At 71.4% G+C, this 454,223-nt stretch carries 408 protein-coding genes, 9 pseudogenes and 2 riboswitches (2 of these 419 only partly in view); of the genes and pseudogenes, 179 read left to right on the top strand and 238 right to left on the bottom strand.

All coding sequences use genetic code 11. The features are described from left to right. From CFW40_RS23375 to CFW40_RS23360, 3 genes are all read left to right on the top strand, one after another. Positions 1–427 carry the 3' portion of a DUF6879 family protein gene (locus tag CFW40_RS23375; protein ID WP_088799722.1) on the top strand. 89 nt of this gene lie to the left of the window's left edge, so only the last 427 of its 516 coding nucleotides appear in the window; its start codon lies beyond the left edge, outside the window; it ends in the stop codon at positions 425–427. Next, positions 424–1,257, top strand: a complete 834-nt coding sequence (locus CFW40_RS23370; RefSeq protein ID WP_088799721.1) for a helix-turn-helix transcriptional regulator — start codon at positions 424–426, stop codon at positions 1,255–1,257. Before CFW40_RS23375 ends, CFW40_RS23370 begins: the two co-directional genes overlap by 4 nt. A 405-nt stretch (positions 1,258–1,662) precedes the next feature. Then, positions 1,663–1,848 (top strand): hypothetical protein, encoded by a 186-nt coding sequence (locus CFW40_RS23360; protein ID WP_088799720.1) that lies wholly within the window; start codon positions 1,663–1,665, stop codon positions 1,846–1,848. Positions 1,849–2,063: 215 nt separating this feature from the next. Here CFW40_RS23360 and CFW40_RS23355 read toward each other — a convergent pair whose 3' ends face one another. From CFW40_RS23355 to CFW40_RS23325, 6 genes are all read right to left on the bottom strand, one after another. Further along, complete coding sequence (locus CFW40_RS23355; protein WP_088799719.1) at positions 2,064–2,705, bottom strand: TetR/AcrR family transcriptional regulator; 642 nt, start codon at positions 2,703–2,705, stop codon at positions 2,064–2,066. Further along, on the bottom strand, positions 2,702–3,382 hold the full coding sequence (locus tag CFW40_RS23350; RefSeq protein WP_088799718.1) for a DUF4166 domain-containing protein: 681 nt from the start codon (positions 3,380–3,382) through the stop codon (positions 2,702–2,704). The genes CFW40_RS23355 and CFW40_RS23350 overlap by 4 nt, the downstream gene beginning before the upstream one ends. Then, positions 3,379–4,104, bottom strand: coding sequence for a hypothetical protein (locus CFW40_RS23345; RefSeq protein WP_088799717.1), 726 nt, complete (start codon positions 4,102–4,104; stop codon positions 3,379–3,381). The genes CFW40_RS23350 and CFW40_RS23345 overlap by 4 nt, the downstream gene beginning before the upstream one ends. Before the next feature lie 1,014 nt (positions 4,105–5,118). Then, on the bottom strand, positions 5,119–5,616 hold the full coding sequence (locus CFW40_RS23335; RefSeq protein WP_088799715.1) for a hypothetical protein: 498 nt from the start codon (positions 5,614–5,616) through the stop codon (positions 5,119–5,121). 242 nt (positions 5,617–5,858) lie between these two features. After that, positions 5,859–6,332, bottom strand: coding sequence for a nuclear transport factor 2 family protein (locus CFW40_RS23330; protein ID WP_088799714.1), 474 nt, complete (start codon positions 6,330–6,332; stop codon positions 5,859–5,861). 95 nt (positions 6,333–6,427) lie between these two features. Further along, positions 6,428–6,985, bottom strand: a complete 558-nt coding sequence (locus CFW40_RS23325) for a Uma2 family endonuclease (RefSeq protein ID WP_088799713.1) — start codon at positions 6,983–6,985, stop codon at positions 6,428–6,430. Between the two features lie 302 nt (positions 6,986–7,287). Here CFW40_RS23325 and CFW40_RS23320 point away from each other — a divergent pair, with 302 nt between their 5' ends. The 5 genes from CFW40_RS23320 (at position 7,288) to CFW40_RS23300 (ending at position 14,769) form a co-directional block, all read left to right on the top strand. Further along, the gene (locus CFW40_RS23320) at positions 7,288–8,700 is read left to right on the top strand and encodes an aspartate ammonia-lyase (protein WP_088799712.1); all 1,413 of its coding nucleotides are present in this window, start codon (positions 7,288–7,290) and stop codon (positions 8,698–8,700) included. 132 nt (positions 8,701–8,832) lie between these two features. Continuing rightward, a complete protein-coding gene (locus CFW40_RS23315; RefSeq protein ID WP_176956404.1) occupies positions 8,833–9,576 on the top strand; it encodes a DUF402 domain-containing protein in 744 nt (247 codons plus the stop codon). A 211-nt stretch (positions 9,577–9,787) separates the two neighbouring features. Next, complete coding sequence (locus tag CFW40_RS23310; protein WP_088799711.1) at positions 9,788–10,471, top strand: class I SAM-dependent methyltransferase; 684 nt, start codon at positions 9,788–9,790, stop codon at positions 10,469–10,471. A gap of 90 nt (positions 10,472–10,561) precedes the next feature. Then, positions 10,562–13,123 carry a SpoIIE family protein phosphatase gene (locus CFW40_RS23305; RefSeq protein WP_088799710.1) on the top strand — a complete coding sequence of 854 codons (2,562 nt, stop codon included), beginning with the start codon at positions 10,562–10,564 and terminating at the stop codon, positions 13,121–13,123. A gap of 182 nt (positions 13,124–13,305) precedes the next feature. Beyond that, positions 13,306–14,769: a catalase gene (locus CFW40_RS23300; RefSeq protein ID WP_088799709.1), complete on the top strand. Its 1,464-nt coding sequence runs from the start codon at positions 13,306–13,308 to the stop codon at positions 14,767–14,769. 82 nt (positions 14,770–14,851) lie between these two features. Here CFW40_RS23300 and CFW40_RS23295 read toward each other — a convergent pair whose 3' ends face one another. Beyond that, on the bottom strand, positions 14,852–17,125 hold the full coding sequence (locus CFW40_RS23295) for a transglycosylase domain-containing protein (RefSeq protein WP_088799708.1): 2,274 nt from the start codon (positions 17,123–17,125) through the stop codon (positions 14,852–14,854). A 308-nt stretch (positions 17,126–17,433) separates the two neighbouring features. Between CFW40_RS23295 and CFW40_RS23290 the strand changes: the two genes are divergently transcribed. The 7 genes and pseudogenes from CFW40_RS23290 to CFW40_RS23260 all read left to right on the top strand — a co-directional run bounded on the left by CFW40_RS23290 (position 17,434) and on the right by CFW40_RS23260 (position 24,304). Beyond that, positions 17,434–18,405 carry an SPFH domain-containing protein gene (locus CFW40_RS23290; RefSeq protein ID WP_088799707.1) on the top strand — a complete coding sequence of 324 codons (972 nt, stop codon included), beginning with the start codon at positions 17,434–17,436 and terminating at the stop codon, positions 18,403–18,405. A 64-nt stretch (positions 18,406–18,469) separates the two neighbouring features. Continuing rightward, a complete protein-coding gene (locus tag CFW40_RS23285) occupies positions 18,470–18,736 on the top strand; it encodes a hypothetical protein (RefSeq protein ID WP_088799706.1) in 267 nt (88 codons plus the stop codon). Positions 18,737–18,935: 199 nt separating this feature from the next. Then, positions 18,936–19,460, top strand: coding sequence for a PadR family transcriptional regulator (locus CFW40_RS23280; RefSeq protein ID WP_088799705.1), 525 nt, complete (start codon positions 18,936–18,938; stop codon positions 19,458–19,460). Beyond that, positions 19,457–20,146 carry an ABC transporter ATP-binding protein gene (locus CFW40_RS23275; protein ID WP_088799704.1) on the top strand — a complete coding sequence of 230 codons (690 nt, stop codon included), beginning with the start codon at positions 19,457–19,459 and terminating at the stop codon, positions 20,144–20,146. Before CFW40_RS23280 ends, CFW40_RS23275 begins: the two co-directional genes overlap by 4 nt. Continuing rightward, positions 20,143–22,614, top strand: a complete 2,472-nt coding sequence (locus CFW40_RS23270) for an ABC transporter permease (protein ID WP_088799703.1) — start codon at positions 20,143–20,145, stop codon at positions 22,612–22,614. Before CFW40_RS23275 ends, CFW40_RS23270 begins: the two co-directional genes overlap by 4 nt. Positions 22,615–22,846: 232 nt before the next feature. After that, positions 22,847–23,445 (top strand): annotated as a pseudogene (locus tag CFW40_RS23265) (dihydrofolate reductase family protein). 259 nt (positions 23,446–23,704) lie between these two features. Beyond that, positions 23,705–24,304 carry a Uma2 family endonuclease gene (locus tag CFW40_RS23260; protein ID WP_088799702.1) on the top strand — a complete coding sequence of 200 codons (600 nt, stop codon included), beginning with the start codon at positions 23,705–23,707 and terminating at the stop codon, positions 24,302–24,304. Between the two features lie 3 nt (positions 24,305–24,307). On the opposite strand, the gene CFW40_RS23255 is transcribed toward CFW40_RS23260, so the two are convergent. Further along, complete coding sequence (locus CFW40_RS23255) at positions 24,308–25,267, bottom strand: hydrogen peroxide-inducible genes activator (protein ID WP_088799701.1); 960 nt, start codon at positions 25,265–25,267, stop codon at positions 24,308–24,310. A gap of 132 nt (positions 25,268–25,399) precedes the next feature. On the opposite strand from CFW40_RS23255, the gene CFW40_RS23250 reads away from it, so the two are divergent. Together CFW40_RS23250 and CFW40_RS23245 are read left to right on the top strand one after the other, a co-directional pair. Beyond that, complete coding sequence (locus CFW40_RS23250; protein WP_042148025.1) at positions 25,400–25,954, top strand: peroxiredoxin; 555 nt, start codon at positions 25,400–25,402, stop codon at positions 25,952–25,954. Between the two features lie 32 nt (positions 25,955–25,986). Continuing rightward, complete coding sequence (locus tag CFW40_RS23245) at positions 25,987–26,520, top strand: alkyl hydroperoxide reductase (protein ID WP_088799700.1); 534 nt, start codon at positions 25,987–25,989, stop codon at positions 26,518–26,520. A 177-nt stretch (positions 26,521–26,697) separates the two neighbouring features. Here the strand turns inward: CFW40_RS23245 and CFW40_RS23240 are convergent, their stop codons facing one another. The 4 genes from CFW40_RS23240 to CFW40_RS23225 all read right to left on the bottom strand — a co-directional run bounded on the left by CFW40_RS23240 (position 26,698) and on the right by CFW40_RS23225 (position 32,149). After that, positions 26,698–28,236, bottom strand: coding sequence for an AI-2E family transporter (locus CFW40_RS23240; protein ID WP_256331319.1), 1,539 nt, complete (start codon positions 28,234–28,236; stop codon positions 26,698–26,700). Between the two features lie 127 nt (positions 28,237–28,363). Continuing rightward, positions 28,364–29,065 (bottom strand): transglycosylase SLT domain-containing protein, encoded by a 702-nt coding sequence (locus tag CFW40_RS23235; RefSeq protein WP_088799699.1) that lies wholly within the window; start codon positions 29,063–29,065, stop codon positions 28,364–28,366. Positions 29,066–29,470: 405 nt separating this feature from the next. After that, positions 29,471–30,793 carry a PhoH family protein gene (locus tag CFW40_RS23230; RefSeq protein WP_088799698.1) on the bottom strand — a complete coding sequence of 441 codons (1,323 nt, stop codon included), beginning with the start codon at positions 30,791–30,793 and terminating at the stop codon, positions 29,471–29,473. 576 nt (positions 30,794–31,369) lie between these two features. Beyond that, positions 31,370–32,149, bottom strand: a complete 780-nt coding sequence (locus CFW40_RS23225) for an isoprenyl transferase (RefSeq protein ID WP_088799697.1) — start codon at positions 32,147–32,149, stop codon at positions 31,370–31,372. Between the two features lie 140 nt (positions 32,150–32,289). Here CFW40_RS23225 and mgrA point away from each other — a divergent pair, with 140 nt between their 5' ends. Continuing rightward, entirely contained in the window at positions 32,290–33,321 is a 1,032-nt protein-coding gene (gene mgrA, locus CFW40_RS23220) for an L-glyceraldehyde 3-phosphate reductase (RefSeq protein WP_088799696.1), read from the top strand. A gap of 260 nt (positions 33,322–33,581) precedes the next feature. On the opposite strand, the gene CFW40_RS23215 is transcribed toward mgrA, so the two are convergent. Further along, positions 33,582–34,310: an A24 family peptidase gene (locus CFW40_RS23215; RefSeq protein ID WP_088802318.1), complete on the bottom strand. Its 729-nt coding sequence runs from the start codon at positions 34,308–34,310 to the stop codon at positions 33,582–33,584. A 138-nt stretch (positions 34,311–34,448) separates the two neighbouring features. Here CFW40_RS23215 and CFW40_RS23210 point away from each other — a divergent pair, with 138 nt between their 5' ends. Then, positions 34,449–34,802, top strand: coding sequence for a DUF192 domain-containing protein (locus CFW40_RS23210; protein ID WP_088799695.1), 354 nt, complete (start codon positions 34,449–34,451; stop codon positions 34,800–34,802). 46 nt (positions 34,803–34,848) lie between these two features. Here the strand turns inward: CFW40_RS23210 and CFW40_RS23205 are convergent, their stop codons facing one another. From CFW40_RS23205 to CFW40_RS23150, 13 genes are all read right to left on the bottom strand, one after another. After that, complete coding sequence (locus CFW40_RS23205; RefSeq protein ID WP_088802317.1) at positions 34,849–35,484, bottom strand: OmpA family protein; 636 nt, start codon at positions 35,482–35,484, stop codon at positions 34,849–34,851. A gap of 55 nt (positions 35,485–35,539) precedes the next feature. Continuing rightward, positions 35,540–36,124 carry a hypothetical protein gene (locus CFW40_RS23200; RefSeq protein WP_088799694.1) on the bottom strand — a complete coding sequence of 195 codons (585 nt, stop codon included), beginning with the start codon at positions 36,122–36,124 and terminating at the stop codon, positions 35,540–35,542. Positions 36,125–36,221: 97 nt separating this feature from the next. Then, the gene (locus tag CFW40_RS23195; RefSeq protein WP_256331320.1) at positions 36,222–36,956 is read right to left on the bottom strand and encodes a pilus assembly protein TadG-related protein; all 735 of its coding nucleotides are present in this window, start codon (positions 36,954–36,956) and stop codon (positions 36,222–36,224) included. 23 nt (positions 36,957–36,979) lie between these two features. Further along, positions 36,980–37,144, bottom strand: coding sequence for a membrane protein (locus CFW40_RS37240; RefSeq protein ID WP_018089307.1), 165 nt, complete (start codon positions 37,142–37,144; stop codon positions 36,980–36,982). 638 nt (positions 37,145–37,782) lie between these two features. Further along, positions 37,783–38,676 carry a DUF5936 domain-containing protein gene (locus tag CFW40_RS23190; RefSeq protein WP_088799693.1) on the bottom strand — a complete coding sequence of 298 codons (894 nt, stop codon included), beginning with the start codon at positions 38,674–38,676 and terminating at the stop codon, positions 37,783–37,785. 86 nt (positions 38,677–38,762) lie between these two features. Further along, entirely contained in the window at positions 38,763–39,710 is a 948-nt protein-coding gene (locus CFW40_RS23185) for a type II secretion system F family protein (protein WP_088799692.1), read from the bottom strand. Continuing rightward, complete coding sequence (locus CFW40_RS23180; RefSeq protein WP_088799691.1) at positions 39,707–41,047, bottom strand: CpaF family protein; 1,341 nt, start codon at positions 41,045–41,047, stop codon at positions 39,707–39,709. The genes CFW40_RS23185 and CFW40_RS23180 overlap by 4 nt, the downstream gene beginning before the upstream one ends. Further along, complete coding sequence (locus CFW40_RS23175; RefSeq protein WP_088799690.1) at positions 41,044–41,604, bottom strand: TadE/TadG family type IV pilus assembly protein; 561 nt, start codon at positions 41,602–41,604, stop codon at positions 41,044–41,046. Before CFW40_RS23175 ends, CFW40_RS23180 begins: the two co-directional genes overlap by 4 nt. Then, positions 41,601–41,984 (bottom strand): TadE/TadG family type IV pilus assembly protein, encoded by a 384-nt coding sequence (locus CFW40_RS23170; RefSeq protein ID WP_088799689.1) that lies wholly within the window; start codon positions 41,982–41,984, stop codon positions 41,601–41,603. Before CFW40_RS23170 ends, CFW40_RS23175 begins: the two co-directional genes overlap by 4 nt. Before the next feature lie 3 nt (positions 41,985–41,987). Beyond that, positions 41,988–43,457 (bottom strand): AAA family ATPase, encoded by a 1,470-nt coding sequence (locus tag CFW40_RS23165; RefSeq protein WP_088799688.1) that lies wholly within the window; start codon positions 43,455–43,457, stop codon positions 41,988–41,990. Between the two features lie 13 nt (positions 43,458–43,470). Further along, positions 43,471–44,196: a Flp pilus assembly protein CpaB gene (gene cpaB / locus CFW40_RS23160; RefSeq protein WP_176956406.1), complete on the bottom strand. Its 726-nt coding sequence runs from the start codon at positions 44,194–44,196 to the stop codon at positions 43,471–43,473. 182 nt (positions 44,197–44,378) lie between these two features. Further along, a complete protein-coding gene (locus tag CFW40_RS23155) occupies positions 44,379–46,037 on the bottom strand; it encodes a hypothetical protein (protein ID WP_088799686.1) in 1,659 nt (552 codons plus the stop codon). Positions 46,038–46,321: 284 nt separating this feature from the next. After that, a complete protein-coding gene (locus tag CFW40_RS23150) occupies positions 46,322–47,230 on the bottom strand; it encodes a serine protease (RefSeq protein WP_088799685.1) in 909 nt (302 codons plus the stop codon). A 246-nt stretch (positions 47,231–47,476) separates the two neighbouring features. Here CFW40_RS23150 and CFW40_RS23145 point away from each other — a divergent pair, with 246 nt between their 5' ends. Beyond that, a complete protein-coding gene (locus CFW40_RS23145) occupies positions 47,477–48,832 on the top strand; it encodes a M14 family metallopeptidase (protein ID WP_088799684.1) in 1,356 nt (451 codons plus the stop codon). Positions 48,833–48,870: 38 nt separating this feature from the next. Continuing rightward, positions 48,871–49,335: a hypothetical protein gene (locus CFW40_RS23140; RefSeq protein ID WP_088802315.1), complete on the top strand. Its 465-nt coding sequence runs from the start codon at positions 48,871–48,873 to the stop codon at positions 49,333–49,335. 67 nt (positions 49,336–49,402) lie between these two features. Here CFW40_RS23140 and CFW40_RS23135 read toward each other — a convergent pair whose 3' ends face one another. The 4 genes from CFW40_RS23135 to CFW40_RS23120 form a co-directional block, all read right to left on the bottom strand. Next, positions 49,403–50,878, bottom strand: coding sequence for a GntP family permease (locus CFW40_RS23135; protein ID WP_088799683.1), 1,476 nt, complete (start codon positions 50,876–50,878; stop codon positions 49,403–49,405). A 179-nt stretch (positions 50,879–51,057) separates the two neighbouring features. Continuing rightward, positions 51,058–51,468 (bottom strand): RidA family protein, encoded by a 411-nt coding sequence (locus CFW40_RS23130; protein ID WP_088799682.1) that lies wholly within the window; start codon positions 51,466–51,468, stop codon positions 51,058–51,060. Positions 51,469–51,529: 61 nt separating this feature from the next. Continuing rightward, complete coding sequence (locus CFW40_RS23125; protein WP_088799681.1) at positions 51,530–52,297, bottom strand: IclR family transcriptional regulator; 768 nt, start codon at positions 52,295–52,297, stop codon at positions 51,530–51,532. Between the two features lie 76 nt (positions 52,298–52,373). After that, the gene (locus CFW40_RS23120; protein WP_088802314.1) at positions 52,374–53,543 is read right to left on the bottom strand and encodes a sugar kinase; all 1,170 of its coding nucleotides are present in this window, start codon (positions 53,541–53,543) and stop codon (positions 52,374–52,376) included. A 322-nt stretch (positions 53,544–53,865) separates the two neighbouring features. On the opposite strand from CFW40_RS23120, the gene CFW40_RS23115 reads away from it, so the two are divergent. Both CFW40_RS23115 and CFW40_RS23110 read left to right on the top strand, forming a co-directional pair. Beyond that, a complete protein-coding gene (locus CFW40_RS23115; protein WP_088799680.1) occupies positions 53,866–55,155 on the top strand; it encodes an amino acid deaminase in 1,290 nt (429 codons plus the stop codon). A 129-nt stretch (positions 55,156–55,284) separates the two neighbouring features. Next, a complete protein-coding gene (locus CFW40_RS23110) occupies positions 55,285–56,949 on the top strand; it encodes an amidohydrolase family protein (RefSeq protein WP_088799679.1) in 1,665 nt (554 codons plus the stop codon). Positions 56,950–56,989: 40 nt separating this feature from the next. On the opposite strand, the gene CFW40_RS23105 is transcribed toward CFW40_RS23110, so the two are convergent. From CFW40_RS23105 to CFW40_RS38255, 3 genes and pseudogenes are all read right to left on the bottom strand, one after another. After that, the gene (locus tag CFW40_RS23105) at positions 56,990–58,501 is read right to left on the bottom strand and encodes a DUF4157 domain-containing protein (RefSeq protein ID WP_088799678.1); all 1,512 of its coding nucleotides are present in this window, start codon (positions 58,499–58,501) and stop codon (positions 56,990–56,992) included. Positions 58,502–58,741: 240 nt separating this feature from the next. Continuing rightward, positions 58,742–60,187 carry a glyceraldehyde-3-phosphate dehydrogenase gene (locus CFW40_RS23100; protein WP_088799677.1) on the bottom strand — a complete coding sequence of 482 codons (1,446 nt, stop codon included), beginning with the start codon at positions 60,185–60,187 and terminating at the stop codon, positions 58,742–58,744. 161 nt (positions 60,188–60,348) lie between these two features. Continuing rightward, a pseudogene (locus CFW40_RS38255) lies at positions 60,349–60,444 on the bottom strand (nuclear transport factor 2 family protein); the annotation flags it as partial. 190 nt (positions 60,445–60,634) lie between these two features. Between CFW40_RS38255 and CFW40_RS23090 the strand changes: the two are divergent. Both CFW40_RS23090 and CFW40_RS23085 read left to right on the top strand, forming a co-directional pair. Then, complete coding sequence (locus CFW40_RS23090) at positions 60,635–61,846, top strand: pyridoxal phosphate-dependent aminotransferase (RefSeq protein WP_088799675.1); 1,212 nt, start codon at positions 60,635–60,637, stop codon at positions 61,844–61,846. A gap of 94 nt (positions 61,847–61,940) precedes the next feature. After that, positions 61,941–62,396, top strand: a complete 456-nt coding sequence (locus CFW40_RS23085; protein WP_088799674.1) for a hypothetical protein — start codon at positions 61,941–61,943, stop codon at positions 62,394–62,396. Between the two features lie 163 nt (positions 62,397–62,559). Here CFW40_RS23085 and CFW40_RS23080 read toward each other — a convergent pair whose 3' ends face one another. Continuing rightward, entirely contained in the window at positions 62,560–64,383 is a 1,824-nt protein-coding gene (locus CFW40_RS23080) for a phosphoenolpyruvate carboxykinase (GTP) (protein WP_088799673.1), read from the bottom strand. Positions 64,384–64,621: 238 nt separating this feature from the next. Here CFW40_RS23080 and CFW40_RS23075 point away from each other — a divergent pair, with 238 nt between their 5' ends. After that, on the top strand, positions 64,622–65,338 hold the full coding sequence (locus CFW40_RS23075) for a hemolysin III family protein (protein WP_088799672.1): 717 nt from the start codon (positions 64,622–64,624) through the stop codon (positions 65,336–65,338). Between the two features lie 280 nt (positions 65,339–65,618). Continuing rightward, positions 65,619–66,251: a TetR/AcrR family transcriptional regulator gene (locus CFW40_RS23070; protein ID WP_088799671.1), complete on the top strand. Its 633-nt coding sequence runs from the start codon at positions 65,619–65,621 to the stop codon at positions 66,249–66,251. Here the strand turns inward: CFW40_RS23070 and CFW40_RS23065 are convergent. The 4 genes from CFW40_RS23065 to CFW40_RS23050 form a co-directional block, all read right to left on the bottom strand. Further along, positions 66,241–66,804, bottom strand: coding sequence for a MerR family transcriptional regulator (locus tag CFW40_RS23065; RefSeq protein WP_088799670.1), 564 nt, complete (start codon positions 66,802–66,804; stop codon positions 66,241–66,243). The genes CFW40_RS23070 and CFW40_RS23065 overlap by 11 nt on opposite strands. A 78-nt stretch (positions 66,805–66,882) precedes the next feature. Continuing rightward, positions 66,883–68,244 carry an amidase gene (locus CFW40_RS23060; protein WP_088799669.1) on the bottom strand — a complete coding sequence of 454 codons (1,362 nt, stop codon included), beginning with the start codon at positions 68,242–68,244 and terminating at the stop codon, positions 66,883–66,885. 74 nt (positions 68,245–68,318) lie between these two features. Next, positions 68,319–69,326 carry an NADP-dependent oxidoreductase gene (locus CFW40_RS23055; protein ID WP_088799668.1) on the bottom strand — a complete coding sequence of 336 codons (1,008 nt, stop codon included), beginning with the start codon at positions 69,324–69,326 and terminating at the stop codon, positions 68,319–68,321. Positions 69,327–69,423: 97 nt separating this feature from the next. Next, on the bottom strand, positions 69,424–71,466 hold the full coding sequence (locus CFW40_RS23050; RefSeq protein WP_088799667.1) for a thioredoxin domain-containing protein: 2,043 nt from the start codon (positions 71,464–71,466) through the stop codon (positions 69,424–69,426). Positions 71,467–71,710: 244 nt separating this feature from the next. Here CFW40_RS23050 and CFW40_RS23045 point away from each other — a divergent pair, with 244 nt between their 5' ends. Beyond that, the gene (locus CFW40_RS23045; RefSeq protein WP_088799666.1) at positions 71,711–74,989 is read left to right on the top strand and encodes a tetratricopeptide repeat protein; all 3,279 of its coding nucleotides are present in this window, start codon (positions 71,711–71,713) and stop codon (positions 74,987–74,989) included. 149 nt (positions 74,990–75,138) lie between these two features. Here CFW40_RS23045 and CFW40_RS23040 read toward each other — a convergent pair whose 3' ends face one another. Together CFW40_RS23040 and mca are read right to left on the bottom strand one after the other, a co-directional pair. Next, positions 75,139–75,390 (bottom strand): hypothetical protein, encoded by a 252-nt coding sequence (locus tag CFW40_RS23040; protein WP_088799665.1) that lies wholly within the window; start codon positions 75,388–75,390, stop codon positions 75,139–75,141. A 4-nt stretch (positions 75,391–75,394) separates the two neighbouring features. Then, entirely contained in the window at positions 75,395–76,267 is an 873-nt protein-coding gene (gene mca / locus CFW40_RS23035) for a mycothiol conjugate amidase Mca (protein WP_088799664.1), read from the bottom strand. Between the two features lie 130 nt (positions 76,268–76,397). Here mca and CFW40_RS23030 point away from each other — a divergent pair, with 130 nt between their 5' ends. Beyond that, entirely contained in the window at positions 76,398–76,808 is a 411-nt protein-coding gene (locus tag CFW40_RS23030; protein WP_088799663.1) for a DUF4307 domain-containing protein, read from the top strand. A gap of 212 nt (positions 76,809–77,020) precedes the next feature. Then, positions 77,021–77,518, top strand: a complete 498-nt coding sequence (gene greA / locus CFW40_RS23025; RefSeq protein WP_088799662.1) for a transcription elongation factor GreA — start codon at positions 77,021–77,023, stop codon at positions 77,516–77,518. Positions 77,519–77,692: 174 nt separating this feature from the next. Here greA and CFW40_RS23020 read toward each other — a convergent pair whose 3' ends face one another. The 3 genes from CFW40_RS23020 to ilvA all read right to left on the bottom strand — a co-directional run bounded on the left by CFW40_RS23020 (position 77,693) and on the right by ilvA (position 81,415). Further along, entirely contained in the window at positions 77,693–78,571 is an 879-nt protein-coding gene (locus tag CFW40_RS23020; protein WP_371127270.1) for an ABC transporter permease, read from the bottom strand. Beyond that, positions 78,568–79,692 carry an ATP-binding cassette domain-containing protein gene (locus CFW40_RS23015; protein WP_256331321.1) on the bottom strand — a complete coding sequence of 375 codons (1,125 nt, stop codon included), beginning with the start codon at positions 79,690–79,692 and terminating at the stop codon, positions 78,568–78,570. The genes CFW40_RS23020 and CFW40_RS23015 overlap by 4 nt, the downstream gene beginning before the upstream one ends. Before the next feature lie 451 nt (positions 79,693–80,143). After that, complete coding sequence (gene ilvA / locus CFW40_RS23010; protein WP_088799661.1) at positions 80,144–81,415, bottom strand: threonine ammonia-lyase; 1,272 nt, start codon at positions 81,413–81,415, stop codon at positions 80,144–80,146. A 206-nt stretch (positions 81,416–81,621) separates the two neighbouring features. Between ilvA and CFW40_RS23005 the strand changes: the two genes are divergently transcribed. The 3 genes from CFW40_RS23005 (at position 81,622) to CFW40_RS38245 (ending at position 83,257) form a co-directional block, all read left to right on the top strand. Then, positions 81,622–82,122 carry a MarR family winged helix-turn-helix transcriptional regulator gene (locus CFW40_RS23005; RefSeq protein WP_088799660.1) on the top strand — a complete coding sequence of 167 codons (501 nt, stop codon included), beginning with the start codon at positions 81,622–81,624 and terminating at the stop codon, positions 82,120–82,122. Positions 82,123–82,463: 341 nt separating this feature from the next. Then, positions 82,464–82,928: a sigma factor-like helix-turn-helix DNA-binding protein gene (locus tag CFW40_RS38250; protein ID WP_088799659.1), complete on the top strand. Its 465-nt coding sequence runs from the start codon at positions 82,464–82,466 to the stop codon at positions 82,926–82,928. Then, a complete protein-coding gene (locus CFW40_RS38245; RefSeq protein ID WP_306427441.1) occupies positions 82,925–83,257 on the top strand; it encodes a hypothetical protein in 333 nt (110 codons plus the stop codon). The genes CFW40_RS38250 and CFW40_RS38245 overlap by 4 nt, the downstream gene beginning before the upstream one ends. Here the strand turns inward: CFW40_RS38245 and CFW40_RS22990 are convergent. Then, positions 83,225–84,385, bottom strand: a complete 1,161-nt coding sequence (locus CFW40_RS22990) for a cystathionine gamma-synthase (RefSeq protein ID WP_088799658.1) — start codon at positions 84,383–84,385, stop codon at positions 83,225–83,227. The two genes, CFW40_RS38245 and CFW40_RS22990, sit on opposite strands and share 33 nt — an antisense overlap. A 385-nt stretch (positions 84,386–84,770) precedes the next feature. On the opposite strand from CFW40_RS22990, the gene CFW40_RS22985 reads away from it, so the two are divergent. From CFW40_RS22985 to CFW40_RS22940, 9 genes and pseudogenes are all read left to right on the top strand, one after another. Beyond that, a complete protein-coding gene (locus tag CFW40_RS22985; RefSeq protein WP_088799657.1) occupies positions 84,771–85,931 on the top strand; it encodes a hypothetical protein in 1,161 nt (386 codons plus the stop codon). A gap of 93 nt (positions 85,932–86,024) precedes the next feature. Next, positions 86,025–86,879 carry a YwqG family protein gene (locus CFW40_RS22980; RefSeq protein ID WP_088802312.1) on the top strand — a complete coding sequence of 285 codons (855 nt, stop codon included), beginning with the start codon at positions 86,025–86,027 and terminating at the stop codon, positions 86,877–86,879. Between the two features lie 123 nt (positions 86,880–87,002). Beyond that, the gene (gene msrA / locus CFW40_RS22975) at positions 87,003–87,680 is read left to right on the top strand and encodes a peptide-methionine (S)-S-oxide reductase MsrA (RefSeq protein ID WP_088799656.1); all 678 of its coding nucleotides are present in this window, start codon (positions 87,003–87,005) and stop codon (positions 87,678–87,680) included. Between the two features lie 153 nt (positions 87,681–87,833). Continuing rightward, the gene (locus CFW40_RS22970; protein ID WP_088799655.1) at positions 87,834–89,231 is read left to right on the top strand and encodes an ATP-binding protein; all 1,398 of its coding nucleotides are present in this window, start codon (positions 87,834–87,836) and stop codon (positions 89,229–89,231) included. Between the two features lie 86 nt (positions 89,232–89,317). Next, a pseudogene (locus tag CFW40_RS38240) lies at positions 89,318–89,461 on the top strand (peptide-methionine (S)-S-oxide reductase); the annotation flags it as partial. Between the two features lie 130 nt (positions 89,462–89,591). Beyond that, positions 89,592–89,950, top strand: a pseudogene (locus tag CFW40_RS22960) (DUF6247 family protein). A 515-nt stretch (positions 89,951–90,465) separates the two neighbouring features. Continuing rightward, the gene (gene mgt / locus CFW40_RS22950) at positions 90,466–91,677 is read left to right on the top strand and encodes a macrolide-inactivating glycosyltransferase (RefSeq protein WP_088799654.1); all 1,212 of its coding nucleotides are present in this window, start codon (positions 90,466–90,468) and stop codon (positions 91,675–91,677) included. A 157-nt stretch (positions 91,678–91,834) separates the two neighbouring features. Beyond that, positions 91,835–92,650 (top strand): hypothetical protein, encoded by an 816-nt coding sequence (locus tag CFW40_RS22945; protein ID WP_256331322.1) that lies wholly within the window; start codon positions 91,835–91,837, stop codon positions 92,648–92,650. Beyond that, complete coding sequence (locus CFW40_RS22940; protein ID WP_088799653.1) at positions 92,647–93,033, top strand: transcriptional regulator; 387 nt, start codon at positions 92,647–92,649, stop codon at positions 93,031–93,033. Before CFW40_RS22945 ends, CFW40_RS22940 begins: the two co-directional genes overlap by 4 nt. Positions 93,034–93,244: 211 nt before the next feature. On the opposite strand, the gene CFW40_RS22935 is transcribed toward CFW40_RS22940, so the two are convergent. Then, the gene (locus CFW40_RS22935) at positions 93,245–95,095 is read right to left on the bottom strand and encodes a sulfatase (RefSeq protein WP_088799652.1); all 1,851 of its coding nucleotides are present in this window, start codon (positions 95,093–95,095) and stop codon (positions 93,245–93,247) included. Between the two features lie 279 nt (positions 95,096–95,374). Further along, positions 95,375–95,926, bottom strand: coding sequence for a hypothetical protein (locus tag CFW40_RS22930; RefSeq protein ID WP_088799651.1), 552 nt, complete (start codon positions 95,924–95,926; stop codon positions 95,375–95,377). Positions 95,927–96,325: 399 nt separating this feature from the next. Here CFW40_RS22930 and CFW40_RS22925 point away from each other — a divergent pair, with 399 nt between their 5' ends. Beyond that, the gene (locus CFW40_RS22925; protein ID WP_088799650.1) at positions 96,326–97,708 is read left to right on the top strand and encodes a sensor histidine kinase; all 1,383 of its coding nucleotides are present in this window, start codon (positions 96,326–96,328) and stop codon (positions 97,706–97,708) included. Continuing rightward, positions 97,698–98,336 carry a response regulator transcription factor gene (locus CFW40_RS22920; RefSeq protein ID WP_371127272.1) on the top strand — a complete coding sequence of 213 codons (639 nt, stop codon included), beginning with the start codon at positions 97,698–97,700 and terminating at the stop codon, positions 98,334–98,336. Before CFW40_RS22925 ends, CFW40_RS22920 begins: the two co-directional genes overlap by 11 nt. Before the next feature lie 64 nt (positions 98,337–98,400). On the opposite strand, the gene CFW40_RS22915 is transcribed toward CFW40_RS22920, so the two are convergent. The 3 genes from CFW40_RS22915 to CFW40_RS22905 all read right to left on the bottom strand — a co-directional run bounded on the left by CFW40_RS22915 (position 98,401) and on the right by CFW40_RS22905 (position 102,096). Then, the gene (locus CFW40_RS22915; protein WP_088802310.1) at positions 98,401–99,684 is read right to left on the bottom strand and encodes a DUF2786 domain-containing protein; all 1,284 of its coding nucleotides are present in this window, start codon (positions 99,682–99,684) and stop codon (positions 98,401–98,403) included. 419 nt (positions 99,685–100,103) lie between these two features. Continuing rightward, positions 100,104–101,375 (bottom strand): Ig-like domain-containing protein, encoded by a 1,272-nt coding sequence (locus CFW40_RS22910; protein WP_088802309.1) that lies wholly within the window; start codon positions 101,373–101,375, stop codon positions 100,104–100,106. A 382-nt stretch (positions 101,376–101,757) separates the two neighbouring features. Then, positions 101,758–102,096 carry a hypothetical protein gene (locus tag CFW40_RS22905; RefSeq protein ID WP_256331324.1) on the bottom strand — a complete coding sequence of 113 codons (339 nt, stop codon included), beginning with the start codon at positions 102,094–102,096 and terminating at the stop codon, positions 101,758–101,760. A 109-nt stretch (positions 102,097–102,205) separates the two neighbouring features. On the opposite strand from CFW40_RS22905, the gene CFW40_RS22900 reads away from it, so the two are divergent. After that, positions 102,206–102,646, top strand: a complete 441-nt coding sequence (locus tag CFW40_RS22900) for a hypothetical protein (protein WP_088799648.1) — start codon at positions 102,206–102,208, stop codon at positions 102,644–102,646. A 154-nt stretch (positions 102,647–102,800) separates the two neighbouring features. Here the strand turns inward: CFW40_RS22900 and hutH are convergent, their stop codons facing one another. From hutH to CFW40_RS22875, 5 genes are all read right to left on the bottom strand, one after another. Further along, positions 102,801–104,345 carry a histidine ammonia-lyase gene (gene hutH / locus CFW40_RS22895; RefSeq protein ID WP_088799647.1) on the bottom strand — a complete coding sequence of 515 codons (1,545 nt, stop codon included), beginning with the start codon at positions 104,343–104,345 and terminating at the stop codon, positions 102,801–102,803. A gap of 107 nt (positions 104,346–104,452) precedes the next feature. Next, complete coding sequence (locus CFW40_RS22890; RefSeq protein ID WP_088802307.1) at positions 104,453–105,589, bottom strand: GGDEF domain-containing protein; 1,137 nt, start codon at positions 105,587–105,589, stop codon at positions 104,453–104,455. Positions 105,590–105,860: 271 nt separating this feature from the next. Next, complete coding sequence (locus CFW40_RS22885) at positions 105,861–106,673, bottom strand: enoyl-CoA hydratase/isomerase family protein (RefSeq protein WP_088799646.1); 813 nt, start codon at positions 106,671–106,673, stop codon at positions 105,861–105,863. Positions 106,674–106,860: 187 nt separating this feature from the next. Beyond that, the gene (locus tag CFW40_RS22880) at positions 106,861–108,066 is read right to left on the bottom strand and encodes an adenylate/guanylate cyclase domain-containing protein (RefSeq protein WP_088799645.1); all 1,206 of its coding nucleotides are present in this window, start codon (positions 108,064–108,066) and stop codon (positions 106,861–106,863) included. Between the two features lie 289 nt (positions 108,067–108,355). Then, positions 108,356–109,258 carry a biotin--[acetyl-CoA-carboxylase] ligase gene (locus CFW40_RS22875; RefSeq protein WP_088799644.1) on the bottom strand — a complete coding sequence of 301 codons (903 nt, stop codon included), beginning with the start codon at positions 109,256–109,258 and terminating at the stop codon, positions 108,356–108,358. A 131-nt stretch (positions 109,259–109,389) separates the two neighbouring features. Between CFW40_RS22875 and CFW40_RS22870 the strand changes: the two genes are divergently transcribed. From CFW40_RS22870 to CFW40_RS22850, 6 genes are all read left to right on the top strand, one after another. Beyond that, positions 109,390–110,979 carry an acyl-CoA carboxylase subunit beta gene (locus CFW40_RS22870; RefSeq protein ID WP_088799643.1) on the top strand — a complete coding sequence of 530 codons (1,590 nt, stop codon included), beginning with the start codon at positions 109,390–109,392 and terminating at the stop codon, positions 110,977–110,979. Between the two features lie 31 nt (positions 110,980–111,010). Further along, complete coding sequence (locus CFW40_RS22865) at positions 111,011–111,223, top strand: acyl-CoA carboxylase epsilon subunit (protein ID WP_088799642.1); 213 nt, start codon at positions 111,011–111,013, stop codon at positions 111,221–111,223. Positions 111,224–111,351: 128 nt separating this feature from the next. Next, positions 111,352–111,480 (top strand): morphogenic membrane protein MmpB, encoded by a 129-nt coding sequence (gene mmpB, locus CFW40_RS38235; protein WP_256331325.1) that lies wholly within the window; start codon positions 111,352–111,354, stop codon positions 111,478–111,480. Between the two features lie 140 nt (positions 111,481–111,620). Further along, positions 111,621–113,105 carry a penicillin-binding protein 2 gene (locus CFW40_RS22860; RefSeq protein ID WP_088799641.1) on the top strand — a complete coding sequence of 495 codons (1,485 nt, stop codon included), beginning with the start codon at positions 111,621–111,623 and terminating at the stop codon, positions 113,103–113,105. Positions 113,106–113,169: 64 nt separating this feature from the next. Beyond that, positions 113,170–113,784, top strand: a complete 615-nt coding sequence (locus CFW40_RS22855) for a nucleoside triphosphate pyrophosphatase (RefSeq protein WP_088799640.1) — start codon at positions 113,170–113,172, stop codon at positions 113,782–113,784. Between the two features lie 172 nt (positions 113,785–113,956). Then, positions 113,957–114,523, top strand: a complete 567-nt coding sequence (locus tag CFW40_RS22850) for a DJ-1/PfpI family protein (protein ID WP_088799639.1) — start codon at positions 113,957–113,959, stop codon at positions 114,521–114,523. Positions 114,524–114,614: 91 nt separating this feature from the next. Here CFW40_RS22850 and CFW40_RS22845 read toward each other — a convergent pair whose 3' ends face one another. From CFW40_RS22845 to CFW40_RS22830, 4 genes are all read right to left on the bottom strand, one after another. Continuing rightward, positions 114,615–116,717 (bottom strand): protein kinase, encoded by a 2,103-nt coding sequence (locus tag CFW40_RS22845; protein WP_088799638.1) that lies wholly within the window; start codon positions 116,715–116,717, stop codon positions 114,615–114,617. Positions 116,718–116,778: 61 nt separating this feature from the next. Beyond that, positions 116,779–119,019, bottom strand: coding sequence for a protein kinase (locus tag CFW40_RS22840; protein WP_088799637.1), 2,241 nt, complete (start codon positions 119,017–119,019; stop codon positions 116,779–116,781). 8 nt (positions 119,020–119,027) lie between these two features. Beyond that, on the bottom strand, positions 119,028–120,029 hold the full coding sequence (locus CFW40_RS22835) for a serine/threonine protein kinase (RefSeq protein ID WP_176956407.1): 1,002 nt from the start codon (positions 120,027–120,029) through the stop codon (positions 119,028–119,030). A gap of 128 nt (positions 120,030–120,157) precedes the next feature. Continuing rightward, entirely contained in the window at positions 120,158–120,649 is a 492-nt protein-coding gene (locus tag CFW40_RS22830; RefSeq protein ID WP_256331326.1) for a hypothetical protein, read from the bottom strand. 516 nt (positions 120,650–121,165) lie between these two features. Between CFW40_RS22830 and CFW40_RS22825 the strand changes: the two genes are divergently transcribed. After that, entirely contained in the window at positions 121,166–122,935 is a 1,770-nt protein-coding gene (locus CFW40_RS22825; RefSeq protein ID WP_088799635.1) for a biotin carboxylase N-terminal domain-containing protein, read from the top strand. Positions 122,936–123,009: 74 nt separating this feature from the next. Here CFW40_RS22825 and CFW40_RS22820 read toward each other — a convergent pair whose 3' ends face one another. After that, on the bottom strand, positions 123,010–124,194 hold the full coding sequence (locus CFW40_RS22820; protein WP_088799634.1) for an esterase family protein: 1,185 nt from the start codon (positions 124,192–124,194) through the stop codon (positions 123,010–123,012). A gap of 434 nt (positions 124,195–124,628) precedes the next feature. On the opposite strand from CFW40_RS22820, the gene CFW40_RS22815 reads away from it, so the two are divergent. Beyond that, positions 124,629–125,189: a TetR/AcrR family transcriptional regulator gene (locus tag CFW40_RS22815; RefSeq protein WP_088802305.1), complete on the top strand. Its 561-nt coding sequence runs from the start codon at positions 124,629–124,631 to the stop codon at positions 125,187–125,189. Positions 125,190–125,253: 64 nt separating this feature from the next. Here the strand turns inward: CFW40_RS22815 and CFW40_RS22810 are convergent, their stop codons facing one another. Together CFW40_RS22810 and CFW40_RS22805 are read right to left on the bottom strand one after the other, a co-directional pair. Then, positions 125,254–126,240: a DeoR/GlpR family DNA-binding transcription regulator gene (locus CFW40_RS22810; protein ID WP_088799633.1), complete on the bottom strand. Its 987-nt coding sequence runs from the start codon at positions 126,238–126,240 to the stop codon at positions 125,254–125,256. A gap of 312 nt (positions 126,241–126,552) precedes the next feature. Then, entirely contained in the window at positions 126,553–127,998 is a 1,446-nt protein-coding gene (locus CFW40_RS22805; RefSeq protein ID WP_088799632.1) for an NAD(P)H-quinone dehydrogenase, read from the bottom strand. Between the two features lie 140 nt (positions 127,999–128,138). Here CFW40_RS22805 and CFW40_RS22800 point away from each other — a divergent pair, with 140 nt between their 5' ends. From CFW40_RS22800 to CFW40_RS22790, 3 genes are all read left to right on the top strand, one after another. Next, positions 128,139–128,576 (top strand): gamma-glutamylcyclotransferase, encoded by a 438-nt coding sequence (locus CFW40_RS22800; RefSeq protein ID WP_088799631.1) that lies wholly within the window; start codon positions 128,139–128,141, stop codon positions 128,574–128,576. A gap of 168 nt (positions 128,577–128,744) precedes the next feature. Then, positions 128,745–129,566 (top strand): purine-nucleoside phosphorylase, encoded by an 822-nt coding sequence (locus tag CFW40_RS22795; RefSeq protein ID WP_088799630.1) that lies wholly within the window; start codon positions 128,745–128,747, stop codon positions 129,564–129,566. Positions 129,567–129,878: 312 nt separating this feature from the next. Beyond that, positions 129,879–131,573 (top strand): phospho-sugar mutase, encoded by a 1,695-nt coding sequence (locus tag CFW40_RS22790; RefSeq protein ID WP_088799629.1) that lies wholly within the window; start codon positions 129,879–129,881, stop codon positions 131,571–131,573. Between the two features lie 107 nt (positions 131,574–131,680). Here CFW40_RS22790 and CFW40_RS22785 read toward each other — a convergent pair whose 3' ends face one another. Beyond that, positions 131,681–132,313 (bottom strand): PH domain-containing protein, encoded by a 633-nt coding sequence (locus tag CFW40_RS22785; RefSeq protein ID WP_088799628.1) that lies wholly within the window; start codon positions 132,311–132,313, stop codon positions 131,681–131,683. A 224-nt stretch (positions 132,314–132,537) separates the two neighbouring features. On the opposite strand from CFW40_RS22785, the gene deoC reads away from it, so the two are divergent. From deoC to CFW40_RS22760, 5 genes are all read left to right on the top strand, one after another. Continuing rightward, positions 132,538–133,542, top strand: a complete 1,005-nt coding sequence (gene deoC, locus CFW40_RS22780; protein WP_176956663.1) for a deoxyribose-phosphate aldolase — start codon at positions 132,538–132,540, stop codon at positions 133,540–133,542. A gap of 7 nt (positions 133,543–133,549) precedes the next feature. Further along, complete coding sequence (locus tag CFW40_RS22775) at positions 133,550–135,001, top strand: aldehyde dehydrogenase family protein (protein ID WP_088799626.1); 1,452 nt, start codon at positions 133,550–133,552, stop codon at positions 134,999–135,001. Continuing rightward, entirely contained in the window at positions 135,001–135,867 is an 867-nt protein-coding gene (locus tag CFW40_RS22770) for an aldehyde dehydrogenase (protein WP_088799625.1), read from the top strand. The genes CFW40_RS22775 and CFW40_RS22770 overlap by 1 nt, the downstream gene beginning before the upstream one ends. A 255-nt stretch (positions 135,868–136,122) precedes the next feature. Beyond that, positions 136,123–136,794 (top strand): hypothetical protein, encoded by a 672-nt coding sequence (locus CFW40_RS22765; protein ID WP_088799624.1) that lies wholly within the window; start codon positions 136,123–136,125, stop codon positions 136,792–136,794. 27 nt (positions 136,795–136,821) lie between these two features. Continuing rightward, positions 136,822–137,523: a hypothetical protein gene (locus CFW40_RS22760; protein WP_088799623.1), complete on the top strand. Its 702-nt coding sequence runs from the start codon at positions 136,822–136,824 to the stop codon at positions 137,521–137,523. A 143-nt stretch (positions 137,524–137,666) separates the two neighbouring features. Here the strand turns inward: CFW40_RS22760 and CFW40_RS22755 are convergent, their stop codons facing one another. Then, entirely contained in the window at positions 137,667–138,065 is a 399-nt protein-coding gene (locus tag CFW40_RS22755) for a hypothetical protein (RefSeq protein WP_088799622.1), read from the bottom strand. Positions 138,066–138,222: 157 nt separating this feature from the next. On the opposite strand from CFW40_RS22755, the gene CFW40_RS22750 reads away from it, so the two are divergent. Further along, positions 138,223–138,933, top strand: a complete 711-nt coding sequence (locus CFW40_RS22750) for a uridine kinase (RefSeq protein WP_371127273.1) — start codon at positions 138,223–138,225, stop codon at positions 138,931–138,933. A 253-nt stretch (positions 138,934–139,186) separates the two neighbouring features. Here CFW40_RS22750 and CFW40_RS22745 read toward each other — a convergent pair whose 3' ends face one another. Continuing rightward, a complete protein-coding gene (locus tag CFW40_RS22745; protein WP_088799621.1) occupies positions 139,187–139,990 on the bottom strand; it encodes a SigE family RNA polymerase sigma factor in 804 nt (267 codons plus the stop codon). Positions 139,991–140,233: 243 nt separating this feature from the next. Here CFW40_RS22745 and afsQ1 point away from each other — a divergent pair, with 243 nt between their 5' ends. The 5 genes from afsQ1 to CFW40_RS22720 all read left to right on the top strand — a co-directional run bounded on the left by afsQ1 (position 140,234) and on the right by CFW40_RS22720 (position 144,299). After that, on the top strand, positions 140,234–140,911 hold the full coding sequence (gene afsQ1, locus CFW40_RS22740; protein WP_048830120.1) for a two-component system response regulator AfsQ1: 678 nt from the start codon (positions 140,234–140,236) through the stop codon (positions 140,909–140,911). After that, positions 140,908–142,716: a sensor histidine kinase gene (locus tag CFW40_RS22735; protein ID WP_088799620.1), complete on the top strand. Its 1,809-nt coding sequence runs from the start codon at positions 140,908–140,910 to the stop codon at positions 142,714–142,716. The genes afsQ1 and CFW40_RS22735 overlap by 4 nt, the downstream gene beginning before the upstream one ends. Beyond that, a complete protein-coding gene (locus CFW40_RS22730) occupies positions 142,713–143,405 on the top strand; it encodes a hypothetical protein (RefSeq protein WP_088799619.1) in 693 nt (230 codons plus the stop codon). The genes CFW40_RS22735 and CFW40_RS22730 overlap by 4 nt, the downstream gene beginning before the upstream one ends. A gap of 84 nt (positions 143,406–143,489) precedes the next feature. Next, positions 143,490–144,044: a VanZ family protein gene (locus CFW40_RS22725; protein ID WP_256331327.1), complete on the top strand. Its 555-nt coding sequence runs from the start codon at positions 143,490–143,492 to the stop codon at positions 144,042–144,044. 45 nt (positions 144,045–144,089) lie between these two features. Next, positions 144,090–144,299 (top strand): PspC domain-containing protein, encoded by a 210-nt coding sequence (locus tag CFW40_RS22720; RefSeq protein ID WP_088799618.1) that lies wholly within the window; start codon positions 144,090–144,092, stop codon positions 144,297–144,299. Between the two features lie 109 nt (positions 144,300–144,408). On the opposite strand, the gene CFW40_RS22715 is transcribed toward CFW40_RS22720, so the two are convergent. Together CFW40_RS22715 and CFW40_RS22710 are read right to left on the bottom strand one after the other, a co-directional pair. Continuing rightward, complete coding sequence (locus CFW40_RS22715; protein WP_088799617.1) at positions 144,409–144,687, bottom strand: hypothetical protein; 279 nt, start codon at positions 144,685–144,687, stop codon at positions 144,409–144,411. A gap of 142 nt (positions 144,688–144,829) precedes the next feature. After that, a complete protein-coding gene (locus CFW40_RS22710; RefSeq protein ID WP_088799616.1) occupies positions 144,830–145,990 on the bottom strand; it encodes an adenosine deaminase in 1,161 nt (386 codons plus the stop codon). A gap of 103 nt (positions 145,991–146,093) precedes the next feature. Here CFW40_RS22710 and CFW40_RS22705 point away from each other — a divergent pair, with 103 nt between their 5' ends. Next, complete coding sequence (locus tag CFW40_RS22705; protein WP_088799615.1) at positions 146,094–146,912, top strand: alpha/beta hydrolase; 819 nt, start codon at positions 146,094–146,096, stop codon at positions 146,910–146,912. A gap of 191 nt (positions 146,913–147,103) precedes the next feature. Here CFW40_RS22705 and CFW40_RS22700 read toward each other — a convergent pair whose 3' ends face one another. Then, positions 147,104–148,120, bottom strand: coding sequence for a LysR family transcriptional regulator (locus CFW40_RS22700; protein WP_088799614.1), 1,017 nt, complete (start codon positions 148,118–148,120; stop codon positions 147,104–147,106). Between the two features lie 62 nt (positions 148,121–148,182). Between CFW40_RS22700 and CFW40_RS22695 the strand changes: the two genes are divergently transcribed. Beyond that, complete coding sequence (locus CFW40_RS22695) at positions 148,183–149,502, top strand: MFS transporter (RefSeq protein WP_088799613.1); 1,320 nt, start codon at positions 148,183–148,185, stop codon at positions 149,500–149,502. Between the two features lie 68 nt (positions 149,503–149,570). Here the strand turns inward: CFW40_RS22695 and CFW40_RS22690 are convergent, their stop codons facing one another. Further along, positions 149,571–150,164 carry a Uma2 family endonuclease gene (locus CFW40_RS22690; RefSeq protein ID WP_088799612.1) on the bottom strand — a complete coding sequence of 198 codons (594 nt, stop codon included), beginning with the start codon at positions 150,162–150,164 and terminating at the stop codon, positions 149,571–149,573. A 548-nt stretch (positions 150,165–150,712) separates the two neighbouring features. Here CFW40_RS22690 and CFW40_RS22680 point away from each other — a divergent pair. Continuing rightward, on the top strand, positions 150,713–151,279 hold the full coding sequence (locus CFW40_RS22680; RefSeq protein WP_088802302.1) for a TetR/AcrR family transcriptional regulator: 567 nt from the start codon (positions 150,713–150,715) through the stop codon (positions 151,277–151,279). Positions 151,280–151,366: 87 nt separating this feature from the next. On the opposite strand, the gene CFW40_RS22675 is transcribed toward CFW40_RS22680, so the two are convergent. Then, positions 151,367–152,650 (bottom strand): alpha/beta hydrolase, encoded by a 1,284-nt coding sequence (locus CFW40_RS22675; RefSeq protein ID WP_088799610.1) that lies wholly within the window; start codon positions 152,648–152,650, stop codon positions 151,367–151,369. Positions 152,651–152,809: 159 nt separating this feature from the next. On the opposite strand from CFW40_RS22675, the gene CFW40_RS22670 reads away from it, so the two are divergent. Then, on the top strand, positions 152,810–153,790 hold the full coding sequence (locus CFW40_RS22670) for a helix-turn-helix transcriptional regulator (protein ID WP_088799609.1): 981 nt from the start codon (positions 152,810–152,812) through the stop codon (positions 153,788–153,790). 135 nt (positions 153,791–153,925) lie between these two features. Here CFW40_RS22670 and CFW40_RS22665 read toward each other — a convergent pair whose 3' ends face one another. Then, on the bottom strand, positions 153,926–155,203 hold the full coding sequence (locus CFW40_RS22665; RefSeq protein WP_088799608.1) for a thymidine phosphorylase: 1,278 nt from the start codon (positions 155,201–155,203) through the stop codon (positions 153,926–153,928). Between the two features lie 314 nt (positions 155,204–155,517). Then, positions 155,518–155,883, bottom strand: a complete 366-nt coding sequence (locus CFW40_RS22660; RefSeq protein ID WP_088799607.1) for a hypothetical protein — start codon at positions 155,881–155,883, stop codon at positions 155,518–155,520. A 487-nt stretch (positions 155,884–156,370) separates the two neighbouring features. On the opposite strand from CFW40_RS22660, the gene CFW40_RS22650 reads away from it, so the two are divergent. From CFW40_RS22650 to CFW40_RS22635, 5 genes are all read left to right on the top strand, one after another. Next, on the top strand, positions 156,371–157,219 hold the full coding sequence (locus CFW40_RS22650; RefSeq protein WP_088799605.1) for a helix-turn-helix domain-containing protein: 849 nt from the start codon (positions 156,371–156,373) through the stop codon (positions 157,217–157,219). 15 nt (positions 157,220–157,234) lie between these two features. After that, complete coding sequence (gene cyaB, locus CFW40_RS22645; RefSeq protein WP_088799604.1) at positions 157,235–157,834, top strand: class IV adenylate cyclase; 600 nt, start codon at positions 157,235–157,237, stop codon at positions 157,832–157,834. Next, positions 157,806–158,360: a GNAT family N-acetyltransferase gene (locus tag CFW40_RS22640; RefSeq protein ID WP_088799603.1), complete on the top strand. Its 555-nt coding sequence runs from the start codon at positions 157,806–157,808 to the stop codon at positions 158,358–158,360. The genes cyaB and CFW40_RS22640 overlap by 29 nt, the downstream gene beginning before the upstream one ends. Before the next feature lie 418 nt (positions 158,361–158,778). After that, a complete protein-coding gene (locus tag CFW40_RS38985) occupies positions 158,779–158,934 on the top strand; it encodes a tryptorubin family RiPP precursor (RefSeq protein ID WP_218136790.1) in 156 nt (51 codons plus the stop codon). 77 nt (positions 158,935–159,011) lie between these two features. Continuing rightward, a complete protein-coding gene (locus CFW40_RS22635; protein WP_088799602.1) occupies positions 159,012–160,070 on the top strand; it encodes a cytochrome P450 in 1,059 nt (352 codons plus the stop codon). A gap of 80 nt (positions 160,071–160,150) precedes the next feature. Here the strand turns inward: CFW40_RS22635 and CFW40_RS22630 are convergent, their stop codons facing one another. The 9 genes from CFW40_RS22630 to CFW40_RS22590 all read right to left on the bottom strand — a co-directional run bounded on the left by CFW40_RS22630 (position 160,151) and on the right by CFW40_RS22590 (position 169,195). Further along, positions 160,151–160,570, bottom strand: coding sequence for a cytidine deaminase (locus tag CFW40_RS22630; RefSeq protein ID WP_088799601.1), 420 nt, complete (start codon positions 160,568–160,570; stop codon positions 160,151–160,153). Continuing rightward, positions 160,567–161,847, bottom strand: a complete 1,281-nt coding sequence (locus CFW40_RS22625) for an ABC transporter permease (RefSeq protein ID WP_088799600.1) — start codon at positions 161,845–161,847, stop codon at positions 160,567–160,569. Before CFW40_RS22625 ends, CFW40_RS22630 begins: the two co-directional genes overlap by 4 nt. Next, positions 161,844–162,986 (bottom strand): ABC transporter permease, encoded by a 1,143-nt coding sequence (locus tag CFW40_RS22620; protein ID WP_088802301.1) that lies wholly within the window; start codon positions 162,984–162,986, stop codon positions 161,844–161,846. The genes CFW40_RS22625 and CFW40_RS22620 overlap by 4 nt, the downstream gene beginning before the upstream one ends. A 47-nt stretch (positions 162,987–163,033) precedes the next feature. Further along, positions 163,034–164,680: an ABC transporter ATP-binding protein gene (locus CFW40_RS22615; RefSeq protein ID WP_088802300.1), complete on the bottom strand. Its 1,647-nt coding sequence runs from the start codon at positions 164,678–164,680 to the stop codon at positions 163,034–163,036. Between the two features lie 174 nt (positions 164,681–164,854). Then, positions 164,855–165,886, bottom strand: coding sequence for a BMP family protein (locus CFW40_RS22610; RefSeq protein WP_088799599.1), 1,032 nt, complete (start codon positions 165,884–165,886; stop codon positions 164,855–164,857). Between the two features lie 207 nt (positions 165,887–166,093). Next, on the bottom strand, positions 166,094–166,714 hold the full coding sequence (locus CFW40_RS22605) for a hypothetical protein (protein ID WP_088802299.1): 621 nt from the start codon (positions 166,712–166,714) through the stop codon (positions 166,094–166,096). A 35-nt stretch (positions 166,715–166,749) separates the two neighbouring features. After that, on the bottom strand, positions 166,750–167,442 hold the full coding sequence (locus CFW40_RS22600) for a bifunctional 2-polyprenyl-6-hydroxyphenol methylase/3-demethylubiquinol 3-O-methyltransferase UbiG (protein WP_088799598.1): 693 nt from the start codon (positions 167,440–167,442) through the stop codon (positions 166,750–166,752). Continuing rightward, a complete protein-coding gene (locus CFW40_RS22595; RefSeq protein WP_371127321.1) occupies positions 167,442–168,293 on the bottom strand; it encodes an aminoglycoside phosphotransferase family protein in 852 nt (283 codons plus the stop codon). Before CFW40_RS22595 ends, CFW40_RS22600 begins: the two co-directional genes overlap by 1 nt. A gap of 152 nt (positions 168,294–168,445) precedes the next feature. After that, on the bottom strand, positions 168,446–169,195 hold the full coding sequence (locus CFW40_RS22590) for a hypothetical protein (protein WP_088799596.1): 750 nt from the start codon (positions 169,193–169,195) through the stop codon (positions 168,446–168,448). A 223-nt stretch (positions 169,196–169,418) separates the two neighbouring features. On the opposite strand from CFW40_RS22590, the gene CFW40_RS22585 reads away from it, so the two are divergent. Both CFW40_RS22585 and CFW40_RS22580 read left to right on the top strand, forming a co-directional pair. After that, the gene (locus CFW40_RS22585; protein WP_088799595.1) at positions 169,419–170,774 is read left to right on the top strand and encodes a transcriptional regulator; all 1,356 of its coding nucleotides are present in this window, start codon (positions 169,419–169,421) and stop codon (positions 170,772–170,774) included. 1 nt (position 170,775) lies between these two features. Continuing rightward, positions 170,776–171,318: an NUDIX domain-containing protein gene (locus CFW40_RS22580; protein WP_088799594.1), complete on the top strand. Its 543-nt coding sequence runs from the start codon at positions 170,776–170,778 to the stop codon at positions 171,316–171,318. A gap of 99 nt (positions 171,319–171,417) precedes the next feature. Here CFW40_RS22580 and CFW40_RS22575 read toward each other — a convergent pair whose 3' ends face one another. From CFW40_RS22575 to CFW40_RS22555, 5 genes are all read right to left on the bottom strand, one after another. Beyond that, positions 171,418–172,689, bottom strand: coding sequence for an amidohydrolase (locus CFW40_RS22575; RefSeq protein ID WP_256331328.1), 1,272 nt, complete (start codon positions 172,687–172,689; stop codon positions 171,418–171,420). 149 nt (positions 172,690–172,838) lie between these two features. Then, positions 172,839–173,951 (bottom strand): hypothetical protein, encoded by a 1,113-nt coding sequence (locus CFW40_RS22570; protein ID WP_256331329.1) that lies wholly within the window; start codon positions 173,949–173,951, stop codon positions 172,839–172,841. Between the two features lie 129 nt (positions 173,952–174,080). Next, positions 174,081–175,010, bottom strand: coding sequence for an N-acetylneuraminate synthase family protein (locus CFW40_RS22565; protein WP_088799593.1), 930 nt, complete (start codon positions 175,008–175,010; stop codon positions 174,081–174,083). Between the two features lie 87 nt (positions 175,011–175,097). After that, positions 175,098–176,321 carry an acylneuraminate cytidylyltransferase gene (locus CFW40_RS22560; protein ID WP_088799592.1) on the bottom strand — a complete coding sequence of 408 codons (1,224 nt, stop codon included), beginning with the start codon at positions 176,319–176,321 and terminating at the stop codon, positions 175,098–175,100. Positions 176,322–176,377: 56 nt separating this feature from the next. After that, entirely contained in the window at positions 176,378–177,712 is a 1,335-nt protein-coding gene (locus tag CFW40_RS22555; RefSeq protein ID WP_088799591.1) for a DUF6716 putative glycosyltransferase, read from the bottom strand. 187 nt (positions 177,713–177,899) lie between these two features. Between CFW40_RS22555 and CFW40_RS22550 the strand changes: the two genes are divergently transcribed. From CFW40_RS22550 to CFW40_RS22540, 3 genes are read left to right on the top strand one after another with little or no spacing between them, the layout of a single operon-like run. After that, a complete protein-coding gene (locus tag CFW40_RS22550) occupies positions 177,900–178,880 on the top strand; it encodes a glycosyltransferase family 2 protein (protein WP_088799590.1) in 981 nt (326 codons plus the stop codon). Further along, complete coding sequence (locus CFW40_RS22545) at positions 178,880–180,235, top strand: polysialyltransferase family glycosyltransferase (protein ID WP_088799589.1); 1,356 nt, start codon at positions 178,880–178,882, stop codon at positions 180,233–180,235. The genes CFW40_RS22550 and CFW40_RS22545 overlap by 1 nt, the downstream gene beginning before the upstream one ends. Beyond that, positions 180,232–181,416 carry an acyltransferase gene (locus tag CFW40_RS22540; RefSeq protein WP_088799588.1) on the top strand — a complete coding sequence of 395 codons (1,185 nt, stop codon included), beginning with the start codon at positions 180,232–180,234 and terminating at the stop codon, positions 181,414–181,416. Before CFW40_RS22545 ends, CFW40_RS22540 begins: the two co-directional genes overlap by 4 nt. Positions 181,417–181,467: 51 nt before the next feature. Here the strand turns inward: CFW40_RS22540 and CFW40_RS22535 are convergent, their stop codons facing one another. Next, on the bottom strand, positions 181,468–182,154 hold the full coding sequence (locus CFW40_RS22535; protein WP_088799587.1) for a TetR/AcrR family transcriptional regulator C-terminal domain-containing protein: 687 nt from the start codon (positions 182,152–182,154) through the stop codon (positions 181,468–181,470). A gap of 37 nt (positions 182,155–182,191) precedes the next feature. On the opposite strand from CFW40_RS22535, the gene CFW40_RS22530 reads away from it, so the two are divergent. Next, the gene (locus CFW40_RS22530; protein ID WP_088799586.1) at positions 182,192–183,760 is read left to right on the top strand and encodes an FAD-dependent monooxygenase; all 1,569 of its coding nucleotides are present in this window, start codon (positions 182,192–182,194) and stop codon (positions 183,758–183,760) included. 98 nt (positions 183,761–183,858) lie between these two features. Here CFW40_RS22530 and CFW40_RS22525 read toward each other — a convergent pair whose 3' ends face one another. Next, the gene (locus tag CFW40_RS22525; protein WP_088799585.1) at positions 183,859–185,256 is read right to left on the bottom strand and encodes a gluconate:H+ symporter; all 1,398 of its coding nucleotides are present in this window, start codon (positions 185,254–185,256) and stop codon (positions 183,859–183,861) included. Between the two features lie 105 nt (positions 185,257–185,361). Further along, a complete protein-coding gene (locus CFW40_RS22520; protein WP_088799584.1) occupies positions 185,362–185,880 on the bottom strand; it encodes a gluconokinase in 519 nt (172 codons plus the stop codon). A 132-nt stretch (positions 185,881–186,012) separates the two neighbouring features. Between CFW40_RS22520 and CFW40_RS22515 the strand changes: the two genes are divergently transcribed. After that, the gene (locus tag CFW40_RS22515; protein WP_088799583.1) at positions 186,013–186,714 is read left to right on the top strand and encodes a FadR/GntR family transcriptional regulator; all 702 of its coding nucleotides are present in this window, start codon (positions 186,013–186,015) and stop codon (positions 186,712–186,714) included. A 26-nt stretch (positions 186,715–186,740) separates the two neighbouring features. On the opposite strand, the gene CFW40_RS22510 is transcribed toward CFW40_RS22515, so the two are convergent. From CFW40_RS22510 to CFW40_RS22500, 4 genes are read right to left on the bottom strand one after another with little or no spacing between them, the layout of a single operon-like run. Further along, a complete protein-coding gene (locus tag CFW40_RS22510) occupies positions 186,741–186,953 on the bottom strand; it encodes a hypothetical protein (protein WP_088799582.1) in 213 nt (70 codons plus the stop codon). Between the two features lie 14 nt (positions 186,954–186,967). Next, positions 186,968–187,099: a hypothetical protein gene (locus CFW40_RS38230; RefSeq protein ID WP_256331330.1), complete on the bottom strand. Its 132-nt coding sequence runs from the start codon at positions 187,097–187,099 to the stop codon at positions 186,968–186,970. After that, positions 187,096–187,620 carry a hypothetical protein gene (locus CFW40_RS22505; protein ID WP_088799581.1) on the bottom strand — a complete coding sequence of 175 codons (525 nt, stop codon included), beginning with the start codon at positions 187,618–187,620 and terminating at the stop codon, positions 187,096–187,098. Before CFW40_RS22505 ends, CFW40_RS38230 begins: the two co-directional genes overlap by 4 nt. A 51-nt stretch (positions 187,621–187,671) precedes the next feature. Next, positions 187,672–189,270, bottom strand: coding sequence for a methylmalonyl-CoA mutase (locus CFW40_RS22500; RefSeq protein ID WP_088799580.1), 1,599 nt, complete (start codon positions 189,268–189,270; stop codon positions 187,672–187,674). A gap of 173 nt (positions 189,271–189,443) precedes the next feature. On the opposite strand from CFW40_RS22500, the gene CFW40_RS22495 reads away from it, so the two are divergent. After that, positions 189,444–190,283, top strand: coding sequence for a L,D-transpeptidase family protein (locus tag CFW40_RS22495; protein ID WP_256331331.1), 840 nt, complete (start codon positions 189,444–189,446; stop codon positions 190,281–190,283). A gap of 252 nt (positions 190,284–190,535) precedes the next feature. Here CFW40_RS22495 and CFW40_RS22490 read toward each other — a convergent pair whose 3' ends face one another. The 3 genes from CFW40_RS22490 to CFW40_RS22480 form a co-directional block, all read right to left on the bottom strand. Then, positions 190,536–191,588 carry a hypothetical protein gene (locus CFW40_RS22490; RefSeq protein ID WP_088799578.1) on the bottom strand — a complete coding sequence of 351 codons (1,053 nt, stop codon included), beginning with the start codon at positions 191,586–191,588 and terminating at the stop codon, positions 190,536–190,538. Next, positions 191,588–192,415: an RNA polymerase sigma factor gene (locus CFW40_RS22485; RefSeq protein WP_371127274.1), complete on the bottom strand. Its 828-nt coding sequence runs from the start codon at positions 192,413–192,415 to the stop codon at positions 191,588–191,590. Before CFW40_RS22485 ends, CFW40_RS22490 begins: the two co-directional genes overlap by 1 nt. A gap of 797 nt (positions 192,416–193,212) precedes the next feature. Continuing rightward, positions 193,213–194,925 (bottom strand): glycoside hydrolase family 20 protein, encoded by a 1,713-nt coding sequence (locus CFW40_RS22480; RefSeq protein WP_088799577.1) that lies wholly within the window; start codon positions 194,923–194,925, stop codon positions 193,213–193,215. Between the two features lie 381 nt (positions 194,926–195,306). On the opposite strand from CFW40_RS22480, the gene CFW40_RS22475 reads away from it, so the two are divergent. The 5 genes from CFW40_RS22475 (at position 195,307) to CFW40_RS22455 (ending at position 199,470) form a co-directional block, all read left to right on the top strand. Beyond that, positions 195,307–195,855, top strand: coding sequence for a 2-oxo-4-hydroxy-4-carboxy-5-ureidoimidazoline decarboxylase (locus CFW40_RS22475; protein WP_371127275.1), 549 nt, complete (start codon positions 195,307–195,309; stop codon positions 195,853–195,855). A 206-nt stretch (positions 195,856–196,061) separates the two neighbouring features. Then, positions 196,062–196,442, top strand: coding sequence for a succinate dehydrogenase, cytochrome b556 subunit (sdhC, locus tag CFW40_RS22470; protein WP_088799576.1), 381 nt, complete (start codon positions 196,062–196,064; stop codon positions 196,440–196,442). A 6-nt stretch (positions 196,443–196,448) separates the two neighbouring features. Next, positions 196,449–196,922: a succinate dehydrogenase hydrophobic membrane anchor subunit gene (locus tag CFW40_RS22465; RefSeq protein ID WP_088799575.1), complete on the top strand. Its 474-nt coding sequence runs from the start codon at positions 196,449–196,451 to the stop codon at positions 196,920–196,922. A gap of 20 nt (positions 196,923–196,942) precedes the next feature. Further along, positions 196,943–198,697: a succinate dehydrogenase flavoprotein subunit gene (gene sdhA, locus CFW40_RS22460; RefSeq protein WP_088799574.1), complete on the top strand. Its 1,755-nt coding sequence runs from the start codon at positions 196,943–196,945 to the stop codon at positions 198,695–198,697. Then, positions 198,697–199,470, top strand: a complete 774-nt coding sequence (locus CFW40_RS22455) for a succinate dehydrogenase iron-sulfur subunit (RefSeq protein ID WP_088799573.1) — start codon at positions 198,697–198,699, stop codon at positions 199,468–199,470. The genes sdhA and CFW40_RS22455 overlap by 1 nt, the downstream gene beginning before the upstream one ends. 47 nt (positions 199,471–199,517) lie before the next feature. On the opposite strand, the gene CFW40_RS22450 is transcribed toward CFW40_RS22455, so the two are convergent. The 9 genes from CFW40_RS22450 to CFW40_RS22415 all read right to left on the bottom strand — a co-directional run bounded on the left by CFW40_RS22450 (position 199,518) and on the right by CFW40_RS22415 (position 206,960). Continuing rightward, positions 199,518–200,342 (bottom strand): hypothetical protein, encoded by an 825-nt coding sequence (locus CFW40_RS22450; protein ID WP_256331332.1) that lies wholly within the window; start codon positions 200,340–200,342, stop codon positions 199,518–199,520. 160 nt (positions 200,343–200,502) lie between these two features. Then, positions 200,503–201,009: an FBP domain-containing protein gene (locus CFW40_RS22445; protein ID WP_088799571.1), complete on the bottom strand. Its 507-nt coding sequence runs from the start codon at positions 201,007–201,009 to the stop codon at positions 200,503–200,505. Between the two features lie 43 nt (positions 201,010–201,052). Beyond that, positions 201,053–201,193 carry a hypothetical protein gene (locus tag CFW40_RS37235; protein WP_176956410.1) on the bottom strand — a complete coding sequence of 47 codons (141 nt, stop codon included), beginning with the start codon at positions 201,191–201,193 and terminating at the stop codon, positions 201,053–201,055. After that, a complete protein-coding gene (locus CFW40_RS22440) occupies positions 201,190–201,834 on the bottom strand; it encodes a hypothetical protein (RefSeq protein ID WP_088799570.1) in 645 nt (214 codons plus the stop codon). The genes CFW40_RS37235 and CFW40_RS22440 overlap by 4 nt, the downstream gene beginning before the upstream one ends. A 23-nt stretch (positions 201,835–201,857) precedes the next feature. Continuing rightward, the gene (locus CFW40_RS22435; protein WP_256331333.1) at positions 201,858–202,997 is read right to left on the bottom strand and encodes a S8 family serine peptidase; all 1,140 of its coding nucleotides are present in this window, start codon (positions 202,995–202,997) and stop codon (positions 201,858–201,860) included. A gap of 156 nt (positions 202,998–203,153) precedes the next feature. Next, positions 203,154–204,575, bottom strand: coding sequence for a hypothetical protein (locus CFW40_RS22430; protein ID WP_088799568.1), 1,422 nt, complete (start codon positions 204,573–204,575; stop codon positions 203,154–203,156). A gap of 55 nt (positions 204,576–204,630) precedes the next feature. Next, positions 204,631–204,942: a hypothetical protein gene (locus tag CFW40_RS22425; RefSeq protein WP_088799567.1), complete on the bottom strand. Its 312-nt coding sequence runs from the start codon at positions 204,940–204,942 to the stop codon at positions 204,631–204,633. Between the two features lie 268 nt (positions 204,943–205,210). Beyond that, entirely contained in the window at positions 205,211–206,647 is a 1,437-nt protein-coding gene (locus CFW40_RS22420) for a metallophosphoesterase (RefSeq protein WP_088799566.1), read from the bottom strand. A gap of 22 nt (positions 206,648–206,669) precedes the next feature. Continuing rightward, positions 206,670–206,960: an SCO4848 family membrane protein gene (locus CFW40_RS22415; protein WP_088799565.1), complete on the bottom strand. Its 291-nt coding sequence runs from the start codon at positions 206,958–206,960 to the stop codon at positions 206,670–206,672. Positions 206,961–206,970: 10 nt separating this feature from the next. Between CFW40_RS22415 and CFW40_RS22410 the strand changes: the two genes are divergently transcribed. Then, positions 206,971–208,422: a D-alanyl-D-alanine carboxypeptidase family protein gene (locus CFW40_RS22410; protein WP_088799564.1), complete on the top strand. Its 1,452-nt coding sequence runs from the start codon at positions 206,971–206,973 to the stop codon at positions 208,420–208,422. 44 nt (positions 208,423–208,466) lie between these two features. Here CFW40_RS22410 and CFW40_RS22405 read toward each other — a convergent pair whose 3' ends face one another. The 3 genes from CFW40_RS22405 to trpS form a co-directional block, all read right to left on the bottom strand. Next, positions 208,467–209,402, bottom strand: coding sequence for a YihY/virulence factor BrkB family protein (locus tag CFW40_RS22405; RefSeq protein WP_088799563.1), 936 nt, complete (start codon positions 209,400–209,402; stop codon positions 208,467–208,469). Positions 209,403–209,619: 217 nt separating this feature from the next. Beyond that, positions 209,620–210,204, bottom strand: a complete 585-nt coding sequence (locus CFW40_RS22400) for a 2'-5' RNA ligase family protein (protein WP_088799562.1) — start codon at positions 210,202–210,204, stop codon at positions 209,620–209,622. 203 nt (positions 210,205–210,407) lie between these two features. Beyond that, positions 210,408–211,418 carry a tryptophan--tRNA ligase gene (trpS, locus tag CFW40_RS22395; RefSeq protein ID WP_256331746.1) on the bottom strand — a complete coding sequence of 337 codons (1,011 nt, stop codon included), beginning with the start codon at positions 211,416–211,418 and terminating at the stop codon, positions 210,408–210,410. A 302-nt stretch (positions 211,419–211,720) separates the two neighbouring features. On the opposite strand from trpS, the gene CFW40_RS22390 reads away from it, so the two are divergent. After that, the gene (locus CFW40_RS22390) at positions 211,721–213,040 is read left to right on the top strand and encodes a cytochrome P450 (RefSeq protein WP_088799560.1); all 1,320 of its coding nucleotides are present in this window, start codon (positions 211,721–211,723) and stop codon (positions 213,038–213,040) included. Between the two features lie 35 nt (positions 213,041–213,075). Here the strand turns inward: CFW40_RS22390 and glyA are convergent, their stop codons facing one another. Then, on the bottom strand, positions 213,076–214,389 hold the full coding sequence (gene glyA, locus CFW40_RS22385; RefSeq protein WP_088799559.1) for a serine hydroxymethyltransferase: 1,314 nt from the start codon (positions 214,387–214,389) through the stop codon (positions 213,076–213,078). Between the two features lie 41 nt (positions 214,390–214,430). After that, a riboswitch (ZMP/ZTP riboswitch) is annotated at positions 214,431–214,522 on the bottom strand. Between the two features lie 241 nt (positions 214,523–214,763). Here glyA and rocD point away from each other — a divergent pair. After that, positions 214,764–215,969: an ornithine--oxo-acid transaminase gene (gene rocD / locus CFW40_RS22380; protein WP_088799558.1), complete on the top strand. Its 1,206-nt coding sequence runs from the start codon at positions 214,764–214,766 to the stop codon at positions 215,967–215,969. Positions 215,970–216,092: 123 nt separating this feature from the next. Here the strand turns inward: rocD and CFW40_RS22375 are convergent, their stop codons facing one another. Together CFW40_RS22375 and CFW40_RS22370 are read right to left on the bottom strand one after the other, a co-directional pair. Then, entirely contained in the window at positions 216,093–216,491 is a 399-nt protein-coding gene (locus CFW40_RS22375) for a nuclear transport factor 2 family protein (RefSeq protein ID WP_088799557.1), read from the bottom strand. A 131-nt stretch (positions 216,492–216,622) separates the two neighbouring features. Next, the gene (locus CFW40_RS22370) at positions 216,623–217,963 is read right to left on the bottom strand and encodes a transcriptional regulator (RefSeq protein WP_088799556.1); all 1,341 of its coding nucleotides are present in this window, start codon (positions 217,961–217,963) and stop codon (positions 216,623–216,625) included. A 192-nt stretch (positions 217,964–218,155) separates the two neighbouring features. Between CFW40_RS22370 and CFW40_RS22365 the strand changes: the two genes are divergently transcribed. Further along, positions 218,156–218,506: a hypothetical protein gene (locus CFW40_RS22365; RefSeq protein WP_176956411.1), complete on the top strand. Its 351-nt coding sequence runs from the start codon at positions 218,156–218,158 to the stop codon at positions 218,504–218,506. Between the two features lie 393 nt (positions 218,507–218,899). On the opposite strand, the gene CFW40_RS37230 is transcribed toward CFW40_RS22365, so the two are convergent. The 5 genes from CFW40_RS37230 to CFW40_RS22340 all read right to left on the bottom strand — a co-directional run bounded on the left by CFW40_RS37230 (position 218,900) and on the right by CFW40_RS22340 (position 221,953). Next, positions 218,900–219,076, bottom strand: a complete 177-nt coding sequence (locus CFW40_RS37230; protein WP_176956412.1) for a hypothetical protein — start codon at positions 219,074–219,076, stop codon at positions 218,900–218,902. Between the two features lie 483 nt (positions 219,077–219,559). Next, positions 219,560–220,414 (bottom strand): helix-turn-helix transcriptional regulator, encoded by an 855-nt coding sequence (locus tag CFW40_RS22355; RefSeq protein ID WP_176956413.1) that lies wholly within the window; start codon positions 220,412–220,414, stop codon positions 219,560–219,562. Positions 220,415–220,438: 24 nt separating this feature from the next. Then, positions 220,439–220,966, bottom strand: coding sequence for a DUF6879 family protein (locus CFW40_RS22350; protein WP_088799554.1), 528 nt, complete (start codon positions 220,964–220,966; stop codon positions 220,439–220,441). Beyond that, entirely contained in the window at positions 220,944–221,171 is a 228-nt protein-coding gene (locus tag CFW40_RS22345; protein WP_088799553.1) for a hypothetical protein, read from the bottom strand. The genes CFW40_RS22350 and CFW40_RS22345 overlap by 23 nt, the downstream gene beginning before the upstream one ends. Before the next feature lie 164 nt (positions 221,172–221,335). After that, on the bottom strand, positions 221,336–221,953 hold the full coding sequence (locus tag CFW40_RS22340; protein WP_088799552.1) for a PadR family transcriptional regulator: 618 nt from the start codon (positions 221,951–221,953) through the stop codon (positions 221,336–221,338). 141 nt (positions 221,954–222,094) lie between these two features. Here CFW40_RS22340 and CFW40_RS22335 point away from each other — a divergent pair, with 141 nt between their 5' ends. After that, the gene (locus tag CFW40_RS22335) at positions 222,095–223,435 is read left to right on the top strand and encodes an NAD(P)/FAD-dependent oxidoreductase (protein ID WP_088799551.1); all 1,341 of its coding nucleotides are present in this window, start codon (positions 222,095–222,097) and stop codon (positions 223,433–223,435) included. 100 nt (positions 223,436–223,535) lie between these two features. Here the strand turns inward: CFW40_RS22335 and CFW40_RS22330 are convergent, their stop codons facing one another. The 3 genes from CFW40_RS22330 to CFW40_RS38225 form a co-directional block, all read right to left on the bottom strand. Further along, positions 223,536–224,726: a glutathionylspermidine synthase family protein gene (locus tag CFW40_RS22330; RefSeq protein ID WP_088799550.1), complete on the bottom strand. Its 1,191-nt coding sequence runs from the start codon at positions 224,724–224,726 to the stop codon at positions 223,536–223,538. A 15-nt stretch (positions 224,727–224,741) separates the two neighbouring features. Next, positions 224,742–225,161: a hypothetical protein gene (locus CFW40_RS22325; RefSeq protein ID WP_088799549.1), complete on the bottom strand. Its 420-nt coding sequence runs from the start codon at positions 225,159–225,161 to the stop codon at positions 224,742–224,744. Positions 225,162–225,403: 242 nt separating this feature from the next. Then, complete coding sequence (locus CFW40_RS38225) at positions 225,404–230,986, bottom strand: Ig-like domain-containing protein (RefSeq protein ID WP_256331334.1); 5,583 nt, start codon at positions 230,984–230,986, stop codon at positions 225,404–225,406. Positions 230,987–231,571: 585 nt separating this feature from the next. Between CFW40_RS38225 and CFW40_RS22300 the strand changes: the two genes are divergently transcribed. Continuing rightward, the gene (locus CFW40_RS22300; protein WP_088799548.1) at positions 231,572–232,111 is read left to right on the top strand and encodes a GNAT family N-acetyltransferase; all 540 of its coding nucleotides are present in this window, start codon (positions 231,572–231,574) and stop codon (positions 232,109–232,111) included. A gap of 94 nt (positions 232,112–232,205) precedes the next feature. Here CFW40_RS22300 and CFW40_RS22295 read toward each other — a convergent pair whose 3' ends face one another. Continuing rightward, the gene (locus CFW40_RS22295; RefSeq protein WP_088799547.1) at positions 232,206–233,624 is read right to left on the bottom strand and encodes a PLP-dependent aminotransferase family protein; all 1,419 of its coding nucleotides are present in this window, start codon (positions 233,622–233,624) and stop codon (positions 232,206–232,208) included. Positions 233,625–233,671: 47 nt separating this feature from the next. Between CFW40_RS22295 and CFW40_RS22290 the strand changes: the two genes are divergently transcribed. Together CFW40_RS22290 and CFW40_RS22285 are read left to right on the top strand one after the other, a co-directional pair. After that, positions 233,672–234,271 (top strand): carboxymuconolactone decarboxylase family protein, encoded by a 600-nt coding sequence (locus CFW40_RS22290; RefSeq protein WP_088799546.1) that lies wholly within the window; start codon positions 233,672–233,674, stop codon positions 234,269–234,271. Between the two features lie 38 nt (positions 234,272–234,309). Further along, entirely contained in the window at positions 234,310–235,041 is a 732-nt protein-coding gene (locus tag CFW40_RS22285) for an isocitrate lyase/phosphoenolpyruvate mutase family protein (RefSeq protein WP_256331747.1), read from the top strand. Positions 235,042–235,139: 98 nt separating this feature from the next. Here the strand turns inward: CFW40_RS22285 and CFW40_RS38980 are convergent. Next, a pseudogene (locus tag CFW40_RS38980) lies at positions 235,140–235,259 on the bottom strand (pentapeptide repeat-containing protein); the annotation flags it as partial. Then, positions 235,249–235,809: a carboxymuconolactone decarboxylase family protein gene (locus CFW40_RS22280; RefSeq protein ID WP_088799544.1), complete on the bottom strand. Its 561-nt coding sequence runs from the start codon at positions 235,807–235,809 to the stop codon at positions 235,249–235,251. The gene CFW40_RS22280 and the pseudogene CFW40_RS38980, both read right to left, overlap by 11 nt. Positions 235,810–235,855: 46 nt before the next feature. On the opposite strand from CFW40_RS22280, the gene CFW40_RS22275 reads away from it, so the two are divergent. Beyond that, a complete protein-coding gene (locus CFW40_RS22275; RefSeq protein ID WP_088799543.1) occupies positions 235,856–237,355 on the top strand; it encodes a PLP-dependent aminotransferase family protein in 1,500 nt (499 codons plus the stop codon). On the opposite strand, the gene CFW40_RS22270 is transcribed toward CFW40_RS22275, so the two are convergent. Further along, positions 237,320–237,643 carry a hypothetical protein gene (locus tag CFW40_RS22270; protein ID WP_256331335.1) on the bottom strand — a complete coding sequence of 108 codons (324 nt, stop codon included), beginning with the start codon at positions 237,641–237,643 and terminating at the stop codon, positions 237,320–237,322. The two genes, CFW40_RS22275 and CFW40_RS22270, sit on opposite strands and share 36 nt — an antisense overlap. A gap of 44 nt (positions 237,644–237,687) precedes the next feature. On the opposite strand from CFW40_RS22270, the pseudogene CFW40_RS38735 reads away from it, so the two are divergent. Continuing rightward, positions 237,688–237,888 (top strand): annotated as a pseudogene (locus tag CFW40_RS38735) (putative immunity protein); the annotation flags it as partial. A gap of 148 nt (positions 237,889–238,036) precedes the next feature. Here CFW40_RS38735 and CFW40_RS22260 read toward each other — a convergent pair. Further along, positions 238,037–239,197, bottom strand: a complete 1,161-nt coding sequence (locus tag CFW40_RS22260; RefSeq protein WP_088799541.1) for a serine protease — start codon at positions 239,195–239,197, stop codon at positions 238,037–238,039. Positions 239,198–239,417: 220 nt separating this feature from the next. On the opposite strand from CFW40_RS22260, the gene CFW40_RS22255 reads away from it, so the two are divergent. Next, positions 239,418–240,665, top strand: coding sequence for an MFS transporter (locus tag CFW40_RS22255; RefSeq protein ID WP_088799540.1), 1,248 nt, complete (start codon positions 239,418–239,420; stop codon positions 240,663–240,665). Here CFW40_RS22255 and CFW40_RS22250 read toward each other — a convergent pair whose 3' ends face one another. Continuing rightward, positions 240,666–241,298: an SRPBCC family protein gene (locus CFW40_RS22250; protein WP_256331748.1), complete on the bottom strand. Its 633-nt coding sequence runs from the start codon at positions 241,296–241,298 to the stop codon at positions 240,666–240,668. It abuts the gene before it with no gap. A 423-nt stretch (positions 241,299–241,721) separates the two neighbouring features. On the opposite strand from CFW40_RS22250, the gene CFW40_RS22245 reads away from it, so the two are divergent. Beyond that, positions 241,722–242,375: a TetR/AcrR family transcriptional regulator gene (locus CFW40_RS22245; protein WP_088799538.1), complete on the top strand. Its 654-nt coding sequence runs from the start codon at positions 241,722–241,724 to the stop codon at positions 242,373–242,375. A 53-nt stretch (positions 242,376–242,428) separates the two neighbouring features. Here the strand turns inward: CFW40_RS22245 and CFW40_RS22240 are convergent, their stop codons facing one another. Both CFW40_RS22240 and CFW40_RS22235 read right to left on the bottom strand, forming a co-directional pair. Continuing rightward, entirely contained in the window at positions 242,429–242,809 is a 381-nt protein-coding gene (locus CFW40_RS22240; protein ID WP_088799537.1) for a VOC family protein, read from the bottom strand. Between the two features lie 262 nt (positions 242,810–243,071). Further along, positions 243,072–243,401: a helix-turn-helix transcriptional regulator gene (locus tag CFW40_RS22235; RefSeq protein ID WP_088799536.1), complete on the bottom strand. Its 330-nt coding sequence runs from the start codon at positions 243,399–243,401 to the stop codon at positions 243,072–243,074. Positions 243,402–243,525: 124 nt separating this feature from the next. Between CFW40_RS22235 and CFW40_RS22230 the strand changes: the two genes are divergently transcribed. Then, entirely contained in the window at positions 243,526–244,500 is a 975-nt protein-coding gene (locus CFW40_RS22230) for a zinc-binding dehydrogenase (protein ID WP_088799535.1), read from the top strand. A gap of 61 nt (positions 244,501–244,561) precedes the next feature. On the opposite strand, the gene CFW40_RS22225 is transcribed toward CFW40_RS22230, so the two are convergent. The 7 genes from CFW40_RS22225 to CFW40_RS22200 all read right to left on the bottom strand — a co-directional run bounded on the left by CFW40_RS22225 (position 244,562) and on the right by CFW40_RS22200 (position 252,431). Continuing rightward, positions 244,562–244,780 (bottom strand): hypothetical protein, encoded by a 219-nt coding sequence (locus tag CFW40_RS22225; RefSeq protein WP_088799534.1) that lies wholly within the window; start codon positions 244,778–244,780, stop codon positions 244,562–244,564. A 259-nt stretch (positions 244,781–245,039) separates the two neighbouring features. After that, positions 245,040–246,032 carry an ABC transporter substrate-binding protein gene (locus tag CFW40_RS22220; RefSeq protein ID WP_088799533.1) on the bottom strand — a complete coding sequence of 331 codons (993 nt, stop codon included), beginning with the start codon at positions 246,030–246,032 and terminating at the stop codon, positions 245,040–245,042. Between the two features lie 2 nt (positions 246,033–246,034). Then, the gene (locus CFW40_RS22215) at positions 246,035–248,029 is read right to left on the bottom strand and encodes a proline/glycine betaine ABC transporter permease (protein WP_176956414.1); all 1,995 of its coding nucleotides are present in this window, start codon (positions 248,027–248,029) and stop codon (positions 246,035–246,037) included. After that, positions 248,026–248,196 carry a hypothetical protein gene (locus CFW40_RS37210; RefSeq protein WP_176956415.1) on the bottom strand — a complete coding sequence of 57 codons (171 nt, stop codon included), beginning with the start codon at positions 248,194–248,196 and terminating at the stop codon, positions 248,026–248,028. The genes CFW40_RS22215 and CFW40_RS37210 overlap by 4 nt, the downstream gene beginning before the upstream one ends. Then, positions 248,196–249,323 carry a glycine betaine/L-proline ABC transporter ATP-binding protein gene (locus CFW40_RS22210; RefSeq protein WP_088799531.1) on the bottom strand — a complete coding sequence of 376 codons (1,128 nt, stop codon included), beginning with the start codon at positions 249,321–249,323 and terminating at the stop codon, positions 248,196–248,198. The genes CFW40_RS37210 and CFW40_RS22210 overlap by 1 nt, the downstream gene beginning before the upstream one ends. Further along, positions 249,323–250,864, bottom strand: coding sequence for a GMC family oxidoreductase (locus CFW40_RS22205; protein ID WP_088799530.1), 1,542 nt, complete (start codon positions 250,862–250,864; stop codon positions 249,323–249,325). Before CFW40_RS22205 ends, CFW40_RS22210 begins: the two co-directional genes overlap by 1 nt. Positions 250,865–250,922: 58 nt before the next feature. After that, on the bottom strand, positions 250,923–252,431 hold the full coding sequence (locus CFW40_RS22200) for an aldehyde dehydrogenase family protein (protein WP_088799529.1): 1,509 nt from the start codon (positions 252,429–252,431) through the stop codon (positions 250,923–250,925). Between the two features lie 213 nt (positions 252,432–252,644). Here CFW40_RS22200 and CFW40_RS22195 point away from each other — a divergent pair, with 213 nt between their 5' ends. From CFW40_RS22195 to CFW40_RS22185, 3 genes are all read left to right on the top strand, one after another. Continuing rightward, on the top strand, positions 252,645–253,469 hold the full coding sequence (locus CFW40_RS22195; protein ID WP_088802291.1) for a hypothetical protein: 825 nt from the start codon (positions 252,645–252,647) through the stop codon (positions 253,467–253,469). A gap of 126 nt (positions 253,470–253,595) precedes the next feature. Then, on the top strand, positions 253,596–254,177 hold the full coding sequence (locus CFW40_RS22190) for a Uma2 family endonuclease (RefSeq protein WP_256331336.1): 582 nt from the start codon (positions 253,596–253,598) through the stop codon (positions 254,175–254,177). Between the two features lie 77 nt (positions 254,178–254,254). Further along, positions 254,255–254,464, top strand: a complete 210-nt coding sequence (locus CFW40_RS22185) for a DUF5988 family protein (protein WP_164992965.1) — start codon at positions 254,255–254,257, stop codon at positions 254,462–254,464. A gap of 37 nt (positions 254,465–254,501) precedes the next feature. On the opposite strand, the gene CFW40_RS22180 is transcribed toward CFW40_RS22185, so the two are convergent. The 5 genes and pseudogenes from CFW40_RS22180 to CFW40_RS22160 all read right to left on the bottom strand — a co-directional run. Beyond that, on the bottom strand, positions 254,502–255,434 hold the full coding sequence (locus tag CFW40_RS22180) for a hypothetical protein (RefSeq protein WP_088799528.1): 933 nt from the start codon (positions 255,432–255,434) through the stop codon (positions 254,502–254,504). A 2-nt stretch (positions 255,435–255,436) separates the two neighbouring features. After that, positions 255,437–255,811 carry a hypothetical protein gene (locus tag CFW40_RS22175; RefSeq protein ID WP_088799527.1) on the bottom strand — a complete coding sequence of 125 codons (375 nt, stop codon included), beginning with the start codon at positions 255,809–255,811 and terminating at the stop codon, positions 255,437–255,439. Further along, on the bottom strand, positions 255,798–257,660 hold the full coding sequence (locus CFW40_RS22170) for a hypothetical protein (RefSeq protein WP_088799526.1): 1,863 nt from the start codon (positions 257,658–257,660) through the stop codon (positions 255,798–255,800). The genes CFW40_RS22175 and CFW40_RS22170 overlap by 14 nt, the downstream gene beginning before the upstream one ends. A 149-nt stretch (positions 257,661–257,809) precedes the next feature. Further along, positions 257,810–258,085 (bottom strand): DUF397 domain-containing protein, encoded by a 276-nt coding sequence (locus CFW40_RS38220; protein WP_256331337.1) that lies wholly within the window; start codon positions 258,083–258,085, stop codon positions 257,810–257,812. A 40-nt stretch (positions 258,086–258,125) separates the two neighbouring features. After that, positions 258,126–258,869: pseudogene (locus CFW40_RS22160) on the bottom strand (Scr1 family TA system antitoxin-like transcriptional regulator); the annotation flags it as partial. 205 nt (positions 258,870–259,074) lie between these two features. On the opposite strand from CFW40_RS22160, the gene CFW40_RS22155 reads away from it, so the two are divergent. Further along, positions 259,075–259,434 carry a hypothetical protein gene (locus CFW40_RS22155; RefSeq protein WP_088799523.1) on the top strand — a complete coding sequence of 120 codons (360 nt, stop codon included), beginning with the start codon at positions 259,075–259,077 and terminating at the stop codon, positions 259,432–259,434. Positions 259,435–259,579: 145 nt separating this feature from the next. Here CFW40_RS22155 and CFW40_RS22150 read toward each other — a convergent pair whose 3' ends face one another. Next, the gene (locus tag CFW40_RS22150) at positions 259,580–259,879 is read right to left on the bottom strand and encodes a hypothetical protein (RefSeq protein ID WP_088799522.1); all 300 of its coding nucleotides are present in this window, start codon (positions 259,877–259,879) and stop codon (positions 259,580–259,582) included. 263 nt (positions 259,880–260,142) lie between these two features. Here CFW40_RS22150 and CFW40_RS22145 point away from each other — a divergent pair, with 263 nt between their 5' ends. Next, on the top strand, positions 260,143–260,892 hold the full coding sequence (locus CFW40_RS22145; protein ID WP_088802288.1) for an alpha/beta hydrolase: 750 nt from the start codon (positions 260,143–260,145) through the stop codon (positions 260,890–260,892). 66 nt (positions 260,893–260,958) lie between these two features. Here CFW40_RS22145 and CFW40_RS22140 read toward each other — a convergent pair whose 3' ends face one another. From CFW40_RS22140 to CFW40_RS22130, 3 genes are all read right to left on the bottom strand, one after another. Then, complete coding sequence (locus tag CFW40_RS22140) at positions 260,959–261,507, bottom strand: GNAT family N-acetyltransferase (RefSeq protein ID WP_088799521.1); 549 nt, start codon at positions 261,505–261,507, stop codon at positions 260,959–260,961. 221 nt (positions 261,508–261,728) lie between these two features. Further along, positions 261,729–262,721 carry a malate dehydrogenase gene (locus tag CFW40_RS22135; RefSeq protein ID WP_088799520.1) on the bottom strand — a complete coding sequence of 331 codons (993 nt, stop codon included), beginning with the start codon at positions 262,719–262,721 and terminating at the stop codon, positions 261,729–261,731. 510 nt (positions 262,722–263,231) lie between these two features. Further along, the gene (locus tag CFW40_RS22130) at positions 263,232–263,588 is read right to left on the bottom strand and encodes a tetratricopeptide repeat protein (RefSeq protein WP_306427458.1); all 357 of its coding nucleotides are present in this window, start codon (positions 263,586–263,588) and stop codon (positions 263,232–263,234) included. 221 nt (positions 263,589–263,809) lie between these two features. Between CFW40_RS22130 and CFW40_RS22125 the strand changes: the two genes are divergently transcribed. Continuing rightward, positions 263,810–264,079 carry a hypothetical protein gene (locus tag CFW40_RS22125; RefSeq protein ID WP_088802287.1) on the top strand — a complete coding sequence of 90 codons (270 nt, stop codon included), beginning with the start codon at positions 263,810–263,812 and terminating at the stop codon, positions 264,077–264,079. Beyond that, the gene (locus CFW40_RS22120) at positions 264,072–264,683 is read left to right on the top strand and encodes a DUF6879 family protein (protein ID WP_088799519.1); all 612 of its coding nucleotides are present in this window, start codon (positions 264,072–264,074) and stop codon (positions 264,681–264,683) included. Before CFW40_RS22125 ends, CFW40_RS22120 begins: the two co-directional genes overlap by 8 nt. 255 nt (positions 264,684–264,938) lie before the next feature. Here CFW40_RS22120 and CFW40_RS22115 read toward each other — a convergent pair whose 3' ends face one another. From CFW40_RS22115 to CFW40_RS22095, 5 genes are all read right to left on the bottom strand, one after another. Continuing rightward, the gene (locus CFW40_RS22115; protein ID WP_088799518.1) at positions 264,939–266,081 is read right to left on the bottom strand and encodes an XRE family transcriptional regulator; all 1,143 of its coding nucleotides are present in this window, start codon (positions 266,079–266,081) and stop codon (positions 264,939–264,941) included. 239 nt (positions 266,082–266,320) lie between these two features. Then, positions 266,321–267,268 carry an XRE family transcriptional regulator gene (locus CFW40_RS22110; protein ID WP_256331338.1) on the bottom strand — a complete coding sequence of 316 codons (948 nt, stop codon included), beginning with the start codon at positions 267,266–267,268 and terminating at the stop codon, positions 266,321–266,323. Beyond that, the gene (locus CFW40_RS22105) at positions 267,265–268,197 is read right to left on the bottom strand and encodes a helix-turn-helix domain-containing protein (protein ID WP_088799516.1); all 933 of its coding nucleotides are present in this window, start codon (positions 268,195–268,197) and stop codon (positions 267,265–267,267) included. The genes CFW40_RS22110 and CFW40_RS22105 overlap by 4 nt, the downstream gene beginning before the upstream one ends. A 482-nt stretch (positions 268,198–268,679) precedes the next feature. Further along, on the bottom strand, positions 268,680–269,108 hold the full coding sequence (locus CFW40_RS22100; RefSeq protein WP_088799515.1) for a DUF3017 domain-containing protein: 429 nt from the start codon (positions 269,106–269,108) through the stop codon (positions 268,680–268,682). Positions 269,109–269,173: 65 nt separating this feature from the next. After that, entirely contained in the window at positions 269,174–270,028 is an 855-nt protein-coding gene (locus tag CFW40_RS22095) for a bifunctional methylenetetrahydrofolate dehydrogenase/methenyltetrahydrofolate cyclohydrolase (protein WP_088799514.1), read from the bottom strand. 242 nt (positions 270,029–270,270) lie between these two features. On the opposite strand from CFW40_RS22095, the gene CFW40_RS22090 reads away from it, so the two are divergent. Then, on the top strand, positions 270,271–270,993 hold the full coding sequence (locus CFW40_RS22090) for an RDD family protein (RefSeq protein WP_088799513.1): 723 nt from the start codon (positions 270,271–270,273) through the stop codon (positions 270,991–270,993). A gap of 111 nt (positions 270,994–271,104) precedes the next feature. Next, a complete protein-coding gene (locus CFW40_RS22085; RefSeq protein ID WP_088799512.1) occupies positions 271,105–271,680 on the top strand; it encodes a hypothetical protein in 576 nt (191 codons plus the stop codon). A gap of 100 nt (positions 271,681–271,780) precedes the next feature. On the opposite strand, the gene purH is transcribed toward CFW40_RS22085, so the two are convergent. Together purH and purN are read right to left on the bottom strand one after the other, a co-directional pair. Continuing rightward, positions 271,781–273,346: a bifunctional phosphoribosylaminoimidazolecarboxamide formyltransferase/IMP cyclohydrolase gene (gene purH / locus CFW40_RS22080; RefSeq protein WP_088799511.1), complete on the bottom strand. Its 1,566-nt coding sequence runs from the start codon at positions 273,344–273,346 to the stop codon at positions 271,781–271,783. Next, entirely contained in the window at positions 273,343–273,999 is a 657-nt protein-coding gene (gene purN, locus CFW40_RS22075; protein WP_088799510.1) for a phosphoribosylglycinamide formyltransferase, read from the bottom strand. The genes purH and purN overlap by 4 nt, the downstream gene beginning before the upstream one ends. Positions 274,000–274,256: 257 nt before the next feature. Between purN and CFW40_RS22070 the strand changes: the two genes are divergently transcribed. Next, positions 274,257–275,174, top strand: a complete 918-nt coding sequence (locus CFW40_RS22070; RefSeq protein WP_371127276.1) for a hypothetical protein — start codon at positions 274,257–274,259, stop codon at positions 275,172–275,174. A gap of 29 nt (positions 275,175–275,203) precedes the next feature. On the opposite strand, the gene CFW40_RS22065 is transcribed toward CFW40_RS22070, so the two are convergent. Then, positions 275,204–276,892, bottom strand: a complete 1,689-nt coding sequence (locus tag CFW40_RS22065) for a DUF6350 family protein (RefSeq protein WP_220457248.1) — start codon at positions 276,890–276,892, stop codon at positions 275,204–275,206. Positions 276,893–277,015: 123 nt separating this feature from the next. Between CFW40_RS22065 and CFW40_RS22060 the strand changes: the two genes are divergently transcribed. Then, complete coding sequence (locus CFW40_RS22060; protein WP_088799508.1) at positions 277,016–277,903, top strand: RNA polymerase sigma factor; 888 nt, start codon at positions 277,016–277,018, stop codon at positions 277,901–277,903. A gap of 156 nt (positions 277,904–278,059) precedes the next feature. On the opposite strand, the gene sucD is transcribed toward CFW40_RS22060, so the two are convergent. Continuing rightward, positions 278,060–278,944, bottom strand: a complete 885-nt coding sequence (gene sucD, locus CFW40_RS22055; protein ID WP_030082896.1) for a succinate--CoA ligase subunit alpha — start codon at positions 278,942–278,944, stop codon at positions 278,060–278,062. A gap of 20 nt (positions 278,945–278,964) precedes the next feature. Next, positions 278,965–280,140 (bottom strand): ADP-forming succinate--CoA ligase subunit beta, encoded by a 1,176-nt coding sequence (sucC, locus tag CFW40_RS22050; RefSeq protein ID WP_088799507.1) that lies wholly within the window; start codon positions 280,138–280,140, stop codon positions 278,965–278,967. A 760-nt stretch (positions 280,141–280,900) separates the two neighbouring features. Between sucC and CFW40_RS22045 the strand changes: the two genes are divergently transcribed. Continuing rightward, positions 280,901–281,776: a peptidoglycan-binding protein gene (locus tag CFW40_RS22045; RefSeq protein ID WP_088799506.1), complete on the top strand. Its 876-nt coding sequence runs from the start codon at positions 280,901–280,903 to the stop codon at positions 281,774–281,776. A 302-nt stretch (positions 281,777–282,078) separates the two neighbouring features. Here CFW40_RS22045 and CFW40_RS22040 read toward each other — a convergent pair whose 3' ends face one another. From CFW40_RS22040 to CFW40_RS22020, 5 genes are all read right to left on the bottom strand, one after another. Beyond that, complete coding sequence (locus CFW40_RS22040; protein WP_088799505.1) at positions 282,079–283,386, bottom strand: hypothetical protein; 1,308 nt, start codon at positions 283,384–283,386, stop codon at positions 282,079–282,081. 93 nt (positions 283,387–283,479) lie between these two features. Continuing rightward, complete coding sequence (locus CFW40_RS22035; RefSeq protein ID WP_143034541.1) at positions 283,480–284,343, bottom strand: hypothetical protein; 864 nt, start codon at positions 284,341–284,343, stop codon at positions 283,480–283,482. Between the two features lie 134 nt (positions 284,344–284,477). Then, positions 284,478–285,737 carry a VWA domain-containing protein gene (locus tag CFW40_RS22030; protein WP_256331339.1) on the bottom strand — a complete coding sequence of 420 codons (1,260 nt, stop codon included), beginning with the start codon at positions 285,735–285,737 and terminating at the stop codon, positions 284,478–284,480. Beyond that, a complete protein-coding gene (locus tag CFW40_RS22025; RefSeq protein WP_088799503.1) occupies positions 285,734–288,292 on the bottom strand; it encodes a DUF5682 family protein in 2,559 nt (852 codons plus the stop codon). The genes CFW40_RS22030 and CFW40_RS22025 overlap by 4 nt, the downstream gene beginning before the upstream one ends. Beyond that, a complete protein-coding gene (locus CFW40_RS22020) occupies positions 288,289–289,443 on the bottom strand; it encodes an AAA family ATPase (protein WP_088799502.1) in 1,155 nt (384 codons plus the stop codon). Before CFW40_RS22020 ends, CFW40_RS22025 begins: the two co-directional genes overlap by 4 nt. Before the next feature lie 167 nt (positions 289,444–289,610). Between CFW40_RS22020 and CFW40_RS22015 the strand changes: the two genes are divergently transcribed. Together CFW40_RS22015 and CFW40_RS22005 are read left to right on the top strand one after the other, a co-directional pair. After that, the gene (locus CFW40_RS22015; RefSeq protein WP_088799501.1) at positions 289,611–291,005 is read left to right on the top strand and encodes an SWIM zinc finger family protein; all 1,395 of its coding nucleotides are present in this window, start codon (positions 289,611–289,613) and stop codon (positions 291,003–291,005) included. A gap of 91 nt (positions 291,006–291,096) precedes the next feature. Further along, a complete protein-coding gene (locus CFW40_RS22005) occupies positions 291,097–293,004 on the top strand; it encodes a DUF5691 domain-containing protein (RefSeq protein ID WP_256331340.1) in 1,908 nt (635 codons plus the stop codon). 26 nt (positions 293,005–293,030) lie between these two features. Here the strand turns inward: CFW40_RS22005 and CFW40_RS22000 are convergent, their stop codons facing one another. Then, the gene (locus CFW40_RS22000; protein WP_088799500.1) at positions 293,031–293,489 is read right to left on the bottom strand and encodes a cobalamin B12-binding domain-containing protein; all 459 of its coding nucleotides are present in this window, start codon (positions 293,487–293,489) and stop codon (positions 293,031–293,033) included. Positions 293,490–293,864: 375 nt separating this feature from the next. Between CFW40_RS22000 and CFW40_RS21995 the strand changes: the two genes are divergently transcribed. Beyond that, positions 293,865–294,794, top strand: coding sequence for a triacylglycerol lipase (locus tag CFW40_RS21995; RefSeq protein WP_088799499.1), 930 nt, complete (start codon positions 293,865–293,867; stop codon positions 294,792–294,794). Positions 294,795–295,054: 260 nt separating this feature from the next. Continuing rightward, a complete protein-coding gene (locus CFW40_RS21990) occupies positions 295,055–297,004 on the top strand; it encodes a M23 family metallopeptidase (RefSeq protein ID WP_088799498.1) in 1,950 nt (649 codons plus the stop codon). A gap of 135 nt (positions 297,005–297,139) precedes the next feature. On the opposite strand, the pseudogene pcrA reads toward CFW40_RS21990, so the two are convergent. Beyond that, positions 297,140–299,598, bottom strand: a pseudogene (gene pcrA / locus CFW40_RS21985) (DNA helicase PcrA). A 290-nt stretch (positions 299,599–299,888) separates the two neighbouring features. After that, positions 299,889–300,073, top strand: a riboswitch (cyclic di-AMP (ydaO/yuaA leader). Between the two features lie 7 nt (positions 300,074–300,080). Here pcrA and CFW40_RS21980 point away from each other — a divergent pair. Beyond that, entirely contained in the window at positions 300,081–301,226 is a 1,146-nt protein-coding gene (locus CFW40_RS21980) for a C40 family peptidase (RefSeq protein ID WP_088799497.1), read from the top strand. Positions 301,227–301,433: 207 nt separating this feature from the next. Here the strand turns inward: CFW40_RS21980 and CFW40_RS21975 are convergent, their stop codons facing one another. Beyond that, positions 301,434–301,787: a hypothetical protein gene (locus CFW40_RS21975; RefSeq protein WP_088799496.1), complete on the bottom strand. Its 354-nt coding sequence runs from the start codon at positions 301,785–301,787 to the stop codon at positions 301,434–301,436. Positions 301,788–302,111: 324 nt separating this feature from the next. Here CFW40_RS21975 and CFW40_RS21970 point away from each other — a divergent pair, with 324 nt between their 5' ends. Next, positions 302,112–303,290 carry an NlpC/P60 family protein gene (locus tag CFW40_RS21970; RefSeq protein WP_088799495.1) on the top strand — a complete coding sequence of 393 codons (1,179 nt, stop codon included), beginning with the start codon at positions 302,112–302,114 and terminating at the stop codon, positions 303,288–303,290. Positions 303,291–303,405: 115 nt separating this feature from the next. Here CFW40_RS21970 and CFW40_RS21965 read toward each other — a convergent pair whose 3' ends face one another. The 4 genes from CFW40_RS21965 to CFW40_RS21950 all read right to left on the bottom strand — a co-directional run bounded on the left by CFW40_RS21965 (position 303,406) and on the right by CFW40_RS21950 (position 308,967). Next, entirely contained in the window at positions 303,406–304,530 is a 1,125-nt protein-coding gene (locus tag CFW40_RS21965) for an esterase family protein (protein WP_088799494.1), read from the bottom strand. A gap of 183 nt (positions 304,531–304,713) precedes the next feature. After that, positions 304,714–305,427, bottom strand: coding sequence for a response regulator transcription factor (locus CFW40_RS21960; protein ID WP_088802285.1), 714 nt, complete (start codon positions 305,425–305,427; stop codon positions 304,714–304,716). 271 nt (positions 305,428–305,698) lie between these two features. Continuing rightward, entirely contained in the window at positions 305,699–307,000 is a 1,302-nt protein-coding gene (locus CFW40_RS21955; RefSeq protein WP_088799493.1) for an ATP-binding protein, read from the bottom strand. A gap of 122 nt (positions 307,001–307,122) precedes the next feature. Further along, positions 307,123–308,967, bottom strand: a complete 1,845-nt coding sequence (locus CFW40_RS21950) for a serine/threonine-protein kinase (RefSeq protein ID WP_256331749.1) — start codon at positions 308,965–308,967, stop codon at positions 307,123–307,125. Between the two features lie 332 nt (positions 308,968–309,299). Between CFW40_RS21950 and CFW40_RS21945 the strand changes: the two genes are divergently transcribed. Both CFW40_RS21945 and CFW40_RS21940 read left to right on the top strand, forming a co-directional pair. Further along, positions 309,300–310,829 carry a PspC domain-containing protein gene (locus tag CFW40_RS21945; RefSeq protein WP_088799491.1) on the top strand — a complete coding sequence of 510 codons (1,530 nt, stop codon included), beginning with the start codon at positions 309,300–309,302 and terminating at the stop codon, positions 310,827–310,829. Further along, complete coding sequence (locus tag CFW40_RS21940) at positions 310,826–311,053, top strand: hypothetical protein (protein WP_088799490.1); 228 nt, start codon at positions 310,826–310,828, stop codon at positions 311,051–311,053. Before CFW40_RS21945 ends, CFW40_RS21940 begins: the two co-directional genes overlap by 4 nt. Positions 311,054–311,080: 27 nt before the next feature. Here the strand turns inward: CFW40_RS21940 and CFW40_RS21935 are convergent, their stop codons facing one another. The 3 genes from CFW40_RS21935 to CFW40_RS37205 form a co-directional block, all read right to left on the bottom strand. Next, positions 311,081–311,626, bottom strand: coding sequence for a TQO small subunit DoxD (locus CFW40_RS21935; RefSeq protein ID WP_088799489.1), 546 nt, complete (start codon positions 311,624–311,626; stop codon positions 311,081–311,083). A gap of 291 nt (positions 311,627–311,917) precedes the next feature. After that, on the bottom strand, positions 311,918–313,195 hold the full coding sequence (locus tag CFW40_RS21930) for a hypothetical protein (RefSeq protein WP_088799488.1): 1,278 nt from the start codon (positions 313,193–313,195) through the stop codon (positions 311,918–311,920). Positions 313,196–314,230: 1,035 nt separating this feature from the next. Beyond that, positions 314,231–314,389 (bottom strand): hypothetical protein, encoded by a 159-nt coding sequence (locus CFW40_RS37205; RefSeq protein ID WP_176956416.1) that lies wholly within the window; start codon positions 314,387–314,389, stop codon positions 314,231–314,233. On the opposite strand from CFW40_RS37205, the gene CFW40_RS21920 reads away from it, so the two are divergent. Beyond that, positions 314,388–315,143 (top strand): DUF4239 domain-containing protein, encoded by a 756-nt coding sequence (locus CFW40_RS21920; protein ID WP_088799486.1) that lies wholly within the window; start codon positions 314,388–314,390, stop codon positions 315,141–315,143. The two genes, CFW40_RS37205 and CFW40_RS21920, sit on opposite strands and share 2 nt — an antisense overlap. Positions 315,144–315,229: 86 nt before the next feature. On the opposite strand, the pseudogene CFW40_RS21915 reads toward CFW40_RS21920, so the two are convergent. Both CFW40_RS21915 and guaA read right to left on the bottom strand, forming a co-directional pair. Then, positions 315,230–316,021: pseudogene (locus tag CFW40_RS21915) on the bottom strand (class II aldolase/adducin family protein); the annotation flags it as partial. A gap of 313 nt (positions 316,022–316,334) precedes the next feature. Beyond that, positions 316,335–317,921, bottom strand: coding sequence for a glutamine-hydrolyzing GMP synthase (guaA, locus tag CFW40_RS21910; protein ID WP_088799484.1), 1,587 nt, complete (start codon positions 317,919–317,921; stop codon positions 316,335–316,337). A gap of 252 nt (positions 317,922–318,173) precedes the next feature. Here guaA and CFW40_RS21905 point away from each other — a divergent pair, with 252 nt between their 5' ends. Continuing rightward, the gene (locus CFW40_RS21905) at positions 318,174–318,485 is read left to right on the top strand and encodes a chorismate mutase (RefSeq protein ID WP_088799483.1); all 312 of its coding nucleotides are present in this window, start codon (positions 318,174–318,176) and stop codon (positions 318,483–318,485) included. Between the two features lie 1,004 nt (positions 318,486–319,489). Here CFW40_RS21905 and CFW40_RS21900 read toward each other — a convergent pair. The 3 genes from CFW40_RS21900 to CFW40_RS21890 all read right to left on the bottom strand — a co-directional run bounded on the left by CFW40_RS21900 (position 319,490) and on the right by CFW40_RS21890 (position 325,384). Then, complete coding sequence (locus CFW40_RS21900; RefSeq protein WP_088799482.1) at positions 319,490–321,409, bottom strand: GMC oxidoreductase; 1,920 nt, start codon at positions 321,407–321,409, stop codon at positions 319,490–319,492. 23 nt (positions 321,410–321,432) lie between these two features. Further along, entirely contained in the window at positions 321,433–323,139 is a 1,707-nt protein-coding gene (locus CFW40_RS21895) for a succinic semialdehyde dehydrogenase (protein WP_088799481.1), read from the bottom strand. 160 nt (positions 323,140–323,299) lie between these two features. Next, a complete protein-coding gene (locus tag CFW40_RS21890) occupies positions 323,300–325,384 on the bottom strand; it encodes a serine/threonine-protein kinase (RefSeq protein WP_088799480.1) in 2,085 nt (694 codons plus the stop codon). A gap of 291 nt (positions 325,385–325,675) precedes the next feature. On the opposite strand from CFW40_RS21890, the gene CFW40_RS21885 reads away from it, so the two are divergent. After that, entirely contained in the window at positions 325,676–326,725 is a 1,050-nt protein-coding gene (locus CFW40_RS21885) for a hypothetical protein (protein ID WP_088799479.1), read from the top strand. Between the two features lie 2 nt (positions 326,726–326,727). On the opposite strand, the gene CFW40_RS21880 is transcribed toward CFW40_RS21885, so the two are convergent. Both CFW40_RS21880 and CFW40_RS21875 read right to left on the bottom strand, forming a co-directional pair. After that, positions 326,728–327,420, bottom strand: coding sequence for an HAD family phosphatase (locus CFW40_RS21880; protein ID WP_256331341.1), 693 nt, complete (start codon positions 327,418–327,420; stop codon positions 326,728–326,730). Between the two features lie 127 nt (positions 327,421–327,547). Beyond that, positions 327,548–328,798, bottom strand: a complete 1,251-nt coding sequence (locus tag CFW40_RS21875) for a DNA-binding protein (protein WP_088799478.1) — start codon at positions 328,796–328,798, stop codon at positions 327,548–327,550. Between the two features lie 200 nt (positions 328,799–328,998). Here CFW40_RS21875 and CFW40_RS21870 point away from each other — a divergent pair, with 200 nt between their 5' ends. The 3 genes from CFW40_RS21870 (at position 328,999) to CFW40_RS21860 (ending at position 331,796) form a co-directional block, all read left to right on the top strand. Further along, positions 328,999–329,310, top strand: coding sequence for a hypothetical protein (locus CFW40_RS21870; protein WP_088799477.1), 312 nt, complete (start codon positions 328,999–329,001; stop codon positions 329,308–329,310). Between the two features lie 336 nt (positions 329,311–329,646). After that, complete coding sequence (locus CFW40_RS21865; RefSeq protein ID WP_088799476.1) at positions 329,647–330,309, top strand: response regulator transcription factor; 663 nt, start codon at positions 329,647–329,649, stop codon at positions 330,307–330,309. A gap of 65 nt (positions 330,310–330,374) precedes the next feature. Continuing rightward, complete coding sequence (locus tag CFW40_RS21860; protein WP_371127277.1) at positions 330,375–331,796, top strand: sensor histidine kinase; 1,422 nt, start codon at positions 330,375–330,377, stop codon at positions 331,794–331,796. Between the two features lie 183 nt (positions 331,797–331,979). Here CFW40_RS21860 and CFW40_RS21855 read toward each other — a convergent pair whose 3' ends face one another. Beyond that, positions 331,980–332,354, bottom strand: coding sequence for an STAS domain-containing protein (locus CFW40_RS21855; RefSeq protein ID WP_030087372.1), 375 nt, complete (start codon positions 332,352–332,354; stop codon positions 331,980–331,982). Between the two features lie 482 nt (positions 332,355–332,836). Between CFW40_RS21855 and CFW40_RS21850 the strand changes: the two genes are divergently transcribed. Together CFW40_RS21850 and CFW40_RS21845 are read left to right on the top strand one after the other, a co-directional pair. Further along, a complete protein-coding gene (locus CFW40_RS21850) occupies positions 332,837–333,529 on the top strand; it encodes an RNA polymerase sigma factor (protein WP_088799475.1) in 693 nt (230 codons plus the stop codon). Then, the gene (locus CFW40_RS21845) at positions 333,526–334,863 is read left to right on the top strand and encodes a zf-HC2 domain-containing protein (protein WP_088799474.1); all 1,338 of its coding nucleotides are present in this window, start codon (positions 333,526–333,528) and stop codon (positions 334,861–334,863) included. Before CFW40_RS21850 ends, CFW40_RS21845 begins: the two co-directional genes overlap by 4 nt. Positions 334,864–335,075: 212 nt before the next feature. Here the strand turns inward: CFW40_RS21845 and purU are convergent, their stop codons facing one another. Both purU and CFW40_RS21835 read right to left on the bottom strand, forming a co-directional pair. Beyond that, a complete protein-coding gene (gene purU / locus CFW40_RS21840; protein WP_088799473.1) occupies positions 335,076–335,966 on the bottom strand; it encodes a formyltetrahydrofolate deformylase in 891 nt (296 codons plus the stop codon). Positions 335,967–335,998: 32 nt separating this feature from the next. After that, positions 335,999–336,511, bottom strand: coding sequence for a hypothetical protein (locus tag CFW40_RS21835; protein WP_088802282.1), 513 nt, complete (start codon positions 336,509–336,511; stop codon positions 335,999–336,001). A 117-nt stretch (positions 336,512–336,628) separates the two neighbouring features. On the opposite strand from CFW40_RS21835, the gene CFW40_RS21830 reads away from it, so the two are divergent. After that, a complete protein-coding gene (locus tag CFW40_RS21830; protein WP_088799472.1) occupies positions 336,629–337,981 on the top strand; it encodes an ABC transporter substrate-binding protein in 1,353 nt (450 codons plus the stop codon). A 57-nt stretch (positions 337,982–338,038) separates the two neighbouring features. Here the strand turns inward: CFW40_RS21830 and CFW40_RS38730 are convergent, their stop codons facing one another. Further along, positions 338,039–339,889 (bottom strand): hypothetical protein, encoded by a 1,851-nt coding sequence (locus CFW40_RS38730; RefSeq protein WP_305532193.1) that lies wholly within the window; start codon positions 339,887–339,889, stop codon positions 338,039–338,041. 284 nt (positions 339,890–340,173) lie between these two features. Then, positions 340,174–341,571, bottom strand: a complete 1,398-nt coding sequence (locus CFW40_RS21820) for a transcriptional regulator (RefSeq protein ID WP_088799470.1) — start codon at positions 341,569–341,571, stop codon at positions 340,174–340,176. Between the two features lie 447 nt (positions 341,572–342,018). Between CFW40_RS21820 and CFW40_RS21815 the strand changes: the two genes are divergently transcribed. The 3 genes from CFW40_RS21815 (at position 342,019) to CFW40_RS21805 (ending at position 345,459) form a co-directional block, all read left to right on the top strand. Beyond that, positions 342,019–342,702 (top strand): bifunctional DNA primase/polymerase, encoded by a 684-nt coding sequence (locus tag CFW40_RS21815; RefSeq protein WP_176956417.1) that lies wholly within the window; start codon positions 342,019–342,021, stop codon positions 342,700–342,702. A 184-nt stretch (positions 342,703–342,886) separates the two neighbouring features. Continuing rightward, a complete protein-coding gene (locus CFW40_RS21810; RefSeq protein ID WP_371127278.1) occupies positions 342,887–343,819 on the top strand; it encodes an ABC transporter ATP-binding protein in 933 nt (310 codons plus the stop codon). Continuing rightward, a complete protein-coding gene (locus CFW40_RS21805; RefSeq protein WP_088799469.1) occupies positions 343,816–345,459 on the top strand; it encodes a transporter in 1,644 nt (547 codons plus the stop codon). Before CFW40_RS21810 ends, CFW40_RS21805 begins: the two co-directional genes overlap by 4 nt. 228 nt (positions 345,460–345,687) lie before the next feature. Here the strand turns inward: CFW40_RS21805 and CFW40_RS21800 are convergent, their stop codons facing one another. Further along, complete coding sequence (locus tag CFW40_RS21800; protein ID WP_088799468.1) at positions 345,688–346,563, bottom strand: alpha/beta fold hydrolase; 876 nt, start codon at positions 346,561–346,563, stop codon at positions 345,688–345,690. A 496-nt stretch (positions 346,564–347,059) separates the two neighbouring features. Beyond that, on the bottom strand, positions 347,060–347,752 hold the full coding sequence (locus CFW40_RS21795; protein ID WP_088799467.1) for a metal-dependent transcriptional regulator: 693 nt from the start codon (positions 347,750–347,752) through the stop codon (positions 347,060–347,062). A 214-nt stretch (positions 347,753–347,966) separates the two neighbouring features. Between CFW40_RS21795 and CFW40_RS21790 the strand changes: the two genes are divergently transcribed. After that, a complete protein-coding gene (locus CFW40_RS21790) occupies positions 347,967–348,734 on the top strand; it encodes an SIS domain-containing protein (protein WP_088799466.1) in 768 nt (255 codons plus the stop codon). Between the two features lie 26 nt (positions 348,735–348,760). Here CFW40_RS21790 and CFW40_RS21785 read toward each other — a convergent pair whose 3' ends face one another. Both CFW40_RS21785 and pdxH read right to left on the bottom strand, forming a co-directional pair. Continuing rightward, positions 348,761–350,188 (bottom strand): PAS domain-containing protein, encoded by a 1,428-nt coding sequence (locus CFW40_RS21785; RefSeq protein WP_371127322.1) that lies wholly within the window; start codon positions 350,186–350,188, stop codon positions 348,761–348,763. 509 nt (positions 350,189–350,697) lie between these two features. Continuing rightward, positions 350,698–351,384 (bottom strand): pyridoxamine 5'-phosphate oxidase, encoded by a 687-nt coding sequence (gene pdxH, locus CFW40_RS21780; protein ID WP_256331342.1) that lies wholly within the window; start codon positions 351,382–351,384, stop codon positions 350,698–350,700. A 413-nt stretch (positions 351,385–351,797) separates the two neighbouring features. Here pdxH and CFW40_RS21775 point away from each other — a divergent pair, with 413 nt between their 5' ends. Then, on the top strand, positions 351,798–352,901 hold the full coding sequence (locus CFW40_RS21775) for a citrate synthase 2 (RefSeq protein ID WP_088799464.1): 1,104 nt from the start codon (positions 351,798–351,800) through the stop codon (positions 352,899–352,901). A gap of 92 nt (positions 352,902–352,993) precedes the next feature. Here CFW40_RS21775 and CFW40_RS21770 read toward each other — a convergent pair whose 3' ends face one another. The 13 genes from CFW40_RS21770 to CFW40_RS21710 form a co-directional block, all read right to left on the bottom strand. After that, complete coding sequence (locus tag CFW40_RS21770; RefSeq protein ID WP_088799463.1) at positions 352,994–353,617, bottom strand: TetR/AcrR family transcriptional regulator; 624 nt, start codon at positions 353,615–353,617, stop codon at positions 352,994–352,996. After that, positions 353,605–354,375: an enoyl-CoA hydratase family protein gene (locus CFW40_RS21765; RefSeq protein ID WP_088799462.1), complete on the bottom strand. Its 771-nt coding sequence runs from the start codon at positions 354,373–354,375 to the stop codon at positions 353,605–353,607. The genes CFW40_RS21770 and CFW40_RS21765 overlap by 13 nt, the downstream gene beginning before the upstream one ends. Continuing rightward, positions 354,372–355,988, bottom strand: coding sequence for a 4-coumarate--CoA ligase family protein (locus tag CFW40_RS21760; RefSeq protein WP_256331343.1), 1,617 nt, complete (start codon positions 355,986–355,988; stop codon positions 354,372–354,374). The genes CFW40_RS21765 and CFW40_RS21760 overlap by 4 nt, the downstream gene beginning before the upstream one ends. A 436-nt stretch (positions 355,989–356,424) precedes the next feature. Continuing rightward, a complete protein-coding gene (locus tag CFW40_RS21755) occupies positions 356,425–357,234 on the bottom strand; it encodes a MerR family transcriptional regulator (protein WP_218136791.1) in 810 nt (269 codons plus the stop codon). After that, a complete protein-coding gene (locus tag CFW40_RS21750) occupies positions 357,227–357,772 on the bottom strand; it encodes a glycosyltransferase (protein WP_088799460.1) in 546 nt (181 codons plus the stop codon). Before CFW40_RS21750 ends, CFW40_RS21755 begins: the two co-directional genes overlap by 8 nt. Positions 357,773–357,855: 83 nt before the next feature. Further along, entirely contained in the window at positions 357,856–359,019 is a 1,164-nt protein-coding gene (locus CFW40_RS21745) for an acyl-CoA dehydrogenase family protein (RefSeq protein ID WP_088802277.1), read from the bottom strand. 103 nt (positions 359,020–359,122) lie between these two features. Continuing rightward, entirely contained in the window at positions 359,123–361,093 is a 1,971-nt protein-coding gene (locus CFW40_RS21740) for a biotin carboxylase N-terminal domain-containing protein (RefSeq protein WP_088799459.1), read from the bottom strand. A 7-nt stretch (positions 361,094–361,100) separates the two neighbouring features. After that, the gene (locus CFW40_RS21735; RefSeq protein WP_088799458.1) at positions 361,101–362,699 is read right to left on the bottom strand and encodes an acyl-CoA carboxylase subunit beta; all 1,599 of its coding nucleotides are present in this window, start codon (positions 362,697–362,699) and stop codon (positions 361,101–361,103) included. Beyond that, the gene (locus tag CFW40_RS21730) at positions 362,696–364,381 is read right to left on the bottom strand and encodes an acyclic terpene utilization AtuA family protein (protein WP_088802276.1); all 1,686 of its coding nucleotides are present in this window, start codon (positions 364,379–364,381) and stop codon (positions 362,696–362,698) included. Before CFW40_RS21730 ends, CFW40_RS21735 begins: the two co-directional genes overlap by 4 nt. A gap of 119 nt (positions 364,382–364,500) precedes the next feature. Continuing rightward, positions 364,501–365,328 carry a TIGR03084 family metal-binding protein gene (locus tag CFW40_RS21725; RefSeq protein WP_088799457.1) on the bottom strand — a complete coding sequence of 276 codons (828 nt, stop codon included), beginning with the start codon at positions 365,326–365,328 and terminating at the stop codon, positions 364,501–364,503. Positions 365,329–365,697: 369 nt separating this feature from the next. Next, positions 365,698–366,378, bottom strand: coding sequence for a DUF5701 family protein (locus CFW40_RS21720; protein WP_088799456.1), 681 nt, complete (start codon positions 366,376–366,378; stop codon positions 365,698–365,700). 7 nt (positions 366,379–366,385) lie between these two features. Then, positions 366,386–367,312 carry a DUF3626 domain-containing protein gene (locus CFW40_RS21715; RefSeq protein ID WP_088799455.1) on the bottom strand — a complete coding sequence of 309 codons (927 nt, stop codon included), beginning with the start codon at positions 367,310–367,312 and terminating at the stop codon, positions 366,386–366,388. A gap of 104 nt (positions 367,313–367,416) precedes the next feature. Next, positions 367,417–368,316 (bottom strand): DMT family transporter, encoded by a 900-nt coding sequence (locus CFW40_RS21710; protein ID WP_256331752.1) that lies wholly within the window; start codon positions 368,314–368,316, stop codon positions 367,417–367,419. A 180-nt stretch (positions 368,317–368,496) separates the two neighbouring features. On the opposite strand from CFW40_RS21710, the gene CFW40_RS21705 reads away from it, so the two are divergent. Continuing rightward, positions 368,497–369,384 carry a LysR family transcriptional regulator gene (locus CFW40_RS21705; protein ID WP_088799454.1) on the top strand — a complete coding sequence of 296 codons (888 nt, stop codon included), beginning with the start codon at positions 368,497–368,499 and terminating at the stop codon, positions 369,382–369,384. A 132-nt stretch (positions 369,385–369,516) separates the two neighbouring features. Next, a complete protein-coding gene (locus CFW40_RS21700) occupies positions 369,517–370,134 on the top strand; it encodes a GPP34 family phosphoprotein (protein ID WP_088802274.1) in 618 nt (205 codons plus the stop codon). An 83-nt stretch (positions 370,135–370,217) separates the two neighbouring features. On the opposite strand, the gene CFW40_RS21695 is transcribed toward CFW40_RS21700, so the two are convergent. After that, on the bottom strand, positions 370,218–370,625 hold the full coding sequence (locus CFW40_RS21695) for a hypothetical protein (RefSeq protein WP_088799453.1): 408 nt from the start codon (positions 370,623–370,625) through the stop codon (positions 370,218–370,220). Between the two features lie 434 nt (positions 370,626–371,059). Next, entirely contained in the window at positions 371,060–371,233 is a 174-nt protein-coding gene (locus CFW40_RS37200) for a hypothetical protein (protein WP_176956263.1), read from the bottom strand. A 551-nt stretch (positions 371,234–371,784) separates the two neighbouring features. Between CFW40_RS37200 and CFW40_RS21685 the strand changes: the two genes are divergently transcribed. The 3 genes from CFW40_RS21685 to CFW40_RS21675 all read left to right on the top strand — a co-directional run bounded on the left by CFW40_RS21685 (position 371,785) and on the right by CFW40_RS21675 (position 373,906). After that, positions 371,785–372,312: a DUF6879 family protein gene (locus tag CFW40_RS21685; protein ID WP_088799451.1), complete on the top strand. Its 528-nt coding sequence runs from the start codon at positions 371,785–371,787 to the stop codon at positions 372,310–372,312. A gap of 21 nt (positions 372,313–372,333) precedes the next feature. Next, entirely contained in the window at positions 372,334–373,188 is an 855-nt protein-coding gene (locus tag CFW40_RS21680; protein WP_088799450.1) for a helix-turn-helix transcriptional regulator, read from the top strand. Between the two features lie 79 nt (positions 373,189–373,267). Then, entirely contained in the window at positions 373,268–373,906 is a 639-nt protein-coding gene (locus tag CFW40_RS21675; protein ID WP_256331344.1) for a DUF5753 domain-containing protein, read from the top strand. A 241-nt stretch (positions 373,907–374,147) separates the two neighbouring features. On the opposite strand, the gene CFW40_RS21670 is transcribed toward CFW40_RS21675, so the two are convergent. Then, a complete protein-coding gene (locus CFW40_RS21670; protein ID WP_088799449.1) occupies positions 374,148–374,351 on the bottom strand; it encodes a DUF397 domain-containing protein in 204 nt (67 codons plus the stop codon). Beyond that, complete coding sequence (locus CFW40_RS21665) at positions 374,348–375,226, bottom strand: helix-turn-helix transcriptional regulator (RefSeq protein ID WP_088799448.1); 879 nt, start codon at positions 375,224–375,226, stop codon at positions 374,348–374,350. Before CFW40_RS21665 ends, CFW40_RS21670 begins: the two co-directional genes overlap by 4 nt. A gap of 208 nt (positions 375,227–375,434) precedes the next feature. On the opposite strand from CFW40_RS21665, the gene CFW40_RS21660 reads away from it, so the two are divergent. Together CFW40_RS21660 and CFW40_RS21650 are read left to right on the top strand one after the other, a co-directional pair. After that, complete coding sequence (locus CFW40_RS21660) at positions 375,435–375,899, top strand: ATP-binding protein (protein ID WP_256331345.1); 465 nt, start codon at positions 375,435–375,437, stop codon at positions 375,897–375,899. 1,217 nt (positions 375,900–377,116) lie between these two features. Next, complete coding sequence (locus CFW40_RS21650; RefSeq protein WP_088799445.1) at positions 377,117–377,560, top strand: hypothetical protein; 444 nt, start codon at positions 377,117–377,119, stop codon at positions 377,558–377,560. A gap of 75 nt (positions 377,561–377,635) precedes the next feature. Here CFW40_RS21650 and CFW40_RS21645 read toward each other — a convergent pair whose 3' ends face one another. The 3 genes from CFW40_RS21645 to CFW40_RS21635 all read right to left on the bottom strand — a co-directional run bounded on the left by CFW40_RS21645 (position 377,636) and on the right by CFW40_RS21635 (position 383,726). Then, entirely contained in the window at positions 377,636–378,619 is a 984-nt protein-coding gene (locus tag CFW40_RS21645) for a LysR family transcriptional regulator (RefSeq protein ID WP_088799444.1), read from the bottom strand. 363 nt (positions 378,620–378,982) lie between these two features. Next, positions 378,983–382,018: an FAD-binding and (Fe-S)-binding domain-containing protein gene (locus CFW40_RS21640; RefSeq protein WP_088799443.1), complete on the bottom strand. Its 3,036-nt coding sequence runs from the start codon at positions 382,016–382,018 to the stop codon at positions 378,983–378,985. A 118-nt stretch (positions 382,019–382,136) separates the two neighbouring features. Then, positions 382,137–383,726, bottom strand: a complete 1,590-nt coding sequence (locus CFW40_RS21635; RefSeq protein WP_088799442.1) for an FAD-binding oxidoreductase — start codon at positions 383,724–383,726, stop codon at positions 382,137–382,139. Between the two features lie 54 nt (positions 383,727–383,780). On the opposite strand from CFW40_RS21635, the gene CFW40_RS21630 reads away from it, so the two are divergent. Together CFW40_RS21630 and serC are read left to right on the top strand one after the other, a co-directional pair. Further along, complete coding sequence (locus tag CFW40_RS21630; protein ID WP_088799441.1) at positions 383,781–384,824, top strand: YafY family protein; 1,044 nt, start codon at positions 383,781–383,783, stop codon at positions 384,822–384,824. A 157-nt stretch (positions 384,825–384,981) separates the two neighbouring features. Further along, entirely contained in the window at positions 384,982–386,100 is a 1,119-nt protein-coding gene (serC, locus tag CFW40_RS21625) for a phosphoserine transaminase (protein ID WP_088799440.1), read from the top strand. Between the two features lie 161 nt (positions 386,101–386,261). Here the strand turns inward: serC and CFW40_RS21620 are convergent, their stop codons facing one another. Both CFW40_RS21620 and CFW40_RS21615 read right to left on the bottom strand, forming a co-directional pair. Next, positions 386,262–387,134 carry an ABC transporter permease gene (locus tag CFW40_RS21620; RefSeq protein ID WP_371127098.1) on the bottom strand — a complete coding sequence of 291 codons (873 nt, stop codon included), beginning with the start codon at positions 387,132–387,134 and terminating at the stop codon, positions 386,262–386,264. Continuing rightward, entirely contained in the window at positions 387,131–388,141 is a 1,011-nt protein-coding gene (locus tag CFW40_RS21615; RefSeq protein WP_088799439.1) for an ATP-binding cassette domain-containing protein, read from the bottom strand. Before CFW40_RS21615 ends, CFW40_RS21620 begins: the two co-directional genes overlap by 4 nt. Positions 388,142–388,289: 148 nt before the next feature. Here CFW40_RS21615 and CFW40_RS21610 point away from each other — a divergent pair, with 148 nt between their 5' ends. Together CFW40_RS21610 and CFW40_RS21605 are read left to right on the top strand one after the other, a co-directional pair. Continuing rightward, a complete protein-coding gene (locus CFW40_RS21610) occupies positions 388,290–389,060 on the top strand; it encodes a TetR/AcrR family transcriptional regulator C-terminal domain-containing protein (protein WP_088799438.1) in 771 nt (256 codons plus the stop codon). A 37-nt stretch (positions 389,061–389,097) separates the two neighbouring features. Further along, entirely contained in the window at positions 389,098–389,535 is a 438-nt protein-coding gene (locus tag CFW40_RS21605) for a PPOX class F420-dependent oxidoreductase (RefSeq protein WP_088799437.1), read from the top strand. 76 nt (positions 389,536–389,611) lie between these two features. Here CFW40_RS21605 and CFW40_RS21600 read toward each other — a convergent pair whose 3' ends face one another. Both CFW40_RS21600 and CFW40_RS21595 read right to left on the bottom strand, forming a co-directional pair. Further along, positions 389,612–390,256 (bottom strand): dihydrofolate reductase family protein, encoded by a 645-nt coding sequence (locus CFW40_RS21600; protein ID WP_088799436.1) that lies wholly within the window; start codon positions 390,254–390,256, stop codon positions 389,612–389,614. Between the two features lie 108 nt (positions 390,257–390,364). Further along, positions 390,365–391,360 (bottom strand): hypothetical protein, encoded by a 996-nt coding sequence (locus CFW40_RS21595; RefSeq protein WP_088799435.1) that lies wholly within the window; start codon positions 391,358–391,360, stop codon positions 390,365–390,367. A gap of 157 nt (positions 391,361–391,517) precedes the next feature. Between CFW40_RS21595 and CFW40_RS21590 the strand changes: the two genes are divergently transcribed. Both CFW40_RS21590 and CFW40_RS21585 read left to right on the top strand, forming a co-directional pair. Next, entirely contained in the window at positions 391,518–392,210 is a 693-nt protein-coding gene (locus tag CFW40_RS21590; protein ID WP_176956419.1) for a GDSL-type esterase/lipase family protein, read from the top strand. Positions 392,211–392,330: 120 nt separating this feature from the next. After that, the gene (locus CFW40_RS21585; protein ID WP_088799433.1) at positions 392,331–393,329 is read left to right on the top strand and encodes an aldo/keto reductase; all 999 of its coding nucleotides are present in this window, start codon (positions 392,331–392,333) and stop codon (positions 393,327–393,329) included. 289 nt (positions 393,330–393,618) lie between these two features. On the opposite strand, the gene thpR is transcribed toward CFW40_RS21585, so the two are convergent. The 3 genes from thpR to CFW40_RS21570 all read right to left on the bottom strand — a co-directional run bounded on the left by thpR (position 393,619) and on the right by CFW40_RS21570 (position 396,332). Beyond that, positions 393,619–394,188, bottom strand: coding sequence for an RNA 2',3'-cyclic phosphodiesterase (gene thpR / locus CFW40_RS21580; RefSeq protein ID WP_088799432.1), 570 nt, complete (start codon positions 394,186–394,188; stop codon positions 393,619–393,621). A gap of 209 nt (positions 394,189–394,397) precedes the next feature. After that, entirely contained in the window at positions 394,398–395,840 is a 1,443-nt protein-coding gene (locus CFW40_RS21575) for an MFS transporter (protein WP_088799431.1), read from the bottom strand. A 27-nt stretch (positions 395,841–395,867) separates the two neighbouring features. After that, positions 395,868–396,332 (bottom strand): MarR family winged helix-turn-helix transcriptional regulator, encoded by a 465-nt coding sequence (locus CFW40_RS21570; RefSeq protein ID WP_088799430.1) that lies wholly within the window; start codon positions 396,330–396,332, stop codon positions 395,868–395,870. Positions 396,333–396,462: 130 nt separating this feature from the next. Between CFW40_RS21570 and CFW40_RS21565 the strand changes: the two genes are divergently transcribed. Further along, positions 396,463–396,654 carry a ribbon-helix-helix protein, CopG family gene (locus CFW40_RS21565; protein ID WP_088799429.1) on the top strand — a complete coding sequence of 64 codons (192 nt, stop codon included), beginning with the start codon at positions 396,463–396,465 and terminating at the stop codon, positions 396,652–396,654. Here the strand turns inward: CFW40_RS21565 and CFW40_RS21560 are convergent. Beyond that, entirely contained in the window at positions 396,647–398,119 is a 1,473-nt protein-coding gene (locus CFW40_RS21560) for an NCS2 family permease (RefSeq protein ID WP_088799428.1), read from the bottom strand. The genes CFW40_RS21565 and CFW40_RS21560 overlap by 8 nt on opposite strands. Positions 398,120–398,393: 274 nt before the next feature. On the opposite strand from CFW40_RS21560, the gene CFW40_RS21555 reads away from it, so the two are divergent. The 5 genes from CFW40_RS21555 to CFW40_RS21535 all read left to right on the top strand — a co-directional run bounded on the left by CFW40_RS21555 (position 398,394) and on the right by CFW40_RS21535 (position 402,647). After that, positions 398,394–398,669: a DUF2530 domain-containing protein gene (locus CFW40_RS21555; RefSeq protein WP_088799427.1), complete on the top strand. Its 276-nt coding sequence runs from the start codon at positions 398,394–398,396 to the stop codon at positions 398,667–398,669. 68 nt (positions 398,670–398,737) lie between these two features. After that, on the top strand, positions 398,738–401,152 hold the full coding sequence (locus CFW40_RS21550; protein WP_088799426.1) for a cation-translocating P-type ATPase: 2,415 nt from the start codon (positions 398,738–398,740) through the stop codon (positions 401,150–401,152). A 53-nt stretch (positions 401,153–401,205) separates the two neighbouring features. Beyond that, positions 401,206–401,418, top strand: coding sequence for a hypothetical protein (locus tag CFW40_RS21545; RefSeq protein WP_143034544.1), 213 nt, complete (start codon positions 401,206–401,208; stop codon positions 401,416–401,418). 159 nt (positions 401,419–401,577) lie between these two features. Then, positions 401,578–402,294: an SDR family oxidoreductase gene (locus tag CFW40_RS21540; protein ID WP_088799424.1), complete on the top strand. Its 717-nt coding sequence runs from the start codon at positions 401,578–401,580 to the stop codon at positions 402,292–402,294. Positions 402,295–402,464: 170 nt separating this feature from the next. After that, complete coding sequence (locus tag CFW40_RS21535; protein ID WP_088799423.1) at positions 402,465–402,647, top strand: hypothetical protein; 183 nt, start codon at positions 402,465–402,467, stop codon at positions 402,645–402,647. A 27-nt stretch (positions 402,648–402,674) separates the two neighbouring features. Here the strand turns inward: CFW40_RS21535 and CFW40_RS21530 are convergent, their stop codons facing one another. Continuing rightward, positions 402,675–403,022: a hypothetical protein gene (locus tag CFW40_RS21530; protein ID WP_088799422.1), complete on the bottom strand. Its 348-nt coding sequence runs from the start codon at positions 403,020–403,022 to the stop codon at positions 402,675–402,677. Positions 403,023–403,519: 497 nt separating this feature from the next. On the opposite strand from CFW40_RS21530, the gene CFW40_RS21525 reads away from it, so the two are divergent. Further along, a complete protein-coding gene (locus tag CFW40_RS21525) occupies positions 403,520–404,692 on the top strand; it encodes a helix-turn-helix domain-containing protein (protein ID WP_088799421.1) in 1,173 nt (390 codons plus the stop codon). Between the two features lie 260 nt (positions 404,693–404,952). Here the strand turns inward: CFW40_RS21525 and CFW40_RS21520 are convergent, their stop codons facing one another. The 3 genes from CFW40_RS21520 to CFW40_RS21510 form a co-directional block, all read right to left on the bottom strand. Beyond that, positions 404,953–406,446 carry an FAD-dependent monooxygenase gene (locus CFW40_RS21520; RefSeq protein ID WP_088799420.1) on the bottom strand — a complete coding sequence of 498 codons (1,494 nt, stop codon included), beginning with the start codon at positions 406,444–406,446 and terminating at the stop codon, positions 404,953–404,955. A gap of 161 nt (positions 406,447–406,607) precedes the next feature. Further along, positions 406,608–409,856: a sacsin N-terminal ATP-binding-like domain-containing protein gene (locus CFW40_RS21515; protein WP_371127323.1), complete on the bottom strand. Its 3,249-nt coding sequence runs from the start codon at positions 409,854–409,856 to the stop codon at positions 406,608–406,610. Positions 409,857–410,442: 586 nt separating this feature from the next. Then, the gene (locus CFW40_RS21510) at positions 410,443–411,348 is read right to left on the bottom strand and encodes a DUF3027 domain-containing protein (RefSeq protein WP_088799419.1); all 906 of its coding nucleotides are present in this window, start codon (positions 411,346–411,348) and stop codon (positions 410,443–410,445) included. A 319-nt stretch (positions 411,349–411,667) separates the two neighbouring features. Between CFW40_RS21510 and CFW40_RS21505 the strand changes: the two genes are divergently transcribed. The 4 genes from CFW40_RS21505 (at position 411,668) to CFW40_RS21490 (ending at position 415,379) form a co-directional block, all read left to right on the top strand. Continuing rightward, positions 411,668–413,170: an MFS transporter gene (locus tag CFW40_RS21505; protein ID WP_256331347.1), complete on the top strand. Its 1,503-nt coding sequence runs from the start codon at positions 411,668–411,670 to the stop codon at positions 413,168–413,170. Positions 413,171–413,240: 70 nt separating this feature from the next. Next, a complete protein-coding gene (locus tag CFW40_RS21500) occupies positions 413,241–413,744 on the top strand; it encodes a hypothetical protein (RefSeq protein ID WP_088799417.1) in 504 nt (167 codons plus the stop codon). 26 nt (positions 413,745–413,770) lie between these two features. Next, a complete protein-coding gene (locus CFW40_RS21495) occupies positions 413,771–414,517 on the top strand; it encodes a futalosine hydrolase (RefSeq protein WP_088799416.1) in 747 nt (248 codons plus the stop codon). 10 nt (positions 414,518–414,527) lie between these two features. Beyond that, positions 414,528–415,379: a 1,4-dihydroxy-6-naphthoate synthase gene (locus CFW40_RS21490; RefSeq protein ID WP_088799415.1), complete on the top strand. Its 852-nt coding sequence runs from the start codon at positions 414,528–414,530 to the stop codon at positions 415,377–415,379. A 49-nt stretch (positions 415,380–415,428) separates the two neighbouring features. Here the strand turns inward: CFW40_RS21490 and CFW40_RS38725 are convergent, their stop codons facing one another. Next, positions 415,429–415,812, bottom strand: coding sequence for a cold-shock protein (locus CFW40_RS38725; protein ID WP_018089689.1), 384 nt, complete (start codon positions 415,810–415,812; stop codon positions 415,429–415,431). 239 nt (positions 415,813–416,051) lie between these two features. Between CFW40_RS38725 and CFW40_RS21480 the strand changes: the two genes are divergently transcribed. Further along, entirely contained in the window at positions 416,052–416,303 is a 252-nt protein-coding gene (locus tag CFW40_RS21480; RefSeq protein WP_371127279.1) for a hypothetical protein, read from the top strand. Here the strand turns inward: CFW40_RS21480 and CFW40_RS21475 are convergent. Continuing rightward, on the bottom strand, positions 416,267–416,917 hold the full coding sequence (locus CFW40_RS21475; RefSeq protein WP_088799414.1) for an HAD family hydrolase: 651 nt from the start codon (positions 416,915–416,917) through the stop codon (positions 416,267–416,269). The two genes, CFW40_RS21480 and CFW40_RS21475, sit on opposite strands and share 37 nt — an antisense overlap. A 138-nt stretch (positions 416,918–417,055) precedes the next feature. Continuing rightward, the gene (locus CFW40_RS21470; RefSeq protein WP_088799413.1) at positions 417,056–418,300 is read right to left on the bottom strand and encodes a hypothetical protein; all 1,245 of its coding nucleotides are present in this window, start codon (positions 418,298–418,300) and stop codon (positions 417,056–417,058) included. 176 nt (positions 418,301–418,476) lie between these two features. On the opposite strand from CFW40_RS21470, the gene CFW40_RS21465 reads away from it, so the two are divergent. Beyond that, a complete protein-coding gene (locus CFW40_RS21465; protein ID WP_088799412.1) occupies positions 418,477–421,164 on the top strand; it encodes a helicase C-terminal domain-containing protein in 2,688 nt (895 codons plus the stop codon). Positions 421,165–421,242: 78 nt separating this feature from the next. Here CFW40_RS21465 and CFW40_RS21460 read toward each other — a convergent pair whose 3' ends face one another. Further along, positions 421,243–421,542 carry a hypothetical protein gene (locus tag CFW40_RS21460; protein ID WP_088799411.1) on the bottom strand — a complete coding sequence of 100 codons (300 nt, stop codon included), beginning with the start codon at positions 421,540–421,542 and terminating at the stop codon, positions 421,243–421,245. A gap of 118 nt (positions 421,543–421,660) precedes the next feature. Between CFW40_RS21460 and CFW40_RS21455 the strand changes: the two genes are divergently transcribed. From CFW40_RS21455 to CFW40_RS21445, 3 genes are all read left to right on the top strand, one after another. Then, a complete protein-coding gene (locus CFW40_RS21455; RefSeq protein WP_088799410.1) occupies positions 421,661–422,404 on the top strand; it encodes a helix-turn-helix domain-containing protein in 744 nt (247 codons plus the stop codon). 3 nt (positions 422,405–422,407) lie between these two features. After that, positions 422,408–422,887: an NUDIX hydrolase gene (locus CFW40_RS21450; RefSeq protein ID WP_088799409.1), complete on the top strand. Its 480-nt coding sequence runs from the start codon at positions 422,408–422,410 to the stop codon at positions 422,885–422,887. 584 nt (positions 422,888–423,471) lie between these two features. Next, positions 423,472–425,124 (top strand): DNA repair helicase XPB, encoded by a 1,653-nt coding sequence (locus CFW40_RS21445; RefSeq protein WP_088799408.1) that lies wholly within the window; start codon positions 423,472–423,474, stop codon positions 425,122–425,124. 8 nt (positions 425,125–425,132) lie between these two features. On the opposite strand, the gene CFW40_RS21440 is transcribed toward CFW40_RS21445, so the two are convergent. Continuing rightward, on the bottom strand, positions 425,133–426,320 hold the full coding sequence (locus tag CFW40_RS21440) for a glycosyltransferase 87 family protein (protein WP_088802269.1): 1,188 nt from the start codon (positions 426,318–426,320) through the stop codon (positions 425,133–425,135). Positions 426,321–426,691: 371 nt separating this feature from the next. Beyond that, complete coding sequence (locus CFW40_RS21435; protein ID WP_088799407.1) at positions 426,692–426,958, bottom strand: hypothetical protein; 267 nt, start codon at positions 426,956–426,958, stop codon at positions 426,692–426,694. A gap of 370 nt (positions 426,959–427,328) precedes the next feature. Here CFW40_RS21435 and CFW40_RS21430 point away from each other — a divergent pair, with 370 nt between their 5' ends. Next, a complete protein-coding gene (locus tag CFW40_RS21430; RefSeq protein ID WP_088799406.1) occupies positions 427,329–429,380 on the top strand; it encodes an AAA family ATPase in 2,052 nt (683 codons plus the stop codon). A 106-nt stretch (positions 429,381–429,486) separates the two neighbouring features. Here CFW40_RS21430 and CFW40_RS21425 read toward each other — a convergent pair whose 3' ends face one another. Further along, on the bottom strand, positions 429,487–430,209 hold the full coding sequence (locus CFW40_RS21425; protein ID WP_088799405.1) for a copper homeostasis protein CutC: 723 nt from the start codon (positions 430,207–430,209) through the stop codon (positions 429,487–429,489). 294 nt (positions 430,210–430,503) lie between these two features. On the opposite strand from CFW40_RS21425, the gene CFW40_RS21420 reads away from it, so the two are divergent. The 5 genes from CFW40_RS21420 (at position 430,504) to CFW40_RS21400 (ending at position 434,905) form a co-directional block, all read left to right on the top strand. Next, positions 430,504–431,013, top strand: a complete 510-nt coding sequence (locus CFW40_RS21420) for a hypothetical protein (protein ID WP_088799404.1) — start codon at positions 430,504–430,506, stop codon at positions 431,011–431,013. Further along, positions 431,010–431,735 carry a hypothetical protein gene (locus tag CFW40_RS21415; protein ID WP_088799403.1) on the top strand — a complete coding sequence of 242 codons (726 nt, stop codon included), beginning with the start codon at positions 431,010–431,012 and terminating at the stop codon, positions 431,733–431,735. Before CFW40_RS21420 ends, CFW40_RS21415 begins: the two co-directional genes overlap by 4 nt. A 62-nt stretch (positions 431,736–431,797) precedes the next feature. After that, on the top strand, positions 431,798–432,700 hold the full coding sequence (locus tag CFW40_RS21410; protein WP_088799402.1) for a transporter substrate-binding domain-containing protein: 903 nt from the start codon (positions 431,798–431,800) through the stop codon (positions 432,698–432,700). Between the two features lie 54 nt (positions 432,701–432,754). Continuing rightward, positions 432,755–433,438 (top strand): hypothetical protein, encoded by a 684-nt coding sequence (locus CFW40_RS21405; RefSeq protein ID WP_088802268.1) that lies wholly within the window; start codon positions 432,755–432,757, stop codon positions 433,436–433,438. A 192-nt stretch (positions 433,439–433,630) separates the two neighbouring features. Then, a complete protein-coding gene (locus tag CFW40_RS21400) occupies positions 433,631–434,905 on the top strand; it encodes a Cmx/CmrA family chloramphenicol efflux MFS transporter (protein WP_088799401.1) in 1,275 nt (424 codons plus the stop codon). A gap of 49 nt (positions 434,906–434,954) precedes the next feature. Here the strand turns inward: CFW40_RS21400 and CFW40_RS21395 are convergent, their stop codons facing one another. The 3 genes from CFW40_RS21395 to CFW40_RS21385 all read right to left on the bottom strand — a co-directional run bounded on the left by CFW40_RS21395 (position 434,955) and on the right by CFW40_RS21385 (position 436,370). Next, on the bottom strand, positions 434,955–435,500 hold the full coding sequence (locus CFW40_RS21395) for a pyridoxamine 5'-phosphate oxidase family protein (protein ID WP_088799400.1): 546 nt from the start codon (positions 435,498–435,500) through the stop codon (positions 434,955–434,957). A 170-nt stretch (positions 435,501–435,670) separates the two neighbouring features. Next, entirely contained in the window at positions 435,671–435,946 is a 276-nt protein-coding gene (locus CFW40_RS21390) for a DUF4031 domain-containing protein (protein ID WP_088799399.1), read from the bottom strand. 61 nt (positions 435,947–436,007) lie between these two features. Further along, a complete protein-coding gene (locus tag CFW40_RS21385) occupies positions 436,008–436,370 on the bottom strand; it encodes a hypothetical protein (protein WP_088802267.1) in 363 nt (120 codons plus the stop codon). A gap of 151 nt (positions 436,371–436,521) precedes the next feature. Here CFW40_RS21385 and CFW40_RS21380 point away from each other — a divergent pair, with 151 nt between their 5' ends. The 3 genes from CFW40_RS21380 to CFW40_RS21370 all read left to right on the top strand — a co-directional run bounded on the left by CFW40_RS21380 (position 436,522) and on the right by CFW40_RS21370 (position 440,436). After that, positions 436,522–437,469: a MurR/RpiR family transcriptional regulator gene (locus CFW40_RS21380; RefSeq protein WP_088799398.1), complete on the top strand. Its 948-nt coding sequence runs from the start codon at positions 436,522–436,524 to the stop codon at positions 437,467–437,469. 137 nt (positions 437,470–437,606) lie between these two features. After that, a complete protein-coding gene (gene murQ / locus CFW40_RS21375; protein WP_088799397.1) occupies positions 437,607–438,545 on the top strand; it encodes an N-acetylmuramic acid 6-phosphate etherase in 939 nt (312 codons plus the stop codon). Positions 438,546–438,672: 127 nt separating this feature from the next. Beyond that, positions 438,673–440,436 (top strand): PTS transporter subunit EIIC, encoded by a 1,764-nt coding sequence (locus tag CFW40_RS21370; RefSeq protein WP_088799396.1) that lies wholly within the window; start codon positions 438,673–438,675, stop codon positions 440,434–440,436. A 245-nt stretch (positions 440,437–440,681) separates the two neighbouring features. Here the strand turns inward: CFW40_RS21370 and CFW40_RS21365 are convergent, their stop codons facing one another. The 5 genes from CFW40_RS21365 to CFW40_RS21345 all read right to left on the bottom strand — a co-directional run bounded on the left by CFW40_RS21365 (position 440,682) and on the right by CFW40_RS21345 (position 442,675). Beyond that, positions 440,682–440,990, bottom strand: a complete 309-nt coding sequence (locus CFW40_RS21365) for a hypothetical protein (protein ID WP_143034545.1) — start codon at positions 440,988–440,990, stop codon at positions 440,682–440,684. Between the two features lie 328 nt (positions 440,991–441,318). Continuing rightward, entirely contained in the window at positions 441,319–441,531 is a 213-nt protein-coding gene (locus CFW40_RS21360; protein WP_088799394.1) for a hypothetical protein, read from the bottom strand. Further along, positions 441,528–441,779 (bottom strand): hypothetical protein, encoded by a 252-nt coding sequence (locus tag CFW40_RS21355; RefSeq protein WP_088799393.1) that lies wholly within the window; start codon positions 441,777–441,779, stop codon positions 441,528–441,530. The genes CFW40_RS21360 and CFW40_RS21355 overlap by 4 nt, the downstream gene beginning before the upstream one ends. Positions 441,780–442,205: 426 nt before the next feature. Continuing rightward, positions 442,206–442,424, bottom strand: a complete 219-nt coding sequence (locus tag CFW40_RS21350) for a hypothetical protein (protein ID WP_088799392.1) — start codon at positions 442,422–442,424, stop codon at positions 442,206–442,208. After that, the gene (locus CFW40_RS21345; RefSeq protein WP_256331348.1) at positions 442,424–442,675 is read right to left on the bottom strand and encodes a hypothetical protein; all 252 of its coding nucleotides are present in this window, start codon (positions 442,673–442,675) and stop codon (positions 442,424–442,426) included. Before CFW40_RS21345 ends, CFW40_RS21350 begins: the two co-directional genes overlap by 1 nt. 120 nt (positions 442,676–442,795) lie before the next feature. Here CFW40_RS21345 and CFW40_RS21340 point away from each other — a divergent pair, with 120 nt between their 5' ends. The 4 genes from CFW40_RS21340 to CFW40_RS21325 all read left to right on the top strand — a co-directional run bounded on the left by CFW40_RS21340 (position 442,796) and on the right by CFW40_RS21325 (position 445,584). Further along, positions 442,796–443,635, top strand: coding sequence for a helix-turn-helix transcriptional regulator (locus CFW40_RS21340; protein WP_088799390.1), 840 nt, complete (start codon positions 442,796–442,798; stop codon positions 443,633–443,635). After that, positions 443,619–443,945, top strand: coding sequence for a DUF397 domain-containing protein (locus tag CFW40_RS21335; protein WP_088799389.1), 327 nt, complete (start codon positions 443,619–443,621; stop codon positions 443,943–443,945). The genes CFW40_RS21340 and CFW40_RS21335 overlap by 17 nt, the downstream gene beginning before the upstream one ends. Positions 443,946–444,213: 268 nt before the next feature. Next, complete coding sequence (locus CFW40_RS21330; protein ID WP_088799388.1) at positions 444,214–445,227, top strand: hypothetical protein; 1,014 nt, start codon at positions 444,214–444,216, stop codon at positions 445,225–445,227. Positions 445,228–445,278: 51 nt separating this feature from the next. After that, positions 445,279–445,584 (top strand): hypothetical protein, encoded by a 306-nt coding sequence (locus tag CFW40_RS21325; RefSeq protein ID WP_088799387.1) that lies wholly within the window; start codon positions 445,279–445,281, stop codon positions 445,582–445,584. Between the two features lie 118 nt (positions 445,585–445,702). Here the strand turns inward: CFW40_RS21325 and CFW40_RS21320 are convergent, their stop codons facing one another. From CFW40_RS21320 to CFW40_RS36270, 5 genes are all read right to left on the bottom strand, one after another. Further along, entirely contained in the window at positions 445,703–446,728 is a 1,026-nt protein-coding gene (locus CFW40_RS21320) for a protein-L-isoaspartate O-methyltransferase (RefSeq protein ID WP_088799386.1), read from the bottom strand. Between the two features lie 84 nt (positions 446,729–446,812). Continuing rightward, on the bottom strand, positions 446,813–447,235 hold the full coding sequence (locus CFW40_RS21315; RefSeq protein ID WP_088802266.1) for a lasso peptide biosynthesis B2 protein: 423 nt from the start codon (positions 447,233–447,235) through the stop codon (positions 446,813–446,815). Then, complete coding sequence (locus CFW40_RS21310) at positions 447,232–447,525, bottom strand: PqqD family peptide modification chaperone (protein ID WP_088799385.1); 294 nt, start codon at positions 447,523–447,525, stop codon at positions 447,232–447,234. The genes CFW40_RS21315 and CFW40_RS21310 overlap by 4 nt, the downstream gene beginning before the upstream one ends. Then, positions 447,509–449,335, bottom strand: coding sequence for an albusnodin/ikarugamycin family macrolactam cyclase (locus CFW40_RS21305; protein WP_088799384.1), 1,827 nt, complete (start codon positions 449,333–449,335; stop codon positions 447,509–447,511). Before CFW40_RS21305 ends, CFW40_RS21310 begins: the two co-directional genes overlap by 17 nt. 169 nt (positions 449,336–449,504) lie before the next feature. Continuing rightward, the gene (locus CFW40_RS36270) at positions 449,505–449,630 is read right to left on the bottom strand and encodes a lasso RiPP family leader peptide-containing protein (RefSeq protein ID WP_107446803.1); all 126 of its coding nucleotides are present in this window, start codon (positions 449,628–449,630) and stop codon (positions 449,505–449,507) included. Positions 449,631–449,833: 203 nt separating this feature from the next. Between CFW40_RS36270 and CFW40_RS21300 the strand changes: the two genes are divergently transcribed. Next, entirely contained in the window at positions 449,834–451,258 is a 1,425-nt protein-coding gene (locus CFW40_RS21300; RefSeq protein WP_256331349.1) for a hypothetical protein, read from the top strand. Between the two features lie 258 nt (positions 451,259–451,516). On the opposite strand, the gene groL is transcribed toward CFW40_RS21300, so the two are convergent. The 3 genes from groL to CFW40_RS21285 all read right to left on the bottom strand — a co-directional run. Beyond that, positions 451,517–453,142: a chaperonin GroEL gene (gene groL, locus CFW40_RS21295; RefSeq protein ID WP_088799383.1), complete on the bottom strand. Its 1,626-nt coding sequence runs from the start codon at positions 453,140–453,142 to the stop codon at positions 451,517–451,519. Between the two features lie 429 nt (positions 453,143–453,571). Beyond that, positions 453,572–453,775, bottom strand: a complete 204-nt coding sequence (locus CFW40_RS21290; protein WP_003986833.1) for a cold-shock protein — start codon at positions 453,773–453,775, stop codon at positions 453,572–453,574. A 423-nt stretch (positions 453,776–454,198) separates the two neighbouring features. After that, positions 454,199–454,223, bottom strand: the final stretch of a protein-coding gene (locus CFW40_RS21285) for a MoaD/ThiS family protein (protein ID WP_086721746.1). Its footprint extends 254 nt past the window's final position; only the last 25 of its 279 coding nucleotides appear in the window; the start codon falls outside the window, past its right edge — the gene reads right to left on this strand; it ends in the stop codon at positions 454,199–454,201.

The raw sequence follows: 454,223 nt of genomic DNA, 5'->3' as shown, positions 1-454,223 counted from the left end.
ACCGCAAGAGGCGGAAGAGATCGAAGAGTTCCGGGCAGGGAAACGAATCGATCCGGATACATTTTCCTGTGATTACACCGAACGCCTCAGAAAGCAGGGAAGCGAAGGACGGCGGCAGGGGCGCGTCCATGTAGTGACTCACCCTCTCTCCGAGTATCTGGATTTCGAGTTCTCTCGCTACTACAGGCCGCACGTCCGCGCCGGTGAGGACATCCGGATCCTTGATGTGACCGACCGGGAGAACCCACTTCCCGAAGTTCAGGACTTCTGGATGTTCGACCGGTCCACCGTCGTCCTCATGCACTACGAGCCGGATGGCACCCAGATCAGCCGTGAGGTGTACGAGGGAGACCCTGCCCCGTTCATCGAGTATCAGCGCATTGCGGTGGCCGCGTCCGTTCCGTTCCTGGAGTACGTGAAGGAGTGACGTTCGCGCCAGAGCAGTTGGAGCAGTCCACACAGCGCCTGGCTGCCAAACTGAAAGAGCTACGCAAAACAGCCGGTCTCTCAGGGGACCGGCTCGCTGCGCGTTGCAATATCTCCCAGTCCAAGGTAAGCCGCATCGAGAATGCAAAGGTACGCCCTTCACTCGTCGACATAGAGCAGATCCTCAAAGCGCTGGACGCCTCCCCCGAGGTGGTCGCAGAGGTTGCTCAGTTGGCCAGGATCGCCCATACGGAATGGCGGAATCTTCGGGAGCTGCGCCGTAAGGGGCTGGGGACGCGTCAGGCGGAGCTCAAAGCACTCGAATCTTCCTGTACCCATATGCGGTACTTCCTGCTTTCCATGATCACCGGACTGCTGGCCACCCCCGCATACGCACGAGCCAGCCTGGCCAACTCCCCCGTGGACACCAGCAAGGCAGTGGCCGGAAAGCTGGAAAGGCAAGCGATCCTCTACGACCAGTCGAAGCGATTCACGTTTCTGCTGACAGAACAGGCAGTCAGGTGGCCCGTGGTCCCTCCGCTCGCTTTGGCTGAGCAGATGGACCGGCTGGCCTCCCTCACTCACTTGCCCAACATCCGCATCGGCGTGATACCTGTCGGCACCCCTACAGAAACCACGCCTTTGAACACCTTCACGATCTATGACTCATCGCTGGCCACCGTTGAAACCATGACCGGGAGCCTCGTTCTTCGTGATGGGCGAGACATCAAAAGCTATCTGAACGATTTCACGCACTATGAGAAGTGCGCACTGTTCGGAGATCAAGTGCGGGAAAAGCTCGCCGATTGGGCGGCGGTATGCCGTTCATGATCTTTAGTCGAGTACGCGACTGAACGACGCACCGGCAGAAACCCCGTTGGACCGTTTGTTGTTACCGAGCAAACGAACCAGGGAGGCAATCAGCAATGAGTGACGCGAAGACGACGATGGGGCGGCCCGTTTACCTGTCGGTCCCTTCTGACGTTCCCGAACCGGCCGAAGGGTGCGATGTCTGTGCCGCGCTGGTGAGGCAACGTGCAGAGGCACGAGCCTGCGGCGACTTCTCTGCGGTGTCTGATCGCAATGTGGAGCTGGCGGCACATCCGCACCGCAAGGACGCCGGTCGGAAGAGTTCATGAGCCCAGGCCAACGGCGCATGAGGAATCCCCTGCGGCCCACGGGCCATGCCGGCGGCAGAACCGCGGCATGGCCCCGTACGAAAGAGGAGGTGGGCAGATGAGCGCTGCCGCCGTCGACACATACGAGACGCGCACGGCCGACCCGGAAGGATGGCGTGGAGTCCCCTTCCGGCACCCCCGCGACCTGGTGACCGGCGAGGACGACGGAGGGAAGCACGACGCGGGGCCGATGCCGCCGGAGGCTCCGCGCGATCCTGCCCCGCAGGGCGGCGACGGGAAGTAGGTACCAGTACCTGACCTCCCCTGGGTGAGCCACCGGGGGCGCTACAGGAGTTGCCGCAGCCCTGACCTGGATCGGCCCGCCGCCCCGCTCCTCCCCTCCCCCAGCCGCCCCGTCCATCTGCACCCCCGTGGCAGACGGACGGGGCCCTCGTTGCGGCAGTGGGAACCCCCGGCCGTTCCCTCGGCCCCCGGAGCCGCGAAGAGGGCCTACCCCGCCTACCCCCGCCGGGCCGTACTGCGCCGAAGACGGGCGCGTACGGCCCGCTGGGCGACCGGTCCCAGGTCCTCCAGCACGCCGACCAGCCCGGACAGTTGCTCCAGTGCGTCCAGGGCGGCGAGCGCCCCGTCCGGGTCCACGCCCTCGTACAGTTCCAGGCCGACGAAGCCCGCGGCGAGCGCCCGGGAGAGGCCGGCGACGTCCACGAAGGCGGCGATCGGCGTCCCGGCCAGTACCCGGGCCAGCACCGTTTCGATCTCCTCGATCCACGAGGCGAGTCCGGCGGCGGTCGCGGGGGCGAGGCGGGGCTGGGTCTGGGCACCGGCCAGGAGCTGGGCCAGAACGGCGACATGACCGGCGGCACGCTCCTCGGCATGCAGTTCCCGGCCCAGCTCCAGGAATTCGGCGAGGCTGCCGACCCGGGCGAAGCGTTCGCGGTAGTGCGCGACGCGCTGCTCCGCGCCGTACCGGCAGGCGGCGGCGAGGAGTTCGTCGACGCTGCCGAAGTGGTAGAAGACCAGGGCCTGGTTGACGCCTGCGGCGGTGGCGATGGTGCGGGCCGAGGTCTTGGCGAGGCCCTGTTCGGTGAGCGTCCGCAGCGCACCGGCGAGCAGTTTCGTACGGGTGTCGTCGGCGCTCACGCCCGGGCCTCCTCGCGCACCGGCCGCAGCCCGGCGCGCACCCCGCGCTCGGCGGCGTTCACGAACTCGGCGGTGAAGGACCCCTCGTAGCCGAAGAGCGGGCCGAACCGCCGGTTGCCGACCCGCACCTGGATCCGGAAGCGCCCGGCCGCCTCGTCGTACGACTCCCGCACCACGGCGTCGCCCCCGATCAGGTCCGGCACCCGGACGTCGACCGGCCCCTCCCGGAAACGGTGCGCGCCGGAGCGGACGATCAGGGCCCCGCTGTCGTCCACGGTGAAGTGCAGGTCGGTGGCGAGGTGCTGGTGGGTGCCGAGGTAGTCGACGACACAGCCGCGCTCGGGGCTGAAGACCATGGTGGCGTCGAAGCGGCGGGGGCGGCGGGGGAAGGCGAAGGTCCGTACGAAGGTGACGGTTTCGCGGCCGAAGGAGTCCGTGTACGGGACGTTCTCGATGACGAAGGGGACGTCCCGGCCGGCCTGCGGGACGAGGATGTTGCGGCTGCCGCCGAGGGCCAGGAACGGCCGGACGAAGCTGCGGCCGTGCCAGATGCGGTCCATCGTGCCCCGCCCGATGCACGCCTCACCGCTGTCCAGCCCGACGGAGAAACGCCGCTGGACGCGGGGGTGGAGCCGGTCGAAGTCGGCGCCCAGGACACGTTGGAATATCGAGGTCATGACTGCTCCAGGGTGGCGAGGAGGGCGGTCGGGGCGGCAGCGCTCTCGCTGCGTCCGGCTGCCCGCTCCGGAGGGCGGCGCAGACAGCGGCGGGCCGCGGGGGTGGTGGGCAGGGGCGGCAGCAGCAGCGCGGCGGCCGCCACGGCGAGTACGGTCGCGAGCGCGGCGACGGGGGCCACGACCGCGGTGGCGACGACGGCGGCGATACGGAGGATCAGCTCGGCGAGGGCGTGGCACAGCGAACGCCCGGGGGTGATCCCGCGTTCGCACCACAGCCGCAGCCGGTCGAAGGACCAGGCGGTCGCCCAGCCCATGAGCGGCCGGAAGAGGAGCCGGTCGACGACTCGTCCGAAACGACCCCAGCGCGGCCGGTAGTCGTATCCGGTGAGGAACCGCAGCGCGTCGCCGTCCGGGACGTACCGCCAGTACCCGCGGCCCTCCTCGATAAGCGACAGCGGGTGCGCGGAGGAGAAACGGAGGGCGGAAGTCCGGGTGCCGTCGGGCCGGTTCCGCTCACCGGCCGAGACGCCGGTGCCGTCGACCGTGAGCAGCGGCAGGACGCGGGTGGCGTAGCGGAAGCGCTGCGGCTCTCCCGGCGCGCGCGGCAGGTAGTCGATCTCGCTGAACCTCAGGTCCCAGCGCTGGTGCTGGTCCGGCACCTGGCTGCGGTCCCATACGTCGTCGATCCCGGCGCGGATCCGCGCCTCCACGTACAGCCCCATGCGGCCTCCCCCATCCCACGCGTTCCACGAGTTCCACGAGTTTGAGCGACTGCTCAAAACGCAGGGTAGGGCGTTTTGAGCAGTCGCTCAAGGCGGTGTGAGTGGTCGTACGGGGGCCCGTCGCGTCTCGCGGACGCCCGATAGGCCGTCAGCAGGGCGACGCGAGCGAGGCGGACGAGGCGGACGAGGCCTGTGCCGATCACGGCCTACGGATTGCCGCCGCGCGAAACCGCTGGAGAGGGGCCCGCGGGAGGGATTCCGAGAAAGCTTGTGCTCGGCCTTATCCGGAGGAGCGGCCTTGATGGCGGCTCAGAACTCCCGGTGAACTGTGTGATGCTTTCCAGCCATCGGCTTTCCGACGGAAGACCTGGATGAGCCGGTGCCGGGCGGGAACGTGATTTCCTGGCGAACGTCACCCATCGGGCGCCTCTCGCCGAAGAGAATCAGCCGGCCGATTACGGCGAAGGCTGGGGAAACGCAGCTCTCGGGGGAGCAGGCGCGGCACAGCGAAGAAAGAGGGAAGAGGGAAGAGCCAGGAGTTGCGCTACGGACGCCGCAGAGGCTGCGGCAAGAATCCAGGAAGAAGCGAGGAAGGCTAAAGCCGCCCTTCCCGTTGCTGCCATATCCGCAAGCAAGGATGACCCCGTCCCCCGCCGTAGAGGCAAGAGGGGGTTCTTACGACGGTAACGCGTATCGGCGGTAACGCGTATCGGCGGTTAGACGTATCGACGGTTAGACGCTTCGACATCCCCGATGGCACCAAGGCGGGTTCGCGGAGTACGCGAAGTGCGCGGAACGTCAAGCGAAGGCCGGATCGACCTTATTGCGCATTCCCGCGCGAGCGAAGGTAGCGCCACCCGAAGTAGAGCACCCCCAGCGCTCCTCCGACCGCGCCGACCCCACACATCACGGTCGCCCATGGGGCCGTCACCTGCGTGAACCACAGCAAGCTCACTACGGCCAGGGCCATGGAGAGCAAGCACCGCTCCCCATGGCCCGGACCGCGGCGGCCGGTCAGTCCCGGATATTGCCGCACTTGTACGTGACGCCCTTCATTTTGATGTCCCGGTACCCCACGAAGGAGGCGAAGTCGGTGCCGCCACCGCCGCCGCCACCCTCCTTCCGGCAAGAATAGCCAAGCGCCTCGAGCTTCCCGAGATCACTCTTCGCCTGGTAGTTCTTGTAGGACTTGATCATGGCTGCTCGCTTTTGCGCGGGCGTGGCTTCCTTCGCCTTCGTGTACGCATAACACCCGACGCTGGCACCGATGCCTACCCACGAAGCTCCCTTGGCCAGCGCCTTGGAAAGGCCTGCCGCGCCACTGCCGATCCCCAGAACTGCGCAGATTTCATCGGCTCCAGCAGCGTGAACCTGCGCTTCCGCTGCCGACCGCGCGACGACTGCACCCCCTTCGCCTTCCCCCGAAGCCGCACTTGCGGTCTGCGCGCTGATGCCACACATTGCGCCGGTCATGGCGAAGGCGATCGCGGTCGAGATCCCCTTGCTTCGCATACTCACGAAGTCAATCCCCCAATAACACTCTGAAGTGTGTTGATCTTTATGGGAAGGACGCTACCAGCGTGGCTATATGCGCGCAATGAGTTCACTGGAAATAAGGATTCCTTAACGAGGACGACTCCATGGAATCGGATGAATTTCGCGTAATTTTACGTATCGCGCATACCCGGCGTCCCGGCCCTGGGCAGACATAAGACGTTCGGGGGTGGTTTGGGCCGATCCCGCCGGCCGCGCCCTCACGATCCGCCGGGGTCCCCGAGTCGTTCCGTCGGACCGGCGAAGGGCAGGAACGTGGTCCGGGTGGCGAGGAGCCAGACGCCGTCGACCTTGCGGAAGGTGTCCTCGTAGTGCCCCACTTGGGTCGGCGGCCTCGACGGCACCATGCCCTCTTGGCAGCCGTCGACCCGGTAGGTCGCGAAGTAGGTGGTGGCGGTGGCCGTCGTCGAAGCAGTGACGGTGACCAGGATGTTGGTGCACATACGGCGCGACAGCCGGTCCGCGGGCCGCGCGCCGAAGTAGTCGCGGAGCGCGCCCCGCCCCTGCACCCGGCGGTCGCCGTGCGGCCACTCCCAGACCCCGTCGGGGGTGAACAGATCCGCCACCGATGCCGGGTCCCCGAGGTCGAGCCGGCGGACGAATTCGACGATCAGGCGCTCGCAGGCCCGCTCGGCGAGCAGGCATTCCATGGGGTCAAGAGCTTCGGTTTCCATCCCCACTTGGTAGCAGCGATCCACGCACCACCACCACGGCTTTCACGGGTCATCAAGAGCCATATTGAGGTGACCCGCACGGTGGGAAACGTGGGCTACAGGCCGTCGGTGTCAAGCTCGACGCCGAATGGCTCCGGGATCCGTAGCGTGGTGCCGTAGGGGTGAGGACCGTCCGCCCGTGTGTAGCCGAGCTGGCCCGGCTCCGAGTACAGGGTTACGGAGCGCTCTTGACGGTCGACCAGCAGGTACAGCGGCGCCCCGTACTCGGCGTACCGGCGGCGTTTCACCACGCGGTCCGTTTCCGCGTTGGACTCGCTGGTGACCTCGACGACGAGGAGGGTATCCGAGGGCAGCAGTGCGCCGGCGCCCTTTGCGGCCGCGGCGGGTACCACCGCGATATCTGGTACGTACCAGTTGCTGGACCCGGGCAGATCGAGGTTGCCGGAGCCGGTGACGCAGTCGAGTTCGCGGGCGCGGGCTCGGATCTGGTCGCGGATTGTCTCCGCGGTCGTTTCGTGGTCCCAGGTCGGTGACACCGGCTCGATGACTCCCTCGACGATCTGGGCGCGGTCGCCGCGGATGTGTTGGATGGCGTACTTGAGGGCGCGTTCGGGGTCGACGCCGTGGTTGTAGTCGGCGGACTCGATGCTCATCGTCGGGACCGTCCTTCGGCTGGCCGCGAGGCGGCTGAGGGTTCTGTGCTATTCAACGACATGCCTGCCCGGTCCGGCACGCCACCGGCGCCGAATCCTCGGGCAGCTGCGTAGAGGTAGCCGACAGCTGCCCGGCCCTCATCCCCGTCCGTGGCTCCAAGACCCCCACGGCCCCGCCCTCCTCATCACCTCCCACGCCCGGGCAGGCTGCAGGGCGGGCGTGCAGGGCGAGCGCCCCGCAGCCAGGTGACAACCGAAGGGTGCCCGGGAACAGATTGCCGTTCCCGGGCACTGACATAGGTATGAGTGACAACAGCGCATTCGGCGACTCCGGCGGCTTTCGGACCGAGCACGACTCCATGGGGGAGGTGCAGGTGCCCGCGTATGCGAAATGGCGGGCGCAGACGCAGCGTGCGGTGGAGAACTTTCCGGTCTCGGGGCAGCGGCTGGAGCGGGCGCACATCGAGGCGCTGGCCCGCATCAAGGGGGCGGCGGCCAAGGTGAACGGCGAGCTGGGGGTACTGGACAAGGACATCGCGGAGGCCGTGCAGGAGGCCGCCGCGGCCGTCGCGGAGGGGCAGTGGGACGACCACTTCCCCGTTGACGTGTTCCAGACCGGGTCCGGGACGTCGTCGAACATGAACACCAACGAGGTCATCGCGACGCTGGCGGGTGAGCGGCTGGGCCGGGAGGTCCATCCGAACGACCACGTCAATGCGAGCCAGTCGTCCAATGACGTCTTTCCGTCCTCGATTCATATCGCGGCGACATCGGCCGTCCTCAACGATCTGATTCCGGCGCTGGAGCATCTGGCGGAGGCGCTGGAGCGCAAGGCGGAGGAGTTCGCCGAGGTCGTGAAGTCGGGGCGGACGCATCTGATGGATGCGACGCCGGTGACGCTGGGTCAGGAGTTCGGCGGCTATGCCGCCCAGGTGCGCTACGGCGTCGAGCGGCTGCGGGCGTCGCTGCCGCGGCTGGCGGAACTGCCGCTGGGCGGCACGGCGGTGGGGACGGGGATCAACACCCCGCCCGGGTTCCCGGCCGCGGTCATCGCCGAAGTGGCGCGGGCGACGGGGCTGCCGCTGACCGAGGCACGCGATCACTTCGAGGCGCAGGGGGCGCGCGACGGGATCGTCGAGACGAGCGGGCAGCTGCGGACGATCGGGGTCGGGCTGACGAAGATCGCCAACGATCTGCGGTGGATGGCGTCCGGGCCGCGCACCGGGCTCGCGGAGATCGCGCTGCCGGATCTGCAGCCGGGCTCGTCGATCATGCCGGGGAAGGTCAACCCGGTGATCCCGGAGGCGGTGCTGATGGTGGCGGCGCAGGTCACCGGCAATGACGCGACGGTGGCGGCGGCCGGGGCGGCCGGCAACTTCGAGCTGAATGTGATGCTGCCGGTGATCGGGAAGAACGTGCTGGAGTCGGTGCGGCTGCTGGCCAATGTCTCCCGGCTGCTGGCGGACCGCACGGTCGACGGGATCACCGCGAACGCGGAACGCGCCCGGGAGTACGCCGAGTCGTCGCCGTCGGTCGTCACGCCGCTCAACAAGTACCTCGGGTACGAGGAGGCGGCGAAGGTCGCCAAGAGGTCGCTGGCCGAGCGGAAGACGATCCGTGAAGTGGTGCTGGAGGGCGGCTATGTCGAGCGGGGGCTGCTGAGTGAGGAGCAGTTGGACGAGGCGCTGGACGTGCTGCGGATGACGCGGCCCTGAGCCGGCCGGCGCCTCGCGCCGATGCTCCTGTTGCGGCGCGGGTTCCGGGCGGCGGCCCTCATTATCATGCCCGTAACGCCCGGTGCGTCTCATGTCACGGCGCGCGTCATGCCGCGCAACTAAGATCTGCGCATGACAGCGGACACGGTGGACACGACGGAAGGCGAGACGCCCGGCGGACGCGGGACGGCCGGGGCGGGGCGGGCGGCGGGCGGTGCGGCGGCAGCGTCACACTGGGCGCCGGGGGACCACATCCTGTGGCGCTACCGCGACAACGCCGACTCCGGACGGTTCCACATCTGTCGTCCGATGACCGTTGTCCAGGACACCGACGAACTGCTCGCGGTGTGGATGGCGCCGGGCACGCCCTGCATCAAGCCGGTGCTCGCCGACGGCACGCCCGTACACCGCGAGCCGCTGTCCACCCGCTACACCAAACCGCGCCGGACCAGCCACGACCAGTGGTTCGGCACCGGTGTGCTGAAGCTGGCCCGGCCCGGTGACCCGTGGTCGGTGTGGCTGTTCTGGGAACACGGCTGGCAGTTCAAGAACTGGTACGTCAATCTGGAGGAGCCGCGCCGCCGTTGGGCGGGCGGCATTGACTCCGAGGACCACTTTCTCGACATCTGTGTCTATCCCGACCGGCACTGGGAGTGGCGGGACGAGGACGAGTTCGCACAGGCGCAGCGGGACGGGCTGATGACCGACGCACAGGCCGCCGAGGTCAGGTCGGCGGGCCGGGCCGCAATCGCACAGATCACGGCCTGGCGTGAGCCGTACGCGGACGGCTGGGAGGACTGGCGGCCCGATCCGGCCTGGGAGATTCCCCGGCTCCCGGACAACTGGGACCGCGCACCGGATCGTTTGCGGTCGTGAGGGAGTGAAGTGAAACCACACGAGTGAAGGGGGCGAACCGTGGGAAGCTGCGCCTATGGGCAATGCTGTTTCCTGCGGGGCGAGGAGCGGGGCCGAGCCCCCTTGCTGCGCCCCGGGTCTTCAAACGTAGGATCGTCCTCCGCAAGACTGCACAGGCGCAACTCCAGAACGGGAAAACGAACTTGACTGCGGTCGCAGGAGGCGCGAGGTCGTGAGTGCAACTCACTACGACGGATACGAGGGGCTCCACCGGTTAGCACTGGACCGGGCCGGGCAGGCCGAGGCGTTCGACGCCATCGGCGACCGGTACGACGACGCCTTCCCGCACAAGGAGGGCCAGCTCGCCTCGGGCACCTGGCTGGCCGACACCCTCCCCGCCGGCTCACGCATCCTGGATCTCGGATGCGGTACGGGCCTGCCGACCGCCCGTCAGCTCTCGGACGCCGGACACCGCGTCGTGGGAATCGATCTCTCCCCCTCGATGGTCGCACTGGCCCGGGAGAACGTCCCGGCCGCTGATTTCCACCGGCTGGACATCGCCGATCTGCGCAGCGGCCGGCTCGGCGGATCCGGCTCTTTCGACGGAATCGCCGCTTATTTTTGCCTTCTGATGCTGCCCCGTGCGGAAATCCCTTACGCACTGGGCATGCTCCATGATCTGCTACGTCCCGAGGGGCTGCTCGCCCTGTCCATGGTCGAGGCGGATGTGGACGACTTCACCATTCCGTTCCTGGGCAACTCGATCCGGGTATCGGGTTACCTGCGGGACGACCTGCGCCGGGTCGTGCACGACGCGGGTTTCGACGTCGTCGGGGAGGATGCCTACGCATACGCCCCGTCGAGTACGGACGTACCACCCGAGATCCAGCTCTTTCTGCACCTGCGACGCGCCTGACACGCAGCGCGTTGGGCGCGTCCCGTACGGGCGGCGCGCTCGCAACGCGGCGCGTTCGGCGCACAGCCCCGGACGGATGGAATCCCACGCGTGACGGAGCACCCCACCTCCCACGAATCGCGGCGGTCGGCCTCGACCGCCGCGCCCTCGGCGTCCCCTGCTCGGGGGCCGGCCGGGACGGCGTCGTTCGGCGCGGTCCCCGACCCGCGCAGTGCCCTGCAGCAGCCCACCGCGGCGGGGTTCGCCCCGGCGCCGGGCGCCGGGTTCGCGGTGCGCGGCGGTGACGACATAGGCCTCGCCGGTGTCGCCGTCTCGGCCTCGGCCGGTCCGCCGGCCGGCCGCCACGGCGGCGAGCCGCCCGTGGATCACGCCGCGGCGCGGCGGGAGCCGTCGGCGGACGCGGACGGCGCCGCCGCGGGCCACACCGGCGGGCGCACCAGTGATCACAGCGCCGCGCACAGCGGCGGTCATGCCGCCGCACGGGACGTCTCGCTCCCGTATGGGGAGGCATACGGCGACACGTACGGGGAGGTGGCCATGCCTGCGGGAGGACGGCCGGGCGGGGCAGCGGATGCGGGGCGCGAGACGGCCCGTGCCGCGCGGCGGGTGGCGCAGGGCGCGGTGGGCCGCGCCCAGGCGCCGGAGCCGGGCGAGGAGCCGCACCACGGGCAGCGCCCGCGGCACGACGGCGAGGGCATCGGGCGGCCGCGCGGCGGCGGGCCGGGTGGGACGGTGCCGGGGCAGTCGCCGGCGCCGCACGGCGGACGCTCCGCCGGGCCGGGCGCCCACGGTGAGGCCGCGCACCCGGCGGCCGGGGAGGCCACCGCGGCCCCGGTGCCCGGTCAGAACGGCCCGGCGCAGGACCCGCCGGCCGCTCCCCCGGCCCGCTCGGCGCATCCGGGCGAGAGCAGTGAGGTGGCCGCGGCCCGGCAGGCCGGCGGCGACCGGCTGCGCTTCATCGGGGCGGCGACGCGGCGGATCGCCCGCGGTATCGACCTCGACGAGATCGTGCTCGGGCTGTGCCGGGCGACGGTGCCGACGTTCGCCGACGCCATCCTCGTCTATCTGCGCGATCCGCTGCCGGTGGGCGACGAGCGTCCGACCGGCCCGGTGGTGCTGCGGCTGCGCCGTACCGACCGGATTCCGGAGGAGCCGGACACCAACGGCGGCCGGCTGCCGGTGCTGCCCGCGCAGCCCGATCTGGGCCCGGCGATGGGCGGCAGCGCGGCGGAGCTGGCCGAGGTGGAGCCCGGCGGTCCGCTGGCCGAGGTACTGCGGGGCGTACGGCCGCTGTTCGGCGAGGCGCAGGCGGCGCGGACGGCGCTGCCGGAGCTGCTGGGTCCGGATCCGCGGCTGCCCGGCGGCCACCGGGTGATCCTGGCGCCGCTGCGCGGCCGCCGCCGGGTGATCGGTGCCGCGGTGTTCCTGCGCCGCCCCGACCGCCCGGCGTTCGAGCCGGACGATCTGCTGGTGGCCGCGCAGTTGGCGACGCACACCGCGCTGGGCGTGGACAAGGCGGTGCTCTACGGCCGTGAGGCGTACATCGCCGACGCGCTGCAGCGCACCATGCTGCCGGACTCGCTGCCGCAGCCGACCGGGGTCCGGCTGGCCAGCCGCTACCTGCCGGCCGCGGAGACCGCCCGGGTGGGCGGCGACTGGTACGACGCGATCCCGCTGCCGGGCAGCCGGGTGGCGCTGGTGGTCGGCGACGTCATGGGCCACTCGATGACCTCGGCCGCGATCATGGGGCAGCTGCGCACGACCGCGCAGACGCTGGCGGGGCTGGACCTGCCGCCGCAGGAGGTCTTGCACCATCTCGACGAGCAGGCCCAGCGGCTGGGCACGGACCGGATGGCGACCTGCATGTACGCGGTCTACGACCCGGTCGCGCACCGGATCACCATCGCCAACGCAGGGCATCCGCCGCCGGTGATGCTGCACCGCGGCGGGCGTGCCGAGGTGCTGCGGGTGCCGTCGGGCGCGCCGATCGGCGTCGGAGGGGTGGACTTCGAGGCGGTGGAGCTGGACGCCCCGGCGGGCGCCACGCTGGTCCTCTATACCGACGGGCTGGTCGAGTCGCGGATCCGGGACGTGTGGACCGGGATCGAGCAGCTGCGGGAGCGGCTGGCGGAGACGGCCCGGCTGACGGGTCCCAACCCGCCGCCGCTGGAGCCGATGTGCGACGAGGTGCTGGACATTCTGGGCCCCGGCGACCGCGATGACGACATCGCGCTGCTGGCGGCCCGGTTCGACGGGATCGCGCCGAGCGATGTCGCGTACTGGTATCTGGACCCGAAGGCGCAGACGGCCGGGCAGGCCCGCCGGCTGGCCCGGCGGGCGCTGGCGCGCTGGGGTCTGGAGGAGCTGACCGACCAGCTGGAGCTGCTGGTCAGCGAGGTGGTGACGAATGCCGTGCGGTACGCGGAGCGGCCGATCACCCTGCGGTTGCTGCGAACGGACGTACTGCGCTGCGAGGTGGGTGACGACGTTCCGCAGCTTCCGCGGCTGCGCCAGGCCCGGCCGTCGGACGAGGGCGGGCGCGGCCTCTACCTCGTCAACCGGATGGCGCGGCGCTGGGGCGCGACCCGTCTGAGCATGGGAAAGGTCGTCTGGTTCGAGTTGTCGATGCCGCCGGGGGCGCTGCGCCGCTGACGCCGGGCGGACCCCGGCCACCCGTCCCATATGTTGGACCCCGTCTGAGATAGGACGGGGTCCAACTCTTGCCGACGTGCCGTCGGGGTAGTTGACTGCTTGGGTGGAGGTAAGGGACTGACTCGCCCAATTCGGGACCGACCGACCCTACTCCCCGTCGTCGAAACAGGAGGCATTCCTCCATGTCCAGCACCGCGCACCACGTCCCGCGCACGACGAACAACGCCGGCATTCCGGTGGAGAGCGACGAACACTCCCTCACTGTGAGTCCGGACGGCCCGATCCTGCTCCAGGACCACTACCTCATCGAGAAGATGGCCCAGTTCAACCGCGAACGGGTCCCCGAGCGGGTGGTACACGCCAAGGGCGCCGGCGCCTACGGCTTCTTCCAGGTCACAGGCGACGTCAGCCAGTTCACCAAGGCGGATCTCTTCCAGCCGGGCAAGACCACCGAGATGCTGGCCCGCTTCTCGACGGTCGCGGGCGAGCAGGGCTCCCCCGACACCTGGCGCGACCCCCGCGGCTTCGCCCTGAAGTTCTACACCGAGGACGGCAACTACGACCTGGTGGGCAACAACACCCCGGTCTTCTTCGTCCGTGACACGATCAAGTTCCAGGACTTCATCCGCTCGCAGAAGCGCCGCCCGGACAACGGGATGCGCGACAACGACATGCAGTGGGACTTCTGGACGCTGTCGCCGGAGTCCGCCCACCAGGTCACCTGGCTGATGGGCGACCGCGGCATTCCCAAGACCTACCGCCACATGAACGGCTACGGCTCGCACACCTACATGTGGGTCAACGCCGGCGGCGAGAAGTTCTGGATCAAGTACCACTTCAAGACCGACCAGGGCATCGACTTCCTCACCCAGGAGGACGCGGACCGGATCGCCGGTGAGGACGCCGACTACCACCGCCGTGATCTGTTCGAGGCCATCGACGGCGGCAACGCCCCGTCGTGGACGCTGTACGTCCAGGTCATGCCGTTCGCGGACGCCCCGGACTACCGGTTCAACCCGTTCGACCTGACCAAGGTGTGGCCGCACGGCGACTACCCGCTGATCGAGGTCGGGCGGATGACGCTCAACAAGAACCCCGAGGACTACTTCATCCACATCGAGCAGGCGGCGTTCGAACCGTCCAACATGGTGCCGGGCATCGGCCCGTCGCCGGACAAGATGCTGCTGGGCCGACTGTTCTCCTACCCGGACACCCATCGCTACCGCATCGGCCCGAACTACCTGCAGCTGCCGCCCAACCGGCCGCACGTCCCCGTCCACTCGTACGCGAAGGACGGCCCGATGCGGTTCGACCCGGCCCGTACGGCCCGGCCCTACGCCCCGAACAGCTACGGCGGCCCGGCGGCGGACACCCTGCGCTACGGGGAGCCCGCGGGCTGGGAGACCGCCGGCGAGATGGTCCGCGAGGCCTACACGCTGCGCCGTGACGACGACGACTTCGGCCAGCCGGGCACGATGGTCCGCCAGGTCCTCGACGACGCGGCCCGCGACCGGCTCGTCGGCAACGTCTCCGGCCATCTGCTGAACGGCGTCAGCCGCCCGGTGCTGGACCGCGCCCTGCAGTACTGGCGCAACATCGACAAGAACGTGGGCGACCGGATCGCCCACAAGGTGAACGGCGGCTGAGGAACCCTCGTTCCGTCGCAACAGCGCGGCCCCCGCCGGTGAGGCGGGGGCCGCGCTGCGGTGCGGTGTACGCGGACCGGCGTCAGCCGAAGCCGGGCAGGCTGTCGGGCCTGGTTCCGCCGGTCTCGCCCCCGGTGCCACCGCCGGGGCCGCCGTCGCCGCCGGCCGCGCCGCCGTCCGCCCCGCCGTCCGGCGAGCCGGAGTCGGACGGGACGGGCGGGCTCGGCCGTCCGCTGTGGGTCGGCGAGGGCGGCCCGCTCGGCTTCGACGGGGTCGGCGAGGGCGAATCGCTCGGCGACTTGGACGGGCTCGGGCTGGACGACGGCGTGTGGCTCGGAGTCGGGGTGGGGGTCGGAGGGATCGCGGCACCCATGTTGGTGTCCAGGTCGAAGTCCGCGCCGGTGTCGCCGTTCAGCGCCGCCTCGGTGTAGTCCGCCCACACCTTGGCCGGGTAGCCGCCGCCGTTGACCCGGCCGTCGCCGCCGGCGTTCTTGAGGGTGACCTGCCGGCCGCCATTGGGCGACTCGCCGAACATGCCGACGGCGGTGACCAGCTTGGGCGTGTAGCCCACGAACCACGCCGACTTGTCGTCGTCGGAGGTGCCGGTCTTGCCCGCCGCCTTGTAGGCGGTGTTCTTCACGGCCTGCGAGGCGGTGCCGTCGTTGACCACGCCCGTCAGTACGGAGGTGACGGTGTCGGCGGTCTTGCGGCTGAGCACCTGATCGCCGATCGGGTCCTTCAGCGGCACCTTCGTCTCGACCCCGTTGACGCTGTGCGTGGCCTGGGTGACCAGCGTCGGGGTGACCTTCTTGCCGTGGTTGTCGAGGGTGGCGTAGGCGCCGGCCATCTGGAGCGGGCTGGCGCCCATGGTGCCCAGGGTCATGGCGGGCTTGACGTCCATCGTGTCGGCCATGCCGAGGCTGACCGCGGTCTGCTTGACCTTGTCCAGGCCGACGTCCGCGCCCATCTGCGCGAAGACGGCGTTGACGGAGTTGTTGGTCGCCGTCTGGACGCTGATCTTCCCGTACTCGTGCTCGTCCTCGTTGGGTGGCGCGAAGGCGATATTGCCGCCGACGACCGGACGGCGGTTGCGGCCGTCGTAGATCGTGTTCGGGGTGATCGGGACGCCGTCCTGGGTGACCGCGTTGTTCTCCATCGCGGAGGCCAGGATCAGCGGCTTGAAGGTGGAGGCGGCCTGGTAGTCGCTGCGGGTGGCGTTGTTCCGGTAGTGCTTGGGCGGGCCCTCGCCGCCGTACATCGCCACGATGTGCCCCGTCTTGGGGTCCACCGAGGTGGCACCGAGCTGGGCGTCCGCGTCGACCTTGCGCTTCTTGGGGTCGAGGTCGGCGAGCAGCTTGCGCTTGACGGATGCCTCCAGCGCCTTCTGCTTGTTCTTGTCGATGCCGAGGGTGACCGTCCAGCCGCCGGCCGCGAACTGCTTCTCGTCGACGCCCTGGGCGAAGAGCTCCTGCTTGGCCTGCTCGACGAGGTAATTGGTCTGGCCGCTCACGCCGCTCAGCGGCTTGGGATCCTTCGGCCGCTGGAACGTCTGCTTGCGGCGGTCCTCCGGGGAGAGCCACTTCATCTCGACCATGTTGTCGAGGGTGTAGGCCCAGCGCTCCTGGACCCGCTTCTTGCCCGCGTCGGTCGCCAGGGTCCAGTCGTACTGGTTCGGCGCCTGGAGCAGCGAGGCCAGGTAGGCGCCCTGCGAGACGGTGAGCTTCTCGACGTCCACGCCGTAGTAGGCCTGGGCGGCGGCCTGGATGCCGTAGGCGCCGCGGCCGTAGTAGCTGGTGTTGATGTAGCCGGCGAGGATGTCGCCCTTGGAGTACTTGTTGTCCACCTTGAGCGAGATGACGATCTCCTGGAGCTTGCGGGAAACCGTCTGCTCCTGGCTCAGGTAGTAGTTCTTGACGTACTGCTGGGTGATCGTCGAACCACCCTGCTTGCCGCGGCCCATCACCGTGTTGAAGATGCCGCGCATGGTGCCCATCAGGTCGACACCGGAGTCGTGGTAGAAGTTCTTGTTCTCCGCGGCGACGAAGGTGCGCTGCACGTCCTTGGGTATCCGGCTGAGCGGGACGTTCTCGCGGTTGCGCAGACCCGTACGCGCCATGACCTTGCCGTTGGCGTACTTGTAGACGTTGCTCTGCAGCTTGGCTGCGTTGTTGCCCTTGGGTATGTCCACGCACAGATACAGGCCGATGAAGCCGAGGATGCCCAGCAGGCACACCCCGAGGAAGGCTCCGAGGAGCTTCTTCCAGGTGAAGAAGCGGCGTATGCCGGACTTCTTCCCCTTCGATCTGGCCCGGCGGGCGCTTTCCTCTCGCGCCCGTCTCGCGTCCGCTCGGCCCATCGCTTCAGCAACTCCAGTCGTTCCGCCCCCAGCTAACTCAGCTGTTGAAGCTAACACCGCATCTGTCAACACATACTCATCGATCAAGACTTTTCCCGACGTGACAAACAGCACCCGGAGCAGGGGAACCAAGAGGGGGGTTTTGTGCGTCGCCCGCGTCTCACCTGGGGTCTTACCGCCGGAGGGCCCTCCCGCGACCACTGGACAGCCCTTGTGGCGCGGCGTTAAAGTGATAGCACTTTGCTAAGTCAGTGACATCATCCATTGCGGCGGACATCACGTGCCGCATGGGGAGAAACGGGGATTCCATGTCCGATCAGACACCCGCCGACCGCGCCGCCGGGCCCGGCGCCGACCTTCCTGTCGACGCTCCCGAGATGCCCCGCCCGCAGGTCCGCGAGGTCCCGGCGCACAGCATTCCGGGCGGCCTCGCCCTCCTGCTGACCGTGCTCGGTGTGGCACTGGGCATCGCCATGATCATCGTCGGCGGGATCCTCGGCGACGGCGGCGACAAGGCGGTGGGGGCGCCAATGATCATCGTCGGCGTCGCAATGCTGCTCGGCTCGTTCTTCTGTATGACCGGGGTGAAGATGGTCGCCCCCGGCGAGGCCCGGGTGATCCAGCTCTTCGGACGGTACGTCGGCACCATCCGCACGGACGGCCTGCGCTGGGTCAACCCGCTCACCACCGCCCAGAAGATCTCCACCCGGGTGCGCAACCACGAGACCGCGGTCCTCAAGGTCAACGACGCCTACGGCAACCCGATCGAGCTGGCCTCGATCGTGGTCTGGCAGGTCGAGGACACCGCCCAGGCGCTCTTCGAGGTCGACGACTTCCTGGAGTTCGTCGCCACCCAGACCGAGGCGGCCGTCCGGCACATCGCCATCGAGTACCCCTATGACGCACACGACGAGGACGCCCTGTCGCTGCGCGGCAACGCCGAGGAGATCACCGAGAAGCTTGCCCTGGAGCTGACCGCACGGGTCCAGGCCGCCGGCGTACGGATCATCGAGTCCCGTTTCAGCCACCTCGCGTACGCTCCCGAGATCGCCTCGGCGATGCTCCAGCGGCAGCAGGCCGGCGCGGTGGTCGCGGCCCGCCAGCAGATCGTCGAGGGCGCGGTCGGCATGGTCGAGCAGGCGCTGGACCGGATCAGCGAGCAGGGCATCGTCGAGCTGGACGAGGAGCGGAAGGCGGCCATGGTGAGCAATCTGATGGTGGTGCTGTGCGGTGACCGGGCCGCCCAGCCGGTGCTGAACACGGGTTCCCTCTACCAGTGAGCGGGCGAACCATGGAGGGGTGCACGCCGGGCGAAGGCGAGGCCGGACGAAGCGAGGCTTCGGCATGAGCACCGACACCCCCGAGGGGCCCGACGCCGAGAACGGGCGGACCCCCGCGCGACGGCCGCAGCAGCGCAAGCAGGTGCTGCTGCGGCTGGACCCCGCGGTCCATGACGCGCTGGCGCGCTGGGCCGGCGACGAGCTGCGCAGCGCCAATGCCCAGATCGAGTTCCTGCTGCGCAAGGCGCTGTCGGAGGCGGGGCGGCTGCCGCGGGGGGCGGGGGCGATCCCCCGGCGGGGGCGGCCGCCCAAGGAACGCAAGGACGACTGACGGAACGCACGGACGGCTGAAGGAACGCAAGGACAGATGAGGGGCGGCCCTCGGGGAGATACCCCGGAGTTCACCCCGACGTTCCCGGGTGCGCCCGCCGCGGGACGGAGGGCAGGCCGCGGACCCCGCTCTTCCACCGCACCGGCGCTATACAGCACACGTATACACCGGCGATACACCCACGAGTAAAGTAGCCCGCATGTCAATCGGTCATACGCTGCTGGGCCTCCTGGAGTCCGGCCCCCGCCATGGCTACGACCTCAAGCGGGCCTTCGACGAGCGCTTCGGGCAGGACCGCCCGCTGCACTACGGGCAGGTCTACTCCACGATGTCCCGGCTGCTGAAGAACGGCCTGGTCGAGGTGGACGCCGTGGAGGCCGGCGCCGGGCCGGAGCGCAAGCGGTATGCGATCACGGACGCCGGGATCACCGATGTCGCCCAGTGGCTGGCCCGCCCGGAGAAACCCGAGCCGTACCTCCAGTCGACGCTCTACACCAAGATCGTCCTGGCCCTGATGACCGGCCGCAACGCCGCCGAACTGCTGGACTCCCAGCGCGCCGAGCATCTGCGGCTGATGCGCGGACTGACCGAGCGCAAGCGCACCGGCGACCTCGCCGACCAGCTGATCTGCGACCACGCGCTGTTCCACCTCGAAGCCGATCTGCGCTGGCTGGAGCTGACCGCCGCCCGGCTCGACAAGCTGGCCGAAGCGGTCCGTGCATGACACCGGAGGGTTCGCTGCTCGCGGCGGAGGGGCTGTACAAGACCTATGGGGCCACACCGGCACTGGACGGCGTGGAGTTCTCCCTCCACCCGGGTGAGGTCGTCGCCGTCATGGGCCCGTCGGGCTCCGGCAAATCGACCCTGCTGCACTGCCTGGGCGGGATCATCAGCCCGGACTCCGGCACCGTCCGCTACGGCCCGCACACCCTGAACGCGCTGAGCGACGCCCGGCGCAGCGCCCTGCGCCGTACCGACTTCGGCTTCGTCTTCCAATTCGGCCAGCTGGTACCGGAGTTGACCGCGCTGGAGAATGTCGCGCTGCCCCTGCGGCTGAACGGCACCAAGCGCAAGGAGGCCGAACGACAGGCACGCGAGTGGCTGGAGCGGCTGGAGGTCGAGAAGGTGCACGGCCAACGGCCCGGCGAGATATCCGGCGGTCAGGGCCAGCGGATCGCGGTCGCCCGCGCCCTCGCCACCCGCCCGCGGGTCATCTTCGCGGACGAGCCCACCGGCGCTTTGGACTCGCTCAACGGTGAACGCGTCCTGACGCTGCTGACCGACGCAGCCCGGGAGACCCACGCCGCGGTCGTGCTGGTCACCCACGAGGCCCGGGTCGCCGCCTACTCCGACCGGGAGGTCGTGGTCCGGGACGGCAAAGTGAAGGACATGCTGGCGGGCTTGATATGAGCCTGCTGCGCTCGTCCACCGGCAGCGGGAGCGGCGGCGACGGCAGCGACAGCAACAGCGGCCAGAGCAGCGGCCGGGGTGACGGCCGCACACCCGAACCGCCTGCCCGCCGGGGCCCGTCCGCCACCCCCCGCACCGGCTCCGCGACCTGGGCCCGTGACCTCGCGATGGGGATGCGGTTCGCGGCCGGCGGCGGCCGCGAGGGCTGGATCCGTACGGCGCTGACCGCGCTCGGCGTCGGCCTGGGCGTCGCCGTCCTGCTGCTGTGCTCGTCCGTACCGCCCCTGCTGGATGCCTGGCACGGCCGGGAGAAGGCCCGCGAGAACCTGGGCCAGGTGAACCCTCCCCCGCGCTCCGACCGCACCGTCCTCTACACCTCGGCCGACACCACCTTCCGCGGTGCGCCGATCCGCGGCCGCCTGCTACGCCCGGACGGCGCGCATCCGCCCGTACCTCCCGGCATCGGTCATCTCCCCGGCCCCGGACGGATGCTGGTCTCCCCGGCGCTCAAGGAGCTGCTGGACTCCCCCGAAGGTGCGCTGCTGCGCGACCGGCTGCCCTACGACGTGGCCGGCGTGATCGGCGACGCGGGTCTGCTCGGCCCGCGCGAGCTCACCTACGTCGCGCAGAGCGCCACGCTCACCGCGCCCGACGGCTACCGCATCGACCACTTCGGCAAGAACTGGAACCCGCCTCGGATGCGGGCACCCGTCGTGGTGCTCGTGGTCATGACGTGTGTGACGCTGATGCTGCCGGTGCTGGCCTTCCTCGGCACGTCCATACGGTTCGGCAACGAGCGGCGGGAGCGCCGGCTGGCCGCGCTCCGGCTGGTCGGCGCCGATGTCCGTGCGACCCGCCGGATCTCCTCCGGTGAGGAGCTGTTCGGTTCGCTGCTGGGGCTGGCGGGCGGCGGCGCGCTGTTCCTGGCCGGCCGGCAGTGCGCTTCGGTGATCACGTTGTGGGGCGTCAACGTCTTCCCCTCGGACGTGTCGCCCGCCCCGCTCGCCGTCGCGCTGATCGCCGTACTCGTGCCTGCGGCGGCGGTCGTGGTGACGCTGTTCGCCCAGCGCGGCATCACCGTCGAGCCGCTGGGCATCGTCCGCCACCGCCCCGCGCCGCGCCGCCGGCTGTGGTGGCGGGTGGCGCTGCCCGCCGTGGGCATCGCGCTGCTGGTGCCGCTGGCCCGGGCGCAGCCGTGGCGCGACACCCCGTTCAACGCCCTCCGGCTCGCGGCCGGCGCGATGCTGCTGCTGCTCGGCGTCACCGTCCTGCTGCCCTGGCTGGTGGACGCGGTGGTCGGCCGGCTGCGCGGCGGTCCGGTCGCCTGGCAACTCGCGGTCCGCCGCCTGCAGTTGAGCAGCAGCTCGGCCACCCGCGCGGTCAGCGGCATCACCATCGCGGTGGCCGGTGCCATCGCGATCCATATGCTCATGACGGGTATGCAGGCCGGCTACGCCCAGGCGTACGCGGAGTCCGGCAAGCTCCCGCGGATCAGCCTGTGGGCCGACGCCAAGGACTGGCCGCGGACCCAGCGGGCGCTCGGCGCGCTGCGCGCCACACACGGGGTGACGGCGGTCCGCGGCACGATCGACGCGAACATCACCCGGCTGCCGGCCGCCGGGCGTCCCGCGTCCGGTGCACCGCTCTCGACGCTCGCCGTCGGCAGCTGCGCCGAGCTGCGCAGACTGGCCCGCCTGGGCTCCTGCCGCGACGGCGAGGTGTTCCTCACCGATGTCACGGGCCGGGACGCCGCGCTCGCGCCCGGGGCGACGGTCAACCTCAATCCCCCGTACGCCGACGAAGGTCCGCGGCCCCCGCATCTGTGGACGGTCCCCGCGGCGGCCCGCGAGGTCCGGCTCCTCGACCGCACACGCGGCCCCGACCACTTCTCGTACGACCTGCTGGTCACCCCGTCCGCCCTCGACACCGGCCGGCTCGCCCAGCCCACCGTGGAGTTCAAGGTCGACTTCGATCGCGGCACCCCGGACGCCGTGGAGTACATCCGCAACACCGTGGCCCGTATCGATCCGACGATGAACGAGTCCTCCGCCGTCGACAATCCGCATGACGCGCAGTACACCGGCGTCCGCAAGGGCCTGTTCGCCGGTGCCGTCCTCACCCTGCTGCTGATCGGCTCGGGCCTGGTCATCTCCACCGTCGAACAGCTCCACGAGCGCCGCCGGCTGCTGTCCGTCCTCGATGCGTACGGCACCCGCCGCGCCACCCTGGGCTGGTCGGTGCTGTGGCAGACCGCCCTCCCCGTACTGCTCGGGCTGATCCTGGCGCTGGGCTGCGGGCTGGCGCTGGGGACGCTGCTGCTGACGACGATCGACGGCCCGGTGACGGTCGACTGGCCGGTGGTGGCGGGCATCACCGGGGCCGGCGGCGGCATGATCTTCTTGGTGACACTGCTGAGCCTGCCGCCGCTGTGGCGGATGATGCGGCCCGACGGGCTGCGGACGGAGTGAGCGCGGCACTGCCCGGTGCTCCCGTCCGGCCCGGGGTGCGGCACTGCCCGGTCCCCCCGTCCGGCCCGGGGCGCGGCACCGCCCGGCACCGCGGCGGCCGTCGTCCTCGTCACCGCGCTCTCCCTGCCGCTGGCGTGGCGCCTGATGCGCCCGGATGGACTGCGTGCGGAGTGAATCTGCGAGATCATTCCGCACGCAGCAGCGCCCGCCAACTGCCCCAGGGGGACCCTTTATGCGTCGGCTCGTCTATTGCATCGCCTCCACCCTCGACGGCTTCCTCGCCGGCCCGGACGGTGCGGACCCCACCGGCCCGGACGGCTTCTGGCCGATCGCCGACGACTACCTCAAGCACCTGGCCGCCGAACTCCCCGAGGTCCTGCCCGCCCAGGCCCGGTCGGCCCTCGGCATCACCGACGAGGGCACGCGCTTCGACACCGTCCTGGAGGGCCGGCGCACCTACGAGATCGGCCTCCGCGCCGGCCTCACCGACGCCTACCCCCACCTGCGCCACCTGGTCTTCTCCCGGAGCATGAAAGAGAGCCCCGACCCGGCGGTGGAACTGGTCGCCACCGACCCGGTGGAAAAGGCCCGCGAGCTGAAGTCCGCCGACGGCAAGGACATCTGGCTGCTGGGCGGCAGCGAACTGGCCGGCGCGCTCTACCCGGAGATCGACCAGCTGATCGTCAAACTCAGCCCCCTCACCCTCGGCACCGGCCTCCCCCTCTTCTCCCCCACCACCCCCTTCGCCCCCGCACCTGGGAACTGACCGAACACACGGTCCTCCAGAGCGGCGCGGCGTTTCTGACGTATGAGCGGGGCGGCGGGGTCTGAGGGGGGCGGGGTACGCGATGGGCGGCACTACGGCACGGCCCGTCCGATGCACTTGCGGGCCTTCGTACGGGCTGTTCCACGAACGCCCCCGCAATGCCCCCCGCAGCGCCGCAGCGAACTCCTCGCCCCCGAACTCCTCGATGCGCCGAAGACCCCGTGCCGAAACGAGCCACGGATGGATGAACGTGGTCGTAAGAGACGTGTGCGGGCAGCCTTGCCTACGATGATGGCCTCGATACCAGCCATCAGGAGGCACTACATGTCTGCCGCAGCAGTCGAGCACCCTCATGACGGCAAGCTGCCCAGCCTGCTCGAGGTGGCCGCACAGCTCACCGAGAAGCTCCCTGGCTACCGCATCGAGATCATCGGGGGAGACCTCACCGTGACGCCGCCGGCCGACGGCCCGCACGCCGATTCACTGACCGACCTCATCTTCGCTTTCGCGCCTGCGCACGGAGCGGAGACACGAGTTGCCCAGGCCATGGGCGTATGGCTCCCCGACGGCCCCGAGGACTACGCGATCCCCGACCTCGCCGTCGTCGACGCCGACTACCGGGATCACCTCGTGGCGGACAACTGCTACGACCCGGTTGTCTTCCGGATGGTGCTGGAAGTGACCTCTTCCAACTACGCCACCGACCTCAAGACGAAGGTCGCCGCGTACGCGATCGCCAAGATCCCGGTCTACGTCATCATCGACCGCAAGAAGGACCGCATTCACATCCTGACGGAACCGTTCGCCAACGAGTACCGCAACCACAGCGTCCACGCCCCCGGCCAACGCGTCACGCTCCCCGCCTCCCTCGGCGCCGAGATCACACTCGACGTCGAAGCGATCCTCTCGGTCGCCCGCCCCTGACCCTCACCCCCCGGCCATCCGCACCGGCAACCCCCGCAACGCCCCCCGCAGCGCCGCCGCGAACTCCTCGAACTCGCTCTGGCGGGCGGCGCCCGTCCGCATGGCGAGGGCGATGGTCCGGGCGGGCGCCGGGTCGGCGAAGTAGCCGGTGGTGAGCTGGTCGTTGCGGCCGGTTTCGACGCGGAGCGCGGTGCGCGGCAGCAGGGTCACTCCGAGACCGCCGGCGACCAGTTGGACCAGGGTGGACAGGCCCGCGGCACTGGTGGTGACGGGGGTGTTCTCGTCCCGGCCGGCCTCCCGGCAGATGTCCAGGGCCTGGTCCCGCAGGCAGTGGCCCTCGTCGAGCAGCAGCAGGTCCAGTTCCTGGAGGGCCTGGCGCGGGATGTCGCCGCGACCGCCGAGCCAGTGGTCCTTGGGGGCGACCAGGACGAAGTCCTCTTCGAAGAGCGGGAGTTCGGTGACCTGGGGGACGCCGAGCGGCACGGCGAGCAGGAGCAGGTCGAGGCGTCCGTGGGACAGGCCGTCCAGGAGGGAAGCGGTCTGCTCCTCGTGCACCTGGAGGTCCAGGTCGGGGTAGGTCTCATGGACCAGCCGCAGGACGGCGGGCAGCAGATACGGGGCGACGGTGGGGATGACGCCGAGCCGCAGCACGCCCGTGAACGGCGCGCGGGCCGCCTCCGCCTCCTCCATCAGATCGCCGACGGCCTCCAGGACCGTCCTGGCCCGCGCGGCCACCCGCTCCCCCGCGGGCGACAGCAGCACCTTGCGCGTCGTACGCTCCAGCAGTTGCACTCCCAGGGTCTCCTCCAGTGCGGAGACCGACCCGGACAGTGCGGGCTGGCTCATACCGATCTCGGCCGCCGCCTCGCGGAAATGCAGCTGCTCGGCCACCGCCACGAACGCCCGCAGCTGGGCCAGACTCGGCTGGCGGGGTCTGCCGCCCTGACTCGCCGGTGAAGCCACTGATAACCACCTCCGATCAACATTAACCAGTCTAGCTATTTCCCTGATCAATGCCTGCTGTGGCAATGTGTAACCCGTCCAAGCCTCACGGAAAGTCCCCAAAAGGGACTTTCTGCGCAACAAGGAGAGTACGTGCTCACTGTCGGTGACAAGTTCCCCGAGTTCGACCTGACCGCCTGCGTTTCGCTGGAGAAGGGCCAGGAGTTCGAGCAGATCAACCACAAGACCTACGAGGGCAAGTGGAAGATCGTCTTTGCGTGGCCCAAGGACTTCACCTTCGTGTGCCCGACCGAGATCGCCGCCTTCGGCAAGCTGAACGACGAGTTCGCCGACCGTGACGCCCAGGTTCTCGGCTTCTCCGGCGACTCCGAGTTCGTGCACCACGCCTGGCGCAAGGACCACCCGGACCTGACCGACCTGCCCTTCCCGATGCTCGCCGACTCCAAGCACGAGCTCATGCGCGACCTGGGCATCGAGGGCGAGGACGGCTTCGCGCAGCGCGCCGTCTTCATCGTCGACCAGAACAACGAGATCCAGTTCACCATGGTGACCGCCGGTTCCGTCGGCCGTAACCCCAAGGAGGTCCTGCGGGTCCTCGACGCCCTGCAGACCGACGAGCTGTGCCCCTGCAACTGGTCCAAGGGCGACGACACCCTCGACCCGGTCGCGCTGCTCTCGGGCGAGTGAACCGCAGCTAGCGAACTGGAGGCAGATCTGACATGGCTCTCGACGAACTGAAGTCCGCGGTACCGGACTACGCCAAGGACCTCAAGCTCAACCTCGGCTCGGTCATCGGCAACAGCGACCTCCCGCAGCAGCAGCTGTGGGGCACCGTGCTGGCCTGCGCGATCGCTTCGCGCTCGCCGAAGGTGCTGCGCGAGCTGGAGCCGGAGGCGAAGGCCAACCTCTCCGCCGAGGCCTACAGCGCCGCGAAGTCGGCCGCCGCCATCATGGCGATGAACAACGTCTTCTACCGGACCCGGCACCTGCTGTCGGACCCGGAGTACGGCACCCTGCGCGCCGGTCTGCGGATGAACGTCATCGGCAACCCGGGCGTGGACAAGGTCGACTTCGAGCTGTGGTCGCTGGCCGTCTCGGCCATCAACGGCTGCGGTATGTGCCTGGACTCGCACGAGCAGGTGCTCCGCAAGGCCGGTGTGGACCGCGAGACGATCCAGGAGGCCGTCAAGATCGCGTCCGTCCTGCAGGCCGTCGGCGCCACCCTCGACGCCGAGGCCGCGCTCGCCGAGTAATTCCGCCGCGCGCACGCCCCCACACAGAACCCCGCAGACCTGGCGTCTGCGGGGTTCTGTGCGTCCGGTGCCGGGCGCGGCCGGGAAGTCGCGGCCGGGAAGCATCTTCCGGACCATCCGGATCAACCGGATCACCCGGATTACCCGGACCGGTCCGGGCGGTCCGGAAGACGCGTCCTACGCCCCCGGCTCCTCGGGCCTGGCCCGCACCGGGGGCGGGGTCGGTGCCACCGAGATCGCGGTGGCGCCGCGCGGGGCCACCGACATCCGTACCGCCTGCTCCCTGGAGTACGAACGCAGGTAGCCGACCACCGTGTTGGTGACCGCGACCAGCGGCACCGCGACCACCGCACCGCCGATGCCCGCGATCAGGCCGCCCGCGGCGACCGACAGGATCACCGCGAGCGGATGGACCCGGACCGCCCGGCCCAGGATGAACGGCTGCAGGACGTGCCCCTCGATCTGCTGGACGGCCAGCACCACCGCCAGCACCATCAGCGCCGTGAACACTCCGTTGGCGACCAGTGCGATGACACACGCCAGCGCGCCCGAGACCACCGCGCCGACCAGCGGGATGAAGGCGAACAGGAAGATGAAGACGGCGAGCGGCACGGCCAGCGGCACATTGAGGAAGTAGAGGCCGATACCGATGAAGATGGCGTCGATCAGGGCGACGACCACCGTGCCGCGCACATAGGCGGTCAGCGTCCGCCAGGCCCGCGGCCCGGCGCCCGCCACGCCCTCGCGGGCCGCGCTCGGGACCAGCTTGAGCACCCAGTTCCAGATCCGCCGGCCGTCGTAGAGGAGGAAGAGCGTGGTGAACATCGCCAGCAGGATGCCGGTGAGCACTTCGAGGACGACGGTGACGCCCTCCAGGCCGGCCGAGGTGATGGCCTCGGTGTTGGCGCCGACCGCGTCCTGCAGATTCTTGGCGATCTGGGTGATCTGAGACTCGGTCACATGGAACGGGCTCTTCAGCAGCCAGCCCTTGAGCTCAGTGATGCCCTCCTGGATACGGCTGGAGACCGAGTCGATGTTGTCCTGGACCTGCCAGACCACGAACCAGCCGACCAGGCCCATGACGACGAACCCGCCGATGAAGGTCAGCGCGGTGGCCGGCCCGCGCGGCAGCCCGCGCCGTCGCAGCCAGCCCACGGTGGGCTGCAGCAGCGCCGTGATCAGCGTCGCCGCGATGAAGGCGAGCACCGCCAGTTCGATGGTGGTGATGACGCGCGCGAGGACCCACAGCGTGGCCGCCAGCACCAACAGCCGCCAGCCCGCCTCGGCGGCGACCCGTACGCCCCAGGGCACCGCGTCGACCGGATCGGGGCGCGCCGCGACGGCCGGGGCGTAGGACGGCGGCGGAGGGACGTTCTCCGGCGGGACGGCATCGGGGGACGGCGCGGCGGGCTCCGTCGCGGGGTGCGGCACCCCGTCCGTGGCTTCCGGCAGCTGGGTACGGGGAACCGTGAGCGTGGCCGGCGCACCGCCGTGCGGCGTTGCGCCGTCTTCCGGACCGCCGGCCGCGGGGGCATCCGCATGACCGGCACGCCTCAGCTCTTCCGAGTCACCGGCCTCCACCGAGGAGTCCGGAAAGCTCCCGCCAGGAGCGACCCCCACCGCGGCTTCCGCACGGCGGCGCTGATCCTCCATCCGCTGCGAGAGCCGGGTCAGACCGGCGCCGAGGCCACCGACCCACTGAGGCAATCTGGACATGTGCCTTCCTCTTCCCCTCCCACGCGCCACAACCTGACGGGCACGACGTTACCTGTGCCGGACGCACGAAACCCCCGACGCTGCCGCGTTCGGGGGTTTCGGAAGTGCGGTGGTACTGCCGGCGGGCCTAGTACCAGCTGTTGGCCTGCCAGAACGACCAGGCACCGCAGGGGCTGCCGTAGCGGTCGTTCATGTAGTTCAGCCCCCACTTGATCTGGGTGGCCGGGTTGGTCTGCCAGTCGGAACCCGCGGAGGACATCTTGGAGCCGGGCAGTGCCTGGACGAGGCCGTAGGCGCCCGATCCGGCGTTGGTGGCCTTGTAGTTCCAGCCGGACTCGTGGTCCACGATGTTGCTGAAGCACTGGAACTGGTCGCCGGCCATCATCTGCCGCGCGATGGACTGCGTCTCGGCAATGGAGTACGAGCCCTTGCCGAGGAGGTCGCCCAGGTCACCGCGCGCGGAGGAGCGGGACGCGGTCAGCTTCTCCTTGCGGGCGTCGGCGTCCTTCTTGGCCTTCGCCTCGTCCGCCGCGTCCTTCTTGCTCTGCGCGGTCTCAGCGGCAGCCTTACGGGCCGACTCCTGAGCGGACTTCAGTGCTGCCGTGTCCGCCTGGGTGGACTGGTCGTCCGCCTGCTGCGTCAGGGATGCCGTCTGCACCTGGGCCTGTGCGCCCGCGGGGATGTCGGCGATCGTCGCGTCGGCAGCGGTGGCCTCGGTGTTGCCGACCGAGGCGGGCTCGTTGCCTGCAGCGACGCCGACCACGGCGCCGACGGTGGTGACCGCGGTGGCGGATGCCACGGCGAATCCCCGGACCGAGATCCGGCTCACACGTTTTCCTTCCAGCATCGCCCGCATAGGTGACCTCGCGGGCGCAATCGTGCCCCTGACGCTGGCCTCCCCTTGTTCCGGGCCCTGTTGAGCGGAGGGTCCGACTGGTCACGGGAGGCACTGGCCCGGTACGTCCCCCTCGGGGTCCGCGTGGTGCTCGGGCGGCATACGGCGCATCGCTATGAAGTTCGTTGGTTCTACACACCGCTGGGGGTGCTTGATGCCGTATGCGGGGCCTGACAGGACCCAGACTCTGCCCGACCGGGACGCCGGGAAGCAATTCCCCGCTGGGTGTGAAAGCTCACACCTCGTTTACGGCAAACGATTTTCGGATATCCACTCGCAGCACTGCGCCGCCCGGCTAAGCTCCTTCGCTTTGCCGGGCGGCGCCGTGTTCACAACCGGTCAGATCCGGCCGTCCTCCAGCAATTCGGTCACCAGGGCCGCGATCGGCGAACGCTCCGAGCGGTTCAGCGTGACGTGGGCGAACAGCGGATGCCCCTTCAGCTTCTCGACGACGGCGACCACACCGTCGTACCGCCCGACCCGGAGGTTGTCGCGCTGCGCGACATCATGTGTCAGCACGACGCGGGAGTTGGCTCCAATACGGGACAGAACCGTCAAAAGGACGTTCCGCTCCAGCGACTGCGCCTCGTCCACGATGACGAATGCGTCATGCAGCGAGCGCCCGCGGATATGGGTCAGCGGCAGCACCTCCAACATGCCGCGCCCCACCACCTCTTCGATGACGTCCTTGCTGGTCACCGCGGACAGCGTGTCGAAGACGGCCTGGGCCCAGGGGCTCATCTTCTCCGCCTCGCTGCCCGGCAGATAGCCCAGCTCCTGCCCGCCGACGGCGTACAGCGGGCGGAACACCATCACCTTGCGGTGCTGCCGGCGCTCCAATACGGCCTCCAGGCCCGCGCACAGCGCCAGCGCCGACTTGCCGGTACCGGCCCGGCCGCCCATCGAGACGATGCCGACATCCTGGTCGAGCAGCAGATCCAGCGCGATCCGCTGCTCGGCGCTGCGGCCGTGGATCCCGAACGCCTCCCGGTCGCCGCGCACCAGCCGGACCGCGCCCTCCGCGGTGACCCGGCCGAGTGCCTTGCCGCGGTCGGACTGCAGGACAAGTCCGGTATGCACCGGAAGTTCGGAGACCTCCGGAACGTGAGCGGTCTCGGCGGCGAAGAGGTCGTCGATCTGCTCGGCCGAGACGGTCAGCTCGGCCATCCCCGTCCAGCCGGAATCGGTGATCGCCAGCTCGGCGCGGTACTCCTCGGCCAGCAGCCCGACCGAGGACGCCTTGATGCGCAGCGGCAGGTCCTTGGAGACGACCGTGACGTCGTACCCCTCGGCCTGCAGATTGCGCGCCACGGCGAGGATCCGCGAGTCGTTGTCGCCGAGCCGGAAGCCCGCGGGCAGTATTCCGGGGTCGGAGTGGTTCAGCTCGACCCGGAGCGACCCGCCGAGATCCCCGATGGGGATGGGCGAGTCCAGCCGCCCGAACTGCACCCGGTACTCGTCCAGCAGGCGCAGTGCCTGCCGGGCGAAGTAACCGAGCTCGGGGTGGTGCCTTTTGGCCTCCAGTTCCGTGACCACCACGACCGGCAGCACGACCTCGTGCTCGTCGAAGCGGGCCATGGCGCCTGGATCCGCCAGCAGCACACTGGTGTCGAGGACATAAGTGCGCCGGTCGTGCTCACGGCGCTGCTTGATGTTCACCACGGGTGGACGAACCCCCTCGGTTGGGGTGCGACGGCGTCGCGGGGCGGTGTACTCCCGGGGGCGCCGCCTGTCCAGCAGTCGCTGGGCAGCGTCTCCGGGACCCCCGGCCATCTGGTGACCGGACCGGGCTCGGACCACAATGCGCGGGCCGAACGCCGGCCCTCCGCGTCGACCGCGCGGTACGCACGGACCTCCGTGATGTGCAAAGGGCCTCCCGGGCGGACGACCCCATGCCGTCCGCTGAGATGCGGCGCCCGATGGCTTGTTCCTGACGCCGACCTGGAAGGGATATTCCCTCGAACCTGCGTAGCCATGCCACGGCATATGACGCACGGGCGATGAACCTTGGGTAACGCCTGCTCGCCGGGCGGCGGCGTCGCCAAGGTGGTACCTGAGGGGAAGGTGTGTCAGAAGAGGCCCCGTCAGCGGCACATGGAGCCGACGGGGCCTGGTGACGCCCCGTAACGGAAGGGGCATCGAGAACTTCAGGGGTGAATCGGGCTTACGGGGCGTGAGTAACCCGCCTGGCGGAACGCGGCGGAGCGTGCCGGGCGGCCCGGACGCCCCGGGCGCCTCCTAGAAGCCGTACCGCCGGTGCCGGGCGGCGTAGTCGCGCAGGGCGCGCAGGAAGTCGACCTTCCGGAACGCCGGCCAGAAAACTTCGCAGAAGTAGTACTCCGAATGGGCGCTCTGCCACAGCATGAAGCCCGACAGCCGCTGCTCACCGCTCGTACGGATCACCAGATCCGGATCGGGCTGGCCGCGGGTGTACAGGTGCTCGGAGATCAGGTCGATGTCGACGATCTCCGCCAGCTCCTCGAAGGAGGTGCCGCGCTCGGCGTGGTCCAGCAGCAGCGAGCGCACCGCATCGGCGATCTCCTGCCGGCCGCCGTAGCCGACCGCGACGTTCACCAGGACGCCGCGGTTGTCACGGGTGGCCTGCTCGGACTCCTTGAGCACCTGCTGGGTGGCGGCCGGCAGCAGGTCGCGGTTGCCGACGTGGTGCACCCGCCAGCGACCGTCGGCCGCCAGATCGCGGACGGTGTTCTCGATGATGCCGAGCAGCGGCTTCAGCTCCTCCTCGGGCCGGTCGAGGTTGTCCGTCGACAGCAGCCACAGCGTGACCACCTCGACATCGGTCTCCTCGCACCAGCCCAGCAGCTCACTGATCTTGGCCGCACCGGCCTGGTGACCCTGCTCGGTCGTCCGCCCGTCGGCCCGCGCCCAGCGCCGGTTGCCGTCCAGGATGACGCCGATGTGCTTGGGCACCTGGGTGTGATCCAGGCGACCCTCCACCCTGCGCGCGTACAGCCGGTAGACCAGATTGCGCAATGCAGGCGGATAAGGGATGCGCATCCCGGAAGATCGCAGCATGTGTGGTCCAGCCCCTCCGTGCCAATGGCGGTCGCCCCGTCGCCTCAAGTGGGCAACTTTACTTCTCGGCTGTCTCGACAGCCCAATCAGGTAGGTCACAGGTACGTGATAGGGAGATGAGCATGACTGGCACCGACTACCGCGCAGCGGATTCCCGCTACGACTCGATGAAGTACCGGAGAACGGGTCACAGCGGACTCAAACTCCCCGCTATCTCCCTTGGACTGTGGCACAACTTCGGGGATGACCGCACCCTGAGCTCCCAGCGGGGCATCCTGCGCCGCGCCTTCGATCTGGGCGTGACCCACTTCGATCTGGCCAACAACTACGGTCCGCCACCCGGGTCCGCCGAGCTGAACTTCGGAAAGATCTTCGCGCAGGACTTCCGCGGCTACCGCGACGAGATGATTCTGTCGACGAAGGCCGGATATCTGATGCACCCGGGCCCGTACGGTGAATGGGGTTCGCGGAAATATCTCCTCTCGTCGCTGGATGCCTCACTGAAGCGGATGGGCGTCGATTACGTCGATATCTTCTACTCGCACCGCTTCGATCCGGACACCCCACTGGAGGAGACGATGGGCGCGCTGGCGTCCGCCGTCCAGCAGGGCAAGGCCCTGTATGTCGGGGTTTCCTCCTACAACGCCGAGCAGACCCGTGAAGCGGCCGGAATCCTGCGGGAAATGGGTGTCCGCGCGCTGATCCACCAGCCCTCTTACTCCATGATCAACCGCTGGACCGAGGACGATCTGCTGCTGGACACCCTCGAAGCCGAGGGCATGGGCTGCATCTCTTTTGCGCCACTTGCGCAGGGCATGCTCACGGACAAGTACCTGCACGGCATCCCCGAGGGCTCGCGTGCCTCCCAGGGCAAGTCCCTAGACCCGGGCCTGCTGTCCGACGAGGTCGTCCGCCGCCTCCGCGGCCTCAACGACATCGCGGCCCGGCGCGGCCAGTCGCTGGCCCAGCTCGCGCTGCGGTGGGTGCTGCGCGACGACCGGATGACCTCCGCCCTGATCGGCGCCAGCAGCGTCGCCCAGCTGGAGGCCAATATCGCCGCCCTCGACGCCCCCGAGATCACGGATGCCGAGCTGGCCGAGATCGACGAGTTCGCGAAGACGACGGACGGCGTGAACATCTGGGCGCGGCGGTAGCGGCGGTCCTGCGGTAGCGCCGGCCCGGCGGTCGGGCTTGCCGCGTAGCCCGCGCGGGGACCGGCCGGTGCACGGAACAAAAAGCGGGCCGGTCCGTGGGGGGGATACGGACCGGCCCGAGGGGGGGTTTCCACCATAACCCCGCGAGAGGGATGCTTCGTGCACCGGCGCGCGCGGCGGCGTGGCTCGGTCCCCGGCCCGTCGTCTCCGGACCGTCGTCCCCGGCCGTCGTCCCCAGCCGTCGTCTCCGGGCCGTCCCGTCAAGCGGGCACCGCGGCGGCGCCCAGCAGCAGCACGCCGAACGCCCCGAGGATCATGAAGGGCCCCAGGGGCATGGCCGCTCCCCGCGCACCGCGCCGGACGATCAGCAGCCCCGCCCCGTAGAGCGCACCGAGCAGCACACCGGCCGCCCCGCCGTGGACAAGGGTGCGCCAGCCGTACCACCCCAGGGCGATCCCCAGCCCGACCGCCAGCTTGACGTCGCCCAGCCCGATGCCCCGCGGGTTGACGACGTAGAGCAGGAGGTAGCACGCGCCCAGGACGAGTCCGCCCAGCAGCGCCCGCCGCCACGCCCCGCCTTCGTCGGTGAACCAGCCGCCGAGCCCCAGCAGCACCGCCGCCATCACGGCGAGCGGCAGCGTCAGCGCGTCCGGGAGGCGCCGGACCCGCCAGTCGACGGCCACCAGCAGCACCGCGACCGGCGTCATCGCCAGCCAGGCGACGAGTTCCGGCCGCGGCCCGGTGGCCGCCGCCAGGGCCGCACAGGCCAGTGCGGTGGCCGCCGCCATCGGCAGCACCCCCGGCCCGTACGCCCCGCACCGCTGACAGTGCCCCCGCCCCAGCCAGCCCCGCGCCACCCCCGTGATCGCATGCCCCCGGGGACAGACCGCGCACCACTCCTCCTCGGGCTCAACGGCCATCCGGTGGGCGGGCCGTGGCAGGAGCACCCCGGCCGCGGCCCCGTAGACGGCGGCGAGAACCATCAGCATCACTGGCACGTGCCGACCTTAGGGTGTCCGGCTTCGCAGCAGGGGCGGATGGCGGAAGGATCCGGCGTGCGGGAGCGGCGGGGGCCGGCGTGCGGGAGCGGTGGGGTCCGGCATGCGGGAGCTGATAGAACGCTGTGCATGGTGCGTGGGGAGAACGGCCCGGGGGTCCTGTACGGCGCGGACGACGTCATTCCGGTGGAGATCGCGGCGTCCTGGCGCGCCCGCACCCGCGGACTGCTGGGCCGCGACGGCATCGAGGGGGCGCTGCTGCTCACCCCGGCGAGCAGTGTGCACACCTTCCGGATGCGGTTCGCGATCGATGTCGCCTATCTGAGCCGGGACTTCACCGTGCTGGCCGTCCGCACCATGCGTCCGGGCCGGCTGGGACTCCCCCGCCTCCGCGCCCGGCACGTCCTGGAGGCGGAGGCCGGTGCAATGGCGCGCTGGGGCCTGCGCCCCGGCCTCCGGCTCGGTGTCGAGCCCGTCCGCTGACGGAGACGGCCGGCTCGGCTCCCGATGACGCCTACTGCGGCGCGGCTCACGAGGCGCGCGGGAAGCTGACCTCGACCCGGCGGTTCTTCTTGCGGCCTGCCTCGGTGGCGTTGTCGGCGATCGGGTACTGCTCGCCGTAGCCGCGGATCTGGAAGCTGACGGACGAGCCGAGGTCCTTGGCCAGCTCCTGCTGGACGGCGTTGGCCCGCTGCTTGGACAGGACCAGGCCGTGGCTCGCCGAGCCGAGGTTGTCGGTGAAGCCGAAGACCCGCAGGCGGGTGGCGTTCTGCTTCTTGATCTCCGCCGCGATGGTGCCGATCCGCGCCAGCGCGTCCGACGACAGCTTGGCGCTGTCCTTGTCGAACAGGACCTCCGCCTGGAGCGAGAAGGTCACATTGTCGTTGGTGTCCTGGCGGCGCTCGGAGCCGTCGTCGGTCTCGACGATGGACTTGATGTTGAGGACCTTGGACGGGGCGAGCTTGGCGCCCTGGACCATGCGCAGATCGGGGTCGTCGGGGTCGATGCGGACCGGGGGGCTGGAGTCCTCGGTCAGGCCGGGCGGATCGGCGTGGGCGGCGGGGACCGTCAGCGCCGCGGTCAGCAGCAGGGCGACGGCGGCGGTGACGGCTGCACGGGGCGCTCGGTGCGGGCGGCGTCCTCGGGGCGTCCGGGTCGCGGGCATCGAGGTCGCGGTCATCTGGTTCGCGGGCATCGGGGTCGCGGTCATCGGCGCCGGCTCAGTCCGTGATCTGCACGCTGGCGGGGGGCATGGTCGGCAGTTGGAAGTCGACCTGGGTCACCTTGGCCGGCGGCGCCGGGAACTGCGCGAAGATCGGGCGACTGTCCCCCGGCATCAGACCGCTGAGGCCGGTCGTGCACAGGCATTCACCATTGGTGTCCCGCAGCACCAAATACCGTTTCTTGCCCGCCTTGTCGACGAGGGTGGCTCCGGAGATCGAGGAACGGGACCGCAGCTCGGTCTCGTTGGAACGCCAGTCGATCGCGTTGAAGGCGCGGTTGCCGTGATTGGACACCGTGCCGTTGACGGTGACGAAGCCGCCGGAGTCACGGACGACGGAGTGCAGGGTGACCACCACGCCGTCCGGCCCCTTCATCTCACCGATCACTTTGTCGGAGTCGGCCGCCGGGCTGCCGGGGCCACTGTCCTTGGGGGCGGTGCTGCGGGCCGGGGGCTTGTCGCCGTCCGTCCCCTTCGTACCGCCGTCGCCACCACCACAGCCGGCCACGACGAGAGCCAGGCCGACAGCGCTCGCCATGGCGACCGCTCCTCTGGCGGCCTTCGCGGTGCGCCGAATGCTCATGGGATGCGATTCCTTTGATCGTCGTCTGGTCGTCTCGGAGGTGCCGGAGTGCGGGTCGGGGCGGATCAGGTGCGGGTCGGGGTACGGGGGTGGCCGGTCAATGCGCGAGGCGTACGGAGAAGAGGTCGGAGGCTTCCGGGAGATGCCGGAGGTCGTCGGGGTCGAGCGTCCAGCGCTTCCCGTCGCAGGTGATCTCCAGGGGCGCGGCCTTGGGGGCGTCCCTGTCCTTGTCGCCCTTGCCGTCCTTGTCGCCCTTGCCGCCCTCGTCGCTCCGGCCGTCGGATCCACCCGTGCCTCCTGTGGCGCCCGTGCCATCCGTAGGGGGATCGAGGGTGCAGCGGGGCTCGACGACGGACTTCGCCTCGGCTTTTCCGTGGGCGGTCTTGGTCATCGGGATGACGGAATTGCCCACGGGTTTCCGGGTTTTGACCGCGACGGCGAAGGAGGTGGGCCAGGAGTCCGAAATGCAGCCGCGGCCCCCGGAACCGAAGAGGTCGGCGCCGTTGCGCCCGGCGAACCAGCCCGCGCGCTCGCAGGCCGCGTCGGACGGGACGCCGCGCCCGTTCAGCAGGTCTTTCCACACGGCCCGGTTGCTCTCGTAGCTCCCGTCGTGAAGGCCGTCGAGGAGGGTCTTGGTCAGCAGATCGCGGTACTGCTGGCCGGCGGCGAGCGCGGCCGCGTCGGCAGCGGTCTGGGCACCGTTGCGGGTGGCCGCGGCCTGCCCGACGGCGAAGAAAGCGAGCGCGAGAAAGAGCAGGCCGGCGACCGCAACGATGTAGAGCGGGAAGGCCTGCCCGGCGTCGCGCCGGCGGGGCGGGATGGTGGCCGGCACGACGGTGGCGGTGGCGACTGGGCCTAAATGCCGACGACGTCGGAGATCTTGTTGGCGATGGCGTTCGCGATCTGGCTGCCGAAGTCCGTGGTCGACAGGACCAGGACGATCGCCACGACCACCGCGATGATGCCGAGGTACTCGATCGAGGTCTGTCCCCGGTCGTTCCCCAAAATACGCTTCGCCATCGTCTTCCCCTCCATGGGCGGCCGTACCGCTCTGGTCCGGCTGGTCAGTCCCCGTGGTGCCGGCGCGGCTGACCGCGCTCGCGACACGAGAAAAGTACGCCGGAACAGCGTGCCCGGAACAGGGAATCCGTGCCCAATCCTCATTTGGGATCACAGATGACGGGCACAACGGCGCATTTCGGCCACTCAGTCGCACCTCACCCACCCCCGCTCCCCCTCCGGCACCATGCCCCGTTCCCCTGCCCATGTGAACCGGGCGACCCCTCCGCGCCGTAGCGCGAACAAAACCGTCCGCCCACCCACTGTGACACAACTCGTTGCTCGTGCGAAGGAGTTGACGAGAAGCGGACGGTGAAGGGCACCCATCCGGCCGGATGCGGGACGCCGCGGCCGACGGCGGGCGGAGCAGCGGCCCGCCGGGCGGCCGGCACAGCGACCGACCCGGGGGCCGCCCGTCCGAAGATGTGCACCCGCAAGGACGGACCGACGTCATGACCGTCGTGGACAGCGCCGGCACAGGGGACGTTACGGAGGGCGGAGGGGGCCGCGCGGGGGCGAGCCGGCGGGGGCGAGCCGAGTTCGGACCGGCGCCGCCCGGTGTCCTCGGGCCGGGCCGCGGCCGGGAGCTGTGGCACGATTCACTCCCCCATCAGCGAGCCGAAGCTGGTCCCCGAGCCCAGGAAGAACCCGGCGATGAGCAGGATCATCGTGGCCGGAACCATAAAAGTGGTGACGACCATGGTGGCCTTGGGGACCGCGCGGGCGGCGCGGCGCCGGGCGTTCTGGGCGTCGGTGCGGCGCATGTCGTTGGCGATCTGGATCAGCGTCTCGACGATCGGCGAGCCGAGCTCCTCGCCCTGCTGGAGGGCGGTGACGAACTGGGCGACCTGTTCGGAGTCGTTGCGTTTGCGTAGCTCCTCGAAAGCCGCGCGGCGGCTGACGCCCATGTCCATCTGCCGCAGCGTGATGCGCAGTTCATCGGCCCATGGCCCCTCGTACTTCTCGGCGACCCGGTCCAGCGCCTGACGGAAGCTCAATCCGGCGCTGACCACGACCGCCAGCACGTCCAGAAAGTCCGGAAGGGTGCGTTCGATGGTGTCCCTGCGCTGGCGGATCGCGGCCCAGATGCCGACCTCGGTCCAGAAGAGACCGAAGAGCACCATCAGGACGCCGAGCAGCGGCTGACCGCGCAGGAACATCACCAGCGCGCCGAAGAAGCCGAGGGCCCCGTAGACGGCACGCCGGGCGGCGTACCGGTCGACGGTCAGCCCGCCGGGGTTGCCGGCCAGATCGATCCGCCGGCGGACCCGGGCGGTGCGCTTGTCGCCCATCAGCCGCAGCACCAGCGGGGCGTAGCGCATGCCGGTGCGGTCCACGGCCGAACCGACCACCGTGGTGCGGGTCGCGCCGACCTCCAGCGACAGCGCCAGGTCGGGCGGCAGCCGGGCCTCCCGGCGGTAGAGCGCGATACCGCAGCAGATGCCGACGACCGAGAGGGCGAAGGCCGCGGACAGCAGAATTCCGATTCCCATTCCTGTTCCCCTGGGGAGACCGATGCGGATGCCGGTATCGATACCGGTGGCGGTGTCGGTGGCGGTGTCGGTGTCGGTGTCGGTGGCTAGACGTCGATCTTGGACAGCCGGCGGATGAAGAAGAACCCGAGCCCGTAGAGGACGAAGGCCGCCACGACCGCGAGCTGGCCGAGGAAGGAGGAGGTCATCCGGTCGATGGCGCCCGGGGCGATCCGGTTCATCAGCAGCAGGGTGCCGATGCCGAGCAGCGGGACGACATAGGCGGTGACGACGACCTGGGAGAGCTGGGTGCGGACCTCGCGGCGGGTCTCCTTGCGCTCCTCCAGGGTCGTGGTGAGGTTGCGCAGCGAGCCGACGACGGTGCCGCCGGCGCGGTTGGAGAGCACCAGGGTGGTCACCAGGACGACGAGTTCGCGGGAGGGGAGGCGTTCGGCCAGCTCGCCCAGCGCCTCGTCGATGGAGTGGCCGACGGAGAGCTTGTCGGAGACCTTGGCCAGCTCCTCACCGGCCGGCGCCTCCAGCTCCTCGGCCGCCATGCCCAGCGCCGTCCGCAACGCCAGCCCGGCCTGGGTGGCGTTGGCCAGGATCCGGGAGAGCTCGGGCAGCTGGTTGATGAACTTCTCGATGCGCTTCTGGCGCTGCCAGTTGAGGAAGGCGAACGCCGCCCAGACGGCGACCAGCGCGGCGATCGGGCCGAAGAACGGGGCGAGGGCGGCCTGCGCGACCAGCCACAGCGCGAGCACCGCGCCGAGCATGTAGACGAAGAATTCGCCGGGGGTGACATCCAGGCCGGTGGCGGCCAGCCGCAGTTCGAGGCGACGGCCGAAGCGGGTGCCGCGCAGGGCACGGTCGACGGACGGGAAGCGGCGCCGGCGTCCGTCGGCCGGCAGCCTGCGCTCGTCGTCGAGGCGGTCGACGACGGCCTGCCGCTGGGCGTGCCCGGCAGCATAGGTCCGTACGCCGGCGATCGCGAGCACCCCGCACAGCAGGGCGGACCCGAGGGCGAGCAGGGCGAGGGGGTTCCCGCCGGTCATGAGAGGGCCTTCCGGGTGGCGAGTTGAGCGTCATCGGTGGCGACGCCGAAGGCGGGCGGGGTGGGCTCGCTCGCCATGAAGAGGCGTTCGGCGACCCGCCGCGGCAGCGGGAAGTAGCGGAACCGCCCGTGCACGATGCGGTCCGCGCCCATCGGCTCGGCATCGAAGCGGCAGACCGTCGCGATGCGGTAGTCCTCGTGGCCGCGCGAGTCGAGGAGGGCGACCTCGCTGATCCGGCGGGAGCCGTCGGCGTGCCGGGTGAGCTGGACGATGCAGTCGACGGCGCTGTTGATCTGGTCCCGCAGCGCCTCGAAGGGGATCTTGACGTCCGACATGGAGGCCAGGGTCTGCAGTCGCATCAGGGCGTCCTCGGCGCTGTTGGCGTGGACGGTGGCGAGCGAACCGTCGTGGCCGGTGGACATCGCCTGGAGCATGTCGAGGGTCTCGCCGCCGCGCACCTCGCCGACGATGATCCGGTCGGGGCGCATCCGCAGGGAGTTGCGGACCAGGTCGCGGATGGTGATCCGGCCCTTGCCCTCCACGTTGGGCGGCCGGGACTCCAGCCGGATGACGTGGCTCTGCTGGAGCTGGAGTTCGGCGGCGTCCTCGACGGTGATGATCCGCTCGCCGTCCGGGATCAGGCCGGAGAGGGCGTTGAGGAGGGTGGTCTTGCCGGCGCCGGTGGCACCGGAGACCACCACATTGAACTTGGCCCGCACCAGCCCCGCCAGCAGCATCAGCATCTGCTCGTCGAGCGTGCCCATGCCGATGAGTTCGGCGAGGGTGTAGGCCCGGGGGAAGCGGCGGATGGTGAGGGTGGCGCCGTTAAGGGCGAGCGGCGGGATGATGACATTGACGCGTTCGCCGGACGGCAGCCGGGCGTCGACCATCGGATTGGATTCGTCGACCCGGCGGTTGACGGTGGAGACGATCCGCTCGATGGTCTGCATCAGCTGCTCGTGCGAGGCGAAGCGGACGGGCAGCAGCTCGACCCGGCCGGCCCGCTCGACGTACACCTGGTCGGGGCCGTTCACCATGATCTCGGTGATCGAGGCGTCCTCGAGCAGTGGCTCCAGCACCCCGAGGCCCAGCGCCTCGTCCACCACCCGGCGGATGAGCTGGGCGCGTTCGGCGGTGGAGAGCACCGGGCCCTCACGGCTGATGATGTGGCCCAGCACGCGTTCCAGCCGTCCGCGGCGCTCGGCCGCGGCCAGCGAGGACATCTCGGCGAGGTCGATCTCCTCCAGGAGTTTGGCGCGGTAGACGGCGACCAAATTGCTGTCCTGGCGTGCCTCACCGGCCGGTTCGGGTGCGACGATCCGGGCTTTCAGGCTCATCGCGGGGGTGCTCCTTCGTAGGTGTCCACGGTGTCCACGGCGGGCGCGAGTCCCAGGGCGCCGGGTTCCTGCGGGCGGGGCATGGTGGCACTGCGGGAGGCGGTGCCGAAATTGTCCACGCCGGGGATGATCGAGGGGATGGTGACCTGCACCGTCGCACGGACCGAACCGCCGCCGTCGCCGCCCACGGTGATGCCGGCCTTGACCCAGTCGCTCATCGCGGCCCGGCCGGCGGCCTCCGGGGCGGGCGGATGGTCGGCGTCGTCCATCGAGGCGGTACGGGCCGCGGCGCGCGCTCCCGTACCGGCCTGCTGGACGGCGAATGCGGCGAGGCCGAGCTGGACCACCGCCAGCCCGATGACCAGCAGGACCGGCAGGAAGCCGAGGAATTCGATGGACACCGTGCCCCGGTCGCGGCCGTGGCCGCGGAGCCGGGCGGGCGGGCGGAGCCGGGGGCGCAGCGGGATCCGGGCGGGCTTCCGGGGCAGGGGGAGCGAGGCCGGGAGACCGAGCCGGGCAGGCTGCCGGAGCCGGGCGGGCGGACGTACGGCGCTCATCGGGGGTCCTCCTTCGCGGCGCCGGCCGAGCCCTTCGCCGGCCACGGGAAGCTGCCCGTGCCGGGGAAGAGCACCGGGACCCTGATCTGGACCGTCGCCTTCCACACGCCCGCTTCGGGGTGGCAGGAGATGCCGGCACCGCCCCGCCAGGAACTGGGCAGTTCCTTCTCGGCTGCGGCCTGGCACGCGCCGGCGCCGCCGCCTTCCGTCGCCGTACCGGCCCGCGCGCCCCGGTCGGCGGAGTGGGCGGCGAGCGAGAACGCGTAGCCGACCAGCACCAGCTGCCACAGCAGCGCGAGGACCAGCAGGATCAGCGGGAGCATCCCCAGGAACTCCACGGCGACCTGCCCCCGGTCGTTGCCGCCCAGCGGGCGTCGCACCGCTCAGCCCTCCTCGTAGGGACCGGCCGGATCGAACGGACCCGAGCCGCCGGCCGCCGCCGCTGAGCCCCGCCGCGCGCCGAAGCGGATACCGGGCCCCGACCCCGACCCTGACCCGGAGGCCAGCCCCGGTGCCGGACCCTGACCCGTCCCGGAACCGGGAGCCGCCCCCGGCGTTATGGCCTTGCGCCGGCGCCCCGTCAGCGTCGGGCGCGCCCGGTGGCTGCCCCGGCCCTCCCGCCGCACGGCCGGTGACTCGACCAGGCCGAGCTCGCCCGCCAGCGCCCACAGCGCCTGCCGGACCGTCGACCGCCCGTCGAGGTCCTGCATCCGGCCCGCGTCGACACAGGGCTGCAGCTCCTTGAAGGCGGCCGGCACATGGGTCCTGGCGACCTGGGTGCCGGTGGCCTTGGCGACCAGCGGCGGCTGGATCTCGGTGTTACGGGTGAGGCGGTTGACCACGGTCGTGGTGTCCTCCGCCTGACGGATCTGCAGCCGGTCCCACAGCCGCACCTGCCGCTTGGCGGCCCGTACGGCCACCACGTCCGGGGTGGTCACCAGCAGGGCCACATCGGCGAGTTCGACGGCCGCCGCGTTGGCGGACTGCATCTGGGAGCCGCAGTCGACCAGCACCACTTCGTAGCGGGTGCGCAGCGCACCGATGATCTGGCGGGCCGCCCGGTCGTCGACCTCCTCACCGCGCTCGCCCTCCTCGGGCGCCAGCAGCAGCCCCAGGCCCGTGTGGTGGTCGTGCACCGCGTCCTGGAGCACCCGTACGGAGATGTCCGCGATGCCCGCCAGATCGACGATCGAGCGGCGGAACTGGACGTCCAGGTAGGAGGCGACATCGCCGGACTGCAGATCCAGGTCCACCAGCGCGACGCTCCGGCCGGCGGCCCGTGCGGCCAGCGCCAGCTGCACGGCGGTGACGGTGGTGCCGACCCCGCCCTTGGCGCCGGTCACGGTCACCAGGGTGCCGGCCGGCCCGGGGACTGCCTCCTGGCTGCCCCCCAGGTGCACCCGTACCCCCGCCGACCACTGGGCGGCGGCCTGCACCCGGGCGGCCAACTCGTCGTAACCGAGCGGCAGTCCGACGATGCCGCGAGCCCCGGCGTCCATCGCCGCGGAGAACAGCGCGGGTCCGGCATCCGTGGTGATCAGTACGACGCCGACGGCGGGGAAGCGCAGCGCCACCTCGCGGATCAGCTCCAGCGCCGGCGTCGGGCCGATCCGCTCATGGACGAGCACGACCTCGGGAAGCGCTTCGACTCCGGACGGCGGACCGGCCTCGGGCGGGGCGCCGGCGAACGACCCGCCGGCCCCCTGGGCGGCGGCGCCGGCCAGCGCGTGGAGCAGCGCGGCGGAGTCGGCGACGGCGGGTACGGGCTCGGCGTCCGGCAGCTGGTTGAGCAGCGAGGACACCGCACGTGCTGCGTCCGGGTCGCCGATTGCCGGGAGGATACGGATGGTCACCTGAGCCTCCGGGTCACTTGTCGCCGTCGAGGGTGTAGGTGCGCTGGCCCGGCGGGACGGTGGCCTCGCTGCCGGGGGCGAGCAGGGCGAGCCGTACGTGCGAGGCGAAGGACTCGGCGTACGCGACCCGTTGGGCGTCCTGGGTGTTCAGCGCGAAGGTGATCGGGACGGCGTCACCGGCCTGCCGCCCCGTGGTGGTGGAGGTGGTGTCGCCGGGGTCCTTGGCCTCCAGCGGCGTCAGCTTGCCGACGTCGATCACCTGGGCACCGGAGACGATGACCTTGGAGACCGGCTTGTCCTCGGGGCGCTTGCCCTCGAAGGTGGCGTAGATGTTCACCCGGGCGCCGGGGTTGATCTTGCCCGCCACCCCGGTGGCCGCGTCGATCATGATGGCGATCTCCTGCTGTCCGGCCTTCAGCGCGGGCCGCTCGACGATCATGTCGTCCTGCAGCAGCGACCCCTTCTTCAGCGGCGTCACCGCGATCCGGCCGCTGACCTGGTCCAGATCGGTCACGGCGGTGGGCGGCAGCCACCGCTCGGGCATCTTCACCTTCTCGAACTGCCCAGGATCCAGCGCTTTATAGGCCGCGACATCCGTCTTCAGCCGGTACGCCGTCTTTTCGGGACCGACCTTGGACTCGACGTTCTGGATCACCGACAGCACGCCGACGAACGCGCCGACCGCACAGAGAACCGACAGGAGCAGCAGGATCACTCCGCGGCGCTGGCGAGAGTTCATGGGGGAGGGACCTCGATCGGGACGGGGAGGGGACGGGCGGGAGGGGACGGGGCGGGCGGTCAGCGGCGGACGGGGCGGCCGGCGGCGGCTGCCGGTCCGTCGGCCGGCGGGGCTGACGGGTCGGCAGCGGACGGCAGGGCGCGGGCGGCCGGAGGCAGTAGGGCACGGGCGGCCCGGCGGGCTCAGCGCACTCGGGCCACCGTCCGCGGGGTGCCGGGGGACTCCGGCCGGCCGGACGGGTCCGGGTACCCGGGACCCTCCGGGTGGCCGGGGTGCTGCGCGTGGCCTGAGTGCTGCGCGTGGCCTGAGTGCTGCACGTGGCCGGGGTGCTGCGGGTGGTGCTGTTCGGAGCGGCCGGTGAAATCGGGGTGACCGGGCAGGTCCCAGTGGCCGGGGGCACGAGGGCCGGGGGCGCCGTCGGACGCGTAGGGGTTGCCCGGCACCGGGCGCCCGGACCCGTACGGGTTCCCTGACGCGTACGGGTTCCCTGACCCTTCAGAAGAGCCCGCCGTGAGATCCGGCCCGCGGACGTCCCACTGCCCCGTACCCGGCTCTCCGGGCCGGCCGCTGCTTCGTACACCCGCCGCGGCCGGCACACCGAGCACACCGGCTGCACCGGGAGGTGTCACCGGCGAGAGGCCGCGCTCGTCCCACGGCGGAAGAGCCCGACCGGCCGCCGGTTCCGAGGGAGCGGCGGACTCACCCGGCCCCGGGGAGGCCGGCGCAGGAGCCGGGACTGGAGCGGCCGAGGCGTCCGAGGGAGCCGCCAAGGCCCCGGCAGTCGAAGCCGATGGGGAGTCGGGAGCGGACGCAGGATCCGCGACCGAAGCCGAGGCGGCACCCGCGTCCGACACCGACCCCGAAGCCGCAGCCGAACCCGCAGCCGGACCCGAAGCCTCCGAGGAAGCCGCCGTCCGGGCCTGCGCGGTGACCGCCGTCCCCCCTCCCGGCCGGTGTGGCGAGCCGCCTATGGCCGCCGGCCCCTGGCCCGAGCCGCCACCTCCCGCCGCCCGTTCCCGTGCCAGCGGCGCGGCGCAGAACGCACAGTGATCGCCGAGGAGTTCCAGGCCGCACCAGCCGCACTCCTCGCGCCGAACCGAGGCCACGAGCTGACGCAGGACCGACACGTCCGGTATCGCCGCCGCGAATTCGATCAGCTTCTGGGTTCCCCACCACCGGGCGGACTCGGCGGGCAGCCGGGCCTCGTACACCCCCTGCACCCGCCAGGCCGGGGCGAGCGTCCCGGTCACCCACTCGGAGGTGAGCTGGCCGCGGGCCACCGTGAGCTGGGTGGCGAACCCGGGCGCGGGCAGCCCGGCCTCGGCACTGTGCCGGTCCACGTGAAGCAGCTGCGGCTCGGGATGCGCCAGCACCGCGAAGTGGGCGCCGGGCAGCCAGGACTTCACATGGGACCGCAGGTCGACCTCGATGCGGTCCAGTCCGCTGACGCTGCCCAGCAGGGCGCCGGTGTGAAGGTAATGGGTCAGCAGCCGCGCGGCGCCGGCCAGCACGCCGGGGCTGAAGTCGCACAGCGACAACTGCCGTAGCTGACGGGCCAGTAACGCCACGCCCAGCGGCGGCAGGGGCAGTGGCACGATGGCGATCCGGTCGCTCTCCAGGACGGCGCGCAGGGTGTGCATCCGGCGGATGTGCTCCGGCGGGCAGGCCGAGGAGTACAGCACGATGAGGTGGCCGTGGTGCTCCAGGACGGCGCTGGTCTCCGTCAGGGCGTCGTCCAGCGACTGGAGATGTGGAGCCTGCAGGACGACGGCGGCCGGGGTCTGCCGGTCGGTCGGGGGCAGCGCGAGGTCCGGGCTGGTGACGGCAATCGCGGTCGGCACGTCGCTCCCCCACTCCCTGACGGCCGCCGGGGGCCCCGGGACCGCGGATCGGCACAGCTCTGCGCCCAAGGCGCCATACGCTCAGCACTTTATCCACAGAGATACGTCCCAGAGAACACGTTCTGGGCTACTCGTCATGACCGTCACCCCGAAGTGAAATGGCGAATACCGGCCCAGCGGCCCTCAGCGGAACGCCTTCCCCCTCCCCATCCCCCCAATACAGCGCCAGGTCCCGCGCACCCCGTGCACGGGACCTGGCAGCCGGCGTCGCACTTCGCGTCATGTCACCTACGGGTGGCCGCCGGCTTGGGCAGCGCGCACCCGGCCGCGCTCAGGTCCAGCTTGTTGCCGGCGCCGAAGCACTTCGGTATCCCGTAGGTCTCCTCGGCGTAGTTGGTGCCCTGGTGCACCGTGACATTGCCGTTCTCGTCCACCTCGCACGGGTTGTTGACGGTGCACTTCTCGCCGTCCTCATTGCCCGTGTTGTTGATGGCCGCGACCTTGCCGGTGGCGTTGTCGATCACCGGCGATCCGGACGTGCCGCCGATCGTCTTGCACTGCGGGGTGTAGCGGACCGAGTCCTTCCAGGTCCATTCGCCCTCCTTGAGGGTGGGCACGAACCCGTCGATGTTGCAGGAGTAGATCTTCTTCCAGTAGCCGGAAACGACGCTGATCGCCGCCCCCTTGGCCGGGTGGCCGGTGGCCAGCTCCAGTGGCTTGATCCCGTACTTCTGCTCGATCTGCGCGTAGGTCGAGGACGTCTGGTAGAGCGTGACGTCGGTGTCCGTCATCGTGGCGTAGACGACCTTGGTGGCCCTGATCGTGCCCGCCCGGCCGGCCGACTTGTTGAGCAACGTGAAGCTGCGGCTGGACGGCTGGTCGACGATGACCTCGCCGGCGCCGGGCATACCGCTTTCCAGACAGTGGCCGTTGGACATCACCAGGGCCGGGTCGTTCGACTGCGAGGTGGGCATCCGGACGACCGATCCGGAGCAGTTGCTCAGCGCGACGGTGCCGGCGAAGTCCACCGCCTTGGCCTTGGCCGCCCGGGAATCCTGCTGCTTGACGTGCTGCTGCTCCGCGTTCTGCTGCGCTCCGTGCTGCGGCGCGGCGTGGGCCGTTCCGACGGTGCCCGCCAGGGCTGCGGCTCCCAGCACGGCCGTGGCCAGGGTGCCGACGAGAGGTCTGTTCATGTGGGGGTCCTCTCCGCTTATGTCACCGAAGCGCCCTCAGGTGCGTTCGGCTTTGTCGTGCGCATTGTTGGCGCCACCGCGGCATGAGGCAATGAATTTCCCGAAACCGATGGGCAGTTGCCGTTTTCCCCTCGAAACGCCCCGTCCGCCGACGGCCCGGCATCTGGCCGTGCGACGCCTTGCCCCGCTCATGCCAATGCGCCAACACTGACGCCGTCGCTTCGCTCACACCCCACAGGAGACCGCATGCGACCACGTATCCGCGGCGGACGCAGAACCGTCCTCACCGCGCTCCTCTCCCTCGCCCTCGCCGCCCCGGTCGCCGCCGCCCAGGCGCAGGACGCCCCCTCGGCCCGACCCGCCGCATCCATGGCGAGCAGCACCGAACTCCCCCATCAGTACGAGGTGACGGGCCTCGCCACCCCCGCCCAGCGCACCGCCCTCACCGCGACCGGCGCCACCATCGACGAGGTCCACGCAGGGAAGGTCGTCATCACGGCGGACCGTGCACAAGCCCTCGCCGCCCGCCGACTCGGCTATGAACTCCGCAAGTTGCCGGACCCGCCGGCCACCGAGCCCGCGTCGCCCCCTGCCGGCACCCGGGTCAAGGACTTCCCCGCCGGCTACACGAAGTACCACACCTACGACGAGGCCACGAAGGAGATCGACGCCCTCGTCGCCAAGTACCCGGCCATCGCGAGCAAGCAGGTCATCGGCACCTCCCACGAGGGCCGCGCCCTCCTCGCCCTCAAGCTCAGCAAGAACGTCGCCAAGGACGAGGCGGAGCCCGAAGTCCTCTTCACCGCCCACCAGCACGCCAGGGAACACCTCACCGTCGAGATGGCCCTCTACCTCCTGAACGAGTTCACCTCGAAGTACGGGACCGACCCCCGCATCACCAAGATGCTCGACTCCCGCGAGATCTGGATCATCCCGGACCTCAACCCGGACGGCGGCGCCTACGACATCGCCTCCGGCTCGTTGCGCAGCTGGCGCAAGAACCGCCAGCCCAACACCGGTTCCAGCAGCGTCGGCACCGACCTCAACCGCAACTGGGACTTCAAGTGGGGCTGCTGCGGCGGCTCTTCCTCCAGCCCCTCCTCCGAGACCTACCGCGGCAAGTCCCCCGCCTCCGCCCCCGAGGTCCAGGTCGTCTCGAAATTCGTCCGGAGCCGGATCGTCGGCGGCAAGCAGCAGATCAAGGCCGCCATCGACTTCCACACCTACAGCGAACTGGTCCTGTGGCCCTTCGGCTTCACCGACGACGACACCGGCCCCGGCATGACCCAGGACGAACACGACACCTTCGCCACCATCGGCAAGAACATGGCCGCCACCAACGGCTACACCCCCGAACAGTCCAGCGACCTGTACATCACCGACGGCTCGATCGACGACTGGCTGTGGGGCGACCAGAAGGTGTTCGCCTACACCTTCGAGATGTACCCGTCGTCCTTCCTGGGCGGCGGCTTCTACCCGAAGGACTCGGTGATCCCGAAGGAGACGTCCCGTAACCGCGAGGCGGTTCTCCGGCTGCTGGAACTCGCCGACTGTCCTTACCGGGCGATCGGCAAGGAAGGGCAGTACTGCAAGGCGAAGTGACCCCGACACCGGCTCACCGAAGGGCGCCCGGCCCGGTCCTGCACCGGCGCCGGGCGCTCCTCCCCCGCGTACCGGAGAACCTGGCCTACAGCCTCACCCTTCCCGCGGCGCTCGCCAGTCCGGCCGTCGCGCGGTCCGCCGCCCGTACGATCCTGGAAGCACACGGTCTGTATGACGTGACCGCCGCCGCGACCCAGGTGATCGGTGAACTCGCCGCCTGTGCATGCCTGTTCACGCCCTCCGACAGCGTCTATCTGTCGCTGCGCTATCGCGATGACGCGCTGCGCATCTGCCTCTACGACGGGCACCCGCGCCATACCCACCGTCGTCTCGCGGCGGCCTGTGACGGCAGGCGGCGGTCTCTGCTCTTGCTGCTGGCCTGTGTGATGCAGGCCTGTGACGGTGAGTGGGGGTTCGGGGAGTCGTCCGAGCCCGGCGATGGGACGCGGTTGTGGGCCGTGCTGCCGCGCGAAGGGGCCCGGGCGTACGGGGCGGTGGCGTAAAAGCCGGTGGAGCGCCCGGTGTCGGACGCCCCGAGGGCGTACGGAGACGGGGCGGGGCAATCGGCGCCTACACGACCAAGCTCACCAGCACCGCCACCGCGAACCCCACAACCGAGAGCACGGATTCCAGCACCGTCCAGGACTTGAGCGTGTCGCGTTCCGTGATGCCGAAGTACTTGCTGACCATCCAGAATCCCCCGTCGTTCACATGGGACGCGAAGATCGACCCCGCCGAGATCGCCATGATGATCAGCGCCAGCTGGGCCTGGGACAGGCCCTGGCCCTCGACGAGGGGGACGACGATGCCGGCCGTGGTGACGATGGCGACCGTGGCGGAGCCCTGGGCGACGCGGAGGACGAGGGAGAGGAGGTAGGCGAGGACGATGACGGGGAGGCCGACGTGGTGGAAGGTGTCGGAGAGGGCGGTGGCGACACCGCTGCCCTTGAGGACGGCGCCGAAGATGCCGCCGGCGCCGACGACCAGGATGATGTTGCCGACCGGCTTGAGCGAGGCGGTGGAGACCGTCTCCAGGGACTTGCGGGACCAGCCTCGGCGGATGCCCAGCAGGTAGTACGACATCAGCAGGGCGATGGTCAGGGCGACGAAGGGGTGGCCGAAGAACTCGATCACCGAGCGGCCGGGCGAGGGAGCGATGGCGATGGAGGAGAAGGTCGCCAGGAGGATGAGGAGCAGCGGGGTGCCGATGATGGTGAGGACGGTGGCCAGGGGGACCGGTGCCTCGTCGGTCCTGACGCCGGCCGCGGTCTTCTCCGCGGCGACCGCGGCCTTGGCTTCGTCCGCCGCCTCGACCATGTCCTGGGGGACGGGGACGAACAGCCGCTTGCCGATCCAGGCCGCGTAGCCCCAGGCGGCGAGCACCGCCGGGATGCCGCAGAGGATGCCCATGAGGATGATCCACCCGAGGTCGACCTTGAAGAGGCCGGCGGCGGCGACCGGGCCGGGGTGCGGCGGCAGGAAGGCGTGGGTCATGGACAGGCCCGCGAGCAGCGGCATGCAGTAGAGGAGGATCGACTTGCCACTCCGCTTCGCCGCCGCGTAGACGATCGGGGCGAGGACGAAGATGCCGACGTCGAAAAAGACGGGGATGCCGAAGATCAGGCCGGTCAGGCCCATGGCGAGCGGTTCGCGCCGCTCGCCGAAGAGGCGGAGCAGCCGGGAGCTCAACACCTCGGCGCCGCCGGAGACTTCGAGGATCGCGCCGAGCATGGTGCCCAGGCCGATGATGATGGCGACGTGCCCGAGGATGCCGCCCATACCGGTTTCGATCATCGAGACGGCGTCGGATTTCTGGACCGTGCCGAAGAGTTCGGTGACGGAGAGCCCGGCGGCCAGGCCCACCGCGATGGAGACCGTGAGCAGCGCGACGAACGGCTGCAGCCGGACCTTGATGATCAGAACGAGGAGCAGGGCGATGCCCAGGGCGGCGACCGTCAGGAGTCCCGCGGTGCCCGGTATCAGGGCGATCAGTCCACCGGTGTGGGGTGGTGGCGGCGGGGTGGCGGGCGTGGCGGCGAGGAACATGGGGTGACTCCGTTGTCAGGCAGGGGTGGTCCCCGGGCGGTCCGGGGCGTCCCCTGGAAGGCATCTCCAGGCAGGGGGGACCGCGGCACGGCGACCCGTCGGTACGGGGCGCCGTGCCGTGCGGCGAACGGTGCGCGTGCGGTGGTGCTAACGGCAGGCGGGGCAAGGGGTTCGGTGCCTCAGCTCAGGACCGCGAGGGCGTCGATCTCGATGAGCAGCCCCTTGGGCAGTCCGACGTAGACGGTCGTACGGGCCGCGGGGGCCTCCTTGAGGCCCTGCTCCTCGAAGTAGGCGTTGTAGATCTCGTTCATCTCGGCGAAGTGGTCCACGTCGGTGAGGTAGACGCGGATCATCATCGCGTCGTCCCAGCTCGCGCCGCCCTCTTCGAGGACGGCCTGGACGTTGGCGAGGGTCTGCAGGGTCTGCTCGCGGAGGGTGGGGCCGGCCGGGGTGGGGGCCTGGCCCGCGACGGCGGGGAGGAAGCCGACCTGGCCCGCGACCTGGAGGATGTTGCCCTTCTTGACGCCGTGGGAGAACTTCGCGGGCGGGGTGGTGTGGGTGGCCGGGGTGAGCGCGGTCTTCTCGGTCATGGGATGCAGGCTTCCTGTACGGGGCCGGTGGTTGCGGGACCGGTGACTACCGGGCCGCTGGTCACGGGACCGGTGGTGACTGGGGAATGGCGGTTCCGGAGTACTCCCGGCTGACGGCGTCGGCGGTGCGGCGTACCAGCGGGAGCAGTGTGAGGAGTTCTTCGGCGGTGACGACGACATTGGGCGCGGAGACCGACATGGCGGCGACCAGGCGTCCGTCCGCACCGCGGATGGGGGCCGCGACGCAGTTGATGGACTCCTCGTGGCCACCGAGGTCGGTGGCCCAGCCCTGTTCGCCGACCTTGGCCAGTTCGGCCAGGAAGGCCGTGGCGTTCGGGGTCGAACGGGACGTGTAGAGGGGGTAGTCGAGCTTTTCCGCGAGGGCGCGGCGCTCGGGTTCGGGCAGGTCGGCGAGGAGCAGCTTGGCGACCGCGGCGACGGTGATCGCGACGGGTTTGCCGATCCGGGAGTACATCCGGACCGGATAGCGGCTCTCCACCTTGTCGATGTAAAGGACCTCGTTCTCCTCATGGACCGCGAGGTGGACGGTGTGCCCGCATTTCTCGTTGAGTTCGACGAGGTGGGGGTGGGCGATTTCGCGTACGTCGAGGTTTTCGGCGGCCTGCTGGGCGAGGGCGAAGAGCCGGGCGCCGAGGCGGTAGCGCTGGTCGGACTGGCGGTAGACGAGGCCGTGTTCGTGGAGGGTGCGCAGGAGCCGGAGCGCCGTGGACTTGTGGACACCGAGCCGGTCGGCGACCTGCCCCAGGTCGGCGGGCCCCTCGGCGAGCAGCGGCAGGATGCTCAGCGCGCGGTCGACGGTCTGGCTCATGTACGTGCCTCGCTTCGTCCGTCCCTGCCGTCGTCGAGGGTGTGCCTCGCGTCGATGGCTGTCTCACGTCGCTGGTTCACGGTGTCCGTACCTCCTCGTCGGCCCTGCGGCCGGATGCGTCAGCCCTGCGGCCGGATGCGTCGACCCTGCGGCCGGACGCTGCGGCTTCGGTCCAGCCGGGGCCGAGGTGCAGTCTCTCCCAGGCCGCGTCGTCGAGGTCCGCCAGGCGGTCGGCGTGCGCGCGGCCGGGCGGGGTCGCGAGATCGCCGGGGACGGTGAGGGCGGCGGCGGCCCACAAGTGGCCGTGACGGATGCGGGTGCGGACGGGAAGAGCGCGGAGGGTGGCGGAGAGGAATCCGGCGGCGAAGGCGTCTCCGGCGCCGGTGGCCGCCACGAGGTCGACGTTCAGGGACGGGACGAAGGTGGCGGTGGCATCGGCGCGGCCCACGCCCGTCACAATGCCGGAGGCGTCACCGCGGCGCTCGCCCGCCGCAATGCCGGAGGCGTCACCGCGGCGCTCGCCCGTCGCAGTACCGGAGGCGTCACCGCGGTGCGCGCCCGTCTCGGGGGTGCGCTGGAAGACGGTGGCCCCGCGCTTGCCCTGCTTGACGACCAAGAGGTCCGGTTCCGGCAGTGCCTCGCTGATGGCCCGTGCCCCGTGCAGACCCCATGCGTCCCGGGCCTCGTCGTCGCCGACGAAGACCAGGTCGGCACCCCGCGCCAGTTCGAGCAGCGCCCGTGCCCGTGACGGCTCACGCCACAGCCCCGGACGGTAGTTGACGTCGAACGAGAGCAGCGGCCGCCCCGGGCGTCGGGCGGTCAGCTCGCACATCAGGCCGAGGCAGTCCTCGGACAGCGCCGCCGTGATGCCGGACAGGTGCAGGATCCGCCCGGAGTGGACCGCGTCCCGGTCCAGGTGCGCGGCCGTCATGGCGGAGGCGGCGGAACCGGCGCGGTAGTAGGCGACCTCATGGGTGTCGGTTGCGCGGTCGCCCGCGGTGCGGAAGTAAATGCCGGTGGGGCGCAGCGGGTCGCGTCGGACGTGGGTGACGTCGACGCCGCAGTCGGCGATGGCGGCAAGCAGGTGGTCGCCGAAGCCGTCGGCGCCGACCCGGGAGATCCAGCGTGCGGAGTGGCCGGTGCGGGCGAGGGTGCAGGCGACGTTGGATTCGGCGCCGCCGATGGCGCGGTCGAAGGAGGGTACGTCGGCGAGCCGGCCGGGCAGCCGCGGCAGGAAGGTGACCATGGACTCGCCGAGACAGACGACCTCGACGTCCGGGGCGGGTGCGCCGTCCCGGGCCGGGATGCCGCCGGCGTTCGAGGACCTGGTCACGATCGGTTCCGCTCCTTCGCTGTGGTGCCTGCCCCGGACCGGGTGGCGCGCGGGGTGCGGGCCGGGTGCGGCACGGGATTCCGGCCCTGTGCGGCGCGGTGTGCGGGCCATTTCCCGCCGCTTCCCACCCCGCTTCCCACCGTTGACCGGGCGATGGCCCGGATGTTAGACAGCGGTCAGCGATATGCGCAATGAGTGTTGCAGACAGTGCAACGAGGACTTGTGAGGAGGCCTCATGGCCGGTGAACGGCTCGCGCAGGGACTCAAAGAACTCGCGGACGAGCGGGTCGATCACCGCTTCAAGGCGCTGCCTCCGGACGCCGAGGGCCGGACCGTCGGCGAGCTGGCCGCCGAGCGCCGCAACCTCTTCCGCGACGGGTTCACCACCCCTGTCCTCGCCCTCTCCGCCGAGTCGGTCGCCCACAACCTGGCCCTGATGGAGACGTACGCCGTCCGGCACGGCCTGGCCTTCGCGCCGCACGGCAAGACCTGCATGGCGCCGCAGCTCTTCGCCCGCCAGCTGGAGCACGGCGCCTGGGGCATCACCGCCGCCGTCCCTCACCAGGTCCGCGTGTACCGCCACTACGGCATCCAGCGGATCTTCCTGGCCAATGAGCTCGTGGACGCGGCCGCGCTGCGCTGGCTCGCCGGTGAGCTCGCCGCCGACCCCGGCTTCCGCTTCGTGTGCTACGTCGACTCGCTGCGCGGCATCGAGCTGATGGACACCGCGCTGCGCGAGGCCGGCGCCACCCGGCCCGTGGACGTCGTCGTCGAACTCGGCGCCGGCGAGTGCGCGCGTACCGGCGTGCGGACCGAGACCGAATGCCTCGAACTCGCCGACGCCATCGCGGGCGTGGACACCCTCCGCCTGGTCGGCGTCGCCGGCTACGAGGGCGAGGTGCCCGACGCCACCCCCGAGCGGGTGACCGCCTGGCTGCGCCGACTGGTCGCCCTGGCCGTGGAGTTCGACCGGGCGGGCCGGTTCGCCGACCTCGACCAGATCGTCATCAGCGCCGGCGGCAGCGCCTGGTTCGATGCGGTGGCCGAGGTCTTCGCCGAGATCCCCGAACTGACCGCCCTGCCTCTCAAGCTGCTGCGCTCGGGCGCGTACGTCTCGCACGACGACGGTCACTACCGCGAGGTCACCCCCTTCAACCGCGTCCCGGAGGAGGGCGCCCTGCAGCCCGCCTTCCGCCTCTGGGCGCAGGTCGTCTCCCGCCCCACGCCCGAGCAGGCGTTCCTCAACGCGGGCAAGCGCGATGCGGCGTACGACCTGCATCTGCCGCAGGCCCAGGTCGTACGGTCCGGCCGGGACGACACCCTGCGGCCGGCGGACGGCGTCACCGTCACCGGCCTGTCCGACCAGCACGCCTGGGTCCGCACCGAGCGGGCCGGCGACCTGGAGGTCGGTGACTGGGTCGGGCTGGGCCTGTCGCACCCCTGCACGTCCTTCGACAAGTGGCAGCTGATCCCGCTGGTCGAGCAGGACGGCACGGTCACCGATTTCCTCCGCACCTTCTTCTAGGGGCCTTCCTGAGCCCTTAGGGGCTATCAGGAGCCCTTAGGGGCTATCAGGAGCCCTTAGGGGCTATGCGGAACGAGGCACCCCGCAGGCGCCGGGACCCCGTCCAGGCCATGAGAAAGGCGGTCCCCCATGGACACCGTGCTCCGCGACGTCCGCGTCCTCGACGGGTCCGGCGGTCCGTCCTACCGCGCCGATGTCGCCCTCGCCGGCGGCCGGATCGCCGCGATCCACCGGGAGTCGGACGGCGGCCCGCGCCCGGGCGCCGCCCGCGTGGTGGACGGCCACGGCCTCACCCTCTCCCCCGGCTTCATCGACATGCATGCGCACAGCGACCTCGCGCTGCTGCGTGACCCGGCGCACGAGGCGAAGGCCGCCCAGGGCGTCACCCTCGAAGTCATCGGCCAGGACGGCCTGTCGTACGCGCCGGTCGACGAGCGGACTCTCGCCGAGGTCCGCACCCAGATCACCGGCTGGAACGGTGGGGGCCCCGGGGACACCTCCGTCGACTTCTCCTGGCGCACCGTCGGCGGCTACCTCGACCGCCTCGACCACGGCTTCGACGGCCACGGCATCGCCGTCAACGCCGCCTACCTCATCCCGCAGGGCACCGTCCGGATGCTCGCGCTCGGCTGGGACGACCGCCCCGCCACCGCCGACGAGCTGACGCGGATGAAGCAGTTGATCGCCGAGGGGCTGGAGGAGGGCGCGGTGGGGCTGTCCTCCGGTCTGACCTACACCCCCGGCATGTACGCCTCCGACGCGGAACTCACCGAACTGTGCCGGGTGGTGGCCCGCTACGACGGCTACTACTGCCCGCACCACCGCTCCTACGGGGCCGGCGCCCTCCGGGCGTACGAGGAGATGATGGCGCTCACCCGCGAGGCCGGCTGCGCGCTGCATCTGGCGCACGCCACCATGAACTTCGGCGTCAACGAGGGCCGCGCGCCCGAGCTGCTTGCGCTCCTGGACAGGGCGCTGGACACGGGCGCGGACCTCACCCTGGACACCTACCCCTACACCCCCGGCTGTACGACCCTCGCCGCGATGCTGCCCAGCTGGGCGAGCGAGGGCGGTCCCGAGGCGATCCTCGACCGCCTCCGCGACGAGGCGACGGCCGAGCGCATCCGCCGGGTCATGGAGGTGGACGGGGCGGACGGCTGCCACGGGGTGCCCATCGAATGGGACACCATCGAGATCTCCGGGGTCGCGGACCCGGCGCTGTCCGGCTACGTCGGGAAGACCGTCGCCCACAGCGCGGCGGAGCGTGGCGAGGAGCCGTGGGTGACCGCCCGGCGGCTGCTGACCGACGACCACCTGGGCTCGACGATCCTGCAGCACATCGGCCACGAGGAGAACGTCCGCCAGATCATGCGCCACCGGGCGCACACCGGCGGCAGCGACGGCATCCTCCAGGGCCTCAAGCCGCATCCGCGCGCCTACGGGACCTTCCCCCAGTACCTCGGCAGGTACGTCCGCGAGCTGGGTGTGCTGTCCCTGGAGGAGTGCGTCGCCCATCTGACCGGCCGCCCGGCCGCCCGCCTGCGGCTCCCCGACCGCGGCCTCGTCCGCGAGGGCTACCGCGCCGACCTCGTCCTCTTCGACCCCGAAACGGTCGCCGCCGGCTCCACCTTCGACGCCCCGCGCACCCTGCCCACCGGCATTCCGCATGTGCTCATCGACGGCCGCTTCGTGATCGAGGACGGCCGGCGGACGGATGTCCTGGCGGGACGGACGGTACGGCGCACGGCGGCGGGCCGGGGCCAGGACCGGGGCCAGGGCCAGGGCTGGGGTTAGGACTTTGGCCAAGACGCGGCCACATCATGGCAGTTCGTGATTACACGGCCGCTACGGCTTCACCCGGCAGGGGCGTCCCCGACTTGTTGCCCACCACGTTCACCTCCGCGATGAACAACTGGAACAGCAACTGGCTCGGGCCGGCTTCCCTGCCCTTCTTGCTCTTGGCTCCCTGGGCGACAGCCATACTGAACGGCTCGTTCTCTTCCGCCTTCACACCGATATAGCCGGGCAGCGCGCCTTCGTTCGCATTGGCATTCCGATAGTCGCCGCCATGCGCCTTGCGGATCAATTCGCTGTGGTAGGAGGGGCCGAGGGCCATGTGCTGCGGGTGGAAGAGAAGTTCGTGCGCACCGGGCTTCAGCGTGAACTTCAGCATGACCTGATACGCCGCGCCCCCCATGTTGTGGTACGCGTCGGCCTGGGCCCGGTCGCCGAGGTGGGCACCGATGGTCATGCCTCTGTGGTGGGTCTTGAATTCCTTGGCCGAGCCCTCGCCGTCCGCCACATATTGCAGGGCGGCAGCCTTTGCGGGACTGCCCCAGTACTCCATGATGCCCATCGCCTCGTCGAGGCTCATGGACCGGTACAGCTCCAGCTTCCCGGCCGTCGCCGGCTTGCTGTGCAGCTGACGCAGAAGGTCCGGGCCGACGGTCTTGATGATTTCTTCCATCGTGCGCCCCTTCCCCGCCTTGGCCTTCTTGTTCTTCTTGGCCGCGTTGGTGAGGCTCACTTTGGCGGTGGCCATCTCTTTGGTGGCCTTGCCGTCGGCGCCCATGACCCCCGCCTGACGCTCCCAGTGCTCGGTCGTCATGACGTTCTGGGGGTTTGCCGGGTTGTCGTGGTCGTAGGCGCGCTGCACGGCGGGGAGGGCGACGGGCGCGTGGGCGGGCGCCACGTCGCGTTGCAGGTGCTGAGCGTCCTGGGGGCGGGCAGCCATGGCCCGGACGGCGTTCGCCTCGGCTTCGCGCTCGAAGCGGTCGGACGGGTCGGAGACCTTCAGCCCGTTGCCGTTGTCGGCACCGGCGACGGGTCCCTGGCGCTGCTGGATGACGTGGGTGAGTTCGTGGGCCAGGGTGTGCCGGTCCCCACCGCCGTCTCCGAGGACGACGTGATGGCCGCTGGTGTAGGCGCGAGCACCGACTTCGGCGGCCGAGGCCTTGGCGGCGGCGTCACTGTGGATACGGACGTCGGAGAAGTCCGCGCCCAGACGCGCTTCCATGTCGGCACGGGTGGTGTCATCCAGCGGCCGGCCGGGCGTGCGCAGCACGTCATGAACGGCGGAGCGCTGCACCGCGGGCTGCGGCGCGGACTGCGGCGCCGGCTCCGGCCCCGCGTGCTGATGGCTGCATTCGGCGCCGTGCTGGTGCCGCTCCTCCCGGGCACCGGGGTGGCCGGCCTGACGGAGCAGCTGGACGACCGCGGCGTTGCCCGCACCGGCCTGCAGCCCGAGCAGGCCGCGCTGTTGTGTGGGCAGGGCGGATGCGGGCTTGTGTGCCGGGGTACGGCCGCTGCCCGCCTCGGTGTGTCCGGCCTGCTCGTGATGGTGCACGGGTGCCCCTCTTCCGGCGCGAGTTCGTCAACTCTTTCTGGATACGTGCCGGGTCATCACCGGGGCAAGGTACGAAAGGGCAGCATGCACTGACCGGAAGGGTGCCGTCCGCCAACGCCAACTGGCCCTCCCACCGCCAACGGGCAGTGGAAGGGCCAGCGGCCAACGGCCAACGGCCAACGGCCAACGGCCAACGGCCAACGGAACGAACCGAGCGGCCCGCCGGATCAGACTCCGGGATCAGACCGCCGCAGCCGGGTAGGTCGGGTACTCCACCCCGGAGACGTGCTGGACGACGCGGATGACCTGGCAGGAGTAGCCGAACTCGTTGTCGTACCAGAGGTAGAGGATCGCGTTGTCGCCGTCGACCTTGGTGGCGCCGGCATCGACGATCGAGGCGTGGCGCGAGCCCATGAAGTCGCTCGACACCGCGTCGGGCGCCGTGGTGAAGTCGATCTGGCGCTTGAGCGACGAGGTCAGCGACACGTCGCGGAGGTAGTCAAGGACCTCCTCGCGGCTGGTCTCACGGCCGAGCCGCAGGCTGAGGATCGCGATCGAGACGTCCGGCACCGGGACCCGGATCGAGCTGCCGGTGATCGGGGCCGTGAGCTCGGGCAGCGCCTTGGCGACGGCCGAGGCGGCACCGGTCTCGGTGATCACCATGTTGAGCGGCGCCGAGCGGCCGCGACGGTCGGCCTTGTGGTAATTGTCCAGCAGGTTCTGGTCGTTGGTGAACGAGTGGACGGTCTCCACGTGACCGCGCAGCACGCCGTACTCGTCCGCCATCGCCTTCAGCGGCGGGACGATCGCGTTGGTGGTGCAGGACGCACAGGACAGGATCTGCTCGTCCGGCTTGATCGTGTCGTGGTTGACGCCGTGCACGATGTTGGGGACGTCGCCCTTGCCCGGCGCGGTCAGGACGACCTTGTCGATGCCGGGGCGCAGGTGCTTCGACAGGCCCTCGCGGTCGCGCCACTTGCCGGTGTTGTCGATGAGGATGGCGCTCTTGATGCCGTACGCCGTGTAGTCGACCTCCGAGGGGTCGTTGGCGTAGATCACCTTGATCTCGTTGCCGTTGGCGATGATCGTGCTGTTCGCCTCGTCAACGGTGATCGTGCCCTGGAACTGCCCGTGGATGGAGTCCCGGCGCAGCAGCGAGGCACGCTTGACGATGTCCTGCTCGCCGCCCTGGCGGACGACGATGGCGCGCAGCCGCAGGCCGTTGCCGGAACCGGTCTTCTCGATCAGCAGGCGGGCGACGAGGCGGCCGATGCGGCCGAAGCCGTAGAGGACGACATCGCGCGGCTCACGGCGCTCGATCTTGTCGGCACCGGTGGCGCCGGCGACGGCCTCGGCGGTGAACTCCGCCACCGACAGACCGCGGTCGTCGGTGCGGTACGCCTCGGCGAGCAGGGCGATGTCGATCTGGGACGGGCCGAGGTCGAGCGAGGTGAGTGCCTGCAGGAACGGCAGCGTCTCGGTGACCGAGAGTTCCACACCGGCGATCTGCCGGGCGAAGCGGTGGGTCTTGAGGATGCTGACCACCGACTTGTTCACCAAGGAGCGGCTGTGCAGCAGGACCGTCACGTCCTGCTCGCGGTGCAGCTTCCCGATGATCGGGATCATCGACTCCGCGATCTCCTCGCGGTTTTTCCAGTTGGTGAACGAGTCGTCATTGACAGTCACAGGCTTATCTTTCGAGCTAGGCGGTGCTCATATGCTACCGCCCCGCTCTTTTCATCATTCAAACGGTGTCGCCCGAGCGGGATGCCACGGCCCGCCCGCGCCGCCACACCCACCCTCACCAGGACCGACAGGAGGGCGGGCCACGGTTCACCGGCCGCGGCCTAGCGGGCACTGCCAATGCCGCGATCGGCGTCGGAGCCCTGGAGCATGAGGGTGGTCTCCTCGATGCGGCTGAACCGGCCGTCGGGCGTGAGGTCGGGCGGGCGGGCGCTCGGACCGGCCTCCCCGCCGACCCCGTCCGACCGTCCGCCCGACCGACCGGCCGCCCGCCCGGCTGGCCGCCCGGCCACAGAGCGTCACTTTGCGTGACGTACCCCACACCATCCGCTGACCAACGTGGGGAAGAACACCGGGCGGCCGTCGTTACGCAGCCGTAAGGTGGCGGACATGCAGGTGATCCAGTCAACGAAGCTCGCCAACGTCTGCTACGAAATCCGTGGCCCGGTGCTCGAGGAGGCCATGCGGCTGGAGGCGGCGGGTCACCGCATCCTCAAGCTCAACACCGGCAACCCGGCGGCGTTCGGCTTCGAGTGCCCGCCCGAGATCCTGGAGGACATCCTCCGCTCGGTCGGTACGGCACACGGCTACGGCGACGCGAAGGGCCTGCTCTCCGCCCGCCGCGCGGTGATGCAGCACTACCAGACCAAGGGCATCGAGCTCTCCGTCGACGACATCTACCTCGGCAACGGCGTCTCCGAACTCATCCAGATGTCGATGCAGGCACTGCTGGACGACGGCGACGAGGTGCTGGTCCCGGCCCCGGACTACCCGCTGTGGACGGCGTCCGTGTCCCTCTCCGGCGGCACCGCCGTGCACTACCGCTGCGACGAGCAGGCCGACTGGATGCCGGACCTCGCCGACATCGAGCGCAAGGTCACCGACCGCACCAAGGCCATCGTCGTCATCAACCCCAACAACCCCACGGGCGCGGTGTACGACGACGAGCTGCTGCGGGGCATCGCGGAGATCGCCCGGCGGCACAACCTGATCGTCTGCGCCGACGAGATCTACGACAAGATCCTCTACGACGGTGTCACCCACACCCCCTTCGCCTCGCTCGCCCCCGACCTGCTGACCCTGACCTTCAACGGGCTGTCGAAGTCGTACCGGGTGGCGGGCTACCGCAGCGGCTGGATGGCGGTCTGCGGCCCGAAGGCGCATGCCGCCTCGTACATCGAGGGACTGACGATCCTCGCCAATATGCGGCTGTGCGCCAATATGCCGGCCCAGCACGCCGTCGCCACGGCCCTCGGCGGCCGTCAGTCGATCAACGACCTGGTGCTGCCCGGCGGCCGGCTGCTGGAGCAGCGCGATACGGCGCACGAGCTGCTGACACAGATCCCCGGCGTCAGCTGCGTCAAGCCGAAGGGTGCGCTGTACGCCTTCCCGCGGCTGGACCCCAAGGTCTACAAGGTCAAGGACGACCGGCAGATGGTGCTCGACCTGCTGCGCGCCGAGAAGATCATGATCGTGCACGGCACCGGCTTCAACTGGGCGGAGCCGGATCACTTCCGCCTGGTCACCCTGCCCAGCAAGGACGATCTGACGGATGCCGTCACCCGGATCGGCTCCTTCCTCGACGGTTACGGACAGTGCTGAGGCGGAGCGACTTCTCCACAGATCGATACGGATCACAACTTTAGACATCGTCTAAGCTAGGATGGTCTCCTAGACGCTTTCAGGAGGCCGTCCCATGTACGAACCGATCCGCACCAAGTCGGTCCACACCATGGCCGCCGCCCCGGAGGTCCCGCACCGCTCCCGCGAGGAGGAGCTGGACATCCGGCTCGCCGGACAGCTGACCGCGCTGCTCACCGTCACCGACGAACTGCACGCGCTGGCGACCCGCGAGGACGGCGGCGCGGCCCACGGGGCCACGCCGGACGGCGCCGCGCTCGCCGCCGCCGCCGAGCGCATCGCCGACCAGGTCGCGCGGCTGAGCGGCGGCCACTACCCCCTGCGCGCCGAGCCCTCCGACGGCGGCAGCCCGTCCCACGCCGAGGCCCTGCGGCAGCGCGCCCACACCCTCGCCGGGAACGCCCTGGCGGTCGCCACCTCCCGCGGGGACGCCGCGGCGATGGCCCTGGCCGCGGAGCGGATGGAGGCACACGCCGCACCGCGTCACGACCGGGATCTCGCCACGGCATGAGGCCCGGACCGGCCCGCACGCCTCCGACGAGGGCGAGGGCGGGCCCGGTGTCACCCCACCGGCCCAACGGGGCGGCCCGGCTTCCGCACCGCGGACGGTGAACGAGCCGGGGCCCCGCACGCGAAGGTGCGGGGCCCCGGCCGGGCGGTGAGCGGTGCGGCGGCTAGCCGAGCCGCTGGACCAGTGCGCGGTACTCGTCCCACAACTCCTTCGGCGTGTGGTCACCGAAGGTGTTGAGGTGCTCGGGGATCAGCGCCGCCTCCTCGCGCCACACGTCCTTGTCGACGGTGAGCAGGAAGTCGAGGTCGGCGTCGTCGAGGTCCAGGCCGTCGGTGTCCAGCGCGTCCTTCGTGGGCAGCACACCGATGGGGGTCTCGACGCCCTCGGCCTTCCCGTCCAGGCGCTCGACGATCCACTTGAGCACCCGGCTGTTCTCGCCGAAGCCGGGCCAGACGAAGCGGCCCTTGTCGTCCTTGCGGAACCAGTTGACGTAGTAGATCTTCGGCAGCTTGGACTGGTCTTTGTCGGCACCGACCTTGACCCAATGACCCATGTAGTCGCCCATGTTGTAGCCGCAGAACGGCAGCATGGCGAACGGGTCGCGGCGCAGCTCGCCGACCTTCCCCTCGGCCGCCGCGGTCTTCTCGCTGGCGACGTTGGCGCCGAGGAAGACGCCGTGCTGCCAGGTCAGCGACTCGGTCACCAGCGGGACGGCGCTGGCGCGGCGGCCACCGAAGAGGATCGCCGAGATCGGCACGCCCTTGGGGTCTTCCCACTCGGGCGCGATGATCGGGCACTGGCCGGCCGGGACGGTGAAACGGGCGTTGGGGTGGGCGGCCGGGGTCTCGGACTCCGGGGTCCAGTCGTTGCCCTTCCAGTCGGTCAGATGGGCGGGCTTCTCCTCCGTCATGCCCTCCCACCAGACGTCGCCGTCGTCGGTGAGCGCGACGTTGGTGAAGACGGAGTTGCCCCACATCGTCTTCATGGCGTTGGCATTGGTGTGCTCGCCGGTGCCGGGGGCGACACCGAAGAATCCGGCCTCGGGGTTGATGGCGTAGAGGCGGCCGTCCTCGCCGAAGCGCATCCAGGCGATGTCGTCGCCGATGGTCTCGACCGTCCAGCCGGAGATCGTGGGCTCCAGCATCGCGAGGTTGGTCTTGCCGCAGGCGGACGGGAAGGCCGCCGCGACGTACTTGGGCTCGCCCTGCGGCGGGGTGAGTTTGAGGATCAGCATGTGCTCGGCGAGCCAGCCCTCGTCACGTGCCATGACGGAGGCGATCCGCAGCGCGTAACACTTCTTGCCGAGCAGGGCGTTGCCGCCGTAGCCCGAGCCGTAGGACCAGATCTCGCGGTCCTCGGGGAAGTGCGAGATGTACTTGGTGGAGTTGCACGGCCACGGCACGTCGGCCTCGCCCTCGGCCAGGGGGGCGCCGAGGGTGTGCACGGCCTTGACGAAGAAGCCGTCCTCGCCGAGTTCGTCGAGCACCGGCTGCCCCATGCGCGTCATGGTGCGCATCGAGACCGCGACGTAGGCGGAGTCGGTGATCTCCACACCGATCGCGGAGAGCGGCGAGCCGAGCGGGCCCATGCAGAACGGGACGACGTACATCGTCCGGCCCTTCATCGAACCGCGGAAGACGCCCTTCTCACCGGTAAAGATCTCCCGCATCTCGGCGGGGGCCTTCCAGTGGTTGGTCGGGCCGGCGTCCTCCTCCTTCTCGGAGCAGATGAAGGTGCGGTCCTCGACGCGCGCCACGTCCGAGGGGTCGGAGGCGGCGTAGTACGAGTTGGGGCGCTTGATCGGGTCGAGCTTCTTGAACGTGCCCTTGTCGACGAGCTCCTCGCACAGACGCTCGTACTCCGCCTCCGAGCCGTCACACCAGACGACCCGGTCGGGCTGGGTGAGCGCTGCGATCTCGTCGACCCAGGAGATGAGGTCCTGGTGACGGGTCGGATGGGCAGAGGGAGCCGCGTTGTCGCGCGCCACGATCGCTCCTAGATGAGGGTGTGGACGGATTTATGCCCGTTTTGCAGGGAAATCCGCTTCTTTTGTTTGCCTGCCCCTTGGGGGCTGCGACCCGGATGCTTCGTGACCGCTCATCCGGTGCCGACCGCACTCATTTGATCATCCGACCCGGAGGGAGTTCTGTCCAGAGGGCGCTTTGGTGACCGTCACCACTCCGCCACGAATCGGTAACTTACGGTCGCGTAGGTAGCATTGCGCCATGACTTCCGCGCCCGACGCCGCCGAGAGCCAGCCCCCCTCCGCGCCGCCCGCGATCGCGGCGGTCGCCGCCGCGACCGCGCCCCTGAAACCCAAACTGCGCGGCTGGCTGCACGCCGGAATGTTCCCCGCCGTCCTCCTCGCCGGGGTCATACTGACCGCCCTCGCCGACAGCCCCCGCGGCCGCCTGGCCTGCGCCATCTACACCATGACCGCCTGCCTGCTCTTCGGGGTCAGCGCCCTTTACCACCGGGGCAATTGGGGGCCGCGGGCCGACGGCGTGCTGCGCCGGCTCGACCACGCCAATATCTTCCTGATCATCGCGGGCACCTACACGCCCCTGACGATGCTGCTCATGCCCGGATCCCGCGGGCAGGCGCTGCTCTGGGCGGTCTGGGCGGCCGCGCTGGCCGGGATCGCCTTCCGGGTCTTCTGGGTCGGCGCTCCACGCTGGCTCTACACCCCCTGCTACATCGCCATGGGCTGGGCCGCCGTCTTCTTCCTGCCCGACTTCCTGCGCACCGGCGGCGTCGCCGTGCTGGTACTGGTGATCGTCGGCGGGCTGCTCTACAGCGCCGGCGGCGTGATCTACGGGATCAAGCGCCCCAACCCCTCACCACGGTGGTTCGGCTTCCACGAGGTCTTCCACTCCCTCACCCTGGCGGCGTTCGTCGTGCACTACATCGGCATCTCCCTGGTGGCCTATTCGCACGCCTGAGGCCGCGCACCCGGCGGCCCCGAGCGGCCGCCCCGCCCCCTGTCGTCCCCGAGCGTAATTCTTCATATCCACAGCGTGACACGCCCCACTGACATCGGGCTTTCGCGGTCGCTCAGCCGTTGCTCGGCCTTGCCCAGTGCTTGCCCAGTGCTTGCCCGGCGATTGCCAGGTGATTGCCCACAGCTTGCTCGGTGATTGCCAGGTGATTCCCCGGGGCTCGCTCGGCGCGTGCTGCGCGCGGGAGGGCGGCCGTGGCCTCCGGGCGGCCCGATGCCCGACAATGCTGCGCATGGCCGTACGCACCTCTGCCACCACGCCGACCGGGACACCGCAGCCCGGGCGGCGGGAGCGGAAGAAGATCCAGACCCGGCAGGCGATCCGGCGGGCCGCCTACCGGCTCTTCGAGGAACAGGGGTACGACGCGACCCCCGTCGACCAGATCGCCGCGGCCGCGGACGTCTCCCCGAGCACGGTCTTCCGCTACTTCCCCGCCAAGGAAGACATCGTGCTCACGGACGAGTACGACGCCGTACTGGAGAACGGGATCCGGGCCCGTCCCGCGGACGAGCCGGTGATCGAGTCGGTGCGGCAGGTCAGCATCGAGACACTGCGCGCGATGGCCGCCGAGCAGCGTGGCGAGCTCGTCCAGCGCCTCCGGCTGATCCGTGAGGTGCCCGCCGTCCGGGGCCGTACGGCGGAGCACACCGCACGGGACGCCGCGATGCTCACCGCCGTGCTGGCGGAGCGCTCCGGCCGCCCGGCCGACGACCTGGAGCTGCGGGTGATCAGCGACGTGATCCTGGCCGCGCTCCAGGAGGCGCTGCTGCACTGGGGGGAGAGCAGCCGGACCACCGGTCCCGAGGCATCCGTCCACCGCGCCCTGGACGTACTGGAGCGGGGGCTCACGCTCTGAGGGCCGCGGCCCCTGGAGGCGGCACGGCGTCCAGCCGGAAGATCGGGCCGCTGTCCGCCCCGGCGCGGACCGTGGCGCCCGGCCCGGCCTTCCCCTGCTCCCCCGGTCCGGCCGGCCGCCCCGGCCCGGCCTGCTTTCCCCGTTCCCCCGGATTCCCCGGCTCCGGTGGCCCGGCCACCGGTTCGCCCAGGCGTGCCGCGAGTCGTGCCCGTAGTTGCGACAGCCGCTCGATACGGGCATCCAGGTCGGCGAGCCGGCGCCGGGCCACCGCCTCGACATCCGAACAGCGGCCGGAACCCAGGGCCCGGGGAAGAAGATCCGGTACGTCGTCGGCCGGCATCGTGTGCAGCAGGTGCGCAAACGTCCGCACATCGCCCACCGTCAGCCCCGCGTCCCGCAGCGCGCGCACCACCCTCAGCCGGCGGATGTCCTCCGCGTCGTACACCCGGTGGCCTGACGGGGTCCTCCGGGCCGTCACCAGCCCCTGCTGCTCGTAGTAGCGCAGCGCCCGCGGTGTCATACCGGCGGCCACCGCCGCGTCCCCGATACGCATATCCCCTCCCTCTCCGGCGCGTCCATCCCCTCTCCGCCCGGTCGGTCACCCTCCGCGTTCTCCCCCTCTCCGGCGTGGTCAGCCCCTCCGGGCCGGGTCCGGCCTGCCGTCCTCGTGCCGGGGACTCGCGGCGTTCAGTACGCGCTCGATCCCCGCCGCCCCGTACAGCAGGTCTTCGTCCGCGCCGAATCCGCCGACGAGCTGGAGCGCGAGCGGCAGTCCGCCCGCGGCGCGGCCGGCGGGCACGCTGACGGACGGCAGCCCGGCATTGCTCCAGGGCAGGCACATGATCGAGCTGCCCGTGGTGGTGAGGCCGGCGGGCGCGGGGCCGGTGGCCGACGGGGCGATCCACAGCTCGACACCCGCCGCGGCGCGGTCCGCCGCGAGCCGGGCGCGGAAGGCCTGACGCCGTCCGCGGGCGGCTTCGTAGGCGGCGTCCCCGATGGTGTGTCCCTGCCGGATGGCCGAGGTGGTCTCCGGCCGGTAGCGGTCGCCGAAGCGCACGAACCAGTCGGCGTGAGCCCGGGCGACCTCGTAGCGGTTCATCGTGAACAGCTGGTCCACGATCTGCTCGAAGTCGTCCATCACCGGCACCTCGTGGATGACGTACCCGGCCGCCCGCAGCAGCTCGCGCTGCTCCGCGAAGGCCCGCAGCGCCTCGCCGTCGGCGCGCTCCAGGTAGGGGCCGGCCGGCACGCCCAGTACCGGGAGCACGGTCCGGCCCGCACCGTCCCGCGCCCGCCAGCCGTCGACCAGCACCGACGCCGCCAGCGCGACACCGGCCACATCCGTGGCGAAGCAGCCGAGGGTGTCGAAACTCGCGGCGTTGGGGATCACCCCGTCGACCGGTATGCGCCCGTAGCTCGGCTTGAAGCCGACCACTCCGCAGTAGGCGGCGGGCCGGATCATCGAGCCGACGGTCTGTGTCCCGATGGCCAGCGGCACCATCCCGGCGGCGACCGCGGCTGCGGAGCCGCTGCTCGAACCACCGGGCGTATGCGCCGGGTGGTGCGGATTGCGGGTCGGGCCCGGGGCGGTCACCGCGAACTCCGCGGTGACCGTCTTGCCCGCGATCAGCGCACCGGCGGCACACAGCCGGCCGACGACCGTGGCCTGCGGGCCTGCGAGCACCTCGGGCGGCAGCTCCGAGCCCGCGCGGGTGGGCAGCCCGTCGGCATGCACGATGTCCTTGATGCCTACGGGAACGCCGTACAGGGCGGGCCGGCCGGCGGCCGGGCGAGGAGCGGTCGCCGCCTTCCGGCGCGCCGCCTCCAGGAGCCGCGTACGCCGCCCGGCCTCGGGCACAAAGGCCCGCACCTGCGGATCGACGGCGTCGATACGGTCACACGAACGGTTCGCCGCGTCGACGGGGTCGTCCGTGCCGTCCCGTAGCGCCGCGGCCTCCTGGACGAGGGATCGCTGCCCGAGCAAGGTGGTCACGCGTGCAGGCTACAACCGGGCACCGACAACGGCGGGGCAATCGCCCCGCCGCACGAGGGCCCGGGGCCGCGGCCTCACAACTCCACGAGCACCGCGCCCAGATGGCGCCCCTCGGTCAGCTCGCGCAGTGCGCGCGGCGCCTGTTCGATGCCGCGCAGCCGGGCGTGCGGGAAGGTGAGGGTGCCGTCGCGCAGTCCCTCGCCGAACCGCTGGTTCCACTCCGGGATCAGGTCCAGGTGGTCGTACAGGGCGACACCGCGCAGGGTGATGCTGCGGGAGAGCAGCGAGAGGGGGTCGATCTCGAGGGTGGCGGGAGTGCCCTCCCCGCCGAGCTGGCTGGAGAGCGCCCCGACGATGGCGATCCGGGCGCCCCGGTTGGCGAGGGCGAGGGCGGCCTGTAGCTGTTCGCCGCCGACGTTGTCGAAGACCGCGTCGATGCCTTCCGGGGCGGCCGCGCGCAGTTGGTCCGCGATCGGGCCCGCACCGCGGATCACCACCGCGTCATAACCGAATTCCTTGATCAGCCGGTCCGCCTTCTCCGGCGATCCCGTGCTGCCGATGATCCGGGCGGCGCCGCGCAGCCGGGCGATCTGGCCCGCCAGGGTGCCCACCCCGCCCGCCGCCCCGGTGACGAAGACGGTGTCGCCGGGGCGTACTTCGGCGCCGTGCACCACGCCCATCCAGGCGGTGGGCCCCTGGGAGAGGAAGGCGCCCGGATCGGGCAGCAGACCGGGGTCGAGCCGGTGCACCTGGTCGGCGTCCACCACCGCGTATTCCCGCCAGCCGAGCTGGTGTTCCACCAGGTCACCGGGATCGAGGTCGGTCCCCGGGGCGGCGACCACCTCGCCGAGAGCGGACCCGTACAGCGGTTCGCCGACCTGGTAGGAGGGCATCGGCACCACGCTGGTCTCGTCCATCAGCGTGCGCATCACAGCGGCGACACCCATCACGGTGTTGCGGACCAGCACCTGGCCGGGCCCGGGTTCCGGAACCGGCACCTCCACGATCTCGAAGAGATCATCGGTGACGGGCCCCTTGGGGCGGGCGGCCAGGCGGACTTCACGGTGTGTTCGGGGAGTCATGCCCCGAGGCTAGAACCTGACGCGCACGTCAAGGTCAAACCGGTCGCTGGTCCTGGGACTTCCGGGCGGGGTGCGGGCGGGGGTGCCGGGCGGGCCACTACCTCCCGAGCCGCTCCGCCAGCTCCTGCGGATCCGTCGTCGGCCGCTCGCAGGTGAAGCGGCGGCAGACGTAGGCGGCCGGTTTGCCGTCGACCAGGGGGCGGTCCTGGAGGAGCGGCACCTCGTCCACCCCGGGTTCGCCCAGCGCGACGGCCGCCCCCGGGGCGGTGCCGAGCAGGGCGGCGCGGTGCAGCGCGACGGTGGCCGGATCGCCCTGCGGGCCGACGACGGCGACCTCGCGCGGACCGTCCAGCGCGGCCTCGGCGACGGCCAGCCCCCATCCGATGAAGCGCGGGGCCCGGCCGCCGAGCGCGGTGACGATGCCCAGGGCCCGCTCCGCGGCGTTCCGGTGGAGGTCGCTGCCGGTCAGTGCGGCATACGACAGCAGGGCCCCGGCCGCCGCGGTCCACCCGGAGGGCGTCGCATTGTCGGTCGGGTCCTGGGGGCGGCGGATCAGGGCCTCGGCGTCGGCCGCGGTGTCGTAGAGCGCACCGTCCTCGGTGGTGAACTGGAGCAGCACGGTGTCCAGGAAGAAGCCCGCGAACTCCACCCAGACGCCTTCCCCGGTGACGGAGGCCAGGGTGAGGAAGCCCTCCGCGACATCGGCGTAGTCCTCCAGGACACCGGAGTTGGCGCCGGGGGCGCCGTCGCGGGAGGTGCGGTGCAGCCGGCCCTGCCAGTCCATGTGCACGCGTACCAGCAGGTCGGCGGCGTCGGTGGCGGCCTGGATCAGGTCCGGCCGGTCGAAGTAGGCGCCGGTCTCGGCGAGCGCGGCGATGGCCAGCCCGTTCCAGGAGGCGACGATCTTGTCGTCCCGGCCGGGGCGTGGCCGCTCCTCCCGCGCCGCGAGCAGCCGCTGCTTGACCGAGGCCACCCGGTCGGCGTCCACCGGTCCTCCGGCATCCGGGAGCTGGAGGACCGAGGCGCCCTCCTCGAAGGTGCCTTCCTCGGTGACGCCGAAGTGGGTGGCCGCGAACTCCGCGTCCTCCTCGCCCAGTACGGCGCGCAGCTGCTCTGGCGTCCAGACGTAGTAGGCGCCCTCGACATGCCTGCCGGTGCCCGAGCCGTCATCGCTGTCCGCGTCCAGCGCGGAGGCGAAACCGCCCTGGTCGGTGCGGAGTTCCCGGACCATGAAGTCGGCGGTCTCGACCGCGATGCGGCGCGCCACGTCCGAGCCGGTGGACCGCCACAGATGGGCGTAGGTCCGGCACAGCAGGGCGTTGTCGTAGAGCATCTTCTCGAAGTGCGGCACGGTCCACGTGGCGTCCACCGCATAGCGCGCGAAACCGCCGCCGAGCTGGTCATAGATGCCGCCGCGAGCCATCGCCGCACAGGTCGCCTGCACCATTTCCAGGGCTCCTTCGGAGCCGGTGCGGGCGTGGTGGCGGAGCAGGAACTCCAGCACCATGGCCGGCGGGAACTTGGGCGCGCCGCCGAACCCGCCGTTCACCGCGTCGAATTCCCGGGTCAGCCCCATCAGGGCACCGTGCAGCTCCTCGGGACGCGGGGGCCGCCGGTCCGCGGGCAGCGACTCGGTCAGCGACCGCCCGGCCAGGTCGGCGACGATCCGGCCGGCGACCTCGCCGACTTCGTCCCGCCGGTCGGTCCAGGCGCTGCGCACCCCCTCCAGGATCTGCCCGAAGGACGGCATGCCGTGGCGCGGCTCGGGCGGGAAGTACGTACCGAAGTAGAAGGGCTCGGCGTCGGGGGTGAGAAACACGGTCATCGGCCAGCCGCCCTGCCCCGTGGCGGCCTGCACGGCCTCCATGTAGACGGCATCGACGTCGGGGCGCTCCTCGCGGTCCACCTTGACGGACACGAAGTGCTCGTTGAGCAGCGCCGCAGTGGCCGGATCCTCGAAACTTTCGTGCGCCATCACGTGGCACCAGTGGCACGAGCTGTAGCCGACGCTGAGCAGGACCGGCACGCCGCGCCGCCGCGCTTCCTCGAACGCGTCGGCCGACCACGGCCACCAGTCGACCGGGTTGTCGGCGTGCTGGAGCAGATAGGGGGAAGTCTCTTGAGCCAGGCGGTTCGGCATGGGGCCATCCTCTCCCACTGAGGCACGGGGAGCCGGGAGCGGAGGGAGTTATCCACAGGCCTGCCGGAAATCACGCGGCCGCGGAACACTGTGCGTACGGCGACGATCACCGCCGGACACTGCGGGAACTGCGGAAACTTCGGGAGCTTCCCGAATTGCTGGAGCTGCCGGACTGCCGGACTGCTGGAACTGGAACTGCTGAACTGCTGAACTGCTGGAACTGGAACTGCTGGAGGGGGATGGCATGCCGGGCTCACTGGCTGTGCTGCGCGACGGCCACCGGGCGGACGCGGAAGCGCTGTTGACCAGGGCGGTCGAGGAGGAGGTACGGCGCTCGGGCGGACGGCTCGACGGGGACGCGCTGCTCGGCCGGGCGCGGGCGGCGCTGGAGGAGCTGGCGGGCAGCGCCGCCGAGGAGTACACCGCGTATGTCCGGGCGCTGGACGAGGCCGCCGCCGGCCGGCCGTCGCTGTCCCGGCGGCTGTCGCGCAAGGAGCTGGGCACCCCCGCGGTGGCGACGGCCGTGGCGGCGGTGGCGGCGTTCGGTACGGACCTCGTGTACGGCACGGGAGCGGGGCCCGCGCTGGGCGTGGGCGCCGCCGTGGTGGTGGCGGGCGCGGCCGCCACGGTCCTGAAGCTGACCGCGGGCCACTGGCCGGCGGCGCACCGGGAGGCCGGGATGCTCGGCCGGCCCGGCGGTGCGCAGCAGTTACGTCTGCAGTGGCTGACGGCGCTGGAGGTACGCGGCATCCGGCCGTTCCTGGACCAGCAGCGGATGCTGACGGCGGCCGCTCGCGGCGGTACGGCCGCGGGGCCCGTCGCCTCGAAGAGCGGCCGCGGACCGCAGCTGCGCGGTGCGGACCGCAGCGCCGCGGCCCGGCAGCGGTCCCTGCTGGAGCACTCGTTCTCCCAGCTTCCGCAGCCGGACGGACCGTTCGCCGGGCGGCGGACGGAGCTGACGCAGATCGCGCAGTGGGTGCACGCGGCCCGCGCGAGCACGGAGACCAAACCGACGGTGGTGATACTCCACGGCGAGCCGGGCTCGGGGCGTACGGCGCTGGCGGTGCGGGCCGCGCATCAGCTGCGCGATCAGTTCCGCGGCGCCTGTGTGGTGGACCTGCGCAGCGACACCCCTGGTGAGGTGCCGCTGCCGACCCGGGACGCGCTGCTGCATCTGCTCAACCGGCTGGGCGCGCCCCGCGAGCAACTGCTGTTCCGCGAGCGCCCGTCCCAGGAGCAGCACGTCAAACGGCTCACCGATCTCTACCACCAGCATCTGACGGGCCTTCCGGTGACGGTGCTGCTGGACGACGCCGCGGATCCCGAGCAGGTGCGCACCCTGGTGCCGGAGCGGTCCGACAGCCTGGTGCTGGTCACCTCCCGTACGCCGCTGGAGCTGCCGGAGGACATCGAGGCCTGGGTGCACCACCTGCCGGTGGGAGCACTGGACGCCGCAGGCACCGAAGAGCTGCTGCGCGCCTCCGCCGCGGCCGGCGACGACGCCGCGGACGAGACGGGCCCCTACGACGCACAGGCCCTCGACGAGATCTCCGATCTGTGCGCGGGCCTGCCCTTGGCGCTGCGGGTGGCGGGCTCCGCACTGGGCTCGCGCACCGCCACCGCACTGGCCACGGACCTGGCGGCCCACGGCGAGGTGTCACCCGTGGAACGTGCGCTGTGGCTCCGCTACGCCGACCAGTCGGAGACCGCCCGGCGGCTGCTGCGCCGGCTGGCGCTGGTGGGCCGGGCGAGCCTGGGGGCGGCGGCCTCGGCGGCGCTGCTCGGCGTCGAGCAGGCGGAGGCCGAGCGGGAACTGACGACGCTGGCCCGGGCCGGGCTGATCGAGCATGTGCGGGGCCGCCGCTACCGCCTGCACGCCCTGGTGCACCGCTTCGCGCACGACCGGCTGATGGACGAGGAGGAGCCGGGCGAGCGCGGCGCGGCCCAGGAGCGGCTGATCCGCGGCTATGCGGAGCTGGCCGACTCGGTCATCCGGCTGGTCGACGGCCGGACGTCCACCCGCGCCGACCGCTTCGGCTCGCACGGCTTCACCTCCCTGGACGCGGCCCTGCAGTGGCTGGACGACGAGACCAGCTTCATCACGGCCGCGCTGCGCCACGCCGACCAGGGCGTGGACCAGGCGGCGGTCTCGCATCTGCTGGGCGCGCTGGCCGACTACTGCCTGCTGCGCGGGGACCTCTACCGCCTCGGCGAGCTGAGCGAGCTGACCCGGGCCGTCGGGCAGGGGCTGCTGGTCCGCTCGGTGCAGTGGCGTACGGGTGTGGCGGCCCGCCAGCTCGGCGAGCTGGACAAGGCACGGACCACGCTGTCGTCGGTGGTCGATCTGTACTTCGAGGCGCAGCACCCGGCCGGCGCCGCCCGTGCGCTGCGCGATCTGGGCATCACGCTGCAGCAGCAGGGCAATCTCGTGGAGGCCGCGGCCAAGCTCCGTGAGGCGCTTCAGCTGCAGTCCGGCGCGGACATGCACGGCGACCGGGCCTGGACGCTGCACGCCCTGGCGGCGGTGGAACGGGACCGTGCCCAGCTCGCCGACGCCCTCGCCATGCTGCGGGAGGCACTGGAGCTGCACGAGGAGAGCGAGAGTATCCACGGCCAGGCATGGGCCCACTTCCAGCTCGGCCAGGTACATCTGCGCCGGGGCGACGTACCGGCGGCGGAGAGTGCTCTGCAGGCGGCGTTGGGGCTCTACGGCCGTACGCACGACGAGCGCGGTGAGGCCTGGGCGATGACGCAGCTGGCGCGCGCCCGGCTGGTGGACGGCGAGCCGGGCCCCGCGGTGGACCAGCTCCGGCAGGCCCTGCCGCTGCACCACCAGCACGAGGACGCGCGGGGTGAGGCCTGGACGATGTACTACCTGGGCCAGGCGCTGGAGGAGCGCGGCGAGCACGACGCGGCGCTGCGGCAGCTGGAGCGGTCGCGGACGATGTTCAGCCGGATGCAGGACGGCTACGGCCTGGCCTGCGCCCGGCATCACTCCGGGCGGGTCACCCGCGATCTGCGGGCGGAGCAGACCGGCTCGCTGCGCAACAGCGGCTTCGCCCGGCAGCTGCTGCAGGACGCCCGTAAGGACTTCCAGCGGATAGGGGTACCGCACGGGGAGGCGTGGTCCTGCCTGGAACTGCTGATCATCGACGCCGGTAACGGCCGGGCCGCGCAGGCGCTGGAGCTTGCCGACGAGGCGGCGGGCCTGTTCGCGGGCTACGGCGACCGGCGTGGCGAGGACTGGGCACGGTTCCTGCGCTGCACGCTGCTGCCGCTCGCCTCGCCGGGTGGCAGCGTGGTGGGCGCGGCCGTCGCCCAGGAGGAGCTGGCGCAGCTGATCCGCGAAAAGCATGCGGCCCGCGATTCCAAGCTGGAGGACTGCGCGGAGGCGTTCGCGTTGCTGCTGGACCGCGGGGTGGAGCCGGAAACGGGGTGGCAGGCATGGCGGCTCGGCATGGTGCCCAACCGCCATGCGCGCGAGGTCATGGGGGTGCCGGTCGCCCCGACCGGCACGGAGTGACGATCGGCCCCGGCTCGCCGGCCGCTCGGGCCGACGAGCCGCCGGGCCGGTCAGCCGGCCGTGTCCATCGGCCGGCCGTCGACCGCCACCCGGTCTTCACGCACCCGCCGACCCGCCCCGACCCGCCCTCGGCCGGTCCTCGGCCGGACTCAGCTGGTCTTGGGCTTGGGTGCCGGCGTGGCGGCGGAGGCGGTGCTGCCCGCCTCGCCGTCCTCCGGCTGCTCCTCGAAGTCCACCTTCTTCATCTGCTTGTTCATGGACTTCATCAGCAGCCACACGGCGCCGCCGATGACCGCGAAGACGATGAAGCCGAGGACGCCGGGGGTCACTTTGTCCTTGTCGAAGGTGTCGGCAAGGGTGACGAAGTGCGTCAGGGCGAGGGTGCTGGTCGCGCTCATCATGGACTCAATTGTTGCGGATGCCCGCGAAGAGGTCGTCCTCGGGGAGGGAAGTGTCCACCCGCGACTTCGCGAGCTCGTACTCCTCCGTCGGCCAGACCTCGCGCTGGATGTCCATCGGCACCCGGAACCAACCGCCGTCGGGGTCGATCTGGGTGGCGTGGGCGATCAGCGCCTTGTCACGGATCTCGAAGAAGTCGGCGCACGGGACGTAGGTGGTCAGCGTGCGCTCGCGCTGCTCGAACTGCTTCCAGCGCTCCAGCCACTCGCCGTAGGGCGAATCCATGCCGCGCTCCAGCAGCGCCTCGTGCAGCGCGACCGTGCGCGGCCTGTTGAAGCCCTGGTTGTAGTAGAGCTTCTGGGGCTGCCAGGGCTCACCGGCCTCCGGGTACTTATCCGGGTCGCCGGCCGCCTCGAAAGCCACCATCGTGATCTTGTGGGTCATGATGTGGTCCGGGTGCGGATAGCCGCCGTTCTCGTCGTAGGTCGTGATGACCTGCGGCTTGAACTCCCGGATCAGCTTGACCAGCCGCCCGGCCGCCTCGTCGACGTCCTGCAGCGCGAAGCAGCCGTCCGGCAGCGGCGGCAGCGGGTCGCCCTCGGGCAGCCCGGAGTCGACGAAGCCGAGCCACTCCTGCTTGACGCCCAGGATCTCCCGGGCCTCGTCCATTTCCTTCTTCCGTACTTCGTGGATGTGCTCCTCGATGTACGGGTCTCCCTGGAGTTTGGGGTTGAGGATGGAACCTCGCTCACCGCCTGTGCAGGTGGCGACCAGCACGTCCACCCCCTCGGACACGTACTTGGCCATCGTGGCCGCACCCTTGCTCGACTCGTCGTCGGGGTGGGCGTGGACCGCCATCAATCGCAGCTGCTCAGTCAAGACTCGATCCTCAGTAAAGGGCCGGAGAAGATGCCTCCTATAGTGACCGAAGCGAGGGGGCGCTGTATTCCCTGGGGCGGGGACCCCCCGGGGGTTCGTGGCTCAGGTCCCCCGACCAGGAGGATGGATCATGACCGCGGTACGCGAAGGGCTCCCCGACGGACGCTACGGCCGCTCCGCGGATGCGCGTGCGGACCGTAACCTCAAGATCATTGGGGCGGTGCTCGGCGCCGCCCTGCTGGCGGTGATCGGCTGGTGCGGCGTCTCGTACATCTCGGGGCAGGGCCTCAGCGCCCGCGTGATCACCTGGGACGCGGTCTCCGATCACGCTGTCAAGGTCCATCTCGAGGTCGTCAAGGACACGGACGCCAAGGGCGTGTGCACGCTCCGCTCACAGGCCGAGGACGGCTCCGAGGTCGGCCGCAAGGATGTCACCGTCGACCAGCGCTCGGCCCAGGTGGACACCGAGGTCACGGTGCGGACGACGAAGCGGGCCACCAACGCCGTCCTCGTCGGCTGCACGACCTCGGGCAACGGCTGACCGCCCGCCTGCCGCTCTCCGTACCCGCCCACCCGCAGGGCGTGTCGTCACCGCCTCTGATCAGCGATGATGCGTCCCTGTGCGGCCGCTGTGAATTTCCTCTTCCCCGTTTTGTGCCGGAATTGTTAGGCTCGTGGTTTCGCCCACCTGTGAAGGCGCAAACCTTCCTGGTAGGGCGTTTGATTTATCCCCAGTACCGACGAGGAGCACCTGTGACCCAGACCAGCGAAAACGTCACCTGGCTTACCCAGGAGGCGTATGACCAGCTCAAGGCAGAGCTGGAGCACCTGTCTGGTCCCGCACGCGCCGAGATCACCGAGAAGATCGCGGCGGCCCGCGAGGAAGGTGACCTGAAGGAGAACGCCGGGTACCACGCGGCCAAGGAAGAGCAGGGCAAGCAGGAACTGCGTGTCCGCCAGCTCACCCAGCTGCTGCAGACCGCCAAGGTCGGCGAAGCGCCTGCCGCCACCGGCGTCGTCGCTCCCGGCATGGTCGTCACCATCGCGTTCGACGGGGACCCGGACGACACGCTGTCGTTCCTTCTGGCCTCCCGGGAGTACGCGAGCTCGGACATCGAGACCTACTCCCCCCAGTCGCCACTGGGCACCGGCGTGAACGGCAAGAAGGTCGGCGCCGAGGCGGAGTACGAGCTCCCCAACGGCAAGAAGGCGACCGTGAAGATCCTCGACGCGAAGCCGTACTCCGGCTGACGCCCGAGGCACCCCTGAGACAGCGAAGCGGCCCGGAGCACCATGGATGCTCCGGGCCGCTTCGTCATGTCCGCGGCACCAGGCCGCTGCGACCGTCACCCCGCGGCCCGCAACCCGTCAGGCCGCAACCGCTCCGGCCGTGCCCGCCCTGGGCCGTACCGCTCGGCGGCACCCTCAGGCCGTCGCCGACCGGTATTTGCGGACGGCCAGCGTCCGGAAGACCGCGATGATCAGGACGGACCAGATCACCGAGGCCAGCACCGGGTGGTCCATCGGCCAGGCCCCGGTCACCGATGTGGGCGCCTTGTCGATGGTGTTGCCGAACAGCTGCCGGGCGGCGGCCACCGTCGCGCTGAACGGGTTCCACTCGGCGACATGCTGCAGGAACGACGGCATGCCGTCGACGGGGACGAACGCGTTCGAGATGAAGGTCAGCGGGAAGAGCCAGATCAGCCCGCCCGAGGTGGCCGCCTCGGGCGTCCGCACGGTCAGCCCGATGAGCGCGCCGATCCAGGAGAAGGCGTAGCCGAGCAGGAGCAGCAGCGCGAAGCCGGCCAGCACCTCGACCAGGTTCTCGTGGGACCGCCAGCCGATCAGCAGCGCGACGGCCGCCAGCACCACCATCGTCAGCGCGGTCTGCACGAGGTCGGCGAGGGTACGGCCGGTGAGCACCGCACCGCGGGACATCGGCAGCGACCGGAACCGGTCGATCAGGCCCTTGTGCATGTCATCGGCGATCCCCGCGCCGGCACCCGCCGTGGCGAAGGTGACGGTCTGCGCGAAGATCCCGGCCATCAGGAACTCGTGGTAGGCCTGGTCGTCGCCCGGCGGGGCGCCGGGGACGTTGATGGAGCCACCGAAGACGTAGGTGAACAGCACCACGAACATGATCGGCTGAATGAGGCCGAAGATCACTACTTCGGGGATCCGGATCATCCGGATCAGATTGCGCTTGGCGACGACCAGGGAGTCGCGTACCGACCGGCTGAAGCCGCCGCGCGACTGCGGGGTACGGACACCGGCGCCGCCGGCCGCTTCGGTCACCGTGCTCACTTCACGCCCTCCTTGTCGGCCGGTACGCCCGCGCCCGCCTCGGCCACCCGGGCCGCCGGACCCGTCCCGCCCGGACCGGCCGCCCCGGGGTCCTCGCCGCCCTTGCCCTGCTTGCCGTCTTTGCCGCCCCGCTTCTGCCGCCCCACGGAGCCCTTGCCGCCCGCGCCGTTCTCCTCCGCCGCCTCCGCGGCGTGCCCGGTCAGCGAGATGAACACATCGTCGAGGGTCGGGCGGCGCAGCCCGATGTCATCGATCTCCACCCCGCGTATGTCCAGTTCGCGGATGACCTCGGCGAGCAGCTTGGCGCCGCCCGCCACGGGGATGGTGAGCTTGCGGGTGTGCGGTTCGACCGTGCCTTCGCCCTTGCCGAAGCCGCGCAGGACCTCGTCGGCGACGGTGAGGTGTTCGGGGGCGTGCACCACGACCTCGACACGCTCGCCGCCGGTACGCGCCTTGAGCTGGTCGGAGGTGCCGCGGGCGATGACCTTGCCGTGGTCGACGACGCAGATGTCGTGGGCGAGGCGGTCGGCCTCCTCCAGATACTGCGTGGTGAGCAGCAGGGTCGTGCCGGCCGCGACCAGTTCCTGGATGACGTCCCACAGCGCCTGGCGGTTACGGGGATCCAGGCCGGTGGTCGGCTCGTCCATGAACATCACGGGCGGGCTGACGACCAGGGCGGCGGCCAGGTCGAGCCGGCGGCGCATACCGCCGGAGTAGGTCTTGGCGGTGCGGTCGGCGGCGTCACCGAGATGGAAGCGTTCCAGCAGTTCAGCGGCCCGGCGCTTGGCGTCGCGTCCGCTCATCTGGTAGAGCTGGCCGACCATGGTCAGGTTCTCCCGACCGGTCAAGTACTCGTCCACGGCGGCGAATTGACCGGACAGGCCTATCGAGCGCCGCACCTCGTCGGGCTGCGCGAGGACGTCGATCCCGGCGACCACCACCTTGCCCCGGTCGGGCCGGAGCAGGGTCGTCAGGACACGTACGGCAGTGGTCTTGCCGGCACCGTTGGGGCCGAGCATTCCGAGGACGGTTCCTTCGGGGACGTCGAGATCGACGCCGTCCAGTGCCCTCACGTCGCCGAAGGTCTTCACCAGACCTTCGGCGTAAATGGCGCCTGGCATATGGGGTCTCCCATGGCTTGGGTCAGTTCCAGGTCGAATATTACGATTGGCGGCCTATGCCCGCCCTGCGGCATTCATCCGCAACGGAACGCCACGACTACCTGGCACCCCGTAACCACGACGGTACAACCAAACGCGATACATCGCGATACAAATTTCGATTTTCCGCGCACGAACGGAAGGGGAACAGGCGTTCGTCGGCGCGTGTGGGGGCGTCACGCTATACCCACGGAACCCCTGTGTCCTATCCCTTTACGGAGATCCCTTTTGCGGCATCCCGGCACCTCGTGCGGCATCTGCACGCCCGGCCGCACCGCCAGCCCGAACGCGATCCGTCGCACCGCCAGCCCGTACGCGTTCCGCCGCACCGCCAGCCCGTACGCGCTCCGCCGCACCGCCGGCCCTCATCGCCGCTGCGTGCCCGTACCCCCACCGCGGGCGCATGCCGCCACTACTCCGCGATGACGTACCCCGCCTCGTGCAGCGCCGCGCGCACCTCGTCGCAGTGCGCCGGCCCCTGCGTCTCCAGATGCAGCTCCACCTCGACCTCGGTCAGCCCGAGCCGGGGATCCGTCCGCACATGGCCGACGTCGAGCACGTTCGCATCGGCCTCGGACAGCACACCGAGCAGCGTCGCCAGCGCCCCCGGCCGGTCCGTCAGCAGCAGCCGAAGCGAGAGGTAGCGCCCGCCGGCCGCCATACCGTGCCGCAGGATGCGCTGCATCACCAGCGGGTCGACATTGCCGCCGGACAGCACCGCGACCACCGGCCCCTGGAAAGACTCCGGATCGGCGAGCAGCGCCGCCACCGGGCTCGCCCCGGCCGGTTCCACCACCAGCTTCGCCCGCTCCAGGCACAGCAGCAGCGCGCTGGAGAGCTGGCCCTCGGTGACCGTACGGACCTCGTCCACCAGCGCCGCGACCATCGGGAAGGTCACCTCGCCGGGCCGCCCCACCTTGATGCCGTCCGCCATCGTCGAAAGTCCCTCGACCGCCACCGGGCGCCCGGCCGCCAGCGACGGCGGATAGCAGGCCGCGCCCGCCGCCTGCACCCCGACGACCTTCACATCGGGCCGCAGCGCCTTGACCGCGAGCGCGACCCCCGCGGCGAGACCGCCGCCGCCGACGCCGACGACGATGGTCCGCACCTCGGGGCACTGCTCCAGGATCTCCAGGCCGACGGTGCCCTGACCGGCGATGATGTCCGGGTGGTCGAAGGGGTGGATGAAGACCGCGCCGGTCTCGTGCGCGTACTCCTGGGCGGCGGCCAGCGTCTCGTCCACGACCTGGCCGTGCAGCCGTACCTCGGCGCCGTATTCGCGGGTGGCGGCCACCTTCGGCAACGGGGCGCCGACCGGCATGAACACCGTCGACCGCACCCCCAGCAACGACGCCGCGAGCGCCACGCCCTGTGCGTGGTTGCCGGCGCTGGCGGCCACCACACCGGCCGCCCGCTCCCGCGCCGAGAGCCCGGCGATCCGTACATAGGCGCCACGGATCTTGAAGGAGCCGGTGCGCTGAAGGTTCTCGCACTTGAGGTGGACGGGCGCGCCGACCAGCCCGGCCAGATAGCGGCTGCCCTCCATCGCGGTGGCCCGGGAGACGCCCGAGAGCATCTTGTGCGCCGCGCGCACGTCATCGACCGTCACCGTGGCGGCCGGGTCCTCGGCGAGGTGCGCGGAGGCGGAGGTTCCGTGCGGCGTACGCGGCGTGTGGTCAGCCATATCGCCAGTCTTGCAGTTCGCCCTCCGTGGAGCGTGTTCTGCCCGAATGGCGGTCAGGCGCGCCCGGAACGCGTACGGGCTGCCCCGTACGCCCACCCGTGGTTACGGGGCATTATCGGAATGGACAGCCCAGGGACGCCTCACACCGGGTCCGCGTACGCTGTCCTCCCATCCATACGCACTTCCATCGAAGCGAGCTCCCGGCCATGCCCACCTCTTCGGACATGACGACCCACACCGACCCCGCTCTCCTCGACGCGCTGCAGCACCAAGTGGCCGTCTTCGCCCGCCGCGCAGAACAGAGCCGGCTCGGCGGCGTCGGGCAGGCGCGCAATTCCATGGACCGCGCCGCCTACCTGCTGCTCAACCGCCTCGACCAGGAGGGCCCGATGGGCGTGAAGGCCCTGGCCGCCGGTATGGGCATCGACTCCTCGACGGTCACCCGTCAGGTCGCCCCGCTGGTCGACTCCGGGCTGGTCAGCCGTGCCACCCATCCGGAGGACGGCCGGGCCGTGGTGCTTCAGCTCTCCGAGCGCGGCCTCGCCCGCCTGGAGGAGGTCCGCACGTCCCGCCGCGCGCTGATGGCGCTGGTGACGGAGCAGTGGACCGAGGAGGAGCGCACGGCGTTCACCACCCTCCTGACGCGCTTCAACGCCTCCCTCTCCGACATCACCGCGTCCTTGACGCCGATGGGCCCGACGTCCTGACGTGATGGCCCGGGGTGAGGTCCTGAGGTATGCCCTGGCGTGAAGTCGTGACATGACGTCGTGACATGAAGTCCTGCGGGCGTCCTGGACCGCCTGACTGCCCGACAGCCCGCCTGCCCGGCCCCTACGCGCCTGACCGCGTGGCTCGCCGCCCGCCTGCCTGCCCGCCGCGCGCCTGCCGCCTCCCGGACTGTCTGCCCGCGGACCGCCGCACCCGTCATACCCCTTGACCCGGTGGCCGCACTGCCGTGCCATAGGAGCCCACCCAGAGGCCGGGGGCCGGCTGTCCCCAGGGATGAGGGATCTCCCCGAGGCCGGGTGTCCGTCATCCGGGAGGCGCGGTGCGAGAGCGACGACCGGCGCGGGAGCGCCGCCGGGCCCGGGAGTTCGAGCTGTTCGTGGCGGGCGCGGCGGGCCGCCTCCTGCACATCGCCACGCTGCTGACCGGCGAGCCCGCTTCCCGACCCACCCCGGCCGCCGAGGAGTTGCTGACCTGCGCACTCGCGCGGACCTACGCCGCCTGGGACCGGCTGCGCGGCGACGATCCGTACGAGCGCACCCGCCGGGAGATGGCGGCCGACTTCGCGCGCACCGCCCGGCGGCACCGCCGACCGCGCGGCGGACTGCTGGACCGGCTGCCCCCACGGGAACGCCTGGTCCTCGTCCTGCGGCTGTACGAGGGCGTGGGCGAGGAGCAGACCGCGGCCCAACTCGGGCTGCCCGCCGAGCGGGTGCACACCCTGTGCCTGCATGCGATCGCGGAGATGCGCAGCCGCCGCCCCGGACCGGAGCCCTCCCCGGCATGAGTCTCCCCGACCGCAAGGAAACCGAGGTACGGCGGATGCTGGCCGGTCCGCATCCGCTCGTCCCGCCCGGTCTCGCCGACCGGGCCGCCGCCCGCGGCCGCCGCCTGCTGGCCCACCGCAGGCTGCTGCGCCGCCTCGGCTGGCTGTGCGCGCTGCTCGCCCTGGCGGCGCTGGCCTGGGCGGCCGTGGCCATGGATCACGCCTGGCGGCTGCCCCCGCCGGCCGGCACCCCCCTCCCGCGGAGGGGTGGTGAGCGGCCGGCGGCGAGCGACCGGTGCGTCAGACCGGAGCCTGCGTCAGCCCAGCGCCTGCGTGAGATCGGCCAGTAGGTCGTCGACCGACTCGATGCCGACCGAGAGCCGCACGAGGTCGTTGGGGACCTCCAGCAGCGACCCGGCCGTCGAGGCGTGCGTCATCAGCCCCGGGTGCTCGATCAGCGACTCGACACCGCCCAGCGACTCGCCGAGGGTGAACAGCTTGGCACGGTTGCAGACCTCCACCGCCGCCTGCTCACCGCCCGCGACCTGGAACGACACCATGCCGCCGAAGGACCGCATCTGCTTGGCGGCGACCTCGTGGCCCTGGTGCTCGGCCAGCCCCGGGTAGTAGACGCGGGTGACCTTGCTGTGCGAGGCGAGCAGGTCCGCGATGCGTGCCGCATTGGCGCTGTGGCGGTCCATACGGACGGCGAGCGTCTTGATGCCGCGCATCACGAGCCAGGCGTCGAACGGTCCGGCGACCGCGCCCATCGCGTTCTGGTGGTAGGCCAGTTCCTCGCCGAGGGCGTCGTCGTTGACGACCAGCGCGCCGCCGACCACGTCCGAATGCCCGCCCATGTACTTGGTCGTGGAGTAGACCACCACGTCCGCGCCGAGGGCGAGCGGCTGCTGGAGGTAGGGACTGGCGAAGGTGTTGTCGACGACCAGCTTGACCCCGGCGTCGTGGGCGACCCCGGCCAGCGCCGCGATGTCGCTGATGCCGAGCAGCGGATTGCTGGGGGTCTCGACCCAGATCGCCTTCGTACGGGGCCGCAGCGCATCGCGTACGGCCTTCGGGTCGGAGGTGTCGGCCACCGACCATTCCACACCCCAGCGCTCGACGACCTTCGAGATGAGACGGAACGTCCCGCCATAGGCGTCATTGGGGATGACGACGTGGTCGCCGGGGCTCAGCAGGGTGCGCAGCAGGCAGTCCTCGGCGGCGAGGCCGGAGGCGAAGGCGAGGCCGCGGCGGCCGCCGTCGAGAGCCGCGAGGTTCTCCTCCAGGGCGGTACGGGTCGGATTGGCGCTGCGGCTGTACTCGTAGCCGCCGCGGAGCCCGCCGACTCCGTCTTGCTTGTACGTGGATACCTGGTAGATGGGCGGTACCACCGCGCCGGTGGCCTCGTCGGGCTCCTGGCCTGCGTGGATGGCAACGGTTTCAAAATGCTGGTGGCGTGGTTCGCGCTGATCGCTCATGCCAACCGAGGGTAGTCGGCCTCGCGACCTTACTTTTCGGAACTTTCTGCTTGCCTGGATAGTGGATACATACGAAGAACGAAGAACCGAAGAGCCACGGCACCGCGGGGCCACAAGACCGCTCACCGGCCCCCACCACACCACCCCAACCGCGCGTCACCACTCCACCACTCCCCGCCATCCCCACTGCCCTTGCCGCTCCCCCTTCCCGCCACTCCTCCCTCTCCGCCACTCCCGCCTCTCCGGCCCCCCACCGCCCCGCACCGCTAGCGTTACACCGGCAGCCGTGACCACTACGGCCCACGGCCTACCGCCCCCGGGTACCGCTCCCGACATCTCTGCCGGACACCGCTACCGACAGCCGTACAGGTACAGGACACCCCACATGGACGCTCTGCTCGTTCTCTTCGCCGCGCTCGCGCTCGGCGGTTTCGTCTTCCTGCCCTGGATGCGGCGCCGGCGGGCCGTACAGCACACCCGGCAGGGCCTGGTGGTGGCCTCCGACCCGATGGCCGGCTACGGCTTCGTCCCGCTGGACGAGCTCGACGTCCGGCTGCCCGGCCCCGACCAGGAACTGGCCGATGCGCTGGAGGAGATGCGCCGGACACACGACTGGCGCCCGGCCGCCGCGCTGCTGAAGTCCACCGGCGACGACTGGGAGCGACGCTGGCAGCGGGTGCAGACGCTGGCCGGCGCCGCGGCGTTCGAGCTGGCCGCGGAGGAGGCGACGGAGCAGCAGGGTCGCGGGACGGCCCCGGGGTACGGCGACGGCGGGCGGACCGGCGGAATCTGGCTGCGCACCTGGCGTTCGGAGGCGCCCAAGGACCCGGGCGGCGCCCAGACACACGCCCAGTTCCTGGTGGTCCAGGCGTTGCGCGACCCGGGCTCGCAGGACTTCCGCATGATCCTCGAAGAGGCCCGTACGGTCTGCCGGGAGGCGGCCCTGCTGGCGCCCGGCAGCCCGATCCCGTACATCACCGAGCTGGCCGTCGCCCGTGGCCTGGGCGACCGCCCCGCCGACTACGAAGAGCTGTGGACGAAGGTCGCCCAGCGCGCCCCGCAGCACATGGGCGCACACCTCGCCGCGCTCCCCTACTGGTCCGAGAAGTGGCACGGCTCCCGCAAGGAGGCCGAAGCCTTCGCCGAGCGCGCGGCGGCCGCCGCCCCCGCCAAGACCCTCCTCCCGGCCCTCCCCCTCTTCGCCGTCTACGACCACCTCCCCGAGGCCAACCTGGTCCGCGGCCTCTACCGGAGCGCGGTCGTCGAGCGCGCGATCGAAGGCGCCCACTTCGCCCTGCGCGAGGCCCCCGCCGACCACCCCATGGCACCGCACGTCCGCCACCTGCTGGTCTGGTTCCTGGTCCGCGCCGAGCGCTACGCCGAGGCCATGGAACAGCTCCGCCTGGTCGACGGCCATGTCGGCGCCGTCCCCTGGTCGTACGGCCGCAGCCCCGCCGCCGAGTACGCCGCCTACCGCGCCCTGGCCATCGCGGGCTGGGAACAACTGGGCGGCAACGCGGCGGGCTTTCCGCCGGCGGGGCAGTAGATCATCCCTGGCGCAGCGGCAGATCCCTGACTCCGGCCCGCAGCTCAACGCGCCCACGGCCGACTGTCAGTGGCACCGTGCATCATCGACCACATGACAGAGAGCACAGTCGACCCACTGCACGCGCTCGCCCACACGCACCTGCCCGCCGATATCGCGGAACGGTGGATCGGCCTGCTGCGGCCGGGCCTGCGCCTGGAGAAGGCCACGGCCCCCGAGACCGCCCCGGTCGTCGGCCGGCTCGGCGGCCTCCCGGAGCTGTCCGAGGCCACCGAATGGCCCGTCTGGGAGGGCCACGGCCCGCTCGCCTTCATCGCGTCGCTCGACTGCGCCCTCCTCCCCTCGGCCGCCCTCGACATCGCCATACCGAAGGACGGCACGCTGGCCTTCTTCTACTTCGACGGTCAGCTCGACGACGGCAGCGCCCTGGTCGAGCCCCGCGAACCGGACACCTGGGCGGGCGCACGCGTGCTGTACGTACCGGCCGACGTCCCCACCGCCGCACGCACCACGCCGGAAGGTCTCCGGCCCTACCCCGAGGTGCCTTTGACGGCGCGCGCGGAGGCGACCGCCCCGTACTCCTGGCACCCCCTGGTCGACCGGGAGTTCACCTCGCTGCCGGACGACCACCCGCTATGGGGCGAGGACTTCCAGGAAGCTCTGTGGGACCACTCAGCGGGCACCGATCACCGCCTCGGCGGCCACGCGAACCCCGTGCAGGACGCGGTGGAGTCCGAAGTCGCCCACGGCGCCCTGGGCAGCCCGCCGTGGGACGACCCCCGCATCGACGAGGAAGCGCTCCGCTGGGTCCTGCTCGCCCAGATCGACACGGACCACGACGCCGACATGATGTGGGGCGACTGTGGCGCCCTCTACTGGCTCATACGCCCCGAGGACCTGGCCGCACGCCGCTTCGACCGCGCGATGTTCACCTGGCAGTGCGGCTGACGGAACGATGGTGCGGCTGCCACCGCGCCCACTGCCCGAGCCGGAATACCCCTCGCCCCTCAGGCGTTACCCCCCATACAACGCCGTGCGCCGCTTCCCTGCCCAGCCCAGGAGCCTGATCACATGCTCTTCTCCCGCTTCAAGAACCACCTCCCCACGCCGGACGAAGCGCTCGAAGGGCGCCCCGAGCGGGCCTTCACCGTCCCCGACCGGCACACCGTCCTCGGCAACCCGCTGCTCGGCCCGTACCCGGACGGCCTGGAGACCGCCGACTTCGGCCTGGGCTGCTTCTGGGGCGCCGAGCGGAAGTTCTGGCAGACCGAGGGCGTCTGGACCACCCTCGTCGGCTACCAGGGCGGCCACACCCCGAACCCCACCTACGAAGAGGTCTGCAGCGGCCACACCGGCCACACCGAGGCCGTCCGCGTCGTCTACGACCCCAAGATCGTCTCGTACGCCACCCTGCTGAAGCTCTTCTGGGAGTCCCACGACCCCACCCAGGGCTTCCGCCAGGGCAACGACGTCGGCACCCAGTACCGCTCCGCCATCTACACCCACTCCCCCGCCCAGCAACAGGCCGCCGAAGCCTCCCGCGACGCCTACCGCACCGTCCTCCACAACTCCGGCTACACCGACATCACCACCGAAATCCTCCCCGCCGACGCCTCCCGGCCCTTCTATCCGGCAGAGGGATACCACCAGCAGTACTTGGACAAAAACCCGGCCGGGTACTGCGGGATCGGCGGGACGGGGGTGAGCTGCCCGATCGGGGTCGCCGAAGCGCCGTCATTGGGCGAGTAAGGGCCAAGACGCATACCGGCATTGACTGTGTCGTGGTCCCACGTACCAGTTCGCCGGACCACCCCCGCGCACTTGCCGAACTTCAGGACGCGAGCCGGGAATCTGGCTACCATCCGAAGCAATCGGTCGCGCAAGCGAGGGGCGGAAGCCGGAGTGATCCACAAGGTCTCGATTCCCAAGAGCCAGGTCTTCAAAGTTCTTCAGACTGAAGAAGGCCACTTCACTGACCTCAAGGCCGTCGAGATCGCGCCAGCGAAACTCACAAAAGCCATCGCAGCCTTCGCGAATGCCGACGGCGGGGAGCTCTACGTCGGCATCGACGAAGGCGCCGATGGAAAGAACCACAAGTGGCGCGGGTTCACCAACATAGAGGCAGCGAACGGTCATCTGCAGGTTTTCGAGGAGCTATTCCCCCTGGGGGGCGACTTCCTTTATGAATTCCTTTCATGCGATGGCGAATTTGGCCTCATCCTTCATGTAATCATCCAGAAAACGAAGGGAATCAAGCACGCCAGCGACGGCAAGGCGTACATACGACGTGGCAGTCAGAGCCTTCCCGTCGGCCCTGACGGAATGGAACGCCTTCGACGCAACAAAGGAATGAGCTCCTTCGAGTCGGAGACTGTCGCCGCATCAATCGATCTTATCTCAAATTCGCTGACAATCATCGACTTCATGCTGAGCAGCGTGCCCACAGGTGAGCCTGAGGCTTGGCTGCGAAAGCAGATGGTAATCGTCGCCGATAAGCCCACAGTGGCCGGACTCCTCCTCTATTCGGACGAACCGCAGGCAGTATTGCCGAAGCGGTGTGCGATCAAGGTCTATCGCTACAAGACCACAGACGCTGAGGGATCTAGAGAGAACCTCGCGTTCGATCCACTCACCATCGAGGGCTCACTGTACGAGCAGATCAAGCAGGCCGTAGCGAAGACCGCCGAGCTCATCGAGGGAGTCAAGGTACTCGGCCCCGAGGGCCTCACCCAGATCACATACCCATTCGAGACACTGCACGAGATCATCACGAATGCTGTAATCCACCGGGACTACGGAACAGCAGACGATGTACATGTGCGAATTTTCGACAATCGCGTTGAGGTCGAGAGCCCAGGCAGGCTGCCCGCCCACGTCACGACGACCAACATCCTCAAGGAACGCTTCTCACGAAACGGCGCAATCGTTCGATTGATCAATAAATTCCCTGACCCTCCAAACAAAGACGTTGGCGAGGGTCTGGCGACAGCGTTTGCAGCGATGAAAAAGCTCAAACTGAAGGACCCCGTGATCGAGGAGCGGGAGAACTCCGTTCGAGTAAACATTCGCCACGAGCGTCTCGGATCGCCAGAGGAAATTATCATGCAGTACCTGGAGACCCACCCAGAAATCAATAACAGGACGGTCAGAGCCCTTACCGGGATCGGATCGGAGAACAAAGTAAAAACGATCTTTTTGCGCCTCATCGACGCTGTCCAGATCGAACGTGTTCCAGGAAAGCGCGGAAGTGCGTCTGCGTACAGGCGCGTCAGCATGCCTTCAGGGGATTCTGCATCCTGACAGGCGCTAAGGGCTTAAGAAGGGCAGCAAAACCCTCTTGCCCCTGCCGTCACCACCTCGGGAGAATCGAACGTGACAGGCGCTGCCACCAGCAGTACTTGGACAAAAACCCGGCCGGGTACTGCGGGATCGGCGGGACGGGGGTCAAGCTGAGTGCCCCGTCGGAGTCAAACTGGGGACGGTCGTGCCCGACGGGGATCGCACCGGCTCCGGAAGTCACGGAGCAGTAGAACGCTGCGGCCGAGCCGGTCCGGGCGCGCGTAGCCACACTGCCTCTCCCTCACTCGTTCGAGCGGAGGGAGAGCATTAGTGCCGGATGCGCTGACGCACGGGACCAGAATCGCGCCCATGGGAGCAGCCATGGGCACCTCCGCCGCTGGGCAGCCGCTTATTCCGCAGCCCCTGCCACGGTTGCCGCACTGCGGCAGGCCATCAGTCAGTTCGCGCCCGCAGCGCTTCCGGCCTTCACACGCGAGTTGGACCAAGCAGCCGACCAGTCGCGGCAGAGCTCCGACCTGACACCGCTCCAGCGGTTCATCGCCCAGTGGGCCGCTTATGTCCACATCCAGCGTCGGCCCGAAGCGGCAGCGGACCTTCGCCGGTGGGAGAACGCTGCCGAATCGGGCGACGCGGCTCAGGCACGGCAGGCCGCCTCGGAGACCGGCCGGATCCTGGACGAAGCCCACGCCGCCATCGGCTCCCGGCCCGGTGAGCGCTGACTGGCGCTGGGATTACGACCCCGACCACGATCATGTGGCGGGCGGCATCCCCGGCCACGTGGTCGCGGAAGTGGAGCGTCTGGCCGGTCAGCTCGTCGACCTTGCACGGACGGGCATCGACGTCAGCGATTTCAGCAACGGCCCCCGGCCGGGGGGGCCTGCGTCGTATGGACGCCGCCGGCGGCTGGTTCTACTTCCTCGTGGCACCGCGCGCCCCACTGATCATCATCGTCCGCATCATGCCACCGTTCGACGCGCTGTAGCCGCCACCACGTGGACGAAGCGCAGTTCCGTCGGCTCCTCCGAGATGGCAAGCAGCTTCGCCATTCCGCCCCCAGCGACATTGCGACACAGGCTCCATACCGGAGCCCCATGGACCGGTAGCGCATGAGGGCGGCCCAGCACCGCGATTTGCCCCTCGTCGTAGATGCGCTTGCCCTAGACGCCGTTGACGTGGTCGCGCTTGCCTGGAAAATGCGTTGAACGAGACGTCTCGTCTCGTTTACTGTGAGGGCATGACGAACCCGAAGTCCCGCAGACGTGCCCATATCGCCATGTTCTCCATTGCCGCTCATGGGCATGTGAACCCGAGTCTCGAAGTGATCCGCGAGCTCGTTGCCCGGGGGCACCGTGTCACGTACGCGATCCCGCACCTTTTCGAGGAGAAGGTTGGCGAGACCGGCGCCGAGCCCGTCCTGTACCGCACCACGCTGCCTTCGCCCGACGACGACCCGTCGGCGTGGGGGAGCACGCTGCTCGACAACGTCGAGCCGTTCCTGGACGACGCGATCCAGGCGCTGCCGCAGCTCATCACGGCGTATCAAGGCGATGAGCCGGACCTCGTACTGCACGACATCACCTCGTACCCGGCGCGCGTCCTCGCTCACCGCTGGGGCGTGCCCGCGATCTCCCTCTCGCCGAACCTGGTCGCGTGGGAGGGGTACGAGGAGGAGGTGGCCGAGCCGATGTGGGCGGAGCCCAAGGCGACCGAGCGGGGCAGGGCGTACTACGAGAAGTTCACCAATTGGCTTGCCGAGAACGGGATCACGCAGCATCCCGACCCGTTCGCCGGCCGCCCCGGCCGCTCGATCGTGCTCATCCCGAAGGCACTGCAGCCGAACGCCGGCCGGGTCGACGAGAAGGTCCACTCGTTCGTCGGTGCCTGCCAGGGCGACCGCGCCACACAGGGCACCTGGGAGCGGCCCGCGGATGCCGAGCGGGTGCTGCTGGTCTCACTCGGCTCGTCCTTCACCAAGCAGCCCGCTTTCTACCGCGAGTGTGTCAAGGCGTTCGGTGATCTGCCGGGGTGGCATGTCGTGCTCCAGGTGGGCAAGCATGTCACCGCCGATGAGCTGGGGGAGGTCCCCGGGAACGTCGAAGTGCGCCAATGGGTACCGCAGTTGGCCATCCTGCGGCAGGCGGACGCCTTCATCACGCACGCCGGGGCGGGCGGCAGCCAGGAGGGGCTGGCCACCGCGACGCCCATGGTCGCCGTCCCGCAGGCCGTCGACCAGTTCGGCAACGCGGACGTGCTCCAGGGGCTCGGCGTGGCCCGTCACGTGCCGATGGACGAGGCCGACGCCGCCACCCTCCGCGCGGCAGTGCTCGCACTCGTCGACGACCCGGACGTGCGGAACCAACTCGCGTCCATCCAGCGGGAGATGGCCGCCGAAGGCGGCACCCGGCGCGCGGCCGACCTCATCGAGGCCGAACTGCCCATGGAGTGAGGGCGCCAGGCGGTGCAGCCACTCACCTCACTCTTGACTGCCATGTACTTTGCATTACAAAGTGAGTGCAGTAGCGGCGAGCGGCCGGGACCGGCGGTCCGTCGGCCGGTGCTGCCGACGCGTGATCACAAGGGGGGGCATGGTGGGAGCACCGTCATTGAGTAGTGCGGGGTCCGAACCGAGGGTGGACGCGGTCGGCCTGATAGCGGCGACGGAAGGCCTGCGGGCCCGGGCCCGCGCGCAGATGAACGGCGCGTGGGTCTCCCTTCTCAGCTTCGGCCTGCTTGCGCTGGCGGCCGCTCCGATTGCCAGGTACGCCTTCAATTTCGGCGCCCACGGCCGCAACATCGCGTCCTATCCGGACTTCGCCTACGCCGAGCTGACCGGCCTGTGCGTCGTCCACGAACCGGGAACCCCCTGTTTGAAGGGCGAGTTCGACGGCGCCGTGCTGCGCTTCGCCGCCTGGGGCGTGTGGTTCGCGCTCCTCCCCCTGGCATGGTTCGTCTTCGCCCGCTGGTACCGCCTGCGCGGCGAGGCCCGGGGCATCGTCCCCCGCCGCGGCGTGTGGATCCGCACGACGGCCATAGTCACCGCAGCGATCACGACGGCCCTGATGGCCCTGCTGTTCAGCAGGAACCAGTCGTGGGAGGCCGCGCTGCTGGAGAACAGCTACGCCTCCCCGTGGTACCTGGTCGGCATCGGGCTGCTCGCCCTCGGGATGGCCGAACGCAGCTGGATCGCCGCGGCCGCCGGCATCGCTCATGCCGTGCTGCTCACCGGCTACCTCGGTGCCTCCTGGGCCAGCGGATGGCTCCCCTGGCTGCACCCCGCCGACCCCGGCTGGACCGACGGCCCGCAGGCCAAGGCGTGCCTGCTCGCCGCCATCCTGCTCCTCGCCGGCCTGGCCGAGTGGGCGGTGGCCCGTCGTCGAGCCGCGTCCGGCACCGCCGATGCGGGTACGGCTGCCGCATGAGCGTCGAGGACCCGCCCGCTGCGCGCGAGCAAGAGGAGCGGGAAGAGGAACTACTCCATCCGACCCGGTCGCTGGATGACACCGTCCACCAGCGCGTGCGGCTCGGCATTCTCGCCGTTGCCCGGGAAGCCGACCGAGTCGAGTTCAGCTTCCTGAAGAAGCAACTTGCCGTCACCGACGGAAATCTCTCCCGGCATCTGAAAGTGCTGGAGGAGTCGGATCTGATCACCGTGGAGAAGGGTTACGCCGGTCGGCGCCCCCGAACGTGGATTGTCCTCACCCGCGAAGGCGCGCAGGCGCTGGACACCGAACTCCGCGCCCTGCGTGCCCTCGTCCTCCGCCTCGAAGCTCCCCGTCCCGCGTCTGGGCAGCCCGACGCCTGATCGCCGCTTCAGGAGCATGAAGCTGTGGGACGTCGAGGGTGTGCAGGTGGCTTCGGCGCCGCCGGGATTCCGGGGCAGCGGCGGCGCGGTCCGGCGCAGCGGTGCGGATCGACTGCGGCGAATCGGGCCTGTTCTTGAGGGCTGCGGCCCGGGTGCGGCCGGGTGTGTCTGTTGGCGTCCGGGTGTGTCCGGGGTGTGTGTGCATCGGCGGTCAGTGGGTGGCCGGAGGTGTGGCGGAGCCGGGGTGTGAGCCGTAGGCCTTCAGGAAGCGGTCGCGGAAGGTGTCCATCCGCCAGACCGGGGCTTTGTGGCCGGGGTTGAGGCTCGGAGTCCAGTGCCAGTCGGAGATGCGCTTCAGGACGTCGGGGTCGTGGGCGACGATCGCGACCGGGACGTCCCTGCTGGCGTGGTCGCCGGAGACCTTGGCGACGGGCTGGTGGTCGCCGAGGAAGACCAGCACGGTGTTCTTGTTGCCGTACTTCTCGACGTACGAGATGAGGCTGTTCAGGGAGTACTGGATGGACTTGCCGTACTCGGTGCGCACCTTGTCGGTCTGCTGCCACACGTCCACGGGATTCTTGCCGGACTTCTCGATGGAGTCGTAGACGGAGCCGTCGCCGACCTTGTTCCAGGGGAGGGTCTTGGGGAGGGGCGCCCAGGGGTTGTGGCTGGAGGTCAGGATGATCTCGGACATCAGGGGCTTGTGGCGCGGTTTTCCGTGCTCCAGGCGCTCGAAGGCGGCGAGGCTGTACTGGTCGGGCATCGTCGACCAGCTGAACTTGGGGCCCTTGTAGCCGAGTTCCCGGGAGTCGTAGACGTGGTCGAGGCCGTAGAACTTGGCCTCCGGCCAGCTTTTGGTGACGCCGGGCATGATGCCGACGGTGCGCCAGGCACCGGTGCGTTTGAAGGCGCTGGTGAGGGTCAGGTGATCGCCCGCGGTAACGGTGCGGTAGCGCTGCTGATTGTCGATCCACAGGCCGGACAGGAAGGTGGAGTGGCCCAGCCAGCTGCTGCCGCCGTACGTCGCCGAGGTGAGCCAGCCGCTGCGGGCGGAGTAGCCGGCCGCCCGCAGCCGTTCGGTCCCCTTGGCGAGCGTGGCGTCGACGCCCGGCGCCATCAGCTTGTCCTGGACCGCGCTGCGTCCGTAGCTCTCTATGAAGGTGAAGATGACGTCCTTGCCGCGCAGCGCGGTCAGCAGCCGGTTTCCCGGTGTGTGGTGGTAGGGGTCGCTCGCGGCTTCCTTGGCGAATGCCCGCTCGTCCTTGAGGGTCGCGCTCACGCCGTCCATGCGGGCCTGGACGAGGTCGGAGGTGCTGCGGGAGGCGACCGGCGCACCGGCGATCTGCAGGCCGAGGGCCGCGGAGAGGACCCAGGCGGTACCGAGGACGAGGGTGGTGCCGGCCGCCCTGGTGGCGTGCCGGGCCATGAGGTTGCTGAGCCGCACGACCGCCAGTGCGGGGAGGACGAGCAGGGCGAGGACGAGGAGTACGGCCGCGATCTCGACTCCGATCGTGCCCGTGCGGCCTATGGAGTCCTGGAGGAAGGAGGCGCCGTCGCCGAGCAGGACCCAGTCGAACACCACGTTGAATCCCCGGCCCAGCACCTCGATGAAGCCGATGTCGAGGAGGTCCAGGAGGGTCAGCACGCCGAGCACGACTCCCGCGAGCACCGCGGCCGGCCGCCGCGCCTTCTGCGGCAGGAGGAGCAGCAGGGCGGCGCCGGCTATCCCTTCTACCGGTATGCGGATGAATTCGGCGGGTGTGAGGCGGTTGGGGTCGTTCGGCAGCAGGAGGGTGACGAGCACCAGCGCGGCGGCCAGGGCAGTGGTGGTCCACGCCGCTGCCCGCGCCAGGGCCGGGTGGCGGTCGCGCCAGCCGCGGTCCCGGAGGGGGGCGGCGCGGACTGTGGGTTCCTTCGGAGCGGCGTCGCGGTCAGTGTCCGGGGCGTCCGGGGCGTCCGGCGCGTGCTCCGCTGGACCGTTGGGGCCGTCCTGGGACGAGTCCCCGGTCGGGGGCGCCTGCTTCTCCTGTGGCGGCTGGTCAGAGCGCGTGAAGTGCGACAACCCGAAGGTCCTTCCGTGCGAGGCCCGGTGGTGGCGCGGCGGACCGGACTCGGGAGGTCGGCGCCGTCGCTATCTGTACGGGCGGCCGGAGGCGTGTGTTCAATCGGGCGGCCATACGGCGCAGGAGGACGCGGGAGGGGGCGAGGGGAGGCGAGGGGGGCAAGGGAGGCGAGGGGAGGGCCGGGCCGTCCCCCGATCGGCCCGGCCCTCCCTTCTTTCCGGCGGCGCCAGGCGGCCGGACGGCCGACGGGCAGGCGCCGGCCGGTGGACGGTGCGCCGTCAGACCGCGGCCGGCTGCTCCGTGGCCGCCTGGTCGGCGACCGCGTGGCGGAGGCGGCGGCGCTTTGTCACGAGGACCGCGGTCCTGGTGACAACCATGGCAAGTGACATGAAGACAAAGGCATTGGCGTAGACATCGGGGCCACTGAGCTGGTTTTCGATGCTGAAGCGGACCAGGCCCTCGGCGAACCAGTGCTCGGCACCGTAGGCGAAAAGGACACGGGCGGTGGAAAGGACGATCCAGACCAGGGCGTAACCGAATCCGCCGGTGGTGTAGATCTGGCCGTCACTGCCGCGGTGGGCGGGGAGAAGTGCGCCGGCGATCAGGCCGCAGATCACGCCCACGCCACAGCCTATGAGCTGAAACGAAGGTGCGTTCCCGGACGTCGGCAAGGAGTGCACAAAGAGCGCAATGATGATGGCGACCGCCAGCACGGAGCGCAGCATGCGCATGTTGGTGACCCGGCGACGGCCCAGGTCGGTCGCCAGGATGATGGTGAGGATGGTGGCACTGGCGATGAGTGCGGTGGCGAACTGACTCAGGTGGTCCATGGAAATCCGGGCCTTTCTTCGGTGCTGCGAATTGTCTTGCTCTCGGCGGGTGCGCCGCGGTTCGGAGAGTTCCCCTTACGGGAGTGCCGACGGTTGGCGGATTCCCTTGTCCGGAGTTCCGCCCCTGGGACTTCCCTGGGCCTTGTCCAGGGTTTCTTTAGGGGTTTCTTTAGGGGTTTCTTCCGGGTCTTCTTCGAGCCCGTGAGGGGCCAGCAACGACGTTATGGGGAGGAGCGGTTGACGGGGGACGACCGACCGGTGGATTCGGCTGTCCACCGGTCGGTGGACAGCGCGGCGTCGGGGAGGAGGGGTGATAGGACTGGGCGCGCGGCCGCACTCGCTCTCTCAGGTGCGGGGCGCTCATATCCAGGGGGACACGGTGGTATCCAGGGGGACACGGTGACGGCTGAGGCGCGGCGCGCGCCCGAGGCGCGGGTGCGGTGGTTCGGGCTGTGGGACAGCTACTTCGTGATCTGCTATCTGGTCACCACGGGGCTGGTGTTCGCCTCCGGGGCCCCCGCGGGCTCCGGGGCCTCCGGGGTCCCGCAGGGCGGTCGGGTGGTTGCCATCGCCGCGCTGACGCTGATCGTGCCCTGGTATGCGGGCATCGGGCGGCCGTTGATGCTGCGTCACGAGAGCGACCGGCGGAACGTCATCTTTCCCGTCGGGCTCTTCGTGCTGTTCGGGATCGCCACCGCCGTCGATCTGATGAGTTCGTTCGCCCTGTTCGGCCTCATCCCGATGCTGATGATGAGCCTGGCGACCAGATCGGCGCTGGTGGCCGGCGTCCTCGGCAACCTCGTCCCCGTGACGGTGCTGTGGCTGCGCGGCGGCACTGCGGGACCCGTCGTGATGTTCGTGCTGCTGGCTTCGCTGCTCGGGATCGCCCTGTCGGTACTCCTCGGGCTGTGGATCAAGCGGGTGGTACGGCAGAACAAGGAGCACGCCGAACTGATCGAGGAGCTGCGGCAGAACCGTGAGCAGGTGGCCCGCCTGTCGCACCAGGCCGGGATCTTCGCCGAACGCGAGCGGCTGGCACGGGAGATCCATGACACCCTCGCGCAGAGCCTGACCAGCATCATCAGCCTGGTGCAGGCCGCGGATTCGGAGGTGGAGGGCGCCCCCGCCGTCGCCCGGAAACACCTCGCGCTGGTCGGGCGGGTGGCCAAGGAGAGCCTGGTCGAGGCGCGCGCCTTCGTGGCCGACCGGACACCCGCGTCCCTGCGGGAGAGCTCCTTGGCGCAGGCGCTGCGGCGGCAGGCGGACGGACTGACCGCGGAGAGCGGGCTGCTGGTGCGCTTCGCCGTCGAGGGCGTTGAGCGGCCGCTGCCGATGGCGGTCAATGTCGTACTGCTGCGTGCCGCGCAGGAGGCCGGGGCGAATGTGCGCAAGCACGCCGATGCCCGCGCGGTGGAGCTGACGCTCCGGTACGGCGCGGGGCAGGTCGTGCTCCGTGTGGCCGATGACGGCAAGGGGTTCGATGCGAAGGCGGGGGCGGGAGTGGCCGGGAGGGAACAGGAGCGTGGTGCGCCGGGACCGGGCCAGGGGGACGGCGGGGGCTTCGGGCTGCGGGGCATGGCGACGCGGGTGGCACAGACCGGTGGCGTACTGGACGTGGTGAGCGAGCCGGGGGTGGGCACCACCGTCGAGGTGACGGTGCCCTTGGAGGAGACCGCGGACCGGACGGCGGCGCCGGCTGCGGACCGGACGGCGGCGCCGGCTGCGGCGGGCCACCGGGTGAAGGCGGGCCATCAGGTGAAGGCGGCGGATGATGAGCGTTGAGGACACGGTCGCGGTGCGGGTGCTGCTCGCCGACGATCACCCCGTCGTCCGCGAGGGCCTGTGCGCGATCCTGGAGTCCGATCCAAGCATCGAGGTGGTGGGGCAGGCGGGCTCCGGCGAGGAAGCCGTGACGCTGGCGACCCGGCTGTTGCCGGACGTCGTGCTGCTCGATCTGCGGATGGGCGGGATGGACGGGGTCGCCGCCACGGGGCACATCCTGCGGCAGGCGCCGCGCAGCAAGGTGGTCATCGTCACCACCTACGAGGACGACTCCGACATCCTGCGGGCCGTGGAGGCGGGCGCGGCCGGCTATCTCCTCAAGGGGAGTTCCCGGGCCGAGCTGATCGAGGCCGTGCACGCTGCGGCGCGCGGGGGGACCGTGCTGACCCCGTCGCTGGCCACCAAGCTGTTCCGGGCGCGGGCGGCGGAGCCGACGCCGCTGTCCGCCCGGGAGTGCGAGGTCCTGCGGCTGGTCAGCCAGGGACTGACCAATGCCGACATCGGCCGGGAGCTGTTCATCGGTGAGGCCACGGTGAAGACCCACCTCCTGCGTGCGTTCAAGAAGCTGGAGGTGTCGGACCGCACGGCGGCCGTGATCACGGCTCTGGAGCGCGGGTTGCTGGCGTAACACGGGTTGCCGGCGCAACACGTGCGGTCAGGGCCGCACACGTGCGTGGGTCAGGGCCGCGGGCTCAGTCCTCCCCCGCCCCGCTCCCCTCGCCCAGTCGTGCCCGGTCCGCTGCCGCTCTGCCCTGGTGCCAGCCGTCCGCGTCGCGTACGCCGCGGAGGCGGACCGGGGCGGTGTCGGGGAAGAGGGCGCCGGTGGTCTGTGCCACGGCGCGTTCACGGGCGGCGAGGACCGGGAGGAGGCCGGGGGCCGCTGCGGCGGACTCGGCGGTGGCGGCGGCCGTGGCGGCGGCGGTGGCCGCTCCGAGCCGGTCGCGGATGCGGTCGGCGTAGGCGACGAGGAAGGCCTGGCGGAAGTCCCGGGTACGGCGGGAGCGGCCACGGGGCAGGGGGGTACCCACCCGTTCCTTGAGAGCTCGGTCCTGTCCCTGCTGTTTGAGCGCTCGATGGTGGTCGTCGCCCGCGCGGTGCATCGCGGCCGTGGCCTGGAGCAGCAGCGAGGTGTAGAGCATCTCGGCCGCCTCCAGGTCCGGCGCGAAGCCGATGAGGGTGGAGAAGCCGACGTCGGCGGCCCAGACGGCCTGGCAGCGGTTGGCGGCCGCCACCGCGTCGAGCAGCAGCGCCTTGGCCTGTTCGTACGGGCCCTCGATGCCGATACGGACCGCGGAGGGGCCGCCGGTCCGCCCGCCCGGCGCGGCGGCGCTGTCGAGCAGCGCCTCGTCGATGCTGTGCCGGGCCATCAGCTCCTGCGCCTTGGCGGACAGCGCCTCCGCCTCCTCGGCGTAGTGGGTCGCCTCAGCCTTGGCGAGCAGCCCGCGGATCCGTCCGAGGGCACGTGCGGCGGCGGCGCCGGCGGGGCCGTCTCCCCGGCCGGACGGCGGCGGGGCCGGCAGCGGGGTGATACGGGGCAGCCGGGCGAGGGCGCGCAGGGCCGCCAGTACGTCGTACGCGGTCTCGAAGCGGGAGGCGCGGCGGCGCTCGGCCAGTGCGTCGAGGTAGCCGGCATCGGAGGCCCACCAGACCTCGGCACCGAGCTGCCGCAGCTGCTCGGCCCAGCGGGTGTCCCGGACGGTCCGCGCGGCCGGCGGCCGGGCCGCTTCGGCCGCGACGGCGTCGACGACCACGGCCACCAGGGAGGCGTCGGATGCGTCACGCCGGACGATCCGCTCCAGGTCGGCGGGCTGCCAGCCGCCCGCCCAGCACTGCCGTACGCCCGTCACGGCGGCGGCGACCACCGCCGCGCTCACCGCCTCCCAGCCGGCCTCGGCCGCGGCCAGCATCGAGGCGCCCGCCTCGATGGCGTCCTCGGCCTGCGCACCGTCCGGCGCGTAGCGGACGCTGCCGAGCACCTGCCCGACCAGTTCCCCGGCCGCGGCCTCGGCCGCCGGTGACGGCCCGCCGCGTCCCGCGCTTCCGCGCTCCTCGCTTCGGCGCCCCTCGCTTCCGCGCGCCTTGCTCCCGCGTCCTTTGCTTCCGCGCTCACTCACCCGCTCACTGTACGGAGGGCTCCTTGGCGGCCGCGTCCCGGTGGTCCGGGGCCCGGCCCGCGTCCCGGTGGCGGTCGGCGGCCGGGCCGTACAAAGCCACGACGCCCGGTGGCGCCCTGATCGGGGCGCCACCGGGCGTCGGTCATGTCATGGCGGCAGTGACCACCGGCGGACCTGCACAGTCACGCAAGGTCACAGGTGGTCACGCGTGGTCACACCTGTTCGGGCAAGCGGGCTACCGCCCTGACCCGCAGCATCACCGCACCGGCCCTGGCACCGCGCTACTGCACCGGCACCGCGCTGCCGCTCACCCACTGCGACCAGTCCATGTTCCAGCCGTTCAGACCGTTGTCCGGCTTGACGGTCTGGTCAGGGGAGTTGACGACCTCCACGACATCGCCGATCTGCGAGTTGTTGAAGAACCAGGCGCCGGCCGTCTTCGTGTCCTTGGCACCCTTGGCGTCCTCCAGGCCGATGCAGCCGTGGCTGGTGTTGGCCTTGCCGAAGACACCCTTGCCCCAGTAGTTGCCGTGGATGAAGGTGCCGGAGTCCGACAGTCGCTGGGCGTGCGGCACATCGGGGATGTCGTACTCGCCCTTGCCGTCCTTCTTCTTGAAGCCGACGGTCGAGCCGTCCATCCGGGTCTGCTCGAACCGCTCGGAGATGACCATCTGGCCGTTGTAGGTCGCATGGTCGTCGCTGCCGGCCGAGACCGGGATGGTCTGGATGAGCTCGCCGTCCCGCACCACGTACATCACGTGTTCCGCGGTGTCGACGGTGCTGACCTGCGAGTGACCGACGTTGAAGCTGACGGTCTTGTTCTGGATGCCCTTGACGCCCGGCGACGCCTCGACACCGTCGAGGCCGAGCTTCAGGGTGACCTTGGAGTGCGCCTTCCAGTACTCCTGGGGGCGGAAGTCCAGCCGCTTGTCACCGAACCAGTGGCCGACGATCTGCTGGTTGCTGCTCGAGGCGACCTTGATCGCGGACTGGACGGCGGCCTTGTTCTTGACCGGCTTGTCGAAGTTGATCGACACCGGCATACCGACGCCGACGGTCGAGCCGTTCTCCGGCGTGAAGTTCCCGACGAAGCTGTTCTCCGGGGCGACGGTGGTGAAACTGGAGTTCTCCACCGCCGTGCGCCCGTGGGAGTCCTCCGCATGCGCGGTGACCTTGTACTTCGTCGAGCGGTCCAGCGGTTTGTCCGGCTTCCAGGAGGCGCCGTCGGAGGAGAGGGTTCCCTCGACCTTCTGCTTGGACTCGACCGCGGTCATGGTGACCCCGGTGAGCGTTCCGGCACTGACCGTGACCTTGGCGTCATCGTTGACGCCCGCACCGGTCGCGCCGTCCTCCGGCAGTATTTTGATCTTGGCTTGGGAGGCGTCCTTCGCGGCCGCCTCGTCCACCTGCTGGGTGTTCTCGTGCCGAGTGCCGTCAGCACCGCCGTCGCCTTGGTCAGCTGCCGTGCTGCCGCCACACGCCGCAAGCGCGAGTACGCCCCCGAGCAGCGTGGCGCTGGCTATCAGCCCCTTCCGGCGCTGGCTGTCCGTCATCACACGCATCTCCATTACTACGGATTTCGCATCGTTCCCCGAGCGAGCTGCCAACTGAACGCAGGCATATCTGGACGCAGGCATTCCGGCCGACGCCATTTAAACGCCTTTTCCGTTTCGACCGTTCCATGCGTCCATGAAGTGTGGGGAAGGCCACTTATGCCCTTACATCGGTCACAGGGTGCACACGGTCCGAAGTCGGACCTGTCGGGCTACCTGCCGGATCACCCCGGACCGCGGCCGGCCACACCGGCTCACGTACACGGGTCCCATGGACACGGGTCCATGGACATGAGCCCCACGTCACGGGCCCCCGTACAGCGCGCAGCCGTACGGGGGCCCTGGTCGGTCGGTCGGGCGGGAGGGGGCGAGACGCCGGCGGTCAGCCCTCCCCGTCCGCGTCGTCCGCCAGATCCCACTCCGCCGCGTTCCACTCGGCGTCCGGGTCGTAGTCGGTCAGCTCCTCACTGCTCCACGAGGCCTGGGCCAGTTCGGTGCCCGGCACCGAGGCGACGAGGTCGAACGGGTCGATCAGGTGGGCCAGCGCCTCCGCCGGATCGTCCCTGACCGTCTCCTGGGACTGTCCGCGCTCCTCGTCGGGCAGCGACGGGTCGCCGTTGATGTGGTCGAGGGCCGCGCCGGTCAGCTGCGGGGCGTCGGTGACCTCCATGATCAGTTCCACATGAAGGCGCACAAAACGTGATGTCTCACCATTGCTCATAGCACGGAGGTTAGGCATGGACGGGTCCTGACTTCCCCGCGACCCGCGGCGGTCACTAACATCTGAGGTCAACGGCCAATTCGCCGAACCCACAAGGGGGATCGCTTCCGTGACCGCACGACGTCCACTGCTGACCGCCGCAGCCGCGGGATCGGTACTGTTCGCCCTGTGGTTCGTCCCGTCCGCCAATGCGAGCGCGGGGCATGACGGAGCGACAGATTCCGGCCTGCGGGCGGCATCCGCCGCGGCCGTCCCCGGCCTGGCCGACCGGCTGAGCGACGGGGCAGCGGGCACCGGCAGCGGTTCCACGACGACCACCCCGCACCACAGCGGCACGGGCACCGGATCCGGTACGGGCACGGGCACGGCTACGGACACCGGAACGGTCTCCGGCGCGGGCGGCGACTCCAGCGGCGCCCGGCCGCGCCTCCTCGCCGACACCGGCAGCCCGGACACCACGCCGTACGTGATCGGCGGCGCCGCCTGCCTCGCGCTCGGCGCCGGGCTGGTCAGCTACTCCGTCCGCCACACCCGCGACGACGCCGCCTGATCCACGGGGGCAGGGAAACCCCCTGGGGACGGAGACCTGAGTCCCCAGGCCGCCGCTGCCCCTGGGGACAGCGCCCCCAAGGGCGCCCCCCCCGGGGGCACACCCTGCCAACGGCGGAGGACACCCCAAGGGTTGCGGGCGCCCCGCCCCGTCGTTACGCCAGCTCGCCCGTGACCGACTCCACGGCCGCCACCAGCTTTCCGGCCCGCACGAACGCATACGCGCCCTCCAGGTCCGGCGCCAGGAAACGGTCCTCGCCAGGACCCTGGACGCCGGCCGCGCGCACCGCGTCCAGCACGGCACGGGTCGCGGGGGCGGGCGTCAGCCCCTCGCGCATCTCGATGGCACGGGTCGCCGCGTAGAGCTCCACGGCGATGATCCGGGTCAGGTTGTCGACCGCGGTGCGCAGCTTGCGCGCCGCCGACCAGCCCATCGAGACGTGGTCCTCCTGCATGGCGGAGGACGGGATGGAGTCCACCGAGGCGGGCGCGGCCAGCCGCTTCAGCTCGCTGACCAGGGCGGCCTGGGTGTACTGGGCGATCATCAGCCCGGAGTCGACGCCCGGGTCCCCGGCCAGGAAGGCGGGCAGTCCGTGCGAACGGTTCTTGTCCAGCAGCCGGTCCGTGCGGCGCTCGGCGATCGAGCCGAGGTCGGCGGCGGCGATGGCCAGGAAGTCCAGGACGTAGGCGACCGGGGCGCCGTGGAAGTTGCCGTTGGACTCGACCCGGCCGTCCGGGAGGACGACGGGGTTGTCGACGGCCGCGGCGAGCTCGCGGTCGGCGACCAGGCGGGCGTGGTCGAGGGTGTCCCGGCCGGCGCCGGCGACCTGCGGGGCGCAGCGGATGGAGTAGGCGTCCTGGACGCGCGGGGCGTCGTCCTGGTGGTGGCCGGTGAAGCCGGAACCCTCCAGCACCTTGGACATGTTGCCCGCGGACGCGGCCTGCCCGGGGTGCGGGCGGATGGCGTGCAGCTCGGGCGCGAGGACCTTGTCCGTGCCGAGCAGCGCCTCCAGGGAGAGGGCCGCGGTGATGTCCGCCGAGGTGAACAGCCGGGCGAGATCGGCGCAGGCCATCACGAGCATGCCGAGCATGCCGTCGGTGCCGTTGAGGAGGGCCAGGCCCTCCTTCTCGCGCAGTTCGACGGGCTCGATGCCGTGCGCGGCCAGCAGTTCGCCGGCCGGCCGGACGACGCCGTCGGGGCCCTCCGCGTCCCCCTCGCCCATCAGCGTCAGCGCACAGTGCGACAGCGGCGCCAGGTCACCGGAGCAGCCGAGCGAGCCGTATTCATGCACGACGGGCGTGATGCCGGCGTTGAGTATGGCGGCCATGGTCTCGACGACGAGCGGGCGGACGCCGGTATGTCCGGAGGCGAGCGTCTTCAGCCGCAGGAACATCAGCGCGCGGACGACCTCACGCTCGACCCGCGGGCCCATGCCGGCCGCGTGCGAGCGCACGATGTTGCGCTGGAGCTGCACGCGCAGCTCGGGGCTGATGTGCCGTACGGCGAGGGCCCCGAAGCCGGTGGAGACGCCGTAGACGGGGTCGGGCTTGGCGGCGAGTTCGTCGATGAAGGCGCGGGAGGTGGCGACGGCCGCAAGGGCCTCCTCGGACAGCTCGATCCGGGCCGCGCCGCGGGCCACCGCGATGACGTCCTGTGCGGTCGTGCCGGACGTTCCCAGCACCACAGTGTGCATATCCATATTCAGGAACCCTAGAGACTGAATCGCCGGATGTCACCACCGGGTTTTGGGATCACCCCTTACGGGACGTAGGCAAAGAACCCGGGGTCTGCGCACGGAGGCGGCACTCACCTCCGGAAGCGGCGGCGCTCCGGCCCCGACCGCCGGTCCGGGGCGTCCGCGAGCCGGACGACGGGGTCGTCCTTGCCCCCGTGCCGCCCGGCGACCACGGGCTCGCCCGACCGCGCCGCCTTGGCCTTGTACTGCGCGGCGTCCGCGAGCCGGAAGAGCCGGCGGGCGCTGCGCACCGGCCCGATCGGATCGCCGGTCGAGGCGACCCCGACCGCCACCCCTTCACCGAGGTCCAACTCCCCCGCCCGGTCACACAGTTCACCGGCCACCTTGACCACCTCGTCGGCCGGCGGGCCCACCGCGAGCAGGCAGAACTCATCGCCGCCGAGCCGGGCGGCCAGCATGCCCGGCAGCATCGCCCCGCACAGGGACAGCACCGAGCCGAAGCGCTCCAGCAGCCGGTCCCCGACCGCATGGCCGCGTGAGTCGTTCACCCGCTTCAGCCCGTTGAGGTCACACACCACCAGGCTGACCACCACCCCGTCCCTGCGGTGCAGCTCCAGCGCCTCGTCCAGCCGCATATCGACGGCACGACGGTTGGCGAGGCCGGTCAGGGAGTCCGTGAAGGCCAGCCGGCGGACCTCCGCCAGCCGTTCGGTCTGGGCGATCCCGGCCGCCGTCACCGCGGCGAGCACGCTCGCGAAGTCGGCGTCCGGCCGGCCGAAGACCGGCTCCCCCGTGCGCCGCGCGACATACAGCTCGCCCCATGCCCGGCCGTGCAGCACGATCGGCGCGACCACGCAGCAGCCCCGGCCACGGCGGCGCAGCGCGGCCACCCGCTGGGGGTTGGCGCCACCCTCACCCGCGACCTCGTCCCGGCGCTGCGCCGCGGCCGCGGACACCGGGCCGTCGTGCGGCTCCTGGGCGGTCTCCACCCAGGCGCTGGGTTCGCCGCCGCCCGCCCACTGCTCGTGCAGGAAGCCGACGATCTCCGGGAATTCGTGGACGGGGTAGCTCTCGTCGTCCGGGAACTCCTCCTCGTCGGCGGCGAGTTCGCCGACGTTGACCAGCACCCGCAGCTTGCCCAGCTCGCGCTCCCACTTCGAGATCGCCGCGAAGGATCCCCCCAGGGCCTGGCGCACTCCCTGCGCCGCGGCGTGCGCCGAGTCGCGCGGTGTATGCGCGGCCGCCATCGCCTGCGCCAGCTCCACCACGGCACGCAGCCTCGCATCGCCCTCGCCCGTCACCGGATCCTCGCATTCCGTCACCGTGCCTACGCTCCGTCATTACAGCGTAGGAATGTTTAACCCCTTTCGCCCCTTTCCGTGGGGGATTGACACCTAGGCGTTATTCGCGCCGCTCTTGGTGTCCCTGCTGGTGCCCTCTTGGTGCCGCTCATCGCTTGGTTCCCGGGGTCGTTCCTGGTCGGGCGCCTGGCCTTCGTCCCCGTCGCCCCGGCTCGCGTCACTCGCCGGGCCACTTTGGATCGCGCTTCTCGTTGAAGGCCGCCACGCCCTCCGCGCGGTCCCCGGAGAAGGCCACACTGCGCCAGGCGCCGTCCTCCAGTTCCAGGCCGGCCCGCAGGTCCATCCCGTGCCCCAGGCGCATGGCGCGCTTGGCCGCACGCAAACCGACCGGCGAGTGACGCGCGATCGCGGCCGCCAGCTCCAGCGCCCCGTCCCGGTCCTGCCCGTCCGCCACCAGCCGGTCGACCAGGCCCAGCTCCGCGGCCTCGGCCGCCCGCACCCGGCGCGCGGTGAAGACCAGCTCGGCGGCGCGCGCCGCGCCCACCCGGCGCGGCAGCAGCTGGGTGCCCCCGCCGCCCGGGATGACGCCCACCGACACCTCCGGCAGCCCCACCTCCGCCGTGCCGTCCGCGACGATCAGATCGCAGGCGAGCGCCAGCTCGAAGCCGCCGCCGAGCGCGAAGCCGTGCACCGCGGCGATGGTGGGCATCGGCAGTTCCAGTACGCCGGTGTACGCGGCACGGGTGTGCGGCCGCTGGCGCATCAGGTCCGCGTCGGTGAAGGAGTTGCGCTCCTTGAGGTCCGCGCCCACGCAGAACGCCCGCTCGTGGGTGGAGCTGAGGACCACCGCCCGTACGGAGCGGTCCGCGGCCAGCTCGGCGCAGGCCTGCGCCAGGCTGTCGGCCATGGCCGTCGAGACGGCGTTCATGGCCTTCGGGCGGTCCATGATCAGCTCCGCCACGTGGCCGTGGCGTTCGACGGCCACCCAGCCGTCCGTGCCGAACTGTTGCCGTTGCCCCTGCCGTTCCATGCAACCCTCCCTGTTAACGGGCGTTGACCTGACGTGGGGATCATGCCAGGTGGGCGGCCACGGGGACAGGGATGGGGCGGATGGGGCAGCAGGGAGCAGGGCGGCGGCTCGGGTGGGGTGGTTGCCGTGCCGCGGGTGGGGCGGCGGTTCCGTGGGGCTGGACTGCGCCTGGGCCTGAGGCTGAGGCTCAGTCGCCGGTGCCCTGAGCGGCGCGGCGGCTCAGCAGCCATGGCTCGACCACGCCCAGGCCGCGCACGGGGCGCTGCCACATCGGCTGGAGGGCGAAGCGGTACGACGGCGGCGGGGCGCCGGTGCCCTCCGCGGCCGCCTTCTCCGCGGCCGCGGCGTCGGCCTCGGAGACCGGCGCGTCACCGATACGGCCCAGCTCCTCGGCGAACGCCTCGTCCACCAGCACGGTGTCCTTCGGCGCTATCGAGGTGAGGCGGCTGGCGAGGTTGACGGTCGTACCGAAGACATCGCCCATCCGGGTCGTGACCGTGCCGAAGGCGATGCCGACCCGCAGTTCCGGCATCGTCTCGTCATGGGTCATCGTCTCGATCAGCCGCAGCCCGATCTCGGCGGCGATACCCGCGTCATCGGCGGAGAAAAGGACCTCGTCGCCGAGGGTCTTGATGAGCCGGCCGCCGTGCGCTGCCACCAGGTCGGAGCAGGTCGTCTCGAACGCCTCCACCAGCTCGCCCAGCTCCTCCTCCTCCAGGCGACGGGTCAGCCGGGTGAAACCGACCAGGTCGGCGAAGCCGACGGCGAGCCGGCGGTCGACCATCTCCGCGTCGTCCTGGGCCCGGACGACGCGGCCGGTGGCGGCCGCGAGCTGGCGGCGCCAGACGTAGACCAGGAACTCCTCCAGCTCGGGGAGCAGCAGCTCGACCAGCGGGTAGGTGATCTCCGTCCGGGTCAGGCCGGAGTCCTGCGGCTCGGTCAGGCCCTCCAGGAAGGAGTCGATCTGCCAGTCGGCCAGACGGGCGGTGGTCTGGCCCGTGGAGCGGGCGACCTGGATGGCCATGGCCTCGCTCAGCAGCCCGGCCTCGACGAGACCGGACAGCCGGCGCAGGGCCAGCACGTCGGCCTCGGTGAGGGCCTTGACCTGGCCGATGTCGGCGAAGCCCATGGCCCGCCAGAAGCGGGCCGCGAGGTCCATGGAGACACCGGCGCCGCGGGCCGCCTGGAACGGGGTGTAGCGGCGGTCGGCGCCGAGGATGAGCTGTTCGAGGCGGACGGCGATGTTGTTCTCGTCGCCGTGGTCGGTGGGCTCGCTCCTGCCGGTGACGGTGTCGCCCCAGCCCCGTGCGGGATCGTCGACGGGGACGTCGCGCACGGCGTCGTCCTCGGTGTCCATGTCGCGCGGGGTGGCGCCCGAGTCGTCGGCGGTCACCGGCCGCTCCCTGTCCGATCCCTGCGCACTGCCCTTCCGATCACTGCTCGCCGGTGGTCCGCTCCCTGGCGGACCGCCTCAACGATACGGCAGGTGTGCTCTGGCTCACTCTCACATGTTGGCTATGGACAAGGAAGGGGTGGGGGTGGGCCGGCGCGGCGGCGCGGCTGGGGCCCGCGGGGTTAGGGGGTGTCTGGGCGGAGTGGGTCCGGCGTCGGCCGGTGGGGGCTGCCGTTGCGTGTCTCCGCTTTGGGTGGTGGGCCGGAGAGGACGCCCGGTACACCCCCCGCTACGTCTCCGTTGCCGGGCGAAGATGGACGATGTCGCCGGCGCTCACGGGCTGCTGTACGCCGTTTGCGGTGGCCAGTACCAGGCGGCCGTCGGTGTCGATGGCCACGGCCTCGCCGGTGAGGGCGGTGTCGCCGGGGAGCTCGGCGCGTACGGAGCGGCCGAGGGTGGCGCAGCCTGCGGCGTAGGCCTCGTGGAGGCCGCTGGTGGCGGGGTCGCCGTCGGCGGACTGCCACTCGGTGTACCAGTGCTCCAGGGAGCGGAGGATGGCGCGCAGCAGCGGGTCACGGTCGGTGGTGGTGGCGCCGGCCAGGGCCAGGGAGCCCGCGGTGGGCACCGGGAGTTCGGCGGCAGTGAGGGAGACGTTGAGGCCGATGCCGATGACGACGCCGGGGCCGGCGCGTTCGGCCAGGATGCCGCCCACCTTGCGTTCCGTGAGGGTTCCCCCGGGGCGCAGGGCGTCGGAGTCCTCGGAAGTTACGAGCAGGTCGTTGGGCCACTTGAGGGCCGTGTCGACGCCGGCCGTCCGGGAGAGGGCGGCCGCGGTGGCGACTCCGGTGAGCAGGGGGAGCCAGCCCCAGCGCGCCACGGGGACCCGGGGGATGAGGTAGACGGAGAGGAACAGGCCCGAGCGCGGGGGCGCCGACCAGGTGCGGTCGAGGCGGCCGCGGCCGGCCGACTGTTCCTCGGCGACGAGGACGGCGCCCGCCGCCTCCCCTTGTGCCGCACGGGCCGCCAGGTCGGTGTTGGTGGAGCCGGTGGCGGAGACGACGTCCAGGGCGGTCCAGAGCGAGTCGGGCCGTACGAGGGCGCGGCGCAGCGCCGTGGCGTTCAGCGGAGGGCGGCCCAGATCGCTCCAGCGACCGGCATCTTTGTCCGGGTTTTCCGGTGGTTGAGACGTCATGGGACCAGCCTAGGTGTGGTCAACGACGCAGTGCCGCTGAGCAGTCCCGCCGATACGCTACGGATCGGTAGCCAATCCCGTACCACCCTCAGTACGAGCACCAGTCCAGGACGAGCAGGAGCCGCATCCCGATGTCCGAGCCGGAAGCAAACATCCACACCACCGCGGGCAAACTGGCGGACCTGCAGCGGCGGGTCGAAGAGGCCACGCACGCCGGTTCCGCCCGTGCAGTGGAAAAGCAGCACGCAAAGGGGAAGTTGACGGCGCGTGAGCGCATCGATCTGCTGCTGGACGAGGGCTCGTTCGTCGAGCTGGACGAGTTCGCGCGGCACCGGTCGACGAATTTCGGGCTGGACCAGACCCGCCCCTACGGCGACGGTGTGGTGTCCGGCTACGGCACGGTCGACGGCCGCCCGGTGGCCGTGTTCTCCCAGGACTTCACGGTCTTCGGCGGGGCGCTGGGCGAGGTCTTCGGCGAGAAGATCGTCAAGGTGATGGACTTCGCGCTCAAGACCGGCTGCCCGGTCATCGGCATCAACGACTCCGGCGGTGCGCGCATCCAGGAAGGCGTGGCCTCGCTGGGCATGTACGGCGAGATCTTCCGCCGCAACACCCATGCGTCCGGCGTGATCCCGCAGATCAGCCTGATCGTCGGCCCCTGTGCGGGCGGCGCGGTCTACTCCCCCGCCATCACCGACTTCACCGTCATGGTGGACCAGACCTCGCACATGTTCATCACCGGTCCCGATGTCATCAAGACGGTGACCGGCGAGGACGTCGGCTTCGAGGAGCTGGGCGGCGCCCGTACGCACAACACCACCTCCGGTGTGGCGCACCACATGGCGGGTGACGAGAAGGACGCCATCGAGTACATCAAGGGCCTGCTGTCCTACCTGCCGTCCAACAACCTCTCGGAGGCGCCGGCCTTCCCGGAGGAGGCGGACCTGGAGACCTCGGACACCGACCGCGAGCTGGACGTCCTGATCCCGGATTCGGCCAATCAGCCGTACGACATGCATGTCGCGATCGAGCACGTCCTGGACGACAACGAGTTCCTGGAGACCCAGGCGCTGTTCGCGCCGAACATCCTGACCGGCTTCGGGCGGGTCGAGGGCCATGCGGTCGGCGTGGTCGCCAACCAGCCGATGCAGTTCGCGGGCATCCTGGACATCAAGGCCTCGGAGAAGGCCGCGCGGTTCGTGCGGACCTGCGACGCGTTCAACGTCCCGGTGATCACCTTCGTGGACGTGCCCGGCTTCCTGCCCGGCACCGACCAGGAGTGGGACGGGATCATCCGGCGCGGCGCCAAGCTGATCTACGCGTACGCGGAGGCGACGGTCCCGCTGATCACGGTCATCACGCGTAAGGCGTTCGGTGGCGCGTACGACGTCATGGGCTCCAAGCACCTGGGGGCGGACCTCAACCTGGCCTGGCCGACCGCGCAGATCGCCGTCATGGGCGCGCAGGGCGCGGTCAACATCCTGCACCGCCGCACGCTGGCCGCGATCGAGGACCAGGCCGCGCAGGACGAGCGGCGCCAGGAGCTGATCCAGGAGTACGAGGACGCCCTGCTCAACCCGTACGTCGCGGCCGAGCGCGGCTACATCGACGCGGTGATCATGCCGTCCGAGACGCGCCGGCACATCGTCCGCGGGCTGCGCACGCTGCGCAACAAGCGCGAGGCGCTGCCGCCGAAGAAGCACGGCAACATTCCGCTCTGACCGGCAGAACCAGCGAAGGAGGGCCGTTTCGATGATCAGGGTCGTACGGGGCAATCCCACACCCGAGGAGCTGGCCGCCGCACTGGCGGTGGTGCAGGTCCGCGCGGCGGCTGCCGCTTCCGTCGCGCCCGCGGGAGCCGATCGCGGCACCGAGTGGTCCGATCCCGCGTCCACGGTTCCGGCGCGGGCGCGGATGCCGCACCCGGGCCCGCGGGCCTGGCGGACGAGCTACTGGCCGCACTGACCGGCCGGTATGGGCACGATGACCGGCCGCGGAAGGTCGGTGCATAGTGCATTGACTAGTCCTTAACGCCGTGGCGCCTGAGTACGCGTACTCAGGCGCCACGGGCGCATCGGGCTCAGGATCGGTACATGCTGTGGTCAGATCCGCCCGATGAGCCTCCTGAGGAGCTGCGCGACGTGCAGGCCAAGCTCCGCAGGATGAGCATCGTGCTGGCCGTGGTCGCGGTGGTGCTGATGATCCTGATCTCGGGGAGGTAGCCGTTCCCGCCCGCGGGGAGGTAACCCTCACAGTTCCCGTCCGCAACCATCGCCGCTGAAATCGCCTCTTTCTCTCTCGACAGTGCAATTAGGGCGCCCTCCTGCCGGGGCGGCGGCGTCCGGCCGGGAGTGGGAGAGCGATGAACAGGCCGCTGAGGCATATAGCCGTCTTCTGCGGGGTGCTGGTGCTGGCCCTGCTGGCCCGCGTGACATGGGTCCAGTTCGTCCAGGGCAACGAACTCGCCAACGATCCCCACAACCGGCGCGTCAAGATCGAGGCGTTCTCCTACCCGCGCGGCAACATCATCGTCGGCGGCAAGCCGATCACCGGCTCGGTGGCGACCTCCGGTGACTTCAAGTACAAGCGGACGTACAAGGACGGCGCGATGTACGCGCCGGTCACCGGCTTCGCCTCGCAGGCCATGGGCACGTCCTTCCTGGAGGGCATCTACAACAAGGTGCTCAGCGGCAAGGACGACCGGCTGGCCTTCAACCGCGCCCAGGACATCCTGACCGGCAAGAAGCCGCGCGGCGGCGATGTCGTCACCACCATCGACCCCAAGGCGCAGAAGGCCGCGTACAAGGGGCTGACCGACCTCAACGCCAAGGGTGCGGTGGTCGCCCTCGACCCGCGCGACGGCCGGGTGCTCGCGCTCGCCTCCACCCCCTCGTACGACCCTTCGGTGTTCGCCGGCCTCTCCAACGCCGAGAGCCGGAAGTTCAAGGCGATGGACACCGACAAGAGCAAGCCGCTGAGCAACCGGGCGCTGCGCGAGACCTATGCGCCCGGCTCCACCTTCAAGATCCTCACCGCGGCGGCGGCCCTGGAGAACGGCGTGGTGTCGGACATCGACGCCCCGTCGAACGCGCCCGCGCCGTACCAGCTCCCGCAGAGCACCACGAAGATCGGCAACGACGTCGCGGGCGCGCCCTGCGACAAGGCCTCGCTGAAGACGGGCATGCAGTGGTCGTGCAACAACGTCTTCCTCGACACCGCGCTGAAGGTCGGCAAGGACAAGATGCGCGAGACGGCGGAGAAGTTCGGCTTCAACTCCGATGTCTACGACAAGGAGCTCGGGGACCTGCTGGCCAGCAAGAGCCTGTACCCCGACAAGCTCGACAAGCCGCAGACCGCGCTGACCGGTATGGGCCAGGGCAGCCTCACCAGCACACCGATGCAGATGGCGATGGTGGCGGCCGGCCTCGCCAATGACGGCAAGGTGATGATGCCGCACATCGTCGACGAGCTGCGCGGCCCCGACCTGTCGACGATCGAGAAGATCAAGCCGAAGCTGAAGTCCCAGGCCGTCTCCGCGGACACCGCGAAGAAGGTGCAGCAGATGATGGAGTACACGGTCAACGAGGGCACCGCCGAGAAGGCCAAGATCGACGGTGTGACGGTCGGCGGCAAGACCGGTACCGCCCAGCACGGCGCGAACGTCAACGACGAGCGCCCCTACGCCTGGTTCGTCTCCTACGCCAAGCAGAGCGACGGCTCCTCCCCGGTCGCGGTCGCCGTCTTCGTCGACCCCAAGGACATGGACATTCCCCGGTCGGAGATCGCCGGCGGCAAGCTCGGCGGGCCGATCGCGAAGTCCGTGATGCAGGCGGTGCTGAACAAGTAGTCCGGATTCCGCGCAAGCAGTCCGGGCGCCCCGGCGGCGCCCGCGGCTCCGTACGATGGCGGACATGACCGAAGAGCCCCGCCCCCGCCGTCTCGTCCTCGCCTCCCAGTCCCCCGCCCGGCTGGCCCTGCTGCGCCAGGCCGGGCTGGCGCCCGAGGTCGTCGTCAGCGGCGTCGACGAGGATGCGCTCACCGCCGCCACGCCCGGTGAGCTGGCCCGCGTCCTGGCCGAGGCCAAGGCCACCGCCGTCGCCGCCCGCCCGGAGACCGCCGGTGCGCTGGTCGTCGGCTGCGACTCGGTCCTGGAGCTGGACGGGCGGGCGCTCGGCAAGCCCGTCGATGCCGAGGACGCCACCGCCCGCTGGAAGTCCATGCGCGGCCGCTCCGGCATCCTGCAGACCGGGCACTGCGTCATCGACACGGCGGCGGGCGGCCGCCAGGTCTCCGCCACCGCCTCGACCACGGTCCGCTTCGGCGAGCCCACCGACGCCGAGATCGCCGCCTACGTCGAGAGCGGCGAGCCGCTGTTCGTCGCGGGCGCCTTCACCCTCGACGGCCGCTCCGCCCCGTTCATCGACGGCATCGACGGCGACCCCGGCAATGTCATCGGCCTCTCCCTGCCCCTGCTGCGCCGTCTGCTGGCCGGTCTGGACGTGGCGATCACGGATCTGTGGACCTGAGCGCCGCCGCTTCTCGGCTCCGGGGCGGGCAGGCGGCCCGGCGACGCATTTGATTGCGCCGGGCGGGGAACCGATGGATCCGATACGGCCCGGCCGACCGGATCGGTGCGGCCGGCCGGGCAGTCCGGTCAACCGGACCGGTCCGGTCCATGTCCTGTGAGGAGTCCGCACCATGCCCAAGATTCTGATCATCGCCGGTGACGCCACCGAGGACCTGGAGTTCTTCTACCCCTACCAGCGGATGCTGGAGGAGGGGTACGAGACGAAGGTCGCGGCCCCGTCGCGGAAGAAGCTGCGGTTCGTGGTGCACGACTTCGTCGACGGCTTCGACACCTACGTCGAGCGCGAGGGCCACTCCTGGCCGTCCGACCTCGCCCTGTCCGAGGTCGACCCGGAGGAGTACGCCGCGCTGGTCCTCCCGGGCGGCCGGGCACCGGAGTACCTGCGCAACGACTCCGACTACCGCCGGGTGGTCACCCACTTCTTCGACGAGGACAAGCCCGTCGCCCACATCTGTCACGCGGCCACCACCCTGGCGCCCCTCGGCGTCCTCAAGGGCCGCCGTACCGCCGCCTACCCCGCCTGCGCGCCGGACGTGGCGATGGGCGGCGGGATCTTCGTCGACGGCCCGGCGGTCGTCGACGGCAAGGTCGTCTCGGCGCGGGCGTGGAACGACCAGCCGGAGTGGATGCGGGCGTTCATGGAGGTGCTGCGGGAGCATGCGCCGGTGAAGGGCTGAAGGGCCGAGCGGCCCGCCGCGGTCCGGCCGGTCGGGTGCCGTCACCGGCCGGACCGCTGCCGGACCGCGGCCCCGTCCCCGGCCCGTGCGCTCAGGGCACCGGCAGCGCATAGAGCGACGTGCCGTGGAGGATGAACACCCGGTTGCCGTCCGCCACCAGCCAGGAACGCTCGGCCGCGGGCAGCTTGTACGTCAGGACGGGGACGCCGGTCGACAGATCCGCGGCGAACACCTTGTACCAGGGGTCGCCCTCGATGGACCAGAGGGCGCGCCCGTGGATGAACACCGGGAGCCCGAGGATGCTCTCCCCGTTCCCGCCCTGGATCTCGCTGCCGTCGCTGCTCTTCCTGATGCTGGGCCACCCGCCGTGCGCGGCGCAGACGGTGCGGTCGTCGAAGACCGTTGCCGGGCCCCAGTCCTCGTGCTTGTCCCAGGCGTCCCGCTCGTCGACCGACCACAGCTTCCTGCCGTCGCTGATCCGGCGGGCGGTGAGCGTCTTGCCGCCGAGGTAGACGGTGGTGCCGTGGACGGCCGGACGGAGCAGGCCGTCCCCTTGGTCCGGCAGGTCCCACACCTGGTGGCCGTCGGCCGTGTCGACGGCGAACACGTTGCCGTCGCCGGTGGACAGGACCAGGCGGCCGTGGGCGACGGCGCCCGGCGGTCCGACCTTGGTGCGGTAGCCGGCGGCGATCCTCGCCGTCCAGCGGATCGTGGCGTCGGAGCGCCGGACGGCGCGGAGTTGGTGGTCCTTCGTCAGGACGTAGACCGCCTCGTCGTCGGCGGCCAGCAGGACGCTCGCCCCGGCGTCGGCGGTCCAGCGGGGCTCGCCCGTCGCGGCGACGAAGGTGCGGATCGTGCCCTTGGAGTCGGCGGCGGCGATCAGCCGGTCCGAGAGGGAGAGGTAGCGGCTGGTCGCGCTGACGCCGCGGGCGGCCCAACGCCGCTTGCCGTCCACGACGTTGTGGGCGGCGATCCCGCCGCCGCGCGCGCCGAAGACGAGGACGTCCCGTACGGGCAGCGGCGCGGGCGTGTCGTCGGCGAGGACGTCGACCGGGCCCCACAGCGGCTTCACCTCACCGCCGCTGAGGTAGTCGCCGTTGTCGGCGTCGAGCACATGCGCCACCGGGGTCTTCGCGGCGGGCGGAAAGGCGAAGAGATCGGTCTTCGCCGCCCGTTGCCGCGGCTGGCGGGGCCACCAGGCCGCCGCGGCGCCGCCGCCCGCGGCGAGCACCGCGCCGCCCGCCGCCAGGCCCGTCAGCAGCCTGCGCCGGGCCACCGGCCGGACGGCGCCGCCGCCGTCGGGCAGGGTCGGCGCGGTCAGCTCACGGATACCGCGCTCCCGCTCCTTGATCGCCTCGGCCACCCGGCCGCGCCGCCAGGCCCGTTCGGCGCCGCGCGGTGGTGCGAAGGCGGCGGCGATCTCGGCGGGGGCGGGCCGGGCGGCCGGGTCCTTGGCCAGGCAGGGGGCGATGAGGTGCCGCAGGGCTTTTGGGAGGCCGGTCAGGTCGGGTTCGTCGTGGACGACCTTGTACTGCAGGGCAGCGATGTGGGAGGCGTCGTAGGCGCGATGCCCGCTGGCCGCGTACACCAGGACCGCGCCCAGGGAGAAGACATCGGCCGAGGAGGCCACGCGGCGGCCCAGGACCTGTTCGGGGGCGCCGTAGCCGGGGGTGACCGGGACCTGGCCGGTGGAGGTGAGGGTGAGGCCGTGCTCGGGGCGGGCGATGCCGAAGTCGATGACGCGGGGGCCGGACGAGGTCAGGACGATGTTCGGGGGTTTGAGGTCTCGGTGGATCAGGCCGGTGGCGTGAATGTCGGCCAGGGTGCGGGCGATCGACGCGGCGAGGGCGCGCACGGCCGGTTCGTCGAAGGGGCCGTACGCCTCGACGGCCTCATCGAGGGTCGGTCCGGCCAGGAACTCGGTGGCGATCCACGGGCGGCCGCCCTCGGTCTGCGCCCCCAGGACACCCGCCACGCCCTTGCTCGTCACGGCCCGCGCGGCCTGTGCCTCGCGGACGAAGCGCTGGGCGAGCTGTGGTGCGTCGGCGAGTTCGGGCCGCAGCACCTTGACCGCGGCGACGGTGCCCTCGGCGTCCTGGCCCACGTAGACCTTGCCCATACCGCCTTCGCCGAGCACACCGAGCAGGCGGTAGGGACCGAGCCGGAGGGGGTCGCCGGTGCCGAGGGGTTTCATGGGCGGTGTCCTTCGGGCGAGTTCAGACAAGTGCAGCAGGATCAGGAGCGTGGTGGCGCGTTCAGCGGAGCGGGAAGCCCGCGAGGAAGTCCGGGCCGGAGGCGATGATCATCCCGCTCTTCTCGTGGGCGGTGAACCGGGTCCCGCTGGTCTTGTAGAACCGCTCGGTGGTGTGCGAGGTGAGGCCGACGGCCCGGAGCAGCTTGTCGGTGCGGCTGTAGGTGTAGGCGTACTCGGAGCCGATCACCGGATGGACGACATGGTCGGCGCGCGGGCCCTCCGCGCTCTTCTCCGCCCATCGCGGCGTCCCGCTTCCGGTGCCGAACGCGACCAGGCCGAGGCCCTTCTCCACCGCGTACAGCACCCCGCCCTTGAGGACCGGCGGCCCGTACGTCTTCCCGGGGCGAGTGGCGGAGGTGTCCCACACCTGTCCGCCGTCGCTCAGCCGCAGCGCCCGCAACGGGCCGTAGCCCAGGTAGAGATGCCGGTCGTCGGCCGTGAGCGGATCCCGTACGAACCGCCTGTCGGCGCCCTTCCACGGCTTGTCCCAGAGCACCTTCCCGGTGCGGGTGTCGCGGGCCGCGATCCGGACGGTGCCGTCGTTCATCTGCTGCAGGGTCACCAGGAGATGGCCGGTGACCTTGGCGGACAGGAAGTGGTTCTCGTCGCTCTCGGCGGAGTGGAACGGCAGCGGGTCGGTCCACTCCGGGCTCCCCGTGGCGAGGTTCACCGCCGTCACGGACCAGGGCAGCTGGCGTTCGTACCGCTTGACCTTCCCGTGGGAGACCGCCAGGTAGGCCGTGTCGCCGGCGACGGCCAGCAGCCGGCTGATGAGGCCGTTGTCCCGGTCGTCCGACACGGGGGCGAGGCGCTTGCCGGCCTTGCCCGTGTCGAGGTCCACGCGGGCGAGGAACCAGGTGACGGACCTCAGCGAGCCCTGCGCATCATGGTGCTCGTCCCTCGCGATCTGATAGACGCGGGTGCCGTCCGAGGCGACCTGCCACGAGTCGTCCGCATACAGCGAGAACGTCCACCGGGACGCGCCGGACTTGGCGTCCACACCGCGCGCCCCGGCATTGGCCACCAGGACGACCTGGTCACCGGCGAGCAGGGGCACTTCGGGGTTCTGGTCGTCGTCCGGGCCGCCGTACTGCTTCTGCCACACCGAGTCCAGCTGCTTCTTCTTCACGGGGGCGACGCTCGGCCCCGGCTTCGGCTCGGTGTACCCGGGCCCGGTGCCGGGGCCCGGCGCCGGCTCGCCCGCGCCCAGCCACGCCCACACCCCCGCCCCGGCCCCCGCGACCCCGAGCGCCGACCCCGCACCCGCCATCAGCAGCCCCCGGCGGGACAGGCGGCGGGCGGGGGCGCCGGCGGACGGCGCGGCCGGCGGCGGGCCGGGCGGTGCGGGCAGCCGCTGCGGGACCACCTGCCAGACCTCGCTCGCCCGCCGCCCGATCTCGGCGAGCACCGCGTCCGGCAGATGGTCGGCGAACTCCCCGTCACCGTCGTGCAGTTGGGCGGCGAGCTCGGCGGTCGTCGGACGCTCCGCGGCCTCCTTGGCCAGGCAGCGGGACAGGACCGGGACCAGGGCGGCGGGCACGCCGGTGAGGTCCGGCTCGCCGTAGCGCACCCGGTAGAGGAGGTCCGCCGGCTGCCCGTTGCCGAACGGTCCGCGGCCGGTGGCGGCGAAGACCAGGACCCCGGCGAGCGCGAAGACGTCTCCGGCCGGGGCGTGTTCCGCTCCGGTGGCCTGCTCCGGCGACATGAAGGCCGGGGTGCCGACCGCGGCACCGGCGTGGGTGAGCCGGTCATCGCCGAGGGCGCGGGCGATACCGAAGTCGATGACCTTCGGGCCGTGCGCCGTGACCATGATGTTGGACGGCTTGAGGTCACGGTGTACGACATCCGAGTGATGCAGTTGGCCGAGCGCCCCGCACAGCGCCGCCCCGAGGGCACGCACCGTCGCCTCGGGCAGCGGACCGGCCTGCTGCACCGCCTCGTCGAGCGGCGGGCCGAGGACGTACTCGGTGGCCATCCACGGGGTTTCGGCGAGCGGGTCGGCGTCGACGACCTGGGCTCCGTACCGTCCGCCGATGACCCGGGCGGCATCCGCCTCCAGCCGGAAGCGGGTACGGAACGCGGTCTCCGTGGCGATCCGGGCGTGCATCGTCTTGAGCGCGAGGGTCCGGCCGCCCGGCGAGCGGGCCAGGTAGACGGTGCCCATGCCGCCGCTGCCCAGCCGGGCGATGAGGCGGTACGGGCCGAAGCCGTGCGGGTCGTCGTGGGCGAGGGGGAAGGGCATGGCGGGCGTCAGTCCTGGCGTGCGGCGGGCGGGAGCGGGAGGGTCGCGGCGAGCACGTCGGCCGACTGGCGGGCGAGGGCCGCGATCAGCCGGCCGGGCAGCCAGCCGGGGCCGAGCGCGGCGGCGGCGCGGCCCGCGGGGCTCCCGGCGGCGTCGAGCACGGTGGCGGGCGGCAGGGGACCGGCGGCGTCACCCGCGGCTCCCGGTACGGCCGCCCGTGCGCCGTCCCCGGCGAGCGGGCTGAGCGCGTCCAGCACCTCGGCGGGGCGCGGCCGGGCCGCCGGGTCCCGGGAGAGGCAGCCGGTGATGACGGTCCGCAGGGCGGCCGGGAGCTCTTCCCGCTCCGGCACGGTGTACCCGGTGGCGGCGTAGGCGAGGGTCGCACCGAGGGCGTAGACATCGCCCATCGGCTGCGGCCGCCCGCCGGCGGCCTGCTCCGGCGGCAGGCTCCCCGACTCCAGGCCGGGCAGCCCGGAGCGCGGCGTGCCGTCCCCGGCCGCGGCCCGTACCGCCCCGAAGCAGGTGAGCCGGGGCCCGTCGGCGGCCAGCAGCACGGCGGCGGGCGACACGCCGGCATGGGCCAGGCCCTGCCCGTGCCCGATGATCAAGGTCTCCATCAGGGCCGCGCCGAGCGCCCGTACGGTGCGCTCGGGCAGCGGCCCGCCGTACAGGGCGAGCGCGGTGGGCAGCGGAATCGCGGGGAGGTAGGGGCGGGCGTGCCAGGGCGCGTCACCGGGCGCGGCGAGTTCGGCGGCCGGTGCGGACCACGGCCCGAGCAGATAGCGCGAGGCCTCCGCCTCGGCGAGGTACCGCCCCGGGTCGGCCCCCGGCAGCGGGACGGCGATCAGCACCGTACGGCCCCCGTCCGCGCTCCGCCCGATGAACCGCCGCTCCGGTACGGGCACCTTGGACCGCTCGTCATCCAGCGGGCGGAGCACCACGTACGGACCGATCAGTCCGCCGTCCCCGGCTCTCGCCCGGTCCTCTCCACCCGCAACTGGCGCCTCCATGCGCACCATCCCCCGTCCGACGACACGCGCGAGAGCCTACCCGGGCGTGTCGCGCGGCCCCGGACGGCCTCGATCCGGCCCGCTGCGGCCGGAGTTCGGGCCTGCTCGGCAGGTGGCGAACGGGGCGGTCAGGCGGAGGAGGGAGCCGCGGGCGATGCTCCATTCGGGGTGTTCGGGGCATTCGGGGAGTTCGTGCCGTTCTCCGTGGCCCCGCGCCCCTCGCCCTCACGCCCCTCCCCGTACGCCACCAGGGTCAGCACCAGCAGCGCCAGCACCACCGTCATCGCGAGGAAGGCGACCCAGCCGACCAGGCCGACGGCGAAGGCGCCCAGTACGCCGTGCACCACCGCGCAGCCGATGAGGGCGATACGGGTGAAACCGCTGGGGGCGCGGTCGCGTATCGCGGTGCGGAGCAGAACGGCGGCGCAGAACAGCAGGTAGAGGCCGAAGACGATGCCGCCGACCCAGGAGCCGGCGGACATCGCACGGGGCTGCAGCCCGGCCAGGGACATCTGCTGCCTGTCCACGACGATGCTCAGAATCCAGTTGAGCAGCACGATCCCGAACGCTTCCAGGACCAGTACCACCGCCGCGGCCAAGGCCACCGGCCGTCGTGCCACCACCACGTCCACCCACTTCCGCCATGTGCCGAGCCGGGGCGCCCCGCGGACGCCCGATGCCGCTGATGCTCCTGGTGCCCCTGTTACCGCGGGGTACGGGGCATCGCGCACGCTACATGGGGGTCCCCCCTCCGGGGGAAGAGTTCTGCGGAAGGTAAAAGCTGGGCAAGGGTGGTGCGCGGGCGGGCGCGGACGGCGGCGACCGGAAGGGTGACGGCACGCCGACGGACCGAGCCGCCCGCAAAGTTTCCTTCGCCCATTCGTAGGGACTCCACAAAGAATTGACGATCCGCTGGACGCCCGCGGCGCGAGACCTAAGCCACACCGGGGCGCGACGCGAAGCCCAGGAATCCGGGCCTACCCTGGGATACCAGGGGACTTAGGTTCCTCACTGGCGCCCCGAGCACACTCCGTGTGGGCAAGCTCACCCCAGGGAACGGGTCGGCACGCGGTGTCGCCAGTCCCTAAAATCGCCGCATCCATTTGTTACGGCGAAGCGCCAAGGAAGGACCCATCGTGCGCAAGGTGCTCATCGCCAACCGTGGCGAAATCGCTGTTCGCGTTGCCCGTGCATGCCGGGACGCGGGGATCGCAAGCGTGGCTGTCTACGCCGACCCCGACCGGGACGCACTGCACGTCCGCGCGGCAGACGAGGCGTACGCCTTGGGCGGTGACACTCCTGCCACCAGTTACCTGGACATCGCCAAGGTCCTGGCTGCCGCCGCCGATTCGGGTGCGGACGCCATCCACCCGGGATACGGCTTCCTGTCGGAGAACGCCGAGTTCGCGCAGGCCGTCCTGGACGCCGGGCTGACCTGGATCGGGCCGCCCCCGCAGGCCATCCGCGACCTCGGTGACAAGGTCGCAGCGAGGCACATCGCCCAGCGGGCCGGTGCCCCCCTGGTCGCCGGCACCCCCGACCCGGTCTCCGGTGCGGAGGAGGTCGTGGCCTTCGCCAAGGAGCACGGTCTGCCGATCGCGATCAAGGCGGCCTTCGGTGGCGGCGGCCGTGGCCTGAAGGTCGCCCGCACCCTCGAAGAGGTCCCGGAGCTGTATGACTCCGCGGTGCGCGAGGCGGTCGCCGCGTTCGGCCGCGGCGAGTGCTTCGTCGAGCGGTACCTCGACCGTCCGCGGCACGTCGAGACCCAGTGCCTGGCCGACAAGCACGGCAACGTCGTCGTGGTCTCGACCCGTGACTGCTCGCTGCAGCGCCGCCACCAGAAGCTGGTGGAGGAGGCCCCGGCCCCGTTCCTGACCAAGGAGCAGAACGCCGAGCTGTACCGCGCCTCCAAGGCCATCCTCAAGGAAGCCGGCTACGAGGGCGCCGGCACCTGTGAATTCCTCGTCGGCCAGGACGGCACCATCTCCTTCCTGGAGGTCAACACCCGCCTCCAGGTCGAGCACCCGGTCACCGAAGAGGTCACCGGCCTCGACCTGGTCCGCGAGATGTTCCGGATCGCCGACGGCGAGGAGCTCGGCTACGACGACCCGGCCGTCCGCGGCCATTCGTTCGAGTTCCGCATCAACGGCGAGGACCCGGGCCGCAACTTCCTCCCGGCCCCCGGCACCGTCACCGCCTTCGCCGCCCCGGCCGGTCCGGGCGTGCGCCTGGACGCGGGCGTGGAGTCCGGTTCCGTCATCGGTCCGGCCTGGGACTCCCTCCTCGCCAAGCTGATCGTCACCGGCGCCAGCCGTGAGCAGGCCCTGCAGCGCGCCGCCCGTGCGCTGGCGGAGTTCACCGTCGAGGGCATGGCCACCGCCATCCCCTTCCACCGCGCGGTCGTCACGGACCCGGCGTTCGCCCCCGAACTCACCGGCTCCAAGGAACCGTTCACGGTCCACACCCGCTGGATCGAGACCGAGTTCGTCAACGAGATTCCCCCGTTCGCCGCACCGGGCGCGGACGAGGCCGAGGCCGACTCCCGCGAGACGGTCGTCGTCGAGGTCGGCGGCAAGCGCCTGGAGGTCTCGCTGCCGTCCTCGCTGGGCATGCCGCTGGCCCGGGCCGCGGTCGCCGGCGGTGCCAAGCCCAAGCGCAAGGCCGCCAAGAAGTCCGGCTCCGCCGCCTCCGGCGACGCGCTCGCCTCCCCGATGCAGGGCACCATCGTCAAGGTGGCCGTCGAGGAGGGCCAGCAGGTCACCGAGGGCGAGCTGGTCGTCGTCCTGGAGGCCATGAAGATGGAGCAGCCGCTCAACGCGCACCGCTCCGGCACCATCAAGGGCCTGACCGCCGAGGTCGGCGCCGCCCTCACGTCCGGCGCCGTGATCTGCGAGATCAAGGACTGACGCGACGGCATCCCGCCAGCACGCGAGGGGCCCCCGGCTGCCGGCCGGGGGCCCCTCGCGTGCGTGCCGCCCGGCTACGAGTTGCCCACCACGTCCTCCGGGAAGCTCAGCGACCGGCTCATCCACTCCAGCGCGGCGGGCAGTTCACGCCGCCAGGTGGCGAAGTTGTGGCTGCCGTGGGCGAGGACGATCGAGTCCGCCTTCATCGGGGGCCGGACCGCGGCGAGGAAGGCCCGGGCCGCCGGGTAGTTCTTCTCGCCGGTGCGGCTCGTGCCCACCAGGACGTCCACGCGGGGAGCGGGAAGATGCCGCAGCCGCCACATCAGGTCGTGCTCCTGGCGGCGGCGGACCCGGCCTTGTCCCTCGCCGAAGAGGTCGCCGGTCGTGGGGTCGTTGCTGACCTTGTAGTCGGGCGAGAGGGCGGCCGCCGAGGTGTACGTACGGTCGTGCCGCATGGCGAGCTGCAGGGCGCAGCTGCCGCCCGAGGAGTAGCCCATGACGCCCCAGCCGCCGGGGTCGTGGCCGACGCGGTAGCGGGACTTGAGCGCGTCCGGCACATCGCGGGCGAAGAAGGTCTCGGCCTGCGGGCCGCCCGGCACGTCGACGCACTGGGTGTCGCGCGGCGGCGCGATGGTGGGCCGCAGCATCACGATGACGGTCGGCTGCATCCGGCCTTCCCGGATCAGCCGGCCGGCGGTCTGCGGCAGCCGCAGGTGCTGACCGAGCAGGAAGGTGCCCCCCGGATAGCCGCTGAGCGCGACGACGACGGGGAACCGCTGGCGGGCGTACTGGGGCTGGAAGTACTGCGGCGGCAGGTAGACGTACGCCGGGTCCACCGCCCGGGTCCGCTTTCCCACGATCCGTACGGACTCGACCTTGCCCACCAGGGACGGCTCCCCCTTCGGCAGACCGTGCACCTTGTCCAGACCGTCCGCCCCCGAGGCCTGCACCAGGCCCTTCGACGGATCGCCGGCGGGCCCGGCCGTCCCCCCGTCGCCCCATTTGCCGACGGCGGCCGGCGCATCGTCGTACAGCCCGAGCAGTTCGTGCCAGGAGCCGTAGAACTGGAAGTTGGCGTTCACCGCAAGCCCCAGCGCCGCCACGACGGCCAGCTGCGTGGCGGCGATCACCCCCAGCCGCCCCAGCACCGCCCGCACCCCGCGCCCGGCGAACCGCGGCCACAGCCAGAGCGTGAGCCCCACACAGACCACGGCGACCGCGGCCACGGCATAAAACAGCGATCGACTGGTCAGTCCCATGACTCTTCCCCAGGTGTTCCGCGCCGCGCGCCGCTCCCCCGGCGGCCCGTCACGGCGTATCCCAGACCCTCCGGAAACCCCCCGGAAGACCTCGTTGCGCCTGGTTTGATGACCACGCGCGCCCACACGTTGCGACCCCGGCACGGTGTTCGGCCGCGCGACCACCGGGGGATGCCGGGGCTTCACGCCCGGTCCGCCGGACGGTCACCTGGCGGGCGGGGGGCCGGTTCAAAGGAGCACTCCGCCGGCTCCGCCACCTCACGTGCACACGGCACCGAGGCACCCCTTAAGGACGCAATGGCATCCTGGACCCACCGGGCCGCGACCGGCCCGGTCGAGGGAGGACGGCGATGGGGACCGAGACGGCAGGGCAGCGGGAGTCGGCGCGGGGTCCGGTGGTGAGCAAGGCGGCGCGGACACCGGATATGCGTCCCATGCGGGCCGATGCGCGGCGCAATTACGAGCGGCTGCTGAGCGAGGCCCGTACGGCCTTCACCGAGCACGGCACGGACACCTCGCTGGAGGACATCGCGCGCCGTGCCGGGGTCGGCATCGGCACCCTCTACCGCCACTTCCCGAACCGGACGGCCCTGATGGGCGCGGTCTTCCAGGGCGAGGTGGACGCCCTGCTGGCGCAGGCCAGAGAGCTCGCGGACGCGCCGCAGCCGTGCGCCGCGCTGGTCGAATGGCTGCGCGCGATCATCACCCACGCCAGTACCTACCGCGGGCTGTCGCGCGCGCTGATGACGGCATCGGCGGACGACAGTTCGGGGATGGCGCGGTGCAGCGTGCCGATGCGGGAGGCCGGGGACGCGCTGCTGACCCGCGCCCAGCAGGCCGGAGCCGTACGCCCCGATGTGAGCATCAGCGATCTGATGCAGCTGACCAACGGCATCTCACTGGCCGTGGAGGAATCCCCGGACGACCCTCAGCTCGCCGACCGGCTGCTGACCCTCACCCTGAGCGGGCTGAAGGGCGGCGCGCGGAAGCCGTAGGGGGTGTGACGACGGCCCCGAGCCGGGGCGGCGCGCCCGGGCGGCGCGCCTCCGGCTCCTGGGGTCAGCGCCGTCGCGGGGCGAGGTCGGCGACCCGGCCGCCCGAGGCCTCGGACAGGGGTGCGGCCGAGCGGAGCTGCGCTCCGCCGCCCCCGCCGCCCGGCGCATGGCTGCGCCGCTGGCCCGGCAGCGGGACGTCCCGCCGGGGGCCTCTGCGGTCCCCGGCACCCCCCTCCATCCCGGGCTGCCCCGGACCGCGGCCCGTGGCCGAACCGCCGGCGACGGCGATCTGCACGCCCTGATCGGCCAGCGCCTGCAGCTCCGTGGCGGCGCGGTCGTCGTGGCCCGGCGGCTCGTCCGTGACGAGTCGCGTGATCACATCCGTGGGCACGGTCTGGAACATCGTGTCGGACCCCAGCTTGGTGTGGTCGGCGAGCACCACCACCTCCCCCGCCGCCTGCACCAGCGCCCGGTCGACGCTGGCGGAGAGCATGTTGGAGGTGGACAGGCCGCGCTCGGCGGTCAGGCCACTGCCCGACAGGAAGGCGCGGGACACCCGCAGGCCCTGGAGGGACTGCTCGGCACCGCTGCCGACCAGCGCGTAGTTGGAGCCGCGCAGGGTGCCGCCGGTCATCACGACCTCGACGCGGTTGGCATGGGCCAACGCCTGGGCGACCAGCAGCGAGTTGGTGACGACGGTCAGACCGGGAACCCGGGCGAGCCGGCGGGCCAGCTCCTGGGTGGTCGTTCCGGCGCCGACGACGATGGCCTCGCCCTCTTCGACGAAGCCGGCCGCGAGATCGGCGATGGCCGTCTTCTCCGCGGTCGCTAGATGGGACTTCTGTGGGAATCCGGATTCGCGAGTAAAGCCTCCCGGCAGGACCGCACCGCCGTGGCGGCGGTCGAGCAGCCCTTCTGCCTCCAGCGCCCGCACGTCCCGCCGTACGGTTACTTCGGAGGTCTGGACGACGCGGGCGAGCTCCCGGAGCGATACGGCTCCATTGGCGCGCACCATTTCAAGGATCAATTGGCGACGTTCTGCAGCGAACACGAAACTGACAGTAACGCCAACGACCGTCTGTTTTCAGCAGGTTGCACCAATTAACGGAAGTTCTGCGCATCGCGGAGCGTGACGTGGTATGCGGTGTGCATATGTCGTGCGGATGCCGAACGGCCGCGCGGCGCGACCCGCTTGTCGCCTGGTCAGCCGCCGTACGGGGCCCCCGCGACGCCGGTCCGGCGGGCCGGAGCGGTCCCCGGCCGACGCAGGGACGTTTCATCCGCAGTGCTCAGCGGTGGCACAAACATTTCAATCGCCCGACCGCCGCCGTCCGTTTATCACCCCGATCGCCCCCTTGCCGGTCTACTCGCCGGCCGCCTTGCGGATGTGCAGCTGACGGGCGACCTCGGCGAGCGAACCGGACAGCGAGGGGTAGACCGTGAACGTGTTGGCGATCTGCTCGACGGTCAGATTGTTGTCGACCGCGATCGAGATGGGGTGGATCAGCTCACTGGCGCGCGGGGAGACGACCACACCACCGACGACGATGCCGGTGCCGGGGCGGCAGAAAAGCTTCACGAAGCCGTCGCGGATGCCCTGCATCTTGGCGCGCGGGTTGCGCAGCAGCGGGAGCTTCACGACCCGGGCGTCGATCTTGCCACTGTCGACGTCGGCCTGGGAGTAGCCGACGGTGGCGATCTCCGGGTCGGTGAAGACGTTCGCGGAGACGGTCTTGAGGTTCAGCGGCGTGACCGCGTCACCGAGGAAGTGGTACATCGCGATCCGGCCCTGCATCGCGGCGACCGACGCCAGCGCGAAGATGCCGGTGCAGTCACCCGCCGCGTACACCCCCGGGGCGGTGGTGCGGGAGACCTTGTCGGTCCAGACGTGGCCGGACTCCTTGAGCTTGACGCCGGCCGCTTCCAGCCCGATGCCCTCGGTGTTGGGGATGGAGCCGACCGCCATCAGGCAGTGCGTACCGGAGATCGTGCGGCCGTCGGACAGGGTGACCTCGACGCGGTCCCCGACCCGTTTGGCGGACTGGGCGCGCGAGCGCGACATGACGTTCATGCCGCGGCGGCGGAAGACGTCCTCCAGGACGGCGGCCGCGTCCGGGTCCTCGCCCGGCAGCACGCGGTCACGGGAGGAGACGAGGGTGACGCGGGAGCCGAGCGCCTGGTAGGCGCCGGCGAACTCGGCACCGGTGACACCGGAACCGACCACGATCAGCTCTTCGGGCAGCTCGTCGAGGTCGTAGACCTGCGTCCAGTTCAGGATCCGCTCGCCGTCGGGGAGCGCGTCGGGGATCTCGCGGGGGTGCGCGCCGGTGGCGATCAGCACCGCGTCCGCGATCAGGCCCTCGGTCGTGCCGTCGGCGGCGGTGACCGTCACCTTGCGGGAGCCGTCCGGCGCCTGGCCCGGCTCCAGCCGGCCGCGGCCGCGCATGACCCGGCCGCCGGCGCGGGTGACGGAGGCGGTGATGTCGTGCGACTGGGCGAGCGCGAGGCGCTTGACCCGTCGGTTGACCTTGCCGAGGTCGACGCCGACGACCCGGGCGGGCCGGTCCTGGTACGGGGTGTCGTCCTCGACGATGATGCCGAGCTCTTCGTACGACGAATCGAAGGTGGTCATCACCTCGGCCGTGGCGATAAGAGTCTTCGACGGCACGCAGTCGGTCAGCACCGACGCCCCGCCCAGACCGTCGCAGTCGACGACGGTCACCTCCGCGCCGAGAGAGGCGGCCACCAGGGCCGCTTCGTATCCGCCGGGTCCGCCACCGATGATCACGATCCGAGTCACGTACTCCATTGTCCCGCACACCCGTGCGCCGCTCTCCCCCGGGGGCGGGCTGCCGTCCCCGGGGGCGGCCGGGGCGCGCCCGGCCAGGCCTCTTGTGCGAACCTCCGGTACCACGGGCCCGACGGTCAACCTCCCGTACCCTCGGAACCATGTCGCTCTACGCCGCGTACGCCGGCAACCTCGACGCGCGGCTGATGTCCCGCCGCGCACCGCACTCGCCGCTGCGCGGCACCGGCTGGCTGGACGGCTGGCGGCTCACCTTCGGCGGCGAGCAGATGGGCTGGGAGGGCGCGCTGGCGACGGTCGTCGAATCCCCCGGCTCCCAGCTCTTCGTCGCGCTCTACGACATCGCGCCCATGGACGAGGAGTCCATGGACCGCTGGGAGGGCGTGGGCATGGACATCTACCGCCGGATGCGGGTGCGGGTGCACACCCTCGACGGCGACGAGACGGCGTGGATCTACGTCCTCAACGGCTATGAGGGCGGTCTGCCGTCCGCCCGCTACCTGGGCGAGATCGCGGACGCCGCGGAGTCGGCGGGCGCGCCGCACGACTATGTGATGGAGCTGCGCAAGCGGCCCTGCTGACGGGCGGCCGCGCCGGGCGCACCACCGGGCGCGCCCCGCACGCACCGCCGTACGGGTGCCGCGACGCGCCCGGGACGACATGTTCGGCAAAACCCACAAGACGACGATCTCAGGACCGTGAGCAGCGACATCTACGCGCGTAGGGGAATACCGGCTACCCTCGTCCGCGTGAACGCAACTGTTACCCCGGACATCGCCCGTGACCCGCAGGGCGCCGCCGCCGACGCCGCCGCCCGCCTGCGCCAGCTGACCGGCGCCGAGACCCATGACGTCGCCCTGGTGATGGGCTCCGGCTGGGCGCCGGCCGCCGAGGCCCTGGGCGCGCCCGAGCACGAATTCCCCGTCACCGAGCTGCCCGGCTTCCCCGCCCCGGCGGTCGCCGGACACGGCGGCAAGATCCGCTCCTACCGGATCGGCGACAAGCGGGCGCTGGTCTTCCTGGGCCGTACGCACTACTACGAGGGCCGTGGCGTCGCCTCGGTCGCGCACGGCGTCCGTACCGCCGCCGCGGCCGGCTGCAAGACCATCGTGCTCACCAACGGGTGCGGCGGTCTGCGCGACGGCATGCGCCCCGGCCAGCCGGTCCTCATCAGCGACCACCTCAACCTGACCGCCACCTCCCCGATCGCCGGCGCGAACTTCGTCGACCTGACGGACCTGTACTCGCCGCGGCTGCGCGCGCTGTGCAAGGAGGTCGACCCGAGCCTGGAGGAGGGCGTCTACGCCCAGTTCCCCGGCCCGCACTACGAGACCCCGGCCGAGATCAAGATGATCCGGACGCTGGGCGCCGACCTGGTCGGGATGTCCACGGTCCTGGAGGCCATCGCGGCGCGCGAGGCCGGCGCCGAGGTGCTCGGGCTGTCGCTGGTGACGAACCTCGCCGCCGGCATGACGGGCGAACCGCTCAACCACGAAGAGGTGCTGCAGGCCGGCCGCGACTCCGCGACCCGGATGGGCAGCCTGCTCGCCCAGGTGCTCGGCAAGCTCTGAGGCGCCCAGGCGCTCCGGCGCCGGCCCCAGGGCGATGACGGGCGACGGCCACGGCGGGTGCGCGACACCCGCCGGGCCGCCCCGCCGCCGGCACCACCGCACCGGCGCCCGGCCGCCGGCCGGCCCGCCCTCCGTGCGGCGCCGCCGTCCCCCGCACGCCGCCGTCCCCCGCACGCTGCCATCCAGCGGCATTGGCCGGTTCTGCGGCTCACCTCCCGCGCTGGGCGGGTATGCGTGACGAGCCGGGCGGGGTCCTCCCCCGGCAGCTGCCCCCAGCGCGCCCCCACCCGTATTCACCGTCAGGAGCATCACGTGGCTACCGATCCCGCGGAGCTGATCAACCGGGCCCAGGCATGGCTGGCCGAGGACCCCGACCCGGAGACCCGCGAGGAGCTGTCCAAGCTCATCGAGGCCGCCGCCGGCGACGACCTGATCGCGGCCGAGCTGGCCGCGCGGTTCGCCGGCACCCTCCAGTTCGGCACCGCCGGGCTGCGCGGGGAGCTGGGCGCGGGCCCGATGCGGATGAACCGCTCCGTGGTCATCCGGGCGGCGGCCGGTCTCGCCGCGTACCTCAAGGCGCAGGGCGACGGCGCCGGGCTGGTCGTGATCGGCTACGACGCCCGCCACAAGAGTGCCGACTTCGCCCGCGACACGGCGGCCGTGATGGTCGGCGCGGGCCTGCGCGCCGCGGTGCTGCCGCGCCCGCTGCCCACCCCGGTCCTGGCCTTCGCGATAAGGCACCTGGGCGCGGTCGCGGGTGTCGAGGTCACCGCCAGCCACAACCCGCCGCGCGACAACGGCTACAAGGTCTACCTGGGCGACGGTTCACAGATCGTGCCGCCCGCGGACGGCGCGATCGCCGACCGGATCGCCGCGGTCGGCCCGCTGGCCGGCGTGCCGCGCCCCGAGGCCGGCTGGGAAACCCTCGACGAGGCGGTCCTGAACGCCTATCTGGCGCGTACGGACGCGGTGCTGACGCCCGGCTCCCCCCGGGACACCAAGGTCGTCTACACCCCGATGCACGGCGTCGGCCGGGACACCCTCGTCGCCGCCTTCGCCCGCGCCGGCTTCCCGGCCCCGGTGGTCGTCGCGGAACAGGCCGAGCCGGACCCGGACTTCCCGACCGTCGCCTTCCCCAACCCGGAGGAGCCGGGCGCGATGGACCTCGCGTTCGCCACCGCCCGCGACCGGGCCGCGGACGCCGACATCGTGATCGCCAACGACCCCGACGCGGACCGCTGCGCCGTCGCCGTCCCCGACCCCGCTGCCTCGGACGGCTGGCGGATGCTGCGCGGCGACGAGGTCGGTGCGCTGCTCGCCGCCCATCTGGTGAGCAAGCGCGCGTCCGGCACCTTCGCGACGACCATCGTCTCCTCGCAGCTGATGTCCCGTATCGCGGCCGCCTCGTCGCTCCCGTACGAGGAGACGCTGACCGGCTTCAAGTGGCTGGCGCGGGTGGACGGCCTGCGGTACGCCTTCGAGGAGGCCCTTGGCTACTGCGTCGACCCGGAGGGCGTGCGCGACAAGGACGGCATCACCGCCGCGCTGCTGATCACCGAGCTGGCCGCGGAACTCAAGCAGACCGGGCGCACCCTCACCGACCTGCTCGACGACCTGGCGCTGGAATTCGGGCTGCACGCCACCGATCAGCTCTCGGTCCGCGTCGAGGACCTGTCGCTGATCGCCGGTGCCATGCGCACGCTGCGCGAGCAGCCGCCGGCCGCACTCGCGGGCCTGGCCGTGACCCGGGCCGACGACCTCAACCGGGGTACGGAGACGCTGCCGCCGACGGACGGTCTGCGCTACTACCTGTCCGGCTCACCGGAGGCCGGTATCGAGGGCGCCCGCGTGGTGGTCCGTCCCAGCGGCACCGAGCCCAAGCTCAAGTGCTATCTGGAGGTCGTGGTGCCGGTGGCCTCCCCCGAGGCGCTGCCCGAGGCCCGGACGAAGGCCGCCGCGGCGCTGGCGTCCCTGAAGCGGGACATGGCGGCGGCGGCCGGAATCTAAGGGGTTTTCCGGGGGGCCTTCCGGGTTTTCCGGGGGCCCCCGGGTTTCCGGGGCCCCCGGGGTTTTCTCAGGGGTTTGCCGAGGGGCGGGGCGACGGCGCGCCGTCGCTACAGCGCCACCATCACGGCCAGCCCGGCCGCGCCCACCACGATCGGCGCGATGACCGCGTACGCCCAGCGCACCACCGGCTCGCCCTGGGCGCTCTCGCGGCCCGCAGCGCGCTCCTGAACCTCACGCAGCTCCGCGAGTGCCTGGTCGGCCATGGCGAGTGGCACCGGGCCGTCGTCGCCGGCCCCCCACGCTCCGAACCTGGGGCCGGGCGTGGCGCCCCGCCGCGCCTGCCGGCCGGCCTTCTTCCGCTGCCGCAGCGAGACCGGGATCGCCCACAGCTGGTACGTCGTGCCGGAGCTGCTGACCGCCTCGGTCGAGAACGCCGCGCGCAGCGTCTCCACCGAGCCCCACGGCAGCGTGACCGTACGGAACGGATTGCGCACCGTCAGCCGGTCCTCGCCCGCCCGCACCAGCGGCCGCAGGGTGTAGGCGACCACCAGCGGCACGCCGAGGAGCAGCGCGAAGACCGCCATGAGCTTGGTGTGCGCGGCGCCCCGCAGCAGCGCGTCGCCGCCGAGCCAGCCGCCGAGCAGGAGGAGGAATACGCCGCCCACGAGGGCCGCGGGCGAGCGGTAGCTGCGCTCCGCGTACTGCTGCTGGGGCGGGGAGGACCGGTCCTGGCTCGTCATGCCGCCGATTCTGCCTGACCGTCCGGATGCCGGACATTGCGTTACGGCATCATTCGCGCGCATGCCGGGGAGCGCCCCGGGCCCCGGGTACGGCCGCGTCCGGCGCCGGTGACCTGGCATGCGGCGCCGCCGGCTGCCGCTCTCCCCGGCCCCGCCCGGCCGGATTCGGACAGCCGAAGGGGATGACATGGCGCTACGCGCGTAGATATGCTCACCTCGTGACCATGCCCATCACTGTTCCCGCATACGGCAAGGAAGCCGCGGGGCGTCTGGCGTCAATGGCGGACGTGACCGCCGACGACGGTGCGCTGCGCCGCTTCCTCCACGGCCTCCCCGGCGTCGACGCGGTCGGCCTCGAAGCCCGCGCCGCCGGCCTCGGCACCCGCTCGATCAAGACGACGGCGAAGGCGTACGCCATCGATCTCGCCATCTCGATGATCGACCTGACGACTCTCGAAGGCGCGGACACCCCGGGCAAGGTCCGGGCGCTGTGCGCCAAGGGCGTCCACCCGGACCCCACCGACCGCACCAGCCCCAAGGTCGCGGCGATCTGCGTCTACCCGGACATGGTCGCCACGGCCAAGGAAGCGCTCGCCCAGGCCGGCGGCCCCGACGTTCACGTGGCGTCCGTCGCCACCGCCTTCCCGGCCGGCCGCGCCGCGCTGCCGGTCAAGCTCGCCGACACCCGGGACGCGGTCGCGGCCGGCGCCGACGAGATCGACATGGTGATCGACCGGGGCGCCTTCCTCTCCGGCCGCTACATGGACGTCTTCGAGGAGATCAAGGCCGTCAAGGAGGCGTGCGCCCGCCCCGACGGGACGGCAGCGCACCTCAAGGTCATCTTCGAGACCGGCGAACTCCAGACGTACGACAACGTCCGCCGGGTCTCCTGGCTGGCGATGCTCGCGGGCGCCGACTTCATCAAGACCTCCACCGGCAAGGTCGCCGTCAACGCCACCCCGCCGGTCACCCTCCTGATGCTGGAGGCGGTCCGCGACTTCCACGCCACGACCGGTGTCCAGGTCGGGGTGAAGCCGGCCGGCGGCATCCGGACGACCAAGGACGCGATCAAGTACCTGGTCATGGTCAACGAAACCCTCGGCGAGCCCTGGCTGACCGCCGACTGGTTCCGCTTCGGCGCCTCCAGCCTCCTCAACGACCTGCTGATGCAGCGCCAGAAGCTCAGCTGTGGCCGCTACTCCGGCCCCGACTACGTCACGGTGGACTGAGGCTCCCATGACCTTCGATTACGCACCCGCACCCGAGTCCCGCGCGCTCGTCGACATCGCGCCGGCCTACGGCCTGTTCATCGACGGCGAGTTCGCCCCGGCCTGTGACGGCAAGGTCTTCAAGACCGTCTCCCCGTCGTCCGAGGAAGTCCTCTCCGAGGTCGCCCAGGCGAGCGCCGAGGACGTCGACCGCGCCGTGAAGGCCGCCCGCAAGGCCTTCGAGAAGTGGTCCGCGCTGCCCGGCGCCGAGCGGGCCAAGTACCTCTTCCGGATCGCCCGGATCATCCAGGAGCGCTCGCGCGAGCTGGCCGTGCTGGAGTCGCTGGACAACGGCAAGCCGATCCGCGAGTCCCGGGACGCCGACCTGCCGCTGGTCGCCGCGCACTTCTTCTACTACGCGGGCTGGGCCGACAAGCTCGACCACGCGGGGTACGGCCCGAACCCGCGCCCCCTGGGCGTCGCGGGCCAGGTCATCCCCTGGAACTTCCCCCTGCTGATGCTCGCGTGGAAGATCGCCCCGGCGCTGGCGACCGGCAACACGGTCGTCCTCAAGCCCGCCGAGACGACCCCGCTGTCCGCCTTGTTCTTCGCGGACATCTGCCGCCAGGCGGGCCTGCCCAAGGGCGTCGTCAACATCCTCACCGGCGACGGGTCCACGGGCGCCTCGCTGGTCGGGCACCCCGGCATCAACAAGGTGGCCTTCACCGGCTCCACCGAGGTCGGCAAGGCGATCGCCCGTACGGTCGCCGGCACCGACAAGAAGGTCACCCTCGAACTGGGCGGCAAGGCGGCCAACATCGTCTTCGACGACGCGCCGTTCGACCAGGCCGTCGAGGGCATCGTCAACGGCATCTTCTTCAACCAGGGCCACGTCTGCTGCGCGGGCTCGCGCCTGCTGGTCCAGGAGTCGGTGGCCGACGAGCTGCTGGACGCGCTCAAGCGCCGGATGCGGACCCTGCGCGTGGGCGACCCGCTCGACAAGAACACCGACATCGGCGCCATCAACTCCGCCGAGCAGCTGGCCCGGATCACCGCGCTGGCCGACGCGGGCGAGGCCGAGGGCGCCGAGCGCTGGTCGCCGTCCTGCGAACTCCCCGCCTCCGGTTACTGGTTCGCCCCGACGCTGTTCACCGGCGTCACCCAGGCGCATCGCATCGCCCGCGAGGAGATCTTCGGCCCGGTGCTGTCCGTGCTGACCTTCCGCACCCCCGCGGAGGCCGTGGAGAAGGCCAACAACACCCCGTACGGGCTCTCCGCCGGCATCTGGACGGAGAAGGGCTCGCGGATGCTGTGGATGGCGAACAAGCTGCGTGCGGGCATCGTCTGGTCCAACACGTTCAACAAGTTCGACCCGGCCTCGCCCTTCGGCGGCTACAAGGAGTCGGGCTACGGCCGCGAGGGCGGCCGGCACGGTCTGGAGGCGTACCTCGCCCCGTCGAGCCCGGAGGGCGCGCGCTGATGAACACTGTTGACCGCTTGAGTGTGCTCAAGACCTACAAGCTGTACGTCGGGGGCAAGTTCCCCCGGTCCGAGAGCGGGCGGGTGTACGAAGTGACCGACTCCAAGGGCGCATGGCTCGCCAACGCGCCGCTGGCCTCCCGCAAGGACGCCCGGGACGCGGTGGTCGCCGCCCGTAAGGCGTTCGGCGGCTGGTCGGGCGCCACGGCCTACAACCGCGGCCAGATCCTCTACCGCGTCGCCGAGATGCTGGAGGGCCGCCGCGACCAGTTCACCGCCGAGGTGGCCGCCGCCGAGGGCCTGTCCAAGGCGAAGGCGACGGCGCAGGTGGACGCGGCCATCGACCGCTGGGTCTGGTACGCGGGCTGGTCCGACAAGGTCGCCCAGATCGCCGGCGCCGCCAACCCCGTGGCCGGCCCGTACTTCAACCTCTCCGCCCCCGAGCCGACCGGTGTGGTCGCGGTCCTGGCCCCCCAGGACTCGTCGTTCCTCGGCCTGGTCTCGGTGATCGCCCCGGCGATCGTCACCGGCAACACCGTGGTCGTGGCGGCCGCCGAGGGCGCCCCGCTGCCCGCGCTCTCGCTGGCCGAGGTGCTCGCCACGTCCGATCTCCCGGGCGGTGTGATCAACATCCTCTCGGGCCGTACAGCGGAGCTGGGCGCTCCGCTCGCCGCCCACCAGGACGTCAATGCCCTCGATCTCGCAGGTGCCGGCGACGAGCTGGCGACGGAGCTGGAGAAGGCCGCGGCCGACAACCTCAAGCGGGTGCTCCGCCCGGGGACGGTGAACTGGACCGCCGACCCCGGCACCGGCCGCCTGCTGAGCTTCCTGGAGACGAAGACGGTGTGGCACCCGATGGGCGTTTAGGCCTGCTCGGGCGCTACGCCGGCCCGTTCCGGCGGTCTTACGGCGCACCGTCGCCAATGCCCTTGTGGGGCCCCGCTTTTGTGCGGGGCCCCACACTGCTGTCCGCATCTTTAACTACTATTGACCCGCCGCACGACGACGGCATCCCGGCCGGCATCCCGGTCGGCCGCCCGCCCGGCCGTCGCCCGGCAACCCCGCGATCCCGACGACCCGTTCGGCTGACCACCCCTGCCCCCACGAGAGGAACCGCGCCGGATGCGACCGGACTACCGCGGCTGTTTCCAGCCCTTTCTCCAGCCGGGGGAACGGCTGATCGTCGCCCTGGACCACTACGCGAACTCGGCGCTGCCCGCCGTCCCAGCCCAGCTGCGAACGCCGCATACCCCGCCCCCTCCGTCCGCGCTCGAACAGCGGGTACGGGGCGCGCTGGGGAGCGTGCTGGGCAAGGTGAGCCGTCCTCTGGAGGCCATGGGCGGCAGCCGCGTGGTCAACAACCCGTTGATCCGGACCGTGGACCGCGTCGGCGACCGGGTCGAGAATGCCGCGACCGGCCTGGAGCACTTCGCCGACCGGGCGGCCGAGCGGGCGATCTGGGGCACCGTCATGGACGGCGGCCGGCACAGCATGGCCGGGCGCTTCCTGGTCGATCTGACCAACGCGGGCGGCGACCCCGAGCGCCAGGCGCTGACCGACCGCCGGCTGATCCTGCTGGTGAACCACAGCACGAGCCGGCGGAACCCCGCCCCGCAGTGGGGCTTCGGCGTGGCGGTGCCCCGTACGCACCTCGCCCGGTTCACGGCGCATTCGAAGGTCATCAGCCGGGGGCGGTTCGATGTCACGTTCGTCGACGGCTCGTGGATCGCCCTGGGCAGCCTGTCGCGGGAGCGCATGGAGCGGTTCGTCGCGGTCTTCAACCAGGGCGTCTGAGCCCGTGAGCCAAGGAAGCTGACCACGTTGCCGAAGACCGACCACGCCACGCCCTGCCGCCGGTTCCTCCACCCCGGCGAGATCCTGTGGGAGGCCCGCGGGTACCAGGTGTACCCGAATCTCCCGTTCCTCCCCGCCCACCTGCGCGCCCCGCGAAAGCGGTCGGCGCCGCGCGGGAAGGGGCTCCTCGGGGCGCTGGGCGCCGTCCTCGACAAAGCGACGCAGCCCTCCGGCGGGGCGCCCGCCCCCAGCCGTCCGACCGGCGGCCGGCTGCTCGACAACGGGCTGGTCAACCACCGGCTGACGCGCGCCGCCGGAAACCTCGCGGAGAACCTGAACGAGGCCCAGGAGAACATCGAGGACGCCCTCGACGACGCCACCGAGCGGATGATCTACGGCAAGCCCATGGAGGGCAGCTGGACCAGCATGGCCGGCCGGTTCCTCGTCCAGGTCACCAACGCGGGTGGCTCGCCGCGACACCAGGCGCTCACCGACCGGCGGCTGTTCGTCCTGACGGACCAGGCCACCGGGTGGCGGGAGCGCGAGCCCGAGCTGGAAGTCGCCGCCCAGGTACAGCTCTCGAACATCGCGGAGCTGCGGCCCAGACCGCGCACGACGTTCCCCCGCGGCCGCTTCGATCTGGTCTTCGTCGACGGCTCATGGCTCGCGCTGTGCTGTTCACTCCAGGAGGACATGCAGGCGATGGTCACGGCCTTCCACGGGCGCTGACCGGGACCGGCACGACGGCGGGCGCGCACCGGCATGGCAGCGGGCGCAACCGGCCCCGCGGCGAACGCGGCCGGCACGGGCGGCGAACGCGGCCGGCACGGGCGGCGAACGCGGCCGTCGGCGCCCGCCGCCCGTGCCGTCCCTCAGCCCGGCAGCACCTTCGTCAACGGCCCCACCAGCGGCAGGTCCTTGAGCGCGCCGCCGTTCGCGAGCGCGCCGGTCAGCAGCGACGTGCTCAGCGGCTTGAAGTCGGCGATCTGGGTGCTGACGGTGTTGGCCAGTGGGTTGACGGGGGTGTTGGCCAGCGGGTTCACCGGGAGGTTCTTGACCGCGCCGAGGCCGGCCGCGGAGTTCAGCAGTGCGCCGGTCAGTGCCGAGGCGGTGGCGCCGGTGTCGGCGCTGCGTTCCGCGGCAGCGGGCGCGGCGGACGCCGTGGCCGCACCGCCCGCCGCGATCGCGGCACCGGCCGCGGAGATCACCAGTCCCGCCCGCAGCAACGTGCGCGGAATGCGGCTGGACTTGAGACGTGCATGGGAGGGCATGGGCACCTGCCTGGGGATTCGGAGGGGTCGAGGCGCTGCACGAGCGAGAGCAGCAGCGTAATCGATTGACTCCGTAGCGTAGTTGAGCGGGAGGGAGTCGATCCACCTTGCGCGCCCGGGGTACCCCACACGGCCCCATACGCGACAATGGGTGCCCGTGAGCTCCCACTCCCCCACCCAGCCGCCGCCCTCCCCCGCGCTCTCGGACCCTCCCCCGCAGCCGGCTTCGCCCGAGCGGGGAGACCCCCATGAGCAGGGAGGCACCCGCGCCCGGGTCATTTTGCTGACCGGCCCCTCGGGCTCCGGCAAGACGTCCCTGGCCGCCCGCAGCGGACTGCCCGTCCTCCGTCTCGACGACTTCTACAAGGAGGAGACGGACCCGACGCTGCCGCAACTGCCCGACGGCGGCGGCGCCGACTGGGACGCGCCGCTGTCCTGGGACGCCACCGCCGCGGTCGCGGCCATCGGCGCACTGTGCCGTTCGGGGCGCACCGACGTTCCGGTCTACGACATCGCGGCCAGCGCCCGGGTCGGCGTGTCGGGGCTCGACCTCGGCGGCGCCCCGCTGTTCATCGCGGAGGGCATCTTCGCCGCCGATGTCATCGCGGACTGCCGTGCGGCGGGGCTGCTGGCCGACGCGCTGTGCCTGCGCGGCCACCCCACCACCACCTTCCGCCGCCGGCTGGCACGGGATCTGCGCGAGGGCCGCAAGTCGGCCCCGTACCTCGTCCGCCGGGGCCTGCGCCTGCTGCGCAACGAGCGGTCCGTCGTCACCCGGCACATCGCGCTGGGCGCACACCCCTGCGCCAAGCCGGAGGCCCTGGCCCGTATATCGGCGGCGCGGGCGGCGGACACGGTCGGCGCGTAGCGGGCCGGCGGCCGGGCGCCGCCGGGCCCGCACCGGGCCGGGCCCGCACCGGGCCGGGGCCGCACCGGGGGCCGGGGCCGCACCGGACCAGGGCCGCACACACGAAGAAGCGGGTTCGGACAGACCCCCCGGCCGCCCGAACCCGCTTCCTCTTCCCCCGTGCCCCCGTACTTTCCCCCGTATCCCCGTTATCCCCTTTACCCCCTCGGGCGTTCCCCCGGTTCCCCCGATCCCTTTCGGGCTCCCCCGATCCTCAGGCCACCAGCTCGCCGAAGGACTCTTCCTCGTCACGGCCGAAGCTGAGGGCTTCGTCCTCGCGCAGCCGGCGCAGGGCGCGCCAGATGCTCGACTTCACCGTGCCGACACTGATGTCGAGAATGTCCGCGATCTCCGGGTCCGTACGGCCCTCGTAGTAGCGCAGCACCAGCATCGTGCGCTGCGTCTCGGGCAGCCGGACCAGCGCCTGCCACAGCACGGCGCGCAGCTCGGTGCCGCGCATCGCGTCCACGTCGGCCGCCGTCTCCGGCAGCTCCTCGGTCGGGTACTCGTTGAGCTTGCGCCGGCGCCAGGCACTGATGTGCAGATTCGTCATGGTGCGGCGCAGATAGCCACCCAGCGCCGCCTTGTCGCTGATCCGGTCCCACGCCCGGTAGGTCGAGAACAGCGCGCTCTGCAGCAGGTCCTCGGCCTCGTAGCGGTCGCCGGTCAGGTGGTAGGCGGTGGCGTACAGGGAGGCGCGGCGCTCCTGGACGTAGGCGGTGAAGGCCGCTTCGGCCTCGGCCGTCTCCGACGCGGAACGCCGTTCCCCCGTGTCCTCCCCGTACTCCGCTCCCCCGTTGTTTCCCCCGTGGGCGGCGTTGCCCCCGTGCCCCCGGTTTCCCCCGTCGGCCACGGCCGGCGTGACCGTCGTGGCGTCGATGGCCACCATGTACGGCGGCCGCTGGCGGCCGATGCTGCGGGTGCAGACCCGCCCGGCACCGGACTTCTCGCCGGTCCTGACGACGTCATGGAGCCGCGTGATAACTGCGCTGGTAGTGGTGCCGTGCAGTGTGTTCATCTCGCGCCCCCCGTCGTAGAGCCAGCTCGTTCGGTTCGTGCTGTTCGTTCGTGCTGTTCGGGTGTTGATCTCTCCCGATGCCCCAAAGACTGCCAACCCAGTTTCATCGCGTTGTCCGCCGACTGTCACAGGCCTGTCACAGGGGCCGGTGCGGCGCGTCGCGGACGCCGCACGGGTGCGGGCCTTGTGTACGAGAGCGCTACTGGTCGATCTCCCGGCGTCCCATGGGCCAGAATGGCCGACGTGCCTTTCCTGTTGCTGATCGAGGACGACGACGCCATCCGCACGGCCCTCGAACTCTCGCTGTCGCGCCAGGGTCACCGTGTGGTGACCGCGGCGACGGGCGAGGACGGCCTGAAGCTGCTGCGCGAGCAGCGCCCGGACCTGATCGTGCTGGATGTGATGCTGCCGGGCATCGACGGTTTCGAGGTGTGCCGGCGGATCAGGCGTACGGACCAGCTGCCCATCATCCTGCTCACCGCGCGTAACGACGATATCGATGTCGTGGTGGGCCTGGAGTCCGGCGCCGACGACTATGTCGTCAAACCGGTGCAGGGAAGGGTGCTGGACGCCCGGATCCGGGCCGTACTGCGCCGTGGCGAGCGTGAGTCCAGTGACTCCGCGACGTTCGGCTCGCTGATGATCGACCGGTCGGCGATGACGGTGACCAAGAACGGTGAGGACCTGCAGCTGACGCCGACCGAGCTGCGGTTGCTGCTGGAGCTGAGCCGCCGGCCCGGCCAGGCGCTGTCCCGGCAGCAGTTGTTGCGGCTGGTGTGGGAGCACGACTACCTGGGCGACTCGCGCCTGGTGGACGCGTGTGTGCAGCGGCTGCGCGCGAAGGTGGAGGACGTACCGTCCTCCCCGACCCTGATCCGTACGGTCCGCGGCGTCGGCTACCGGCTGGACTCGCCGCAGTGAGCAGGCGTTCCACGAGCGGTGCGACGACGGAGGACGGCGGGGGCGACGGGGCCGGGGGTGCCGGTGCGCCCGCCCCCGGCCGGCGGGTGCTGCGGATGCTGGGCCGCCCCTCGGGGCTGCTGCGCTGGACCAGTCTGCGACTGCGGCTGGTCGTGGTCTTTGCGCTGGTGGCATTGACCGCCGCGGTCTCCGCTTCGGGCATCGCGTACTGGCTCAACCGCAACACCGTTCTGGACCGCACACAGAACGCCGTCCTCAAGGACTTCCGCAAGGCGCTGGAGGACAACACCCGGTCGCTGCCGCTGCACCCGCGGTGCGCCGAACTCCAGGACGCCGCCCGGCAGATGGCGGCCGGGCCGCAGAACTACGCGGTGCTCCTGATAGGTGTCGACCGCGAGGGCAAGGACTGCGCGGCCACCACGGACAAGGACCTGCTGACACTCACGAACGTGCCCGCAGCGCTGCGCAGCGCGGTCAACGAGGTGCGGCCGGTCGACGAGTCCAACCGCTACGCGCACCATCTCTACTGGCAGCGCAAGCAGGTCGGGGACACTCCCTACCTCGTCGCCGGGGCAAAGGTGATCGGCGGCGGGCCCACCGGCTACATGATGAAGTCCCTGGCCGCCGAGCGGCAGGACCTCACCTCACTGGCCTGGTCGCTGGGGATCGCCACGGCGCTCGCGCTGGTCGGCTCGGCCCTGCTGGCGCAGGCCGCGGCGACGACGGTGCTGCGGCCCGTACAGCGGCTGGGACATGCCGCGCGGCAGCTCGGCGAGGGGCGGCTGGACACCCGGCTGCGGGTGACCGGCACCGATGAACTCGCCGACCTCTCCCGGACGTTCAACCGTACGGCGGAGCGCCTGGAGCACCGGGTCGCGGAGCTGAGCGGGCGTGAGGCGGCGTCCCGGCGGTTCGTCGCCGATATGTCGCACGAGCTGCGGACGCCGCTGACCGCGATCACCGCCGTCAGCGAAGTGCTGGAGGAGGAGGCCGACTCCCTCGACCCGATGATCGCGCCGGCCGTGCAGCTGGTGGTCAGCGAAACCCGGCGGCTCAACGACCTCGTGGAGAACCTGATGGAGGTCACCCGCTTCGACGCGGGCACGGCCCGTCTCGTGCTGGACGATGTCGATGTCGCGGACCAGGTGACCGCCTGTATCGACGCGCGGGCCTGGCTGGACGCGGTCGAGCTGGACGCGGACCGCGGCACCGTGGCCCGGCTGGATCCGCGGCGGCTCGATGTGATCCTGGCGAACCTGATCGGCAACGCCCTCAAGCACGGTGGCTCGCCGGTGCGGGTCTCGGTCAGCACGGAGGGCCCGGCGGGCGACGGCGGGGGCCGGACGGGCAGCACGGCCGTCTCCGCCGGTGGCGGCCCGGGTGGTGCGGGCGGTTCAGGCGGTGCCGGCGGTACGGGCGAGGCCGGTGAGCCGGCGGCCGGTGTCGAGGGCGGCGGGCCGGAGCGGTCCGGAAAGGCGTCGGGCGAGGGGCGGCCCGGGAGCGGGAAGCTGGTGATCCGCGTACGGGATCACGGCCCCGGCATCCCGGAGGAAGTCCTCCCGCACGTCTTCGACCGCTTCTACAAGGCCAGCGCCTCCCGGCCGCGGTCGGAGGGCAGCGGTCTGGGCCTGTCGATCGCGCTGGAGAACGCCCATATCCACGGCGGAGAGATCACCGCGGCCAACCTCCCCGAGGGCGGCGCGGTCTTCACCCTGCGGCTGCCGATGGACGCCTCCCCTCTGGCGGACGGCGACCGGCAGGATGACGGCACGGCCGACGACGAGGACACGGAGGACGGGCGATGAGGCCGGGCAGGCGGACCGGACGGCGCACCGCCGCCGTGGTGGTGCTCGCACTCGCGGCCGCGGGCTGCGGGATCCGGGGCACGTCCGTACCGGTCGACGCGGGCGGCGCGCCGTCACGGGTGAGCTGCAAGGCCCCGTCGAGCCCGGCGCCCTCGCCCTCGGCATCGGCATCGGCATCGGCCTCGTCCGGCACGGAGGCGGGCACGGACGCGGGTCCGGGCTCGCAGGCGATCGTGTATCTGGTGTGCGGCTCGGCGCTGGCGCAGGTCGAGCGGGCGGTGCCCCCGTCCAAGGCCGACGACCCGCGGCTGCCGACCGCCCGTGCCCTGCTCCACGAGCTGCAGCGCGAGCCGTCCGCCGCCGAGGAGAAGGCCGGCTTCAGCACCGCACTGCCCCGGGACGTCAAGGTCACGGAGCCGCGCGACGGCGACCCCGCGGATGCGCTGCGGCTGAGCATCCGGCCGGACGATCTGCCGTCGTTCGCGCTGGCGCAGCTGGTGTGCACCTACGGCGCGAGCCCGGCGCTGGGCCGCACCCATGCCGCCGTGCTGGGCGGGCCGGGCGACGATACGGCGCACCGTTACGACTGCTCCGCGGACGTGCTGGCCAACCCGGACATCGCGGAGAACGCCGGGTGGGGCGACCCCTTGTCACAAGAAGCGGAAGGCGGGGCGCCCCCACAGGGCTGACGCTGCTGACAGGGCCGACGGGGCGGTTCAAGACGGGCGCAACGGGGCGGAACCGCAGCCCCCACTCCCGGCGTCCTGGCCTGTGTGCAGCCCCATGGCCCCGGCACCACCGCCGCTCCCCGTATGCGCGTCACCGGACTTCTCCTCCTCGTGGCGCATCTGCTGACCGTCGCCTGGCTGACATTGCGTCCCCGTACGGTGCCGTGGGTGCCTGCCGCGAACCTCGAACCGCTGGCCACGATCCGGGCCGAGCTGGCGCGCGACTGGTCGTGGGAGGCCGTCCAGCATCTGGGCGGCTCGGTGCTGCTGCTGGCGCCCCTGGGGGTGCTGCTGCCGCTCTCCGCGGGCCGCCTGAACGTTTCGCCACTGGTCTCCCTGACCCGCACCGCCTTCGCCGGAGCGATGATCGCGCTGGCCATCGAGCTGCTGCAGTCAGGGGTGCCCGGACGGGTCCCGGACATCGACTCGGTGCTGCTGGGCACCTTCGGAGTGGCCGTGGTGCACCTGGCGGTCGTCCCCGGGGCGCGCCGCCGGCTCCGCCGCAGGTATGGGCCTCTCGGGGGGACAACCCCGACAATCCCCAGGGTCGGACTGGCCCCGAAGGCTGATGCTCTCTCCGGCGGCCGGACCTACCTTTGAGACATCGGGGCACACGCCCCATCGAGTCGAAAAGGAGCCGTCCTCATGGCCGCCGCACTGGTCCGCCCCCGCAACAACCGAATGATCGCCGGAGTGTGCGCGGGCCTGGCCCGTCGCTTCGGTACGACCCCGGCAACGATGCGCGTGCTCTTCGTGGTGTCGTGTCTGCTTCCCGGCCCGCAGTTTCTGCTCTACCTGGCGCTGTGGATACTCCTCCCCTCGGAGGAGAAGGCCACCGGCGCCGCCGCCTGGTGACCCGCCCGTCCGGCCCCCGCACATGACGATGCCCCGGTCGTACGCACCAGGGCGTACGACCGGGGCACGGCGCGGTACCCGTCCCCCGGGGGACGGGCCGCGTCCGACGTCAGCCGCCGAGGAGGCTGCCGGGCTGCAGGCCGCCCAGCAGCTTGTTGCCCTGGGAGTTCACCTTCGTCTTGACGTTCTTGACGTTCTTGCCGGCCGGCTTGGCCTTGGTGAGACCCGAGACGGCCTTGGTGGCGTCCTTCACCGGCAGGCTCTTCAGCACGCCGGTGGTGTCGGGGGTGCCGATCGCCGGGGCGGCGCTGGCGACGCCCGCGGCGGTGACGGCGAAGGCCGCACCGAGCGCGACGGTACCGAGAGTCTTGATGGTTCCCTGCTTCATCGATTTACGTCCTCGTGATGGGGGCTTGACCGGCCAATCAACCTAGTGATGCGGCAACCGGCGCCGCAAACAGCCACGAGGAAAGAAAAAACGGCCGGTGGACATTCCACCGGCCGTTGCGCTATAAGCTCGCGTTACCTACTCACACAGAGTCAGAAGCACTGTTCACAGGGGCAGTTGAGTCCTGGGGACGGAACAGCCATTCAGCCCGCAATTCCGCGTAACCGGGCTTGATGACGTCATTGATCATGCCCAGACGTTCATCGAAAGGAATGAACGCTGATTTCATCGCATTGACTGTAAACCACTGCATGTCATCGAGCGTGTATCGGAAGGTCTTGACCAGATGCTCGAATTCCCGGGACATGTTCGTGCCGCTCATCAGCCGGTTGTCGGTGTTGACCGTGAGCCGGAACTGCAGTCGGCGCAGCAGGCCGATGGGGTGCTCCGCATAGGAGGGGGCGGCCCCGGTCTGCAGGTTGGAGCTCGGGCACATCTCCAGCGGGATGCGCTTGTCCCGTACGTACGAGGCGAGCCGGCCGAGCTTGACCGAGCCGTCGTCGGCGACCTCGATGTCGTCGATGATCCGGACACCGTGGCCGAGGCGGTCGGCGCCGCACCACTGCAGGGCCTGCCAGATGGACGGCAGACCGAAGGCTTCACCGGCGTGGATGGTGAAGTGGTTGTTCTCCCGCTTGAGGTACTCGAACGCGTCGAGGTGGCGGGTGGGCGGGTAGCCGGCCTCCGCGCCCGCGATGTCGAAGCCGACGACGCCGGTGTCCCGGTAGCGGTTGGCGAGTTCGGCGATCTCCAGGGCGCGGGCGGCGTGCCGCATCGCGGTGAGCAGGGCGCCGACGCGGATGCGGTGGCCGTTCTCGCGGGCCCGCCGCTCGCCCTCGCGGAAACCCTCGTTGACCGCCTCGACGACCTCTTCGAGGGTCAGCCCCTGTTCGAGGTGCTGCTCGGGCGCATACCTGACCTCGGCATAGACCACACCGTCCGCGGCAAGGTCCTCGGCGCACTCGGCGGCCACCCGGGCCAGTGCGTCACGGGTCTGCATGACGGCGCAGGTGTGCGCGAAGGTCTCCAGGTAGCGCTCGAGCGAACCGGAGTCGGCGGCCTCACGGAACCAGACCCCGAGCTTTTCCGGGTCGGTCTCGGGCAGGCCCTCGTAGCCGTTCTCACGGGCCAGGTCGACGATCGTGGCCGGCCGGAGCCCGCCGTCGAGGTGGTCGTGGAGCAGCACCTTGGGGGCACGGCGGATCTGTTCACTGGTCGGGAGTGTGGTGGTCTCGCTCGTCATCTCGGCACTCTAGCCCCTACGCGCGTAGATCTCACCGAACGATACGTAACAGTGACCCGTCCACGGGGTGGCGGGCGCGCCACCTTCTGCCATCGTTCTGCACATGGCTCAGCAAGCACTGCCGGTGCGCGAGGCCCGGCTGGGAAAACCGCTGGGAACGGCCGGCAAGGAAGGGGCGCGCGAGGCGTTCCGGTGGCGGGGTGGCGGCGGTCGGGGCACCGGCCGGGAGGTGAGCGGGGTCGCTCTTTTACTGCCCGGAGGCGGACCGACCGGGGTGCGGCGTCCGTCGCCGGTGGCGGCGCTGGCGGTGCGGCCGCTGGCTGCCCGGCTGGCGAAGGCGGGGCGCCCCGAGGGCCTGACGGCCCATGTCGTGCGCTACCGCTGCAGCGGCTGGAACGGGCCCGACGCCCACCCGGCACGGGATGCCGCCTGGGCCCTGGACGAGGTGGTCCGCCGCTACGGCGACGTCCCGGTCTGCCTGGTCGGTACGGGCATGGGCGCCCGCGCCGCCCTGCACGCCGCGGGTCACCCCGCCGTCAACTCCGTACTGGCGCTGGCCCCTTGGCTGCCCGACCCCGGCGAGAGCGACGAGCGGCCCGACCCGGTGAAACAGCTCATCGGCCGGCAGGTCCTGCTGGTCCACGGCACCAACGACGAACGCACCGACCCCGATCTCTCCTACCGCTACGCCGAGCGCGCCAAGAAGGTCAACCGCGACACCTGCCGTTTCGAGGTGCACTCCGACGGCCACTCCCTGCACCAGCACCGCGCCGAAGTCCTCTCCCTGGCAGCCGATTTCATGCTCGGCTCACTCTTCGCCCGCGACTACGCCCGCCCCGTGAAGGACGCCCTGGCCGCACCCCCGCCGCTGGGCCTGCGCATGCCCCTGGCCGCGGGCTTCGGGGTGTCGCTGCGGCACTGAGGCACCGAGGCACGGAGGAACGGCGAGCCCAAGGCGCCGAGGGGGCGGTGTGACGAGGCAAGGACGGAGGGAGGCAATGCGGGAGTGGGGAGTAAGGCACCGAGGGAGTGACGCGGTAAGACGCCGAAGGACCGGAGCGCTGCCGTACCGGAGCACCGGCTGAACGCAGTGCCGTCCGCGAGCTGTTGCCCTCACCTGGGCAGCAGTTTCCCCCGCCGGCTCAGCAGGAACTTCTTGAATGCCGCGACCGGCGGGGCGTCGGGGTGGCCGGCCGGCCAGGCGACGCCGATCTCGCGGACCGCGCGCGGGGCCGTCACCGTGAGCTCGGCGACTCCGGGGCGCGGTACGGCGGGCGGCGGCAGCAGTGCCACGCCGAGACCGGCCGCGACCAGGCCGCGCAGCGTCTCGGCCTCCTCCCCCTCGAAGGCGATCCGCGGGGTGAAGCCCGCCTCGGCACACAGCGCGTCGGTGATCCGGCGCAGCCCGTAGCCGGGTTCGAGGGTGACGAACAGCTCGCCGGAGGCCTCGGCGAGCCGGACCCGCTTCCGGCCGGCCAGCGCATGGTCGTCCGGGACGACCAGGCGCAGCTTCTGCTCGTCGAGCCGGCGGGCGACCAGGTCCGGGTAGTCCGGGACCGGCGAGGTCAGGCACAGATCGAGGTCGCCGGCGCGCATCCGCTCGATCATGGCCTCGCCGTAGTTCTGGACGAGCTGGAAGCGGACGCGCGGGTGGTCGGCACGGAAGCTGCGGATCAGACCGGGCACGGTCTCCGGCCCGAGGGTGTGGAGAAAGCCGAAGGCCACCTTCCCGGCGGCGGGGTCGACATCGGCCCGTACGGACTCCGTTGCCCGCTCCAGATCCGTCAGCGCGCGCTCGGTGGAGGCGAGGAAGGCCCGGCCGGCCGGGGTGAGGGAGAGGGTGCGGCCATGGCGGGCGAAGAGGGCGACGCCGAGGTCGTCCTCCAGGCGGACGAGGGCGCGGCTGAGCGTCGGCTGCGGCATGCCGAGTTCCAGCGCGGCGCGGGTGACGTGTTCGTGCCGGGCGACGGCGGTGAACTGGGCGAGCCGCGGGGCGAGGACCACGGCCCAGGAATCGCCCCCGAGCTCGGCCGCCTCCCCCGCCTCCGCGCCGGCCCGCGGCGCTCCGGCAACATCTTTTCTGTTGCGACCTTGCAACAGCGGCCCTTGCGAGCTGGGATCATGTGTCACAGCATCGATTATGGCGTTTCCATGCATTGGACGCATGAAACGCGGCGGCCTACCTTCGAAGCATGCCTCCCGCTGATACCGGGGCGTCCGTCACCGACCGTGCGGCCGCCTCTCCCTCGTCTTCCACTGACACTTCTCTCTCCACCGCCGCCCCCGACCCCGAGTCGGACAAGCTGCGGCCGGGCGGCCCCGGCTACCGCCGGATGAGCTTCGCCCTCTTCGCCGCCGGAGTGGCGACCTTCGCCCTCCTCTACTCCACGCAGGCGCTGCTGCCCGCGATCTCCACCGACCTCGGGGTCAGCCCGGACCAGGCGAGCTGGACCGTGTCCGCGGCCACCTTCGGGCTGGCGCTCGGCGTGATCCCGCTGAGCGCGGTTTCCGAGCGCTTCGGCCGGCGCACGCTGATGACGGTCTCCCTCTCGGTCGCCGCGCTGATCGCCATGCTGGTGCCGTTCGCCCCGTCGCTCGGTGCGCTGATCGCACTGCGCGGCATCCAGGGTGTGGCGCTGGCCGGCCTGCCGGCGTCGGCGATGGCGTTTCTGGCCGAGGAGGTACGCGCCAAGGCGCTGGTGGCGGCCATCGGACTGTTCGTGGCGGGCAACAGCATCGGCGGGATGTCCGGCCGGATCGTGACCGGCTGGGTCGCCCAGGCGTGGGGCTGGCGGGCCGCGCTGGCGGCGGTGGGTGTGCTGGCCGTGGTGTGTGCGGTGACGTTCCGGCTGCTGGTCCCCAAGGCCCGGCATTTCGCGCCCCGTTCGGTCGGCCCGCGGGCGCTGGCCCGTACGCTCGGCGGCCACCTGGCCGATCCGCTGCTGCGCCGCCTCTACGCCATCGGCGGGCTGTTCATGACGGTCTTCGGCGCGGTCTACACGGTCATCGGCTACCGCCTGGTCGCCGAGCCGTTCAACCTCCCGCAGGGCATCGTCGGTTCGATCTTCGTGATCTACCTGGTCGGTACGGTCTCCTCGGCCGCGGCCGGCAAGCTGGTCGCCCGCACGGGCCGTCGCGGCGCCCTCTACCTGGCCGTCGGCACCACCTCCACGGGTCTGCTGCTCTCGCTCTCCGACTCCGTCTACGCGGTGCTGGCGGGCCTGGTCCTGATCACCGCCGGCTTCTTCGCGGGTCATGCGGTCGCCTCGTCCTCGGTCAGCCGCACCGCCAAGACGGCGCGCGCCCAGGCGTCGGCGCTGTACCAGTGCGCGTACTACGTCGGCAGCAGCCTGGGCGGTGCCCTCGGCGCCGCCGCCTTCCACGCCGTCGGCTGGGAGGGCACCGTCCTCCTGGGCCTGGCCGCGATGGTCGGCGCCGCCTCGATCACCCTCTACGCCACCCGCAAGGCCGTGGCCGAACGCCGCCTGCTCCACCTGGAGAAGGCCGCGTAACACCCCGCAGACCGAAGGGCCCGTCCCACCACCTGTCCTGGTGGGGCGGGCCCTTCGTCGTCAGGTAGTCAGCCGGCGGGGAAGAGTGCCGTGTCGACGGTGACCTCGAAGGGCGCGGGGAGGTGCATCTCATCGCCGTACTTCACCGTCTCGAGCACACGGTACAAACCGCCCGCCGGCTCCCCGTACAGCGTTGCGGTCGGCTTTCCGGAGTGCCAGGGATCCAGCAGCAGGTACAGGGGGACGCCCGCCGCGGCATAACCGTTCAGCTTCTCGATACGGTCATGATTCGCGTTGGAGCGAGTCGTGATCTCGACGATGAGCTGAGCCACATCAGCTGTCCGGCGCTCACGCGGGCGCGGCAGCAACTTCTTGGGGATGACCGCCAGATCCGGAACGAACAACCCGTGTCTGCCGGGGATGGTCAGCCCCTGGGTCTGGTAGATCCCCCAGTCCCGGGGGATGACGGTATACAGCAGGCGCTGAAGCTCGTCCGCGGTGTCGTTGTGGTCGCTCTCCGGCGGTGGTGCCACGGTGACGATCCCCTCGATGATCTCCACCTTGCAGCCCTCCGGAGCGTTCGTCCGCTCCCAGACCCTCAGTGCCTCTTCCCAGCCGGACTCATCGGCATGATGGGGGCGCTCAGCGATGACTGCTGCCATGGTGTGCTCCTCTATCGGTACGTCACCGATCCCAGCATGCCGAAAATGACCGGCGGCGGTCCACCGATCCCGTTCACCCGTACGGGAAAACCGCAGGTCAGGCGATACGTTTCACCGTCACCGGGAGTGGCGGGGAAGGCCGCTTCCGCGGGGCCGACGAGGACTCCGTCGTCCACCCCCTCCAGGGCGCAGGGGAAGCCCGGCTCCGGCCGGAGGACACGCCCCGTCGCCGGAGGACATGCCCGTAGCCGGAGGACACGCCCGTCCCCGGAGGGCACGCCCCATCGACCAGCGAGGCCGGCCGTCCCTGCGATGCGGTGGCGGCCGGCCTTCCTGGCCGGTGGCGGCGAGGACGATCTCGCGGATGGTGACATTCCGCGGCCGGCGATGGACATGAGCGATGGCCCCGGCCACGGCTGGGTGTCCTCGACCATCCGGGGCGCGAGCGCGCGGGCCGGCATGACGAGGGCGCGCAGGTTCACGGGCAGCGCGCGGTCGATCTGCTCGGGCGGGCAGTCGAGGAGACCGCCGGTGGCACAATGACCGTCATGTCCAAGGCCCCCGGAACCCGGCAGAGCATCATCGATGCCGTCCTGCGCATCATCGGTGAGGACGGCGTCGCCGGGGTCACCAACCGGCGGATCGCCAAGGAGGCCAAGGTCTCCCTCGGCTCGGTCACCTACCACTTCACGACCCAGCACGAGATGCTGCGGGAGAGCCTGCTGTACTTCGTCGCGGAGGAGACCCGGCGCTTCACCGAGCTCGCCGACCAGTGCGAGACCGACGGGATGGACATCGACCGGGCCTCCGCCACGGTCGGCCAGGTCGCCGGGTGCACCCAGACCGACAGCAGGTACATCGCACCCTTCGAGCTCTACGTCCAGGCCGGCCGCGACGAGCGGCTGCGCACCGCGGCCGCGCAGTGCTTCGCCGCGTACGACCAGCTGGCCGCCCGGATCCTCACCGGCCTCGGCGTACCCGACGCCGAGCGGCTGGCGGGCACTGCCGTCGCGCTGGTCTTCGGCCTGCAACTGCGCAGTCTGGCCACCGGCGCGCCGGCCGAAGAACTCGTCGACGCCCTGCTGCTGCTGGCGCGCGGGGCGCAGCACGCCTGACGCTCGCTTCGGCGCCGGTACCGGCGCCGACTCCGGCATCGGCATCGGCTCCGGGCCTGCCCGCGAGCCACCGGGCCGCGCACCGCATCACTGTGGACGCCGGCAGCGTGCAGGCAAGTGCCGGGCGAAGAAAGAGAGCACGTGGTGGCGCACCTCAGCCACCGAGGTGTCCGGGTCGATCGTGCCGACCAGTGCGACCCGGTCGGCTGCGCTCATCAGCCCCGCGGCCTGCAACTGGGGTGCCATGACGGCGTAGTCGGTGAACACCCAGTGCATGGCATGGTCGATCTGCCGTCGGCGGGTGCGTCCCCGCTGGTGGGCGAGCATGGCCGCCCAGGAGAGCTCCAGCGCCTGCTGGTCCGCTTCCTTGCCGTCGAAGCCCTCGCTTCCCAGCAGGAGCAACGGGCGGTCCACCCCGTAGCGTGCGACCGGGAACAGCTGCCCAGCTTTGCCGGGTGTCTGCGGGGTGTGGTCCAGATAGCCCTCCATGTTGACCGCCGCGTGGATGCGGCGGTCCTCGTACATCGCCTCGGCCGCGGTGGTGCCGCCTGCCGAGTGGCCGTAGATGCCCACCCGTCGCAGATCCAGCGCCCGGCCGAGGTCTTCCGGCACGGCGCGCCCCGTGGCGTCCGGGTTCCGTCCCACCGCCAGCACTGCCAACTGGTCGAGTACGAAACGGGCATCCGCGATCCGCGTTTCGATCATGGTCCGGAATTGGTCCGCATCCGTACGGGGGTCTCCCCGGAAGACGGTCTCGCGGACCTTTTCGTGCCGGTAGGCCGTGGTGAGGGGAAACTCGACCTCACTGCCGTCGCCAGGGTGATCAATGGTCACCACCGCATAGCCGTGACTGGCCAGTTCTTCGGCGATCCCGGTACCGAGGGTGCGCGGGTCACCACCTCCGGGGCTGTACAGCAGTACCGGCCGCCGGACGGTCTGCGCGGGCGCGTTCGTGTACGAATGCGTGACCGTTGCGGCCCAGTTGACGCCGGAGCTCGGCAGCCGGTGCACAGGGACGTCGATGTCGTGGAACGATTTCGCCGCGCCCGTGGTCATGTGCGGTGCGACCGAAAATCCGTGGACGGTGCGGGCCGGATAGAAGACGGTGACCATCAATTCCCGGACAGGGATCGCGGGGTCCCACGGATCGCGCCTGGAGCGGTCGACCAGATAGAGCGTGGTGACCCCGGTCCGGTGCGGGCCGGTCGGCGTCGGCAAGCGCATGGTCCGGGCGCCTGCGGCCCGCGCCCGTCTCTGTGCCTGTGCCCGTGCCTGCGCCTGCGCCTGCGCCTGCGCGACGCCACCACCGCCCGCGAACAGCAGCGCAGTTGCCAGCACGGCCGACCTGGTGACGGTGCGCCTTGGAATCATGCCTCTCCCCCTATATCTCTGTGCTCGTCGCCCTTGCGCCTTCCGGTAGCCCTTGAGGGAATGACGGGGACGCGTTCCGAATGCTGACGTCCTAGGGGGCGTGCGGGCGAGGGTTTAGGCCGCGTCCGAAACGATGGCGAAGCAGCGCTGGGGAGAGTAGTGATCCGGATACATTTCACGGCCGCCGACTTCGCACGGGTCCGGTTCGCGCCTCGTCCGGCACCCCTGCAAGAGCTGAACGCGGCACTGATGATGATGAGTCACCCCCACGACGAGCTGCTGTTCGGCCGCTGGAGACGACGGCTGCTCCAATCCCTGCCGGTGGCCGCTCTGCCGCTGGCGGATCTGGTCCCTGCGGCGAAGGCCCCCTGCTTCATCGACGAGTTCAGCGACACCCTGAAGGACGGGTTGGAGAGCGTCCGGGCCTCACGTCCGGACCTGGTCCGCTCCGAACTCGAGCGGGTGTACGCCCGGCGCATGTCCCTGGCTCCGCCGTGGATCCGCGATCTGCACCGAGGCGACGCCGACGCCTGGCGCCCCCTCCTCCGCGCCCAGCACGCGGCGTTCGAGACGGTGGTACGACCCGTGTGGTCGCTGGTGCAGGACTTGCATCAAGCGGAGTTCACCCGCCATGCGCTGACCGTGGCAGAGCACGGCATCGGCGCGGCCCTGACCCGGCTCGTCCCCGGCACCCGGCTTCACGAGGGCGTCTGGGCGCTCAAGGCGCCCGGCGAGCGGGACATCACACTGCGCGGACACGGCGTGGTCCTCGTCCCCACGTTCCACTGGACCGGCCACCCCCTCATCGCCCACCGGCCCGACAGCCCCCTGTTCCTGACCTACCCCGCAGGTCCCGGCCTGCCGCTCACGCCGGCCGGGGCGGGCGGCACGGACGACGCACTGGCCTCGGTGCTCGGACGGACCCGCCACGAGATTTTGCTGCTGCTCGCGGAGGAACACACCACCAGCGCGCTCGCCCGACGGCTGCGCGTCAGCAATGCCACCATCTCCGCCCAGACCACCGCGCTGCGCGACGCCGGCCTGATCACCACAGTCCGCGCCGGACGGGCGGTCCTGCACCAGCGCACCGCTCTGGGGAGCCTGCTGGTTCAGCGACGAACGCGGAGTGCGAGTGACTGACTGCCGCACACATCACCGGCCGCCTCGTCACCGGCCCCCTCATCACCGGCCCCCTCATCACCGGGCGATCTCGGCGTGCGGGGGTGGGAGGGTGGCGGGACGCCCGGCCCGCAGGACTCAGGCGCCCCGGCCGCCTCAGGCGATGCGCTCCAGCACCACAGGCGTGGCGGCGAAGGCCGCGTCCTCCGGGCCCACGAGGACGCCGCCGTCCAGTGCCTCCAGGGCGTAAGGGAACTTTTCGGGGGTGTCGGTGTGCAGGGTCAGCAGGGGCTGGCCGGCGGTGACCGTGTCGCCCGGCTTGGCGTGCAGTTCGATGCCCGCGCCTGCCTGGACCGGGTCCTCCTTGCGGGCGCGGCCGGCGCCCAGGCGCCAGGCGGCGAGGCCGACGGCGTAGGCGTCGAGGGTGGTGAGGGTGCCGGAGGAGGCAGCGGTGACGACATGCTGTTCGCGGGCCACGGGGAGGGCCGCGTCGGGGTCGCCGCCCTGGGCGCTGATCATGCGGCGCCAGTGGTCCATGGCGGAGCCGTCGGCGAGCGCCTTGGCCGGGTCGGCGTCCTTGAGCCCGGCCGCGTCGAGCATTTCGCGGGCGAGGGCGAGGGTCAGCTCGACGACGTCCTGGGGGCCGCCGCCGGCCAGTACCTCGACGGACTCGCGGACTTCGAGGGCGTTGCCGGCGGTCAGGCCGAGCGGGGTGGCCATGTCGGTCAGCAGCGCGACCGTCTTCACGCCGTGGTCGGTACCCAACTCGACCATCGTGGAGGCCAGTTCGCGGGCGTTGTCGAGGTCCTTCATGAAGGCGCCGGAGCCGACCTTGACGTCCAGCACGAGGGAGCCGGTGCCCTCGGCGATCTTCTTGGACATGATCGAGGACGCGATGAGCGGGATGGACTCGACGGTGCCGGTGACATCGCGGAGCGCGTAGAGCTTCTTGTCGGCGGGGGCCAGGCCGTCGCCTGCGGCGCAGATGACCGAGCCGACGTCGCGCAGGACGTCCAGCATCTCGGCGTTGGAGAGCGTCGCGCGCCAGCCGGGGATGGCTTCGAGCTTGTCGAGGGTGCCGCCGGTGTGGCCCAGGCCCCGGCCGGAGAGCTGCGGGACGGCCGCACCGCAGGCGGCGACGAGCGGGGCGAGCGGCAGCGTGATCTTGTCGCCGACGCCGCCGGTGGAGTGCTTGTCGGCGGTGGGGCGCGGCAGGGAGGAGAAGTCCATCCGCTCGCCGGAGGCGATCATGGCAGCGGTCCAGCGGGCGATCTCCGTGCGGTTCATACCGTTGAGGAAAATCGCCATCGCCAGCGACGACATCTGCTCATGAGCGACCTCACCGCGGGTGTAGGCGTCGATGACCCAGTCGATCTGATCGGGGGTCAGCTCACCGCGGTCGCGCTTGGTGCGGATGACGGAGATGGCGTCCATGAACGGTTCCTTTCGAACGGGTAGGTCCGTTCTACACGCATAGACGGCGGGGTGGCCAGGGGCGGCGGGTGGAGTGGGTGGTGCGTAGGGGGGTGGGGCGACCAGGGGGCGGGGGTGGGGTGGGCGATCTTTGGGGGGCACCGACGAAAGCCGCTCCGGGCGAAGGGTGTGTGAACGAGCCATCATCGCCCGGAGCGGCCGCAGGGGTGCGGAGAGAGCGGTCGGTACCGCTACCGCCGGCTCACGCCTGATCGCCGACGCTTCCTCCGCTCAGCAGCGCAGCCGCGACCACTCGTCCGCAGACCGCACCCGGCTCATCCGAACGCCTCCGCCGGAAGCCGTGGCCTGTCGCCGCCCTCGTCGTCCGGTGCATTGTCCCCATCGGAACCGTCCTCGTCCGGCACGGGCAGGCGCGCGCCCCTGCTCTCCGCGACCCGGCGTACGTTGGCGAGGGAGGCGGCCAATTCCACGGCCAGCAGGTGGATTTCACCGGGTGTCCACGCCCGGCCCGCCAGGATGCGGTGCGCCTCTTCGCCGAGTTCAGCTGCGGAGTCGAGCTGCGCCTCCTCCATCTCGTCAGCCAGCCGGGACACGTAGCCGGTCCCGTCACCTGCCAGGAAGCACGGCTTCCCGTCCGGACTCGACCAGGGCAGGAGGCGAGGGGTATCGGTTGGACTCATCGGCCTGCCGCCTCCAGGCCGTTCAGCCAGCGCGGGGCGGCGTCAGTGCCGTATGTCGCAAACAACTGAACCCGTCGCCGCCCGTATTCCAGCCGTCGCTTCTGCCGCTCCTCCGGCGTGAGGGCGTACGGCCGGATAAGGGCCGCGTCCTCGCCCCGCAACGGCCTCTCCCCTCCGCCGGTCACACGGGCAAACACGGGGGTGGGCGGGTCCTCACACGTCACGGTGGGCAGACAGCCGAAGGACCGGTGCCGCCCTCGTGCGGGTAGTAAAAGCCGCAGCAGCGATTCGAAGATCCTGGCGATAGTCTTCGCCATGTCGTCAACCTCCCAGGGTTGATGGCCACGCCCCCGGGCCGTCGCCACGGTCGCGGGGGTCTGTCGTATTCGTCTGGTCATGATTCAGCGAAAGACGGCATGGGCCCATATCCAAGCGGTAATCTCACGGTGGGATGACTCTTCATCCCACCGCGATACCGGGGAGGATCATGCCGACGGCACTCGTACCGATCGAATTACCCGAGTGGGCATGGCAACGGGCCGAAATCCGCGAAGCCCTACGAGATCGCAACATGGGTGCAGTGTTCCGCCGCGTCCAGCAATATGGCGGGGCCAGCCAGTCAAGGATTGCCACAGCGGTAGCCATGACACAGGCTCGGGTGAACGAGGTCATCAACGGACGGCGAGAGATCACGCGCCTTGACGTATTCGAGCGGATCGCGGACGGGCTCAACATGCCTGACTCCGCCCGGCATTTGCTCGGCCTAGCGTCAGCGCGCGATGCCCGCAGCGGCGGGCAGGCGTTCGATCTGTCCGCCTTTCCAGAAGTCGTCCGGGTGTACGCCACTCAGGCCGCCGCATCCCAAGACATTCGACAACTTGCCACGACGGCTCGACAGGTCGATGTCCTTGCCGTACGCGGCCTTGGCCTTATCGGCCTGAAGGATTCCCTGCTTCGGCCATCACTTACTCGACTGGAAGGGCAGACATCGCAACTTCGCGTGTTGCTGCTTGATCCTGAATCGACCGCCCTTACCGTCCGCGCGGCAGAAATCGGGGAATCAGCTGAATCGCTCTCCGGAGGCATCAAACTGGCCGAGGCTCGATTGCGCGAGCTGTCGAGCAATTGCGACCTTCAAGTATACCGCTACCAAATTCGCCCAACATGGCGCATTATCAGGCTGGACGAGACGCTGTTTGTCTCAGCCTTCGATTCCGGCTGGGAAGGCCACGAATCGGCTACGTACAAGATTATGGAGACTCCACACGGCCCGCTGCATCGAGGGTTTCAGCGAATGTTCGCCTCCATGATTGAAACGGCAGTCCGTACCGTTTGAACGGAGGATCGTGCATTGATCGAGGCAGAGGTAAAGGCGCGAGTACACGACCCTGAGTACGTCATGGGGCAGCTTGAACGCATGACGGAGGGGCAGGTCGAGGTCTATCAGGACACCTACTATGACGACCGGTCGGGAAGTCTCGACGCGCGAGATCAAGAATTGAGGGTCCGCACGATTCACGGGCCCACCTCGACACGCTCCGTTCTTACATACAAGGGCACCCGGATCGATCCGGAGTCCGGATCGAAACCGGAACACGAGACGCCTGTGGACAACCCGGAGGCCGTTCATGCCATGTTGCGCGGACTTGGGTACGTGCCAGCTCTTACATTCCAGAAGCAGTGCAGGAACTACGAGTTCACGACTCGTGGGCGCAGCATGCTCGCCACGTTGGTCCAGGTTCCGGAGGTCGACGGAACCTTCCTGGAAGTAGAGACCATGGTTCCGGAAGAGAAGGAACTCTCATCAGCGCTTGACGATGTCCGATCTGTCATGAGTGAACTCGGCATTGGCGCAGACGACTTCACGACAGAGCTCTACACAGACGCTGTAGCGGCCCGGCGTGCCAGCAAGGAAGCCTCACTTGACCACGCCAGAAACGATCACCGTTGAGCCCTTGGACGGCCCCGCCGCCGCGCGATCCGAGGCGGCATTCAGGCTCGTCTACGCCGAGGTCTTCGCTGAGGAACCGTACGAGGAAACCCCGGAATCGGTGGAGGCCACCTTTCGTCGATTTCGCTCTCAGGTCCGGAAGGCCACCTTCCGTGGCGCCTTGGCCCGTACTGCGGACGGCGAACCGGTCGGCATCGCCTACGGCTATCCGCTCAGTTCCTATACCGGTTGGTGGGACCGGCTGATTACTCCCGTCTCGGATGAACTCAGACGAGAGAATGGCCAACGTACCTTCGGCCTTATGGAGTTTGCGGTGCGGGCGCCCTGGCGTCTGCTCGGGGTGGGCAGGCGGCTGCACGAGACGCTACTCGCGGAAGGCAACGAAGAGCGCGTACTACTGAATGCGCTACCGGAAGCCGAGGCAGCTCAAGCGGCCTATCGATCCTGGGGATACCGCAAGGTGGGTGAGGCTCACCCCTGGGAAAGCGCGCCTCTCCATGACGTGATGGTCCGGCAGCTCCGTTAAGCGGGCGCGCGCTGCTGTGCATGAGTAGCCCCCGCCGAAGCAAGCCGCCCATGCGCCACTCAGCTCAACCACCCGCACCCCGGCTGCGACCCGTCAGAGACGACCGAATGCGCCAGTTTCACCGCCACTTCGCCCGTTTTCCGTGTGGGAGAGCCACCGCGCCGGAGCAGGGACCGGAGGCCTTCGAGCGCCCTACAGAGCATGTCCATGTCATATAATCTATGCCCAAACCACCTCATTCGACGCCATTCACCCCCTTTCGATGCCCGCATTGGGGCCTAATATTCGGATTAGTGGTGATTTGCCGAGATGTGAATACAGATGAATTCGAAACGTGAATTAGTCAATTCAGGTAGTGACGTGGATCACTTGACACATTCATCGAATAGGTCTTCACTTTCCACGGCAGTCGAAATGAATGCCGGGAATTCTTACCGGCATCGACATCTTCTGCCGTCGAATAAGTATCGCGTTCACCACACAAATGGAGGCGCTCATGAAACTCGTTCGCATCGTCAAGAAGTTCCGTCCGGAAAAGAGCCTCAAGGCATACGCCTGGTACGGCTGGATTTAATGAGATAGATTCCCTGCCGGGCTCGCGTCGGTCAGGAATTCTGGCCGGCGCGAGCTGCCTACCCACGGAGTTCAGCCATGCCTATGCACCGCGTCGGCGAGAGCGGTCGGGTCATCGAGTTCGCGCCGAGAATCGACGAACTGTTAAGCCGTTATCGTGGTGCGTCGCTTTTTCGTCTGGAGCCCGACACGATCGGGGTATCCGGCGCCGAGCTGATGGACCGCTTACTCCGCAGCAGGCCGGCCAACGCGGAGGAGAGGCCCACCTTCAAACCCGTCCAGGGGCGGCTCGTTACCCGTACGGATGCGTCCACCTTTATGCAAGCCGTGGGCTCGGACGTGCGGAACGCGCTGCAGCGTCCCCTCGATGAGGCGGTCGACCTGACCGGCCGGTGGCCGCATGTGGCGCATGTTTACCTGCGGAATCTCGTTTTCGGGAACGAACGTCTGCGGTTCCGGGTTCTGGTCGACCGCAGGCTGGAGTTGACACCGAAACTGACCTGGTCGGCCGTCGCCTCCGGGGCCGCTTTGCTGGGCAGGCCCGGGCAGGACGTGCCGCTGTCGAAACTTGCCGCTCTCGTGCTCGATTCCACGACCTACAGTGACCGGCGCTATGCGATGTACCTGTATCGGCGGGTGGCAGCACCGGTGTGCTTCACCGTGTCCGCGCTGGTCACCAACGCCCTGTGGCTCGGAGCTCCGTTCAGCGATGACGTATCGAATCGGAACATCCTCCTTGAGGCACTCCGACTGCTTCCCCCCTCATGGAACATCTTGCGAATGGCTTCTCCGGAGTTCTCGGACGTGGACGCACGGATCGGCCCGAAAGACGATGTCCTGTTGCTTCCCCTGCTGAGCCACCGCGACCCCAAGCTCTGGGACGAGCCCGACGCGTTTCATCCCGACCGCTGGGAAGAGCTGGACGGAGACAACCACCCCGGATATCTCCCCTTCGGCCACGTAAGCGAACGATGCTGGGGCCGGCATATGGTCCTGCCCCTGGCCGAACGGCTCCTGGACATCGTGCGACGGGACGGCCTGGTGGTGAGTCCGGGCCAGACCAGGGGGAAGGTCGAACTCGACGGATTGCTCGAAGTGTCCGAAGTGCGGATGACTCGACCGATGGCTCGACCGTGACGGCCTGACCATTCGTCCCGCCTGAACGGAGTGGACGTGCGGGAGGGACTCGGGTGTTCCGCTGCACCCACCGCTCCCCGTCACCCCCGCAAATGCCCCGGCCCGAACGCGTCCGGAAGCAGCTCCGACAGCGGGCGGATGCCGGCCGCCGTGTCGACAAGAAGCCCCGGGCCGCCGTGTTCCCACAGGAGTTGGCGGCAGCGGCCGCAGGGGACGAGGAGGTCGCCCGCTCCGTCCACGCAGGTGAAGGCGGTCAGACGGGGTGCCGGTCCGTCGCTGGTGGCCCGGCCCGCGAACAGTTCTGAGACCAGGCCGCATTCGGCGCACAGGGCGAGGCCGTAGGAGGCGTTTTCGACGTTGCAGGCGGCGATCGTGCGGCCGTCGTCCACGAGGGCGGCGGCGCCGACGGGGTAGCCGGAATAAGGGGCGTAGGCCCGGGACATCGCGTCCCGGGCCTGCGCGCGCAGTGCGGTCCAGTCGACCGGCACCGGTGGTGTCATGTTCCCTGTCCTCGGCGGTAGGGCCTGCCGTTCGCCTTCGGGGGCCGCAACCGCTGGGCGGAGAGGGCGAGGACGAGCAGAGTGGCGATGTACGGGCTCGCCTCGACCAGTTCGAGCGGAACGGTGTCGGCCAGGAAGTACCAGCCTATGAGGACGACGGCGGCCACCGCCGACAATGCGGCCTGAGTGCGCTTGGCGGCGCGCAGCTTCAGCAGCGCGATCACCGCGAGCAGGGCCGCCAGGCCCAGCAGCAGGGCGTGGACGGTCGGGCCGCCGCTGCGCAGCTGCATGGCGTCCATGAAGCCGAACAGGCCCGCGCCCATCGCGACGCCGCCCGGCCGCCAGTTGCCGAAGATCATCGTGGCGAGGCCGATGTAGCCGCGGCCGCCGGTCTGGCCGTCCTGGTAGAAGTGCACCCCGATGGAGAGGAAGGCACCGCCGAGGCCGGCCAGGGCGCCGGAGACCAGGACCGCCGCGTACTTGTACGAGTAGACGTTGACGCCCAGGGACTCGGCCGAGATCGGTGCCTCGCCGCAGGAGCGCAGCCGCAGGCCGAAGGACGAGCGCCACAGCACGAAGAAGGTGCCGACGAACAGCGCGATCGTCAGCAGCGTCAGCCAGGAGACGTTGGTCACCGCGGCGCCGAGGATGCCGGCGAGGTCGGAGACCAGGAACCAGTGGTGCGCCTCCAGAGAGCTCAGCGCGTCCGACAGGCCGGGGACGGTGAAGCTCGGCATGTCGGGCATCGGCGGGGACTGCTTGTCGTTGCCGCCGGCGGCCATCGCCGCGCTGCCCTCCTGGCCGAACCACAGGGTGGCCAGGTACTGGGTGGCGCCGAGCGCCAGGATGTTGACCGCGACACCGGAGACGATGTGGTCGACGCCGAAGGTGACGGTGGCGACGGCGTGGATCAGGCCGCCGAGCGCACCGCCGACGATGCCGGCCAGCGCCGCCGCCCAGGGGCCGTGCTCCCAGCCGATCCAGCCGGCCGCGAACGAGCCGAGCATCATCATGCCTTCGAGGCCGATGTTGACCACGCCGGCCCGCTCGGACCACAGGCCGCCCAGACCCGCCAGGCCGATCGGCACGGCGGCGCTCAGCGCGGCGCCGAACTGGCCGGTGGAGGTGAGGTCAGCGGTGCCGGTGACGGCCCGCAGGACGGAGAGCGCGACCAGCGCGCCGGCGATGATCAGCAGGATCCAGGGGTAGGTCAGCTTGCGCCGCCCGCCCTTCTGGGGGACCGCGAGCTTCGTCGCGGTCTTGAGGTCCGTACTCACGCCGACACCTCCGGCTTGTCGCTCTTGTCAGACTTGTCGGCGTTGGTGGTGCGGGACAGGGCGGCCAGCTCCTCGCCGACCTTGCGCTGCTGCAGCCGCAGCCCGTAGCGGCGCACGACCTCGTAGGCGATGACCACGCAGAGCACGATGACGCCCTGGATGACGCCGACGATCTCCTGCGCGTAGCCCTCGAACTCCAGCCGGGAGCCGGTGCGGTCGAGGAACGCCCACAGCAGGGCGCCGAAGGCCATCCCGGCGGGGTGGTTGCGGCCGAGCAGGGCGATGGCGATACCGGTGAAGCCGATGCCGGCCGGGAAGTCCGTGCCGTACTGGAAGGACTCGCCGAGCAGGGTGGGCATGCCGACCAGGCCGGCCGCGGCACCCGACAGCAGCATGCTGCTGACGACCATGCGCTTGACGCTGACACCGCTGGCCTCGGCGGCCGGCTCGGAGGCGCCCACGGCGCGCAGGTCGAAGCCGAAGCGGGTGCGGTTGATGCCGAACCAGTACAGCGCGCCGGCCAGCACCGCGATCACCACGAAGCCGTAGACCGGCTTGGGGTGGGTCGGGAAGGAGAAGAAGTGGCTGGATTCCGGGAGGAACTTGGTGTGCAGGAGGTTGCCGTCCTTGATGGCGAGGCGGCCGTCCTGCAGGAAGTAGCCGATGACCGAGGCGGCGATGGCGTTCAGCATGATCGTGGTGATCACTTCGCTGACGCCGCGGGTGGTCTTCAGCAGACCCGCGATGCCCGACCAGATCGCGCCCACGAGCATCGCGATGACGATGAGCAGGATGATCTGGAGCGCGCCGGGCAGCGCGATGGCCCCGCCCACCGCGGCGGCCGCGAAGGCCGCCAGGCGGTACTGGCCGTCGACGCCGATGTTGAAGAGGTTCATGCGGAAGCCGATGGCGACCGCCAGCGCCGAAAGGTAGTACGGCACCGCCTTGTTGATGATCCAGACCTGGCTGTCGCTGTAGTGGCCGTAGTCGGCCATGATCCCGTAGGCCCGGAAGGGGTTCTCGCCGGAGGCGAGGAAGACCAGGGACGAGATCACTATCGCGGCGACGATGGCCAGGACGGGCGCGGCGATCGCGAGGATCACCTTGTCTCGGGTGGCGCTCCTGGCGATGGCGTCCACGGCGGGGTTCTTGGCGGGGCCCTTGGCGGGGCTGTTCGCGGACGTGCTCACTTCTGCTCACCGCCCTGTTCGCCGGCGCCGTTCGACGCATCGTCCTGGGACGCGCCGTCTTCCGGCGCGCCGTCTTCCGACGCGGTGAGGTGGCCGCTGGCGGCACCGGTCATGGCGGAGCCCAACTCCTCCGGGGTGATGACGGCGGGGTCCGCGTCCGCGACCAGCCGGCCCCGGTACATCACCCGCAGGGTGTCGGACAGCCCGATCAGCTCGTCCAGGTCGGCAGAGATCAGCAGCACCGCCAGGCCCTCGCGCCGCGCCTCGCGGATCTGTTCCCAGATCTGCGCCTGCGCGCCGACGTCGACGCCGCGGGTGGGGTGGGCAGCGATCAGCAGCTTGGGCCGGTGGCTCATCTCGCGGCCGACGATCAGCTTCTGCTGGTTGCCGCCGGAGAGCGAGGACGCGGTGACCTCGATGCCGGGGGTGCGCACGTCGTACTCGGCGACGATGCGCGCGGTGTCCTTGCGGGCACCGGCCAGGTCGAGCAGCCTGCCCTTGCTGTTGGGCCGCTCGGTGACATGGCCCAGGATGCGGTTCTCCCACAGCGGGGCTTCCAGCAGCAGGCCGTGGCGGTGGCGGTCCTCGGGGATGTAGCCGACGCCGCCCTCACGCCGGGCGCGGGTGGAGGCCCCGGACAGGTCGTTGCCGTCCAGGACGACGGTGCCGTGGTCGGGGGTGCGGGTGCCCATGACGGCCTCGACGAGCTCGGCCTGGCCGTTGCCCTCGACACCGGCGACGCCCAGCACCTCGCCCTTGTGGATGGTGAAGGAGATGCCGTCCAGAACGGTGCGGACCACGCCGTCGGAGTCGGTCGCGGAGAGGCGGAGATCGCGTACACGCAGCATCTCCTCGTCCGTGACGGTCGACTCGCGGGTCTCCGGGGACGGCAGTTCGCTGCCGACCATCAGCTCGGCGAGCTGCTTGGGCGTGGTCGCGGACGGCTCGACCGACGCCACGGTCGTGCCGCGGCGTATGACGGTGATGTCGTCGGCGACCGACAGCACCTCGCCCAGCTTGTGCGAGATGAAGATGACGGTCAGGCCCTCGGACTTGAGCTCGCGCAGGTTGTCGAAGAGCGCGTCGACCTCCTGCGGGACCAGGACGGCGGTCGGCTCGTCGAGGATGAGGGTGCGGGCGCCGCGGTAGAGGACCTTGAGGATCTCCACCCGCTGGCGGTCGGCGACACCCAGGTCCTCGACCAGCACGTCCGGCCGGATGTGGAGCCCGTAGGCCTCGGAGAGCTCCGCTATCTTCGCGCGGGCGCCGGCGCCTATGCCGTGCAGCTTCTCCGCGCCGAGGACGGTGTTCTCCAGGACGGTGAGGTTGTCGGCCAGCATGAAGTGCTGGTGGACCATGCCGATGCCGCGGGCGATGGCGTCGCCCGGCGTGTGCAGGGTGACCTGCTCGCCGTCCAGCTCGATGGTGCCCTCGTCCGGCTTCTGCATGCCGTAGAGGATCTTCATCAGGGTGGACTTGCCGGCCCCGTTCTCGCCGCAGAGGGCGTGGACGGTACCGCGGCGCACGGTGAGGTGGATGTCGTGGTTGGCCACGACGCCGGGGAACCTTTTGGTGATTCCGCGGAGTTCTACAGCGGGGGCGTCCGGGACGGCCCGGCCACTGCTCGTGGATGCTGCGTTGATGGCGCACTCCCCTCGGGGATGACGGTGCGGAAAGGACGAGGAACAAGAAAGCGGGACCGGAAGGTCACCGGGGGACGCGGGGACCGGCCCCCGGGCCGGCACTGCGGGCGCCCCGGGGTGGACCGTCGTCCCTGGCTGCGACGCCTGGCTACAGCGCCCGGCTACGGCGTCTGACTACGGCGTCTCCTTGACCTTCACCTTGCCCTCGATGATCTTCTTCCGGGCCGCGTCGATCTGCGGCTGGATGTCCTTGATGAAGCCGCCCGAGGTGGCGAGCGAAACGCCCTTGTGCTTGAGGTCGTAGGCGTGGATGCCGGTCAGCGGCTTGTGGTCCTCGTAGCTCTTGATCAGGTCGAAGACGGCCACATCGACGTTCTTCACGACCGAGGTCAGGATGTGGTTCTTGTACTTCGCCAGACCGGGCTGCTGGTACTGGTCGGAGTCCACACCGATCCCCCAGACGCCCTTGTGCCTGCTGATCTCCTCGATCGATCCGGCGCCCGACTGCCCGGCCGCCGTGTAGATCACGTCGATCCCGCTGTCGGTCATGCCCGCGGCCTTGGCCTTGGCGGCGGCCGGGTCGTTGAAGCCCTTGTCGTTGTTCGGGTACAGGTACTGCGAGACGACCTTGGCCTTCGGGTCGGTGTCGCGTACGCCCTGCTCGAAGCCGGCCTGGAACTTCTGGATCAGCGCGTTGTTCACGCCACCGATGAAGCCCACCTTGTGGGTCTTGCTCTTCAGCGCCGCGGCGACGCCGGCCAGGTAGGAGCCCTCGTGCTCGGCGAAGACCATGGCATCGACGTTTTTGCCCTGCGGCACGGCGTCCACGACACCGAAGGTGGTGTCGGGGAAGTCCTTGGCGACGTTCTGTACGGACTGGCTGTAGGCGAAGCCGACGCCGATGACCGGGTTGTAGCCGGCCTCGGCAAAGGACGAGAGCCGCTGCTCGCGGTCCGCCTCGGTCTCACCGTTCTTGGCGGTGAGCATCTTGGCCTTGACGCCCAGCTGCTTCTGGGCGTTCTCGACACCGCGGGCGGCCGCCTCGTTGAACGAGTGGTCGTCCCGGCCGCCGATGTCGAAGGCCAGTCCGACGCCCGCGTGCTTGGCGCGATTGGCCTCGGCGAAGCTCTGTCCGCACGCGGTGGCGGTGAACGCGAGACAGGTGGTGGCGGTAGCCGCGGCGGCAATCCTGATGACCCGACGCACGGGGCCTTCCCTTCGCTCTAAGCGCCCCCTTTGGCGCTGGCTTGTCGGAGATTAACGCGCGTAGACCTGGCGCAAAACCCTCCACTGCGTGGACGTTATCGATTCGAGGCGTAGGGCCCCTCGGCGAAACCGGGCGGCCGATATGCGAAGCCCGTCCCGGCTCGCGGCCGGAACGGGGTGATATGCGCGCTTTTCGGTCATTGACCGTTATATGAGTTCGATCTTGACTGTCGCGACAGACCAGGCGGCGCCGGCAGGCTTCGGCATGCCCTGCGGACGCCTCCCCGCCGCCTCGCCAGAGGACAATCCCGACGCCCACTCCAGCATCCTCGCTACGTGTTCCAATAGCAGCCCGAGGTGGGGATCGGGCTGGATCAGGAGGGTCGGCAGTCCGGCCGCGGTCCGCCGTGCGGCCCACTCATGATCGAGGTGAGTGAAGTCGTCGTCGATCCACGCGACGGAAGCCTCCTTCGCCCAGACCGCCACATGGTCCCGTTTCCACAGGTAGCCATGGGGGTGGCTGGTGGTGATCCGGGGGCGCGGCAGGTCGATGTACGGGAAGGCCGGGATCCCGAGCAGCGGGCCGATCATGGTGGCTGCGTCCTGGCGCCAGCTGGTGCACCACACCGGGGTGACCAGGCCGCAGCGGGCCACCTCCATGAGGAGGGGGCCATGGGCGGGGTCGAGCCAGATGGTGACCGGGTCGTCGGGGTTGCGGCCCGTCGGGACGACGTCGTGGCGGACATGGGTTGGCGGGGTGCCTCCATCCTTCGTGGGGAAGGGGATGAAGACGCCGTCGATGTCCAGTAAGAGGTAGGCAGTGCGCATTGGTTCCTCCGTGGAGGGCGACAGGAGCATGCGGTTCAGGTCCTGCGGGCGGTGATCAGCAGAGTGGTCGGCCGGCAGCCGGGACGGACAACGCCCAACTCGTGGCTGGTGGTGATCTCGAGGCCTGCGTGAGTCAGGTGTCGGGACCAGCGCTGGGAATCGAACTCCCAGCGGGCGATGGGGAGTCGGGTGAGATCGGGCAGAGTGACGAAGTCTTGACAGGGGCGGTCATCCGCCGAGGGGTGGCGGCCGGAGCGGCGCGGATGGGGAACGGAGAACGCCAGGGTGCCCCGGGGAGCCAGCTTCCTGACGATGGCGGGGAGCAGGAGCTCGGGGGCAACGAGACCGATGGCACCGAAGACCGAGTAGATCGCGTCATACGTCTCGTCGGTGGCTTGGAGATAGTGAAGGGCGTGGCCGGCGACGAACCTGGCACCGGCCAGTCGGCCGTAGTGGGAGCGTGCCCGGCGGATCTGCAGCCCTACGAGGTCGACGCCGGTGACTGTTGCACCGCGGTGGACCGCCACATGAGCGACGTTGTGACCAGGGCCACAGCCGAGTTCCAGTACGTGTCTGCCGCGCAGGTCAGGACCGAGCAGGTTGGCGTCGGGGCCTTGGCCCAGGCGAGTGCCCCACTCCATGCGGGCCGGCACGGCCAGGGCTTCGGCCAGTTCGGCCGAGGTGCGCTGGAGGGCGTGGAGGTGCCAGGGCGAGGCTTGGGCGAGCATCAGATGTCCAGGAGGTGGAGAACGTCGGCGAGGTGGCGGCGTACGACCTTGATGTAGCCGGGATCGGTGGCGGGATCGTTGATCCAGCGAATCGCCTGCTCCATGAACCACTCGACGGCCCACATGCGATGCCAGCCCAGTGCCCATGCCTCCGCGGTGAGGCCGCCTCGCGCGGCAAGTGCGTCCGGGGCTGCGCCTTCGACGACGCACTGCTCCATGAAAACGCGCAGGCGTACCGGGTCGGGGGTGTCGAGGGTGCCGTGCCAGCTGGCGAGGTCGAGCAGGCCTGGACCGGTGAAGGCACGGGCGAAGTCGAGCAACCGCCAGCCAGTGGCGCCGATGTGAAGGCTGGTGGGGTGGAACTCGGAGTGCACCCAGCCGAAGGGCTCCAGCATTGCCCCCTGAGCGCGGGCACCTGCGGCCCCGGCGACTTGCTCGAGAGCCTGCTCGATGTCGTCCGTGTCCTGCCAGCGGTCGGTCTTACGGAGTTGCGCGAGGTGGTCCAGCGCCCGGCGCGGCAAGGCCCCCAATGCCCCTTCATCGATCACGGGCAGCGCAGATGCCGTGTGTGCCCTGTGCAGCACGACCGCGGCGGCCGCTGCATCGAGATCGTCCGCCTCGCGTACCGGTGTACCGAGGTCTTCCAGAAGCATGCCGAGCCGCCCGTCGTGTACGGCGGAGGCACGGACTGTTGGTACTGGGATTCCGTGGGTGTGTGCGAGTCGAAGGACCTGGTCCTCACAGGCGAAGGGCTGGTTGGCGTACTTGAAGATGGCCGTGGTGCCATCGGGGAACGTCACCCGCTCGACGCCGGACATGGACCACACCCGTACTTCTTCTCGCACGGGCATCTGTTGGCCGACGAGCAGGCGCAGGTCGGTGAGGAGTGCGGCGGTGGGGGTCTCTTTCACGGGGATCTCCGGTGGGGATCGCGGTATCCGGGGCGGGCCGAGTCGAGCCGGACCGCCCCGAAGCCGTACAGGTTGGTGCGGGGCGTGCGGGGCTACGCGGCGTCGGTCATCCGGTGCGCGTAGACCTGGTCGATCCAGCCGGCCTTGAACCGAGCCAGATCGTTACGGAAGGCGGCCATCGACGCGCCGTAGGGCGCGACCACGCCGCCGGACTGGTCCGGCACGGACTGGCAGCCGTGGACAAGGCGTCCGCCGAGAGCGGCGTGCGCCTTGATGGCCTCGATGCGGCGGTGCTCGTTGAACCAGCCGCCGTGGTAGACCTCGTCGAGCATTCCGCCGGTCTCGTCATCCAGGTCGAAGACGACGGAGGTGGCAGCGGGGAAGAACCAGCAGGGCCCGACGTTGGAGATGTGCCCGTCCAGCTCCACCTTGTTCAGCGCCATCAGGGTCGCCGCCTCCCGCAGCATCCGCAGATGATCGGCAGTGATCTGCGGCAGGCCGAGACCGGTCAGATGCTCCTCGCGGAACAGATACGCATACACCTCGTACGCGATGCCCAGGACGCGGGCCGCATCCGTGGTGGGCTCGGCATGCGTCTTGATGAAGCCGAGTGCAAGCTGTTCAACCGCACTCTCCGTGGTTTCGTTCTCCTCCAGGAGCTGGGTGCGTACCAGCTCCCAGTCGGCCACTAGCCAGCTGTTGGACTCGAAGCGGAAGAAGTACTGGACGGGGTCGATGCTGATGCGCCGACCGTCGACCTGGATGCCGGGCAGGCGGCTCCAGCGCGGGTCGAACGCCTCGGGTAGCTCGACCGTGATGGCCGTGGTGTCGATCGTGGTCACCGGTTTCTCCGTCTCTCATTGGTGCACGCGGGCACAGGAATGCCCGAGCCCCGTGCGGGACGTAAGGATCTGAGGCCACCCGGACCAAGAGGGAGCCTGGTTCACGGTGGGATGCCGTTCCCGGGTGGTTGCTGGTAAGTGAACCGCCGGCTACGCACAGTGGGTACGGTAAGGAGCACGCCGAGCGGTATACGCGGTTTACAGCTCGTGATCGGGGGAGGTCGTGACAGCGCCCAGAGGACCCAACTCGCGGCTACGCGACACGATCGCTGCAGCCAGATGCACGTACGAGGCACTAGCCAAAGACTTACGCCGTGTCGCGGCGGAGAACGGCGAACTGCTACAGACCAACAAGTCGGCCATCTCCCACTGGGTCAACGGCACCCGCCAGCCCACCGGCCAGAGCGCCACATACTTGGCCGAGGCGCTGTCCCGCCGTTCGGGGCGCACCATCACGCCGTCCGACATCGGCCTCCAACGTCCCGAAGGCTCCGAGACAACGAGCATCGATCCCGTGGTCATAGCCACCGAATTGGGTCGAGCAGATGTGGAACGCCGCCGATTCCTCGCTGTCGCCGCCTTCAGCAGCGCCGGTGTCGCCATGCCTCTTGGCCACGACCACGAGGCCACCGCCCGCATGCTCCGCGCCCGTACCGGTCGCACCACCGTCGGTGCCGAGGATGTTGATGTCGTACGCCAGATCACCGCCTCGTTCAGCGCGGCCGATGAGCGCCTTGGCGGCGGTCACGGCCTGACCACCGTCACCGCCTACCTCGCGGACACCGCCGCCCCCATGCTGCGGGCACGCTTCTCGTCCGAGCCTCTGCGACGGGCTGCCTTCGGCGCGGTCGCCGAACTCGCCTACCTCGCCGGTTGGAAGCATCACGACCTCGGCCACGAAGGCGCCGCCCAGCGCTACTACCAAGTCGGCTACCAATTGGCCTGTGAAGCAGACCCGCGCGGCCACGCCGCTTGGATGATGCGCGCCCTCGCCCATCAGGCCCTCAGCCTCAAGCAGCCTCACCACTGCGTCGATCTCGTCGAGAACGCCTTGTCCCGGGGGCTCGGCTACGTGGACGGGCGAACCGAAGCGCTGCTTCATATCACCCACGCCCGTGCGTACGCCGCCACCGGCGAGAACTCCCAGGCCGCCCGTGCCCTCCTCGCTGCCGAGGACGCGCTGATCCGCGAAGACGGTCCCCAGTCCAGCTTCTCCCTGGTGAGCGGGCCCGCCGCCGGCACCGTGGCCAGCCACACCGCCCGCACTCTGACCGACCTCGCCGACCACATCGGCACCGAGCAGCAGCATCGCGATGCCCTCACCCGCTGGGACCCCGTGAAGTACAAGCGCGTCCACGCTCTCACCCACGCCGACCTCGGCGACAGCCTCGCCGCCCAAGCCCGTGCCGACGAAGCCATCGCCGCTTGGACTCAGGCAGTGACTCTTATGGCAGGCATGACCTCGGACCGCACCCGCAAGGCGATCTCCTCCATCAGACCCACGCTCGTGGTCTATCAGCGGCGCAAAGTTCCCGGTGCCACCGAACTCGCCCGCCGCGTAAGCGAGGCACTGATCTAGCATGCCGATCAACCTGGCCGACGAAGGGACCCTCGTGGTTCAGCCCAAGACCGACCCCAGCCCCCGAGCACTCAAGCCCGCACTCGAATCCATGACGCTCCTGGTCGCGGCCGTCATCGTCCACGACAAGGAGACCGATCGGGTCGTCCTCCTGCAGCGCAGCGAGCAGGCCAAGTTCGCCCGGGGGATGTGGGACCTCCCCGTCGGCAAGAGTGAGCCCGGCGAGCCGATCACGGATACGGCCGTGCGCGAGCTGCACGAAGAGACGGGCCTTGTCGTGAAGCCCGAGGCTCTTCGCGTCGCTCACGTCATCCACGGAGCCTGGGGCGTCGAGGCGCCCAACGGCTTCCTCACCATCGTGTTTGTCGCCGACGAGTGGAGCGGCGAGCCCGAAAACCGCGAGCCCAAGAAGCACGCCCGGGTGGAATGGGTCAGTACTGACACCATCCCCGAGGCTTTTGTCGGCACCACCGCCAGCGCCCTGCACCGCTACCTCGCCGGCGGGCCGGAGGTCTCGTTGGACGGCTGGTCGCAGCAGTCCTGACTGCTCGCGAGGAGGGCGGTCGGTGCCCAACAGCATTGCGGGCGGGACCGGCTGGTGCGCCCTTCCGCAGCGGGAGCACGCCGGCGCCACGCCCCCCGGTCAGTCCGCCAGATCCCCGTCAAGAAGCGCACAGGCCGTGAAGAGCTCCACGCCCACCTTGATCGCTTGTTCGTCGACGTCGAAGTCGCCGCGGTGCAGGTCGCGGCGGGTGGTGTCGGCGGGTGGGTGGACGCCGAGGCGGGCCATGGCGCCGGGGACGTGTTCGAGGTACCAGGAGAAGTCCTCGCCGCCGAGGGACTGCTCGGTGTCCTCGATGGCGCCCTCGCCGCGGCGGGCGGCCATCGCGGAGTGCAGGAGTTGGACGGTGACCGGCTCATTGACCACCGGCGGGACCCCGCGGACGTAGGTGATCTGGGACTTTGCGCCGTGCAGGGTGGCGACCTCGTCGATCGCGGCATGGACCAGGTCCGGAGCCTGCCGCCAGGCTTCGAGGTCGAGGCAGCGGACGGTGCCGGAGAGCTCGGCGTGCTGCGGGATCACATTGCAGGCGTGGCCGGAGGCCAGACGGCCCCAGGTGACCGCGAGTCCGGCGCGGGCGTCGACCCGGCGGGACAGCAGCGCCGGGACGTCGAGCGCGACCCGGGAGGCGGCGGTGACCAGGTCGGTGGTCAGGTGCGGGCGGGCGGTGTGGCCGCCGGGGCCGTCGAGTCCGACCTCCAGGCGGTCGCACGCGGAGGTGATCGGGCCCACCCGCAGCCCGATCCGGCCGGCGTCGACGCGCGGGTCGCAGTGGACGGCGAGGATCCGGCCGACGCCCTCCAGCGCGCCGGACTCGATCGCGTCGGGGGCGCCGCCGGGCAGCACCTCCTCGGCGGGCTGGAAGATCAGGCGGACCGGGCGCGGCAGGGCGCCGGTGCGGGCCAGCTCGGCGAGGACCAGGCCGGCGCCGAGGACGACGGTGGTGTGGACGTCGTGGCCGCAGGCGTGGGCGCGGCCGGGGACCGTCGAGGCGTAGTCGACGGTCTTGGTGTCCGGGATGGGCAGGGCGTCGATGTCCGCGCGCAGGGCCAGCAGGGGGCGGGCGGGGTCGGCGGCGAGCGCGCGTCCGTCGGCCGTCGCGGCCGGTGTGCCGATGTCACAGATCAGGCCGGTGCCGGTGGCCAGAACCCGGGGCCGCAGACCGGCCCGCTGCAGCCGTTCCTCGATCGCGGCGGTGGTCCGGAACTCCTGGTTGCCGAGCTCGGGGTGCATGTGCAAGTCGCGCCGGAACGAGCTGAGTTCGGCGCGCAGCGCGTCGGGGAGCGCGCCGGGGAGCTGGTCCCCGGCGGGAGTACGGGCGGTGCCGGCATCGCGGGAGATCGAGTGGTTCACCCGTGGAAGGTTACGGCCCCGGATGGGGCAACTGTCCCTCGATCAACAAAAGTTCAGCCCGTTAGGGGAAGAAAATCTAGGCCGCTCGGCGCATGGACGGTTTATGCGAAGGGTATGCAGTAGGGCTTCCTGCGCGGCGGCGCCGGCCCTCAGCCGGCCGCCACCCGCTGGGTGAACGGCAGTCGCTGCACGTCGCGGGCGGTGCCGGTGACCCCGTCGAGAAAGCCCTGGGCGCGCGGTGAGGCGTGGGCCGTCAGCCACTCCGGGTCGATGTCGCAGACCGCGACCTTGACCTCGGTGCCCAGGAGGGCGAGCGGCAGGGTGTGCACGACGGTGGAGGGGAAGCTGACGATGAGCCGTCCGATGGGGCCGCGCCGGGCGATCAGTTCCAGCGGCAGGTCGGGGCGGACGATCTCCAGCCCCGTTTCCGCCACCAGTCTGCGCAGCTTGTCGGCGCTCTCCTTGCGGTGGGCGAAGTAGCGGGTGGCGCCGTGCGTACGGGCCAGGGCGGCGACGGCGGCCAGGTAGCGGCCGTCGTCCACGACCCCGGTCTCCACCAGCGAGGTGCCGACGATGTCGGCGGCGCGGGTGAGCCGGGGCGGGCCGAAGCGGTCGCGGGTCCAGGCGAACTCGTTGGTGGTGACCTCGACGCCCGGCGGTGCCTCGACGGGCATCGAGCTGAACAGGCCGACGGTGCGCCGGCCGCCCTCGGGCGCCGGGGTGAGCCGGCGCCGCGCGGTGGCCGAGAACGGCGCGAAGGCCAGGTCCCGCGCCCCCCGTCCGCTGCCGTTGCGGTGCCAGCGCACCAGCCTTTCGCCGCGGGCGAGTTGGGAGATGAACTCCATGGTGGCGGTGCCGTCGTCGACCACGACCAGATCGCGTGCCCGGGTGAGGGTGAGCAGCAGTTGGACGTAGCGGGAGAACGGGTCGCCGATGACGATGCGGCGGGCGCGGCGCAGCAGCGGGGTGAGCCCGCCGATGGTGCGCATCGGCGCGGTCGGGCCACCGCGGGCCTCTTCCCAGCGCACCGTATGGCCTTCGTCGCGGGCGAGTTCGGCCATCCGGCGCAGCTGTCCGCGGGTCATCGGGTCCTGCGGGGAGAGCACGACGACGGTGAGCGCGGTGGCCTGTGCCGTGTACGCCCATTCCAGGACGTTCAGCAGCTGCACCGGGCTCTCGACGAAGGCGAGGGTGCCGGCGTCCCGGGCGGCGGCGTCCGGTCCCGCGCCGGTGCGTGCGGGCCGCGGGCGCTGCCGTGGCACCCCCAGGAGACGACGGGCGGGAGAACCCGTCGTCTCCTGGGGCGGGACCCCGGCGCCGGGTGTGACGGACCCGGCGCGGGCCCCTTCAGGTGAGCTCACCATCGCTCCCGTCGGTTCGCCCGGTGGCCGTCAGACCGCCGCCGGCTCGGCGCCGGCCTCGGCCTCGGCCACCACGCCGGCGACCCGGCGCAGCTTCTTCATCGGGCCGAGCTCGCTCTCGTAGACCTTCTTGACGCCGTCGCCCAGGGACTCCTCGATGGTGCGGATGTCACGGACCAGGCGGGACAGGCCGCCGGGCTCGACGGAGGCGGCCTGGTCGGAGCCCCACATCGCACGGTCGAGGGTGATGTGGCGCTCGACGAAGGTGGCGCCGAGGGCGACCGCGGCGAGGGTGGTCTGCAGACCGGTCTCGTGGCCGCTGTAGCCGATCGGGACGTTGGGGTACTCGTCCTGCAGGGTGTTGATCATGCGCAGGTTGAGCTCTTCGGCCTTGGCCGGGTAGGTGCTGGTGGCGTGGCAGAGGAGGATGTTCTCGCTGCCCAGGACCTCGACGGCGTGCCGGATCTGCTTGGGGGTGGACATGCCCGTCGAGAGGATGACGGTGCGGCCGGTGGCGCGCATGGCGCGCAGCAGGTCGTCGTCGGTGAGCGAGGCGGAGGCGACCTTGTAGCAGGGCACGTCGAACTTCTCCAGGAAGGCGACGGACTCGACGTCCCACGGGGAGGCGAACCAGGCGATGCCGCGCTTCTTGCAGTACTCGTCGATGGCGCGGTAGCCGTCCTCGTCGAACTCCACGCGGTGGCGGTAGTCGATGTAGGTCATCCGGCCCCAGGGGGTGTCGCGCTCGATGTCCCACTGGTCGCGCGGGGTGCAGATCTCCGGGGTCCGCTTCTGGAACTTGACGGCGTCACAGCCGGCGTCGGCGGCGGCGTCGATCAGCGCGAAGGCGTTCTCCAGGTCGCCGTTGTGGTTGATGCCGATCTCACCGGTGACGTAGACGGGGCGGCCGGGGCCGGCCTCGCGGGAGCCGAGGGTGCGGAGGCGGGAGTTGCTGGTCATGGGGAGATTCCTTCGTGTTGATCAGGGGGTGTGCGGGTGGAACGGGGTGAGCGGGTTGATCAGGGGTGTGCAGGGGGTCTTGGTGGGTTACAGGGACGGGCCCAGCAGCCAGGCGGCGATCTCGCGGATCGCGCCGCTGCCTCCGGGCGTCGCGGTGAGCGCGCGGGCCGCGCCGCGCACCACGTCGTGCGCCCCGGCGACCGCCACGGGCCAGCCGACGAGGTCGAAGCACGGCAGGTCGTTGACGTCGTTGCCGACGTAGAGCACGCGCGCGGGGTCGACGCCCGCCTCCTCGCACCACTGCTTGAGGGCGAGGTCCTTGCGGTCGATGCCGTGCAGGACGGGCACCTGCAGCTTGCGGGCCCGTGCGGCGACGACCGGGTTGGTCTCGGTGGACAGGATCAGCAGCTTCAGCTCCGCCCTGCGCAGGGCGGCGATGCCGAGGCCGTCGCCGCGGTGCACCGCGACGATCTCCCGTCCGTCGGCGTCGATCAGCACCCGGTCGTCGGTCTGGGTGCCGTCGAAGTCGAGGACGACGGCGTCGATGTCGTCGCGGGTCGGCAGGGCGCCGGGGCGCTCGGCGTCCAGCAGCGGCGCCAGCGCACGGGCGCGGGCCAGGTCGTGCGGGTCGTCGACCTCCAGCACCCGGGCGGGGTCGGTGCGCACCAGCTCGGTGCGGCCGAAGAAGCGGTGACCGCCGGCGCGGAAGCCGGCCGCTTCCATGGCGTAGGCGGCGCCGGTCTCCAGCAGGTCCTGGGGGCGGTCCTGGCGGCGCGGCCGGAAGGACTTGTCGTGGTTGACGCCGTGGCCGCCGTCGGCGGCCGTCGCGCCGCCCACCGCGGGTTCGGCGTCGCGCCAGACGAAGCCGTGGAACGGGGCCACGGTCAGCGCGCTGTCGGCGCCGCCCTCGACGACCGCCGCGGCGACGCCGTCGATGTCCTCGCGGGCGAGGAACGGGCTGGTGCACTGGACCAGCAGCACCGCGTCGACCCGGGCGCCGTGCTCGGCCTCGTAGGCGTCCATGGCGTGCAGGACGGCGGCCTCGCTGGTGGCGGTGTCGCCCGCGATGTCGCCGGGGCGCCGTACGACGACCGCTCCGGCGCCGCGGGCCGCGGCCGCTATCCCGGCGTCGTCGGTGGAGACCACGACATCGGTGACCAGGCGGGCGGCGCGGCACTCGCGGACCGCGCGGGCCACCAGGGGCACTCCCCCGACGGCGGCGAGGTTCTTGGCGGGCACGCCCTTGGAACCGCCGCGGGCGGGGATGACGGCCACCACGGTCGGCGGGCTGCTCTGCGGGTTCGGCGGCATGGCGGGCTCCTTCGGGGGGCCGTGCGGGCTCCGGGGGCGGGCGGGCGGCGGGAGGGTCACAGCTGTCCCCAGCGGCGGATGGCGGGGGCGACGCGCTGGACGCCGTGGCGGTAGGCGCCGCGGGCGGCCTCGCGGACCGTCTCGCGGGCGACCCGGCGCAGTCCGCCGGTCTCCTCGGGGGCGTCCGCGTAGCCGGCGATCGGCTCGCCGTGCGCGTCCAGGCCGTGCCGGGCGAGGATGCCGGGGAGGTAGCCGGGGGCGGTGCGGGGTGTGTAGTACGGGGCGATCGGCGGCAGCCGGTCGGCGGTGCGCAGCGCGGTGACCCGGGCGCGGGCGGCGTCGAAGGCCCGCTCGTAGTCCCCTTCGGCGGCGACGCCCTGCCGGGCGAGCCAGTCGGCGTCGGGCTCCGGGCGGTGTCCGGCGTCCAGCTCGTCCCAGGAGGCGAGGCAGCCGGAGCCGAGGAAGTGGTGGTTGCCCAGGACCTCGCGGATGCCGAGGTCGGTGAGGACAGCGGTGGGGATGCCGCGGTGCAGCGACTCCAGGGCGGCGGTCGAGCTGACCGTCACCATCAGGTCGGTGCGGTCCAGGACCTCGCCCATGTTGCCGTACACCAGGCGGCAGTTGGCGGGCAGCGGGCCGGGGGCCTTGGCGGCGAGCTTCTGGTAGGGCAGTTCCTCGATGTGGGTGGTGTGCTCGCCCGGCTTGCTGCGGAGCTTGATCAGCACCTCGCGGTCCGGGTGCTTGCGGGCGTGCTCCACGGCCCGGCGCAGCAGGTACGTCCGGTCCGCGCGGCTCTCCGGGACGGAGGGCTGGGCGGCGAACACCACGGTGTACGGGTGCGGTGTGCCGGTGGCGCCCTCGCCGCGGTAGCGGTCGCCGCCGAGGAACGGCAGGGCGCATTCGACGACGCTGCCGTCGTCGGCGCCCACGCCTCGGTAGACCTCGCGGAACCGGTCGGCGTCGTGCCGGGAGTTGGCGAGGACGACATCCGCGCCGTGCCGCAGCAGCAGCCCGTCGGCCAGCTTCTCGTAGACCACACCGACGTAGCCGGTGACGACGACGGGGCGGGTCTGCGCTCCTCGCCAGGCGCGGGCGAGGCCGTGCAGCATCGCCTGCACCGCGCCGCCGACACAGGCCAGCACGACGACGTCGTAGCGCGTACGGTCGACGGACCGGACGAAGTCGACGCCCCGGATTTCGCACAGCGCGTCCGCACGGGCGCCGACCTCGTGGAGCTGTCGGACCGTGGGAGTGGCGCGGCCGCGGAGAAGGTAGCCGTCGAGCCGGATGTCCGATTGGATTCGGTACGCTGTCAAAGCGCCCCATTTCCATCGGGTGTCCGAGTCGGCGAGTACGGCGACCCGCGGCGAAGAGTGGGTACGTGATGGCACGTCGAAGACGCTAGGAAGCCATTCCGTTTGGCGGGCCAACTGGGTCGCAACAAAGGGTTAACAGCGGGTCGACGAATGGCTAACCAGTCCGATTGCCGACCTGGTTAACCATCCCGCCATTCTTCGTTCACCTTGAGGTCCGCACCCGGTAAAGACGAATGCCGCCCGCGCACCTAACGTCACCCGGGTGGTTAAGCTCTCCGTCATCGTGCCGTTCTACAACGTGCAGACATACGCGCCCGACACCCTGAAAAGCCTGGCGGCCAACGCCCGCGAAGATTTTGAATTCCTGCTCGTCGACGACTGTTCGCGCGACGAGACCCCGGAGATTCTCGCGCGCGCCGGGCGCGAGCTGCCGGGCGCCAGAGTGCTGCGGCACGAACGCAACGGCGGCCTGGCCACCGCCCGGAACACCGGCCTGGACGCGGCCCGCGGCGAGTACCTCACCTTCCTGGACGGTGACGACTGGCTCGCGCCCGGCTACTACCCTCAACTCCTCGGCGCCATGGAGGAGTTGGGATGTGACTTCGTCCGTACCGACCATGTCCAGTGCACCGCGCGGGCACGCAGCGTCCACCGCGTCCCGCACGGCCGGCGCGGGGTGGTGATGGACCCGCGCGAGGTGATCCTGCCCGCCGACCGCTCCACCTCCGTCGACTACGCCTTCGCCTGGGCCGGGATGTACCACCGCCGGCTGCTGGACGAGGGGGTACTGCATTTCCGGGACGGGCTGCGCACCGCGGAGGACCGCCCGTGGATCTGGCGGCTGCACCGTGAGGCGAAGTCCATGGCGGTGCTCGGGATGCTGGGTGTTTTCTACCGGCGCGGAGTGGCGTCCTCACTGACGCAGATCGGAGATGTGCGGCAATTGGACTTCATTCGCGCCTTCGATCAGGTGATCGAGGAAACGGCGCAGGACCGCGATGCGGATCTTCTGCTGCCGAAGGCGGTGCGCACCTATTGCGCGATCATTTCCCACCACCTGGGTTCGATCGAACGTTTCGAACCGCAGGTGGCCCGTAAATTGCGAGCGATGAGCGCCGCGGCCCTGAAACGCATGCCGCAGGACGTACTGAAGGAAGCCCTGGATTCGATGGATGTGCAGCGTGCGTCCCGGCTGCGGCGGCTGCGCCGTCGCCCCTCCCCCACGGCGGAGGTGGCCGCCTGATGTCCACCCGACCGCGTACCCAGATCTTCCTGGCCTCCACGCTCTACGGTGCGGCGACGCTCGCCGCCGCGCTGGACGCCGACTGCTTTGCACCGGCCGACCGCCGTCTGCTGCTGCTCAGCAACAACGCCACGACCCCGGAGACCAGCGCGTCGCTGGACACCATGCCCGGCTTCGAGCGGCTGCGCGGCCGCTTCGGCCGGGTGCTGTCGTGGAACGAGACGATCAGCCCGTTCCACCCCGGCGGCTGGTCGCCGCGCGCGGACGACGTCCCGCTGTGGGAGCGGCATCTGCGGCTGCTCTGGGGCCTGGGCGACGACCACATCGAGCTGGTCGTGGAGTCCATCCAGGTCAACCCGGCACTGGCCCTCGCCCAGCTGTTCCCGGACGCGCCGATCGATGTCTACGCCGACGGCCTGATGAGCTACGGGCCCACCCGCAACAAGCTCGACCCGCTGATCGGCACCCGGATCAACCGGCTGCTGCACCTGGACCTGGTGCCGGGCCTGATGCCGCTGCTGCTCACCGAGTTCGACGTCACGGCGCAGACCGTGCCGACCGACGCCTTCACCAAGGTGCTGGCCGAACTCAGTGACGCCAGTGGCGAGGTGGCGGTCCCGGAGGGCGGCGCGCTGCTGCTCGGCCAGTACCTCTCCGCACTGGGCATCCTCACCCCCGAGGAGGAAGAGGAGCTGCATGTGCGGATGGTGCGCGGCGCCGCCGAGCGCGGCCACCGCGAGATCGTCTTCAAACCGCACCCGTCCGCGCCGGCCCGCTGGTCGCGGCTGCTGGAGCGGGAGGCCGAGAAGCTGGACATCGCGCTGACCGTGCTGGACACCCCGGTGCTGGCCGAAGTGCTCTACCAGCGGATGCGGCCCGCGCTGGTCGTCGGCTGCTTCTCCACCGCGCTGCTGACGGCGGCCACGTTCTTCGGCCTGCCGACCGCCCGCACCGGTACCGGCCTGCTGCTGGAACGCCTCACCCCGTACCAGAACAGCAACCGCGTCCCGGTCACGATCGTGGACGCGCTGGTGCCCGACCTGGGCGACCGCAGCGAGCGCCCGCGCGCCTTCACCACCCCCGAAAGCATCGAGGGCCTGGTCACCGCGGTCGGCTATGCGATGCAGCACCAGATCTATCCGCAGCTGCGGCCGGCCGCCGAGCGCTACCTCGCGGCGCACCTCGACCAGGTCACCTGGCGCTACTTCAAGCGTCGCCGGCTGACCGCGCTGGCGCTGCCCGGCGCGATCCCCTCCCAGCTCTCGTTCCTGCCGCGCAATCCCACCGTCCGCAAGGTCGCGCGCCGGGCGCGTGCGGTGCAGCGGCGGCTGAAGAAGCGGACCGCTTTCGGATGACCACGCCCCCGCTGACGACCGGCGCGCCGCCCCCCGGCGCGCCGGATCTCGTCACCACCGCCCCGCAGGCCCCCATACGGGGGCGCAGCGCGGAGGTTCCCCCGGCCCGTGCGGCCGGGGGCGGACCGTCGCGACTGCGCGCCCTGGACGGGCTGCGGCTGCTCGCCGCGCTGATGGTCGCCGCGTACCACTTCGGGGGCCGCAACGGCGAGATATCGCAGGCCTGGGGCGGTTCACCCGCCCATCAATTCCCCACTGCCGCGCCCCTGTTCGCCTACGGCTGCCTGGGCGTGCAGATCTTCTTCGTGATCAGCGGCTTCGTCATCTGCCTCAGCGGCTGGGGGCGGACACTGCGCGCGTTCACCGCCTCCCGCGTCTCCCGCCTCTACCCGGCGTACTGGGCCGCGATCTTGCTGGTCACCGCGGTCTTCGCGCTCCCCTGGGTCGCCTACAAGGCACTGCCGCCCAGCGAGGTGCTGACCAACCTGACCATGCTGCAGCAGCCGTTGGGCGTGGACCGGGTGCTCGGGGTGTGCTGGACCCTCTGGGCGGAGATGCGCTTCTACGCCCTCTTCGCGCTCTGCGTCGTCCTGCCCGGTGCCACCCGCGGCCGGGTCGTGCTCTTCTGCGCGGGCTGGACCCTGGCGGCCGCGCTCGCGCAGGCCGCGCACCAGCCCTTCCTCGACACCGTGCTGATGCCCGAGTACGCCCCGTTCTTCATCGGCGGGGTGGGCCTGTACCTGCTGCACCGCTATGGCGCCCGCGATCCGATCGCCTGGGCGATCGTGCTGGTCAGCTGGCTGATCGGCCAGCATTACGCGGTCGCCGGACTGTGGCACGCCCCGTCGGCCGACGCGTTCTCCTACCGCTCGACGGCCGGCATCATCGCCGTCGTCACCCTCGGCTTCGCCCTGGTCGCGGCGGTCGCGCTGGGCAAGCTGCGGTGGGCGAACTGGCGCTGGCTGACCGTGGCCGGTGCGCTGACCTACCCGTTCTACCTCGTGCACGAGCATCTGGGCTGGGTCGTGGTGCGGGCGCTGCACCACGGCATCGGGCTGCCCTCGTACGCGACGCTGCTGCTGACCGTCGCACTGATGCTGCTGCTCGCATGGGTGCTGCACCGCTTCGTCGAGCGTCCGCTGACGCCTCTTCTGAGGCGGTCGATCGACCCGCGGCGCTGAGTCCGGGCGGCCGGCCTCCGCGGCGCCGCGGGCGACCGTCCCGCGGCAGGATCAGCCCGCCGCGTCCGGGCCCAGAGTGGCCTCGATGCCGGCGACGATGATCCGCAGCCCGGCCTCGTAGCCCTGCTCCAGATCGCCGAACATCTCCTCGCCGGCCAGCGCCGCGAGCGGATAGTCCGGTCCGAGCCGCCGCTCGCGGTCACCCTGGTCGTAGACCGGGTCACGGGCGTCCCGCCGGCCGGGCACCGGATGGACCGACTGCTCCTCGATCACCTGGCCCACGGTGTAGTTGTAGGCGGTCCACCAGGCCCGCGCCGCCTCTTTCAGGGTGAAGCCCGCCTCCGTGAAGCAGGACATCAAGGAGTTGAGCGGCCCGGCGGCGCTGTCGTCGGTCATCCGCGTACCGCTGAAGACCTTGCCGCCGTCGCGGTAGCCGAGCAGTGCGTGGCGCATCGTCCGGCAGCCGTCGAGAAGCATTTCCTGCCAGGTGCCGCCCTGCGGGCCCGCGCCGGACCCGCCGGACCCGCCCCCCTCCAGGCTCCCGAACATCCGCCGGAACATCTCGGTGGCCATCTCGTCCAGCAGTTCCTGCTTGTTCTTGAAGTGCCAGTACAGCGCGGGGGCCTGGACGTTCAGCTCCTTGGCGATGCCCCGCAGGGTGAGCCCGTCGAGGCCTACCTCGTTCAGCAGCCGCAGGGCGGTGTCCACGACCTGCTTCCGGTCGATGCGCGAAACCATGTTGACAACTTAACACCGTTAAAGCCATGCTCGGCACATGGAACTTAACAACGTTAAGGACAGCGCCGGCACGGCGGACACCCTTCCCGCGACCGTCGACGTACTGATCACCGGCGGGGGCCCGACCGGCATCGCGCTCGGCATCGACCTCGCCCGGCGCGGCGTGCGCGCCCTGATCGTCGAGCGGCAGGACCACCTCTCCCCCGGCGCCCGCGGCACGGGTCTCCAGCCGCGCAGCCAGGAGGTCTACGAAGACCTCGGCCTGCTGGAGGCGGTCCGCGAGGTCGGCGGCCTCTACCCGCCGACCGCCCTGTGGGAGAACGGCCGGATCACCGAGATCCACGAGATGATCGAGCGGGTCGACCCCACGCCCGACGCGCCCCACTCGAACACGCTGATGGTCCCGCAGTTCCGCAACCTCGAGGTGCTCCACGCACGGCTGACGGAGCTGGGCGGCAGCCTGCTCTTCGGCACCGAACTCACCGAGTTCACCCAGGACGCCGACCAGGTGACAGCCCGTCTGCGGCGGACGGACGGCACGGAGCACACCGTGCGGGCCGCCTATCTGGTCGCCGCCGACGGCGGGCGCAGCACCGTGCGCCGGGCACTGGGCACCGCGATGAGCGGCCCGGACCTGGAGCCCGGTGTCGCCCTCCTCGCCGATGTGCGGATCGACGGCCTCGACCGGGACCACTGGCATCGCTGGATACTGCCGACCGGTGGCTTCCTCGCCCTGCTCCCGCTCACCGGCACCGACCTCTTCCAGACCGTGATCGCGGGCCCCGGCGGAACCCCGGACACCTCTTCGGAGACCGTCCGCGCGCTGCTCTCGGAGCACACCCATCTGGCGGCCGAGCAGATCCGCGACGTGGTCTGGACCTCGCTCTTCCGCCCCCGCGCCGGCATGGCCGACAGCTACCGCGAGGGCCGGGTCTTCCTCGCCGGCGACGCCGCGCACGTGCACTCCCCGGCGGGCGGCCAGGGCCTGAACACCAGCGTGCAGGACGCCTACAACCTCGGTTGGAAGCTCGGCCTGGTGCTGCGTCACGGCGCCCCCGACGCCCTGCTCGACAGCTACGGCACCGAGCGCCGGCCGATCGCCGCCCACATCCTCGAGACCAGCACCCGGCTGCACCGCTCGGGCACCCTGCGCCGCGGCCGGGATCTGCACCAGCTCGGCATCGGCTACCCCGACAGCCCGCTGTCGCGGGAACTGCGCACGGACCTCGCGGCGGGTGTGCCGGTCGCCGGTGACCGGGCCCCCGACGCCCCCTGCCGCACCGCCGACGGCCGGCCCACCCGGCTCTTCGACGCCTTCCAGGGACCGCACTTCACCCTGCTCGTCCTGGGCGGCGCCGCGCTGGACGCGACCGCGCTGCCCGCCGACCCCGCCCTGCTGCGGATCGTCCGCGTCGACGGCCCGGACGCCGACCTGCTCGACGCCGACGGCCATGTCCGCGACGCCTACGGCAGCGGCCCGGCCGTCCTCCTGGTCCGCCCCGACGGCTACCTCGCCCTCGGCGCCCCGGACGGGGACGCCACGGCCCGGGTGTCCGCCGCCCTGGCGGACCTCCTCGGCACGGCCGCCCTCCAGCCGGCCGGATGACCTCGGGCGCACGAGGCCGCACCGGCGGGTCCACGCCGGTGCGGCCTCGTGCCCGGGGCACGGGCGCCTCGATGGGGCGAGGCGCCCGGCGGACCGGGTTACAGCACCAGCGACAGCAGCAGGACGCACCCGATCCCGACGACCGAGATCAGCGTCTCCATCACCGACCAGGTCTTCAGCGTCTGGCCGACGCTCATCCCGAAGTACTCCTTGACCAGCCAGAATCCGGCGTCGTTGACATGGCTGAAGAACAGCGAGCCGCACCCGATGGCCAGCACCAGCAGCGCGGCATGGGTGGTGCTCATGTCCGCGGCGAGCGGGCCGGCCAGGCCGGCGGCGGAGATGGTGGCCACCGTCGCGGAGCCGGTCGCCAGCCGGATGGCGACCGCGATCAGCCAGGCCAGCAGCAGGGCGGAGATGTGCCAGCCCTTGGAGACGTCCAGGATCATCTGGCCGACACCGGCGTCCACCAGCGTCTGCTTGAAGCCGCCGCCCGCCCCCACGATCAGCACCACCCCGGCGATCGGGCCGAGCGACTTCTCGACGGTGCCGGCGATCCGGCCGCGGGTGAACCCGGCCGCCCGGCCCAGCGTGAACATCGCCACGAGGACGGCGGTCAGCAGCGCGATCAGCGGGGATCCGACGACGTCGAAGACCCTCTGGACCGTGTGCTCCGGATCGTCGACGACGATGTCCACCAGCGCCTTGGCCAGCATCATCACCACCGGCAGCAGCACGGTGGCCACGGTGATCCCGAAGCCGGGCCGCTTCTCCAGGTCGTCACCGGCGCGCTCGGGAACCATCTTCTCCGGCGGTTGGATGTCCACCCAGCGGGCCGCGTAACGGGAGAAGACCGGGCCCGCGATGATCGCCGTAGGAATGGCGACGACCACACCGAGCGCGAGGGTGATGCCGAGGTTGGCCTTGACGGCGTCGATCGCGGCGAGCGGGCCGGGGTGCGGCGGTATCAGCCCGTGCATGACGGACAGTCCGGCCAGCGCGGGGATGCCGATCCGCATCAGCGAGAAGTTGCCGCGCTTGGCGACCAGCAGCACCACCGGGATCAGCAGCACGATGCCGACCTCGAAGAAGATCGGCAGCCCCACGATCCCGGCGATCAGCACCATCGCCCAGGGCATCGCTCTCCGGCCCGCCCTCGCCAGGATCGTGTCGACGATCTGGTCCGCGCCGCCCGAGTCGGCGAGCAGCCGCCCGAGGACGGCACCGAGCGCGATCAGCACGCCGGTGCCCGCGACCGTCGTGCCCAGCCCCGTCGAGAAGCTGGTGATGGCCTTGTCCAGCGGGGCGCCGGCCACCGCGCCGAGCACCAGCGAACCGATGATCAGCGACAGAAAGGCGTGCAGCTTGAACTTGGTGATGAGCAGGACGATGACGGCTATGCCGGCCAGAACGGCGATGCCCAGCTGTGCGTGACCGGCCGAGGTGATCGGCTCGGTCGCATCCGCTGCGAGCATCTCGACGCTGAGATGTGTCACGGCGATTCCCTTGGTTGGACGGGAGGGGGGAGGGGTGCTGCCGCAGGACGGCCCGGAAAAGAGGTGCGGGTGGGGAGCAGGAGGTGCGGGTGGGGGCCGCCGGGCCTATCCGGCCGGCGCGGTCATCGCACGCAGTGCGGCCACCGCGCGCCCGGCGATCCGCTCCGGGCTGCCGGACACATCCACGGCGACGCCCGCCTCGTCGCGCCCGAGCGGTTCGAGCGTGGCGAACTGGGAGTCCAGCAGCGCGGCCGGCATGAAGTGGCCCCGGCGCCCGGCCATCCGCTCTTCGATCAGCGCGCGGTCCCCGGTGAGGTGCAGGAAGACGACTCCGGGGGCGGCGGCGCGCAGCCGGTCACGGTAGGCGCGCTTGAGCGCGGAGCTGCTGACGACGCCCCCGTGCCCGGCCCGCTCGTGCGCCCAGGCGCCGATGGCGTCCAGCCACGGGCCGCGGTCGGCGTCGTCCAGCGGGATACCGGCCGACATCTTGGCGATGTTGGCCGGCGGATGGAAGTCGTCACCCTCGGCATACGGGACGCCCAGTCCGGTGGCCACCAGCGGGCCGATGGTGGTCTTGCCGGTGCCGGCCACGCCCATCACGACGATCACGTCGGGGGTGCTCATCCCGTGGTACCTCGCTGTCTTCATCGACCTCGTGCGGCCTCCACTGAAACCCATTAGGTACGACGTATTCAAGAGCCCGTGATGCAAACGTCATACTTAATTGGCCGGGGTCGGGGAACGTAGGCTTGCCCCATGGAAAACGAGGGGAAGGGACTGCACGCCCGTGTACTGGAGTCCCTGGGGCCCGCGATCACCGCGGGCGACTACCCTCCGGGCACGGTGTTGCGCACGGACGAGCTGGAGCAGCGCTTCGACGTCTCCCGCACGGTCATCCGCGAGGCGATCCGGGTACTGGAATCCATGCAGCTGGTCGCCTCCCGGCGCCGGGTCGGGGTGACCGTCCGGCCCACCGAGGAGTGGAACGTCTACGACCCGCGGGTGATCGGCTGGCGGCTGGCCGGCCGCGACCGCCCCCGGCAGCTGCGCTCGCTGACCGTGCTGCGCTCGGCGATCGAACCGGTCGCCGCGGGCCTCGCCGCCCGGCACGCCACCCCCGCGCAGTGCGCCGAACTCACCGAACACGCCATGGGCATGGTCGCCACCTCACGCGGCCAGCAGCTCGACGCCTACCTCGTCCACGACACGGCCTTCCACCGGGTCATCCTGACCGCCTCCGGCAACGAGATGTTCGCCCGGCTCGGCGACGTGGTCGCCGCCGTCCTGACCGGCCGCACCCAGCACCATGTGATGTTCACCGACCCCGACCCGGCCGCGGTCACCCTCCATGTCCAGGTAGCCGAGGCGGTACGCACCGGCGACGCGGCACGAGCGGAGTCCCTGACCCGCGAGATCACCACGGGCGCCATGGCCGAACTGGACGTGCTGGCACCGTAGTTGGCCCCGAGCGGTCGGCCCACGGGTCAGAACAGCGGCTGCTGCCCGGGAATCGGCGGCTCCTCCGGGTCGAACAGCTTCTCCGCCGGCGCCATCATCGGCGCGATCCGGCGCGACCCCGGGCAGGAGATCAGCTCCAGCACCGTCCGCCGCCCGGGCGGGTCATGGCGGGCGTAGCGCCCGCCGACAACGGCGATCTCTCGGGTGCAGACGGGGCACGCGCGGCGGGGTGACGACATGACCCCAGTCTGACTTACCCCAGCTCGACGCTCACAAGCTCCCGCACCCGCCCGGCCAGGGCCCGCGCCCGCGGATCCGCCCGCTCGGCCGCGTCCACCAGCCGGGCGAGGTCGTCCGCCCACCGCCCCGAGGTCGCCTCCGTCACCCCGATCCGCGCGCCTCCGCGCTCCACCAACCCCCGGACGGGCTCCGCGTCCTGCCCCGGCACACCGCCTCGTGGACGACATCGGTGCGGGCGCCGGGGAAGGAGGACAGTGGCGACTCGACCACCTCCATCACGAACCCTTCGCGGCCCGCCACATACCCCGGGTCATATAGCCGCCCGCGCACGGTCCGCCCGTCAGGCACCGCCACCCAGCACGCAAGGGACGCGTACGGCCGCGCCGCGCACACCACCGCCCGGTCGAGCGCCGCCGCCAGCCCCAGCGCAAGGTCCCGGCTGCCGGGCGGTGCGGGAACCCGCTCCGTCATATAGACGTCCAGCACCCAGGACACATCGCCGTCCGCCGCTTCGTAGTCGCAGCTCACCGCCGCGTCCCAGTAGCGGGTCTCCGGGTCGTAGCCCTCGCCCGCCACCTCGACCTCCGCTGCGGGCACCCCCAGGCACCGGGCAAGCGCCCCCGGCTCCAGCTCCCCCACGACGGCGAAGCCATAACTCGTCCCCACGGCCATCCTTCCCCCTCACCTGCTGCCCCACCTGGTCACTCGGATGCTCACTCAGAACGCATCAGTCGGCACATAAGTCCCCCACACCCCCCGCAGCGCCTCGCACACCTCGCCCACCGTCGCCCTCGCCCGCAGTGCCTCGCGCAGGGGGTAGAGGACGTTGTCGGTGCCCTCGGCGGCCTTGCGGAGGTCGTCGAGGGCGGCCGAGACGGCACGGGCATTGCGGCGGTCCCGGAGCACGGCGAGCCGTTCGACCTGCTGGGCCTCGATCGCCGGGTCGACGCGCAGCGGCTGGTACGGTTCCTCCTCGTCCAGCTGGAAGCGGTTGACGCCGACCACGACCCGCTCGCCGGCGTCCGTCTCCTGCGCAAGGCGGTAGGCGTTGCGCTCGATCTCCTCCTTCTGGAAACCCCGCTCGATGGCGGCCACCGCACCGCCCATGTCCTCCACCCTGCGCATCAGCGCGACGGCCGCCTCCTCCACGTCGTCCGTCATCGACTCGACGGCGTAGGAACCGGCGAACGGGTCGACGGTGGCGGTCACATCGGTCTCGTAGGCGAGCACCTGCTGGGTGCGCAGCGCGAGCCGGGCCGCCTTGTCCGTGGGCAGGGCGATGGCCTCGTCGAAGGAATTGGTGTGCAGCGACTGGGTGCCGCCGAGCACGGCGGCGAGTCCCTGGAGGGTGACCCGGGCGAGGTTCACCTCCGGCTGCTGGGCGGTGAGCTGCACCCCCGCCGTCTGGGTGTGGAACCGCAGCATCAGCGACTTGGGGTTCTTCGCGCCGAACTCCTCCCGCATCACCCGCGCCCAGATCCTGCGCGCGGCCCGGAACTTGGCGACCTCCTCCAGCAGCGTCGTACGGGCGACGAAGAAGAAGGAGAGCCGCGGCGCGAAGTCGTCGACGTCCATCCCGGCGGCCACGGCGGTCCGCACATAGGCGATGCCGTTGGCGAGGGTGAAGGCGATCTCCTGCGCGGGCGAGGCGCCCGCCTCGGCCATGTGGTAGCCGGAGATGGAGATGGTGTTCCACCGGGGGATCTCGGCGCGGCAGTAGCGGAAGATGTCCGCGGTCAGCCGCAGGGAGGGCTCCGGCGGGAAGATGTAGGTGCCCCGGGCGATGTACTCCTTGAGGACGTCGTTCTGCACGGTCCCGTTCAGCCGGTCCGCCGTCACTCCTTCCTCCTCCCCCACCAGTTGGTAGAGGAGCAGCAGCAGCGCGGCGGGCGCGTTGATCGTCATCGACGTCGACACCTTGTCCAGCGGGATACCGCCGAACAGCACCCGCATGTCCTCGACGGAGTCGATGGCCACACCGACCTTGCCCACCTCGCCCGAGGCGATCGGGGTGTCCGAGTCGTGGCCCATCTGCGTCGGCAGGTCGAAGGCGACCGACAGGCCCGTGGTGCCGTGGGCGATCAGCTGCCGGTAGCGGGCGTTGGACTCGCGCGCGGTGCCGAAGCCGGCGTACTGCCGCATCGTCCAGGGCCGCCCGGTGTACATCGACGGATACACGCCACGGGTGAAGGGGTAGCTGCCGGGCGCGCCGAGGCTGCGCTCCGGGTCCCAGCCGTCCAGCGCCCCGGGCCCGTACACCGGCTCGATCGGCAGGCCGCTCTCGTTGTACCGCTCACTGCCCGACTCGTGCGCCATGGGTGCACGCCTCCCAATTGGTGACCCGTTCGTCCGGGTTTACGCCGTGCTCACAGCATGCCCGCAGGTTCGCCGTCCCGCAGCGCTGGGAAGAGTCTCCGAGGGCCGGTCGGGCCGCCGAGATCCGGGGGTTGCTCATGCAGCGGAGCAGTGGAAGACGTACGGCGCCTGCGGTGGCCGCGGTGCTGATGGTGGCGGCGCTGGCGACGGGCTGCCGCCCGGTGACGGTCACCGGAGCCGGTTCGCCCCCCAGCGCGGGCGCCCGCTACGCCCCCACCTCCCCCGCTCCCCCGCCGCTCGGCCACCAGGCACCCCCCGCCCCGGACCGGCACGCCACCCCGCCGCGCCCCCAGCGCACCGCCCACCACGCGTCACCGGCCCACCGGCCGCTCATGGCAACCGGCTCCCGCGGCGCGCAGGTCCGCGAACTCCAGGCGAGGCTGGCCCAGCTGGGTCTCTTCGACCACTCCCCGACGGGCTACTACGCCTCGGTGACCGCGACCTCGGTCCGCGCCTTCCAGCAGCGGCAGGGCCTGCCCCGTACGGGCACCGTGCAGTCCACGGCCTGGAGGGCGCTGCGGTCCCACACCCGCACGCCCTCGCACACCGAGCTCTACCCGCCCACCACGCGTCCGGTCGGCACCCCCGACCCGCGCTGTATGACGGGCAGGGTGATCTGCATCAGCAAGCGCAGCAACACCCTCACCTGGATGGTCGACGGCCGGGTCGTCTCGGCGATGGATGTCCGCTTCGGCTCGCAGTACACCCCCACCCGCGAGGGCGTCTTCGCGCTCACCTTCAAGAGCCGCCATCACGTCTCGACGCTCTTCCACACGGCCATGCCGTACGCGATGTTCTTCAGCGGCGGCCAGGCCGTCCACTACTCCCCGGACTTCGCCGCCCGCGGCTACCGCGGCGCCTCACACGGCTGCGTCAACGTCCGCGACAAGACCAAGATCGCCGCCCTGTTCCACACAGCGAAGAGGGGCACCAAGGTGGTCGTCTTCCACTGAGTCGCTTCACCTTCCCCACGGCCCGACCCAAAATCTCTGACCGAAGCGAAAATTGAGCAACCCCCACCCACGGATCCACCTCCGCGAGAGCGGCGCCGGTTTAGGCGCAAAGAGAGGGCGCGGGCAGGGCCGGGGGAACGTGCCCCGCCCGCGCCAGATGCGCTGAGCCGTAGGTACGGGGGGAACCCCGGCTCGTCGCGCAGCCGATGACCAGTCGGCTCACTCATTACTGCGCCACGGGTTCAAAAAACGTCACACCGGATCGTCGGCGGTTCCGCTGGGCGTGGCGGTTCCGGGGTCCGGTGCGGTGGCGGAGGGGTCAGGGGCCGGGGTGGACGTGCCGGAGCCGGGCGTGGCGGCGGGCGGCTGGGCGGGGTGCCCTTCGTCGTCCTCGTCGCCGCCCGTTGCGCCGCTGCTCTGACCCGATCCGCCGGTGTCGCCGCCGACGCCGCCGACGAGCCCGTCGCCCGAGCCGCCGCCGGTCTGGTACCGCGCCAGGTAGGCACGGCAGAAGGCGTGCACCTTGTCGGGCCCGCCGGCCTTGCGTTCGAGGCTCCGCAGCGTGTCGCGGTCCATGGTGCCGCGCTTGCCGGACTCGTAGTTCCGGCAGAGGGTGAGCAGGAGATTCTTCGTGCCGCCGCGGCCGGGATCGGTCGCTGTGCCACCGGGCTTGCCGGGGTTGCGTCCCGTGCCGCCGCTCGGAGTGCCGCCGGGTCTCCCGCCGGCGCCGGGGCTGGCGCCGGGCGTGGGGGTGCCGGAGGGCCGGGTGTCCGGCCGGCCGGGGGTGGCATCGGGGGTCTGCGCCGTGGTGCCGTCGGTCTGGGCGCCGGGGTCGCCGGTGCGGAACGGCCGGGGGGTTTCCGCGGCCGAGACGCTGGAGGCGGGTGCCGGGTCGCCGCCCCGGAAGGGGCTGGGCAGGACGCCGGTACCGGCCGCGACGGCGACGCCGCCGATGGCGCAGGCCGCGAGGGCCACGGCGAAGCCGCGCCGGAAGGGGCGGCCGAGCCGGGTGCGTTCGGCGAGGTCTGCGGTGTGGGCGGTGCGCACACCGTCCGCGAACGGGTCGGCGGCGGTGCGGTGGCGGGCGCCGGAGCCGCGGCGGGCGGCCTGGCGGAAGGCGGCGACGGCCGCGTCCTCGCCGGGCAGCTGCGCGGTTTCGGGTGTCCTGGCGGCGACCGCGGCGGCGGCCTCCAGGAGCTGTTCGAGTTCACGTGCACCGTCGCCGTGCCGGGCACTGACCGCTTCACCGCGCAGCAACTGCTCCGCGGTGTCCTTGTCGAGCCAGTTGTACCGGTCGTCGGCCATCACATGTCCTTCTGCGTTCGTGCGGCCGTTTCCGTCACACCCGGTACGTACGATTCCGCCACGCCGTCGCGGCGTCTTCTGCCCTGTACGGGCACTCCGTTCATTGTCCCGCCACCTCCGGGCGGGCCCGGCGCGGGTGGCCGCGAGGGGGTTCCTTCCCCTTGGCCGGCGCCGTCTTCCCCGCCGCCCCGGCCACTGCCCTGGCGTCCTTCCCGAGGTCCGTTACGGCGTCCGGCCCGAGGTCCGTCCTGGATCCGGTCCGGCTCGTCGCCGATCAGCTCGGCGAGCCGCCGCAGTCCGCGGTGTGCGGCGGTGCGCACCGCGCCGGGCCGTTTGCCGAGCACCCGCGCGGCGTTCTTGGCGTCGAGTCCGACCACCACCCGGAGCACCACCGCCTCGGCCTGGTCCTGTGGCAGCCCGGCTATCAGCCGCATGGCGCGGCCGGTGCCCAGCGCTTCAAGTGCCTCGCCCGCGGTGTCGGACGCGCCGGGGGTGTCGGCCAGCTCACTCTCGTCGCCGCCGATCGCCGGGCGCCGGCCGCGCATCCTGATGTGGTCGAGGGCGCGGTTGCGGGCGATACGGGCGGCCCAGCCGCGGAACCGGTCGGCGTCGCCACTGAAGCGGGAGAGGTCGCGGGTGATCTGGAGCCAGGCCTCGGACGTGACGTCCTCCACATCCGGTTCGCTCACCAAGGTCCGTACATATCCCAACAATCGGGGATGCACGGCGCGGTAGACGGTACGGAACGCCGCCTCGTCACCATCCTGTGCCGCTTGCACGGCCACCGTCAGCCGACGGTCGTCCGGCTGAATGTCGTCCCCTCGCACGGGTCCATCCTGTCGCACGCGGAATGTCCGCCGCCCGGTCCTTGCTGCATTACTGCTTCGCTCGCCGTACCACCGGCCTTGCTTACCCGTTCCGGCGTCGTTCGAGCGGGCGGCGCCCGTCCGTACGGTGCCGGAGCCGGGGCGGGCCACCGTGCGCCGCCGGCCGCGGCAGGCCGGAAACCGCTGGTAACCCTGATGTTCCCGCAGACCGTATCCCGTGTGGGCGAACGATCCGAACCCGGGAAGGGCGCGCCGGTCCCCGCGACGGAGTCGCTCAGCGCAGGACACCGAGCGTCCGGCACTCCGGAGACGCGCGCGCCCGAACCCCTCGAAAACTCCCGTAACGGACCCCCGGGAACTCCCGGAACCGGCCCCCGGAAACTCCCGGGACGGCACGCTCGGGAACCCTGGGAATTCCCCGGGACGACCCCCTCGGGACTCCCCGGAAGGACGGCCATTTCCGGCCACGCCCAACGGCTCGGCACTGTGCGCGACCGGCGCGGAACCGCACGTTACGGGCTTGTTCGGCCCTGCGTCCAGGGCACCACCGGCCCTGCGCCCGCCCCCTCGCCGACCCCTCTCGCCCGCCCCTCGCCGGCCCGATCCAGACCACGAGCCGTACCTCTCCCCGTACCCCGTGTGACGCTTTCGCGCCGTCTGGCGCTGTACCGGATAGAGGGCCGTCACAGGCTCTTCGCGAACGACGGCCGGGGCCTCTCCTGTGGGGGGTGGCGGCCCCGGCCGTCCTCGCTTTCTCTCACCCGTTTCTTACCGGGTCCGCTCCCGTGACCGGCCTCTCACACCCGGCCGGCCAGCGCCTTGAACTCCGCCCAGGACAGGGCCGGCGTCCGCGGGTCCCAGGTCTTCTGCGCCAGTGCCGCCAGCGGCAGCCGGATCCCGGCCGCCACCTGCTGCGCCGTCTGCGCCTGCGCCCGGTCGCACCAGATCGCGAAGCGCGCCCCGGGGATGCGGTCCGGGCCCGTCATGTTCGCGGGCACCGCCACCGGCCGGGTGCCGCGGAGGACCATCGGCGTCCAGCTCTGGTAGATCCGCTGGCCGGTCGGATAGGTGAACTGGTTGGGCTCACCGAGCACGTAGTAGAGGAACGCGTCATTGAAGTTCATGACGTTGCGGCCCTCGTGGAGGTATTCCGCGGGGTCGCGCTTGCCGGCCTCCGTGCCGGTCCAGTAGTCGACCATCCGGCTCTTGGGCGCGCTCACGACGCCGTCGGCGAAGAATCCGTCGTTCCAGGCCTCGATGCGGTTCTTGCCCTTGGCCTCCACGGTCTTCTGCCGGTCGTTGAGCCAGCCGGTCGTCAGGTCCTCGATGGTGCCGCGGGACCCGTACTTCTGCCGGGCCGCCTTCGCGAGCTGCGGGTACTTGGTGGCGGGGGAGGACGACATCAGCGCCTGGTACTCGTCGCCGCCCAGATGCCAGTACGCCGGGGCGCCCTTGGGGTTGGTGAAGAGCTCGCTCATTTCCTTCAGCAGCGAGTCGATCAGCGGGGCGGACTTGGGGTTGGAGATGTCGATCGCCCCGGGGATCACCCGGCCCTGTACGTTGCGCAGCCGCAGGGCGGGATAGTGGGCCAGCACGGCGCCCAGGTGGCCGGGCGAGTCCAGCTCCGGGACCACGGAGATGTGCAGGGTGCGCGCGAGCGCGATGATCTGGCGGACCTGGGCCTTGGTGAGATGGTCGGCGGAGACCACCTCGGGGTGGGTGTCGCTCTGGATGCGGAAGCCCTGGTCGTCGGAGAAGTGCAGCTGGAACTGGTTGAGCTTGAGGTCGGCGATCTCCCGCAGCCGGTCCTCGATCCAGTTCTGGCTGAACGGCTTGCGGGCGTTGTCCAGCGACATTCCGCGCTGCGGGCGGCCGGGCCGGTCCTCGATGGTGCCCTCGGGAAGTCCGCCGGCGGCGTGTACGGCCTGTTTGACGGTGCGGGTGCCGTAGAAAATTCCGGCGTCGGTGGGGGCCGTGAGGGTGAGCTTGGTCCCGGCGGCCTTGAGGGTGTAGGCCTCGTCGGCGGCGCTCTTGGCGGGGACGTTGTTGTCGGTGTTCTTGCCCGTGAGCTTCACCTCGACATCGCCGGGCCGTACCTCCTGGTCGCCGTAGACGAGGCCGAGGCCGAGGTCGTTGGCCATCCGCTGGGCCTCGTCGGCGACATTGCTCTTCTCGCCGGCCGGTACCACCACCCGGGCTCCCTTGGAGGGTCGCCAGCCGCGCCCTTCGGCCTGGTGGAATTCCCGCACGGCGGGGATGACCTGTGGTTTTCCGGTCACCGGTGCCCAGGTCGGGGTGGCGGCGGGCGAGGGGTTCACCTTGGCGCTGGTACTCCCGGGCGACTCGGTGCCGGCGGTGCCGGAGCAGCCGGAGAGCAGCAGCGCACCGGCGAGGGCCACGGCCGACAGCGCGGGCCGGGCCGCCGGGCCCCTCCGCGCCCTGGACCTCGTCAGGGGGCGCAGCAAGGCCGAGGGCCGCGGGGCGCGCGGCGGCCGCATCGGATTCGACATCGTGCAATCCTCACTTTTCGGGGCGAAGGCATTGCCAGGTGCGTGGAGCCGGTCGTCCACCGAACGCGCGAAAGCTCTCTCATCCGGGTGAAATTCGCGCATCCTTCGGACAGCGAACGACAAGCGTCGTTAGCGTGGCGGTTCCAGTCGTCACCCCCTTCACAGGGCCCTCCCGGAACCACCGGATACCGCCGGGGTGTCGTGATCCACACGCAACCACCGTCACATCCGCCGCCGCTTCGCGTCCCGGCTTCGGTCCGCTTCCCCCAGCTTCCTTCAGTCGTCCGTCCCGCACCCGTCGAAGAGATCCATTCGCATCCGTCCGAGGAGCCCACGCTGTCCGGTGACACCCCGGCCGCCCGGCCGACGACGCTGCGTCCTGTGCAGCCCCCGTGGTGGGGCATATCGTCACGGGCCCCCGGCTCCGCCCTGCCCCGCCCCCGCCGTGCGGACATCGGGCTCGGCCGCTTCAACGCCCTCGGCCGTGACGACACCCTGGCCGCGCTCCTGCGCTGCTGCGGCAGCCGCCGCTGGGCCGAGCGGGTGGCCGCGCACCGCCCGTACCCGGATCCGGAGTCCCTGCTCGCCGCCTCCGACGAGGCCTGTTACGACCTGACGGCGGTGGAGCTGGATGAGGCGCTGGCCGAGGAGTCGCTTTCCCCGCAGCCGCTCGTCGGCGCCCGCGGGCCCGGCACCCTCGCCGCCCACACCGCGCTGCGCGCCGCCCACGCCGAGTACGAGCGGCGGTTCCGTCATGTCTTCGTCATCTGCCTGGACGGCTACCGCGACGAGGAACTGCTCGACCAGGTGCTGTCCGGCATCCGCACCCGGCTGGGCAATGAGCCGGACGAGGAGCGAACGATCGCCGCGGAGGAGCTGCGCCGGCTGGCGCGCGGCCGGCTGATCCGGCTGATGAGCTCCGAACTGTGATGAATCATGGCGCTTGGCCAGGAAAGTTCCGGTTCGTTCTTGTGTGATAGCCCGTTGGTGCCTGTTTGATCACACCTAAGGACCCCCGCGCGAGGAACCGACAGCTCGTCGATACGATGACGAGCGGCCGGTGGACCATACCCGGCCGGGCCCGACCGACAGAGAAGCCGGCGCGGCCCTAGTCCCCGCTCCCGGAGGGTTCTTCCGTGCCGGCTGGAACGCTGTACCGCGGCCGGGAAGGCATGTGGTCCTGGGTGGCTCACCGAGTCACCGGCGTCCTCATTTTCTTCTTCCTGTTCGTCCACGTCCTCGACACCGCTCTCGTACGCGTCTCACCCGAGGCGTACGACAACGTCGTTGCGACATACAAGACGCCGATCGTCAACGTGATGGAGTACGGCCTGGTGGCCGCCATCCTCTTCCACGCGCTCAACGGCCTGCGGGTCATCGCCGTGGACTTCTGGGCGAAGGGCCCGAAGTACCAGAAGCAGATGCTGTGGGCCGTCGGCGTCGTCTGGTTCGTACTGATGGCCGGTGCCTTCTACCCCGTGCTGCAGCACACCCTGCGCACGCTGTTCGGGAGCTGACGCGAGATGTCTGCTGAAACCACCTCCGCAGAGGCGACCGACGGCGCCTCGCTCTACGACGTGGACCACCCGGCGCCGGTCATCGAGGCGCCGCGCAAGCGCACGAAGAAGACCGGGAGTGCCTCCCGCGGCAACTTCGAGATGCAGGCCTGGCTGTTCATGCGGCTGTCCGGCATCGTGCTGGTCGTCCTGGTGCTGGGTCACCTGCTGATCCAGCTGGTCCTCGACGGCGGCGTCTCCAAGATCGGCTTCGCGTTCGTGGCCGGCCGCTGGGCCTCGCCGTTCTGGCAGGTCTGGGACCTGCTGATGCTGTGGCTGGCCATGCTGCACGGCGCCAACGGCCTGCGCACGGTCATCAACGACTACGCGCAGCGGGACAACACCCGCTTCTGGCTGAAGATGCTGCTGTACACCGCGACGGTCTTCACCGTCCTTCTGGGCACGCTGGTGATCTTCACCTTCGACCCGAACATCTCCTGAAGCCGGGGCTGACTGGAACCATGCAGATCCACAAGTACGACACCGTCATCGTCGGCGCCGGTGGCGCGGGCATGCGCGCGGCCATCGAGTCGACCAAGCGCAGCCGCACCGCGGTCCTGACGAAGCTCTACCCGACCCGCTCCCACACCGGCGCCGCCCAGGGTGGCATGGCTGCCGCCCTCGCCAACGTCGAGGAAGACAACTGGGAGTGGCACACCTTCGACACGATCAAGGGCGGCGACTACCTGGTCGACCAGGACGCCGCCGAGATCCTGGCGAAGGAGGCCATCGACTCGGTCCTCGACCTGGAGAAGATGGGCCTGCCGTTCAACCGCACGCCGGACGGCACGATCGACCAGCGCCGCTTCGGCGGTCACTCCCGTAACCACGGTGAGGCCCCGGTCCGCCGGTCCTGCTACGCCTCGGACCGCACCGGCCACATGATCCTCCAGACGCTGTACCAGAACTGCGTCAAGGAGGGCGTGGAGTTCTTCAACGAGTTCTACGTGCTCGACCTGCTGCTCCAGGACGTCGACGGCGTCAAGAAGTCGGCGGGCGTCGTGGCGTACGAGCTGGCCACCGGCGAGGTGCACGTCTTCCAGGCGAAGTCGATCATCTTCGCGTCCGGCGGCACCGGCAAGTTCTTCAAGGTGACCTCCAACGCGCACACCCTGACCGGTGACGGCCAGGCCGCGGCCTACCGCCGCGGGCTGCCGCTGGAGGACATGGAGTTCTTCCAGTTCCACCCGACGGGCATCTGGCGCATGGGCATCCTGCTGACGGAGGGCGCCCGTGGTGAGGGCGGCATCCTCCGCAACAAGGACGGCGAGCGCTTCATGGAGAAGTACGCGCCCGTCATGAAGGACCTCGCCTCGCGCGACGTCGTCTCGCGCTCCATCTACACGGAGATCCGCGAGGGCCGCGGCTGCGGTCCGGACGGCGACCACGTCTACCTGGACCTGACCCACCTGCCGCCGGAGCAGCTGGACGCCAAGCTCCCGGACATCACCGAGTTCGCGCGGACCTACCTCGGTATCGAGCCCTACACGGACCCGATCCCGATCCAGCCGACCGCGCACTACGCCATGGGCGGCATCCCGACCAACGTCGAGGGTGAGGTGCTGGCGGACAACACCACCGTCGTACCGGGCCTGTACGCCGCCGGCGAGGTGGCCTGTGTCTCCGTGCACGGCGCCAACCGCCTGGGCACCAACTCGCTCCTGGACATCAACGTCTTCGGGCGCCGGGCCGGCATCGCGGCGGCGGAGTACTCGGCCACCGCCGACTTCGTCGAGCTCCCCGAGGACCCGGCGAAGCAGGTCATCGACCAGGTCGAGCGACTGCGCAACTCCAACGGCACCGAGCGGGTCACCGAGATCCGCAAGGAGCTGCAGGAGTGCATGGACGCCAATGTGATGGTGTTCCGCACCGAGCAGACGATCAAGACCGCGGTCGAGAAGATCGGCGAGCTGCGCAAGCGCTACCTGAACGTGTCCGTCCAGGACAAGGGCAAGCGGTTCAACACCGACCTGCTGGAGGCCATCGAGCTGGGCAACCTGCTCGACCTGGCCGAGGTCATGGCGGTGTCCGCGCTGGCCCGCAAGGAGTCCCGCGGCGGTCACTACCGCGAGGACTACCCCAACCGCGACGACGTCAACTTCATGCGGCACACCATGGCGTACCGCGAGGTGGGCGCAGACGGCGCAGAGTCGATCCGCCTCGACTACAAGCCGGTCGTGCAGACCCGCTACCAGCCGATGGAGCGTAAGTACTGATGAGCACCCCGACTCTCGACAAGAACTCCGCGGCACTGGACGCGGCCGAGGACGGCGCTTCGCACCTGATCACGGTCACCTTTCGGATCCGCCGGTTCAACCCGGAGGTCTCGGAGGACGCCAGCTGGGAGGACTTCCAGCTGGAGATCGACCCCAAGGAGCGCGTCCTGGACGCCCTCCACAAGATCAAGTGGGAGCTCGACGGGACGCTGACCTTCCGTCGTTCCTGCGCCCACGGCATCTGCGGCTCGGACGCCATGCGCATCAACGGCCGCAACCGTCTCGCCTGCAAGACGCTGATCAAGGACATCAACCCGGAGAAGCCGATCACGGTCGAGGCCATCAAGGGCCTCACGGTGATGAAGGACCTTGTCGTCGACATGGAGCCCTTCTTCCAGGCGTACCGGGACGTGATGCCCTTCCTCATCACGACCGGCAACGAGCCGACCCGTGAGCGGCGTCAGTCCGCCGAGGACCGCGAGCGCTTCGACGACACCACCAAGTGCATCCTGTGCGCCGCCTGCACGTCCTCGTGCCCGGTGTTCTGGAACGACGGCCAGTACTTCGGCCCGGCGGCGATCGTCAACGCGCACCGCTTCATCTTCGACTCGCGTGACGAGGGCGGCGAGCAGCGGCTCGAAATCCTCAACGACAAGGACGGCGTCTGGCGCTGCCGGACGACCTTCAACTGCACGGACGCCTGCCCGCGCGGTATCGAGGTCACCAAGGCCATCCAGGAAGTCAAGCGCGCGCTGATCACCCGTCGCTTCTGACGGGCAGCGGGGCACCGCTCAGCGCCCGGCGGGAGACCGCTCAGCGCTCAGCGCCTGGCGGCGGTCCGGGTTCCGGCCACCCGGCCGCCGAACAGCGCCGGCACGTCCCGAAGGGCCCCGCCTCCGTATCCCCGGAGGCGGGGCCCTTCGGCCTGTCCGCCCGCCGTCTCCCGCGCCGGCGCCGGGTACACGAGCACCGGCGGCAGCGCCTCGTCCACCAGCGCCAGCGGGTGGTCACAGCAGAAGTACGAGGGGACGAAGACCAGGCCCCGTCCCCGCAGGTGCAGTTCCCGCTCCACCGGATAGCCGACCTCCAGCACCGGCGGCCGCCAGCGCATCGGCGCCCCGAACGTCCGCAGCATCGCCTCCACCCCGGACTGCGCCAGTACCTGCTTGCGCCACTCCCGGTCCGCGCCGACCCGCCCGGCGATCCGCGGCCAGGACGGCGCCACCGCCAGATGGTGGTACGTCCGCAGGCTGCGCGCGAGCTGCCGCAGTGCGGCCGGCTCCCCCTCGCCGATGCCGCGCGCCCATCCCGGCAGCGCCCGGTGCCCCGACAGCCTCGTCAGCTCGGTCCGCAGCCGCTGGCGCGGGGTGCTCATCACGGCCTCCAGACCGGACTCGATCCCGTACTGGGACGCGGCCGGCGTGAGGAAGTCCGGAAAGTACCCATGGAGCGGGACCAGCGCGAACAGCGTCCGCAGCGGCCCCGGCCCGTGCCGTACGGCGTGCTGCCGCCAGGCCGCCAGCGCCGGATCGGTCCGGTCCTCCCGCAGGCTGTGCAGGCTCAGCACCGTCTCCCAGAGCGGGTCGGCACCGTCGGCCACCCGCGTACGCACCAGATCCTGCGCGGTGAAGTGCACTCGCAGCACATCGCCCCCCTGCCTCTGCGCCGCTGCCCGCACGGCGTGGACACGAGGATCTGTCCGAAGGGTGGATTGCCGCAACCGAAACCCACGGGTAGCATCCGGCGGCCGCCGGAACTCCGCAACTCGACTACTGCCGTGCCGAGTTGAGCTGGTGCGCGGTCCCCTACCGCTCGCCCTCGAGGACCTTGTCCAGGAAGGCGTCCAGGTTCCGTACGGTACGGGCGATCCGCTCCTCCAGCGGCAGCGTCTCCTCGTGCCGCCCGGCGAGCTGGGACCGCTTGCGTCCCCGGACGTAGAGGGAGCAGGCAAGGTCGGCGCACAGATACGTCCCGACGGTGTTGCCCTGCCGCCCCAGGGGACCCGCCCGGCGCGCGGCCAGCAGGCTGACCCCGGACCCCGGATGCCCGGTCACACAGACCGAGCACACCGTCGTCTTCGTGAAACTCCGCCGCACGCCCTGCGGCACCCGCAGCGTCACCCCGATGATCCCGTCACCCCGCGGCGCGACCAGATAGCTCCGGTCCGGCGCTCCCGGATCGCGCCACCCCAGGAAGTCCAGCTCCCCCCACGGGAGTTCGGCCAGCCCCACCGGCAGATGGATCCTGCTCGCCTCCCCCTTCGAGCAGTTGACGAACGAGGCGCGTATTGCTTTTTCACTTACGGGGTCCATGGGGGCTGAAGTTAACAGCGGGCCCTGGGGGCCGTCGCCCGATTTATCTCCGGGCGGGGCGGACGGGGCGGAAGGTGCGGGACAGGGAGGGGCGGGGCGGGAGAGGACGGAAGAGCACTGTCCGGGCGGCGCCCCCGGTCCCGGCCTCGGTGCCGACCTTGGTGCCGACCTTGGTGCCCCTCACGCTCCCCTCCTCATCATCCACGACCGGTTGGTCATCCGGTGCAGCCCGGCCTGGTGGGCCCTTGCGATCCGCTGCGCGTCGGCCTCCTCCCGCTTCCGCGCGGTCTTGTCCCAGTCCGCCGGCTTCAGGAACAGCATCGCGTTGCTCCCCGGCACCACCAGAACACCCCCGAAGGGCAGGTCACCTGCCAACCACGCGCCTTCCTCCGCCCCTTCGGGCCAACACCGACGCCCCGCCGCGTTGACCGCCAGCATCAGCGGCGCCCCGTGCTGCCCTCGCGTCGGCACGCGGATCTGGTGGACATCGCCGTACTCGGTCCACTTCGCGCGCTTCATGAGCACCCGGGGACGGAACTCCAGCGGGTAGTGGCGGAGCACTTTCTCGCACTGGGAGACACGGGTCCCGTAAACGGCGCGCCACACCGTCATGATGAGTACGCCCACACCGACAGGAATGGGCAGAGCAAGGAAGAACGAGTCAGAGCCTGTGACGCGGAGCAATATCACGGAGCCCGCCACAAGAAGCACACCGATCAGCAAACGCACGGTCATGAGCCGGGCCAGCGCAAGGCGGTTGGCTTTCAGCACCTGCGCGATGTCCGGGGCTTCCCGCAATTCCGGAGTGCGCGACTCGTACGCCATGGGGTTCTCTTCCGGCAGGCGTCTCAGCCCCAGCTCTGGCTGCCGGCGCTCTTGCGGCGACGGACTGCCACGACGATGGCGACGACGGCACCGACGACCACCAGGACACCGAGGCCGATGCCACCGTAGAGCAGGGCCCGCTCCGTCGCCGCCTTGCCGCCCATCGGCGCGTCGGGGTTGGGCGCGCCGGCGTCCAGCTGCGAGGACGCCTTGCCCTTCGGCATCGGCAGCGGGCCCTCCTTGGAGCCCTCGGGGATGTCCTTCCGCAGGGCGGGGCCGGGCTGGATGAAGCCGTAGCCGTAGTGCGCGTCCGGGAGCTTGAGTCCCTTCTGGTCCTTGGGCAGACCGGCCGTCTTCACCAGCCGGTTGGCGATCTGGCCGGGAGTGAGGTCGGGGTACTTCTCCTTGAGGAGGGCGGCTGCGGCGGAGACGTAGGCGGTGGAACCCGAGTTGCCGTTCTCCGTGTGGTAGCTCGAGTCGCTCCTGCCCGTCGCGGCAGGGATCTCCACCCCGGGCGCGAGCAAGTCCATGTCGGAGTTGTAGTTGTTGAACTCGGCCGACTTGCCGTATTGGTCGACCGCACCGACACCGATCACACCTGGGCAGCCCACCGGATAGCTTTTCTCGGTCGCAGCGTCGTTACCCATACCGGCCACCACCACAGCGCCCTTTGAAATTGCGTAGTGGATGGATTCGCAGGTATCAGCCGAACGACCCTCGTTATAGGACATATTGATGACGTCAGCACCGTGGTCCACGGCCCAGCGCGTGGCCATCCCGGTGTTCTTGTACTCAGGCACCGGAAGGATCTTGGCATCAGGCGCCAGCCCCTTGACGCCTTCAGAACCTCCCGGACCGTGACCGTGGCCCGCGATGATCGCCGCCATGCCGGTACCGTGGTCGAGGACGTACTCACCCGGCTTGAGGTTTTTGGCCCCCTCCGCCTGGGTCGCTTTCCCGAAATACGGCTCGGGAAGGAACTGCCCCTTCACATCTTGATGGGTCTTCCGAAAGCCCGTGTCGAGCACAGCCACCGTCACTCCCTTGCCGGTGGCTTCCTTCCACAGCTGTTCGGCCCCGAACGCCTCCAACGGCCACAGATCCTTGCGTGTTTGATCTGCGGAGGCGGTACCACCCGCGGTGATGAGCAGCGCGCCGGTCAACGCGGCACCCACCGTCGCGCGCAGTGTTCGGGTGACCCTCATGCTTGCTCCTTCTCGCTGTGCTGTCCGGGCGGCAGTGTTCCATCAGAAGAGAAGCCCCGCACCCTCGGGCGCGGGGCCACTCCTTACCAGCCGCCGTACGACGGTGGCGGTGTCCTACTCGATGACGCGGGGCGCCACATTGCGTTGGGGCGTCCAGGTCTCTTCGTCCTCGATCAGGTAGTCGGGGCGCTGACCGGTGGTGCGCTCCTTCCCCTTCTTGTCCTTGGCTCCAGCGGCACCCATGCCCGCCTGCTGGCCACCACGGCTGCGGTGCAGACCCGCGCCGCCCTGCTTGGCGCCGCCGGCCGGGCCACCCGGCTTGCCCGCCATGCCGCCACGCGTACGCGCCTGCGCACCGCTGCGTCCGGCCACACCGGCCTTGCCGCCCTTGGCACCGCCCGCGCCCCCGGCACCCGGCATGCCTCCACGCATACCTCCGGCGCCAGACACACCTCGTCCGCCACCGGACCGCATGGCGCCGCCTGGCACTCCGATGGGACCCGGCGGCATCGCGCCGCCCGGACCGCCGCCCGGTCCGGGGACCGCGCCATGCCCGCCACCGGGCAGGCCACCGCTGTGGCCACCGGCGATCGGCGGCGGGGTCATGGTGCCGCCCTGCAGGCCGTCGAGCCCGGTGTGGACCGGGAGGTCCGGCCGGCTGACCTTGGGACCGTCGAATCCGGGCGGCACCGCTCCACCACCCGCGCCATGGGGGTGGTGCGGGGTGACCGACGACGGATCCGGGTGGTGCCTGTCGGCCGTGTCGGGCATCCGTACCGGGGGCGGGTGCGGGCCACTGCCCGGCTCCTTCGGCCAGTCGCCGTTAAGGCCGTCGTCGCCGTCATCGCCCCAGATATCGGCGCGTCCCGAGTAGTGATTCGCCAGCTCGTCCATCACAACGACCGCCTCGACCTGGCGCTCCTTGCTCAGGGACAGCTTGTCCCGGTTGAGCTCCAGCGCCTGGCGGGCGTCCATCTTCGGGTTCGCCATGTCCCGGTGGAACTGGGTGTCGTCGCCACTGTCGTCCGTGAAGCTGTCCCAGTTGCCCGGGTCATGGATCTTCGACATGGCTTCCATGGCCTGGCGGAGGTTGTGGGCGAGACCCACCTCCCGGCCCGACTCGCGCGAGCCGATCAACGACGCCTCGGCCTTCCGGGCATGCCGGTACGTCCGGTCGATCTTGCCGAGCACCTTGACGGCTTCCGCGCGGAACGCGTCGGCCGCCGAGCCCTCCCAGTGCGCCGTCGCATGATCGACGGCATCCATGAACTTCTTACGGATGCCGCCGTGACCGTCGTGCCCGCCGAGCAGGTCGGCGGAGTTACGCCAGTGATCACCGGCGGTCTCAAGCGTCTCCGGCTTGGCGTTCTCGATCATCTTGCGGAGCGCGTTGATGCCGTGGTGGTGAAAGTCGGAAGGAGAGTGCGGGGTCAGTCGCTCACTCTGGAACGACTTCAGCTTCTTCGCCCGCTCCCCCTCCTCCCGCTGCCTCTCACTCGTCTCAGCGCTCTCGCGCTCCTCCATGGCGCTAACCACAGCGGCCCCCCTTCATCGTCATCCTCTCGTCCTCAACCCTGCACCACCGTGGAGGTCAGCCGTTCATCGAGGCCTTGGTCTCGTGTTCCTGGTCCTCGTAGGCACCGCGGCTCGCCTCTGTCTTCTCGCCGAAGTTGTGGGTGAGGTCGTGGAGTGCCTTGATGACGTCCTTCAGATACGTCTGCATGCGGTCATGGGCGCGGGAGACTTCCTCCGCTTCGCCGAAGTTGACGCCGAACGCCGACTTCGGGATGTTCGTGCCGTACTCGACCTTCTGGCTGGTCTCCGCCATATCGCCCTGAAGGCTCCTGAGTTGGCGGACGACGCTGTCCAGCTCGTCGAGATCAACCTTGAAGTGCTTACCCATGACCACTCTCCCCGTTATGCGCACACCCGGCCGGCCCCGTCACCCCACTCGCGCCGTCCGTTCCGGCGCCGCCACGGCGAGGGCCGACGGGCAGCGTAAAGTCAATAAAGGTTAAGGAGTTGGCGACCGAAATAGCAAGATCGTAAGTCGTGATCTGTCCGAATCCAGGCGGTATGCGACCGCACTTTGTAGACGGGCCGTTATCCAATACCCGAACGGCAGCCCACCCACCCCTTCCGGATCACCCCATGGGCACCCTCGTCCCGAACTATGCCTGTGTCGACGCAAGTTCGACGACCGTGACATCCGGTGGTGCCCCCACCCGGACCGGTGGCCCCCAGGCGCCCGCGCCGCGGGTGACGTAGAGCTGGGTGTCGCCGTAGCGCTCCAGGCCGGCGACGGTGGGGTTGGTGGCGCCGGCGACGTAGGTGAAGGGCCACAGCTGGCCGCCGTGGGTGTGGCCGGAGAGCTGGAGGTCAACACCGAACCGTACGGTGTCGTGGATGGTGACCGGCTGGTGGGCCATCAGGACGACGGCGCGGGAGGGATCCCGTCCGCTCAGGGCCAGGTCGTAGTCCGGGCCGGCGTGTTCGGTCTGGCCCGCGAGGTCGTTGACGCCCGCGAGATCGAAGCCGGGCAATTCCGTACGGGCATTTTCCAGGGGATGTACGCCCAATTCACGTACGTGGTCGACCCATTGGGCCGCGCCCGAGTAATACTCGTGATTTCCCGTGACGAAATAAGACCCGAATCGAGAGCGCAGTCCGCGCAGCGGTTCCGCGGCCGGGGCGAGGTCCGCGACGCTCCCGTCGACCAGGTCGCCGACGATGGCCACCAGGTCGGGGTCGGTGCGGTTGATGACCTCGACGATGCGTCGGGTGTGGGCGCGGCCGAGGATCGGGCCCAGGTGGATATCGCTGACGACGGCGATCCGGAATCCATGGGCGGCGCGGGGCAGTTTGGTCAGGGGGATGGTGACGCGCTTCACGGCCGGGCCGCGGAGGGTGGTCACGGTGCCGTAGCCGACGGTGGCCGTGGCGGCGAGGGTGGCACCGGCGGCGACCGCCCGGGCGAGGAAGAGCCGGCGGGGCGGCGCGGCGAGCGGCGGCAGGGCGTGGGTGCCGGGCGGCAGGAGGGTCGGCGCCGAGGGCGGGGAGGGGGACGGGGAGAGTGACGGGGAGACATCCGATGGCGTTCCCGCGTGCGATGGCGTCCCGGCGTCTGGCGGAGCCCCCGCGTCCGGCTGAGCTCCCGCGCTCGACCGCGGGCCGGCGCCCGACCGCGTCCCGGCGTTCGACGGAGCCCCCGCACCCGACGGAGCCCCGCCGCGCGACCCCGTCCCCGCGTCCGACGGCGCCCCGGCGTCCTCCCCCGTCCCCCCACCCGCCTCCTCATCGCCGAGTACCCGGAGCCCCGCCGCGCGGACCGCCTCCCCCACCAGCAGGGCCAGTGTGAGATAGAGCACCAGTGCCAGCCAGAGGAAGCCGGGCCAGGCGAGTGCCTGCTGGAGGGGGAAGGGGGCGCCGGCGCGGGCGGCCAGCAGGGCGGCGAGGGCGGTCAGGGGGAGGGCGAAGGCGGCGGCGGTGCCTGCTCGGCGGGGGCGGGTGTGCGGTGTGGTGGTGTCGCGGACGAGCCGGCACCACAAGTAGCGGTGCACGCCGAAGAACAGTCCGAGGACCGGGACCACGATCAGGGCGAAGATCACGGCGGCTGCCCGTGCCCGTGGGTCAGGCGGCGGACGAGGTGGGGGCGGAGGGCTGGTCGGGCGTGCCCTGTGCGGCCTCGCGGCGCAGGGCCCGTACGCCGCGGAACCCGATCACTCCGATCGCCGTCCCCAAGAGAAAGGAAGCCACCGCGAGCAGCAGATGCACCCAGAAGTAGGCCGTCGGGTCACCCGCGGCGTCGAAGGCGAGACCGCTCCCGTCCTTCCAGAGGTTTTTGACGAAAGTGATCCAGATGAACCAGCTCCACACCCCGAAGGTGAGCAGGAACCAGGACACGGGGCGAGAGAGCTTCATACATCCCAGTATGGGCAGCGGCTCCATCCGGCGGTCGGCAGGGGCACTCTTCCGTGGGGTGCTGTCGGCGCCCCGGGCAAAGGCGGGTACGTTCACCGACGTGCCGACGACCTTCTGCGCCTCCACGGCTTCCCTGGCCTCCCCGGCCTCCCTGGCCTCCACCGATCCGACCGCCCCGTCCTCATCGGCTGCCCCGGCCGCATCAGCTGCCCTGACCGCATCGGCCGCCCCGGCCGCGGCCGGCCATGCCGGTCGTGCGGCGCGCCACGGCTTCCCCCTGCGCACCGCCGCCGCGCTGGCCGCCTCCGGGCTGCTGGCCTCCCCGCTGCTGGCCGGCACCGCACACGCCGATCCCAAGGCCCCCGCGCCGCCGTCGGCGATGTCGCAGATCGGCGGGGGCCGGCTGGGCACTCCCGGCGTCCAGGTGGCGCTGAAGCCCGGCGCCCCGAAGCTGCCGGGCCCGGACGCGCTGACCGCCCGCTCGTGGATCGTCTCCGACGCCGTGTCCGGCAAGGTGCTGGCCGCCAAGAACCCGCACTGGCGGCTCGCGCCCGCCAGCACGCTGAAGATGCTGTTCGCCGACACGGTGATGCCGAAGTTCCCCAAGAACCAGAAGCACACGGTCAAGCCCGCCGACCTGGCGGGGATGGGCGCCGGCAGCAGCCTCGTCGGGATAAAGGAGAACCTGAGCTATACGGTCCACGACCTGTGGCTGGGTGTCTTCCTGCGGTCCGGCAACGACGCGGTGCACACGCTCTCCGCCATGAACGGCGGGACGAAGGTCACCGTCGCGCAGATGCAGCAGCGGGCGAAGGAACTGAACGCCCACGACACGCATGTGGTGACCCCGGACGGCTATGACGCGCCGGGCCAGGTCTCCAGCGCGTACGACCTGAGCCTGTTCGCCCGGGAGGGGCTGCGGAACGCCGACTTCCGCGAGTACTGCTCGACGGCCAGTGCGCAGTTCCCCGGTGACGAGGGCAAGGGCGGCAAGCGGGCGACGTTCGGCATCCAGAACACCAACCGGCTGCTCAGCGGCGATTACGACATCAAGCCGTACCCCGGTATCGCGGGGGTGAAGAACGGCTCCACCACCAACGCGGGGTCGACCTTCACCGGCGTTGCCCATCGCGGCGACCGCAAGCTCCTCGTCACGGTCATGAACCCGGAGAAGAAGGAGCACAACGAGGCCTACAAGGAGGCCGCCAAGCTGCTCGACTGGGGCTTTGCGGCGGCCGACAAGGTGGACCCGGTCGGGCGGCTCGTCGGCCCCAGGAGCGAGGACGACGGCACCGGCGCCGTGAAGGCCAAGGGCAAGGACGCGCACAAGAGCACCCAGGCCGCGCTGAACAGCGCCGGTGGTGCGAACGGCGCGTGGACCGCGGTGGGCGTCGGCAGCGGTGTGCTGGCGCTGCTGGGCGTCGTGGCGTTCGCCGTGCGCCGGCGCCGGGCCCATAAGTGACCTGCGCGGGTGCGGAGGGGGAGGGCGGCTGACGCCGAGGACCGTCAGGCCGCCCGGGGGCGGTCCTGTCCCTCCGGCCGCTCCCGCCCCGCCGGCCCGTCGGGCGTCTTGAGGTCTTCGGCTTCCGCGCGCTGCTCCCCCTCCGTGGCCGTCCACGAAGCGCAGTACACCAGCAGCTTCGCGGTGAAGTTGATCCACAGCAGCAGCGCGACCGGGGTGCCGAAGGCGCCGTACATGCTCCGGGAGGCGACGCCCTGGAGATAGCCGCTGAGCAGCAGCTTCAGCAGTTCGAAGCCGATCGCGCCGAGGAGACCGGCGACCACGACGGCGCGGCGCGGCGGATGGACGCCGGGGAGCCTGGTCAGTATGTAGGCCAGCAGCAGGAAGTCCGCGAGGACGGCGATGACGAAGCCGGCGACCGAGAGCAGGACGCTGCCCACGCCGCCTTCCGCAAGGCCGATCGCCTCGGCCACCTTGCCCACCGCGGCGGACGCGAAGGTCGAGCAGGCCAGGGAGAGCACGGCGACGCCGCCGACGCCGAACAGCAGGACGCCGTCCCGGAGCTTGCCGAGGAAGAAGTTGGTCTTCTCGTTGTCCTTCTCCCATACGGCGCGCAGGCAGTCGCGCAGCGAATCGACCCAGCCGATGCCGGTGAGCAGCAGCGCGGCACCGGCGACCAGGCCGATGGTGGTGGCGTTGTCGACGAGTGCGGCGATGTCGAGCTGCCCCGAGATACCGGGCAGCTGCTCGGCGATCTTGCCCTCCAGATGGTGCACCCGCTCGTCGCTGAGCAGCGCGGTGCCGATCGCGGCGGCGACGGTGAGCAGCGGGAAGAGCGCGACGAAGCTGGTGAAGGTGATCGCGGCGGCGAGCCGGGTCCAGTGCACCCGGAGCATCCGCTCATAGGCACGCCAGAGGTGCGTGGTCATCAGCCAGGTGACGGCCGGTCCGATCACCGGCAGTTTGCTCAACCAGTCCATGGCGTTCCCCTCGTGCGGTCCCAGGCGGCCGTTGCCCTGGTGACCTTGTGCCCGCCGGTCTGTGCAGGATGTCAGGCGCGCGCTTGGCGCGATCGGAAAGGCGCGCCCCGACCTCCGGGTATCCGGGCATCGGGACAGCCCGTACGGGAGCAGGAGCGGGGCCGCGGCAGACACCGCGGGCGACGGGGGCGACCGTTCCGGCGACGGACGGCCGCGCTCAGCAGGAGGCGGCCGGCGGCCGGGAGAGATCGGCGGCCTGGCGCGGGACCGCGGCCGTCCGCGGCCCGAAGGGGTACTCCCGCTCCAGCCGCCACACCGCGTCCGGGCCCTGCTCGTAGAGCGCGAAGCCGCCGATCGTCCAGGTGGCGCAGAAGTCCCTGAGCCCGGCCTGGGCGCGGTCCATGGCCGCTTCGTCGATGCCGTGGGCGACGGTCACATGCGGGTGGTACGGGAACTGCAGCTCGCGTGCGCAAGGACCGGACGCGGCGCGGATCCGGGCCTGGAGGGCGGTGCAGTCCGTCACGCCCTCGGTGACCTTGACGTAGACGACCGGGGAGAGCGGCCGGAAGGTGCCGGTGCCTTCCAGGCGCAGCGGGAAGGAGCGGCAGCCGGCCGCGACCTCGGCGAGGTGGCGTTCGATGCCGGGCAGCGCGTCGGCGCTGACCTCCGTCGGCGGGAGGAGGGTGATGTGCGTGGGGATGCCGGGTGCGGCCAGGTCCCCGAAGTCCGCGCGCTTCCTCTGGAGGAAGCTGCCGTACGGCTCCGGGACCGCGATCGAAACGCCCAGCGTTACGGTCCCCACTGCGTTCTCCCTCCTGACGTATGTGCGGCGCGCTCGCGCACCCTCTTAGTGTGCCGGGTGCGCGCCCTTCGCGGGGAGCGTCCTCGGCCGTCTTGTGCACAGGCGCAGAAGCCCCCACGGGTGGGGCCCCGGGTCCCGCGCGGTCCGCGCGGCCGGTTGCGGTCCGCCGTGCGGACGCTCCCGGCCGGGCGCGGACGGTGCCGTCAGTGCTTGGCCGGCAGCAATCCGAGCCGGTCATAGGCGGTGGCGAGGGTTTCGGCGGCCACCGCGCGAGCCTTCTCCGCCCCCTTGGCCAGGATCGAGTCCAGCGTCTCGGGGTCGTCCAGATATTCCTGCGTACGGTCCCGGAACGGTGTGACGAATTCGACCATCACCTCGGCGAGATCGGTCTTGAGAGCGCCGTACATCTTGCCCTCGTACTTCTGCTCCAGCTCCGGGATCGTGGTGCCGGTGAGGGTGGAGTAGATGGTGAGGAGGTTGGAGACACCGGGCTTGGTCTCCGCGTCGTAGCGGATCACGGTGTCGGTGTCGGTGACCGCGCTCTTGACCTTCTTCGCGGAGACCTTCGGCTCGTCGAGGAGGTTGATCAGGCCCTTGGCGCTGGCGGCCGACTTGCTCATCTTGGCCGACGGGTCCTGGAGGTCGTAGATCTTGGCCGTCTCCTTGAGGATGTACGGCGCCGGCATCGTGAACGTCTCGCCGTAGCGGCCGTTGAAGCGCTCGGCGAGGTCGCGGGTCAGCTCGATGTGCTGGCGCTGGTCCTCGCCGACCGGGACCTGGTGGGCCTGGTAGAGCAGGATGTCGGCGATCTGCAGGATCGGGTACGTGAACAGGCCGACGGAGGTGCGGTCGGCGCCCTGCTTGGCGGCCTTGTCCTTGAACTGCGTCATCCGCGAGGCCTCGCCGAAGCCGGTGAGGCAGTTCATCACCCAGCCCAGCTGGGCGTGTTCGGGCACATGGCTCTGGACGAAGAGCGTGCAGCGCTCCGGGTCGAGGCCGGCGGCCAGCAGCTGGGCCGCCGCGATCCGGGTGTTGCGGCGCAGCTCGGCCGGGTCCTGGGGGACGGTGATCGCATGCAGGTCGACCACCATGTAGAAGGCGTCGTGGGACTCCTGCAGCGCCACCCACTGGCGCACGGCACCGAGGTAGTTGCCGAGGTGGAAGGAGCCGGCGGTGGGCTGGATACCGGAGAGCACACGCGGAGAACTCTGCATGGCGGAGCCATTCCCCTGAGGGTGGTCGTGAGCGACGGTCGGGCGATCGAGAGCCATGCCATCGATTGTCTCAGGTCCGCAAGGGGGGACCGGCGCAAGGTGGCGGAACGTGGTGCGGGCCGCCGCCGGGGGCAGAGGCGGCCTGTTCGCGGCGGCCGGGAGCTGGAATCGTGGCCCGGGGCTCCGTGCTCGTGGCCCGGGCTCCGTGCTCGTGGCCCGGGCTCCGTGCTCGTGGCCCGGGCTCCGTGTTCCTTGCTCCGTGCGCCGCCCCGGATCTCCGACCCGATCTGCGAGGACCGCCGATGACCGACGCCCGTCCCGCACCGCCGGCCGACACCCGCCGTCCCGCGTCCCCGGCCGATACGCACCGTCCCGTGCCCCCGCCCGGCGCCACCCCTCCCCCGCGCTCCGACGGCGCGCCGCATCCGCTCGCCCCCGGTGGCGCCGGCCGGGCCGCGGCCGATGCGCTGCTGCGGGCGGCCGGAGCGGTGGTCCCCGTCCTGCTGCCCGGGGAGGTGCCCGCCGTCGCCGTCACCCGTCACGAGGTGCTGCGCGAGGTCCTTGCGCACCCCGAAGTCGCCAAGGACGCCTGCCACTTCGCCGCCCTGCACGACGGCACCGTGCCGCCCGGCTGGCCGCTGACCACCTTCGCCACCGTCGACGGGATGATCACGGCCGACGGGGCCGATCACCGGCGGCTGCGCGGTCCGGTGACCAAGGTGTTCACCGGGCGGCGGGTGGCGGCGCTGCGGCCCCGGGTGGTGGAGCTGACGGCCGGGCTGCTGGACGGGCTGCCGGGGGCCGCCGCGGCCGACGGCACGGTGGATCTGCGCCGGCACTTCGCCTATCCCCTGCCGATGAGCGTGATCTGTGAACTGCTGGGCGTGGACGCCGCGTTGCGCGACCGGCTGCACGAGCTGTCGAACCTGATCGTGAGCACGGCGGACGGGACCCAGGCCGCCCACCGCGAGATCATCGCCATCCTCACCCGGGTCGCCGAGGCCCGGCGGGCGGACCCGGGCGACGATCTGACCAGCGCGCTGCTCGCCGCCCAGGAGGAGGACGGCGACCGGCTGAGCGACCGGGAACTGGTCGGCACCCTGCTGCTGATGATCATTGCCGGGCACGAGACCACGCTCAACCTGATCACCAACGCGGTGCGGGCCCTGTGCACCGACCGCGGACAGCTGGAGCTGGTGCGCGACGGGCGGGCCACCTGGGACGACGTGGTCGAGGAGACGCTGCGCTACGACAGTCCGGTCGCCCACTTCCCGTTCCGCTACCCGGTCCGGGACCTGGAGATCGGCGGCACGGTCGTCCCCCGTGGCACACCGATGCTGGCCTCCTACTCCGCGGCCGGCCGGGATCCGGACGCCTACGGCCCCGACGCGGACCGGTTCGACGTCACCCGGCGGCCCGCCGCCCGGCACCTCTCCTTCGGCCACGGTCCGCACTACTGTCCGGGCGCGCCGCTGGCCCGGCTGGAGGCGACCGTCGCCCTGGAGGCGCTGTTCACCCGCTATCCGGCACTGGACCTCGCCGTCCCGGACGCGGAGCTGCCGCCGCACCCGAGCTTCGTCGGCAACAGCACCCACGTCCTGCCGGTCCGGCTCACCGGCTGATCACGGTCAGCCGGTGAGCCGCCGGACCGCGGGCCTCAGGCCGTGGCGAGCCCCGGCGCCGGGTAGGCCGCCATGAGCTCCGCGACCTCCGTACGGATCACCGCCAGCGCCTGTTCGTCGCCCTTCGCCGCGGCCTGGACGCTGCGGTCGATCCACTCGGCGACCAGCGGCATCCGGTCCGTCCCCAGCCCGCGGGAGGTGAGGGACGGGGTGCCGATGCGGATGCCGGAGGGGTCGAAGGGCTTGCGGGGGTCGAAGGGGACGGTGTTGTAGTTGACGACGATGCCGGCCCGGTCCAGCGCCTTCGCGGCGACCTTGCCCGGCACCTCCTTCGACGTGAGGTCGATCAGCACCAGGTGGTTGTCGGTGCCGCCGGAGACCAGGTCGTAGCCGCGGGCCAGCAGCGCCTCGGCGAGCGCCTTGGCGTTGGCGACGACGGCATGGGCGTAGTCACGGAAGGACGGGGCGGCCGCCTCGCGCAGGGCGACCGCGATGGCGGCGGTGGTGTGGTTGTGCGGACCGCCCTGCAGACCGGGGAAGACGGCCTTGTCGACCGCCTTGGCATGGCTCGCCCGGGACATCAGCATGGCGCCGCGCGGCCCGCGCAGGGTCTTGTGGGTGGTGGTGGAGATGACATCCGCGTGCGGTACGGGCGAGGGGTGGGCGCCGCCCGCGATCAGACCGGCGATATGGGCGATATCGGCGACGAGGACGGCGTCGACCTCCCGGGCGATCTCGCCGAACGCGGCGAAGTCGATGGTGCGCGGGACGGCGGTACCGCCACAGAAGATGATCTTCGGGCGTTCCTTGCGGGCGAGGTCGCGCACCTCGTCGAAGTCGATCAGCGCGGTGTCGGGGCGTACGCCGTACTGGACGCCGCGGAACCAGCTGCCGGTGGCCGACACCCCCCAGCCGTGCGTGAGGTGACCGCCCATCGGCAGCGCCATGCCCAGCACGGTGTCGCCGGGCTCGGCGAAGGCGAGGTAGGCGGCGAGGTTGGCGGGCGAGCCGGAGTACGGCTGGACGTTGGCGTGCTCCACGCCGAAGACGGCCTTGGCCCGCTCGACGGCCAGCGTCTCGACCCGGTCGATGTTCTGCTGGCCTTCGTAGTAGCGACGGCCCGCGTACCCCTCGCTGTACTTGTTCTGCAGGACGGTGCCGGTGGCTTCCAGGACGGCGGCGGAGACGTAGTTCTCGCTGGGGATCAGCCGCAGGGTGTCGGCCTGCAGCTGCTCCTCGGCGCCGACCAGCGCGGCCAGTTCGGGGTCGGCGGCGCTCAGCGCGGGATGCGGAAGGGACTGCGGAGTGAGGGACTGCGGGGTGGGCTGTGACACGGGGGCCTGCGACATGGCGTCCTCCGGGGCGGTCGATCGGTGATCCGGTCGTGGTCCCGGGGTGCCCAGGCGGGGCGGCACCTCGTGATGGTGGCCGCACACCGCTTCCTCGAGGTTGTTTCCCCGTACGCCAGTCGCGGTGCGCACCCAGAGTCTAAGACACCCCCGACCCCTCAGGACGTCCTCAGGGCACTCCTCAGGGAGCCCCCCGGGGAGAGTCCCCAGGGCGTCTCCCACAGGAGCGTCGCCCAGGACATCCCCCGGGGCATCCCCCAGGACCGCCCCTGCCCGGCGGATCTTCGCAGGCCAGTCGCTCCTGGCCGGCGCAACAATGGAAGGGGAAGCGGCAGCGCCCGCGCCCCGCACGGTTCTACCGATCGGAGTCACCGGTGACGTCCACGGAACGCAGCATCGCCGCCGCCGAGGCCCACAGCGCGCACAACTACCACCCGCTGCCCGTCGTCGTGGCCACCGCCGAGGGTGCCTGGGTGACGGACGTGGCGGGCCGTCGCTACCTGGACATGCTCGCCGGGTACTCCGCGCTGAACTTCGGGCACGGCAACCGCCGGCTGCTCGACGCGGCCAGGGCCCAGCTGGAACGCGTCACTCTCACCTCCCGCGCCTTCCATCACGACCGGTTCGGCGACTTCTGCACGCAGCTGGCCGCGCTGTGCGGGATGGAGCTGGTGCTCCCCATGAACACCGGCGCCGAGGCGGTCGAGACGGCGGTGAAGACGGCCCGCAAGTGGGGCTACCAGGTCAAGGGCGTCCCGGACGGCCACGCGAAGATCATCGTCGCGGACCACAACTTCCACGGCCGGACGACCACCATCGTCTCCTTCTCCACCGACCCCGAGGCCCGCGCCGGCTTCGGCCCGTACACCCCCGGCTTCGAGATCGTCCCGTACGGCGACCTGTCCGCGCTGGCGGCCGCCCTCGACGACCACACGGTCGCGGTGCTGCTGGAGCCGATCCAGGGCGAGGCGGGGGTGCTGGTGCCGCCGCCGGGCTATCTGGCGGGCGTACGGGAGCTGACCCGCAGCCGGAACGTGCTGTTCATCGCCGATGAGATCCAGTCGGGGCTGGGCCGCACCGGCCGGACCTTCGCCTGTGACCACGAGGGCGTGGTCCCCGACATGTATGTGCTGGGCAAGGCGCTGGGCGGCGGCGTGGTGCCGGTGTCGGCGGTGGTGTCCTCCCGTGAGGTGCTGGGCGTCTTCGCGCCCGGCGAGCACGGCTCGACGTTCGGCGGGAACCCGCTCGCCTGCGCGGTGGCCCTGGAGGTGCTGGCGATGCTGCGGACCGGCGAGTTCCAGCAGCGGGCAACGGAGTTGGGCGAGCATCTGCACGGCGAGCTGGGGCTGCTGGTGGGCGGCGGCGCGGTGGACGCGGTGCGCGGCCGCGGGCTGTGGGCCGGAGTGGACATCAACCCGTCACGCGGCACCGGCCGGGAGATCTCCGAACGGCTGATGGCGCGCGGGGTGCTGGCCAAGGACACCCATGGCGCCACCATCCGGCTCGCCCCGCCGCTGGTGATCAGCAAGGAGGACCTGGACTGGGGGCTGGACCAGCTGCGGGGAGTGCTGGAGGAATGAGAGGGGGCCGGCGTGCAACGGGCGGCCGGCGGGCGAAGGTGCCCTGACCGCTCGTTGCGCCATGTCCTGGACGCACGACATCAGCCCAGGCCGACATGACCGCGCAGCCGAACGCCACGGCGGTCAGGGCTCGTCGTACCAGGCGACAGCCGCGATGCGCCAGCCCTCTGGGGTGCGGACGAACTGGATGGTCTTGGTCCCGCCGCCCTCGAACGGGTCACCGTCCAAGATCCCGGACTTGCGGTACGCACAGAACCGCGACGCGATATCGCCTGCGATCTCGGTTCGTCCGGACGTCTCCCACTCGGAGAACTCAACCAGCCGGCCGTCGCTCAGCAGCCGTTGGCGAGGCTCGATGAACTCGTCCACGGTGTAGACGGTGAACTCTGGGCCGGTCATGATGATCACGCCCGCGGGAAGAACCAGCCGACGGATTCGTGCCACGTCGGCACTCTTGCCGCCCCGGTTGTCAAAGGCGCCGAAGAACTCAGCTGTTACCAAGTCGATCTCGGTCCTGGACATCGTGCGACGGTAACACCCTCCCCAATGCCCTGGGGCGGCCTCGCCCTGGTACTCTAACCAGAGTCACGGAGGGCGGCAGTCGCGGCCTGGCGGACCCGGCAGTGGTCGAGACCGGCCTCGTTCTCGCAGTACTAGGCCATGAGCGATGCTGGAACCACGAGCCGGGCACGTTCGTGGAGTTCCCGGGCGGCGTGGTTCTTGAGGTGGGGGCGGATGAGGTGGAACATCTTCCCCATGCGCCGGTCGACCCTCCCGCTTTGCACCAGAGGATATTCGTCCAGCGCTTCATTCCATGTCGCACAAGCCGCTTCCAGGTGCCCCACCTCAAGTTGGAACTCGGCGAGTGTGGCCCGTTCCTTCACCCGGGACCGGCGGTAGATGTCGTAGCACAACCTGTCCGATTCCCGCATCGCCGCAACGGCTCCGGGAAGGTCTCCCAGCTCGTGGCGAACATGGCTGATGTGGTAATGCAGAGCTGAGGGGTCATAGGATCCGAAGGCTTTCGCTCGCGCCTCGGCCTTTTCCATGGAGATTTCGGCCTCTTTGAGATGTGCCAGAGCCTTATGGCTGTCTCCTGTTTGCGCAGCGGCATGTGCCTGCTGGCCCGCAAGGAAGGCGAGCATACGCGGGCCCGCTAGCGGAGAGGCGCCGGCAGCGGCATCGGCCAGTCGCATGGCTTCACGACCGTGCCCCAGGTCAACTGCCTGCACACTCATACCCCGCAGTGTCGTGCAATACGTGAGGTGGTCCTCAGAGGCTCCGGCCAGTTCCAATGCCTTCAGGTAATACTTCTGCCCCAGCCCCTCCACCCCCTCATCCACCGCCATGTATCCGGTGAGATAGCACAGGTCGGAGGCTGCCGACAGCATTGCCTTGCGCACCGATTCCGGCGCCTCGGCCCGCAGGTACGGAGCCACCGTATTGACGAGGAAAGCCGCAGCCATGGGGCGAGCGTGACGTCCGCCGAATTGGTCGTCGAGTTCCGAGATCCGTTCGGTCATGGCGGTGACCGTTTCCACTTCCGGCATGCCGATGCGCGGATTTCGGCCGCCTTGAATGGCTTCCATCCGTCCCACCACATCCGGCCAATTGGGCACGGTCAGCGCAACGGAAAAGAGCCCTATACCGAGAACGCTGCGGCGTGAGGGGTCCATGTCTCCCCTCCCGAGATCGATCAGCCCTTCCACCGTGCCGGGAGCAGCATCGGAGCTCTTGACCGGTGCCGGGAAGCCGGCCTCCGCATGCGTGACCGGACGTCCCAGCTTCCGCGCCAGGGCCTCCACGATCAGCGGTCTGGCCTGCTCCTTCGGCAGGTGACCCTGACACCACTGATGGGCCGACGGCTCGCGGTACTTGAGCGGGGTTCCCCGCTCGGTGCCGATGCGGTTCACGGCCTGGACGAACTGCCGCAGCGTCCAGCCGGTCTGCCGGTAGAGCCGTTCAAGGTGCCGGTTCGGTTCCCGAGTGCCCACTAGCCCTCAACTCCCCGATGCGCGCGAGCGCTTAAAGCTCTTAAAAGCCGCTTCCACTGCCACCGTACCGCTGGGCGTAGCGGACCGGTTGCCCAGAGCGAGGAAGGCCCTCCTCGAGAGACGGAGAGGACCCCCGCGACCGTGGTGGAACGGCCCGGGGGCGTGGCCCTCAACTACAAGAGAGTTGACGACATGCCCGACGCTCCAGCGAGGGTCTTCGTCCGGCTGCTGCCGTGGACCAGCGCGGACGGGAAACCGTGCTTCGTGGCCGGAGACGGGACCGGATATGTCTCCCGCGTCGCCGACCGGATCGAGGAAGAACAGCTCAGCTCGGCCGACGACCTCCTCGGCGAAGCCCGCCGCATGCTGGCCGGACGGGCCTGGACACCCGGAGAACTGCACCTGCTGGCCGTTGAATTGACTGCAAGCCTTGCCGATGTGCGCCGGGTGGCCGAGAGCCGGGGCGAGCGCTTGACCGCCCTCGGCCACGATGCTCCGGACGATGCCGACGGCGCACGGCCCCGGCTTCCAGCGGGGCCGTGATCGGCCAATACGTAGAAGTTCGTGCAAGTCGCTGGCGCGCCGCTGCGACGCAAGCACAAGCTCGGACACCTTGGAACGGGCGACGCCCCACGAGGAGTACCGGCCGGCCTGACGGTACGCACTCGGAAGACTCGATCGTGACGTCTTCGTCCAGCATCCGGCAGGCCCGAGCTCCGGCGCGGACTCTGATCACGACAGCGATCAATTTTTTCGGGTGAGCGCGCACAAATTCACGCAAGTTCGTTGTGGCCAGCTCTTCAGCATTCCTGGCTCGTCGCCATGCCGGCGGCGCCAGCTGCGCCGTGTCGCATGGCAACTCATCCGCCGAATGCACCACGCCCCTGCTCAGGCCATGTGCCGGAGCAGGGGCGCTTTTGTCTTCACCAGCGTGGGCTACTTTCCGTTCCCGCCCTGGGGCGACGGTTCACGCGGAGCCTCCGGGGGCATGGGGCCGCCATCGTGTTTGCCGCCGTCCTCCTGCATCTCCGCCTCGTGGCGGAAGGGCACACCGCGCCAGCCTTCGGCATCGGGCGTGCGCGTCTCGTACGTATCGACGCTCACCACGCTCATTCACCAACCTCCTCTTTCGCGAGGAGCCATGCCGCCGTACGGTCGAAGGCATGGCCCATGGGCCGCAAAGGGGTTTCCTTTGCGGTTGGTCACCCGCCCCGGCTGCTCGACTGTCCAGGTTTCCGCCGCCGGGGCGGGAGTCTTCAGGCTCCGACTGCCGCCGGTCAGTCCTGCCCGGGGGCGGTCATGACGCCTTCGCGTGCCCACGGCCGTGGTCTCGGATCTCCCGGGGAGCAGAACATGCCTCGGCCTTGTCGTTTCGCTTCAACGCCGCACTCCGTCGGCGTCCCAAGGCGTCACACGCTTTGCATCCGGGGACTGGCTCGCCCTCCAACAGCCAGTCGTCCAGCGGCAGTTCAACGGGCGGTTGGCTGTACCGAATGGGGCTCGTCATGACGTCTCCGCGGGGTGAACGGCTTGTTTTCCCGACGGTAGGGAGAGCGGAAGGCTCAGCTCAATGAACTTCTACGAACTTGTACGCCGTCACCTGAGCGTGCCGATTGCCGAGGTAATCAGCTTCCTGGCTGCCGCCCCGTAAACAGCGATGCCTGCGAGTTCGGTGAACGTCTTGGCGTACTCGGCGATTTCACTCGGTTGCTTCACGGTGAGGCCGGCAGACACGAGTTCACAGGAGGCCTGTTTCTCGTCGTACAGAGAGAAGGACTCGCACGGCCACGCATTGCCGCGCACGACCCCCATGGGGATCACGCCAAGGCTCAAGGAGGGCGTGGCCGTCATTCCGATCAGGTGGCGCAATTGGCTCACCATCGTGACGGGATCTCCGATGACCGTGCGAAGAACCCACTCCTCCATCAGGAAAGCGAACCGGCGTCCTCCCGTGTACAGGACGCGTTGGCGCTCCATCCGTGCTGCGACAGCCTCGTCAGTGTCGCCAGGAGTGTCCCTGACGGAGGCAACCGTGTTGAGGATGGCGCGGGTGTAGTCCTCGGTCTGGAGCAGCCCTGGGATGACCCACGACTGATAGAAGCGGAACCAATGGGTTCGCTCGAAGAGTGGCAGCACAGACTCCTGGGCACGCTTCAGGCCGGCACTTTCCAGGCGCCGCCACTCCACGTACATGCCGTCAATGCCACGGGCGGTCGCGATGAGGTCCGCGGCTTGGCCCTCGGCGTCACAGATCCGGGTCCAGGTACGAATGTCCGCATCGGAGGGAGGAGTCCGGCCGTTCTCAAGCCGGGAACTCTTCGACTCATGCCACCCTGCCGCCGCCGCCACAGCTCGGGCGGTCAGACCGGAGTCCTTGCGGATCTCGCGGAGGCGCTTCCCAAGCGCTTCCCTGGCCTGCTGGATGCTGGACGACGGCGACGATGGGGACACGGAGAGTTCAGCCCTGTTCGTGGGTCAGACCGGCCTGTAAACCTCGTGCGGGACCGCGCGTTCCCAGACCGCCTCGAAAGACGTTGAGCAGAGCTGCACGATCGCGGGATCCGTCATCCGCTCCTCATCTCCCTCGGGTGACAGCTCGCCGTCCCCGGTGAAGTGCAGGAACACGACAAGGCTGTCATCGAACAGCCAGAAGTCATTGCCTGGGAGCGCCAGGTCCGACACCTTGCGACGCGGCAGCCAGCGCACCTGCTCGCCGGCCGCCACGTTGCTGGGCGTGAGGTGGTGCTCAAAGCGGAGGTAGTCACTCATGGGCTCGGAGAAGATCCGAGCACGACGGACTGCCACACCGCGCGTGGTGATCTCTTGCATCAGGGCGAGCCAGGGGCGGGAGGCTGGGTCGCTTTTGGCAGGAACACTTTGCGGGTCCTGCCGCCATGAGACGAATCGCGGGTCGGATCGCATGTACCCGTCCCTCATCTCCAGGTGAACGGCTGAACGCTTGGCCTGCTTGAACAGCTCGCTAAACGTCAGCTCGGCCGCCACCGCGTACCTCCGGAAAGAACTGTGTCATGTACTTGGGGATCTCCACGACCGTCTCATGTTCCGGGAGATCCAACTGGGAGAGTCGTTCGTCGTCCAGTACCTTCAAGCCCTGGACCAGGTACCTGTCAGTCACGTCGTCGTAATAGACGGTGGCGGACTTACCCTCGGGGGAGTTCGGGTCCTTGCCGAGCATGTGCAAAGCCATGGTGCCCTCCTCACTCGTTGAAGACGATCTCTGACTACGAGTTTGCGCTCAATTCACCTTGCTGCACATCGAACTTGCATGAACTTGCGCGGGTTCAGGGTTCCTGCGATCGCCGCGGCCGAGACCCATAGCGCGCACAATTACCACTCCCTGCCCGCTGCCCCTCAGGTGTTGTCGCGGGCGGTGGCGACGATGCGGTCGAGTTCTTCGCGGTTCCAGGTGAACGAACCGTCGGCCAGCGCACTGAGGATGCCGTCCACCCATGCAAGTTCGGCCTGGGTGACCGCGCGCAGGTATTCGCTCTCGATCAGGGCGACCCGCGGGAGGGCGTGGCCCCCGGCCTCGCTCGCGAGTTCGGCATCGAGTTCGGTGAGGCGCCGGGCGAGGCGGTCGCGCCGCTGGTGCAGCAGGTCCTGGGTGGCCCGGGGGGTGAGCACCGGCAGGAAGGACAGTGCGGCGGGGAACTCCGGGTACTCGTTGCGGGGCGTCGACAGGATCTCGGCCATCCACTGGCGGGCGGCTGCCCGTCCCGTGTCGGTGAGGCGGTAGGTGGTGCGTTCGGGGTAGCGCTCGTCGCGCTCGGTGCTGCCGACGGCGATCAGCCCGGCGTCTTCCAGGCGGGCGATCGTGCGGTACAGGCCGGCGCGCTGGCCGACGTTGACGACCTGGTCCTTGCCCCACTGCTTGATCAGACGCTGGATTCCGTAGGGGTGCAGCGGGCCGGCCTCCAGCAGGCCCAGGACCGCCAGGGCCAGGGGGGAACGGCGGAATGTCGAGGTCACGGGGCGACGGTACACCGACCACCGGCACCACAACTAGTCGCATCACACCTAGCAACGTCGTTATTAGTTGCACTGCACCTAGATGCCATGCCACTATCCCGGTCCTCAGCCGTTCCTCTTGAGGAAGGAACCGGAAAATCCATGCACGTGATCATCATTGGCGCCGGCACCGGCGGGCTGGCCCTGGCGCACGGCCTGAAGCGGGCCGGTATCAGCTGCGCCGTCCACGAACGCGACCGCACGCGCGGCGGCGGGCTCCAGGGCTACCGGGTGGGCATCGACCCCGACGGCAGCCGGGCGCTCAGCCGTCTGCTGCCCCCCGGGCTCTTCGACACCTTCGTGGCGACCTGCGCGCGCAGCGGTGACCGCTTCACCGTGTTCACCGAGAAGTACAAGGAAGTCCTCTCGCTGACCGGCTTCGCCACGTCCGGTGCGGACGGGGCGGGTGCGGAGCGTTCCGTTTCCCGGATGACCCTGCGCCAGGTCCTGCTGACCGGGCTGGAGGAGCTGGTCCACTTCGACAAGGTCTTCACCCGCTACGAGCAAAACCCCGACGGCACGGTCACCGCGCACTTCGAGGACGGCACCTCGGCCACCGGAGACGTGCTGGTGGCCGCCGACGGATCCCACTCCCGGGTCCGCCGCCAGTACTTACCCCACGCCCCCTTGGAGGACAGCGGCCTGATCGGGATCACCGGCAAGGTGCCCCTCACCGAGGAGACCCGCACACTGCTGACCCCGCAGGTCATCGACGGTGTCAACATGTTCCTCGCGCCCGGCGGATACTCGCTGGTCATCCACGTCATGCAGTTCCCGTGGGACGAGCGGGGCCGGCCCCGCCAGGGCATCGGCGCGAGTGACACCGAACTGCTCGACGCCTGGCCCGGCCTGCAGTTCGACAACACCCGCGACTACATCATGCTGGGCTTCGGCGGCGCGGCACGGAACCTGCCCGCCGACGTCCTCCGGATGAACGGCCGGCAGCTGCACGACCTCACGGTCGAGCTCACCCGCAACTGGGACGTCCGGCTGCGCACACTGGCCGAGCTGGCCGACCCGTCCACCTGCTTCCCCCTCAACATCCGCACCTCGGCCCCGGTCGAGCAGTGGCCCACCAGCAACATCACCCTGATCGGCGACGCCATCCACACCATGACGCCGGGCCGCGGGGTGGGCGCGAACACCGCGTTGCGCGACGCCGAGCTGCTGTGCGCCAAGCTGGTCTCGGTCCGTGACCGCGAAGTGCCGCTGATACCGGCGATCCGCGACTACGAGACGCAGATGATCGACTACGGCTTCGAGGCGGTCAGGAAGTCCCTGGCGCAGATGCGGGGAAGCGATCCGGTCCACAAGCCGGTCCTCGGTCGCGCGGTGCTGGCCGGGATGCGTACCGGTATGCGGGTGGTCAACCACCTGCCCCCGCTCAAGCGCAGGATGGCCGCCGCCGCACAGCAGTACCGCGGCCATGACCGTGACGCATAGCGGCACGCGCCGGTCGCCGACCGCCGTCGGCTTGCCCGTCCGGGGCCCCCGCGCCGCGCCGGCCGCCCACCCGGCGTCCCCGCCGCGCCGGGCCGCCGCCTCAGCGGATCACATGCGGCAAGAACCGCGCGTACTCGTCGGTGACCGGCCCCGCAGACTCCCGGATGCCGAGCCCCGCCGACTCGTCCTCGACGACCCAGGCGCCGAGGACGACCCGGTTGCCGTCGAAGTCCGGCAGCGGTGCCAACTCCTGGTAGCAGCAGGCGTCTTCGGGCCCCCTTGGTACCGGCTCGGCGCCCGGTTCGTGCAGGGTGACACCGGCGCCCTCCCGGCCGAGCAGCGGCTTGGCGGCGTAACCACGGGTGTGCGCCAGCTCGCGCGGCCCGTCGAGGTAGGCGGGCAGCAGATTAGGATGCCCCGGGTACAGCTCCCACAGGATCGCCAGCAGCGCCTTGTTGGAGAGCAACATCTTCCAGGCGGGCTCGATCCAGAGGGTGGAGCCCGTACCGCCGCCGTTGTCGAGGGTGTCCAGGACGAACGGGCCGAAGTCGTCGGTGGCCAGCCACTCCCACGGGTAGAGCTTGAAGCAGGCCCGCATGAAGCGCAGCCGCTGGTCGACGAAGCGGCCCGACAGCCGGTCCCAGCCGATGTCCTCCATCGAGACGGCAACCGTTTCCAGGCCCGCCTGCTGCGCCGTCTCCTCCAGATAGGCGACGGTCATCAGATCCTCGCCCAGCTCGTCACCCGCCGAGTGCGCGAAGTGCACCGGCGCACCCGGCGGCAGCAGCGGGGCCTGCCGCTTCCAGGCCGCCACCAGCCGCTCGTGCAGCGAATTCCACTGGTCGGCGCCGGGGAAGCGTTCCTCCATCCAGAACCACTGCGGGCTGGCCGCCTCGACCAGCGAGGTCGGCGTATCGGCGTTGTACTCCAGCATCTTGGCCGGGCCGCTGCCGTCGTAGTGCAGATCGAACCGCCCGTAGAGTGAGGGCAGTTCATCCCGCCGCCGCCAGGACTCGGCGACCAGGCGCGCCAGCCGCGGGTCCTCGATGCCGAGGTCGGCGAGGCGGTCCTGCTCGACGAGGTGGTCGGCCGCGGCCAGGCACATGCCGTGCAGCTCCTCGACGACGTCCTCCAGGGCCTCGACCTCGGGGAGGGTGAAGGAGTAGTAGGCGCTCTCGTCCCAGTACGGGCGCAGCGAGTCGTCCGGGTAACGGGTCAGCGGGTAGATCAGGCCCTGCGCCTCGACGGTCTGCTGCCAGCCGGGGCGGGGCTCGATGGTGTGGCGTTCCATGCCGTCCGGGCCCGCTCAGCCGCCGAAGGAACCATGCCGGCCGCCGCCCGATCCGGAGCAGCCGAAACCGCCCCGGTTGACGGCCGTGGTCTTGCTGAAGGTGCCCTCGTCGGCGTACTTGCCGCCGGCGTTGTCGGGGTCGTAGTACCACTGGCCGTCGACGGGCGTCTTGGCCGCGCCGCCGCCTCGGCCGGTCTTGCCGTATTTGCCGCTTCCGGTGCTCGTGCTGCCGCTGTTTCCGGACGACGAACTGCCGCCTGCCGAGCAGTTCTTGGAGTCGACGATGCGGTAGCCCTTGAGGGTGTCGTAGCTGTTGCGGTCCACACAGCGCTTGTCGGGCTCGGAGCCGCAGGACGTCAGTGCGGCGGCCAGGGCCCCCATCCCGCCCAGTATCACCGTGCTCGACCGCAGCCGCCGACGTGCCTTCTCTGCCATGTTCTGCCTTCCCCCGTGAACACTTGGAACGTCCGGAACCTCTGCATGACCTGCAGCATCTGGATCTCCGGAACATCTGTTGGAGCGGAGCCAGCGTAGACGGCACCCGTGGGGCCGCCGCAAGGCGGGAGGCGGGGTGCGGCGGCGGACGCGCACACGGGCGGCCGGGCCGCCCTCGGGGAGGACGGCCCGGCACTGTTGGTTGTGCGGGTCCTGCGGTAGGAGACGGAGGGTCAGGGGCCCTAGAGGACGGTCTGGGTGTCGGTGTCGCTGGAGCCGGTGAAGTTAGTGTCACCGGCGTAGACCGCCGTGATGATGTAGACGCCGGTGGTCAGCGCGGTGCTGACCGCGGCGACACCGGAGCCGTCGAGCGTGCCGGTGAGGCTGATGGTGGTCACACCGTCGGTGACGGTGAAGTTGACCGTCCCGGTCGGGACGCCGCTGCCCGGCGCCACCGCGGAGACGAACGCGAGGATCGCGACCGTGTCACCGGAGTTGGAGGGGTCGGGGAACGAGGTGGCCGTGGTGGTCGTGGATGCCTGGCTGACGGTCTGGGTGTCCGTACCGCTGGAGCCGGTGAAGTTGACGTCGCCGCTGTAGGTCGCGGTGACGTTGTGGACGCCGGCGTCGAGCGTGCTGGTGGTGACGGTCGCGACGCCGCCGGAGACGGTGCCGGTCAGCGTGCCGCCCCCACCACCGTCGATGACGAAGACGACCGAGCCGGTCACCGTGCCGGCACCGGGCGGGACCGGCGCCACCGTGGCGGTGAAGGTCACCGTCTGCCCGAAGACCGACGGGTCGGGCGCGGACGTGACCGTGGTGGTCGTCGACGCCTGGCCGACCGTCTGGGTGTCCGTGCCGCTGGAGGAGGTGAAATTGGCGTCACCGCTGTACGTCGCGGTGACCGGGAACGTACCCGCGTTCAGCGCGCTGGTCGTGACGCTGGTGGTCCCTCCGGAGAGGGTGCCGGTCAGCGTCGGACCGCCGGTGATGACGAAGGTGACCGTGCCCGTCGGCGTACCCGCACCCGGTGCGACCGGTGCCACGGTGGCCGTGAAGGTCACCGACTCACCGACCACGGACGGGTCGGGCGACGAGGCCACCGTGGTGGTGGTCGATGCCTGCGTCACCGTCTGGGTGTCGGTGCCGCTGGAGCCGGTGAAGTTGGCGTCACCGCTGTAGGTCGCGGTGACCGTGTACGCGCCCGCGGTCACCAAGCCGTTGGTGGTCACGCTGGTGGTGCCACCGCTGAGCGTGCCGGTCAGCGTCACCGTGGTGACCCCGTCCGTCGCCACGAACACCACCGTGCCCGTCGGCGTACCCGCACCGGGCGCGACCGGCGCCACCGTCGCCGTGAAGGTCACCGACTGGCCCACGACCGACGGATCGGGCGACGACGAGACCGTGGTGGTCGTCGAGGCCTGGGTCACCGTCTGGGTGTCCGTACCGGCCGAGCCGTTGAAGTTGGCGTCACCGCTGTAGGTCGCCGTGACGGAGTACACGCCCGCGGTCACCAGGCCAGTGGTGCTGACGCTGGCCGTGCCACCGCTCAGGGTCCCGGTCAGCGTCACCGTGGTGACCCCGTCCGTCGCCACGAACACCACCGTGCCCGTCGGCGTACCCGCGCCCGGAGCGACCGGCGCCACGGTGGCCGTGAAGGTCACCAACTGACCCACTACGGAGGGGTCCGGCGTCGACGAGACCGTAGTGGTCGTCGCCGCCTGACCGACCGTCTGGGTGTCCGTGCCGCTGGAGGAGGTGAAATTGGCGTCACCGCTGTACGTCGCCGTGACCGTGTAAACGCCCGCCGTCACCAGCCCATTGGTGCTGACGCTGGTGGTGCCACCGCTGAGCGTGCCGGTCAGCGTCACCGTGGTCACCCCGTCCGTCGCCACGAACACCACCGTGCCCGTCGGCGTACCCGCACCCGGCGCAACCGGAGCCACGGTGGCCGTGAAGGTCACCAACTGACCCACTACGGAGGGGTCCGGCGTCGACGAGACCGTAGTGGTCGTCGCCGCCTGACCGACCGTCTGGGTGTCCGTGCCGCTGGAGGAGGTGAAATTGGCGTCACCGCTGTACGTCGCCGTGACCGTGTAAACGCCCGCCGTCACCAGCCCACTTGTGGTCACGCTGGTCGTGCCACCGCTGAGCGTGCCGGTCAGCGTCACCGTGGTGACCCCGTCCGTCGCCACGAAGGTCACCGTGCCGGTCGGCGTACCTGTCCCTGGCGCAACCGGTGCGACCGTCGCCGTGAAGGTCACCGGCTGCCCGACGACTGACGGATCCGGCGACGACGTGACCGTTGTCGTCGTCGAGGCCTGACCGACCGTCTGGGTGTCCGTACCGACCGAGCCCGTGAAGTTGGCGTCACCGCTGTACGTCGCCGTGACCACGTACGCGCCCGCGGTCACCAGACCGTTGGTGGTGACGCTGGTGGTGCCCCCGCTGAGGGTGCCGGTCAGCGTCACCGTGGTGACCCCGTCCGTGGCCACGAACACCACCGTGCCCGTCGGCGTCCCCGCACCGGGCGCGACCGGCGCCACCGTCGCCGTAAAGGTCACCGACTGGCCCACGACCGACGGATCGGGCGAGGACGTGACCGTGGTCGTCGTCGCCGCCTGGGTCACCGTCTGGGTGTCGGTGCCGCTGGAGGAGGTGAAGTTGGCGTCACCGCTGTACGTCGCCGTGACCGTGTGCGTCCCGACGCTCAAGGCGCTGGTGGTGACGCTCGCCGTGCCCCCGGACAAGGTGCCGGTCAGCGTGGGGCCGCCGCTGATGACGAACGTGACCGTGCCCGTCGGCGTACCCGCACCCGGCGCCACCGGAGCCACCGTCGCCGTGAACGTCACCGGCTGCCCGAAGACCGACGGGTCCGGCGACGACGTAACCGTGGTGGTCGTCGACGCCTGGCCGACCGTCTGGGTGTCCGAACCGACCGAACCCGTGAAGCCGGCGTCACCGCTGTACGTGGCCGTGACCGTGTAAACGCCCGCGGTCACCAGCCCACTTGTGGTCACGCTGGTCGTACCGCCGCTCAGCGTGCCGGTCAGCGTCACCGTGGTCACGCCGTCCGTCGCCACGAACGTCACCGTGCCGGTCGGCGTCCCCGCGCCCGGAGCGACCGGAGCCACCGTCGCCGTGAACGTCACCGGCGCGCCGACCACGGACGGATCGGGCGCGGACGTGACCGTGGTCGTCGTCGAGGCCTGATTGACCGTCTGGGTGTCCGTACCGACCGAGCCCGTGAAGTTGGCGTCACCGCTGTACGTCGCCGTGACCGTGTGGCTGCCGGCGCTCAGGGCACTCGTCGTGACGCTCGCCGTGCCCCCGGACAACGTGCCGGTCAGCGTCGGGCCACCACTGATCACAAACGTGACCGTGCCCGTCGGCGTCCCCGCACCCGGCGAAACCGGAGCCACCGTCGCCGTAAAGGTCACCGGCTGACCGACGACCGACGGGTCCGGCGACGAGGTCACCGTGGTGGTCGTGGACGCCTGGTTGACGGTCTGGGTGTCCGTACCGACCGAGCCGGCGAAGTTGGCGTCACCGCTGTACGTCGCCGTGACCGTGTGCGTACCGGCAGACAGCGCGCTGGTGGTCACGCTCGCCGTGCCCCCGGACAACGTGCCGGTCAGCGTCGGGCCACCACTGATCACGAACGTGACCGTGCCCGTCGGCGTCCCCGCACCCGGCGCGACTGGAGCCACCGTCGCCGTGAACGTCACCGGCTGACCGACGACCGACGGGTCCGGTGAGGACGTGACCGTGGTGGTGGTCGCCGCCTGGATGACGGTCTGGGTGTCGGTGTCGCTGGAGCCGGTGTGGTTCGCGTCGCCGCTGTAGGTCGCGGTGACGGTGTAAACGCCCGCCGTGACCAGGCCGTTGGTGCTGACCGTGGTGACGCCGGCGCCGTCGAGGGTGCCGCTGAGGCTCACGGTCGTGACGCCGTTGGTGATGACGAAGCTGACCGTCCCGGTCGGCACCCCGCCGCCGGGGAAGACCGGCCCGACGAAGGCGGTGAAGTTGACCGTCTGCCCCGTCACGGAGGGGTCGGGGAAGGAGGTGACCGTGGTCGTCGTGGACGCCTGGTTGACGGTCTGGGTGTCCGTACCGACCGAGCCCGTGAAGCTGGCGTCACCGCTGTACGTCGCCGTGACCGTGTGCGTACCGGCGGACAGCGCGCTGGTGGTCACGCTCGCCGTGCCCCCGGACAACGTGCCGGTCAGCGTCGGGCCACCACTGATCACGAACGTAACCGTGCCCGTCGGCGTCCCCGCACCCGGCGAAACCGGCGCCACCGTCGCCGTAAAGGTCACCGGCTGACCGACGACCGACGGATCGGGCGCGGACGTGACCGTGGTGGTCGTCGAGGCCTGGTTGACGGTCTGGGTGTCCGTACCGACCGAGCCCGTGAAGCTGGCGTCACCGCTGTACGTCGCCGTGACCGTGTGCGTACCAGCAGACAGCGCGCTGGTGGTCACGCTCGCCGTGCCCCCGGACAACGTGCCGGTCAGCGTCGGGCCACCACTGATCACAAACGTGACCGTGCCCGTCGGCGTCCCCGCACCCGGCGAAACCGGAGCCACCGTCGCCGTAAAGGTCACCGGCTGACCGACGACCGACGGGTCCGGCGACGAGGTGACCACCGTGGTCGTCGCCGCCTGCCCCACCGTGTGGGTGTCCGTGCCGCTGGAGGTGTTGAAGTTGCCGTCGCCGCTGTAGGTCGCAGTCACCGTGTGCGTACCGGCGGACAGCGCGCTGGTGGTGACGCTCGCCGTGCCGCCGGAGAGCGTGCCGGTCAGCGTCGGGCCGCCACTGATCACGAAGATGACGGTGCCCGTCGGCGTTCCCGCGCCCGGCGCGACCGGGGCCACCGTCGCCGTGAACGTCACCGGCTGGCCGACCGCCGACGGATCGGGCGCGGACGTGACCGTGGTCGTCGTGGACGCCTTGTTGACGGTCTGGGTGTCCGTGCCGCTCGACCCGGCGAAGGTGCCGCTGCCGCTGTAGATGGCCGTGACGGTATGGGAACCGACGCTGAGACTGCTGGTCGTGACGCTCGCCGTGCCGCCCGAGAGCGTGGCGGTCAGCGTCGGGCCACCGGAGATGACGAAGGTCACCGTGCCGGTCGGGGTACCCGAACCGGGCGGCACGGGGGCGACGGTCGCGGTGAAGGTCACGGCCTGCCCGAAGACCGACGGGTCGGGGGACGAGGTGACCGTGGTGGTCGTCGGCAGCAGGGTCGCCTGCACCGTTTGTGTGTCGGTACCGGAGGACGGATTGAATTGGGCATTGCCGTTGTAGGTCGCGGTGATGGCATGGGTGCCGACGCTGAGACTGCTGGTGGTGACGGTTGCGGTGCCGCCCGAGAGCGTGCCCGTCAGGGTGCCGCCCCCACCGCCGCCGATGACGAAGGTGACCGTGCCGGTCGGGGTGCCCGCCCCGGGCGCGACCGGCGCGACGGTGGCGGTGATGGACACCGGCTGCCCGAAGGTCGACGGGTCGGGGGACGAGGTGACGGTCGTCGTCGTCGACGCCTTGATCACCGTTACGGAGGCCAGGCCGCTGGACGGTGAGAATTGAGCGCTGCCGTTGTAAGTCGCGGTGATGGTATGAAAGCCGACGCTGATTCCGCTGACGGTGACGGTCGCGGTGCCACCCACGAGGGTGCCCGTCACGGTGGGCCCGCCGGTCACGACGAAGGTGACCGTGCCGGTGGGTGTCCCGAGCCCCAGCGGGATGACAGTGGCGGTCAGGGTGACCGGTTGTCCGAAGACTGCTGGATTGGGTGACGCGGATGCCAAGGTGAAGGTGGGTGCCATGAAATGGCCCTCCGGATAGTGATGTTGGCGGGCCGTTCAGCTCCCCGTAGCGCATGACACTCTGCGGGAAGTGGGCATCAACCTGGGGGCAGGCTCGGTAATTACTGCCGACGGAGATCCGCATCTGCGTACCGATGTCCTCCGCCAGGCTGGCAACCCGCCGGTCGATAGCACCAGTAGGCGCGCGGATCATGACGCCGCGCCATAGCCGTCACGCGCATTTGCCCTGAATGGCGCAGCGCCCAGCGGCTCGCACGGCGCCCCGCGGCGCGCGCTGCGGGGCGCGGCGGTGACGGGTGTCGGTACGGGTGACGCACGATCAGCGCGCGGCCTTTTTCCGTGAGCCGGTACCGCACGACCTTCAACGGCGCTGCACAACGGCGCAGTTCACCGGTCAGTTGAATCGTCCGGCGTCTACGCTGGCCGGTGGGCCGGGGCGCAGGCCCCCTTCACCTTTCACCTGTCCCTTCATCTCCCCATCCCCTCGGCCCCTCGCCCCCCGCCCTCCATCCACCCAATCCACCCATCCACCCCTTCCCCCATCCACCCGTTCATCCGTTCACCCGTCGGCCGGAGGAAGTGACCATGACTGAGCATGCGCGAGTACCGGGGCAGCTGCCCGGTGAGCTGACGCTGCGGCACCCCACCCCTGCGGACCACCCGCAGCTCCAGGTGGCGCTGGCCGAGTGGTGGGGCGGCCAGGGTGGTGAGGCGGGCGCGCGACAGCGTCAGTTGCTCGTACCGCGCCTCTTCCTGCAGCACTTCGCCGACACCAGCTTCCTCGTCGAGCGCCCGGACCGGGCCCTGCACGCCTTCCTGATCGGCTTTCTGTCCCAGACCGAGCCCGAAACCGCCTACCTCCACTTCGTGGGCGTGTGCCCGGAGGGCCGGCGGGACGGCATCGGCAGCGCCCTCTACGACCGTTTCTTCGCCACGGCCCGCACGGCAGGCCGCAGCCGGGTCCGCTGCATCACCAGCCCCACCAACCGCGACTCCCTCGCGTACCACGCCCGCATGGGCTTCCGGCTGGAGCCGGGCGACCGGCTCGACGATCACGGCGTACCGGTGCACGAGGATTACAACGGGCCGGGGCGCGACCGGGTGTCGTTCGTACGGGAGTTGTGAGCGGGGGCCCGCCGGTGTGCGCCGGGCTGGGCGGCCTCGGCGACCGGGCGACCTGAACGGCCTGGACGGCGTGCTTTCCGGCGGCACACCCCCGCTACTCCCCCGGTGGCAGCGCCCTGAGCAAGGCGTCCACGGCGCCCGCGAAGGAGTGGTCGGGCGGGGTCCCGTAAGCCACTACCAGTGCGTCACGCGAGGCCGGTGGGGCGGTCGGGTCGCGGAAACGGCTCAGGCCCTCCAGGGCGAGGCCCTGCCGGCGGGCGGCCTGGAGGACGGCCTGTTCGGTGCCGGGCGGGAGTTCCAGTACGGCGTGCAGGCCGGCGGCGATGCCGGAGACCCGGACCTGGGGCGCGTGGGCGGCCAGGGCGGCCACCAGTTGGTCGCGGCGGCGCCGGTAGCGCAGCCGCATCCCGCGCAGATGGCGGTCGTAGGCGCCCGAGGACAGGAACTCGGCGAGAGTGAGCTGGTCCAGCGCCCCGGACTGCCATTCACCGGTGCCCTTGAGGACGAGCACCGGATCGACCAGGCGCTCCGGCAGCACCATCCAGGCCAGCCGCAGCGCGGGGGCGAGGCTCTTGCTCGCGGTGCCCAGGTAGACGACGTGGTCGGGGTCCAGGCCCTGGAGGGCGCCGACCGGCTTGCGGTCGTAGCGGAATTCGCCGTCGTAGTCGTCCTCCAGGATGAAGCCGCCGGTGGCGCGCGCCCAGTTGATGGCGGCCGCCCGGCGGTCGGGGTGCAGCGGTACGCCGGTGGGGAACTGGTGGGCGGGGGTGAGGAGGGCGGCGCGTACGTCGTCGAGGGCGGTCAGCTCCCCGGTGCGGGCGCCGCGTTCGTCCACGGGGAGCGGGACGGTGCGCAGGCCCGCGCGGGTGATGACGGCGCGGTGGAAGTCGAGGCCGTACGACTCGACGGCCAGCCGCCCGGTGCCCAGGACGCGGCTGAGCAGGGCCAGTCCTTGCAGGAAACCGGCACAGATGACGATGCGGTCGGGGTCGGCGCGTACGCCGCGGGCGCGGGCGAGGTAGTCGGCGAGGACGGTCCGCAGCTCGGGGCGGCCGTGGGAGGCGGGGTAGCCGAAGGCCTCGCTGGGGGCGGTGGTCAGCGCACGGCGGGCGGCGGCCAGCCAGGCGGTGCGGGGGAAGGCGGCGACATCGGGGGTGCCCGGGGTGAGGGCGAAGCGCGGCCGGTCGGCGCGGCCGGCCGGGCCGGGGCCGGGGGCGCGCCGGGCGGCGGGCGCGGTCCGCGGCAGCACCCTCTCGGCGACGCGGGTGCCGGAGCCCTGGCGGGCGCTGAGCCAGCCCTCGGCGACCAGTTCGGCGTAGGCGTCGGCGACGGTGTTACGGGCGATGCCGAGATCGGCGGCGAGCGAGCGGGAGGAGGGCAGCCGGGTACCGGGGGCCAGGCGGCCGGACCGTACCGCGTCCCGCAGCGCCCGCAGCAGCGCGGCGCGCAGACCGCCGGGACCGGTGAGGTCCAGGTGCAGATCCCGCCCGAAAGTGGCCCAGGAATTCTCCATGGAAATGGACCATACAGCCATGCCATTGCCGCCGTAGCGTCGTAGACATGACGACACGGACAGCTCAGCAGGCAGCACAGCAGACAGCACAAACAGCCCGGCCCGCACCGACCACACCGGCAGCACGGACCACTCGGGCAGACCGCCCCGCACAGCCGGCTCAGGCGGCGCAGACAGCGCAAGCGGCGCAGCCGACACACCAGCACGGCCCCCGCCTGCCCTGGGCGAAGCTCGCGCCGGAGGTCTACAAGGCCATGATCGCGCTGGAGGTCGCGGCGAAGAAGGACCTCGAACCGTCGCTGGTCGAGCTGGTGAAGATCCGTGCCTCGCAGCTCAATCACTGCGCGTTCTGCCTCGACATGCACGTCAAGGACGCCCGTGCGGCCGGCGAGACCGAGCAGCGGATCTACCTCCTCAACGCTTGGGAGGAGGCCGCCGACTTCTACTCCCCCAAGGAGCAGGCCGCTCTCGCCCTCACCGAAGCCATCACCCTGCTCACCGAGGGCTTCGTTCCCGACGCCGTCTACGACCGCGCCGCCTCCCACTTCGGCCAGGCCGAACTGGCCCACCTGATCGCGCTGATCACCACCATCAACGCCTGGAACCGCTTCGGCGTGTCCACCCGCATGGCCCCGGGGCAGGCATGACCGCCACGGACCGCCCCGTGACCACCACGGACCGCCCCGTGACCGCCGCCGCGCTGCGCGCACTCCACCACGGGCCCCGGCTGCCGCTGGTCCTCCCCGGCCCCTGGGACGCGGCCTCGGCACGGGTGTTCGCGGACGCCGGCTTCCCTGCGCTCGCCACCCCCAGTGCGGGCATCGCGGCCTCCCTCGGATACGAGGACGGGCAGACGCCGCCCGACGAGATGTTCGCGGCCGTCGCCCGGATCGTACGGTCCGTGGACATCCCGGTCTCGGCCGATGTGGAGGCCGGATACGGGCTGTCCGCAAAGGAGTTGGTGGGCCGCCTCATGGACGCCGGGGCGGTGGGCTGCAACCTGGAGGACACCGACCCCGCCACCGGCGCCCTGCGGGACCCGCAGGAACAGGCGGACTGGCTGGCCCGGGTGCGGGCCGAGGCCGGCGAGGCGCTGGTGCTCAACGCCCGGATCGACACCTACCTGCACGGCGTCCAGGGCACGGAGGAAGCGGTCCGGCGCGGCCGGCTGTATGCAGCAGCGGGCGCCGACTGCGTCTATCCGATCCTCGCCCCGCCCCCGGAGCTGGCCGCGCTGGCCGCCGGTATCGGCCTCCCCGTCAATGCCGTGGTGACCCCGGACGGTCCCACCCCGCGCGAACTCGGCGCCCTCGGCGCGGCCCGGGTCACCTTCGGCGGCGGCCTCCAGAGCCGGTCGATGGCAGCGGTGGCGGAGATGGCGGAGCGGCTGCGGGAGGAGCTGGGGGCGGAGGGGTGACGGGCCGCGGGAGCTGACGGGCGGTGAGTGGCGGGAGCTGGCGACCCGCGGGGGGCTGACCCGGCCGGCGCCGCGCCCATGAGCGCCACGCCCGTGAGCGCCACGCCCGTGAGCGCCGCGCCCATGAGCACCGCGCCCATGAGCGCCGAGCCCGTGAGCGCCGCGCCCGTGAGCGCCGCGCCCGTGAGCGCCGAGCCCGCCGCGCCGCTACCGCTCATCCGTTCCCGGCACCTTTCCCGTGCTGATGGCGATGCGGTTCCACGTATTGATCGTGAAGATCAGCGCCAGCAGCCGGGCCAGCTCCGCCTCCCCGAAGTGGCGGGCGGCACGCTCGTAGACCTCGTCCGGCACGCCGCCCTGGGCAACCAGCGTCACGGCCTCGGTGAGGGCCAGCGCCGCCCGCTCCTTCGCGGTGAAGAAGTGCGCCGCCTCCTCCCAGACGGCCACCATGTGCAGCCGCTCCGCGCTCTCGCCCGCCTTGTGGGCATCGGAGGTGTGCATATGGAGGCAGTACGCACACTTGTTGAGCTGCGAGGAGCGAATCTGGACCAGTTCGACCAGGGCCGGGTCCAGACCCTCACGCGCCGCGGCGTCGAAACCGATCAGTGCCTTGAAGGCCTTCGGTGCGGCCTGCGCAAAATTCACCCTGGGCGTGCGGGCCGCCGCGTCCCTGCCCTCCACCGCCGCGTCCTCGCCACGAACCGCCGCGTCGTTGCCACGAACCGCCACGTCATTGCCATGCGTCTGATGCGTCGTCTGCTGCGTCATGCCTTGAATCTAGAAGAGCAGGCGACCGACTGTAGGGTGCATTTCCATGCCGGAATCATGGGTCAATCCCGCCGAGAGCCTGGGCGTCGATCTGCATCTGGAGCTGACCGGTCCCGGCAGCCGCCGCGCCGTCCTCATCCGGGCGCTGCGGGACGCGGTACGGTCCGGCCGCCTGGCCCCCGGCACCCGCCTGCCGCCCTACCGCTCGCTCGCCGTCGATCTCGGCATCGCCCGTAACACCGTCGCCGACGCCTACGCCGAACTGGTCGCCGAGGGCTGGCTCAGCGCCCGCCAGGGCTCCGGCACCCGCGTCGCCCGGTGGCACCACCCGGACGGAGTCCCGGGGAGCGCGCAGCCGCCGACACCCCACCGCGCCCCGGCCCGCCCCTCCCTGGCGAGCCGCTCCGCCCACAACCTCCTCCAGGGGCAACCGGACGCCGCGTCCTTCCCGCGCACCGCCTGGCTCGCCGCCGCCCGCCGCGCGCTGACCGCCGCCCCGCACGACGCCTTCGGCCCAGGCGACCCCCGTGGCCGCCCCGAACTGCGCCGCGCGCTCGCCGACTACCTGGCCCGCGCCCGCGGCGTGCGCACCGACCCCGAACGCATCGTCATCTGCTCCGGCTTCGCCCACGCCCTGCGCCTGCTCCTGCCCGCCGTCCTCCCCGGACCCCTCGCCGTCGAGTCCTACAGCCTCCCCTTCCACCGCCACCTCCTGACCACCGCCGGCCTTCGCACCCACGCCCTCGGCCTCGACGAACACGGCGCCGACACCGCACAGTTGGCCCGGCTCGACGGCATGGGCGCGGCCCTCCTGACCCCCGCCCACCAGTTCCCCACCGGCGTACCGCTGCACCCCGACCGCCGGGCGGCCGCCATCAACTGGGCGCGCGCCACCGGCGGCTTCATCCTGGAGGACGACTACGACGGCGAATTCCGCTACGACCGCAAGCCGGTCGGCGCCCTTCAGGGCCTCGATCCGGAGCACGTCCTCCACATCGGCTCGGTCAGCAAGAGCCTGTCCCCCGCGGTGCGCCTGGGCTGGATGGTGCTCCCCGACCGCCTCGTCGACGCCGTACTGGAGGCCAAGGGCGAGCGCGAGGCCTGGGCGGGCGTCACCGACCAGCTCACGCTCGCGGAATTCCTCACCCACGGCGCCTACGACCGGCACCTCCGCCGGATGCGCCAGCGCTACCGCAGACGCCGCGACCAGCTGATCGACACGGTGACCACCCACGCCCCGCACCTCACCGTCACCGGCATCTCCGCCGGCCTGCACGCCGTCCTCCAACTCCCCGCCGACGCAACCGAGTCGGACGAACACGCGGCCCTGCGCGCCGCCCGCCGCCAGGGCCTGGCCCTGGACGGCCTCTCCGGCTACCGCCACCCCGCCGCCACCATGCCGCCCCGCCACGGCCTGGTCATCGGCTATGCCACCCCCACCGACAGCGCCTTCCCCGGCGCCCTGGAGGCACTGCGCCGGGCCCTGTCACAGAGGGGGCCAGAAGCTGTCTCAGTCGGCACCGGGGAGGCTCGCCAAGACGAGTAGGGCAAGCCGGCGCAAGCGTCGGCAGTACTGGATTCCTGCGGAGTCGGGGACCTCAGGGATGACCCGGCCCAGGTCTTCGATACGGCTTCGCAGGACGCGCGTGCGCTCCGGGTCGAGAGTGCCGCCGTTGTTCAGCCACGCAAGAACGCAGCCTGCGGTGTCCGCGTCGAGCAACACCAGGTCCGTACCCCCGAACTCGGCACCTCGCAGGCCTGCGGGGAAGGGGGCCTGGAGGTGTTCGTGCCAGAGGGGCACCGCATTCCGCACCTGCTCGGATAATCTGCTCACCTGCACCATTTTGCTGCAGCCTCACGACACGCCGGGACCGCGTTCACGTCGCCGCGCACGAACTCGGTGCGGCCGCCTATGCGATCAAGGCCACACGTGCTGCCGCGCCGAAAGGCGAGGGCGAGGCCGCAGGGCGCGTCGAGTGCCAGTGGCAGCGCGACCAGCTCCCGGAGGAGATTCGCGAACTCGTGCTTGACGACCAGCGATTGCGGAACGACATCTGCTGGTCGGTGTTCGACTGCTGAGCGCGCGGCCGTTCCGGGGTGAGGGCCGTCGTGCGCCCGGAGACCTCTCGGCCCCCGGCTCGAAGGCGAGCCGGGGGCCGAAGGTCCGGGGCCTGGGACCTGGGGCCTGGGACCTGGGGTCTGGGGCCTGGGTCGGCTTCCTCCCGGACTACCGGTTGGCGAACTTCCGGCTGATGTCGTTGAAGACGCGCTCCGCCTCCGGGCCGAGGTGCGGGCCGGCCAGCCAGGTGTGGTTGCTGGAGCTGATCGAGGTGTTGGACACCAGCGTCAGCTTCCCGCCGTGGTTGACGAACCAGCCGCCGCCGGAGGTGCCGCCGGTCATGTTGCAGCCGATGCGGTTCATGGCGGGCGTGCCCTCCTGCATGACGAGGCGCCCGGGGCGGCCGGGGCAGTTCATCATGCGTGCACCGTCGAACGGCGGCGCCGCCGGATAGCCGAAGGCGTCCAGCGAGGCGATGCGGTCGGCGGAGGGGGTGTCGAACGCGACCTGGGCGGCGGCCCCCACGGTCTCCTGGAGCGACTTGCCGCCGCCGTTCTCCGGCTTCACGTGCAGCACCGCGAAGTCGTAGGCCGAGCCACCGTTTCCGGTGTGCTGGCTGCCCATGTTGATCCACTCACCGGACGTGGTGATCCAGTCGGCCCAGAACCGGCCGTACGGGGTGACCTGCTGGGAGGGGGCGCTGCTGACCTGGTTCATCGCGGCGCCGTTGTCGTTGTAGGACGGCACGAAGACGATGTTGCGCATCCAGCCGCCCTGCTTGCCGGAGTGCACACAGTGGCCCGCGGTCCACACCAGGTTGGACTTGCCGGGGTGCGCGGGGTCCTCGACGATCGTGCCGGAGCAGACCATCGGGCCCTTCGGGCTGTCGAAGAAGATCTTCCCGACCGGCGCCATGTGCTGGTGGTACGGGCGGGCGACCTGCTCGGCGGTGACCGGCCGCGGCTCGGGGTCCGTGGCGCCGAACTCGCTGCCCGCGCCGGTGGCCTTCACCCCGATCTCGGGCGAGTTCTTCGCCTTGGCCAGCCGGTCCGTCTTCCAGTGGTCCTTGATCACCGGGTTGGCGAAGTCCGAGGCCTTGCGGGCCCACTTGTCCCAGTTCTGCCAGCCGCCGTCCTTCCACTTCTTCAGATCGTCCAGGCTGGTCGGCACGTCCTTGGGGATCTGGAACCCGCCGCCCCCCTGTCCCTTCTGGTCGGCGGCACCCGAAGCGGCGGCCTTGTCGTCACTGGGGCCGCAGGCGGTGACGGTGCCCGTGAGCAGCGCGACCAGTGCCGCGGCCGCGGCGGTGGAGCGGCGGATGGATGGCATGGAGCAAGTCCCCCTGATAAGCGGCGGCGCCGGCGAGCAGCGCGCCGTAATTGTCATGTCCCTCGTCGGGCTGCGCTCTACTATGCCGTGGCACCGGAACGGTTCGGCAGCCAGGTCCCGGGCCCCCGACGGACGACAGGACAGGACGTACGCGATGCCCCCTCCTCGGCCCCGGGTGTCCGGACGGAGCGGCGAAGCCGGGCATGGAACGGAGCCAGAAATGAGACACCGGCACTCGCTGGGCCGGGAGTTCGGATGGCTGTGGGCGGCGTTCGCCGCCAGCGCCGCCGGGACCTGGCTCTCGCTCGACGCGTTCCCGCTCATCGCCGTCCTGGTGCTGCACAGCGGTACGGCGCAGGTGTCCGTGCTGTCCGCGGCGGGACTGGCGGCGGGAGCGTTGCTCGCGATGCCGCTGGGGCCGTGGGTGGAGTTCCGTCGTAAGCGGCCGGTCATGGTGGGCATGGACCTGCTCCGGTTCCTGGCCTTGCTGACCGTGCCCGCCGCGTACGCGCTCGGCGGGCTGACCTTCGCCCAGCTCATCGTCGTATCGGTGATCGTCGCGGCTGCCAACATCGTGTTCACCGCCGCGAGCGGCGCGTACCTGAAGGCCCTGGTGCGGCCCGACGACCTGTTGGTGGCCAACGGCAGGTTCGAAACCACGACATGGACGGCGACCGCGCTCGGTCCGCCCCTGGGAGGCGTCGCCATCGGGGTGTTCGGGCCGCTGACGACGGTGGTCGCGAACGCGGTCAGCTTCCTGCTCTCCGCGCTCGGGATCCGGGCGATCGGCGGCCGGGAAGCGCCGCCGCCGGACCGCCCCGCGCAACGCTTCACCCCGGCCGACGTCGTCGAGGGCTGGCGTTACATCCTGGGCCACCCCCACCTGCGACCGCTGTTCTTCAACACCGGCCTGGTGAACGCGCTGATCATGGCGACCATGCCGCTGCTGACCGTGCTCCTCCTGCACGACCTGCGCTTCGCTCCGTGGCAGTACGGCCTGGCCTTCGGTGTGTCGTGCATCGGCGGTCTCGTCGGCTCGCGGCTCGCCCGCCCCTTGGTCACGAGGTTCGGACAGCGCCGGGTGCTGCTCACCGCCGGCACCCTGCGGGCGTGCTGGTCCCTGGGGCTGGGATTCATCGGTCCCGGCCCCTGGGGACTCGTGCTCCTCATCGTTGTCGAGTTCGGCCTGATCCTGTGCATGGGGATCTTCACCCCGGTGTTCGCGACCTACCGGCTCGCCCACACCGCCACCGACCGCGTGACCCGGACCCTGTCGGCGTGGTCCATCACGAGCAGCACCACCACCGCGGCCATGACGGCGTGCTGGGGACTGCTCGCCGGCCTCACCGGCACCCGCACCGCCCTCCTCCTCGCCGGTGCGCTCCTCCTGGCCACTCCCCTCCTGCTGCCCCGCCGCGCCCCCGCGCCGCAGGCAGCCCCGCGGGAGCCCGTCGGGGAGAGCGCGTGATCAGTACGGCCGGTGCTGGGCGCGGGCTTCGGCGGCGGACTTCATGCTGCGCAGCCATGCTTCCAGGCCCTCGCGCAGCATCTTGGTCGCGGTGGGAACGTCCGCTTCGACCTGGGCGCCGGTGTGGGTCTCCTCGGTGCTCACCCGGACACCGCCCTTGACCTGGGTGAAGTTCCATACGTGGACACCGTCGATGCGCAGTCCTTCGCCGACCGCGGGGCCGGTCCAGCGCAGACACGAGTCGCGCTTGAGCTGCCGGACGGTCGAGGTGATCTCCAGGCTGGTAGCGGGAGTCGAGGGGTTGGGGGGCACCGGGGTCGTCCACCGGAATGCCGAACCCCTGCGGAAGGGACCGGGGTCGAGGCGTTCCACGGTCGTAACGGGGGCCTGCCAGGACGGCCAGCGCTCCACGTCGGTCTGCAGCTTCCAGATGGTGCGCAGCGGGGCGTGAATCACGGTCTCGGTCCGGTGGCGGACGCGAGCGTCGGGGTCGACGCCCTTCCCCTGGCAGGTGAGGGACGTGCCGGGGTGGGAAGGGTGCGAGGGGCGGGAGGCATGGGAGCCGGCCGCTCCCGCGGGGACGGCAGCGGTGCCGAGGAGGCCAAGGGTGAGGGTGAGCGGGACGGCGAACAGGGCGGCGCGGAAGCCGGTACTGCGGATGCCGGTCCTGCGGAAGCCGGCACCGCGGAAGCCAGTGCCGCGGAGGCCGGTACCGCGTAACCGGGTGCCGCGTAAACCGGCGTTGCGAATCCCGGCGCTGTGAATCCCGGTGCTACGGAGGTCGGTGCTACGGAGGTCGGTGCCGCGGAGGCCGGACATGGAGTTCCCCTCTGTCGGTCGGGGGTGTGAGCGCTGCCTGGCGGGCGGATTCGGGCGGATCACGCGGCCGCACATCCCTCCATGCGTCCGTCCGCCCACCACCCGAACTACGAACTACAGCCCCACACTTTCGTTAATACTTATAACGCGACGTGGAACACCAGGTCAATAAGTTTCGTGATACCTTCTAACCAAGTCTTGAAGATGTAGCCAGATGGATGGGGGCGGTGACAGGTCATGGCGACGACGGGCGCGAACACTCCGCGGGAGCGCTACCGGGCCCAGGTGCGGGCGGAGATCACGGAACGCGCCTGGGAGCAGATCGCCACGGCAGGGGCGTCCGCGCTCTCCCTCAACGCGATCGCCAAGCAGATGGGCATGAGCGGACCGGCGCTCTACCGCTACTTCGCCAGCCGCGACGACCTGATCACCGAACTCGTCCGGGAGGCGTACCGAAGCCTCGCCGAAGCCCTCCGCACGGCCTCCGCCGACGGCGCCGACCTGGCCGGGCTGGCACACGTCCTGCGCGACTGGGCCCTGGCGGACCCGCAGCGGTACTTCCTCGTCTACGGCACCCCCGTCCCCGGCTACCACGCGCCCGAGGACACCACCGCCATTTCGTCCGAGATCATGACGACCCTGGTCGACGCGTGCGCGGCACTCGCCCCGGACGGCGCCACGACGCCCTTCGGCACCTACCTGGAGGACCACCGGGACTGGGCCGCCGGCCACCCCGCCCCGCCCGAAGCCCTCCACCGGTTCCTGACCTTCTGGACCCGCCTGCACGGCGTCCTCTCCCTGGAACTCGCCGGCCACTTCACCGGCATGAACCTCGACCCCGCCCTGCTCTTCGCGGCCGAACTGGACGACCTGCTGGCACCCCGGTCCTGAGGTCGTACGCAGCGCGGCGTAGACGGCGCGGCGCCCGGCGCGGAGGGACGCCTCTAGGCATCGTGCGCGTACCAGCGGAGCTCGATGGTGTTGCCGTCCGGGTCGTTGACGTACAGGGACTGGCCCTCGCCGCGGGCGCCGAAGCGCGGGCCGGGGCCGTCGACCACCGTGAACTCGCCCGAGTCGATGACCTCCTGCCAGTCGACGGGCTCGACGACCAGGCAGAGGTGGTCGACGTTGGAGCCCTCGCGGGGCCCCTGGACGAGGTCGATGATCGTGGTCGGGCTCACGCGCACGGAGGGGAAGGACACCTCGCCCGCGCGCCAGGCGTCGACGCGGACCGGCTCCAGACCGAGCGGGCCGCAGTAGAAGGCGAGCGAGCGCTCGATGTCGGAGACGTTCAGAACGAGATGGTCGAAGGCGGTGACGCGCATGGAAGCTCCTCTGGGGGCGCCCGGTATGGACCGAGCGCCGTCGGGTGGTTGCACGAGGAACGTATAGGGCGGACCAGGGAGTCGGGATCGGCCGTTGGACCTGGTCCCGGCCCTGATCCTGGTCCGTCGGCCCTGGTCCTGGTCCGTCGGCCCTGATTCCCCGGTCCTGGTCCGCTGGTCCTGGTCCTCCGGTCCACCGGCACTGAACCGCCGGTCCCGGCCCACCATCCCTGGCCCGCCGGTCCCGGCCCTCCGCTCCGGCCTAATCCTCCTCGCGCAGCACCAGGCCGAGCAGCCCCGGAAAGCGGGCGTCGAACTCCTCGCGGCGCAGGCGGTTGAGGCGCTTGGGGCCCTGGTCGCGCTGTTCCACCAGGCCCGCGGCGCGCAGTACGCCGAAGTGGTGGCTCAGTGCGGCCTTGCCGACCTCCACACGGAAGCTGCCACAGCTGTGCGACCAGTCGGCGGAGCCGGCCAACTCGCGGACGAGCTGGAGTCGTACGGGGTCGGCGAGGGCGGCGAGGGCGGTCTCGACGGGGACGTCCTCGGGGTGGATGTGCACCGGCTCGGCGCGGTGGCTGCTACGGCCCGGCATTCCTCGGTCTCCTCGATCCGCTCGGTCTCCTCGACCCCTGAACCCCCTTGCGGAGTGTTCGATCCAGATCATACAGTCGGAGTGTTCGCATTCCATTGAACACTAGTGAGGGGCGTGTACGGCCATGCGTGCGGTGGAATTCCAGGAGTACGGCGGTCCCGAGGTCCTGAGGGTCGTGGCGGCCGACGTTCCCGAGCCGGGGGCCGGGCAGGTGAGCATCGATGTCGCCTACGCCGGGGTGAACTTCGCCGATCTCAAGGCCCGCGCCGAGGGCTACCGCGTCCCGTCCCTGCCCTTCCGGCCGGGCCTGGAAGTCTCCGGGCGCATCCGCGCGGTCGGTGCGGCGGTCGACGGGCTCCGGCCGGGGCAGGAGGTCGCGGCGCTCACGGACGGCGGCGCGTATGCGGAGACCGTGGTCGCCGCCGCGGCGAGCGTGTTCCCGCTGCCGCAGGGGGTGAGCCTGCGCACCGCGGCCACCTTGCCGACGGTGCTGCCCACCGCGCATGCCCTGGTGCACGAGGTGGGCCGGCTGCGAGCCGGCGAGAGCGTGCTGGTGCAGGGCGCGGCGGGCGGGATCGGCACGGTGGCCGGCCAGTTGGCGAAGGCGGCCGGGGCGGGTGCCGTCTACGGCGTCGTCTCGGATGCGTCGAAGGCGGAGCACGCCCGCGCCTACGGCTACGACGAGGTGTTCGTCGGCCCGGACTTCGACGAGGAGGTGCGGCGCGCCACGGGCGGACGAGGGGTCGATCTCGCCCTCGACCCCGTCGGCGGTGACACCTTCCGGCGCAGCCTGGAGGCGCTTGCCGTCTTCGGCCGGCTGGTGTCGTTCGGGAATGCGAGTTCCGCCGAGCCGTGGCAGGTGGGCCAGCCCGAGCTGTACCCCCGGGGGCGCTCGGTCGCGGGGTTCTCCATCCTGTCGCTGGCCCAAACGGCGCCGGAGGCGCTGCGCGCACTGGCCGGGCGGGCCTTCCGTACGGTCGCCGAAGGGGGCGTGGAACTCCCCGTGTCGGCAGAGTTCCCGCTCGCCGACGCCGCCGGGGCGCACCGGCTCCTCGGCAGCCGCAAGAGCACCGGGAAGCTGCTGCTGCGGGTGGAGTGACACGGGGAGGGAGGCACCGGAGGGGGAGGCGCGGGGAGGGGAGGCGAGTAGGGCGGGTCTCCTACTGCCGCGCCGGTCTGGGGTCCCGGTATGCGGAGGGGTGGGGTCTGCCGGCTGCTCCGTAGCGGTACTCCTGGAGCTGTTCCGCTGTCGGATACCACTGTTTGTCGCAACGGCAGCACCACCAGCGCCAGTTGTCCCAGTCGGTGTCGGTGTGCGTGGTGTCCTTCCACAGCACGTCGTCACAGTCGGGCGTGGGGCAGGTCGGCGGCAGCGGCATGGCGGGCCCTTTCGTCGGTGGCGGCTGCCCAGCCTTCTGCGCCTGCCGCCGCGCCGCGCCGCGCTTCGCCGCTCGCCACCCGAACGGGTAAGGCGTAAGGACCCCGCGGGCACCCGAACGGGTAAGGCACCCCCGGCACCTCCGGCACCTCCGGCACCCCCGGCACCCCGCAGAAACGCGCTCGCGGGCAGTCGCACACCCCGTGCGACTGCCCGCGAGATCCCGCTGCCCCCTGGCGGGGGCTCTGCCCTTGCGGCGGCTACTTCTTGGGCAGCCACTTCTTCCAGACGTCCGGGTGCTTCTCCACCCAGCGCTTGGCCGCCTCGTCGGCGGACAGACCGCCCGAGGCAATCGACTCGGAGACCTCGTTCTGGTCGTCCTTGGTCCACTTGAAGTTCTTCAGGAACGCCGCGGCACTGCCGCCCTTCTTGGCGAACTCCGTGTTGAAGAACTTCTGCAGCGGGGTGGTCGGATAGGCGCAGTCGATGGACTTGGGGTCCTTGGCGCCCTTGGCCGCACAGGCGTCGGTGTACTTGGGCAGCTTGACCTCTTCCATCGGCACCTGGTTGAAGAGCCACTGCGGCTCGTACCAGTACGTCAGGAAGGGCTTCTTCTCCTTGGCGAACTGCTGGATCTGGGTGATCTGCGCCGCCTCGGAGCCCGCGAAGACGACCTCGTAGTTCAGCTTGAGGTTCTTCACCAGCGCCTTGTCGTTGGTGACGTAGGACGGCGAACCGTCCATCAGCTGGCCCTTGTTGCCGCTCTCCGAGGTACGGAGCTGCTTGGCGAACTTGTTGAGGTTCTTCCAGTTGGTGACCTCGGGGTGCTTGTCGGCCCAGTACTTGGGGACGAACCAGCCGATGTGGCCGGTGACGCCGTTGCCGCCGCCCGCGGTGATCGTCTTCTTGTCCTTGACGTACCGCTTCTCCTGGTCGGGGTGGCCCCAGTCCTCCAGGATCGCGTCGACCCGGCCCTGGCTCAGGGCGTCCCAGGCGGGGATCTCGTCCACCTGGACGGTGTCGACGTGGTAGCCCATCTCGTGTTCGAGCAGGTACTTGGCGACCGCGACATTGGACTGGGCGCCGACCCAGGTCTGCACCGAGAGGGTGACCGACTTGGAGCCCTTGGCCGCCGCGAACGGCGAGGTCTGCTTGGTCATGTCGGCCTTGCCGCAGGAGGACAAGGAGAGGGAGAGGACCGCCGCGCCGGCCAGCGCGGCCGCCCCGATGGTCATGGTGCGCTTACGGGACATGGTCAGGCTCCCTTCCCCGCCGTGCGGCGTTCCGTGGGCTGGGTGACCCGGTCGAGCATCAGGCCCAGGCACACGATGGCCACACCCGCGACCAGGCCGAGGCCCAGGTCTCCGGTGGCGAGGCCGGTGACGACGTCGTAGCCGAGGGCACCGCCGCCGACCAGGCCGCCGATGATGACGACGGCGAGGACCATGACCACACCCTGGTTGACGGCCAGCAGCAGCGCGGGCCGGGCCAGGGGCAGCTGGACCTGGCGGAGCATCTGCCAGCGGGTGGCGCCCAGCGAGCGGGCGGACTCCATGGCGGCGGGGTCCACCTGGCGCAGGCCCTGGGTGGTGATGCGGATGACGGCCGGGAGCGCGTAGACCACGGCGGCCGCGGCGGCCGGGGCGCGGCCCACGGCGAACAGCGCGACGACCGGGATCAGGTACACGAACTGCGGCATGGTCTGCATGACGTCCAGGACCGGGCGCAGGATCGCTTCGAAGCGCTTGCTGCCGGCCGCCAGGACGCCGATGCCGAAGCCCAGCACCAACGTCACCGCCAGGGCGGCGAGGACCTGGGAGAGGGTGTTCATCGACGGCTTCCACACACCCAGGACACCGATGGCGGCCATCGCGAGGACGGCGGTCAGGGCGGTGCGCCAGGTGCCGATGAGCCAGGCCAGCGCGGCGACGATGAGCAGCGCGGCGTACCAGGGCAGCGCGGTCAGGCCGTCCCGCAGCGGGTTGAGCACCCAGTCGGTGAAGTGCGCGGCCCAGTCGGCGGTGCCCCCGACGACGGGGACGCCGGAGTAGAGGTGGTCGACCATCCACTCCTTGAAGTCGTTGACGGGGCGGGCCAGATCCACGGCCCAGGCGTCCGGCCAGATCAGGGAGCCGGACAGCCGGCCGACGGCGGCGAGGGCGGCGGTGACCGCCGCGACGCCCGCCCAGGCCATCCAGCCGCGCAGCCACTTCGGGCCGGCGGCCGCGGTGTCGGCGCCGAGGCGTTCACCGGCCGCGGCCGTGGTGCGGTCCATGACGATGGCCAGCAGCACGATCGGGATGGCGGCGGAGAGCGCGGCACCGACGTCGACCGAGGCGAGCGCCTGGTAGACGCGGTCACCGAGACCGGCGGCGCCGATCATCGAGGCGATGACGACCATGCCCAGCGCCATCATGATCGTCTGGTTGACGCCGAGGAGGAGTTCCTTGCGGGCCAGCGGCAGGCGGGCGGTCAGCAGCCGCTGCCGTCCGGTGGCGCCGAGCGAGGAGACCGCCTCCAGGACGCCGGCGTCGGCGCCGCGCAGACCGAGCGCGGTCAGCCGGGCCATCGGCGGAGCCGCGTAGATGACGGTGGCCAGCAGCGCGGCGGGGACGCCGATGCCGAAGACCAGCACGACGGGGAGGAGGTAGGCGAAGGCAGGCAGGACCTGCATGGTGTCCAGGACCGGGCGGAGGATCCGGAACAGGCGTTCGGAGAGGCCGGCCGCCAGGCCCAGCAGGGCGCCGACCACGACCGAGGCGGCGACCGCCACGACCATCAGCGCGAACGTCTGCATGGTGGGGACCCACATGCCGAGCAGGCCGCTGACCAGGAAGGAGATCAGCGCGGTGGCGGCGATGCGCAGGCCGGCCACCCGCCAGGCGAGCAGCGTGACACCGGCCGTCACGCCGGTCCAGCCGAGCGCGAGCAGCAGCAGGTAGACGGCGCGTACGGAGATCACCACGGCGTTGCTGAGGTGACCGAGGAAGTAGACGAACAGCCAGTGGCTGTCGCGGTTGTCGATGATCCAGTCGCTGGTCTTGCCGAGCGGGCCGGAGACGTCGACGGTCAGCGACGACGGCCAGGCGGCGCCGTACTTGGCCTGCAGCAGCGGGACGAGGACCGCCGCGGCGATCACGAGCAGCAGGAGCTTGCTCAGGGCGCGCATCTGCAGTACGGCCCGCAGGGGGCCGGGCCGTTTGGCATCGCTCAGCGGGCGCGTCGCCATGGGAGGCGTGGTGGTGCTCATGCTCGCCCCCGCTTCACGGTGCCGGTGGGCATATTCAGGGCGGCGCAGCGCTGGGCCTCACGCCAGTGGCGCAGCAGGGTGGCGCGCAGCCGGGCCCGCGGCGTGGCCGCGGGAGCTCTGGAACCGACGGCGCGCACGGCGCCGCGGTGGGTGGTGGCGGCGTACATCAGGCGGCCACCTCATCCTGCCGGGGGCCCTCGTCGACGCGGGCGACCACGTTCAGCAGGCAGGCGTGGTCGACGATGCCAAGGCAGCGGCCGCCGTCGACGACGCGGGCGGCGCCGCCGGAGCGGGCGACGGCCTCGATGGCGTCGGAGATGAGGGTGTCGGGCGCCAGCGCCGGGCCCTGGTCGGCCTCGCCGTCCTCGGCCGGGCGCATCGCGCGGCGCACCGTCAGCACCTGCTCGCGCGGGACGTCGCGGACGAAGTCGCGGACGTAGTCGTCGGCCGGGGAGCCGACGATCTCCTCGGGGGTGCCGAGCTGGACGATCTCGCCGTCGCGCATCAGGGCGATCCGGTCGCCCAGGCGCAGCGCCTCGCTCAGGTCGTGGGTGATGAAGACCATCGTCCGGCCCTCCTCGCGGTGCAGGCGGATGACCTCTTCCTGCATGTCGCGGCGGATGAGCGGGTCGAGCGCGCTGAAGGGCTCGTCGAAGAGCAGGACCTCGGGGTCGACGGCGAGCGCGCGGGCCAGGCCGACGCGCTGCTGCTGGCCGCCGGAGAGCTGGCCGGGGCGGCGCTTCTCCATCCCGGCCAGGCCGACCTTGTCGACCACCTCGTTGGCCTTCTCGCGGCGCTCCGACTTGCTCATGCCCTGGATCTCCAGGCCGTAGGCGACGTTGTCGACGACGGTGCGGTGCGGCAGCAGGCCGAAGTGCTGGAAGACCATGGCGGCGCGGCGGCGGCGCAGTTCGCGCAGCGCGGCGCGGTCCATGGCGCGGACGTCCTCGCCGTCCATCTCCAGGTCGCCGCTGGTCGGCTCGATCAGCCGGGTCAGGCACCGCACGAGGGTGGACTTGCCGGAGCCGGACAGGCCCATGACGACGAAGACCTCGCCCTTGTGGACGTCGAAGGAGACATCGCGGACGGCGGCCACACAGCCGGTCTTCTCACGCAGCTCCTGGACGTTCAGTCCGGCGACCGAGGTGTCCTCGGGGATGCGCTCGGCTTTGGGGCCGAAGACCTTCCAGAGGTGGCGGACGGAGAAGACGACCTCACGGCCGTCCGCGTCGGAGGCGGACTCGGGCGTGCGGGCGTTGGGTATCTCGGATGCGCCGGCGGCGGTGGTAGCCATCACGCATCACCTCCTTGGGTCGGGGCCTTGCGGAGCATTTCGGCGCACTTCTCTCCCACCATGAGCACGCCCAGCATCGGGTTGACGGCAGGCATGGTCGGGAAAACGGAGGCGTCGGCGATACGGATGCCGGCCAGTCCGCGGATCTTCAACTCGGGGTCGACCACGGCCAGCCGGTCGTCGGCGGCGCCCATCTTGCAGGTGCCGGCCGGGTGGTAGACGGTGTGGGCCGCCTTGCGCACCAGCTCGCTGATCTCCGCGTCGTCGGTGACCTCGGGGCCTGGGAAGACCTCGCGCTTGAGCCACTTCTTGAACGGCTCGGCCTGGGCGACCTTGCGGGCCAGCTTGATGCCGTCGACGAGGGTCTGACCGTCGTAGTCACCCTCGTCCTCGAAGTACTTGAAGTCGAGGGCCGGCTTGACCTCGGGGTCGGCGGAGGTCAGGTAGAGCCGGCCGCGGGAGCGGGACTTGGGGATGTTCGGCGTCATCGACACGCCGTGCTCGGGGCGCTCGTAGCCCAGTCGCTCGGGGTTGTCGGTGAACGGGATTTGGTAGAAGTGGAACATCAGGTCGGGGCCCTTGTGCTCCGGGTCCCGCTTGACGAACAGGCCCGCGTCGGAGTCCATCGCGGAGTTGCCCGGGATCGGTCCGTTCGTCTCCCAGACGATCACCGACTCGGGGTGGTCGATCAGGTTCTCGCCGACGCCCGGCAGGTCGAGCACGCAGGGCAGACCCAGCGCCTCCAGGTCCTTGCGCGGTCCGATGCCGGAGTGCATCAGCAGCCGCGGGGTGTCGACGGCGCCGGCGCACACCAGCACCTCGCGGGCGGCCTCGACGTAGACCTCCTCGCCGTCCTTCGTGCGGACGTGGACGCCCTTGGCCGTGGTGCCGTCCAGCTCCAGCTTGTGCGCCCAGGTCTCCAGCATCAGCGTGAGGTTCGGGCGGTCGCCGGCCTCGATGTGCGGGTGGAGGTAGGCGACGGACGCGGAGGAGCGCTTGTTGTTCTCCGGGTGGTAGGAGAGGTCGAAAAAGCCGACGCCCTCCTCGAAGGGCCGGTCGTTGAAGCCGACGACCTCGGGGACACCGAGGGCCGTCTTGGTGGCCTCGATCCAGTCGCTGGCGATCTCGTTCTGGTCCTTCTTGGCCACCCGCACGATGTTGTTGCGCAGCTTGCCGAAGTAGGGGTCCATCTCCCGGGCGTTCCAGCCGGTGGCGCCCGCCTCTTCCCACTCGTCCCAGTCGGACGGCAGCGGCTTGAACGAGATCAGCGTGTTGTGCGAGGAGCACCCGCCGAGGACCTTGGCGCGGCTGTGCAGGATGTGCGAGTTGCCGCGCGGCTGCTCGGTGGTCGTGTACTCGTAGTCCAGGTCTCCGCCGAGCAGGCCGAGCCACTTGCGCAGCGTCAGGACGTCCTCGCGGTCGATGTCGGTCGGACCGCCCTCGATGACGGCGACGGTGACGTCCGGGTCCTCGGTGAGGCGGGAGGCGATGACGGAACCGGCGGTGCCGCCGCCGACAACGACATAGTCATACACAGGCATTGGGGGTGCTCCTTCTTACAATGTGCGTGGTGCGGGTGGTGCTGTGACGGGGCGGGTGTCAGCCCGCGAACCAGCGCACCGGCTCCGGCCGGAGGTTTTCGTAAATGTGCTTGCTCTCGCGGTACTCGTCCAGACCTGCGGGGCCCAATTCCCTGCCTATGCCGGACTTGCCGAAGCCGCCCCACTCCGCCTGCGGGAGGTAGGGGTGGTAGTCGTTGATCCAGATCGTGCCGTGCCGCAGCCGCGCCGCGACCCGGCGGGCGCGTGCGGTGTCGCCGGAGAACACCGCGCCGGCCAGGCCGTACTCGGTGTCGTTGGCGAGCGCCACGGCCTCGTCCTCGGTGGTGAAGGTCTCGACCGTCAGGATCGGCCCGAAGGTCTCCTCGCGGATCACCTTCATCTCGCGGTGGCAGCCGTCGAGCACGGTCGGCGCGTAGAAGTAGCCGGTGGCCGGCCGGACGTCGGACGGCTCGGGCCGGGAGCCGCCGCAGCGCAGCTGGGCACCCTCGGCGAGCGCGGAGGCGACGTACGCCTCGACCTTGTCGAGCTGCTGCTGGGAGACGACCGGGCCGCACTCGACGCCGTCCTCGGTGCCGCGGCCGAGCTTGATCTTCTCGGCGCGGCGGGCGAGCTCGGCGACGAAGCGGTCGCGCACCGACTCCTCGATGATCAGCCGGGCACCGGCCGAGCAGACCTGGCCGCTGTGGATGAAGGCGGCGTTCAGCGCCTGGTCGACGGCGGTGTCGAAGCCCTCGTCGGTGGCGCAGGCGTCGGCGAACACCACATTGGGGTTCTTGCCGCCCAGCTCCAGCGCGATCTTCTTGGCGCCGGAGACCGCCGCCGCGCCCGCCTTCGTCCCGCTGACCAGGCCACCGGTGAAGGAGAACAGGTCGACGTCCGGGTGCTCGGCCAGCCGCTGGCCGACCGGCAGACCCGCGCCGGTGACGAGGTTGGCGACCCCGGCCGGCAGCCCGGCCTCGACCAGCAGCTTGATCAGGTGCACGGTCGACAGCGGGGTGACCTCGCTGGGCTTGATCACAAAAGTGTTGCCGGCCGCGAGGGCCGGCGCGATCTTCCAACTCGCCTGCAGCAGGGGGTAGTTCCACGGCGTGATGAGCGCGCAGACACCGACCGGCTCATGCACGACGATGCTGTGCACATCGGGCGATCCGGCGTCGACGACCCGGCCGCCGCTCTCGTTCATCACCAGGTCGGCGAAGTAACGGAAGGCGTTGGTGACGTCGTCGACGTCGACCCGGCCCTCTTCCAGCGTCTTGCCGGTGTCCCGGCTCTCGATGAGGGCGATCTCCTCACGGTCGCGCTGGAGCAGGTCGGCGACCCGGCGCAGCAGCGCGGAGCGTTCGGCGACGGCCGTACGGGGCCAGGCGCCCGCGCCGTTGTCGAAGGCCCGGCGGGCGGCCTCGACCGCGGCGTCGGCGTCCTTCGCACTCCCCTCGGAGACCAGCTGGAGCGTCGTCGCGTCGGCGGGGTCGAGGACCTCCCGCGTTTCGCCGGCTGCGGCCGCGAGCCACACCCCGTCTACGTGAATGGTCTCGATTGACGACACGTCGTTCTGCCTTCCGGTTACCGTTCTGTTCCCACTGGTGCAACCACTGGCGTCACCAGCAACGGGGACCCCTCCCCTGAAGCCGCGTATCTATGCCCACAGCTTCATGGAAAGTGATTCGACTCACTGAATGTGCGGCGGAATGTCCAGGAACGTACCCTGAATAGCCGTATGTACCTGGCGGACTGTTCCCTCGGGACCGGAGGTACCGAGATGACCAGCAGACGGCGTGCCGCCTCTGTCACCGCGGCACTGACCTGCGGCGTGACCCTGATAGCCGGGATCACCTGCACCACGGCCGCGGCGGCGGCGGAGACCTCGGACGGCGGCGAAGGCGATCTCGCGAACAAATCGGCCCAGCAGATCGCCGATGATGCCCTCCAGCAATTGGTCGGCGCGCAATCCCTGCGGTTGCGCACCCGGACCAGCACTGATCCCACCAAACTCGACCTCACCCTCGACCGCGCCGGTAATTGCACCGGCGCCATCAGTAAGGGCAAGTACGGCAGCGTTCAGCTCATCAAGCGCGGAAACGAGGTCTGGATGAAGCCGGACGCGGCCTTCTGGAAGGGCCAGCTGCCCGGCAAATCGGGCGAGGAAGCCGCGACGAAGTACAAGAACACGTTCCTGCACGGCACGACGAAGAACACGTTCCTGCGCAACCTGGCCGCCGCCTGCGACCTCAAGGCCTTCCAGAAATCGGCCTCGACCCCCGAGAAGCCCTCGTCCGGCGGCCACACCCCCTCAACCCCCTCCCACGCCCCCGCGGTCGCCCTCACCAAGGGCCGGCCGACCACCGAGGAGGGCACCCGCGTCCTGCCCGTCATCAAGAAGGCCAAGGGGGACGTGCAGACCCTCTACGTGGCCATCGAGGGCAAGCACTACCCCCGCAAACTCACCGCCGAGCTCGACGACCGCTCCGGCACCATCCTGCTCAGCAACTACAACACCCCCGTCTCCACCAAGACCCCCGCCCCCGGCGACACGGCCGACATCTCCGTACTGGAGAACCGGCTGAAGGATTCGCAGGGGGCGTGACCCCACGTGACCCGTTCCTCCCGCGCCTACGGTGCGTAACACGTGCGGTGCGTAACCGCTCGTACATTCGTATCGTTGAACCGTGCGGCTGCCCGCGCCCGCGCGGCAGCGGGGAGGAGCGGCACGGTGACCATCGAACTGACCGACAGGACCGAGATGGCCGAGAGCGGCGAGCTGGACGACATGTTCGAGCGCGTGGAGCAGATGCACATCCCCGAGGGCTACAAGGTTGAGATCGTCGAGGGGACCATCTACATGGCGCCGCAGCGGGGCACGCACTGGGAGACCATCGCTGACATCTACGAACAGCTCCGCACCCGGTATCCGAGGAAGCGCGTGCTGTCCGACGTGCGTATTGACTTTCCCGGCCATCTGAACGGGTTCGCCTCCGACCTGGTGGCACTGGCCGAAGAGGCCACCAAGAACGACAAGAACCAACCGCGCTACCAGGACATCGAATTCGTCGCCGAGGTCATCTCCGAGAGCACCGGCAAGAACGACTACGGCCCGAAGAAGACGGCCTATGCGCTGGCCGAGGTCCCGGTGTACTTGATCGCCGACCCTTACCTCGGCCGGTGCCGCGTGTTCACCGACCCACAGGACGGCGACTACAAGGTCGACATCACCGTCGCTTACGGCATGCCCATCGATCTCACCCACACCGTCGTCGGCATCACTCTCTCCACCGCCGAGTTCCCCCGCGACTGAGGTCGCACTCGCGGCGCCGTCACCCGGCCTGCCGAACCGGAGGGGCCGCGGGCGGCGGGCCGGACGAAAATGCAGGCATGGCTGACACAGCGGCGAAAGCGGTGCTCGAAGGCGGCCCCGAAGAGCTCCCCGAGCGGATCGTGCCGGTCGATCCTCCCGGGGCCGAGCTGAAGATCCCGTTCCGGAACGGCTATGAACACTTCCGGGCCACCAGCCGGCAGAAGCACACCGCCGAGGGGGCCCTGCCCGTCTACGAGTGGTGGGAGCGGACGGAGCTGCCCGGGTAAGCCCCCGCCCCCCGGGCCCGGCGGTCGTGCGCGGCGCTCAGCGGCCGGGGACGAAGCTCCGCAGGACGTTCTGCTGGGTTTCCTCCTGCTCCGGCCAGTCGGCCTCGGGGCCCAGGACGAGTACGGCGAACTGGCGGCCGTCGGCGGCGGTGAAGGCACAGTCGACGACCTTGACCCGCTCACCCAGCCGCTCGCTGTCATAGGCGTAGACCAGTTGCGTGGCGTCGGCGCCGGGACCCGGGTACCCCAGTGGTTCGAGGCTTATTTCCTTGTAGCCGGGGTTGCCCGACAGCCCCCGCGACGCCGTCTCCAACGCCTCGTACGGGGTGGTGTCCGGTTCGCTGACCTCAAAGATCTGCAACAGCCCGCGGTCGTCCGGGGCGGTGTAGAACACCCCCGTCCGGCGTTCGCTGCGCTGCCAGGTCTTGGGTACGGCCAGGGTGAAGCCCTTCTCGTCATGGACGAGGCGGTAGCCGTCGGGCAGCTCGGTGGAGAGCGGAGTGGGGGACCCGGTGCCGGCCGTGGCGCCGGAGGGCGAGGCGGTGGTGGCCGTGTGGTCCGAGGCGGATGCCTTGGTGCGGGCCGCCGGGCGGGCGGCGGCGGGCTCGTCGCCCGGGTGGCCCCAGAGCAGATAGCCGCCGCCGGCGGCCGCCGCGATCACGGCCACCGCCGCACCCGCGACCAGCGCCGTGCGGTGCCGGAACCCGGCTGCGGGCGCGTCGGCCGGCAAGGGGGCGTAGAGCGAATCGGGGGCGAAGAGCGGTTCAGGGGCCGAGAGCGGTTCGGTGGCCGGCGGGGGGACGGTACCCGCCGTGCCGCCCACCGGTGTCCCGCCCGCCGACGGCCCGCCCGCCGACGGCGTGAAGGAGGGCCGGGGCGGCATCGGGCCCGTGTAGGGCGCGGGCGTCGGGGCGCCGTCCTCCCAGCGCTGGGTCTCGTCGTTCCAGCGGGCCTGTCCGCCGCGCTTCATCCTCAGCCTCCCACCAGGGCCGCGACCGCCTGCGTCACCGCGGCACCGGAGGCCAGCAGCCCTACCACGCCCCCGGCATCCGCAAGCGCCGTACGCAGCCGGGCCAGCCGGCCGGGACCCGCCGCACCGGTGTCCGCGATCTCCGTTTCGGTCTCGGCCAGTTCCCCGCTCAGGGCCGTGATCTGCGGGCTCTCCACCGCCCGCGACAGGTCGTCGCGCAGTGCGCGGACGGCGCGCAGCAGTTCCTCCTGCGCCGGGTCCCCCGCGGGCACGGCCGCACCTTCGTTGTGGGTCACCGTGTTGTGGTCGCCGATGGCGAAGGCACCCCGGACGCTGCCGATGTGGATGCCGTTGCCGCGCTCGTCAGCCGTTGCCACGCTGGGCACTTCCCTTCGTCTCGGCGCCGCGCCGGGTGGTGGAGTGGTGGGTGATGGTGTTGTGGTCGCCGATCCCGACGGCGCCCTGTGCGGACTCGACGTAGACGCCGCCCTCGGCGACATGCACGATCCGCTGCTCGAACTCGTCGGTCTGATAGCCGGCCTCGCGCAGTGCCGTGGTCACCCCGGCCGCCACCCGCTGCTGAATGGTCTTCAGGTAGCGGGCCACGTCCATGTCCTGGAACAGCGAGGACTCCCCGAAGGAGCCCAGTTCGCGTACGGAGGCGCCGGGGCCCTCGGGCAGCGCCGCACCGTGCCCGCCGACCGCCAGCCGCCAGACTGACAGCAGTCCGCGCACCAGCGTGGCGAGGGCGTGTCCGGCGGAGCTGGGGGTGCGGGACAGCGCCCACACCGCCTTGCCGAAGTGGTGGTGGTGACGGTACTGGTGGGCGATCCGGTCGGCGTCCTGGAAGAGCTGCCGCAGCGGCAACAGCACATGCGGCGCGATCTCCAGCATCAGCATCCCGCCCTGGGTGTGCACCCGGACGAACAGCGTGGTGACGATGCCCTCGTTCCAGCCGCCGACCCGGATCCGCAGGAAGTGCCGGCGGGTCTCACCGCCCTCCTCCACCGCCCGCACGCGGTGCGCCTCGAACGCGTCGGGTGCGTACGGCGCCGCTTCGCGGGCCGGCAGCCCCTCGGCCGGCAGGAACACGCACTCGTCGATCTCCAGCGCGCGCAGCCGGTCGCGTACCGCGGCCGCCACCTGGGGCGAACCGTGCGGCGACGGCACCCGCAGCGCCGCCACCAGCGGCACGATCCGGGCCAGGATGGCGCTGTTGTCCAGCGGCTCGGCCTCCCGGTCCGCCCGGGGGTTCAACTCCACCGACAGCGACCAGGCCTTGTACGGGTAACCGGCGCCGCAGAACGGGTCGGCGGCCCGGTACATCACCAGCGGCCCGTGCTGCTCGATCCGCACCCGGTCCCGCAGCCGCTGGAAGCGGTGGCCCTCGGCCCGTTCGGCGGGGTCGGACATCACGTCCGGGAAGCGCTCCCGGGACAGTTCGCCCGCCAGCACCCGGGCGAACTGCCCGCGCTGCAGCGCGACCAGCCCGGCCACGGCCAGCGGCAGCAGCAGCGCGACCCACACCGCGAACAGGATGCCGCCCAGTGCACCGGCACCGTCGTACGTGCTGCCGCTGCCATACGCACTGCCGACGCCGGCGTCGTAGAAGGAGCCGGACGCGCCCGAGCCGTCACTCGTCAGGGAGTTCAGCCCGTCCGGAAGCAGTTCCGAGAACGGCCATCCCGCGCCGATGATGCCGATCCCGGCACCGAACCCTGTCACCAGCAGCGACACATAGAGGAAGGCAAGCGTCAGCCGGCCGTACCAGCGCAGGACGAAGGAGAGAAAGCGGGCCGCCCACTGCGGGACCGGCGCCCGGCGGACCACGCGGCCGAGCGCCATGAGGACGACGGGGATGAGGTAGAGCGCCGCGAGACCGGAGGTCAGCGGGAGCGCCACGATCCACACCAGCAGAATCGCCGCCGCCCAGCCCAGTTGGAGCCGCCTGGCGCGCAGCGCGTGGGCGAGGACGCGCGCGGCGTCGATGCCCAGGGAGGGCGCGGCGAACCGCTCCTCGTGGACGTACAGCTCGTCGATGACCGCGTCACGGAAGGCGTCGTCCATGTACGTACCGGCGCACAGCAGCCGGGTGGCCTCACTGGCGCCCGGCGGGGTCGGGGGGAGCTGCGGCGGCGAGGAGCCGTCGGCCGCCTTCCGCAACCCCTGCGGGCCGCCGGGGCCGCCCGGTTCACCGGGCTGCGCAGGCACATCTGACGGAGTCATCGGCTTCCCCCATTAACCACACCAACGAGCCATCACCGCGGCCCTGTTGAGCAGGCGAGCAACCGGTTACGGCCGCGGCGGTACAGAAGCTGCAGCATAGGGGAACCGAGCACTCCGTGTCAGCGCGATGACCCAAGGTCGCCGGCAGGTCAGGCGGCCGCGGGGAACTCCCCGTTCTTGAGGGCCGCGACGAAGGACGTCCAGCCGCCCGTCGGGAAGACCAGCACGGGGCCCTGCGGGTCCTTGCTGTCACGGACGGGGACGGCGTCGGGGGTACCGGGGGCTACTTCGATGCAGTCGCCCCCGTCGCGGTCGCTGTAGCTGCTCTTCATCCAGGTGAGCGCTACTTCGACGCAGTTGCCGCCATCGTCGTGGCTGTAGCTGCTCTTGATCCATATCGGCGTGCTGAGCTGGTGCTTGTCCATGGTCCCCGTACCCTTCCATGAAGTCGCCGATCAGAGCGGCGGATTCGGGGGCTGACAGAGCATCCGCCCTGAGCACATCATAGGTCTGGCTGTGGCGGGCGAAGACGGCCGGATCGTCGTGGAAATGGCCGCGTTCCAGAGACTCCGAGTAGAGCCAGCATTCCCCGTCGGGCAGCGTGATCAGGGCCATGGAGGCCTTGGGTCGCCGAAGCTCGGCACGGTCGGCCGGGGCAACCTGAAGGCGAATGTTGGCGTACTGCCCCACCCTCAGCAAGTGCGCGCACTGGTCGCGCATGACCGCCGGGCCTCCGACGACGTTGCGCAGGCAGCTCTCATCGAGAACGGCCACGTACAGCGGGCCGTTGACCGCCAGGAAGCGCTGCTGTCGACTCAGTCGCGCCCGGACTCGCTCCGCCACCTTCTCGGCGTTTGTGGTGCGGCGGCTGAACAGTGCGTGCGCGTAGTCAGGCGTCTGCAACAGCCCTGGGATGACCTGCTCTTGATATTCCCGCAGCGCCACCGCCACCGCATCCATCTCAGCCCTGCGCTCGAACCAGTCCGGATGCTGCACCTCCGGGTACCAGTCGATCCGCCCCCATAACCGCAGCAGCACTCCGCCCGTCTGCAGCAGTTCATCGCACTGCCTGGCGAAGGATTCCTGCGGTACGCGCGTGCCTGCCTCCACGCGGGCCACCTGGGAACGGTCGCAGGGGATCTTGCTCGCCAGCTCCTCCTGCGTGTAACCCGCCGCCTCCCGGAAGTGCTTCAGCGCCTCCCCGAACACAGCGGCGTTGGTGGCTGCCGGTCCACTCGCGGCATTGCGTCGTCGTCGGCTCACCGCATCCCCCTTGGTGCCAGATGGTGAGTGTCACGCGTCTGACGTTGCGGCCGCGCACTACGGGGCGCAACGCTGAACACACCCAACGTAACGGGTCATCCGGCCGACTGTGCCGCCTTCTCGCGCAACCAACCTCTGGGAGTCATTGAGCATGAGTTACGACCGGGATGCCGCCCCCGTGTGGCCGGGGCTGCGCCTGCTGCCGTGGGAGGGCGAGGGCGGGAAGCCGTGCTTCTTGTCGGCGGACGGGACCGGGGGTGTGCTGTCGCGGCTGGCCGATGAGATCGAGGCGGAGCAGCTGTGCGACGGTGCCGACGTCCTCAAGGGCGCGGTGGCCGTACTGGACGACGGCAAGGCCGGAGAACATGCGCTGCGGCTGGCACTGCGGGCGACCACGCAGGCCTTCGGCAACGTGCTGCGCGTCGCCGACAGCCGGGGCGCGCGCCTGCCTGTGGCGACGGACGGTGGCCACGAGGCCGATGACAGGGAGCTGCGGACCGAGACCACCTGACCGAGCTGTGCGCGCCCCCAGGGTCTGTCGTTTGGATTATCGAGCGGTTCCCAGTGCCTCGCTATCGGCACCAGTGCACTGTGACGCTCCGGCCGGGCGCTCTTCCAATGAGGACGTGACCAACACCCGGCCGGAGCAAAGTGCATCAGACAGTCGCGGCCAGCCAGCCGATGGTTTCGGTGGTGTGCTTGCCGTCGCTCTTGGTGGCGCCGGCGTACACCTCGTTCAGGCGGATGAGGAAGCCCGTGTTGGTGACGTCATGGATTCGGATGCCCGGCGTCTCCGGCCCGTTGAAGGTCTGGGTCAGTGGGAGGACAACGACGCTGGAACCAGGCGGGAACGGGCTGGGGAAAGTGACCCGCGTGAAGGTCGAGGTGTTACCCCCGCTCGTCTCGATCGCGTTGTCGGAATTCAGATCGATCTTGCCGGTCTGAACGAAGCTCATCGTCGACTTCCTCCGTCTTTGATCTGGACTGCTTGGCCGTCCTCGACGGCCGACGGAAGACTTGTCACGAGATCGCCCCGGCATGCCGAAGTCCTTCAAACGAGTGATCGCCTTTTGGACAACGGGACACCGTGCACATTCCTGCTGACCAACGACACATCCGCATCAACGACGAACTGATCCAAACGAAACCGCCTGGGGAACACCCTGCCGGCACGAATACGCCTGCATCGCGGAGGCCACGCCATGAGTGAATGGAGGGCATGCTCTTCGACTTCACGCACGACCACGACGGTGAACGGCTCAGCGGTGTGTACGGCGGTGCCCCTTCCGGGGTCACCGCCGTGGTGCTACACGGCGCGGGCACCAGCAGCTCGGAGCGACTGCTGCCGCTGGTACGGGAGTTCGTGGCCCACGGTTGCCGAGGGATCGCCTTCGACTTCTCCGGGCACGGCGAAAGCACCGGACAGCTCGGTGAGTTGAGCCTGCGGCGACGGTTCGAGCAGGCCGTCGCGGTGATCGACGCGTACGCGGGGGCGGACGGGCCGCTGGCCCTGGTGGGGTTCAGCATGAGCGGCCAGACGGTGGCCGATCTCGTGGCGCACTACGGGGAGCGGGTCGCGGCGCTGGGGCTGTGCGCGCCCGCCGTGTACGCCGCCGAGGCGTGGGACGTGCCCTTCAAGGACGGGAACGGCCGGTTCAGCGGGATCATCCGGCAGCCAGAGAGCTGGCGGGAGGCGCCCGCGCTTCAGGTGCTGCGGGCGTACGAGGGCCGGGCGGTGCTCGGCGTGCCGGGTACCGACGCGGTGATCCCGTCCGCGGTGACCGAGTCCGTACAGGACGCGCTGGCCGCGCGTGCCCGGTACACGCGGTTCGACCTTCCGGACGCACAGCACCAGCTGGGAATGTGGTTCCGCGATCACGGCGACGACCGGCGGGAGTTCGTGGCGGCGGTGCTGACCGGCCTCGACGGCCACGGCCGGTCGGCCACGCGTGCGCGGGCGGCCAAGTAGCTCGTCCACGGCCGCTCGGGCCGCACACTGCTCACGGCCGGCACACCGCCCCTTGCGGGCATGGGCTCAAGCGGGCGGCGTGAGCGGGGACCACACGCCCATCCACTGTTCGGCGCCCCACTCCTCGAACCGTTGCACCTCGGTGAACCCCAGCTTCGCCGCGAGGCGCATCGAGCGGTCGTTGGCGGTCTGGGTGCAGAGCACCACCGGCTCGCCGGGAAGCGTGTCGGCGAACCAGCCGAGGGCCGCCGCGCACGCCTCGGCGGCGTACCCGCGTCCCCATGCCTCCGGCAGGAACAGGTAGCCGAGCTCGGCCTCCCCGGCATCCGGACGGGCCTGGCTCCGACGCTCCGCGTCGCGCCGGTTGAGCTCGATGGTGCCGATCATCGCTCCGTCGAGCTCGATCACGAAAAGGCCGGGGCGCCGCCCGGGCACTTCAGGCACCGCGCGCTCCAACTCGTCGCGCGGTCGGGGGCCGCCTGTGTAGACGCCCACCTCCGGCGAGGCGAACAACTCGATGAACGCCGCACGGTCCCGGCCCTCGGACGCGCGGAGCACGAGCCGCGCGGTCTTGATCGGGGCAGGTGGCCAGGCGACGGACCCTAATCCAGTCATGGCGGGGAACCTATCGCACGCCCGCCGAGCAGCACGTGCTCTCACCACTCACGAACCAGACCACGGCTCCTCAAGGCATGAGGGGTACCGGGTGTCCAGGAAGAAGCGCTGTACCCCGACCGCTCGACCGGCCCACATGACCGAGCCCGCACGGCCGTTGCAGGCCGTACGGGCTCGTAGGTGCTGCGGTGCCGCCCGGACGGGGCGGCCGCGGCGGTGGGTCAGCCGAGGAGGCCGAGACCGCGGACGGCCTCGCGCTCCTCCGCCAGCTCCTTCACCGACGCGTCGATGCGCTCGCGGGAGAAGTCGTTGATCTCCAGGCCCTGGACGATCTCGTACTTGCCGTCCTTGGTGGTGACGGGGAAGGAGGAGATCAGGCCCTCCGGGACGCCGTAGGAGCCGTCCGAGGGGATGCCCATCGAGGTCCAGTCGCCGGCGGCGGTGCCGTTGACCCAGGTGTGGACGTGGTCGATGGCGGCGTTGGCGGCGGAGGCGGCGGAGGACGCGCCACGGGCCTCGATGATCGCCGCACCGCGCTTGGCGACGGTCGGGATGAAGTCCTCGGCCAGCCACTTCTGGTCGTTCACGACCTCGGCGGCGTTCTTGCCCGCGACCTCGGCGTGGAAGATGTCGGGGTACTGGGTGGCGGAGTGGTTGCCCCAGATCGTCAGCTTGCGGATCTCGGAGACCGGGGTGCCGGTCTTCTTCGAGAGCTGCGAGAGCGCGCGGTTGTGGTCCAGGCGGGTCATGGCGGTGAAGCGCTCGCGCGGTACGTCCGGCGCGGCGGCCTGGGCGATCAGGGCGTTGGTGTTGGCGGGGTTGCCGACGACCAGGACCTTGATGTCGTCCGCGGCGTGGTCGTTGATGGCCTTGCCCTGCGGCTTGAAGATGCCGCCGTTGGCCTCCAGGAGGTCGCCGCGCTCCATGCCCTTCGTACGGGGGCGGGCGCCGACGAGCAGGGCGACGTTCGCACCGTCGAAGGCCACGTTCGGGTCGTCCGAGATGTCGATGCCCTGCAGCAGCGGGAAGGCGCAGTCGTCCAGCTCCATGGCGGTGCCCTCGGCGGCCTTCAGACCCTGGGGGATCTCCAGAAGGCGCAGCTTGACCGGCACGTCAGCGCCGAGCAGATGACCGGAAGCGATGCGGAAGAGGAGTGCGTAACCGATCTGGCCGGCGGCGCCGGTGACGGTGACATTGACGGGAGTGCGGGTCATGGCGATCTCCTGCGCGGTGTTTTCCGGGGGCAAGCCCCTGGACCACCATGGGTGGCGGTGGGTGTCCCTGCCCAGCTATCCGGGTCTCTTGGTATCGAGAGACCCGGCCGTCAGGCTATCGGACCCCTGCCCGGCGGAAGTGACGGGCCGGTGTGGGACACCTCACCGGGTGCTTCCGGGGCGCCCGTACGGCTGCCCCCAGGGGCTCGCTCGTCCGGCGCGGTGTGTGCTCCGCGCCGGTCCCGCAGGAAGGGGGCGGCGGCCGCCCACTCAAGGAGGGGGGAGTGCGGGCGGCCGCCAGGTTGTGCCACACCCGTGGGGGGTAACCGTCGTCTGCCCGAGATCCTGTCGGACATGCCCCCTGAATTTCGGCCAACCTCCGGGAGGGGTCCCGGGCAGGCAGCGGGCCCGGCGCCCGGCCGGTCGGCGCCCGCGCCAACCCGCCGCGCCGATCGGCGCCGATCACCCCTGCCTCATCGGCGGCATCCCGTAGGAACCGCTGATGATGAATCAGGGAGCAGTTCGCCGATTCTTCTTGAGCTCAGCCAGCACCTTCCTGCTGGCAGCTGTAAAAGGATGGTCAGCTCCGAGGCTGTTGGTCCGCCTTTCCACGACGTCATTCATAAGGTCTACTGCTTCCTCGAAGCGTCCGAGGCCATCTTGAATTCGAGCGTATAGCTGTTGCGCCGAAAGCGCGATGGGGTAATCGGACCCGAATCGACGTTCATACGTGTCCGCGACCAGCCGAATCTCCTCATTAGCCTCGTCAAAGCGCCCGAGTACGTAAAGCGCCCAGGCATGATTGTGCCTTGCTCCCAGCGTGACTGTGTGCTCCGGGCCGAGGTGCCGCTCACATTCCGCGGGCAAGGAAAGCAATGCCCATCAAGGCCGCGAGGACCGTGTGGCAACTCAAGGTCAGCATCGTTGCACCATCAAACTGAACAGACAAGCGACCCTCGATGGAATTTTCCCCTGGCATATGCCATTGTCCATTTTTCCTGCGCAACAGCAGCGTTTGCTCTGGCCGCATCGAGCTTCAGGCGTTAAGCTCGAAAAGCTCTGGTTACGCCCGAAGGAGAGGAGTGGTTGTGGCCAGACCTTGGGAAGCTGACCCTAAAACGCGGTTCAAGAGGCGGCTGGGAAAATCCCCACAGGAGTTAGGACATACCACAGACAATCCCGACTGTCCCGATATCTGGGAGCTAGAAAATGGGGATGTCGCCATCATCGGCAGAGATCTGACAGGCTCGCTCGGGAAAAATCTTCCGGCAGGCGTGTCGGTAGGCGACGACGAACGACTCGTCGTCATCCCGAGGAGCATGATGGTCGCGGCGAAGCCGGATATCCCAAGTGTTTGAGTCGTTCCAGCGAACTACCTCAGAGCATTTGGATCGACCAAGCTACCACAAGGACTTTCGTCGCCATCATGAGAGCGGCATCCGCTTCTTGAAAAAGCTTGAGCGTGGGCAGAATTTCAAGGAGCGAGGGTTTCCCAGCTGGGAAGCCTTTGCTGCCGGCGAGTGGAATAGAGCACTCTCCTTGATTGAGGAGAAGCGTGAAGTCTACGCTGCTCAGTTCCAGAAGGCTGCTGAACTCGGGGTTCTGGAGCGTCGGCTTCGCGTAGTGCAGTTCCCTGTTACACCGTACGTACAGTGGGAATTGTTCGTACTTCGCCTACGGGTGGAACTGGGCGATAACATCCGAGTGATGGATGCCCGCAACATCTCAGATATCGAAGCCGATCACCTTGTGCCGGAAGTCGTGATCCTTGGCGACGAGGTCATGTATGAGGTGGTTTACGACGACGACGGGAATGCAGCGGGAGCGAATCGGATCACGGATCAGGTGGCGATTGAAGAAACTTCCGCCGACTTCGATGCGCTTTACGGCCAAGGGGAAGATTTCACAGAGTTCTTCAATCGGGAAATTGCGCCACTCGATCCTCCGATGGTCGTTCAGTGAGTGATTCCTCCGAGGCGGAGATCCGCTTACGCGAGGGCGCTCGCCCATTGGGGAAGCCGAACGCTTCCCGCCGCATGAGCGCCGCCGCTTGCTACGTAGCGGCGGTCACGCGCCGCGCCGCGTCGGCAGGCCAACGACGACGACGGAGACGGGCCGGGCGCCCCGCAGAGTGTGCGGGGCGCCCGGCCCGGTTTGGTGGCCACTCGGTGTCGTCCCCGGCGGACTTGGCGAGCCGGAACGTGCGCGGCAGGTTGCTCACCTGCTCGGCGCTTCCGTGGCGGAACCGGCGGGCGTGGCCCGAACTGGACGGGCGCAGTTCTTGGCGCCCGCCATGGTCGTCTGGCAGGCCGCGACCTTCGCCGGGTCCCCGGACACCGCGACCATCGGGGTGTAGGCGTCGCCGCCCCGCTCGGCCTGTGCCGTGGCGCTGTGGCCGCCGGCGCTGATGGTGGCCTGGTCGCCCTGCGCCGCTCGGCTGATCCGCGCCCAGGCGGTGTGGCAGACCGCGCTGTAGCGGACCTCGATCACCGAGCGCCCGGCCAGGCCGCGGGACAGGGTGACCGCGTGCGTCCCGCCGCAGCCCATTTTCTCCGGGTCCTTGCCCACGCAGCCCTCGCCGGTGCAGTGCACCCCGGCCGGAAGATCCGGCTTTGCGCTCGGCGCGGCGGCGGGGGCGGCCGCCGGTTTCGTGACCGGTTCGGCGGCCGGTCTCAGCAGCAGCACGGCGGCGCCGGCCAGCAGCAGCGCGCCGACCGCACCGGCGGCGAAGACGGCCGTCCGGCCGCGGCGGGCGCGCTGGTTCGCGGGTGCGGCGGGAGGGGCGGCCGGCGCCGGGGAGTGGCCCGGTCCCGATGCCGCCGCCATCTGCTCGGCGGGGAAGTCGGCGCTCGACGGGAGGTCCAGGCGCGGCTGTTGCGGCCACTGCACCGTCAGCGGCTCCGTGAGCGGGCCCGCGGCCTGCGGCGACTTCGCGCCCTTCGCCTTCGCCGCCTTGGCTTCTGCCGCCTTGGCGGCCTTGGCGGACTTCGTCGTCGGCTCGGTCTGTGCCGGCTCCGTGTCGAACTCCCCCAGGGCGGCGCGCGCCTGAGCCACGCTGATCGCTTCCATGGTGACGTCCTGCCGCATCTCGGCCCGGCTCCAGGCCCGTTCGGCCAGCTCCCACAGCGTGGTGAGATGCGCGGGCTGCGCGCCGGTCACCTCGGCGAGCGCGACCACCGCGCGCAGCGGCGGCAGCAGCCGCCCGTTGAGATACCGCTCCCAGGACGTCTTGCTGTAGCCCGTACGGTCCGCGACGGCGGCGACACTCAGCCCGTTGCGGTCCACAAGCCTGCGCAGCTGACCGGTGAACTCCCCTATTTGCGGATCGAGTTCTTCCGGAAGCGCCTTCCAGCGAGGCATTGCCTCCCCCTATCCCCCCGCTTACGTGCGACAGCGGCTCCCCCGGTCCGCCCTTCTTGCTCCCCGCACGGACGCCCCCGGTCAGGACGGCAGTTCGCGTGCGCAGGCGCACGGGAGCATCCGGGCACAGGTCACCCACCCGCACACCCCGTGGCCCCCGCAGTGTCGCATTTCGACCGGACTCTGTACGAGTTCCGTACGTTTACTGACAAGAACAGCCCGCCCACCCCCCGGGGGGCCTACTGTGCGAAGCACTCCCGTGCCCCGCCGCCCGCCGGGTAGAGACAAAGGCGGATGCCCTCGGGTCCGCGGGCCACCGCCATCGGCGTGACGAGATATGCCTCGGCGTCGAACCGGTCCACCACCCGTACCGACCGCGGCCGCGCCCCCGGCACCGACACCTCCAGACGGTCCCCGACCCGGCCGTTGCGGAGCCGGCCCCAGGCCGCGCCGCAGGCCTTGCCGTAACGGAGCTGCACATGCTCCCCGCGGGCGGCGGTGCGCTCCACGGGCGTCACCACCAGGTCAGGGAGTTCGCAGTACATCGTCTCGGGATCCATGCCGTCGCAAGCCCTCGCCCGGCAGCCGGTCACCTCGGAAGGCTCGGGTGCGGCCGCCCCTTTCCCCGGGCTGGTGCTCACCACACCCCCCTCTCCCACCCCGAAGGCCAGCACCGCCACCCCGACCGCCGCCAGGCCGACACAGGCGCCGGCGATAACGGCTATGACGCGCTGCGGCAGCCGTGGGGGCGGCGCACCGGCCGCGGCGCGTCCCGGGTCCGGGGCCGGGGCGGGGTCTGGGTCCGGGTCCGGGGCCGGGGCCGGTGACTCGCCGCGGTCCGGCGCCGCGCCTCTGCCCGGCGTCGCGCTCTGGTCCGGCGCCGCGCCCCTGCCCGGCATCGCGCCGCCGTCCGGCCGGCCGCGTCCGCTCCAGGCCGCATCCGCCAGCTCCCACAGCGCCAGGAGCCCTCCGGACGGCTCCCCCGCCAGCCGGCACAGCGCCTCGACCGCACCCCGCGGCGGCAGCTTCTTCGCGTTGAGATAGCGCTCCCAGGACGACTTGCTGTACGGCGTCCGCCCGGCGAGACCGGCCAGGGTGAGGCCCGTGCGGTCCCTCAACTCCCGCATACGCACTGCCAGTCGGGAGCTTTCGACGCCTTCCCCCGGTGCGCCGCCGGGCCCGCTCACCTGCGCAGCACCTTCCAGGTGTCGGGGCCCACGATCCCGTCCGTGGGCAGCCCGGCTCTGGCCTGCAGACGCTTGACGGCACGCAGGGTCTTCCCGCCGACGATGCCGTCCACCACGCCCGGGTCGTAGCCCTGGCGGTGCAGCAGACACTGCGCCTCGACGACGTCCCAGCCCGTCGCGCCGCGGTCCAGGATCGCCGTGCCGGTGCTGCTGTGCCCGGCGTACAGGGCGCCTGCCCGGCGCTGTACGGAGCAGGGGAAGGCCTCCCCCGGCCGGTGGGTGAAGGTCAACGTGGCGCCGGTCCCGCTGACGGTCGGCACGGCGTCCGCGCCACTACTGCCTATCCCGGAGGCGTCCTCCCAGAGACGGGCGACCAGCAGCGCCGCGCCGGCCATGACGAGCACGGCCAGGGCCCCCAGCACCAGCGGCCTGAGCGGCACTTGGCGACCGGCCGGGGCCGCGGCGGGCACGCCCCCTACGGCAGGTACGGCGGGTGCGGCAGGTGCGACAGGTGCGACAGGTACGGCGGTGGCACCGGGCCCAGCGGGTACGGCTGCCTCGTCCCGCTCCGCCCCTGCCTCCGCCCCTGTCCCTGTCCCTGTCCCTGCCTCTGCCTCTGCTCCTGGTCCTGCCTCCGGCTCCGGCTCCGCCTGCGGCCGTTCCGCGTGCCAGGCCTGGGCGGCGACCTCGTGCAGCGCCAGCAGCCGGGTCGTATCGGCCTCACAGATGCGCGCCAGCGCCTCCACCGCCTCGCGCGGCGGCAGCTTCTTGCCGTTGAGATAGCGCTCCCAGGACGACTTGCTGTACGAGGTCCTGGCGGCGAGCGCGGCCAGGCTCAGGCCGCTGTGGTCCTTCAGTCTGCGTAACTGGACGATCAGATACCGCACCCGGTGGTCCAGCGATTCGGGCAGCCCTTTCCAACGCGACATGTTTCACCCCATACGCGTTCGTTCTCCCCCGAGGCCATGAGCCCCCTGTGCCGCCGATGATGGCGCGGACACGGCTTCCTTTCCCGCTTTTCACTCTTTCCACGCGGTGTCCGAACCGTCCCGCCGCCTCCTTCACCGTCCCACCGCGGCGTCCACCCCGACGACGTCCCCGCAGGTCACAGCCGGGACATCCCACGGCGTCCCACGGCGTCCGCAGATGGCGGCCACCGTGCGCCGGACACCGGCGGGCGGAAGCACGACCGGTGGCACTCCCCCGGGCGCACGGCCCGTCCCACGACGCCTCCACCGCCCTCCGCGCGCCGCCCCGCGCCCTGTGCGACCTCCTGCGGCCTCGAACGACCTCACGCGGCCCGTACGCCCCCTGGCCCCCGCACAGCACAACGGCGGCCCGTCCCCTCCCGGAGGAGAGGACGGGCCGCCGTCATCGCGTCGTACCAGCCGGTTCGGCTGGGGAGGGACCCCTACCGCACCGTGAAGTGAACGATGTCGTCCAGGAACGGGATGTGGATCCACGGCTTGGGCTGCACCATCAGCGCCAGCATCACGATCACGAAGCCGAGCCCCCCGTAGGTGGCCATATCGGTGAAGCGGGAGCGCACGGCCAGCATCCCCACCGACGGCAGCGCCCACCGCAGCACCGCGCCGGCCAGCAGGGCGAGCCCGATCACGATCGACCCGATGCGGAACGCGTCGAGCGCCACGAGCAGCAGCCCGAGCGCGACCCCGCCCATGACGCTGAGCAGCGGCCACTGCCGGGCGGGCGCGGGGAAGCCGCCCGAGGCGGCCCGCCCGCCGCCTTCCGGCCGGGCGGTGTCGCGGGTCAGCGTCGGAAAGCGGCGCGAGGAGCGCTGTGGCTCGCTGGCCCCGTCCGCATGCGCTTCGGCACCCATGGCTGGCAGTCCCTTCGGGGTCCGGATCCGTCTGTCTCAGGGACAGGGTCTCAGATCGCGTGTGGTCAGCCCGCCGCGCGCTCGGCGGCCTCGACGACGTTGACCAGCAGCTGGGCCCGGGTCATCGGGCCGACGCCGCCGGGGTTGGGGGCGACCCAGCCGGCCACCTCGGCGACGCCCGGGTGCACATCGCCGACGATCTTGCCGGCCTCGTCGCGGCTGACGCCGACGTCCAGGACCGCCGCGCCGGGCTTGACGTCCTCGGGCTTGATGATGTGCGGCACACCGGCCGCGGCGACGATGATGTCAGCCTGCTTGAGGTGCGCGGACAGATCGCGGGTGCCGGTGTGGCACTGGGTCACCGTGGCGTTCTCGGACTTGCGGGTGAGGACCAGCGGCATCGGGCGGCCGATGGTGATACCGCGGCCGACGACCACCACATGCGCGCCCTTGATCTCGACGTCGTGGTGCCGCAGCAGCTGGACGATGCCGTACGGGGTGCAGGGCAGCGGCCCCTCGATGCCGAGCACCAGGCGGCCCAGGCTCATCGGGTGCAGGCCGTCGGCGTCCTTGGCCGGATCCATCAGTTCCAGGACACGGTTCGCGTCGATGCCCTTGGGGAGCGGGAGTTGGACGATGTAGCCGGTGCAGGCCGGGTCCTCGTTCAGCTCCCGTACGACCGCCTCGATCTCCTCCTGGGTGGCGGTCTCCGGCAGTTCCCGCTGGATCGAGGCGATGCCGACCTGGGCGCAGTCACGGTGCTTGCCGCCCACGTACCAGCGGCTTCCCGGGTCGTCGCCCACCAGGAGGGTGCCCAGACCGGGCTGCACGCCCTTGGCCTTCAGCGCTTCGACGCGGGTGGTGAGCTCGGACTTGATAGCGGCTGCGGTGGCCTTGCCATCCAGGATCTGGGCAGTCATACCCCCCATCTTCGCGGATGAGGGCGGCGGCGTTCCAATCAGGGCATGCGGGGCGCCGGTGGCCGGAATTGATCATTGCACTTGCACAACAGCCAGGGGCCTTGACTGGACAGAGTGAATGCGCAACTAGAAGGATTGACGCACAGTGCCGCAGGCTTTGTCGGGGGGTGGCCAGTGAAACCTGTTTTTCCTCCGAGTCACGCCGCGTCGTGCCGTAGTCACCCAACGGAGGAAAACAGCAGATGAGTTTCGGCGACCCGAACAACCCCTACGGCCAGCAGCCGCCGCCGCAGGGCCCGTACGGCCAGCAGCCCCCGGCCCCGCCGCAGGGACAGCCCGGTTACGGGTACCCCCAGCAGGCACCGCAGCAGCAGCCGTACGGCTACCCCCAGCAGCAGGTCCCGCAGCAGCAGGCCTACGGCTACCCGCAGCAGGCCGCGGCCCCCTACGGCCAGCCCGGGATGCCGGGCATGGGCATGCCGACGGGGTACGCGAGCTGGGGTGCGCGGCTGTGCGCCATGCTCATCGACGGCCTGATCGTGGGCCTGGTGCCCGGCATCCTGTACGCGATCGGGATCGGCATGATCACCTCCTCCGCGAGCGAGATCAACAGCTGCGCCTACGACGACTACAACTGCCGGGCGGAAGCAGCCTCGGCCGGCCCGCCGACCATCGCCTTCCTCCTGGTCGGCATCGCCGCCCTGGCGGCCATGGCCGGCGGCATCTTCATGCTCATCCAGGAAGGCAACAAGGGCCAGACCATAGGCAAGAAGGCCATGAGCATCCGGGTGGTCCGCGAGGACACCGGTCAGCCGCTCGGCTTCGGCATGGCTCTCGTCCGCCGCCTGGCGCACTTCCTCGACAGCATCGCGTGCTACGTCGGCTGGCTCTGGCCGCTGTGGGACGACAAGGCCCAGACCTTCGCCGACAAGGCCGTGGGCTCGGTGGTCGTCAAGACCCAGTAAGCGGTTGGGGGTGTCACCCCGGCCCGAGGTGCACCACTCCGTGAAGGCCCCCTCGCCCCTGCGCGACCGGGGCCTTCACGGCTCCGTTCACGTCGCATGAAGGACACGCTCGTGAGTTATCCCCCACAGAACCCTTACGGTCCGCAGCAGGGTCAGCAGCCCCAGTACGGCTACCCGCAGCAGCAGCCTGCGCCGCCACAGCAGCCGTCCCCGTACGGCCCCTACGCGGGCGGCAGCGGGATGCCCGGGATGCAGCCGCAGTACCCGGTGGCGATGCCCGGCGGGGCCAAGGCCGCCCGGGTGATCCTGTTCGTGCTCGCCGGTGTGAACCTCATCGGCCTGATCATCGCCGTGGCGGGGCTGGGCGGCGTCAGCAAGGCCTCGCACGATGTCTCGCCGTACTCCGCCGCGGACGAGGTCTCGGCACTCAACTTCGGCAAGGGCCTGCTGATCGCGGTGATCGTGCTCATCGTGGTCTTCACCGTGCTCGCGATCACGCTGGCCCTGCAGTTCGCCAACGGGGGCAACGGGGTCCGGGTCGGCAGCATCGTCTTCGGTGTCGGCACCGTCATCCTGAGCCTGTGCACGTTCCCCCTCGGCCTCGTCCACACCATCCTGGGCATCATGGTGCTCGCCTTCATCTCCAAGGACGAGAGCAAGTACTGGTTCAACAGGCCGCGTTACTGACGTCTTCGGTTACGCCTTCGGTGACCGCGCGGATGCAGCGCGGAAGGGCCGCACCCCGGCTGGGGTGCGGCCCTTCGTGCTGGTGCCGGGCGGCTCAGGCTCAGTGGAAGAAGTGCCGGGTCCCGGTGAAGTACATCGTCACGCCGGCCTTCGCGGCGGCCTCGACGACGAGTTCGTCGCGGACCGAACCGCCGGGCTGGGCCACGGCCTTGACGCCGGCCTCGGCCAGCACCTCGAAGCCGTCCGGGAACGGGAAGAAGGCGTCGGAGGCGGCGTAGGAGCCGCGCGCCCGGTCCTCGCCCGCCCGCTGCACCGCGAGCTTCGCGGAGTCCACGCGGTTGACCTGGCCCATGCCGACACCGACCGTGGCGCCGTCCTTGGCGAGCAGGATGGCGTTGGACTTCACGGCACGGCAGGCGCGCCAGGCGAAGGCCAGCTCGGCCAGCTCGTCGGCGGACAGCGCGGTCCCGCTGGCCAGCGTCCAGTGCGCCGGGTCGTCGCCCTCGGCCTGCAGCCGGTCGGTCTCCTGGAGCAGGGCGCCGCCGTCAACGGGCTTGACCTCGACGGGGTTCGACGGCGCGTCGGGGCAGCGCAGCACCCGGATGTTCTTCTTGCGGGCCAGGATCTCGACCGCGCCGTCCTCGTAGCCGGGGGCCACGATGACCTCGGTGAAGATCTCGGCGACCTGCTCGGCCATCGCCACGGAGACCGGGCGGTTGACGGCGATGACGCCGCCGAAGGCGGAGAGCGGGTCACAGGCGTGCGCGTTGCGGTGCGCCTCGGCGACGTCCGCGGCGACCGCGATACCGCACGGGTTGGCGTGCTTGATGATCGCCACACACGGCTCGGTGTGGTCGTACGCGGCCCGGCGCGCGGCGTCGGTGTCCGTGTAGTTGTTGTAGGACATCTCCTTGCCGTGCAGTTGCTCGGCCTCCGCGAGCCCGCCGCTGCCGTCCACGTACAGCGCGGCGCCCTGGTGCGGGTTCTCGCCGTAGCGCAGGACGTTCTTGCGGGCGTAGGTGGCGCCCAGGAACTCGGGGAAGGCGGAGTCGTCGGCCGGGGCGTAGCCATCGGCGAACCAGGAGGCGACGGCCACGTCGTAGGCCGCGGTGTGCTGGAAGGCCTCGGCCGCCAGCCGCTTGCGCTGAGCGAGTTCGAAGCCGCCGCCGGCGACGGCCTCCAGGACATCGCCGTAGCGGGCGGGGTTGACGACCACGGCCACCGAGGGGTGGTTCTTGGCGGCGGCGCGGACCATCGAGGGGCCGCCGATGTCGATCTGCTCCACGCACTCGTCGGGGGTGGCGCCGGAGGCGACGGTCTCCCGGAACGGGTAGAGGTTCACGATCACCAGGTCGAACGGCTCGACACCGAGGTCGGCCAGCTGCCGGCGGTGGTCCTCCAGCCGCAGGTCGGCCAGGATGCCGGCGTGCACCTTGGGGTGCAGGGTCTTGACCCGGCCGTCCAGGCACTCGGGGAAGCCCGTCAGCTCCTCGACCTTGGTGACCGGCACCCCGGCCGCGGCGATCTTCGCGGCGGTGGAGCCGGTCGAGACGAGCTGGACGCCCGCCGCGTGCAGCCCCTGCGCCAGCTCCTCCAGCCCGGACTTGTCGTAGACGCTGACCAGTGCGCGGCGGATGGGGCGCCGGGTGCCTTCGGTGGCGGTCACGAGATACGTACCTTTCGTCCCTCAATGCGGTAGCCGTGCCGGGCCAGACGCCCCACGACCTCGACGAGCAGCGATCGCTCGACTTCCTTGATGCGCTCATGCAGCGCGGATTCGTCGTCCTCGTCCCGGACCTCGACCACGCCCTGGGCGATGATCGGGCCGGTGTCGACACCGTCGTCGACGAAGTGGACGGTGCATCCGGTGACCTTCGCGCCGTACGCGAGCGCATCGCGCACGCCATGGGCACCGGGAAAGCTCGGCAGCAGCGCCGGGTGGGTGTTGACGGTGCGGCCGCCGAAGCGGGCGAGGAACTCCTTGCCCAGGATCTTCATGAAACCGGCCGAGACCACCAGATCGGGCTCGTACGCGGCGGTCGCCTCGGTGAGCGCGGCGTCCCAGTCCGCACGGCTGTCGTAGTCCTTGACCCGGCAGACGAAGGTGGGGAGTCCGGCGGCCGCGGCACGCTCCAGGCCCGCGATGGCGCCCCGGTCCGCGCCGACGGCCACGATCTCGGCGCCGTACTCCTGCGGGCCCAGGTCGGCGATGCCGTCCAGCAGTGCCTGCAGGTTCGTTCCGGAACCGGAGACGAGGACGACGATGCGGGCCGGGCGGCCGGGCTCGGCGGGACGGGCGGGGGGTGGGGAGGAAGCCACGGCGGGGCTCTTTTCCGATCTCGCGTGCTTTGTGTGGTCGTACAAGACTGCGGATACCGCAGATCCGGGGAACCCTACGAAGGCGCCGACCGTCAGCAACGATACCGGCACACCGCGCGGCCCCCACGGGACGGGGGCGGGCACGGGAGGTAGCGTCAGGCCTAAGACTGCGTGCAGTTCGTGGTAACCGGGCGCCCCTCGTGACGAGGTGGACGTACGGACGTGGCAAGACGAGACAAGGGGAAGACGCACTCCAGATGACGGACCGACGCCGCCGCGCGGCCCTCCTGCTCCCTCCCCCAGCTACCGCTGGGTGGTATCCCCAGCCCACCACCTCCCCCGGGATGGTGCTGCTGCCGCGTGAGCGCAAGCCGTCGTCCTCGTCCCCGGAGCCCGCCGCCCCGCACTCCGACCAGGACAACAACCCCTTCGCCCCGCCGCCGGCCGACGCGCCCGACCAGGAGTGGCGCCCGCGCCACCCCGCCCCGCACGGCAACGGCAACGGCACCGGTGACGCCAACGGCAACGGCAACGGCGACGAGGACCGGCCGTCGCAGGACGAGTCGGCGCCGGGCTGGGGCAGCCAGTGGAGCCCCCGGCAGCCGGGGCGGCAGAGCGGCGGTTTCGGCACCCGCCCCGGCAACCGCAACGGCCAGCAGGGCAACGGCCCCGGTGGCCCCGGCAACCCCGGCGGCCTGCGCTGGGACCCCACCGACCCGGCCCAGCGCCGGGCGCGCTTCGCGCTGCTCGGCGGGCTGTGGTCGTTCTTCTGCGTGCTGTTCGGCCTGCCGGAGGTGGCCCTGCTGCTGGGCGCGCTGGCGCTGTACTGGGGCATCAGCTCACTGCGCGCCAAGCCGAACCCGGCCAAGGCCGACGCCGCGGCCACCACCGCCGCCATGGAGGGCCGCCCCGCCCCCGCCGCCCAGCCCGCCCCGGGCGCCCAGCCCGGTGCCCCGGCCTCGCCGGGCAGCACCCGGCCGCAGGTCACCGCGGCGATCGCGGGCCTGGTCACCGCCTCGCTGGCGCTGGTGATGGTGGCCGCGACCTTCACCGTGCAGATCGTCTACCGCGACTACTTCACCTGCGTGAACGATGCCCTGACCCAGTCGGCCGGCAAGTCCTGCGAGCAGTTGCTGCCGCCGGAGCTGCGGCCGCTGCTGAGCGCGCGGCAGTAGGCGGCAGTCGGCAGCGGGGGTGCGGCCGGTCAGCCGTTCGGGGTGACGGGGGTGGCGGCCGGTTTCGTGGCGGGCGATTTCGTGGCGGGTTTCGTGGCGGCCGGTTTCGTGAGGGCCGGTTCGGTGGCCGGCCGCTCCGTGGCGGCCGGTTCCGCGGCCGCCGGCTCCCTCGCGGTCGGTTCCGAGGCCGCCGCCGGGTCCGTGGCCGTGCGGCCTACGGAGCGGGGGCCGGTGTGCTTGCCGTCGGCCGCGGCGGGGCCAGGGACGGCCCCCTCGCCCTCGGCCGTCGCCCCGCCGGGGTCGGTCGCGGTGCCGGCACTCCCCGTCTTGGCGCCGGGGCAGGTGTCCTCGTCGTGACCCCGCCGGCCCGCCCACTGCCGCCAGGCCCGTAGCGCGATCGCGCCCGGGACGCCGGTCAGGGCGCTCCAGCCCACCGCCGCGAGGCCCGTACGCCACCAGCTCGGGCCGAAGACGGCGAGCGCTCCGGTGCCCAGCGCGCCGCCGGAAAGACCCGCGAGCACCGCGGTGACGGCGCCGCACAGACCGGCCCCCAAGGCAGCCGCACACGCCGTCGTCCACCACGACCAGGGGTGTCCCACCGCGCCGTGCGCCAGTGCGGAACGGGTTACCGAGCGGGCGACCGAGCGGGCCAGCAGCACCCCCGCGATCAGCGGCACCACGGCCACCGCCCAGGTCAGCGGGTATCCCGGGCCGGCATCCGGCAGCCCGCCGAGCAGCGGCAGCCGGGGCAGCGCCGGAGGTGGCGAGGTGCCCAGCGGGCCGACCGTACTGCCCGCGCCGACCGTGAACCCCGGCCCCAGGGCGTAGGCGGCGCCCCAGACGGCCGCGTTCGGGAGCAGGACGAGGCACAGCAGCAGCACCGTGGCGTGGCTCGCCCAGTCGGGAGCCAGCCGGAGCAGGTCGTCGCGCACCCGGCCCGCGTGCAGGCCGAGGGAGAGCAGGGTGAGCAGGGCGCCGGACACCAGCAGGGCACCGAGGGCGACACCGGCGGCGCGCGCCGCGACCGCGAACCGGGGGCCGCCGAGCAGGCTTCGCAGACCGCCGGGCACCGCGGCCCCGGCCCGCAGCGCCCAGGCGGGCAGCAGATCGGCGCCGGGATGCCGGAGCAGGAACCAGCCGGTACCGGCGAGCGTGGCGAGCGCGGTGGCCGGTACGGACGCCAGCACGCTTAGCGGCTCGGCGCTCAGCTGCCCGGCGGAGGCGTAGACCAGCACCGCGGCCGCGATCAGCAGATAGCCGGTGAGCAGCGCACCGAGCAGGGTGCGGGGCAGCACCGCCAGGGTGTCGTCCGCGGCGCTGCCGGGGCCCGTGCCGGGAACCACGCCGGGGCCGGTGCGAGCGTCGGCCGCGGTCGCCAGGGTGTGGCGGGCGGCCCGGTGGAGCAGCCATACCGGGAGGACGGCGAGCAGCAGCGGGGTCACGGCGACCGGGGCGGCGAGGTGGCCCGTGGTGCGTTGGAGGGCGCCGCCGTGCGCCATCAGCCACAGGTCGGCGGCGAGGTGCAGGGCCCGGGACGGGCCGCTGTCGGGCGCGGGGGAGGCGACCCAGAGCAGCAGCACGGCGACCGCCAGCGCGCCGAGGCCGAGGCCGGCGGCCGTCACGCCGCCGAGGAACGCCGCGCCGATCGCGGACGAGCGCTGCGCGGCGGCTCGGCCGTGCGAGGACAGGGTGGGGCCACGCTCGGTCAACTGGCTCACGCGGCCATGCTGCCAACAAGAGGCGTTTCCTCCCTGCACTGGCGAAATGCCCGACGTGTCGCGCTGCATCCGTCGATGCCGGTTTTCCACACTGCTCTGTATGACCCAGCGCGAGACGACCCGATGCCCCGGCACGAGACGGCCCGGCACGAGACGGCCCGGCGAGAGATGACCGGGAGCGAGCAGGCCGCCGCAGCCTTCGACGACCTTCACACCCGCCATGCCGCAGCGCTGATGCGGCAGACCTATCTGCTGACCGGGCGGCCGTGGCTCGCGCGGCGGGCCGTGCAGCAGGGGTTCCGGCGTGCCTGGCAGCACTGGCCGCAGGTCGCGGTGGACCCGGATCCGGCGGGGTGGGTGCGGGCGGCCGCGTACGAGTACGCGCTGATGCCGTGGCACCGGCTGTGTCCCGGACTGCGGACCGCCCGGAAGCCGAAGCGGTTCCACGAGACCGGCGAGCCCGTGGACCGTGCGCTGCTGGCGGCGCTGCTGCGGCTGCCCGCCCCCTACCGGCGGGCGCTGCTGCTGCACGACGGGGTCGGCCTGGGGCTCTACGAGACCGCGGCGGAGATCGAGGCGAGTACCCCGGCCGCGGCCGGGCGGCTGACGCATGCGCGCGAACGGCTCGCCGAGCGGCTTCCGGAGCTGGGGCTCGACGGGCACCCGCCGGTGCGGCAGGGCGAGATCCTGCGGGCCCGGCTCACCGCGCTGACGGCCGCGCAGCAGGTGACGCCGACTGCCGCGGAGCGCGTACGGAGCGACGCCGAACGCAGCGATCTGCGGACCACCCGGGCGGCGGTCGGGCTGGCCGGAGGGTTCGCGCTGGTGGCGGTGGTGATGATGCTCGTGACGCCGGACCACTACACGCCGCCGCCGGGCAAGCCCCTGGCGACCGCGCCACACGCCGTCGTCCCACCCGCCGGGCACCGCGGCGCGGAGGTCAGGAAGCAGGGCAATTCCGCGGTACGGAAGAGGCTGCGGGAGGCCCGTTTGGCGCCGGACGTCCGCTGAGGGCTGTCCCGAACGCACAGCGCCGGACCCGCCCCGGACGCCGAGCGCCCCCGCGGCGGAAGATTCTTCCGCCGCGGGGGCGAGGTCCGGCGGTACCGCCGGCGGCCGTCAAGGACGTACGTCTGCGTCCCTTCCGGCAACGACGCCGGGAGGCAGTCAGCCGCCCAGGATCTCGCGGGCCAGCCGCGCCGTCTCCGACGGGGTCTTGCCGACCTTGACGCCGGCGGCCTCCAGGGCCTCCTTCTTCGCCTGGGCGGTGCCGGAGGAGCCGGAGACGATGGCGCCGGCGTGGCCCATGGTCTTGCCCTCGGGCGCGGTGAAGCCCGCGACGTAGCCGACGACCGGCTTGGAGACGTTGGCCTTGATGAAGTCGGCCGCGCGCTCCTCGGCGTCGCCGCCGATCTCGCCGATCATCACGATCAGGTCGGTGTCGGGGTCCGCCTCGAACGCCTGGAGGGCGTCGATGTGCGTGGTGCCGATGACCGGGTCGCCACCGATGCCGACGGCCGAGGAGAAGCCGATGTCACGGAGCTCGTACATCATCTGGTAGGTCAGCGTGCCGGACTTCGACACCAGACCGATGCGGCCGGGCTTGGTGATGTCGCCCGGGATGATGCCGGCGTTGGACTGGCCGGGGGTGATCAGGCCGGGGCAGTTCGGGCCGATGATCCGGGTCTTGTTGCCCTTGGCCTTCGCGTACGCCCAGAAGGCGGCGGAGTCGTGCACCGCGATGCCCTCGGTGATCACGACGGCCAGCGGGATCTCGGCGTCGATCGCCTCGACGACGGCGGCCTTGGCGAAGGCCGGCGGAACGAAGAGCACGGACACGTCGGCGCCGGTCTTCTCCATCGCCTCGGCGACCGAGCCGAAGACGGGCACGTCGGTGCCGTCGAAGTCGACGCTGGTGCCGGCCTTGCGCGGGTTCACACCGCCGACGATGTTGGTGCCGTCACCGAGCATCAGCTTGGTGTGCTTCATGCCAGTGGCACCGGTCATGCCCTGGACGATGACCTTGCTTTCCTTGGTCAGGAAGATAGCCATGGTTGTTGTGTCCTCGTCCTTTACTTAGCAGCCAGCTCGGCGGCCTTGTCGGCCGCGCCGTCCATGGTGTCCACACGCTGCACCAGCGGGTGGTTGGCCTTCGACAGGATCTCGCGACCGAGCTCCGCGTTGTTGCCGTCGAGACGCACGACCAGGGGCTTGTTGACGTCCTCGCCCTTGGACTTGAGCAGCTCCAGGGCCTGGACGATGCCGTTGGCGACCTCGTCACAGGCGGTGATGCCACCGAAGACGTTGACGAAGACGGACTTGACGTCCGGGTCGCCGAGGATGATCTCCAGGCCGTTCGCCATGACCTCGGCGGAGGCGCCGCCACCGATGTCGAGGAAGTTGGCGGGCTTGACGTTGTCGTGCTTCTCGCCGGCGTAGGCGACGACGTCCAGGGTGCTCATGACGAGACCCGCGCCGTTGCCGATGATGCCGACCTGGCCGTCGAGCTTGACGTAGTTCAGACCCTTGGCCTTGGCCGCAGCCTCGAGCGGGTTGGCTGCGTCCTTGTCCTCCAGGGCCTCGTGCTCCGGCTGGCGGAACTCGGCGTTCTCGTCCAGGGACACCTTGCCGTCGAGGGCGATGACCTCACCGCTCGCGACCTTGGCCAGCGGGTTGACCTCGACGAGGAGCGCGTCCTCGGCGACGAAGGTCTTCCACAGGGTCACCATGACGTCGGCGACCTTCTCGGCAACCTCGGCCGGGAACTTCGCCTGGGCGACGATCTCGCGGGCCTTCTCGATCGTGACGCCCTCGTTGGCGTCGACCGGGACCTTCGCGAGCTCGTCGGGCCGGGTCGCCGCGACCTCTTCGATGTCCATGCCGCCGGCGACGGAGGCCATGGCCAGGAAGGTGCGGTTGGTGCGGTCGAGGAGGTACGAGACGTAGTACTCCTCGGCGATCTCCGGGGCGGTCTCGGCGATCATCACCTTGTGGACCGTGTGGCCCTTGATGTCCATGCCCAGGATCTGACCGGCCTTCTCGACCGCGTCGTCCTCACTGGTGGCCAGCTTCACGCCGCCGGCCTTGCCGCGGCCACCGACCTTCACCTGCGCCTTGACGACCGACTTGCCGCCCAGTCGCTGGGTCGCCTCGCGCGCCGCCTCAGGCGTGTCGATGACTTCACCGGCCAGCACCGGTACACCGTGCTTGGCGAAGAGGTCCCTCGCCTGGTACTCGAACAGGTCCACGCGCGTCCGTCCCTTGTCTTCTCAGAATCGCCGTAGTGATCGCGGTTCGTTCGTCTGCGATGGGCGTGCCGCGAAGGGCAACGTGACGGCGCTGTCACTGAGGGAGGCGTACACGGTGACCGGATACGCGGCATGTCCGTCCCGCAGGTTATCGCCGGAGGACGTGCGGCCCTAAATCGCAGATCACACTCCAGCGGTGATTACCATCACAGATCTTTTGGTCAAGTTACGCCTTCTCGGGATTTCTGCATGTCGTCGGCCGGTTTGTCGTGAGCTGGATTGCGGTGGGGTGTTTTGGCGGGGGTGATGGGCAGGGCCTGTTCCGCGGGATCCGATGATCTTGAAGGTCGGGGCAGTCGGCACCGCCTTACGACGGGCCCGTTGTCACTCGGCGTGCGCGCCCACGTCGCGCGTCGCCGACGGCCCCCTCCCGGTACGCCTCCGTGCGCCCCGCGTCCGGCGATTCCGGTTCCGACGGCACGGGAATCCGTGGAGGAAGAGGCCTCCGCTGACGGGTCCGGAAAGGCCTCTTGACCCTTCAACTTCCCGCTACGGACACTGTCTTGAGCACGAGCACGCACGGATACCTACACATCAGGAGTCACACACTTCAGGCTTGGTCCCGCTCCTTCTTTCTCGATTTCTCGGCGCCCTCACACCCGGTGCCGGAAACGACCTACGGCGCGGCGGGTCCGGTGCCGAGCAGGGCACAGACCACCGCGGCGGCCGAAGCCGCGGGCGACGCAGGAGGTACGGACCGATGGCCACTCCCCTGACCGCGAGCAAGCTGATCGCGTCGCTGCGCGACGAGGGCCTGGTGGTCCACGAGGTCCGCGACTGGCGTGAGCACAACCGGAACGCCAAGGGCCCCTGGGGCCCGGTGAACGGCGTGATGATCCATCACACCGCCACCCAGGGCACCGACAGCACGGTGGACCTGTGTTACGACGGGCGCTCCGAGCTGCCGGGGCCACTGTGTCACGGCGTGATCGACAAGCAGGGCGAGGTCCATCTCGTCGGCAACGGCCGTGCCAACCATGCCGGGCTCGGCGACGGCGACGTCCTGCGTGCGGTGATCCGCGAGGACGCGGAGCTGCCGCCGGACGACGAGGCGGACACCGACGGCAACGCCCGCTTCTACGGCTTCGAATGCATCAACCTCGGCGACGGCAAGGACCCGTGGCCCCAGGCGCAGCAGGTCGCCATGGAGAAGGCCGCGGCGGCGGTCTGCCGGGTGCACGGCTGGAGCGAACACTCGGTGATCGGGCATCTCGAATGGCAGCCGGGGAAGGTCGACCCGCGGGGCGTCGCGATGAACGACCTGCGGGGCCGGATCAAGAAGCGGCTGGCGAAGCCGGCGGAGGGCGCACCGGAGCCGCAGCAGCCGGCGTGGGAGCCGTTCCCCGGCCGTGACTTCTTCCGGTCCGGGACCCACAGCCCGGTGATCACGGCGATGGGGAAGCGGCTGGTGGCCGAGGACTGCGGCCACTACGAAATCGGCCCCGGTCCGGAGTGGACCGAGGCGGACCGGCAGTCGTACGCGGCCTGGCAGCGCAAGCTCGGCTTCCACGGCGAGGATGCGGACGGGGTGCCGGGACAGGTCAGCTGGGAACGGTTGCGGGTGCCACGCACCTAGCACGGCGGGTGGCCCGCAGCCTGCAGTCCGCAGCCCGCAGCCCGCAGTCCGCAGCCCGCAGCCCGCAGCCCGCAGTCCGCAGTCCGCAGTCCGCAGTCCGCAGGAAGGCCAACACGCAGCGCCGGCTGCCTTGTTGGCGCACCGCGGACGGGAAGAAGCGGTGCGGTGGTCGGTGGTCGGTGGTGCGGTGAAAAACACCAAGACCGGGCGGCCCTCCCCCACAGAGGTCCGCCCGGCTGTTCATGGGTGTTCCGGCTTCGGCCGCCGCCGCGGCCGAGGTCCGGTGGTGTCGGCCTGAGGCCTCAGACCGCCTGGACCGGGAGGGCCGGGAGGGCCGGGATGTTGGCGGCGTTGGTCAGGTCGGCCAGGTTGGCGGGCACGGCCGGGAGGGCAACGGCGTCGGTCAGGTTGGCCGGGACGGCGGGAACCGCCGGGAGGGCGTCGGTCACGTTGGCCGGGACGGCGGGCACGGCCGGGACGGCGTCAGTCACGTTGGCCGGGACGGCGGGCACGGAGGGCGCGGCCGGGACGGAAGGAACGGCCGGAACCGCCTTCACCGGGGCCAGGCCCTGCACACCGGCGACGGCCTGTCCGGCGGTGCCCTGCGCGTCGGTCGCGACAACGGCGGCCAGACCCCGCGCGAACGGGGTGGCGTCAGCGGCCGCGCCCCGGGCGAACGCCACGGTGTCGGTCGTCTTGCCCTGGACGAACGGCGCCGCGTCACCGGCCACACCCTGGGCGAAGGGCACCGCGTCGGCGGCAGCGCCCTGCGCGAACAGCTGCGCCTGGCCGCCGACCGTGATCACGAACGGGGTGGCCTGGCCGGCCGCGTCACCGGCGAGGTGACCGGCACCGCCGACCGCGCCCTGCGCGACCGGCACGACCTTGACGACTACCCGGCGGGCGACGGGCGGCAGCACGTCGGAGGCCGCCTTGCCGACGACCGGACGGGCGGTGGCAAGACCGCCCTGGACCGGCTTCGTCAGCTGCTCGGGACGGATGCCCGCACCGGCGAGACCGGCCAGCAGGTTGTCGACCGAGCCCGGAGCCTTGGGCAGCGCGGGGGCCTTGGGCAGCGCCGGGGTGCCCGGCAGGCCCTGGGGCAGGTGGGCGGACGGGACGCCCGGGGTGGCGGGCAGCGACGGAACGGAGGGCAGCGTGCCCTGCGCCAGACGGCCGGCCTTGCCCAGGCCGGCGCCCTTGGCGGCCTTCTTGGCCTTCTTCAGGTCAGCGGCCTTGCGCACCTCACCGGTCTTCGGCAGGCCGGCGCCGTGGGCCTGCTTCCGCACGCCGTCCACCGCACCGGTCAGGTCGCCGGCCTGCGGCAGCTCACCGGTGGGCAGGTCCTGGGTGGTCACATCGCCGCCGAGGGCACCGGTGGCCTTGCCCGCCGTCTCCTTGGCGGTCGTGGTGACGGTCTTGGCCGTCTTCGTCACGGCGCCGGCCACGTCTCCGGTGGGCAGCTGCTTCGCCGTGCCGGTCACCGTGCCGGCGGTCGGCAGGTCCGAGCCGACGGGCAGCTCGGCGGCGTTGGCGGCGACGGAGCCCAGGGCCCACAGCCCGGTGGCGGCGGTGGCAACAACGATGGAACGGCGGATGTTCGAGCGCATGGAGGTGAAGTCCTTCGAATTCAAAAGGGGTGAAAGGGCAGACCTGTCCCGCCCCCGCGCGGCAGGTCAGTTACAGACGCGGAGCGGTCTGCCCTAGCCCGGGAATTCGAGGATTTCTTCGGCACGCCGACGCGTCGGAGCGCCATCGGCCGTGCGGACGCCACCGGGCAGGAGCCGGAAGCGCAGGGGGTCCGCCGGGGCGGCGGCGTAGTGGTCCCCGCCACGGGGGCCATGGCCGTCACCGGCGGTGTGCGAGGCAGGCGCCACCGGAGCCTGCGGGCACTGTCCCGGAAGGCCGTTGTGGCCCGGGGCGTGCTGCTCGTGGGCGGCGGCCGAGGGGTGCTCGGCGGCCGGCTCGGGCAGGCAGTCGGCGGGGCGCGACGAGGGCGCGGCGGACGGGCCGCCGACCTGGTCAGCGGTCCGCGGACCGGCCGGCTGTGCGTCGCCCGGCGTACGGCCGTGCTGGTGCGTCGCGCCGTCTCCGGAGCCTCCGGTGTGCTCACCGGAGGGGAGGTGCACGGGAAGCGCGGCGCCCGCCGAGTCCCCGGCCTCCCGCACGACGCGGTTCACCGGCTCGGTGACCGGCGCGGCCTGCTCGGCGGCGGGCCGTACGGCCTGGGCCACCGCGTCGGACGCGGCGTGGGTGTGCTCGGCGAGCTTCGCGCCGGACGCCTTGCCCTGCCGCTGGAGCGCGGCCTTGGAGCCGGACAGCCTGTTCGCCGCCCCGTCCCGGGTGGCGGCCCGGTCCGGGGTGGACCCCTCGGACGCGGTCCTGGCCGGGGTTGCCACCCCGGTCAGGTCCGCGCTCCGCGTGCGGTCGTCGGCATGGGCGCCGGGACCGAAGGCGAAGCCGAGGGCGACAAAGCCCACCAGGAAGAGCCCGGCCAGCAGGGCACGCCGCGCGGCCACGGTGCGCGGCAGGCGCACGGCGGCAGGCAGGGCGAGCACAGCAGACAAGGAGGGACCTTCCCCTACGGACGGGGACGCCCAAGGCAGACGGCCTCGGGGTCACGCGCGTCGCGGGCGATCGAGCGATGGCCTGATCCTTGCATGAGGTGGCAGGTGCCGCGCAACTCCCCCCGGGGGTCCTGTCACCGTTGCTCCGCCATGTCCGGTATGGGCAGCGGCCTTTTTTCGAGCGCGGCCGCCATCACGTCCGGAAACAGATCCGGGGTGCAGGCGAACGCCGGTGCGCCCAGGGCCGCGAGGGCGGCGGCGTGGTCACGGTCGTAGGCGGGTGCCCCTTCGTCGGAGAGCGCGAGCAAGGTCACGAACTGCACCCCGGACGCCTTCATCGCGGCGACCCGCTTGAGCATCTCGTCCCGGATGCCGCCCTCGTAGAGGTCGCTGATGAGGACGACGACGGTTTCGGTGGGGCGGGTGATGCGGGACTGGCAGTAGGCGAGGGCACGGTTGATGTCCGTGCCGCCGCCGAGCTGGGTGCCGAAGAGGACGTCCACGGGGTCGTCCAGTTGGTCCGTCAGATCGACGACCGAGGTGTCGAAGACGACGAGCCGGGTGTCGAGGGCCCGCATGGAGGCGAGCACCGCGCCGAACACCGAGGCATAGACGACCGAGGCGGCCATCGAACCGGACTGGTCGATGCAGAGCACCACGTCCTTCTTCACCGACTGCGCCGCGCGGCCGTAGCCGATCAGCCGCTCGGGGACGACCGTGCGGTACTCCGGGAGGTAGTTCTTGAGGTTCACCCGGATCGTGCGGTCCCAGTCGATGTCGCGGTGGCGCGGCCGGCTGATCCGGGCGGAGCGGTCCAGGGCGCCGGTGAGGGTGGCGCGGGTGCGCTGCGCCAGCTTCTTCTCCAACCGCTCGACGACCTTGCGGACGACGGCGCGGGCGGTCTCCTTGGTGGTCTCCGGCATGACCTTGTTGAGCGAGAGCAGGGTGCCCACCAGATGCACATCCGCCTCGACGGCCTCCAGCATCTCCGGCTCCAGCAGCAGCGCGGACAGCCCCAGCCGGTCGATGGCGTCCCGCTGCATCACCTGCACCACGGAGGACGGGAAGTACGTACGGATGTCGCCGAGCCAGCGCGCCACCCCGGGTGCCGAAGCCCCGAGCCCCGCCGAGCGCCGACCGCCGGGCGCCGTGCTGCCGCTGCCCTTGTCCCGGCCGTAGAGCGAGGCCAGCGCCCCGTCCATCGCCGCGTCCCGCCCACGGAGTTCACACCCCGTACCGTCCGCACCGCCGCCACCGAGCAACAGCCGCCAGCGGCGCAGCCGTTCGGCTTCAGGGGTGGGGGCGGCAACGGTGTTCGTCGCCGGCGCCGAGTCGGTGGCCGTATCCGTCGTCGATGGGTCCGGTGTCGTGTGGGTCATGGTCGTGTGGGTCATGTCCGTGCCCCCGTGAGGTCGTCGGCCGGTCGGGTGGTGTCCGGTGGGGTGTCGTCCGGCCGCTCGCCGGGCTCGTCGCCGAAGCCGGGCGCCGCGATGCCCAACAGCAGGCGCAGGGTGGGGAGGACGGCCGCGGCGCGGTCGCGGTCCAGGCCGGGGCCGAAGCCGGGCGCGGCGGCGTCCGGTGCCGCGCCTGCCGGGTGGCGGGACGGGGTCGTGGGGCCGAGGCGGACCAGTTCGCCGAGGGTGCGCCGCACACCGGCCTCGTACTCCGCGAAGGTCCGGCGCAGCAGCGGCAGGACGTCCGTGAACGAGGCGTCCGGCACACCGGTCAGCCAGCCGTCGACCAGCGCGAGCAGCCGTTCGTCATGGACCAGCAGCATGCCGCCGTCCCCGCCGCCGGCGAACCCCTCGATCCAGCCGGCGGCATCGGCGGGCGGGGTGCCCGGCGAGAGGGCGAGCCCCATCAGCCGCTCCGCTCCCCCGTCGCCCAGCTCCCCTTCTTCGAGCAGCAGTCTGGCCGCCCGCCCGCGGATCAGACCCGGCACGGCGTCCCGTTCACTCACCGCCCGCAGCACCCCGGCCCACCGCGCCCGCAGATGCTGCGGTCCGGGCGGCGATACGGGCGGCGGTCCATCTTGCGCTCCGGGCTGTGGGCCGGTCGCCGGTCCGGTCTGCTGCCCGGTCTGCGGCTGGCCGAGGAGGGCGACGGCCTGGTGCGTGGCGTCGAGATGGCCGCGCATTTCGGTGGCGCCGTCGGCATCCAGGCCCAGGCAGGCGGGTGGCAGCCCGACGAAGACCCGCTCGGCCAGGCCCGTCGCCACCTCGCGCAGCGCCGCGGCGTCCGTGCCGCGCACATCGCCGTAGCGCACGGACCGTACGAGGGCGGGCAGCGCCTGGGCGAGATGGCCCACGTCCGCGTCCAGCGCCGCACGGTCCGACAGCGCCCGCATCACCACCGGGAGAGCGTCGGGGAGTTGGGCCAGCAGGCAGCGCTCGGCGAGCGCGGTGACCTCGGCGAGCGTGGCCGCCTCCGACGCCTCGGACGCGGCCTTGGCCGTGGCGGCCGAGAGGACCGTCGTGCCCCAGATACCGGCCTCCGCGACCCGCACCGACAGTTCGGGCTCCCAGCGCAGCCGCCAGGTCTCCCGGAACGTGCCGGTGCTGCCGCGGGAGCGGCCGGGCTCGCCCCACGGGATGCCGAGCAGCCGGAGCCGGTGCAGCAGGCGGCTGCGGCCGGCGTCGGTCTCCTTGCGCAGGTCCAGCTCCAGTTCCCGTTCCGGAGCCTCCGGTTTGAGCCGCAGCGTCCGCTGGCTGCGGGTGAGGTCCCGTTGCAGCGGCACGGCGGGGGCGTCCTCCGGAACCTCGCCCAGCACCTCCCCCACCACCAGCCGGTCGTGGATCAGCGAGGACGGCGCATCGGAGCCGTCCCCCATCACGGCCCGGACCGCGTCGTTCAGTTCCGTCAGGCCGGCCAGCGGGCGGCCGCGCACCGTGGCCAGCCCCTCGGCGAGCCGCACCGCTTCGATGATGTGCGCCGACGAGACCGCGTAGTCCTCTTCCCTGAGCAGCCCCGCGACCTTGGTGAGCCAGCGTTCCACGGGGCGGTCGGGGGCCCCGAAGAGATGGCCGTACCAGCCCGGTGAGGCGATACCGGCGCCGTAGCCGCTGTGCCGGGAGAGCCGTCGGTGCGTCCAGGGCACCCAGGTCACCGCCGCCTTCACCTTCGGCAGGCCCTTGAGCAGCTGCCGGTCAGCGGCCATGGTGGTACGCCGCGCCAGGGCCGGTACATGCCAGGCACCGCACACCACGGCGACACCCTCCCCGAACTCCTTTCGCGCGGCGCGCAGTCGCAGCCGCATATGGGCCTCGCGCAGCGGATCACGGTCATGGCCGCCGTCCCCGTACGCCTCGCGCAGCGCCCCCATCGCCTCGGCCAGCGCCGCGAACGGCGCCAGCGCGTCCGCACCGGCGTCCCCTGCGGTCCCCGCTCCTCCCGCACCTCCGCGGTGTTCGACCACGTCCTCCCACCAGCGCTCGGGGTCGTCGTACCCGGCCGCCTCGGCCAGCACCCGGATCGGATCGACCCGCACCGCGGCCTCGTCGGGTGCCTCGTCGGATACCTCTTCCCGTTCCTGTCCGGCGGCCGAAAGCTCGTCGGCCGGCCCTCCATCGGTCACCGGCCCTCCATCGGTCACCGACTCCTCACCGGCCCCCGGCCCCTCGCCGTCCCCCATCGCCAGGGAGTGCGCCGCGGGCAGGTCGATGAAGCGGACGGGGACGCCTCGCTCCAGTGCCCAGCGCATCGCCACCCACTCCGGGGAGAACTCGGCCAGCGGCCAGAACGCCGCGCGGCCGGGATCGTCCTGTGCATGGGCGAGCAACGCGACGGGCGGACGCATCCCCTCCTGGGCGGCCAGCGGCACCAGCGCGTCCGCCTCCGGTGGTCCCTCGATGAGGACCGCGTCCGGCGTGCACTGGTCGAGGGCGGCGCGCACCGCCCGCGCCGAGCCGGGGCCGTGATGCCGCACCCCGAGCAGCACCGGCCCGGTCATGCGCTCACCTCACGGCAGGCGCGGTAGAAGTCCTTCCAGCCGTCGCGCTCGCGCACCACGGTCTCCAGGTACTCCTGCCATACGACCCGGTCCGCCGCCGGATCGCGGACCACGGCCCCCAGGATGCCCGCGGCCACGTCCCCGGCGCGCAGCACACCGTCCCCGAAGTGGGTGGCCAGGGCCAGCCCGTTCGTCACCACCGAGATGGCCTCGGCCGTGGAGAGGGTGCCGGACGGCGACTTGAGCTTGGTGCGGCCGTCGGAGGTGAGGCCGGCCCGCAGCTCGCGGAAGACCGTGACGACTCGGCGGATCTCGTCCAGCCCCTCGGGCCCGGCCGGGAGATCCAGCGAGCGCCCGATCTGCTCGACCCGGCGCGAGACGATGTCCACCTCTTCGTCCGGGGTGGCGGGCAGCGGCAGGACGACGGTGTTGAAGCGGCGGCGCAGCGCGCTGGAGAGTTCGTTGACCCCGCGGTCGCGGTCGTTGGCGGTGGCGATCAGGTTGAAGCCGCGGACGGCCTGCACCTCCTGGCCCAGCTCCGGGATGGGCAGGGTCTTCTCCGACAGGACGGTGATGAGCGTGTCCTGGACATCGGCGGGGATACGGGTCAGTTCCTCGACCCGTGCGGTCATGCCCTGTGCCATCGCGCGCATCACCGGGCTGGGCACCAGCGCCTCGCGGCTGGGGCCGTTGGCGAGCAGCTGGGCGTAGTTCCAGCCGTAGCGGATCGCCTCTTCGGGGGTGCCGGCCGTGCCCTGGACCAGCAGGGTGGAGTCGCCGCTGACGGCCGCCGCCAGATGCTCGGACACCCACGTCTTCGCGGTGCCCGGCACGCCCAGCAGGAGCAGTGCGCGATCCGTCGCCAGCGTCGTCACGGCGACCTCGACGATCCGGCGCGGGCCGACATATTTGGGGGTGATGACCGTGCCGTCCGCGAGCGTGCCGCCGAGGAGATAGGTCGCGACCGCCCACGGCGAGAGCCGCCAGCGCTCCGGGCGCGGCCGGTCGTCGGCCGCCGCGAGGGCCGTCAGCTCCGCCGCGAAACTGTCCTCGGCGTGCGGTCGCAGCGCTTCGCCGCCCGCGCCCTGCGCCGCCGTCCCACCCTTCGGTTCGGTCGCGTCGTCCGTCGTCTTGAAGCTGTTCTCGGACATGGTTCCCCCTCGTCGCAACGTGTGCGGCCGGGACGGCGAAATCCCTGCGGCCGCTTGCGGAATCAAGCCTGCACCACGCCACTGACAATCCCCCGAAAACCCACCCTGAGCTGCGAGTTCATCGCGTTCCGCGGCGATTGTCAGTGGGGCGTCGTAGCGTCGATGACATGAATCCGCAGGGGGAACGCTGGACGACGGATCAGGTGCTCGCGCTGGCGCCTGACGAGGCCTCGCGCAGGGCGGGCGGCAAGCTCGCGGCGCCGGGGCCGTGGTCGGAAACGGGCGCGGACGCGAGCGCGGTGTGGGGGCAGTGCAAGGGCAGCGGCAAGAAGCCGTACCGCACGGCGGTGGACCTCAACGGTCCTGCTTTCACCTGCAGTTGCCCGAGCCGCAAATTTCCGTGCAAGCACGCGCTGGGGCTGCTGCTGCTCTGGGCGGGCGGCGAACGGGAGGTGGCGGCCGGGGAACCGGCGCCGTGGGCGGGCGAGTGGCTGGCCGGCCGCCGGGAGCGCGCCGAGCGGTCCGCCCGGTCGGCCCCGGGCGGCGGAGCTCCCTCGCGGGCGCCTGCCGACCCGGAGGCCGCCAAGCGGCGGGCGGAGAGCCGGATGCAGCGGATCGGCGCCGGTGCGACGGAGCTGGAGCAGCGCCTGGAGGATCTGCTGCAGTCGGGGCTGGCCTCGGCCGGCCGCGCCGACGGGGGGACCTCCCGGCCGGGCGGCGGCGGAGGGGGCTCCTGGGGCGAGACGGCCGCCCGGATGGTCGACGCCCAAGCGCCCGGACTCGCCTCGCGGGTGCGCGAGCTGGATGCGGTCGTGGCGTCCGGACCGGACTGGCCGGCCCGGCTGCTGGAGGAGTGCGCCCTGCTGCACCTCCTCGACCAGGGGTTCCTTGGAATCGAGCGGCTGCCGGCCCCCCTCGCGGCAACGGTCCGCTCCCGCGTGGGGCTGACCACGGAGGCGGCGGATCTGCTGACCGGCTCCGAGGCGGCGACGGTCCGGGACCGCTGGCTGGTGCTCGCCCAACAGGACACCGATGACGGCGCGTTGACCACTCGCCGCATCTTCCTCCGCGGCGAGCGGACCGGCCGGATGGCGCTGCATCTCTCCTTCGGCGGCGGCGCCCAGCGCCGGCCTGGTCCGGCCCTGCCCCCCGGTCTGGTGCTCGATGCGGACCTCGCCTACTACCCCGGCGCCCGCCCCCTCCGCGCCGCCCTGGGCGAGCGGCACGCCCCGGCGGTCCCGGGCCCCGTGCCGTCCGGCTGCGGTATCGACGCCGCCCTGGCCGCGTACGGCGACGCTCTGCGCGACGACCCGTGGCTGGACTCCTGGCCGGTGGTGCTCTCCGAGGTCACACCGATCCCCAGCCGCGACGGCACAAGCTGGCAACTGGCCGACGCGGACGGGGAGTCGGCGCTGCCGCTGGACCCGCGCGGTCCGGGACGGACGGGCCTGTGGCAGCTGGCCGCCATATCGGGCGGCGCGCCGATCACGGTCTTCGGCGAATGCGGCCACCGCGGCTTCCTGCCGCTGACCGCCTGGGACCCGGCCCCGGTGTCTCTGTGACCCCGGCCCCCCTCGCCCCGCCGACCAGGCCCCTCACCCCCGTCACCCACCGGCCGCACACACCGTCCACCACCGATCCCGGAGGAAGGGCATGACGACCACCACCAGGCCCACTTCACCCACTTCACCCACTTCACCCGCTGCACCCACTCCCTCCGCCGCCCCCGAAGCCACATCCGCACCAGCATCCGCACCCGCCACGTCTCCTTCCCCTGCCCCCGCCCCCACCCCGACCGACCCGGCCCCCTGGGCCGATCTCGTGAGCGCCGCGCTCCTCGGGACCGAGCGGCGGACGCCGCCGGTGGCGGTGCGTTCCGGGCAGGGCGCCGCGGCCGCACTGCTGGACGCGGCGGCGGTGAGCACGGTGCGCCGCCGCGCCGCACTACGCCCGGCACCGGCCGGCGAACGGCCCGCCCCGGCCCCGGCCGACCCGCGGCCCCCGCTGCCGCCCGCCGCGCGCCGCCGCCTGGCCCTGCTGCTCGCCGACCGCGGCGGCAGCGGCGGCAGCCGCCGGGGCACGGCCCCCGACCTCACCGAACTGCTCCCCCAGTGGCTGGCCGCCGCCGAGGAGTTCGGCTACCGCGCCCCGGAGGCGCTGCTGCCCGCACTGCTCGACACGGCCCGTGCCCGTACGGACCTGCGGCCCGCCGCGCTGGCGCTGGCGGGGCCGCGCGCCCTGTGGCTGTCACGGCTCAACCCGGAGTGGAAGTTCGCGCTTCGGGGGATCGGCGGCCCGGCCGGGCTCTCCGACCACGGCGGCGTCAACGACACCGACAGCACCGACAGCCCCGACGACCCCGACGGCGTACGGCGCCGCTGGGAGGAGGGCCTGTTCGCGGAGCGGGTCGCCTTGCTGACCGCGCTGCGCCGCCAGGACCCGGGGGCCGGCCTGGCGCTGCTGTCCACGACCTGGCCCACGGAGCGGGCCGAGGACCGTCTGATGTTCCTCGACTCGCTGCGTGACGGACTCTCGACGGCCGATGAGCCCTTCCTGGAACAGGCGCTGTCCGACCGCAGCCGGAACGTCCGCGCCACGGCCGCCGAACTGCTCTCCACGCTGCCCGGATCCGCCCTCGCGGCCCGGATGGCGCAGCGCGCGCACACCTGTGTCGGCCTGGACCGTACGGCCGGCGCACCGGCGATCGCCGTCGAGGCGCCGCACGAGTGCGATACGGCGATGCAGCGGGACGGCGTGGCGCCCAAGCCGCCCTCCGGACGGGGCGAACGGTCCTGGTGGCTGGGCCAGTTGGTGGAGGCTGCCCCGCTGGACGGATGGCACGCCCGCTTCGGGGGCCGCGACGCGGCGGCGATCATCGCGCTGCCGGTGGCCGACGACTGGCGGACGGAGCTGCACGACGCCTGGTGCCGCGCCGCGGTGCGCCAGCGGAACACCGACTGGGCGCGGGCGCTGCTGGGTGCGCCCGGCGCTCCGTCCCAGGCGTCCGAGGTCGCACCGGCCGGTTCGTCGCGGGACCTGACCAAGCTGCTGACCGTACTGCCCGATGCCGAACGCGCCCGGTGGGTCGCTGAGTTCATCGCGGCCCACGGGCTGTCGGAGGCCTTCCGGATGCTCGGCGTGTGCGCGGTCCCCTGGGCCGAACCGCTCGGCGGGGCCGTCGTCGACGCCCTGGACATCGCCCGGGACGCGGGCAGCTACCCATGGAGCTTCAGCGGGGTGATGGGCCTGGCCGAGCGCTGTCTGGACCCGGCAGCGGCGGACCGTCTCGCGCTGCTCACCGCCGTCACCGACGAGCCGGAGGGCGCCTCACCGGGCTCCGGCGGCTACTGGTCCGAGGCCTTCCAGCGCCTGGTCGGCACCCTGCGCCTCCGCGCCACCATGCACGCCGAACTCGCCCCGGAACCCACCGGCCACGACGGCACGGTCAGCGGCACGGGCACGGACGACAGCGGCACGGGCACAGGCGCCGACACCCGCACCCCTACCGCCACCCCGGCCCACGTCCCGGTCCGGACCACACGACAGCCCCTCGCCCCATGACCCCCGGCCCAGACCTGCCCCGTGGCTCAGACCGCCAGCGGGCGCACATTCGTGTTGACCCACTCCACGATCGAAGCGGTCGTCGCGCCCGGCGTGAAGATCTCCGCGACGCCCTGCGCCTTGAGCGGGGCGATGTCGTCCTCGGGGATGATGCCGCCGCCGAAGACCTTGATGTCCGCCGCGTCGCGCTCCTCCAGGAGGGCGATGACCTTCGCGAAGAGGGTGTTGTGCGCGCCGGAGAGGATGGACAGCCCGATCGCGTCGGCGTCCTCCTGGATCGCGGTGTCGACGATCTGCTCCGGCGTCTGGTGCAGCCCGGTGTAGATCACCTCCATACCGGCGTCGCGCAGCGCCCGCGCGATGACCTTGGCGCCCCGGTCGTGCCCGTCCAGACCCGGCTTGGCCACGACCACACGGATCGGACCCGACCTGCCCGCCGTGCCCTGGCTCCCCGCTTGCGCTCCGTCATGCCGAGCCACACTCATCACTGCCTCCAAGCCATGCACGGCACTGTGGTGCCGCCGAGCCGACAATCGATCGCGCGACCGCGATCCGGCGGCCACGAGCGTGAACGAACGTTATCGCCAGCATCCCGTACCCAGCCGTTTCGTGACATCCGGGGAGGGGGAAATCACACCTGGGACACGTTCGCTACGCGCCGTGTTCCGCGTGTCGTGCCGCCCCTGCCGGGCGGATCCGTACGCGCGGGGCGGGCGCTCGGGGAGTCGCAGCCGGGCCACCGCGCCGCCGGGCGCGCATCAGGGCGGGTACGCCGCATGCCCGCCGTCGCTGCTCATGGCTTCCCACGAGGGCATACGGGGGTCGAAGCCGCCTCCCGCGTGCCATTCGGGAGGTCGGCCATGCAGGCCCTGCCCTTTCTCTCCGCACCCCTACTGCTCGCGCGCTTTTTCGCCGCGCCCTTCCAGCGCGCACGCCGGCTCCCCGCTCACGCCTCTCCCCTGCTCCTGCGCAGCACGGCCGTGGAGCTGGCGGTCCTCGCCGGCCACCTCCTGCTCTACCCGACCGGCATCTCCCGGGAACGCCCGTTGCCACCACCCGCCCCGCACCCCGGCGTGACTCCGGACGGACACCCCGCACCGGAGACCGTGCCACCCAGCCCCGGCGCGCCGTCGATGCTGCCGACCGAGGGCCGGGCCCATCCGCCGGTCCTCCTGCTCCACGGCTTCATCGACAACCGCTCCGTCTTCCTGCTGCTGCGCCGCTCGCTGCACCGGCACGGCTGGCGTCATGTCGAAGCGCTCAACTACTCCCCGCTGACCTGTGATCTGCGTAAGGCCGCCGAGCTGCTGAGCCGCCATGTGGAGGAGGTGTGCGCGCGGACCGGGCATCGCCGGGTGGACCTCGTGGGCCACAGCCTGGGCGGGCTCATCGCCCGCTATTACGTGCAGCGGCTCGGCGGCGACACCCGCGTCCGCACGCTGATCACGCTCGGCACCCCGCACGCCGGCACCGCCATCGCCCCCCTGATGTCGGCGCACCCGATCGTCCGCCAAATGCGCCCCGATTCAGCGGTGATTACGGAGTTGTCGCTTCCGGCGCCGCATTGCCGGACGCACTTTGTCGCTTTCTGGAGCGAGGAAGACCGGGTGATGGTCCCCGCCACGACGGCCAGAATCAGTCATCCTGATTTGCATGCGGACAATGTGCATGTCGCCGGTGTCGGACATCTCGCGCTACCGGTCAACGGCACCGTCGCCGCCGGCATACGCGAGGCACTGACCTCGGCACGGACCACGGAAGGGGCCGCGGACGTCATTTCGGTGGCCTGATCCCGGCCTGCGAGGACGGCCCGACTCCGGTCCCGCGCGACGCCGAAACGGGCACCGGAACGGCGCCGCAGCGGCCACCTGATCATGACGTGTTGCCGAACAAGCATCGAACGGGGCGCCAAGAGCTCGCATGGGACCGCCGAAAGGCGGCCAAATGCCCGGTCTCGCCGAGCCCAAAACCTGTGGAAGATTGTCGCCGCCGCGTACCGCCGGGTACAGTCGCCGCTAATTCTCCTGCTGCCGAGGCGAAAGAGAAGTTGGTGAACGACCGTCACCCATCGGGGGCCCCGCTCCCGACCGGATCCGCTTCCGACGCCTCGTATGCGCACTATCCCGCCTACGACTCCTACGGGCAGCAGCACTCCCCGTCGGACAACGCCGCATACGGCGACGGCGATCCGCTCTTCGGCTCGCTTCCCGGCTCGTACGAGACCGGTATGTACGAGACCGGCACGTACGACACCGGCAGCTACGGCACCGGGACGTACGACACGGGTACCCACGACGCGGGCGCCTATGGCATGAGCGCCTACGGCACGGGCACCTTCCACGCCGGTGCGTACGACACGGGTACCTACGACACAGGTGCGTACGCGGCGGTCGACGGCTATGCCACCGGCGCCTACGACACCGGCAGCTACGCCTCGGCGCAGTGGGACACCACCGCCCACGAGACCGCTGCCTACGACAGCGGCGCCTACCCCGCCGTCGCCCCGCACTCGGCCGCCGCGGGCTACGACCCCTATGCGCACACCGCCTACGAGTCCCCGGCACAGGACCCGGCCGCGTACGCGTCTCCCGCCTACGACACGGCGGCCACCACGTACGAGAACGCCGCGTACGAAGCCACCGCCTACGGGCACGGCGGGTACGACACCGGGAGCTATCCCACCGGTACCTATGACACCGGGAGTTACGCCACCGGCGCGTACGAGACCCCCGGTGACTTCGAGGCCACCGGCGGCTTCGAGACCATCGGCCGACAGGCCACCGCCCTCCAGGACGCCGCCGTTCAGGAGGCCTCCCTTCAGGAGACCGCGAGCTACGAGGCCACGGCGATCTGGCCCACCATGGACCGGAATCTGATCGCCGGCATCCCGGCCCAGGCCGGCCCGCCCCCGACCGACACCGTCCACTGGGACACCACCGCGTGGGGCGAAACCGGTCCGGGCGACACCGGTCAGGCCGACACCGGTCAGCTCGACTTCACTCAGCTCGATGTCGGCCAGCTCGATGTGAGCCGGCTCGATACCCAGCAGTTCGACGCCGACGGCTTCGAGACCGACGTCTTCGAGGCCGGCCGGCCCGGGAACGACGGCGGTGCCCCCGGCGACGGCACTCGCTCCGGTGGCGGCCACGACACCAGCGCTGCCGCTGCCGTGGCCGACGCCATGACGCAGGCCATGCCGGTCACCCCCGCCGCCCCTACCGGGCGGCGGGTCGCCGGAGCGGACGCCGGGAAGGCCGTCCGTGGCCGCGGCCGGAAGCGCCCGGTGAAGCGGTCGGCGCTGCTGACCGTCGCCGTCCCCTCGGTCGCCGCCATGGGCGTGTGCGCCGTGGCCGCCGCGTCCGTCACCGGATTCACCGGGGACGACAAGACCGAGGCGACTGCCCAGGCCGCGCCCGACGCCGGCGCCGTCAAACCGGCCGCGGCCAACAACAAGCTCGACACCCAGCTCGCCGGACTCAGTGCCAGCGCCGACGACTTCCGCGACCGGGCCAGCCGCACCCAGGAGCGGATCGACCTCAAGGAGCGCCAGGCGCTGGAGCGCAAGCGCAAGGCGGAGGAGGCGGCCCGCAAGGAGGCCGCCCGCCCCAAGTTCGTCCTGCCGGTCACGCAGCACGGGCTGAGCGCCACCTTCGGCCAGGCCGGTGTGAACTGGATGTCCGTGCACACCGGCATCGACTTCCCGGTCAGCTACGGCACCCCCGTCATGTCCGCCACCGACGGCACCATCCGCACCCAGTGGAACTCCGCCTACGGGAACATGGCGATCGTGACCGCGCCCGACGGCACCGAGACGTGGTACTGCCATCTGAGCAGCACCAAGATCCGGTCCGGGTCGGTCAAGGCCGGTGACCAGATTGCCTATTCGGGCAACTCCGGCAACTCCACGGGTCCGCACCTGCACTTCGAGGTGCGCCCCGGTGGTGGCGCGGCGGTCGACCCGCAGCCGTGGCTGCGCGATCACGGTCTCAACCCGAACTGAGACACGGGCCCCCACCCGCACCGACCGCCGTTCCGCGTGCCGCCGTTCCACGGGTTCCGCCATGCCGCCGTCCGCCGTCCGCCGTCCGCCGTCCGCCGGGTGACGATCCCCGTCACCCGGCCCGCGCGGCTCCCGTTACAGCTTCTCCACCGGCGCATACCGCAGCAGCAGCCGCTTCGGCTTCTCACCGCCGAAGTCGATCGTCGCCTCGGCGTTGTCGCCGCTGCCCTTGACGCCGACGACCGTGCCGAGCCCGAAGCTGTCGTGGGTGACCCGGTCGCCGATGGTCAGTGAGACGACCTGACGGTCACCGGCACGGCGGGTCGCGAAGCCGCTCGGGCCCTTGGCGCGCGACGACGAGAGCACGGAGCCGAAGCCGCCTCCGCCGCTGCCGCCTGCCGACATGCCGCCCATGGACGCGGACGGCGTCGCCGGACCCGTGCGCTTCCACTCCACGTGGTCGGCCGGGATCTCCTCCAGGAACCGGGAGGGCGGGTTGTAGGAGGGCTGGCCCCAGGCGCTGCGCATCGTCGAGCGGGTGACGTAAAGCCGCTGGCGGGCGCGGGTGATGCCGACATAGGCCAGCCGGCGCTCCTCCTCCAGCTCCTTGGTCTGGCCCAGCGAGCGCATGTGCGGGAAGACGCCGTCCTCCAGGCCGGTCAGGAAGACGGTCGGGAACTCCAGGCCCTTGGCGGTGTGCAGCGTCATGAGGGTGATCACGCCGCTGCCCTCCTCGTCCTCGTCCGGGATCTGGTCGGAGTCGGCGACCAGCGCGACCTGCTCCAGGAAGTCGGAGAGGGTGCCTGGGTTGTCTTCGCCGCGGTCCTGCTCGAATTCCAGGGCCACGGCGGCGAGTTCCTGGAGGTTTTCGATCCGGGTCTCGTCCTGGGGGTCGGTGGAGGCCTGGAGTTCGGCGAGGTAGCCCGTGCGCTCCAGGACCGCTTCCAGGATCGTGGCGGGGCCGGCGCCGGACTCGACGATGGTGCGCAGCTCCTCCATGAGGACATTGAAGCGCTTGACGGCGTTGGCGGAGCGGGCCGCCATGCCGTACGCCTCGTCGACCCGGCGCAGCGCCTGCGGGAAGGTGATCTTCTCGCGCAGCGACAGGGCGTCGATCATCGCCTCGGCGCGGTCGCCGATGCCGCGCTTGGGGACGTTCAGGATGCGGCGGAGCGGGACGGTGTCCTCGGGGTTGCTGAGCACCCGCAGATAGGCGAGGACATCGCGGACCTCCTTGCGCTCGTAGAAGCGCACCCCGCCGACGACCTTGTAGGGCAGTCCGACCCGGATGAAGATCTCTTCGAAGACCCGGGACTGGGCGTTGGTGCGGTAGAAGACCGCGACATCGCCGGCCTTGGCGTCACCGGCGTCGGTCAGCCGGTCGATCTCGTCGGCGACGAACTGCGCCTCGTCGTGCTCGGTGTCGGCGACATAGCCGGTGATCTTGGGGCCGGCGCCGGCGTCCGTCCAGAGGTTCTTGGGGCGGCGGTTCTCGTTGCGCTCGATGACGGCGTTGGCGGCGGACAGGATCGTCTGCGAGGAGCGGTAGTTCTGCTCCAGCAGGATCGTCGTCGCGTCCGGGTAGTCCTCCTCGAACTGGAGGATGTTGCGGATCGTGGCGCCGCGGAAGGCGTAGATCGACTGGTCGGCGTCGCCGACGACGCACAGCTCGGCGGCGGTCTCGGCGGGGCCGACCAGCTCGCGGACGAGGGTGTACTGGGCGTGGTTGGTGTCCTGGTACTCGTCGACGAGGACGTGGCGGAAGCGTCGGCGGTAGTGGTCGGCGACGTCCGGGAAGGCCTGGAGCAGATTGACCGTGGTCATGATGATGTCGTCGAAGTCCAGGGCGTTGGCCTCGCGCAGCCGCGCCTGGTACATCGCGTACGCCTCGGCCAGCGTCTTCTCGAAGCCATCGGCAGCAGTCCCCGCGAAGGTCTCCTCGTCGATGAGCTCGTTCTTGAGGTTGGAGATCTTCGCGCTGAAGGACTTGGGCGGGTAGCGCTTGGGGTCCAGATCCAGATCGCGGCAGACCAGTGCCATCAGGCGCTTGGAGTCGGCGGCGTCGTAGATGGAGAAGGAGGAGGTGAAGCCCAGCTTCTTGGACTCGCGGCGCAGGATGCGGACGCAGGCGCTGTGGAAGGTGGAAACCCACATGGCGTTGGCGCGCGGACCGACCAGCTCCTCGACGCGCTCCTTCATCTCGCCGGCGGCCTTGTTCGTGAACGTGATCGCGAGGATCTGGCCGGGGTGGACATGGCGCTGGGCGAGCAGATGAGCGATGCGGTGGGTGAGCACCCGGGTCTTGCCGGAGCCGGCGCCGGCGACGATCAGCAGCGGGCCGCCCGTGTGCACCACGGCGGCCTTCTGCTCGTCGTTGAGCCCTTCCAGCAGCGTCGCCGGGTCGAGGACCGGACGGGCGGCGCCGTCGCGGTAGTACGCCTCTCTGGGCGCGGGCGCGTCGAACCTCCCGCCGAAGAGGTCGGCGGGGATCTCCTCCGGGGCCGGGCCGTGCTCGTCCTCGGGGGCGGGGGGTGCTCCTCCTCGCCCTTGGGGCCGAGGTCCGCCAGGAAGCTGTCGTCAAAGAGGCTGCTCATCGCCCACCGAGTCTAGGCCGCCGCACTGACAGCCCGCGGCCCAGTAGGCGATTGCGGCCCGCTTTCGCCGCGGGCCGTGGCAGCGCGGCAGGTCAGACGTCCGGGGCCGGATGCCACCGGTCGGCAGCTCGTCTACCCGAATCCGACATCTGTCACGACAACCCCCGCATCGCGTTCAGGTCACAAAAAGGTTTCGGGCATATCGAACATCAGCCTTCACAGGAGCCACACGAGTTGGCTAACGTCCTCGCTCAGGCAGCCCGCCTCCCCGTGGACGACAGCGTCCGCACGGGCCGCCCACGCCGAGTCCGGCCCTGCCCTTGGGCACCCGGAGCCGGGGACCCACCAGCACCACCGGGGTGAATCGATCCGGACAGCCGCCGTCGGCGGAGATCCGGACCGTAGGGCAAGCCTTCCGTCAGCGACACCGCCCGAACCCGACAGCTAACCCGGTAGGCGGTCCACGGAAGGAGTCGCCGGCCTTGGCGTCGCATCGCAAGCCGCGCACCAGCATTCTCACCTCGCCCGGAGGACGGCGTACGGCGGTCGGGCTCACCACCGCCGCCCTCGCCTCGGCCACGCTGCTCTCGCAGTCCGCCGACGCGGCCCCCCGGGCGCCCAAGCCCACCGTCGAAGAGGTCAAGCAGAAGGTCGACGACCTCTACCACCAGGCCGAGGTGGCCACCCAGAAGTACAACGCCGCCAAGGAGCACACCGACGACCAGCGTGACCGTGTCGACGGACTGCTCGACGCCGCCGCCAAGCGGGCCGAGAAGATGAACGACGCCCGGCGCCGGCTGGGCACCTTCGCGTCGGCGCAGTACCGCACCGGCGGCATGAACCCGACGGCGCAGCTGATGCTCGCCAAGGACCCGCAGCAGTTCTTCGACCGCAGCCACCTCATGGAGCGGCTGACCGGACGGCAGAAGGAGGCCGTCTCCGACTACCAGGAGCAGCAGGCCGCGGCCGCCCGGCAGCGGGCGGAGGCGACCCGCGACCTGGAGCGGCTGCAGACCTCGCAGGCCTCGCTCAAGGAGTCCAAGCAGTCCGTCCAGCAGAAACTGGCCGAGGCCCGGCAGCTGCTGTCCGAGCTCACCGCCCAGGAGAAGGCGCGGCTGGCGGAGCTGGAGCGCCAGAAGGAGGCGGCGGCCAAGCGCAAGGCCCAGGAGGAGGCCCGCAAGCAGCAGGAGCGGGAACGCCGGCAGCACGACGGCGGCACGTCCGGCGGCCAGACCGGTGGCGGCGCCGACGACGGCGGCTCGACCGGGGGTTCGTCCTCCACCCAGGCCGAGAAGGCGCTCGCCTTCGCCCGCGCCCAGATGGGCAAGCCGTATGTGTGGGGCGCGACCGGACCCAGCTCCTACGACTGCTCGGGACTGACCCAGGCGGCGTGGAAGGCGGCCGGCGTCAGCCTGCCGCGGACCACCTGGGACCAGGTCAAAGCCGGCCAGCGGGTCGCCACCAAAGACCTCAAGCCCGGTGACCTGGTCTTCTTCTATGACGACATCAGCCATGTGGGCATGTACATAGGCGGCGGCAAGATGATCCACGCCCCGCACCCGGGCGCCGACGTCCGGGAGGAGTCGATCTACTACATGCCGATCTACGGGAGCGTCCGCCCGGGCTGAGGCCCGGCCCCCGCTCCCCCTTCAGGCCACCCCCCCACGGCCACCCCCCACACGCCACCGCGCGGCCGTCGCCTCCGGATGAGGAGTGCGATGACCGCGCGGTGTGCCGTTCGGGGAGCCTGCGTCGGCGCCCGGAGCCCGGTTCCGGGGCGCCCGCCGCTGTGGCCCGCGCCCCGAGCCCGGTTCCCGGGGCGTCCGCCGTTCCGCTCAGGTCCAGAGCACGGCGATGAAGATGTTGGCCACCGTCAGCGCGCCGACCGCGCCGAAGAGCGGCGGGGCGATCTTCTCGTCGTCCCGCTTGACGTAGACCAGCCCCAGGATGACCACCAGAACGGCCATCTTGATGCCGAGCTTGATGGTGTTGAGGCTGTGGTCCTCGGCCTGGTTGAGGCCGACCAGCACGATGCCGGTGACGAGCATCGTCAGCGCACCGTGCAGCATCGCCGGCACGAAGCGGGCGGTGCCCGCGCCCATCGCCTTCATCTGGGTCAGGAAGCCGCCCAGCAGGGAGGCGATGCCGATGATGTGCAGGCCGACGAAGAGATTGATTACTACGTCCATAGTGCTGGATCGTAGCCGCCGCATAGCACGGCTCTTCAGGCAGGGCGCCCACAATCGCCGCTTCGGTCAGGCCGGGCCCGCTCCCGGCCGTGCGGCCGTGGCGCCACGGTCACCTGCGCGCCGGTGCCGGTCGAAAGCGAACAATCCCGGGCAAGTGGACTCATCACCGCAACGCCCCGGCTTAGCGTCCTCCTCCAGGCGGTCGACTCCCCGCCCTCGCCGGCCTCCCACCGGCGTCCTGTCGGCCGCCCCGCCGTGAGGTGCGGCGGCGGTCCGTTCCCTCGTACGGACCGCCGCCGGGCCCACGGGCTCCAAGGGAAGGAAGTGACGGCCACCGTGGCCTCGCACCGCAAGCCGCGGCAGCATCCGCTCGCCGCGCTCACCGGCGGCGCACGCAGCGCACGCACCGCCCGCACGGCCGCCACCCTGGCACTGGCCGGCGCCGCCACCGCCACGGGCTTCGCCCCGGCGGCGGAGGGTGCCCCCGTCGCCGCCGTGGCCGACGGCGCCGGCCAGGCCGCGCACCGGCTCACCCCCGACCGGGTCAAGGACCGGGTCAACGCGCTGTACCAGGAGGCAGAGGTGGCCACGCAGAGCTACAACGGCGCGAAGGAAGCCGCCGGTGCCGCACGCCAGGAGCTGAGCAGGCTGCAGGACGAGGCCGCCCGCAGAACAGCGGAACTGAACGCCGCCCGCGGCGAGCTGGGCACCGTGGCCGCGAGCCAGTACCGCTCCGGCGGCGTCGACCCGACCGTACGGCTGCTGCTGTCCGCGGACCCGCAGCGCTATCTGGACGGCGCCGCGGTGCTGGAGCGGGCGGGCAGCCACCAGGCCACGGCGGTGGCCGGTTACGCGCGCCGGCTCGGCAGCGTACGGCAGATCCAGCGGCGGGCCGAGGATACTGCGCAACGGCTGGCGGACACCGAGGCGGCGCTGAAGAAGCACCGGGTCAGGGTCGTCCACAAGCTGGGCGCCGCCGAGCAGTTGCTGAACCAGCTCACGGCCGAGCAACGGCAGCGGATGGCGGGCCGTGGCGGCGCGCACGGCAGCGCCGGGCAGGGCCGGGCAGGGCACGGGACGGGGCGCGGGGGCGGTCTTCCCGGAAAGCTTCCCGCCGGCCCGGGAGCCGCCGCGGCTGCGGCGCAGGCCCCCGACCCCCGGGCCGCGCGGGCCGTCGCCTATGCCTACGCCGCCCTCGGCAAGCCGTACGTCTGGGGCGCGACGGGCCCCTCCGGCTTCGACTGCTCGGGGCTGACCCAGGCCGCCTGGAAGTCGGGCGGCGTGTCGCTGCCCCGTACGACCTACACCCAGATCAGCTCCGGGCCGCGTATCGACAGGTCCCAACTCGCCCCCGGTGACCTGGTGTTCTTCTACTCCGGCATCAGCCATGTGGGGCTCTACATCGGGGACGGCAAAATGATCCACGCCCCGCATCCGGGGGCGCCGGTGCGGATCGCGCCGATCGACCAGATGCCGTTCGCGGCGGCGACCCGGCCGGCGTAGGGCCGGTCCGCGGGCGTAGGGCGGGTCTGTCGGCGTAGGGGCGGTCTGTCGGCGGAAGGGCGGTCTGCACGGTTTCGCCTGCCTCGCGGCTCCCTCGGCCGGGCGCGCCGCGCGCTCAGCCCCTGAGCTGAGTCCCCAGCCAGCGGAAGATCTGCGGCACCTGGTGCTCCCACACCTTCATGGTGTGGCCGCCGGCGCCCGACGAGATCTGCTGGACGTTCACCGTCGTCGGGAACCTCGCGAACTGCCGCAGACCGAGGCCCGCTTGGTAGCCGTCGCCCGCCGCGCCCGACACATACAGGGCCGTACGCGGCGGCCTCCCCGCGGCGTTGGCGGACTTCAGGATGTGCAGCGGGTTGGACTCGATGCGCAGCTTGGGGTCCTTGCCGGCCAGCGAGTCACGTTCGAGCGCCGGGTCGTTGTAGCCGGACATGGCGACCGCGGCGCGGTAGCGGTCCGGGTGGGAGAGGGCCAGCTTGGCGGCGCAGTGCGCGCCCGCCGAGTAGCCGGCCAGGGCCCAGGAGTCCGCGGTGTCGCCGGCCCGGAAGTTGTCCACGATCATCTTGCGGACATCGACGGTCAGCCAGCTGTCGGCGTTGACCTTCCCGGGGATGTTGACGCAGCCGGTGTCCGCGCCGGGGAAGACGTCGGTCCGCGGGGACACCAGGATGAACGGCTTGACCTGGCCGCTTTGCATCAACGGCCGGACCTGGTCGGCCACCCGCAGGGAGCCCAGCCAGGTCTTCGCCGAGCCAGGGTAGCCGGGCAGCAGCTCGACCACGGGGAACTTCCGGTTCCGGTAGGCCGGGTCGTTGTACTGCGGCGGCAGCCATACGTACACCTCGCCCTGCACGCCCGAGATCCGGCCCTTGAGGTCGGTCATCTGCACACCCGGACCCACCTTGGGGTCGTCGGCGGGGCGGAACCGCTGGAGCTGCTTGGGCTCGTTCTTGATCTGCCGGCCGCCCATGCCGTCGGGGCCGAGGTTCCGCGCCTCCTCGATATGGCTGCCGGTGCCGAGCAGATCGCCCCAGGTGTCGTAGAGATTGTTGGCGTTGTTGACCATGACGAAGACCACGGTGATGGCCGTGACCTGGGCGAACAGCAGCATCAGCAGCCGGGCGAGGCTGCGCAGCAGGGGCGGCCCGGCTATTCGGCCCCACAGGGCGAACGGCAGCACGAAGGCGACGATCAACAGCAGGATCGAGGTGAGGAAGAAGGGCGTGCCCGTCAGGCTCATCGGGATCTCGTTTCCGGGACAACTACGCGAAGGACGTGGGGATGGTTCCGGCCCCGCCTTCGGCAGTGAGCCTCTCCGCGCCCTTAGATGGTGATCCGCGTGGTCCTGGTTGCCCGTCTTTGGCCGTTCTTTACGACCCCGCCGGCCGACGGCCCGTTACCGGGCGCGCGGCGGCGGTGCAGGTCAGATCAGCCGCCGGGCCGCCGCCCAGCGGGTCAGCTCGTGGCGGTTGGAGAGCTGGAGCTTGCGCAGCACCGCGGAGACATGGGATTCCACGGTCTTCACGGAGATGAAGAGCTGCTTGGCGATCTCCTTGTACGCATAGCCGCGGGCGATCAGCCGCAGGACCTCGCGCTCGCGCTGGGTGAGGCGGTCCAGGTCCTCGTCGACCGGCGGGGCGTCCGTGGAGGCGAAGGCGTCCAGGACGAAGCCGGCCAGCCGCGGGGAGAACACCGCGTCGCCGTCGGAGACCCGGAAGACCGCGTTGACCAGGTCCGTGCCGGTGATGGTCTTGGTGACATAGCCGCGGGCGCCGCCGCGGATGACACCGATGACGTCCTCGGCCGCGTCGGAGACGGAGAGCGCGAGGAAGCGGACCGGACGCTCGGCGTCGGCCATCATCGCGGCACTACGGCGCAGCACCTCGACACCGCCGCCCCCGGGGAGATGGACGTCCAGCAGGACGACCTCGGGGCGGGTGGTCGTGATGACCGTGACCGCCTGATCGACGTCGGCCGCCTCGCCGACCACCTCGACGCCGGTGCGCCCGGTTTCGCCGATCTCGGCCTGGACGCCCGTACGGAACATCCGGTGGTCGTCGACCAGCACGACCCGTACGGTCCGGCCCTCGGCCGCCCCGCCGCCGGCCTCGCCCTGCTGTGCGCCCTCGCTGCTCATCTCTTCCGCCCGTCCCTCGATGTCTGCGCCGCCATCATCCCGTGCTCCGTACCGCGGTGCCGCCACCGGCCGCCGTTCGCCCGGCCCGGTCATGTGCCGCCACCGGCTGCCGCGCGCCCGGCGCGGTCGTGTGCCGCCACCGGCTGCCGCGCGCCCGGCCCGGTCATGTGCCGCCACCGGCCGCCGTTCGCCCGGCCCGGTCATGTGCCGCCACCGGCTGCCGCGCGCCCGGCGCGGTCGTGTGCCGCCCCGGCTGCCGCGCGCCCGGCGGTCATGTCTCGCCCTCCGTCGCCGGGCGCTCCATCTCCAGCTCGACGACCGTGCCGCCCTCGGGGGCGGAACGCAGCCGGGCCGTACCGCCGTTGCGCTCCATACGGCCGATGATGGACTCCCGTACGCCCATCCGGTCCCCGGGGACCGCGTCCAGGTCGAATCCGGGTCCGCGGTCGCGCACCGAGACGAAGACCGTACGGCCCTCGACCTCGGCGAACACCTGCACCGCACCGCCCTCGCCACCGTACTTGGCGGCGTTGACCATCGCCTCGCGTGCGGCCTGTATCTGGGCGCCGAGCATGTCGTCCAGCGGGCAGTCGCCGACGATCACGACTTCGATGGGGACGCCGTGATCGTCCTCGACCTCGGCGGCGGAGGCGCGGACCGCCTCCGCCAGGGTGGCCGGTTCCTCGTCCTCCTCCTTGCCGCGGCCCTCGGGTTTGTAGAGCCACGCGCGCAGCTCCCGCTCCTGGGCGCGGGCCAGCCGCGCCACCTCGCGGGGTTCTTCGGCGTTGCGCTGGATCAGGGTGAGGGTGTGCAGGACGGAGTCATGGACATGGGCGGCCACTTCGGCGCGTTCCTGAGCGCGGATGCGCATCAGCCGCTCCTCGGAGAGGTCCTGGGTGATCCGCACGAGATAGGGCCCCGCCAGCAGCGCGATGCCGACGACGACGGCGAGCGAGGCCTGCAGCACCGAGCCGAGATGGCGCACCGAGCCCTGCAGCACGACGATGCCGGTCACCCCGACGCCGACCAGCAGCACACCGGCCGCGCCACGCAGCACCGGCAGCACGCCCTTGCGGCGGCCGAGCTCGAGCCATTGCGCCCGGCGGGAGTTGTCCGCCTGGCGCCACACCAGGGCGACACCGGCGCCGATCAGCAGCACCGGCCAGACATAGCTCTTGGCCTGGCCCAGCTGGAATCTGGAGGCGACGACGGCGCTGCCGATGAGCAGCGCGATCAGCGCGAAGACCTGGCCCTTGTCGGGCTTGTGCCGCCGCAGCGCCCGTTTCCCGCCGGCCGTCGCTGCGGGGTGCCGGCGGTCCACGCCGCCGACGCCCAGCGGGACGAAGAACCAGAACGCGGCATAGAGCACGGCGCCCATGCCGTCGGCCAGGAACAGGGCCACGAACACGATCCGCACCCAGGAGACCGGCAGCCCGAGATGCCCCGCCAGACCGCGCGCGACACCACCGAGCAGCCGGCCGTCGGCGCTGCGGTACAGCTTGCGCACGGGCGGTTCGTCGGGGTCCGGTGCCGGGGCGTAGCTCGTCGCGGCGCGGGGCGGAGCGGTGGTCATGCCCCCGATCGTCACACGGCGCCGGGGCCCGGGACATCAGGGTCGACCCTGAACCCGTCCCTGACGTTTCTCCCCCTCGCCGCTCCCGCCCCTTGCCCCGCCCGCCGGCTCAGCTCTTCGGCTCAGGCCTTCGGGTCGGTCCGGCGGAAGCCGTCCTTCACCACCGAGAAGACCTTCTCGAACTTGGCCCAGTTCGTTTGCGGCGCGGAGACGTAGATCGCGTATTCCTTGCCGCCCTCGCGACCGAACCCGAGGTCGATCGCCCGGAAGGTGCGGGCCCGGCCTCCGAAGGTGCACTCCCAGATCGCGGCGGGATCACCCTGGAAGGTGGTGGGCTGCATCCGCAGCTGGGTGTAGACGGGGTACTTCTTCTTGAAGAAGGCCTCGACGGCCTTGAAGTGCTCCACCTGATCGGGAGAGGAGAAGTCCAGCACGCTCACGGTCAGCTGGGCGCGCTCGGCCTTCGAGGAGTAGACGATCTGCCGGCCGCCGTCCTGGGGGTCGCGCGTCCACCCATTGGGCAACGGGAAGGTCACGCCGAGCGCGGACTCGTTTTGCTGCCGGTAGCCGTCAGGAAGGGCCGGCGGCGGTCCGATGCTGTGGTCCGGGGCCTTGGGAACAGCCGGTGCGCCCTTGTCGGAGGCGCTTTGGGCCACACCGGAGTCGTCACCGTGCATCAGGTACCAGGCCGTGCCCGCACCGCCCCCGGCGAACAGCACCCCGACGACGCTCCAGACCACGACCCGGGCGGCACGCCGCTTACGGGAGGCCTTGCCACCGGACAGTGCTTCCGTACGGTCCCCGTCGGCCCGTCCGCCGCCGATCCCGTCCGGGAACGCCATGGGGCCGGTCACCGGCCCGGCGCCGAGGCCCGTACCCGACGTGCCGGTACCGGCGCCGGTACCCGAGCCCGTGCCGGTGTCCGAGCCCGGATCCGTACGCGAGCCCGAGCCGGTGTCCGAGCGCAGGCCCGTGGCCGTGCCCGCGCCGGTCGCGGAGCCGGCGCCCACCCCGGTAGCAGTGCCCGTCCCGGTAGCAGTGCCCGTCCCGGTACCGGTGCGGTCCGCCGTGTCTCCCGTAGCGCCCGTGTGCGGCACCTGACGCGTCGGTGCCTCCGCCTCCGCGCCCGACGCGGCCGGTTGTGCCGCACCGCGTCCGACCGTGCCCAGTGCCAGCGTCGGCCAGCCGTGCAGCGCCGTCTCCGCCTCGGCCTCGACGGCCCGCAGCGCCTGCTCCACGACCTCGGCCGTCGGGCGGTCGGAGGGCTCCTTGGCGAGCAGCGCCTCGATCAGCGGGCTCAGCGACCCGGCACTGCGCGGCGACTCGAGCGGATCCATGGCGATCGCGTACGCCGTCTCGACCGCGGTGTCCTTACGGAACGGGGGCCGCCCCTCGACCGCTTGATAGAGCGTCGCGCCCAGCGCCCACAGGTCGGAGGCGGGCCCCGGACTGCCGCTTCTGACCCGCTCGGGCGCCAAGTAGTCGATGGAGCCCACCAGCTCGCCCGTCTTGGTGAGCGTGGACGTACCACTGGCGACCGCGATACCGAAGTCGGTGAGCACGACCCGGCCGTCCTCACCGAGCAGCACGTTGCCCGGCTTGACGTCACGGTGCAGCACACCGGCGGAGTGTGCGGCCCGCAGCGCCGCCACCATGCCGCGTCCGATACGGGCGGCCTCGCGCGGCGTGACCGAACTGTCCTGCCGCGCGGCCTCCTTGATGAGATCGCCGAGTGTCGTGGAGGGGACGTACTCCATGACGATGCACGGCATTCCGGCGTCGTCCACGACGTCGTGCACCCCCACCACATTGGGGTGGTTGATGCGCGCGGCGGCCTGCGCCTCGCGGGTGGTGCGCTCATAGCGCATCGCCAGTTCGTCCGCTTCGAGATACGGCGCCACGTGCAGACGCTTGACCGCGACCTGACGCCCAAGGACCTCATCGCGGGCCCGCCAGACGGTTCCCATACCGCCCTGGCCTATCCGCTCAACCAGGCGATACCGCCCGGCGACCAGTCGCCCCTCGTCCACCGACGCCGCCTCCGTCACCGCACGCCCCTCCGGAAACCCGTACGTATTCAAGGGGCAACGATAGTCGCCCATGGCGACGGAAAGAGCTCCGCCCACCGCCCGACCGCACGCGTGTTCCGGTCCGATGCCGAAGCGGAGGGTCATATGCGAGCGCACGAGAGGTTTCGGCACCCCCCGGGGGCATACCGGGATCGCCGTCGGGAGATCTCAGGGATCTGCCAGGGTTTCCACTGATGCCCGGAGCGCACCGCGCTTGTCACCATGGGTCCATGAACGATGCAGCCCCCGTCGACGCGTCGGCGCCCTCCGGCCCCGTCGGCCCCACCCCACCGCAGGCCCCGCTGCGCCGCAGCCGGCGGCACAAGGTGATCGGCGGGGTGTGCGGCGGGCTGGGCCGCCAGTGGGATCTCGACCCGGTCATCTTCCGGATCGTGCTCGCCGTGCTCGCCGTCGGTGGTCTCGGCCTCATCGCCTACGGCTTCGCCTGGCTGCTCATCCCCCTCGACAAAGAGGACGAGAACGAAGGCCGCAGGCTGCTCTCCGGCCGGGTCGAGGGCTCCGCGCTGACGGCCCTGCTCTTCGCGCTGGTGGGCTGCGGACTGTTCCTGACGACACTCGCCAAGGGCAGCATGATGTCGTTCGCCATCATGCTGACGCTGGCGGCGGCAGGTTCCGCCTATTGGTCCCGGCGGCGCCGGGAGATGGAGACCAAGGGCCCGGAGTCGGTGGACGCCGCCACCGCCCAGGCCGTCGCCGACGCCCCGCCCGAGACCACGGCGCCCCCGGTGCCGACCAGTCCGTCCTGGTGGCGCAACCACCGCTCCGGGGAGGCGGGCGGTGCGGGCTATCTGTGGGGGCCCGACAACACCCCGCTCCCGCTGGACATCACCTACCGCCCCCAGCACGGCGCGGGCGCGGCGGCGGCTGACCGGCCCCGCCCCCGGCCCGACGCCGACGGCCCGCCCGGCCCGTCACCGTACGGCGCACCGCCCGCCCCCGCCCCGCGCCGAACTCGGCCCAGCGGGCGGCCGATCGGCGGCTGGACGCTCCTGCTCGCACTGCTCGCCGGAGGCGCGACGGCCCTCGCCGTCTCCCGCCAGGCCGGCTTCGCGCCCGCCCTCCAGGCAGGGCTGGCAGCTGCGTTGGTCGTCTTCGGCCTGGGGCTCGTCCTCAGCGCCTGGTGCGGGCGGACGGGCGGCGGCACGGTCTTCCTGGTGGTGTGCACGACCGTGCTGCTGGCGGCCGCGACCGCGCTGCCCGACAACCTCACCACCGACTGGCAGAGGCACACCTGGGCCCCTGCCACCCTCGGCGCCGTCCGGCCGCACTACGAGGTCGGTACGGGGGAAGGGAAGCTGGACCTCAGTGCCCTGCCCCTCAAGGACGGCCGTACGGTCCACACCAGCGCGCGGGTGGGCTTCGGCCGCCTCCAGGTGACGCTGCCGCACGGTGTCACCACCCGCCTCCATGTCTCCCTCGGCCTCGGCGACATCCAGTTGCCCGGTGAGTCGCCGCACCACGTGGACCTCGCGGCGGGAAGCGAGCAGCGGACCCTCACACTGCCCGCCGACGGCCTCAAGAAGGGCGAGAAGCCCCGCGGCTCGCTGGATCTCGACCTCGAACTCGGCGCGGGCCAGGTCGCCATCGAGCACGCGGCGCCGGCCTCTGCCCCGTCGGCACCCACCCCGCCGGCCTCTGCCCCGTCGGCATCCTCGCCGTCAGCGCCCCCACGGTCAGCGCCCTCGCCATCCGTCCCCGCACCGTCGACCGCCCCCACCCCCGAGGGAGCCCCCGAGTGAAACGCCATCGCTTCGAACCGGCTCGGCTGATCGCGGGCCTCACCGCCCTCGCCATCGGCTCGGGCTACGGACTCGACGCCCTCGGCCTCTGGCAGGCCCCCGGCCTCTGGCTCTTCCTCGCCCTGCCCGCCGGCCTGATCCTCTCCGGCATCACCGCCGCCGTCCGGGCCACGACCCGCCGCGACACCCCGCAGACCGACCCGCCACCCCTGCCGCACACCTGACCACCGTGACGCCCCCCTGGACAGCCCTTAGCCGAACAACTGCGTCCCGTGCCGCTTGCGGCGGTGCGCCCAGGCCGAGTCCAGGGAGAACCTCGGGGTGCCGGCCAGTACGAGCGGAACCCAGGCCATCAGATAGGCGAGGTCGTTGCCGTAGTAGTACGGAGTGGTCGCCCAGCTCACGGTGAGCCACAGGGACAGCGAGATCAGCGCACCGCCCAGCGCCGCCAGCCGCCCCAGCAGGCCCACGAGGGTCCCGAGCCCCACCGCGAGTTCACCCGCCGCGATGGCATAGCCGAAGCCCACCGGACTCTGCTGTGCGAGGTCCACGAGCTGCGGCAGTGCCGCCGCGTCATGGACCTGGCGCAGCGTTTCACCGATCGACCCCGCGCCACTGGCCGCCAGGAAGGCATGATCCAGCAGCTTGTCGATGCCCGCATAGAGGAAGGTCGCCCCCAGAAACAGCCGCAACGGCAGCAGCGCATGGCGCGCCAGCCGTCCCCGCAGCCCGGCGCCGGAGCCCTCAACGGCCACTCCCCCCAATTCGGCACCGATCGTGCGATTCGCGTGCACCATGACGTCCGCCTCTCCGTTGCCTCCGGGCGCAGACGATTGTGCCCCCGCCCACGCCTCGTGGGGAGATACGTACGCACGTACGCGAGAGGTTCAACGGACCGCTGCACTTCGGGCGGTTGCGGCACACAAAATCATCACGCAGCGGCGGCCCGGACGGTGCCGCACCGGCCCCGCCGCCCCTGGGGGGCCGTCTCACCCTCCCCCGGACCCGCCACACCCCACACCCCGCACCCCGGAATCCCGGCCCCACCCCACCGCGCCTCGGCCCCACCCGCCGCGCCATGGGACTCCTCAGTCCAGCACGTCGACCGGGTAGCCGTTCGACTCCACACCCGCCGCCGTGATCACCCGTACCGTCACCCGGCCCGGCTCGACGTCGACCGGCACCGGAACGGTCAGCACCCCGTCCGTCGGATTGGCGAAGCCGCCGGCCACCGGCACCAGGGGAACCGGGACGTGGACATCGCCGATCCGCACGACGGTCCGGGCGAGCCGGTCGGGCGTCCCGGCGCCCGGCGGGACGAAGCCGGCGCCGCGGATCTCGATGTCGTCGCCGGTACGGACCGGTGCGGCAAGATCACCCAGCTCACGGGAGCGGACGACGGAGAGGATCACCGGGCGCCCGCCCGCCACCGCCTTCCCCCACAGATAGGTCGCCCCGGAGAGCGCGAGGAGCACCACCAGCCCCCAGGGAAGCTGCGGCAGCTGCCCCGGCTGCCCGGCCGACCGCACCAGGGCGCACACCAGCACGGCCGCGTTCACCAGGACGTACTGCACATCCAGGAGGCTGCCCCGGCCCGCGTCGTCCGCCAGCAGGTCGGCGGCCCGCGGCCGCTGGGCGGGGACCTTCTGCAACCGCCCCGACCGCACCCGCGCCGCCACCAGCCCGTACGCCAGCACGGCCACCCCGCACCCGATGGCGAGCGTCGTCAACAGAGCACCGGACCGGGCGAGTTCCAGGCCCTGGAGCAGCGCGTGCCGCTCCGCCGGCCCCGCGGCCGTCGCCAGCTGCACCGCCGTCGTCAGCACGGCGTACAGCACCGCGACCGCCCAGCCCGCCGCCACCGTCCGCGAGGTGGACAGCCGCCCGTCCTCGCCGATCAGCGGCGCCAGCGCCCCGCCGTGCGCACGGTGCCACCAGGCCGCCGCCGTCAGCATCAGCGCGAGGACGACGGCCGCGAGCAGCCCCGCCGTACGGGACATCGTCCAGCCCCCGCCGATGGCGGTCAGTGCCTGCCCGAGCAGCAGTGCGATCACCGCGCCCCAGACGACGAGCAGGGTGCGCCACCGTACGGACGCCAGCCAGGTGGCTCCTTCGGCGGCGCCACGCTTGGCCACCTCCCGCGCGGACAGCGTCAGTTCGTCGGAGACCCACTGCCGGGCGGCGCCGGCGGAGCGGGCCAGCCCGGCCGGCACCCCGTGCCCGGCGGCGAAGTCCTCACGCAGCGCGATGAACGCGGCGACCGCCTGCCGGTGCCCCGTACGGGCGCCGTGCGGGCACCGCCCGCACTGGCACTCGCCAGCGGTGACACGCTCCGCACCTTCCCCCGGCTCGCCCGATCCGGCCATCCTGCCCGCCGCCTCAACCGACACGTCCGTTACCGCCCGCCGCCGCTCGCCGCCAACTTGTTGTCTCCGAAGGCGAATTGTGCCCCAGGTGGCCAGGACGGATATCAAACGTGCAGTTGGAGACGGGTGGCAGGCGCATCGGCGCGTTGACGTACGAGATGGGGCGGCCCGTGCCGTCGCACGCGCCCCGGCGAGATCCCTACCGGCGTCCACAGACTTCACCCCCTTCACCGCCTATCCGCACACCTGACCGACGGCCGACCACGCAACCCCGGCGCGTCCCCCATTCGGGCGAACCGGGGCACGGCGACGGCTGAGCGGTCCACGCGCGGCGCAAGCTCTCGCCGTGTGCCAAATACACCGACCTCATGGATCATTTCGCGGCGTTGACCTGGACAGAGACAGGCCGCCTGCCCGGGACAACCCGACGGAACCGAACGGCCCCCACGCCCCTCACGGATCCCACAAACGCAGAGAACGCAGAGAACGCAGAGAACGCAGAGAACGCAGAGAACGCAGAGAACGCAGCCAACGCGTCGGATTCGGCGGCGGTCTCCGGCGCCTGGGAGCCGTACTCCTGACCGCCGCCTTCCTGCTCCTGACCGGTGCCGCCGCACTGCTCGTCAACGCGCCTACGGCAATGGCCCACCACCGTTATCAACATCGCCGGCCCCCCGGCGACAACTGCGCCTATGCCGGTACCGCACCCCCCGTGGACGTACCGACCGGCTTCCCCATGCCCGGCCACTGGCACTTCCCCTGCACCGCCACCAAGCCCCCGCCACCGGCCTCCCACAAGCCGGCGCCCCGTCCACCGAGCCCGAAGCCCGCGCCCCCACCGCCGCCCGCGCCCAGACCCCGGCCGACACCACCGCCCCCACCGCCTCCACCACCTCCGCCCCCCACTCCCCGCGCCCGCCCCGCGGCCCCGCCACCCGAGCCGGCGCCCAAGCCCAAGCCCACGCCCAAGCCAAAGCCCAAGCCCACACCGGTCATCAACCGGCCGGCGTCACCTCGGCCCGTCCTGCCCCGCAGCTATGCGCTGGTGTCCCACAAACCGCACACCGGGCGCTCCGTGGTGACCACCACCCTGCTGATCACCACCCCGGCCGTAGTGGCCGCCGCCGCCCTCCGTCCCCGTTCGCGCTCCTCGTCCGGTTCCGCCGGGCGCCGTTCCTCATAGGAGGTCTCCATGTCGCAATGGCTGGTGCTGACCCTCGCCATGGTCGCCGCCTGTGGTGTCGTCCTGACCATCACCGTCCTCAAGGAACGCCGGATCAGTGAGGACGACGACCCGACCGAAACACCCGATGTGCTCGAGTATCTGACGATGATGGTGGGGGTGGTGTACGCGATCGTGCTGGGCCTGGCCATCGCCGGGGTCTGGGAGGCCAGGAGCGCGGCCGAGGACACCGTACGGACCGAGGCGCAGGCGCTGCACGAGGTCAGCGCGCGGGCCCGGGCCTACCCCGCGCCGATCCGGGACCGCATCCGCTCGGACGTCGGCACCTATGTGTCCTACGTCGTGCACAAGGAATGGCCGGTCATGTCCGAGAAGGGCGAACTGACCGACCGCGGCACCGCATTGCTGACGAAGGTCCGGGCGGACGTCACCGACTACCGCCCGCGCAACGACTTCGAGGCGCAGTCCTACCAGCCCCTCGTCGACCAGGTCGCGGTGGCCGACGGCGCCCGCTCGGCCCGTGCGGACGCGGCCGGTTCGACGCTGCCGGGCGTGGTGTGGTTCGGACTGATCATCGGCGGCGCCATTTCGATCGGCGTCATGTTCACCCTGCAGATCCGGCGCTCGGGACGGGAGTTGCTGATGGCCGGACTCTTCAGTGCGTTGATCGCCTTCCTGCTGTTCCTCGTCTGGGACTTCGACGCCCCCTTCAGCCGGGGCCTCGCCGCCGCCGCACCGTTCTTCGATCTGTTCCCGCACCCATGAGACGGCGCCGGGACCTGCCGGACGGCTGCCCGTCTCGCAGGGCCCGGCCGGACGACGATCGGGAGAAGCCCGCCACCGGATCCGCCCTAGCCGAAGAGATCCGGCTCGCTGCGCACGATCTGCTGGTACAGCGGCTGGTAGTTGATCCAGGCCACCAGGTCGTTCCCCAGCTGTTCGCGGGTGCGCACGGCGTTGTGGTGGTCGATCAGGACCGGTTTGCCGGCGGCCTTGGCGGTCAGCTGGACCTGGCAGGAGCGTTCCATCGTGACGAACCACCATGCCGCCGCGTCCACCGAGTCGCCGACCGTCAGCAGGCCGTGGTTGCGCAGGATCACCGCCTTGTGCGGCCCGAGGGCGGCCGCGATCCGCCGGCCTTCCGCCTCGTCCACCACCACGCCCGTGTAGTCGTCGAAGAGCGCATGGTCCTCGTAGAAGGCGCAGACGTCCTGGGTGATCGGGTCCAGCAGCTCCCCCAGCGCGGACAGTGCCCGGCCGTACGTGGAGTGGCTGTGGGCGGCCGCGACGACATCGGGCCGGGCCCGATGGACCTGGGCGTGGATGGCGAACGCCGCCTGGTTGACGTGGTGGCGGCCCTGAACGACCTTCCCCTCCTCGTTCACCAGCAGCAGATCACTGACCGTGAGGTGCCGGAAGGACATGCCGAAGGGATTGACCCAGAAGCAGTGGGGGAACTCCGGGTCGCGCACGGTGATGTGGCCCGCGACGCCCTCCTCGAAGCCGTAGTGCCCGAACAGGCGCAGCGCCACGACCAGGCGCTCCTGGCGGTGGCGCCGTTCGTCCTCGACGGTCTGGTGCGTCGGCGGCATCGCGAACTGCAGCTGCTCGGTGGGTATCGGGGTCGGCTCGGGCATCGCGGCTCTCCTCCTGGCACGTACGGCACTTGATGCTCGATGCGGAAGCTACCTTCCACTACGACAGGTAACCAGGGGCGTGACCGGCGGGAATACGCGGCGAAGCGACGGCAGCCGGGCATTCACCCCCGAAGCCGGCCGAGGAGTGCCCAGGACGCCCCAGGACGACCGAGGCGAGCGCCGCCGCCCGCCGTCCGCCGCCCGCCGCCCGCCGCCTGCCGTCCGCCGCCCCACCCAACGACGACGCCGCCGCTCAGCACAGGCCGAGCGGCGGCGTCGTCATACGGCCGGTGGGATCACCCCGGTCCGACGGGTGGGGTCACTCCCACTCGATGGTGCCCGGGGGCTTGCTGGTGACGTCGAGGACGACCCGGTTGACCTCGGCGACCTCGTTGGTGATGCGGGTCGAGATCCGCGCCAGCACGTCGTACGGCATCCGGGTCCAGTCCGCGGTCATCGCGTCCTCGGAGGACACCGGGCGCAGCACGATCGGGTGACCGTACGTCCGGCCGTCGCCCTGGACGCCGACCGAGCGGACATCGGCGAGCAGGACCACCGGGCACTGCCAGATCTCGCGGTCCAGGCCGGCCGCGGTCAGCTCCTCGCGGGCGATGGCGTCGGCCTCGCGCAGCAGGTCCAGGCGCTCCTTGGTGACCTCGCCGACGATGCGGATGCCCAGGCCGGGGCCGGGGAACGGCTGGCGGTGGACGATCTCGTCCGGCAGGCCGAGCTCCGAGCCGACCATCCGGACCTCGTCCTTGAACAGCTGGCGCAGCGGCTCGACGAGCTGGAACTCGATGTCGTCGGGGAGCCCGCCGACGTTGTGGTGCGACTTGATGTTGGCGGTGCCCGTGCCGCCGCCGGACTCGACGATGTCCGGGTAGAGCGTGCCCTGGACCAGGAAGGCGACTTCCTCGCCCTCGGCGCCGGCCTCGGCGACCAGCTCGGCCTGGGCCTGCTCGAAGACGCGGATGAACTCGCGCCCGATGATCTTCCGCTTCTGCTCGGGGTCGCTGACCCCGGCCAGCGCGGTCAGGAAGCGCTCCTCGGCGTCGACGACCTTCAGCTGGACGCCGGTGGCGGCCACGAAGTCCTTCTCGACCTGCTCGGACTCGCCCTTGCGCTGGAGGCCGTGGTCGACGTAGACGCAGGTCAGCTGGTCGCCGATGGCCTTCTGCACGATGGCGGCGGCCACCGAGGAGTCCACGCCGCCGGACAGGCCGCAGATGGCGCGCTTGGTGCCGACCTGGGCGCGGATCGCGGCGACCTGCTCGTCGACCACGCTGGTGGTGGTCCAGTTCGGCTCGATGCCCGCACCGCGGTAGAGGAAGTGCTCCAGGACCTGCTGGCCGTGCGTGGAGTGCATGACCTCGGGGTGGTACTGGACGCCGTAGAGCTTCTTCTCGTCGTTCTCGAAGGCGGCGACCGGCACGACGTCCGTGGACGCGGTGACCGTGAAGCCCTCGGGCGCGGCCGAGCAGGCGTCGCCGTGGGACATCCACACCGACTGCTCGGTGGGGGTGCCCTCGAAGAGGGTGGATCCGGGGCGGGAGACGGTCAGCGGGGTGCGGCCGTACTCCCGGGCGCCGGTGTTGTCGACGGTGCCGCCGAGGGCGATCGCCATGAGCTGGAAGCCGTAGCACATGCCGAAGACCGGGACACCGGCCTCGAACAGCGAGCGGTCCAGACTGGGGGCGCCTTCGGCGTAGACCGACGAGGGACCGCCGGAGAGGATGATCGCCTTCGGGTTCTTCGCGAGCATCTCCGCCACCGGCATGGTGGACGGCACGATCTCGCTGTAGACCCGGGCCTCACGGACCCGTCGGGCGATGAGCTGGGCATACTGCGCGCCGAAGTCGACTACGAGGACGACGTCCGGGGCAGCGGCAGGGGGCGCTGATGGCACTTCGGCGGCCTTCCGGCGGTGTGGAGCAGGGGTTGGACTTTCGATTCTAACGGGCTCATACTTGGCCCCATGTCCAAGCAGCTGACCTTCGTCTTTACCTATGGCACCGGCCCGTCCGGCTGCCATGGTCGTGCTGCTTGATCCACTGACAAGCAACTTCCCAGGCGCCCCGGGCCGAAATGGTCCGGGGCGTTCTGCGTCCGTCAGGACCGATCATCGGCTCCGGGGCCACTCACCCCAGGAGATACGGACATGAGCCCTCGGACCACCACCTCCCCCGCCCCGGCCCCCGGCACCGACACCGGCGCCCACACGGCGGAGGCGGCCGGGATCATCCAGGACGCACGGCAGCGGATCGATGATCTCGACGGCCGGATCATCGGCCTCGTCCAGGAACGGATGGCCGTCTCGGCCGTCATCCAGCGCGAACGCCTCACCTCCGGCGGACGGAGGGTGAACCTCTCCCGCGAGATGGAGATCCTTGCCCACTACCGCGACCAGCTCGGCAAGCCGGGTACCGCGCTCGCGATGACCCTGCTGGAGCTGTCCCGGGGCCAGATCTGAGGCGGGCGGGAGACGGGGCCCAGTCGGCTGCCGGGGTAGCCGGCCGACTGCCCCGGGTAGCCGGCCGGCTGCTGGGCGCGACCGGCCGGCTACCGGGGGTGGCCGGATCCGGCCGGTATTCCGGGGTTCCGGCATCGGGATCAGAGGCGGCAGTGGCTGATTCTGGACGGTATGCGGTCGGTTTCGGGGCCGACCGGGGCGCGTGACGAAGCGCACGCGCCCCGGCGCAGCTGCCGGATCCGCGTTCGGTTGCCGACTCACCCGTACGGCGCGTGACCGGCCGCCGCGAGGCTTCGTTGTTCCCGGTGCCACGCCAGCCAGGCGCGGCCTGCAGGACTACGCGTAGACGCCGCCTCACGGGCGGAAAGCCGGAGCGATGAGACGCCGGCCGCCAGCCGCGGCCCGCGTCGTGGGACCTCGCTCCGGAGCCGTGACCGGTCAGCAGGGGACAGCAGCCCGGTCACATCCGATGGGGTGGTCGGTCCTGGGGACGCCCGGGACCGACCGCATCCGGTCGAAAAGGTTGCGCCAGGTGAGGCGCATCCAGGACGATGCTTGACGAACGACCTGCCGTATCCGGTACGGACTTTTGCACTGCCATCGGTCCGGCCACCGCAGCATTCGCACCCTCGCGCACCACCCCATAAGCCAGCGGCGCTACCCCCCCCAGCGCCGCCCCTCGGTGCCGGCGCTGCCCTGACGCCGGCACCGAAAGCAAAGGGCCCCGTGGCCGTCCGCACCCCCCCTCGCGGACGGTATCCGGGGCCCTTCGCTGTGGGGGGCGTGCGCCCGCACACGACCGTCGTCGAGCTCTGTCCTGTGCCCTGCCTTCGTGCCGCCTACGGGACGACCGTGAGGCTGTGGTGCGTCTCCGGTGAGACTGCCGTGACGGATGTGATCGACATCACGACAGGCTTCTTGTTGAAGGGGCAACCTTTTTCGGCCACCGCCGACGTCTTCCGTGCGCCGTCCGCATACCTTCCCTGCGCCTTCCGCCGGGGCCCCTACGTCAGGGGCTTCTTCGGCGGCACCGGCGGAACGGCCAGGAACGGCAGGTTCAGCGCGCCGAAGGCGTGGGGAGGGACCGCGGGGCGGGCCGGCTCGACGGGCGCCAGCCGCCGGTAGGCCCGGCCCGGGGTGGGGCGCGGGTCCGGCTCGCCCTTGTTGGGCCACAGCGACATCGCGCGCTCGGCCTGCGCGGTGATCGTCAGGGACGGGTTGACGCCGAGGTTGGCGGAGACCGCGGAGCCGTCGACGACCGAGATCCCCGGGTGGCCGTACAGGCGGTGGTACGGGTCGATGACGCCGTGGTCCGCGTCCTCGCCGATCGGGCAGCCGCCCAGGAAGTGCGCGGTGAGCGGAGTGCCCATCAGCTCACCGATGTTGGAGCCCGCGAAGCCGTTGATCTCCTCGGACAGCAGCGTCGCCGCCCGGGTGGCCTCGGGGATCTGGTTCGGGTTCGGGGCCCCGTGCCCCTGGCGTGCGGTGAGCAGGCCCTTGCCCAGCCCCGTCGGCTTCCGGTACGTCGTCAGGGAGTTGTCGAGGGACTGCATGACCAGGCCGATGATGGTCCGCTCCGACCAGCGGCGGTTGGAGAGCGAGCGGAGCGCCAGCCAGGGGTGGCGGGCCACGTTGCCCAGCCAGCCCGCGACGCGTCCGGCGGGCCGGTAGGGGACCTGGAGGATCGTCATGCCCCCCATCGCGTTGGAGCCCTTGCCGTAGCGCACCGGTTCGATGTGGGTGTTCTCGTCGGGGTGGATCGACGACGTGATCGCCACGCCCTTGGTGAAGTCGGCCTTCGCCGCGCCGTGCCGTTTGCGGTAGCGGCGGTTGTCGGTCTGGGCGCCCACCAGTGCCTCGGAGTTCGTCCGGGTCAGCTCGCCGAGCCGGGCGGAGAGGCCGGGGAGCAGTCCGCTGTCCTTCATCTTGTGCAGCAAGGTCTGGGTGCCGTACGTACCGGCCGCGAGGACGACCCGGCGGGCGGTGAAGGTGCGGCCCCGGCCCGTGCGCTTGTTGTCGGTGGGCAGGGTGGCGACGGCATAGCCGCCGCGGGAGTCCTCGGTGACGGTGACGACCGAGGTCATGGGGTGGATGACGGCGCCCGCCTGCTCGGCGAGGTGGAGGTAGTTCTCGTTGAGGGTGTTCTTGGCACCGTGCCGGCACCCGGTCATGCACTCCCCGCACTCCGTACAGGCCTTACGCGACGGGCCCTTTCCGCCGAAGTACGGGTCGGGCACCTCCGTGCCCGGCGCGGCTTTCGATGCCCCGTTCTCCGCCGCTTCCTCCTCGCTGACGGCGTCCCGTCCGTCGCCGAAGAAGACGCCCACCGGCGCGAAGTGGAAGGTGTCGCCGACGCCCATCTTCTCGGCGGTTTCCTTGAGGTGGACGTCGGAGGGCGTCATCGTCGGGTTGAGGCGCACCCCGAGCATGCGTTTGGCCTGGTCGTAGTACGGCGCCAACTCCGCGTGCCAGTCGGTGATGTGGCCCCACTGCTGGTCCTCGAAGAACGGCTTCGGCGGGACGTAGAGGGTGTTGGCGTAGTTCAGCGAGCCGCCGCCGACCCCGGCGCCGGCGAGCACCATCACGTTGCCGAGCAGATGCACCCGCTGGATGCCGTAGCAGCCGAGCGCCGGGGCCCACAGGTAGTTGCGGAGGTCCCAGGAGTTCTTCGGCAGTGTCTGCCGGGTGAAGCGGCGGCCGGCCTCCAGGACGCCGACGCGATAGCCCTTCTCGGTCAGCCGGAGCGCGGAGACCGAGCCGCCGAAGCCCGACCCGACGACGAGCACGTCATAGTCGTAGGCGTGGCCGTCGGAGGCGGCGGGGCCGTCGGCACGGGCGTCGGGGGCGGCAGGGTTCTCAGGGCCGTCCTGGGCGTCCCGGCCGCCGTTCGCGTCCTGATTCCGGGCAGAGTTCTCCTGGGGCACTGGCTCTCCCTGCTGAGGGGGTGTTAGCGGAGTCGGAGCGCCTTCATCGCGCGCAGGCTGCGGGTCATGAACTGGGCGTACTTCTCGTCGGTCATCCCGAAGGACGGCGCCAGCGGCATCAGGCGCTGATGGGCGACGGTCTGCGCCTCGGTGTACTTGAGGATGCCCTCGGAGCCGTGCCGGCGGCCCAGGCCCGAGTCCCCCATGCCGCCCATCGGCGCCTGCACGCTGGCGTAGCCGGCGGCGTAGGACTCATTGACGTTGACCGTGCCCGTGCGCAGCCGGGCGGCGACCGCACGGCCGCGTCGGCCGTCCTTGGTCCAGACGCTGGAATTCAGCCCGTACGGGGTGGCGTTGGCGAGCGCCACCGCCTCGTCCTCGTCGCTGAAGCGGTAGAGGGAGACCACCGGGCCGAAGGTCTCCTCGTCGCAGACCGCCATCGGGGCCTGGACGCCGTCGAGGATGGTCGGCTCGTAGAAGAGCGGGCCGATGTCGGGGCGGGGGCGGCCGCCGGCGACCAGCCGGGCGCCCTTGGCGACGGCCTCTTCGACATGGCGGGTGACGGTCTCCAGCTGCCGCTCGCCGACCAGCGAGCCCATGTCGGCGCCGTAGGCGAGGGCGTTGCCCAGCCGCATCGCCTTCGTCCGGGCGGCGAACCGCTGGAGGAAGTCGTCGGCGATGGACTCGTGGACGTAGAGCCGCTCGATGGAGATGCACAGCTGCCCGGCGGAGGCGAAGCAGCCACGGACGGCGCCGGCGGCGGCCTTCTCCACATCGGCGTCCTGCAGCACCAACATGGCGTTCTTGCCGCCGAGTTCGAGCGAGACGCCGACCAGCCGGGCGGCGGCGCCCTGGGCGACCTCGCGGCCCGTACGGGTCGAGCCGGTGAAGGAGACGTAGTCGGCGTGCTCGACGACGGCGGGGCCGATGACCGGGCCCTCGCCGAGTACGACCTGCCAGACGTCCTCCGGCAGCCCGGCCTCGATGAGCTGTTCCCGGGCCCACAGCGCGGTCAGCGCGGTCTCCGTGTCGGGCTTCATGACGACGGCGTTGCCCGCGACGAAGGCCGGCAGGGCGTCGCCGACGGACAGCTCCAAGGGGTAGTTCCAGGGGGCTATCTGCCCCACGACGCCCCGGGGCTGGCGGAGTTCGGTGACCTTGGTGAGGGTCGGTACGACGCCGGTGCGGGCCTTGGGCTTGAGGTAGGCGTGGGCCCTGCGGCCGTAGTGGCGGGCGGTGACGGTGACCGCCTGCACCTCCTCATGGGCGTGCAGCCGCGCCTTGCCGGTCTCCAGCTGGATCAGGTCGAGCACTTCGGCCTGGCGGCGCAGCACCAGGTCGTGGAAGCGCAGCAGCACCGCGGCGCGCTGCTTGACCGGGACCTTGGCCCAGCGCTCCTGGGCGACGCGCGCCCGCTCGAAGGCGGTGGCGACGTCCTCGGGGGTGGACTCGGGCAGGTCGGCCAGCTTCTCGCCGGTGAACGGGGTGTGGTTGGCGGTGCGGCCCGCGCCGACCACACCACGGGTGAGCCGGGCGGCGAGTTCGGGGGTGACCACATCCGCCGCGGTACGGGCGCCCGCCGGGGTGGCGGCGACCGGGTTGCCGCCGGCGGGGGCGGCGGGGGCCTCGTCGGCCGCGGGAGTCTCGGCGGGCGCCTCGGCGGCGGGGGCCTCCGGGGCCGCGGCGGGGGCCTCGGGGGAGGCGGTTCCGGTGTCCTGCGAGTCCGTCATGTCGGCGAGCGTATTCCTCCCCGGACGCTTTGTGTACCCGGGAGTAATGAGTTTTCACGCCGTACGCACCATCGCGCCAGTGTCCGCTGGCCGCAAGGGGGCTGGTCTGGGCCGACCGAGGCCCCGGACACGTGATCACGGCCCTGGCTCACGCCCCGGGTCACGCCCCGGTCAGCCGGAACGCGTCGAGCGCGGTGTCGAAGTGCCGCGTGGCCTCGGTGCGCGCGCCGACCGGGGAGGAGATCCACACGTCGATCATCCGGCCGCCCTCGTCCCAGCTGAGGTCGTAGGTGCAGCGGGGGCCGCCGTCCTGCGCACCGCCGTCCCAGACGAACTCCCAGCGCCCGGCCCGGAGCCCGTTGTGGGTGGTCTCGGTGACCTGCCCCTGGCGGTAGCCGCGGTAGTGCGCGGGGCCCTCCGCGTCCGCCGCCCGCATCGCGCCCAGCGGCCCTTCCGGGACCCGCTTCTGCAGCTGGATGCCGATCCGGAACCGTCTGCCCTGCGAGGAGTAGTAGACGCGGCCGTTCTCGTACGAGCGGGTGAAGCCGTCCGGCACGGCGAGCACGAAGCCGGCCGGGTCGTGGACGAGCCGGTAGCCGGCGGGAACCGTGCCGGTGGCCCCCGGGGAGGGCGACGAGGTGACCGTGACGGTGACGGTGGGCTGCCCGCTGACGGGGCCGGGGGTCCGTGCGGGCCCAGGTCCCCCTTCCGATTCCGAGGCTTGCGGGGAGCGGCCGCCGGGTTTGCTGCCGCTCCCGTTCGGGTGCGTCCCGTCCGGGTGCATCAGCAGGACGGCGAGGCCCGCGCCCGCGCCGCCGATCACCACCGCCGCGAGGGCCACCAGCAGAGCGGTGCGGAGCCGGCCGGTGTGCGGCCGGGCGGCCACCGCCAGCGCCCGGTCGTCGAGGGAGGCGCGGACCGGCGCACCCGGGGCCCGGCCGCCGGAGCGCCCGCCCGCGTGCCCGCCCGGCTGCCCGGCGTCTTCGGCTTCACCGCCGTCGCTGCCGCTGTCCCTGCCGCCGTCCCTGCCGCCGTCGCCGCCCCCGGTGGCCGCACGGCCGGGGCCGGGCGGGGGCACGGACGGCGCACCCGCGGCCAACGGGTCCTCGCTGGGCGGGTGTTCGCTGGGCAGGCCGTCGCCGGGGCCGTCGTGCGGACAGGCGTGGACGTCGGGCCCGGGGTGGTGCGGGCCGTGCGGGCTCCCGGGGCCGGCCGGCACCCGCCCCGGGAGCCCGCTCGCGCCCGCCACGGCCTCGGCGGCGCGGCCGGCGGCCCCGTCGCCCCCGTCGCCCGCGTAGTCACCCCCGTGACCATGGCCACGGCCATGACCGTGACCGTGACCGTGACCGCGTCCGAGCCCCTGGTCGTCCGCCCCCCGCTCCGGAGAGCGGCCCGACCGCAGATAGCCGCGCAACAGCCGCTCCGTCTCGGCGACCCCCAGCCGGCGTTCCGGATCGCGTTCCAGCAGGCCCTCGACGACGGCGCGTAACGCCCGTGCGGCCTCCGGGAATTCAATGTCCTCGTACACCACGGCATGCAGCACACCGCCCAGCGAGTCGCGGTGGAACGGCGAGGCACCGCTGAGCGCGGCGCACAGCAGCACCCCGAGCGACCAGAGATCGGCCTCGGGCCCCGTGCCGCGGCCGGACATCCGTTCCGGCGCGGTGTATTCGGGTGAGCCGACGAAGCCACCGGGGTCGGTGAGCGTGGTGACACCGGGGACCTGGGCGATACCGAAGTCGGTGAGCACCACCCGGCCGGTGCCCGCCTCCATCAGGACGTTGGCGGGCTTGAGGTCGCGGTGCAGTACCCCGCGGGTGTGCGCGGCCCGCAGCGCGCCCAGCAGCGCGACACCGATCCGGGCGGCCTCGCGCGGCGCGACCGGTCCGCCGCTCCGCAGCCGGTCGGCCAGCGACGCGCCCTCCACCAGCTCCATCACGATCCACGGCCGGCCGTCCTGCTCGACGACGTCATGCACGACAATCACATTCGGGTGCTTGATCCCGGCGACCGTCCGCGCCTCCCGCATCGCCCGCTCACGCTGCACCCGCGGCTCGGACCCGGCGGCCGCCTCGCCTTCCCCCTCACCGGCCTCCTCGTCCAAGTGCAGTTCCTTCACCGCGACTTGGCGGGCCAACAGCTCGTCGGTGGCGCGCCAGACCGTCCCCATGCCGCCGCGGCCGAGCCGTACTCCCAGGCGGTACCGGCCACCGATCAGCCGGCCCTCGCCCCCGAAGCTCCCCATGGGCCCATCTTCCCGCACCGGCCCCGCACGGGAAGGGCGTCACCTCGGGGACCGGCCAAGGTCGCCCATGCCGTGACGCCACCCCGGCCGCCGTGATCCACCGCCCCTGCGGAGGCAGTTGGCACGCTTACCCCAATAGAGGACGTGGCCGCACTGCCCCCCGAGCACCCCGGACCGCACGACACACGGGGTGGAACCTCCACCTGCTCTTCCACCGTCCTTGACACAGTGAGGCTGTCGTACGGGAAACAACCGGTGCGGTGGCCACGAGAAGCGGATCGGGGGTCGGTCATGGTGATGCAGGACGGTGGAACGGTGGATGTCCGTCCGGGCCCCGATCCGGGCCGGGCCGCCCCGGAGCACGGCGGCGCCTACCGAACGACCGCCCTGTTCCTCGCCCTCTACTCCGGTGCGCTGCTCGCCTGGACGGCCTACGGCATCACCCAAGGGGACGGCAACGTCTGGGACTTCCTGGAGGGCCTGTTCAACCCGGGCGCCTCCCCCACGACCCAGATCCTCGGCCCGTACGAATGGGCCTTCACCGTCGGGTTCCTGGCGATCGCCGGACTGGCACTGGCCCGGCGACGCGTGGCACGCTCCGCGGCGCTGCTGTCCGGTTGGGTGCTGCTCGCCGTCTCCCTGCGGGAGGGCGTGGGCCTCTTTGACCCCGCCTACCGCGACCTGTACGGCCACGACCCGCTGGGCGGCTGGGTGCTCGCCACCCGTGGCCTGGGGCTGGCGGTGGCACTGGTCGTGCTGTGCACGATGTTCCCGGCCACCGAGCGCCGCCGCGGCGGGCACCCGTCCGCCGCGGCCGCGGACGGCCCGGAAACCTGGCGGCGGCGCCCGTCCCGGATCTGCGGGGTGCTGTTCCTGGTGATGTGCCTGGCCCGCCTCGGCTGGCTCGTCAGCGACCTGACGACCCCCGAGGGGGACGTGGGGCGCTACCTGCACGACGCGGTCGACGGCTCGGTACTCGGCACCCTCGATCTGGCGGCGCCCAGCGCGTTCACCACCATCGGCTCGGTGTGCGCCCTCCTCGTCCTCGGGGTGCTGGCCTTACGAGGGCGCCGGGAAGTGCGCGGCGCGCTCCTGACGTTCGCCGCGCTGGAGCTGTACATCACCGTGCGGACGGTCGTCCTGCTGACCGTGACGGACTTCTTCAACCGCTCCTACGAAACCCCCCAGGGCGCCCTGTCGCTCGTCACGACCGCCTACGCCCTGGCGGCCATGACCTCGGTGGTCGTCCTGGCCACCGGCCGCGGCTTCGGCCCGTACGGCGCCATGCGGACGGAGGGGTTGCGGACGGCGGCGGTGGGACGGGGCGGGGGGCCGCAGTAGCGTCACGCCCCGGTTTCCCGGCCCAGCCCCCTGGCCCAGTCCTGCAATGCGGGGTCGGCCAGGCTGTCGCCCAGCCAGTCGTGGTCGAGGCCGGCTCCCGGAAGGGAGGGTACGGCCGCGACATAGAGCCCGGCAGCACGTGCCGAGGCGACGCCCGTGGCCGAGTCCTCGAAGGCGACGGAATGCTCCGGGGCCGCACCGAGGGCTGCGCACGCCGTGAGGTAGAGCTCCGGTGCGGGCTTGGGGGAACGCACCTCGTCGGCGGCGAACGAGTGGGTGAAGCAGTCGGCGAGGCCGGCCGACCACAGCGCCGCGTCCAGCAGTTCGCGGGGGCTGTTGCTGGCCACGGCGACCGGGACGGCCGCCCGGCAGGCCCGCACCAGGTCCACCGCCCCGGGGAGGGCCGCGGCACCCCGGGAAAGCTCCTTGCGGACCCTTTGGAGGAGGTCGGCGGCGATTTCGGCACCGGCGTCGGGCCGTCCGAAGTACTGCGCCATGGCCTCACCGGCGGCCTCCACGGTGCGACCGATGACCAGGGCCTTCTGTTCCGGCCCGAAGGGGTGGCCGTGCGCCGCGAAGATGGCCGTTTCCGCCACGGTCGCACAGGCCTCGGTGTCGACCAGCAAGCCGTCGCAGTCGAAGACCACGGCCTCGGCGCCGGTGGGGAGCGGGCGCATGCGGATGTCCTTGATCATGAGCGTACACATTAGGCCGGGACCCTGGGAACGTCCACGTTTTTGCCCGGGATCGGGCAGGAATGGCGGCGTTCGTCGCCGACCTTGCGCCTCACCGGTCGGATCGGCGGGGGCGGCGCGGCGAGTGTCAGTCGTGCTCCCTGAGTGCATCCGTGAGCCGTCGCCCCTCCGGGACCCGTCGGCGCAGCAGTACGGACGCTGTGGTGTGCAGCTCGTTCCACGCATGGGGGCGTCCGATGTCGGCCGCATCGGGGACGCTCAGCAAGGCTGCGGCCAGGGCCTGTTCGGTCTCGCCCGCTGCCGCGTGGGCATGGGCCAGGCAGGACAGGTACCAGGCCCGGTCACGGCGGTAGCCGGTCGGCAAGGCGTCGAGGCCCGTGGTGATGTGGCGCGTGGCTCCCGGCCAGTCGCCGAGGTGCATGGCGGCCATGCCGCGCTGGAGGGTGAACCAGGTCTCGTCGTAGAAGTACATCCACGGCGGCTCGTCCTCAGGGCGCTGGGCGGCGCGGCCGATCAGGTCCTGGGCGTCGTCCAGCAGACGATGGGCTTCGTCAGGGGCATGGCTGAGCGCATGGCCCCGGGCCTCCATCTGGGCGGCCATGCCCTGCACGCCCAGTGACGTATGCGGCGCCGACCAGCGGGCGGCCTCGGCGAGCCGTACACACCGATTCCCCCGGCCTCCGGACCAGGCCATATGGGCCTTCATGCTGAGCGTCGTGGCAGCCATGTCGGAGTCCCCGGCCTCCAGGGCCCACTCGTGGGAGCGGTCGTACCACGCCAGTGCGGCGGCCGACTGCCCCTGGTCCTGGGCCATCCATGCGAGGAACTGGGCATGCTCGGCGGCGAGTCGGACCACCCGCTCCGCCAACGGTCCCCGCGCACCCGCATAGAGATCCACCACGGTACGGAGCTGCTGGCTCATCACCGCGACCAGCGGACGGGAGCCGATGAAATCCTCGGCCCTTCGGTGTTCGGCCAGAAGACGGTCGAGCCAGTCCAGGGTCGCGGTGTCGACACGGTGGGAGCCGTCCACGGCATTGGTGACGCGTGAGAGCAGGTCCTCGTCGGGGGCGGTTCCGGAGAACGCGAGCCCGGGCACCGGCAGCGCCTCCACGCCCGGCGCCGCGGCCGAAAGCCGCTCCCGGGCGATGCCGAGCCCGGCAATGATGCGCTGCCGCACCTCCACCGAGGTGACCCGACGACGGCCGCGCTCGATCTCGGAGACGTCCGGCTGAACCAGCCCGACCAGCTCGCCGAGCCTCATCTGGCTGATCCCGGCAAGCCGCCGGTACGTACGGAAGACGGCGCCCCAGTCCTCGTCGAGGAGGGCCGCCGCGAGCCGAGGGTGCGACCACAGGCCGGCATCAAAGTCACCCATGTCCCCAATATAGGGCGGCCCTATAGGGAGTTGGGATGGGCGAGAACGGCGGTCGGCGCGAGAGTCGGACACGACGGGCCCCGCCGTCCCTGACGGCCGGGGCGGACCACCCCACGAAAGCAGGTCGACGTGACCCACGCTCCCCCCATCCGCACCCCCCTCCGAACGCATCGGCAAAACACGCAAGCGGAGGGCGGCCGATGAGTACACCCGCCACCCCCCGGCTGCTCCCCTGGACCGGGCAGGACGGCAAGCCCTGCTATCTCCTCACGGACCGGGACGACAGCCCGCTCTCCCGGCGGGCGGATCAGGTCGAGGCGCTGCAACTCAGGATGGGGGCGGGGCTGCTGGAGCACGCGCGGGTGCTGATCGACGACCCGGCGGTGGATGCGCGGCAGTTGCGTTTTTTGTCGGCCCAGCTCAGCACCGCGCTGCAGGACGCCTTACGGGTCGCGCAGAGCCGCGGCGCCTGGCCTGCCGACGACAGCACCCCATCTGACCTGGGGTTTTGAGGAGGCGCCAGGGCGCTTGCCGGACGTGCGGGGGAGATCCCCCTCCGGAACGCCCCCGCACGCACGAAGCGGCCGCCGCGTGTGGGGGTCGCGGCGGCCGCCGATGTGAACTGCAACGCGTCTTGGGCCCGAGGCCTCTTCAGTGGTGCAGCATGTGAACAACTCTGCCCGCGGGGGCAACCCCGCGGCATCCTCCAGAGGTCGCGGGCTCACCCCCGCCGCTCGGCGGGGGTACGGGGCCGCCACGGGGCGGTCCCGTACGGCAGGGAAGCGGAATCGCGCGACGCCGGGCGGTTCTGCGAGCTCGAATGGGCGCGGAGGAGAAAGGGGCGGCCGGTGATCCGTGTCGCTGTGGTGGACGACGAGCGGCTGGTCAGATCCGGACTGCGGATGATCCTGGGGACCGCCCCGGACATCGAGATGGTCGCGGACTGCAGCGGCGCCGAGGCCGTGGACACCGTGCTGCGGTGCGCGGCCGAGGTCGTGTTGCTGGACATCCGGATGCCGGACGTGGACGGGCTGACCGTCCTGCGCCGGCTGCGCGCCGCCTCGAAGCCGCCCGTGGTGGCGATGCTGACCACCTTCGACGCCCAGGAGTACCTGACGGCGGCGCTACGCGAAGGCGCGGCCGGGTTTCTGCTCAAGGACTCCGATCCGGAACAACTCGTACGGGCCGTAAGGACGCTGGCGGCGGGCGGCAGTGTGCTCGATCCCGGGGTCACCCGCGCGGTGATCGGGGGCTATCTGACCGCCGAGGACCAGGCCGCCGCGAACCGGGCGGTGAGCGGGCTGACCCCGCGGGAGTCCGAGGTGCTGGCGCTGCTCGGCGAGGGCCTGGCCAACGCCCAGATAGCCGACCGGATGGGGCTCGCCCCCAGTACGGTCAAGGACCATGTGCGCGCCCTGCTGGGGAAACTGGGCGGGATCAACCGCATCCAGGCGGCCATCGTGGCCGACCGGGCAGGTCTGGTGGCGGGCGCCCCTCGGGGGTCGGGGTGAGAACCGGGGGCGGGAGTGGCGGGGGGAACGGCAGAGGCAGCGGGGACGGCAGAGAGAACGGTTCCGTGGCGTCCCGCCGAGAGACGTCCGGCCCGGGGACACCCGGCACACCCGGCACACCCGGCAGCCGGAGAACGTCCGGCCGGGGCGCACCGGCGCCCGGCACCCGCGTGGCGCGGGCGCTGACCCGCGGCCCGGTCGGGCGGCGGCTGCGCAAGGTGGCCCCGCTGGCGGTCCCCGTGCTGCTGGCGATCGCCGACGCGATGCTGGTCAACGGCGTCGAACTCGACCTGGAAGTGGGCGTCTCGATGGCGGCGGCGGCCGCCCTGCTGGTGCGCCGCCGCTTCCCGCTGCTGGTCTTCCTCTTCACCCTTCCCGGGCTCTACATCGGCTACATCTGGTTCGCGCCGATGATCGCGCTCTACACCCTGGCCGCCCTCCGGCCCGGCCGCGCGCGGCTCGGCGGCTGTGCGCTGCTGCTGATCGCCGCACACTTCTTCCCGTATCCGATCTCCGACTTCGAACTCACCGACTACCGCGAGAACACCCTGGTGCTGATCGACGCCAGCGTCACCTCGGCCGCGCCGATCGCCCTGGGCCTGCTGGTGCGCACCCGGCGGGAACTCGCCTCCCGCGTCGAGGACCTGACCCGCAGCCTGCGCCGTGAGGACCGGCTGCTCGCCGACCGGGTCAAGACCACCGAACGTGCCCGGCTCGCCCGTGAGATGCATGACGTGGTGGCCCATCAGGTCAGCCTGATCAGCCTGCAGGCGGGGGCGGTGCAGGTGAGCACCGAGGACGCGGAGGCGCGTGCGGGTGCCAGAACGATCCGGGAGCTGTCCGTACGGACGCTGGAGGAACTGCGGCACATGGTGGGCGTACTGCGGGCGGACGGCGGCGAAGCGGCGGAGGCGCGCGATCTGGCTCCCCAGCCAGACCTGGAGGAGCTGCCGCGGCTGATCGAGATGAGCGCGCTGGATGTGACGTACGAGCGCGGAGTGGTGGCCGGTGCCGGCGGGGTGAGCGGCGCGAAGACGGTGGAGCGGGCGGCCTTCCGCACGGTCCAGGAGGCGCTGACCAACGTCCGCAAGCATGCACCGGGGGCGCGGGTGCGGGTGCGGGTGGATCCGGTGGACACGGTCCGGAGCCCGGCGACGGACGGGGCCGAGGTGGCGGACGGGACGCAGGCTGCCGCCGGGACGCAGCCAGCCGACGGGGCAGGGGCGGCGGACGGAGCGGCGGCGTCCGACGGGGGCCGTACGGCGCACGGGCTGCGGGTGGAGATACGCAACGGGCCGCCGGACGCGACGGCGACGGTCCCCGCGCTTCCCGGGGGCGGACACGGCCTGGTGGGGCTGCGCGAGCGCGCACAGAGCCTCGGCGGGACGCTGGAGGCGCGGCGTACCTCCGACGGCGGCTTCGTCGTACGGGCGGAATTCCCGTACGGAACGGGGCGAAGCGAGGTGGAGCGGGGCGAAGTGAGGTAGAGCGGTCGGGCCACGGAACGGGAGCGGCGGCCGGGGACCGGGGCCGGTCGTGGTGCCGGAGGCGTCGGCCCGCGGCCTCGGCCCGGGGCGCGTCAGGCACCGCGTCAGGCAGGAGGCATCAGGCGGAGACGTCAGGCGGAGACGTCAGGCGGAGACGTCAGGCGGAGACGTCAGGCGGAGGCATCAGGCGGAGAGCGGTGCGGCGGCCTCGTCGACGGCGGTGCGCAGGTCCGGGTAGACCTCGAAGAGCCGGCGCACGCCCAGCGCGGCCAGCACCCGGTTGACGTGTGAGCCGTCCACGGCCCCCTGGGCGGGCAGGATCAGCCGCAGCCGCCCCTGGCAGGAGCGCATCAGCCGGCGCGCGGCGATCAGTACGCCGACACCGCTGGAATCGCAGAACCGCACCTCGGAGAGATCGAGCACCAGAGATCTCCGCCCGTCCGCCACCGCGTCGTGCACATGTTGGCGCACCGCCGGTGAGGTGACCAGGTCCATCTCACCGGACACCTGGAGTACGGCCCAGGGGCCCTTTTCGTCCTCTGCCACCTTCAACGACACGCGCTCGAAGCCTTTCGCTCGCTTTCGTACCGGATGACTACGGACCGCATCCGGAACTCATCCTTCCCCGCCTCGACTGCCCGGCCCCTCTCCCCTGAAACTCTTCCGAACCCTTGGCGCAACAGGCAGTACGCCTAAGGCTATGCCCCCAAGAGCGCAGCTCTTCGCCGAGATCCGGTCACACACGGATAACACATGGCCCCATACGGGCATGAACGATCCGCATCGATCCACTGCGATCGGGCATTATCGCCACAAAGCGAGGGCACCGGTCCGTCAGGGCTTTACCATCCCCGTACCCCTCAGGGCTCGGTTTGCCGCAAAGGAGCGTGCGTTGTCAGACCCGCGCATTACATTCGAGGGCACGGCGGGTCCTGTGACGGTGCACACAGGTCCGGGCATGCGGGTGCATCCGGGCATGCGAGTGCAGGAGTGACGGCAGAGGTGTGAGCCCGGAGGCGCCGGGCAGGGATGGGGATCCGATGGGACACGACGCCCCACCGCGGTGGGACAGGCGGATGCAGCAGCGGCTCGCCCACGGCGAGGCGGCCGCGCTGGGTGAGCTCTACGACCGCTTCGCCTCCCTGGTGCACAGCCTCGCCTACCGTGTCCTGGACGACGAGGACGCCGCCGACCGTGTGACCCGCGAAGTGTTCGGCTACATCTGGGAGCACCCGGATTCCTACGACCCCAAGCAGGGCCCGCTGCGCTCCTGGGTCGCCGGCGTCACCCGCCATCAGGCCGTCCAGCGGCTGCGCCAGGCCGAGGCGGCCTCGGCGCGCGACTGCGGATCCGACGCCCCCGCGCCCGCCGAGATAGAGCAGAAGATCCGCGAGGCCTCCGCAGCGGCCCGCGCCGACTTCATCGTCACGTCCATGCCCGCGCCCCTGCGGGCCGCCCTGGAGCTGGCGTACTTCCAGCGCCGCGACTACCGCCAGACCGCCGCCGACCTCGGCGTCACGGAGGACGAGGCCCGGCGCCGGCTCCGCCTGGGCCTGCAGCTGCTGTCCACCGCCCACAACCACCAGGCCCTGCCGCCCGCCCGCCGCTCCGCACCCACCCATGGACCGCAGGCGCCGCGCACTCCCCGCGGAGCCCGCCCGCCGTACTCCCCGCACACCGGCCCCGGGACCTCCGCACCGCCCGGCGGCCCGGGACACGGACGGTCCCGGTGAACGGCCCGGACGAATGGGACGGCCGCGAGCTGCCCGGCAACCCCGGCGAACGGCCGCGGATACCTTCCCCGCGCACCGCCGCCGAGGACCACGGCCCGCTCCCCGACGGCCTGCCGGTCCCCGTCCGCGACCCGGCGCAGGACACCGGCGAGGGCCCCCGCGAACCGGAAGCCGAGCCCGTGACCGAGCTGCCGGCTGCCGTACCCCTCCCGGCCGCGGCGGCCGGCCCGCCGCACCGGATCCTCAAGTCGCTGCTCGGCGCCTGGGCGCTGTCGGCCTGCTCCGCCGAGGAGACGGCCGCGGTCGAGGCACATCTGACCGACTGCGCCTCCTGCGCGGACGAGGCGCTGCGGCTGCGCGATGCCGTCGGGCTGCTGCACCCCGCCGACAGCCTCGACCTCGATCCGCTGCTGCGCTCCCGGGTGCTGGAGGGCTGCCTGGGCCGCCGCCCGGCCCGTATCCCGGTGCCCGAGTGGGCGACGCCGTACGACGCGGAGACCGCCAAACTGGATGCCCTGCTGCGCGACATGGGCGAGGCGGAGTGGCGCGCTCCGGTGCGGCTGCGCTGGTTCGAGGGGGAGCGCCCCGTCGAGCGGGAGTCCACCGTCGCCGGCGTCATGGGGCATCTGATGGCGGTCGACGGCCTGGTCGCAACGGCTCTCGGGCTGCCCGACCCGCTCGGCACGGCCGCCCCGCCGGGCGCCCCGAATCCCCTTATCCGTACGGAAACGTTCTGGCGGACGCCCGCCGAGGAACACAGCCCGCTCGCCCTGCGCGCACCCTGGCGCGACCAGAGCTATGCGCTGATACGGCAGGTGTCGTTCGCCGGCGACAAGGTGGCCGAGCTCGCCGTGCCGTACGGGGACTTCCGGCTCGCGCTGCGCGACGCGTTCCTGGACCGCGCCTTCGAGTGCTGGGTGCACGCCGGGGACATCGCGGAGGCGGTGGACTATCCGTACAAACCCCCGGCGGCCGGGCACCTCCACCTGATGGTCGACCTCGCCGCCCGGCTGCTGCCCAGCGCGCTGGCCGACCGCCGTCGGGCCGGGCTCGCCGCGCCGCCGCAGCGGCTGGTCGAGGCGGGCGCCCCGGGCCGTACGCTCCATCTGGAGGTCGAGGGCAACGGCGGCGGGCACTGGTACATAGCCCTGGACTCACCGGCCGCGCTCGGCACCCCGGACCGCACCGTCGCCCATATCGCCCTGGACAGTGCCGAGTTCTGCCAGCTGGCCGCGGGCCATATCTCCCCCGAGGAGGCCGCGGCCGGGCAGAACGGCGAGCGAGACGCGATCCGCGATGTGCTCTTCGCGACCGCGTCGCTGTCCCGGCTCTAGGGGGTGTCTCCCCCTAGGGCTCTGGGGCTCTACGGAACGGGGGCTGGGCTCCGGGAGCGCCCGCCAGAGGGGGTGGGCCCGGCCAGTAGGGGGCGGTCGAACGTGTCCCGTAGGGGGTCCGAGCGCCCCCTCGGGGCCACAACGTGAGAGGTGCGGAAGGTATTCCGCCGCGGCAGGACGGGGAACCGCTCCGCCGCGGCAGGACGACGCGCCTACGCGAAGACGACCGTCCGGCTGCCGTTGAGCAGGACCCGGCGCTCGCTGTGCCACTTCACGGCCCGCGCCAGCGCCTGGCACTCGACGTCCCGGCCGATCGCCACGAGCTGGTCCGGCGTGACGTCATGGCCGACGCGCTCGACCTCCTGCTCGATGATCGGGCCCTCGTCGAGGTCGGCGGTGACGTAGTGCGCGGTGGCACCGATGAGCTTCACCCCGCGGGCGTGCGCCTGGTGGTACGGCTTGGCGCCCTTGAAGCTCGGGAGGAAGGAGTGGTGGATGTTGATGATCCGGCCGGACAGCGCCTTGCACAGATCGTCCGAGAGCACCTGCATGTAGCGCGCGAGCACCACCAGCTCGACGTTCTCCGCCTCCACCAGCTCCAGCAGCTGCGCCTCGGCCTGGGCCTTGGTGTCACGGGTGACCGGGATGTGGTGGAAGGGGATGTCGTACGAGCCGACCAGCTCGGCGAAGTCCGTGTGGTTGGAGACCACGGCCGCGATCTCGACCGGCAGCGCGCCGATCCGGGAGCGGAAGAGCAGGTCGTTGAGGCAGTGCCCGAACCTGGACACCATCAGGACGATCCGCATCTTCTCGTCGGCCCGGTGGATCTGCCAGTCCATCCCGAAGGAGTCGCCCACCGCGGCGAAGCTGGCGCGCAGCTTGTCGACGCTCACCGAGGAGTCCGCGCTGAAGTGGACCCGCATGAAGAACAGGCCGGTGTCGTGGTCGCCGAACTGCTGACTGTCCTCGATGTTGCAGCCGGTGATGAAGAGGTAGCTGGACACGGCGTGCACGATCCCTTGCTTGTCCGGGCAGGACAGGGTGAGGACGTACTGATCGTTCCGATCGTGCTGACCGGGCTGGGTGGGCTGCGACTCGCTCATGACCTCATAGGGTCGCACACCTGCCGGGCAGGTCAGGCCGGGGCGTCCGCCTGACCGGTCATGATGGCCAGCACCTCCAGCGAGCGCGGCGCGGCATCGGGGTCCTCGCCGTCCGCCGTCGCCAGCTGCACATGGGCCTCCCGGGCCGCGTGCACGGCCTCCGGCCAGCCCTGGTGCTCCAGGTACGCGGTCACCGGAGCGTCCGCGCCGACCTGGTGCATGATCCGCAGCACCCGGAGCACGGCGGCATCGACGAGCTGCGCCTCCCGGGAGTCCCGGAAGATCGTGCCGACGTATTTCTCGGCGGACCAATTGTCCAGCCAGGTGTCCTCGACGAGGCGGTAGACGGCGTCGGTGACATCGCCGTACCCGGGCAGGCCGGCCAGCCAGGCCTCCTGCTGGAAGGCGGGGTCGGAGAGCATGTGCAGCGCGGAACGCACATTGCTGCGCCAGCGCCACCACGGCATGTCGTTGAGCGGCATACCGCCCATGGTGGTCGAGCGGCGCCCGCGACGGGAAGACTTCTCCGAACCTTGCACAGCAATCGATCGTACGTTCTTCACCAACGATCTCAAGCTGACCCCCGGAGTTCACCTCTGCGTCACCGAGCATTGCCTCGTCGTCATCAGCCCGTTCCGGGCAGGACGGAAGGCTGCTGTGCCATGACCGGACGGCGACGCTCCCTCCCCCGCCCCTTCTCCTCGGTTCCCGCGGCCACCACCGCTTCGGCGGCGGCGTGTACGGCGGTCCTTGCGTCACTGCTCTCGGGCTGCGGCTCGCCCGCCGGGGCGGCGGAGGATTCCGGGGACAAGGCGCCCATCACGGTGATGACCTGGGCCCCCGAGGGCACCAAGGCGACCAATATGCCGGGGATGCCGGCCATGGCCCAGGCCTACGCCCGCTGGGTCAACTCCCGGGGCGGTATCCGGGGCCACCATCTGAAGGTGCTGACCTGCAACGAGCAGAACGACTCGGTGACCGCGGCGCACTGCGCCCAGCGCGCGGTGACCGAGGGCGCCGTCGCCGTCGTCGGCTCGTACAGCCAGTTCGGCCGCTCGTTCATGTCACCGCTGGAGGTCAAGGGGATCCCCTTCATCGGCGGCTACGGGGCCTCGGACGAGGAGTTCGAGAGCCCGCTGTCCTACCCGGTCAACGGCGGCCAGGCCTCCCTGCTCGCCGGCAACGGCCGCCAGCTGGCGGGCGACTGCTCGCGCGTCGCGCTGGTCCGGCCGGACACCATCCAGGGCGACCAGATGCCGTCCCTGCTCAACTCCGGCCTCCAGAACGGCCATCGGCACCCGGCCAAGGACATCAAGGCGCCCGAGGACGGCACCGACTACTCCTCCGAGGTGAACCGCGCCCTGGACGGCGTGGATGCCGACCCGGCCGTCCACGGCACCTCGGCGTCCGGCGGCAAGGCGCCCGGCTCCTGTGTGGCCGCCTCGCTCGGCGACCACACGGACACGTTCTTCGACTCGTTCCGGCGGCTGCAGGAGGACCGTCCCAAGGTGCGGGTCGCCTCCGTCCTGGGCAGCGTCGGCCAGTCGCTGCTGAACCGTACGGGCGGCAGCGCCGGGCCACTGGAGGACGCGGACATCACCGGCTGGTACCCGGTCGCGCACGATCCGCGCTGGCAGCCGATGCGCAAGGTCATCAACGACTTCGCCTTCGACGACAACCGCATCGACCCGGCCGACCAGGGCGTCCAGACGACCTGGATCGCCTACACCGTGCTGCGCGCCCTGATCGGGCAGCTCGACGACGCGGGCGTGGACGACATCACCCCGCACGCCCTGCAGACGACGCTGGACCGCGGTGACCACGCCATCGACACCGGCGGCCTGACCCCGAAGCTGCGCTGGCGGGACGAGGACATGCTCGCCGTCCAGGACTTCCCGCGCATCGTGAACGGGATGGTGACCTACCAGGTCGTCAGGGACGGCGAGTTGACCGCCGCCCAGGACGGCTTCGTGAACGTCGCCAAGACGCTGGAACGGCGGCGCACGGACAGCTGAGGTCCCTGCGCCGGCCGCTGCGCGGGCGCCTGTTCAGAGCTGTTCGGGGCGGCACGCTCAGAGCTGTTCGGGGCGGCGCTCCGACAGGCCGTACTTCTTGGCGAGCGGGTTCCAGATCTGGGCCGCCTGCTTCTTGGCCGTGGTCGCCTGGCCGCTGGCCGCATTGCCCTGGGCGGCCTGCCTGCTGGGCCGGGCCTTGCCCTTGTGGCAGCCCTTCTTGCTGCCGACCTGGCCGGCCCAGGCCGCGTAGTGGTTGTCCGCGGCCGCCGAGGACTGCCAGGCCTTGGTCAGCATGGCGGTCAGCTGGGCGTGGTTGGGGATCTTGTCGACGGGCAGCTGCTGCAGCCGCTTCACCAGGTCGTTGCGCTGGCCGGCCGCGGCCCGCAGGTCCTTGGCCGCGCCGCCGAGGTTGCTGCAGGTCTTGATGCTGTTGACGGCGTCGATCACCGAGGAACGGCTGTTGTTGCTGTCGCCCAGCAGCGCGTCCAGGCCCTTGGCCTGCGCCTCGGCCGGATCGGCGGACGGCTTCGGCTGCTCCGAATCCTTGGCCGCCTTCGTCGTACCGGCTCCGGCGTCCTGCTTCTTCGCCGCGGGCTCGTCGCCTCCCCCGCTCAGCGCCCAGCCGAGGCCGAGGCCGGCCCCCGCGAGCGCCACGATGACGATGCCGACGATCACGGCCGGGGCGAGCTTGCGGCGGCCGCCACCGTCGCCGTCGTACGAGGCCTGCTGGTCGTAGCCGCCGCCGGGCGGGAACTGCTGGCCCTGGTAGCCCTGCCCCTGCTGCCCGTGGCCCTGGTACCCCTGGCCCTGCTGGCCGTACGGCGGGCGGCCCGGGTCCTCGAAGCGCGGCAGCTGTGCGGTGGAGTCCGGGGCGCTGGGTCCGCCGGGTGCGCCCGGCCCGTCACGGAACAGGCCGTCGAACTCGGCCGGGGTGGCACGGTCGCCGGGCGCACCGGGGCGGACGCCGTACGGCGCGCCGGGCGGCGGGGGCGGTGCGGCGGCGCCGACCGGCGCGATGAGCTGGGTGGCCTCGGCGTCGCCCGCGCCCTGGGCACCGGGCATCGGCTGCGACTGCGGCATCGGCTGGGCCTGGGGTCTGGCCTGGTTCGGCTTGATGGCGCGCAGCATCGTGGTGGATTCGTCCGGCGTCTCGGGCCGGGTGCCCGCCTCGGGCGGCAGCGGCGCGGCACCCGGGCCGCCGGGCTGCTGGTCAAAGCCGGACTGCTCGTGGAAAGGCGGGATGAGCGCGGTGGCCTCCGCGTCGCTCGCGGCGGGCGGCAGCGGCGCACCGGTCTGCGGGGTCGCCCGCACCAGCTCTCCGGACGGGCCCTGCGGCGGCTGGCCGTACTGCTGGGTCTGCTGCGGCGGCTGGTTCTGCTGCGGCGGCTGGGGCGCCTGCTGCGGCATCGAGGGCGGCAGCGGCGGTACCGGAGGCTGCCCCTGGGGCGCCGCCGGGAAGCCCTGGCCGCCCTGCGGCTGCTGCGACTGCTGCGGCTGCGGGGCGGGCGCCGGGGAGGCAGGAGAGGACTGGGGTGCCTGGGGTGCCTGGGCGTGCTGCCCCTGCTCCGGGGCGAATCCGTGCGGGCCCTGGCCGTAACCCTGCTGCCCCTGACCCTGGCCCTGGGCATGCGCCTGCGGCTGCGGCTGCTGGTACCCCTGGCCGTACGTCTGCGCCTGCTGCGGGGCGGACGCCTCGCCGTACGAGCCGGGCCCCTCGCCGTACCCCTGCTGCGGGGCGGGCGCGGCCTGCGGGCCGGGTCCCCAGGGCTGGCCCCACGGCTGCCCGGCCGGCGGTGCGGCCTGCTGGTCGGGCACCCAGGGCTCACCGTTGGCGGGCAGCACAATGCCCTCTCGCGCGGGACCGGCCGCAGAATTCTGCGGGTCGTGACCCTGTCCGCTCTGCGTCACCGTGACTCCTACCAACGTGCAGACCTACGGAATCGTCGGCTGCACGCTACCGGGTCGCAGCAACGTTCGACCACGTCGCCTGGTCACCACGACCGTCCGCCCCCGGCACGCACCGGGCGGGCCCGGCGCGCGGCCCGCCCGACGGCGTACGACATACCCGACGCCGTACAATAAAGCCGTACAACGAGGCTGCGCGAGGAAGCCTTACGCCGAAGCGGCCGCTCCGGCGCCGTACCGCCGCCGCTTCCGCGGTGAGGCGTTGTTCACGCTTTCCGCGGCGCCGTTCACGCCGCCGCCGTGGCCCTCAGCTCCAGTCGGCTGCTGAATTCCCGCACCACCGGTTCGTCCCGGAAGGGCTCCAGACGCAGCTGGAAGTCCTCCAGATACTCCGCACCGCGGTCCGAACGCAGCCCGCTCAGCAGCTCGACCGCCTGGGTGCCCGTATGGCAGGCCTGCTCCACCTCCCGCTGCTGCGCCTGGGCACCGGCCAGCAGCAGCAGACCGATGGCCCGTCGCCGCGCCCGGCCCTCCGGGTGCCCGTCCAGCGCCTCCTGCGCACGCTGTCCGGCGGGCCCCGGCTGCCCCAAGTCGCGGTGGCAGTGGGCGAGTTCATCGGCCAGATAAGCTTGGTCGAAGTGCGAGATCCAGACCGGGTCGTCGCCCGCCTCGGCCGACGCGTCGGCACGCTCCATCGCGGCGACCGCCCGGCCCGCCACCACCTGGAAGGCCCGGCCGTCGCCCATCAGGGCGTGTCCGCGCGCCTCCGCCGCGCAGAACATCGCCTCCGCGCGCGGGGTGACATGACCCCGGGCGCCCTCCTGGGCGGCGCGTGCGAGCTGGGCGATCTCCCGGGGATTGCCCAGCGAGGCGGCGAGATGGCTCATGCTCGCGGCCAGGACATAGCCGCCGTAGCCGCGGTCGCCGGCCGCCTGGGCGAGCCGCAGCGCCTGGATGTAGTAGCGCTGGGCGAGTCCGGGCTGACCGGTGTCGACGGCCATGTAGCCGCCGAGTTCGGTCAACCGCGCGACGGCGGCGAAGAGTTCCCGTCCGACGGACTCGCGGTACGAACCGGCCAGCAGCCCCGAGACCACGCTGTTGAGGTAGTGCACGACGACCGGTCTGACGTGCCCGGCGCCGAAGCGGTGGTCGAGTTCGCTGAGCGCCGTGGTCATGGCGCGTACCGCCTCGACGTCGGAGATCCCGACCCGGGCACCGGCGTTCCGGGCGACCTGGCTGTCCGTTCCGGTGATCAGCCAGTCGCGGCTGGGCTCGACCAGCGCGGAGGCCGCGACCGTGGAACCGCTGAGGAAGTCGCGCCGCCCGACGTCGCTGCGCCACAGCTCGCAGACCTGCTCGATGGCCCCGAGGACGGTCGGCGAGAACTGCAGCCCCACCCCGGAGGCGAGGTTCTTGCCGTCGGCCATCCCGATCTCGTCGATGGTGACCGTGCGCCCCAGCTTGCGCCCCAGCGCCTCCGCGATGACGGCCGGAGCGCGGCCCCGCGGCTGCTGCCCACGCAGCCATCGGGCCACGGAGGTCTTGTCGTAGCGGAGGTCGAGACCGTGCTCCGCACCGCACATGTTGACGCGGCGGGCGAGCCCCGCGTTGGAGCAGGCGGCTTCCTGGATCAGCGTCTGCAGCCGTTCGTTGGGCTGGCGTGCGACGAGTGGCCTGGCGGCCATGCATGTACCCCCTGAGTACCGCTGTGCGTTCACCGGCGAACGCCGTTCCTCGTGATCGATTCCCCGTGAATATGCCGGATATCCGAGAGATCCGGGATATGCGCGATAGGAGAGATCGGAGTGATACGCACTTTGCAGCGGATGCTCAGTTGTGAGCGTTTTAGGCCCTGTCCGGAGCATCCTCGGTGCGCAGCGCTCGTTCACGAGTAGGGCGGGCGCGGTGCCGTGCACAGATCGCGGCGCCGCCGTGCCGGGCTCCCCCGGGTTCACTTCGGCCTGCCGCCGGGCGGCCTCTCCGCCCGTCAGGCAGGTGGCTACCCGCTCCCCGGACCCCGCCCGCATATGCGCCCCCACCGGTGCACCCATGCGCCCCACGTGCGAGAACGATGCGCCGGGGGGCCGGCCGTCCGGCCGTAACCCTTGGTGACACCGGAAGTTGTCCTCAGCGTGGAAGAGACCATAGGAGTCACAAGTACCTCGCAGATCCCCGGGCAGCGCGGCAAGCAGCGTGGCGAGGAGCTGCTCGACACCGCGGTGCGTTACGCGGAGGAACGGCACTGGGACGTGTTCCCCGGCGCATGGCTGGAACACGACGGCGACACCCTGCGCTGCTCGTGCGACGCCCGTGACTGCGCGGCGCCCGGCGCGCACCCGACCGCCCCCGGCTGGGCCGGACAGGCCACCGGCAGCGCCACCGCCGTCCGCCGGATGTGGAGCAAGCAGCCGCGGGCCTCGATCCTGCTGCCGACGGGCCGGGCGTTCGAGGCGCTGGATGTCCCCGAGACCGCGGGCTGTCTGGCGCTGGCCCGGATGGAACGGATGGCGCTGCCGCTGGGACCGGTGACGTGCACCCCTGGCCGGCGGATGCTCTTCCTCGTTCTTCCCGGCGCCTCGGTGAAGGTCCCGGCGCTGGTACGGAGCCTGGGCTGGGCGCCGGCCGCGCTCGATCTGATCTGCCGCGGCGAGGGCGAGTACATCGCCGCGCCGCCGACCCGGGTGGGCGCGCACGGCTCGGTGCAGTGGGCGCGCCGCCCCACCGCCGCCAATCGCTGGCTGCCGGACGCCGAGGAACTGATCAGCCCGCTCGCGTACGCCTGCGCACGGGACGCGGTCGCGGCCCGGGGGCGCTGATCCGACCGGTCCGGGGCGACTCCCCCGGACCGGCCGATTCCCCTTGAGGGCGCCGCGCCGGCCCGGGCCGGTCCGCCTGCGCCGGGGGCGCTCATCGCCCGGCATCCTCCGATACCCGGTCGTATCGTGGGGTCCCTGACGGGGGCCAGGACGGCCTCTGCGGGGACGTCGAAGGGCAGGGCCGGTGGCGAACGAGCCGGAAGACATCGATCAGCACCTCGATCCGCACCACGACCGGCGCGTCGATCCGCGCCTCGACCGGCAGGCCGAGCCCGCGCCGCCGGGGCCCGCGTCGGCCGCCGCTCAGGCCGGGGCGGCCGGGTCCCCCGGGGGCGCCGTGGCCGGCCCGCCCGCCGTCCGCATCCAGGGGCTGTGGAAGAAGTTCGGCGAGCAGATCGCCGTCAACGGCATCGATCTGACGCTGCCGGCCGGGCGCTTCATCGGTCTGGTCGGCCCCAACGGCGCCGGCAAGACCACCACGCTGTCCATGGTGACCGGCCTGCTGCGACCGGACGCCGGACTGGTCGAGATCGGCGGGCACGACGTCTGGCGGGACCCGGTGTCCGTCAAGTCCCGGATCGGGGTGCTGCCCGAGGGGCTGCGGCTCTTCGAACGGCTCTCCGGGCGTGAACTCCTCGGCTACATAGGCCGGTTGCGCGGCCTGCCGGGCGACGAGGTCGACAAGCGGGCCGGGCAGCTGCTGGACGTGCTCGATCTGTCGGGCGCGCGGAACAAGCTGGTGGTGGACTACTCCACCGGTATGCGTAAGAAGATCGGTCTGGCGGCGGCGCTGCTGCACAACCCCGAAATCCTCTTCCTCGACGAGCCCTTCGAGGGCGTCGACCCGGTGTCGGCGCAGACCATCCGCGGGGTGCTGGAGCGCTATACGGCCTCCGGGGCGACCGTGATCTTCTCCAGCCATGTGATGGAGCTGGTCGAGTCGCTGTGCGACTGGGTCGCGGTGATCGCCGCCGGGCGGATCCGCGCGGACGGCCCGCTCGCGGAGGTACGGGGCGCGGCGCCCTCGCTGCAGGACGCGTTCCTCGAACTCGTCGGCGCACGGGGCCGCGGTCCGGGAACGAACCTCGACTGGCTGGGCGGTGGCGGCGCCCGATGAGCACCGAATCCCCCGTGGCGACCGCGGGACCGGCCGCCGCCCCCGCACCCTCCCTGACCGGCGTCTTCGTCCGGCTGAAGCTGTCGCTGCTGCGCAACGGGCTGCGGCAGTCCACCGGGCGCGCGCTGGCGTACATCGCCTCCGTCATCGTCGGTCTGCTCTTCACCGGCGGTGTGGTGCTGGGGCTGATCGCGCTGCGCGGCACCGCGCATGTCGGCGCGCTGGTCGTGCTGCTCACCGGGATCCTCACCCTGGGCTGGGCGGTGATGCCGCTGTTCTTCCCGACGGGCGACGAGACGCTGGACCCGACCCGGCTGGTGATGCTGCCGCTGCGGCCGCGGCCCCTGATCGTGTCGCTGCTGGTGGCCTCGCTCGTCGGCATCGGCCCGGTCGTCACCCTCGCGCTGGCGGCCGGTTCGGTGATCGCGGTCGCCGAAGGCCCGGCCGCCGCTGCCGTGGGTGTGGTGGCCGTGGTCCTGGTGGTGCTGGTGTGCGTGTCGCTGGCACGAGCCGTCGCCACCGCGGCGGTGCGGCTGCTGACCAGCCGCCGCGGCCGTGATCTCGCCGTCCTGGGCGGCCTGTTCATCGCCATCGGCGCCCAGGGCATCAATATCGCCGCCCAGAAGCTGGGCCGGCCGGACGGCCTGTCCGTATTGGAGCCGGTGGGCGAGGTGCTGCGCTGGGTGCCGCCGGCCTCGGCCGTCAGCGCCGTCGAGGACGCCGGACACGGGGCGTACGGGCGGGCGCTGGCCGGCCTGGCGCTGACGGCGCTGGCGCTGCTCCTGCTGCTGTGGTGGTGGCAGCGCACCCTGACCACCCTGATGACGGCCCCGGACTCCTCGACCCTCCAGGCGGTGGAGAAGGACAGCGCACGCCGGGCCGGCACGAAGCAGCGCGGGCTCGGGCGGCTGCTGCCGGACGGGCGGACCGGCGCGGTCATGCTCCGGACGCTGCGCTACGCCTGGCGCGACCCCAAGTCGAAGATGGCGTGGGCGACCGCGCTCGGCGTCGGCCTGCTGTTGCCGGCCGTCTCGGCCGCGCAGGGCAACGGCAGCATCTATACGTCGTTCTCGGCGTCGGCGCTGCTCGGGTCGCAGATGTACAACCAGTTCGGGCAGGACACCTCGGCGTTCTGGATGGTCGCCTCGACGATCGCCACCCCGCGGGACGCCTACCGGGAACTGCGGGCGCGCGCCTGCGCGCTGGCGCTGGTCGCCGTCCCGTACGTCACGCTGGTCGTCGCCGGTACCGCCGCCGTCATCGGGCCGTGGTCGGACTTCGTGGAGGTGTACGGGCTCTCGCTGGCCGTGCTGGGTGCGCTGATGGCGACCGGGGCGCTGTCTTCGGCGGTCTTCCCCTACTCGATCCCCTCGGAGGGCAACAAGAACGTCGCGCCGGGGCAGGCCTCGATCGCCTGGTTCAGCCTCTTCGGCGGGGTGCTGGTGGGCGCCGTGCTGTGCGCGCCGCTGCTGGGCCTGACCATCTGGCTGCATGTCGCCGGTCTGCACGCCCTGCTGTGGGTGCTGCTGCCGGTCGGCGCGGTCTACGGCGTGGGCATCGCGGAGCTGGGCCTCCGGGTGGCGGCGCCCCGGGTGGCGCGGCGGCTGCCGGAGATTCTGGTGGCCGTCAGCAAGGCCTGAGGGCCACGCGCCGGACGGGGCCGCGCCGGGCCGGGCCGGGATTGGCGGCGGGCCGGGCCGGGCGATCAGGCCGGGAAGCGGGCGGGCTGGGCCGAACTCGGCAGGCGGCCGGACGGGGCGGGCCCGTCCGGCCGCCCCCGCCGCCGGGCGCATGGCCCGCCCGCGCTGCCCTGCGGCACTGCCTTACCGCGCGGGCCGTGTGCCGTTCGCCGTGGTGCCGTGTGCCGCTCAGCCGGGCATCGTGGCCGTACGGAGAAAGGGCTCGATCGCGGCGCACCAGGCGTCGGGTTGTTCCCAGGGGAGCAAATGGCCGGCGTCGGGGATTTCGGCGTAGGCGCCGCGCGGCAGTACCCGGACCATCTCCATGGCCTCGGCACGGCCCAGTTCGGCATCGAGGCCGCGGACGACCAGCGTCGGGCACGGGACCTGGGCGAGCTCTTCCCAATGGGCGTCATGCACCCAGGTCTCGCGGGCGATGAGCATCTGCCGACGGGAGAAGACCGGGCGCCAGCCGTCGGCGCGCTCGGCCATCACCTCGGCGAAGAATTCGCCGCGGGCGGGTCTGGGCCGCTCCAGCGTCGGATCGTCCTCGCCGAACCACTTGCGGACATCCGCGAGGGTGGCGAACGGCACCGGCCAGGACCGGAACCATTCGGTCCATTCACGCTGCGAGGCCGCCCCGAGCGCCGAGGCCCGCATATCGCAGATGACCAGCGCACTGACCAGATCCGGTCTTCGAGCCGCTAACTGCCACGCCGTCAGGGCGCCCATGGCGTGCCCGACAAGGGCGGCCGGGGCGAGACCGAGCTGCTCGATGGCCGCGATGGCGTCATCGACGTACGCCTCGCGGTCGTACGGCCCCTCGGCGGGCTTCTCGCTGCGGCCGTGGCCCCGCTGGTCCAGCGCGACGGGGCGGTGGCGCGCGCTCAGGCGGCGCGCGGTGGCCGCCCAGTGCGAGGCGCGGCCCATCAGGCCATGGAGCAGGAGTACGCCAGGCCGTTGCTCGCTCTCCTCCAGCCCGCCGCCGATCTTGGGCGGGTCGGTGAATTCCCAGGCGGCGAGGCCTACACCGCCGGCCCCTGTGACATCGATGCGCTGCACCATGTGCCTTGGCACCCCCAATCGTCCCTTGAGCAGCTCCACACTATCGAACCTCTATTCGAACGCACCGTTTCGGCGCGCAATACCCCTCGTTCGAGTGACCTCACTCAAGGATTGGCCGCGCCCGCCACGGGGAGACATCTGCCGGGAGGCGGGCCCTACCGGGAAGGGGGCCCGTGGGGGAAGACCCTGGGAGCTCGGGGCTCCGGGTCTTGGGTGGGGGACATGGGGAGGCAGGGCCCCGGCTGCTCGCAGCGCCGGGGCCCTGACTGTCTCCGTCATACGTGGATGCATCCGAACCCCCTCCCCGGCCAGGACAGGCCGATGCATGGCCATGCGTCAGCGTGACACGAGACCGGCCGTATCGCACGGATTCGCACAAGTCCGTTCAACCGGAAAGAACTTGCCGAGCCCGCTGAGCGGCGCATCGGCGCAGTTCAGCGGGCTCCGGGGGTGGCTTCGGCAGGAAGCGCCGAAAAGAAAGAGGCTGAAACTGCTTTCAGCGCTTGGCGACAAACACATGGGCGGCGATCTCGGAGTCCAGCTCGGCGGCCTCGCCGCTGCTGCCGACCAGCACCCCGGCGGAGGACTCCGTCACGCTCACCACCGCGCCCGGCTGCACACCGGCCCGCCGGAGGGTGTACATCAGCTGGGCGTCCGCCTGGATCGGCTCGCCGATCCGGCGCACCACGGCCGTCTTGCCGTCGGCCCCGGCGTCCAGATCCATCAGGCTCACCATCCCGGCGTCCAGGAACGGGTCGCCCCCGGCCGTCTCGCCGAGCTCTTCCAGCCCCGGGATGGGGTTGCCGTACGGCGACTCCGTCGGATGCCGCAGCAGCTCCACGACGCGGCGCTCGACCGCCTCGCTCATCACGTGCTCCCAGCGGCACGCCTCGGCGTGCACCTGCTCCCATTCGAGCCCGATGACGTCGACGAGCAGGCACTCGGCGAGGCGGTGCTTGCGCATCACCCGCGTCGCGAGCCGCCGGCCCTCCTCCGTCAGCTCCAGATGCCGGTCACCCGCGACCGTCAGCAGCCCGTCCCGCTCCATGCGCGCGACCGTCTGGCTCACCGTCGGGCCGCTCTGTTCCAGCCGCTCCGCGATGCGGGCCCGCATGGGCACCACACCTTCCTCTTCGAGTTCGAGGATGGTGCGGAGATACATCTCCGTGGTGTCGATCAGTCCGGACATGCGTGCCCCTTGATGTGTGGTGCGGTGGCCCTGAACTCAATTCTGACGCATCCCACCGACAACGGTGCCTCCTCGTCTCCGGACCGTCCCCCCACGGCCGTATTGACAGGGCACCGTTCCGGACCGCAACGTGATCCGCGCCACTGATCAGATACGACGAGATGCGCCGTGCGCCGCGCCGAACGGCGCGGCCCGACGAGAGGGGCCCGCGTCCATGGCTGAGAGCGACCGGAGCGACCGGCTGGCCGGGGATTTCTTCGACGCCGCGATCGACCTGCTGCGGCAGGTCCGCGACGACGAGGGCGACCGGATCACCGCGGCCGGGCAGCTGATCGCGGACGCCGTCGCGGCGGGCGGCCGGGTCTTCTCCTTCGGCGCCGGGCACTCCTCCCTCCCCGCGCAGGACACCGTCTACCGCGCGGGCGGCCTGGCGATCATGAATCTGCTGTCCGTACCGGGCGTGGTCGGCGTGGACGTACGGCCCGCGACACTCGGCAGCGCCCTGGAGCGGGTCGACGGGCTGGCCGGGGCCGTCCTGGACACCAGCCCGCTGGAGGCGGGCGATGTGCTGGTGATCATCTCGCTCTCCGGCCGGAACGCGCTGCCCGTCGAGATGGCGCAAAAAGCCCGCGCCCTCGGCATCAAGGTCATCGGCGTGACCTCGGTGGCGTACGCGGCCGCGACCACGTCCCGGCACGCCTCCGGCGGCTTCCTCAAGGACCACTGCGACCTGGTGCTGGACAGCCGGATCCCGGTCGGCGACGCGGAGTTGACGCTGCCGGGCATCGACGCGCCGTTCGCGCCCGCCTCCACCGTCGTCACCAGCACGATCATGCAGGCCATGGTGGCGACGGCCGCGGGCACCCTCGCCGAGCGGGGCATCGACCCGCCGCTGCTGCGCTCGGGGAACGTCGACGGCGGGCACGACTGGAACGCCCGGGTGATGAGCGAGTACGCGGACCGGATCTTCTACCGGCAGTAGCGACGGCCCGCCCCGGAGCCGTCCGCTCAGAGCGAGGCCGCGCCCGCGAGGTCGAGGGTCGCGGCGATCCGGGCCGCGACCTCCTCCGCGTAGTCCGCGTCGGCGCGGTCGAAGGGGCGGCGGGCGGGCGCCCGCAGAAACGTCACGACACCGAGCGTGCGCCCCCGGCTGCGCAGCACCACGCACAGCCCGTGCACGGTGCCGTCCGGCCAGTTGCGGGCGGCCGCCCAGCCCTCGGCCGAAGCGGGACCGGCGCTGGTACGCACCGAACCGCCCCGTTCGTACGCCTGGAGCGCCGGATGCCCCGGCACGTACGGCGTGGGAATCCCGGTCGCCGGCAGCCGCTCCGAGGGACCGGGCGAGCCGGCCGGGGACGCCAGCATCCGCACCAGCCGGGGCGCGGACCGCCGCGGACGCCGGCCGGTATCCGCTGCGGACTCCGCGTCGGACTCCTCGTCGGACGCGGCATCGGAGGCGGCATCGCGCACAGCGTCGGACGCGGCATCGCAGGCGCCATCGGCGGCGTCCTCGTACGGACCGTCCTCGGCGAGGGCCCCGTACGGCTGGGGCGCGGGCGTCGCGGCGAGGTCGACGAGGCCGTGGTCGGCGAAGCCCGCGAGGGCGAAGTCGAGGTGGACCGCGGCGGCCTCGGCCGGGTCCGGGCAGTCCGCGGCCGCCCGGCCGGCCCGGTGGAGCTGATGGGCGCGGAAGCGCAGCAGGGAGCTGTCCTGCTCGGCGCGTTTGGCGGCCGTGACGTCCTGGAAGAGCCAGGCCACGCCCAGCGGCACCGGCTCCTCCGCCAGCGGGGAGGTCAGTCGGACGAAGCCGCTGCGCCAGCACCGGCGCGGCAGTTCGGCCTCCTCGGAGCGCAGCGTCACCCACAGCTCGGCGACGGCCGGCGGCGCGCCCTCGGCGAGGACGTGCTGCAGGGCGCACTCCAGCTCCTCGACGCCCTGTGCCAGCAGGTCGCCCAGGGGGCGCCCCAGCAGGGCGGTGCGCCCCACCCCCAGGGCGCGGGCGGCGTGTGCGTTGACGACGGCGGGCCGCAGATCGGCGTCGATCAGCACCACGCCCCACGACGCGTCCTCGAACAGCGCCTCGCTGAGCGCGATGGACCGCTCCAGGTCCATCTGGGTGTGCACCTCGCTGAAGGCGCAGTACACCCCCGCGACCCGGCCGCCGGGTCCGCGGACCGCGGAGGCCTGGGTACGGACGAGCACGCGGTGGCCGTCCTTGGTCAGCAGGGCGAACTCCTGCACCTGGCGGCCCGGGGAGCGCATGGCGGCCGTGAGGGCGGCGTCGATCTCGTCGGCGTCCTCCTTGCGGACCGCCCAGCCGGCCAGGCCCGTACGGCCGACGGCTTCGGTGGTGGTCCACCCCAGGATGCGTTCGGCCTCGTGGTTCCAGTGGGTGACCGTGCCGTCCGCGGCGAAGGCGACCAGGGCGGCGTCCATCCCGTCCAGGAGTGCGGCGAGCAGACCCGAGTCCTCGGCGTCGTCGGCGGGCCAGCGCGCCGCCGACGAGGCAGAAGAAGCTGACGAAGCAGTCACTGGCACCCCTTACGAAAACCCGGCCGCACGTGCTCCACCTGGGAACATTCAACTGGAACGTGACACACCCCACAGCCGGTTTGCGGAAATCGTTGCTATCGGGAAATTCCCTTGTGTGCGGCCGGGCGGCTTCCTAATGTGTGGAGCACACGAGAAGGGAGGTGGTTCGGCAGATGATTTCGCACCGGACGCGTGAGGTGGCTGCGGGCTAGCGGCCCGTCGCTTCACCCGAAGTGCAGCGCCGGACCAGCGCATACTGCAGATGCGCAGCCGGCCAATCCCAAGCAGTCACCCGACCCGCGGGCTGCCGGTTCGTCCGACCGGCCCTCTGCGCCACCGAGCGCGGAGGAAGCAGCCCGCGGGTCGTCTGCGTTCTCTCCCCTGCTCCGCGTCTTCTCTCCCGGGCCCCGCCGTCAGGGCGCCAGGCGCTCCACCCGCCAGGAATCGTGCTCGCGCACGTACCGCAGCCGGTCGTGCAGCCGGTTGTGCCGGCCCTGCCAGAATTCGACCGTCTCGGCGGCGATCCGGTAGCCGCCCCAGTGCGGGGGCGCCGGCACCTGCTCACCCTCCGGGTAGCGGGCCGCCAATTCCTCGTAGGCCTGCTCCAGTTCCGCGCGCGAGGCGACGGGGGCGGACTGGTCGCTGGCCCAGGCGCCGAGCTGGGAGCCGTGCGGGCGGGTGCGGAAGTAGGCGGCGGTCTCGTCCCGGCCGATGCGCTCCGCCGTACCGGTCACCACCACCTGGCGGGCGAGCGGGTGCCATGGGAACAGCAGCGAAATGGCTGGATTTTCGGCCAGTTCGCGACCCTTCCGGCTGTTGTAGTTGGTGAAGAACACAAAGCCGCGGTCGTCGAATGCCTTGAGGAGCACGGTCCGCGAACTCGGCCGGCCGTTGGCGTCCGCCGTGGAGACGACCATGGCGTTCGGCTCGTGCAGAGCGGCCACCGTCGCGTCCTTGAACCAGCGTGCGAACTGGTTGTAGGGACTGGCGGCGAGGTCGGACTCGACCAGTCCCTCGGCGCGGTAGTGCGCACGCATGGAGGAGGGATCGGGGGTCTCGGCATGAGGCTCGGCTGGGTGCACGGCCTCATCTTGCAGCATCGGGTCCGGCCCGGTCAGCCGGGAGGGGCGGAAGTCTGCCCCTCGTCGACCTGCCGTAACCCTCCCGTCGGCGGATCGACCGTTGTGCCGAGTCTCACCCCTCCTGACAGGCGGGAGACCCGCCAGAATGAGGGGGCGCCCCACTGTGGCCTCCGGACGGGGAGAGCTATCGTGTCCGTCCGGCCCGAAGGGACGCACCACACCGCACCTGCCCGCCCGCGGTCTGACCCACTGCGGGCAACACCGCCGCGTGACCCGCGCCCTGGCGGGGCATCACCGGCGTGCCCGGTACGGACCGCGAGCTGCCCGGCGCAGCCGCGTAACCGCACCGGCACCGCACCGCAGACCTGAGACTCGACCGCACGGCAGCCGGTCACGGACCGTTTGCCGTCCCCATTTTGAGGAGCTGCCTGATGTCCGACTTCGTACCCGGACTCGAGGGAATCATCGCGTTCGAGACGGAGATCGCCGAACCGGATAAGGAAGGCGGCTCGCTCCGCTACCGCGGGGTCGACATCGAAGACCTCGTCGGGAAGGTGTCCTTCGGAAACGTCTGGGGGCTGCTGGTCGACGGGGCCTTCAACCCGGGGCTGCCGCCCGCCGAGCCGTTCCCGATTCCCGTGCATTCCGGTGACATCCGGGTCGACGTGCAGTCGGCGCTCGCCATGCTCGCGCCCGTGTGGGGCCTGAAGCCGCTGCTGGACATCGACGAGGCGACGGCCCGTGACAACCTTGCCCGCGCCGCGGTGATGGCCCTGTCGTACGTGGCCCAGTCGGCGCGCGGGCCGGGCCTGCCGATGGTGCCGCAGAAGGAGATCGACACGGCGGAGACCATCGTGGAGCGCTTCATGAAGCGCTGGCGCGGGGAGCCCGACCCCCAGCACGTCAAGGCCGTCGACGCCTACTGGACCTCGGCCGCCGAGCACGGCATGAACCCCTCCACCTTCACCGCCCGGTCCATCGCCTCCACGGGCGCGGACGTGGCGGCCGCGCTGTCCGGCGCGGTCGGCGCGATGTCCGGCCCGCTGCACGGCGGCGCGCCGTCCCGGGTCCTCGGCATGATCGAGGAGATCGAACGGTCCGGCGACGCCTCCGCGTACGTCCGGCGGGCGCTGGACGCGGGCGAGCGGCTGATGGGCTTCGGCCACCGCGTCTACCGCGCCGAGGACCCGCGGGCGCGGGTGCTGCGGCGCACCGCCCGGGACCTGAACGCCCCGCGCTTCGAGGTCGCCGAGGCCCTGGAGAAGGCCGCGCTGGAGGAGCTGCGCAGCCGCCGTCCCGACCGGGTGCTGGCCACCAACGTCGAGTTCTGGGCGGCCATCGTCCTGGACTTCGCCGAGGTCCCGGCGCACATGTTCACCTCGATGTTCACCTGCGCCCGTACGGCCGGCTGGAGTGCGCACATCCTGGAGCAGAAGCGGACGGGCCGGCTGGTGCGGCCGTCGGCCCGGTATGTGGGGCCGGCGGCGCGGAGCCCGCAGGAGATCGCGGGGTACGGGGACATCGCTCCCCGGTGAGTCCTGGCCGCCTTCCCACGTTGTCGGCTTTCCCGCCGGGGTTTCTGGCTGTGACTCCTGCGGCGGGCCCGCCGACAACGTGGGGCGGCGCCCTACCGGGCCAGGAGACCATCGATGATCTTGGCCCATTGCTCGACCACCCGATCGCGACGGGTCGTGTCGTCCGTCAACAGATTGGCGAGGCCGAGGCCCCGGGCCATGTCGAGCAGTCCCTGGACCGTTTCCCGGACGCCGGGCACCGCCTCGTCGGCGTCGAGCAGGGCCACCGCCGTGCGGTGCGCCTCGCGGCCGACCTTGGCCTCCAGGGCGGTGACCCGGTCGCGTAGCTGCTCCTCGTCGGAGGCGGCGACCCACAGGTGGAGGGCGGCGCGGAACAGCGGGCCCGTGTAGAGGCCGACCAGCTCCTCGACGATGATCCAGGTGCGGGCCACCGAGCCGGCCGGCGGCAGATTGCGGGCGACGGCCTTGACCGCGCCCTGCCGCTTCTCGGCGACGTGCTCGACGGCCGCGGTGAAGAGGTCTTCGCGGGTGCGGAAGTGGTGCTGCGCCGCACCCCGCGAGACGCCGGCGCGCTCGGCGACCACGGAGACCGTGCTGCCGCTCCAGCCGCGCTCGGCGAGGCAGGAGACGGCGGCCTCCAGCAGTTTGAGGCGGGTGGCGCGGCTGCGTTCCTGCTGGGGCTGTTTGGGGCCGCGGGCCGGGGTCACCGCGCCCATGCCGGGGCCCGCCGTTCCAGGAAGGCGGTCATGCCCTCGTGGGCCTCGGCGGAGCCGAAGAGCCGCGCGGACTGTTCGGCGAGCGCTTCGGTGTCGCGGTCGAAGGCGGCCAGCACCTCCGCGGTGACCAGCTTCTTCGACTCGGCCAGGCCCTGTGGTGAGCCCTTGCGCAGCCCGTCCAGTACGGGCGCGAGGCCGGTGTCGACATCGTCGGCCGCGAGGGTGACCAGGCCGATCCTGGCCGCCTCCGCCGCGCCGAACTTCTCGCCGGTCAGGTAGTAGCGGCCCGCGGCGCGCGGGTCCAGGCGCGGCAGAAGCGGCAGGGAGATGACGGCGGGGGCGAGGCCGAGGCGGGCCTCGGTGAACGCGAAGGTGGTGTCAGGGCCCGCCACGGAGATGTCGCAGGCGCCGAGCAGGCCGAGGCCCCCGGCCCGGACGTGTCCGGTGACCCGGGCGACGACCGGTTTGGGCAGCGCCACGATGCTGCGCAGCAGCCGGGCCAGGCCGAGCGGTCCGTCCTTCGCCGAGCCCGAGGTGGCCTCGGAGAGGTCCGCACCGGCGCAGAACGTGCCGCCGGTGTGGGTGAGCACGACGGCGCGGGTGGCGTCGTCGGCGGCGGCGTCGGCGAGGGCCTGGCCGAGTTCGGCGACCAGGCGGGTGGAGAGGGCGTTGCGGTTGTGCGGGGAATCCAGGGTGAGGGTGGTGATGCCGTGCTCGTGGGAGCGCGGGACCAGGGTCGTGGCGGGTGCGTCGGTCATCGGGGCGTCGAGCTCCTTTCCCTGGCGCGCAGTTCGCGCCGCAGGATCTTTCCGGTGGTGGCGCGCGGCACGCTCTCCAGGAATTCCACGCGGCGCACTTTCTTGTAGGGGGCGACCTGATCGGCAACGTATGCGATGACCTCGTCCTCGCTCAGGCTGGCCCCCCGCTGCCGGACCACGAACGCCTTGGGCACCTCGTTGCCGTCCGCGTCCACGACGCCGATGACCGCCGCGTCGGCGATGGCGTCATGCCCGAGCAGCAGCGCTTCGAGATCGGCGGGGGCGACCTGGTAGCCCTTGTACTTGATCAACTCCTTGACCCGGTCGACGACATACAGCCAGCCGTCGTCGTCCGTCCGCCCGACGTCGCCGGTGTGCAGCCAGCCGTCGGGGTCGATCATCGCGTCGGTTTCGGCGGGCCGCCCCAGATAGCCCTTCATCACCTGCGGGCCGCGGATCAGGATCTCGCCGCTCTCCCCCGGCGGCACGTCCTCGCCGGTCGCCAGGGACACCAGGCGCATCTCGGTGTTGGGGATCAGCTTGCCGACGGCGCCGGGCGGCGGGTCCGTCGCGTCGAGGGGGACGCAGTGCGTGCCCGGCGACAACTCGGTCATGCCGTACGCCTGCAGGACCGGCGGCAGGCCGAGCCGCCGGGAGCAGGCCGCGGCCAGCTCGGCGTCCAGGGGTGCGGCGGCGGAGACGAGGTAGCGCAGACAGGAGAGGTCGTAGTCGGCCACCAGGGGGTGTTTGGCGAGGGCGAGGACGATCGGGGGCGCGACGTAGACGGCCGTGATGCGGTGTTTCTCGATCGCGGCGAGGAACTGCCGCAGGTCGAAGCGGGGCAGCACCACGACGGTGGCGCCGTTGCGCAGAGGTGCGTTCATCAGGGCGGTCAGCCCGTAGATGTGGAAGAAGGGCAGCACCGCCAGCACCCGGTCGTCCGGGCCGCTGGAGACCAGCGGGGTGAGCTGGGCGAGGTTGGTGGCGATGCTGCGGTGGGTGAGCATCACGCCTTTGGGGGTGCCGGTGGTGCCGGAGGAGTAGGGCAGGACGGCCAGGTCCTCGGCCGGGTCGAGGGTGACGGACGGTTCCGGGTCGGTGCAGGCGACGAGGTCCTGGACGGAGCGGTGGCCCTCGGCCCGGTCGCAGACCAGGATCTCGGCGATCCCGCCGGCCTGATGTGCGGCGGCGCGCGCGGTGTCCAGCAGCGCCGATACGGTCACGATCCAGCGGGCCCCGGAGTCGCCCAGCTGCTTGGCGAACTCGCCCTCGGTGGCCAGCGGATGAACGGTGGTGACCGCCGCCCCGCAGCGTGAGGCGGCGTAGCAGACGACGGGGAAGAGCACGCTGTTCGGGCTGTGCAGGGCCAGCACCTCGCCCTTGCGGACCCCGGCAGCGGCGAGGGCGGCCGCGAGCCGGCGGCTGAAGTGGTCCAGCCGGTCGTAGCCGAGGGTGGTGCCGTCGAGCCCGTCGATCAGGGCGGGCCGGTCGCCGTACTCCGCCGCCCGCCCGAGCACGGCGTCATGGATCGGCAGTTCTACGGGCGCGACATCGGCGTACTCGCTGCGGAACACGTGGGGTGCGCGGGATGTACGGGACGCGTGGGACACCATGCCGGGGCCTTTCCCTTCGAGGGTGGGTACGGCGGGGCGGTGCGGTGCGGGTGCCGGCGATGCGGGTATGGGGCCGGGCGGTCGGCCGTGCCCATGAGTTCTCCCCCCTCACAGCACTGGACCAGCAGCCTTCAGAGGGTGTCAGCGACACCAAGAACAATCAAGCGTGCTTGCATAATTCGCGGCGTGCACCAAGGCCCCGCCCGGTCACGTTCCCGACGGTCGCCCCTTCCCCCGTAGGCTCAACGGCGCCAGTACGGCGAACGGCCCACCCCGAATGCCCCGGGGCGGGCCGTTCGCTCATCGCTGTTCGGCTACTGGTCGAACCGCCCCCAGTCGACGGCAAGCGTCGAGGCGTCGTCAAGGTGGCTCATACTTGATCCCTTATCTCTGCGATGCGAGCGCCGGAACGTGATCGAGCGCCGCTGCTGCCACATCACTGCCAGGTGGCTGTCTCGGGGTCGATCCCGTGAGCGCGAGCGCACTCGTCGATGCTTTGCCGGAACCAGGAGGCCAGCCCGGCCCGGATTCCGTCGTAGTGGGCAGAGAAGCCAGGGTCGGACTCGAACATTCTCCCCAGGCACACCTGCATCTGTCGCGTGAGCGGGAAGAAATGGGAAAATACTTCGCGGTGGCGTTCGACGAGCGCGTTCGCTTCCGGGCCGCCCGGAAGGAAGCCCTGATCGAGGGCGTTGCCCAGATCGAGCTGCAGCGTGGACATCGCCGCGGAGAGCGACTGCCATTGCTCCCGTGTGCGGGAAGCGGACCGCTCGGCGAACTGCGCCCATTGCGCAGAATTCCCCCACACGGTGCGGGCCTGCCGGGATCGATGGGCGTCCCAGTCCGCCCCGAAGATCTCCGACTGCGCTTCATCGTTGAGGAGGATGCCCCGCTCGTGCGCCTCGGTCATCCGTTCCAGGCGCTCGTCGAGCTGCTGCAGGTCCTGGATGCGCTCGGCGAGCTGGGCACGCTGCTCACGCAAGGTAGCGCCGATGTCCGCCGTCGCGTCATCGAGAACCTCGCGCACCGCGTCCAGCCCGAGACCGGCCTCCCGGTATGCGACGATTCGATGCAGCCGTTGCAGGTCCGCGTCGGTGTACTGGCGATAGCCGGCGGTGGTGCGCACGGACGGCGCCGCCAAGCCGATCTCGTCCCAATGATGAAGCGTGCGGACGGTCACCCCCACCAGCTCAGCGGCCGCGCCCACCGTGACGCCGTCACGGCTGTCGCGCTCGCGTTCAACCATGGACACCATTGTGGCCCCCCTCCTCCGATCCCGGGGCGAAGACTCCGACCGAGGCGAGATCATGCGCTTCCTGGCTGTCAGGATCGAACTCCTGCGCCGCGGTGAACACGACCCGCGCGCCCTCGGGGGTGATCACCTCGACGTCACGAGTACGCCACGGCGTATCCCGCGGCCCCGTCACGCTGCCCGGCACGAGCTCCGAACACGCCTCGACGAGGGGATCGATCTCGCTCAGCACGCATAAGAAGCTCACACTCATCGTCGGCACTTCGGGCACCTCGGCACCGGCCTCCGCAGGAACGAGCAGGACATCCTGGAACGCCCACCGGCGCAGGTGGACCACCTGCCCCGGGATGCTGAACAGTTCGATGAAGCCGAACCCTCGCACCCAGAAATCCGTCGACGCCGCCAAGTCCGACGTCGGAACCGTCACGAACACCGGCATCGCGTAGATGCCGCGGAACACCTCTGGTGCAACCGCCTTCGGCCCACGCTCGGATACGGGGCCCATTTCGAATGCGTTGAAGAAATCGCTCATGCCGTCTACCGTCCACCCTCACGCAACGTGAGGGTCAAGCCCACTTCGTGAACCGGCGCACCGGCACCGGCAGCATGGCGCGCTCAGTACGACTTGGGCAGGCCCAGTGACTGGTGTGAGATGTAGTTGAGGATCATTTCGCGGCTGACCGGGGCGATCCGTGCCACCCGGGCGGCGGTGATCAGGGAGGCGAGGCCGTACTCCTGGGTGAGGCCGTTGCCGCCGAGGGTGTGGACGGCCTGGTCGACGGCGTGGACGGCGGCCTCGGCGGCCGCGTACTTGGCCATGTTGGCGGCCTCGCCCGCGCCCATGTCGTCGCCGGCGTCGTAGAGGTGCGCCGCCTTCTGCATCATCAACCGGGCGAGTTCCAGCTCGATATGGGCCTGGGCGAGGGGGTGGGCCACGGCCTGGTGGGCGCCGATGGGCTCCTTCCACACCTGGCGGGTACGGGCGTAGTCGAGAGCCCGGCCGAGGGCGTAGCGGCCCATTCCCAGGGCGAACGCGGCGGTCATGATCCGCTCCGGGTTGAGCCCCGCGAAGAGCTGGAGGAGCCCGGCGTCCTCGTCACCGACCAGCGCCTCGGCGGGCAGCCGGACCTCGTCCAGGGTCACTTCGAACTGCTTCTCCGGGGCGGCGAGTTCCATCGCGATCGGGCGGCGGCCGAAGCCGGGGGTCTCGCGCGGGACGATGAACAGGCAGGGCTTGAGGCGGCCGGTGCGGGCGTCCTCGGTACGGCCGACGATCAGGGTCGCGTCGGCGATGTCGACGCCCGAGATGAAGACCTTGCGGCCGTTGAGGACCCAGTCGCTGCCCTCCTTGCGGGCGGTGGTCGTGATGCGGTGCGAGTTGGAGCCGGCGTCCGGCTCGGTGATGCCGAAGGCCATCTTGCGGGAGCCGTCGGCGAGGCCGGGCAGCCAGGTCCGCTTCTGGTCGTCGGTACCGAACCGGGCGAGGACCGTGCCGCAGATGGCGGGCGAGACAACCATCATCAGAAGGGGGCAGCCGGCCGCCCCCAGCTCCTCCAGGACGAGGGAGAGTTCGACGATGCCGCCGCCTCCCCCGCCGTACTCCTCGGGGAGGTTGACGCCCAGGTAGCCCAGCTTGGCGGCCTCCGCCCACAGTTCGTCGGTGTGCGTGCCCTCGGCCACGACCCGGGTGACGTAGTCGCGGCCGTAGCGTTTGCCGAGCGCGGCGACGGCGTCGCGCAGGGCGCGCTGTTCCTCGGTCTCGATCACACGGTTGCTCATGACACTGCTCATGGCGGCTCCTTGTGTGCGGTGGGTGAGGTGCGGTGGGTGAGGTGCCGTGCGGTGAGGTGCGGTGACGTGCGGTGAGGTGCGGTGCGGTGGGTCAGCCCGTCTCGGTCGCCTCGGCCGTCTCGGATGCCTCGGCCGTCTCGGCCACCACGGCCAGCAGGGCCCCGACCTCCACCTGTTGTCCGGTGCGGACGGGCAGCGCGGAGAGGGTGCCGGCGGCCGGGGCGGTGATCTTGTGTTCCATCTTCATCGCCTCCAGCCAGAGAAGGGGTTGGCCCGTCTCGACCCGGTCGCCCTCGGTGAGGCCTTCCGCGATCCGTACGACCGTGCCGGGCATCGGCGCCAGCAGCGAGCCGGGCTCCGTACGGGCCGTGGGGTCGGGGAAGCGGGGCAGGGCGGTGAAGGCGTAGGAGGCGGGCGCGGTGGCGGGCGCGCCGGGGGCGGGGGGCGCGTCGACGTGGACCCGGTCGCCGTAGCGGGCGACCGTGAACGGCCGGCGCAGGCCGTCGGCTTCGAGCACCACCTCGTCCGGCCCGAGGGCGAGCAGCCGGACGCCGGGGAAGTCCTCGGCCGACAGCCCGTCGCGGCCCAGCCGGTAGCGGATCTCGTACGCGGTGCCGGTGCCCGCGCAGGTGTAGGTCTTGGTCTGCGGGCCGGAGGGGACGTTGCGGAAGCCCCCGAAGCGGGAGCGGCCGTGGGCGTCGGCGAGTGCCGCGGCGAGCGCGAAGAGACCGGCCCCGGCGTCGGCGGGCTCGGTCAGTGCGGGGAGGTTGCGGTCGTAGAAGCCGGTGTCCAGCGCCGCGGGGTGGGTGAACTCCGGGTGGCGCAGGGAGCGTACGAGCAGGTCACGGTTGGTGACCGGGCCGTGGATACGGGCCCGCTCCAGGGCGCCGGCGAGTTTCCGTACGGCCGCGTCCCGGGTGGGTGCCCAGGCGATGACCTTGGCGAGCATCGGGTCGTAGTGGACGCCGATGGTGTCGCCGTCGGTCACCCCGGAGTCCAGGCGGACGCCGTCGGGCAGCTCCAGGCGGTGCAGGGTGCCGGTCTGCGGCTGCCAGCCGGCCGCCGGGTCCTCCGCGTACAGCCGCGCCTCCACGGCGTGTCCGTGCGGGCGCGGCGGTTCGGCGTCCAGGGGGTGGCCCTCGGCGATGCTCAGCTGGAGGGCGACGAGATCGAGGCCGTGGACGGCCTCGGTGACCGGGTGTTCGACCTGGAGGCGGGTGTTCATCTCCAGGAAGTACGCGCGTCCGTCCGCCGAGACCAGGAACTCCACGGTGCCCGCGCCCCGGTAGCCGATGGCGCGGGCGGCCTGTTCCGCCGCTTGATGGAGGGTGGTGCGCAGCTCGTCGGAGAGTCCGGGGGCCGGGGCCTCCTCGATGACCTTCTGGTGGCGGCGCTGGAGGGAGCAGTCGCGGGTGCCGAGCGTCCAGACCGTGCCGTGCGCGTCGGCGAGGATCTGCACCTCGACATGGCGGCCGCCCACGACATAGGGCTCGACGAACACCTCCCCGTCGCCGAACGCCGCCGCCGCCTCGCCCTTCGCCGCCGTCAACTCTTCGTCCAGGGCGCCGAGTTCGGTGACCAGACGCATTCCTCGGCCGCCGCCGCCCGCCGCCGCCTTCACCAGCAGCGGCAGATCGGCCTCGGTGGCCGCCGCGGGGTCAAGGGGGGCGAGCAGCGGCACCCCGGCCCCGGCCATCAGCTCCTTGGCCCGCGTCTTGGACGCCATGGCTTCGATGGCGGCGGGTGGCGGCCCGATCCAGGCCAGGCCCGCTTCGGTCACCGCGGCGGCGAAGGCGGCGTTCTCGGAGAGGAAGCCGTAACCGGGGTGGACCGCGTCGGCGCCCGCGGACCGCGCGGCCCGCACCAGCAGATCGCCCCGCAGATAGGTGTCGGCCGGGGCCTCGCCCGGTAGCCGTACGGCGGTGTCCGCCTCGCGGACGTGCGGGGCGTCCGCGTCCGCGTCCGAGTGCACGGCGACGGTGGAGACGCCCAGTTCACGGCAGGTGCGGAAGACCCGCCGGGCTATTTCGCCGCGGTTGGCGACAAGGAGGGAACGGATCACTTCTGCCTCACATCCGGAAGACGCCGAAGCCGCCCCGCGCGCCCTCGACCGGCGCGTTGTGGAGGGCGGACAGACACAGGCCGAGGACGGTCCGGGTGTCGCGCGGGTCGATGACACCGTCGTCGTAGAGCCGCCCCGACAGGAACATCGGCAGCGACTCCGACTCGATCTGCTGCTCGACCATGGCGCGCAGCCCGGCGTCCGCCTCGTCGTCGTAGGGCTGCCCCTTGGCCGCGGCCGAGGCGCGGGCGACGATCGAGAGCACCCCGGCCAGTTGCTGCGGCCCCATGACGGCGGACTTGGCGCTCGGCCAGGCGAACAGGAACCGGGGGTCGAAGGCGCGGCCGCACATGCCGTAGTGCCCGGCGCCGTACGAGGCGCCCATGAGGACGGACAGATGCGGGACCTTCGAGTTCGACACCGCGTTGATCATCATCGCGCCGTGTTTGATGATGCCGCCCTGCTCGTACTCCTTGCCGACCATGTAGCCGGTGGTGTTGTGGAGGAAGAGGAGGGGGATGTCGCGCTGGTTGGCCAGCTGGATGAACTGGGCGGCCTTCTGGGACTCCGCGCTGAAGAGCACGCCCTGGGCGTTGGCGAGGATGCCGACCGGGTAGCCGTGCAGCTCGGCCCAGCCGGTCGCCAGGCTCGGCCCGTAGAGCGGTTTGAACTCGTCGAAGTCCGAGCCGTCGACGATCCGGGCGATGACCTCGCGGGGGTCGAAGGGTGCCTTGAGGTCGCCGGGGACGAGGCCCAGCAGCTCTTCCTCGTCGTACGCGGGGGGCGCCGCGGGCCCCGGATCGGGCTGCGGTTTGCGCCGGTTGAGGCGGGTGACCACCCGCCGGGCCTGGCGGAGCGCGTCCGGCTCGTCCACCGCGAAGTAGTCCGCGAGCCCGGAGGTGCGGGCGTGCATCTCGGCGCCGCCCAGCGACTCGTCGTCGCTCTCCTCGCCGGTCGCCATCTTCACCAGCGGCGGCCCGCCGAGGAACACCTTCGCCCGCTCCTTGACCATGATCACGTGGTCGGACATGCCGGGGACGTAGGCACCGCCGGCGGTCGAGTTGCCGAAGACCACGGCGACGGTGGGGATGCCGGCCGCCGACAGCCGGGTGAGGTCGCGGAACAGCGCCCCGCCCGGGATGAAGATCTCCTTCTGGCTGGGCAGATCGGCGCCGCCGGATTCGACCAGCGAGATCACCGGCAGCCGGTTGGCGAAGGCGATCTCATGGGCCCGCAGCGCCTTCTTCAGCGACCAGGGGTTGCTGGCGCCGCCGCGCACCGTCGGGTCGTTGGCGGTGATCAGGCACTCCACACCGGCGACGGTGCCGATGCCGGTGACCAGCGAGGCCCCGACCTGATAGTCGCTGCCCCAGGCCGCGAGCGGCGACAGCTCCAGGAACGGGGTATCGGGGTCGAGCAGCAGCTCGATCCGCTCCCGGGCGAGCAGCTTGCCGCGCCCCCGGTGCCGGGCGACGTACTTCTCCCCGCCGCCCGCGGTCGCCTTGGCGTGTTCGGCCTCGACCTCGGCGAGCTTGGCGAGCATCGTCTCCCGGCGCTCCGCGTACTCGGCGCCCGCCGTGTCAAGCCCGGTTGCGAGCACGGTCAAAACAACACCTCCGGTATGTCCATGTGTCGCGCGCGCAGCCACTCCCCCACGGCCTTGGCCTGCGGGTCGAACCGGGCCTGGGCCGCGACGCCCTCGCCGAGCAGCCCGTGGACGACGAAGTTGAGTGCGCGCAGATTCGGCAGTACGTGCCGGTCGACCGGCAGCTCGGCGGCCTCCGGCAGCAGCTGCCGGAAGCGCTCGACGGTCAGCTCATGTGCCAGCCAGCGCCAGGCCCGGTCGGTACGGACCCACACCCCGACGTTCGCCGAGCCGCCCTTGTCGCCGCTGCGGGCACCGGCGACCAGGCCGAGGGGCCCGCGCCGGGTGGCCCCGGCGGGCAGCGGCTCGGGAAGCTCCGGATCGGGCAGCCTTTCCAGCTCCCGGGTGGCGGATGTGGCGGATGCGGGTGGGATGGCGACCCGGGTGCCGTCCGCCAGTACGGCCACCTGCGGCACCCCGGCCGCGTCCACCGACACCGCCTCGAAGACCCCGTACGGGGTTCCCCTGCCGGGCGGCGCGGTGACGTGGAAGCCGGGGTAGCTGGCCAGCGCCAGCTCGACCGCGGCGCCGCTGACCACCCGTCCCACCGCGTCCTGGTCGGCGTCCCGCACCACCAGCCGCAGCAGCGCGCTCGCCTCCTCCTGGACCTCGGCGTCCGCGTGGTCGGTGCGGGCCAGCGTCCAGCGCACCTCGGCCGGCCGGTTGCCCGCCGCGTCGAAGGCCGCCTCCATCTGCCGGCGCACCAGCACGGCCTTGGCCGTCACATCCAGCCCGGTCAGGACGAAGGTGACCTCGTTGCGCCAGCCGCCGAGGCGGGTCAGCCCGGTCTTGAGGGCCGGCGGCGGCGCCTCGCCGCGCACCCCGCTGATCCGGACCCGGTCCGGCCCCTCCTCCACGAGCCGCACGGTGTCCAGCCGCGCCGTCACATCGGGCCCGGCATAGCGGGCACCGGACGTCTCGTACAGCAGTTGGGCGGTGACCGTGCCGGTGGTGACCGCGCCGCCGGTCCCCGGGTGCTTGGTGATCACCGCGCTGCCGTCGGCGGCGATCTCGGCCAGCGGGAAGCCGGGCCGCAGCAGGTCATGGGCGCCGAAGAAGGAGTAGTTGCCGCCGGTGGCCTGGGCGCCGCATTCGAGGACGTGCCCGGCGGCCACCGCCCCGGCCAGCTGGTCCCAATCCCCGGGCCGCCAGCCGAAGTGCGCCTGGGCCGCGCCGCTGACCAGCGCGGCATCGGTGACCCGCCCGGTCACCACCACATCCGCACCGGCCCGCAGACACGCCGCGATCCCTCCGCCGCCCAGGTAGGCGTTGGCGGTCAGCACCCCTTCGCCCCACCCCCCGCGTGCCAGCAGATCATCGCCCTCCACATGCGCCACGCTGACGGACACCCCGACCTTGTCCGCCAACTTCCGTACGGCGTCGGCGAGTCCGGCCGGGTTCAGCCCGCCCGCGTTGGCGACGATCCGCACCCCGCGCTCGACGGCCAGCCCGAGCCCGTCCTCCAACTGCCGCAGGAAGGTCTTGGCGTAGCCGCGCGCGGGGTCCTTCAGACGGTCCCGGCCGAGGATCAGCATGGTCAGCTCGGCGAGATAGTCGCCGGTCAGGACGTCCAGGGGGCCGCCGGTCAGCATCTCGCGCAGCGCATCGAAGCGGTCGCCGTAGAAACCGGAGGCGTTGCCGATACGGAGGGTGGCGGGGTCGACGCCGAGGGGGGAGGGGGGCGATGCCGGGGGCGGGGTGGTTGCGGTGGAGGGCGGGGTGTTGGCCGTGGGGGGCGTGCCGTGTGTGGGGGTGGCGTCGCTCACGGGGTGCCGCCCTTCCCGGACGGCTCCCGGCTGGCCTTCCCGGACGGCTCCCGGCCCTTGCCCGGCGGGCCCGCGAAGGCCTGGGCGATCCCCAGCCACCGTTCCGCGTCCGCCCCTTCGGCCCGCAGGGACGGCAGATCGGCACGGTGCGCCCGTTGGGTCACCAGCAGGCAGAACTCCAGCGCGTCCCCGGTCACCCGCTGCCCGGCGTCCGCGGGGCCGTACTCCCATACCGCGCCGTCCGGCCCCCGCAGCTCGACCCGGAACTCCTCGTCGGGCGGGGTGAGTTGATGCGTCGCATAGGCGAAGTCACGGGTCCGCACCCCGATCCGGGCGATATGCCGCAGCCGGGCGGTGGGCCGGCAGCCGGCCCCCAGCGCGTCGGCCACGTCCTGGCCGTGCGCCCAGGTCTCCATCAGCCGGGCGGTGGCCATCGAGGCGACGCTCATCGGCGGGCCGTACCAGGGCAGCTTCTCGCCCGCCGGACGGGCGGCGAGCGCCCGCAGCAGCTCTTCGCGGCCGTCGCGCCAGCCGGCCAGCAACTCGGCGGGCGGCACCTTCGCCCCCTCCTCGGCAGCCTCGTCGACAAAGGTCAGCGGCGACGCCAGCGCCTCCCGCGCGGCCCGCGCGAACCCCTCCGGGTCGGTGGCCGAGAGCAGGGCCTGCCGGTCGGTCCAGGCGAGATGAGCGATCTGATGGGCGACGGTCCACCCCTCGGCGGGCGTCGGGACCGCCCAGCGCGCCGCCGGCAGCCCGGCGACCAGTGCGTCCAACTCCTCGCTCTCCGCCCTGAGATCGGCCAGTACGGCGCCGGGATCGGACACGCGACACTCCCCTCATCGACGCGACTGCCGTAACGGCAGGGCGTGTTGGCATGCGACGACGGCCGCGGCGCAGGGCGGCGGCCCGTCGGTGTGGTGCGGGTGCGGTGTGGTGCGGGTGCGGTGCGCTCCGAGCGTGGCAGCGCCGACAGAAACAATCAAGCACGCCTGCATGATTTTCTGATCCATCGATACCTTCGAGCCACGGCATGGCGCGGCCTGGCCACCCGCCACGACAAGACACCGGACCGCTACCCGGCGGGGCTTCCGCTGCACGGACCGATCAGCTGGCTCCGCAGCATCCACCCCGCCTGATCACGGCTCCTTACAGGTTCTGGACCCGGCGGCTTACCGGTCCGGACCCCGGCGGCTTCACAGGTCCTGGCCCCGGCGGCCCGCTGCGGAGGCGAAGCCCAGCCAGGTGTGCCGGTTGCCCGCCCAGCACCAGCCCACCTTGGGGGCGTTGCGGCGCTCGCGGCCGTCCCGCCCCGTGCCGTTACTGATCCAGATCGCCGGCGTGCGGGCGTCCAGCGCGCCGTTGGCTTTGCGCAGCCGGGACCCGATGGTCATGAAGCAGTGGTTGCGCTCCAGGACCGCGGGCTGCTGCAGCACCCAGTGGATGCCCTCGGTGAGCAGCAACGGGGTGCGGGCCTTCGCCGTGAGGGCGGGCAGCGCCTCGTCCGGACTCCAGTTGGCCAGCTGGTCGCCGCGGTCGAGGCCGGTGAGGAGGTAGAGCGGGGCATCGGGCAGCGCGACCGTGTCGAGCGAGGCGAAGAGGTCGACGTCGGGCATGTCACTGACGACGAAGCCCGGCTTGCCGTCACGGCGGAGCAACGGCGCGAGGACAGAGGCAGGGGCCTGAGCCGGGTGGACGGCGAGCAGGGCCGCCCCGTCGCTCGCACGGCATTCAGCGGCCTGGGTGAAGGCCCGAAGATCGGCGGTGGACAGCCCTGCCACCTCGTGCACCCCCAGCTCGATGAGGCGCTCGGCCTGTGCGCTCAGGGCCGGGAACACGGGGAGAGCGGTGGAGGAAACGGGCGTGGTTTCGGGCACGATGCTCCTAGGAAAGCAGCGGGGATGGGCCCGGGACCAACGAAACGACCCCGCCAGAACGTTCCCGCTCCCGGTGCTCCGCCTCGTTGATCACCTGCCGGGGTGCGCCGAACCGCGCCAGGTAGTGCCACACCTTCTTGACCGCCTGCGGGTCATGACGACCGGTCCTGGCGGCGTCTCCCACGAGGCGCGGATTGAGCACGTCACCGACGGCGATCTGCGCGCCCAGGTCGATGACCTCCTGGCCCCGGTAGGCGGGATGCCGGCGAAGCTCTTCGACCGTGAGCCGGAAGCCGGAGTGCCATTCCACGGGGCACGGAAGCCGACCTGCAGCGTCCTCGACGGCCGTGCCTCGGTAGCAGCGGTCCAGGACCAGGGCCTCGACGTCGCGATCGAGGCGTACCGGTCCGTGCACCTGCGCTTCGATGCAGTCGTCGAGGGCGTCCCGATGGTCGGCCAGGGCCCGCTCGATGAGCCCCATGCGCGCTGCGGTACCGAAGTCCGAGGGCTCCAGGCAGCTGTCCGGATAGCAGAACGTCGTCCGCTCCAGCGTCCGGGCGGTAAGCCGGAAGTGGGAGGAGCCGAAGCGCGGCGCCGCGCCGACGGGATTCCGGCCGAAGTTCAACGCCCCATAGGCGGGCCGCTCGCCGGCCGCGGCGTTGTCGTAGGCGCCGTTGAAGATCCGGCTCTCCCACCGCCACCGGTCCCCACCGGGGTGGGCGGTCAGGCCGCCGTTGCTCGTTCCGGTGACGAACTGTGAGACATAGGCACCGCACTCAGCCAGGGAGTCAAGGATCGGCTTGCCGCGCGTCAGACGGTCCGGATGAAAGTTGAGGGTCACCCGCAGCACCGGATCTACCGGCGGACCGGACGACAGCCCGGCCACATGGCCAAGAGCCCGCTCCTGCGGTGTCTGGATGGCGTCGAAGCTCATGCCCGGAGTGTCCCCGAGCTGACCAACCCGCGCACACAGGATTCCGCACCCTCGTTCCTGAGGGCGCGCCGCCCCCCCCGCTCAGCGGGGGCCGGCGCACACGCTCACTGGGACCCCGCCCCCGCGCTCCGTACCGCCCCCACACTCGCGACCACGACCAGCCCGATCGCCAGCACCTCGGCCCAGCCCAGCGACTGGTGCAGGACGAGGAACCCGGCGGTGGCCGCGGCGGCCGGCTCCAGGCTCATCATCACGGCGAAGCCGGAGGCCGGGAGCTTGCGCAGGGCGAGGAGTTCCAGGGTGTAGGGCATGACGGACGACATCAGGGCGACGGCGGCGCCCAGCCCCAGCGTGACCGGGTTCAGCAGGGCGGCACCCGCGCTGACGATGCCGAACGGCAGGCTGAGCAGCGCCGCGACGGTCATCGCCAGCGCCAGCCCGTCCGCCTGCGGGAAGCGCTGCCCCGTACGGGCGGACAGCAGGATGTAGGCGGCCCACAGGCCACCGGCCGCCAGCGCGAACGCCGCGCCGGTGAGGTTGAGTCCGTCGAAGCCCTCGCGTCCCAGCAGCACCACGCCACCGAGAGCCAGCGCCGCCCACACCAGGCTGAGCAGCCGGCGGGAGGTCGCCACCGACAGGATCAGCGGCCCAAGGAACTCCAGGGTGACCGCGGCTCCCAGCGGGATGCGGTCGATGGCCTGGTAAAAGAGCGAGTTCATCCCGGCCAGTGCGACGCCGAAGGCGAGCACCGTGGCCCAGTCGCCCCGCGAGTGGCCGCGCACCTTGGGACGGCAGACGGCCAGCAGCACCAGCGAGGCGACGACCAGCCGCAGGGTGACCACGCCCAGCGCACCGGCCCGCGGGAAGAGCAGCACCGCCACCGACGAGCCGAACTGCAGCGAGACGATCCCGCCGATGACCAGCGCCACCGACACGAGCCGCCCGCGGGCACCCGACGCCCCGGCGGTCCCGACGGTCCCGGCCTGGGCCTCCGCCGTCAGCACCTCGGGCGAGGGCGGCACGGGGTGCGGAATCCCCCCGTCGTCGCCGGCGGACACGGTGTGGACGGGAGCGGCGGGGAGACGGCCATCGGGGCTCTCGGACGATGCATTCACGCCACCACGCTACGGGGCCTTCTTCCGGTCCGTGAAATGCCTTTTCCCCTGTTGTTATGCTCCCCACGCATGAGCATCGAGCTGCGTCATTTCCGCTGCTTTCTGGCCATCGCCGACACCCTGAGCATCACCCGTGCCGCCGAGCGCCTGCACCTGACCCAGCCGGCCGTCTCCCGCACCCTGCGCCAGCTGGAAGCGGAGCTGGGCCTCCGGCTCGTCGACCGCACCACCCACCACCTCGCGCTCACCCCCGACGGCCTCTCCTTCCGCGACCAGGCCGCGATCGCGGTCACCGCCTTCGACCGGGCACTCGGCCACGCACCGCACACCGCCTGGCCGCTGCGCCTGGGCCACGCCTGGTCGGCCGCCGGTACGGACACCACCGCGCTGCTGCGCCGCTGGCACGAGGAGCACCCGGCGACCCCGCTCGAACTCCTCCGCATCGACGACCGCACGGCCGGTCTCGCCCGCGGCGATGTGGACGCGGCCCTGCTGCGCGGCGAGGTCCGCGCCCCCGGTCTGATCACCGACCAGCTCACCACCGAGCCCCGGGTCGCCGGGCTCCCCGCCGACGACCCGCTGGCCCACCGCACCGCCCTCTCCCTCACCGAGCTGACGGACCGCACCATCGCCCTCAACACCGTCTCCGGCACCACCACGCTCGACCTGTGGCCCGCAGCAGCCCGCCCCGCCTCCACGATCACCATCGGCAACACCGACGACTGGCTGGCCGCCATCACCGGCGGCCGCGCCGTGGGCGTCACCACCTCCGCCACCGCCGACATGCACCCCCACCCGTCCATGGCGTACGTCCCGCTGACCGACGCCCCGCCCGTCCCGGTGGTCATCGCCTGGCGCGACGGCCCGGGACACCCGCGGATCCCGGACCTGGTCAGACTGGCCCACGAGGTCATGGGGAGGGCGGCGGGCGGGGCGCCACCGCGCACCGGCGGATAGGAACCGTCCCGTATCCCCCGTGGGATGCAGCCACCGCCTTCGCTCCATAAGCTCGTAAGGAGCCGGAGGAAACGCTCACCGGCCGGCGGAACGTCCCATCCATGCTCCTGATGCCCTGACGTGGAGTCCTTCATGACCACACCGCGGGACCTGTTGTTCGTCACCATGGACATGGAATCCAGTCGCACGGTGGAGCGCGGCAATCTGTCGCTCGCGCTCGCGGGCGCCGAGCTGATCGACCTCCTGGAGGCGCAGGCCGTCAGCCTGGACGGCGACCGCATCGTGCCGGGCTACCGGCCGTCCGTGGCCGACCGCCTCATGGACGAGGCCGCGTCGTCACTCGACCAGCAACCGCCGTACGAGTCGGTCGACGACTGGCTGTGGCGCAGAGGCCGGGGCCTGTCCACGGCCTACCTGTCCGCCTTTGAGTCGGAAGGTCAGCTCACCCGGCAGCCCCGCAAGCGCTGGCTCCCCTTCCGGTCCGGCGGCGAACTGACACTGGCCGATTCGCCCGCCCGCCGCGCGGCGGCGGCCCGCTGGACCGCGGGCGAGCCCGTCCTCGCGGCCCTTGCGGCGGCCCTCAGGCTCCGCGACGAGCCGGCGGAAGAGCCCGCGAACGTGGCTGACGAAGCGGTGGAGACCGTGCTCGCCACCGTCACCGACGCGGTGAACGAGCTGGAATTCGAACGCCAACGGCGAGCCATCGACGAAGAGGCCTTCAGCAACATCTGGCGAGGCCCGGGCGGATGACGGCCGGGCCGCGCACGAACGCCGCGTCCGGCCTGCCGCACCACCCGCCCACTTCCTGCCGTCTCCCGCCTACTGCCCACCGCCTACCGCCCCGGGCATGCGTAATCCGTTCGCACCCGATGCGGACTGCACGCGATCAGGTTGAGCGACAGGAAACGACCACCGGTCACCCACCACCCGCCGACCCGGTCCTCACCGGCGGACAGCGCCCGCACGGTTTCCTCGTGCGACGGCTCCCCCGGATACGAGCCGACGAAGACGTCGGCATACTGCGCGAGTTGCCCCGCATACCAGTCGGCCCCCTCCTTCGGTTCGTCGAACGTCGCCTCGATCCGGGAGGCCGGCTTCAGCAGCCAGTCCGCGCACTCCAGCGGCATCACCTGGGCGGAGCGGAACTCCGGGTGGTCCGGGCGCCGGTGAGCGTCGCCCGGCTTCACGAGCACGTCGCCACTGCCGAGCCAGACATAGGCGTGGTGGTGGGGTCCAGGCATCTCTCTCCCTACTGCGAACGCCTTGCTTGCACGGTCTTGCCTGCACTGATCCGAACGGGCGGCCCACGCCCCGGTTACGGGACGAGGGCCGCCGGGTCCACGGGCTACTGGCGGCCGCAGCCTTCGCCGTCGCCGCAGCCTCCGTTGGGGTTGCCGCCCTGGTTGTCGTCCTCATCGCCGCCGTACTTGACCGGATCGAGGCGGTATCGCATGGTGCTCTCCTCGGGTGCAAAGTCGCCGCGCGGTCGGTCCGCGCGCCGTCGTGCCCTTGCGAGGGCCCCTCGTGGGCCCGCCCGCTCCGGCCGTGTCCTGCCAGGGAATGGCGGCCGGGGCGGGAGTTTTCGTAAGGCGGCCGTGGGTCTGACGAAGCGCCGGTCCAGCAATCACGTCGGCCATCGGGCCACCCGGAGCCGCGACCCGTTTCCTCTTCGCGGCTACTGCTGGTGCCTCGCGCGGTGGCGTTCGATGAGGACGTCGAAGTCGGTCACCTTGCTGCGATCCCGCGCCGCTGCGGCCTGCTTGCGGCCGCGCTCCAGGTCCTGACAGGCCTTGCACTCCTGCATGACAGACGGTGCCGCGGACGCGGGGCGGGATCCGGAGATAGCCATGCAGATGCCTCCATCGGGCGTCGTCGGACCGAGCGCAGCGGCCGATTCCATCCCAACGGGACGGGGCTACGCAGGATGGCGACGCTAGAGGCGTCGGGTGCGCCGTCGCCAACAATGTGCATCGATGTGCAGAGAGCCCAACTTTCAGGCGAGTTGGCTGCTTTTCAGCTTGATCCGAGCCGTCTCTCTCCGTAATTGTGGTGCACATCAGCGCACATCGCGGAGACGAAGCCAAAGAGTCATTTGGGCCCTACATCATCGACACCGGCCACGAGGCGGCCGCTGCGGCCCCCTGCTCACCCCTTCACTGGAGGTTGACGTGCATCTACAGTTCATCGGAGTCGACCCGAACTCAGACATCGATGAGTCCCCGACCGCCTGGGTGGATCTAGAGAACGCCGACATCGTGATTCAGAGCTACACGGCGGATGACGCCACGCGAGCCCGGTGTGCGCAGCACAATGCACCTGGGCACGCCCAGCTCATCCCTGACCACGAGTCGGTCATCCGTGTCCCCGCGCGACTGGTGCCGATCCTGAGGGAGGCGTGCGATGCCGCAGAACGTGCCAAGCTTTAGCAGCATGTTGGAGGGCGCTGAGCATTCAGCGGTGCACCTCGAAATGCGTGACGCGTATGGAGTCAGCGGCGAAGCCAATGACTTCACCACCTGGCAGCGCACCGGTCAGCGGGACATCGACCGCCACTCGGCTCACTGGGCACCCTGGGTCGACCTGGTCTCGCGGGCCGTCGCCCGTGGGGTCATCGTCCGGCGGGCACGCATCATTTCCGAGCCGGCCTCCGACTACATTCGGTTTGAGCACGCCGGAACCACCGTCAATCTCGCTGCCGGAGAGCAGGTTCGATGGCTGCCTCGTCGACGCGCCTCCGACATCGCTCTACCGGGAAACGACTTCTGGCTCTTCGACGGCCGACTGATCCGGTGGAACCACTTCGCCGGTAATGGCTCCTCGAGAGGCCCGGAGATCGCCGACGACCCGGCCACGGCGAAGCTCTGCTCGGAAGCTTTCGAGGCTGTGTGGGCACGCGCTGTTCCGCATGAGCAGTACGAAATCCGCTAGCAAAAGACACCTCGCTCCCTCATGACCGCCTCTCCTTCCTCGTCCGCGCAGGCCGCACGCGAAGCAGTTGCCGTGCGGCTGCGCGATCTTCGAAAAGGGGCAGGGTTGACGGTCACCGAGCTGGCCGGTCGGTGTGGATGGCATCATGCCAAAACATCCCGCATCGAGAACGCCCGCACTGCGCCTTCCCCCAACGACATCAGACTCTGGTGCGACGCTTGTGGTGCAAAGGACGAGGCGGCCGGAATGATCACGCTGTCGCTGCACGCCGAGTCCATGTACACCGAATGGCGCCACCAGGTGCGCGACGGCCTCAAACAATTGCAGAACCGCTCCGTGCGATTCTTCCGTGAGACCACGCTGTTCCGCGTCTACTCCTCAACCCTTGTTCCCGGCCTCCTACAAACCGAGGGCTACGCGGCCGCGGTGCTGCGGAGGGCTGCCGAATTCCGGGGACTGTCCGTCGACGACAGCGCCGAAGCCGCCCAGCCACAGGTTGAGCGCTCCCACATCATCCACGAGCCGGGGCACCGATTCGTACTGCTCATGGAAGAGGCAGCGCTCCATTACCGCGTCGGAGACGCAGACACGATGGCCGGCCAACTCGGCTCCATACTTACCGCTGGTTCCTTGCCGTCCGTGTCACTCGGCATCATTCCCATGACAACCCACGACCGTGTGCTGGGACCACGCGAGACTTTCCACATATACGACGACACTCTGGTATCGGTCGAGTTGGTATCAGCACGGGTACGGGTCACGCAGCACTCCGAGATCTCTCTGTACCTCAAAGCCTTTGAGCAATTGCGCAGCATGGCCGCGTACGGCGCCGAGGCGCGGACACTCATTCTGAAGGCGCTCGAAACGTTGACCTGAATCCGCAGTGCACTCACGCCATCAACCTTCACTTGATCGCGGTACGGATGACCGCAGCCACACGATGGGGAGTCAACCAGTGACCACAGAGCAACAGAAGCTCAAGGCATTCGAAGCCCAGATCCGACCCTGGCAAAGTCAACTGTCCTCGGGCCACCGCCCGGTACAAGAGAACTGGTGCGCCACAATCGAGCAGACCAGGGTGGTACACGCATGGGAAGAATCCATCATCGACGGCATGCTTCAAACGGCCGACTATGCACGGCATATCTTCATCCGCTACGCGGAGATGCGGAACTCCCCTCGGGATACTGACGAGGCTGTCCACGCTAGGCTCAAGCGTCAGGAGATGCTCTATCAACCGGGCCGCAAGTTCCGCATCCTTATGTGGGAGGCAGCACTGCACGCCCTGATCTGTCCGCCCACTGTGCTCGCCGCCCAGCTCGACCATCTCGCCGGCGTCATGGACGTGGATTCGGTAGAGCTGGGAGTAGTGCCTTTTCACGCACCTTTGAAGATCCCGCCGGCCAATTCCTTCATCATCCTGGACAATCGGGTGGCGGTCGCCGAGGACTGGCACGCGGAACTATGGCTGGAAGATGCGGATACCATCGCCACGTACCTGAAGATCTGGAACACGCTTCGGGAGTCCGCTGTCTACGGCACCCAGGCCCAGAACATCATCAACAGGGCCCGGCGATCCATCTCTTCAGCCTGATGTCCGATCCTCGGGCGCTGCGGCTGATGCCGCAGCGCCTCAAGGTGCCGAATCATCGGCCTTCGACATCTCCACGAAGGAGGCCCAGGCAGTCGCAGTGAAGAGCAGCCAAGGGGCCGATCAGGTTCCTTGGCTGTCATGTATGGCAGTGACCTGCGAGACGTGCGAAGGTCACCCCGGCCCGAGCCCCCAACACCTGGTTCCGGGGGACCTCACTGCCGCAGAGCTGGGAAACGTGGTCTCAGGCAGCCGCTGCGTCGTCGCCCTGCAACGTTGCCATGAACGAGGCCCACGCGTGCATCCCGAAGGCGAGGCAAGGGCCGGCTGGGTATTTGCTGTCGCGCACGACGCGCTCCAGGTCAGCAGTGTGGGCCACCTCTACACAGTCCCCCTCTTGGCCCGAGTAGGACGACTTGCGAAACGCACTGACGATCTCAGGCTTCACGATCCCTCTCCCTGCACTTTCGGTCCGCCGTCAAGGAACTGCCGGATACGCTCGGTGGTCTCATCAGGCGACAATGCCGCCGAGCGTAGCTGATCGAAGACATTGACGTAGAGGGCCAGATCCTCAGGAGCCTCCACGACATTGGTGTTCGCCGGATTCTCCAGCGTCACGGCTTCCACGTTCGCTTCCACGCCGAACGAGAAGGCCACGAAGGCACCCGACATTCCAGCGATCAAGCTTTCGGCCATCGGCAGGAGCTGAAGTGTGACGTTCTGCCGCTGGCTCACCTCAAGGAGATGCTTCAATTGGCCAGTGCGCAAATGGCGCTCACAGGCCAGCGCAGTAACAGCCGGTTCCCAGATGATCGCCGTGAAGTGGGTGCCGCCTTCCTCGATCCTGCGCTGTCGCTCCTTCCGCAGCCTCACCAACTCCACAACCCGCTCAGGTGGAATGAATTTGGGCCCTGTGGTGACGACAGCTTCTGTGTAGTCCGGGGTCTGCAACAGACCTGGAATCCGCGTGGGGGACCAGGAGCGGATATACGTCGCATCGTTCTCAAGCGTGATGTGGTCCGCGTAGCCCGGCCGGACCATCTCCTGAAAATCGATCCACCAGCCGCGCTCATTGCTCTTGCGGGCCCACTCCAACAACCGGCCCCGCTCCTCGGTGTCTTCCACCTCGTAGCGATCCAGCAGTGTGCGGACCTCCAAGGCTGAGGCGGACGTCTGCCCGCTCTCCAGACGACTGATCTTGGACACGGACTTCATGATCGCCTCAGCGCCATCGGCCTGATCGAGGCCGGCCGCTTCCCGGTGACGTTTCAGAGCGGTTCCGAGCCTGCGGCTTCGCACCGTCGCCTTCCCACCTGCGGGCATGGCCCCTCCTTTCAACGGCCGCCCCAGTTTGCCGCCTTGGGTGACGCCAGGCTAATCCGAGCCCGCACACAGAGTCACCGCAAATTTGCAATAGTCCTGCTTGCGCAGCCGCCGAACACTCCCCTACGTTGAGAGTCGTTGCGCAAAGCGCTCAGTCAACTGCGTTGTGTAGCAACGAGTCTCCGTCATGCGCTCCAAGGGGATACCTATGTCCACACGCGCCCGACCAGCAGCAACACGACTCACACCCGTCCCGGCGGCGGTGGCCCACCTGTTACCCAGCGATGACAGAAGTGCCGCCCGTGCCCGCGCAGCGCTCCGCCACCAGCTTCGGGTCTGGCGCATCGGTGGCGAACTGGCCGACTCCGCAGAGCTGTTGTTGTCCGAGCTGGTCACCAATGCCGTGCGGGCACAGGCGCCCGGCGTCGCGGAGGTCGGCATCCGGTTCGCATGGGCGGACGGTCGCCTCCGGCTTGAAGTGCGGGACGCGAGCGACGAACTGCCCGTGAGGGGCGAGGCCAAGGAGGACGAGGAATGTGGGCGTGGTTTGGTGCTGGTGGACGCCTTGGCAAGTGGCTGGGGCGTCGACCGGGACGGCACCGGAAAGACCGTGTGGGCCGAGTTGGCCGGGTTGGCCGGGTTGGCCGCATGCGACGCCCCGGCGGCACGGTGAGGGTCACCGGCACCGCTCGGCCTCTGACGCTCCCGAGGCCCATGACCTACCGGGCGGAGGCCACGGCCCGCTATCCGGGCGGTCGCTCGATCGGCCTCGGCTGCTGGACGTCGCACTCGCCGGGCCGGGCGCTGGGCTGGGTCCGGATGCGGGCGGGGCATGTGGCGCAGCAGTTAGGCGCGCCGTACGACGGTGTGGTGCATGCCTGGCTGGAGGATGCGGTCGGGTACCGGTGGGCGCGGGACGGCCTGGTGGCCGGGATTCCTTTCATGTTCAGGGAAGTTGACGCGGACGGGTGCACCTGCACATTCGTGGCGCGACCGGACGCCCACGCCCGTACCTCAGCCTCCCTTCAAACCTCGTGTGCCCAGGCCCTACCGAAGCCTCCCCTCAGGTCCCGCGTGTCCGGGAGGCAGCATGACGCGCGGGGCGGCATCAGTTCTGCTCACACCCGGCTTCTGGTGCGAGCGGTTCGTGTATCGGTCCGTCCATGCGGATCGCCTCGCTTCCTGGACGGCCCGCGCCACGCACAGCCCGGTACGTGCGGTCCGGCTGCTGGGCGCGGATGCGCGGGAGGTGGCTGCCGGACTGCTGCCCGGCGACGAACGACAGCGGGTGATGGGCGAGTTGGGCAGGTCGGGGCAGGTAGGGGCCATGGCCGCACTCCAGCGGGGCTGGCCGTGCGGGCTTGCGCTCAACTGCGGCGGGGCGTGGGTGGAATGGACGGTCAGTCCGGTCCTCTTCCTGCCCCTCGTCGACGGGGCGCCGCCGGGCACACCTTGTCCGTGCCGAGGCGGTCAGGCTGTGGGGTTCGGGGCGCGTCTGGCACCGGCGGGAGGGTTCCCGTAAACGATCGGGGTCGCCACGCCCCGTGCTGGATCACGATCCTGGGTCAGGATCAGGGCCGCGCGGCGGGGCCGTTCGCGCGGGCGGCGATGCCGTCGAGACGAGCTCATCCGGACTGCCGTCCAGGTCTCCGTCCAGGTCTCCGGCCAGGCCTCCATTCAGAGCCATCGAGGATGCCATTACGGGACGGCCCCGGGAAGCCCCTGAGGACGGCCGGGGCCGCGTCTCGTCCACGGGAACGAGGAAGCGGCGGTGGGCGGGGACGACCATGGAACCGGCCGCCCGCGCGGCACGCGCCGGGAACGCAAGGCCCGTCGTGAGCCGTGCGCCCGGCCATAGGCAGCCCTGCACCCGGATCAGAGAGGATCAGCATGAACACCCCGATGCCGCACGCCGTCGAGCCGACCGGCGGAGACTGGCGCCCACCGCCCCTCCGGCGGGCGCTGCGCGGCGCCAAGCTGCTCGTCGGCGGCTACGCCTTACTCAGCGGGCTCACGCTTCTCGCCATCATCCTGCTGCGCCACCACCCCGACCTGGTGACCGACGCCGTGTGGGTGCGCGCGTCCATCGTCGTCGCGACCTCCCTGCTCATGGTGTCCTTCGCGGTGCGGACGGGCCGTGGTCACAGTCGGTCCTATCTGCGGCTGCGGCTGGCGTCCGGCATCATGCTGCTGGCCATCGCGGTCATCGTCGCGCTGCCCGGTGCCTTCCCGGTGTGGCTGAAGGCCGAACAGGGCGTGTGCGGCGTGCTCTTGCTCGGTGTCGTCGTGATCGTGAACGGCAGGCGGATGCGGTCGGCGTTCGCCGTCCGGTAGCGGGAGCCCACGCCACTCTTCACGGCACCGCCCTCACGGCACCGCCCTCACGGATCCGCCCCCACGGATCCGCCCTCACGGATCCGCCGGCGCGTTCCGCAGTACCGTCGCGGCGGCGCGGCGGATGGCGGCGACCGTGGGCAGGGTGCGGTTCCTTGCCGCCCAGGCCAGGGCCGCGGTGCCCGGGGGCAGGTCCGGCACCGCGACGTAGCTGATGCCGGGCCGGGGGAAGAAACCGCGGGCGGCGGCGGGGAGGAAGGCCATGGCCTGGCCCCGGGAGACGGCGAGCAGCAGCGCCTCCATATCGGGAACCACCGGCCCGTACCGCACGGGAGAGCCGTCCGGACGTGGGTCGGCCGCCCAGAAACGCCACCACATCCGGGGGCATTCGGGCGGGACGTCCACGACGGGGCGCCCGGACAGTTCGGTCAGCGTCACCTCGTCCCGGCCGGCCAGGGGGTCGTCGGCCGGGAGGCATGCCACCCGGGGTTCGGTGGCCATGGTCAGTGTCTCGATGCCGGGCGGCACCGGCGGGCGCAGGAACAGCACATCGACCTCGCCGCGCTCCAGCGCCTCGAAGTGGGTCGCGAGATCGAGGCCGCGGACGCTGGTCCGCAGCCGCGGATGGCAGGCGTGCAGTTCGTCGAGGACGGCCCGGGTGTACGGCATCGCGGCCTCGGCCCCGATGGAGCCGATCACCAGCCGGCCCTCGATCTGCCGGGAGTGGGAGCCGGCGGCCCGGCAGAGCCCGGCCATCGCTTCCACCACGGCGCGCGCCTTGGGCAAGAGCGCCGCTCCCGCCGGGGTGATCTCGACATGACGCCGGGATCGCCGCAGCAGGATGACGTCCAGCCGTTCTTCGAGCGACCGCAGTTGGCGGCTGAGCGCGGGCTGCGTGACAAACAGCCGGGCCGCTGCCCGGCCGAAGTGCAGCTCCTCCGCCAGGATCAGGAAGGACTCCAGCTGCTGGACACTCGGGGCCTGCCGGGAGGCCGTCCACGGAGTGTCGGCGGGCCCGGGTGCTCCCGGGTCGTCCGCGCCCTGACCGTGCTCCGTCATGCAAGGACGTTATCAATCGGCCGTGAACCCTCATCAGGATCAGGGTTCCGCCGGACGGCCGTGGTGCCGCAGGATCGAGAGGTTGCGGAATCGGGGCCGGCGCTGAGCCGGCGCGGCCGGCGAACGTCCGTCGGCGGGGCACGGGGAACGCCCGCCCCCGCAACACCGTTGACGGAACTGACCACCCGTTGCGGCGGACCGCCCGGCCCGCCGAAGGAGAGACGGACGGAGCGGTTCGACAGGGGAGAGCCGCTCCGTTCCGTCCCCGCGCCGTCGACCGGCCGTCCGCTCCGCGCCGTCCGGCAGCCGTCCGCTCGGTAGTTGCCGGGACCGCGGTCCCGGCCCCGGCAACTCACCGTCTCCTCAGGTGCTCTCCTCCCCCGACGCCGCCTCGTCCAGAGCCTCCGCCAGCACCTCCGCCAGATGGCGGCCCGGACGGTCGCCGAGCTGATCGAGCTGGGTGCGGCAGGAGAACCCGTCCGCAAGGACCTCCGTCCCTTCGGGGGCTTCCCTTACCGCGGGCAGCAGCTGGTCCTCGGCGCACGCCACCGAGACGTCGTAATGGCCGCTCTCGAAGCCGAAGTTGCCGGCCAGGCCGCAGCAGCCGCCGGTCAACTGGCCAGTGAGGCCCGCGCGTTCCCGCAGGCGGCGGTCGGCGGCGTCGCCCAGGACCGCGTGCTGGTGGCAGTGGGTCTGGCCGGCGACGGGGCGGTCGATGCGCGGGGGCTGCCAGTCGGGGGCCAGCTCCTCCAGGGCCTGCGCGAAGGTGCGTACGGAGCGGGCCAGTCGGGCGGCCCGGGGGTCGTCGGGCAGCAGTTCCGGGAGGTCCGTGCGGAGGGCGGCGGCGCAGCTGGGTTCGAGGACGACCAGGGGGCGGCCGTCACGGAGGAGGGGGCTCAGGATCTCGACCGTGCGGCGCATCTCCGCACGGGCCTGGTCGAGCTGGCCGGTGGAGACATAGGTCAGGCCGCAGCACAGGGGGCGGTGGCGGCGCGGCAGCGGAAGGGCTCCGGCCGGGCGCAGGGGCGCGGTCGGTGGCAGGAGGGGACGCAGCCCGGCGGCCTCCAGGACGCGTACGGCGGACCGGCCGACCTCCGGGGAGAGGTGGTTGGTGAAGGTGTCGGGCCAGAGGATGACCGTGCGGCTGCCGGGAGGTGCGGCGCGCGGCCGGGCCGCGGGTACGGTCCCGGAAGCTGACCGGTTGCCCGGCTCCGAACCTCCGCCGCCCACCGTCCCGCGGCGGCGCCACCACCAGCGGGTGAACGTCTCCGTGGCCAGTCGGGGGATCGGGCGCTCGGGGGCGATTCCGCCGAGGCGTTTGGCGACGGCGGCCAGCGGTGTACGGGCGAGGGCGTTCAGGGCCGGGGCGGCGGGGGCCGCGGCGCGCAGCCACTGCGGGAGGCGGCCCATGGAGTAGTGGGCGGCGGGGCGCAGCCGGCCCTCGTAGTGGTGGTGCAGGAACTCCGCCTTGTAGGTGGCCATGTCGACCCCTACGGGGCAGTCGGTGCGGCAGCCCTTGCAGGACAGGCACAGGTCGAGGGCGTCGCGTACCTCCGGCGAGCGCCAGCCGTCCGTGATCACCTCGCCCGCCAGCATCTCGTGCAGCAGCCGGGCCCGGCCGCGGGTGGAGTGCTGCTCCTCCCCCGTGGCCCGGAAGGACGGGCACATCACGTCCGTCGAGCCCGGACCGGTCGCGGCATTACGGCACTTGGCGACGCCGACGCAGCGCCGTACGGCCGCGGAGAAGTCCCCGTTGTCGTGCGGGTAGCCGAACTCGACCGGGACGGGGCGCTTGGGCAGCAGCTCGAAGCGCAGGTTCTCGTCGAGCCGGGCGGGACGGACCAGCATGCCGGGGTTGAGCCCGGCGGCCGGGTCCCAGAGCGACTTGAACCGCTCGAAGACACCGACGAGTTCCGGGCCGTACATCTTCGGGAGCAGTTCGGCGCGCGCCTGGCCGTCGCCGTGCTCGCCGGAGAGCGAACCGCCGTGCGCCACCACCAGGTCACCCAGGTCGTAGGAGAACTCCCGGAAGCGGCGGATGCCGGGGGCGGTCAGCAGGTCGAAGTCGATGCGGATGTGGATGCAGCCGTCGCCGAAGTGGCCGTAGGGCGTACCGCGCAGGCCGTGCTGGGCCAGCAGGGCGCGGAAGTCCCGCAGATACGGGCCGAGCCGGGCGGGCGGGACGGCACAGTCCTCCCAGCCGGGCCACGCTTCGGAGCCGTCGGGCAGCCGGGTGGCGGTGCCGGAGGCGTCCTCGCGGATCCGCCACAGGGCACGCTGGCCGGCCGGGTCGGTGACGAGGGTGTGGTCGGTGGCGCCGTCCGCGGCCGCCGCCCGGCACAGCGCCTCGGCCCGTGCCGCCGCCTCGCCGGGACTCCCGCCGCCCATCTCCACGAACAGCCAGGCGCCGCCCTTGGGCAGCCCCGCCGCGTTCCCCACCAGGTCGGCGGCCATCCCCTCGACGGTCATCGGCTGGCTCCACTGCGTTTCGCCTCCGCTCTGTTCAAGGCCCCTGGGTGCGGAGCGCGGGAGGAGGGTGTGCGCGGCCTCGGCGGCGGCGCTCTCGTCCGGGTAGCCGAGGACGGCCAGGGCCCGCGCGGCCGGCGTCTCCACGAGCCGTACGGTCGCCTCGGTCAGCACGCCGAGGGTGCCCTCGCTGCCGGTGAGGGCGCGGGCGAGGTCGGTGCCCGCTTCCGGCAGCAGCGCGTCCAGGGCGTAGCCGGAGATCCGGCGCGGGAGGTCGGGGTAGCCGGTGCGGAGCAGTGCCAACTCGGCGTCCACCAGCGCTTTCACCCCGTCCCGCAGCCGCGGCGGGAGGCCGGTGGGGGCGCCGGTGCGGTCCGTGCCGCGCCCGGCCCGTACCTGCTCGCCGCCGTACGTCAGCAGCTCCAGTGTGCGGACGCTGTCGGCGGTGGTGCCCCAGGCCACCGAGTGCGAGCCGCAGGAGTTGTTGCCGATCATGCCGCCGAGGGTGCAGCGGCTGTGGGTGGAGGGGTCGGGGCCGAAGGTGAGTCCGTGCGCGCCGGCCGCCGCCCGCAGGTCGTCCAGAATGACGCCGGGCTGGACGACGGCGGTACGGGCGGCGGGGTCCAGCGACACGATGCGCCGCATGTGGCGGGTGAAGTCCAGCACCACCCCGACGCCGGTCGCCTGCCCGGCGATACTGGTCCCGCCGCCGCGCGGCACCACCGGCACCCCGTGCTCCCGGCACACCCGCAGCGCCGCCGCGACATCCTCGGCGTCCCGGGGCGCGACCACCGCCCTGGGCACCCGCCGGTAATTGGACGCGTCCATCGTCATCAGCGCCCGGTCGGCCGCGGCGAACGAGACCTCCCCCCGCACCGCGGCCGCCAACTCCTTCTCCAGGTTCCGCTTCTCCGTCTCCGTGCGATCAGCCATGTCTCCAGCCTGCCCACTGGAGCGGGTTCATGGGCGGTCGGCGGGGCCGATCCTCGGGGCGGGTCGCGGCGGGCGGGAGAGGTGAGTCGCGGCCGGCGGGCGGGACGCGTCGCGGACCTCAGCCGGAGAGGGAAGCGGCGACCGGCGTCCGGCCCGCCGTAAGCGCCCCGGCCGGGTGGAAACGAAAGACGTTCGCCGGGTCATGGCGGGCCTTGAGCCCGGCCAGCCGCCGGTGCGCGTCGGCCTCGTGCACACTGCGCGCCACCTCTTCGGCGTCCGGCCGCTCCCCGTGCCCGCCGAAGAGGAAGTTCACGCTCCGGCCGAGCCGCCAGGGCGCGACGGCCGCCAGCGCCTCGGCGTGCAGCCCCCGTACGGTCGCGAGGGCGGCATCGGGCCGTCCGTCGGAGCACCGCGTATCGGGGGCGCCGGGGCTCTCCTCCGCCCGCTCGGTCAGCGGCGACAGCAGCCGCAGGGCGAACCGGGCGTCCCGGTGGCCGACGGAACCGGCCGCCCCATCCGGCCCGCCCGGCTTCGCCATCGCGCCCCCGAGATGGTTGAGCTGGACCACGCACATGACCGGGGCGGCCGGTCCGGTCAGCGCCGCCACCCGCTGCAGCGCGGCCGCGTCCAGGCCGCTGAGCAGCGCGTTGTCACCGTCGTAGGCATGTGGATCGCTCGGATCGCGGTGAATGGTGTGCGACTCGGCGTACGGCATCTCGCGCAGGTCGTCACTCACCCGCGGCCCCACCGCCCGCAGCGGCGCCACCAGCCGCTCGCCCTCCGCGGCGCTGCCCGTATAGGCGATGCGGATATGCGCGAGGTAGCGGCCGCGCAGCGCGTCGGGCAGCTGCGGGAGGTCCGGGTACGCGATCAGCGCGAGCGACGACGTCAGCTCGTCCGGGACGGTCGCGGTCCAGTCCAGATACGCCGCCAGCGCCGCGTCGATCTGTTCGCCGCCGAACACCAGCTGCCCGCCGTACAGCCGCGCCACCGGCACCAGCCCGAACTCCATCGCGGTCACCACCCCCAGGCCGTGGCCGCCGCCGAGCAGCGCCCGGAACAGCCCGGGATCGGTCTTTGCGGTGACGTGCCGCAGCCGGGCGTCGGCGGTGACCAGGTCGACGGACCGCACGTGATCGGCGGCGAAGCCATACGTCCGGGCCAGCACCCCGACGCCGCCCCCGAGGGTGTACGAGATGACGCCGACGCCCGGGGAGGAGCCGTTGAGCGGCGCGAGCCCGTAGGGGGCCGCCGCCTCGACGACCTGCCCCCAGACGGCGCCCGCCTCGACCCGCGCGGTGCCGGCCGCCGCGTCCACCCGCACCCCGGTCATCCGCCGGGTGCTGATCAGCAGCCCGCCGTCGGTGGCCGCGGACAGCCCGTGCCCGGTGGCCTGGACGGCGACCGGCAGGCCCTGCGCGCGGGCGAAGCGCACCGCGGCGACGACGTCCCCGGCGCACTCCGCGCCGACGATCACGGCGGGCCGGTGCCGGTACGCCCGCTGGAACCCGGACCGTTCGGCGTCATAGCCGTCGTCACCGGGGACGAGGACGGGGCCCCGGGTCTCCCGGACCAGGGCGGGGAGGGCGGCGGGGTCGAGTGTGTGAGCGTTGGCGTGGGCCTGGACGTCGGCGTGGGCGTGGCCGTGGATGTCGCCGTCAGCGTGGGGGGCGGCGTGGTGCGTCCGTGCGGGGTCGTTGATCTCCATGCCGCGCACCCTGCCGCGATAACTTGACACCCGCCGTCATATATAACGTCGCCTGTGAAATCGGACCGGCTGCTCTCGATCCTGCTGCTCCTCCAGACCCGGGGCCGAGTGCCGGCCGCGGAGCTCGCCGAGCGGCTGGAGGTCTCCACCCGGACCGTCTACCGCGATGTCGAATCGCTGTCGGCGGCCGGGGTGCCGGTCTATGCCGAACGCGGCCGGCACGGCGGGATCGCGCTGCTGCCCGGCTTCCGTACGGATGTCACGGGGATGACCACCGACGAGGCCCGCGCCCTGTTCATCCTGGCCGCGCAGGGCGCACACACCGCCCTCGGCCTGGACGAGGCGCTGGGCTCGGCGCTGCGCAAGGTGATGGCGGCGCTGCCCGCCCCGCACCGCCCGGCCGCGGAGCTGGCCGGCAGCCGCATCCTGGTCGACCCCGACAAGTGGATGAGCGGCCCGCGCCCCGTCGTCGACCTGGACGAACTCCACACCGCCGTCTTCACCGACCGCCGGCTGCGCATCCGTTACCGCCACAGCGGCGAGACCCGGCTGCGGACCTACACCGTCGACCCGTACGGGCTGGTCGCCAAGGCCGGCACCTGGTACCTCGTCGCGGACCGGCGCGGCCGGCCCCAGCTCTTCCGCGCCGACCGGGTGGCCTCGGCGACCCTCACCGACGCCCCGGTACGGCGCCGCGCGGGAGTCGGCCTCGCCGGGGTGTGGCAACAGCTGCGGCGCCAGGTCGAGGACCGGCCCGCCGAGGTCAGGGTGACCGCCCGGATCCGCCGCAACCGCCTCGACCTCGCCGTACGGATCCTGAGCGCGGCGCTGACCGGACCACCCCGTACGGGTGACGGCGAGGGCACCGGGAACGGCAAGGAAACGGAGACCGGTGGGAACACCGAATCCGACTGGGCCGTCATCGAGCTGGCCTACCCGGTCATCGGCGCCGTCCGTCAACTGCTCCAGTTCGGCGACTCCCTCGAAGTGCTCGCCCCGCCCGAGGCCCGCCGGGTGCTGGCCGAGGCCGCGGCCGCCCTCACCGCCGTCTACGCGGACGACCGCCCCGGCCGGCCCGAGCGCCCCACCACCGGGTAGCTCCCCGAGCCCCCGACCGGGTGTCGCCCCGCCCTGCCGGCCCCCCGTCCGGCCTCCCTCCGGCCCCCTCCGAAACCGTCCACCGTACGAGCACCCGGCATCTCATCCGCTGGACGTGCCGCCGAACCCCGCAGCACAACGGATTAGGCTTCGCCCCGTGGCTGATATCCAGATCCCCGCTGACATCAAGCCCGCCGACGGACGCTTCGGCGCGGGCCCCTCCAAGGTGCGTACGGAGGCGCTCGGCGCCCTCGCCGCCACCGGTAGCTCCCTTCTCGGCACGTCCCACCGCCAGGCCCCGGTCAAGAACCTGGTCGGCAAGGTGCGCGACGGCGTACGCGACCTCTTCCAGCTCCCCGAGGGCTACGAGGTCGTGCTCGGCAACGGCGGCTCCACCGCGTTCTGGGACATCGCGACGCACGGCCTGATCGAGCGCAAGTCCCAGCACCTCAGCTTCGGTGAGTTCTCCTCGAAGTTCGCCAAGGCCGCCAAGCTGGCGCCGTGGCTGGACGAGCCCACCGTCCTCTCCGCCGACCCGGGCAGCCACCCGGACCCGGAGGCGGAAGCGGGCGTGGACGTCTACGGTTTCACCCACAACGAGACCTCGACCGGTGTCGCCGCCCCCATCAAGCGGGTCGCGGGCGCGGACGAGGGCGCGCTGGTCCTGGTCGACGCCACGTCCGGCGCCGGCGGCCTGCCCGTGGACATCGCCGAGACCGACGTCTACTACTTCGCCCCGCAGAAGTCGTTCGCCTCCGACGGCGGTCTGTGGCTGGCGGCCTTCTCCCCCGCCGCCCTGGAGCGCGCCCGCGCCATCCACGCGTCCGGCCGCCACATCCCGGAGTTCTTCTCGCTGCCCACGGCGATCGACAACTCCCTCAAGAACCAGACGTACAACACCCCGGCGCTCTCCACCCTCTTCCTGCTCAACGAGCAGCTGGAGTGGATCAATGGCCAGGGCGGCCTGGACTGGGCGGTCCGCCGCACCGCCACCTCCTCGCGCACCCTCTACGGCTGGGCCGAGGACTCCAAGTACGCCACCCCGTTCGTCACCGACCCGGCCAAGCGTTCGCAGGTCATCGGCACCATCGACTTCGACGACGACATCGACGCCGCGGCCGTCGCCAAGGCCCTGCGCGCCAACGGCATCGTCGACACCGAGCCGTACCGCAAGCTCGGCCGCAACCAGCTGCGGATCGCGATGTTCCCGGCGATCGACCCGTCGGACGTCGAGGCCCTGACGGCCTGCATCGACCATGTGATCGGCAAGCTGTGACCGGCTGACGGCACCGCGCACCACCACGGGCCCCGGCGGGCAACCGCCGGGGCCCGTGCGCTGCCCGGTACCGGTCCACGCCCGACGGCCCGGCAGCTCGGCAACTCAGTGGCTCGGCAACTCAGTGGCTCGGCAGCTCAATGGCCAAGCGGCTCATCGGCTCAGCGGCTCAGCCGCCGGAAGCGCCGTACCGCCAGCGGCAGGAAGACCGCGGTGAGGACGACCGGCCAGAGCACCGCCATCAGCACCGCATGCTGTTCGACCCAACTGCCGCCCACGGTGGCCGGGTTGCCGAAGAGCTCCCGGATGGCGCCGGCCGTGGAGGAGACCGGGTTCCACATGGCGATGGTGCCCAGCCAGTCCGGCATCATCGACGGCGGGGTGAACACGCTGGAGATCATGCCGAAGGGGAAGGCAACGGCGTAAAGGCCGCCGGCCGATTCCTGGTTGGGCGCCAGGAGTCCGAGCCAGACCCCGATCCAGGTGAGGGCGAAGCGCAGGAGCAGCAGCAGACCGAAGGCGGCGAGGGTGGCGGCCGGGCTGCCGTGGGAGCGCCAGCCGACGACCACGGCGATGGCGGCCAGCACCACGAGGTCGACGGCCGCACCGATCACATCCGCGACCCCGCGCCCGCTGACCACGGCGGACGTCGCCATCGGCAGGGAGCGGAACCGGTCGGTGACCCCATGGTCCCGGTCGACGACGATCGCCACCGCGGTGTTCATGAAACCGAAGGAGATCGTCATCGCGAAGATGCCGGGCATCGCGAACGTCGGGTAGTCCACCCCGCCGCCGACGTTCATCGCGCTGCCGAAGACATAGACGAAGAGCAGCACGGAGACGATCGGGAAGCCCAGCTGCCAGGCGATGATCACGGGCTGCCGGACGAGGTGGGTCAGATCCCGGCGGACGATGGTCAGGCAGTCGGCGAAGGCCCAGTAGAGACGGCGCGCGGGGCCGTCGTCCGCACCGGCCGGCCCCCACGGGGCGGGGCCGTCGTCGTGCGGGATGGGCAGAACGGTGCCGGTGCTCACGCGGCCACCTCCGTCCCGGCCTCGGCCGTACCGCGCCCGGTGAGGCGCAGAAAGACCTCATCGAGCGTCGGGCGCCGCAGCCCGATGTCCTCGACCCCGATGCCCTCGTCCTGCAGGGTGCGCGCGACCTCGGTCAGTGCCGCGACGCCTTCCGTCACCGGGGCGCCGACCCGCCGCTCCGCCTCGTCCGTCGTGGGCGGTACGCCGTTCGCGGCGACCCGTGCCACGGCCCGCACCGCGTGCGGGAGGCCGGCCGGCTCGCGCAGCACCACCTGCAGGCGCTCACCGCCGACCTGCCGCTTCAGCTCGGCGGGCGTACCGTCGGCGATCGTCCGCCCGTGTTCGATGACGGAGATCCGATCGGCCAACTGGTCCGCCTCGTCGAGGTATTGGGTGGTCAGCAGCACGGTGGTGCCGGTCGCGGCGAGCTCGCGGACCGCCTCCCAGACCTCGTTGCGGCCGCGCGGGTCGAGGCCGGTGGTCGGCTCGTCCAGGAAGAGCACGTCGGGTGCGAGGATCAGGCTCGCGGCGAGGTCGAGGCGGCGGCGCATCCCGCCGCTGTAGGTCCGGGCCGGCTTCCCGCCCGCGTCACCCAGCCCGAACTGGTCCAGCAGCTCCGCCGCCCGCATCCGCGCCCGGCGGGCGCCCAGGTGGAAGAGCCTGCCGAACATCTCCAGGTTCTGACGTCCGGTCAGTACGCCGTCCACGGCGGCATATTGACCTGCCAGTCCAATCCTGGCGCGCACCTGCTGCGGCGACCGCGCCACCTCGTGTCCGGCGACCCTCGCCCGTCCGCCGTCCGGCCGCAGCAGGGTGGCCAGGATGCGGACGACCGTGGTCTTGCCCGCGCCGTTCGGTCCGAGCAGGCCGTGCACCGTGCCGCGGTGGACGGTGAGATCGAGGCCGTCCAGGGCCCGCTTGTCGCCGTACCGCTTCTCCAGGCCCTCCGCGAGAACCGCCGCATCCGGCGGTGGCGGCGGTGGCGGCGCCTGCGCGGCAGCCGCCACCCCCGCCTCTCCCCTTGCTCCGCACCCCGCCCCGTTCGCCCTGCCGGTCATCATCGAACCCCCTCCGGTCGAAAACTGAGTACACCGTACCCGATTACGCGTACGCCGTACCCAGTTTTTGGGCCGGACGGCATAAGATGACCGCACGATGACGACGACAGAACACAGCGGCGGCGGCGATATCTCGCGCAGCCTGGAGCTGCTTTGGGGCCTCGGCGACCGGCCCAGCCGTGGCCCCAAGCCAGGGCTCACCCTCGACCGCATCGTCACCACGGCGGTGGCGGCCGCCGATGCCGACGGGCTCGGCGCCCTGTCCATGCGCCGCGTCGCCACGGACCTCGGCGTCGGCACCATGTCCCTCTATCGCTATGTACCGGGCAAGGCCGAACTCCTCGACCTGATGCTCGACAAGGTCTCCGCGTTCGACGCCGAGGCCCACCCCGACCCCGCCGCCGGCTGGCGCCCCGCGCTCGAAGCCCTCGCCCGCGACGACTGGCGGCGCCACCAGCGGCACCCGTGGCTGCTCCAGGTCGACCAGGCCCGCCCGCTGCTCGGCCCCAGCGCCCTGGACGCAATGGAGTACGCGCTGCGTGCCCTGGCCGGCACCGGTCTCACCGACCGCGAGAAGGTGCACGTCATGGTGTCCTTCGCCGGCTTCGTCATCGGCACCGCCCGCACCGAGCTCAACTCCACCCTCGCCGAGAAGCGGACCGGCGTCAGCAACGCCGACTTCTGGCAGGCGCAGGAGCCGGTCCTGTCCAAGGCGATGCTGAGCGGCCGCTACCCCGCCCTCGCCGGCCTGGACGAGGACACCTTCACCGGGGACGGCCCCTCGGTCTTCGAACTGGGCCTGACCGCGCTCCTGGACGGATTCGAGGCGCTCATCGCCGCCCGCACCGCCCGAACGGACGCACCATGAAGTGACGGAACGGGCCGGATGTGCCTGTATGGGAGCCATGACGAACCCCCCGAGCCCCGGTCTCGCCCCCTTCGAGCGGCAAGGGGCGATCCTGCTGACCACGTACAAGCGGGACGGCACCGGCGTCGGCACGCCGATGAACATCGCCGTCGACGGCGATCACGCCTATCTGCGGACGTACGGCAGCGCCTGGAAGGCCAAACGGATGCGGAACTTCCCCGAGGTGGAGATCTGCGCCTCCACCTGGCGGGGCCGCCCCACCGGGCCCACCGTCCCGGCGCGGGTGCGGCTGCTGGACCCGCGGACCCGGGAGTACCGGCGGGCCGAACGTTCGCTGACCCGGAAATACCCCCTGATCCACGGGCTGTTCGTACCGCTGCTGCACCGGCTGAAGAAGGAGCGGACCCTGCATTACGAACTGCGGCTGGTCGAGGGCGGGGCCGGGGAGCAGGGGTGGGTCAGGGAAGAGGGCTGACCCATGGCACCGGCCGGGGCCGGGGCCCACTGAGACGGCCGCGGCCACCGCGCCGGCGTCCGAGCGGGCCCGTGGGTCACCTTCGCCAGAACAGGTGGTGCGTCACGCCGCTCGGGCTGGGCACGACGTCGAGGTGGAACCGGTCGAGCAGCTCCTCGGGGGACTCCCAGAGCCGTACCCCGGAACCGAGCTCCACCTGCGAGACGGCTACATGCAGCGTGTCCACGAGGTCGGCGTCGAGGAACTGCCGGATGGTCGTGGCCCCGCCACCGAGTCGGACGTCCTTGCCCTGTGCGGCCTCCCGCGCCTGCTCGAGGACCGTGGCCGGGTCGCCGCCGACGAAGTGGAACGTGGTGTCGGAGAGCGTGAGCGAAGGACGCTCGTGGTGGGTCATGACGAACACCGGGGTGTGAAACGGGGGCTCGTCGCCCCACCAGCCGTTCCACTCGTGGTCGCTCCAGGGCCCGCGATAGGGCCCGAACTTGTTGCGGCCCATGATCTCGGCGCCGATGTTGCGTGCGAAGTCCCGCGTGAAATAGTCGTCGAGGCCGCGGCTGCCTCCGGGGTCGGTGCGCATGGGCCAGCTCGCCGTGGCGCCGGCCCAGGCGAACAGGGCTCCGGGGTCCGCGTGGCCGAACGGTCTCTCCAAGCTCTGGTGCTCACCGGCACCGAACCCGTCACGTGAGACGTTGAAGTTCTGGACCCTCAGCAGCTGAGCCATGTATTTCCTCCTGCCGTTGGCAATACCGGTGTCGGTACCGATGTCGGTGAGAAGTGAGACTGCCGGGGCCGGGCAAACTCATCGCTGGGGCCGTGAAAAAGCCCCGTCCTACCGCCGCCGCAGCAGCCTGCGCAGCCCGACGACCAGTGCCGTGGCCACCGCGAGGACCATCGCCCCCTTGATGAAGCCGGGGTCCAGGTCCGTCCCCTGGCTGCCCTTGCCGCCCTGGCCGCCTGCGCCGTCGCCGTTCGACGGGTCGTCCTTGACCGAGTCCGGCAGCTGGTCGTCGCTCAGGCCGACCGGCTTGACCTCGCTGTCGTTGCCCTCCGAGCCGTACATCAGGGTGCGGCCGTCGGGGGTGAAGGTGACCGATTCGCCCTGCTGCTGGACCGGTACGCCCACACTGCCGAGGTCCTTCGGACGGCCGTCCTGCCAGCGGAAGATCCGGGCGCCGAAGTAGCTGCGCAGCACCAGACGGGTCCCGTCGGGGGAGAACGCACCGTCGGTCACCCACAGATCGACCGGCGCGACCTTGCTGAAGACATTGGTGCCGGAGGTGGTGAGCCGCTGCGGGCCCGCGTAGAGGGCGCCGCCGCCGTCCTGCTTCTTGCTGGCGATATAGACCCGGCCGGTCCTGGGGTGCACCATCAGCGCTTCGGCGTCCCGCGGCCCGTCCGCGTACTTCACATCGAACTGGGTCGCCGTCACCGTCGCGTCGCGCAGCTTCTTCGGTTCGGGGAAGCGGTAGATCCAGACGTGGTTCCAGCTGCCGCCGAGGTTGTCGCCGATGTCGCCGACGTAGATGTTGCCGTCCGGGCCGGCCGAGATGGCCTCGACATCGCGCGGCCTGCCGATGCCGCGCAGCGTGATCCGGGTGACCGTACGGCCGGAGCGGCCGTCGACGGCGTAGACGTAGGGGCCGTCGTCGCTGTCGTTGTGGGTCCAGTAGATCCCCGGGTGCGCCCGGCTGGCGGCCAGGCCGCTGGACTCGGTGATCCGGGGATCGCCGATGGTGAAGCCGTCGGGCTCGTCGGCGACGGCCGGCACCACGGCCGCCGACCACAGGATTCCCGCGGCACCGGCCGCGCACAGAAGCGAACGCATGGGCACAGACTGCCATCTGGGACCACCGGACGTGGCCGCAAGCCACCGGCCGCCCCACCGCCGACCGCGCCACCTCGGCACACCGTCACCGCGCCCCGGACCGGGCGTGTCCAGCGTCACGTACCGGGCAGTAGGGGGTCTCGGCCATCATGGCCGGATGAGGATCATGTTCGTCGGTGACTCGATGACCATTGGGAGCACCGGCGATTTCACGTGGCGCTACCGGATGTGGCAGCACCTGAACGCGACGTTCGACGGCCCGTACCGCATCGTCGGACCACGCCACACGCTCCACGACCCGGTCACGGACGCCCCCACCTCCGCCGCCTACGCCGACCCCGGCTTCCCCGAGGACGCCCGCCGCCACCTCGCCGGCTGGGGCGAGGGCTGGCTGCACATGGCGCCGCTGATCGGTGACATGGTGCGCCGGTACGACGCCGACACCCTGCTGGTCTCGCTCGGCCTGATCGACCTCGGCTTCTACACGAACGCCGAGCAGACCGCTCAGAACGTACGGGAGTTCGTGGCACGGGCCCGGACGGCGGCGCCGCACCTGCGGGCCGTGCTGATGCCGGTGATACCCAATGTGCGGGCGGTCGCGGACCCCGCGTTCGGCACGGAGTGCGCACGCTTCAACGAGCTACTGGCCAAGGCCGTCGCCGATCTCTCCACCCCCGCCTCGCCGTTGCTGCTGGCCTCCGAACCGGACGGCTGGGAGATCGACCGCGCCACCTACGACGGGACGCACCCGTCGGAGTGGGGGGAGCGACTGCTCGCGGGCGCGTTCGCCGGGGCGATGCATCAGGCGTGGGGGGTCGGGGCGGCGTATGGGGTGCTGTCCTCGCACTGAGGCGCCACACCGGCACCACACGTCCCATGGAGCGCCCGGCCGAGGGAACCACGAGGAGTCCGCCCGCCACCCCGCGCGGTCCTTGCATCGAGCGCACTCCAAGGCGTTGGCTGGACCACCATGAAGTACACGCAGCTCGGACGCACCGGACTCAAGGTCAGCCGACTCGTCCTCGGGACGATGAACTTCGGGCCTCAGACGGACGAGGCCGCCAGTCACAGCATCATGGACGCGGCGCAGGGCGCGGGCGTCAACTTCTTCGACACCGCGAATGTCTACGGATTCGGCGCCGACAAGGGCCGTACCGAGGAAATCGTCGGCAGTTGGTTCGCCAAGGGCGGCGGCCGGCGGGACAAGACCGTGCTGGGCACCAAGGTCTACGCCAACATGGGGGTGGAGGGCGACAAGGTCTGGCCCAACCACGACAAGCTCTCCGCGGTCAACATCCGGCGCTCGGTGGAGGCCAGCCTCAAGCGGCTGGGCACCGACTACATCGACCTCTACCAGTTCCACCACGTCGACCGGGACACCCCCTGGGACGAGATCTGGCAGGCCATCGACGTCCTCGTCCAGCAGGGCAAGGTCCTCTACGCCGGCTCGTCCAACCACGCCGGCTGGCACATCGCCCGGGCCAACGAGACGGCCGCCCGCCGCGGTTCGCTGGGCCTGGTCAGCGAGCAGTGCCTGTACAACCTCGCCGAGCGGCGCGCCGAGATGGAGGTCATCCCGGCCGCCCGGGGCTACGGCCTGGGCGTCATCCCGTGGTCCCCGCTGCACGGCGGGCTGCTGGGCGGGGCCTTGCGCAAGGAGCGCGAGGGCGGCGCGGGCCGCTCGGGCATCGGGCGCTCGGCCGATGCCCTCGCCAACTCCGCGATCCGCGCCAAGATCGAGTCCTATGAGGCCCTGCTCGACAAGCACGGTCTGGAGCCCGGCGAGGTCGCGCTGGCCTGGCTCCTGACGCGTCCCGGCGTCACCGGCCCGATCGTCGGCCCGCGCACCACGGACCAGCTCGCCTCCGCGCTGCGCGCCGTCGAACTGAGCCTCCCGGACGAACTCCTCGCCTCGCTCGACGAGATCTTCCCCGGGCCCGGCCCGAGCCCGGAGGCCTTCGCCTGGTGACCTTCGCCTGAAGAGCGGGCGGCGCGCCCGGCGGCCGGTCGGACCGGCGGCCGGGCGCGCGGCAGCGGCCACGGCAGCAGTCAGTGCAGCGCCGCCGCCACGGCTACGACGAGGAGCAGGACGGCGAGCAGGCCGGACATGATCCGGTTACGGGTTTTGGGGTCCACCCCTTGAGCGTAACCGGGACCGGTCCGCGCGTTTCGGCGGCCCGGGGCGGCCCAGCCGCGGGCTGTTCGGTAGCACGGCAGCCCTTCGACGACCGGCGGCCGGTCAGTGGCCCAGCGGCCGGTCAGTGGCCCAGGGGCCAGGACCCCACCGTCTCGTAGCGGGGCTGGGTGCCCGCCGCCCCGGGGACGGGCGGATGGCTGCACACCAGGGCCAGGGCGTCGACCGTCCAGGGGGCACCGGCAAAATCCTTCAGGGCGGCCGCGTACGGGCGCAGGTCCAGATCGGGGACGCGGTTCCGGGCGAGGGTGAGGTGGGGGGTGTACGGGCGGTGCTCTTCCTCCATGGCCACGCCCGCCCGGCGGCCCGCTGCCGATGCCGCGCCCGCCAGCGTGCGCATGGCGGGCCGGTCGCCGTCGGCCCCGGCCCACACCACCCGGTCCGAGAAACGGCCGCCGCCGGCGATCCGCAGCGGGTAGGAATCACGGCGGCCGGCGGCGCGGCCCAGGCGTTCTTGCAGGTCGGGGACGAGCTCCTCGGGCACCTCGCCGTAGAAGGCAAGGGTGAAGTGCCAGCTGTCCCGGCCCGTCCACCGCAGCCGGTCGGCGGCCGGCAGCTTCTTCAACTGCGCTACCTCGGCGGCCAGTTCCTCGATCGCGGGCGCGGGGGGCAGGACGGCGGCGAAGAGTCTCATGCGGCCAGTGTGGCGCAGGGCTCTCGCGCCGTCCGGCAGCTCGCGGCCCGGAAGCGCGCCGCCCCGGTCGGGGGCCGGGGCCGGCCGGGGAGGGGCGGGCGCGCCGGGACGAGCCGGGCGGGGCGGGGCGGGCTCACCGACCGGGCCTGCCAGGCCGCCGCACCGCCGCCCGCCGTCACCGCCCCGGCCCTACGTCACCGCCCCCGCCCCTACGCCGCCGGCGCCAGGCTCCGCTCCGCCGAGGCAGCGGCGGTGGCACCGGCGGCGGAAACCCGGGGAACGAACGCGACGTGCTGATGCCCCCGGCGCAGATCGATCTTCAGGCGCAGGCCGCCCACCCTGGCGAGGATCAGGCCGATGACGACCGCGGACACCATGGAGACCAGACCGCCGGCCAGGAAGCCGGTCCGGGCGCCGAAGGCGTCGGTGATCCAGCCGACCACGGGTGCGCCCAGCGGGGTGCCGCCCACGAAGACCATCATGAACAGGCTCATCACCCGGCCGCGCATCAGCGGATCGGTGGCCATCTGGATGCTCGAATTGGCGGTGACGTTGACCGTCAGGCCGACCATGCCGATCGGGGCGAGGAGCGCCGCGAAGACCCAGAACGACGGGGCGAGCGCGGCGGCGATCTCCAGGGCGCCGAAGAGGACCGCCGCGCCGACGAGCAGCCGCAGCCGGGAGCCGGCACGGCGGGCGGCGAGCAGCGCACCGATCAGTGAGCCCGCCGCCATCAGCCCGTTGAACAGCGAGTAGGTGCCGGCGCCCTGGTGGTAGACGTGGTAGTCGAACGCGGTCAGCCAGATCGGGAAGTTGAAGCCGAAGGTCCCGATGAAGCCGACCAGGACGATGGGCCAGAGCAGGTCGGGACGCCCCGACACATACCGCAGCCCCTCCCGCAGCTGCCCCTTGCTGCGCGGGACCCGTTCGACCTTGTGGAGTTCGGCGGTCCGCATCATCAGCAGCCCGGTGAGCGGGGCGATGAACGAGAGGCCGTTGAGCAGGAAGGCCCAGCCGCTGCCGAACGCGGTGATCAGGACACCGGCGACGGCCGGCCCGATCAGCCGCGCGGACTGGAAGTTGGCGGAGTTGAGACTGACGGCGTTGCGCAGCTCGTCCTGGCCGACCATCTCGGAGACGAAGGCCTGCCGGGAGGGGTTGTCGAGGACGGTGACCAGGCCGAGGACGAAGGCGACCAGGTAGACGTGCCAGACCTGCACCTGGCCGCTCAGGGTGAGCGCGGCGAGGGCGAGGCCGGTCAGGCCCATGGCGGACTGGGTGAACAGGAGCAGCTTGCGCTTGGCGAAGCGGTCGGCGATGACGCCGCCGTAGAGCCCGAAGAGCAGCATCGGCAGGAACTGCAGCGCGGTGGTGATGCCGACCGCGCCGGACGAGCCGGTGAGGCTGAGCACCAGCCAGTCCTGGGCGATGCGCTGCATCCAGGTGCCCGTGTTGGACACCATCTGGCCGGTGGCGAAGAGGCGGTAGTTACGTATGCGGAGCGAGCTGAACGTGCCCTTGCGCGGTGTGGCGGCGGGGCCGGTGGCGACGCCCGGGGCGGGGCCCTGCGGGGTCGCGGTCGCGTCGTCGGAAACCGTGTCGTGTGGGGAGTTCGGTGCGGGGGCGGAGTGTGCTCCGGATCCCGTACTCAAAGTGGGTTCGCCTCCTCGGCCTCGGGTCTACAGCTGTGCGAGCTTCTCCAGTACGGGCGCGGCGGCCCGCAGCTTCGCCCACTCGTCCGCGTCCAGCCCGGAGGCCAGCTCGGCGAGCCAGGCGTTGCGCTTGCGGCGGCTCTCTTCGAGCATCGCCTCTGCCTGCTCGGTCTGCGTGACGACCTTCTGGCGGCGGTCGTCGGGGTGGGCTTCGAGCCGGACCAGTCCCTTGGCCTCCAGCATGGCCACGATGCGGGTCATCGACGGCGGCTGCACATGCTCCTTGCGGGCCAGCTCACCGGGGGTGGCACTGCCGCAGCGGAACAGGGTGCCGAGCACCGACATCTCGGTGGGGCTCAGCGATTCGTCGACCCGCTGGTGCTTGAGGCGGCGCGACAGGCGCATCACGGCGGACCGCAGAGCGTTCACCGCGGCCGCGTCGTCTGGGGGCGCCTCCCGGCCGTCAGGCTGGGGGCAGGACAGTTCCGGCATGGTCTTTAGCATAACTCATTACCCTTTCTAAGGAAAGCCGCGGGGTACTGCCCGTCGGGCTTCACCCATACGGGTGAGGACGCGGCCGAAAGCGACGCACCTGACCGCGTGCGGACGGGACCTTTTCCGCATGGGATCGCAAGTGCTCAGCCTGCGCATGGACGGGGAGCTGCTGGACCGGATACGGCAGCACGCCGCAAAACGCGGAATGAGCGTCCAGGACTATGTGGTCCGGACGCTCATCCGCGAGGATTTCGACGAGCGGTTCAAGTCCTCCGTCGACGAGACGGAGAAGCTGGGGGGCCGCTGGCCCGCTACTTGACCCCGAGCGCCTGCTCGATCGGGTCGAGCAGGAAGTAGACGAGGAAACAGAGGCCGACCACGTTCAGCAGCCAGGGGATCTCCTTGAAGCGGCCGGTCGCGGTGCGCAGCAGGATGAAGGCCAGCACGCCGATGCCGATGCCGTTGGTGATGCTGTAGGTGAACGGCATCGAGACCATCGTCAGGAACGCGGGAATGCCGATGGTGAAGTCGCCCCAGTCGATGTCCCGGACGTTCGAGGCCATGATCAGGAAGCCGACGACCAGCAGGGCGGGCGTCGCGGCCTGCGAGGGGACGACGGTCGCCACCGGCGCGAAGACCAGCGCGAGCAGGAAGAGGCCACCGGTCATCAGGTTCGCGAGACCGGTGCGGGCGCCCTCGCCGACACCGGCCGTGGACTCCACGAAGCAGGTGTTGGCGGAGGCGGAGCCGAAGCCGCCGCCCGCGACCGCGATGCCGTCGACCATGAGGATCCGGCCCATGTTCGGCAGCTGGCCGGTCTCGTTGTTCAGCAGGCCGGCCTCCTCGCCGACGCCGATGATGGTGCCCATCGCGTCGAAGAAGCCGGACAGCAGCACGGTGAAGACGAACAGGCAGCCGGTCAGCACACCGACTTCCTTGAAGCCGCCGAAGAGACTGATCTGACCGATCAGACCGAAGTCCGGGGTGCCGATGATCTTGTCCGGCACATTGGGGACCGCCAGGCCCCAGGACGCGTCCGGGATCTGCACCAGCGCGTTGATGACGATGGCGACCGCGGCCATGCTGACCATGCCGATCAGGATCGCGCCCCTGACCTTCCGCACGACCAGCACGAACATCAGCGCCAGGCCGAGGACGAAGACCAGCACCGGCCAGCCCTTGAGCTGTCCGCCCTGCCCCAGGCTCAACGGCACGGTGGTGTGCGCGGCGTCCGGGTTACGCGTGACGAAACCGGCGTCGACCAGGCCGATCAGCGAGATGAACAGGCCGATGCCGATGGCGATGGCCCGCCGCAGCCCGCCCGGAATCGCGTCCATCACCCGCTGCCGCAGGCCCGAGGCGACCAGGATCATCAGCACCAGACCGGCGAGCACGACCATGCCCATCGCGTCCGGCCAGCTCATCTTGGGCGCGAGCTGCAGGGACACCACGGCGTTGATGCCCAGGCCCGCGGCGATGGCGATCGGGACGTTGCCGACGATGCCCATCAGCACCGTGCTCAGACCGGCCATGAGCGCGGTGGCGGTGACCAGCTGGGCGTTGTCGAGATGGTGGCCGAACTTATCGACTCCGGAGCCGAGAATGATCGGGTTCAGCACGATGATGTAGGCCATCGCGAAGAACGTCGCCAGGCCGCCGCGGAGCTCGCGACCGACCGTCGACCCCCGCTCGGAAATCTTGAAGAAGCGGTCCAGGCCGTTCTTGGGGGGCTTCGGACCTGGGTTCTTGAGGGTGTCGACCGGCGTGGTGGCCGAGGGGGACATGCGGGGACCTCAGTCGGACGGGCCTGGGCAGGCGTGGGGGCCCGGGGGCCCGGGACACATACAGAAACAGGAAACAGCCGGAGCAAATTGGAGGAAAATCCGAGCTGAACCAGCCGCATCCAGAAAGGTTCAGTATGAATAAACAAGCCACTGATCACCATCTCCGCGCGTAGACCCTTGTGGCGCAAGGTCCGGGCAGGTCACCCCACCGGCTTCCGGGCCCTGCCCACCGCCGCCCGTGGGCCCCGCACCCCCTCCCCGTAAGCTGGCCACTATGTGGAAGAAGTCCGAACTGCGCGAGGCCCCGGCGCCTCTTGAGGGCCCCGTCGTCGGCACGATCACCGGCGGCACCATCATCTGGTTCGTGCTCTTCCTCGGCCAGCTCCCCTTCTACGGCTGGTTCGCCGACCACGGCCACAGCTGGTGGGTGTGGACCTGCCTGGCCGGCGGCGGCCTCGGGCTGGTCGGCATCTGGTACGTACGGGCCCGCGACGCCGCGATCAAGCGCTCCGCCGCCGCGACGGCCGGGCAGCCCGCCGACCAGCACTGAGCGCCCGCCTCCACCGCCCCGCCCGAGCCGGCGGGTGAACTGCCCTGTGCGCCCGTAACGTCTAGGGCATGACGGAGCGGGCGAGCGCCGAACCCGAGCACTCCGGACCGGGCCGCGCGCCGGCCCGGCGGACCGCTCGGGAACCGGTCACCCCAGGCCTGACCGCCGCCGAGGTCGCGGAGCGGGTCGCCCGGGGCGAGGTCAACGACGTCCCCGTACGGTCCTCCCGCTCGGCCACCGAGATCGTCCGCGCCAATGTCTTCACCCGCTTCAACGCCATCATCGGCGTGCTCTTCGTGATCATCCTGATCGTCGGCCCGATCCAGGACGGCCTGTTCGGCTTCGTGATCGTCGCCAACACCGGCATCGGCATCGTCCAGGAACTGCGCGCCAAGAAGACCCTGGACAGCCTGGCGGTGATCGGCGAGGCGCGGCCGACCGTCCGGCGCGACGGGGCCACCGCCGAGATCCCCACCTCCGAGGTGGTCCTCGACGACGTCATCGAACTCGGGCCCGGCGACAAGGTCATCGTCGACGGCGAGGTGCGGGAGAGCGACGGCCTGGAGGTCGACGAGTCACTGCTGACCGGCGAGGCCGATCCGGTCCTCAAGAAGCCCGGCGACCCGGTGATGTCCGGCAGCTTCGTCGTCGCGGGCAGCGGCGCCTTCACCGCCACCAAGGTCGGCCGGCAGGCGTACGCGGCCCAGCTCGCCGAGGAGGCCAGCCGCTTCACCTTGGTCCACTCCGAACTGCGCAGCGGCATCAGCCGGATCCTCAAGTACGTGACCTGGATGATGATCCCGACCGCGATCGGCCTGGTCCTCAGCCATCTGCTCACCCTCGGCCTGCCGGGCGACGCGGCCATCCGCCGGATGGTCGCCGGCATCGTGCCGATGATCCCCGAGGGCCTGGTGCTGCTCACCTCCGTCGCCTTCGCGATCGGTGTCATCCGGCTCGGCCGCAAGAAGTGCCTGGTCCAGGAGCTGCCCGCGATCGAGGGGCTGGCCCGGGTCGACGTGGTGTGCCTGGACAAGACCGGCACGCTGACCGAGGGCGGGCTGGACCTCCACGGCCTGCGGTCCCTCGACGGCGAACAGGCGCACCTCGAGCAGGTGCTGGGCGCGCTGGGCGCATCCGATCCACGGCCCAATGCCTCTCTCCAGGCGATCATCGAGGCGTATCCGGCGGACGACGCCTGGCGCTGCACCAGGGCGCTGCCGTTCTCCTCCGCCCGCAAATACAGCGGCGCCGCCCTCAACGGCCCGGACGGCGAGAGCAGCACCTGGCTGCTCGGCGCCCCGGACGTCCTGCTGCCGCCCGGCGACCGCCACCTCACCGACACCGACGACCTCAACGCCCAGGGCCTGCGCGTCCTGCTGCTGGCCCGCGCCGCACGGGAGCTGGACGACCCCGAGGTCACCCGGGGCGTACGGCCCGCCGCGCTGGTCGTCCTGGAGCAGCGGCTGCGCCCGGACGCCCCCGACACCCTGCGCTACTTCGCGGGGCAGGACGTCGCGGCCAAGGTGATCTCCGGCGACAACGCGGTGTCGGTGGGCGCGGTGGCCGGCAAACTGGGGTTGCCGGGCGCGGGCCGCGCGGTGGACGCACGCGAACTGCCCGGCGACCGCGAGGCCATGGCGGCCGCGGTCGAAAAGTCCGCGGTCTTCGGCCGGGTCACCCCGCAGCAGAAACGGGAGCTGGTCGCCGCCCTGCAGGTGCGCGGTCACACCGTCGCGATGACCGGCGACGGCGTCAACGACGTGCTCGCCCTCAAGGACGCCGACATCGGCGTCGCCATGGGCTCCGGCTCCGAGGCCACCCGCGCCGTCGCCCAGATCGTCCTGCTCGACAACAGCTTCGCCACGCTCCCCTCGGTCGTCGCCGAGGGCCGCCGGGTCATCGGCAACATCACCCGCGTCGCCACCCTCTTCCTCACCAAGACCGTCTACTCGGTCCTGCTGGCGATCCTGGTGGCCTGCTGCCAGATCCCCTACCCGTACCTGCCACGGCACCTGACCCTGCTCTCCACCCTGACCATCGGCATCCCCGCGTTCTTCCTCGCCCTGGCCCCCAACAAGGAGCGCGCCAGGCCGCACTTCGTCCGCCGGGTGATGCGCTACGCCGTGCCCTCGGGCCTGATCACGGGCCTCGCCGCCTTCACCACCTATCTGCTCGCCCGCGCCTACTACTCCGGCCCGGGGTCCCTGTCCGCCGAGACCAGCGCGGCCACCCTGACGCTCTTCCTCGCCGCGGTGTGGGTACTGGCGATCATCGCCCGCCCCTACACCTGGTGGCGGATCGCCCTGGTCGCGGCGATGGGCCTGGCCTTCCTCGCGGTCCTCGCCACGCCCTGGCTGCAGCGGTTCTTCGACCTGCGCCTGGTCGGCACGACGATGCCGTGGACGGCCGTCGCCATCGCGGTGGGGGCGGCGGTGCTGCTGGAGTTCACCTGGCGGTGGGTCGGCCGGCGTTTCCCCGCCTGACGAAAACGGACCGGGCGTGCGACGCCCGCCCGCGTCCCCTACAGTGCATGCCCATGACATCTCACCGAGCGGCCCGCGCCGTCGAACTACTGGCCCGCTCGCACCACTCCAGCCACTCCATCAGCCACTACACCAGCCATTACGGCAGCCACTACAGCACCCACTCCCCCGACGTCTCGTTCGGCGGCGCGTGGTGGATGATCCCGCTCGGCACCGTGCTCGGGGTGGCCTGGGTGTTCGTGAAGCGGCGGTTCCGGTCCGCGTGAGCGAGCGCCGGCGGGGGCTCGCCCGCGGCCGGCGCAAGGGGCAGAGGAGAACCTGCCCCGCTGCTTCCCGATGCACCGGAGCAGGCCGGAACCGAGCCACCGCGCTGTTCACCCGGCGTACGGTGCCATGCCGTACGCCTACGCAGAACGGAGCGTCCGATGCAGGGAAGGACCGTGCTGGTCACCGGAGCCACCCGGGGAATCGGCCTGGCCGTAAGCCACCGGCTCGCCGCCGGGGGCGCCCGGGTACTGGGCATTGCCCGCTCCGCCCCGCAGACGGAATTCCCCGGCCTGCTCACGCCCTGCGACCTGGCCGACGGGGAGCAGACCCGAGAGGTGATGCGGTCGCTGGCGCGAGACCACCAGGTGCACGCGGTGGTCAACAACGTCGGCATCGCACTGCCCGAACCACTGGATGACGTCAGCACCACGAGCCTGCAGATGGCCTTCGACCTCAACGTGCGTGCCGCAATGCAGGTCGTCCAGGCATGCGTCGGCGGCATGCGGGAGCAGGGCCGGGGCCGGATCGTCAACGTGGCCAGCCGGGCCGTCTTCGGCGCACGCGGCCGCAGCAGCTACTCCGCCGCGAAGAGCGCCCTGGTGGGCCTCACCCGGACCTGGGCACTGGAACTGGCCGAACACGCGATCACCGTCAACGCGGTCGCCCCGGGCCCGGTCGACACCGAGCTGTTCCACCGGACCCGCCCGGTCGGAAGCGAGGCGGAGGCCCGGGTACTGCAGACCATCCCCATGGGCAGGCTGGGCCGCCCCGAGGAGATCGCCGCCGCCATCTGCTTCCTCCTCGGTGACGACGCGGGCTTCATCACCGGACAGACCCTGTGCGTGGACGGCGGCGGCAGCATCGCGGGCCGCTGACGGCAGAACCGCCGACTCCGGGCCGGCCGTCGCCACAACCGGCCTGAGGAGGCACGCGCGCCGCCCCACTGCCGCGGGCGGCGCGACAGGTCCGCGGGCGGTGCGACGGGCCGAAGAGAACCTGCCCGGCCGATACCCCGGTCGCTGCCGCCGTACTACGCTCCAGCCCCATGACACTCCACGGGGACCTGGCGTACAAGGTGCTGGCGAGCTCGCACCGCCACTACCACCACACCGGCAGCCACTTCGGCGGCACCGGTGACGGCGCCCTCGACTGGTGGGTGTGGCCCCTCCTCGCCCTCTCCGCGATCGTCGTCATCTGGAGCCTGGTCAAGAGGTTCCGCTCGAACTGACGGCGTGTTCCCGGCTGCGACAGCAGCTCACCACCCAACGGTGGGCGGCCGTTGGTCCCCACTCCCGCGATTCCCGTCACGGTCACGGTCCATCGCGAGCAGCCGGGCACCCCGGCTCTCCGCGACGCGACGCACGTCCCGCAGGGCGTCGGTCAAACCCCGGGCCAGGAAGCACAGTTCGCGGCTGGTGACCTGACGGCCGACGAGCATGTGCTCAGCGTGGCCCAGAATGTCGTCCGCCATGTCGAGCTGTACGCCCTCGATCTCGTCCGCGACGCGGGAGACGTAGCCGGTGCCCTCGCCCACGAGGTAACAGGGCTTGCCGTCGGGGCTTGACCAGGGCAGGAGCCGCACCGGGCCAGGGTGTTCGGTCATGCCGTCACCTCCAAGCCGTGGGCCCGCTCGTAGGCAACGAGATACGGACGGATCATGGCGGTGTCCTCGCCCCGTACCAGGGCGACGCACGTGCCACATGGGCGCCTCAGTGCGAGCTCGGACGACGGGTCCGTCGGCCCGGCCGTGGTGCGAGGGGCAGCTCTGCGACCCCCGGAGGGCGGTAACAGACCTCGCAACAGCCGCTCCAAGACGCTGATGGTGCGTGGGAACACGTCATCGACCTCCGTGAGGTTGGCAGCCGGCCCCGGTCCGTTCAGCGGCCGCGAGGTCCGGGCTTCGTTACTCGACACCGCCGGCCAGTCGGCCTTCTGCCTTTGCAAGTGGGGTGCGGCGTGGTCCTGGCTTGCGTAATCAGTCAACGACAGAAGGCAGCCGCGAATGTGCACAGGAAGTGCACAAGGGCGGTGCGCGGGTAAGGGACCCGGTGAAGATGGAGTCCAGACGAACCAGATGAACTCGACTGGGAAGAACGGCGCATGAGTGCAGAGATCACCACTCCTGGACCGGGCGCGAACGTCAAGGTGCTGCGCCTGGAGCGAGGCTGGCTGCAGGACCATCTGGCCGTCCGGGCCGGACTGTCGACGTCGATGCTCGGCAAGATCGAGCGAGGCGAACGGCCGCTCACTCAGGGCATGGGCGCAGTCCTCGCCAACGCCTTCGGCATCACTCTGGACGAACTGCTGGGGCAGGCTCCCGTGAAGTCCGGCGACGGCGACCGGCTGACGGAGCTGCGAGCCGTGATGCGGCGCTTTGACCTGCCGACCGGCGAGCCAGTGCACGAGGACCGGCTCGCGTACGACCTGGCCGAGCTGTTTCGGCTGCGCGGTGACGCCAACCTCTCGTCCGTCACCCGGCAACTCCCAGGACTACTGGGACGCGCACAGGACAATGCGCACGCCACCGGCCTGCCCGAGGACTGGTCGAAGGTCGCTGAGGTGTACAGCGCGGTTTACTGGCTGGCGGCCCGCCACCGTTGGATGACGCTGGCGGAGCTGGCCGTGATCAAGCAGAGGCAGGCGGCAGAGCGTGCGAACCCCTTGGCGCTCGCTGTGGCTGCCCGGGACGAGGCCGGGACATTCCTCAACGGCGGTGACTTCGCCGGGGGACTGTCCGTGGTCGACCAGGCCGTCGTACGGGCCGAATCGACCATGAAGGGAAGGACTCGGCACCTCGCACTGGGGCTGCTTCACCTCCGAGGAATGACGCTGGCAGGTCGACTGCGGGACAAGAAGACCGTCGAGCGGCATATCAGGGGCGCTCGCAAATCTGCTGCGGTGGTCGACTCCGACATCAACGCTCTCGGAGTGCATTTCGGCCCGGAGAACACCATCACCCACATTCTCGCGACCCACGTTGATCTCAAGAAAAATGCCGAGGCACTTGAGGTGGGCGAGCAGTATTTGCGGGACGGACACACCCTGCCGGCCACTCGGATCGGCCCCGTCCACATGAATATCGCCAGGGCCAAACTGGCTTTGAAAGACCGCGACGGGGCGGTGGATTCACTGGCCGAGGCGTGGGACATCGCACCGCAGATGGCGAAGGTCCACCCCACAAGCCTGGAATTGAGCCGTGTCCTCGTTTCCCTGCACAAGCGGAGCAATCCAAAAGTGACGGCTCTTGCCAAGAGGGCCGGCATCAAGCTCTGAGCGGCGGCGAGTTACCGGCAGCGTGCCAGAGCCTGATGACGGTGTGGCGCCGGGTCTCTCGCCGGGCGCTAGGGGGTGTCGTTCGGATCATGGTGGATCAGGGAGCGGGGCCTGGCGCGTGCGATCGCAAGGCGGAGGAGGGAGTCGACGCGGAGCGTCGGCGAGTGACGACAACGCGGATGGGGGTCCCCCCGCGCCGTTCAGGCGTGGGGGAGTGCGTGCCAGGCCCCGCGAGCCCGCCATGATCCGAACGACACCCCCTAGTGGGCCTCGTACGAGGCCAGGTCCGCCGGGTCCTCCGTCGCGAGTGCCACATACCCGTCGGGCCGTACGAGAAAGAGTCCCCGGTCCCCGTACGCCTTGTGTGCGTGCCCGTCCACGTCGATGACGTCGGCCTGCTCGCCGGGTCGGCCGACCCGCACCAGCTTGTAGCGCTCGGAGGCCGGGGCGTCGGTCCCGCCGAAGGCGAGGAGGGTGGCATGCGGGCCGCGGAAGAGGTCGAAGAGACGGATGGGCCCACAGGGGGCGTCGGGGGCGCGGTCTCCGGCGCGCAGTGCGTCGTCGGCCAGGCCCTCGCGGCACTCGCGGGTCAGGGGGCTCTCGCGGTAGCCGAGGCCCAGCTGGAACATCTCGCCGCCGCGCCGGGAGAAGCCGCGGTCGGTGTCCACGCGGTCCTGCTCGAAGACCTGGGTGGTGAGGGCGAGCACCTGCTGCGCGACCGGCCGCCGCTCGGCCTCGTAGGTGTCGAGGAGCGCGTCGGACGCCCCGCGCAGCACCGCGCCGAGCTTCCAGCCGAGGTTGTACGCGTCCTGGATGCTGGTGTTGAGGCCTTGGCCGCCCGTAGGAGAGTGAATGTGCGCGGCATCGCCCGCGAGCAGGACGCGGCCGACGCGGAAGCGGTCGGCGACCCCGGCCTTGATGCGCAGCACCGAGGACCACCGCACCTCGTGCACCCGCACCCCCTCGTGGCCGGTGCGCTCCACGAATAGCTGCTGGACGGCCTCGGGCGTGGCGTCGGGCGTGAAGTCCGGGCCCGCGCCGCCGAAGTGGGCGAGCAACTGGAAGAGGTCAGCCCCTTCGAGCGGGCGGATCGCGACGCGCCCGCCCGGCGCGGTGGGCCACACGTGCCAGTGCGCGCGGTCGAATCCGTCCATGCGGATGTCCGCGATCAGCGTCGGGTCGGTGACGATATCGGTGACGGGGAAGCCCACCCCGAGGGCCTTACGGACCGTGCTGCGTCCGCCATCGGCCGCGACCAGAGCGCCGGCCCGTACGGCCGACTCGGTGCCGTCCGGCCCGCGCAGCCGCGCCGTCACCCCGTCCGCGTCCTGCTCGAAGCCGGTCAGCTCGCAGCCGAACTCGACGCTGCCGCCCAGCTCTTCGAGGCGCGCCTGGAGGGTTTCGACGGTGCGCCACTGCGGGAGCATCCACATCTCGCCGTACGGGACGTGGGGCGAGGGCTCGGAGCGCTCGACCGTGTCCCACTCGGCGACACGTGTGGTGCCGTCCCAGCTCTGGAGGCGCTGGACGGGGCCGCCTGCCGCCCGTATCGCGTCGATGACGCCCAGGTCGTCGAAGACCTCCAGGCTGCGCGGCTGGAGGCCGGAGCCGCGTGAACCGGGAAAGCTGTGGCTCTCCCTCTCCACGACGCGGCAGGCGATCTGGCGCCGGGCGAGGTCGCAGGCGAGGACGAGGCCGGTGGGCCCGGCTCCGGCGATCAGAACTTCGGTGGTGGTGACTGCGGGCAGGCTCATCACGTGTTCCTTGACGTCGTCAAGCCGCCCCCCGGCACAGGAGGGGCGGCCCGCCTCACAGCGAGGCGTGACGGTACGTCATACACGAGGCGCCCGAGAGGCACGAAACGGACCGATCCGGAACCCCCCAAGCTTCCGGGCAGCGCCCTTGCCGCCCTCCGTCAGTCGAACCACCGCGCCCGCGCCAGTTCTTCGCCCCGCTCCGGGTCTTCCAGGAGGGCAGCGACCTCGAAGCGGCGCGGCCACTGGCCGGCCGCCCAGGCCAGGCCCGCCGCCACGCCCTCCAGGGTCGCGGCGTGCACGGTGCCGTCCGGCGTCCGGCGCCAGTCCAGCTCGGTGGGGCCGTCCGGGCCGTCGACCAGCAACTCCTCGTGTTCCACGTACGCCTCGGGCGTGGCGGCGCCGAGCAGTACGCGGACGGCCTCCGGCACCTCGTGGCGGACGCCCTCGGAGCGGACCCCGGCGCCGACCGCCTCGCTCAGCCGCGGGACCTGCAGCAGCTCCGCCAGTTCCGCGGCGCGGGCGGGCCGCACCGGGAGCAGGGCGAGGCCGGAGGTGAGCGGCACCAGATCCGGTGCGTCGGCGACCACGGCATCCGCCGCGTCGACCACCCGGACCTCCCGGCCGCGCACGGCCCGCAGCTCGTCGGGCAGCGTCACCTGCTCGGGGTCCAGGTCCGCCAGCAGGCCGTAGATCGCGTGGAGTTGGGCGGCGCCGACGGGCAGCTCCGGGTCCGCGAGGCGGGTCAGCAGCTCCGCCGCGCCGCCCGGCTCGTCCAGGAGGGCGGCGACGGAGGTGCGCACGCCGAGCGCGCGCAGCACCTGCGCATCGACCTCGCCCGCGTCCGCGGACTCATACAGCCCGGCCAGCAGCGGATCGCCGCCCGCCGAACGCAGACCGGCGGGCCGGCGGCCGTCGAGCACCGGGTGCCCGCGCAGCCACCAGGCGGTGTACGGGCGGACGGATTCGGTGGTGCCGTCGGGGAGCAGCACCCGCACCGGTGCGGTCAGGGCGTCGCGCAGCGGCGGGCGGGAGAGCATGGCCAGCACGTCCGGCCAGGCGTCGTCGTCGACCAGATCGAGGTCGCGCACCGCGACCAGTTCGGTCACCACCGGCGGTACGGGGCTCTGGGGCAGGGCGTCGAGGATGTCCTCGCACCACACGTCCACCGCGTCCAGCAGCCCGACGTCGTCCGGCTCGGCGAAGTCGCCTTCCCGGGGCTCCATTTCGTCGGGGTCGAGTACGACATCGGTGGCCCGGACGAGCGCGAAGTCGGCCATGACACCCACGGCCGTCAGCGGCTGCTCACCCCAGCGTTCGGCCAACTCCCCCTCACAGGCCGCGAGTTCACCCTCCCGGATGACCCGCTCGAAGGCACTGCCCGGGTACACCAGCTCACCCGCGGGCGCCAGTTCGCCGTCCTCGTCGGGCAGGGCGAGCGCCCCGAGCCACGGCTCGTCGCCCGGTGCGAGGCCTGCGTCCCTGACCAGGCCGAGGACCGTCTCCGCCAGCTCCTCGGCGCCCAGCGGGGCGCCCGGCCCGCCCTCGATGTCGTCGGCGAAGACGTCGTAGGCGTCCTCGTCCGCGTCCAGCGAGTTCGCGACGGCCGCGCGCACCTGCGGCGTGGTCAGCACGGCACGGGGCTGGGCCGGGGTGGCGCCCAGCTTCTCCAGCAGCGGGTGCACCGCGTCGGGGTGGGCGACCTTCAGTCCGAGCCGGGCCAGCGTACGGTGCCGGGCCGCGGCGTCCTCGTCGCCGCCGCCGGGCAGCGGCAGCAGCACCTGGCGGGGCCCGATCGTGGTCCGTACGCCGCCGCCCCCGCCGGGGGCCTGGGCCGCGGTGCCCGCCAGCGGGACCGGCAGCCCGCTGAGCCGGTCCGGGTCGGTGCCGGCCAGCGCGTCGTAGAGCCGCCACCACCAGCCGGGCGAGCGTTCGACGCCGGCCAGCCGGTCCACCATCTCGCCGAGCCCGACCCGGGCCACGCCCAGCGCCCGCAGCTCCGGGCGGCGTTCGAGGCCGGCCGGCAGCAGGCTCGGGAACAGTTCGGCCAGCACGCCGACCGTCGCCGCGCCCGCGCCCTCCACCAGCTCGGCGTCCACCGGGCGCAAAACGAAGCGGTCCACCCCGCCGCCGTCCTCGTCCCACTCGCCCGCCGCCGGCTCGGCGGGCCGGCCACCGGGCGCACCCGCGCTCGGCAGGAACCGCACCCGCGGCAGCAGCTCCAGCACCTGCCGGCGCAGCTCACCGTCCAGACCGCCCTTGCCCAGCGGTCCGGGCACCAGGTCCAGCGTGCCGACCGACACCGGCTGCCAGTCGCCCAGCAGCGCCGTATAGGTCGCGGCCGCCCGCTCCACCAGGAAGTCCGCCAGCGGGCCCGGCGCGACATGCCGCCGGGTCGGCTCCAGCGGGAACGAGGCGATCAGCAGCGCGGGCAGCCCCAGCTGCTCGTCCGTGGGCGTCGGCGCATGCACCACCGGCGCGGTTCCCGGCCGCGCCGGTGCGCCCTCGCCGTCCACCGGCACCGCCCAGGTCACCGACCAGGCCGGCCGCAGCCGCTCCTCGACCGGCCGGTCCGCCAGCAGCGCCGGGTCCAGCGGACCGCCGTCGCTCGCCACCCGCCAGCGGGTGGCACCGCGCTCGCTGTCCTCGATCAGGACGTACGGACCGTCCTGGCTCCGCCTCAACTCCCGTACGTGCTCAGGGGTCTCGATCACGACCTCGGACAGCCCCGGCAGGGTGAGCAGCAGCGCGGCGTCGACCGCGTCCAGCAGCCGTTCGGCGAGATCCTGCGCCGCGACGTCCCGCAGCGGCAGCACGACGGCGGTGTCGTACCCCTCCGGCGCCCCGCCCTCCGCGGGCAGCGGCAGCCGCAGCAGCGGTACATGACCGTCGCGCCGCCGCAACTCACCGCCCAGGCCGGGGCTGTGCGCCGCGACCTCCTCCGCCATCGCCCGCGCCTCGGCCAGCGACCAGCGCACACCGCCGGTACGGCCCACCAGCGCCGGCTCGTCGCTCACGGACAGCACCGCGGCGAAGCCCACGCCGAACCGGCCGACCGCACCGGCCGACACACTGGCCTCCCGCTTCGCGGACGCCCGCAGCGTCGACAGCGACTCGACGCCGGTGGCGTCCAGCGGGGCGCCGGTGTTGGACGCGACGAGCACAGCGGGGGCGTCGCCGTCCGCCGCGTGCAGGGTCAGCCGCAGCCGGCCGGGGACGCCGGCCCGCGCCGCCGCATCGGCCGCGTTCTGCGCCAGCTCCACGGCGAGCCGGTCGCGGTAGCCGCCGAGCGCCAGGTCCTCCTCGGCGTTGGCATCCTCCCGGAACCGGGCCGGCGAGGTGGCCCAGGCATCCAGCACGCCACGCCGCAGCCGGGCCGTCCCGAACGGGTCTCCGGCTGCGCCTCGCACCAAGGACGTAGCGATCACTGTCCGTCTCCCTAAAGCGTGTGTCGGTGGGCCGACGGTATCGCCCCACGTTGTCGGGTGCCCCGCCGTGCCTGCTTCCCGCCTTCGGCGGGAGGTGTCCGCCTTCGGCGGGAGGGGGTGTTTGGGGTGGGGCCCGGGTTTGTGGTGGGTGCCGGGTCCGGGGCCTCCGGGGTGGGTGTTCGGACTGCTTCGCTTTACGTCCGAACACCCACCCCTCCGGCCCCGCCCCCTCCCGCCGGTTGTGGGGCCCCACCCCGGTGGGGGTGAACGAAAAGACCAAAAGCCCCAAGCATCAGCTACGCCACGACGCGGCCAAGCTTCTGGCTTTTAAAACCTTCACCCCCACCGGGCGGGGGCCGCCACACCGGGCGGGAGGTGGTGGGCCGGAGGGGCCTGTGTGGTGGACGTAAAGCGAAGCAGTCCACCACACAGGCCCCGGAGGCCCGCCACCGGCACCCACCACAGAGCAAGCGCGGCCCCGCCCAAACCCCACCCCACCCCGCCGGAGGCGAAAGACGAGAGGCGACACGGCGCCGCAGAAAACAACGTGGGGCGGGGCCCCCAGCGCCTAGCTGTGACCTAGCTCCTCGGCCGGCCCGCTCTCCTCGACCGAGCCCCCGTCCCGCTCGGGACGCAGCGACAACGGCTCGACGACCGTCTCGTCAACAACCGGCGCGGCCGGCCGCGGCGGTTTCGGCATCACGGCGGCCTCGGAGTGCGCTCCGCACCCGTACGCGAGGGAGACGACCCGGCCGTCCGCCGGGGAGAACTCATTGGCGCAGACGCCGAAGGCCTGGCCCAGGGAGCCGGGGAGCAGGGTGAGGAAGCCGCAGGACACGCAGGTGGCGGGGGCCGCCTGGGCCATGGGGGTCTTGGCGCCGAAGGCCTCTTCCCAGCGGTCGGCGGCGGTGTGCAGGCCGTAGCGGGAGAGCACCCGGGCACGGCGCATGCCCAGTTCGTCGGCGAGCGCGGCGATGCTGCCGCGGTCGGGGGCCGGCTGGATCGCGGGCGAGCCGGGGACGACGTCCGCTTCCTCGGAGTCGGCGATGTCGGCGGCCATGCCCTCGGCGACGACGGAATTCGGCGGCGGGGCGTCCTCGCCGGTGTAGCCGGGCTCCAGGCGCAGGTCGTCGGCCTCGGTGGGCAGCAGGTCGCCGGGGCCCATGTCGCCGGGGCGCAGCCGCTCGCTCCACGGCACCCACTCCGGTGCGAGGAGCGCGTCGGGGCCGGGCAGCAGGGCCGCCTCGTCGAGCGTGACGAGCTTGGCGCGGGAGGCGCGGGCGACCGTCACGGCCCAGCGCCAGCCGCGGTAGCCGGGCTCGTTGCAGGCGAAGAGGTGGGTGACGACGCGGTCTCCGTCGGCCACCGCATCGATGTGCTCGCCGACCATGCCGGGCAGTGCGACTTCCTCCGCCGCCTCCCGGGCAAGGTCGACCGCCTCGGCGCACAGGCGGTCAGGGGTACGGCTTCGCATCGCAGCACTCACAAGAATCGATTCTCTCTTCTACGCCGTCTCACGAGTGCGCCAGCCGGAGCTGTCCTTGTCCTGTCCGGACGACCGGCGGTACCGGGGCGGGCGGAGCGGACCAGGGGACCGCGTCGACGTCCGCGCCCGGTCGTTTCGGTCGAGCGCACCTCTTGCGTCCCATTCTGCGGGATCGCGCGGAGGCACGCGGCCAAAAACGACCGCCGGTGGCGCGCTACACACGCTACCCCTTCAACGGTGTACGACCCCTCGGTGGGAGGGCAAATGTCAGCACCGGCGACCGCGGGCCGCTGCGCCTCGCGCGCCAATGCGGAGAAAGTGCCCTCTCCTGGGCGAGTTGGGGCACTATGACCAGGTGGCTGCCGCAAGGGCGTCGAAGGTGTCGAGGGTGTCCAGGACCGCAGGGAAGTCGTCACAGGTGTCGCGCGCCTCGACCCGGGGCGGGCACGAGGCCGGCCGGGCCCGCCGGGCGGGCCGGGTTCTGGGGCGTGCGCTGCGCAGGCCCGTCACCGGCGCGGCGCGGGGGCTGCGGCGCGCCACGCATGCGCACGGTGCGGGCGAATCGGGTCTGGGCAAGCTGATCGAACTGCACGCGGTGAACTCCGCGGGCGACGTGATGATCACCGTCGCGCTGGCCTCGACGGTGTTCTTCGCGGTGCCGACGGATCAGGCGCGGGGCCGGGTGGCGTTGTATCTGGCTGTGACGATGGCCCCGTTCGCCCTGCTCGCGCCGGTGGTCGGGCCGCTGCTGGACCGGGTGCCGCACGGCCGCAGGGCGGCGATGGCGGGCGCGATGCTGGCGCGGGCGCTGCTGGCGCTGACGATGTCGGGCGCGGTGGCGACCGGCGGGCTGCAGCTGTATCCGGCGGCGCTGGGGGTGCTGGTGGCGTCGAAGGCGTACGGGGTGGTCCGCAGCGCGGTGGTGCCGCGGCTGCTGCCCCCGCGGATCTCGCTGGTCAAGGCCAATTCGCGGGTGACGCTCGCGGGGCTGCTGGCAACCGGGGTGGCGGCGCCGACGGGGGCCGGGCTGCAACTGCTCGGGCCGGGCTGGCCGCTGTACGGGGCGTGTGCCGTGTTCGCCGCCGGGACGGTCCTGTCGTTCTCCCTGCCGCCCAAGGTCGACTCGGCGAAGGGCGAGGTCCGGGCCCGGCTGGCGTCCCGGGAGGCCTCGGCGCGGCCGGCCGGGGGCGGGAAGCGGAAGCCGGGGCTGCGTACGGTCGGGCCGTCGGTGCTGCACGGGCTGCAGGCCAATGCCGCGCTGCGGGCGCTCTCCGGTTTCCTGACGTTCTTCCTGGCCTTCATGCTGCGCGAGCATCCGCTGGGCGGGCTGGGTGCGGCGGCCTCGCTGGGGCTGGTGGTGGTCGCGGCCGGTGCCGGAAACGCACTGGGGACGGCGGTCGGCGCCTGGCTCAAGGCCCGCGGTCCGGAGCCGATCGTCGCGGCGATGCTGGGGCTGGCGCTGTGCGCGACGGTGCTCGCCGCGGTGTTCTACCCGGTGCTGGCGGTGGTCGTGGTCCCCGCCGCGGCGGCCGTCGCGGGGCTGTGCCAGGCGCTGGCGAAGCTGTCGCTGGACGCGATGATCCAGCGCGACGTGCCGGAGGGGGTGCGCACCTCCGCGTTCGCCCGGTCCGAGACGGCGCTGCAGATGTCGTGGGTGGTGGGCGGCGCGATCGGGATTTCGCTGCCGCTGATCGGCCCGCTCGGGATGTCGGTGGCCGCGGGGCTGGTGGCGCTGGGCGTGGTGCTGGCCGTACGCGGACTGCTGAGCGCGGCCCGCCGGGGCGGTACGCCGGCCCCCCGGGTGGCCTGACATCCGACGGGCGACGCGGCACGCCGTACCCGGGCGTGGCGTGAGCTGGGGCGCCAGATAGCCTGCCCGTATGACCGCTGCGTTGATCTCCTGGGGCAAGGGCCGCCGTGCCGCTGCCGCCATCGGTGCCGTGTCCCTGGGTCTCCTCACCCTCTCCGCCTGCGAGAAGCCGACATCCCTGGCAACCGTGACCGTCGGTTCGACGACGGTGCAGGCCGAGGCCACCCCCGGCTGCGACGGCGGGGGCAAGGTCCTCTCCAAGAAGGCCGTCGCCACCTGCATCACCAAGAAGGGCGGCAAGACGATCACCGTCCACCCCGGTGAGAAGGTGCGCGTCGGCGTCGACCCGGAGGTCGCCAAGTCCGGGTGGATCGTCATCGGTGCCGGCCCCGTCATGCGCGCGCCCAGCAAGCAGACGTACCGCAGCTTCGACGCGGACACCCTCTTCATGCAGCAGAACCCGCAGACCGGTCAGACCTCCTACCGCAAGGACGTCACCCTCCAGGTCGCGGAGCTGGGCGGCGGCGAGGGCCCCAAGACCCTGTGGCACTTCACCCTGAAGCAGCAGGACTGAGAGAGCTGAGACGGGAGGGCCGGCCGATGCGGGTCCTGGTCGTCACGGCGGTGGCCGCCGAGCGCGACGCGGTGGCCGCCGCGGCAGAACCCTGCGACGAGACGGCGCTGCCCGGCGGGTACGCGCTGCGACGTGCGGCGGGTGCGCCGGTGGCGCTCGACGTGCTGGCCGCCGGTGTCGGCCCGGCCGCCGCTGCCGCCGGTACGGCCACCGCGCTGACCGCCGCCGCGCTCGCCACAGCGCCGTACGACCTGGTCGTCTCGGCCGGTATCGGCGGCGGCTTCGCCGCGTCCGGCGCGGCCCTGGGCTCCGTGGTGGTCGCCGACGCGATCGTCGCGGCCGACCTGGGCGCCGAGACCCCCGACGGCTTCACCCCGGTCACCGACCTCGGCTTCGGGACGGTGGCGCACCGCCCCGACCCGGCGCTGGCCAAGGCCGTCGCCGCGGCGGCCGGCGCGGCCCTGGGCACCGTGGTGACCGTCTCCACGGTCACCGGCAGCGCGGCCCGCGCCGACGAGCTGGCGGCGCGTCACCCCGGGGTGCTGGCCGAGGCGATGGAGGGCTTCGGGGTCGCCGAGGCGGCCGCCGCGCACGGCGTGCCGGTGCTGGAGATCCGTACGGTCTCCAACGCCGTCGGCCCGCGCGACCGCGCCGCCTGGCGCATCGGCCCCGCGCTCACCGCCCTGACCGGTGCCTTCCGCACGCTTCCCGGAGCCCTGACGGCCGCCACCGTACCGGCTCCGGCGCCCGCTCCGGCTCCGCACCATCCCTGAGGAGGACCCCGTGACCCGGCCGCTGAACATCGCGTACTCGCCGTGCCCGAACGACACCTTCGTCTTCGACGCGCTGGCGCACGGCCGGGTCCCGGACGCCCCGGAGCTGGCGGTCACCTTCGCCGATATCGATATCACCAACGGCATGGCCGAGCGCGGTGAGGGCGATGTGCTGAAGGTGTCGTACGCGGTGCTGCCGTGGGTGCTCGACGACTATGTGCTGCTGCCCTGCGGCGGGGCGCTGGGGCGCGGCTGCGGGCCGCTGGTGCTGACCAGGGAGCAGGGGACGGCCGCGGATCTGGCGGGCAAGACGGTCGCGGTGCCCAGTGAGCGGTCCACCGCGTATCTGCTGTTCCGGCTGTGGGCGGCGGCCGAGGTGCCGGGCGGGGTCGGGGAGATCGTGGTGCTGCCGTTCCACGAGATCATGCCGGCCGTGCGCGACGGCAAGGTCGACGCGGGTCTGGTCATTCACGAGGCGCGCTTCACGTACCAGAACTACGGCCTGGTCCGCCTGGCCGACATGGGCGAGCACTGGGAGCTCACCACCGGGCTGCCGATCCCGCTCGGCGCGATCATCGCCAAGCGGTCGCTGGGCGAGCGGGCGTTGCGCGAGCTGGCGGCGGCGGTCCGCAGCTCCGTGCTGATGGCCTGGGACGACCCCGAGGCCTCCCGGCCGTACGTCCTGGAGCATGCCCAGGAGATGGACCCGAAGGTCGCCGACCAGCACATCGGGCTGTACGTCAACGAATTCACCGCCGACCTCGGCGAGGACGGCTACGCCGCGGTGCGCGGACTGCTCACCCGCGCCGCGGCCGAGGGGCTGGTTCCGCCCCTCGGCCCCGATGCGTTGCAGTTCGTGTGACGTGCCTCCCGGGTGACGGCCGGGTGCGGCCGCCCGCGGGCAGGTGTGCTCAGACGTCCAGTTGGTCGGCGACGGCGCGCAGCATGCCGGCGATCTTCGCGCCGTGCACCTTGTCCGGGTAGCGGCCGCGCTCCAGTTGCTGGGTGACGTTCTCCAGCAACGTGGTCAGGTCCTGGACGATCGAGGCGAGTTCATCGGGCTTGCGGCGCTGCGCCGCGGCCACCGAGGGCGCGGGGTCGAGGAGCGTCACGGTCAGCGCCTGATCGCCGCGCTGGCCCGCGACGACGCCGAATTCGACGCGCTGGCCAGGCTTGAGTGCGGCTACCCCGTCGGGCAGCACCGACGAGTGTACGAAGACGTCACCGCCGTCATCGCGGGAGAGAAAGCCGAAGCCCTTCTCACTGTTGAACCACTTGACCTTGCCGGTAGGCACGTCTGTCCTCGTCCTCGTACTCGTTGGAAAAAGCGTTGAAATCTGGAGCCGGGTCTACTGCGGAGACTGCGGGTGGGTGTCCCCCCGCTCGACGAGCGAAGCCGAGAGTGGGGAGGGGCTGGAAAGCAGTGCAGCGGGCCGCAGGACCCGCCATCACCCAGGCTAATGGTCCCAAGGCCGGTGACAAGACGCCGCCGGGTGGATCCTCGGTGCTTCTGGCCCCGACTTACCCTGGTCAGGTGTCTGACGAAACTCCCCAGGCCGGGGATCTGCTGGTCCGAATCGGCGCGATCATGTTCCTAGTTGGCGCAGTGGCCACTCTCGCCACGGTGGCGCCGCTGTTCCTCGGGACCGAACCGCTGCCGTCCGTCTTCTACTGGCTGTGCATGCTGATGGGGCTCGGCTTCCTCATCGCGGCGGCCGGAGTGATCCGTTCCGCCACCGCTCAGCGCCGTCAGGTGGCGGCGCCGTCGCCCCCGTCCGCCACGTAGCGCTCCAGCCAGGACGGAAACTCCGTCAGGTCGGCGAGCACCACCTCGGCACCGGCGTCGCGCAGCTCCGCGGCGTCGCACGGGCCGGTGGCGACCGCGACGGACAGCGCGCCGGCGGTGTGCGCCCCCACGACGTCGCCGGTGTGATCGCCGACGTAGACCGGTGCCCGGTGGGTGCGCAGCGCCTCGGCCTTGCGCTCGGCCCACAGCGAGCCGAAGAGGGCGTCCACGCCGAGGCCGAGGTGTTCCAGGTGCAGCTTGGCGTTCGGCTCGTACTTCGCCGTCACCACGATCGCCCGGCCGCCCGCCGAGTGCACCGCGTCGATGGCTTCCCGGGCGCCGGGCAGGGCGGGCGACGCGGCGATCGCGTACTCCGGGTACAGCGCGCGGTAGAGCTCGGCGATCTCCGTCACCCGCTCCGCGGGGAACCACTGGCGGATCTCCTCCTCCAGCGGGGGCCCCAGCCGGCTCACCGCGAGGTCGGCGTCGATCACGGTGCCGGTCCTGGCCGAGAGCTCCAGATACGCGGCCTTGATGCCCGGACGGGAGTCGATCAGCGTCATGTCGAGGTCAAAGCCGACCGTCAGTCCGACCGTCGGAGTGTGCGCAGCCATGCCTGCCATTGTGCCTGTGGGCGCGTTCCGGCCGGGAGGAGGCCCCTGGGGCGTCCCTAGGGGTGTCTCCCCCTAGTCCCGGCTGGGGCCCGGGGGGGCGCTCCGGCCGGGGGCGAGCCCCCTGGCGGCCCGGCCTCCTCATCGCGGCGCCCGTCGCATCCGCCACACCAGGAACAGCGCCGAGGCGACCGCCGCCACCCGCACCACCCCCGGCAGCCCGTCGACCATCTCCTGCCCCAGCCGCCCCTGTGCGATCGGCTCGCCCCAGCGCCCGTCGAACCGGCCCCACAGCCACACCACCAGCCCGCCGACGACGGCCCCCGGCACGCCGAGCGCCGCGAACTTGGCCTCGGCCCGGCTCAGCCGCCGTGAGACGTACGCGAGCCCCCAGCCGCCCGCCAGCGCGAGCCACGACCCCAGCGCCGCACCGGCCACCAGCAGCAGCACGGCCAGCATCAGGACCGGGCTGAGCGGCGCCCGCGCCGGCACCACCACGACGTCTTCGCCGGCCCCGGCCGCGGGCGCCGCACCGGGCCCGCCGCCGCGCCGCCGGTCGAGCACCCGCCGGACCATCCGCCGCAGCGGGCGTTCCGCCGGCGCCGCGCCGTCCGCGTCCTCCTCCGCGTCCTGCTCCCCGGCTCCCCCGGCCCCGTCCTTCTTCATCGACACCCGGTCGCTCTCCGGCCGGTCCCATATCTCCGGGATCTCGATCCCGCCGACGAACCCCGGAACGGTCTCGCCCGGCCCGAACGGCGCCGGCTCCACCCGCCACCAGTCGGGCGCGTCACCGTCGTCTCCCAGCTCGTCGGCGCCGGCCAGATGCGGTGGCAGGCCGACGGACGGCGCGGCCCGAGGCGCACCGGCGCGCGGGGCGGGCACCGCGCCGTACGGGCCGTCCGTGCCGGCCGTGCCGTGCGGAGCGTCCTTGCCGTTCGCGGGCGGCTTGCCCGTCAGCCCGCCGCGCCGGGCCAGACCGGTGAGCTTGTCGCGCGCCGCGCTCCACGGGCGCGGGGTCCCGGCGGGCCACGACGGAGCTGCGGGCGGCGTCGGGCCGAGCGGCACGGAAGGACCGGCCCCCGGGGCGCTCCCGGCCACCGGCTCCTGCCGCGGCTGCGGGCCGCGCCCTGCCTCCGGGCCGCCCCAGGACGCGCCCGGCGCCCTGTCGTCCCTGCTCCCCGCGGCCGCGACCACCGCCTCCGGCGTCCCCAGCCGCGCCAGAATCCGCTTCACACCGGACACCGAATCGGCTTGCTGTCCGTCTATCTCGGCCCGGAGCCCGGTGACCAGCCGCATCCGCGTGGCGGAGGGCAGTCCCCGCTGCTGGGCCAGGTCGCCCACCCGGCTCAGATAGTCATAGACGAGCTGATCGCTCTCGATCCCCACGAAATCCCCTGCGGCGTCCGCTGGTTACTGCCCCGACGGTACCGCCTCCGCCGCCCGGCGGGCCGGAGGCCGCGGGGGCCGGGGCGGGGTGGCGTACCCGTGGCGTGGCGGCGTTCCGTGGATACCGTGCCGCCGCTCGGTCCCCCGCCCGGCCCGGCCCCGCTAACGTAGGACGAATGACCGGTACACCCCGCACCCTCGCCGAGGAGCTCAGGACCCGCACCGACCGCGGGCTCGTCGGGCTGCTGCGGGCACGGCCCGACCTGCTCAATCCGGTGCCGGGCGATGTCACCCAGCTCGCCACCCGGGCCGGGACCCGGGCGTCGGTCGTCCGCGCGGTGGAACGGCTCGACCGGTTCGTGCTGCAGACCGCCGAGGCGCTGGCGGTGGCGCCCGACCCGTGCCCGTACGACACGCTGGGCGCGCTGATGGGCGGGGACACCGGGGACGCGGCGGTCGCCGCCGAGCTGCCCAGGGCGGTGGCCGAGCTGCGGGCGCAGGCGCTGGTGTGGGGCCCGGACGACCGCCTGCGGCTGGTGCGTACGGCCCGTGAACTGCTCAGCCCCAGCGCCGCGCATCCGTCGCCGACCGGGCTGGGGCCGACCGTCGCCGAGGCCGCGGCCGGGATGTCGCCGGGGCGGCTGCAGGAGATCATCGCCGCGGCCGGGCTGCCCGCCACCCACGACCCGGTCACCGCGGTCGCCGCGCTGTCCGCCCTGTTCTCCGACCGCGCCCGGATGGCGGCGCTGCTCGACACCGCGCCCGCCGAATCCGTCGCCGTCCTCGACAAGCTGCTGTGGGGCCCGCCGTACGGCGGGGTCACCGACCGTCCGGCCCCGCATCTGCAGTGGCTGCTGGACCGGGGCCTGCTGCTCCCGGCGGGCGCCCGCAACGTCGTCCTGCCGCGCGAGGCGGCGCTCCATCTGCGCGCCGGGCGCGCCCATCGCACCCCCGAGCCGGTCCCGCCCGCGCTCTCCCCCGTCACGGAGCGCGATCCACAGCTTGTGGACAACGCCGCCGCGAGTCAGGCGTTCACCGCGCTGGCGACCGTCGAGGAACTGCTCAAGGAGTGGGACCTGGGCGGGCCTGGTGTCCTGCGCGCCGGCGGGATGAGCGTCCGCGATCTCAAGCGCACCGCCACCGCCCTGGACACCACCGAGCAGCTGGCCGCCTTCTGGCTCGAACTCGCCTACGGGGCCGGGCTGATCGCCTCCGACGGTGAGGCCGACGAGCGGTTCGCGGCCACCCCGGCCGCCGAGGAGTGGCTGCAGCTGCCCGACCACGAGCGCTGGGCCGTGCTGGCGGCCGCCTGGCTCTCCGCGACCCGCGCCGCGGGCCTCGTCGGCAGCGCCGATGCCAAGGGCCGCGCGCTGGCCGCCCTCGGCCCGCACCTCGACCGCTCCCCCGCCCCCGAGGTCCGCCGCCGCGCCCTCGCCCTCCTCGCCGGCCTGCCGCCCGGCACCGCCGTACCGGCGGCGGCGGTCCGCTCCCGGCTGCAGTGGGAGCGTCCGCTGCGCAGCGCCGGGGCCGCGGGCCAGGTCCCGGCACCGGCCACGGGCCGGACGCCGGCCGGGGCCGGGGCCGGGGCCGGGGCCGGGGCTGGGGCCGGGGCCGGGGCCGCGACCGGGGCCGCGACCGGGGCCGGGGCCGGGGCCGTCGAAGGCGGCGTACCGTCCGCCGGCCCCGCCGGCCCGGCGCCCGGTCCCGCCGGCTCCGCCCCCGCCGACGACCTCCGCTCGCGTCTCGCGCAATGGACGCTGACCGAGGCCGAGTTGCTGGGCGTGACCGGCCGCGGCGCACTCTCCACCCACGGCCGCGCACTGATCGACGCCACCTCGGCCGACACCACCTCGCAGTCCGCCGCGGCCTCCTCCGCCGCGCCCGGCGCGGCCCCTCCCCCCGCGGACACCGACGCCGCCGCGAGCCGCGCCGCCGCGCTCCTCGCCCCCCTCCTCCCCGAACCCGTCGACCACGTCCTCCTCCAGGCGGACCTGACCGCCGTCGCCCCCGGCCCGCTGCACCGCCCGCTCGCCGACGCGCTCGGCGTCCTCGCCGACATCGAGTCCAAGGGCGGCGCGACGGTCTACCGCTTCACCCCCGCCTCGGTACGCCGTGCCCTGGACGCCGGCCGCTCCGCCGTCGAACTGCAGGAATTCCTCACCGCCCACTCCCGCACCCCGGTCCCCCAGCCGCTCGCCTACCTCATCGACGACGTGGCCCGTAAGCACGGCCGACTGCGGGTCGGCGCGGCCACCGCCTACGTCCGCTGCGACGACGACGCCCTGCTCTCCGAGATCCTTGCCGACCGCCGCGCCGCCACCCTCCGGCTGCGCCGGCTCGCCCCGACCGTGCTCGCCGCCCAGACCGCCCCCGACCAACTCCTCGACGGCCTGCGGGCGATGGGTTACGCCCCGGCCGCCGAGTCCACCGCGGGCGACGTGCTGATCGCCCGCGCCGACACCTACCGCACCCCGCCGCGCACCGCCCCCACCCCGGTGCCCGACGGCCCGCCGGCCCCCGACGCGACCCTGCTCACCGCGGCGGTACGTGCCATCCGCGCCGGCGACCTCGCCGCCACCGCGGAACGCAAGCCCGTCCGCGCCCCCGCTCCGGCCGCCCCCGGCGCCCTCCCCCGCACCACCTCCGCCGAGACCCTTGCCACCATGCAGGCCGCGGTGCTGACCCACTCCGCCCTGTGGATCGGCTACGTCAACGCCGACGGCGCCGCCAGCCAGCGCGTCATCGCGCCGGTACGCGTCGAAGGCGGCTTCGTGACGGCCTACGACCACACCTCCGACGAGGTGCGGACCTATCCGCTGCACCGGATCACGGGAGTCGCGGAACTGGCGGACGACTCGGTCTGAGGGGTGGCGAGGCGGCCCCTCCCCGGCCACCATCACTGACGGTGCTGCGCCTGTTCCGCGCCACCGGCGTCAGCCCCGTCACGAACGGCGGTCGCCTCGGCCTTCCGCAATGCTGAGCGTGTCTGCCGGCGCCTCAGCAAGCCGACAGGCCAGGTATCGCAGTTGGTCTTCCGTCGCCGCGCTGTCAGCGAGCAGCGCGGCGGCATGGTCCAGAAGCTCCGCTCCCATGGCGAGTTGAACCCGCTTCATCTCGCCCGCGACATGCGACAGCAGACCACCTTCGTTGTCCGTGATCAGTACGCATCGTTTGCCTTCCGGCGACCGCCATGGCAGCAGTCGCGCGGTGGTCACCTCAGTGCTCTGCTCGTCCTTTTCCATGCCACCGAGCTTCCGGCTGTCACCCAGGACGGCGAAACCACCGCCAAACCACACTTCGGGACGTCCCGCTTCCGGCAGAACGTCCCTGGCAACGTCCCCTCGCACAGGGAGAGACTGCATGCCCAACGAAAGACTTCGAGCCGCGATGGCGTCAGGCGGATGGACTCATGCCGCCCTGGCCGAAGCAACGGAAGTGGACACCAAGTCCGTGGAACGCTGGGTCAACCTCGGCCGCACGCCACGCCGTACGACCGCGTTTCGAGCGGCCGAGAAGTTAGGGGAAGACGTGCACGCACTCTGGCCATCCTTGCGTCAGCCACGGGCGGCCCGGGCCGTCAGCCCGGAGCTGATCGCGCTCTACGACAAGCGGGCCGATTTGCCGGTATCCGTCTTTGTGGATCTCCTCTCGCAAGCCCGAGAACGCGTCGATGTCCTCGTTTACGCGGCAGTCTTTCTGCACGAGGCCTACCCGCGCCTCACCGGCCTTTTGCAAGAGCGCGCCGCCGAAGGATGCACCGTCAGGATTGCCATCGGGGACGCCGACAGCCCTCATGTGCAACAACGCGGACAGGAAGAGAAGTTCGGCCATGGCATCGAATCGCGTTGCCGACTGGCATTGATGCACTACAGGCCGCTTACCGGCGTTCCCGGGGTTGAGTTGCGTACGCACGCCACGACCCTCTACAACAGCATCTACCTCGCTGACGACCAGGCGCTGGTGAACAGCCACCTCTGGGGTGTCAACGCCTACGCAGCGCCCGTCTGGCACCTGCGGCGCAGCGGCAAGGGTGGGATGTACGACACGTACGCATCGAGCTTCGACGCCGTGTGGGCAACAGCGACGCCCGTGCAGGAGGACTGAACCATGGCCCGGACCGAGTACTTCGACGACCCCGAAGCCCCCGAGCCCAACAGCCTCGTCGTCGCCGCGTCCGCGGTCGTGACGAATACCGGCGGGGAGGTGCTGCTCCAACGGCGGCGGGACAGCGGGCTGTGGGCCCTGCCGGGCGGCGGCATGGAGATGGCGGATTCGCTGCCGGGCGCCGCCGTACGAGAGGTCAAGGAGGAGACCGGCTTCGACGTGGAGATCACCGGGCTCGTCGGCACGTATACGGACCCCCGGCATGTGATCGCCTACTCCGACGGCGAGGTACGGCGGCAGTTCAATGTCTGCTTCACCGCCCGGATCACCGGCGGTTCTCTCACCATCTCGGACGAGTCCACGGACCTCCGCTTCGTGCCTCCGGCCGAGATCGACATACTGCCCATGCACCACACTCAACGGCTACGGCTGGAGCACTATTTGCGGCACCGCGAGCACTGCGCACCGCCCTACCTCGGCTGAATGCCACGCAACTGGTTCCGGCGATTGTTTACGTCGGCCTCCTCGGCTACGAGAACGAGCGAGCTGACTTGGATGACGTCCGCTTCAGCACGGAGGAGCCACGTATCAGCGTGCAGCTTGGGGCGGTGCCCTACATCCCTGCGGATGACAGCCAGGAAGCCCGTGAGCTGGCACGTGACGTAAACAGCTTGGTGAGCGTCCGCAGACCACCGAGATGGCAACGCTTCACCGCCTGATGGCAGATAATGAAGGGCGCAGCTTTTCCATCGGCCACCCATTTATAGACGAAGAAGGGAATCAAAAGGTCGCATTCACCACATGGACCGGCAGAGAGTTGGCTCACGAGTATTCCACAAGGGATCTATCTGCCGAGTTCGGCGAACGAGGCCATGAATAGGCTTCCCGCACTCTCCTCAGCGGCCGGTCCGCAAACCGGTGTGAAGCACGCCTCGCCCCAAACGCAGCCGGTAGGGCAGACTGGACGTTTGGCCGCATCTGCGGCCGAGACCGTGGGCCGGTGATCGACGACCCGGGCCCGCGGCCGGTGCAGGCGGCCGAAGGCCGGGAAGTGAAAGGCGAGGCGCGTGAACGGACCCCTCATCGTCCAGAGCGACAAAACGCTGCTGCTGGAGGTGGACCATGAGCTGGCGGACGCCTGCCGGCGGGCCATCGCGCCCTTTGCCGAGCTGGAGCGGGCGCCGGAGCACATCCATACCTACCGGGTGACGCCGCTCGGGCTGTGGAACGCGCGGGCGGCCGGGCACGACGCCGAGCAGGTCGTCGACGCGCTGGTGCAGTTCTCGCGGTACCCGGTGCCGCATGCGCTGCTGGTCGACATCGCCGAGACGATGTCCCGCTACGGGCGGCTGACGCTCACCAAGCACCCCGCGCACGGCTTGGTGCTGACCACCACCGACCGCCCGGTGCTGGAGGAGATCCTGCGCTCGAAGAAGGTGCAGCCGCTGGTCGGGGCGCGGCTGGACCCGGATTCGGTCGTGGTGCACCCCTCGGAGCGCGGGCAGATCAAGCAGACGCTGCTCAAGCTGGGCTGGCCCGCCGAGGACCTGGCCGGCTACGTGGACGGCGAGGCGCATCCGATCGAGCTGGACGAGAACGGCTGGGCGCTGCGGCCGTATCAGCAGCAGGCGGTCGAGGGGTTCTGGCACGGCGGCTCGGGTGTGGTCGTGCTGCCCTGCGGCGCGGGCAAGACGCTGGTCGGGGCGGGCGCGATGGCACAGGCCAAGGCGACCACGCTGATCCTGGTGACGAATACGGTCTCGGCCCGGCAGTGGAAGCACGAGCTGGTGAAGCGGACCTCGCTCACCGAGGACGAGATCGGCGAGTACAGCGGGACGAAGAAGGAGATCCGGCCGGTCACCATCGCCACGTACCAGGTGCTGACGACCAAGCGGAAGGGCGTCTACCCGCACCTGGAGCTGTTCGACTCCCGCGACTGGGGTCTGGTCGTCTACGACGAGGTGCACCTGCTGCCCGCCCCGGTCTTCAAGTTCACCGCCGATCTGCAGGCGCGGCGGCGGCTGGGGCTGACCGCGACGCTGGTGCGCGAGGATGGCCGGGAGTCGGATGTGTTCTCCCTCATCGGGCCCAAGCGCTTCGACGCCCCCTGGAAGGAGATCGAGGCACAGGGGTATATCGCCCCCGCCGACTGTGTCGAGGTACGGGTCAACCTGACCGACTCGGAGCGGCTGGCGTACGCGACCGCCGAGACCGAGGAGAAGTACCGCTTCTGCGCGACCACCGCCAGCAAGCAGCATGTGACCGAGGCACTGGTCCGCCGCCACCAGGGCGAACAGACGCTGGTCATCGGGCAGTACATCGACCAGCTGGACGAGCTGGGCGAGCATCTGAACGCGCCGGTGATCAAGGGCGAGACCACCAACGCACAGCGCGAGAAGCTGTTCGGCGCCTTCCGGGAGGGCGAGATCTCGGTGCTCGTCGTCTCGAAGGTCGCGAACTTCTCGGTCGACCTTCCGGAGGCCACGGTCGCGATCCAGGTGTCCGGCACGTTCGGCTCGCGCCAGGAGGAGGCCCAGCGGCTGGGCCGGGTGCTGCGTCCCAAGGCGGACGGCCACGAGGCGCGCTTCTATTCGGTCGTCGCGCGCGACACCATCGACCAGGACTTCGCGGCACACCGCCAGCGCTTCCTGGCCGAGCAGGGCTATGCGTACCGCATCGTGGACGCGGACGAGCTGCTGGCGGCGGACGACGAGGTCTGAGCTCCCGCTCAGACCGCCCGCGCGCCGCCGGCGAGCTGCTGCTCGGCGCGCGGCGCCGGGAGGCGGCCGGCCGCCGCACCGGGTATGCCGGAGGGCTTCCGCGTCCACAGGACCACGGCCGCCAGCAGGGCGAGACCGAGCAGCGGGTACGGGGCCGCGAACGGCTGCTGCCACCACGCGAAGTGCAGGTCGAGATCGCCGGTGTGCGGGAGGACCCACATCGAGCGGGCGGCGAAGGCGAGGGTGACGGCGGCCGACAGCGCCCTGCGCCACGGGCTGCGCCGGGTACGGGCGGCGAGCGCGACGAGCAGCGGCACACACCAGACCCAGTGGTGGGACCAGCTGATCGGCGAGACCAGCAGCGCCGTGATCGCCGTGCACAGCACACCCCAACTGTCCAGACCGCGCCGCAGATACACCCGGCGGGCGGTGTAGAGCCCCGCCGCGGCGGTCAGCAGCGCGGGCACCGCCCACAGCAGGCCGGGCTCGGGCTGGTGCAGTACGCGGGTGATCAGGCCCTGGAGGGACTGGTTGTCGACGATCCAGACCTTGCCGACCCGGCCGGTCTCGAACATCCGCTGCGTCCAGTACTCGATGCTGGCATCGGGCAGGACCAGCCAGCCCAGCAGCGCCGAGGCCAGGAACCCGCCGAGGACGGTGAAGGCGGCCTTCACCCGGCCGGTGACGAGGAGATAGACACCGAAGATCGCGGGGGTGAGTTTGATGCCCGCCGCGATGCCGGTGGCGAACCCCTTGAAGCGGGCGCCGTCCGGACGGGAGAGGTCCCACAGGACCAGGCAGGTCAGTGCGAGGTTGACCTGGCCGAAGACAAGGGTCTGGAAGACCGGCTCCAGCCAGAGGCCGAGCGCGGTGGTGGCGAGGATGGCGGGCGCGGTGCAGGAAGTCTTGCGCAGGCCGGCCGCCTTGCAGGAGAGCTGGATCAGCAGCGCGAGAAGGGCCGCGTTGACGAGCACGCACACGACTTTGAGCGTGCCGAGCGAGAGCCAGGTGGTCGGTATGAAGAGCACGGCCGCGAAGGGCGGATAGGTGGCCGGAAGTGCCCACTTGGTGACCGTGAAGCCGTAGAGATCACCGCCCGCCGAGGCCGCCTGGCCCTCGGCTCGGTAGACCGCTATGTCGGACATCGGCATCGGCAGGACCTGGTACAGCAGCCATAGTCCGGCGAGTGACGCCATGAGCAGCGCCGCTGCGATCACCAAGCGTCCGGGGCGGGCGATGCCCTGCCCCCAGGTCCGTCTCCACGTCCGCGTCCCGCCGGCGGCAGACACCCGTTGTCCCCTCCCCGTAGCCCTGAGTGCGCTCTCTTTCGGCGACGCTAATGGATCGAGCCCGACGGGCCGTAACGGTTTCCGGTCAACCGGAAATCAACCGGATGGCAACGGGGGTGGTGCGGGGTCGGGTCGTGCGGAGCCGGCCGGCACGGAGTCGGGTCGTGCGGAGCCGGCCGGCACGGAGTCGGGTCGTGCGGAGCCCGCCGGCACGGAGTCGGGTCGTGCGGAGCCCGCCGGCACGGAGTCGGGTCGTGCGGGGCCGGGGGTTCATGGAGTCAGGCGTTCGTGGCATCGCGGTTGTCGTGCCGGGTGTTCGTGGTGTCGGGCGTGCGCGGTTCGTCCGCGTACTCGCCCATGACGGCGACGCTGAAGGCGGCCGTGACGAAGACCTTGATCGCGCGGAGTGCGTTGCCCACGACGTAGCGGTGCTCGTGGACGGCGGCCGCACCGCGTCCGGGGTCCGCGCCGAGGGCTGTGGCGCCCTTGACCGGGTGGACGGAGATCGGAGGGACAGAACCTGGGGGAATCGCTGCGCTGCTCATGTCTCCATGATGAAATTCACGCGATTGCAGCACATCGGTCCATAGGTCCATCCCTGGGGCCGGATGTCCGTCTCCGGACCCACCCGGCCCCCTACGGGAGGCCTACGGCGCCCTCAGGGTTCGTTCGCCCCGAAACGACCGCCGCAACGCCGCCGGAAATCCGTTGGCGCCGTTCCGAGCCGCTGATTACAATCGCCCGTCTGCCTGCCTCCCGTCGAGGAGTGCCGCCGACCGGTCGGAAACCGGACGGCCCTTCGCTTCACGCCGCTGACCCGCGCACCGCCTGACCCGCGCCGCGCACCGACACCGGCCCGCCGCGCCCGCTCACCCTGGCGCGCCCGCCGAAGTACCCGCCCCCGGAGGCAACGCCGTGCCCGCCACCCCTGACCCCCTCCAGCGCGAAAAGTCCCACCTGGCCGCCTCCCGCGCGGCCCTGCGCGCCATGCGCGAGGACGCCGAGGCGCTGAACATCGCCGACGTCACCGCGAACTGGGTCAACGCCGAAGTCCTCCAGGGCGAGATCGACGCCCGGATCAAGGCCCTCGCCGACCTCTCCCACACCCCGCTCTTCTTCGGCCGCCTCGACTATCTCCACGCCCCCGGACTGGAGCTCGCCGAGGGAGCCGCGGGAGAGAACTTCTACATCGGGCGGCGGCACGTCCACGACGCCGACGGCGACCCCATGGTCATCGACTGGCGGGCGCCCGTATCCCAGCCGTTCTACCGGGCCTCCAAAAAGGACCCGATGGACCTCAGGCTGCGCCGCCGTTTCGGTTACACGGCGGGCGAGTTGACCGCCTACGAGGACGAACACCTCACCGACCCCGCGGAGGCGGAACGGACCAGCCGGCTCCTCCAGACCGAGATCGAGCGCCCGCGCGTCGGCCCCATGCGGGACATCGTCGCCACGATCCAGCCGGAGCAGGACGAGATCGTGCGCGCCGGCATCGGCGGCTCGGTCTGCGTACAGGGTGCGCCGGGCACCGGGAAGACGGCGGTCGGCCTGCACCGTGTCGCGTATCTGCTGTACGCGCACCGCGAGCGGCTGGCCCGGACCGGCACCCTCGTCATCGGCCCGAACCGCTCGTTCCTCCACTACATCGAGCAGGTGCTGCCGGCCCTCGGTGAGCTGGAGGTCAAGCAGGCCACGGTCGACGACCTGGTCGGTCATGTGGAGGTACGCGGCACGGACGAGGCGGCCGCCGCGGCGGTCAAGGGCGACGCGCGCATGGCGGAGGTGCTGCGGCGGGCGGTCCGCTCGCACATCACCATGCCCCAGGAGCCCTGCGTGGTCGTCCGCGGCTCCCGCCGCTGGCGCGTACCGGCCTACGAACTCGAAGAGCTCGTACAGGAGTTGATGGACCGGGACATCCGCTACGGTGCCGCCCGCGAGGCGCTGCCGCAGCGGATCGCGCACGCCGTGCTGGTCCGGATGGAGCAGGCGGGCGAGGCCCCGGACGACCGGGTGCAGGACGCGGTGGCCCGTAACCCCGCCGTGAAAGCCGCGGTCAAGGCGGTCTGGCCGCCGGTCGACCCGGCAAAGCTGGTGCTGCGGCTGCTGGGCGACGCGGAGTTCCTGGCCGGGCAGGCCGAGGGAATCCTGACGCCCGAGGAGCAGAAGACGATCCTGTGGACCAAACCGGCCCGCAGCGTGAAGAGCGCCAAGTGGTCGTCCGCGGACGCGGTGTTGATCGACGAGGCGATGGACCTGGTCGCGCGCACCCACTCCCTCGGCCATGTGGTCCTCGACGAGGCGCAGGACCTCTCCCCCATGCAGTACCGCGCGGTCGGCCGCCGCTGCACGACGGGCTCCGCGACCATCCTCGGCGATATCGCCCAGGGCACCACCCCCTGGGCCACCCACACCTGGGAAGAGGCGCTGGCCCACCTGGGCAAGCCCGGTGCGGCCGTCGAGGAACTCACCCAGGGCTTCCGCGTACCGCGCGAGGTCATCGCGTACGCGTCCCGGCTGCTGCCCGCCATCGCCCCCGATCTGACGGAGGCCACCTCCATCCGCGAGTCGGCGGGCGACTTCGAGATCCGTCCGGTCGATCCGGCGGAGCTGACCGCCGCCACCCTCGCGGCCTGCGACGATGCCCTGACGAAGGAGGGCTCGGTCGGCCTGATCGCCGCGGAGGCCCGCATTCCGACGCTGCGCACGGCCCTGGAGGCAGCGGGCACGGTCTGCCTGGCCCCCGGCGAGGAGACCTCGGCGACGGCCCGGCTGACGCTGGTACCCGCCACCCTCGCCAAGGGACTGGAGTACGACTACGTCGTCCTGGAGGAGCCGGCCGCGATCGTCGACGGCGAACCGGACGAACGCACCGGCCTGCGCCGCCTCTACGTCTGCCTGACCCGGCCGGTGTCCGGTCTGACGGTGGTTCATGGCGCGGCGCTGCCGGAAGCACTGACCGGTCCCTGAGGAGCGGACGGCGGGGCGTCAGGCCCCCCGGGCCCCCGGGGCGACGCCCGCCCGGCGCACCCGTCCCGGGCCCGCCGGACGACGTCTCAGGCCCGCGGGCCGACGCTCACACCCCCTCCGCGACCGGCTGGTCCAGCGCCTCCCGCCACGTCCGTACCGCCGCCGCCTCCACGGGCGCCGCCCAGCCGGCGGGCCGGGCCGCGCCCCCGATGTGGAACGCGTCGAGACCGGCCGCACGCAGCTCCGGCAGATGGCCGAGCCCGAGTCCGCCGCCGACCAGGATCCGCGGCGCATACCCGGGCTCGCCCGCTGCCGTACGTGCCTGCTCGGCCAGCAGTGTCCGCACCCCCGCGCCGACGCCTTGCGCGCAGCCGGCCGTCAGATAGGTGTCGAGCCCGGCGGCGCCGGCCGCCGCCGACAGCTCCTTGCGCAGCGCGTCCCGGTCGGCGGCCCGGTCGATGGCCCGGTGGAAGGTCCACCGGCAGCCGTCGATCACCTCGGCCAGCGCCGCCACCGCATCGAGATCCGGCCGCCCGTCCGGCGTCAGAAAGCCGAGGACGAACTCCTCGGCGCCCTCCGCCCGCAGCGCCGCGGCCTCCTCGCACAGCGCCGTCACGTCACCGGCCGCGAAGCCGTCGGCGGACCGCAGCATCACCCGCAACGGGAGGTCGACGGCCGCCCGGATCGCCGCGAACGCCGCGCGGGGCGGGGTGAGCCCGTCGGCCGCCATGTCCGTGACCAGCTCCAGGCGGTCGGCCCCGCCGGCCTGGGCGGCGACCGCGTCCCGCGGGTCGAGCGCGATCACCTCCAGGAGCGCGCGCTTGCTCATATGACCTCATCCTTCGATGACGAACGTGACGGGACGGGACGTGACGGCCCACCCCGACACCGGGCGACAGGTCTAGTCCAATAGCCCAGACTACGGGCCACCCGGCAGACCACGCACGTCCGGCGCGCAGCCAGGACACCCCGACGCGCAGCCAATGCCGGCCCGTCACCCCGACGACACCCCGACCCGAAACACCCCATTGGCACAGGTTTGAGCCACCCCTCGCGGGGGTAACACGCCCTCCTCGTAAGGGCGTTGCGACAGGACGCCCGCCCAAGATCAGGGGGAGATCGGATGTCCGAATTAGCGAATGTTTCCGCGGAAATCGCCCCCTATCTCGCCCTGGCGGCGAACAGCATGGGCACCTCCGTGCTCACCGCCGCCCAGCAGCGGATCGCCGAACGCACCGTGACCGCCGGTGAGGGCTTCTTCCGCCGGCTGCTGCGCCGCGACGACGGGACCGACGCCGGCCTCGGCGAAGGCGCCGACCCCGGCCTCGGCGAGGGCGCCGCCACGCCGCTCCTCGACCTCCGGCGCGCGGACGCACTCGACGCACTGCTCGCACGCCTCGACGACCAGGAGCGGCACCTGCTGTCCGCCGCCCTGACCGCCTGGCTACGGTCCCCCGCCGACCGTCGCGACGCCCCCCACTTCCTGGAGCACGTCACCCGGCTCGCCCCGGCAGCCGCCGTGCACACCGTCCACAACACCCCGACCGCGACCGGCCAGGGCTCCATCGCGGCCGTCGAGATCCACGGCGACATCCACATGGGGGGCGGCCCGGCCCCCCGGAACGGCTCATGACCCGCCTCGGAGGCAGTGGCAACGTCCACAACAGTCCGACGGCACACGGCGACCACTCCATCGCGGCCAACGACATCAAGAACGTGATCGTCAAGTGGGTGATGCACCCCAGCGCACGCTGGCTGCCGCTCCTGCTGGCCTGCACCGCCGTGGTCATCGCCGGAACCACCCAGCCGGGCGGACCGGCCGGCCAGTACACCCTCTGGGGCGCGCTCTCCGGGCTGGCGCTCCTCACCGGCGCCGCCCGCGTCCTCAACCGGCGCCCCCGCGACGCCCGCGTCGTCGGCACGCTGTCCCTCGTCTCCGTCCTGGCGACGGTCGGGGGCTGGCTGGCGTTCCAGCACGTCGTCGCACACGGCGAGATCGATGTGACCGGGTCCGTCCGCATCCAGGGCACACAGCCGCTGGACGGGGAGACGAACCGGGACCTCACGCTCCTTCTCGACGCCCCCGCCCTGAAGGAGGCACGCGACGCCCTGCGCCTGACGCTGGCCATCAACGACCACGATCCGGCCGGCCCGACCTGCCTCCCGGACTCCGCCACCGTCTCCCTGCTCGCCTCGGGCGTCGCGGCCCAGCCACAGCGGATCCGCTCCCACGGCACCGTCGACTTCGCCCTGGGCGCGGGGGTCAGCACCGTACGGATCAACGTCACCCTGCACACCGACCGCGGCTGCCGGATGGACATCAGCGCGACGGACGCGGTGCTGCACGACAGGTGATCCGGCGGCCCGAAGCCGGCCGTGGAAGCACCGACGGCCCACGACACGAACGGGGGATCTTGATGACCACTCACGCACCCGGAGGCACGAGCCGCCGCTGTTGCAGCAGCAGCCGCACCGTCCCGCTCACGGCACTCCTCGCCCTCGCCGCACTGACCGCCACCGCCTGCGGCACCTCGCAGCCTCCCTCGCTCTTCGCGAACGGCAGGGCATCGGTCGGCACGAAGAACGATCAGCCGGGCACCGGCGTCGTCCACGTCTACAAGTTCTCCGGCTTCGACATCACCGTCGCCCGACAGGTCCTCAAAGCGGTCGGCGCCGAGCCGGACTTCGGGATCGTGCCGTCGGAGGACCGCAGCACGGTGCTCACCGAGAAGAAGAAAGACCTGGTCGCCGCGACGTTCTCGATCACCGCCGACCGTATGAAGAAGCTGGACTTCGCCGGACCGTACGCCTCCACCTTCCAGGGGATCATGGTCCGCAAGAACGACAACCGCATCCACAAGCCCGAAGACCTCGTCGGCAAGCGCGTCTGCACCTGGCCCGGGACGACCTCCTTCACGACACTGGACAGCCCGGCGTACCGCCGGATCCAGCTCTACCAGGCCCCGGATGCCTCCAGCTGCATCAGGGACCTCAAGGAGACGAAGTTCGCCGACGCGGTCTCCACCGACCAGATGATCCTCTACGGCTTCACCCAGGAGAACCGGGATCTCAAGGTCGTCCCGGGCCTCACCTACGGCTCCGCCAACCGCTACGGCATCGCCATGGCCAAGGGCCACCGCCAGGACTGCCTGAAGCTGCGTGACGCCTTGCGGGACTACGTCACCGACAACACCTGGAACCAGGACTTCTCCACGTCCCTCTGGTCCATTCCCAAGGCCGACCCCCGATGGGAGAGCAACTACAAGCCGAGCGTCGAGTCGATCGACTCCCTCTCGTGCCACGACGAGCCCCAGACCTGACCGGGCACTCGCCCTCCACCCCGGTTTCCCGGCGCACGAGGCACAATGGCGGGCATGACCTCCGTGTCCCGTACGGCAGACACCACCGACCCGGCGCAGGAGCTGCGGCAGCGCTGGGCCGTGACCGTGGCCAAGGCGCGCGGCACCAAGAACCCCACGGCACCCGACCCCGCCCCGTACGCGGACAACCTCCTGTCCCGTTGGCGCGAACCGCAACGCCGCTACCACACCGTCGACCATCTGACCGCGGTCCTCTACCGCATCGACGAACTGGCACAGCACGCCGACGACTTGCCCACCGTCCAGTTGGCGGCCTGGTTCCACGACGCCGTCTACCGGCCGGACCGCTCCGAGAACGAGGAGCGCAGCGCGGCCCTCGCCGAACGCGCCCTGCCCGAGCTGGGCATCGGCCCGGCCCGCACGGCCGAGGTCGCCCGCCTGGTGCGGCTCACCGTCACCCATGACCCGGCGCCCGACGACCCCGACGGCGAGGTCCTGTGCGACGCCGACCTCGCCGTGCTCGCCGGGTCCCCCGACGAGTACGCGGCCTACGCCGCCGCGGTCCGTGCCGAGTACGCCTTCGTACCCGACCCCGACTTCCTCGCCGGCCGCTCCGCCATCCTGTCCCAACTCCTCGCCCTCCCCCGCCTGTTCCGCACCCCCCGCGGCTACGACCGCTGGGAACACCTCGCCCGCCGCAACCTCGCCACGGAGCTGGATCTGCTGCGGGGGGCGTAGGGCTTCGGGGGGCTCCGGCCGGCTCCAAGGGGGCGTCTCCTCCATCGCCGGCGGCCGGAACGCAACGGGGAGGCGACCGGGCACCTGACCGGGAAGGCGACGGGGAGGCGACCGGCTGGGCGGAGGGGCTGCGGCTGCGACCGGTACCGTGACCGGGGAATGTAAGCCGTCCTACCGCTGTTAGTAGCTGACATGCCAGCACCGTCCGACCGCGCCCGCCTGCCCATAGCCGTGTACATCCTCGGCCTGTCCGTCTTCGCTCTCGGCACGTCCGAGTTCATGCTCTCCGGCATCCTCCAGCCGCTCGCCCGCGACCTCCACGTCTCGATTCCGCAGGCCGGGCTCCTGGTCTCCGCCTTCGCGATCGGCATGGTGGTCGGCGCCCCGGTCCTCGCCGCCGCAACGCTCCGCCTTCCGCGCCGGACGACCCTGATCGCACTGCTCGCGGCCTTCGGCCTGGGCCAGGTGGCAGGCGCGCTGGCACCCTCCTACGGCGTGCTGTTCGTCTCCCGTGTCGTGAGCGCGCTCGCCTGCGCCGGCTTCTGGGCCGTCGGCGCGGCCGTCGCCGTCTCGCTGGTACCGGTGACCGCACGGGCCCGCGCGATGGCGGTGATGGTCGGCGGCCTGAGCATCGCCAATATCGCGGGCGTCCCGGCCGGCGCGCTGCTCGGGCAGCACGCCGGCTGGCGCGCCGCGTTCTGGGCGGTGGCCGGCCTGGCCGCGATCGGCCTGCTCGGCGTGGTCGCGCTGGTGCCGCGTACGGCCGTGCCCACCGGCGACGACCGCCCGCAGCTCCGTCGCGAGCTGGCCATCTACAAGGACAAGCAGGTCTGGCTGGCGCTGACCGCCACGGCGCTGAACGGCGCCGCGGTCTTCGCGCTCTTCTCGTACCTCTCGCCGCTGCTGACCGACACCGCAGGCCTCGCCGAGAGCTGGGTGCCGACGGTGCTCGCGCTGTTCGGCGTCGGCGCACTGATCGGTACGTTCATCGGCGGCCGGATCGCCGACGCACACCTCTTCGGGACGCTCTTCGGCGGCATCAGCGCCTCCACGGTCGTGCTGGCCGTCCTGGCGCTGACCGCGCACAGCCCGGCCGCCGCCGTCGCGCTCTCGCTGATGCTCGGAGTGACCGCGTTCACCACGGCCCCGGCGCTCAACGCCCGGATGTTCAACGTGGCGAACGCCGCGCCGACCCTGGCCGGCGCCACCACCACCGCCGCCTTCAACATCGGCAACACCCTCGGTCCCTGGCTCGGCGGCCTGGCCATCGGCGCGGGCTGGGGCTACCCGTCCGTCGCCTGGACCGGCGCCGCGCTGGCCGCGGCGGCCGTCGTCACCACCGCCCTCGCCTTCCGGATCCACCACGCGACAAGCCGCTCCCGGGTGATCGCCTCCTCAACAGCCGGCGCCCCCGCAACAGCGGCACACAAGACAGCGAAGGCCGGGGACCCGGCAGGGCGGCACTGACCCCTGAGACGGGGCCGCCGCTGCCCCCTGAAGCAGCGGCGCCCCCGCCCTACGCCCCGCCCTCAAACCTCCACCGCGTCTGGCTGTACGTCTCTCCCCGCCCGAACCCGAAGGCCGTGACCGGCTCGACGCGGAAGACCAGGGCCCGGCCGCCGCCCTGCCCGTGGAACGCACCGTCGCGGACGTCGAAATGCCAGTCGCTGCCGTACTTCTCGGTGTACAGACCGGCCAGCCGGTGCAGCGTCGGCTCGTCGCTGACCTGCACCGCGTCGCCCTCGACCACCACATCGAGCCCGGCGTGCAGATCGTTGCCGCCGGCCGTCGAGGTCGTCAGCACGCAGTGCGCGTTGGTTTCGAGGTTCTTGGCCTTGCGTTCGCCGGGGCCGGTGCAGAAGTGGAGGGCGCCGTCCGACCAGACGGCGAGCAGCGGGGTGACATGCGGGCGGCCGTCCGGCCGTACGGTGGTGAGCCAGAAGATCTCCGCCTCGGTGATACCGCCGACGGCCGTGGCCCATCCGGTCGCCGTGGCGTCCTCACTGCTGTAGTCGGGGTCGAGATCGGTGACCGGCTCCCGGCCCGGTTCGCTGACGGACATGGCTGTCCCCTTCCCATACGGCTTCCACCCGGCGCACGCAGGCTCAGGCCCATCGTCCGGCGACCCACCGCCCTGCCCCCGCTACGACGCGCCGCAGGGTCTACGGGGCGAGGCTCCACGGGCTGCGGCTCACGGCGTACGGCTCCACGGACCGAGCCGGGACCGGGGCCTCACACCCGCGGCGCCGGCCGGTGCTTGGGGCGGCGCAGTCCCGCGGCCGTCAGGCGGCGCAGCAGTTCCTTGCTGCCGACCTCCACGGCGCCGGCCCGCACCGCATCGCCGTACCGCTCCGCCGGCAGGTCGTAGTGGTCGCGCTCGAACGCCCGCCGGGGCGCGCCGATGCCCGCGGCGAAGACGTGCAGTTCGTCGAAGGAGTGGTCGCTGACCAGGTGTGACCACATCCGGCCGTGTCCTGGCCAGGTGGGGGGATCGATATAGACCGTCACGTCAGTCCTCCGGCCGGGTCACCGCGTCGCACCCGGCCACCGCCTCGCGCCATCCACCGCCTCACCCCTCCAGGGAAGTGCCGAGCCGGCCGACCCGGGCCACGGCGACCGCCGTCTTGGGGCAGACCCAGTGCGGGTCGGGCCCCAACTCCGGTTCGACGTCGAGCGCATGCGGATCGCCCGACTCCGTGCACACGGGGCACAGCGGCCAGCGGCCGTACCGGTCCAGCAGGGCGTCCTGGACGTCCTGCGCTATCAGTCCCGCGACGAATGCCGCGCCTTCAGGCCATTGCTCCACCCACCACCGGCGGTGGACGACCGCGTCCTCCACGAGCGAGACGATGTCGGCGTCGGCCACCTCATCCGCCATCAGGTCGGCGAGCACCAGCGCCCGCGCGGCGTGCAATGCCTGTTCCAGCTCCATGCTGCCCATTGTCCCCCGGCCACCGACCGCGAACGGAGTTGTCCACAGCCCCGGCACACCTCACGCGCTCGCGCGGGGCGGATCATGCGCTTTGTCCACAGCACTCACAGAGGGTATTGACGCCGCGCGGCGATGAAATTACTTTTCAATCGTGAGCAGCAGCGTGAAGGAAACTTTCAAGGACGCGCCCGTCGAAACCCGACCGGCCCCGACCCCACCCGCCCCCGCCGCACTGGCCGCCAAGGTCCGCACCCTCGCCCCGACGATGACCCGCTCCATGCAGCGGGTCGCCGAGACCGTCGCGAGCGACCCGGCCGGCTGTGCCGCCCTCACCGTCACCGGCCTCGCGGAGCGCACGGGCACCAGCGAAGCCACCGTCGTACGGACATCCCGGCTGCTCGGCTACCCGGGCTATCGCGACCTGCGGCTCGCGCTCGCCGCGCTCGCCGCGCAGCAGGCGGTCGGCGGCGCGCCCGCGGTGACCGCCGACATAGCGGTCGACGACTCCCTCGTCGAGGTCGTCGCGAAGCTCGCGCAGGAGGAACAGCAGTGCCTGGCCGACACCGCCGCGGCGCTGGACGTCACCCAGCTCGAAGCCGCCGTCGCCGCGCTCGCCGGGGCCCGCCGCATCGATGTCTACGGCATCGGGGCCTCCAACCTCGTCGGCCAGGACCTGGCCCAGAAACTGCTGCGCATCGGCCTGATCGCGCATGCGCACGCGGACCCGCATCTGGCCGTGACCAACGCGGTGCAGATGCGGACCGGTGACGTCGCCCTCGCGATCACGCACTCCGGGCGGACCACCGACGTCATAGAGCCGCTGCGGGTGGCCTTCGACCACGGCGCGACCACCATCGCCATCACCGGCCGCCCGGACGGCGAGATCGCCTCCTACGCCGACTACATCCTCACCACGTCCACCGCCCGCGAGAGCGAGCTGCGCCCGGCCGCGATGTCGTCCAGGACGAGCCAGCTGCTGGTCGTGGACTGCCTGTTCATAGGGGTCGCGCAGCGTACGTACGAGACCGCGGCCCCGGCGCTCTCCGCCTCCTACGAGGCCCTTGCCCACCGCCACTCACCCCGCCACAACCAGCGCTGACCTCACACCGCCCCGCCACTGTGCGGTCCCGTGCCCGCGACGGCGGCGCGGGCGGCACAGCGGCCCCGCGACGAGGCGCGCAACCGAAGAAAGCACCGGCCTGCCCACGACCCGACCCGAAAAGAGCCACCGTTGCCATGACCTCCACCGCCGACCACGCCCACCTGCGCGCCCAGTTGGACACCCTCACCACCGAAGCGTTCCGGCCCGACCTCGCGGACATCGACCGCCGCTCCACCCTGGACATCGCCCGCACGATGAACGACGAGGACGCCACCGTCCCCGCCGCCGTCGCCCGGCGGCTCCCCGAGATCGCCGCCGCCATCGACGCCACCGCCACGCGCATGGCCCGCGGCGGCCGGCTGATCTATGCGGGCGCCGGCACGGCCGGCCGCCTCGGGGTGCTGGACGCCAGCGAATGCCCGCCGACCTTCAACACCGACCCCTCCCAGGTCCTCGGACTGATCGCGGGCGGGCCGTCCGCGATGATCAGCGCCGTCGAGGGCGCCGAGGACAGCACGAAATTCGCCGTCGAGGACCTGACCGGGATCGGCCTGACCGACCTGGACACCGTCGTCGGCATCTCCGCCTCCGGCCGCACGCCGTACGCGATCGGGGCCGTCGAGCACGCACGTGAGCTGGGCGCCCTGACCATCGGCCTGTCCTGCAACGCCGATTCGGCGCTGGCCGCGGCCGCCGAGCACGGCATCGAGATCGTGGTCGGCCCGGAGCTGGTGACCGGCTCCACCCGGCTCAAGGCGGGCACCGCCCAAAAGCTGGTGCTCAACATGCTCTCGACCCTCACCATGATCCGCCTGGGCAAGACCTACGGAAATCTGATGGTGGACGTCCGCGCCTCCAACGAAAAGCTGCGGGCCCGCTCGCGCCGGATCGTCGCGCTCGCCACCGGCGCCACAGACCCGGAGATCGAGGCGGCCCTCAGCATCACGGACGGCGAGGTGAAGAACGCCATCCTCACCCTCCTCGGCGATGTCGACGGCCCCACCGCCGCCCGCCTTCTCGACGCCGCCAACGGCCATCTGCGCGAAGCCCTCCAGGCCGCCAAGAGCCGCTGAGGCACACGGTCCCCGCCGGTTCCGCCCACCCCTCCGACCACGCCGACCACACCGACCACGCCCCCGTTTCCCCACCCCTGCTCCTGGACCCCTGCCCCTGGTTTGTCCCCACAGCAAGGCACCGCACATGACCGAAGACAAGAACCGCGCCACCGCCGCCGCGATCCTCCCTCTCGTCGGCGGCGCCAAGAACCTCACCTCCATCGCCCACTGCATGACCCGGCTCCGCCTGGGCGTCCGCGACCGCTCCCTGGTCCGGGACGAAGCCCTCAAGGCGCTCCCGGCCGTCATGGGCGTGGTCGAGGACGACACGTACCAGATCGTGCTGGGCCCCGGAACGGTTGCCCACGTCACCCCCGAGTTCGAGCGCCTGGTCGAGCAGGCCCGCACCACGGACCGGGGCCCGGAACCGAGGGCCGGAGCCCCGGAGGCCGTAACCCCGGAGGCCGGTGCCCCGGAGGCCGGTGCCCCGGAAGCCGTAGCGCCGACCGCCGGCCCCCCGGCCGCCACCCCCACCGCCACGACCGCCGAGGAGCTGGCCGCTCAGGGCGCCGCCCTCAAGGCCCGGCAGAAGTCCCGGAACGCCACCCCCGTGAAGCTGTTCCTGCGCCGGATCGCCAATGTCTTCGTCCCGCTGATCCCGGCCCTGATCGGCTGCGGCATCGTCGCCGGTATCAACGGCCTGCTGACCAACCTCGGCTGGCTGCCGTCCGTCGTCCCGGCGCTGGCCGCCATCGCCTCCGGCTTCATGTCCCTCATCGCCGTCTTCGTCGGCTTCCAGACCGCCAAGGAGTTCGGCGGCACACCCATCCTCGGCGGCGCGGTCGCCGCGATCATCGTCTTCCCGGGCATCGCCCACGTCACGGCCTTCGGCCAGAAGCTCGTCCCGGGCCAGGGCGGAGTACTCGGCGCACTCGGCGCGGCACTGCTCGCCGTCCAGGTGGAGAAGTGCTGCCGCAACGGGGTCTTCCCCGGCCGGGCGAAATCGAGAAGGCGGGGAAGGGTCCCCGAGGCACTGGACGTGCTGCTCACTCCCACCCTGACCGTCCTGGTCACGGGCCTGGTCACGATCTTCGGCCTGATGTTCGTCGCGGGCGAGGTCTCCACCGCCATCGGGACCTTCGCCACCTGGCTGCTGGCCCACGGCGGGGCCTTCGCCGGTTTCGTCCTGGGCGGCCTCTTCCTCCCCCTCGTGATGCTGGGCCTCCACCAGGCCCTGATCCCGATCCACACCACCCTCATCGAGCAGCAGGGCTACACCGTCCTGCTCCCGATCCTCGCCATGGCGGGCGCGGGCCAGGTCGGCGCCGCCCTCGCCGTCTACCTCCGACTCCCCCACAACCGCTCGCTCCGTACGACCATCAAGTCCGCCCTCCCCGCAGGCTTCCTGGGCGTCGGCGAACCCCTGATCTACGGCGTCTCGCTCCCCCTGGGCCGCCCCTTCATCACCGCCTGCATCGGCGGCGCCTGCGGCGGCGGCTTCATCGGCCTCTTCAACCAACTCGGCGACACCGTCGGCTCCACCGCCATCGGCCCCTCGGGCTGGGCCCTGTTCCCCCTGGTCAAGGGCGCTCAGCCCGTCACCACCACCCTCGTCGTCTACGCCCTGGGCCTGGCCGCCGGCTACCTCACCGGCTTCCTCGCCACCTACTTCTTCGGCTTCAGCAAACAACTGCGGGCAGACCTGAACACGGACCCCGACGCCACTGCCCCCACCCTCTCGGAGACCGATCCCGCAACCACCGGAGGCTCGCCCGCTCCACCCACACCGAACATGCCGGACCCACCGGGCGCATCGAATGCCCTGGGCACACCGCCCACGTCAGACACGCCGACCACACCGGACACGCCCACCGCACCGGGCTCGCCGGCCGGCCTCGGGACACGCTGAGGCCAGGCCCCGACTCGGCATTGACGTTGGCACGGCATGGATCAGCCCCCGCCCGGCGGTCCGGTGCGGGGGCTGCGGCGACGGAGCCATCCGGCGCGAGGCATCGCGCGAGGCATCTGGCGTGCCCGCCGGGTGCGGACCGGGGCGGCACGCCCTGCGGAGCCATCGGCAAAGAACGGCCCGGCACCGATCTCCGTTTCAGAGGGTCACGGTTCAGCACCGGCGCCCAGTGCCACCACGGGTGGTCAGACGCGCTCGATGAACACATCCTCCACGTGGCCCCAGTTGCAGTACGCGTTGGTCCGGGTCGGGCCGGTCACGACGCTGCTCTCGCCGGACCCTCCCAGCGTGCAGTAAACGCGGACGAGCCACTTGTAGGACCCGGCAGTGGTGCACTTCCCCCACCCGTTGGTGAGGTTCTTGCCCGTCGTGCAGTTGAGCGCCAGAGCGGAGGAGGTTCCGTCGTGTGGGGCGGCCTGCGCGGGCGCCGACACCCCGCCTACCACCAGTGCCGCTCCCATTCCCAGTCCTGCCAAAGCCGTACGGAAACGCATGGCTACTCCTTCGGTTCGTTGGGAGTTCTCACGGGACGCAAGGCTGGACGAGAGAAGTTGTGGCGGACAACGCCTATGGCCGTTCGGGACACGAGTTCTGCTGTCCGGGCTGGTCAGGTCCCTGTTCGGGACTGTTCGGGACAACGTCGACAGCGCCCAGGGGCGATGTCGACAGCGTCCACGGGCGATGTCGTACGGGCCTCGGTGCCTGACGATCGGACGTTGCGGGTCCGGCTGACGCCTGGGATCGAGACCGCCGGCCATCGGCAGCGGGCACCCGCGGCCGGGCCCGCAGGTTCAGCCCGGGGAAGAACACCCTGACCGTTCCTCAGGGGATCATCCGGCTCTCCCAGTTCACCTCTCGGAGGCGGGCCGCCAGTACGGCGGACGGCGGGGCGGGGCGCAGTAAGTGCGGGGGGCAGGTCCACGGCCGGCCGCCGCCGGGCTCGCGGAGCTGCACCAACGGCCCCTCGTGGCCCACGACCCGGCCGACGCGCCCGTCCCGGCCGTCCACCGCATAGCTGCCGGACGACAACTTCACGGCTGTCCCTCCTCCGGGCCGTGCCCGGGGGCGACGGTCTTGGCGTAGTCCACCAAGACCTCGGCCAGCCGCTGGGCGGTGTCGAGATTGCACCGCCCCAATTCGACCAGCGGCGCCATGACGCTGCTCGCACACGACACCGGATCGACGCAGAGAGAGGGAAGGGTGATCCCGACCGCCTGGAGTGCGGTATGCAGTTCCGCCATGACGCCCTCGGCCTGGCGTACTCGATCACGCGCCGTCAACATTTCGCCTCATCGCCTTCCACGCTGTGTATCACCGTCGTGCACACAGCGTGGCTGCTACCGGCCCGGCCTGCAGAGAGACGCATATCCAACAACCGATCGTGTGTAACAGGGAGTTGCCAAGACGCCTGCGCCCCGGCCTCTCCCCCCACCGCCGTCACCCCGCGCCATGCTCGGGGCCGGGCTATCGCACCAGCGAAGGTCCGCCCGCGGCCCGCGACGCAAGCCGCTCACCCCCGAGCCGACCACCCCTTTCCCGCCCGTGTGCAGCACTTACGCAAAGCGACACCCCCGGCCGCCGCCTCCGCCCCCACCCCCACGCACCCGCGGCCCGCGGCCTGGCAACCACCCGGCCCGGCAACCACCCCCGCACCGGCAGCCGACCGTACGGCCGTCAGCCGTACATCCGCGCGAGTGGCGGACCGCCCCTCACGGCATCCGGCTCTGCCAGTTCAGTTCTCTGACGCGGGCCGCCAGTACGGCGGACGGCGGGGCGGCGCGCAGCGCGTGACGCGGGCACACCCACAGCACGCCACCCCCGGGCGGCCGGAGCTGCACGAACGCCTCCTCGTGGCCGACGGCCGGGCCGACAACCACGCCGACGCGGCCGTCCCGCCCGTCCACCGCGAAGCTTCCGGGCGCCGGCATCACGGCCGCGGCTCCTCCTCGCCGTGTCCCGGTACGGCGGTCCGGGCGTAGTCCGCCAGTACGCCGGCGAGCCGCCGGGCCGTGTCCAGATTGCAGCGCCCCAGCTCGACCAGCGGCGCCATATGGGCGCTCGCGCACGACACCGGGTCGACGCCGAGGGAGGGCAGGGTGATCCCCACCGCCCGGAGTGCGGTCCGCAGCTCCACCGTGACGCCCTCGGCCTGCCGCATCCGCTCACGCGCCGTCAGCATTCGCCTCATCACCTTCCACACTGAGTGTTGCCATTGCACACACAGCGTGGCCACTACGGGTCTAGCCTGCATAGAGGCGCAGACCCAACAACCGATCGTGTGTAACAGGGAGTTGCTGCGATGCCCGGACCCAAGCCCCTCGACCCGTCCTCGTCCCCCCGCGCCATGCTCGGCGCGGAGTTACGCCACAAGCGCGAAGAGGCCGGTCTCACCCAGGAAGAACTCGGCAGGCACCTCTTCGTCAGCGGGTCGTTCATCGGCCAGCTGGAGGCGGGGACGCGGCGGATGCAGCTGGAGTACGCCGTGAAGATCGACGAGGTCCTCGGGACGGACGGCTACTTCACCCGCAACTGCGAGGCCGCGACGAAGTCGAAGTATCCGGATCACTTCGCGGAGGCGGCGGAGGCGGAAGCCGTCGCCGCGTCGATCAGGGAGTACGCCCCGCAGTTGATCCCAGGACTGCTGCAGACCAAGGCCTACGCGTGGGCGGTTTGCCGCGCGTACCAGCCGACGGCTCCGGAGGACGTGATCGAGGAGACGGTCACGGCACGACTCGAACGTACGCGCCTTCTCGATCATCCAACGACCCCGTTGTTGTGGGTGGTGCTGGACGAGGCTGTGCTGCGCCGCAAGACCGGCGGACCGGTGGTGATGGCCGAGGCGCTGTGGCATGTGGTGGAGCTGGCCCGACGGCACCGGATCATCGTGCAGGTACTGCCGTTCAAGGCGGGGGGCCACGCGGTCATGGGCGGCGCGCTCAAGCTGATGGACTTCGACGACGCGCCCCCACTCACCTACTTCGAAGGTCCAGGCACAGGGGTGCTGGAGGATGATCCGGCGACCGTCACCCGCTACGAACTGGCCTACGATTTGGTAGGAGCCAGTGCACTGTCACCCCAAGATTCCCTGGCCCTGATCGAATCAGTGGCGGAGGATTACGCGCATGAAGATCAGCCCTGAGTACGACCTGAGCACGGCCATCTGGCGTAAGTCCAGCTACAGCGGCGGCGACGGCGGCGACTGCCTCGAAGTCGCCACCTGGCACAAGTCCACGTACAGCGGCGGCGACGGTGGCAACTGCCTAGAGGTTGCCACCTGGCGGAAGTCCACCCACAGCGACGGCAGCGGCGGTAACTGCCTAGAAGTCTCCGACGACCACCCCGGCATCGTGCCCGTCCGGGACTCCAAGGACCCGCACGGTCCGGCGCTCGCGTTCCGGGCAGCGGCGTGGACTGCGTTCATCGAGGGCATCAAGTCCAGCTCCCTGTAGGGCGTCTGGCGGCACTCGGGGTCCGGGGCTCAAGCCGCGGACCCCGAGCCCTCTTTCCAAGGAAGGGGCGGCCGGAAGAAACCCACCCGCCCTCCCCCGAGCCGCCAGCTCGCCGCCAACTCCCGCACGTACCAGCGCGGATGACATTCCGTGACCGGCTTGCGACATCACGTCGCGCCGGTCTAGCGTGCCCAGCAACAAACAACCCCGGCAGGTGCGCCAACACCGACCGGGGTCTGACCATCAAGATCGAAAGCAGCGCGATCTCATGGCTGGTGAAAACCTTAACCCTGCCCCGTGCGCGTCCGCACGCCCCCACCACGACCACCCCTCCGCCCGCCCCGGCTACGGCAAACGCGAAGCGCCCGCACAACGCCCCTCCCGGCCCGGCGACTTCGCACACCTCCCCCGTCGTGAGGCGTCCATCGCCGCCTACCTCGACCGGCTGCCCGAGGGTGCCGACATCTCCGTGAAGACGCTGGCCAAGGTGTTGCCGGACTACGGGCAGTGCGCCCTGCGGACCGCGCTCCGCCGCCTCTCGGAGGCCGGTCACCTGCGGCGGGTCACCGAGACACACATGAGTGACGGCGGCAGCCCGCTCTGGGTGACGCGTACGTACTTCTCGCGTACGGCACGGGACGACTCCTGGTGGACGGCCTTATGCGCCGGGAACGTTCCGATGACCGACGACGACGGTGACGCCCCGCCTCCCACCGCCGGTCCGCCGCGCGCACCAGGCCCACACGTCCGCGTCCGCACCCGGCAACCTCAGTCCCCGGGCTACGCCGCCCTCGCCGCCCTCGGCCGCGCCGAACCCCGTATGACGCTGTCGGCCGCCGACTGCGCGTCCCTCGAAGCGTTCGCCGAGGAATGGCTGGCGCGCGGCGCGACCCGTAACCAGCTCCTGTCCGCGCTGACCTCGGGGCTGCCGCCGCACATCCACCACCCGGGCCGACTCGCCCGCTCCCGGCTGCTCGCCAAAATGCCGCCGGAAGCCACGGAGCCGGGAGCGGGCGAACCGGGAGCGGGCGGCCAGGCCGACCGGCCGTCCTCCAAACCCCTCCGAATCATGGAGTGCACCGTCTGCCGCGCCCCCGGTCGGCCCGAAGCGCTTCCCGGCGGGGTCTGCGGCCCCTGCCGGGGCGAGGCCCCACCGGTCGACCGGCGGCGGCGTGCGGCGGAGGCGAAGGCCTCCCAAGTCCGCGCTCAAGTGGAGCATTTGCGCGCGGTCGCACGGCCACCGGCAGCCGGCCGCGGTAGGGCCGCCGCCGGCCGACCGTGATCTCACCGCATCGTGGCGCGGCTGTCAGTAGCAGTCAGTAGGGTCGGCGCCATGCTGATCCGATTACGCCGCCCCTGGCGCGCCAGGCTGATCGTGGCACTCACGGTTCTCGTCCTGACCGCCGGCGGGGTGACCCTGATCCTGTGGGGCGAGACACCGCCCCCGTTCCCGCCGCTGCCCGACTCCGGGCCGCACGGCAATGTCCTGACCCAGGTCGTCTTCGAAAGCACCCTCGACCGCGACACCCCGCCCGCACCGGCCACCCTCGGCGGCGCCGTGATGCTGTCCGCGGCAGGGGCCCTGTGCCTCGCCGGCTGCCTCATCGTCCGCCGCCGACAGCAGGGGCCCACGGACTGATCCGAGAACCCCGCCCTCGACAACCCCCGGGTGCGGGGCTCTGGACCGTGTGGCTGCCCAGCTCGCCGGCGTACCCCGGATCCGCAATCCGGATCCGGACCTCCCTCCGTAATCGGGGCTAATGGGACAGGCGCAGGTGCCAGCCGGCCGGGCCCTCGCCGTCGCCTGCGGGAACAAGGGTGGGGGTGTAGGACTCAGGGACCGGGCTGCCGGCGTTCTCCCAGGTCGTGAGCCAGTCCCGGAGAGCGGAAAGCGACGGGGAGTCGGGGCTGTCGGCGAGGATCATGCCGTCCTGCTGGATCACGGCGGCCGTCTCGCTTGTGGAGTGGCCGATGGCCCACAGGTCCGGCCGGAGTCCGGCCATCGTGAGCTGTGGGTTGCCGAGGGCGGCGACAAAGGTGCGCCAGCTGGGCCAGTCGACTTCTCCGCCCTCGTACGGCTCAGTGTATTCAGCGTGCAGGAGCCTGTTCAGGGTGGTGCGGGCGCCGGTGTGCAGCCGGTCGTCCTGTGCCCGCCAGGCCAGGGAGATCCAGGAGGGGCCGGGAACGCGGTTCTCCCAGTCCACCCAGCGGCCCGGCAGATCGAGGTCGCCCTTGGGGGAGGCGGTCGCCTCGATGTACCCGCCGGTGAACACCGCTTCCACCGCGGGCTTGCCACCGTGGACGCGAACCTTGGCGACCACCGTCATGTTGGGCACCTCCGCGATCGGCAGTGGCGCGACAATCAATCCGCGGTCGGCGATCTGATCCATCCATGCTTTGGGCAGCAGTGGCGGGGTGCACCAGGCCACCACCCTGTCGTACGGCGCTCGTTCAGGGAACCCGGCTGTGCCGTCGGCGGTGTAGCAGTGGGCGTTTTCCAGACCCCGCTCGGCCAGGATGACGTTGGCCCAGCGCGTCAGGTAGGCGTCGATGTCGACGCTGGTGACCTCCCCTCCGGGGCCCACCAGGCGGGCGATCAGCTCGGTGGAGTAGCCGGAGCCCGTGCCGTATTCAGCGACCCTCATGTGCTGCTGCAGGTCCAGCGTGGTCAGTTCGCGGTGGATGACCGAAGGGTTCGAGCGGTGCGGCGTCGGTCCGCGGCCTTCGTGGTGGGTGTAGTGGCGCTCGGGGACTTGCTCGGCGGCCAGGGCGACGGCGTTCACGGCTCACTCCTTCGAGGTTGGGTACGTGTATGCGACAACTGGTCCGGGCGGGTGAAGGACACGGCGCCCGGAGGGCTCGGTGGATCAGATCGTCAGGGCGGTGTAGTGGTGCCAGCCGGCCTCGGTGTACTCGCCCACCGGCCCGTCTTCGCACAGCTCGGCCCACGCGTGGTACTCCACCGGCGGCGGCAAGAACCTCACGCCCACACACCAGTGCAGGCGGCGCCCGAGCAGGGCCGCGGCCAGGACGGCGCCGAGCGAGGTCTCCAGACAGGCGGCGCGTCCCGGCCACAGCCGGCTGGTGTGCCGCGCCGCCTCGACCAGTGCTTCCGCCTGCGCTGCGGTCAGCGGCCGGCGTCCGGCCCGCCGGGCCCAGCGCACAGTGCGGAGGGCGTGGCGGAAGGGCAGCCGCAGCAGCACCAGGGCCAGCGCGAGGCCGGCCGCCGCGGCGCAGCGTTCGAGGAAGGTGCCGGTACGGACGGTGGAGTACGCCTCCACGCTCGTCATCGCCACCACCCCCACCAGCGGCGGCGGCTCACGGGGGCGGTGGTGGCGAGGCCCTGCGCGGTGAGCGCGGCGGCGACGGTACGGACGTCGGCAGCGGCCTGCTCGAAGCCGATGCCGTAGCGGGTGGCGTACTGTCCGGCGGCCTCTTCTTCGGTGGCGCCCGCCAGCAGGAGCATCACGGCGGCGGAGGCGGTCGGGGTCAGCTGCGTCCAGCGTCCGGTGCGCTCGTCCAGGAGGGCGCCGCCCTCGTCGGTGAGGACCGGATGGGTGCTCTCACGCAGTCGCCACATGCGAGTTCACCTCCCACCAGGCCGGGGCGGTCTCCAGCTGCCGCAGCCAGACTTCGGCGGCGATAGCGAGGTGCAGGGCGCCCTGGGCGGTGGGCTGTCCGAGCGCGGCCCGCTGGAGCATCGCGGCCACCGGCGCCTCGGTGACCAGGCCGGCTGCGGCCAGCCGGGAGGAGGGGCCGAGCAAACCCCGCAGCGTGGAGGCGTGTTCGCGCAGGCCGGCGTAGGCGAGGGCGTTGAAGCCGCCCTTCGTCACCCTTGCCAGAACGAAGGGCGGCAGCACGCCGGTATGGGCGAACGCTTCGCTCAGCAGCGGTTTGTAGCGGCCTGGTGCGCCGCGCTGGTCGGCGGGCACGGCCAGGCAGGCCCGGATGACCTCGTTGTCCAGGAACGGGGCGGCGACCTCGATGCCGTGACCGGCGAGCGCAATGTCCCGCCACCCGGTGGTGTCCGCCCCCACCCGCGCGAGGTCCTGGCGGTCCGCCCACGCCGCCAGGCGGGCGGGCCCGTCGACCAGTTCGGCGGCCACGTCGAGGGCACTTGCGAGGCGGCCGCGTACGTCGGGGCTCATCCAGTCGGCGGTGGCCAGCAGCGGCGTCCATGCCACCGGCCGCTCTGCCTGTGGCACCCACGGGCGCGGGGGGCGCCGCAGTTCGGCAGCTGTCTGCCGCCAGGCCCCGGCCAGATCGGTACGGGCTGCGGGGCGGGCCCGCCTCAGCAGGGTCAGGGCGGAGGTGTGCCGGAGCCGGGCGTGGGCCTGTGCGTGCTGCCAGGCACGGTGGTGTTGTCGCTCGCGCAGAAGATCGGCCAGGTAGGCCGAGGGCGCGGACAGTACCGCGTCCCCGGCCGCACCGGTCAGGTGCACGCCCGCGGGGTGGCGTGCGGCGACGGTTTCCAGGACGGTGCGCTTGATGGAGGAGGTGACCACGTACGCGTTCGGGGCGTCGGTGATGGGCAGCGCCGCCAGGTCCTCAAGGCCGGCGTAGTAGACGGTCTCCGGGCTCCCGGGCACCGTACGGTGGGCGAGACCCGGCACCGTGGCCGCGGTGCGGACCGCGTAGGCCAGGTCGTCGTCCCGCAGGCGTGCGTCGGCGAATGTCACCGCGGTCACCGCCCCGCGCTGGGCGGCCAGGCAGGCCAGCGTGGTGGAGTCCAGCCCCGCCAGATCCGCGCTGACCGGCCGGCCGTCACATCGCAAGCCGACGGCTTCGGATAACGCGGCGCGCACCGTCGGCGCGGCATCGCGCCGGTCCACCGGCTCGTACTCGGCCGGTTCGTACCGGAGGGCGCCCGCGCCCTCCGGGCCGATCAGCAGCAGGTGCCCGGTCGGCACCCGGCTCACCGAGCGGAACAGGCTCCACTGCCCCAGGACGTCCGGCTGGGCCAGGGCGAGGTGAGCGGCCAGCGCGGTCGGATCGACCGGAGCCCCGTCCTGCGCCGCCAGCGCGGTGGCGGAGGTCGACCACCATGTCCCGGCGCCGTCGGACCTCCAGTACACCGGGTGCTGACCGGCCAGGTCACCGAGCACTGCCAGCTGCTCGCCGCTGCGGGCGATGGTCAGGTAGGAGCCGGGCCAGCGAGTCAGCGCCCGCCAGTTTTTCGATCGCACCGCCGTCAGCGACTGCTGGAGCTGCTGGTCATCGGCGCCGCAGTCGCCGACGACCGCCACCGCCAGCGAACCCGCGCCCGCCGCCCTCACCCGCGGCGCGGGCCAGTTGACCGTCCATGTCGTCTCCAGGCCCGGTACCGGGCGTCCGTTGCGCGGCAGCCGGTCGTACCAGCTGCCTCCGTACCAACCCGTACTCCACCGCATCGCCGCCCGCTTTCTCGAAGTTCGTGGTGTCCATCGCTTTCGGTGGTCAAAGAGCGGGCGCCGGGCCGCTTCAGGCCGTGCCCCAGCACGACCGTCGCGGGCCCGGCGCCCTCTCACACCCGGTGCCGGCCATGGCGCGTGGTCCCACCGGCCCCGGGCAGAACGCGGGTCAGGCGTTCTTGTACTGGGTGTCGTCGGCGGTGTCGAAGTTGGCCGTCCCCAGCGTCACCTCGGCGACGTCTCCGGCGTCCAGGACGACCGGCGCACTGTAGACGGGCTTGGTGGTCTGCTCCATGATCGAAACCTCCAGGTTCTTGCGTCCCCCGCACCCTCCAGTGGGCGCGAGGCAGACGGCCGTACCGGGCCGAACGGCAGGGCCGGGGGAACCGCTTTGGACCCCGCCGCTCGGCCTGATAACCAGTCAACCCACGGCCGGGGTAGGGCGGTACGGTGGCGGGCAGGGCAAGCGGTATATCGGGTATACGGGCAGGTGCTCCCATGGTCACGCGCACGCCAAACCAGCAGCTCAAAGAGCTCGTCGCCGCGTCCGGCCTGACCTACGCGGCCATGGCCAAGGCAGTGCGCGCGGTGGCCGCCGAGTGCGGCACGGCTTTACGCACCAACAAATCGACCGTCGAGCACTGGATCGCCGGCGTCACGCCCCAAGGCGACACCGGCCGCTACCTCGCCGTCGCGCTGTCCAGGCGGCTCGGCCGCCTGCTCACCCCTGCCGACCTCGGACTGGCCCAGCCGGACGAGGATGACAGCATCGGGCTGGCCCTCGGGGACGACCCGATCGACGCCCTACTGCCGATGTGGAGGTTCGAGTTGGACCGCCGCCGCTTCCTCACCACCTCCGCTTACTCGGTGGCCGCCGCCGCTTTGCCCCTGACCTACGTACAGGAGATCGCCGACCGCACCGCCGCGGCCCGCAGCGGCCACACCGTCGGCATGGCCGAAGTCGCCGCCGTGCGCGACATGGTGCGCGTCTTCTCCGAGATGGACGAACGCCACGGCGGACAACACGGTCGCAGCGCGCTCGTGCAGTACCTGCGCGACGACGTCGCGCCACTGTGCCGGGGGCGCTTCCGCACCGAGGAACTGCGTCAGCAGATGCTCTCCGCTGCCTCCCGTGGCGTGCACCTGCTGGGCTGGAAGTCCTACGACGCAGGCCAGCAGGGCCTCGCGCAGCGCTATTACCTTCAGTCCTACGCGCTCGCCGTCGAATCCGGCATCACCGGGCACGACGGCTTCGTAATGCGCACGATGGCCATGCAAGGGCTCAAGTTGCACCGGCCCGAGCACTGCCTCGGCCTGGCAGAGACGGGACTGAACCGCGCCAAAGGCAAGGTCGACGCCCAGACCGAATCCCTCTTCCGCGTCGTCCACGCCCACACCCTGGCCAAGTCCGGACAGCGCACAGCCGCCCTCGCCGAAGCCGAGCGGGCGAGCGCCCTGCTGACCGCCGACCCCGGCGACGAAGTGCCTTTCTGGGCCCTGGCATGGGGCCTCCAGCCGCGTCGGTTTACTCGCGCAACGCCAAGGTCTACGAGACGCTCGGCGACCACCGCACCGCCGCCGAGCACTACGACCGCGCCGCCGGTGCCCGCCCCGCGGGCACCTACGCCCGCATCGTCGCCCTGGACCTGGTCGCCGGCGCCGAAATGCAGCTCAAGCGCGGTCAGATCGAGCAAGCGTGCACCACCTGGAACCGAGCCCTCGACCACATGGACGGCGTACGGTCCGTGCGCACCCGCAAGGCCGTGGCCCGCATGCGCGGCGACCTCGCCCGATTCCGCGCCCGCGGCGTACGCTGCGCGGCCGAACTGGACGAACGCGCCATCGACTTCCTCGCCGGCGCCTGATCCGACGGGTGGCTCCGCCTCCACTCGGTACGTCATCACTGGCCTCGGGCCGCTCTGAGAGCAGCGCTCGCCCCGGACACGATCCGCGTCCTTTATCTGCATTCGGCGCCCCGGGCATCCAAGAGGCGCGAGCGGCCCTCGCCGGGCCGGACGTCACTGTGTAGTGAAGCGTCTGTGCGAAAGACACGTCCCAGCCGCAGCCGACGCCGGACGCCCCCGAAAACGCCGCCGGGGCGGCACCCCCTGGGAGGAGGGTGCCGCCCCGACGTACGTCTGGACGTGCGGTCCGGGAGGACCAGCGTCTGATCCGCGAGGATCAGAAGTCCATGTCACCGCCCGGCATGCCGCCCGGAGCGCCCGCCGCGGCGGCCTTCTCCGGCTTGTCGGCGATGACGGCCTCGGTGGTGAGGAACAGCGCCGCGATGGAGGCGGCGTTCTGCAGCGCGGAGCGCGTGACCTTCGCCGGGTCGATGATGCCTTCGGCGATCATGTCGACGTAGTCGCCGGTCGCGGCGTTGAGGCCGTGACCCACGGGCAGGTTGCGCACCTTCTCCACCACGACGCCGCCCTCAAGGCCGCCGTTGACGGAGATCTGCTTGAGCGGGGCCTCCAGCGCGAGCTTCACGGCGTTGGCGCCGGTGGCCTCGTCGCCGTCCAGGTCCAGCTTCTCGAAGACCGAGGAGGCCTGGAGCAGGGCCACGCCACCGCCGGCGACGATGCCCTCCTCGACGGCCGCCTTCGCGTTGCGAACGGCGTCCTCGATGCGGTGCTTGCGCTCCTTGAGCTCGACCTCGGTGGCGGCACCGGCCTTGATGACGGCCACGCCGCCGGCCAGCTTCGCCAGGCGCTCCTGCAGCTTCTCGCGGTCGTAGTCCGAGTCGCTGTTCTCGATCTCGGCGCGGATCTGGTTGACCCGGCCCTGGACCTGCTCGCTGTCGCCGGCACCGTCGACGATGGTGGTCTCGTCCTTGGTGATGACGACCTTGCGGGCGCGGCCGAGCAGTTCGAGACCGGCGTTCTCCAGCTTGAGGCCGACCTCCTCGGAGATGACGGTGCCACCGGTGAGGATGGCGATGTCGCCGAGCATGGCCTTGCGGCGGTCACCGAAGCCCGGGGCCTTGACGGCGACGGACTTGAAGGTGCCACGGATCTTGTTGACGACCAGGGTCGACAGGGCCTCGCCCTCGACGTCCTCGGCGATGATCAGCAGGGGCTTGCCCGACTGCATGACCTTCTCCAGCAGCGGGAGCAGGTCCTTCACGTTGCTGATCTTCGAGTTGACGATCAGGATGTACGGGTCGTCGAGCGCGGCTTCCATGCGCTCCATGTCGGTCGCGAAGTACGCCGAGATGTAGCCCTTGTCGAAGCGCATACCCTCGGTGAGCTCCAGCTCCAGACCGAAGGTCTGGGACTCCTCGACGGTGATGACGCCTTCCTTGCCGACCTTGTCCATCGCCTCGGCGATCAGCTCGCCGATCTGGGTGTCAGCGGCGGAGATGGAGGCGGTCGAAGCGATCTGCTCCTTGGTCTCCACGTCCTTGGCCTGCTCCAGCAGGGCGGCGGAGACGGCCTCGACGGCGCGCTCGATGCCGCGCTTGAGGGCCATCGGGTTGGCGCCGGCGGCGACGTTGCGCAGGCCCTCGCGGACCAGAGCCTGGGCCAGGACGGTCGCGGTCGTCGTGCCGTCACCGGCGACGTCGTCCGTCTTCTTCGCGACCTCCTTGACCAGCTCGGCGCCGATCTTCTCGTACGGGTCCTCGAGCTCGATCTCCTTGGCGATGGAAACACCATCGTTGGTGATCGTGGGGGCGCCCCACTTCTTCTCGAGGACGACGTTGCGGCCCTTGGGGCCGAGGGTGACCTTGACGGCGTCGGCGAGCTGGTTCATCCCGCGCTCGAGACCGCGCCGTGCCTCCTCGTCGAACGCGATGATCTTGGCCATGTGAAGTGGTCCTCCCGGACTGGGGTGGATTGCTCCGGACCGCGCTGGCGCCCGCGACGGACGGCCTGCAGACCTGTGTGGTTCCTTGCCCCACCCGGCCTACGGGCCTCACCGACCCGGTCCTTCTTTGTCACTCTCACTGGGAGAGTGCTAACGCAATGATTAGCACTCGCCCCCCGTGAGTGCAAGGCAGCTTCGAAGATGCCTCCCATCGGGGTGGCGCCCGAGCGGCGGAGGAATGACGGGTGAGCGCAGGTCCCCCGGGGTGCGCCGGCCCGCAGCCTGCGCCTGCTCCGCACCCGCCCGTCCGCCGACAGCGGACAGCGGTCGACGGGCGAGCCGACGGCCTAAGGCCGCCGCCGGCGGACAGCAGAAGGCCCGCACCCCTCAGGGGTACGGGCCTTCACTACGCAGCAGTCGGTCGGCGCCTCAGCCGGCCACCCGGACCATGTCCGCCTGCGGCCCCTTCTGGCCCTGCGAGATCTCGAACTCGACCCGCTGACCCTCCTCAAGGGTGCGGTAACCGTCCATCTGGATCGCGCTGTAGTGGACGAAAACATCCGCACCACCGTCGACCGCGATGAAGCCGTACCCCTTCTCCGCGTTGAACCACTTGACGGTGCCCTGAGCCATGCCTAACTCCCCTATTACTGGCCCTTGCGCAGGACCGCACTCCGCGGACCCGGGTCAGACCTCACCCCATGAAAGCCCTGTGGGGTGTGCGCCGGAACGCGTCGACCGCCGCTGAATGTATCTGCACAGATGCCCAGCGCAACAGGTCAATCGGACGAGAATTCTGGGGCCGGAGAATCGGCTATATGCGGCGAAATCCCGGTTCTCCCGGGCAAGTCGGGCCGGGCATAGCTCACCTAAGCGACAAATGTTGCCCACACTTTGGGCACAACTGATCGCGATCTCATATGCGTTCGGCACACGCACGCGCTATAGCGGAGGGGTATCACCCCAATGGTATCTCCTTTCACAACATGGAATTGCCCCGTCCGCTTTCTGGCGGACGGGGCAATTCCGGTCAAGCAGGCCAAGAATTGGCGCAAATCAGCAGCCTCCGGCCACCGCCGGA

The sequence above is a fragment of the Streptomyces sp. 2114.4 genome, assembly GCF_900187385.1.
Classification (GTDB): Bacteria; Actinomycetota; Actinomycetes; order Streptomycetales; family Streptomycetaceae; genus Streptomyces; species Streptomyces mooreae.
The sequence above is the reverse complement of the archived record's forward strand: the minus strand, read 5'-3'. Positions and strand labels throughout refer to the sequence as shown.

Bases quoted from the DNA above. Each gene is read 5' to 3' on its own strand.
- CFW40_RS23320 (WP_088799712.1), top strand. From the start codon at position 7,288: ATGAGTGACAACAGCGCATTCGGCGACTCCGGCGGCTTTCGGACCGAG.
- CFW40_RS22255 (WP_088799540.1), top strand. From the start codon at position 239,418: ATGAGACACCGGCACTCGCTGGGCCGGGAGTTCGGATGGCTGTGGGCG.
- CFW40_RS21315 (WP_088802266.1), bottom strand. From the start codon at position 447,235: ATGACGAGCGTGGAGGCGTACTCCACCGTCCGTACCGGCACCTTCCTC.
- CFW40_RS22580 (WP_088799594.1), top strand. From the start codon at position 170,776: ATGCCGATCAACCTGGCCGACGAAGGGACCCTCGTGGTTCAGCCCAAG.
- CFW40_RS22365 (WP_176956411.1), top strand. From the start codon at position 218,156: ATGCCCGACGCTCCAGCGAGGGTCTTCGTCCGGCTGCTGCCGTGGACC.
- CFW40_RS21290 (WP_003986833.1), bottom strand. From the start codon at position 453,775: ATGGCTCAGGGCACCGTCAAGTGGTTCAACGCGGAGAAGGGGTACGGC.
- CFW40_RS22185 (WP_164992965.1), top strand. From the start codon at position 254,255: ATGGCTGACACAGCGGCGAAAGCGGTGCTCGAAGGCGGCCCCGAAGAG.
- CFW40_RS22545 (WP_088799589.1), top strand. From the start codon at position 178,880: ATGTCCACCCGACCGCGTACCCAGATCTTCCTGGCCTCCACGCTCTAC.
- CFW40_RS23270 (WP_088799703.1), top strand. From the start codon at position 20,143: ATGAGCCTGCTGCGCTCGTCCACCGGCAGCGGGAGCGGCGGCGACGGC.
- CFW40_RS23350 (WP_088799718.1), bottom strand. From the start codon at position 3,382: ATGACCTCGATATTCCAACGTGTCCTGGGCGCCGACTTCGACCGGCTC.
- CFW40_RS21950 (WP_256331749.1), bottom strand. From the start codon at position 308,967: ATGGGAACCGTCTGGCGGGCCCGCGATGAGGTCCTTGGGCGTCAGGTC.
- CFW40_RS38225 (WP_256331334.1), bottom strand. From the start codon at position 230,986: ATGGCACCCACCTTCACCTTGGCATCCGCGTCACCCAATCCAGCAGTC.
- ilvA (WP_088799661.1), bottom strand. From the start codon at position 81,415: ATGGCTGACCACACGCCGCGTACGCCGCACGGAACCTCCGCCTCCGCG.
- CFW40_RS21500 (WP_088799417.1), top strand. From the start codon at position 413,241: ATGACCGCTGCGTTGATCTCCTGGGGCAAGGGCCGCCGTGCCGCTGCC.
- CFW40_RS38245 (WP_306427441.1), top strand. From the start codon at position 82,925: ATGAGTCTCCCCGACCGCAAGGAAACCGAGGTACGGCGGATGCTGGCC.
- CFW40_RS37230 (WP_176956412.1), bottom strand. From the start codon at position 219,076: ATGAGCGTGGTGAGCGTCGATACGTACGAGACGCGCACGCCCGATGCC.
- CFW40_RS22150 (WP_088799522.1), bottom strand. From the start codon at position 259,879: ATGAGCTTCGTTCAGACCGGCAAGATCGATCTGAATTCCGACAACGCG.
- mmpB (WP_256331325.1), top strand. From the start codon at position 111,352: ATGCTGTGGTCAGATCCGCCCGATGAGCCTCCTGAGGAGCTGCGCGAC.
- CFW40_RS21530 (WP_088799422.1), bottom strand. From the start codon at position 403,022: ATGACCGAACACCCTGGCCCGGTGCGGCTCCTGCCCTGGTCAAGCCCC.
- CFW40_RS21680 (WP_088799450.1), top strand. From the start codon at position 372,334: ATGACCGCCTCTCCTTCCTCGTCCGCGCAGGCCGCACGCGAAGCAGTT.
- CFW40_RS23085 (WP_088799674.1), top strand. From the start codon at position 61,941: ATGTACGAACCGATCCGCACCAAGTCGGTCCACACCATGGCCGCCGCC.
- CFW40_RS22905 (WP_256331324.1), bottom strand. From the start codon at position 102,096: ATGAGCAATGGTGAGACATCACGTTTTGTGCGCCTTCATGTGGAACTG.
- CFW40_RS23005 (WP_088799660.1), top strand. From the start codon at position 81,622: ATGCCCACCTCTTCGGACATGACGACCCACACCGACCCCGCTCTCCTC.
- CFW40_RS22860 (WP_088799641.1), top strand. From the start codon at position 111,621: ATGAACAGGCCGCTGAGGCATATAGCCGTCTTCTGCGGGGTGCTGGTG.
- CFW40_RS22530 (WP_088799586.1), top strand. From the start codon at position 182,192: ATGGAACTTAACAACGTTAAGGACAGCGCCGGCACGGCGGACACCCTT.
- CFW40_RS22890 (WP_088802307.1), bottom strand. From the start codon at position 105,589: ATGGCGGCCGCGCATACACCGCGCGACTCGGCGCACGCCGCGGCGCAG.
- CFW40_RS22565 (WP_088799593.1), bottom strand. From the start codon at position 175,010: ATGACCAGCAACTCCCGCCTCCGCACCCTCGGCTCCCGCGAGGCCGGC.
- CFW40_RS21550 (WP_088799426.1), top strand. From the start codon at position 398,738: ATGACGGAGCGGGCGAGCGCCGAACCCGAGCACTCCGGACCGGGCCGC.
- CFW40_RS21345 (WP_256331348.1), bottom strand. From the start codon at position 442,675: ATGCTGACGGCGCGTGAGCGGATGCGGCAGGCCGAGGGCGTCACGGTG.
- CFW40_RS21325 (WP_088799387.1), top strand. From the start codon at position 445,279: ATGCTGATCCGATTACGCCGCCCCTGGCGCGCCAGGCTGATCGTGGCA.
- CFW40_RS22060 (WP_088799508.1), top strand. From the start codon at position 277,016: ATGCCCCGGCACGAGACGGCCCGGCACGAGACGGCCCGGCGAGAGATG.
- CFW40_RS22375 (WP_088799557.1), bottom strand. From the start codon at position 216,491: ATGTCCAGGACCGAGATCGACTTGGTAACAGCTGAGTTCTTCGGCGCC.
- CFW40_RS21885 (WP_088799479.1), top strand. From the start codon at position 325,676: ATGGTGATGCAGGACGGTGGAACGGTGGATGTCCGTCCGGGCCCCGAT.
- CFW40_RS21650 (WP_088799445.1), top strand. From the start codon at position 377,117: ATGAACACCCCGATGCCGCACGCCGTCGAGCCGACCGGCGGAGACTGG.
- CFW40_RS22140 (WP_088799521.1), bottom strand. From the start codon at position 261,507: ATGACTGGATTAGGGTCCGTCGCCTGGCCACCTGCCCCGATCAAGACC.
- CFW40_RS22105 (WP_088799516.1), bottom strand. From the start codon at position 268,197: ATGTCGCGTTGGAAAGGGCTGCCCGAATCGCTGGACCACCGGGTGCGG.
- CFW40_RS21705 (WP_088799454.1), top strand. From the start codon at position 368,497: ATGAGCATCGAGCTGCGTCATTTCCGCTGCTTTCTGGCCATCGCCGAC.
- purU (WP_088799473.1), bottom strand. From the start codon at position 335,966: ATGAGCGAGTCGCAGCCCACCCAGCCCGGTCAGCACGATCGGAACGAT.
- CFW40_RS23150 (WP_088799685.1), bottom strand. From the start codon at position 47,230: ATGAACAGACCTCTCGTCGGCACCCTGGCCACGGCCGTGCTGGGAGCC.
- CFW40_RS23145 (WP_088799684.1), top strand. From the start codon at position 47,477: ATGCGACCACGTATCCGCGGCGGACGCAGAACCGTCCTCACCGCGCTC.
- CFW40_RS21505 (WP_256331347.1), top strand. From the start codon at position 411,668: ATGCGGAGAAAGTGCCCTCTCCTGGGCGAGTTGGGGCACTATGACCAG.
- CFW40_RS23110 (WP_088799679.1), top strand. From the start codon at position 55,285: ATGGACACCGTGCTCCGCGACGTCCGCGTCCTCGACGGGTCCGGCGGT.
- CFW40_RS22690 (WP_088799612.1), bottom strand. From the start codon at position 150,164: ATGGCAGCAGTCATCGCTGAGCGCCCCCATCATGCCGATGAGTCCGGC.
- CFW40_RS23115 (WP_088799680.1), top strand. From the start codon at position 53,866: ATGGCCGGTGAACGGCTCGCGCAGGGACTCAAAGAACTCGCGGACGAG.
- CFW40_RS22405 (WP_088799563.1), bottom strand. From the start codon at position 209,402: ATGGACTGGTTGAGCAAACTGCCGGTGATCGGACCGGCCGTCACCTGG.
- CFW40_RS22630 (WP_088799601.1), bottom strand. From the start codon at position 160,570: ATGACACCACCGGTGCCGGTCGACTGGACCGCACTGCGCGCGCAGGCC.
- CFW40_RS21890 (WP_088799480.1), bottom strand. From the start codon at position 325,384: ATGGGGAGCTTCGGGGGCGAGGGCCGGCTGATCGGTGGCCGGTACCGC.
- CFW40_RS22820 (WP_088799634.1), bottom strand. From the start codon at position 124,194: ATGGGACTGACCAGTCGATCGCTGTTTTATGCCGTGGCCGCGGTCGCC.
- CFW40_RS22225 (WP_088799534.1), bottom strand. From the start codon at position 244,780: ATGCCGCTGCCGCCGACCTGCCCCACGCCCGACTGTGACGACGTGCTG.
- CFW40_RS21645 (WP_088799444.1), bottom strand. From the start codon at position 378,619: ATGACGGAGCACGGTCAGGGCGCGGACGACCCGGGAGCACCCGGGCCC.
- thpR (WP_088799432.1), bottom strand. From the start codon at position 394,188: ATGAGACTCTTCGCCGCCGTCCTGCCCCCCGCGCCCGCGATCGAGGAA.
- CFW40_RS22875 (WP_088799644.1), bottom strand. From the start codon at position 109,258: ATGACGTCTCAACCACCGGAAAACCCGGACAAAGATGCCGGTCGCTGG.
- CFW40_RS22920 (WP_371127272.1), top strand. From the start codon at position 97,698: ATGAGCGTTGAGGACACGGTCGCGGTGCGGGTGCTGCTCGCCGACGAT.
- CFW40_RS22730 (WP_088799619.1), top strand. From the start codon at position 142,713: ATGAGGCCGGGCAGGCGGACCGGACGGCGCACCGCCGCCGTGGTGGTG.
- CFW40_RS22215 (WP_176956414.1), bottom strand. From the start codon at position 248,029: ATGAGCACCACCACGCCTCCCATGGCGACGCGCCCGCTGAGCGATGCC.
- CFW40_RS23090 (WP_088799675.1), top strand. From the start codon at position 60,635: ATGCAGGTGATCCAGTCAACGAAGCTCGCCAACGTCTGCTACGAAATC.
- CFW40_RS22000 (WP_088799500.1), bottom strand. From the start codon at position 293,489: ATGAGTGTGGCTCGGCATGACGGAGCGCAAGCGGGGAGCCAGGGCACG.
- CFW40_RS21440 (WP_088802269.1), bottom strand. From the start codon at position 426,320: ATGGCGTCACTCGCCGGACTATGGCTGCTGTACCAGGTCCTGCCGATG.
- CFW40_RS22840 (WP_088799637.1), bottom strand. From the start codon at position 119,019: ATGCCCTTCCCCCTCGCCCACGACGACCCGCACGGCTTCGGCCCGTAC.
- CFW40_RS21520 (WP_088799420.1), bottom strand. From the start codon at position 406,446: ATGAGCCTGCCCGCAGTCACCACCACCGAAGTTCTGATCGCCGGAGCC.
- CFW40_RS22295 (WP_088799547.1), bottom strand. From the start codon at position 233,624: ATGGAGAATTCCTGGGCCACTTTCGGGCGGGATCTGCACCTGGACCTC.
- CFW40_RS23335 (WP_088799715.1), bottom strand. From the start codon at position 5,616: ATGCGAAGCAAGGGGATCTCGACCGCGATCGCCTTCGCCATGACCGGC.
- CFW40_RS22390 (WP_088799560.1), top strand. From the start codon at position 211,721: ATGACCGACGCCCGTCCCGCACCGCCGGCCGACACCCGCCGTCCCGCG.
- CFW40_RS21635 (WP_088799442.1), bottom strand. From the start codon at position 383,726: ATGGAGATCAACGACCCCGCACGGACGCACCACGCCGCCCCCCACGCT.
- CFW40_RS22990 (WP_088799658.1), bottom strand. From the start codon at position 84,385: ATGAGCGATCAGCGCGAACCACGCCACCAGCATTTTGAAACCGTTGCC.
- CFW40_RS22445 (WP_088799571.1), bottom strand. From the start codon at position 201,009: ATGGACCCCGTAAGTGAAAAAGCAATACGCGCCTCGTTCGTCAACTGC.
- CFW40_RS37205 (WP_176956416.1), bottom strand. From the start codon at position 314,389: ATGGAGACCTCCTATGAGGAACGGCGCCCGGCGGAACCGGACGAGGAG.
- CFW40_RS22940 (WP_088799653.1), top strand. From the start codon at position 92,647: ATGAGCGTCGAGGACCCGCCCGCTGCGCGCGAGCAAGAGGAGCGGGAA.
- CFW40_RS23055 (WP_088799668.1), bottom strand. From the start codon at position 69,326: ATGACTCCCCGAACACACCGTGAAGTCCGCCTGGCCGCCCGCCCCAAG.
- CFW40_RS22540 (WP_088799588.1), top strand. From the start codon at position 180,232: ATGACCACGCCCCCGCTGACGACCGGCGCGCCGCCCCCCGGCGCGCCG.
- CFW40_RS22850 (WP_088799639.1), top strand. From the start codon at position 113,957: ATGCCCAAGATTCTGATCATCGCCGGTGACGCCACCGAGGACCTGGAG.
- CFW40_RS21305 (WP_088799384.1), bottom strand. From the start codon at position 449,335: ATGCGGTGGAGTACGGGTTGGTACGGAGGCAGCTGGTACGACCGGCTG.
- murQ (WP_088799397.1), top strand. From the start codon at position 437,607: ATGACCTCCACCGCCGACCACGCCCACCTGCGCGCCCAGTTGGACACC.
- CFW40_RS21565 (WP_088799429.1), top strand. From the start codon at position 396,463: ATGGGATCGCAAGTGCTCAGCCTGCGCATGGACGGGGAGCTGCTGGAC.
- CFW40_RS23135 (WP_088799683.1), bottom strand. From the start codon at position 50,878: ATGTTCCTCGCCGCCACGCCCGCCACCCCGCCGCCACCACCCCACACC.
- CFW40_RS23240 (WP_256331319.1), bottom strand. From the start codon at position 28,236: ATGTCCAGATTGCCTCAGTGGGTCGGTGGCCTCGGCGCCGGTCTGACC.
- CFW40_RS23360 (WP_088799720.1), top strand. From the start codon at position 1,663: ATGAGCGCTGCCGCCGTCGACACATACGAGACGCGCACGGCCGACCCG.
- CFW40_RS23190 (WP_088799693.1), bottom strand. From the start codon at position 38,676: ATGGGAATCGGAATTCTGCTGTCCGCGGCCTTCGCCCTCTCGGTCGTC.
- CFW40_RS22660 (WP_088799607.1), bottom strand. From the start codon at position 155,883: ATGAGTCCAACCGATACCCCTCGCCTCCTGCCCTGGTCGAGTCCGGAC.
- CFW40_RS36270 (WP_107446803.1), bottom strand. From the start codon at position 449,630: ATGGAGCAGACCACCAAGCCCGTCTACAGTGCGCCGGTCGTCCTGGAC.
- CFW40_RS23345 (WP_088799717.1), bottom strand. From the start codon at position 4,104: ATGGGGCTGTACGTGGAGGCGCGGATCCGCGCCGGGATCGACGACGTA.
- CFW40_RS22885 (WP_088799646.1), bottom strand. From the start codon at position 106,673: ATGGAACGGCAGGGGCAACGGCAACAGTTCGGCACGGACGGCTGGGTG.
- CFW40_RS22195 (WP_088802291.1), top strand. From the start codon at position 252,645: ATGACCAGCAGACGGCGTGCCGCCTCTGTCACCGCGGCACTGACCTGC.
- CFW40_RS21365 (WP_143034545.1), bottom strand. From the start codon at position 440,990: ATGCGTTTCCGTACGGCTTTGGCAGGACTGGGAATGGGAGCGGCACTG.
- CFW40_RS21895 (WP_088799481.1), bottom strand. From the start codon at position 323,139: ATGACGGACTCGCAGGACACCGGAACCGCCTCCCCCGAGGCCCCCGCC.
- CFW40_RS21775 (WP_088799464.1), top strand. From the start codon at position 351,798: ATGTCCGACTTCGTACCCGGACTCGAGGGAATCATCGCGTTCGAGACG.
- CFW40_RS21995 (WP_088799499.1), top strand. From the start codon at position 293,865: ATGCAGGCCCTGCCCTTTCTCTCCGCACCCCTACTGCTCGCGCGCTTT.
- CFW40_RS21955 (WP_088799493.1), bottom strand. From the start codon at position 307,000: ATGACCACCGCTCCGCCCCGCGCCGCGACGAGCTACGCCCCGGCACCG.
- CFW40_RS22290 (WP_088799546.1), top strand. From the start codon at position 233,672: ATGACGACACGGACAGCTCAGCAGGCAGCACAGCAGACAGCACAAACA.
- CFW40_RS22230 (WP_088799535.1), top strand. From the start codon at position 243,526: ATGCGTGCGGTGGAATTCCAGGAGTACGGCGGTCCCGAGGTCCTGAGG.
- CFW40_RS23280 (WP_088799705.1), top strand. From the start codon at position 18,936: ATGTCAATCGGTCATACGCTGCTGGGCCTCCTGGAGTCCGGCCCCCGC.
- CFW40_RS23125 (WP_088799681.1), bottom strand. From the start codon at position 52,297: ATGAGCCAGACCGTCGACCGCGCGCTGAGCATCCTGCCGCTGCTCGCC.
- hutH (WP_088799647.1), bottom strand. From the start codon at position 104,345: ATGGATATGCACACTGTGGTGCTGGGAACGTCCGGCACGACCGCACAG.
- CFW40_RS22705 (WP_088799615.1), top strand. From the start codon at position 146,094: ATGGCTCAGCAAGCACTGCCGGTGCGCGAGGCCCGGCTGGGAAAACCG.
- CFW40_RS23325 (WP_088799713.1), bottom strand. From the start codon at position 6,985: ATGAGCATCGAGTCCGCCGACTACAACCACGGCGTCGACCCCGAACGC.
- CFW40_RS23015 (WP_256331321.1), bottom strand. From the start codon at position 79,692: ATGCCAGGCGCCATTTACGCCGAAGGTCTGGTGAAGACCTTCGGCGAC.
- CFW40_RS23285 (WP_088799706.1), top strand. From the start codon at position 18,470: ATGAGCACCGACACCCCCGAGGGGCCCGACGCCGAGAACGGGCGGACC.
- CFW40_RS22275 (WP_088799543.1), top strand. From the start codon at position 235,856: ATGCCGGAATCATGGGTCAATCCCGCCGAGAGCCTGGGCGTCGATCTG.
- CFW40_RS21590 (WP_176956419.1), top strand. From the start codon at position 391,518: ATGAGGATCATGTTCGTCGGTGACTCGATGACCATTGGGAGCACCGGC.
- CFW40_RS21770 (WP_088799463.1), bottom strand. From the start codon at position 353,617: ATGGGCGCGGTGACCCCGGCCCGCGGCCCCAAACAGCCCCAGCAGGAA.
- CFW40_RS21610 (WP_088799438.1), top strand. From the start codon at position 388,290: ATGACGACGACAGAACACAGCGGCGGCGGCGATATCTCGCGCAGCCTG.
- CFW40_RS22845 (WP_088799638.1), bottom strand. From the start codon at position 116,717: ATGAAACCCCTCGGCACCGGCGACCCCCTCCGGCTCGGTCCCTACCGC.
- CFW40_RS21535 (WP_088799423.1), top strand. From the start codon at position 402,465: ATGACACTCCACGGGGACCTGGCGTACAAGGTGCTGGCGAGCTCGCAC.
- CFW40_RS21340 (WP_088799390.1), top strand. From the start codon at position 442,796: ATGCCCGGACCCAAGCCCCTCGACCCGTCCTCGTCCCCCCGCGCCATG.
- CFW40_RS21495 (WP_088799416.1), top strand. From the start codon at position 413,771: ATGCGGGTCCTGGTCGTCACGGCGGTGGCCGCCGAGCGCGACGCGGTG.
- CFW40_RS21570 (WP_088799430.1), bottom strand. From the start codon at position 396,332: ATGCCGGAACTGTCCTGCCCCCAGCCTGACGGCCGGGAGGCGCCCCCA.
- CFW40_RS22455 (WP_088799573.1), top strand. From the start codon at position 198,697: ATGAGCACCCCGACTCTCGACAAGAACTCCGCGGCACTGGACGCGGCC.
- CFW40_RS22980 (WP_088802312.1), top strand. From the start codon at position 86,025: ATGACAGAGAGCACAGTCGACCCACTGCACGCGCTCGCCCACACGCAC.
- CFW40_RS21585 (WP_088799433.1), top strand. From the start codon at position 392,331: ATGAAGTACACGCAGCTCGGACGCACCGGACTCAAGGTCAGCCGACTC.
- CFW40_RS21665 (WP_088799448.1), bottom strand. From the start codon at position 375,226: ATGCCCGCAGGTGGGAAGGCGACGGTGCGAAGCCGCAGGCTCGGAACC.
- CFW40_RS22070 (WP_371127276.1), top strand. From the start codon at position 274,257: ATGACGGACCGACGCCGCCGCGCGGCCCTCCTGCTCCCTCCCCCAGCT.
- CFW40_RS23175 (WP_088799690.1), bottom strand. From the start codon at position 41,604: ATGAGCGCCGTACGTCCGCCCGCCCGGCTCCGGCAGCCTGCCCGGCTC.
- CFW40_RS22300 (WP_088799548.1), top strand. From the start codon at position 231,572: ATGACTGAGCATGCGCGAGTACCGGGGCAGCTGCCCGGTGAGCTGACG.
- CFW40_RS22675 (WP_088799610.1), bottom strand. From the start codon at position 152,650: ATGATTCCAAGGCGCACCGTCACCAGGTCGGCCGTGCTGGCAACTGCG.
- CFW40_RS22865 (WP_088799642.1), top strand. From the start codon at position 111,011: ATGATCAGGGTCGTACGGGGCAATCCCACACCCGAGGAGCTGGCCGCC.
- CFW40_RS21350 (WP_088799392.1), bottom strand. From the start codon at position 442,424: ATGCCGGCGCCCGGAAGCTTCGCGGTGGACGGGCGGGACGGCCGCGTC.
- CFW40_RS21880 (WP_256331341.1), bottom strand. From the start codon at position 327,420: ATGATCAAGGACATCCGCATGCGCCCGCTCCCCACCGGCGCCGAGGCC.
- CFW40_RS22205 (WP_088799530.1), bottom strand. From the start codon at position 250,864: ATGCCTGTGTATGACTATGTCGTTGTCGGCGGCGGCACCGCCGGTTCC.
- CFW40_RS23260 (WP_088799702.1), top strand. From the start codon at position 23,705: ATGTCTGCCGCAGCAGTCGAGCACCCTCATGACGGCAAGCTGCCCAGC.
- CFW40_RS22235 (WP_088799536.1), bottom strand. From the start codon at position 243,401: ATGCCGGGCCGTAGCAGCCACCGCGCCGAGCCGGTGCACATCCACCCC.
- trpS (WP_256331746.1), bottom strand. From the start codon at position 211,418: ATGCAGAGTTCTCCGCGTGTGCTCTCCGGTATCCAGCCCACCGCCGGC.
- CFW40_RS21455 (WP_088799410.1), top strand. From the start codon at position 421,661: ATGCCCAACGAAAGACTTCGAGCCGCGATGGCGTCAGGCGGATGGACT.
- CFW40_RS22170 (WP_088799526.1), bottom strand. From the start codon at position 257,660: ATGACTCCGTCAGATGTGCCTGCGCAGCCCGGTGAACCGGGCGGCCCC.
- CFW40_RS21415 (WP_088799403.1), top strand. From the start codon at position 431,010: ATGACCCGCCTCGGAGGCAGTGGCAACGTCCACAACAGTCCGACGGCA.
- mgrA (WP_088799696.1), top strand. From the start codon at position 32,290: ATGACTGGCACCGACTACCGCGCAGCGGATTCCCGCTACGACTCGATG.
- CFW40_RS21465 (WP_088799412.1), top strand. From the start codon at position 418,477: ATGACCGGTACACCCCGCACCCTCGCCGAGGAGCTCAGGACCCGCACC.
- CFW40_RS22745 (WP_088799621.1), bottom strand. From the start codon at position 139,990: ATGAACACACTGCACGGCACCACTACCAGCGCAGTTATCACGCGGCTC.
- CFW40_RS21540 (WP_088799424.1), top strand. From the start codon at position 401,578: ATGCAGGGAAGGACCGTGCTGGTCACCGGAGCCACCCGGGGAATCGGC.
- CFW40_RS22695 (WP_088799613.1), top strand. From the start codon at position 148,183: ATGCCTCCCGCTGATACCGGGGCGTCCGTCACCGACCGTGCGGCCGCC.
- CFW40_RS21330 (WP_088799388.1), top strand. From the start codon at position 444,214: ATGGCTGGTGAAAACCTTAACCCTGCCCCGTGCGCGTCCGCACGCCCC.
- CFW40_RS22770 (WP_088799625.1), top strand. From the start codon at position 135,001: ATGAACACTGTTGACCGCTTGAGTGTGCTCAAGACCTACAAGCTGTAC.
- CFW40_RS22910 (WP_088802309.1), bottom strand. From the start codon at position 101,375: ATGACGGACAGCCAGCGCCGGAAGGGGCTGATAGCCAGCGCCACGCTG.
- CFW40_RS22335 (WP_088799551.1), top strand. From the start codon at position 222,095: ATGCACGTGATCATCATTGGCGCCGGCACCGGCGGGCTGGCCCTGGCG.
- CFW40_RS23120 (WP_088802314.1), bottom strand. From the start codon at position 53,543: ATGGTCACCTTCCTGCCGCGGCTGCCCGGCCGGCTCGCCGACGTACCC.
- CFW40_RS22605 (WP_088802299.1), bottom strand. From the start codon at position 166,714: ATGCGCACTGCCTACCTCTTACTGGACATCGACGGCGTCTTCATCCCC.
- CFW40_RS22260 (WP_088799541.1), bottom strand. From the start codon at position 239,197: ATGCCATCCATCCGCCGCTCCACCGCCGCGGCCGCGGCACTGGTCGCG.
- CFW40_RS21700 (WP_088802274.1), top strand. From the start codon at position 369,517: ATGACCACACCGCGGGACCTGTTGTTCGTCACCATGGACATGGAATCC.
- CFW40_RS22520 (WP_088799584.1), bottom strand. From the start codon at position 185,880: ATGAGCACCCCCGACGTGATCGTCGTGATGGGCGTGGCCGGCACCGGC.
- CFW40_RS37240 (WP_018089307.1), bottom strand. From the start codon at position 37,144: ATGGCGAAGCGTATTTTGGGGAACGACCGGGGACAGACCTCGATCGAG.
- CFW40_RS23290 (WP_088799707.1), top strand. From the start codon at position 17,434: ATGTCCGATCAGACACCCGCCGACCGCGCCGCCGGGCCCGGCGCCGAC.
- CFW40_RS22145 (WP_088802288.1), top strand. From the start codon at position 260,143: ATGCTCTTCGACTTCACGCACGACCACGACGGTGAACGGCTCAGCGGT.
- CFW40_RS21695 (WP_088799453.1), bottom strand. From the start codon at position 370,625: ATGCCTGGACCCCACCACCACGCCTATGTCTGGCTCGGCAGTGGCGAC.
- CFW40_RS23225 (WP_088799697.1), bottom strand. From the start codon at position 32,149: ATGCGCATCCCTTATCCGCCTGCATTGCGCAATCTGGTCTACCGGCTG.
- CFW40_RS22835 (WP_176956407.1), bottom strand. From the start codon at position 120,029: ATGGAGGCGCCAGTTGCGGGTGGAGAGGACCGGGCGAGAGCCGGGGAC.
- CFW40_RS23075 (WP_088799672.1), top strand. From the start codon at position 64,622: ATGACTTCCGCGCCCGACGCCGCCGAGAGCCAGCCCCCCTCCGCGCCG.
- CFW40_RS23215 (WP_088802318.1), bottom strand. From the start codon at position 34,310: ATGCTGATGGTTCTCGCCGCCGTCTACGGGGCCGCGGCCGGGGTGCTC.
- CFW40_RS21400 (WP_088799401.1), top strand. From the start codon at position 433,631: ATGCCAGCACCGTCCGACCGCGCCCGCCTGCCCATAGCCGTGTACATC.
- CFW40_RS22040 (WP_088799505.1), bottom strand. From the start codon at position 283,386: ATGCGCTCGAACATCCGCCGTTCCATCGTTGTTGCCACCGCCGCCACC.
- CFW40_RS22985 (WP_088799657.1), top strand. From the start codon at position 84,771: ATGGACGCTCTGCTCGTTCTCTTCGCCGCGCTCGCGCTCGGCGGTTTC.
- CFW40_RS21510 (WP_088799419.1), bottom strand. From the start codon at position 411,348: ATGCGAAGCCGTACCCCTGACCGCCTGTGCGCCGAGGCGGTCGACCTT.
- CFW40_RS21920 (WP_088799486.1), top strand. From the start codon at position 314,388: ATGTCGCAATGGCTGGTGCTGACCCTCGCCATGGTCGCCGCCTGTGGT.
- CFW40_RS23045 (WP_088799666.1), top strand. From the start codon at position 71,711: ATGCCGGGCTCACTGGCTGTGCTGCGCGACGGCCACCGGGCGGACGCG.
- CFW40_RS23275 (WP_088799704.1), top strand. From the start codon at position 19,457: ATGACACCGGAGGGTTCGCTGCTCGCGGCGGAGGGGCTGTACAAGACC.
- CFW40_RS23040 (WP_088799665.1), bottom strand. From the start codon at position 75,390: ATGATGAGCGCGACCAGCACCCTCGCCCTGACGCACTTCGTCACCCTT.
- CFW40_RS23205 (WP_088802317.1), bottom strand. From the start codon at position 35,484: ATGCCCGCGACCCGGACGCCCCGAGGACGCCGCCCGCACCGAGCGCCC.
- CFW40_RS21935 (WP_088799489.1), bottom strand. From the start codon at position 311,626: ATGGTGCACGCGAATCGCACGATCGGTGCCGAATTGGGGGGAGTGGCC.
- CFW40_RS21595 (WP_088799435.1), bottom strand. From the start codon at position 391,360: ATGCGTTCGCTTCTGTGCGCGGCCGGTGCCGCGGGAATCCTGTGGTCG.
- CFW40_RS21410 (WP_088799402.1), top strand. From the start codon at position 431,798: ATGACCACTCACGCACCCGGAGGCACGAGCCGCCGCTGTTGCAGCAGC.
- CFW40_RS21830 (WP_088799472.1), top strand. From the start codon at position 336,629: ATGACCGGACGGCGACGCTCCCTCCCCCGCCCCTTCTCCTCGGTTCCC.
- CFW40_RS22240 (WP_088799537.1), bottom strand. From the start codon at position 242,809: ATGCGCGTCACCGCCTTCGACCATCTCGTTCTGAACGTCTCCGACATC.
- CFW40_RS22025 (WP_088799503.1), bottom strand. From the start codon at position 288,292: ATGACCGGGCCGGTGCTGCTCGGGGTGCGGCATCACGGCCCCGGCTCG.
- CFW40_RS22560 (WP_088799592.1), bottom strand. From the start codon at position 176,321: ATGCCGCCGAACCCGCAGAGCAGCCCGCCGACCGTGGTGGCCGTCATC.
- CFW40_RS22425 (WP_088799567.1), bottom strand. From the start codon at position 204,942: ATGGGTAAGCACTTCAAGGTTGATCTCGACGAGCTGGACAGCGTCGTC.
- CFW40_RS21300 (WP_256331349.1), top strand. From the start codon at position 449,834: ATGGTCACGCGCACGCCAAACCAGCAGCTCAAAGAGCTCGTCGCCGCG.
- CFW40_RS38220 (WP_256331337.1), bottom strand. From the start codon at position 258,085: ATGGACAAGCACCAGCTCAGCACGCCGATATGGATCAAGAGCAGCTAC.
- CFW40_RS21555 (WP_088799427.1), top strand. From the start codon at position 398,394: ATGTGGAAGAAGTCCGAACTGCGCGAGGCCCCGGCGCCTCTTGAGGGC.
- CFW40_RS22095 (WP_088799514.1), bottom strand. From the start codon at position 270,028: ATGACTGCCCAGATCCTGGATGGCAAGGCCACCGCAGCCGCTATCAAG.
- CFW40_RS22650 (WP_088799605.1), top strand. From the start codon at position 156,371: ATGCCGACGGCACTCGTACCGATCGAATTACCCGAGTGGGCATGGCAA.
- CFW40_RS22180 (WP_088799528.1), bottom strand. From the start codon at position 255,434: ATGAAGCGCGGCGGACAGGCCCGCTGGAACGACGAGACCCAGCGCTGG.
- CFW40_RS22330 (WP_088799550.1), bottom strand. From the start codon at position 224,726: ATGGAACGCCACACCATCGAGCCCCGCCCCGGCTGGCAGCAGACCGTC.
- CFW40_RS22015 (WP_088799501.1), top strand. From the start codon at position 289,611: ATGAATCCGCAGGGGGAACGCTGGACGACGGATCAGGTGCTCGCGCTG.
- CFW40_RS21975 (WP_088799496.1), bottom strand. From the start codon at position 301,787: ATGGACGTAGTAATCAATCTCTTCGTCGGCCTGCACATCATCGGCATC.
- CFW40_RS21420 (WP_088799404.1), top strand. From the start codon at position 430,504: ATGTCCGAATTAGCGAATGTTTCCGCGGAAATCGCCCCCTATCTCGCC.
- CFW40_RS22515 (WP_088799583.1), top strand. From the start codon at position 186,013: ATGGAAAACGAGGGGAAGGGACTGCACGCCCGTGTACTGGAGTCCCTG.
- CFW40_RS23185 (WP_088799692.1), bottom strand. From the start codon at position 39,710: ATGACCGGCGGGAACCCCCTCGCCCTGCTCGCCCTCGGGTCCGCCCTG.
- CFW40_RS22115 (WP_088799518.1), bottom strand. From the start codon at position 266,081: ATGCCTCGCTGGAAGGCGCTTCCGGAAGAACTCGATCCGCAAATAGGG.
- CFW40_RS21965 (WP_088799494.1), bottom strand. From the start codon at position 304,530: ATGAGCCTGACGGGCACGCCCTTCTTCCTCACCTCGATCCTGCTGTTG.
- glyA (WP_088799559.1), bottom strand. From the start codon at position 214,389: ATGTCGCAGGCCCCCGTGTCACAGCCCACCCCGCAGTCCCTCACTCCG.
- CFW40_RS21715 (WP_088799455.1), bottom strand. From the start codon at position 367,312: ATGAGCTTCGACGCCATCCAGACACCGCAGGAGCGGGCTCTTGGCCAT.
- CFW40_RS22765 (WP_088799624.1), top strand. From the start codon at position 136,123: ATGCGACCGGACTACCGCGGCTGTTTCCAGCCCTTTCTCCAGCCGGGG.
- CFW40_RS21605 (WP_088799437.1), top strand. From the start codon at position 389,098: ATGACGAACCCCCCGAGCCCCGGTCTCGCCCCCTTCGAGCGGCAAGGG.
- CFW40_RS21335 (WP_088799389.1), top strand. From the start codon at position 443,619: ATGAAGATCAGCCCTGAGTACGACCTGAGCACGGCCATCTGGCGTAAG.
- mgt (WP_088799654.1), top strand. From the start codon at position 90,466: ATGACGAACCCGAAGTCCCGCAGACGTGCCCATATCGCCATGTTCTCC.
- CFW40_RS22245 (WP_088799538.1), top strand. From the start codon at position 241,722: ATGGCGACGACGGGCGCGAACACTCCGCGGGAGCGCTACCGGGCCCAG.
- CFW40_RS22415 (WP_088799565.1), bottom strand. From the start codon at position 206,960: ATGAAGCTCTCTCGCCCCGTGTCCTGGTTCCTGCTCACCTTCGGGGTG.
- CFW40_RS21640 (WP_088799443.1), bottom strand. From the start codon at position 382,018: ATGGCTGATCGCACGGAGACGGAGAAGCGGAACCTGGAGAAGGAGTTG.
- CFW40_RS21795 (WP_088799467.1), bottom strand. From the start codon at position 347,752: ATGTCCGGACTGATCGACACCACGGAGATGTATCTCCGCACCATCCTC.
- CFW40_RS22030 (WP_256331339.1), bottom strand. From the start codon at position 285,737: ATGACCCACACGACCATGACCCACACGACACCGGACCCATCGACGACG.
- CFW40_RS22720 (WP_088799618.1), top strand. From the start codon at position 144,090: ATGGCCGCCGCACTGGTCCGCCCCCGCAACAACCGAATGATCGCCGGA.
- CFW40_RS21355 (WP_088799393.1), bottom strand. From the start codon at position 441,779: ATGTTGACGGCGCGTGATCGAGTACGCCAGGCCGAGGGCGTCATGGCG.
- CFW40_RS23300 (WP_088799709.1), top strand. From the start codon at position 13,306: ATGTCCAGCACCGCGCACCACGTCCCGCGCACGACGAACAACGCCGGC.
- CFW40_RS23210 (WP_088799695.1), top strand. From the start codon at position 34,449: ATGGTGCGTGGGGAGAACGGCCCGGGGGTCCTGTACGGCGCGGACGAC.
- CFW40_RS21525 (WP_088799421.1), top strand. From the start codon at position 403,520: ATGAGTGCAGAGATCACCACTCCTGGACCGGGCGCGAACGTCAAGGTG.
- CFW40_RS23180 (WP_088799691.1), bottom strand. From the start codon at position 41,047: ATGAGCCTGAAAGCCCGGATCGTCGCACCCGAACCGGCCGGTGAGGCA.
- CFW40_RS21600 (WP_088799436.1), bottom strand. From the start codon at position 390,256: ATGGCTCAGCTGCTGAGGGTCCAGAACTTCAACGTCTCACGTGACGGG.
- CFW40_RS22480 (WP_088799577.1), bottom strand. From the start codon at position 194,925: ATGTCGAATCCGATGCGGCCGCCGCGCGCCCCGCGGCCCTCGGCCTTG.
- CFW40_RS21545 (WP_143034544.1), top strand. From the start codon at position 401,206: ATGACATCTCACCGAGCGGCCCGCGCCGTCGAACTACTGGCCCGCTCG.
- CFW40_RS21800 (WP_088799468.1), bottom strand. From the start codon at position 346,563: ATGGTGCAGCGCATCGATGTCACAGGGGCCGGCGGTGTAGGCCTCGCC.
- CFW40_RS21960 (WP_088802285.1), bottom strand. From the start codon at position 305,427: ATGAGCAGCGAGGGCGCACAGCAGGGCGAGGCCGGCGGCGGGGCGGCC.
- CFW40_RS22345 (WP_088799553.1), bottom strand. From the start codon at position 221,171: ATGGCTTTGCACATGCTCGGCAAGGACCCGAACTCCCCCGAGGGTAAG.
- CFW40_RS21790 (WP_088799466.1), top strand. From the start codon at position 347,967: ATGGCTGAGAGCGACCGGAGCGACCGGCTGGCCGGGGATTTCTTCGAC.
- pdxH (WP_256331342.1), bottom strand. From the start codon at position 351,384: ATGCTGCAAGATGAGGCCGTGCACCCAGCCGAGCCTCATGCCGAGACC.
- CFW40_RS23315 (WP_176956404.1), top strand. From the start codon at position 8,833: ATGACAGCGGACACGGTGGACACGACGGAAGGCGAGACGCCCGGCGGA.
- deoC (WP_176956663.1), top strand. From the start codon at position 132,538: ATGCCCATCACTGTTCCCGCATACGGCAAGGAAGCCGCGGGGCGTCTG.
- CFW40_RS22635 (WP_088799602.1), top strand. From the start codon at position 159,012: ATGCCTATGCACCGCGTCGGCGAGAGCGGTCGGGTCATCGAGTTCGCG.
- CFW40_RS22855 (WP_088799640.1), top strand. From the start codon at position 113,170: ATGACCGAAGAGCCCCGCCCCCGCCGTCTCGTCCTCGCCTCCCAGTCC.
- CFW40_RS21820 (WP_088799470.1), bottom strand. From the start codon at position 341,571: ATGGCCGCCAGGCCACTCGTCGCACGCCAGCCCAACGAACGGCTGCAG.
- CFW40_RS22710 (WP_088799616.1), bottom strand. From the start codon at position 145,990: ATGACGAGCGAGACCACCACACTCCCGACCAGTGAACAGATCCGCCGT.
- CFW40_RS37210 (WP_176956415.1), bottom strand. From the start codon at position 248,196: ATGTACGCCGCCACCACCCACCGCGGCGCCGTGCGCGCCGTCGGTTCC.
- CFW40_RS22510 (WP_088799582.1), bottom strand. From the start codon at position 186,953: ATGTCGTCACCCCGCCGCGCGTGCCCCGTCTGCACCCGAGAGATCGCC.
- CFW40_RS21875 (WP_088799478.1), bottom strand. From the start codon at position 328,798: ATGGGTGACTTTGATGCCGGCCTGTGGTCGCACCCTCGGCTCGCGGCG.
- CFW40_RS21395 (WP_088799400.1), bottom strand. From the start codon at position 435,500: ATGTCCGTCAGCGAACCGGGCCGGGAGCCGGTCACCGATCTCGACCCC.
- CFW40_RS22280 (WP_088799544.1), bottom strand. From the start codon at position 235,809: ATGACGCAGCAGACGACGCATCAGACGCATGGCAATGACGTGGCGGTT.
- CFW40_RS21755 (WP_218136791.1), bottom strand. From the start codon at position 357,234: ATGGTTGAACGCGAGCGCGACAGCCGTGACGGCGTCACGGTGGGCGCG.
- CFW40_RS23200 (WP_088799694.1), bottom strand. From the start codon at position 36,124: ATGAGCATTCGGCGCACCGCGAAGGCCGCCAGAGGAGCGGTCGCCATG.
- CFW40_RS21370 (WP_088799396.1), top strand. From the start codon at position 438,673: ATGACCGAAGACAAGAACCGCGCCACCGCCGCCGCGATCCTCCCTCTC.
- CFW40_RS22465 (WP_088799575.1), top strand. From the start codon at position 196,449: ATGTCTGCTGAAACCACCTCCGCAGAGGCGACCGACGGCGCCTCGCTC.
- CFW40_RS21425 (WP_088799405.1), bottom strand. From the start codon at position 430,209: ATGAGCAAGCGCGCGCTCCTGGAGGTGATCGCGCTCGACCCGCGGGAC.
- CFW40_RS21805 (WP_088799469.1), top strand. From the start codon at position 343,816: ATGAGCACCGAATCCCCCGTGGCGACCGCGGGACCGGCCGCCGCCCCC.
- CFW40_RS22020 (WP_088799502.1), bottom strand. From the start codon at position 289,443: ATGTCCGAGAACAGCTTCAAGACGACGGACGACGCGACCGAACCGAAG.
- CFW40_RS22410 (WP_088799564.1), top strand. From the start codon at position 206,971: ATGGGCAGCGGCTCCATCCGGCGGTCGGCAGGGGCACTCTTCCGTGGG.
- CFW40_RS22870 (WP_088799643.1), top strand. From the start codon at position 109,390: ATGTCCGAGCCGGAAGCAAACATCCACACCACCGCGGGCAAACTGGCG.
- CFW40_RS22815 (WP_088802305.1), top strand. From the start codon at position 124,629: ATGCGGGCCGATGCGCGGCGCAATTACGAGCGGCTGCTGAGCGAGGCC.
- CFW40_RS21385 (WP_088802267.1), bottom strand. From the start codon at position 436,370: ATGGAGCTGGAACAGGCATTGCACGCCGCGCGGGCGCTGGTGCTCGCC.
- cpaB (WP_176956406.1), bottom strand. From the start codon at position 44,196: ATGAACTCTCGCCAGCGCCGCGGAGTGATCCTGCTGCTCCTGTCGGTT.
- CFW40_RS22805 (WP_088799632.1), bottom strand. From the start codon at position 127,998: ATGGAGTACGTGACTCGGATCGTGATCATCGGTGGCGGACCCGGCGGA.
- sdhA (WP_088799574.1), top strand. From the start codon at position 196,943: ATGCAGATCCACAAGTACGACACCGTCATCGTCGGCGCCGGTGGCGCG.
- CFW40_RS21905 (WP_088799483.1), top strand. From the start codon at position 318,174: ATGAGCCCTCGGACCACCACCTCCCCCGCCCCGGCCCCCGGCACCGAC.
- CFW40_RS23030 (WP_088799663.1), top strand. From the start codon at position 76,398: ATGACCGCGGTACGCGAAGGGCTCCCCGACGGACGCTACGGCCGCTCC.
- CFW40_RS22325 (WP_088799549.1), bottom strand. From the start codon at position 225,161: ATGGCAGAGAAGGCACGTCGGCGGCTGCGGTCGAGCACGGTGATACTG.
- CFW40_RS22755 (WP_088799622.1), bottom strand. From the start codon at position 138,065: ATGCCCTCCCATGCACGTCTCAAGTCCAGCCGCATTCCGCGCACGTTG.
- CFW40_RS21870 (WP_088799477.1), top strand. From the start codon at position 328,999: ATGAGTACACCCGCCACCCCCCGGCTGCTCCCCTGGACCGGGCAGGAC.
- CFW40_RS22210 (WP_088799531.1), bottom strand. From the start codon at position 249,323: ATGGCTACCACCGCCGCCGGCGCATCCGAGATACCCAACGCCCGCACG.
- CFW40_RS22800 (WP_088799631.1), top strand. From the start codon at position 128,139: ATGTCGCTCTACGCCGCGTACGCCGGCAACCTCGACGCGCGGCTGATG.
- CFW40_RS22665 (WP_088799608.1), bottom strand. From the start codon at position 155,203: ATGGACGCCATCTCCGTCATCCGCACCAAGCGCGACCGCGGTGAGCTG.
- CFW40_RS21750 (WP_088799460.1), bottom strand. From the start codon at position 357,772: ATGAGCGATTTCTTCAACGCATTCGAAATGGGCCCCGTATCCGAGCGT.
- CFW40_RS21435 (WP_088799407.1), bottom strand. From the start codon at position 426,958: ATGAGCAGCGCAGCGATTCCCCCAGGTTCTGTCCCTCCGATCTCCGTC.
- CFW40_RS23245 (WP_088799700.1), top strand. From the start codon at position 25,987: ATGGCTCTCGACGAACTGAAGTCCGCGGTACCGGACTACGCCAAGGAC.
- CFW40_RS21560 (WP_088799428.1), bottom strand. From the start codon at position 398,119: ATGTCCCCCTCGGCCACCACGCCGGTCGACACCCTCAAGAACCCAGGT.
- sucD (WP_030082896.1), bottom strand. From the start codon at position 278,944: ATGGCTATCTTCCTGACCAAGGAAAGCAAGGTCATCGTCCAGGGCATG.
- CFW40_RS21745 (WP_088802277.1), bottom strand. From the start codon at position 359,019: ATGAGCAACCGTGTGATCGAGACCGAGGAACAGCGCGCCCTGCGCGAC.
- CFW40_RS23065 (WP_088799670.1), bottom strand. From the start codon at position 66,804: ATGCGTATCGGGGACGCGGCGGTGGCCGCCGGTATGACACCGCGGGCG.
- CFW40_RS23070 (WP_088799671.1), top strand. From the start codon at position 65,619: ATGCTGCGCATGGCCGTACGCACCTCTGCCACCACGCCGACCGGGACA.
- CFW40_RS22090 (WP_088799513.1), top strand. From the start codon at position 270,271: ATGAGTTTCGGCGACCCGAACAACCCCTACGGCCAGCAGCCGCCGCCG.
- msrA (WP_088799656.1), top strand. From the start codon at position 87,003: ATGCTCTTCTCCCGCTTCAAGAACCACCTCCCCACGCCGGACGAAGCG.
- CFW40_RS21450 (WP_088799409.1), top strand. From the start codon at position 422,408: ATGGCCCGGACCGAGTACTTCGACGACCCCGAAGCCCCCGAGCCCAAC.
- CFW40_RS22135 (WP_088799520.1), bottom strand. From the start codon at position 262,721: ATGACCCGCACTCCCGTCAATGTCACCGTCACCGGCGCCGCCGGCCAG.
- CFW40_RS21850 (WP_088799475.1), top strand. From the start codon at position 332,837: ATGGGACACGACGCCCCACCGCGGTGGGACAGGCGGATGCAGCAGCGG.
- CFW40_RS22680 (WP_088802302.1), top strand. From the start codon at position 150,713: ATGTCCAAGGCCCCCGGAACCCGGCAGAGCATCATCGATGCCGTCCTG.
- CFW40_RS21760 (WP_256331343.1), bottom strand. From the start codon at position 355,988: ATGGTGTCCCACGCGTCCCGTACATCCCGCGCACCCCACGTGTTCCGC.
- CFW40_RS21785 (WP_371127322.1), bottom strand. From the start codon at position 350,188: ATGGACGCCGCCCTGGTCGCCTTCGCCGCGGACGGCACGGTCACCCAC.
- CFW40_RS21945 (WP_088799491.1), top strand. From the start codon at position 309,300: ATGAACGATGCAGCCCCCGTCGACGCGTCGGCGCCCTCCGGCCCCGTC.
- CFW40_RS22490 (WP_088799578.1), bottom strand. From the start codon at position 191,588: ATGGCCGACGACCGGTACAACTGGCTCGACAAGGACACCGCGGAGCAG.
- CFW40_RS21405 (WP_088802268.1), top strand. From the start codon at position 432,755: ATGACCTCCGTGTCCCGTACGGCAGACACCACCGACCCGGCGCAGGAG.
- CFW40_RS21930 (WP_088799488.1), bottom strand. From the start codon at position 313,195: ATGGCCGGATCGGGCGAGCCGGGGGAAGGTGCGGAGCGTGTCACCGCT.
- CFW40_RS22775 (WP_088799626.1), top strand. From the start codon at position 133,550: ATGACCTTCGATTACGCACCCGCACCCGAGTCCCGCGCGCTCGTCGAC.
- CFW40_RS22100 (WP_088799515.1), bottom strand. From the start codon at position 269,108: ATGGGTGCCGAAGCGCATGCGGACGGGGCCAGCGAGCCACAGCGCTCC.
- CFW40_RS21310 (WP_088799385.1), bottom strand. From the start codon at position 447,525: ATGTGGCGACTGCGTGAGAGCACCCATCCGGTCCTCACCGACGAGGGC.
- CFW40_RS22440 (WP_088799570.1), bottom strand. From the start codon at position 201,834: ATGGCGTACGAGTCGCGCACTCCGGAATTGCGGGAAGCCCCGGACATC.
- CFW40_RS21765 (WP_088799462.1), bottom strand. From the start codon at position 354,375: ATGACCGACGCACCCGCCACGACCCTGGTCCCGCGCTCCCACGAGCAC.
- CFW40_RS22005 (WP_256331340.1), top strand. From the start codon at position 291,097: ATGACGACCACCACCAGGCCCACTTCACCCACTTCACCCACTTCACCC.
- CFW40_RS22600 (WP_088799598.1), bottom strand. From the start codon at position 167,442: ATGCTCGCCCAAGCCTCGCCCTGGCACCTCCACGCCCTCCAGCGCACC.
- CFW40_RS21685 (WP_088799451.1), top strand. From the start codon at position 371,785: ATGCCGCAGAACGTGCCAAGCTTTAGCAGCATGTTGGAGGGCGCTGAG.
- CFW40_RS22045 (WP_088799506.1), top strand. From the start codon at position 280,901: ATGGCCACTCCCCTGACCGCGAGCAAGCTGATCGCGTCGCTGCGCGAC.
- CFW40_RS21660 (WP_256331345.1), top strand. From the start codon at position 375,435: ATGTCCACACGCGCCCGACCAGCAGCAACACGACTCACACCCGTCCCG.
- CFW40_RS22930 (WP_088799651.1), bottom strand. From the start codon at position 95,926: ATGGACCACCTGAGTCAGTTCGCCACCGCACTCATCGCCAGTGCCACC.
- CFW40_RS22220 (WP_088799533.1), bottom strand. From the start codon at position 246,032: ATGTCCCGTAAGCGCACCATGACCATCGGGGCGGCCGCGCTGGCCGGC.
- CFW40_RS37200 (WP_176956263.1), bottom strand. From the start codon at position 371,233: ATGGCTATCTCCGGATCCCGCCCCGCGTCCGCGGCACCGTCTGTCATG.
- groL (WP_088799383.1), bottom strand. From the start codon at position 453,142: ATGGCCAAGATCATCGCGTTCGACGAGGAGGCACGGCGCGGTCTCGAG.
- CFW40_RS23330 (WP_088799714.1), bottom strand. From the start codon at position 6,332: ATGGAAACCGAAGCTCTTGACCCCATGGAATGCCTGCTCGCCGAGCGG.
- CFW40_RS22535 (WP_088799587.1), bottom strand. From the start codon at position 182,154: ATGGTTTCGCGCATCGACCGGAAGCAGGTCGTGGACACCGCCCTGCGG.
- CFW40_RS21460 (WP_088799411.1), bottom strand. From the start codon at position 421,542: ATGGAAAAGGACGAGCAGAGCACTGAGGTGACCACCGCGCGACTGCTG.
- CFW40_RS38985 (WP_218136790.1), top strand. From the start codon at position 158,779: ATGCCGGGAATTCTTACCGGCATCGACATCTTCTGCCGTCGAATAAGT.
- CFW40_RS22155 (WP_088799523.1), top strand. From the start codon at position 259,075: ATGAGTTACGACCGGGATGCCGCCCCCGTGTGGCCGGGGCTGCGCCTG.
- CFW40_RS23130 (WP_088799682.1), bottom strand. From the start codon at position 51,468: ATGACCGAGAAGACCGCGCTCACCCCGGCCACCCACACCACCCCGCCC.
- CFW40_RS22785 (WP_088799628.1), bottom strand. From the start codon at position 132,313: ATGACGAGCCAGGACCGGTCCTCCCCGCCCCAGCAGCAGTACGCGGAG.
- CFW40_RS22500 (WP_088799580.1), bottom strand. From the start codon at position 189,270: ATGGCGCACGAGTCGGGCAGTGAGCGGTACAACGAGAGCGGCCTGCCG.
- CFW40_RS23295 (WP_088799708.1), bottom strand. From the start codon at position 17,125: ATGGGCCGAGCGGACGCGAGACGGGCGCGAGAGGAAAGCGCCCGCCGG.
- CFW40_RS21475 (WP_088799414.1), bottom strand. From the start codon at position 416,917: ATGGCTGCGCACACTCCGACGGTCGGACTGACGGTCGGCTTTGACCTC.
- CFW40_RS22715 (WP_088799617.1), bottom strand. From the start codon at position 144,687: ATGAAGCAGGGAACCATCAAGACTCTCGGTACCGTCGCGCTCGGTGCG.
- CFW40_RS23050 (WP_088799667.1), bottom strand. From the start codon at position 71,466: ATGCCGAACCGCCTGGCTCAAGAGACTTCCCCCTATCTGCTCCAGCAC.
- CFW40_RS22595 (WP_371127321.1), bottom strand. From the start codon at position 168,293: ATGCCCGTGCGAGAAGAAGTACGGGTGTGGTCCATGTCCGGCGTCGAG.